This window comes from Algoriphagus lacus, assembly GCF_003583985.1.
Taxonomy (GTDB): domain Bacteria; phylum Bacteroidota; class Bacteroidia; order Cytophagales; family Cyclobacteriaceae; genus Algoriphagus; species Algoriphagus lacus.
On record NZ_QXML01000002.1, the window covers coordinates 1 to 461,373 of the forward strand.

Genomic DNA, 461,373 nt, shown 5'->3' on the forward strand with positions numbered 1-461,373 from the left:
AGTTAAGCCCTGCAGCGCCGATGGTACTGGGGTTACACCCGGGAGAGTAGGTCGCCGCCACATTATTCAAAACCCAGCTCATAAAGCTGGGTTTTTTGCGTTTTATACCTTTCAAATTGTTTGCTCGGGAAATGAAAAAAGCCTGTCAATCCTGACAGGCTTTTTTCATTTTATAATTCAAATTGGCTTAAATGATGGTCGAAGTGTTTTCGATGAAACCTTTCCCATTCCTCGTGTGTCAATTTCCCAAATCTTGGATGGGTCGTTTTATCATTTGGTTCCTGAGTGAAGTGGAAGTTGTAGTCCTCTATGCTTTTTAGTAATTCTGATTTGGCTGTTTCTAGGTTAGGATATCTGAGGGCTAATAGGTTTTCTTCAAGTCCAGGTGCTTTTATTCCCTTCGGGAACTCAATATCTGTATAAATTAGGGCATGTTTTTGAGCAAGCTGTTTTTCGTTTGGTTCAAAATCATTGAGTTTAATTTTTCCATATGAAATCCGGACAGTGATTGTTAAGTGTTCAATCATATGCTGTGGAGTCATGATTCCAAAATTTGCTGGCGTGCTCTCTTTTAGTTTATCAATTCTTCTTTCTATTGTTTCTTTTTCCATTGTTTTGGTTATTTAAAGACAAAAAAAGCGCTTGATACCATCAAACGCCTTTTCCCATTTTACGAACTCTAGATTTTAGCTTCCGCACATTTCACATCCTTCTGGATTATCCAGAGAGCATGCAATGGCATCTTGCTTTTGTGATTTTGTATTTTCTGGCTCAATCGCCTTTTCTACTTTAGGTTCCAAAGCGGATTTGTCAAGAGTGAATTTGATCGCTGCGGTAGCTGCTTGGGACCTTAGGTAGTACATACCGGTTTTGAGACCTTTTTTCCAGGCATAGAAATGCATAGAAGTCAACTTTCCAAAGTTTGGATCCTGCATGAAGATATTCATGCTTTGTGACTGGCAGATGTAAGCACCACGGTCAGCAGCCATATCAATGATTACCTTCTGTGAAATCTCCCAAACAGTCTTATAGATATCCTTAATGTTTTGAGGTATTCCAGGCACATTCTGAACAGATCCATTGGTCGAAATCAGGCGATTTCTCATGTTATCATTCCAAAGCCCCAAATTGATCAGATCTTTCATCAGGTGCTTATTAACCATAATAAATTCCCCTGAAAGAGTTCTTCTAGTGTAAAGGTTAGAAGTGTAAGGTTCGAAACATTCGTTGTTGCCGAGGATTTGAGAAGTAGAGGCAGTTGGCATAGGAGCCACAAGCAGTGAGTTTCTCATTCCATATTTTTTCACTTTATCCTTCAGCTCATTCCAGTTCCATCTTCCAGACTTGGGAGTTACTCCCCACATGTCAAACTGAAGAATTCCTTTGGATGCCGGACTTCCTTCATAGGTTTCGTATGGACCTTGGGTCTTGGCCAATTCCATGGAGGTCTCTACAGCGGCATAATAAATGGTCTCAAAAATATCCTCGTTAAGACCTCTTGCTTCGGCCGAGTCAAACGGCATTCTCAGCATTATAAAGGCATCTGCCAAACCTTGGATACCCAAACCAATCGGACGATGTCTGAAGTTCGATCTGCGGGCTTCTTCTACCGGATAATAGTTGATATCGATTACCTTATTGAGGTTCTTAGTAGCAACTTTGGTGATTTCGTAAAGCTTATTATGATCGAAAATAAGCTTTCCATTTGGACCTTCCGTAACAAATTTTGGTAATGCAATTGAAGCCAAATTACATACTGCAACCTCATCCGGAGCAGTATATTCAATAATTTCTGTACAAAGGTTGGACGACTTGATTGTGCCCAGATTTTTCTGGTTGGATTTTCCGTTTGCTGCGTCTTTGTAGAGCATGTAAGGCGTTCCTGTCTCGATTTGAGATTCCAAAACTTCAAACCAAAGCTCCTGAGCCTTTATCGTTTCCCGAGCTCTGCCTTCACGCTCATATTTTTCATAGAGGCGCTCAAATTCTTCCCCATGACAATCGGAAAGACCGGGAGCTTCATTTGGACAGAACAAGGACCATTCTTCGTTTTGCTCAACTCGCTTCATGAAAAGGTCAGGAATCCAAAGTGCGTAGAACAAGTCTCTTGCACGCATTTCCTCTTTTCCATGGTTTCTTTTTAACTCAAGGAAATCCTTGATATCTGCATGCCATGGCTCCAAATAAATTGCGAAGCTTCCTTTTCTTTTTCCACCTCCTTGATCGACATAACGTGCAGTCATGTCAAAGTTTCTCAACATTGGTACAATCCCGTTGGAAACTCCATTGGTCCCTTTAATGTAGCTTCCTTTCGCTCTTACATGGTGAATTGAAAGTCCAATGCCTCCGGCAGATTGGGAGATCTTGGCACATTGTTTCAGGGTGTCGTAAATCCCGTCAATGCTGTCATCTTTCATTGTCAGAAGGAAGCAGGATGAAAGCTGAGGCTTAGGTGTACCTGCATTAAATAAGGTTGGTGTAGCATGGGTAAACCAACGCTCAGACAGGAGATTGTAAGTCTCAATTACCGAATCAAGATCTTCACGGTGAATTCCTACAGCAACCCTCATCAGCATGTGCTGTGGGCGTTCTACAACCTTCCCATCCAATCGGATCAAATAACTCTTTTCAAGGGTCTTATAGCCAAAGTAATCGTATCCAAAGTCCCGCTTGTAATCGATCGCCTCATCCAGTTTGGCTGCATGTCTTTTGATGATACCGTAAACCTCGGTATCGATCAGTTGGGCATTTTCACCTGTTTTTGGATTGACATAGGTGTACAGCCTTTTCATAGTATTGGAAAAAGACTGGCTGGTAGTTTTATGAAGATTTGAAATTGCAATTCGTGCAGCAAGGATGGCATAATCCGGATGTCTTACAGTCAAAGAAGCGCAAACTTCTGCTGCTAGATTATCCAACTCAGCCGTTGAAACCCCATCATAAAGACCGTCAATTACTTTCTTCGCAACCTCAATGGGTTGGATAAATTTTGGGTCCAATTCATAGCACAGGTTTTCAATTCGTGCTGTGATTTTGTCGAATCTTACTGATTCTCTTCTTCCGTCGCGTTTGATTACAAGCATACTCAGGTGATTTTGGTTGGTGGAAAAGTGGTTGATTAAAAATCCTCTTCAATTGAGAATCTGGAGGTTGATTCAGATACTTCGGTAGATTTCATGACGCCGGCTTTTTGATAATCTCCTACTCTTTTCTCAAAGAAGTTGGTTTTACCCTGAAGGGAAATCATGTCCATGAAATCAAATGGATTGGTACTGTTCCATACCTTTTCGCAGCCTAATTCCATAAGTAGTCGATCTGCTACAAACTCAATATATTGACACATCAAGTCTGAGTTCATTCCAATCAATCTTACTGGGAGGGCGTCGGTTACGAATTCTTTTTCTATAGCTACGGCGTCCATGATGATCTCGCGGACGGTTTCTTTTGGAAGTGGATTTACAACGTGTTTGGTGTACAAGTGACAAGCGAAATCACAGTGAAGCCCTTCATCACGGGAAATCAATTCATTTGAAAAAGTAAGTCCAGGCATCAGTCCTCTTTTCTTCAACCAGAAAATGGAGCAGAAGGATCCGGAGAAGAAAATTCCTTCAACAGCTGCAAAAGCAATCAGACGTTCTTGGAAGTTTCCGTTATTAATCCAACGGAGTGCCCAGTCAGCTTTTCTCTTTACGCATTCGATATGTTCGATTGCATTCAAGAGTCGATCTCTTTCGACAGAATCTTTGATGTAAGTATCGATAAGCAAGGAGTAAGTTTCAGAATGGATGTTTTCCATAGCAATCTGAAAACCGTAGAAAAACTTCGCTTCTGTGTATTGGACTTCTGCAACAAAATGTTCCGCAAGATTTTCATTTACTATCCCGTCGCTTGCGGCAAAAAATGCCAAGACGTGAGAGATAAAATGTCGTTCTCCATCATTCAGATTTTTCCAGTCTGTCAAATCCTGGCTCAAATCAATCTCCTCTGCTGTCCAAAAACTCGCTTCGGCTTTTTTATAGTATTGCCAGATGTCGGTGTGCTGAATCGGAAAAAGCACAAAGCGATTTTTGTTCTCTTCTAAAATGGGTTCTTTCTGCATCTTGCTCTCTAGTATTAATAAGTTCTTAAAATGGTTTGAGGCTTAATTTTCCTCAATAAGGGCCGGGGATAGCAAAGGCTGCCTCTTTAGAACAGCCTTTGAACAAATATGTAAAGCAAAAAGTGAAAAAAAAATCCCTGAAGTAGCACTTTAGATACATTTTTGACCTAAGGTCGAAAAATTGATAAATAGCTATAAATCAATAATAAATAATATTTAATGTGAAGTAAAACATGCATCATTTTGCCTGTTTTGAGGCTTTGGAATAATTTTCAACATTTCTAAAAAAGTTTTCCACAATCAAAACTGACTTCATTTTTGACCAACGGTCAGGAAATTTTCTTTTTCTTTCTTTGTATGAATGACTGAAAAACAGATTCTTATCCGAAAAGACTGCTTACTAGAGGAAAAAGAACTTAATGATGCTGGCACAAATTTAGAATTAGTTGACTACGCGAGATTCAAAATGGATACTGAAATTAAACAGGAAATGTATGAATATATGATTTTCAATTTTCAAGTATAGGGTTTCTGAATTTGATCCGTTTTGGCTTTGAATTAAAAGTTGCCCGATCCACTATGGAATGTCAGTTCTGATTTTTGGAGAATGTTTTTTTCTTCAAAATCCCTTTCTTATATTTGCACTCCGATTTCGACAAAGAATCAATACTCATGTACGCTATTGTAAACATCGCAGGAAAGCAGTTCAAAGTAACAAAAGATCAGTACGTCTATGCTCCAAAGCTGGACGGTGAGGCTGGCGCTTCCGTGGAATTTGACCAGGTCTTATTGGCAGAAGCCAATGGCACTGTGTCTGTAGGCGCTCCAACAGTAGCTGGAGCCAAGGTATCCGGGAAAATCCTGGATCATGTAAAAGGTGATAAAGTGATTGTCTTCAAAAAGAAGCGAAGAAAAGGCTACAAGAAGAAGAATGGTCACAGACAAGATTTCACCAAAGTTTTGATCGAAAATATCACACTCTAAGTTTTCTCCAAAAGAAGACATAAACGTATAAAACCATGGCACACAAAAAAGGTGTAGGTAGTTCCAAAAACGGTAGAGAATCACATTCCAAAAGATTGGGCGTGAAAAAATTCGGTGGTGAAAATGTAATCGCCGGCAATATCATAGTAAGACAAAGAGGGACTAAGCATCATGCTGGCCTCAACGTAGGAGTTGGTAAAGATCATACACTGTTTGCATTGTCTGACGGTGTTGTGACTTTCAAAACCAAAGCTGACGGTAGATCTTATGTAAGCGTATTGCCTTCTCTGGCTTAATTGCTACTTGCTTAAAACTTCAAAGCCTCTTCCTCGGAAGAGGCTTTTTTTTTGCCTTGATTGTCGATTTATCACCTTTGATCATTTTTTCTACGAAAATTCAATTCCATACCTCTAATTTCTATCTTGAATATCTACCAACCAGAAATAATTCAATGAAAAGAATTCTACGATTCGCGATTTCAGGAGCAATTCTGACCTTGCTTTTGACAGGGAATCTCCTGTTTGCCCAGCAAGTCCCCGATCCTAAAGTATATGATGCCGTCCAATGGCGTTTAGTCGGCCCTTTCCGTGGTGGCCGTGCTGATGGAGTCACCGGAGTAAAGGGCAGCGACCACACCTATTACTTTGCTTCCACAGGTGGTGGAATCTGGAAAACCCTTGACTCAGGTAAGACCTGGAAATCTGTTTCTGATGGATTTTTTGGAGGCTCCATGGGCGCTGTTGCTGTAGCCGAAAGTGACACCTCGGTGGTCTATGCCGGAGGAGGTGAAAAAACAGTGCGAGGCAATGTTTCTTTTGGTTATGGGGTTTGGAAAAGTACTGATGCAGGTAAGACTTGGGCTAGAGCAGGATTGGATAAAAGCCGGTTTATATCCCGGCTTCGTATTCATCCAAGTAATCCTGATGTGGTTTATGCTGCTGTATTGGGTGATATTTTTAAGCCGGATGCTACTCGGGGAGTTTTCAAATCCATCGATGGAGGAAAATCTTGGGAAAAAGTCCTCTTTGTGAGCGATGTGGCCGGTGCTGTGGATTTAGTTTTGGATCCGAATAATCCCGAAGTGCTTTATGCCACTACTTGGGAAATTAAACGCACACCTTACAGTTTAGAGAGTGGTGGCCCTGGCTCCAAAATGTTCAAATCTTCCGATGGAGGAAAAACCTGGGACGAGCTTTCTGTAAAAGAAACTTTTCCAAAAGGCATTCTGGGCATCATGGGAGTTACGGTTTCGCCTTTGAATTCCAATCGACTTTATGCCATCATCGAAAATGAAAACGGCGGAGTCTTTACCTCCAAAGATGCGGGGCAGACCTGGGAACGCGTGAATGAAGACCGAAATCTCCGTCAGCGGGCGTGGTATTACTCCAGAATTTATGCGGATACTCAAAATGAGGAAACACTTTATGTCCTGAATGTGGATTACCATAAATCAACCGACGGAGGAAAAACATTTAAAAACTTTGAAGCTCCTCACGGGGATCACCATGATCTCTGGATCGATCCACAGAACAATCAGCGAATGATCATCGCAGACGATGGTGGGGCGCAGGTATCTGAAGACGGCGGGACCACTTGGTCTACCATGATGAACCAGCCGACTTCTCAGTTTTATAGGGTGATTACTGACAATAGCTTTCCGTATCGAATCTATGGAGCTCAGCAGGATAACTCTACCCTGAGAATCCGTCATCGAAATGATGGTGCTGGAATCACCGAAAATGATTGGGAACCCACCGCTGGGGGAGAATCCGGCTGGATTGCCCCTGATCCTTTGGACAATGACATTGTTTATGGTGGATCGTATGGTGGATATTTAACCAAAGAAAATCACCGAACCGGGACTTCCCGCTCCGTCAATGTTTATCCCAACAATCCTATGGGACACGGTGCAGAGGATATGAAATACCGATTCCAATGGAATTTCCCGATATTCTTTTCTCCTCATGATCCCAAGATGCTTTATACCGCCAGCAATCAGTTCCATCGCTCTACCAATGGTGGACAAAGCTGGGAGGTTTTTTCTCCGGATTTGACTAGAAATGACAAAAGCAAATTAGGTCCTTCTGGCGGTCCGATTACCAAAGACAACACGTCAGTAGAATACTATGCAACGATTTTCACAGGAGCAGAATCGCCTGTGAAAAAAGGAGTAATCTGGGCAGGTTCGGATGACGGATTAGTCCACGTGACCCAGAACAATGGAGCTTCCTGGCAAAATGTGACCCCGAAGGATATGCCGGAATGGCTCCAAATCAACAGCATTGAGGCGAGCCCATTTGATCCAGCTGAAGCATACTTTGCAGCTACCGGCTACAAAAGCGGGAACTATCAGCCCTACCTGTACAAGACCAAGGATTATGGAAAAACTTGGACCAAGATTGTTTCAGGGATCGATTCGGAGCATTTCACCCGAGTGGTCAGGGCTGATCCTGCCAAGCGTGGAATGCTCTATGCAGGAACGGAAACAGGCATGTATTACTCCAAAGACGATGGAGCCAGCTGGCATTCATTGCAGCTGAATCTTCCGATTGTTCCGATCACTGATTTGACTATCAAAGAAAACAACCTGATCGCCGCGACCCAAGGGCGTTCGTTCTGGATCATTGATGATCTGACAGTCCTGCATCAGGCCGAGCCGGTAATTGAAACCAAAGCTTTCCACCTGTACAAGCCACAGGATTCTTACCGGATCGACGGGGTGAAAAGAGCAAGTGCAACTGCGGGTACCAACCGTCCAGGCGGAGTTTTGGTGTATTATTTCCTTAAAGAAAAGCCGAAAGACGAGTTGAAAATCGAATTCTTCGACGATAAAAATCAGCCTTTGAGAGCCTTTTCCACAAAGGGAATCCATGGCGACACACTAAAAGTAAAGGAAGGGGCCAATGAATTCAACTGGAACCTTCGAGTGGAAGATGCTGTGGGATTTGAAGGCTTGATCATGTGGGCAGCCAGTCTTCGTGGTCCAAAGGTGGTTCCTGGTATTTATAAAGTCCGAATGACTATGGATGGTCAGGCTCAGGAGCAAAGTTTCAAGGTCCTTGCTGATCCTCGCTATGAGTCCACTCAGGAAGATTTGGTAGCCCAGTACGACTTCTTGTTGGGCGTTCGCAACAAGCTCACCGAAACGCATGAGACAATCAAACTGATCCGAGCCTATCGAAGTGAACTGGATTCGTTGGAAACCAAACCGGAAAACCTGGAGGCGATCAAAGCCGAAATGCAGGAAATAGAGGAAACCCTCTATCAGACAAAAAATCGAAGTGGTCAGGATCCGCTCAATTTTCCAATCCGCCTGAACAATAAACTGGCTCACCTGAATTCAGTGGTAGGAAATGGGGACTATCGACCTACTGACGGAGCGGTGGAAGTAAGGCAAGAACTCACTGAAAAGATTGATGCCCAACTGGCCCGATTCCGAATACTGGAGCGGGAGCAGATTTCTAGGATTCTCAACATTGAGGAAATGCGAACGAAACTGGAAATCAAAAAGTAATCAAAAGGCCTCCGGAATTCTCAGGAGGCCTTTTGATTTAGAATAATCTGAAATCCTTGATCTGCTCAACAAACATCCCTGCGCTCGATGGGGAAAGAATCAGGATAAAGATTATCCCGAAAATTGCCCCATACAGGTGAGCATCATGATTGATATTATCCTGGCCTTCTTTTCCTTTTACATACGAATAAATCAAGAAAAGGACTCCAAGTATAAATCCTGGCAAACAAATGATCGCGAAGAGACAAATGTCAGAAAGCGGCATTATCACAATACTGGCAAACACAGTAGCGGCTGTGCCACCAGAAGCGCCCAAAGCACGGTAATGACTGTCTTTTTGATACTTTTTGTATGTCGGAATATCGGAGATGATGATTCCTAAGAGGTAGAATACAACAAATAGAATCCCACCTGCCAATACTCCGAATTTGTACCTGAGAAACATCTCCACCACTCCTCCGAAAAAGTAAAAGGTGAACATATTGAACAGCAGGTGCATGTAATCCTTGTGGATAAATCCCGAAAGTATGAACCGGTCCCATTGCCCTCTGTTTTTAATCCGATAAGGCATAAACATCCAGCGGTCTAACATCTCGTAACGGTTAAATGCCAAAATACTCGTGACCGCTGTGATCCCGATGATGATTGTCGTCAATGATAAATCCATGGCTTACTTTTCCCGGTGTACTAGGTCTTGGGTGACGGTATAGAGCGCTTGATAGTAATAAGGATCAGTGGAGTGGATTCCCTCCAATTGGGCAAAGCCGTTGTCGAAATAAGACTTCATTTTTGCCTCGGTGAGAGATTTGATTCCGAGTTTTTCATACAAACCTTTGACAGCCGTTACTTTTTCCTCTTTGTCAAATTCCTTTAATGAAAGCCAATAATTAAGCTGCTCTGCGTCTTTTCCTTTGGCCAGTTCGAGTGCCTTGATCAGCAGGAAAGTTTTTTTGTTGGAAATGATATCCCCTCCTACTTGCTTTCCGAATTTGGCCTGATCGGCAAAGACATCGAGCAAGTCGTCTTTCAATTGAAAACCGACACCGATATTCACGCCAAAGTCATACAGTTTTTGAGCATCTTCCTTTTCTGCACCCGCCAATAGTGCTCCCAATTGAAGCGCAAATCCGAGTAGGACCGCAGTCTTCAGACGGATCATGTTGAGGTATTCGTCTTCATGAACTGTCTCGAAGTTTTCGAAATTCATGTCAAACTGCTGGCCTTCGCAGACTTCAGAGGCTGTTTTGTTAAAAAGTCGGATGACTTCAGGAAGTAAACTTGGATTCGTTCCCAGCAGCAGATCGTAGGCTCTTACCAGCATCACATCCCCGGAAAGGATGGCAATATTGGCATTCCATTTTTCATGAACAGTGGCTTTTCCTCTTCTCAAAGGCGCCTGGTCCATGATGTCATCATGCATCAGCGTGAAGTTGTGAAAAACCTCCACCGCACTTGCCTGATTCAGGATTTCCTCGGGATTTTTTCCATAAAGGCCATAAGCCAAAAGGGAAAGAAGCGGTCTGATCCGCTTTCCTCCCAAGCTCATGATGTAGGTGATGGGATCGTAAAGTTCTTGGGGTGATTTCCCGAAACTATGGGAAGTAATGTGCTCCTCAAGCTTAATTAAAAGCGCGTGAACGAGGCTTTTTTCTGTCATTGTCTGCAAATTCCAAATCGATGGTTCGTCGGTCGATATCGGTATTAACTACCCGGACCTTCACTTTGTCTCCCAAAGTGATCATTTTTTTACTTCTGCTCCCAATCAGGCGCATATTTCGCTCATCATACTCATAGTAATCGTCATCCATATCCTGTACGCGGATCATTCCCTCGCACTTGGTTTCGGTGATTTCCACGAAAACCCCCCACTCGGTCACTCCGCTGACAATCCCATCGTAATCTTTTTGTTCTGCAAGGGACATGAATTCCACCTGCTTGTATTTGATGGATGCTCGTTCGGCATCGGCCGCACGCTTTTCACGCTCTGAGGAATGCAAACACTTTTGTTCCCAGGGTTGGGCTTCGGGCGATTTTCCCCCTTCGAGATAATGCTCCAGAAGGCGATGAACCATCATGTCCGGATAGCGTCGGATCGGAGAAGTGAAGTGGGTGTAGTGGGCAAAAGCCAAACCGAAGTGCCCTTTGGGCTCGGTGGTATATTTTGCCTTAGCCATACTTCGGATGGCCAATTGCTCGAGTACGTTTTGCTCAGGTTTACCCTGGATTTCATCCATGAGCTTATTCAGGGCAGATGAAATTTTCTGAACATTGGTCACGTCCATCTGATGCCCGAAGCGCTTTGCAAAACCTGAGAATGTCTCCAACCGGTCCAAATCCGGGCTGTCGTGGGTACGATAGACAAAAGTATCCATCCCCTGATTTTTCTTGAAAATGAATTCAGCAACATACTTGTTGGCCAAAAGCATGAATTCCTCAATGAGCTTATGAATGTCTTTTCGTTCTTTGACAAAAAGGCCAAGTGGTTTTCCGGCTTCGTCCAGCTTGAACTTGACCTCGACAGTTTCGAAGTTGACTGCGCCTTTGTCAAAACGCTGCTTTCGGATCTTCTTTGCCAGTTCATTCAAAAAGGTCAGTTCTTGGTAGAAATCCCCCGATTGGGTGTCGATGCATTCCTGTGCTTCCTCGTAAGCAAATCTGCGGTCCGAATGGATAATGGTCCTTCCGATCCAATGCTTCAGGACGTTGGCGCTGCGATCCATTTCAAAAACGCAGGCAAAAGTCAGTTTGTCTTCCTTGGGTCGAAGCGAGCAAAGACCGTTGCTTAGCCTTTCGGGCAGCATTGGAATCGTTCGGTCCACAAGGTAAACTGATGTAGCCCGGTTGTAGGCTTCTTTCTCCAAAGCCGTTTTGGGCTTCACATAATGGGTAACGTCAGCGATATGGACTCCGATTTCAAGATTGCCGTTTTCAAGTTCGCGGTAGGAGATTGCATCGTCAAAATCCTTGGCGTCAATAGGGTCAATCGTGAAAGTCAATACGTCCCGGTAGTCCTTTCGGGCTTTGATTTCTTTTTCGGAAATTTTTTCAGGAATCTCATTGGCTTCCGCATCGGCTTCTTTTGGATATTCAAATGGCAGTCCGAATTCAGCCATGATGGAGTGGATTTCCACCTCATGCAAACCGGCTTTTCCTAAAACCCGAATTACTTTTCCGGTTGGATTTTTATCGTCCTCCCGCCATTCAGTGAGTTTGACGATGACTTTTTCATTGTGTTCGGCACCCATCAGGTCGCCACGATGGACAAAGATATCCTTGTGCATCTTTTTGAAATCGGGAACCACAAAGGCGTATCGGGGGGAAATTTCCACCCGACCTACAAATTCATCCCGGTTTCTTTCTGTGATTTCCAGGACTCTGCCTTCGGTTCGTCCGGTTTTTCCCTTTAGTGGGAAAACCATCACCCGAACTTTGTCTCCGTCCAAGGCTTGCTTAAGATCGGCTTCTTTGACCAAAATGTCTCCATCCACGGCTTCCGGATCATCCGGGATGATGAATGCAAATCTTGGATTGACATAATCCACTGTTCCCGTAATGAAAGAAGGATCTTTGGTAGAGGAGAAGTAATTCCGTGAATTTCTTGAAACGGCTCCTGAGTCTACCAGCTGGTAAAGGATTGGTTCCACACCGCCTTTGTTGAGCGAGTCACGGATTTCCAGGTGTTTGGTGATTTGCTTGGAGTTGAATTCTTCTCCATAGTGGGCATCTAAAAATTGGAGGATGCGTCTGGCCAAGTTGGCAGCGTCATTGGAATGACCTCCGCTTTTATGTTTTGAGTGTTTTCTGTCTGATTTTCTTCCCATGATTTGGGGTACTTTTTTCTAAGGTAAAAAGATTTAGATGCCTTAGACATTAATCTTTGTGATCTTTTTTTGAGTCTTCTGCGTGAACGATCTCTATTTCCAGTTCATCCAGCTGTGGGTGCATTGCCATGAAAATCCGGGCGGTTACTTCCACATCCCGGAGACAATACAGTTTGATTTTCTCCAGGTCCTTATCCAAATAAAATGTGGCATTCACCTGACTGCCGTCGATCCCGTCCTTGGAAGTGGGAATGCCAAAAACAGCAGCCAGAAGCTCCAATCTGGTGTAATGCTTGTAGTCGCCAAATTTCCACATGTCCATGGTATCGAGATGACGAACTTCCCAAGGTTTCTTTCCTGCAATCTGGAGAGGTTCGGGAAGTTGAATTCCCTGGATCAACATCCTTCTGCATAGGTAGGGGAAATCGAATTCCTTACCATTGTGTGCGCAGAGAATCCATTTTTTCTTATCCAATAATGCTTTTAGTGCCAAAAGAAGTTCCCGCTCTTCAGCATCTGCAAAAATCTTGGAGCGGAAGATCAGTTTTTTGTCTTTCTTCTTTGATTGGAAAAAGCCCACCCCGACACAGATCACCTGACCAAATTCGGCATGGATTCCAGCCCGATCAAAGTAAAGAGAACCAGGCACTTCACTGGGGTTTTCCAGACGGATGAGGCGTTCTTTTTTGATCCATTCTTCCTGAAGCCGAGGATCAAGCTCTTCAAATTTTTCAGTTTGTGATGCTGTCTCGATGTCCAAAAAAAGAATGTCTCCCAATTGATCTAAAAAGTCCGCCATGATTTAAAAGGTGTTAGCTGTGAAGGATTCCCTCCAGGCCGATTTCAGGAATCATCCGGAGGTTTGCAGGATCAAAACTGCCTGAAGTAAATATAAACTTTTTGTCAAAAATCTGATCCAGAATGTAGTAACTGACCCAGAATTCATTGGTCAATGCAAAGAAGGCAGGATCGATGGACTCCACTTTTGCAATGGATTCTGATCCCAATTCCTGAATCATATGTCTCAGGGTGGAGGTTTGTCTTTTCTCCCCGTCCAGGATACCGTACCCTCGGGAAGTGATCATCACTGTATTCAGTTCAATTAGATTGAGGTTGATGATGTAAACTGCCCATTCGGTACCGTTGGGAGTTTCTGTTTTTGCGATAGCCAGTTTCACTCCTGTCACAGGAGAAAAATCAATATCCTTCTTCATTACACTTCTTTGAGGTCCATTTCAAATAATTCCACGAGGTGTTGCTTTACCCGTGCTTTTGCTTCAGCTTCATCCACGGGGTGACCGAGTTCCAGATGAAGTGAGGTGACAGCTTTGTCATCAATTCCACAGGGTATGATGTGGCCAAAATAGCTGAGGTCTGCATTGAGATTGAATGCAAAGCCATGCATGGTCACCCAACGACTGGACTTGACACCCAAGGCGCAGATTTTTCGGGGATTTTCCTGCTTCAAATGATCCAGCCACACCCCGGTCAATCCTTCGATTCTACCGGCTTCGATGCCATAGTCTGCTAAAGTAAGGATGATTGCCTCTTCCAGTAGTCGGAGGTATTTGTGGATATCGGTGAAGAAATTATCCAGATCTAAAATTGGATATCCGACCAATTGGCCCGGACCATGATAGGTAATGTCTCCCCCTCTGTTGATTTTGTAATAGCTGGCTTGGTGTTTTTCCAGACCCAAATCATCCAAAAGAAGATTTTCAGGTTTGCCGCTTTTTCCCAGGGTATATACATGGGGATGTTCTACAAAAATCAAGTAGTTGGGAGTCGGGGCCTGTTCATTAGCAGGTAGGTTACGGTTTTTGATTTTCAGGGCGACTGTTTCTGCAAAAATCTCCTCCTGGTAATCCCAGGCTTGCTGATAATCCATCTTGCCCAGATCTCGGAATTCTACGGTTTTATTGATAACTTGATTCATCTGATTTCCCCTTGTTGGGAATACACTTTTAAACCGTCCCAAAGGACAAAGCGTTCTTCAATTTTTCAAAATTAAGCAAATAATGAATGGCCGAGCATAATGATTCCGGGCGGTTGGCTGAGCAATTGGCAGCTGATTGGTTGATTTCTAAAGGTTTTGAGTTGGTGGAGACAAATTACAGACATGGACATGCAGAAATTGATCTGATCATGAAGCATAGGGGATTGCTGATTTTTGTGGAAGTGAAATTCCGCTCCGGAACAGGTTTTGGGTTTGCGGAAGAATTTGTGGATTCTACCAAAAAGAAGCTGTTGGTTAAGGCTGCAGATCAGTATATTTATGAAAAAGACTGGCACAAGGATATTCGTTTTGACATCGTAGGAGTATATAAAGATCGAGCCGGCACGATTAATTTCCGGCATTTTGAAGACGCGTTTTACTAAACAAACACCAGCATGAAAACTCTATTTCTTGGCCTGTTGATGGCCTTAGTGACGACGGCGACATTCGCCCAAAAAGAAGAAAAGGATGAGAAAATCATCAAAGATTCAGAAAAAGCAAAAGAAGGCTTTTTGAAAGACGATCCTAGTATGAGTAAGTTTTTTGAATCTTCCTATGGATACATTATCCTTCCCAATGTGGGCAAGGGGGGACTTGGAGTAGGCGCTGCTTCAGGAAACGGGACTGCTTACGAAGGCGGAGTTTTGATTGGCTTCGCCAACATGACACAGGTTACGGTAGGATTTCAGGCTGGAGGTCAGGCCTATAGTGAGGTAGTTTTCTTTGAAAACGAGGAGGCTTTCGTTCGATTTAAAGCAAATAAAGTAGAGATGTCAGCTCAAGTGTCTGCGGTAGCAGCGGCTGCAGGGGCATCGGCAAATGCCAAATATGTCGATGGAGTCGCGGTGTTTACCCGGACCAAGGGCGGCTTGATGTATGAAGCGTCGGTAGGGGGGCAGAAATTTAAATACCGAGCGAAGTAATTAATTATCCCTGCGATAAATCAGATTTCCTTCTTTATCCCATTCCGCCCGGATATACGGGCGGAAATTTTTTGTATAGGGTTCTTCTTGGTATTGAATTTCCCGTTTTCTAACAGCCTTTGTATTCTTGGTGTCCCAATATTCCGTCCATAGGCCTACTTTTTCCCCAAACTGATATTCTCCGGTGACGGCTATTTGCTGATTTTCATAGAAATGAAAGTAATTCCCCTCCTCCAGACTGTATTGGACCGGAATGATTTTTTCGATGGATTTGGAAGTGGTGTTGTAATAGGTGATTCGGGACTCTTTGGGCCAACCTTCTGAAAAGTGATTTTTGTCCTGAAGGACGTTTTTGTCATCAAAAAGCATCCAGGTTTTATGCTTGGTTCCGTAATAAAACATCCCGCTTTCCACCACGGTTTCGTTGATCATCCGCTCATAGGGGCCATGCAGCAAATAGCCCAATTCTCTCGAAAAGCCTTGGGTTTTGATGCTTTTATCCTTGGTGTCGTACCAATACACATCCCGGATGTAGGGATCGGGATTTCGCTCTGCATCGGTGTAGTTGAAATATTCCACGATATACTGTCCGCGGATGTCTCTTCGGGTGTAGCCTTTTTGGGTTTTGATCCCAAACCAGATGTTTTTCCTGGCTTTTTTCTTTTTCTCCTTTTTCTCTTCTTTTTCCTTTTCCTCATCAAATAAAAGCAATGGAGCTACGGAAGGTAAAAGGGCAGAGCTGACCACTCCTGTGGAATCCGGATCGGATTTTTTTTCAGACTCATTTTTCTGCGCAAAAGTAATTTTGCCAGAAATAAGTAAAACAATAAGAAAAGCGGATAACCTCCTGTTCATGCAACCAAAAACGGTCTAAACGACCGACTATTTTATTCAAAAATAACATTTCATCTGATTATTATTTGTTTTTAAAAGGCCAGATGGAATGCCTTTGATAATCTTCCCCCAGTTTGAGAAATATTTCTCATGGACATTTCCTCTGATTAAAAATTGTTTTTAAAGGTCAGATGGAATCTAGCATAGTGAATGATTCCTTTATGTTTAGCCTGGTTCAAGCTCGATTTCGCTATCAATTATACGGGATTGTTTAGATTTTATGATCTTCTGTCTATTTTTGAGGAATTTGTAAAAAATCAACCTAAAAAATGAATTCTATTCTATCAGATCGCATCCTGAATATGGAAGAGTCAGCGACCCTCGCAATGGCAAAAAAAGCGAGAGAGCTCAAGGCTCAGGGCATTGACATTATCAGTCTCAGCTTGGGTGAACCGGACTTCAAAACTCCAAAACACATCCAGGAAGCTGCCAAAGCGGCGATCGATGAAGGAAAATATTTTGCTTATCCTCCCGTAGCTGGCTATCAGGATCTACGTGAAGCCATCGCAAAAAAGCTGAGAGAAGAAAACAACATCGCTCAGGCAAAAGCTGAAAACATCGTGGTTTCCACCGGAGCGAAGCATTCAATCGCCAACGTGTTCATGTGTATGATCAATGAAGGCGATGAAGTGGTAATTTTCTCACCATACTGGGTGAGTTATGCAGAGATCATCAAGCTGTGTGGCGGTGTGCCCGTTTTGATCGAGGGAACTCTTGAAAACAACTTCAAAGCCACTGCAGCCCAGTTGGAAGCGGCCATCACGCCTAAAACCAAAGCAGTCATTTATTCCTCCCCTTGCAATCCTACCGGTTCGGTTTTCTCAAAAGAAGAGCTGGAAGCCATTGCAGAAGTGGTGAAGAAGCATCCCCGCATGATGGTGATTGCAGATGAGATCTATGAACTGATCAATTTTGCTGGCAAAAACTACAGCATCGCTTCATTCCCGGGTATGTTTGAAAGAACCATAACAGTGAATGGATTTTCCAAAGGATATGCCATGACTGGCTGGAGGGTTGGGTATATCTGTGCACCTTTGGAAATCGCCAAAGCAGTGGAAAAAATGCAGGGCCAATTCACTTCTGGTGGAACAGGCATCGCCCAGCGAGCGGCATTGGCTGGTATCGCGGGTGATCAGACTACATCTAGAGAAATGACTGAGGCCTACCTGAGAAGACGTAATCTGGTGATGGGTCTCCTGAAGGATATTCCAGGTATCAAAACTCACGTTCCTGAGGGCGCATTCTATTTCTTTCCCGATGTGACTGCTTTCTTTGGCAAGTCTGCCCACGGGTACACCGTAAACAACGCAGACGACCTCTGCTTGTATTTACTGGCAGTAGCCAATGTTTCATTGGTAACAGGAAGTGCGTTTGGTGCTCCAAACTGCATCCGCCTGTCTTATGCCGCTTCTGACGAAGAATTGGTGGAGGCCTTAAAGAGAATGAAAAAAGCATTGGGCGAACTAGCCTAAACACTGAAAAATAAATTTCAAAGCCCCGGCAAAATCCGGGGCTGTTTTTTTGCCTTGGCAGAAAGGTATAATTTTGGTCAAAATCTCTATTCATGGCTCAAGTCCTTGTCATTACTCCGGTTAAAAACTCCATTGAAACCACCCTGGATACGGCAAGAGCAATTGCTGATTCCGATATCCCGGTTCGGCATGTGATTTTCAATGATTTCAGTACCGCAGAAACCAAAGCTAAACTGGAGGATAACCGATCTAAAATTGGCTATGAACTGATCCACATTGAGGACCTCACCGATCATCCCTCACCCAACTACAAGCTGGTTTTGCAACTGTCGCAAAAGATGGCTTTGGAAGCAGGATTGCCGCTTTTGGTAGTCGAATCGGATGTGGTGATCAAGCCCGACACGATCTCAAGACTGCTTTCCAGCCGAAGCAAAAGCGCAAAGCTCGGATTGGTAGGTTCTGTCACCGTAGATGAAGCAGGGGTGGTTAATTTCCCATATTTGAAATTTAAGGGAGTAAAGGACCCAATCATTTATACCCAACGCAGCCTGAGTTTTTGCTGTACGTTGTTCTCCTTGGATTTTTTGAAAAGCTATGATTTTACAGGACTTGATGAAGCCAAGGATTGGTACGACACGTTTATCTCCAAAAAATCCATTGAGCTGGGATTTGAAAATGTTGTCCTGATGAATGCGCCGGTATGGCACAGACCACACGCAAGTCGTCCTTGGAAGCAGCTCAAATACACCAACCCGATCAAGTATTATTTTTTAAAGTTCTGGAAGGGGTTGGATAAGATTTGATCAGAGTTTTCCCAACAACCTGAGCAGCGTGTTGTAAGGTTTGGACCAAGTGCGCTGGAAGCGTAATGGACCTTTGAGTTCCCTTTCAAAAAAATCACCATGTTTTGCATTGAGGTAGGCAATGCGCTCCCGCTTTTTCTGATTGGTGCCGGTTTTCTTGCGTTTACTGCCGGGAGTGAGACGATAAAAGAATCCCACAAAGGGGAGTTGGACCACTTCGCCTCCGTTTTTCAGCATTTTGATCCAAAATTCCCAGTCCTCTCGGCCCATCTTCATGTCTTCCGAAAAACCACCAACCTCTTCCCAATCCATTTTTCGAAATAGGGCGGCTACAAAAATCATATTGTCTTTAGCCAACTGATTCCTGCTGAAGGGTTTGAGCTTCCAGGGCTTTTGTCTTTGCTCGTCAAACTTGACTGCTTGACAATAGACGACCTTCACTTCCGGGTTGGTTTTGACAACTTGGATCGCTTCTGAAATGTAATTTTCCGAAATCAAATCGTCACCGTCCAAAGGAAGGATGTATTTCCCTTTCGCTTCAGAGATTCCTTTATTCCTTGCCGAAGCAACACCTGAATTTTTTTGATCAATAACCCGAATCAGCTCATTTTCAGCGCTTAATTTTTGGGCAAGAGCCAGAGAATTATCCTTGGATCCGTCATTAACGATCAGGATTTCTAAGGGTCGGTAATCGGAAGCGAGAGCGGATTGCACCGTTTGTTCCAAGTATTGAGCCTGGTTGTAGCAAGGGATGACGATTGAAACTAGCTCGGATTCCATTTGGGAGAGGTGCCTTTACTGCAAGTTTACTAAGATTTTATTTCTGTTTAGTTGGATCGGAATTTTTCAATATTCTCTTCTCAGGCTAATTCAGACTCGATTTGTATCTGTAAAATCCAAACATAAATTTGTTTTATTTCATACATGTTTTTATTTTTAACCGGTGATTAACAACTTTTCTCTAAAATGCTTTTTCAAAAATGAGATTCGAAAGGGTCCATTTTTCGACCTTAGATAGTTTTGAAGGAGCCTCGGCGATTGTCGAGGTTCTTTTTTATATTGTGTGAAGTATATGTCTTTATGAGCTTAAAGTGGTGCGCCTCCCTTATTTTTTTTCTGGTCTTCTTACCAGGTTTACTGAAAGCACAGTCAAAAGGTATCGACACTACTTACATCGAGGAGCAACCTGAAAAAATGATTTTGAGGTATTATTTCTCCAGAAAATATACCGAACTCAATTACAGCGATCTGCTGGGTGTCTATGAACCCAACAGCGGGTTAAACATGGGGGTGGGTTTTACTTTTCAAAAATTCACTTTAAACATCGCCGTTCCTTTCTCATTTATAAATCCGGATAGGCAAGAAGAATGGCCAAGATTTCTGGACCTTCAATCTCACATTTATCCGAATAATTGGATTATTGACTTGTTTGGGCAGTTCTATAACGGATATATAATCAAGGATTATTACGGGACAGGGGAGGATTACCTTCGGAGAGACATCCGAACTGTCAAACTTGGGATAAGTGCGAGCTATTTGTTCAATGGAGAAAAAATGTCCTTTGAGGCAGCTTTTCATCAAACAGCCATCCAGAAGAAATCAGCGTTTTCACCCATGGCAGGATTTGAGGCTTACCGTGTCAGAATCAGTGGGGACGAATTGATACTTCCAGAGGAAAATGGTCCGATTCCAGGAAATTACACCCGTGCGGATTATTACCAGGTAGGGCCTAGTGCAGGTGTTGCAGGGACTTTGGTTTTTGGGAAAGGATTTTTTCTCACCGGCGCTGCATCCGGAAATTTGGGTCTTGGGTTTTCAAAGGCAGACCAGAACAAAGAAACCCGAAACGTCGAGTTAATGACCGGATATTTTTTGAGAGGTTTTGCAGGATACAATGGGAATCGGATTTCCATCAACGGAAGTTATGTGTACAAAAATCTGGCGCTTACTAAGCAGCAGGATATTTCTCCCTCTGCCAACACGGGAAATTTCCGAATCAATTTGGTGTATAAAATCACCCCCTCAAAGAAATTTACTGACACCTATTCCAAATTCAACATCGTAAAACTCCTCGATAAGATTAAGGGATAACCTCCGGTTCCGGTCTGTATTTTATTTTTAGCTTTGGACTTCAGTAACTCCTATAATCCCATGACAGACGAATTTGGAATCCTTGAATCACTGCAAAAAATTGGTGTAAAGACCGAAAATCTCGGTTCTTCAACCGGGTTAAACTGGTTGGATTCAGGGGAATCCTACCTTTCTTCTTTTTCCCCTGCAGATGGAAAGCTCATTGCAAAAGTCCAATTGGCCAACTCCGATACCTACGAGGCCATCATTGCACAGGCCCATGTGGCTTTTGAAAGGTGGAGAACCGTCCCTGCCCCTCAGCGAGGCGAAATTGTAAGGGAAATTGGAAATGCCCTCCGTGAGGTCAAGGCTGATTTGGGAAAACTCGTTTCGTACGAAATGGGCAAATCCTATCAGGAGGGTCTAGGGGAAGTACAGGAAATGATTGACATCTGTGATTTTGCAGTTGGACTGTCCAGGCAATTGTATGGTCTTACCATGCATTCCGAGCGTCCCGGTCACCGGATGTATGAGCAATGGCATCCTTTGGGTATCGTTGGGATTATTTCTGCTTTTAATTTCCCCGTTGCAGTGTGGTCTTGGAATGCTGCACTGGCTTGGGTTTGCGGAGATGTTTGTGTTTGGAAGCCTTCGGAAAAAGCTCCCCTATCAGGTATTGCCAGTCAGCATATTGTAGGTGAAATTTTTGCCAAGCATGGAATGCCGGAAGGTATTTCCAATTTGATCATCGGCGATTATCGGGTTGGAGAACTGATGTCCCATGATTCCAGAGTTCCTTTGGTTTCCGCCACTGGTTCTACCCGGATGGGAAAACTGGTTGGAAAAGCAGTAGGCGAAAGACTCGGTAGATCGCTGTTGGAGTTGGGTGGAAATAATGCCATCATCATTACCGAAAACGCAGACTTGGACATAGCTATTCGAGGGGCACTTTTTGGAGCAGTAGGTACTGCAGGACAACGCTGCACAACTACGAGACGCTTGATCATTCAGGAGAATGTTTACGAAGAAGTCAAATCTAGATTGGCTGCGGCCTATACCAAACTTGTCATTGGAAATCCGCTGGACGAGAAAAATCACGTCGGACCGTTGATCGACCAGGATGCAGTCAAAAATTACCTTGCTGCCATCGAGAAGGTAAAAGCTGAAGGAGGAAAAGCAGTAGTGGAAGGTGGAGTGCTTACCGGGAGTGGATTTGAATCCGGCTGCTATGTGAAGCCAGCGATCTATGAAGCGGAAAACCATTTTGAAATCGTCCAGCATGAGACATTTGCTCCGATTCTTTACCTGATCAAGTACAAAACTTTGGCTGAGGCCATTGCCTTGCAAAACGGCGTGCCTCAGGGACTTTCTTCCGCCATCATGACGACCAATATGCGGGAAGCGGAAGCTTTCCTGTCAGCGGCTGGCTCGGACTGCGGTATCGCCAATGTCAATATTGGGACATCAGGAGCCGAAATCGGAGGGGCATTTGGAGGTGAAAAGGAAACCGGTGGAGGCCGAGAATCCGGTTCAGATTCTTGGAAAGCTTACATGAGAAGGCAGACGAATACGATCAATTACTCGACCTCCTTGCCTTTGGCTCAAGGCATCAAGTTTGACATCTGAGCAAAAGCCCTTCGGAAAATAGACCTGAAGGGCTTTTTTACTTCCTGCCTTTTAGTGGAATAGTAAGAGTCAGACTGGGTATTCCCGGAGGTCCGACATAGGTTTCTTTAGGTAGATCAATAGGCGTGATTCCCAAAGTAAGCTCCTCAGCACGGTCTTGGTTAGAGGAAGAAATAACCCACATTACGAGACCGCCCACCATCGAGCCTACCCCTAAAAAAAATAAACCAGCCCCCAAGTCCTCACTACTTGAATCTGGATTAGAAGAAAAGGCCAACATGCCTCCTCCAATTGCTGTCGCCAAACCTCCACCTAAAAGAATGAAGCCTGTTTTTTTCTGTCTCTTGCTTTTTTCCATCAGCTCAGATTTGGTTACGACTGATTCCGAAACTTGACCAAAGGCTTGCAATGTCAAGCAAGTGATTACGGATACAAGAATGAGTGCCTTTTTCATGGGTTCCCAGTTTATTTTGGTTTGTTAATTCAAAGGAATGGAAAGCTGCAATGCGGGGTAAGACTTAGGGCCATTGTGGGATTTTGGAGGAAGGTAGATGGGGGATGATTTGACACTGAGTTCCATTGCGCGTCTGGCTGTTTTTCCTGAATTGATCAGTACCGGTATACTGGCTATTGCTGAGCCAACCCCCAAAATGAATAGAATTCCACCGGTGCCGGCCAATGCGTCCTGTTGGGAACTGCATCCACCAAAAAGGCAAAAATTACTTGCAAACAAGGCGCCGCCTATGACTGCCGCTCCGACTCCACCGCCTAATAGGATGAAACCTGTTTTCTTTTGCTTCTTGCTCAGTTCAAGCAAGGTTTCTCTTTGGGATAAAGAATCTACTTCCTGACTTAAAACCGGATGAATCAATCCCAAACTAAGGATTAGCACAAGGATCAATACTTTCATGGTTGGAGGAGATTTATACTTTCTTTAGGTAAGTTAATTCGTTTGAATTCCTTGATTATCTCGGTAGGTCATGTAACTGGCTGATTTTCGTCATTTTAATTTTTTGGAGGCTTTGATTTTTTCAAAAAAAAGCTCCCGGAGACAGTCCCCCGAGAGCTTTGAAAGATTCAGATTCAGCTGGTTATTTTTCCTCCAAAAGGGCACGTTTGATGTCCTGAAGCTCAGCCAGTTTTTCTTTACTGACTTTTGGATATTCGAGATCCATCTGATCCAATGCACTGATGATCGCAGAAGCCACCGCAATCCGTGCATAAGCTTTGTTGTCAGCAGGAATGACATACCAAGGAGACTCATCCGTTGAGGTATTTTTGATCATGTCCTCATAGGCTTCCATGTATTGATCCCAAAAGGCGCGCTCACGGGCATCGGCAGCGCTGAACTTCCAGTTTTTGGAAGGATCATCCACCCGCTCAATGAATCTCTTTTTTTGTTCGTCTTTGGAGACATTCAGGAAGATTTTAATCACAATCGTCCCGTTCCGGTGCATGTATTTTTCAAAGTTCCGAATGTCCTTGAATCGCTCTTCCCAGATGTCCTTGGTGATGAGTTTTTCAGGGAGTTTTTGACTGCTTAGGATTTGCTCATGGACACGGACCACCAAGACTTCTTCGTAGTAGGAGCGGTTGAAAATCCCGATTCTTCCGCGCTCAGGCAGGTGTTTTTTGCATCTCCAGAGGTAGTCATGATCCAGCTCTTCCGCGCTCGGTCCTTTGAATGAAGAAACCTGACAACCCTGGGGATTGACTCCGGACATGACGTGTTTGATAGCCCCATCTTTGCCGGCTGCATCCATGGCCTGAAATATGACCAGCAATGACCAACGATCCTGGGCATAGAGAATATCCTGCAAGGCAGCCAGTGCCTCGACACCGGTCTCCAGTGCCTCTTTTACCATGGGCTTATCCTCGGGGCCCAGATTCATTTTGGGCTTGGTAGGATAATCTTTCAGTTTGAATTTTTTTCCATCACCTACGCAGTAGCGTTTGGCAAATTTCTTCGCCCGCTTAATCAGTTCTTTTTTACTCAGATTTTTAAGTTCTGATATGTTTTCTTCTTGTTCGTGGTTTAGCATGATGCCGGAATGTTTGTTTGAAAAATTATTTCTGTACGCGGCAATTCCAGATTCCTTTACCCTGAGGAAAGGTTCGGGATTTGTGGTTTTTTGAATAAATAAGTTAAGTAATTAACAGATAGAATTCCCTGTCAACTAGACTAAAATGAATAAAAGCTTAGCTTTAATTTCTTTTATAAACTTTTAAACAAGAATGAAAAAAGTACTTGTCGCAACTGGAGGTGGAGATTGTCCCGGTTTGAATGCTGTGATCCGGGGAATTGTAAAGCGGGCTGCCCATGAGAAAGATTGGGAGGTATGGGGAAGCTTTGAAGCCCTCAACGGACTGATGGATGAACCCACCCGGCTGATCAAACTCGATGAGCAAACGGTAGCCGGAATTCATGTCAGGGGTGGAACCATACTCGGCACCACCAACAAGGGAAATCCGATGAACTACCCGGAAAAGCAAGCGGATGGAACGATAAAAACTGTTAACCGGATTCCTTGGCTGGTGGATCGTTTGAAATCCCATGGGTTTGATGCCGTGATCAATATTGGCGGTGATGGTTCCCAGGCGATTTCCCAGGCGATGTTTGAAGCAGGAATGCCTGTTGTTGGGGTGCCCAAAACCATCGACAATGATCTCAACTCGACGGATTTTACTTTTGGGTTTCAGACCGCAGTTCAGATTGCCACTGATTCATTTGATCGTCTGGTAACTACAGCAGCCAGCCATCAACGGGTCATGATCATGGAAGTGATGGGTCGAAATGCAGGTTGGATTGCGCTATATACCGCCATCGCTGGTGGTGCCGAAATTTGCCTGATCCCTGAGATTCCCTACGATTTGAATATCCTCATTGATCGGATCAAAGGCCGATACAATCAGGGAAGAGGTTTTGTGAATATTGTGATAGCTGAAGGAGCATTTGCCAAAGAGGGAAGTATCACATCGACTCAAGGGGAATTGGGAAGGCATGCTGTCCGATTGGGCGGAGTTTGCTTTACACTTAGTCAACAGCTGAAGGACGCAGGGGTGGAGGCAGATATCCGTGAAACGGTACTGGGGCATACCCAGCGCGGAGGAACTCCGATAGCCTTTGACCGCGTGATTGCTTCTGTTTTTGGAGTAAAGGCGATGGAGTTGATCCTGGATGGGAAATTCGGGGAATTGGTTGTACTCAAAAACAACGACTACACCTCCGTTCCGATTGCCGAAGCAATCAGTGCATACAATTTCGTGGATCCAAAAGGGACTCTGGTTCAAGCTGCCAAAGGCCTTGGAATTTCCTTCGGAGATTAAGCTGATTCCTAGTTCTAGTTAAAATTAACCAAAGGAGTTACCACATCGATAATTAAAACCCACATGACCTACTATCCTTCCAAATCTTCAAAAAAGCTCAATTTCCTTGGCTTATTGATTCTTCTGATCGGCTTCTCCCAGCTTTCAGTCGCCCAGATTCCAAAGCAATACCTCGACATCTCGGTTTCGCCGGATAAAGTGGATTGGGTTTACCAAGTCGGTGAAAAGGTGGAATTCATCGTTTCGGTCACCCAATCCGGTCGGCCCGTTGACGTTGAAAATGTCCGCTATTTTGTCAAGGAAGAGAAAATGAGCCCCATCCAGGAAGGGCCTTTGGAGTTGAAAGAGGGAAAAGCCACCATTTCTGCTTCAGGGATGAAAACTCCCGGATTTCTCCGATGTGAGGTATTTGCAACAATCGACGGGAAGGAATACCGCGGCTTGGGAACAGCCGCGTTTGAGCCTGAAAAAATCCAGCCTACCGTGAAAATGCCTGCCGATTTTGAGGCTTTCTGGAATGCAGGAAAAGCTGATTTGGCTAAAATTCCCTTGGAATCCAAAATGATGCATATGCCGGAGCGAAGCACGGATGCTGTGGATGTTTATCACGTCAACTTCCGAAATGTGGGTAACAGCCGGGTGTACGGGGTATTGACTGTGCCAAAAGGGGGAGAAAAGTATCCTGCCATTTTGCAGGTTCCAGGTGCAGGAATAAGACCCTATGCAGGGGACCTAAATAAGGCTGCCAAAGGAGCAATCGTCCTTCAAATCGGAATTCACGGGATTCCGATCGACATGCCTCAGGAAGTTTATACCAATTTGGCTGCGGGAGCGCTTAGCGGCTATCCAATGTTCAACATCCAGGACAAGGGCACTTACTACTACAAGCGGGTTTATTTGGGCTGCATCAGAGCGGTGGATTTTTTGGTGTCCTTGCCGCAATACGACGGGGAAAATCTCGCCGTTCAGGGCGGAAGCCAAGGTGGTGCTCTGTCCATAGTAACCGCTGCATTGGATTCCAGAGTCAAGTATTTGGTGGCTTTATATCCCGCACTCAGCGATATGACTGGATATTTGAATGGAAGGGCTGGGGGATGGCCTCATATTTTCACGGGTAATAATCTCAATTATTATAATTTCCCTGAAGCGATTGAGACCATCAGTTATTACGACGTGGTAAATTTTGCCAGGATTCTAAAGACTCCGGGGTTCTATTCCTGGGGATTCAATGACGATACCTGTCCACCAACCTCTTACTATTCAGCCTATAATCAGATCAACGCTCCCAAGGAAGTCTTTGTAATCCCCGAAACGGGACATTGGACTTATCCGGAACAGGGTGTAAAAACCGATAACTGGCTTTTTGAGAAGCTGCAAAAATAAACGCTATAAAGCCTGAAAATCCTCAAAGCGGGATTTTCAGGCTTAAAGAGGGAAAAGCATTGGGTTGGCCTGGAAAAGGAATGGGTTGCATCAAAGCTTGGGATTCAAGACTCAGTCTGGCAGCAGTTCGGGCATTTTGGCCCGCACTGAGGAAAAACGGAATGCTGGTTCCAATGGAAAGAAAACCTGTCCAACCCAATAAAGCCCTAACGGTATCATTGTTTGATCCGTCATTATAATCATAGGTGTTGGGAATGGCAATTGCCGTAATCGAAAGTGCCGCCCCAGTTCCAAGGAGGATCCACCCGGTTTTGTATTGGTTGTCACTTTTCTTGATCAGGTCCATTTGGATGGAAGATGGCTTGGTGGATTGTCCATTGGCTTGGAAAATGATACCAACCAAAATCAGCGAAAGCCATATAGTTTTCATTTTCATGGGTTCTGAGAATTAAAGGGAATGGAAAAACTCAGCACCGGATAGGCACGAGAAGAAAAACCGGAAGACTGTACGCTGGAAATGTTGGAAGTTCCCATGCTTAATTTTGCCCCTTTTCGAGCAACGGAGGCCGAACTGATGAGAATGGGGATGCTGACTAATGTGGAAATACTTCCTGCCGTGAACAATATTGCTCCTGAACCCACTGCCACATCACTTCCATCAGACCATCCAGTTCCAAACAGTATTGTTCCTACTACAACTGATCCCAAACCAGCACCCAACATGATCAAACCGGTTTTTCTCTGATTTTCACTTTGTCGGAGGTATTCTTCGATCAGGATTTTGTTTTCTTGGTTTTGGGCTTTTACGATTGGGCTTACAACAAGAAAAAATGCAAGTAGAAAAAGGAGTTTATGCATGTCTAATAAAGAAATGTTTGGAGTTTCGTACGGGATGCAACTCCCTTAAGTTTTTCAAATATGCCTACTGGGAAAGCTGATTTTTTACCAAAAGGTATAAGTTTCCAATAAGAAATTAAGGTAGGGGTAGCGGCTTTATAATCCAATGCCTTTTGCCATCATTCCGGCCAGAATCGGGATAATGACCAGAAGCAAAAGCTCCAAGCGGACCATCCAAATCAATGACTTTGGAATAGCAATTTTATCACTCGGACTGCCTTTTCGCTGTTTGAAAAAAAAGACTGTGGGATAAATCGACAATAGCCCGATTCCAGCAAAAAGGGCAAGTTTGGTATGGAAAACCGGGTTTTTGGAATAAAATTCCATGGGTTTTCCGTGACCTCCAAACCAAAGTGTCAGTCCTGCTGCCAACAAGATTAGCACGGCAATACCGTAGATCCCGTCAATTTTGGAAATCCGGGTAATCTCCTTCCTGCTCAGATTGGGTTTCAGTAAAAGATGCTCAGCGACCAAAGAACCAACAATGGCAAAAACGCTGAGGAAGTGGACATATCGAAGGAGTAGTTCGGTCATCATTTGAGGTTGATTGCTTTTTCTGATTTCTCAGGTAAATGGGTTTTGAGGGATCCACTAGTTGACGATCCCAAATCATAAGATAAACCAAATCATCTCAGGAATGAATTTCGAAATAAGACGCCTCCGTCTCTACCCAATCGGCAACAGAAGAGTGTTTCCAAATCAAATCGGATCTATCGTTATCTGAAAGATTGTGGATAATCCTTTTTATTCAAATCGATTCATGAAATAATAATAGCCAGTTCTCCTTCTGTCAAAAAAGAATTAACTTATCCTTGTTAATAACATAGTCCCTGTATGATATGCCAGCACAACCTATTGAATTGATTCTGGCCAGGCAGTTTGGTGATAGCCTCAGTATGCCTGTCTTTTTGGTAGACCCTGAAGGAAACCTGCTTTTTTACAATGAGCCAGCCGAGGGGATTTTTGGATTACGATTTGGCGATACCGGTGGAATGCGGGTAGAGGAATGGGCAACGGTTTTTCGCCCATCTGATGCCCATGGTAATCCAATTCCCCCGGAAGATTTGCCTTTGGTTCAGACCTTGACCACGCGGAGGCCCGCAAATGGGTCATTTTATATTGATAACCTGAAAGGTGAGCGGATGCTGATTACGGTCACAGCCTTTCCGATCGAAGGAAGGCCCAACCGGTATTTGGGTGCAATGGCGATGTTTTGGAGATCAGAATCATGAAAGTGAAAATCTGGGGATGCAGGGGATCATTGCCATCTTCCGGCCCGGAAAATTACATTTATGGAGGGAATACTTCCTGTGTTCAGGTTACTCATGGAGATACTTGTATCATCCTCGATGCGGGATCTGGAATTCAGCGATTGGGTAGATTTTTGGGGCCTGAGGTCCGTGAGATACATATCCTGCTGACACATTTGCACATCGATCATACCATGGGACTTGGGTTTTTTCTCCCCATGTACAATCCCAATGTGAATGTTCACCTCTGGGGGCCTTCTGCCAGTGGGGAGCCTCTTTTAAACCGACTGAGGAGGTATTTTTCTCCTCCGTTGTTTCCGGTACGACTCGGTGATTTGCCCAATCATCCGATTATTCACGAGCTGGACAATGAGGATTTTTTTATTGATCAGGTAAAAATCCACAGTGAATACATCTGTCATCCCGGACCTACCTTGGGGTATCGGTTGTCTGTAGGAAATTCCGTTTTAGCCTATTTACCAGACCATGAACTGCAACTCGGTTCCTGCAATTTCCCCGATGACCCAGAGTGGACTTCCGGTTTTGAAATCGCAAAAAGCGCTAGTTTGCTTTTGCATGATGGGGGCTATACCGCAAGGGAGTATCCCCCTAAACTCGGCTGGGGACACAGCACAGTGAGGGACTCCATAGCCTTTGCCAAAATGTGCGAAGTAAAAAAGCTGGCTGTATTTCACCACGAGCCAACACGTACTGATGAGCAAATTGACCAAATCCTGAAAGATGCCCTTCAAAATCAAAAGCTAGATTTTGAGGTGGAGATGTGTGCAGAAGGGAACGTTTACGAGTTGTAAGGACTTTTCAGGAGTGCAAAAAAACCAGGCGAAGAATTGATTCTTCGCCTGGTTTTTCATTTTGGAACGGAAATCAGTTTTCAGGATACCAATTTCTCAGTCTCACGTCAACTTTAGGAGCAGATTCGTTGACAAGGGTTTTGAACTTTTCAGTGTCACTCAGGCCTTCTCCGCCTCGGTAATGATAAGGATAAACGATACCTGGCTTAAATTCCGAAACTGCACTGGCCGCTTGCTCCACATCCATGGTAAAAGGAAGATTCATGCAGACAAAGGCCACATCGATTTTCTTCAGACTTCTCATTTCAGGAATGTCCTCCGTGTCGCCCGATAGGTAGATTTGCTTTCCTCCCAATGTCACCACATAGCCGTTTCCCCGACCTTTGGGATGGCGACTGTCGGCCGTCTCTGGAATATTGTACATCGGGATTGCCTCAATTTTCGCATCCAAAAGTGTTTTCGTCTGCCCGTTGCCCAAGACTTCGATGGCTTTGTACTTGCCGGATGGTAGCTTATCTGCCACAGCCTGCGGAGCTACGACGATCGTATTGCTAAGGTCGAGTCCATCAAGAGTTTCCTGATTGTGGTGGTCTCCATGGATATCCGTAATCAACACCAAATCGGCAGGCTTCTGTCCGGAAAATTTACCGGCACCGCCATATGGATCTACGTAGATGGTCAGGTCTTGGTATTCCAGAACCAATGTTCCATGAAGGATAGGCTTAATTGAGATATCGCCTCCCTTGGCAGGAATGACATCCTGTGCCGATGCAGAAAAAGCCAAGGCTGAGAATACAAGAGAAAAGGTCAGGTTCTTCATTTGCAATTTTTTATAAAGAAAACAGCGGGATGCTCGATCTGTTTTTCCGCTTATCAAAGACTTGAAAGGTAATTCAACAGATTTTTGATCTCCTCCTCGGAAAGCCCCGCCAAAAGATTCTCATACATCAGGGATTTCAACTCGTCCTCTGCGGATTGAATTTCTGATTTGGGCACTTGCACAACCTGATTTCCCACAAGCATGATGGAGACCTGGTTGGTATCGGTGTATACCACTCGACCCAAGAGAACCTTCCCGTCTTTCAGGGTAATCCTGGTGGCGATCATGCTGGGTTTTATTCGCTTGGAAGGTTCTTTGATTTCTTCCAAAAACTCTTCCAGGGAAAATTCCTTCCCGGCACCTTTCAGATTCGGCCCGATCAAATCGGTCGTTCCATCCACTCCATGACAGGCTGAGCATGCCCGGATGGCAAAAAGTTGCTTGCCATTTTCGAGCGAAGCGTTGGAAAAGTTTTCTTCTTTGATTTCTTTTTTAACGGGATGCTTTCCAACCAAATCCGGATCATAAATAACTTTGTAAAAGGCTCCGGTTTTTTCCTCGGTTGGATTGTACCAGTAATCTGAAATCCCGTGCTGGGCTAAATAAAGGGATCCGTCTTTTCCAAATGTCAAATCCGAGAGTTTGGGAATGTCCGCGACCGGAAATTCCTCAAACTGATATCCCTGCTCAGTTTTTTCGATTTTCACCCTGCCGATTCCGCCCCGATTCCATCGTTCGCCCGGACCGTAAAAAGCCACAAAAAGATTTCCTCCTGTACCTCCAAAATCATTTTCTGCCGAATTGAATTCAATACCGCTAGGGGCAATTTCATTTTCCAGTGAAAAAACAGGTGGGGTAAGGGTGTCATATTTACCTTCGTATTTTTTGGGATTGTGGCCGTAGAACTTTCCTGCCTGAAGCAGATTCAGTTCCTCGGTGGAATTTCCTCCCCCCTTGTTATCTGCAAAAAACAGTTCTCCGTCAGGATTGAAATTCATACCGTGAATCGATCTTATTCCGGTTGCTACGATTTCGTACTGCTGTCCATCCGGTGAGACTTTCAGGATGGATCCTCTGAGCCCTTCAGGGTCAGGTGATGCACCGGGATTAAAGGAGTCAGTTGTCAGGACAAAATACAGCCAGCCATCCGGACCAAAATTTAGACTGCTTGTCCATTCATAGGGGTGCTCACTGACCGGGATTTTGTTGAAAAAAGTCCAGGAAGTATCGGCTTTTCCATCTTGGTCGATATCCCGGAAAGCGCGGATTTCGCTTCTCGTACCCACAAACACGGTATCTCCTTTGTGTGCAAATCCAGCAGGGGAAACTAGCCCAAGTTCGTTGAGGTCTGCAAAAAGGAGCGCCTCATCTTCAAGACCGTCTCCGTCCGAATCCTGAAGGGTGTAGAGTTCTCCGCTTTGGTTGGCAGCGAAGATTTTCCCGCCCGGCCCCTGAGAGATTTGTACGGGATTCAGGACTTTTACGCCTTTGTCGATCGGAAGCTTGATCACCCGATAGGGCCCGTAGACGGCGGCTGTGGTATCCTCGTAGGCCAGATATGCCTCGGGTTTTGGACTGCTGCAACCTGCTGCCATCATAAGGACCAATCCAAATGCAGGTATAAAATTTCGAATTATCGTAAGGTGGTTTGCCATAGAATTAATTGAAAAGTAACCTCCTGAAAGTAAGGAATTTTGGTGTGAAAAGTAAAAGCTTAAGCCCGAACGGAATTCAACCGTTTGGAGAGCAGATCAGCATAGTAAGCTTTACAATTCAGGTAAAAGTGGATTGAATTTCCAGGGGGTAACTTCTTTTTTCTAGTCAAACTGCAAATCGGCGAATTCCAGGATTTTTCCCCAATCGTAGCCGGTCAGGTCATGGGCTCCTTCCCGGAGATGGTAGCCGACGGATTTTTGGTGTAGCGTGTGGAGGGAATAGTTGTATTGATCCGGAAGGGTGATTGGGACTTGATAAATTTCGGAATAAACTCGCGACCCCAGTTTCAGGGAAAGGTACTCGCCTTTGGGATCAGCCCATTTATCCTCCATCGCACTGGCGACATAGACTGCCCGAGGCGCTATGGAAGCAATCAATTGGTGTTGATCGAGAGGTAGGTTTTCCTCCAGACCATTGTATTTTTTGAAATTGTCGGTAAACCAATAGGGGAAGGTGGTATTGATACGCGCTACGGTCTCACCAAACTTTCGCCGAGATAATGCTGCTCCACCGCAACCGGATTCATTGGAAACAGTAATAGCCCAACGGGTATCGTTGGCTCCGCACCACAAGGCCGCTTTGCCTCCTCGGGAGTGTCCCACAACTGTGGCTCTTTTGGAATCGATGGCCTCATCGATTTCAAAATAATCCATCGCTCTCATGGCTCCCCAAGCCCAGGCAGACAATCCCCGCATGCCGTCCGACAGTGCGAGCTGTTCGGGGTAAAGCGTATCCAATATCCCCTCGGTAAATCTGGCCTTGTCATCCGGAGATACATCTTCCACGTCAAAAATAGCTGCTGCATAACCTCGGGATACAATCTGCTGGACAGGGAAAAACTGGTTTTCGGGATTGCCGGTGATCTCTTCCACATCCCGGTGACTGATCAGGAGAAAAACCGGGAAGGGGCCTTTTCCGGTTTTTGGAAAGTAAATCTTTAAGCGGATATCCTGAGATTTTGAATTTCTGATGACCGTGATGTTTACCGTTTTCAGGTTGGCGTATCCGGCATGGAGATGATTGTCAATTTCTCCCACTTCAAAAATCTGCTCATCAAAATCCGTCGGTAGTTTTCCATAGACATGCTCAGCAAACAATCCCAGTAGTTCGGGTCTTCGCTTGGATTCCCAGGCTTCCGCGGTGGTGATCCGGTTTCCCTGAAAGTCCACAAACAAATCCGGAAGAATCAGATTGGGGACTTTTGATTCGTCGTAATTCACCTCCTGCTGGGCGGATAAAGTGATTGGCGATGCAAGAAGAATCAGGAATGGGATAAAGGAAAGGACTGATTTCATAGGTTTTGATTTTTTTGGAAGGTTGGATTGCTTCTTCATTTCCTGGATTTGAAGCTTTTTGAAAAGCAAAAGAATTGAAATTGACTCCATGAAATTAAACTTATTGATTCCTGGTGGGGCATGTGTAAGGAAATCATTTCTAAACACTTTTAACCTTTATTTAGAACCATCTGACCATAGAAATCTACTCCTGATCCAAGGCTAAAACAGTATGGAGCAGTACATTGGCACCATTCTCCATATCCTCTGCCTTGGTAAATTCATTAAACGAATGGCTGATACCTCCTACACTGGGCACGAAAATCATCCCCACAGGGGCGATCAAGGCCATTTGCTGGGAATCATGACCTGCCCCGCTTTGCATGTGCTTGGTTTGGAGCCCGAGGGCCATAGCAGCTGCATTGATTTTTTGTTTAAGAGAAGCATCCGTCAATGCGGGCAAATTGAAGCTGGGCTCCCGATGGAAAGCGATGCTGGTTTGGGTTTCTTTGGCAATAGATTGGGCCTCGGATTCGATGGCTGCCAGGATTTGTTCGATTTTGTCAAAGGATAAATCACGGATTTCCAGACCCAAAATCACCTTGCCGGGGATGACGTTATAGGCTCCTGGATGTGCCTCGACTTTTCCAACAGTTCCCACCTGATTGCCGGGCATAGCTGTGACGATTTCATTTACCGCAACGGTGAGTTTGGAGGCCGCGAGCATCGCATCTTTTCTCAATTTCATGGGAGTGGTGCCGGCATGATTGGAAAAGCCTTCCACAATTACCTCCACATCCAAAATCCCCACAATTCCTTCCACCACGCCGATTTGCAGGCCTTCAGCGTCCAGAATTCCTCCCTGCTCGATATGCAATTCCAGCCATGCGTGGAGGTCTCCTTTTTTACGCTCGGCACTTCGGATATCCTCGGGATTTCCTCCGATGGTGCGGATTCCTTCTGCCATCACCAAGCCGCTTTGGCTGATTTGCTTTAATCCTTCGGGGCTAAGTTTACCCACCATGGCTTTGCTGCCGATCAATCCTCCTTCCTCATTGGCGAAAATGATCACCTCTAATGGATGTTCAGTCACCAGCTTTTTTTCATTCAGGATTTCGATGACTTCCAAAGCAGCCAAACTTCCCAAGGTTCCGTCGTAATTTCCTCCATCCGGAACCATGTCTATGTGCGAGCCGAAGCCAATGGGTTTCAAGGCTGGATTTTTTCCTTCCCGTCTCCCGATGATATTTCCACCCGCATCAATCCGGGGATTCAAGCTGGCTTTTTCCATCAAACCCATCATCCATTTTCTTCCCTCCACATCCCCGGGAGTGAAGGCTACCCGGAACCCATGTCCCCGTTCATCCTGACCGAATTTTGCCAGCTCCGCGATTCGGTCCACAATCCGCTGTCGATTGACTTTGGGGAGATTGGCGAAAAAGGGATTCGCCTGAAGGATGGGTAAGCCCAAGGCCGTGAGGCCAAGACTCGCCAAAGCAGATTTCTTCAAAAAGTCTCTTCGGATCATGAGGAATAGCGCTAGGTGAAGGAATAAGGTAGGAATTTTTGAAGAAAAACGAAGGCTTGGGAAGCCTGGAGTCAAGCCAGCAGACAGACCCACTGACCATATGGACCCTTGTTTGAATTTGGTGGGAGATTGTTTATGTGGGGAATTACAAATTCAAAAAAATAAAAAGGTGTAGTCTCAAACTACACTCCGTGGGGTTCCAAGCTTGAAGTAAATAAGTTCAGCGCCGAACCAAAAAGGATCAACATTGGAGTAAAAAGCCTCAACTTCGAAGCAAAAAGCCTCAACTTCGGAGTAAAAAGGTCCAAGCTTGAGGTAAAAAGCTGGAACGTTGGAGCTAAAAGCCTGAACATTGAAGTAAAAAGGTTCAACACTGAAGCAAAAAGGCTCAAGCTTGAGGAAGATAACCTCAATGGTAAAGCAAAAAGCATCAAAGTTGAAGTAAAAAGGTTCAACACTGAAGTAAAAAGGCTCAAGTTTGAGCAAAATAACCTCAATGGTGAAGCAAAAAGCCTAAACGTTGAAGTAAAAAGGTTCAAGCTTGAGGTAAATAAGGTCAACACTGGACCTAAAAGGTACTTTATTGGACTTCAGAAGGTAAGAAGAGATGGGAAATGGAATTAGAAATTCACTGAAAAAAAAGCGGAGATGAAATCTACGCTTAGGTGGGAAGTAGGAATAGCCCTTACCAGTAGCAAAATGTGTTTGAATAGTTTTGATTTAATGGTGTTGAGGGCATTATTTTCTTTTCAAATGATCCAAAACTACAGTTGCCAAAGTAGAATTATCAATTCCTTTTTTCTTACAAAAACTGCTTTCTAGCCAGATTTCTAAGTCCTTAGGACCTTTACTTGAATTACACGAGCGACAACAAAGTGCAATATTTTCAGGTCCATTGATTCGGATATCATTGATGATATGTTCCCATGATGGTTTTGATTTGGTAGAGCCATCAGGTTCCAAAAAGGAAATTCCGCAATAAACACAACTTAAATCCCTTGCTTTTACTAATTCTTCAACCTCTTTTGGAATGCCCCAGCGATTAGCCATTTATTTATCTCTTAGTTTTGGACTTTTTATAAGTCTTTAAAATCATTCAATTCGCAATTCTTCCTAAAATGGAGAAGAAAGTATTGGAAAAGCTAATTGGGCATTATTCTTTAAACCTTTCAAAATAATTTAAATCCACATCATAGACAGTTTTTGGCTTTAGGCCCAGCTTGACCATTTCAAACATTTGGATAAGTTTATTCCCGTCCACTAATTCTATTGGTGGAGCCCCATCTCTTGAAGCTTCCTTTTCTGCTTCTCTGGAAAATGTTCCTGTAGTGAGAATGATTCCTTTTTCAGCCCTACCTAACATAGCATTTCTAAAATCACCCACTTGGGCTCTTGAAACCGCGCCTTCATATCTCTTGCATTGAAAAATTACTTTGAAACTCACAAAAGGGTTAAGTTCTAATATTCCAAATCCATCGATGCCTCCATCGTGGGATTTTCCGGTCACTTCAACATTTTGGAAGCCATGTTCCCTAAGTAATTCTTTACAAACATTTTCAAATCCTGACGGAGATAGAGATTTTAGTACTGAGAGTAAATTGGTTTCAGCTGAAACTTCAACTTTATCTGGACCTTCTTCCTCTTGGTCTTCAATAATTTCAGTTTTGGTTTTGTCTTTTCTTATTTTTTGATTGACCTCCACCCATTTTAAAAAGATTTCTCGGGACTCTTCTGGGGTTAAATGTGTATTCTTTCCTTTTTCGGTCAATTTCCAAGTTCCTCTTTCGGATGAATCTAAAAGTCCTTCCCAAATAAGGTATTGACGAGCCCAAGCAACTTGGTTATGGAATCTATTCACTCCGGATTTCAAAGCTTCATTAAGGAAGGATTCATTCAGATTTAAATTCTGAGCAATTTTTTCTGAAACCTCTTTTGGTTTGCCTGAATACCCCAATTCTCTAAGTGCATCTAATAATGGCCCAAACCATTGGACAAACTCTGATTGACCTTTCCTTTTTTTCATTTTATAGTTTTAAATTTTTCATTCCTATTTTATCCCGCCCAGCCTTCTCTATCCAGGCTCCGATACTGAATCGCTTCTGCCAAATGCTCCACTTTAATAGCCTCACTTCCGGCGATATCGGCGATGGTGCGTGCTACTTTCAGGATCCGGTCGTAGGCCCGGGCAGAAAGTCCAAGTCGCTCCATGGCAGTTTTCAGCAAAGCCTTGCCAGCTTCGTTGATCTGGCAGACTTCCTTGACCATATGCGAAGGCATCATGGCATTACAGAACACTTCGGGATTGTTTTCAAACCGTAACTTTTGCCTTTCCCTTCCCTTGATCACCCGCTCCCGGATGGCTTTGCTGGATTCGCTTTTGCGGGTGGAGGTCATCTCGTCAAACTTCACCGGGGTCACTTCCACATGCAAGTCGATCCGGTCGAGCAGTGGCCCGCTGACCTTATTCAGGTAGCGCTGCACTATCCCGGGGCCGCAGACGCATTCCTTTTCGGGGTGGTTATAGTAGCCGCAGGGACAGGGATTCATACTGGCAATCAGCATAAAGTTGGCGGGGTAGTCCACCGAGACTTTGGCTCGGGAAATGGTGACTTTGCGCTCCTCTAGCGGTTGGCGCATGACTTCCAAAACCGTCCGCTTGAATTCGGGAAGTTCATCCAGAAAAAGCACCCCGTTGTGTGCTAAGGAGATTTCTCCCGGTTGGGGATTGCCTCCGCCTCCGACCAACGCTACGTCCGAAATGGTGTGGTGTGGACTGCGGAAAGGACGTTGAGCAAGGAGCGAGGCATTTCTTCCGAGCTTTCCGGCTACGGAATGGATCTTGGTCGTCTCCAAAGCCTCCTGCAGGGAGAGTGGAGGCAATATCGAAGGCAGGCGTTTGGCCAGCATGGTTTTTCCTGCACCGGGAGGCCCGATCATGATCACATTATGACCTCCGGCAGCTGCGATTTCCATGGCCCGTTTGATGTTTTCCTGGCCTTGCACATCGGCAAAGTCAAATTCGCTTTGGTCCAAAGAATGGTAAAAGATCTCCCGGGTATCGGTGACCAGGGGCTCGATGGCAAGTGTTCCTTGCAGGAAATCCACTGCTTGATCCATGGTCTCCACTCCGATGATATCGATGTTGTTGACGATGGAGGCTTCCTTGGCATTTTCCAGCGGAAGGATGAAGCCCTTGAATCCACGTTTTCGTGCTTCAATCGCAATGGGGAGCACGCCTTTGATCGGCCGGAGGTTTCCGTCGAGGGAGAGCTCGCCCATGATCACATAGCGGTCGAGTTCTGGAAAATTGACCTGTTCAGAAGCCTGAAGTATTCCCATGGCAATGGGCAAATCATAGGCTGAGCCTTCCTTTCGGACATCAGCTGGGGCAAGGTTGATGACTACTTTTTGACGTGGCATTCTGTAATTGAAATACTTCAGGGCAGATTCCACACGTTGTTGGGATTCTTTGACCGCAGAGTCGGGGAGTCCTACCATGAAAAAACTGGTGCCCTGGCCCACATTTACTTCAATTGTGATCAAGTTTGCATCCACGCCGGAGACGGCACTTCCAAAAGTTTTTGCTACCATAGGACAATAAAAAAAGGAGACGTTTGGTCTCCTCAATTTACTCGTTTGTGAAAATTAAATCTTTATTGATCCGTGAAATTTTGGCGTGGCCGTAGGATTCCGGGGTTTTCCTCCTGATTCTTTTGAGGAACAGGTTTGCTGGGCTGAGGCGTTTTGGGATGTTCAAAATCGTAGAGTTTGGCTTTCAACTCATTCATTTCAGTCTGCATTTTTTTGATCTGGTCATTCAGGTTGCTTTTGTGAATCAGACCTGCACCCCATGCGGCCAAAAACAGGATAAACCCAGTCAGAAACACCTTGACCATAGACTCCGGAGTCAATGGATCCATTCCAAAAGTTGACCCCAACACATTGAAGGAAAGGAAAAAGATCAAAAACAACAGGAAGAAGATCAAAACTGCCAGTTGTAGGTAGTGGGCTATGGTTTTCATAAGGATGTCAATTAGTAGTAACCAATTTAATCAAACGGATTGGATACTTGACAGTTTTTGGTAGATGCCGTCCAAGGCCATCAGTTCGGTATGCGTGCCCCGTTGTACAATTTGGCCTTTTTCGATGACCAAAATTTCATCCGCATGCTGAATGGTGCTCAGGCGATGGGCAATCACCAGCGTAGTCCGGTTGGTCATGAGCTTGGTTAATGCTTCCTGTACCAACAGCTCCGACTCGGAATCCAAGGCCGAAGTAGCTTCATCCAGGATCAGAATTGGAGGATTTTTCAACACTGCCCGGGCGATGCTTAGCCGTTGTCTTTGCCCTCCGGAAAGTTTGGATCCCCGCTCCCCGATGGAGGTTTGGTAGCCGTTTTCCAGTTGGGAAATGAAGTTGTGGGCATTGGCGATTTTCGCCGCCTCTATCACCTGAGCCTCGGTGGCGTGCTCCATTCCAAATGCGATGTTGTTGAAAACGGTATCGTTGAAAAGGATCGATTCCTGGGTCACGATCCCCATCAATCCTCTCAGGTCTTCCGTCACAAAGTCTCTCAGATCAACGCCATCCAGCAAAATTGCCCCCGAACTTGGGTCATAGAATCTGGGAACCAAATCCGCCAAAGTGGATTTTCCCCCTCCGGAAGGCCCGACTAGAGCGATGGTTTTCCCACGCTCCAGCTTGAAGTTGATGTCCTTTAATACCAGTTTGTCCTCGTAGGCAAAAGACACGTTTTGGAATTCAATGGTATGTTGGAACCCGGAAAGTTTCCTTGGATTAGCCGGGGATTTGATTTGGCTTTCGGTATCCACAACCTCGAAAATCCGCTCGGCAGAGGCAATTCCCCGCTGAATGCTGGATACTGCCCGGGAGATTTCTTTGGCAGGATTGAGGACTTGGGTAAAGATGATGATGTAGGTAATAAAGTCCGAGGCACTCAGATCGGATTCTCCACTTAGCACCAGGCTGCCACCGTAAACGAGGATCCCGGCCACTACACTGACTCCCAAAAACTGGGAAATCGGAGAGGCCAGTTCATTTTTCCTGGCCATGCTGACATTTACCCGGGAATAGTAGTCCGTCTCCACGTCAAACTTTTTCTCCACAAACCGACTTGCATTGAAGGCTTTGATGACCCGCATGCCTCCCAAGGTTTCATCGAGAATATTGACAATCCGTCCGAGAGATTGCTGGCTTTGAACTGCCCGCTTTTTCAGCCGGCGGGTAATGCCTCCGATGATGGCTCCCGAAATCGGTATAATCAGAATTGTAAATAAGGTCAGTTTCACCGACATGAAAAACAGCACCGAGAAGTAGAGAATAATGGTAGCCGGTTCGCGGAAAACCACCCGGAGCGACTGAACGATGGTGTTTTCCACTTCCTGCACATCGTTGGTCATTTTGGACATTAGATCGCCTTTGCGCTCATTGGAAAAGTATCCGATGTGAAGGCCACCGACTTTTTGAAAGATGTCCATCCGCATGCCTTTGATCACGGTGGCGCGGACTTTGGCCAGGACTACTCCGGAAAGGTAGGTGAATAGGTTGGACAGGAAGACCGAAATCACGATGATGATGCAGACGAAAATCAGGGTCCCCATCTTTCCATAGTCATCCTGAACGCTCAGAAACTGATGGTTGAATAGCCCGGTGAAATAGTCCACGGAGAAACTGAATGGAGGAAGGACGCGGTATTTTTCCAAAGCCTCCGGCTCCACCTGCTCAAAGATTACATCAAAAAGCGGCTTTAGCAGGGTAAAGTTGATCAGGCCAAAAATGATGGAAAAGAGCGTGTAAAAAATATAGGAGGGAACGAATCTGCCAAATGGACGGGCGTAAGACAGAATCCGAAGGTAGGTTTGCATCTAAAGAATCAGAGTGAATCAGCCTGCAAGTTACGGAAAATTGATTGCACAGGTTTTTGTTTGAAATCGAAGTTCATTTCATCATTACGAGGGGCTGGTTGGAGTGCGGTGATCTAGTGATAGAAATACTTTTCGAAGCAATCTTTTCTGGATCTGGGGAAATAGAACTATTAATGAGACTGATTCGCTTGGCTCGCAGTGCCACTCCGATCAATAGTTGAAATCCGGCCGGATAAAGTTCCAGCGGAATGCCAACTGCAAGTAATGACTGCTGACTGGCGCATCCAAGTCTTGGGCCGTCCTTCTGCGGAAGGTGTGAGATGCGTCCACGAAGAAATTGTGCTTGAGCATGTAGGAAGCCGTAAGGTTGGTTTGGATGATTTTGTTTTCCACCCCTTGCCCGATGTAATTGTTGAATAAACCCGTTGGGCTTCCTTCCAGTCGGTTTTTCAGCACGTCTCCACCCCAGTTGGTTTCTGCATTTTCATCCGCTCCAAAATACTGGTAGAAGCCGGTCAGATTCAGATCCAATCTGGGCAAAGGCTGATAGCGCACAATTCCGACAAACTCCCTGAAATTCGCGCCCCGGGGATGGGTAAGGGGAGTTCTCCAATTGGAATAGGACTGGTAATCGACTTTTTCCTGGAAGGTGTAAGGGCGGGCCTGATTCCATTCCAATTGGAAATCGAGGTTTTTCAGTCCAAAAACATTGATGTATTTGTAACCCAGTTGTGCGCCGTATTTGTTTCGTTTGGATCCCTCGCCGTCGATTTCGAAAAACTCATTGAAGACAAACTCATCCAAGGCAAACTGTCCGTAAAGCTCCATGCCCGGCACAAAAATCCACTTTCCGTCAAATCCCAGCATGACCTTGTCCGGTGAACCCTGCTGCTGCTCTACCCAGCGGAGAAAGATAAAAGGGTTGAAGTAGTTGAAGTTGATTTTACTGGTCATGATCGAAGAGAAAAAGCCCAGGTTTAGGTTTTTTCCCACATTAAATCCCAACCGGTTGTAAGCAAAATATTTCTGAGGATAGCGTCCGTCGGTCGGTCTTCCCCTGTTGTAAAAGACATCCGCAGTCATCTGGGTCCAGAGGTTGGTCAACTGAAATTTCCACACTTTGGTATTGAATTTCACAAACATGTAGGGATTTGAAAAATCCGAAATCTGGAAAGAACGGTAACCCTCACCAGCAAAGTTGCGGTCATGTCCTACTTGCACCTCGATGTGTTTGGTGATTTGGAAATTCACATGGCCAAGGGCTGAAAAGTAGCTATAGCCATCCCCGTCATATTCTTTCCAAAATCCTTCCCCCGGTACTGCGCCGTTGTATTCTGCATAGTCTTTTACCCAACTCGGAAAAAACACCTCAGAAGTAGTCAGATAGGTGTAAAAGCCCACTTTTTTGTCCACTGACCCTCTTACCACCAAGCCTCGGGCAAGGCGGGCAGGATTACGTTCATTGTCGGTTTCAGTACCACCGCTCAGGTAAATCACCGGACTCAGGTGGATGCCAAATTCCTCTCCCTCGTAGTGGGCAAAATCCCCGGGTTTTCGGTAGAGGGATTTGAGGAAAGGTTTTTTGGAATTGGGAATTTCCCTATCGGAAAACTCCCAGTTGTCCTGACTCAAGTAGTCGAGATTGAATTGGTCCGCTTTGGATTGGATTACCTCCGGATTTTCCGCCAGGCTGTCCAAGTAATTGGCCAGGATATCTCTCCGCAGAGGTTTATATCCGGTATTGAAAAAGGGATTCGTCTTTCCCTGAAGGATTTCATATCGCTCGAATTTGTGATAGTAATCCCGGTCGTAGGGGATGTAGGCACCTTGGCCAAAGCTAAACTCAGTATTGATCAGGAGGCCTAACCCAAAAACAAAAAGGCCTAAAAGTCGATGGCAGGTCAATTTTTGCATTGCTTAAAGCTAGAAAAGAATTGGAAAATTGAAGCGGGCTATCCAAAAAATGACCTGATCAATTTGCTTTGGAGCTGACCAGGTCACTGTTGGGATCTAGCTCTTCTAGTCAATTTCTGGTAATACCCAGTTTTCCAACACACTTGGGATCCGCATCATTTGCTCGATTGATTGGACTGTCCGTGGAGCGTCCGCCGAAAGATTGATCGGACCATTGGAAGTAATCAGAATATCATCCTCTATCCGAACGGCGATTCCCCACCATTTTTTGTCACACTTGCTTCCTTCTGGAATGTAAATTCCAGGCTCGACCGTAAGTACCGCACCTTCTTTCAAGGAACCGTATTCGCCTCGGTCATGGACATCGAGGCCTAAGTGGTGCGAGGTGCCGTGAGGGAAATAATTGTGCTGCTCACCAGCCTTGATGATTCCCAATTCCGCCAGGCCCTCGTTGATAATCTGACGGGTGACCTGACCGATTTCCGAAAATTCAGTCCCCACTTTGCACAGTGCTATCCCTGCTTCCTGTGCTTTGAAAACCAGTTCGTAGATCGCCTTTTCTTCATCGTTGAAGGAGCCATCGATCGGGATGGTTCGGGTCACATCTGCGGTGTAGCCCTTCCATTCTGCCCCAAGGTCCATGAGCAATAGCCGCTGATTCAGGTTTTTTAGGTCATTGTCGATGTAGTGCAGGATACAGCCGTTGTTACCGCCGCCGACAATTGAAGGGTAGCCGACACTTTCGGCACCGTAGCGTTTGTAGATGAATTCATGGATTCCCTGCACTTCGCGCTCTGACATGCCGACTTTGGCGGCTTTCATCACTTCGATCTGTCCGATGGCTGAGATTTTCACCGCCTTCTTCAACAAAGCAATTTCTTCTGCAGACTTGACCTCGCGAAGTTGATCCAGTATGGCAGGCAGTGCGGTAAGGTTCAGTTTGGGGGTCGGGATTTTTTCTTTGACGGCCATTCTTCCTTCGGGCGTGTCTGCCTTCACAAAGTCATTCAAAATGGGGTCTTTTTCTACTTCGGGATAGGTCCGCTGATACCGCCCGATTACTTGGGCCACGTTTGCCGAGTTTTCGATTTCGGTCGCCCGAATCAGTTCATACATTCGTTGGGTCACTTCAGAAACCTCCTTCGGATAATCCGTCGATGTTTTAAACTGAGCCATCATCTCCAACATGGGAGTATTGGCACTGCTTTCCTCCTGCGCCTTTCCCAAATCGAAAGAAAGAATCTGGTCAAACTGCTGGAATTCCAGCTTGGGAGATTTCCCAAAGTCGTCATGAAGAAACACCTGAGTAAATCCCAGTTTTTCTTTCACACCTTCTACCCCGAGTCTTTTTCCGTTCCATTGCTCTGCCCGCGGATCTCGGGGCTGGACGTAGATGAGTTCATCCGCCGAAAAGCTCCCAAAGTCCCTGGATTCACTGAAAATGACCAAGACCGAATTGGGTTCCCTCAAGCCGGTCAAATAAAAGAAATCCGTGTTGGGATGGTAGATAAAGTCGACATCGTTGGAGCGGTTTTTTACTGGATTGGTGAAGATCACCGCCACGCTGTTTTTGGGCATTAGGGACCGAAGCGCCTCTCTCCGATCTTTGTGAAAATCAGCCGAAAGTCCATCTTCGAAATAGGATTGAGGGAATGCGGATAAGCAGAAACTTAAAAGAAGTAATGCTGTCAACAGGGATTGTTTCATGAAAACAACGGTTAGGTTTATCAATCTGCACCCTTTTGTTCAGGAAACAAAGTGCTATTCTATCGAAAGAGCCATATCTTTATCTTAAGGATTAAATAAAACCTCTATGCGAAAACTTGCCGCCTTACTTGTCCTGCTTCTTGGAGTTCAATTTTTTGCCTTTGGACAGACTCCTCCCGAAAAGCCAAAGCTTGTTGTCGGAATCATTGTAGACCAAATGCGTCAGGAGTATTTATACCGGTATAAGGATCGGTTTGTGGCGGAGGGATTCAAGCGGTTTTTGGACCATGGATTTATGCTGACCAACGCGCATTACAACTATATCCCGACTTACACAGGTCCTGGTCATGCCTCGGTTTACACCGGTACGACTCCCGCTACGCACGGGATTATCGCCAATGAATGGTACAACCGTCAATTGGGGAAATTCATTTATTGCGCAGAAGACAGTACGGTGACCAACGTTGGAGGAACGCCGGAAAACGGAAAAATCAGCCCACGCAACATGCTCACCACTACCATCACGGATGAGTTGAGGTTTGGCACTGCCAAAAGATCCAAAGTGGTGGGAATTGCGATCAAGGACCGGGGAGCCAGTCTTCCTGCAGGTCATACCGGAGATGCCTATTGGTATGACGATGTCAATGGGGATTTTATGACTTCGACTTATTATTATGATACGTTGACTTTGCCGAAATGGGTGTCTGAATTCAATGCTAAAAAACTTCCGGACACGTATTTGAAGCAGACTTGGAATCCACTTTTCCCAATTGAATCCTATAAAAACAGCCTTCCGGATGATAATCCCTATGAGGGAATTTTCATCGGGAAGACCAGCCCTACTTTCCCTTACATCCTGGATTCCCTCAAAGCGGCTAACGGTGGCTATGGACTGATCTCTTCCACTCCTTTTGGAAATACCCTTACGCTCGACTTCACTTATGCTGCGATTGAAGGGGAAAAATTAGGTCAGCGTGGAGAGACCGATTTTCTGGCCATCAGTTTTTCCAGTCCAGATTACATTGGTCACCGATTTGGCCCTTCTTCCATAGAGGTGGAAGACAACTACCTGAGATTGGATCAGGAATTGGCCAAGTTTTTTGATTACCTGGACAAAAAAATCGGAAAGGGCCAATACTTGGTCTTCCTTTCAGCAGACCATGCCGTAGCCGAAGTACCGGCGTATATGGTGAGTGAAGAAGTGCCTGCAGGAAATTTTAACTCCGGGATGATCTTGGGGCAGCTCAAAGGGTTTGCTCAGGCTATGTATGGAGAAGGCAACTGGGTGCTGAGCTATTCCAACGAGCAAATTTTCTTAAACAAGGATTTGGCTCGGGAAAAGAAACTTGATTTTGAACAGATGCAGCGGGATTTTGCAGATTTCGTGTTGCGATTCAAGGGAGTTAAAGAAGCCTACACCGCAGCGGATCTTCGAACCCAGGAGTTTACCCAAAACAGGCCAGGGCTTCTCCAATTGGGATACAATCACAAGGCCTCAGGAGATGTTCTTTTAGTTCTGGAGCCAGCCTGGCTCACCGGCGGTCAGCGCGGAACCACTCATGGATCCGGCTACAGTTACGACACCCATGTTCCCCTTTCATTTTATGGCTGGGGAATCAAGCACGGTCATAGCTCGGAGTATACAACGGTGACCGATATAGCCCCGACGCTGGCCTTGTTGCTGAAAATAAAATTCCCCAATGGCACCACGGGTAAACCGATTCGGGCGATCGTACAATAAGAGAAATGAAAAAATCACAAAAAAGGCCTTCCAGTTATTTGGGAGGCCTTTTTTTGTTTACTCTGTCCAGCTCATCGGATAGTTTTTGTCGACAAACTCCAATGCGTCGGTGGTGATGAATAGCGGTCTGTGAGTGTCCAGCATGACCGCATATTCATGGGTTTCTTTGGCTCCGATGGATTTTTCGACAGTGCCAGGATGTGGGCCATGGGGTAAGCCGCCCATGTGAATGGTAAACGATCCCCTGTCGATTCCTTTTCGGCTCATAAATTCCCCCTCAGCATAGTAGAGGACTTCATCCGAATCAATGTTTGAATGGTTATAAGGTGCTGGAATAGCCAGCGGATGGTAATCAAACAGTCTAGGAACAAAGGAGCAAATCACAAATCCCCAAGCTTGGAAGGTCTGATGGACTGGTGGCGGCTGATGGATTCTGCCGGTGATTGGCTCAAAGTCATGGATGGAAAGAGCATAAGGGTACAGGTATCCATCCCAACCCACGATGTCCAACGGACTGTGACCATAGGAGTATTGGTGGAGGAATCCCTGCTTTTTGATCTGCACGAGGTAGTCTCCCTTTTCCCGCTCAATATGCAATTCGTGTGGAGGACGGATGTCCCGCTCGCAATAGGGTGAGTGCTCCAGAAGCTGACCTACTTCATTTCGATACCTTTTTACTGTTTCAATTGGGCCGTGTGACTCGATGACCAGCAATCTCAACGGGCCTTCCTCAGCAAATTCAAATCGATAAATGGTCGTTCGGGGGATTACTACATAATCGCCCTTTTTCACCTCAAGTTTGCCAAATTGGGAGTAAAGGACACCTTCTCCATCGTGGATGTAGATCAACTCGTCCCCATCGGCATTTTTGAAGTAATAGTCCATCTTTCGCTGACGCGGGGAGCAGATTCCCATCATCACGTCATTGTTCATCATGAGCATCCGACGGGCACTGAGGTAGTCTTCGCCTGTCGTGTCCACTCCCGAAGTTTTAAGGTGGGTTTGGTTCAGACCGTGTGCCTTGGCAGGTTCCCAGCTGAAAGGCTTAGGAGTCCCGATCGATTTGACCTCGTTGGGATTGTAGATGTGGTAAAGGTTGGAATAGATGCCGGAAAAGCCCTTGGAGCTCACCAATTCCTCTTTGTATAAGCTGCCGTCCGGTTGGCGAAACTGGGTATGTCTTTTGGGCGGAATCTGTCCCAGTCTGAAATAGTAGGCCATGTCATTGGGTTTATATTGACTGCTAAATTACCAATTTTGGTTGAGCAAGATGTGCCCTACATGAGAGTTTGAATTCTTTCTTTTTTCAAACCCGATCGTATTGGGAAAGTTTTGTATTTTCCGAATCTCCTAAATACCTATGAAAACCGCACTGATTCTATTCTTTGGACTTACGATATGTCTTTCCTGTTTTGCCCAAAAGGAACCGAAAGCCAATTTAATCTGGTCCGAAGAATTCAAAAAAGATGGACTTCCCGATCCGGCCAACTGGAGCTACGATGTGGGAGATCATGGTTGGGGAAATAATGAACTTCAGGATTATACCAAGGCTGATCCCAAAAATGCCAGGATTGAAAAAGGAGTTCTGATCATCGAGGCTCATTCCGATCCTTCCCGTCCCAAAGGCTATACCTCAGCAAGATTAGTTACTAAGGGTAAAGCAGCCTGGGAATATGGGTACATCGAGGTCAAGGCAAAGCTTCCCCAAGGAGTGGGAACCTGGCCTGCGATCTGGATGCTCCCTGAAGAAAACCGACATGGTGGATGGCCAAAAAACGGTGAGATCGACATCATGGAGCATGTCGGCTTTGATCCTGGAAAAGTACACGGGACCGTGCATACGGAAGCTTTCAATCACGGAATTGGAACTCAGAAAGGTGCGCAACTGATGGTTCCGGATTTTCATGAGAAGTTCCACATTTATGCGATAGATTGGTCCGCAGAGAAAATTGACTTTTTCATTGACGGACACAAGTATTTCACCTTTGAAAATTCCGGAAAAGACTACAAGGAATGGCCGTTCAGTCAGCCATTTCATTTGATTCTCAATATCGCAGTGGGAGGAAACTGGGGAGGTCAAAAGGGTGTCGACGCCAGTATCTGGCCGCAGCGTATGGAGGTGGATTACGTCAGGGTTTACAATAAAAAACCTTGATTTTCATTCAATTTGAGGTGTTATTCACCAAAAAGGGCTTCTTTTTTTGTATTGTCTGAGATTGTCCATTACTTAGAAAAAGACTGTCGGTTAGAATTACTCACTCCCCATGCAAGATTTTGTACTGAAAAGAAGAAAGTTCAAGGCGCTGATCATCATCGGTGTGTTGCTGTTGATGTTATATGGCAAAAACCTACTGGAAAGAAGGTCTTTCAGAAGTATCAGCAGTACATTCACCGAGGTGTACAATGATCGACTAGTGGTGGAGGGCTATATTTTTCAAATTTCAGAAAGGCTTTTCCAAATCCAGAAATTGATTGATCACTGCAACTTGGACTATGATTATTCAAAGGTGATCAAAGAAATTTCAGATAACGAAAAGGCAATTTTGGGGATTATTGCTGAATTTGAGGCTACTAATCTCACCGAACAGGAAGCAGTGTACCTCACTGATTTCAAGAAGATCATTGAAAAAGATCTTAACATTAATAGTTACGAGTTGCTTTATACCGACTCCTCAGGAGTAAACCGGGAACAGGTCAAAATTTATGATCAAAAAATCACCCGGGCACGTCAGGACCTGGATAGCCTGAGCAAAATTCAGCTGGAAGAGGGAGAAAAATTAATCAGCAAAGCCAAGATCCTAATCAACCGTTCCCAGATTTGGGCTCAGTTTGAGGTGGCTCTGCTGATTATTTTGGTGGTTGTGATGTTCCTGTTTCTGTTCCGAAAGTCAGAAAAAAACCAAGGAATGATTTAAAATTCCAAAGCAGAAAGGTATTTCGCATTAGCTGCGGCAGCTTCCAGAGGAGTACCGGTTGGGAATCTTTCCTGCTCTACGATAAAATATTCCATTCCCAATTCCTTCGATTGCTTTATGAGGTCTGCGTAGGGAATTTCTCCAGCACCCAGTAGTACCCCTCTCTGATGTGGATCACCAGTTCCAACTTCTGCATCTTTCAGGTGGCAAAGCCGGAATCGGCCAGGATATTTTGCCAGATACTCGGCAGGTTTGGCATTGGCCACATGCACCCAATAGATATCCATTTCGAAATCCACCAAAGCTGGATCGGTATTGTCCATGAGGATGTCCTGAGGAATGGCCCCTTCCTGGGTGACAAACGTGTAGTCGTGATTGTGATAGGCGAATTTGATTCCGAAAGGTTTTAGCTTTTCGCCGATTTGATTGAACTCAGCCGCTTTTTTCTTGTAATCCTCCAGTGATTTTTGGGGGCCAATCCATGGGCAGATGAGGTATTTGATCCCAACTTCGGCTGCTTGAGCGGCTTGGGTTTCCAGGTTTTCAAAAACATTGGCATGGGAAGCGATCATCTCCACACCGATTTCGGTCATCAAGGCCTTGAACTCGGTAGGTTGCATTCCCCAAAGGATGCCTTTTCCTCCATCAAATCCCTCAAACTGTTTATAACCATAGCTTGCCAAAGTTCTCATGGTGGCTACCGGATCGATGGCCATGTCCTCTTTGACGGAGTAAAGCTGAATGCCAAAGTTGCTGAGTTTGGATTTGGCACTTGCCATATCCCCAATCGCTTCCTCTTCTTTCTTCGGAGCTGCGCAAAATTGCAATGGCATAACTGCCGCTCCTAAACCTAGCATGGCTCCTAGTTGGATGAATTTTCTTCTGGGTTTGTTCATAGTGGGTGGAATGAAAATGCCTGCCTCCGAAGAAGCAGGCAAAGGTTGAAGAATTGTGGGGATTAGATCGCCCAGGCTTTGTCGCCCTTTTTGTAGTTGATGCAGGGATCAAATCTTCCGGGAACTTCCACAAATCGAAGGGCTTGCGTCGCACCAATTTCGGAAGTGAAATACCCCAAAACGGTCAGGTCACGAAGCATGTTGATGACGATTGGCTGACGCTCTTCCCCGCTTGCTTTGAATTTTTCATTCATTGCATTTAGGAAAGCCAGCCGGTCTTCAGGTTTAGCCTCCATGAAGTCAGCACCTTTTTCAGCCTTGAAGTCTTTGCTCAGAGCATTCAGGCCGTCAATAAAGGCTTTTTGCTGATCCGCATCGTAGCAGTCTTTGATCATCATCTGCATAAACTCGCCGATTTTGGTTGCTTTGGCACCCGGAGTATCAGTGGTTGGAATGATCGTTTCCCCGATTTCGTCTAGAAAGGCAAGATCCTCTGGCGTGAAATTCAGGTCTTTGAGTTGTCTCTCCGGTGAGCAACCGGTTAGGATGGCTGTGGCACCGATCATAGTACCTCCCATCATCAGGACGACGCTTTTCAATGCGTCTCTTCTATTCATTACAGTCATGTCTATCTCAGATTAGAGGTTCATCTTTTTCAATTCATCCACAGCAAAGGCAGCAGCTCTAGCAGTTAACGCCATATACGTCAGCGATGGGTTTTGTGCGGCTGCAGAGGTCATGCAAGCGCCATCAGTCACAAATACGTTTTTCGCATCCCACACCTGGTTGTTGCCGTTCAGTACAGAAGTTTTTGGATCACGACCCATACGAGCTGTGCCCATTTCGTGGATACCTTGTCCAAAAGTATACCCGGCATCAAAGGTCTTAACATCTTTGAATCCTGCCACTTCCAGCATTTCTGCTGCATCAGCCATCATGTCTTTTCGCATGTTGATCTCATTTTGTTTGATCTCAGCATTCATGACCAAGGCTTCCATTCCCCATTTATCTTTCACGGTGTCAGAAAGCTTTATGGTGTTTTCATGATAAGGAAGGATTTCTCCGAAAGCGGTAATACCCATTGACCAAGGTCCCGGCTCCACCAACGCATCTTTCATGGGCGCACCAAATCCCAATTCGGCGACATCTCTGCTCCAACCGCTTCTGCTTGCTCCACCCTGATAGCCAAAGCCACGGATGTAATCACGCTTCTCACCGTTGAGGTTTCTGAATCTTGGAATGTAAAGTCCGGTTGGTCTTCTACCAAAGTAATATTTGTCTTCGAAGCCTTCCATTCTGCCATTTGCTCCCAATCGGAAGTGGTGATCCATCACGTTGTGACCCAATTCACCTGAGCTCGAACCCAAACCTCCCGGCCAAATGTCGGTGGCGGTTCTCATCAGGATGGCCGTGGAATTGAATGCTGAAGCGCAGAGGAAGATGATTTTTGCATCATATTCCACGGTCTGATTGGTTTCTGCATCGAGTACTTCCACACCGGTTGCTTTCTGGGTGTCTTTGTCATAGATCAAGCGACGGACGATGGACCAAGGTCTCAAAGTCAGATTGCCGGTAGCCTGAGCAGCTGGAAGTGTAGAAGCCTGTGTGCTGAAGTATCCTCCAAAAGGACAGCCCAAAGAACATTTGTTTCGGTACTGACATCCTGGACGGCCGGGAAGCGGCTGTGTAATGTTGGCCGGACGACCGATGGTCCAAGTTCTGGCACCTTTGTAGTGTTCTTTAATTTTTGCGGCACCTGCTTCTTCCACGCAATTCATTGGCATAGGTGGTTGAAATTCTCCATCAGGAAGAATATCCAGGCCGTCTTTTGAACCGGATACCCCGATGAATTTTTCCACATAGCTGTACCAGGGCGCAATATCTTTGTATCGAATTGGCCAGTCTACGGCGATCCCCTCTTTTGCATTGGCTTCAAAGTCAAGATTTGCCCAGCGATAGGATTGTCTTCCCCAAAGAAGGGAACGGCCTCCTACCTGATATCCTCTAAACCAGGTGAACGGCTTTTCCTCGATATAAGGAGAGTCACTTTCATGTGCCCACCAATCCAGATTGAGTTCGTTTAGAACGTAATCTCGTTTCAGGTTGGGGTGATTATTCAAATGTTCCTGGGTTCTTCGACCTCTGTGAGGCACTTCCCAAGGGGAAAGAGTGGCGGTTTTGTAATCTTTTACGTGCTCGACCATTGGGCCTCTCTCCAGGAGCAATACTTTCAGCCCCTTCTCCGTCAGCTCTTTAGCGGCCCATCCGCCGCTAATCCCTGACCCAACTACGATTGCGTCATACGCTTCATTTGCCATAGGTATGGTATTTTTGGTTTAATTAGTTACACATCACAAACCTGCACTGCCTGGGCTAGTGCCGCGATTTTGTCTTCAGATTTTGGGATAAATTCATGGGAAACGTACCCCTTGTAACCCGTGGCCACGATGGCTCTCATTACGGCTGGATAGTTGATTTCCTGGTTTTCATCCAGTTCATTTCGTCCGGGATTTCCTGCAGTATGATAATGGCCGAAATACTGATGGTTGGTTTGGATACTACGGATGATGTCTCCCTCATCGATTTGCATGTGGTAGATATCAAAAAGCAATTTGAAATTTTCGCTTCCCACCATTTTGCATAATTCAACTCCCCAAGGAGAAAGATCACACATGTAATCTTTATGGTTTACTTTGCTATTGAGCAGTTCCATTTGGATCATTATCCCGTGTTTCTCTGCCACCCCCATGATTTTTTTCAAGCCTTCGGCACAGTTTTTCATCCCGGTCTCATCATCCATACCATTTCGGTTTCCGGAGAAGCAAATCAGATTTTTGTAGCCGTATTTGGCGACTTCCGGAATCAATTCTGTGTAGTTTTTGATCAGTTGCTCATGGTATTGTGGATCATTCCATCCTTTGGGAATGCCCAGTTCGGCCCCATTACACATGGAACATTCCACTCCGTGAGCTTTTAGGGTGTCCCAACCTTTCGGACCAACCAGGTCAATGGCGTTGAAACCTATTTTCTTGATCGTCACGCAAAGTTCATCCAGACTGAGCGAAGGCATGGTCCAGGCGCAAACGCCATGGTTGATATTTCCTTTGAGTTGGAGGGGCTCTCCTGACTTCCAATCGAAGGACGCCAATGAGCCCATTGCAGCTCCGCCTAGGATCATTTTTTTGAAGGAGGATCTTCTACCTGAATTGAAGGTCATGGTTGTTTTGGGGTTTATGGTTGAGGCTTGACTTTTTCTTCTTTGAAAAAAGAAATGAAAAATAGTAAAACCAAAAGGGAAATGCCAGAAGGAATCAACCAAATTGAATTCCACTGATGTGATCCGTCGATTTGGAGATAGAAATTTGAAATTTGACCGGCTGCCCAAAAGCCAATTAGCATCCCAATTCCATAGGTGGCCAAGGTGATTAATCCTTGTGCTGATGACTTGAATTTTTCCCCTGCATGAGAATCGGTGTAAATCTGTCCACTCACGAAGAAGAAATCATAGCATACTCCATGTAGCGCTATGCCAACCAATAGCATCCAGACTCCAGAGTCAGCATCCCCAAAAGCAAAGAAAACATACCGAATTGCCCATGCGAGCATGGCCACAATCAAGGTTTTTTTCAGCCCAAATCTGGAAAAGAAAATGGGTAAGGCCAGTAAGAACAATACCTCTGATACCTGCCCGAGGGCCATTTTACCGGTGGAGTTTTCCAAGCCGATTTCTGTTAAAAACGGACTGGCATTTTGATAATAAAACGCCAATGGGATACAAATCAGTATCGAGGACAGGAAAAAGATCGCATAGTTTCTATGCTTAAGCAAGGCAAGTGCGTCCAATCCCAGTGCCTCCGATAATTTAAATTCACCCGATGTTTTGGCCCGGGGTGGAGTGGATGGAAGTGTAAAACTGTATAGGCCCAAGACCACAGAAACCGCAGATGCCATGATCCAGGTGTTTTTCAACAATCCCTCGGTCAGACCAGATTGGCTGTCCCAGGCAAGGGATGAAATCAAAAAACCTGCTGCTACCCAACCGATTGTGCCCCAAATCCGGATTACCGAGAATTCCTTCTCCGGGTTTTTCATCTGATTAAAGGAAATGGAGTTGACCAAAGCCAGGGTCGGCATAAACAAAATCATGTAAAACAGAAGTACGGGAAAAAATTCGGAAAAATCAGTAGATGAGTACAGCAAGTACATAAGGCCTGCCCCGATCAAATGGATCACTCCAAGAATCCGTTGCGCATGGAAGTAACGGTCAGCGATGAGTCCTACTATAAAAGGAGCGATGATGGCGCCAAAAGACTGGGTGGAAAAAGCCAGAGAAATGTCCTGGTCTTTTGCCAGCAGATTGTTGCCAAGAAAAGTCCCCATTGTCACGTACCAGGATCCCCAAACAAAAAACTCCAAAAACATCATCAGGGATAGGCGAAATTTGGTTGGGAAATTCATCGGCTTTGGAGTTGAGTACTGAAAAACTTGCTTGAAATTTAGAATTTGGGCTTTTTGCTGTATTTTAAGCATCTCCTTTGAGAATCTGAAGAAAGGGGCTGAAAAGTTTTGTCAAAGCCACTCATAACCCAATGAGACAACTGATCATATATTAGCTTCCTAACTCTCAGGAACCTCGAAATTTCCGTTCTAATTCCAGAATTTCTACTCAAATAACCTGATAAACTAACCTTTTGACCGATGTCAACAGCTAAAAAATTAAAACTCGGACTTGTAGGCGGTGGGCCTGGTTCTTTCATCGGAGCAATTCACCTTAATGGGGCTCTGATGGACGGAATGTTCGAATTGGTTTGCGGGGCATTCAGCTCCAATTCCGCCAAATCCAAGCAACGAGGTGAAGAACTCATGCTTGATCCGACCAGGGTGTATTGTTCCTACGATGAGATGTATGAGAAAGAGTCCCAACTTCCGGAGAAAGATCGGATGGATGTGGTGGCTATCGTGACTCCTAATAACGTGCACTTTGATCCAACAGCAAAGGCCTTGAAATATGGTTTTCATGTGGCTTTGGATAAGCCCTTGACGTTGAATTACCAGCAGGCAAAAGAATTGTACCACATCGTCAAAAACTCAGACAAACGCTTTTTGCTGACGCATACTTATTCCGGATATCCGATGATCAAGCAGGCCAGACAAATGGTGGCTGATGGTGTTATCGGTAAAGTGCGTAAAGTCTACGTGGAATATCCTCAGGGCTGGCTATACAAACTCCTGGAAACCGAAAATAACAAGCAGGCAGAATGGAGAACAGACCCTGCCCGAAACGGATTGGCGGGATGTATGGGCGATATCGGGACCCACGCCTTTCACATGGCGGAATACGTGACTGGAGAGAAAGTGTCACACGTTTGTGCTGATCTGTATATCAAAATCGACGGTCGTCCGATTGATGACGATGGAGTGGTTTTGCTTCGATTTGAAAATGGAGCTTCCGGTGTTTTGATGGCTTCTCAGACCGATACCGGGTGTGAAAACAACCTGAAAATTCGTGTATATGGAGAAAAAGGAGGTTTGGAATGGGAGCAGGAGCTCAATAACTCTCTGACTGTTCGATTCCCAAATCAACCGGCTCAGATTTTCAGAGCAGGAACAGGATACCTGGGTTCTTTGGCTCAGGAAAACACCCGAACTCCAGCTGGACATCCAGAAGGCTATGTGGAGGCTTTTGCAAACTTGTATCGGAATTTTGCCCGCTGTATTTATGCAGACCGAGCAGGACAAAAGCCAAAGTGGGAATGGGAAGATTATCCTGGAATTGAGGATGGAATCCGCGGAATGGCTTTCATCGACCACGTTCTTCGTAGCACCAAGTCCGATATTAAGTGGACTCCATTTATCGTAGAAAAATAACTTTTACTCAAACTATTAAAACCCATAACCAAATATGAAAACGATTAAAGGACCTGCTGTTTTTTTAGCGCAGTTTGCCGATGATAAAGCTCCTTTCAACAACCTGAAAAATATCAGTCACTACATGGCTGATTTGGGATATAAGGCCGTTCAGATTCCAAGCTGGGATTCCCGAATGATCGATTTGCAAAAAGCAGCTGAAAGCAAAACCTATGCGGATGAAATCAAGGGAATTGTGGCAGAGGCCGGAATGGAGATTTCTGAACTTTCCACCCACCTACAAGGTCAACTCGTGGCCGTACATCCGGCATACAACGAGCTGTTTGATGGCTTTGCTCCAGCTAACTTAAAAGGAGACTTGAAGGGTAAATCCGAATGGGCCACCCAGCAGTTGAAGTATGCAGCCAAAGCTTCAGCCAATCTTGGATTGAATGCGCATGCGACTTTTTCAGGAGCCTTGATGTGGCATACCGTTTACCCTTGGCCACAGCGTCCTGCCGGATTGGTGGAGACAGGTTTTACCGAATTGGCCAAAAGATGGAAGCCTATCCTGGATGCTTTTGATGAGGTGGGTGTGGATGTCTGTTATGAACTCCATCCAGGTGAAGATCTTCACGACGGGATTACTTTCGAAATGTTCTTGGACAAAGTAGGGGGTCATAAGCGGGCCAATATTCTATATGATCCAAGCCACTTTGTGCTCCAGTGCCTGGATTATTTACAATTCATTGATTTTTACCATGATCGTATTAAAATGTTCCATGTTAAGGATGCGGAATTTAACCCTACTGGAAAGCAGGGCGTGTACGGCGGGTTCCAAGGCTGGGTAGAACGTGCCGGCCGATTCAGATCATTAGGTGACGGTCAGGTTGATTTTGCAGGAATATTTAGCAAACTTTCGCAGTACAATTATAGCGGCTGGGCAGTTTTGGAATGGGAATGTGCTATCAAGCATCCAGAGCAGGGTGCGGCTGAGGGTGCTCCGTTTATCGCTTCCCATATTATTAGAGTGACCGAAAAGGCATTCGATGATTTTGCCGGCATGGGGGCGGATGAGGCATTCAACAGAAGAGTATTAGGAATTTAATTATACTAACCAATAAACAATGAAAATTACAAGATCATTAAACTTCGGATTGCTCGCTTTGGCGGGTTTGGCATTTGCATGTGGAGGAGGAGAGAAAGCTGCCGAAACAGCAACACCGGAGGCTGCTGCGCCTGCTGCAGCTCCTGCTCAGGAAATCAGCCTGGAAGACAAATACAAGGATGACCCTATTTACATCAAAGGACTGGAGAAGCTGAAAGCCTCCGATTGTACCTCTTGCCACATGGTAGAGCGTAAAATTGTAGGGCCTTCCTATGCAGATGTTGCAGCAAAGTATGAGAATACAGAAGAAAACGTAACCATGCTGGCCCAGAAAGTAATCGCCGGTGGCGTGGGTGTGTGGGGTGAAGTGCCAATGCCTGCGCATCCGGGTCTTAGCGAGGAAGATGCAAAAGACATGATTCGCTACGTATTGCTTCTTAAGAAATAACCCATGAAGAAAAGCTATTTGGTAATGTGGGCAGCTGCAGGACTTCTTGCAGCCTGCTCTTCCCCAAAAACAGAAGAAGCGGCAGCTACAGATACTTTGGCTGTGGCAGCACCTGTTGAAGAATGGACTCCTCTTTTCGACGGGCAGACCTTTAACGGTTGGTCCAAGTACGGAGGGGGAGAAGTTGGGAAGGCTTGGAAGATTGAAAACGGGGAGCTTTACCTGGATGCTGCCAACAAGGCGGGCTGGCAAACTGGAGATGGTGGCGATATTGTGACCAATGAAGAGTTTGAAAACTTCCATTTCAAATATGAATGGAAAATTGCTCCCAACGGAAACAGCGGTGTTATTTTCCTAGTCCATGAATCTCCTGATTTTCAATATCCTTGGCAGACTGGTCCTGAAATGCAGGTTTTGGACAATGCCGGACACCCTGATGCGAAGATCTTAAGCCATAGAGCAGGAGACCTGTATGACCTGATCGTGAGCAGTCAAGAAACCGTTAAGCCTGCAGGCGAATGGAATCAGGCTGAAATCATCATCAACCAAGGAAAGCTTGATTTCTTTCTTAACGGGGTAAATATCGTTTCCACTCAACTTTTCACTCCTGAGTGGGAAGCATTGATCGCGAAAAGTAAGTTTAAGGATATGCCGGGATTTGGTAAGTATAAGAAGGGGAAGATTGCCCTTCAGGATCACGGAGATGTGGTTCACTACCGAAATCTGGTGATCAAGAAACTCTAATCAAAAAGGCTCCGATTTTTCGGAGCCTTTTTGATTTTCAGTCTTCATTTTTTAAAGTCTAGTGACGTTATCTTTTCTGATGTACGCAATTTTTTCCTTCCATTCGACTTCGTACCAAATGTCCTTTGATGCCTTTATTTTTACACGATGTCCAGGCTCAACCAGATCCACCAGTTCACCGCCAGCACTTGGTTCAGAAACGATCAAAGTGGGGCTTTTCGTTACTAATGCTGCATTGGGAGCCTGTAGAAAATTATTGGTTGCAAAAATCAAAGTAATCAAAATCACGGAAGGCCAATAAAACCTTGCTTCAGTGAGTTTTTTCCCTTTTGACCAAAGGAAAATCAAGGACATGATCAATACAAGGGTGAGTGCTGCGACGATGATTTCCTTGTATTCAACCAGAAAAAGAACAAATCTCATCCCGTCACTTACTTCATAACCGATGAGCTCGTTTTGGCCGGTGAGACTTTTAATTTTGGTGATCGTTTGAGGATTTGGGCTTAAGTCGTAGTATTTACTGAGGTAAAGAGTCGCATTTTCATTGTCACCTATACCTTCTGAAATGAAAGCCATTTTGAGAAGCATCGAAGGTGAATAAATACCCAACTGGTAATTTAACTGATATATTTCCATGGCTTCCTTATAGCTTCTTTGCTGAAACAAAGAATCTGCTACCAAAAGCTGAGGTACATTGGCCTGACAATGAATACTTTGCAAAAAGAGTAAAAAAAATATAGAAAGTTTTGCTAGAAAGATTGATTTGAGGCTTGGCATTTAGAATTCAGAGTCATAAATTTGCAGTCCAATTACGGCAATGATCTAGCAAAAAGCAAGGCTAGGGAGCCAATTTGGAAGATTTAAGATTCCGTAGCTCAGCTGGTAGAGCAATACACTTTTAATGTATGGGTCCTGGGTTCGAATCCCAGCGGGATCACAAAATTAGCTCGCAAGGAGTTGGAAAGTAAAGTTTCGGGGTGTAGCGTAGCCCGGTATCGCGCCACATTTGGGATGTGGAGGTCGTAGGTTCGAATCCTGCCACCCCGACTTAATTTGACTAGCAGTAGTCACCGGGTCCGCTAGCTCAGCTGGATAGAGCAACTGCCTTCTAAGCAGTAGGTCTTAGGTTCGAATCCTAAGCGGATCACTCTAGAAGCGGAATCACGTTCCGCTTTTTATTTTGCCTTTTCCGATTCCGTAGCTCAGCTGGTAGAGCAATACACTTTTAATGTATGGGTCCTGGGTTCGAATCCCAGCGGGATCACCAAAGCAGACTCGAAACGGTCTGCTTTTCTTATTTTTAAACCTTTTGGATTTTTTGTCATGGAAATTCACTTGTGTTTCCTGCCACTTTTCACAAAGTTTCGGTATGAAACAGTTTCTTTCTTTCCTGATCATCCTTCTATCCTTTCCTGTTTTTGGACAAACTACCTCGAGTAATCGCATTTATGATGCTGGAATTTCAAAAGAGCTAGCTGAGTTAAGAGTAAGTCAACTCGATAAAATCCATTACATCTTGGATTTTCAGATTCCGGAAAAAAAGGATGATCCTATTCCAGCAAAGCTGACTCTGGAAGTAACTGTACTCAACCTTGATTATCCATTAATCCTTGATTTTAATGAGAAATCCGAAAAGATCATTTCAGTCAATTCAAATGGAAAATTTGTACCAATTCATCATGAAAAGGAGCATTTGATAATTGATCCGGAAAGCCTAAAAAAGGGAAAGAATAAACTGGAGATCCAATTTGTGGCGGGCGACCTTTCCTTAAACCGAAACGATGATTTTCTTTACACACTGTTGGTGCCGGATCGGGCAAGTACGCTGTTTCCTTGTTTTGATCAGCCGGATTTGAAAGCAAATTATACCCTGACGATTACTGCCCCAAAGGATTGGAAAGTGCTGGCCGGTGGTCCATTGGTCAATCAGGAGCCACAAGGAGAATTCACCAAGCATGAATTTGGGAAGTCTGACTTGATGAGTACATATCTGTTTTCTTTTGTGGTCGGGAAATTTGAAACTGCAAGTGCAACTGATGGCCTACCTAAAACCCTGCTGTATCGAGAGACAAATCCTGATAAAGTCAGCGCCAGTATTCCTGAGATTTTTATGCTTCACCAGCAGTCCTTGGACTTCCTTGAAGAGTATACCGGGTACAAGTTTACATTTCAGAAGCTCGATTTCGCCACTATCCCGATTTTTCAGTATGGGGGAATGGAGCATGTCGGAGCAATCCAATATCGGGAAGGGGCCTTGTTTCTGGATCAAAATGCCACAGATTCGGAACTGCTCAGCAGAGCCAAATTGATCGGACATGAAACTGCACATATGTGGTTTGGGGACTTGGTGACGATGAAATGGTTCAATGATGTCTGGATGAAGGAGGTTTTTGCAGGTTTTATGGCCGGCAAAATCGCAAATCCCGCTTTTCCAGCCATCAATCATGACTTGCTTTTTCTAACCTCGCATTATCCTTCTGCCTTTGCAGAAGACCGTACCAAAGGCACCAATCCCATCCGGCAGGAATTGGCCAATCTCAAAAACGCCGGTTCCGTCTATGGAAGTATCATCTATGACAAAGCGCCCATCATGATGCGTCAGCTGGAGACAGCAATGGGAGAGGAGGCTTTCCGAAGTGGCATTCAGACTTACATCAAAACCTTCGCAAATGGCAGTGCAGACTGGAATGATTTGGTAGATATCCTGGACCGAGAAACAGAAATTGATCTGCAAAAATGGAGCGATGTATGGGTTAATCAATCCGGTCGGCCGATTATTTCAGCTGAGCTTAAACTGGATCAAAATGGATCCATTGCCGCCCTTTCCCTTTCCCAAAAAGCCGAAGATGGGAGTGAAAAAGTCTGGCCTCAACTTTTTGATGTAACGCTGATTTATGAGGGAGAGCAAAAAACTTTTCCTATCTCCATGCAAGGGAAAACTCTCGAAATCTCAGGTGTCAAAGGAATGGAAAAACCAGTGACAATTCTGTATAACAGCAATGGCTTGGGATATGGCGTTTTTCCGCTGGACCTGAACTATCTCTCTCAACAAACCAAGATCGAAAATGAGGTAATGCGGGGACAATCCTACATCAACCTGCTCGAAAATACCCTACTCGGAAATGTGGATCCGGCGAAGTCATTTGATGTTTTCCGATCCGGGATTCTAACCGAGAAAAATGAGATTTTGGCCCAGTTGCTTTCCAATCAGCTCAGTACGGTTTTTTGGAAATTTCTCTCCGAAAAAGAAAGAGAAACCCAGCTGTCGACTTTGGAAGAGGAGCTGTGGCAACTCCTTCAGCAGGATTTGCCAACCAATTTAAAAAAGACGGTTTTTAACCTGTTTAGCGGGATTGCTTTTAATCCATCCGGCCAGGACAGGCTTTTTAAAGTTTGGGCCAAAGAGATTGAACTGGCCAACCTAAAGCTAAACCCGGACAATTTCACCAATCTGGCGATGAACCTGGCAGTTTTTGGACATCCGGATGCGGATCTGATTTTGAAGGAAGAAAGGGCTAGGATCACCAATACTGACAAACTTGCCCGTTTTGATTTCTTGGTCCCGGCTTTATCTCAGAATCCAGCGGTTCGTGATTCCCTTTTTGTTTCATTTCGGGAAGCCCAAAATAGGGAAAAGGAAGCCTGGGTACTTAGTGCCTGTGGTTACATTCATCATCCTTTGCGACAGAAAGAGAGCTTAAAGCATATCCCTTTGGCATTGGAACTTATGGAGGAAATTCAGCGAACCGGAGATATTTTCTTTCCAAAGGGATGGGTATCCAACACGGTGGGGCAATATACTTCTGCGGAAGCGGATTTGATGGTTCGGTCCTTTTTAGCTAATCATCCCGATTACAATCCGGTGTTGAGAAATAAAATCCTTCAGGCAACGGACAATCTGAGCAGAGCTCAAAAAATCTTGGAATAACAGAGATTGGAAGTTTCAGCAATTGCGACGATAGATTCTGAATGCCTGTTTGAAAAGCCTTTGCGTCTTTATCACTTGTATCGCACAGATTGAAATAGGTCCATTTTGATTTTCAATCCAGCTCAAAGGCTCGCTTGATTTTGGAATTTTTGGTTGATTTCAACACAACCTTCAAAGAAATTCCAGGGTCAAAATTTCTCGGAGAATGTCTTAAATTGACTCTTCTCCAAACAACTTACTCCTTTCATGATGGCTGATGGATTTGGCTTCAATAGTATCGGGCACTTCTTTTTGAAGGCTGTATTTCTCTTTTTGGCGATTGCCCAATCGAGGCCCAGTTTTTCACAGCAAATGTCTTCTTCTGACAAAGGGGGTAAACCAAACATAATCCTCATTCTCACCGATGATCAAGGTTGGGGAGATTTGAGTATCTCGGGTAATTCTGCATTATCCACACCCAATTTAGACCTTTTGGCACGTAGTGGAGTTTCTTTCGAAAGGTTTTACGTCAGTCCTGTTTGCTCTCCGACACGTGCTGAGCTGCTCACCGGACGTTATCATTTTCGGTCTGGAGTTTATTCAACCTCCCAGGGAGGAGAGCGAATTGATCTAGATGAGGTCCTCCTTGCGGAGGTATTTAGCCAGGAGGGGTATCGAACGGCTGGATATGGGAAGTGGCATAGTGGGTCACAATTCCCCTATCATCCAAACGGCCGTGGATTTGGTGATTTTTTTGGATTCTGCTCAGGGCACTGGGGTAACTACTTTGATCCCATGCTCGAGCACAATGGGGAAATTGTCAAAGGGAAGGGGTTTATCATTGATGATTTGACCGATAAAGCGATCGAGTTTGTAGCAGCAAACCGGGAGAACCCCTTTTTTCTTTATCTACCTTACAATTCACCCCATAGCCCGATGCAGGTGCCGGCTAGCTATTGGGAAAAGTTTAAAGACAGGGAGCTCCTCAGTCACCGTTATGCAGAGCAGGAAGATTTTGGACATTCACGTGCTGCCTTGGCTATGGTGGAGAACATCGATTGGAATGTGGGACGTCTGCTCGAAAGCGTTCGCAACCAAGGTCTGTTGGAGAATACGATTATCCTATTCCTTTGCGACAATGGTCCAAATGGCTATCGTTGGAATGGTGATATGAAGGGGCGAAAAGGTTCTGTCGACGAGGGTGGAGTCAGAAGCCCCCTGTTCATTCAGTGGAAAGGGAAAATTGAAGCAGGAATAACTGTACATAAAGTGGCAAGTGCGATAGATCTCTTTCCAACTCTTTTGTCTTTGGCGGGAATAAATTATGTATCCAAAAAGCCACTTGACGGTATGGATTTGAGCCCTCTTTTCTTGAAAGAAAGAGTTGATTGGCCAGATCGTTATGTTTTCTCCTATTGGGATAAGAAAAGCAGTTTGAGAAATGAAGCATTTCTTCTGGATGAAAAAGACCAGCTTTTCGATTTGCGGTCTGACCCAGGACAATACCGGGTCGTTTCAGATCAATTCCCGGAAATACATACGCAAATGAGGGAGGTAAAGCAAACCCGCATTGAAGAATTAGCGGCCGAATTACCGACAGTGGACTCTAGAAGCTTTCCCTTAGGGCATCCTGACTTTAAGTATAATCAACTGCCAGCAAGAGATGCCTTTGCCCATGGCAATATTCGAAGGTCGAGTCGCCATCCTAACAGTTCGTACTTTACTAATTGGACATCGACAAACGATAGCTTGACTTGGGAGGTGGAAGTCCTTGCCGATGGAGAATTCGAGGTAGAGATATACTATACGTGTGAACAGGACGCCCTTGGATCGACCTTGCGCCTTCACATGGGGGAAAACTCGCTAGAGGGTAAAGTTTTGGATTCAGTCTCCCCTCAAATGATAGGATCTGAGGAAGATCGAGTGCCCAGACAAGAGTCGTATGAGCAAAATTGGGGAAAGATGAAGCTGGGTAAAATCAAGGTTACCAAAGGTTCCGGTAAACTCACGCTAAAGGCAATAGATGTCCCCAATGGAAAAGTGATGGATTTCAGATTGTTGACATTGACACGTATTTAGTTTTTGTTTTCCAGATATTCGATGAATCCAGGACTTGCCTCAATTTTTCAAAAAATCAAAAATTCAAAGGGTCCAAGTGTTTGAAATGTCCGTTTTGTTTGATTTTTTCCTTGGCTTGTTCAATTGCTTTGATCACTGGGATCATCCGTTTGAAATGATTGATCAGAAAGTTGATTCGATCAGCCTCAGATTCCATTTTTAGCAATTCGAGTTCTTCCTCCAACTTTAGCCCAAGTTTGTGGGAAAAACTGTAGGAATTGACACTTTGGGAATCGAATTCCGCCGGGTAATTCAATAGATATAACATTTCCTTTAGGTAGAAAACAAACTCGTAATGTTGTACGGTGGTGATTTTGGGTTCGTCGGTGAGAAATTCCACGTTCCCTCCAGCGTATAATTTTCCAGGCATAGGATTGTCGAAACTCAGAATTCTAAAGGGTTTCAATCCTCGGGTTTGGATATCCAGCCTACCATCCTCATAGCGTTTGATGACTTTTTCGAGCTTGACTTCGGTCCCGTATCCACTCAACGAATTGAGGTACACGCAGATCCCAAAGCTCGTCCCATTTTGCTCAGAGTCTTGCATCAGTTCTTTGTACCGCGGCTCGAAAATATGAAGGTTGAGCTCTTCCCCTGGAAAGGCTACCAGTTTCAAGGGGAAAAAAGGGAGGTATTGAATGGGGTTTTTCATGAAAATTTGGTCAGCCGAGAAGAGTAATTCGCTTTTTCCCTTGATAAACCAAAAAGCCCCGAAATATTCCGGGGCTTTTGCTTTTTATTTTTTCGCAATGTAGGTGAGAAGGTCCACCACTTTGTTGGAATAGCCCCACTCGTTGTCGTACCAGGATACCACCTTTACAAAGGTGTCAGAAAGCTGGATTCCTGCCTCAGCATCAAAGATGGAAGTTCTGGCATCACCGATGAAATCATTGGAAACAACCGCATCTTCAGTATAGCCAAGCACACCTTTCATGGTGGTCTCAGAGGCTTCCTTCATTTTAGCGCAGATTTCAGCGTATTTGGCTGGCTTCTTCAATCGCACGGTCAAGTCCACCACAGAAACGTCAGGAGTAGGAACTCGGAATGCCATACCAGTCAGTTTGCCATTCAATTCAGGGATTACTTTGCCTACAGCTTTTGCTGCACCGGTAGAAGAGGGGATGATGTTTTGACCGGCACCACGTCCACCTCTCCAGTCTTTTGCTGAAGGACCGTCAACAGTTTTCTGAGTGGCGGTAGTTGCATGGACAGTAGTCATTAGGCCTTCTTCAATACCCCAGTTGTCATTCAGCACCTTTGCGATTGGAGCCAGACAGTTGGTGGTACAGGAAGCATTGGAGACAAAGTTCATGTCGGAAGTGTATGTGTGCTCGTTTACCCCCATTACAAACATTGGTGTATCGTCCTTGGAAGGTGCAGACATGATCACTTTCTTGGCACCGGCATCAAGGTGTCCCTGTGCGGTGTCTTTTGAAAGGAAAATTCCGGTTGATTCGATTACATAATCAGCACCAACTTCTCCCCACTTCAGGGAAGCAGGGCTTTTTTCAGCTGTCACGCGGATGGCGTTGCCATTAACAACCAACTGGCCATCTTTTACCTCTACGGTACCTTTAAAAATGCCGTGAGTAGAATCATATTTCAGCATGTATGCCATGTAATCCACGTCAATCAAGTCGTTGATGGCTACTACCTGGATGTCTTCTCTTTCTTGGGCTACGCGGAAAGCGAGTCGTCCGATTCTTCCGAATCCGTTGATTCCTACTTTAATCTTGCTCATAAGTATTGTTGATTTTGAGTATAGGTTTGATTTCACAAACTGTTTCAGGAGACCTCTTTTGGTCAAAATTTCCCGAAGGCAGGCTAAGTTATTACAAATTACTGGTTAGCCAAAACATCTCACAGCTCTCCATTTGTCCGAAGGCTATTTGGCGAAATTCAATCGATTTCGCTTCAAAAGATTTTTTGATCCAATTTCAAAGTTGATTCTTTGGCGGATTTAGTAGATTCAAAACTAAAATAACCAGATCACATGTTTGTTGAAGCGATTCAAAAGGTTGCCGGATTTACCAGAGCCATTCATTCCATTTCGAGGAATTTCGGAAGTCAAAAGGTGGAACGAGGTGCCGCTACGTTATTTTTTGTCAATCAGGACGGTTGGGCACTGACTTGCAAACATGTGGCCCAGTGGCTCAGTCAGGCGGATGCAATTAATAAAAAGTATTCGCTTTATATGAGTGAATCCAAAAATCTGAATTCCGGGCAGAAAAAGGCATTGGCCAAGAAAATGGATTTGGATGAAAGTAAGGTGGCTGAGATGCGTGTGACCTTTGTGGACTGCATAGATCATGTCAGCAACATCCATTTTTTTCTTCATCCGGACTATGACCTGGCCCTGTTGAAATTTGAGGGTTTTCAAAAAGTCCTGTACTCGGGAAGCCCTATTTTCATGCAGGATGATCAGCGAGCCCAGCCGGGACAAATGCTCTGTCGGCTTGGATTTCCGTTTCCTGAGTTCTCCAATTTTCAACTCAATTTGGAAAAAGGCCAACTCGAGTGGACCAAGACAGGGCAAGCCCGATCTCCCCGATTTCCAACTGATGGGATGCTGACTCGGTTTTTGGGAGATAAAAACGGCAAAATCTATGGAATTGAGATGAGTACTCCAGGCCTTCGTGGTCAAAGTGGTGGACCATTGTTTGACTCAGAAGGAAAGATTGTAGGAATGCAAAGCCGAACTAAGCATTTGCATTTGGGATTTGATATCGAGGAAAAAGAGGTGATTGCCCACGGCAAGGTCAAAAAGGTAAACGACTACGCCTTCATTCATTTGGGGGAATGCATCCATGTCTCGGTGATCAAAGAGTTTATGACCCAACATGGAGTTAAATTTCAAGTAGGTTAAGCTGAAAGAAACTATTACAAAGCTTTGAGCTTTGTAATAGTTATCATCCTGCCTGAAAATAAAAAAGCCGGGCTTTGATTCCCGGCTATTGAATTATGCTAGTTGCGCTAGGATGTCGTTAAACGTCTTGCTTGGACGCATCGCAGCGGAAGTTTTGACGGTGTCCGGTCGGTAATAGCCACCAATATCCACCGGTTTGCCTTGAGAGCTGTTGTATTCCTCGACAATCTTGGCTTCGTTTTCTTCCATTGCTTTTGCCAATGGAGCAAACTTGGCAGCCAAAGCAGCATCTTTGGTTTGCTTGGCAAGTTCCTCAGCCCAATACATGGCCAAATAGAAATGTCCTCCTCTGTTGTCCAGTTTTCCTACTACTCGAGCGGGTGATTTGTCTTCCTCCAGCCATCTACCGGTTGCTTTGTCCAGGGTTTCACCCAAGAGCAAGGCTTCAGGATTATGGAATGTTTGGCCTAAATGCTCAAGGGAAACAGCAAGAGCCAAGAATTCACCCAAAGAATCCCATCTCAGGTGACCTTCTTCGGTAAACTGCTCTACGTGCTTGGGAGCAGATCCCCCTGCACCGGTCTCAAACAAACCTCCACCATTCATCAACGGAACGATGGAAAGCATTTTGGCAGAGGTGCCCACCTCAAGGATTGGGAACAAGTCAGTCAAATAGTCGCGCAATACGTTTCCGGTTACTGAAATGGTGTCTTTACCTTCTTTGATTCGCTCACAGGAGAAAATAGTCGCGTCGACCGGAGACATGATGTGAATTTCCAAACCTGAAGTGTCGTGGTTTGGAAGGTATTTGTTCACCTTTTTGATCAGTTCGGCATCGTGTCCACGCTGAGGATCCAACCAGAATACTGCAGGAGTATTGGAAAGTCTGGCGCGAGTGACGGCAAGTTTTACCCAGTCCTGAATCGGCGCATCTTTGGTCTGGCACATTCTCCAGATATCTCCAGCTTCCACTTGATGGGATAGCAATACTTTTCCGTCAGCATCAACCACGTTGACAGTTCCGGCAAATGGAATTTCGAATGTTTTGTCATGTGAGCCGTATTCTTCCGCCTTTTGAGCCATCAATCCCACATTGGGTACGCTACCCATGGTAGCCGGGTTGAAGGCGCCGTTTTTCTTGCAGAAATCTATGGTGGCCTGGTAAACTCCAGCATAGCTTCTGTCCGGAATTACTGCTTTGGTGTCCTGTAGTTTTCCGGCTTTATTCCACATCTGGCCTGAACTTCTGATCATGGCAGGCATGGATGCGTCGATGATTACGTCACTGGGTACGTGAAGGTTGGTGATTCCTTTTTCGGAATTGACCATCGCCACATCTGGGCTGTCTGCATAGCAGGCGTCGATATCTGCCAGGATTTCAGCTTTTTTGTCAGCTGGGAGTTTTTCCAGGTTGGCTAGCAAATCGCCAAAACCATTGTTGACATCTACTCCAATGGAGTCCAATGTTGCGGCATGCTTGGTGAAAACCGGCTCGAAGAAAACTTTGACTGCATGGCCAAAGATGATGGGGTCAGAAACCTTCATCATCGTTGCCTTCATGTGCAGGGAGAACAATACCCCTTTTGCTTTTGCATCGGCTTTGGCCTTTTTCAAAAATGCTTTCAAAGCGGAAATACTTAACGTGGAGGCGTCAATAACTTCGCCTTCCTGAAGTTTCAGGCCGGATTTCAGCACTTCCTTTTTACCATCATTTCCCACCAACTCGATGGAAACTGAGGTCGCAGCGGAGATGGTGAGTGATTTTTCACTTCCGTAAAAATCACCTTCGCTCATGCTGTCTACGTGGGATTTGGATTCAGAAGACCATTTGCCCATGGAGTGAGGATGCTTTTTGGCGTAATTTTTCACTGCCAAAGGAGCTCTTCGGTCTGAATTTCCTTCACGAAGGACAGGGTTGACTGCGGAGCCTTTGATCTTATCGTACTTTGCTTTGATGGATTTTTCTTCCTCTGTTTTTGGCTCTTCCGGATAGTCAGGAAGGGCATAACCCTGAGCTTGTAATTCTTTGATGGCCGCTTTCAACTGAGGAACGGAAGCCGAAATGTTTGGCAGCTTCACGATGTTTGCCTCCGGGGTGGTAGCAATCTGTCCCAACTCTGCCAGATCATCGTTGATTCGTTGTTCGGGCTTCAGGTACTCAGGAAAGCTTGAAATGATTCGGCCAGAAAGTGAGATGTCTCGAGTTTCAACCTGTACACCGGCAGATTTTGTAAACGCCTGAACGATCGGGAGCAGGGAATACGTCGCCAAGGCAGGTGCCTCATCGGTCAACGTATAGAGGATTTTGGGAGTTTGATTACTCATAGTTTCAATAGGATGCTAAAAAGGATTTGCCTGTTTCGCTTTTTTGAAGAGTCGACCGAAAAGCGGTCATCAGGTGAAAAAGGGAAATCAGGGTTGGAAATTGGCGCCTAAAATACAAAAATTAGCCTTGTTTCAAACTCCGCTAAAGTAAACCCAAACGTAGGGAAAGGCAAAAGAATCAAAGAATGCGAAACTGGTCGGCATCTCTCCAGGCAGGGAATTTGGATCGGTATTCTTCCAGTTTTTTTGCAGAGAATGAAATGATCTGGATTCCCTCGGATTCCCCTAAATCCGAAACTTTTTCTCCTTTAAAATCATAGGCTGCAGAATGTCCCACATAGTCAATTCCATTTCCGTCGGTTCCAACCCGGTTTACCCCGATGGAATAGGATAAGTTTTCGATAGCTCGGGCAGGAAGCAAAGCATCCCATGCGGAGACCCTTGCAGCAGGCCAGGAAGCGACATAAAAAATCACATCATATCCAGCCACTCCATCATCCCAACCATTTCGCGACCAAACGGGAAACCGCAGGTCGTAGCAAACCTGTGGGCAAAATTCCCAGCCTTTGAGAGGGAAAATGGGGAGTTTTTGTCCTGAAGAATAGGTTTCGTGCTCATTTGCCATTCGGAACAAATGCCGCTTGTCGTAGTGCTCGACGTAGCCATCGGGATTTACCCAAAGCAGTCGATTAAAGTACTTGCCTCCTTCAGTGATGATTGCGCTTCCGGTAATGGTGGCCTGAGTCTGAGCGGCAAGTTGTTTCATCCACTTGCAGACGGTCAGATTCATGGGTTCAGCAAGCTTTTCGGCTTCCATGCTGAATCCGGTGGGGAACATTTCCGGGAGAATGATCAGGTCTGCCTGTCCTTTTAAGCCCCAGATTTTTTCTTCCAGCATGGCCAAGTTGGCGGTTTTGTCCTGCCAGTGAAGGTCAGTTTGGACAATGGCGATGCGGATTTCGGGGCTTTTTTCCATTACTTCAGCGGATAGATCATTCGGTAGTCAGTGGATATTTTCCCCTTACTGACATCAATCAATTTACTTTGGATAAGTCGTTTTTTCAAACCTTTTAGGTAGTCAATGAAAAGAATACCTTCCAAGTGATCGTATTCGTGCTGGATGACCCGGGCAGTCATTCCGCTAAATTCTTCTTCCTTCAGATTCCAGTTTTCGTCGAAATATTCGATGGTCAGTTTGTCTGGGCGGATGATCTCAGCCCTTACCTCAGGAATGCTAAGACAACCTTCTTCAAATCCAAAATCATCTCCGTACTCATCCAGAATTATTGGATTGATAAACGCCCTGCGGATTCCTTTTTCCTCATCCTTTTCGTCCAACATTAGCGTGCTGTCGATGACAAAAAGCCGAACTCCCTGATTGATCTGGGGAGCAGCAAGACCCACACCGTTGGCATGATCCATGGTGGCATACATGTCCTGAATGAGGGATTTCAAATCTGTTCCTTCGGTAATTTCTTCCGCTTCTTTTTTTAGGATAGGATTGCCGTAAGCAACTATAGGGTAAATCATTGTCTTTCGAGGTAAGATTGTAGAATGATGGCCGCTGAGACTTTGTCCAGGTTTCCGGCTTTTTCTTTTCGGTCTTTCTTTTTGCTGCCCATGGCAATCATGCTTTGCATGGCCATTTTGGAGGTGAATCGTTCATCCACGAGGGCTATTTTTTTGTCGGGAAATACTTTTTCAAGCTCTTCCTTCAGCTTCATGACTCGCGGAGTCATCTCATTGTCTTGGCCGTTGAGCCGAATAGGGAGTCCGAGTACCAAGGTCTCCACGTCTTCTTTGGCACAATAAGACTTGAGATAGGTCAACAGTTGACTTGTCTCAATGGTTTCCAGAGGATTGGCCAGAATTTTCAACGGATCAGTAACAGCCAATCCGGTGCGCTTAGTTCCCAGATCAATAGCGAGGACTCTGGGCATCAGTTGGTCTGGATTTTTTTACGGATTTTCCGAAGGGCTTCTTTTTCCAGTTCTACTGCTTTGGGAAAAAGCAGCTCATCTTCAATTTTGGCATGAATGGACAGCTCCCGTTCGAAATTCTGAAGTTCATGATAAAGCACCTTCATATTCAAAGGGGCGGACTCTTCCAGAAAATAATCCTTGGTCAGGCGCCGGATGCCTTCCATTTCATCGTCATGGATTTCATGCTGGTCTGCCAGTAAATGAATGGGGTCCTTTTCCAAAATTCTAAGTGCATCCTGGGTCCGGAAATGGTCGTCTTCGATATCCTGCAGGAGTTCAATGCGCTTGAAAAGTCGGCTTTCCTCCTCGTGAAGGTGATGGATGAAATCCTGTACAAAAAGAGGGAACATGATCCGAAGATCAGCCATCAGGGGTGCAAATTCTTTTTCTGGCTGGATGCCCGAAATAATATTGGACAGAAATGGCAGCTCCTGCCGGACGAAGTAGTAGTGCTTCTTTTTCAAATAAGCTACTAATAGTTCGATTGGATTCAGGTACAATTCCTCAGGGGTTGGATCCTTTCTCAAGGCCCATGCTTCAAGTTCAGAAATCAGGAGCCGGGGATTAACTTTATGCTTGCGGCAAACTTTCTCGAGAGAATCTGTGGGGTATTGGTAAAAACTGATTCCGAAGTAGTGCAAAACAGCAGCGAAAACATAGTTTTCAGAAACTAATTCACCGACTGAAGACTTTTCAAAATCCCGATTTAAGTACATTGCACAAAAATAATTTTTTTTGGACGAAAAAAGGGGAATTAATCTGACCTTTATCTTCTCCTGTCGTATAAACAATCGTTAATTTTATCTAAAATCTGATCCAGATTTGGATCATTTTTCGGTAGTTTGAGTTAATTGAGTAAGTAAATCAAGTAATCGTGAGCGAGACTAAAAACACCAAATCACAAATACGCCTTCCTATCATTCTTGCACTTGCCATTTCCGCAGGAATTTGGATCGGTGCGACATTTGCCGAGCCAAAAAGCAATCAGAATGATCTAAGAGCTGCCCTGTATAAGCTCCAGGAAATCATGACCTACATCAACCGCGACTATGTGGACAGTGTAGACACCAATGAACTGGTAGAGTACGGGATAACAAAAATGCTCGAAAATCTCGATCCTCACTCCAGCTATATTCCTGCTCGAGATGCGTCATTGGCTCAATCACAGTTGGAAGGAGAATTTGATGGGATTGGAGTCGAGTTTGGGATCATTCGTGATACCATTTATGTAGTGGCTCCCCTGACAGGAGGACCTTCTGAAGCCTTGGGTATTCAGTCCGGAGATCAAATCATTAAGGTAGACGGGAAAACTGTAGCGGGTATTGGGATCACCAACAGGGATGTCTTTGACTACCTGCGCGGTCCAAGAGGTTCAAAAGTGGTCGTTGACATCAAGCGGAGAAATGCCCCTGAACTGATCACCTATGAGATCACCAGAGATAAAATCCCTCAATACAGCATCAATGCTTCCTACATGATCGACAATGAAATAGGTTACATCAAGGTGACCCGTTTCGCTGCTACTACTTATGAGGAATTCAAAACTGCCCTGAACCAACTTCAGGGACAGGGAATGAAAAAGCTGATCATTGACTTGCAGGGAAATCCAGGCGGATATATGGGTGCGGCGATCAACATGGCAGATGAACTGCTAGGTGACCGTGATTTGATTGTTTCCCAAGAAGGAAAAGTTAGCCAGTATAGCCAAAAGGCATTTGCCTTCAAGCCTGGAATGTTTGAGGAGGGATCTGTGATCGTTTTGATTAATGAAGGGTCGGCATCCGCTTCTGAGATTTTGGCAGGTGCCATCCAGGACAATGATAGAGGCTTGATCGTTGGTAGAAGATCTTTCGGTAAAGGACTCGTTCAGATGCCGATCGACTTGTCAGATGGTGCGGAATTGAGATTGACTATCGCAAGATATTTCACTCCTTCAGGAAGATCTATCCAAAAACCTTACGACTCCAATTATGAGGCGTATGAGCGGGATTGGTTGGATCGATACGAGCATGGTGAATTTTTCTCCGCTGACAGCATCAAGTTCAATGACAGTCTTAAATATGAAACCAAAAAAGGACGGACTGTATATGGTGGAGGGGGAATTATGCCGGATTACTTCGTTCCGCTGGACACTACCATGAACAGCGCTTATGTTTCCAAGTTGTTCAATACAGATGCATCCCGTGAATTCATTTTGGAGTTCGTTTCCAAAAACAAGGAAAGTTTCACAGGGATGACTTTGAATCAGTATTACACAGATTATAAAGTCAGCGATGCCATGTTGATGGAGTTGGTGGAATACGGGAAGAAAAACAAAGTGGAATTTGATTCCCAAGACTACAATAAGTCCAAGGAATATCTTCGAGTCCTGGTAAAAGCACATTTGGGTCGTCAGATCTATGATGACAGTGCCTTCTACAAAGTGATTAATGACATCAATGAAGTATATCTCCAAGCCTTGAATTTGTTTGATGAAGCCGAGAAAATTTCAATGGCAACCACACTGAAGACTACCGGAGAGCAATAATTCCCTTTTAAGAAAGTAGGATAAAGCCAATCCCAATCGGATTGGCTTTTTCATTTTTGACAATTGGAGATTTCCATCTCAAAATCAATTTTGCAAATGTCCTTTCATTTATCCTATGTCACTTAATACTCAGATCAAAGTCAACCACATTGCTGTCCATGTCTCTGAACTCAGACACAGCATGGATTTTTACCAACATGTAATTGGCCTAAGAGAAATTGAAGAGCCATTCAAGGATGGATTACATGCCTGGTATGAAATCGGAGACGGGGTTTCTTTGCATTTAATTGAAGCACCCAGCATGCCTAGGGAAAAATCCAAGGTGAATCATCTTTGCTTCAGCGTTTCCGATTTGGAAGCGTTTATGCAAAACCTGAAAAAACACGGAGTACCGTTTGGAAACTGGGAAGGGGCAATCGGTACGGTCAATTTGAGGGGAGACGGAATCAGGCAGATTTTTTTCCAGGATCTGGATGGATACTGGCTGGAGGTTAATGATGATTTTTGAAAGGAAAAAGCCTCAAAATTCAAGGGTTTTGAGGCTTTTCATGTGTTCCTTCGATTACTTGGTGAAGATTAGGTCTGAGGACGGGACACGGAATCGTTTTCCGTATATTCCCTCCGGTAGACCTTTACCGCAGCCAATAATCATGCAGATTTCAGAGGCTGGTGGCAAATCCAGGAGCTTTTTCACTCGCTTGGAATCAAATCCTTCCATTGGACAGGTATCGTAACCTGCAGCTTTCATCGCAAGCATGAAGGTCATTGAGGCAAGCGCTGCGCTTTTGTGAACCGAAATTCGAACTTCTGTTTCTCCAACTTCCCGGACCATAGGTCTTTTTAGACCGACACCCCATGCGATCAGTTTTTTGAGTAGAGACCAACCTGGATATTTCCCATAAAGCTTGGGAATGAGTTTTCCATAATAGCCGAGAGCCTGCTTCAGTTTTTTGTCAGGTTTTCCTTCGTAAGTCCCTTTGATGTATTCGTAATTGGCTTTGGCTCTAGATTTCCAAAGATCCCGGCGGGTGACGACCACGACCAATTCCCGTGCTGTGGTTGCCGCTTTTTGGCCCATACAGAGTTTGGCCAGGGGATCCTTCAACTCAGAGGATTCAGGTACTCGGATGAAATGATACAGTTGCAGATTGGAACTGTTTGGAGAAAGAATAGCGGTTTCCAGGCATTTTTGGACCACTTCATGATCAAATGGTTCCTTTTGGTCAAAAATTCTGACCGACCTTCGTTGGTTTACCGCCTCAAAAAATCCTAATTCCTGTACCATAATCTTCATTTGTCCTTTTTAGATGGATAAACCTGAATAAAATTTCAAGGTTTAGACATATTTTGCAGAAAGTAAGAAATCCTACCTAAACCCAAACTTATGTTTTTTACACTTATCCGTTTACAATTTCTTAAGAGTATCCGGTCGACCTCCTTTGCTAAAAGCATGCTGACCAATGTCCTGATGGGATTTTTGGTGTTGGTGCTGTTGAGTTACGTGGTGGGATTGGGGGTTTTGCTCAAAGCAATTTTAAACATGGCAGCCCCTGGTGAAGACCATATTGCTTTGCTCAACAGCTTTTTGATTTACTTTTTTCTGGCTGAATTTCTCTACAGGTATTTTATCCAAAAGCTGCCGGTGATTGAATTGGAAAGTTTGCTCCACCTCCCGATCGGAAAGCGGAAAATTATCCAGATGCTGTTGTTCAGGTCTTTTGTTTCTCCCTTGAGCATTATTGCCATTTTGTTGTATTTGCCATTCGCTATCGAGGAGGTGAGTGGAAAATACGGTGTAATGGGAGCCATTACTTGGATTTCGGCTATTACACTCACGAGTTGGACGATCCATTGGTTTATGCTTTGGTTTAAGCAGAAGTTTGAAGATAGCCTGATCGGGTTGTTTGTGATATTTTTGGCTTTGGTGTTAGGCGCAGGATCCAGTTACATGGGTTGGTTTAATCTGGGCGAACTCATGAAGCCGGTTTTTGACTATTCCCTGACCAGTCCATTTCCGTTGATCGGAATGGTGGTGGTGATGGTAGTGGCATATGTGCTATGTTATCGTTTTTATGTTTCCAATGCCTATTTGGAGGACTTGTCGGAAGAGGAAGATGTCAGGTTTGTAAATCAGTCCATCGGTATTTTTTCCAGATTCGGTCTGGCGGGTGAGTTGGCCAATCTGGAGTGGAAGCTGATCATTCGGCACAAAAAGAGTCGAACATACCTCATGTTGGCGGGTTTCTTTTTGCTTTATGGTTTGATTTTCTATCGAAATCCCGCCTACGCAGCCGATGAAGGTTCAGGAATCAATTGGATTTTCATTTTCGTAGGGATTTTCATCACCGGTATTTTCATGCTTCAGTATGCACAGCTGTTTCTCAGCTGGAATTCCGGGAATTTTGATTTTTTCCTTTCCAAAAAGCAGGGAGTCGAGTCTTTGATTCGCGGTAAATACCTTCTGTTTATGGGAGTTTCCTTTGTTTGCCTATTGGCTTCCGTTCCTTATACCTTTTTTGGCTGGCAGTTTCTTTTGCTCCACATCTGCTGTTTTTTCTTCAATGTGGGAATCCTGATGCACCTGATCATTTACTTTTCCCTCTGGAAACCCAAGCCCATGGACTTGAACAAAGGCGCCATGTTTAATTACGAAGGCGTAGGCGCTGCCCAGTTTCTGATGATATTGCCTATGTTTTTGGCTCCATATGCAGTGTATGTCCCCTTTTGGTTATTGATCAACGAATACGCAGGCTTGCTTGCACTGGGTGTTTTTGGCCTTTTGGGCTTGCTTGCATTCAAACCTTTGTCCCAAATCAACATCAACCGAGTACTGGCTAACCGCTACGAAATTTCATCTTCATTCCGTCAAGAATTATGATCCAGATATCCCAACTTAAAAAACAATACAAAGAAGCTGTTGTCCTGAATGTCGAATCCCTGGAAATCCCCAAGGGTGAATGCTTCGGTCTCGTGGGTAACAACGGCGCAGGAAAAACTACCCTATTTCGAATTATTTTGGACTTGGTGCGGGCCACTTCCGGTCAGGTGAAGATCAACGACGAGGACGTAAGCAAATCTGAAGCTTGGAAAGCCAAAACAGGTGCCTACCTCGATGAGCATATGCTGCTGGCTTACCTGACTCCGGATGAGTATTTCGAGACGCTTCGCAAAATCTATGGCTTGTCCGAAGAGGATTTGAAGCAGCACCTGGAAAAATTCACCGAACTCTTCAACGATGAGGTATTGGGTAAAAAGAAATACATCCGTGACCTATCCAAAGGGAACCTGAAGAAAGTGGGTATCGCTGCTGCACTGATGGGCAATCCGGATGTGGTGATGTTGGACGAACCATTTGAAAACCTTGATCCGAGTTCCCAGATTCGATTGAAGAAACTGATCATCAAAGAAAAAGAAAATTCCAAGGTGACCTTTTTGATTTCCAGCCACGATCTCAATCACGTGACTGAAATCTGTGATCGGATTGTACTCCTTGAAAAAGGAAAAGTCATTCGTGACTTGAGAGAAAAAGCAGAAATGATGAGTGAGTTGGAAGCTTATTTCACAGGTTGATTGATTTTAAACGCCTACCGAAGGAAGAAGGTCTTCTCATTGCATATCCTCATGGTTTTGGATACGACGCATCCCTTAAAAATGTATTGCCCAGGCTGACTTCCTTTGTATTTTTTTAGACGGGAAACCTTCCCAGATTTTCCGGAGATGTTTTCGGTGAAGACATCCTGTCCGTTTACCTCCCAGACAATTTTCCAATTGTTAGTAGGTGGAAGGTTTCTGGTAATGATCAAGAGGCCCACACTGTCCTGCACGCTATGGTTTTGCCCACCTTCCACGGAAACTACCTCAAGTGTGTTGTCCGAAGGCTCCGGGTCAATGTTGTTGCAGGCAAAAAGAATAAGAAGCAGAAACGGAAGCTTTTTCATTCAATCGAGAATAGACTTTTTATCGAGTAACACTCCCTAAAGTAGTTAAAATAGGCAAAAGTCAATTTAAGAACTGGGGAATGCTGAGTTGGAAGAAATAAAAAAATCCTCCTTAGAGCAAACTGAGGAGGATTTAAGTGGAGCTGGTGGGATTCGAACCCACGTCCAGATAAGGAAGCACCGTACCGTCTACATGCTTAGTCACCTGTTGGGTTTTCGACCAAACTATGCTGGGTGACACACCTGAGTTTGGCTTATCGATTTGTCTTAGACCTGCTTAATCGCATCACAAGCCGCATCCCGATCAAGTCGACACCCCTAACCCGCACCGATCAGGCAAAACGCGGAGGGATGTGGCCGGGGAATCACTCTCGCGACTCAACCCTTTAAGCAATCAGTCCTGGTTAGGAGAGATTAGGCAGCCATGGCGTAAGAAGTTTCGCCATTTATCGTTCGTATGAATGGTTTAAGGCCGTACATACTCCAGCCTGCATGCGAGCCCGATGATTACACCTACTGTCAAAACCGGTCAGCCCCATAGACATTGGGAAGACAAAAGTAATCCAATTTTGGTTCCAAGACCTGAAAATTACGAAGTACGAGACACGAAATACGAGAGGCTGATTAGAGTTGAGAAGGCTTTGCAATCTTAGCCCCTTGCAACTTTACCACCTTATCAATTTCCAATCTACTTACCTCCCAGTATCCCAACCTCCTAACCTCCTGACCTCCAATCCTCCCGGCTTTTTAACGCTACTTAAGCCCAATTGATTACAGAAAATCTTTCCCAAAGACCAAATTTCACTCCTTCTGAATATCCACTTTTTTATATCTTGCAGCGATGGAAAATTTCGTTGTTTCGGCAAGAAAATACAGACCGGTTGATTTCAAAAGTGTGGTGGGGCAGCAGCATATCACGACCACGCTCCAAAATGCCATCAAAAACAATCATCTCGCCCAAGCCTTCCTTTTTTGTGGACCCCGAGGAGTAGGCAAGACTACCTGTGCCCGTATCCTGGCCAAGACCATCAACTGTGAAAGTGTCACTAAGGACTTTGAAGCTTGCGGAAAATGTGAGTCCTGTGTATCCTTTCAGAATAATTCCTCATTCAATATTTATGAGTTGGATGCTGCGTCCAACAACTCCGTGGATGATATCCGCAACCTGGTCGATCAGGTACGATATGCTCCGCAAAAGGGGAATTACAAGGTCTACATCATTGACGAAGTTCACATGCTTTCGACTGCGGCCTTCAATGCGTTTTTGAAGACCTTGGAGGAGCCGCCTAAGTATGCCATCTTTATTTTGGCCACTACAGAAAAACATAAGATCATTCCTACGATCCTTTCCCGTTGCCAGATTTTTGACTTCAACCGGATCCAGATCAAGCATATTTCAGATCATCTGAAGCACATCGCTGAAAAGGAAAAAGTAGATTACGAAGAGGAGGCACTTCGATTGATTGCTACGAAAGCAGATGGCGCGCTTCGGGATGCCTTGTCCATTTTTGACTTGATAGTGACCTATTCCGCAGGAAAAAAAGTCACCTATAAAGAAACCATAGAGAATCTTAACATTCTCGATTACGACTATTATTTCAAAGTGGTGGATGCGCTTTTGGCAGAAAATCTATCTTCCACACTTTTGATTTTTGATGAAATTCTGAAAAAGGGATTCGACGGTCACAATTTCATTGTAGGTCTCAGCGAGCATTTCAGAGATCTGCTCGTGGTCAAAGATGAGGCAACGGTGGAGCTCCTTCAGGTTTCTGAATCAGCCCGCGATCGATATTTGCAGCAAACTCAACAAGCTTCCGTTTCCTTTTTGCTCTCTGCGCTCAACTTGGCCAACCAGTGTGATATCAACTACAAGACCAGTAAAAATCAGCGTCTTCATGTGGAATTGGCGCTGATGAAAATGGCAAAACTTCCCCAAGCCTTTCGCCTTGCGACGCTTTCCAGCGACGATTCAAAAAAAAAAGACTGAGTGAACAGGAGGTCGTATCCGAACCATCAAAGCCAGTAGCTGAAATCCCTGTTGATCTTTCCGGTGCAAAAAAGACACCTTTAAAATCCACCATTTCCATTCCTACCAGCCTTTCCCAAACCAAGAAATTGGTTGATGAAAAAGCTAAACAGGTGGAAGAAGTCAAAGAAGAGAAGCCAGAGGAAAAAGTTGAGTTAAGCCCCTCAGCAACTGTGGTTTCTCTGACTCAGGAACTGCTTGACAGCCATATTTTTTCAATTCAGGAGCATTTCCGGAAGGCTGACCGCAATATGGAATTGGCTATTTTGGATCAGTCTATCAAAGTTCGGGATGGAGGTGAAGTAATCCTGGAAGTAATGGGGCACATGCAGGAGGAAATCGCCGGGAAAATGAAACCGGATCTGGTAAGTTTGATCCGTCAGTTTACCGGCGCTGATCGGGTAGTCATTATGCTGGAAGTGAAAGAGGAAGTGGATAATGGCAAGCCAAAACTTTATACCAACTCCGACAAGCTGAATTACTTAAGACAAAAACATCCAGCTTTGGCAGAGTTTCAACGGAAGTTTGGCTTGGATGTGGATTTCTAAAAATCCAGTGAAACCCCAAAGTTGATCAGGTTTTGTAATTGGACAGCCTGTTTGGACGAACCGTCATCCTGCTGAATAAATACCTCTTCATCGTAAATCACCGCTGTTTCAATTCGCGTGGAGATGAATTTGTTCACTTTCAGGCGTATGATCGAATTGAAATTGACTACCATATTTCCAAAACTCTCATAATTTGAGAAAAGGTTGAGGTCGGCTTTCCAGGTCACGTTTTCCATCAGGACAAAATCCACCACCCCAACGGCAAAGGACATCCCTGCTTCTGCCCGGACATTTTCACCCGGCACTACCCCAAATGCCCCTGCATTGCTTAGCGAGTCATTCATTACAATGGTAAATCGACCGGTAAAGGGAGAAAGAATGACTGATAGTCTGCTTTTGTTTTCGTAGGTTTTTCTCAGATTCAAACCTGTGGAAGACTGGAGGTAACCTGGAGATAGGAGGTCTGAAATCTTCGTTCGCACATCTACTTCACTTCCCGGTGGGCGGGAATATTTGTAACCGGCTAAAAGCTGGGTCCGAGCATCCAGCTGAGTAGTCAGGTACATCACTTTTGAGAGTTGACGGCCGTAGTTGCTGACAAAAACGAAATTGTCGTTGGTTTTTCGGGTTTCAAATTCTCGGTCCCCTTGACGGTTGAATCCAAGATTGAGTGTCATTTGAGTGTCCCAAACTTTGGTGTCCTTCTTGTAATTGGCAAAAAGGGTTACTCCTGAATTCAGCGCAAATGAGCTGGCCCCACCGGCCGCCCAGTTGCTGAGAGTTACTTGTTGGATGTTCAGGACATAGTTTCCGCCTGTTTTCCAGAATATTTCCTTCACGGGTTCCTGGACCAATACCGAGTCACCCAACATGAGCAAGGTGTCTCCGTCGATCAGTACCGTGTCGGGAATGATTTTTCGATCCTGAGCCCATGAAGAAAGACTCAGGAGAAAAAATAAGATTCCCGCAAAAAGGAAATTTTTACGCATTGAGGCAAAGTTTGGCGGGTAGATCAGGGCTTGAAGATAACCAATTTCTGGCCGATGGTGATGATGTTTTGGCTTCCGATATTGTTCCAGGATTTGACTTCAGCTACTGAAACGCCGTATTTTCGGGATATTGCAAAGAGGGTTTCTCCTGAACTCACAGTGTGGGTGATCCGCTCCGGTTGACTTCTGACGGAAGGCTCTTCAACGGGCTTTGAGATGGTTTCTACGCGTTTGGTTTCAGTGGTTGCTGTCACAGTCCTGTTTTGCTGGACGGGTTGAGTTACTGGTATAAAAGGAATCTGTTCCCCGCGCTTTCTTGGTTCCCTGAGATTCAGCACCATTCCTGGCTTGAGCTCCGCATCTCTTCGAATCCGGTTTTTGGATTTGAGTGAGGAAAGGCGGATTCCATACTTCTGAGAAATCATCCAAAGGGTCTCTCCAGGCTGAACAACGTGAGTTTCTACCTCTGCACTGGTTTTTTTCTTTTCAGTGTAATAGTATTTGCCGGTTTCAATTCGCTCTCCTTCTTCCATGTCATTCAGCTTGAGGAACTTCTTTTCCTTCAAGCCGATTTCTTCAGAAAACTTGCTGGGTGAGGTCGTTTTTGCAGCCTGAACCCCATCCAGTTCATTGACCGTAATTTGATTGGGTTGGTTGGCTTTGGTGGTATTTCCGGAGATTTTCGGAAATGAATTGGCCTGTTTGTAAGCAGGAGAATTTTTATTGGAGGCAGAATAGGTCTGAGTTGATTTTGGTTTTTCCTCTGATTTTGTCACTGCAGGTTCCATGGGAAGTTCTCCACCCTTAACGTAATAAAGGGTATAAGAACCTGCCGGTACTTTGCCATTTGCAGCCCATTTGTTGAATTCCTTGAGGTGATCTTCGCTGACTCCAAATCGCTTGGCCAATGCTGCCATGGTAACCGGACCTTGAACCTGTACTTCCGCTAGTCGCTGATTGGAAACAAACACACTGATCTGATTTTCATAAGCAATCTTATGGGCCAAGTACTTTTTAAAATACCAGTGGGTATTTCTGTCCACTTCAATGATTTTTTTACCGGTATACTGACTGCCAAAATACGCCTTGGCACCTCCTAGGCCCATTTGATAGGACACCAATGCGGTCATCCAGTTGTTGAGTTGGCTGTTGTGTTTTTTGAGATAAACGGCTGCCCCACGGGAAGAGGCGGCGATGCTTTTTCGCTCGTCGATCTGTGCATCCACACGCAACCCAACCTCCTCGGCAGTGCCCTGTTTGAATTGCCAAAAACCAACCGCGTTGGACGTCGATACGGCATCCGGGATCAGTCCGCTTTCCTGAATTACCAGATATTTCAGGTCTTCTGGCACCCCCTGATTTCTCAGTTCCCGCTCGACGATTGGCATGTAAAGATTGACCCGTTCCTGTTTGACTTTGAAATAGGTCGGATTTCGGTATTGTGCATCGACATCGAGCTGGATTTCCCGCTGAGCTTGAGGGGTGATTTTAACCGTGAGATCTGCAAATTCCACTACTGCAGGAACCTGAGGAATCTGAGCCAGAAGGGATTGAGCCCAGAAGGGATTGAAAAGAAAAAGAATCAGTAAGAATAGTCGGGATTTCATCGAAAGTTACTTTCGTTTTACTCATCCCTGTTTTAGCAAAAATGATTCCCTTTTTGCCGGAATCAGAGTTTTCTGGCCATCAATACTCCATCCCGGATCGGAAGCAGGATGTTTTCCACCCGGGGATCTTCATGGACTTTTTTGTTGAAATCAAGAATGGCCTGGGTGTCTTTGTCGATTTTCTGACCTTCTTCCACGAGGATTTTTCCGGACCAAAGGACGTTGTCAGCCAGGATGATTCCCCCACTGGGCACTTTGTCGATGATTAAATCAAAATACTCGGCATAGAAAAACTTATCAGCATCGATGAATACCAGGTCGAAAGGTCCGTCAAGTGTCGGGATGATTTCCCGGGCATTTCCCAACCGGTAATCAATCTGAGAGGCAAGTCCGCTTTCTTCAAAAAATCCCCGAACCATCGTTTCCAGTTCATCATTGATGTCCAGGGTGATCAGTTTTCCGTCGGATTTCAATCCTCTTGCCAGGCAAATTCCAGAATACCCCGTATAGGTTCCGATCTCAAGAATGGCTTTGGGTTGGAGCATTTTTGTAAAAAGTTCCAGCATTTTTCCCTGTAAATGACCCGAAATCATCCGGGGCATCAAGACTTTGGCCTGTGTTTCCCGGGTGATTTTTTTTAGTAGGGCATCTTCCGGACTGGTGATGGATTCGCAGTAGGCGAGTAAGGCCGGATCAATAAATTCCATGGATCAATTTGGGGTATAGATAAGATAGGTCAGCTGCTCGGGGTTGAAAATATCCCCTGCAATTTCCTGAATTTCCTCGGCAGTCGTTGACCGGATTTGGTCAAATATTTTTTCCAAAGGATCAATTTTACCATGATCAATGAGGCTTTTGCCATAGACGAGCATCAAAGCTGCGTAATTTTCCTCCGCCATGGCCATTTGTCCGATTGCCTGTTCTTTGGCCATATGAAGCTGGAGACTTCCCAGTTTTTTGATCCTGAGTTTTTCCATTTCCCGATGGACGATAGACAGGCATTTTTTGAGGGTTTTGTTTTCGGTGCCAAAATAAATCCCAAAAAAACCCGTGTCCGAAAAGGGCTGATAGCTGGACTCGATGCTGTAGACATAGCCGTAATTTTCCCTCAGGGAGAGATTCAGACGGCTATTCATGCTGGGGCCTCCGAGGATATTATTGAGGAGGTAAAGTTTGTATCGGTTTGGGTCATGAAGGGAATAGGCTGGTCTTCCCATTGCGCAGAGGGACTGCGTGACGTCGCGCTGCACTGTTTTGTGCTTGGGCTTATAGTCGTGAAAGCCGTTTCTGACGTAGAGCGTATGCTTAGGCTGGATTTGATTCAAAGGTCCTTCAATCGCTTTGAGCGCTTTTTCGAATGATATATTGCCGACGACGGAGAAGACGATCTCCGAGGTGTCCAACCGCGTGGATATGTAATCGAAAAAATCCTGCTGGGTAAATCGGCCAACGGTTTCTTCGGTCCCGAGTATATTTCTTCCTAAGGCATGATTTTCAAACACCAAGGCATCCAATTCATCCTGAATCGAATCGTCCGGAGAATCCCGATACATCGCCATTTCTTCTAGGATTACCTGGCGTTCTTTTTCGATTTGTTTGGTTGGGAAGGTACTGTTGAAGGTGATGTCAAACAGAAGATCGGCAGCTTTGCTGTAATGCTCCTTGAGGATGGAGGCATAAAAGCAAACTTTCTCCTTGGTAGTGTAAGCATTGAGCTCGCCTCCCAGAGACTCCAGGCGATTGATGATATGAAATGTTTTCCGCTTATGAGTGCCTTTGAAGGCCATGTGTTCCCAAAAATGTGCGAGGCCTTCCTGATCTTTGTCCTCGTCCCGGCTACCCATATTCAGAATAAAGCCACAGTGGACCAAACGGGTATGTGTCACTTCTTGATGGACAATCCGGATGCCGTTGGACAGCTCTTTGATTTGGTACATGAATACTAGTTTTAAATTGAAAGTACAGAAAAATCCGGCTTTTTTAACTCCGTATTATTAATGTTAAGTTTGCGAATAAGCCTATGCGAAAAAACACCAAATTTTCTGAAGAGGTTTGTTCAATTCTTCGTTTATGTCAAATTTTGGCCGGATTCAGGCTTCTCTGATCATTTCAGTTTACAAAAACACAAAGTTCCTGGAGGCGGTATTGAGATCTTTGGAACATCAAACCTGGAAGAATTTTGAAGTCATCATCTCGGAGGATGGGAATAGCACTGAAATGCGGGAGTTTATTTCCACCAGAAAATTTCCGTTTCCATTGCAACACCTCACCCAGGAAGATTTGGGTTGGAGAAAGAACAAGGCCCTCAACCGGGCAATCCAATCGGCAAAATCGGATTGGTTGGTTTTTATAGACGGGGATTGTGTACTCCATCCCCGTTTTATGGAGTTCCACTGGACTTTGGCGGATGACAAATCCATCCTTGCGGGGAAGCGGATCAAACTTGATCCGGAAACCAGTGACAGACTCCTTTCGGGGGAATTAAGCCTTGAAAACATGAATTCCGAAATCAGAAAGCGCGCCTCATTCATCAAAAAGAACGGAGGAGCATTTGTGGAAGAGGGGATTTTTATTGACCCAAAGGGATTTCTTGGCTTTCTCACAAGACTCCGAAAAATGAAGCACCTCAAAGGATGTAACATGTCCTTTCATCGACACGCTATCGAAGCGATCAACGGGTTTGATGAAGATTACACCAAGCCAGCAGTAGGAGAGGATGCGGATTTGTTGTGGAGATTTGAAGGCATGGGCTATCGCTTAAAGTCAGTCAGAAACCTAGCTGTGCAATACCATCTATACCATAAAGAAAGTTGGACGGATCAGGAGGAGAATCTGGCCTTGATGCGAAAAAATCAGGAAGCCCATCGTTTTTTTTGTAAAAATGGGCTTCAAAAACTGTAAGAATAATCCTGTTTAGCATGAAATATACCCCATTACCCAAGGAGTTTTATATCCGAAACCGAGCAAAGTTTACGGCCCAACTCGCCAAGAATTCGGTGGCTGTTTTCAATTCCAATGACATTATGCCTACCAATGCAGACGGTACAATGAAATTCCGCCAAAACAACGATTTGTTTTACCTCTGCGGGATTGATCAGGAAGAGTCAATTTTGCTGCTTGCCCCGGATTGCCCAATTCCTACGATGCGGGAGGTGTTGTTTCTTCGGGAAACGAATGAGCATATCGCAGTTTGGGAAGGGCATAAATACACCAAAGAGGAAGCAGAGGCTGCATCCGGGATCAAAAATATCCAGTGGCTATCTGCTTTTGAGAATATCCTGAATACTGTGGTTGCGCTTTCGGAGCGGATTTACCTCAATACCAATGAGCATCTCAGGGCTGGTGTAGTCGTTGAGACCCGCGATTCCCGGTTTATCAAATCCTGCAAGGAAAAGTTCCCGCTCCATCAGTTTGACCGATTGGCTCCCATTATGCATAAGCTTCGTGGGGTAAAAGAGCAGGAGGAAATTGACCAAATGCAGATCGCCTGCGACATTACAGAAAAGGGATTCCGTAGAATTCTTTCCTTTGTCAAACCGGGAGTTACGGAATATGAGATTGAGGCGGAGTTTATCCACGAGTTTGTTAAAAACCGGAGCAAGGGATTTGCCTATGAGCCGATCATTGCTTCCGGACCTTCTGCCTGTGTCTTGCATTATGTCGAAAACAACAAGGCATGCAAGGATGGGGAATTAATCCTCTTGGATGTCGGAGCGGAATACGGAAACTACAATGCGGACATGACCCGAACCATTCCGGTGAATGGTCGGTTCAGTGCCAGGCAGCGGGCCGTATACGATGCAGTGCTTAGAGTCCATCAGGAGGCGGCGAAGATGTTAAGGCCTGGCACAACCATTCAGGAGTATCATAAAGAAGTTGGATTGATAATGCAGTCCGAACTGCTCGGATTGGGACTGATTGATCAGACTGACATCAAAAATCAGGACCCCAACTTGCCTGCTTACAAAAAGTACTTTATGCATGGAACTTCACATCATTTGGGGCTGGATGTACATGACGTGGGAACGATGCACTTTCCGGTTACTCCGGGAATGGTGTTCACCGTAGAGCCGGGGATTTACATTCCTGCTGAAGGATTCGGAATCCGACTGGAAAACAATATTGTGATTAAGGAAGAGGGTTATTTCGACCTGATGCGAAATATTCCGATTGAGGCAGAAGAAATTGAGAGCTTAATGAATAGTTAAGCCGGATATGCTCCATCAACTTTTCCAAAGTTCAAAACTTTGGAAAAGTTATTTGACAATTAAAAACAAAAAACCCTCTCAGAGCAATCTGAGAGGGTTTTTTTTAAAATTAGAGAATCAGAAAATTATCCGATTGAGATCCTCTTGAATGCATTGACAGTCAGTCCTTTGCTTACGCTGTCAAGGTACTGTGCGATAGTCACAGAATTGTCCTTTACAAACTGCTGGCTCAACAAAGTGCTTTCCTTGTAGAACTTCTGAAGCTTACCTAAGGCAATTTTTTCAAGCATTTCTTCAGGCTTACCTTCAGCTCTCGCTTGCTCTTTTCCGATTTCGATTTCTCGCTGAATGGTAGTAGCATCAACGCCATCTTTGTCCACAGCAACTGGGTTCATAGCTGCAATCTGCATCGCTACGTCTTTTCCAGCATCTTCTACGTTTTTGCCAGAAGTGTTTACCAATCCTACTAACACACCCAATTTGCCATTGGAGTGGATGTAGGTCACTACTTGTTCAGCAGCGATTACTTCATAGTGAGAAATTTCTATTTTCTCGCCGATTTTACCGGTCATTTCAATGATTTTCTCAGAAACGGTGATGTTTCCGAAAGGTAAAGCCAAGATTTGGTCGGTTGAGGTAGCACCATTTGCTACGGCAAGGTCGATCAGGGTATTAGCAAAACCACCGAATTCTTCGTTTTTGGCCACAAAGTCAGTTTCGCAAGTTAAAGAAAGCAAGATGCCTTTTGCGCCTTTTTCGGCTACTCGGGTTACTACTACTCCTTCTTTGGTTTCGCGGTCAGCTCTGGAAGCAGATACTTTTTGACCTTTTTTTCTGAGGATGTCAACTGCTTTTTCGAAGTCGCCTTCAGCTTCAGTCAAAGCTTTTTTGCAGTCCATCATACCGGCACCGGTCATTTGTCTCAGTTTGTTTACGTCTTGTGCAGTAATTGCCATTGTGTGATCTGTTTATTTTAAACGGGATATAGTTCGTTAGTCAGGATAAAACAAAAAATTGAACATCGACCTGAGCCAGATGTTCAATTTTTCTATAATCAAATCGATTGTGGATTATTCTTGCGTTTCAGCGTCCACAGCTCTTTTTGCTTCTTCCTCTTCAGAAAGTTTAGCATCGTCCTTGTCTCTCTTACGCTCAGAAAGACCTTCTTCGATAGCTGCGCCAAATGCTTTAACAAGCAAAGAAACTGATTTGAATGCATCGTCATTGGCTGGGATAGGGAAATCCACCTCGTTAGGGTTGGAGTTTGTATCTACCAATGCGAAAACAGGGATACCAAGCTTTTGTGCTTCGGCAATTGCAATATGTTCTCTTTTGATATCCACTACGAAAAGAGCTGCAGGAAGTCTGCTCAGGTCGGAGATACCGCCCAATACGCTTTCCATTTTTTCTTTCTGACGGCTGACCATCAGACGCTCTTTCTTAGCCAAGTTCTTGTAAGCATCTTCCTTCATCAATTTCTCAAGGGAAGACATTTTCTTAAGAGACTTACGAATGGTAGCGAAGTTGGTCAACATACCGCCCAACCATCTTTCGGTCACGTAAGGCATGTTGAGACGCTGTGCTTCTGCTGCTACCAGGTCTTTGGCTTGTTTTTTCGTAGCGACAAACATGATTTTTTTGCCGGAACGTACGATGTGCTTGATTGCGTTGGATGCTTCTTCGAGGCAAGCAAGCGTTTTGTTGAGGTCGATAATATGGATACCATTCTTCTCCATAAAAATGTATGGAGCCATTCTTGGATCCCACTTTCTCGTCAAGTGTCCGAAGTGAACACCAGCATCCAGTAAGTCTTTGTATTCGATTTTTGACATGAATGAAATTGTTTTCTATTGAATGAAGATCGTTCCGATTAACGCTTGGAGAACTGGAATCTTCTTCTTGCTTTTCTACGTCCTGGTTTCTTACGCTCGACCATTCTTGGGTCACGGGTAAGGAAACCTTCTTTCTTCAAAGGACCTCTGTGTGTTTCGTCAAATTCACACAAAGCTCTGGAGATAGCCATACGGGCTGCCTCAGCTTGTCCTTTGATACCGCCTCCATCTACATTGATCTGGATGTCATAGTTACCATCTACCCCTACCAGTGTCAAAGGCTGCTTCACTACGATCTGATGAAGATCAAATGGGAAGTAAACTTCGATGGATTTGTTGTTGACGGTAATTTTGCCATTTCCCGGAGTCATATAAATACGAGCTACGGAGGTCTTTCTTCTACCGATTTTGTTTATCATTTCCATGATTTAGGAGATTAAAGTGTGATGGCTTTTGGCTGCTGTGCGGCATGAGGATGCTCAGATCCTTCATAGACATACAGGTTACCGTACAACTTACTTCCCAATCTGTTTTTAGGCAACATGCCTCTTACAGCTTTCTCAATCAGGATTGCTGAAGATTTCTGCTTCAACAATCTAGGGGTAGAGATTCGCTGTCCACCTGGGTAACCGGTGTGGCGCACATATACTTTTGCGTCCCACTTGTCACCTGTCAATCTGACTTTGTCAGCGTTGATTACAATGACGTTGTCACCGCAATCCACGTTAGGAGTGAAGCTAGGCTTCGTCTTTCCTCGCAAGATTTTCGCAACCTCACTCGCCAATCGTCCAAGAATCGCAGCTTGGGCATCCACTACCACCCACTGCTTTTCTACTGTGGAGGCGTTGGCTGAGATGGTTTTATAGCTCAGAGTATCCACTGTGTAACTGTTTAATTTTTAGCTTGTTATTTATTTATCGACCCCAAAAAGGGACACAAAGATAGAAGTATTTTATTTTTCATGCAAACTATTTCCAATCCTAGGTCCTAATTTTCATAGGCTTAGGAAAAAATCCCAAAAGGGAATTTGGTTTGGCAATTCTCAGTTGACGCTTTTCAGGCGTTTTTTTCCAGCTGTTGGACTAAAACCTGAAAATCTTTGGGGTAGGGGGCTTCGACTTTTATCGGATTGCCGTCCAGGCCTTCAAAGGTGATTGAATACGCGTGTAAAGAGACCCGCTGCATAATGGGTAATTCCTCCGTATCTTTTTTCAGATTGAATCTGCGCTTGAGTGAAGAAAGGTACAAAGGGTTGCCGCCATAAAGTGTATCACCACAAATGGGCGATTTGAGGTAAGCCAAGTGTACTCTGATTTGGTGTAATCGACCTGTGATCGGTTTACACTCCACCAGGGTGTGTGCATAGTAGGTTTTCAACGTGTTGAAAATGGTCTGCGCAGGCTTGCCCTCTTTACTGACTTTTGCGATTCCTTTGTTGTTGGCAAGAAGATTTCGGTCCACCAGCTCATTGCTGAATTCCTTAATCCCCTCGACCACTGCATGATAGACTTTTTCCACTTTTCTGCTTTCAAACTGCATGGCCAAGTGCCTGTAGGCCTCCGGATTTTTGGCAATCACCAGACATCCCGAAGTCTCCTTGTCCAATCGGTGACACAGCTGGGCATCTGCTGTATGGGCCTTGGCAAGGTCGAGGATGTTCTGCGCCTCGTGCCGGTCGTCTAAGCTCGACAGGTAAGGCGGCTTGTTGATTACCAAGTAATCCGCATTTTCAAACAGAATCAGGTTATCAAAATCTACTTTCTTCATGTATCTCCTGCCTCTTCAAAACAGGCTGCAAAAGTAGGTAATTGGGAAGTCGAAAAAAATAGCCTTTCAAAGTAAAACAATTATCTCCCGTCTGTTGGAAATTAAAACCGCGGGATTGCCTTGATTTAAAGATTTCAACTTTTATTTGTTTTCCATTTTTAGCAAATGCACGAAATAAAACTTCCAAAAACCCTCCGAGAGGTCAATGTGACTCGTTACGTGATGCCCTTAAGGGAAGGTGGATCACTGCCGGCATTGGCCGAGGCAGATGACGGATTTAATTATGTGTTGAAATTCAAAGGTGCCGGTCAGCGGGAAAAGGCCCTGATCGCTGAGCTGATCGGTGGAGAGCTGGCGAGAAAATTAGGGTTCAAAGTTCCAGAGATTGTCTTTGCCCAGTTGGATGCCGCTTTTGGAAATTCGGAAGGAGACGAGGAAATCCAGGATTTGCTCAAAAGCAGTCAAGGATTGAACCTGGGGCTACATTTTCTTTCCAAAGCAATCACCTTTGATCCCGGCGCCACTAAGGTCGACGAAGATTTAGCTTCGAGGATTGTCTGGTTTGACAGCTGGATTACCAATGTGGACCGGACTTTCCGCAATACCAATCTTCTGATCTGGAATCGGGAACTTTGGTTGATTGATCATGGTGCATCATTTTTGTTTCACCATTCCTGGGAAAATTGGGAAAGGCATGCTGCGAGCCCTTTTTCCACGATCAAGGACCACGTTCTGCTGCCGAGAGCGTCAGCACTGGAACGGGTGGATGAGGAGATGAAGCGTATCGTTACACCTGAACTCGTTGAAGAAGTAGTGGAAATGGCGCCAGATGAGTGGATTTTGGCTTCCAGGGATACCGAAACCGCACAGGAAGCGAAGGAAGTATATGTTTCTTTTTTAAAAATGAGACTTGCCCAATCACATGTGTTTGTAAACGAAGCTATCGATGCACGGAAAGCACTTATTTGAATATGCTGTGATTCGCCTTGTCCCAAAAGTTGAGCGCGAGGAATTTGTAAATGTCGGGGTGGTGATGTGCTGTAAGAGACAAAATTACATCAAGTCCCAGATTGAACTGGATGAGCAAAAGGTGCAAGCATTGGATCCGGAGGTGGATTTGGAGCTGTTGAAATCATATTTGGACTCTTTTGATAAAGTCTGCAAAGGTGAAAATTCAGAAAACCCAATTTCTCTTCAGGATGCGGCTTCCAGATTTCGATGGTTAACGGCTGCGAGAAGTTCTATACTGCAGACTTCCCGACCTCATTCCGGATTTTCAGAGGATTTGGATCAGACCTTGAAAAGTCTTTTTGAGCAGTACGTTGCCTGATTTAGGGTTACTTGTTTTCGAATACGGGAGTTTTTTCAATCGGCTTTTTCTCCTTTTCAAGTGGGAGTGAAAAACTAAATATAGACCCTTTGCCTACAGTTGAGCTGACCGAAATCTTGCTTTTGTGTCCCTCCAAGATGTGCTTGACGATAGCAAGTCCAAGTCCAGTTCCGCCTCGCTCTTTCGATCGGCTTTTTTCTACCCTATAAAAACGTTCAAAAATCCGCTTTAGATCCTCCGGTGGAATCCCTTGTCCGTTGTCTTTGATATCGACCTGGATCGTGTTTTTCTGGGATTTCAGTGTGACTTTGACCTCTCCTCCGTCGTGATTGTACTTCACCGCATTGAATATGAGGTTTTGGCAAACCCGGTAGATCTTTTGTCTGTCCGCATGGGTGATGTGGCTTTTCTCGGGATCAAATTCCAGCTTTATGACCACATCTCTTTTAGAGGCTTTGTGTTCCAGTTGATCGATTACTTCCTGGATCAGGTCCTTGAGGTCGAAGTCAGTAAAATTGAACTTGATCACACCACTTTCCATCTGATTAAGGGTGAGCAAGTCCTTGACAAGTACATCCAAAGAATCGAGGCTTTTTGCGGCTCTCTTTAAAAATTTCATCCGTACCTGCTTGTCGTCGATTGCCCCATCCAGCAAGGTGTGAATGTAGCCCTGAGTCGCAAAAATGGGAGTTTTCAATTCGTGTGAAATATCCGCAATGAATTCCCTTCGGAATTCGGCATTTTTCTGAAGTGTTTCAATTTCCTTTTGCCGGGCTATAGCATAGGAGTTGATTACGGTGTTGATTTTTCTAAGTGGCGAAAGTGAAGACCGAATGGATTTGTCATTGATTTCTGACAGATCTTTTTTCTGGATTTTTTCCAAAAGTGAATAAATCTGACCGATCTCCCTGAAGACCAAAAACTCTAAGGTAATGGTGATCAATAAATAGGATACAGAAAAAGAAAGCCCACCTGCAACCAATAAAACACTCCAATTGGAATCCGGCACCAAGGAAAGGAAGGCAGCTACCAATGCGGATATGGCTAGAGCCAAAATCAAAGATATTCCCCTGGAACTGGTCAGCATTTTATCCCAAATCGAACTTGTATCCTACACCTTTTACTGTAGTGATGTAATCTTCACCGATCTTCTCCCGGACTTTTCGAATGTGTACGTCGACCGTTCGGGCCAGAACAAACACATCTGTTCCCCAGATGTTGTGAAGAAGTTCATCTCTACTGAAAACCATATTAGGGTTTTTGGCGAGGAAATACAACAATTCAAATTCCTTCTTGGGTAAGGTGATGGTTTTGCCTGCTTTATCGATGGTGTAGCTGGATCGATCGATTGTCAGATCTTTGATTTTAATCTGAGCTTGTTCTTGCTCTTTTTTTGATTCTCTTCGAAAAAGTGCGGTAATCCTGCTCATCAGCGCCCTCGGTTTGATTGGCTTGGTGATGTAGTCGTCCGCGCCGACATCAAATGCAGCCACTTCGGAATATTCCTCCATTCGGGCAGTTAGGAAGATGATAAAAGTGTTTTTTAATTCCGGGATCTGTCTGATTTGAAGGCATGTCTCGACTCCATCTTGATTGGGCATCATGATGTCAAGCAAAATTACGTCGGGCTTAAATTTGACAGCCGTTTTGACCGCTTTGATTCCGTCGTCAGCAGTGGCCACCTCAAACCCCTCTTTTTGAAGGTTATATTTCAATATCTCCACAATATCCGGCTCATCATCGACTACCAGGACTTTGATTTTTTGCTTATCGCTCATGGAGGAATTTCTTAAAGGTTCGGTTAAAAATAAGGAATATTTGAAGATACTGACCAAACAAAAATTGGCTAACAGTTAAAAATCGAGGTGAAATATGAGGTTTGTTTTGTGGTAATTCACCAATGTTAATAAAAGGTTATCTTTATGTAAATCAATTGTTTCGAAGTCCCTTGGCAGAAGAAATGTCGATATTCAGGGATCCTATGAATAGGTCTGCTTTGATTTTTACCGGGATTTTATTCTGATCCTTAGTAACCCATACTTTTACAGGATAGTCTCCTCTGAACAGTTTGTTTTGGGGCATGAGAGGAGAAAATATATAGGTGTCTTTCAGTCCAAGACTAGTTTCGATCTGTTCTGTACCTTCGTATATTAATTTTAGGTTATATATTTCCTTATCAAAAAATCCGGTGATCAGAATCGATTGCCCTTTTTTCAAATTGCTCAGATCCATAGTCCTCAAGAAATAAAAACCGCTGACTAAATCCTGAACTTGACCGGGTAGTTTGAATTCCTTCGTGTCTTTCAATACCCGGTTGTCTCGGTCATAGAGTTCCATTTTTGCCTTTCGGTTTATCTGGTCAAAATAGACCTTTTCATGCTTTCGGTACTTTCCTTCTTCGATATGGCGGTAGGATAATGAAGGCAGGAGTGTTCCGGTATCTAGGTGGGTTCCCCAATTGTCGTTAACTCTTCCGAATATTGTGGCAGCTCCTTTGGTTTTACCGAAGGCGTCTATTTTATAATGTGGTCTGGAAGCTTCATTGATTGTCCTTCTGCTAACTTGTAGTTTGGCCTCGGCAAGACTTAACCATCCATAAGTGACTTCAAATTGTAATTCCTCACCAAAAGTAAATGCGGAATTCTTTGGACCATTTTGACCCAAAGCAAGAGTGGTACTGAACAGAATAAGGAGAATGGCTCTGAGCACAGTATTCATTTGATACTTGACAATACCTGACAATTTTCTGTCGCTTTGAAAGGTATTACGAAAAAAACGATCATTTGATTGATTAAAAATACGAATTTGGCCTTCGGAAACAATAGGCCCTTCCACCTTGGTTATGCCTTCATGTTTCGTTAATTTCACCAACATTTTAATCCTCTTTATTTTGAAATCATGAGTAATAACGCAGAAAAACTGAAAGCTTTACAGCTGACTATTGATAAGCTGGAAAAAACTTACGGAAAAGGTACCGTAATGAAGCTGAGCGATAATAAAGTACAGGATATTCCCGCTATTTCCACAGGTTCTTTGGGCTTGGATATGGCTTTAGGGATTGGTGGTATTCCAAGAGGTAGGGTGATAGAAATCTATGGTCCGGAATCTTCCGGTAAGACTACCTTGACCATGCATTGCATTGCCGAGGCCCAAAAGGCTGGAGGTATGGCGGCATTCATCGATGCAGAACATGCTTTTGACAAGAACTATGCTGAGAAGTTGGGAATTGATACTGAAAACCTACTCATCTCCCAGCCGGACAATGGAGAGCAAGCCTTGGAAATTGCCGAGCATTTGATCCGTTCAGGAGCTATTGACATTATTGTTATTGACTCTGTTGCTGCTTTAGTTCCCAAAGGGGAACTCGAAGGCGAAATGGGTGAGAGCAAAATGGGACTCCAGGCAAGATTGATGTCCCAAGCTTTGCGTAAGCTCACGGGAGCCATCAACAAGACCGGATGTTCCTGCATATTTATTAACCAGCTTCGGGATAAGATTGGGGTGATGTTTGGCAGTCCTGAGACTACCACCGGTGGTAATGCCTTGAAATTCTACGCCTCAGTTCGCCTAGATATCCGAAGAGTTGGTCAGATCAAAGAAGGGGCGGATAACATTCTTGGAAACCGTACCCGGGTTAAGGTGGTGAAAAATAAAGTTGCTCCACCTTTTAAAGTGGTGGAGTTTGACATCATGTATGGCCAGGGGATTTCAAAGGTTGGAGAGATCATTGATTTAGGTGTAGAGCTTGAAATCATCAAAAAAGCCGGTTCATGGTTTTCTTATAACGGAGAAAAACTCGGTCAAGGTAGAGATGCGGTAAAAAGCCTGCTTTTGGATAATCCTGAATTGATGGATGAGTTGGAAGGGAAAATCAAGGCTGCATCTGGTCTACTGCCAACCGAACCGACCATTGATTTGGAAGATTGATCTCGACTAGATACAATCAAAAAAGGAGGCTTTGGCCTCCTTTTTTGATTTCTTGGAAAATTGAATTGACATCAAGCGGTCCGGATGGCCTCAACTGGATCCATTCGTGCAGCTAAGGTAGCGGGTACAATTCCTGCCACCACTCCAATGATGGAGGATACTCCAAGTCCCAGCAAAACATTACTGAAGGAAAGAATCAACTCCAAACTTCCCAGTTGGACAAAACTCAGGAAAAAGACCAATAAAATTCCAGTACCTCCTCCGATAAGACTCAGACACACGGCTTCAAAAAGGAACTGAAAGAGGATGAAATAATTCTTTGCCCCCAGTGACTTTTGAATTCCAATAATATTGGTTCGCTCCCGTACCGAGACAAACATGATGTTGGCAATACCAAAGCCTCCAACCAGGATCGAAAATCCTCCGATTACCCAGCCTGCCACTGAAATCACATCGAAAATCGATCCGATGGCATTTTGAAGAAATTCAGTTTTGTTTAAGGCAAAGTTGTCTTCTTCTGTTGGCTTAAGTCCTCGCTTGGCCCGCATGAGTCCGGTCAATTCATTTTCCAATGCAACCAACCCAACATCTTCCCCTTTTCCTTTAGCAGCAATGGTTGGGTTAATTCCGTTTTTCCCAGTATTGAACATTTTGGTGAATGCACCATAAGGGATAAGGCAAGCTTCGTCCTTAGACGGAAGCTCAAGAACACCCCCGCCCTCTTCCTCAAAAATCCCAATCACAATAAACTTAAGGCCTTTTATTTTTAATTCTTGACCTACCGGATCTAGGTTTGGGAACAACGTACTTGCAATTGTGGCACCGATTATTGCGAAATTTCTTGATCCCCTGATTTCTGCTTCTGTGAAAAATCTTCCTTTTTCGATTGGAACGTCATAGACATTGGGGTAGGTGTCAAACACGCCAGTAAGCTGCATTCCTTGGTAAGCATTATTTCCGGCCTTGGCGGTGGTATTTGCTGAAGCGGATATTGTAATGGCTTCAGCATTTTTAAGTTTCTCATTGAGGAACCGGTACTCCGCCACCGTGCTTGAGGGTCTTTGGAAATATTTCCACCAAGGATAATTTGTTGGGGGGCCTGATTGAAATGGCATTTTATCAACCCGAATCACATTGGTTCCAAGAAAAGATAAAGATGACTTGATGTTGTTTTCAAGTGAATCCACTAAAGTGAATACGGCAATAATGGCGAAAATCCCCACTGTAACACCCAAAAGGGATAAGATCGTACGGGTTAGATTGGATTTGAGGGCAGTAATTGCGAAGCGGAAACTTTCCCAGGTCAGTTGGAAAAACAGCATGCTTTGTATAGTTGGTTAAAACAATTTGTCAAGTTAGCTGAAATTGGGCATTATTGTTATTAACTTTGCATTTTTTAAAGCAATTCACAGAGTTACAAGATCGAGTAAGACTCATAAAGCTCCCATATGAAATTATCAGACTTCAAATTTGACGTCCCAAGAAAATTAATTTCCCTTTATCCCACAGAAAACCGAGACGAATCCCGATTGATGGTGGTTCATCGGAAAACTGGTCAAATCGAACATCGTCTGTTCAAAGACATTCTGGAATACTTTGGCGAAGGAGATGTGTTCGTGATTAACGATACCAAGGTTTTCCCGGCCAGATTATATGGGAATAAGGAAAAGACGGGCGCCAAAATTGAAGTTTTCCTCCTTCGTGAGCTAAATCCGGAACTGAGACTTTGGGATGTTTTAGTAGATCCAGCACGTAAAATCCGTGTTGGGAACAAGTTGTATTTCGGCGATAGTGATCTGGTAGCAGAAGTTATTGACAATACCACTTCCAGAGGCCGTACGATCCGGTTTCTCTTCGATGGGAATGAAGAAGAATTCCAAAAGACCATTGATTCTTTGGGAGAGACTCCGTTATTGAAGGAATTCATTGACAGAAAGATCGAGCCGGAAGATCGCGAGAGATATCAGACCGTATTTGCAAAAAATGTAGGTGCTGTCGCTGCACCTACTGCAGGACTTCATTTTACTCCTCAGCTCCTGAAAAGACTTGAATTGAAGGGAGTGGAGATAGCTCCGATTACCCTTCATGTAGGCTTGGGTACTTTCCGTCAGGTGGATGTGGAAGATCTCACCAAGCACAAGATGGACTCGGAAAATTATAACATTCCTGAAAAGACTGTGCAATTGGTCAATGAGGCGCTTGACAGTAAAAAGCGTGTAGTAGCAGTGGGAACCACTTCTTTGAAGACCGTGGAATCTTCGGTCACTGCTGGTGGTAGACTGAAAGCAAGCAGCGGTTGGACTGATAAGTTCATCATCCCACCTTACGAATTCAAAATCGCCAATTCTCTGATCACCAATTTCCATTTGCCAGAGTCAACATTACTGATGACTGCAGCGGCTTTTGGAGGATACGACTTGATCATGAAGGCATACAAAGAAGCCGTCAAGGAAAAATATCGGTTCTTCTCTTATGGAGATGCGATGTTGATCCTCTAACACTTGAAAGCTCCGAAAGGAGCTTTTTTTATACCTTCACGGAATTAGAGAGTCGAAGAAAAGTAGGTAGGACCTTTCCGGTTCATATTTGTCTCAAAGATTTATTAATGAAAAAAGCTGCAATTCTGGTAGCGGGTGGAAAGGGTACCCGAATGGGTGGCCCAGTTTCCAAGCAATATTTGCCAATCGGTGGGAAGCCTGTGCTAATGCATACGCTGGAAGTTTTTTCCAAAGTTGATCCTGATATTTATCTGATTCTTGTTTTGCCGGAGGAGGATTTTTCTTTTTGGAAGAAACTGTGTCAGGAATTCAATTTTGATCTGCCTCATCAAATCGTCGGTGGAGGCAACTCCAGGTTTCAATCAGTTAGAAATGGACTGAACGCATTGCCTTTTGAATCCGGCTTGGTCGCAATCCATGACGGGGTAAGACCCTTTGTCAGTTTGCATGTGGTCAATCTCAGTTTTGAAGAGGCTGCCAGATCCGGAAGCGCGATAGCCGTGGTTCCACTTAAGGATTCGATTCGAAAAGTTACAGAAGATGGGAAAAGCACTTTTCAGGAAAGGCAACTTTTTCGCTTGGTCCAAACTCCCCAAACTTTTCAGATCAGTAAAATCAAACAGGCCTTCGAAGTAACAGAACTCCCACAGTTTACCGATGACGCCACGGTCTATGAGCATAAGGGATGGGAGGTTAGTCTCATTCCCGGCAATGCGGAAAATATCAAAATCACTACTCCGGAGGATTTGGAGTATGCTGAGTTTCTGCTTTCCCGTAAAAAATAGCATCGGCGAAAAAATCGCCCGCAATTTCACCGACCAAATTGTCCCCTTTACCGACTTTAGTTCGGGCTTTGCCTATTGCTTGTTCTTAGGAATTTGAAGCGCATGTACTTTTGATCATCAACTTTATCAAAAACAGCCATGAACAATTTCAAAAGACCAAAAAATGACGGAAACATTGCCTTCGGGTTTATCATTCTCGGAATAGGCGTTATCCTATTGTTGAAAAAAATGGGGATTTTCATCCCGAGTTGGGTTCTGACCTGGCCCATGATCCTTATTGTGATCGGTACTTTTGCCATCATCAAACATGAGTTTAAGAGCTTCTTCGGTTTCATGATGCTTTTTATTGGCTCTTACTTTCTGTTGAAAAACGAGTTTGATTTTGACTTTGGCATCAGTCAATACATCTGGCCAATTGGATTGATCATTTTAGGTATTTACCTGATTACTCAGCGGAAACGCGAGAATCGAATCATCGAAGATATCCGAAACAACTGGCAGGCAAATAAATCCACCGGTGCTTTCAAATCATCCACTGTGGAGGATGCCAAAATAGTCAGTGAAGAGGGCGGAAGCACATCTTCCTCCACTGACTCAGGTTTTACCAGAACCACTGGAACTTCTTTCAGTGACAAACTGAATATCGACGCCATTTTCAGTGGGGTTAACCGAAAGATGATTTCCAAAAACTTTCAGGGGGGCAAGATTACTGCTGCATTTGGTGGTGTTGAACTGGATCTTACTTCTGCAGACTTTAACGGAGTGGTAACGATTCAGGTAGATGTGATTTTCGGTGGGGTGAAGATGGTTGTACCCCCTCATTGGGACATTCGCACAGAGGTGAGCAATATCGCGGCTGGCTTGGAGGATAAAAGATTCTTCCGTGATGGAGGAGTCGACCCTAACAAAGTCGTGATTCTTAAAGGCACGATTCTATTCGGAGGTTTGGAAATCAAATCATATTAACGACCTTCAAACCAGCTATAACCCACTGCCGCCTTGCTTTTTAACGCTTTTTCAAATCCCAAATTGGGAAAATGGATCATCCCTGGAGCCGGTGTTATCTGGCTTCTGGGATGTTTTCTTTTACTCATAGAATATGACCTTGAAACAGAAGTTGCCCTGTTGGATTCTGTTTTTTTCAGTTTGATTTTTCTGGGAGGGGTGTTTGTGTTGGATCGTGTTTTTGGGCTTTTCGCTCCGAAGGGAAAAAATGTTTGGTTACTCTTTGCTGTGCCTTTTTTCCTCAGTCTGATGGGGGTATTGGTGCATTTCTATGGACTTTCCTGGTGGTATGAGGGCGAAGAAGTTTACCTGGGATTTCTTAGTTCCAACTTTTACCTGCGCTGGGCAATACTCGCTTTGGCTGAGCAGCTGGTTTCTGTTTTGGCTTTGGTTGTATCCAAATTGGAAAGGCAGGAAGAAATTCAAAAACGGGAAGCTCAGATGCTTCAGCTATCCAAGGATGCTGAACTTGCCCAACTCCGTCAACAATTGCAACCGCACTTCCTTTTCAACAGCCTCAATTCGATCAATGCACTGGTCATTTCCCAGCCTCAAAAGGCACGTGAAATGGTATTGCAGCTTTCGGAGTTTCTGAGAGGAACAATCCGAAAGGACTCCCAAACATGGATTTCTTTGGAAGAGGAGTTAAACTATCTGAAGTTGTACCTGCAGATTGAACGGGTAAGGTTTGGTCATCGTCTGGAGGTTGATTTTGAGGTAGATCAGGAGTTTTTGTCCATCAAATTACCGCAACTTTTGATTCAACCTTTGGTGGAAAATGCCATCAAACATGGTCTTTATGGAGTGACTGGGAATGTGAAAATCGGGATTTCTGGAAAAAAGGAAGGCAGTTACTTCTTGTTGGAAGTGGATAATCCCTTTGATCCTGAATCTACATCGGCTGAGGGAACTGGTTTTGGGCTCAGTTCAGTGGAGCGAAGGTTGTTTTTGCTCTTTGGGCGGACAGACTTGTTGGAATATGGTCCCGAAGGAAATCTTTTTAGAGTAAAACTTAAAATCCCTCAATTTCAATGATTCGGACGATAATAATCGATGATGAACCACTTGCAGCAAGCATAGTGCAGGAGTTTTTGGCGGAATTCCCCCAATTCCAGATTTTGGAAGTATGTCAGGATGGTTTTCAGGGATTGAAAGCCATTCAGCAGCATAAGCCGGATTTGATTTTTCTGGATGTTCAGATGCCAAAGATCACCGGATTTGAAATGTTGGAGCTCTTGGATGAGCCACCTGCGGTGATTTTTACTACAGCGTTTGACCAATATGCACTGAAAGCCTTTGATGCCAAGGCAATGGATTACTTGCTAAAGCCTTTTTCTCAGGCAAGATTCAAACAGGCGATTGACCGGTTTTTGGAGAGTTGGGAAATCGGTAAAGCTGAAAGAGGCGCTGAGCCTGAGTTGAGTCAGCTGGCAGAAAAGAGCAATAGATTAGTCGTTCGAGTAAAAAATGACATTAAGATTATCCCAATTCAGGATGTGGCTTTTTTTGAGGCAGAAGATGACTATATCTCGATTCATACGCCAAGTGGCAAATACCTCAAAAAAATGACCATGAAAACGCTGGAAGAAACTCTCGATCCCGGCAAGTTTGCTCGCGTTCATCGCTCGTATATCATCAACCTTAATGGAATCACCGGGATTGAAACCTATGAGCGCGACACCTATTTGGTCAAATTGCGGGGGGGGCAACAAATTCCCGTGAGCAAAACCGGCTATTCAAAACTCAGGCAAGTCTTGGGGATGTAACAAAGTCTGATAAGGAAAAAGCCCCGCATTTGCAGGGCTTTTGGTTTTAGTATTCGTCCTCGTTGAAGAAGAAATCATCTTTGGTCGGATAGTCCGGCCATATTTCTTCGATGGTCTCATAAGGCTCGCCGTCATCTTCGAGTTCTTGGAGATTTTCCACTACTTCTAGTGGAGCGCCGGAGCGGATGGCGTAGTCAATCAGCTCATCCTTGGTCGCTGGCCAGGGAGCGTCCTCAAGATAGGAAGCTAGTTCAAGTGTCCAGTACATAGTGTTTATTTTAAAAGGTGTTCCGGAAATTTATAAAGGTGCAAGAATAGTGATTTTTTGGATAAGTAGTTTCAACTCAAATCCGAGGAGAAAGTTGCTTCAAAATATAGTTTTTTACGTCTACTTTCCGCTTCAGACCTGACAACTTTTTTCTCATCATCATTTCAAAGTCTGGAGTCTGTACTCTGAAATTGTCTGAATTGTTTTGCATAGTTTCCAACTCGCTTTGATCTCGGTGGAGTAAGTCCTTGAGAATGGCAGACTTGATTTGATTTTGCTCTAGGATTGGCTTGGAATCGAAGTCGGGATATTTTCCATGTGCCAGTTTTTCCAGAAATGATTTTTCAAAGATAATGTCCATGAAAAACTGATAGGATCTAGCAGGAAGGTTGGCTTCCTTCGGTTTATGGGCAGGAAGTTTTTTCCAATCCTCCTGAATTGCCTTTGCCCGGGTAGTGATTGCGTAGGAAGTTGGCTGATGGGACAACTTCTTCAGTTCCTCAACCATGCCTTCGATCTTTTTTAGGACCTCCCTGGGGTGCATACTTGGTCCTGGATTGAGGGTGCGTTTGTATCTGGAGAAAATGCGGTTGTTCAGTTTGGAAAACTCATCCCAAAGCGGTTGACGCTTTTCAGCAGGGACTTTTCCGGCTTCTTTCCATTCTTTTTGAATTCGCTTGGAGATTTCAAAAGCCATTTTGGCATCCGGAAGATCATGGGCTTCTCGGGCTTGCACAACTAGAGCTTCGTATACTTTTATATTTTCTTCCGCTTGGAGTGCCAGACCTTCATAGAAATGTTTCCTGTTTTCGAAGAAATTTTGAATCGCATCATTGAATTCTCGCTCAATTTCTTCGTGGATTTCTTTATCCACTGGGCCTGTTTTAATCCATCGAAGCTTCAATTCCTTGAATGCTTCCGCGGTATTTTTCCAGTCTGTGTCGTTTTTCAAGGCTTCCGCTTCCAGGATCAGCCCCTTTTTTACTTCCAGGTTTTTGGACCGGTTGGCTTGGATGATTTCATTCAAAAATTCTTCCTGCTGATTGAGTTCTTCGATCAAAGGAATAAAATCACCCAAAGCATCGGATTCGTATAATGAATCGCGCAAATGGATAAGTTTCATCAGGAAGGAACCTTTGTTTTGATTTTCCTGAATATCAGTTTTCAGTTTGGCTACCTTGTCTTTGATTTGCTCAAAACGGGCTGAGAAATAGCTAATGGTGGACGCTTCATCCTCCTTGACCTCACCGATTTCTCTGTCTTCCCTCCCTAAAAAACCCTTCAAAAAGACTTTGCCGTCCTTGATATATCCATACGGATGTTCCATTACGCTACAATAGGTTATAGGTGGTCGTTTTCAATTTTTCGCAAAATAATCATTTAGCCCTCACTTATCCTAAGAAAGGTATATTTTTGCCATCTTACTCCAAACAGACAGTAAACGATCATTATACCATCATGAGTGCAGAAAAAATCATCTTTTCCATGGCCTGGGTGTCCAAGATTTACCCCCCACAAAAGAAAGTTCTAAAAGATATTTATCTCTCATTTTTTTACGGCGCCAAAATCGGCGTTTTGGGTCTAAACGGCTCAGGAAAGTCTTCTTTGCTCCGCATCATTGCGGGAGTTGACAAGGAATTTCTTGGAGAAGTGGTATGGTCCCCGGGTTACACAGTCGGGATGTTAGAGCAGGAACCCAAGCTTGATCCAACTAAAACCGTAAAGGAAGTAGTGGAAGAGGCAGTAGCCGGTACCGTCGCCTTATTGAAGGAATTTGAAGACATAAACGAGAAATTCATGGATCCGGCACTGATGGAAGATCCCGATGCCATGGATAAGCTCATCACCCGGCAGGGAGAAGTCCAGGAAAAACTCGATGCGGCCAATGCTTGGGAACTGGATACGATGCTGGACAAAGCAATGGATGCCCTTCGTCTGCCACCGGCGGATGCCAATGTGGCCAACCTGTCCGGTGGTGAAAAGCGAAGGGTGGCGCTTTGCCGATTGTTGTTGCAGGAACCTGATGTGTTGCTTCTTGACGAACCTACCAACCATTTGGATGCGGAATCTGTGCTTTGGTTGGAGCAGCACCTTCAGAATTACAAAGGAACTGTCATTGCAGTAACCCACGACCGTTATTTCCTGGACAATGTTGCTGGATGGATTCTGGAATTGGATCGAGGTGAGGGGATTCCATGGAAAGGTAATTATTCTTCCTGGTTGGAGCAAAAGCAAAACCGACTGAAGCAGGAAGAGAAGACAGAATCCAAGCGACAGAAAACCCTTGAGCGGGAATTGGAGTGGATCCGGATGTCTCCCAAAGCCCGTCAGTCCAAAGGCAAGGCCCGTTTGAACGCATATGACAAACTGATAGGAGAAGAGTCAAAGGAAAAGGAAGCCAAGCTGGAGCTTTTCATTCCTCCTGGGCCTAGATTGGGTGCCAAAGTGATTGAGGCACATAATGTGTCCAAAGCTTATGGTAACAAGTTGTTATTTGAAAATCTAAGTTTCTCACTTCCCCAGGGGGGAATCGTGGGGATCATCGGTCCAAACGGGGCAGGTAAGACGACGCTTTTCAAATTGATTACCGGACAGGAAAAACCTGATTCGGGAAGCTTTGAGGTCGGTGAAACTGTGAAACTGGCCTATGTTGATCAGGAGCACGACCGATTGGACCCCAATCTGACAGTTTACCAGATTATTTCCGGAGGAAATGAATTAATGAAGTTGGGAAATAAAGAAGTGAATGCCAGAGCTTATGTTTCCAAATTCAACTTTGCCGGATCAGATCAGGAGAAAAAAGTCGGAGTTCTCTCCGGAGGAGAGCGCAACCGAGTGCACCTGGCGATCACCCTTAAAGAAGGCGGAAACTTGCTGCTACTCGACGAACCGACCAATGACTTGGATGTAAATACGCTTCGGGCATTGGAAGAAGCTTTGGAAAACTTCGGTGGCTGTGCCGTTATTATATCCCACGACCGTTGGTTCCTCGATCGAATCTGTACTCACATCTTGGCCTTTGAAGGGGATTCTCAGGTGTATTGGTTTGAAGGCAACTTCTCCGATTACGAGGAAAACAAGAAGAAGAGACTTGGTGACGTGACACCTAAGCGGATTCGCTATAAGAGTTTGAAATAAGTAGACAGTTTTGAAATCTATGATTGAACCCCTCGAAGATTTTTCGTCGAGGGGTTTGTTTTTTTTGTTTTAGAGGGATAGTGTTTTGATAATCAGGTCTTTTTAAAACAAGATTGCATCGATAATACATGATTTGGTGTACGATCGGCACAAGCTTTTTGACTTCAAACCTGTTTGGCTATTCCCTCTTCAAATGTTTTGGATTTTCAGCTATTCTCGGATTTTTCCACTGCCTTTTCCCTTACTTTGTAGCGGAATTTTTTCCAAACCAGCCTATTGACCTATGAGACAGCTACTCCTAAGACCCGGAGCAGAAGAATTGAATTACGAGATCCGGGGAATCGTAAAAAAAGCCCGGCAAATCGAAGCCCTTGGCTATCCCATGACTTGGGAAAATATCGGTGATCCCATCCAAAAGCATAATCATGTGCCAGATTGGATGAAGGAAATCATTGCCGACCTGCTCAAAGAAGACAAAACTTATGGCTACGCTGATTCTAAAGGCGTCCTGGAGACCAGAAAGTTTCTCGCCAATCTAAATAATGAAAAAGGAGGCACTCAAATCACTGCGGAGGACATTTTGTTCTTCAACGGATTGGGAGATGCAATTGCAAAGCTGTACCAATTTCTGATTCCGACCGCACGGATTATCGGGCCATCTCCCGCTTACTCCACCCACAGCTCGGCTGAAGCCGCCCACGCCAATACAGCCCCGATCACCTACAAGCTTGATCCGGACAATCAGTGGTTGCCCGATATGGAAGACCTCTACATGAAGGTGAAATACAATCCCTCCATTGTCGGCATCCTGATTATCAATCCGGATAATCCCACTGGCATGGTTTATCCTAAAGAAGTTTTGGAAGGCTTTGTGAAAATCGCAGAGGAATTCAGCCTGCTGTTAATCGCCGACGAGATCTACCAAAATATCACGTACAACGGAATCAAGGCAGTTGCATTAGCAGAAGTGATTGGTAGCCGACCGGCTATTTCCTTGAAAGGGATTTCTAAGGAATTTCCTTGGCCGGGAGCCCGATGCGGTTGGATGGAGTTTTACAATCGAAATGCCTCTGTGGAATTTGCAAAACTTTGTCAGACACTGGAAAATGCGAAGATGATTGAGGTTTGTTCTACCATTTTGCCTCAATTGGCTATTCCAAGAATCATGAGTCATCCGGATTACCATGCCTATCGTGAACAGGCCAATGTGCAAATCGGGCAGCGGAGCCAATGGATGCGGGAAATTCTCGGAGATATTCCTGGGATTAAATTCAACCCGACTCAAGGTGCTTTTTACAATACCATCGTGTTTGACGAGAAATTGATGACTCCTCATCAAACCCTTCCGATAGAAGACGAACGATTACAAAAGTTGTTGGATACTTGGTTGAACGACCCAGAGATGCCATTGGACAAGCGTTTTGTCTATTATTTGCTGGCGGCTGAACGAATCTGTGTGGTACCGATTTCTTCGTTTTGTTCTGATCTCAGAGGCTTTCGTGTTACTCTTTTGGAGGAAAATGAGGAGGTTTTTAAGGATACGTTCAGAAGATTGGGGAAATCGATTCAGCGATACTTAGGATCTTAACAGTTGGTTTCAGCACTGAAAACTGACAATTGAAATTTCTTACTAATTCAAATTATCATGGCTCCTGACCTTAATTTTAGGGTCAGGAGTTGTTTTTTCTTCCTCGACAAGCGTTGAATCTGATAGGCTATTTAGATCTGGTTGGCCTGCATTGACCCAAGCCGTAAACCAAAAGTCTGCGATCATTTTGATGGAACGCTTCATTTGCCGCTCGATTTGATTATCCAAGGCAAAGGTAAAAGCCTCTGTAAATTCCTTGGAATAGACCCGAACGGTCAATCCATTTCGTTCCTCGAAGCTGAATTTCTGATCCTCCGGGAAATCAGTTGTAAGTTGTTTCTCGATAGTCAAAACACTGTCCACCTGTGCATGAGCATATGCCACCGCATCCCAAATTGCAAGCTGAGGTTTCTCAACGTAAGCTGCTTTACCTACCCAAAATGAATAATCTTTGGCTTGTAATTCGGGTACCCGGCTTTCCCAAAAGCCATGAATTCCTTCCTGACCGGTGAGTTGGCCGTTGTAATTTTTAGTGGTGTGAAGCGGAACATTAAGGTCCCCCAGGTAGTGTCCCAAGTCTGCAGAAAGCCTAAGAATCGCGGCTGTATTTTTTTGTTCGAAGGCTTTGGTCAAGCTAAGCATAGTCAGGTAAGCTGACCAAGGACCAATACCATGAGCTCGGAGCGAATCTTCAGGAATTTTCTCAATTGCTTCCGGCCAATATTTCGGCAAAATAAAAAGTGCACTGTCACCATAATGGTCCAAATCGATGTAGTGTTTTTCAGCTTCCCCTACGACCGCATACCTTCTTCGGTCGGGATTGACAGCATTTTCCTCAATGAATTGAAGATGAGGTTTGTAGAATTGGATCAATTCTGGGGGAAGTGAATATACAGCTTGACGGTTGATCATAGAATGGGCATAAAATCCCCATTCCACTTGCTTCTGGGGCCAAAAAAGAAACCCTAATGCCCAAATAATAAAAAACTTCATACATGAAATTAATCAAAACAATTGTCTTTCAGGATAAGAAAAAAACTATATTTGCACCCTGTTTAGCACTTTTCGCAAAATTTTCGGATTTGGGAAGAGACCAGACAGAAAGGAATGTTTGAAATTCCTTTGGCAGAATTAATTATTTACAATAACTTTGCACTCCAATTCGGAATAGGGGAACGTAAAGAATTTAAGTTAAAAACGAGATATGGCAAATCACAAATCAGCTCTTAAGAGAATTCGTGCCAACGAAGCGAAGCGTTTGAGAAATAGATATCAGTCTAAGACCACCAGAACTTTCATCAAAAGATTGAAGGCTGCAACTGATAAAGTAGAAGCAATGGAGCTTTACAAGAAGGTTGTTTCTATGCTGGACAAATTGGCTAAGAAGAACGTCATTCACAAAAACAACGCTAGCAACAAGAAATCAAGATTGGCCAAATTCGTTAATGCTTTGGCTTAATTTCTGAAAAACTTTGTTACTTAAACCCTGTCAAAAGCAGGGTTTTTTTATTTCCTTTTTCTGGGTAGTTTTAGTTAAACTTTTTTGAGAACTACTTATGAGTCAATTCACTTCCATCAAAATTTCCGAGCTCGCGGAAGAAGATCGTCCCCGTGAAAAATTATTGCTTAAGGGAAAGGCAGCGTTATCAGATGCGGAATTGATCGCCATTCTCATCGGGTCTGGTACCCCGACTATCAGTGCGGTCGACTTGTCCAGACTGATCCTTCGGGAGGTAAATCACGATTTGGCATCTTTGGCCAAAATGTCTGTCAAAGACTTGATGAAATTCAAAGGAATTGGAGAGGCTAAAGCCATCTCCATCGTAAGTGCCCTGGAGCTTGGCAGAAGGAGGAAGGACCAAGAACCACAGCTTCGGGCAAAGATTACATCTTCCCGGGATATTTACGAGCTAATGAAGCCGGAGCTTTTTGACGAGCAAGTCGAGCATTTTTACCTGATTCTTTTGACACGATCCAATCACGTTATTAAAAAGCATCTAATCAGCCAAGGAGGAACATCCGGTACAGTGGTTGATCCCAAAGTCGTATTTAAGGTTGCCCTGGAGTATCTTTCTCAATCACTGATTTTCGTTCATAATCATCCCAGTGGGAATTTGACGCCATCCGAGCAGGACAAGCGTCTTACCGAACGGTTGGTTAAGATTGGGAGGGAATTGGATTTACCTGTACTGGATCATGTGATTTTTGGAGATCGTGGCTATTTTAGCTTCGCCGATGAAGGCATACTCTAAATGAAGACAAGTCAGATTTTATTAATTGTGGTAGCCTTGGTGGTGCTAGCAGCTGTGGCTTACACCTTTACTGCTACCGAAAGCCCGGAAGATTACATTGAGAAAATCGAAAAAGAGCGTGAGCGACAGTTTAAATTCATCCGATTTAATATTGAATCGCCTTTGACGGAAGAACAAAAGCGGAACTTCACCAAACTCACATTCTTCGATATCGATCCGCAGTACAAAGTAAAAGCACGGGTAATTCCGATAGAAAACAAAAAAGTCCGCGAAATACCCCTGACGGACGGATCCAAGCAGCGGTACATTGAGCATGCCTACGCGGAGTTTGAGCTGGAAGGTAAAACCAACAAATTGCTTTTGCTCCAAGCGATGGATGAAGCAGACAAGAGGAATTTCTTTCTGGCTTTTGCTGATGCGACCAGCGCAGGAGAGACCTATGGAGGGGGACGCTACCTAAACGTCCGACAGGATGGGAAAAACAGCATCACCATCGATTTCAACCTGGCATACAATCCTTATTGCGCTTATAATCCGGATTTTGCTTGTCCTATTCCGCCAAAAGAAAATATTTTGGATATCCCCATTCTCGCAGGGGAGAAAAATTATAAGTAATAAGCCAGCCCTCCTGCAATTCTTATAAATTTGCCAAGCCGTTTTAAAAAGGTGCCCAAGCACCTTTTTTGTTAAAAATCAGGAGTGAATTCCTGTCAATAAGAAATTCATGAAATCGAGCATGCCGCTGCCAAAATGCAGTAGAAAGAATACCCTACATGCGAGATTCCATGTGGCCATTAAAGAACAAATTATAAGCACGTGAAAATCTCAATCAACAGATTAAATCAATACATCGCACTTTCTGAAAGTCCGGAAGAAATTGCTGCTTTGCTTACACGTTCAGGATTGGAAGTGGAAGGTGTGGAGGAATTCGTTTCGATACCTGGAGGCCTGGAAGGAGTGGTGATAGGCGAAGTTTTAACCTGTGAAAGGCATCCCGATGCCGATAAACTGAGCTTGACCACAGTGGACGTCGGTTCTGCAGTGGTCCCGATTGTTTGTGGTGCATCCAACGTGGCAAAAGGCCAAAAAGTGGTAGTGGCTACGGTGGGAGCAAAGCTTTTTCCAACTGAAGGCGAACCCATAGAAATCAAAAAGGCGAAAATCCGTGGACAAGTTTCCGAAGGAATGATTTGCGCCGAGGATGAAATCGGAATCGGTACTTCCCATGCCGGAATCATGGTGTTGGATACTGATCTCCCTAATGGTACTCCCGCTTCTCAATATTTTGAAGTTTCTGAAGATCATGTTTTGGAAATCGGGTTGACTCCAAACCGTGCAGACGCAGCATCTCATCTCGGTGTAGCTAGGGATTTGAAAGCGCTTTTGGGAAGGCCCATTTGCCTCCCCGAAGAAAAGCCGTTGGTTGTCGAAAAATCCGGTCCGTCTATTTCCGTGGAGGTGCAGAATGCAGCCGATTGCCCACGTTATGCCGGTGTGGTCATCACCGATTTGAAAATCGGACCTTCGCCTCAGTGGTTGCAAAATTTCCTGCGTTCCCTTGATTTGGAGCCGATTAATAACGTCGTCGATATCACCAATTTTATCCTGCATGATCTGGGTCAGCCCCTGCACGCATTTGATGCGGATAAGATTTCTCAGGGAAAAATCATAGTAGGTAAGCTTCCCAAAGGAACTCCTTTCGTGACTTTGGATGAAAAAGAACGAAAGCTTTCTGGAGAGGAACTGATGATTTGTGATCCAAACGGCGGAATGTGTATCGCAGGTGTTTTTGGTGGCAATCATTCTGGTGTGAGCGATCACACCACTTCGATTTTCTTAGAATCTGCCTATTTCTCACCGGATGTGATTCGAAAAGGATCTCAGTTCCACGGATTGAAAACCGATGCATCTTTCCGATTTGAGCGGGGAACAGATCCAAACATGCCTGTTTACGCGCTGAAAAGGGCTGTTCAGTTACTTCAGGAAATCGCAGGAGGTAAAGTAGCCTCAGAAATCATCGATTTCTATCCTCAGCCAATTGCTGATTTTGTAATAGAGGTGACCTATGGACACGTAAACCGATTGATCGGAAAGAATATCGATCCTACTGAAGTGAAGTCCATTTTGGAAAGTCTGGACATTAGGGTGATCAATCAGACAGCCAAAGGATTCACTGCCATCGTCAAGCCCTACCGCGTGGACGTGACCCGTGAAGCAGACATCATTGAGGAAATTCTGAGGATCCATGGATTCCATCAGGTCGAACTATCCGAAAATCTCAATACCGACTACCTCGCAGAGCATCCGGTCAAAGACCTGAACAAGCTTCAGTATCGTCTGACAGAAATGCTGGCAGGTCAAGGCTATTTTGAACTGATCACCAACAGCCTTACCAAGCCTGTTTACGCTGAGAAATCAGGGTATCTGGATTCCAATGTCAATGTGGAGATTTTCAACAAATTGAGCGAAGATCTGGGGGTAATGCGACAGACCTTGCTGTTCAGTGGATTGGAGGTTTTGGCCCACAATATCAACCGTCGTCAGACAGATCTCAAGTGCTTTGAATTTGGGACGGTTTACCAAAAGACCTCCGAAGGATACAAGGAAGGCAAAAGACTGGCGATTTTCCATTCTGGAAACCGTTCGGCTGAAAGCTGGATCGAGCCGGAAAAACCATTTGGGTTTTCGGACATTTATGCTGTAGTCGAACGGATTTTGGAAAGACTCAATATCGAAATCGGGCAGGTATCCATGAAGGAATCGGCTCCTTTTACCTATGGGTTAGTCCTTAAGGTAGGAGAAAAAGAACTGGGTACGGTTGGTTTGGTGGATGAGAAAATCCTGAAACTTGCAGAAGTCCGCCAGGAGGTATGGTATGCGGAATTAGACTGGGATTTGCTCACCAAAAAGGCCTCCGGGCTCAAGAAATATCAGGAAATTTCCAAGTACCCGGAGGTTCGGCGTGACCTCTCCCTGGTAATTGACAAAGCAGTGACCTATGATCAGGTAAAAGCCGTGGCTGAGAAAGCCGGTGGGAAATTGGTTCGAAAAATTGGAGTATTCGATGTGTATCAGGGAGACAAAATTGAGGCTGGTAAAAAGGCCTATGCGTTAAGTTTTATCCTGCAGGACTTGGAAAATACCCTGACCGATAAGGTAATTGAGAAAACAATGAGTAAATTGATTCAGGCCTTCCAGGATCAGGTAGGCGCCATTATCAGAAGCTAAAAATGATTCACGAGGAACTGCAAAAATTGGAAAAGCTGGCCGTTCAGGTCAGTAAAAAACTTGATTCGGTGAGTGCTGAAAATGAGCAGTTAAAGGCTCGATTGGCTCTGCTTGAGCAGGAAATCCAGGAAAAAGAGCAGGAAATCCACCATTTTAAAAATAAGATTAAAATTAGTAACATTGTGGACAACCGACCGGTGAATCCAGAGGATGCCACCGAAATGAGTGACTTAATCAATAATTATATACAAGAAATCGATCATTTGATCACATACCTTTCCGAATGAAATGGAGACGCTGGCCATCAGAGTGAAAATCGGAGAAAGGGAATATCCCATGCGTGTGAGGCCTGAAGATGAGGCCAAAATCAGACATGCGGGGAAACTGATTAATGAAAAATTGAGGAAGTATAAAGCCGAATTTGGTCTGGATGACAGCCAGGATCTACTAGCAATGGTCGCTTTTGACTGCATGGTAGAATCCTTGGAGACTAATGAGGTCAATGCTGAAGACAGCGAGCATATTCGTAAAAGTCTTTCCCATATTTCAGCTTTGCTTTCCAAAGCTGTTTGATTATTGATATCCACTTATTTCTGGGATTTTCGGAGCTGGTAGGTTATTAACTATATAAATTACCTATGGCAGACGTACTATTTATCATCCTCGCAGCCCTGGCAGGGCTCGGTGGGGGTGCCGCATTAGCGGGATTTTTCATCAAAAATAAAAATGCAAAGCTGGAAGAAGAGACCAAAGAAAAGGTAAAATCCATGCTTAGGGAGGCTGAACTCACAGCTGAAACAATCAAAAAGGACAGAATTCTCGAAGCAAAAGAGAAGTTTCTGAAGATGAAGGCTGAGTTTGATGAGGATATGAACAACAAGAAAAACATCATCATCACCAACGAAAACAAAGTCAAACAACTCCAGAGTCAAGTAGCAAAAGAGCAGGAAGTACTCAAGCGTAAAGAAGCAGAACTCGACAGCAAAAAGGAAAATCTCAGTGCCCAGCTTCATGCAGTTCAGGTTAAAAAAGAAGAACTGGATAAGATTACCAATCAGCGGATAGCTGATTTGGAAAAAATCGCCGGACTTACACGAGAAGAAGCAAAAGAGCAACTTGTCAACATGCTGACTGAAGAAGCGCAGTCCAAGGCATCTTCCCACATCAAGGACATCCTTGATGAGGCCAAACTGACTGCGACTAAGCAGGCGAAAAAGATAGTCCTCGATACAATCCAGCGAACTGCAACAGAGCATGCGGTCGAAAACTGCGTGTCTGTGTTCAATATCGAAAGTGACGATATCAAAGGTAAAATCATCGGTCGTGAAGGAAGAAATATCCGCGCCCTCGAGGCAGCAACTGGTGTGGAAATCGTAGTGGATGACACTCCGGAAGCGATCATTATTTCCGGATTTGACCCGGTGAGAAGGGAAATTGCCAGATTGTCCTTGCACCGTTTGGTTCAGGACGGACGAATCCACCCTGCAAGAATCGAAGAAGTCGTAGCCAAAACCGAGAAAAACATCGAGGAAGAAATCGTCGAAATCGGGGAAAGAACTTGTATTGACTTGGGAATTCACGGTCTTCATCCTGAACTGATCAAAATGGTCGGTCGAATGAGATTCCGATCCTCCTACGGTCAAAACTTACTCCAGCACTCCAGAGAGGTGGCGAAACTTGCCTCAACCATGGCTGCCGAAATGGGCCTTAATGCCAAGCTTGCCAAGCGCGCAGGCTTGCTTCACGATATCGGAAAGGTTTGGCATGAGGAGCAGGAATTGCCGCATGCGATTCTCGGTATGGAACTGGCCAAGCGGTACAAGGAGCATCCTGAAATCTGCAATGCGATCGGAGCTCACCACGATGAGATCGAAATGACCTCCATGATTTCACCGATCGTTCAGGCTTCCGATGCAATCTCAGGTTCCAGACCTGGTGCCCGTCGTGAAATCATGGACAGCTATGTGAAGCGCCTGAAAGAATTGGAGGAATTGGCTTTGAATTTTGACGGAGTCAATAAATGCTTTGCCATGCAGGCCGGCCGTGAATTGAGGATCCTGGTGGATGCGGATAATGTTGATGACCAAAAAGCCAGCAAGCTGTCTTTTGACATCTCTCAGAAGATCGAAAAAGAAATGCAGTATCCGGGTCAAATCAAAGTCACCGTCATCCGTGAAATGAGAGCGGTCAACTACGCGCGTTAACCACATCTTGTAAACCCAAATTATGGCAATTACCTTTAGGTAGTTGCCATTTTTGTTTTGTCTATGTCAAGAAGCTTTTATTTGAGAAGAACCAATTGGTGGATGGAAGAATTAAGAGTTCTTCTTTTTCAGAGAAAACTGACTATTGAAGAGATTAAGATTCTAGAGAATCATTTTCCATATTATCGTCATTTGGGGGAAAAGCATAAAATCCAGTTTCGGAAAAAGCTTCAGATAGTTTTGTCCAGTAAAAAATTCCAGGGAAGAGGAGGGATTACTGAAGTTACCTCAGAAATGGAAATCCTCATTGGGGCCACCTTGGTGATGGTTACGTTTGGTTGGTCCAGATTACGATTGGCTCATTTTCACACCATTGTTATCTATCCCAATACCTACTACAGTACCCTCAATAAAGTTTACCATAGAGGCGAGGTAAATCCGAAGCACGGGTTGATTGTGGTTTCCTGGAAATGTTTTGTGGAGGGCTTGGCCGATGGGAAAGACGGAGTCAACCTTGGTATTCATGAAATTGCACATGCCTTGAAGCTGGCCAATCAGATCGATTCGGACGGAGAAAAGGAATTTGACCAGCAAGCTTGGGCAACATATAAAAATCTGGCTCCTCTGGAAATTCAGAAAATAATATCCGGCCAAAACAGGTTCTTCAGGGAAAGTGCAAGTCTGAATGAACACGAATTTTTTGCAGTAGCCTTGGAAAGTTTTTTTGAAAGACCGGAGGATTTTCAAAAGGATCTACCAGAGCTTTACGATTCATTGGTCATGCTCCTAAGGCAAAACCCTATTGTTTTAAAGAAAAACCAATAGATTGGACCGATTCAATATGTGCTGCCAATGAACGATTTTTTGATCCCCTTCGAAGAATTAAAATCCAGCTTGGAGGCTATCCTGATACAAGCTGGTTTTGAGAAGGAGCAGGCGGCTAAATGTGCTTTGCTTTTTGCCCAAGCGGATCTTGATGGGGTGAGATCTCACGGCGTAAATCGCTTTTTTCTTTTCCTTGATTATGTCCAAAAAGGATACGTAAGACCCAACTTGCAACCCGTTCTTTTGGATAAAACAGGATCATTTGAGCGCTACGATGGTCAGTTTGGCCCGGGTAATTTGAATGCGGATTTTGCGATGAGTCGTGCCATCGATCTTGCCATGGAATATGGGATGAGCTGTGTTTCAGTTCGGAATACCAACCACTGGATGCGTGGTGGAAACTATGGGTGGCAGGCTGCTGAAGCTGGTTTGATGGCTATATGCTTCACCAATACCAAAGCCAACATGCCGGCTTGGGGAGGCAATGAGCCCAAACTTGGTAACAATCCCCTAATCCTGGCGGTACCAAGACCCAGTGGTCCAATTGTACTTGACATGGCCATGTCTCAATTTGCCTATGGGAAAATGAGCATCGCTTCAGAAAAGGGTCAAGAGATGCCTTTTGATGCAGGCTTTGACACGGAAGGAAACCTGACTCGCAATCCCAAGACTATTTTGGAAAATCAGTTGGCCTTGCCAATTGGACTTTGGAAAGGTTCCGGGTTGTCCTTGATGCTGGATTTGTTTGCTACGCTGCTTTCCGGAGGTAATTCCACCCATGAGGTCGAGTCGAGTGGTGCTGAAATGGGGCTTTCTCAAGTATTCATTTGCTTTGATCCACAACGGCTGAATCTGGGGGATTGGATGGAAAATAAAGTGGAAGAAGTCCTTTCTGACTTGAAAAAGTCTTCGGTTTTTGAAGGTAATGAAGTCCGCTATCCGGGTGAAAAAACCTTGGAAATCCGTCGTGAAAATCTGGAAAACGGAGTGCCGGTCTCCGCGAAAATCTGGCAACAAATTCTTGAAAAAATCAACTTATGAACAAAACTGGAATAGGGATCATTGGAATCGGCTCCATTGCTGAAAAGCATGCGATGGCCATCCGCGAAATTCCAAATGCGGAACTCATCGGCTTTTACCATCCGAATCCTATTAAGGCAAAGGCTGCCGAGTCCAAATTTCAGGTTTCGGTTTTTTCAGAGTTGAGTAAATTTTTAGGTCACTCAGGTTTGGATGTCGTTTGCATCTGTACTCCAAGCGGTGTTCACTTGGAACCGGCCTTGGCTGCCATCCAAGCCGGAAAGCATGTTTTTATTGAGAAGCCCATCGAAGTGACTTTGGACCGTGCTGACCAATTGATCCAAGCAGCTGCCGATAATCAAGTCAAACTTGCAGTAGTGTTCCAAAACCGATTTTCTCCGGATTTCCAAAAATTAAAGAAGGCCGTGGTAGAAGGAGAATTTGGCAGACTGATCATGGGAAATGCACAGGTGAATTGGTTTCGCGATGCCACTTACTATTCCTCCAGTCAGTGGAAAGGAACGATCAAGGGTGATGGAGGAGGAGCTTTAATCAATCAGGCAATCCACACCCTGGACTTGCTTCTGGATGTGATGGGAGAGGTGGAGTCTGTTTTCGGCAAGGTGAAAACTACCCTTTATCCTATTGAAGGGGAAGATTTGGTTGCTGTTTTGGTCAATTTCAAGTCCGGCGCGATGGGTACAATTACGGCTGGGACTTCGCTTTATCCAGGTTATCCGGAGCGTTTGGAGATTTTTGGAACTGAGGGAAGCGCTATTCTGGAAGCAGGTAAATTGATCGCTTGGAATGTTAGAGGAAAGGAAAGTCCGATTTCCGGTACAAAAGCCGAGGGCTCCTCAGGGGCATCAGATCCCACAGCAATCGGTTATCAGTTGCACAAAGCTCAGTGGGAGAGATTTTTGGAATCCGTTTCCAAGGATTTGCCGATTGTCGTGGATGGTGTTTCCGCCCGCAAATCCCTGGAACTGATCAGGGGAATTTATCACTCCAGTAAGGAGGAAAAGTTAATTCGATTTCCTTTTCATGAGTAATTAAGCCCAAGATTCACCAATATAAAATGTGATCTTTTTGCCTGCCTGCTGCGGACAGATCCTTGGCAAAAAAAGAATCCGAAGCTTTCACTCCGGATTTCTTCAATTTTGTTTATAAGGAATTAAGGCTTTCTATCTGCCCACTGGAAACAGCCTACTTCCGCTCCACTTCCCTCAGATTCTCCATTTTCTTATTTCTCAGGAAGCCGTTGATGTCTTCGAAGTGCTCTTTCACGCGCTTGTTGCCAAACTCAAACACTTTGGTGACCAATCCGTCCAGGAAATCCCTATCGTGAGACACGACGATCAACGTTCCATCAAAGGCCTTCAAAGCGTCCTTGATGATGTCCTTGGTTTTCATATCCAAGTGGTTGGTCGGTTCATCAAGAATCAGCAGGTTGACAGGTTCGAGCAACAGCTTAATCATCGCCAATCGCGTCTTTTCACCTCCTGAAAGCACTTTAACCTTCTTGTTGATATCGTCCCCTTTGAACATGAAGGCACCCAATAGGTCCTTTATTTTGGTTCGAACTTCTCCAACGGCAATCTGATCAATCGTTTCAAAAATGCTCAGACTTTCATCCAGAAGCGATGCCTGATTCTGGGCAAAGTATCCGATCATGGCATTGTGCCCGAGTTCGCATTTGCCTTGGAAGTCGATCTCCCCCATGATGGCTTTGATCATGGTGGATTTTCCTTCCCCGTTTTTTCCGACAAACGCTACTTTTTGGCCGAGTTCGATGGTCATGGAGGCGTTTTTGAACACTACATGGTCTCCATAGCTTTTGCTCATTTCGTCCACGATAACCGGATATTTTCCGGATCGGGGAGAAGGTGGGAACCTGAGTTTCAGTGCGGAAGTATCCACTTCGTCCACTTCCACGATTTCCAGTTTTTCCAGCATTTTCACACGGGACTGTACCTGAAGTGTTTTGGAATAAGTGCCTTTGAAGCGCTCGATAAACTGCGTCGTATCGGCAATGAATTTCTGCTGTTCTTCGTAATGCTTTTGTTGGGTCTCCCGGCGCTCTTTGCGCAGCTCAAGGTAATGACTGTATTTGGCCTTGTAGTCGTAGATGCGGCCCATCGTCACTTCGATGGTGCGGGTAGTGATATTGTCCACAAAGGCCCGGTCGTGGGAAATTACAACTACGGCTTTTGCTTTGGTCATCAGAAATTCCTCCAGCCACTGGATCGACTCGATGTCGAGGTGGTTGGTTGGTTCGTCGAGCAGGATCAGGTCTGGTTTTTGCAAAAGAATCTTGGCCAGCTCGATCCGCATTCTCCAGCCTCCGGAGAATTCGGAAGTGGACCGTTGGAAGTCCTCGCGAACGAATCCCAAACCCAACAACACTTTTTCTACCTCAGCTTCATAATTGACTTCCTCAATGGCGTAAAATTTCTCACTGAGTTCGGAGACCTTTTCGATCAGTTTGTAATAATCTTCAGATTCATAGTCCGTCCGGACGGTCAATTCCTCGTTGATCCGGTCAATTTCTTCTTTCATTCCCAGATAGGAAGCGAATGCCTTGGCAGTCTCCTCCATGACCGTGCAGTCATCTGCTGTCAACAAATGCTGGGGAAGGTAGGCGACTACGTACCCCTTTGGAGCCGAAATCGCTCCGGAAGTTGGTTTGCTTTGACCGGCGATGATCTTGAGCAAAGTCGATTTGCCTGCTCCGTTTTTGCCCATCAAGGCGATCTTGTCGCTTTCGTTGATATTGAAGGTAATGTTGCTGAAGAGCGGAGTGCCACCGTGCATGACGGTCACATTGTCAACTGAAATCATGAACTTGGAAATTGAAGGGGCAAAGGTAGACAATTGAAGATTGAAAAATTTGAAGATTGGAAAATTAGCTGATACTCAATGGTCAGTGGTCCATAGTCTATCGACTCCATGATTATATGCCAACTATGATCTATCGACTATGGACTATACCCTATAAAAACTTAACTTCGCCCCATGCTTGTAATCGTCACCGGGGTTTCAGGAACTGGGAAAACCACCATCGGAAAGCTTTTGGCCGAGAGGCTGCGACTTCCTTTTTTTGATGCGGATCATTTTCATCCTGCTGAAAACATCGCAAAAATGAGCGCCGGTCATCCCCTCAATGATGAAGACAGACAGCCATGGCTTCAGGCATTAGCAGATCAACTGATTGCATCGGAACAAAAAGGAGGTGCTATTTTGGCCTGTTCGGCTTTGAAAAACTCCTATCGAGAGAAGCTCTCTATGTCCGAAAATCTCCGTTGGATACACCTAACCGGGGAGCGGGACCTGATTTGGGAGCGGATGCTTGCCCGCAAAAACCACTACATGAAAGCCGGAATGCTGGATTCTCAACTTGCAACTTGGGAGAAACCACTGACTGGATTTGAACTTGATATTTCCGGGACTCCAGAAAGCATTCTTAAGGAGTCTCTTTCTTACCTAAAATCTCAACCTATGAAAATGAAAATGGGAGTGATCGGAATGGGAGTGATGGGCAAAAGCCTGGCACTGAATCTCGCCGAAAAAGGTGTTCCCGTATCACTTTACAACCGATTTGTTGCCGGAAAAGAAGAAGGGATTGCCCAAAAGGTGCTCGAGGAAAACCCTGAATTTTCCAATATGCTTGCCTTTGAGAATTTGCAAAATTTTGTGGATTCGCTTGAAAAGCCGAGACGGATCTTAATGATGATTCCTGCCGGAGCGGCGATCGATGCCCAGTTGGATGCCTTGATTCCGATGTTGGAAAAAGACGATTTGGTCATTGACGGGGGGAATTCCTTCTATAAGGATTCCGAGCGAAGAGTGGATCGGTTGAAGGAAGTGGGCATGCATTTTTTACCCATGGGGGTATCCGGAGGAGAAGAAGGGGCAAGAAGGGGTCCATCCATTATGCCAGGCGGAAATGCAGAGGGCTATGCCATGGTGGAGGATTTCTTGGGAAGAATTTCCGCCAAAGACAAAAACGGCAAACCTTGTGTGACTTACGTGGGACCGGGTGGTTCCGGCCACTTCATCAAAATGGTCCACAATTCCATCGAGTATGGAGAAATGCAGGTATTGGCGGAGCTGACACACCTGCTTCGGTTTGGCTTTGGTTGTACACCGGAGAAAGTTTCGGAGATTTTTACAGATTGGGGAAATGGTGAATTGAAGTCCTTCCTGTTGGAAATCACTGCTGATCTGCTGCTTTTCAAGGAAAACGGTGAATTACTTTTGGATAAAATCCTCGATCAGGCAGGTCAAAAAGGCACCGGCGCTTGGTCATTGACTACTGCCTTGGAATACGGAATTCCTTACAGTCCTTTGGCTGAGTCGGTCAATGCACGGGGTGTTTCCGGAGAGAAAGCCATGCGAGTGGCATTTGCAAAAACCTTCGAGCATGAGTTTGTCTCTGTGAAAGGAAGCTTGGAAGAATGGCTGCCCAAAATCAAAGCAGCCTATTCCCTGGCTCGCATCATCAATCATGAAGTCGGTTTCCGATTGATGAAAACTGTCTCCGATACCAAGGACTGGAAGCTCAATTTCAACGAAATTGCCAGAATCTGGACCAATGGATGCATCATTCGATCCGGTTTGATGGAGAATATTTCCTCGAATTATTCAGATTCTGTTTCGTTCTTCGAAATGAAGGGAGTGAAGGAGAAGGTTATTTCAGGAAGAAAAGCTTTGGCAGAATTGGTCGGGCTTGGTCTGACCCACGGATTTGCTCTGCCTGTGATGAGCGCAGGGATCAATTATTTGTTGGGAAGAATCACAGCAGAGTCCAGTGCTTCGGTGATTCAGGCACAGCGGGATTATTTCGGAGCGCACACCTACCAGCGCAAAGATGATCCAAGTGGAAAGTTTTATCACACGCAGTGGAATTCGTAATTGCATATCACAAAATTTGAAATAAAAGAGGCTGGAGCGATTCAGCCTCTTTTTGTTTTTTAGTATTTCACGCTAAGTCGCAAGGACGCAAAGCCAATGAATTTCTCTGCGTCTTAAGCGTCTTTGCGAGAGATGAAAATGTGAATCCAAAAAAATCTACCACCGGATTGGTTTGGAAGGAGGAAAGGCCGAACTTAAGTTCTAAATCCAAATCCACCCAGCCATGAAGCCAATCAAACTTTTGTGCCTACTCCTTTTTGCGAGTTGCTTTTTGAGTTCTGTTTCCTTTTCTCAGGATCTTATTCTGAAAAACGTAAATATCGTGACCATGCAGGATGACAAAGTCCTGGAAAACCATGCGATTTATGTGAAAGATGGGGTCATCATGGAAATTGCCCCTGAGGAGGACCTTACTGTAGCCGGGTACCGCACCATTGATGGGAGAGGCTACTATATTTTCCCTGGCTTGGCAGAGTTTCACGGACACTTACCCAATCCGGAGCAATACGGACCGGAGTTTCAGGAAGAAGTCATGATGCTTTACCTGGCAAATGGGGTGTTGCGAATTCGAAGCATGCTGGGGCATGAGTCCCATTTGGCACTTCGGGATCGGGTGATGAAAGGAGAATTGTTGGGACCCCGGACTTTTGTTTCCGGACCTTCCCTGAACGGAACTTCAGTTGCTGATCCGGATGCCGGCCGAGCAATGGTTCGTGCGCAGAAAGCAGCCGGTTATGATCACCTCAAATTGCATCCGGGATTGGATACCCCCAAGTTTTTGGCGATAGCCGATGAAGCAAAAAAGCAGGGGATTTTCTATGGAGGCCATGTGTCCTTGGATGTAGGCTTGGTGACTTCGGTGACCCGTGGTTATCGCTCAGTTGAGCATATTGACGGTTTTTTGGAGGCAATGCTTCCGGATGGGACAGTTATTGATCCGACCGTTTCTGGACCGTTCAATATGAACTTGGTTGGTCAGGTAGATAAAAGCAAACTGGCAGGATTGATCCAGCTTTGTTTGGAAAATAAAACTTGGATGGCTCCGACGCTGACCTTGTTTGAGCGTTATTTTGGCTATCAGCCAGCCTATGAGTTGAGACAGCAGCCGGAGATGCTATACCTACCGGGCTTATTGGTTACCCAGTGGTTTAATACCAAATCCAAATTGGAATCGGATGGAGTCTTGGCCGAAGCGAAAGTCAAGCCTTACCTTGAATTCCGTCAGTGGCTATTTCTGGAACTCCACAAAGCCGGAGTTCCGATGATCATGAGCTCGGATTCCCCCCAAGTATTCAATGTGCCGGGATTTTCAATCCATCGCGAAATCGAATCCATGTCCAAGGCGGGGATGTCCAATTATGAGATTCTTAAAACCGGAACCGTCAATCCTGCCAAGTATATGGAACAGGAGGGGCAGTGGGGGGTGCTGAAGCCGGGTGCAGCAGCTGAGTTTGTGATGGTTCAAAAGAATCCCTTGGAGGATTTGACCACCATGCAAAAGCCTCAGGCGATCATGATTCAGGGCAAGTTTATCCAGCGGGATGAGTTGCAGTTGCAGTTAAATCTGATCCGACAAAAGTATCTCAGACAGTAATATTTTGGATCTATGATCTCGGATTTGAAATCCTCAACTTGGCCAGTTATTCTAGAATATGTAATCTAGGATGGTTAATTCAGTTTTATCTGAGATCCGGACCAAGCCAAATCTTCCAATTTTGAAATTAAATAACCCATGAAATACCTATCTATTTTCGGTACTGCAGCCATGCTCTCAGCAGCGGTAGCCTGTTCTCAAAAACCAACTCAAGAACCTGTTAAAGAAGAAATTAACCTTATGATTAAATCAGAACAAGTGGCCGAACACAACGGCCAGCCGGTTTTCCACTACATCCTTGATAATGGAAACATGCAGGTGGAAATGTCCAATTACGGAGGCTTGATCTCCAAAATCATCGCTCCGGATAAGAATGGAAATCTTGAAAATATCACCTTGACTCTGGACAGTGTGGCAGAGTATCTAACTAAGCCAAACCCATTTTTTGGTGCTACAGCCGGTCGGGTGGCCAATCGGATTTCCAATGCTCAATTTTCCCTGGATGGGATTACCTACGAACTTGCAAAGACTAACGGGGACAACCATTTGCATGGAGGAGTGGAAGGCTTTAACAAGAAAGTCTGGACTCCTGAAACTTACTCCAATGACTCCGTAGTCGGGGTCAAAATGACTTATCTGAGTGTAGATGGAGAAGAAGGCTATCCCGGAAATCTGCAAACCACGCTTTGGATGGAGCTTACTCCTGATAATACTTTGAGAATCCGATTCGAATCTACAACGGACAAAAAAACCATAGTCAACCTGACAAACCACACCTACTTCAACCTCGGTGGGATGGAGCGGGATGCACAGGATCATGAGTTTCAGTTTTGGGCAGATGCTTATACTCCAGTGGATGAGGAGTTGATTCCTACCGGAGAGGTCAAAGATGTGACCGGAACTCCCTTCGACTTCCGCAGTCCAAAAATCCTAGGCGATCAGATCGCTGCCAATGGAGGTGGATTTGACCACAACATGGTCATGAAGCAGGAAAAGTCAGCCGATATGAAGCACTTTGTCCGCGTGCGCCATACTGAAAGCGGTCGCGTGATGGACATGTATTCCGACAATTTGGGAGTACAGTTTTATACCGGAAACTTCCTGGACAAATTCGCCGGGGCGGATGGAAAAGTCTACGACAAGCATTGGGGCTTCTGCCTGGAATCCCAAAACTGGCCTGATGCCATCAACAAGCCCAACTTTCCAAGCCCGATCCTAAATCCTGGCGAGAAGTATGTGCATACCATTGAGTATCGCTTTTCTGTAGAGAAGTAAAGCATTGGGTTAGGCATTACTAGCGATTTTACCCGTTTTTTTTTGAGTTTAAAGTCCCTGAAAGAGAATTCTCAGGTATAAATTCTTGAGAAACTGAGGTCAAATAAATCCCGGATCAGATTTCTGATTCGGGATTTTCTTTAGTTTGAAAACTGCTTGAGGATCTTCTCCATTCCCTTTTTATCTCCGGACTGTTTCATGAATGCATCGTAATAATCCTCACTGATAGGAGTGTATTGATCGGTTTGAGCGGCTTCACTCCATCCTGATTTGACTGACTCCAGTGCGGCTTTATTGCTTTCATGTAGATTCAGGAAGGTGTTTTGAATCGATTTGGCGGTTTTTGGTTCGATTCTTTTGTGAAGCAAAACCGGTCCCAAAGGAATTTCAGGTGAAAGCCAGACCAAATGGACTTTCTTCGCCATTTCAGGATCTTTTTGGGATTCAAAAAACTCGTTGCTTCCCAAGGCACCGAGCTCCGCTTTCCCATCGGCAATTGACTCCAAAGTGGCCTTATGGGTTTTTCCATAGGAGACCGAGTTGAAAACTGATTCTGGGTTTGGAATGCCCTGAGAATTAAAAATCAGTCTCGGGACCAGATTGCCGGAAGTGGACCCCTGACTTACCAAAAGCAAATTAGTTTTCTCAGCCTGTTGCTTTGCATCTGCTAATGTGCGGATTCCGGAAGCAGTACTTGAGACAATGGCGGTTTTATAATTGTCTTTTGCATCGTCTCTGATTTGCAGGACGAGCGAAGGATACATGGAATAGCTTGAATTTCCAGCCTCCAAAAGCAGGTATCCCAAGGTATTGATCAGGGCAATATCCACTTCATCATTTTGGATCGCTTGGACAAATTCATGAACAGTTGGATAGCTTTTTACACTTACTCTTATCCCAGTTTGCTTGCTGATCTCATCTGCCAGAGGAGTGATGTTTTTGATTCGGTCATTTTCGGCATAGCGGTAAGTTGCCAAAACCAATTCCTGCCCTTTGGCCCCAAAAACCAAATGGACAAATACGATAAGTGCAGTGAGCGTTTTCATCTTTTTTAGGCAAGATTGGAAAGCTCCCTTTCGGGTTGCATGGACTGGGAGTTATTTGAAAAGTGCGGCTTCTTTTTGTAGTTTTTGGCCAAACCAAAAAAACTAAAAGTAAGGATTCCAAATCCAAAGGAATTCAAAAAACATCCAACAGGATTGAGACTTTGAAAGTGGTGATTGGTTAGACAATCATTCCTAATTAAAGGCTATTTCAAATTTAAGAGAAATAAATTCTGCAGGCTTGACCAGGGCAAGTCCCACAACCAAAATGCCCTTCCCTTCCAAAATATCCTGGCTCGTCATGGTCTCTCCAAGCCCTATTTTCACAAAAAAGGAGTGTTCTGGTTTTGTCCCGAAAAGCGCTCCCTTTCTCCAAAGCTCAATCAGAAAATCAGAAACGGAGAGTTTTATTCTGGCCCAGGTGTTGGCGTCATTAGGTTCGAAGGCAAACTGCTGCAAGTAGTTTTCTGTGGACTGTTTTATCATTAAGGCGGTGCGCTTGACTGGCACGTACCTCCATTCATTGTCATTGCCTGCCAGGGTTCTGGCTCCCCAAACGAGTATTCCCTCACCTGGAAAAAGGCGCAGGGCATTTATGGATTTTCCGGAGTAGCTATCGACTTTCAAAGTTTCCTGTTCTGCTGGGGAAATGGCAACGGAAGGTTTTTCAAAACCGCTCAAGCTTACATTAGCCGGAGCTTTCCATACTCCTCTTGTGCTGTCTACCTGGGAATAAATCCCTGCAATTGCTCCCGAAGGAGGACTTGGCTTGAGGATTTTTGCCATGGATTCGATAATTCTCTGATAGGTTAGGCTGGTACTCCACAGTGCCAAATGGATATTTTCTTGGGAGACCTGATTGGAGGTAAGGGCTTCCTGGGCTTTGGGTTCCGGCAGGAGTTCGCTGAGATTTACAGCAGGATCCAGATTTTTATAGCTTAGAGAATGTTGGTTTCCAGCCCGATCAAGCCAGGGATAATATGCAGCGCCGAAGCTTAAATAATCATTTCCAATCCCATTTCTAAACTGATCGATACAATTGACTCCGGATTTTCTGGGTTCGTACCCGTTGGGAATGTCAAGTATTGAGAATCGGTTCCCCTGCGTATGACAGTGAGAGAGCATTTCCCGGAAAATTTCAAACGCTTGATCTTCCAAAGCAACCGCATCGGGAATGATGACTAGGGTGGGCTCTAGGACTTTCTCCAAGCATTTCAGGCCTTTGGGTTTTTGAGTTTTAATCCTGGAAGTTGGTGCCCCCAAAAGATCTTCTTTCTTGATTTTTACTTCACTTTTTCCTGAGTAGGTTCCTACCGATACCACATAGCAAGCTCTTCCCCCATTGGCAAAATAGTCCATTACACTATGGAAAAGATAAGCACGTTGGAAAGGCAAAAGAGCGATTCCATAGTCTTGAATTCCTATGCTGATGGTATATTGGTCTCTAATGGTTTTTGGTGCAAGGGAGAAAAGGGGCGAAAACTCCCCGCCAAAAAAGGATTGGAATTCTGAGAGCGAATGAACTTTTAGTGCTTGGTTTAGCGCGGATTTCCCATTGATTTCCGCTTTTTCAGTGTATCCCACAAAAGCTGGAATTGCTGTTTCCACTTGGGCAATGGATAGAGACCTGAATGAAACTTCCTCGACGTATACTGCTGGAGTTTTAAAGATTTTGGCCATGGTATGGTACAAAAAAGTTGATGAATAGGATTCAGAAGTTACACAACTTTTTTCCAAGTCTCTGAATTTTAGGACAAAAGAGAAACTTTATATTTTAAGGGTTTAGTGGCTCCACTTTCAACTAGGTGAAAAGTTTATAAAAACAACAACGGTTTGGGTAAGCACCCAAACCGTTGTTGCCGAACTCTGTTGTTTGCAGGTATTTTTCAGTTCCAAATGAGGAAAAGCTATTATTAACTTAGCTTTTTGCCATTATTGGAGCTTTTTTACTTCTACCCCAAGCAATCCAAAGTGCAATTCCCACCAGTAAAGCATTCATTCCAATTGCCGAAAATTCCCCTCGTAATAGATGAAAACCAGCAGCTAAACCCATAACTAAAGCCAGACAGACGGCTGCCCAAACAGTTAAAAAAGTTTTGAATCTGAAAATAGAGGGAATTAATAATCCCAAGCCTCCCAGTATTTCGCTCACACCAATTACCCTAATTAATTCCAAAGGTACATCTGAAGCCCAAGGAAGAGATTCTGTTAACAATTCAAGCGGCTGGGTGGCTTTCATAAACCCAGCCATTCCAAACATGATAGCTACTAATCCCTGTGCAATCCATAAAGCTATATGTATAGCCTTGTTACTTTTTTGAGTTGTCATTTTTCTTTCTTTTAGGTTGAAGCACAAAACTCCTGAGCTCGAAGAGCTTATGCCTTGATGTACATCAAGAAATGACATGGGATTATTTTTTTTGGGATAGCTCGTTTCTAACACGGCTTAGGGCCTCGGGGGTGATTCCTAAATAGGAAGCCACCATTCTGAGAGGTACTCTTTGAATGATATTAGGGTAGGTATCAATAAAGTGCTCATACCTTTCTTTGGCACTTGAACTCATTAACATGATGATCCTATTTTGCATAGAGTTTAACCGTCTAAACAAGGCTTTAATGTCAGGAGTCTCTTTTAGCATTTCCTCTTTAGAGGCTACATTCAAAACGGTATCTTCAATTGCATCTATAAATAATTGGCAAGGAGTATCAGGCTCACAACTGTCTGTGACCAACCAGTTTTCGGGGCCAAACATATAAATATGTTCCTTTCCCTTTTCATCAATTGTATAGCTTCGCAACAAACCGTTTTCCACAAAATAAACCTTGGAGTTGGTTTCTCCTTTTCGCTGTAAAACGGTCCCTTTTTTTATGGCTATTTTTTTCAATGGTGCTTTAGTTTGAAGCTGTCCGATTGGACAAGTTGCTCATTTGTTTTAGAACACTTAAGTAAAATAGCCTTCCAACTCAGGAGGAGGCAACACTTTAATTTCTACAGTAAAGAAAAATAAGGCAATAGAAATAAAGTTCTTTTTCAAGCTATGCTTTTTTTAAATTAAAAGCTTTGTTGCCACTCCTTGCACCTCCTCAAATCCCTGATAGGCACAAACCACCGCTTCAAAATCTTCCAGTTTTCCCAAATGTTTTAGCGCCAGTGGATTTCCAAAATGAACTAGAATGCAAGACTTGGTTTTCGCCAATTTCTTGATTTCATCCAGCACAGCTTGATCCATTCCAAACTGATTCAAGGGCTTGTGACTGGGGACAAACACGGCCAAAATCACTTTTTCTGCCTTTTCGATTGGGGCAAAAGGTAAACCCAGTTGCCGGGAAAAGGTACTTGGGTTTTGAGTGAAAAATTCCCAGTAACCCAGTTTTCCGGTTTTTGCCAAAGCTCTGAGCTCTCCAGGATTGATCTCTTCAGAAATCACTGAAACGTAGTTTTCTGCCAGGTCTTTTTGGAGTTGGGAATGACTTTCCCAATCGAAACTTGGAACTTCCACCGGCTTGAACCCAATCACACCCAGTTGCTTTTTCAATGCCATGATCTTTTCAAAAACCGCCTTCACTTCCGCATCGGAGCTATGTTGTGCGATTTTTTCAATCCCTTCTTTCACATGGTCTGAAAAGCACAGAATGTCATTTCCGGCATGGAAAGCCTGACATTCGAGTTCGCCGGGCTCTGGATAGAGATTGGCGACGGCTTTCATATTCAGCGCATCGGAGATCACCAGGCCTTTAAAGCCCATTTCTCCTTTGAGCAAATCAGTGATCAATTCCCGGCTAACGCTGGCTGGAATATCTTTTCCTCCGGTCAGGGCGGGCACGGCCAAATGCCCCACCATGATGAGTTCCACTCCTCGGTCGATTCCGTATTGGAAAGGAAGCAGCTCTTCAGCTTGAAGTTGTGCCTTGGTTTTGTGTAGGATCGGCAATCCCAAATGGGAATCAGTTGCCGTGTCTCCATGCCCTGGAAAATGCTTCAGGCACGCACCGATTCCTGCTTTTTTCATTCCGGAATAGGAGGAAAAAGCCAATTTGGCAACTTTTTCTGGCCGATTTCCAAAAGAACGATAGCCGATCACCGGGTTGTCGGGATTGGTGTTCACATCTCCGCAAGGGGCAAGGTTCAGGTGAATACCCGACCGCTTCATGTCGAGGCCCATTCGATAGCCGACTTCTTCCACCCATGTTGATGCATCTGTCTTCAAAGCGCCAAGTGTAATGGCAAAAGGGTACTGAGGAGTTTTTTCTACACGCATGGCCAAGCCGTATTCCCCATCGATGCTTATGAGGAGAGGAATTTTGGAGATGGCTTGGTATCGGTTGATCAGGCCGATCAGTTTTTCAAAAGTGCCTGAAACGTCCAAAACTTCAGCCCGCTTTTCAAAGTTTGCCGCTGCCGAATGCCGACTGTGAAAAAAAGTCAACCCCCCGATTTCCTGTTCTCGGATCAGGGTTTCGATGGCCTGGTAATTTTCCTCAGTATCGTGAATAAACGCCGCAGGCGAGAAGCATTGGGCGATTTTTTGATATTTTCTCATCATTTTTTCCGATTAATAACTTCGATGTTCTTCATTCGGCGTTCGACATTCAATATTTTTCAATAATGAACACCGAACGCTGAACATCGAATGTCGAAGTTTAAGAATTCTGAATTTAGCTTTCTGACTTCTTCCCAAACTCCCTCGGATACTTCACCGAATAAGCCATCACAAATCCTGGAATAGTCGCAATCACCACCCACACAAAGAAGCCGGTGTAGCCCAGCCACTGCTGCATGTATCCGCTAAGCATTCCAGGGAGCATCATTCCCATAGCCATAAAGCCTGTTGCCAGCGCATAATGTGCTGTCTTGAAAATGCCTTCGGCCAGGAAAATCAGAAATACCATGAACGCAGCGAACCCAAATCCATAGCCCAACTGCTCAATGACCACCACAGTGGTTGCAAATGCGATGCTTTCGGGCTGGAGCCAAGCCAAAATCACATAACCGATGTTTGGGGCATTGATGGCAAAGGCCATCGGCATCATCCACTTTCCCAAGCCATCCCGTGAAATTGCAATTCCACCGAGAATTCCACCTGCCAAAAGAGCCACTACGCCCAGGGTACCATAGATAAATCCGACTTCGGTTGTGCTTAAGCCAAGACCTCCATCGGCCCGTTCATCGAGGAAAAACGGGGAGGCCATTTTGACCAGTTGGGATTCTCCTAAGCGGTATAGCAGGACAAAACCCAAGGAAAGTCCGATGTTTTTCTTGGTGAAAAACGTAGCGAAAACTTTTCCAAAGCTTGGCTGGTCGGCTTTGGCCACTCGCACTTCGATCACATTGGGCGTAGTCAAATAGTTGACTCCGGTTAAGACCAACATCAATCCCGCCACGACAATCATGGTCAATGACCAAGCTTCGGATGGATCTCCGAGGCTGGTTTCTAAATAGCCTGCGATGATCACGATTAAGCCTTGGCCTGTGATCATCCCGACCCGGTAAAATGTACTTCGCATACCGACGAAAAAACTCTGTTGATCAGGCTTGAGCGCGATCAGATACAATCCGTCGGAGGCGATGTCATTCGTTGCGGAAGCAAAGGCACCCATCCAGAAAAAGGCTAGGGTTACCGTGAAAAACTGATCTGTTTCTGTGGTTAATCCGACTCCAAGGAAAACAACAGCCAGGATGAGCTGCATGCTGAGAAACCATTTCTTTTTGTTGCCAAACAACTCCAAAACCGGGCTCCAGATCGGTTTGATCACCCAAGGCAAGTAAAGAAAGGAGGTGTACAATCCGATGTCTGCATTGGAAACGCCGAGTTTTTTGTACATGATCACTGAAACCGTGATGATGACCACATAGGGGATGGACTCGGTCAGGTAAAGGGAGGGAACCCAAAACCAAGGGTTTTTCGAGGTGTTTTGGGTCATGATTTTCGGAGTAAATGCTGGTAAATACTGATTTCGGAGCCATCGATGAGTTTGGCTCCCACGGCTTTTTCATAAAATTCCGCAGGGCCAACGCCACCGATGATGGCATAGGCATAGCCCATCTCTCGCATGGATTCCAGGGATTTGATCAGGAGGACTTTTCCGATTCCTTTTCCCCGTTCGGATTCCTGTGTTCCTGTAGGTCCAAAAAAATTCCGGGCAGTGGATTCGTAACAGGCAAAACCCAAAAGCTGATTTCCCCGCTGAGCAATCCAGCAAGAGATAGGCTGTCGGGAAAAGGCGACTTCCACCTCGGATTTCCAATAAGCACCAAACTGCTCCATAACCCATTCGCTGACCAGGTGCTTTTCAGGTGCAATCGCCCTGCGAAACACTATTTTTTCTTTTTCCAAAAGTTTCATCTCCAATTCGGAGGCGTTCGGAAGTTCCATCAGGCGAACGAGCATGTCTTTCATGGGCGTGAGGTTTTTGGGGTTTGGAATACCTGAGTTTGTACGATTCTTCCAAAATGATCAATCCATCGAATGGCGAGGTACTCCGTATTTAGGCTGGGCACTTCCAGCGACCTGGCTCTTGAACCGCCCACCCAAGCAGGATGGATCACCGTGTCATGGAGGGTTTCAAGGTCGTTACCACCTTGTACCAAAGCATACCGAATAGCTGGATCCAGTGGTTTTTCCAAACTGATTTGCGTTTTTTCCGTGGTGGTTTTCACGTCAAAAACCACTGGTATTTCGATAATGGCCAAGCTTTTTGGCTCGAAGGAAGGAGGCAAGGTCGGTCTATCATAGACTTCATCTTTCAGTTTGGAAGCAATGTCCTGATTTTTGACATAGATGGATTTCGCAGAGAAAAAGGCGTTTCCGTTGATTTGGGGCAAAGTCCGGGTATAGTTGACTTGGGTGGTGAGTTCTGCCGGATTTTTCCACGCTTCGTCCGAGTCTTCGCGGATTTTATAGGGACCGTTGCCAATGTAGACATTGGTGCCATAGCTGTTGTTGGACCACCAGTCGGCAAGCTTTCGATAGGACGCGAGAGGATGCTCCATGCTCCAGTACAGCTGCGGAATCAGGTAATCGATCCAGCCGTTTTTCATCCAAAGGAGCACATCCGCGTACAAGTCATCGTAATTGGTTTGCCCGGCTCGGGTAGGAGAACCCTTGGGGTCTTTGTCCTGATTTCTCCAGACTCCAAAGGGAGAAATCCCAAACTGCACCCAAGGTTTCTTGCTTTTGATGGTTTCACTGAGTGCCAAAATCAACTCGTTTACATTTTGTCTTCTCCAGTCGTCCCGGATCTGTCCGGGCTTTTTGTATTTGTCATAAGTAGCCTTGTCCGGAAATTCCAGTTTGGGTTCCTTGTAAGGATAGAAATAGTCGTCAAAGTGGATCGCATCCACATCATAATTGGCGACAATTTCGGAGATGACAGCCAGCAAATGGTTTTTTACTTCCGGAAGACCAGGGTTATAATACCACTTGGTGCCATACTTGAGCATCCAATTCCGATGCTTGAAAAAGTCATGCTCCGGGCTCAATTCTTCGGTTTTCAGATCCATGGTGGCTCGGTAAGGATTCAGCCAAGCATGAAACTCCAACCCTCGATCATGCGATTCTTTGATCATCCAAGTCAGCGGATTTTCCTGAGTTTTTGGAGCCATTCCCTGCTTTCCCGTCAAATACTTGGACCAAGGAGCCAGATTGCTGGGGTAGAATGCATCTCCGGACGTCCGAACCTGGACAATCACTGCATTGAAATTCAGCGATTTGTAGTAGTCGAGTAGTCTGATAAATTCCTCCTTTTGTTTTTCCCAAGGATCCGTGGAGGAAATCGGCCAGTCGATATTGGCCACGGTGGCAATCCACACTCCGCGAAATTCCCTCGGAATGTCCGGCATTTGATAACTCAAAGGTGTAAGAGCAACCGGAGGTTTGGGGAGGTTTTTTGCTGGAAGACTTTCGGTTGGTTTTTGCGATAAGGTTGGATTGGGTTTGGCGCTTGAAGCCGCTGGTTTTTTGGTTTTACAGGCAGCAAACAAAAGTGTACAGAGGATAAAAAGATAAAAGAGCTTTTGAACAGAGGGCATGAGGTAATCGGAGCTTTGATGTCTTAAGGAATAGGATTGGAAGTGTGGTCCTGGGAGACAGAGACCACATTTGTTAGAGCTTAGGGACTGGTTTGAGATTCAGGTCTGTTAGATTTTTTCGGAGTTTGATCATGAATTTATCTCCTGGGTCAGATTTGACCGTACGATAGTTGGGATCTGTCTCTTTCCATAGGTCGGTTGTCTGAAAGTTCTGGTACTCATGATGGCCGATCACGTACTCGATCGGATATTTTCGCTTCAGGTATCGGATGAGTTGCTCATTTGCTTTGAGTTGGGCTTTGGTAAGCGGCATTTCATCACTTCCGATATTTTCGATCCCGATGGCCAGATAGTTTAAGCCAATCACGTGCCGAGCAAATGTGGTGTCTGGCAAAAGTCGAAAAACGGTCCCATCCCGATCAATCAAAAACTGGCTGGATACGTTCAGGTTACTGGCTCCGGTCAGGTCAGCCCGCCCACCCAAAGTCGGGGGATTGAAGACATCAAAGGTCACTTCGATGTTATTGATGGCTGTCCAATGGACCACGACCATTCGTGGCTCGATGGAGGCTTTGGTTTTTTCCAGACCGTGACGGTCTTTTAGGTATTGGAGGGAGAGTTGTTCACGCTCCGCATTCCAGGTGATCGGTTTGTCGATTATTCGAAAGGTAGCTTTGGGGCTGCAGGAAAAAGCGATGATAGAAGCGAAAAAGAAAGAAATTCTGGTGAGATTGATTTGCATTTCTTCAGGGGTTGGGCGGTCTGTAATCTGCAAGCTAAACTAGCCAGAATTTGGGAGGAAAGGGTCGGCATTACCCCAAAATTTACTCCCCAGGTCGATAAACCCGCTTTGCGGTCTTCAAAACTTCCGCTTTGTCCAAGGTCATCGGCTTTAGTTCCCGATTTACAAACCGCTCCATCTGATCGGCATAGTGGGGACTTTCCGGTCGGTTACTTGATCCATACACGTTGATTGATTCCATCACAGGAAGTCCTTCTCCAAACTTGACCATCAGGATGTAGGATTCACCTTGGGCAGCTTTTCTCCTGCCATTTTCCCAAGGAGTCGATCGGATCGTCGTCAGGACATCATCGATTCCCCAGAGGGGCAAAACTTTATCGCCCCGCACCAATTTTTGGTATTCTCCCAGAGTCACCAATTCTTTTCCAAAGTGGGTTTCAAAATGTAATTTTGCAGCTTGAATGCCCTGAACTGCCTCCTTTTCCGACAAAACGGTTTCAAAACTCCTTCCGGTTTTCGCAAATTCATCCCACCAGTAGTAATAGATGAATGCAAAAACCGCTGCTCCTTCACTGTCCACTGCTGCTTCCTTGTTCCAGTTTTTCAATACTTTGATTTGCTTTTCTATTTCCGGATATCGGGCTGAATCCAAGCTGAAAAGTGAACTCATATTGGTTCGGAAAGCCAAATCGGCCGGCAAGGTTTGGTCGTATTTTATCCGTTCAAACTGTTCCCAGCTGATCGTTCCACTGTCGGGCATCAGTTCCCGAAACCTCAGCGAACGGTTGTTGTCTCGTAGGTCAAAGCCCATTTCCAGGGGATAATCATCCGGAAAAAGATTGTCTTCGAATCCGGTGGCTTTAAATGGGGAGTGATTGGTATTGAAGAGATATCCTGAAGGGGGATTCACTTGTTGAGGGAGTTCTGCAAAGTCATGAAATTCCGTCCAAAGTGTCTTTTTGGTTGTACCGGGAACCGTCCCCAAATAGTCAAATCCCGGCGTTCTTTTGGGCAAAAGTCCGTTGCTGACGTAGAAAATCGTGTCGTATTTATCTGCATAGACGGTGTTGAAATTGGTCAGCTGCATGGTCGACATGGCAGCTTTCCACTCTGAGAAATTCCTTGCCTTGTTCATCCTCCACCATTGTTCGGGCGCTCCGATTCGTTCCAAAGCTCCAAGTCGGATGGCAAAAGCTCCCTGCTCCGTCACGAGTGTAGGTCCGTAAATGCTTTTCCAGACTTTTTTGGGTACAGGTAGGGTGATCAGGTCCCACAGGCGGACTTTCAACCAGACGATCCGCTCTTCCAATTCCAGCCATTCGCCATCCACGCGGTATTCGTCGTCATCTTCCGGATTGATTTCCAGTTGATAGAGATCCAGAAAGTCCGGGGAATTCACCGTATGAGCCCATCCCAAATGTTCGTTTGCTCCGTGGAAAATCATCGCGCCACCCGGAAACAATCCTCCCAGAATGTTCCATCCTTCTTCGGACTGGAGATGCGCTTCATACCAAGCTACCGGTCCTTCGAGGGGTTGGTGTGAATTGATAGCCAGAAAGGTTTCTCCGGAATCTGTCCGGGAAGAATGAATGGCAATGGCATTGGAGCCCTTGGGCAACGTGTCCTCAGGGATCAGGTCTACATTTCCGTTGACTATGGCCTGAACAGCCCGATCTGCACCGGACATTTGGGCAAGGGAAAGAATGTAAGCCGAGGCGATTTCCTTGGGATTGATCGGGAAAGCTGGCTGATACAGAACCTCCTCCGGATGAGCCAGAGCATAGTCATTCAATCCTGCGGCATAGCCTTCCAGTACTTTTTTGAATTCGGGAGAGAAAGTCTCTTCGTATTTTTCGTTGGCAATTTTCTTGGTTTCCAGCAGATGTACGAAAAAATCCACCCCGGCACCCTGCTCGCCAAACACCCTTCCAACCAGGCCTTTTCCGGCCAAAACAGTCTTTTGAATGGTCTCAAAGTCATCTTCTGCATGTGCCCAAGCCAAGCCATAGGCTACATCCGCATCTCTTTTGCCAAAAATGTGAGGCACCCCATATTCATCCCGGGCAATCTCCACTTGGGTGGTATCCCAGCCGGATGGTTTTAGGACTCGTTGACAAGAAACGAGTAAGACCAAAAGAAGTGAAAGAGAAATCAGTTTTTGCATGTTCAAAGAAATTCCAAACGAAAGGTAATGTTAGAATGAAGAATAAACTTTTGGGTTAGTCTTTCAAACTTACAGGGATGAGTATCCGGAACAAAGTAAACAACCCAATGGTAAATTGGAAATTAGGATTTGCAAGGAACCTATTTGCGATTTAGGGGAATATTTTGCTTCCAGAATTCGATATTGGGATTGGAACAGGTAAGAATTGATACCTTTCCTGAAAAACTAAAAGGCAACATTTTCAACAAGAGTCACCACTTGATCGACTCAAATTAACGGTCAAATGAAAAATAAGAAAAGTATTTATTTCATAGTTTTTATTTCTCTTTTTGTTGGGTTGTTACACTTTTTGTTTGGGCCAAACTATCACGGTGCTTTTGAAAAGTTTATCCGTGGGTATCTAATTGATATTCTTCTTCCCTTGGATCTGTATTTATTGCTGCAAATTTCTTTAAGAGATTGGGTTGCTGTACCCAAAGCCAGATTTATCGGGGCAGGGTTCACCTTTTGTTTTGGGATACTTGTGGAAATTTTGCAACTGAATAAAGTTTCAATTTTTGGAAGTACTTATGACCCATTGGATATTTTAATGTATGGAATAGGGGTTGGATTGGGTGTTTTAATTGATTTGACTATAATTAATCGTTTTGAGATGATGGGCAGAAAATAATCCGTTGTTTCAATATTGGCATATAGCGGACAGCAATCTGTTTTCTTTCTCCTGAGATTGTAACCAAAAAGAAAAAGCCGACCATTTGGCCGGCTTTTGGGGGTGATTAAACACTTTTCTCTATCCTTTTTCGGACGTCAGCATTTAATTATCTGAACTCATAATCGACTCCACTCACCTGAGTCAGCAAGGTGGCCGGGGCATCGAGCGCCACAGCAGATTGTGGAGGAGTGGGGGTGACAGGGGAATTTTTCTCCAGGTAATTTCGGAGAGCTTGGTGAAGCGTGTAGGATGTATGTTCGGTATCTTTTACCCCTTTGATCCTGCAGATCATGTCTTCTGGGTCTCCATCCCGCTCACAGGCAGAGATTCTGTATTCTTTTGTCGGATCGAGGGGTTGGCCATTGACTAAAACAGATTGGACTCGTTTCCCTTCCTCTCCAAAAGCAAGAAATTTGACCTCCATGCCTTTGAATTTGACTACCCAGCCACCCAGTCTTTTGGAGGCATCAGACGCAAACACATTGTTCATTTCACGTTCCAGCCACTCACTGATTTGTTTTCCCGTTGCTTTTCCAATCCGAATCGGACTGTCCACTGGAAGCATATCGTAGAGAAATCCATTCGTAATGGGGATGTTTCCCGTATGATCCGGGGTTGCACGAGGAGGACAAAACCGAAATCCATTGGATAGTACGATGTCAATTTCCGGTAATTGCCAACTGAGGGCATCCAAAATCATGGTGTCGATGGTGTTTTCGATCACGAAGTAGCGATAAAGAGGAATGGTAGAATAGCCCACGACTTTTTGGATATCCTCCAGGTAGGGTCCTTCATTTTTAGCGATGAGTTGCTTCATTTCCTGGGATTCAGGATATTTCCTGGCATCGACTTCCATCAGCTCGTAGTGGTCGGATACCACTTTACCGTTTTCGATTTTCAGTTCGAGTTTTCCCACGAAAGAGCCAAACGCTCCAGGTTCGACTACCTTGGCATATTTTGCCTGAATAGGTTTTCGTACTCGCTCGTGGGTATCGCCGCCGAGAATATAGTCCACTCCTTCACAGGCTGGAAGATTGGCTAGGTGAATCTGCTGAGACAATCCCAAATGTGCTACAATGGCGACGAATGCACATTTTTCCTGGTTTCTAAGTACATCCACATAGTGGGCAAGATTTTCTTCCGGCTTGGTATAAATGATGCCTTTGCTGTAGTTGGGGGACTGTCTGACGGGAACCAGATGATCTGTGTATCCCAGAAAACCTATTTTTACTCCGTTGACAGTCCAGATATGGTAAGGAGGAAAAATCAATTCACCCTTTTTTCCCTCACCCAAGTCGTGGTACATGTTTGCACAGACTTTTGGAGCAATCAAAGACCCCAGCAAGTGCTGCATGGATTTTTTATAGTAGATCACCTCCCAGTTGCCGGGTAGGTAAAGATCATAGTCTAACGCATTTAGGATCGGAACCATTGCTTCTCCGGTAGTTTTGACCGATAGCTCTGATCCCTGAAACATGTCCCCGGTATCAATCAGGAAGCTATGATCCATCGTTTTCCGTTGCTTATCCAAGAATGTTTTCAGGTGTGAATACCCCCCTGTTTTACGAAATACGGATTGGCCATTTTCCCAAAACAACTCGTCATGAGCATGAATTTGACAGTGCACATCGGTGGTCTGAAGAATGGATAATGTAAAAGATCCGTTGGGAACTTCCTTTCTTGATTTTTCAGAACCAGGAGCGGCAGATGCAATTCCAGCCAGTCCTGTGCTTACTCCAATAGCGCCTAATTGGGCGATAAATTTTCTTCGTGAGGACGTCATTTCGGGTTGATTTTTTGGGGAGTGAACAATGTGGATTTCAGATCAAGGTGAAATCCACTGAAAGCAATACTCGTCCAAGTTTTCAAAAGTATGAATTCCTCAAAATCGAAATCGGTGACATTCCTCACAAAGACATAAAAAAAGGATTCCTCTTTCGAAGAATCCTCTTGAGTTCTGACTGATACTCAATCAGTGAGTCCCGCTTTTTTTCGGTGTGGTCATTCCACCGTCCTTACAGCAAGGATCAAGTTTTTCATAGGCTTTTGGATCTCTTGGGAGATTGTCGGCATTGTAACCGACTAGGGTTACTCGCTTTCGAAGCTGATCAGGATTGGTCTTCCCGTCGATGTAGGCGATGTTAAGCACTTTGGTTTCCAGGTCCAGGTTAACCGATTTCACACCTTTTTCGAAGGTCAAATCCTTCTCCAGTCGATCCTTACACATTTCACAGACCGCTGAAGTCTTGATGCCGATAGTTTTCACATTGGTTTGTGCATTCACTGTAAATGCGATTGCCAGGGCAAAGAGGGATAAAATGAGCTTTTGCATATCGTCGTTTGTTTAGTTATTGATTTTTAATCGGAAACCGGTGTAGATCATTCTGCCTGCGATCGGCCCCCAAGTCATGGAAGCGTCAAAGTTTTCTCCAAAAGGATTGGATGGGTCCACAATCGGATTTTCCTGTCGGAAATTTAAGATATTTTCTCCACCCAGATAAATGCTTCCCCATCTGAATCCTCTGGATATCTGTGCATTGACCAAAAAGAAGTCCGGAGACTCTGTTTCCAATCTGAACTCAGATGGACTATCGCTGGTGTCTGGCAGTCGCTGTGGACCATTCCAGTTTACAGTCAGATCGGCTTTCCACTTATCAAATCGGGTGGCATAGGCCATATTGAAGAAGAATCGATCCTGACTCTGGTAAGGTACCTGCTGGAGGATTCCATTGGTAGTCATCAAATTCTGGTAATTCTTGTAGGCAGCCTTCGCTTCGAACCGTTCTGAAATAGGATAACTCGCCTCCAACTGGAAGCTTTTTGCATACGAATCACCCTGAAGATTATCGATCACCAACAGGTCTGAGCTGATGTCCTGATCATAGACAAGTTGACTTTCAAACTGAGTGTAGAAATAATCTGCCACTACGGATAGCGGCTTCTCCTTGATCATCCAGCTGCCGGCCAAACTTAACCCGGAATTCCAGGAAACCTCAGGTTGAAGTTCTGCCTCGTATTGAATATCTCTAGAGCTTACCCACACCATGCTGTTTTCCATCAGGGCATTTGGAGTTCTGTACCCTTTTCCGATCGAACCTCTCAAAGTCAAACTAGGAGTGAAAGCCCATCTCGCATGAACTCTCGGGGTGAAGTACGTACCAAACAAGTTGTGGAAGTCAGTTCGACCTCCTGCCACCAGAGTGAAGTTGTCGTTTGGAATGTAGTTATATTCGAAGAAAGCTCCAGGAACAATTTCAGTTCTAAGGAAAGAAGTGTTCAAGCTTCCGGTTTGATTGGAATTGAAGCTTTCGTCAAAGTCATCCAGAAGAAAACTTACCCCGGTCTTATACTGGTGGAAGCTGCTTCCAAGGACATTTTGGTAAATGAAATTTCCGTAAAGCGTTTTTTCCTTTCCTTCGTAGATTCTTCGGCCAGCTCCTCCGCTGAAGTCCTGATACGACATGGAATATTGGAATCCCCAGCTTTGAGTAGGTTTGGAAGGATAAATCATGCCGATTTTTCCAAAGATTTCGGCCTTTCGGGTATCCATTTCATAACCGTACATTGGACTGGTGGCCAAGTTATCGTTGAATCCGAACCCAAGCTGACCGCCTGCGGATTCTGAGCTGAACACATTAATTCCGATCTGAGCCATTAGCTGATCGCCTTCATATTTCCAGCGATTCAGGAAGTTGACCTGTCGGGTTTTGGGCATGTCCATGAAGCCATCCCCATTGGTATCCATTTCGAGGAATTGCTGGCTGGCGTGAAACATGACTCCTGAGCTCCACTTTTCAGAAATTGGAATTTGTCTGTTGGCGTTGATTTCCAGTCTTCCAAAGGAATTCAGGTAGGAATTCAAGTACCACTTGTCCATGGATTCCGGCTTGAACAGTTCGACGTTGATTTGTCCGGTCATCGATTCATACCCATTGATCACTGATCCTGCACCCTTTCCCACATCGATAGATTGGATCCAGGTACCTGGGACAAAAGTCAGACCTAAACGGGAATTTAAGCCGCGGATATTGGGTATACCTTCCCTGCTGATCAGGACATATCGACCGTCCAAACCCATCATTTGGATCATCTTGGTGCCTGTCACCGCATCAGCGTAGGATACATCTACGGAAGCGTTGGTCTCGAAGCTTTCCGAGAGATTGCAGCAGGCTGCTTTTTGAAGCTCGGCTTCTGTAATCAGAATATTGAGAAAAGGAGCTTCATCGACAATGGCTTCGGTTCTTCCTCGAACCGTGACAGTTTCTAAGGATTCGTCTGTCTCAAATAGGGTGACCATCATTTTTTCTCCGAATACCGGAGAAAGTGTGTCCGACACGTAACCTATATAAGTAAAAATCAACCGATCAGAAGGTTGGATTTCCAGGAGTTCAAAGGAACCGTCGATTTGAGTGACAGCGCCGATTGATTTGCCGATAACCTGAATGGTAGCACCGATCAAGGGCTCCTGTGCATTGTTTTTTACTTCCCCGGAGACTTTGCCCTGGGAAAATGCTGTGATTGAAATAAGTAGTCCTGAGAATAGGATAAGTAGAGTTTTCATTAAAATGACTTTTTAGTGATTGGAAAATTCACAAAGCCCCTGTGAAGGGGAAAGTCATTTTAAATCAAAAAAGTCTGGTGGAGAACCAGCAAATCCGGGATAGGAATATCCGGAAAATACCGGTTAGGAATGAGAATATCTGCTTCAGTTGAGCCAAAACCAGCTATTGTGAATACATAAGCCAGCACAAATTCCGGAGAGATTTGTGTTTTGATTTCGGACTTTTTGAAGAAATCATCTGAATCTGCTTGGGCGATTTCATTTTCGCAGCAATCCATTGGGACCTTGGACTCTGAATCGCAACAATCGTGAGATTCTGGGTTAATCGTTAGTCCACTGCTGATCAACTTTTCGTCACAATAGTGCTTTGCCCAAGCCAAGTTAACCTGACCGGCAAAAAAGATAAGAAGCAATATCGATGACAGTAGTTTTTTCACTTCGGCACAAAGATCTTCTTTTTTGGCAAAAAAGAAAACCTACCCCAATAACGAACTGAGACGGGGTAGGTTTAAAAATTCTTTTAAGACTTACTTGGCAGACGCCGTAAACTTGACCACTTCGTTTTTCATTGGCTTGATTGTTTTGAGGTAGGCATAAATTGCTTTAAGGTCTTCTTCCTTCATCCCCGAATACATCAGCCAAGGCATCAGGGAGTTAAATTCACCCGGATTGATTTTGGGAACGACATAGCCAGAATCCTGATACTGCTTAAATCTGCCTACAAACATCTCTTCGGTCCAATTTCCGATTCCGGTTTCTTTGTCCTGTGTAATATTGGAAGAGGTGACTACCGAACCATCGGGAAAAGGAAAGCTTCGGCCTCCGGAAAAGGCCAACTCCGGTATAATCACCCCTTGGGGACTCACTTGCGTATGGCATTCAATGCATCCAGAAGCATTGACCAAATAGGCACCATAAGCGACCTGGTCACTCGGGTCTGGTTTTTTGCTAAGTGTTGCGTTTACCGGCATGGTCCTAAGAATCAGATTGACAGGAAAGTCGGCTTTTGAATCCGGGATTTCACTCGCTATAGCCGGCAGGGAACGCACGTAGGCGATGATATCATAGATGTCCTCAGGATCCATTTTTCCATAGTATGAATAGGGCATCAGTGGAAACATCGGTCTGCCATCATTGGTCACTCCGGTGGTAATAAGTCTGAACAGCTCTCCGTCAGTGTAATCTGAGATGCCATGTGGAGTGATGTTTTTGGCATAAAAAACTCCAGGCAATCCCATTGAGTGATCAAACCGATCTCCACCAGCTCCTAAAGTACCCGGAGCGGGAGGACCGGAGAATAGGGAGAAATCACGCTTGGAATGGCAATCCATACAGACAGCCACGTGGTTGGCCAAGTAAGCTCCCCGTTCGATTCGGTCAGGCGTGTATTCGATGGTGAGTTCAGGAGCTGGATCTACTTTGGGAAAACCCAGTTGGAGAAAAGCAAATCCGCCGATTGCAAGAATGACAACAATGCCTAGCAGGTAGGCTACTACTTTCAAAAGTTTTTTCATATGGTTATAATTTGATAGTTATAGGCCATATGGAATCTCGCATGCTGAATTAACATTCATCTTTTTGAAGATATCATCATGCTCGATTTCATAGTGCTTTAAGGTTGGGTAACAAAAATTAATAAGATTCCCACTCTTTGGAAACTAATCATTTTAAAAGTTTCTAAATCTTCAGGAAAACTAAATTTTTTCTGCATAAGATTCTATTGAGAATTGTCGAAATGCACCAATGAACTCAGGGAATAATTCGCACTTCATTCATTAAGTATTAGTATTTTGCCAAAAAACAGCCAATCATGAAAAAATATTTATCTCTTCTATTGCTCCTTATACTCGCTGCTCCCTTAGTGGCTCAGGATGATGTTCTTAAAAAACTGGACTCCAAAGCTGACTTCTATGGTGATATCGCAAGACAGATTTGGGCAAACCCGGAATTGGGATATCTCGAAACTAACAGTTCTGCATTGCTCCAAAAGACCCTGTCTGATGCAGGATTTAAAGTGACAGCCGGTGTGGCTGAGATACCTACTGCATTTGTGGCAGAATTTGGCTCAGGAAAGCCAGTGATTGGAATAATGGCAGAATTTGATGCATTACCTGGAGTTTCTCAGGCTGCAGTCCCTTTCAAAAGCCCAGTGGTTGAAGGTGGAGCTGGCCATGCCTGCGGTCACCATTTGTTCGGTGCGGCATCTGTGGCAGCAGGGATTTCGGTCATGGAGTGGATGAAAGAAAATAAAATCCAAGGCACCTTGAGAGTATATGGTACTCCTGCCGAAGAAGGTGGAGGAGGTAAAGTTTACATAGCCCGAGCTGGATTGATCAAGGATGTAGACGTGATGATGCACTGGCATCCCGGGTCTCAAAATGCCGCCGGGGCAACTTCTTCGCTTGCGAATATCTCTACCAAGTTCAGATTTTACGGAGAAGCATCTCATGCTGCGGCAGCACCGGAAAGAGGGAAATCATCCCTAGACGCGGTGGAAGCCATGAATTTCATGGTCAACCTTATGCGAGAGCACGTGCCAATGGAAACCAGAATGCACTACGTAATCACCAGAGGTGGTGAAGCTCCAAATGTGGTTCCTGCTTTTGCAGAATCCTATCACTATGTCCGCCATCCTAATGCACTGGTGGTGCAGGAGATTTTTGCCAGAATGGTGAAAGCAGCCGAAGGAGCTGCTTTAGGAACCCAAACCCGAATGGAATATGAAGTGATCAATGGGGTTTACAACCTGTTACCCAATGAAACTTTGGCCAGAATCATGCACAAGAATCTGGAGACAATCGGAGGAGTGACCTACACTGCAGAAGAGAAAAAATTCGCAGAGGATATTATCAAAACTTTCCCTTCAGGTGTCAAATCAACTCCTGAAGACGCTACGAAAATCGCTCCGTTTATTGTCAGTGAAGAAGGCGGTGGAGGCTCAACTGACGTGGGTGACATCAGCTGGCTGGTGCCTACAGTTGGCCTGAGTGCCGCTACATGGGTTCCAGGTACTTCTGCGCATACCTGGCAGGCTGTAGCTGCCGGAGGAACATCCATCGGTCAAAAAGGGATGATGGTTGCAGCTAAAACGATGACCTTGACTGCTATGGATATTTTTAAAGATCCGTCAGTGACAGGAAAGGCACTTGAAGAATTGAACAGGAGAAGAGGAGACGATTTCGTCTATAAGGCTTTGGTCGGGGATCGCAAAGCCCCGCTCGATTACAGAAAGTAAGACCTATTTTTGGGCTGATTTTGATTTTATGAAAAGGAAGTGCACGCTGATATGTTTGTTTTTAGTGCTTTTGACAGGAATATGTGGCGAATCAAACGCATTTCAGCAAGTTCAATCAGCGGATGATCGGCCCAAAATAGGTTTGGTTCTCAGTGGTGGTGGAGCCAAAGGAATGGCTCATGTGGGCGTGATTCGGGCTATGGAAAAAGCCGGGATCCGCCCGGATTACGTCGTAGGCACCAGTATGGGTTCGGTCGTAGGCGGCCTCTATGCAATGGGATACAATGCTGACGAGTTGGAGAAAATCATCCGTGGGATTGATTGGGATTTGATCATTTCCAACCGGGTAAGCTTTGAAAATATTGCCTTTGAGGAAAAGGAATACTACAATCGGTACCTGCTTGAATTCCCTATTCGGAACGGAAAAATTTCACTTCCTTCAGGACTGATTGAGGGACAAATGCTCTCTGAGGTTTTGCATTACTATACCTGGCCTGCCAGGAAGTATCAAAACTTTGATGAATTCCCGATTCCTTTTCGATGCATCGCTACTGATATCAGTACCGGTAAGCCGGTAATTTTCAAAGACGGATACCTCCACGATGCACTCCGATCGAGCATTGCCATTCCTACTGCATTTACCGCATTTCAGTTGGACAGCACCATGGTAGTGGATGGTGGGGTGGTCAATAATTTTCCCGTAGATGTGGTAAGGGAAATGGGCGCAGACTTTGTCATCGGGGTCAATGTAAGCGATGAGGATTTTATCAAAGCTGAGAAACTGGAAGGTTTTGGGGCTATTTTGATGCAGATTGCTATGGCAGAATCCCTTGGTAAAACTGCCGAAAACATCAAAATCACAGACATTTACATCAAGCCAGAACTTGGGCCTTACGGCACAGCCAGCTTCGGAGACTATGATGCCATCTTAAAAATCGGAGATGAAACCGGGGAAAAGTTTTACCCCGAATTCAAGCGGGTTGCCGATAGCCTTGGACTTTCGGATCATGCTCAAGGTATAGGATTGGAAGCCCGTGCCATTCGGTTTAAAGACATCAGTGTGATAGGAAATTCCTTGTTTCCTACTCCCTTGATTTTATCCAAACTGGGACTTCAGGCTGGGGATGAAGTGACTCGAGACGAGTTGCAGGAGGGCATCAACAGGGTTTTTGGAATGAATGGTTTTTACAAGGTGGATTACAGCCTTGTTCCCTCAGGTGCAAACGATTATGCCCTTCAGATCCGAGTGAAAGAAAAACCATCAAAACTTCTCAATACATCCATTCACTACGACAACCAGTTTTCCGCAGGAATCCTTTTGAATTACACGGCGAGGGATCTTATTGGTAAATCTTCACGTACGGTTGTAATTGCAGACATATCCGAAAATCCCAAGTTCCGGATCGACCACTACAAGTATGTGGGCCCAAGTAAAAAGTTCGCCTTCAATCTGCGCTTGAATTACCTCAACCAGGAATTACCGACTTATGAAAATGGAGAAGAACAGAACCTTACTGTTGTAAAAAATTCCAGGGCTGAGGCATTGTTGATTTCAACTTCCTCCCTTCAGCAGGCTTTTTCATTTGGGATGATTTTTGAAAACAGCAATTCCAAATTCCGATTTAACTCAATTTTTTCGGAAGGTATCAAAAGTGCATACCAGCGCTACATGGGAATAAAATTCCGCTATTACCGCAATTCGCAGAATGACCGCAATTTCCCGACAAAAGGTGCGGAGGGATTGATTGAATCGGTTTTCAATATTCAGGATTGGATTGGGCTAAACTTGGAGTCCGGAGTGGATACCTTGTTCCTTGACTCAGACGGAGAACTGATTCCTGTTCCGGTGACTACTCTGGATAAGCTGGTCGAAACGCTGACTCCAAAGCCTCATGCAACGCTTTATGGTCGGTATTCCAAATTTTTAAGATTGAGTCCGAAGTTTCAATTCAGGCCTGAAGTGGCAGGTGGTTTGGTGCTTTCTACCGAGGAAGGTTCTAAGATTTTCCAGGATTTCTATGTAGGGGGATATCAAAACATCCGATTTGGCGACACCCGATTTTGGGGCTTGAATTACGCTGAGGTGTCTACTCCAAATTTCATCAAAGCCGGTGCAGAACTCCAGTTTGTCCCTGTAAAAAAGATATTTCTGCGTGGAGGGCTTAATTTTCTCGGCTTCAGCAAACAATACCCCTTAGATGAGACAGAATTTCCGGATAAAGTCTTCCGAGATGAGACCTATTTTGGCTATGGTGCCGATATTTCTTACAATTCGATCATGGGACCGATTTCATTTGGTGTTTCGAGCAATTCTGCCGACAAAAAGCTGAGGACCTATTTCTCAATCGGTCTTTCTTTTAATTATTCAGATCGCTAAACCAGATTGGGATATAATTTCCGTTGGTGGAATTATATCCCGATTTACTCCGGCTTTTTTCAAAAAAATCTATCTTGTCATTCTGTATTTGCCCAAAATACCGAATACTATGGATAGACGTAAATCCCTCAAAATCATCGGTGGATCCGTGGCTGGAATCGCCGGTTTGGTTTTTGCCGATTGGAAGTGGCAAATCGTGGATCGGATCGCTCATACCGGCTTTTTCAGCTTCGATGATGAGCAATTGATCTCGGTGATCGCGGACACTTTAATCCCCGCTGGCCTTCCTCCTAAGCTGCCTACTCCTGATGCGCAACCTATCGGAGCGCTGAGTACAGGAACAGATCAGTTTTTGATCAAACTTTTCGAGCAATGCTATGAAAAGGAAGATCAGGAATTGATCAAAGCTCAGTTGAAATCCCTAAAAAAGTCGGGTTTTGAAGATCTTTCCCAAGAAGAACGGGAAAAAGCACTGATGGCGTTGAAAGATTCTGAAAATGAGGATGAAAACAAGTTTTACGACTTGATGCGATCCAATACGATCATGGGTTTTACTACCGTAAAAGAAGTCATGGCCGACTACAGGGGCTACCAAGTTGCTCCAGGTTTTTATCACGGATGTGTGGACGTTCCCCAAGTTTAATCACCAAACGACATGTTACAAGATTCAAAAGATAAGCGCACCTATGATGCGATCGTGATCGGTTCGGGTGCATCCGGAGGCTGGGCAGCCAAGGAACTTTGCGAAAAAGGGCTAAAAACGCTAGTCCTTGAACGCGGGAGAATGGTCAGGCATATTGAAGATTACCCCACCGCCTCCAAAGCGCCCTGGGAGTTCGAATTTCGGGGTGTAGTTCCTATCGACAAGCGGTCAGGGATTGGTGCAGCTCAATGGAAAAGGGAAGAAACCATGCATTGGGCAATGGCAGAAGACGAGCAACCTTACATAGAAGAAAAACCATTCCGCTGGTTCCGAGGCTATCATGTCGGAGGTAAGTCTCTGCTTTGGGCACGGGGAACCCAGCGTTGGTCAGACTTTGATTGGGAAGGTCCGGCGCGGGATGGGTATGCCGTTGATTGGCCGATACGGTACAAGGACATGGAGCCTTGGTACACCTATGTGGAGACATTTGTGGGGTTTGCCGGTAGCCGGGATGGATTGGACGTGCTTCCTGATCAGGTGGTGCAGCCAGGTTTTGAATTAAGCTGCATTGAAACCTACTACAAACAGCAACTTAAAGAAATGTATGGGGACCGCCACCTGATACAGGGACGTTGTGCGCATTTGACAGATCCGCAGCAGATTCACAAGGATCAAGGCCGAAATAAGTGCCAAAACCAGAATATGTGTAACAGAGGCTGTGTGTATGGAGGGTATTTTTCCGCCAATGCATCGACATTGCCTTGGGCAGAAAAAACCGGCAACTTGACCCTGCGTCCTGATTCGGTAGTTGAATCCATCATTTACGATGAGCAACAAGGAAAAGCGACCGGAGTCAGGATCATCGATCGACATACCAAGGAAGCGATTGAGTTTTATGCAAAAATCATTTTTGTAAATGCTTCAACAATCAATTCCAATGCGATTTTGCTCAATTCCAAGTCCACTCGCTTTCCTAACGGACTTGGGAATGACAACGGACTGATGGGTAAATTCATCACTTGTCACAACTATCGAGGTAAAGGCTATGCGACTTTTGAAGGTTTTCTGGACAAATTCAATGACGGTAGAAATCCGGGACATGCCTATGTTCCAAGATTCCGGAATGTCTACAGTCAGGAAACAGATTTTCTCCGGGGATATGCGATTGGGATGTCAGGTAGCCGTCAATTGGATGGCAATGGTGAACTGATCGGAAATGCACTTCGTGACAAATTGCTCAATCCAAGCTATGGTCTTTGGGGAATGTCAGCCTGGATGCAGGGGGAGATGGTTCCCGATGAGTCCAACCATTTGCGACTTTCTTCAGATGAAAAAGACAAGTATGGAATTCCAAAAATCATCATGTCGGTGGAGTGGAAGGAGAATGACAACAAGATGACCGCAGACTTTGTCCAGCAGCAGTCCGAGATGTTCGAGCGAATGGGCTTCAAAAACATTAAAGTCGAAGACTCTGGAGCACCTCCAGGGTCAGATATTCATGAAATGGGTGGAGTACGAATGGGAAATGATCCAAAGACCTCCCTGCTCAACAAGTACAATCAGCTTCACCATTGCAAAAATGTGTTTGTCACCGATGGAGCCTGTATGACTAGCGGAAGTACACAAAACCCCACGCTGACCTTTATGACCTTGACTGCCCGGGCAGCAAATTATGCCGTAGAGGAGTTGAAAAAAATGAATTTATAGTCTACAGTCCATAGTCCACGGACCACAGCTGCTGGTTGATAGATTCAAGCATTTGGTTCCTAAATCAGCACAAAATCATAAACTTTAAGCGGATCGGCTGTAGACTGTCGTCTGTAGACCGTTGACAAAGAAAAATAACCTATGAAAAATTCCCTTGTCCTACTTCTCCTTGCTTTTGCTTGGATGATAACTCCTCAGGAAACTCATGCCCAGAAAAAAGGCGACCCGATGCTTAAGGTTCCGCTTGGGATTGCCTCCTATACCTTCCGGAATCAGTGGAAAAACGGAGTGCCTCAAACTCTCGACATCATCCAAAAAATGGGATTTACCGAATTTGAAGGCGGTGCTCCTCAGGGAGTAAGTCCCGAGCAATTCAAAGAAATGTGCCAGCAGCGGGGAATTGCGATTCCTTCCACAGGAACAGGTTTCGAGCAATTGGAGTCAGACCCACAAGCGGTGGCAGACCGGGCTAAGGCCCTAGGTGCCAAGTATGTGATGTGCGCCTGGATTCCTCACAAAAGAGGTGAATTCAGCAAGGCTGACGCCGACCGGGCGATCAAGGCATTCAACGAAGGAGGCAAAGTCCTGAAGGAGAATGGAATTACCTTTAAATATCACGTCCATGGGTATGAATTTCAGCCTTATGAAAAAGGGACTTTATTTGATTACCTGGTAGAAAATACCGATCCCAAGTTCGTTTCCTTGCAAATGGACGTGATGTGGACCCATTTTGGGGGTGGAGACCCTGCAGCCTTGTTAAAAAAGTACGGAAAGCGTTGGGTGTCACTTCACTTAAAGGATTTCAGAAAAGGTGCTCCCAAGGATATGACCGGACTCACCGGACCTGAAAATGATGTGCCGCTTGGAGAAGGTGAACTGGACTTCCCGGCAATTCTTCGCGAAGCCAATAAAATCGGCATCAAGCACATGTTTATCGAAGATGAAAGCGATCACGAGTTGGAGGCTTTGCCCAAGAGCATTGCCTATCTGAAGAGTTTGAAATATTGATGTTTTTAGCCGCAACTTTTCCAAAATTCGAAACTTTGGAAAAGTTGTCGCTTCCATCGAGTCGTATTTTTTCAACTTTCGATCGCTGATTTTTTATTTACTAAAATGTCTGATTTTCAGGTTCGAAAGCTCATTCGTTCCATTTCGACCTTATTGTATTCCTTGATTATTGGGATAAAATTTCTTTTTTCCATAAAAACCAAAGTGCGAACAAGCTGTTAACGAGATCAATCGATCTTTAAATGCGCTTATCTGTTTCCTTACTCATCTTTATACTTCAACTACCCTTTAGTGCTGTTTCTCTATTGGGTGCGATGTATTTAAAAGATGGAATAGAAATCAATAAGATCTGGCAACAGGAGATTGATTTACTGGAGGAATTGGAAGAAAAGGAGGAGGAGATAAAGATCGGATTCGAATGGATTGAATCTTTCCATCTTTCCAGAATCGGAAATGGCTTTGAAGTTGCCTTAGGTTTTACCGAACTATTTTTTCCCTTGGGAGGTAATTTATTAGCCGAAATCCCCCCTGAAGCTTAGTTTTTTCCAGTCGAGGGACTCCCTTTTGACTTTCAACTTATGATTCTTTTGCTCAAATCGAGCTTGAAAGATCTTTTCTTATTCTTTAAAATTATTATCCAACTACCATGACTAGTTCAAAATACCTATGCTTCCTAGTGGGAGTATTCTTTCTATTTTCTTTTGAAACACAAGCGCAGCAATTGAGTCCCGAAGTGATTCAGTTTCTTAAAGTAAAACCCAATCAATACTTCGCGGATCGAGATAGTGCCTATGCAGATCCCTACTATGGATTGAAGAAGTTGATTTATGGCAACAGGAGATTTACTGACAATAAAAGTATCCGCCCCCGGCAGACGGATGCTGACTTGATCAACAATAAATCCGGCCAAGCTCCATTTGCGACCATTGTGGGATGTGCCGACAGCCGGGTGCCCAATGAGATCATCTTTGATCAAGGAGTGGGGGATTTGTTCATTACCCGGACAGCAGGTCAGGTAATGGCTGAGGCATCTTTTGGGACCATTGAGTTTTCGGTGGAGGCACTGAAGACCAAGCTGATCGTAGTGTTGGGACATGAATCCTGTGGTGCGGTAGACGCGGCGATCAAGCTCCCTGCAAATCCTCCAGGTCACATTGTGACGCTGATCAATTCCATCAAACCTGCAGCTTTGCGGGTTAAAGAAATGAATCTTCCGGAAAATCAAGTACTTTCTGCTGCGGTAAGAGAAAATGTGATCGAGCAAGTGAATATGCTGAGAGGCTTGGAGCCGGTACTCAGCAGAAGGTACCAAAGCGGCGAAGTGGTGATTGTAGGCGCTGTCTATGATATTAGCACAGGATATGTAAACTTTATAGAGGAGACGATCACCAGTCTGCCAAAGTATTCCAAATAAGGAGCTAAATCAGGAGCGGTAACCTATCAGGTTGCCGCTCATTCTGGAAAAGATGAAAAAATACCTATTAATTTGTTTGCTCTGGCTGACAGTTGGAGTAGCACAAGCCCAGTCCGTCATAGATGATGATCAGCTTGGGGCTTGGTACATGTACTTTTTTACAAAGAAGTTTAAGGGCAGTCAGTTTGGCATCCAAGGAGATTATCAGTTTCGAAACTGGAACATTGGAGGTGATCTTGAGCAGCTTCTCCTGAGAACAGGAGTAACCTATCAGCCTAAGAACACCAACGTTACCTTTACCTTGGGTTACGCCTTCATCGCTACGGGAGAATTTGGAGAAAGCGACCGTACCTCTGTGGAGCATCGGATCTATCAGGAGGCGCTTTTGCCCCAAAAGGTAGGCGGAAGGTTTTACCTGACTCATCGATTCCGGTATGAGCAGCGTTGGCTCGAAAACCAGGATTTTCGCACCAGATATCGGTATACTTTATTTATGAATGTTCCTTTGAATGGACAGGAACTCAAAAAGGGCGTAGTCTATTTGGCGCTTTATAATGAGATCTTTATCAACGGGCAAACCGATATCGGTGACGGCCGTACCGTGCAACTGTTTGACAGGAATCGTTTCTACACCGGATTAGGATATGGGTTACGGAATAATTTAAGAATGCAGCTGGGAGTGATGAACCAGACCACGGTGGCATATACAAAGCCGCAGCTTCAAGTCGGGGTTCACCATAACTTCTGAAAATACAAAAGCCGGGCGATCCCGGTTTTTTTGTGAGTTAATTTTCCGAAAGTTTGAAATTTTGGAAAAGTTTGAATTTCTTACTGCGTCTAAAAATGGTGCAGAGGCTCGGGAAGGCCTGCAATTACCTTCCCGGTTTCCTCTGACTTTTTACTAAACTGAATAAACCTACCTAATGAAAATAATTACTGGTACAAACGGCTGGATTATAGCCTTTGGCTGATTTTTTTAATGAATTGATTTTATCAAACCCATAATTAAAATTCCGGTGAACCGATTGATCCTTTACTTTCTGGTCTTTTTATCCTTGCCGGCTTTTTCCCAGGAAAAGGAAGACTTCAATATCCTTCTGATTCATGTGGATGATTTGGGCTCTACCGATTTGGGTGTGTTTGGAAGTGATTTTTATGATACTCCGAACCTTGACCGATTAGCTGCCGAAGGAATGCTTTTCACCCAATCCTATTCCGCAGCAGCGATTTGTTCCCCCTCCCGTGCTGCGCTTTTAACTGGGAAATACCCTGCGCGTACAGGAATAACGGACTGGATCCGTGCAAAATTCCAAGGAGGTTCAGGGATGGCTTTGCCTACCGATTTGGAAGAAAATGATGGTCAAAAGCTCCGCACACCCAAAAATCAGGGCTTCTTGCCTCTGGAAGAAGTGACCCTTGCGGAGCGCTTGAAGGAATATGGTTATACCAATCTTCACGTTGGAAAATGGCATTTGGGTGAAGAGGGAAATCATCCCGAAGACCAGGGATTTGATGTCAACATCGGGGGGAATGATCTGGGGCAGCCGCCTAGCTATTTTGATCCCTATTTGGCCAAAAATGCCTCGAAAGACTATGTATTGAAGAATGTGCCTCCCCGAAAAGAAGGTGAGTTTCTGACCGACCGGGAAGGGGACGAAATCGTGAATTTCATCCAAAACCAACAAGAAAGGTTTTTCATTCACTGGGCACCTTATGCAGTTCACACTCCGATCATGGGGCCGAGTGATTTGGTGGATAAGTACAAGGCAAAAACTCCCGGAATCCAAAAAAATCCCACCTATGCGGCCTTGGTGGAAAATCTGGATCAAAATGTTGGAAAGGTTTTGAAGGAGTTGGACCGATTGGGATTACGTGAAAATACCCTTATAATTTTTACTTCGGATAACGGGGGCCTCATCGGAAATCCCCAAAACCCAGTGACGATTAATCTGGGATTAAGGTCTTACAAAGGATATCCCTACGAAGGAGGAATCCGGATTCCGACCATCGTCAGATGGCCTTTTAAAGTTGCAGCTGGTGAAGTGTCCGCCACTCCAATCATGACAATGGACTGGATTCCGACGATTTTGGATTATCTGGGTGAGCCTGAACTGGAAGGTTTTGATGGTCAAAGTCTAAGGGCTGTCCTTGAAAACCCGGAAGAAGAAGTAGGGAGAGATCTGTTTTGGCATTTTCCTCACTACCGAACTCCTGATGTCGTTCCTTATTCCATTGTTAGGTCGGGGGATTACAAAATGATCCATTATTTTGACGGGTCGGAAGCCGAACTCTATGATCTTTCCAATGATCCCCTGGAAGAGAAAAATCTGGCCAAGCAGCTTCCTTTTATCGCTTCTCAGCTGAAAACCAAATTGGAAAACTGGTGGAAGGAGACCGATGCGAGATTGCCGGAAGTGAAGTGATAAGTATGCAATGGTAGCCGCCCTTTTTGAATTTTGAGCTTTTCCAAAGTTTACCGTTATTTCTCCCCATGTCCCATCCTGTCCTTCTCGATCATCTCGAAAGTTTTATCCCGTTAAATCAGGGTGAAAAAGCTCTGGTTGAGGATCGATTTGAATTCAGATTGGTGAAGCGGAGGGAGAAAATTTTATCGGCAGGGGAGGTTTGCAGGAAATATACCTTTGTGGTCAAAGGCTGCTTTCGGATGTTCGGGGTCGATGACAAAGGCTTTGAACACAATATTCAGTTTGCCGCAGAGAATGACTGGATCGCCGATATTGGAAGTTTTTATACCCAAAAATCCAGTCAGTTAAACATTGAGGCGTTGGAAGCTTCCGAAGTACTTCAGATTCAACAACAGGATTTATTCTTTTTGTTTACCCATGTTTCCAAGCTCAACCGGATTTTTAAAGTCATGATCGATCACAAATACATTGAGCTTCAAAATCGGGTGCTTCAAAATTTCAGTTCAACAGCACAGCAACGGTATTTGGCTTTTTTGGAACAGTATCCACAACTTTTTCATCGCCTTCCCAATATTCAGATTGCTTCCTATCTCGGCATCACTCCGGAATTTTTGAGTAAAATCCGCAAAAACCTCCAGTCCAAGGGTTGATTTCTTAATCTAGGTTAAGGGTTAGGGCCAGGAATCTTCAGGAATTTTGTACCTTCTTTTACATCAAAAATCAAATGTTATGAAAATCCTTTGCACACTTTGCCTTCTTCTAGGCATCAGCACTTTTGGACAAGCCCAATCTCCCATCGACGAAATGCTCAAAGACTGGGAACGCGCCAAGGTTTACACCAAAGAATACCTCGACGCCATGCCAGCTGAAGGCTATGCCCTCAAACCAACCCCGGAAATGCGTTCTTTCGCACAGCAAATGCTTCACCTGACCGATGGAAATTATGGTTTTGCATCCGCTGCTACCGGTGTTGCCAGTCCCGTGGGAATGGGGGAATCCGAAAAAGCCACAGATCAATCCAAGGAAAACGTGACCAAACTCGTGATGGCAGGCTATGATTTTGTCATTAACAGCATCAAAACCATGAACCCTGCCCAACTGAATGAGGCGACTAAGCTCTTTGGCCGGTTTGACATGAGCAAAGGAAAGGCTTTGGAGAAGTGTTTTGAACATCAGACTCACCACAGAGGGCAGACGACAGTTTACATCCGTTTGGCGGGAGCTACACCTCCGCAGGAAAAGTTGTTTTAATTCCAATACCCTGCTTTCAACCCATGAATAAGTTGAAACTGACAATATTGAGCCTGTGCTCCATGATCTATGGAGTGCAGGCTCAAACCATTTTTTTTGAAGGTAAGGAATTTGATATCTCCCATGTGAAAGCCTCGGTAGTTCAACTGAATGGCGAGGAAGTATTAAGGGTGGAGCGGGATTTGGAATCCCTCGCCTTTGATCCAAATAAAATGGGTGAGACTGTAGATGAACCCACTTTTGTCAAATTGAAAGGAGTGAATCTGGAAAATGGCACCGTGGAAGTGAAGGTCCTCAGCCGATTACTCCCCACAGCTCCAGCATTGGCCAGGGGATTTATTGGACTCGCTTTTCGGGTCAACGCTGACAATTCCGCCTTTGAATCCATTTACCTCCGGCCCACCAATGGAAGGGCAGATGACCAGTTTAGGAGAAATCACACTATCCAATATTTCGCTTATCCGGAATACAAATTCGACCGACTCCGGGCGGAATCCAAGGGGGAATATGAAACTTATGCAGACATCGGGTTGGACGAATGGATTACCGTACGAATCGAATTCATGGATAAATCAGCTACGCTTTATCTCAACGATCAAAAAGCTCCTGCCTTTCTGGTTAAAGAAATGCTGGGTTCCACCACTTCAGGCTCCATAGGCCTTTGGGTGGATATCGGAACCGAGGGATTTTTTAAAGAGCTAAAGATCATTCATGAAGGAACAACTAATTAATATGGTAAAAAACACCTAACTGGTAATTCAATTTCGAAAAGTCTTTTTGCGAGGTTTTATGGTAATTAATTATAAATTAATTACTTAAATCCACCAGCGCTATGAAAAACCTTCTCTTCACTGTAAGTTTTCTGATCATAGCATTTTCTTCCATTGCCCAAAAACAACGAATTTTTTTCTCCTCCTTCACTCCTGATGCCTTTGATATTTACTTGTCAAAAGATCAGGGAAAGACTTTTTCAAAATTCACGGATCACCCGGCTTTGGATTATGATGCTGTCATTTCTCCGGACGGAAAGTGGGTAGTTTTTACTTCTGAACGAAGCGGTATTCCTCAGCTATACATTCAACCCATAGATGGGACATCCGATCCTCGGTTATTGTTGAAGAGTGATTCATTCCAAGATCAGGCTGTTTTCTCTTTGGATGGAAAATTTATTGCCTTTGTGGGCTCTCATGAAGGGAATGCTGAAATCTACCACATCCCTTTTCAGCCGGATTCTCTTTTGGATGTTTCTAAAGCCATCAATTTGACCAATCATCCCGGAGGAGATTTTCGTCCATCTTATTCTCCTGACGGGCAATGGGTAGCTTTTTCTTCCGACAGGGATTATAAAGTCAAGCCTGATGAGCAGAATCCCTTTTCCATGCAGAGAACAGGTGAAATCTATAAGATAAAAGCGGATGGTTCAGACCTGACCCGATTGACAAATTCCGATACCTGGGACGGTAGTCCCAAATGGTCCGAAGATGGAAGTGAAATCTATTTTTATTCTCTTCGCCATGGTAAAACACCCGGAATTGCCACCATGAAGGCGGATGGCAAGGATCAGAAAGTTTTAACTGATAGTTCTTACATGGCTATTTCCCCCCATTGGTTGGGACAAAATCGATATGCATTTTCTTCCCTCAACAGGGAAAAAGACAGGGTCTATCTTTTGGAATTCAATAGCCAAACCAATGAAATCGACACGCTTAACTCAGGCATAGAGGATTTTTTTAATGTCAGCACTGGGCCAGGGAATCTGATGGTAGCACATGGCGCACCTACAGCCAAAGAAACAGAAATAAATCGTGGAGGATTTCCCGGTCAGTTGTTGGCAGCAGGGACTCCCTGGCAAAGTAGAGTTGACTCAACAGATGTCACGATTTTTGGGGTGAGAAGAGCTTTTGCTGCTCCTCCAGATCCAAAAGGAAGTTTTTTGGTATTCGATCATTATGAGAATCCGGATAATCCGACGGAGTTGATCGGTAAGTTCGCCTCGGGATTTTTTTACTTGGGCACTTTTTTGATTCTCCTGGTTTTAGGTATTGCTATTGCTCTCCTTAGTTTTTCCATCTCGAGGAGAAAAGTAGTTCCTTTCTGGAAGAATCTGCTTTTTGGAGTTTCTGTCCTCCTCTCTTTGGTAGTGGTAGTGGCAGTTTTCTTCAGTTTGTTCGTGATGAATCTTCCGGCATATGATCAATTGCCGATCCTCATGGGAGTTCTATTCCTCGTTTTTTTAGGTCTGGGATTTTTGATTTCCAGAAAAGCTAAAAATCTTAAAGAAAGACAATTGCCGATTTCAGGCTCCTGGAGAATTGTGTCTATTTCAGGTTTTGCACTCGCCGTTCTTTGCGCTGTTTTTGGGCTTTTTTCAAATAGATTCCTTCTCCTGTCTGGTGATTTGGTTCGGGTAAATTATGAGAACATGGATTCTGAAATCATCGGGAAGATTGAAGCAGATCCGACCAATCACCCAGCTTATTCTTCTCCAATCGACATGAAATACCTTCCGGATGGATCGGGGCTGGTGATGACTCGGGGTACATTCAGAGGGGCTCCGGGGATGAAAGGCTCGGTTTGGCTTTGGGATTTTATCGAACAAGAGCCCTCAAGAAAAACTCAATCAAACTTTAACGACGGCTTTGGGGATTTTTCAGAGGATAATAAAACCATGGTTTTCAGAAGTGATCGGGATGGCTCGCATGACATTTTTGTCCAGGAAGGTGAGCAAATTCTAAATCTGACCCAAAGTCCCGATCGTGAGACTTTTCCTGCAATATCCCGGGATGGAAGAAAAATTATCTTTTCCTCCGACGCACATGGTTTGGATGTAGGGGAAGGGATAAAGACCATGGATTTGTATCTATCCGAAAAATCCCAATCAGGGGAATGGTCAAGTCCACGGCAATTGACATTCAGTGAAGGTCAGGATGCACACGCCCATTTTTCTCCTGATGGGGAATGGATCATCTATACCACCGAGGAGTTTGGGATCAACGATGAGCAACCCTTGGTTCAAAGTTTCCTGTTTTCACCTCAGATGTATGGGGAAATTGTAGCTATGCGGATCAGTGATGGGAAGAAAGTCAAACTGACGCATAATAAATGGGAGGAAGGAGCTCCGCTTTGGGTACCAGCATTGCCAAATTAATTCAACACACCAGCTTAAACCCATAGCCCCGCACATTCAGAATCTGAATGGCGGGATCATCCTGAAGTTTTTTACGGAGCTTGGTGATGAATACGTCCATGCTGCGGGCATTGAAAAAGTCATCCGAACCCCAGATTTGGTTCAGAATCAGCGTTCGGTCTGTAATGTCGTTTGCATTTTCCAAAAGCATTTGGAGCAGTTGACTTTCCCGGGCTGTCAGTGGAGTTTCGGTTTTTGCAAATTTGAGTAGTTGGCGAGTAGGGTGAAATTCATACTTCCCCAATGTGATCCAATCACTTTGACTTTGGCGAACCCGGATTTTATCCAGATGAGCTTTAATCCGCACGATGAGTTCCTCCATGCTGAAGGGTTTGCGCACGTAGTCGTTTGCCCCGAGTCCAAAGCCCTTGACCACGTCTTCTGTTTGGCTTTTGGAAGTCAGGAAAATGATCGGGGTATGGGGATCGATTTTTCGGATTTCAGCGGCTAGGGAAAATCCGTCCTTCTTTGGCATCATCACATCGAGGACCAGTACATCGGGCTTTTGAGATTGGTAGCTTTCCCAGGCTTTTTGTCCATCGGAACACAGTCGCACTTTGAAATCCCGGCTTTCCAGACTTTCCTGAATGATCATGCCCAAAGCCACTTCATCTTCAGCGAGTATCACATTGATTTTGCTCATGGCCAGTAGGTGATAAAGGTGGTAGACTGCTTTCCGGTTTCCAATTCGATCTTTCCTTCGTGCTTTTCCAGGATTTTTTTGACGTAGTAGAGGCCAATTCCAAAGCCTTTCACATCATGAACATCACCTTTTGGGATTCGATAGAATTGCTCAAAGACCCGATCTTTTTGCTCCGATGGGATTGTTCCGCCATTGTCGTGGATGCGGATTTTGTTCATTCCGTTTTGATCAAGGCAAATTCGGATTTCATTTCCACCATACTTTATCGCATTGTCAATCAGATTGGATAAAGCATTTTCAAAATGGAAGGAATCAGCGAAAATGGGTTTGCAGTGGGCCGGCAAGATCAAGTCGATGTGCTTTTCCGGTGCCAACGTTTGAAATTTCTGGACCAGCAGGCGCAAAAGTACCTCAGGTTCGATTTGCTCCTTTTTAAGCACCAACTGATCAGAATCCAAGGTGGCAGTCTCCAGTAGCTTTTCCACCATTTGGTTCAGTTTGAGCATTTGGTTTTTAGAAATCCCAAGGTATCTGCTGGTTTTTGCAGGGTCATTTTCTGGATTAAACTGCTGAATTCCCTCGATGGCAGAAAGTGTAGTGGCGATCGGAGTTTTGAACTCGTGGGTGATGTTGGCGATCAAGTCCTGCTTGATCTCGGCGATTTCCTTTTGGTTTTTGATGGTTTGGTAAAGGAAATAGAAAGCGTAGGCGATGATTCCTATAAATGTCAAGGACATTCCGATTTCGATGACTCCACGCTTCAGGAGAGTCAGGGTGGTGTTTTCAAAATACAATTCCAAACTCTGCCCCGGTGGCAAAAAAGTGGACCGTGAAACGGTGAATTGCATTTCTGGTTTTGAAGCCTTGGATTTTTCCGAGGACTGAGGAGCTTCACCTAATTGTGGCAAACTTCTGTTGACTTGAAGGAGTTTGTAATTAATTTCAATTCTTTTTCGTCTAAGTTCTTCCTGAAGCAAACTGTCGATTTGGTTAAGATCCAATGAATCCCGAGTAATGGAGATGATAATTTTGTTGGTCAAAAACTTCATCTGTTCGAGGCTGTCGGCGGCTGATCTCCCTAGAAAAATGCCCAGATTGTTTGCTTGATCTCTTCCGATCCTGGGAGAAGAATTCATACGAATAATGGTATGCATAGAATCTTCAGATACATTTTTCCATAAAATGGAATCCAATTCCACGTTTTCTCTTTGTGCCTCAGAAAGGGATCGGAAAACCAAATCGCTTTTTCCTACCCGATCTAGAAATTCTTTGGGGAAAGTGATTGAGTCATAGGAATTTTGAATCGGTGGGGTACCTGGACTCCTCATTTCTGAGTTGGCAGACCTTTGAACACTGATTCTAGTTAAGTTTTGGGAAGGGCTAGTATCACTGTCAATTTCTCTGAAAGGACTTCCGGGGATTAGCTCGTCGGTCAGGGTGATTACATCAGTCTTTGCACGCTCTGCAAAGTAGGTTTCCACAGCATTATCTAGACTTTGCTGGATGTCGACGAGGAGTTGGGTTTTGAGAATATGGACTTGGGTATACATTCGCCAAGCCTGGACCCCAATGCTTACCAGTAGAGTAAATCCGATCAAAAATCCTATTCGCTTGAATTGCAGCTTTTTCACGAGGCTAAATTAGGAGCTTATGGAAAAGCGAAAAAATGAGGTTAACACACGTTAACAGTGCTTAACGCTTTTCCTTTTTCACTTTGGGTTGGTTTGTATTCATCAATTTTCCAAATCAGTAAATCCAAAGCTGTTATGAAAACAAAAATTCTAATACTACTTATTTTTTTGATGGTTGGGTTTAATTCTAGTTTCTCCCAGCAACTTACTGGCAGGGCTTATTACCAAGCCTCCAATCAGATCATGATCAGGATAGACAGCGCTGATATGAGTCCTGAGGAAATTGCAGAAGCCCATGAAATCATGAAGAAACCTTGGCAAAGGGAATTTGTCCTGACATTTTCCCAGACTGAGTCCAATTGGAAACAGTCCGAAACTTTAGCTGGAGACACCGATCCATCCGATTTCGATGGAATGACCATTAGCCTTTCTGGAAGTGGAAATGAAATCCTTTATAAAAACCTCGTAGATCAAAGCTATGTGCAGGAGCAGGAGTTTATGGGCAAGGAATTTTTGATCCAAGATGATTTAGAATCACTAGCGTGGGAGTTGGTTGAGGAGACCAAAAAGATCGGTGAATTCACAGTACGAAAGGCTGTTTTTACCCAAATAATAGATTCTAAGGGATTTTCTGCAGAGATGGTTGAAATGGAAAATGTCAAGGATTCCATTCAGATTATTGCCTGGTATACTTCGGAAATCCCGGTGGCCCACGGGCCGGAAAATTATTTTGGATTGCCGGGTTTGATCTTGGAAGTACACAATGGAGGGAGGGCCTACCATTGTGAGAAAATCGAACTCAATCCCTCCGGTACTCCTGTCGAGATCCAGATTCCAAGTCAAGGAAAAGTCTTAAGCAGCAAAGAGTTTGATGCGATGCAAAAAGAAAGCATCAAACAATTGGAAAATCGCTATCAAGGAAAACCTGGAGAAAATGAGAAAAGAATCCGGGTAGGAGGTTAACACACGTTAACAGTGCTTAACGCTTTGGTTTGATTCCTTTTTATTGGTTTGTACCGAAAACAAAACGCAACTTCAACTAGAAATAAAAATCAACACTATGAATGCCAAATTTCTAATACTTGTCCCTCTCTTTTTTCTGAGTGTGACTATTCCTCAGGCTCTTGGCCAAGGTCTGACAGGAAGAGCCTACTACAAATCCTCCAGTTCGATCCAACTTCAAATGGATTCCACCCAAATGGCTCCTGAACAGATGGCCGAAATTCAGGCCCAACTCAAGAAGCAAATGGAACGTGACTACATCCTTTCTTTTACCCAGACGGAATCCAACTGGAAGCAGGCGGAAAGTCTCGGCGGGGGGCCAGCTACAGCTTCTTCAGGTGGGATGACGATGGTAATCAATACAGGAAGTCAGGACAGGGTATTGTATAAAAACCTGGCAGACCAGACCTTCCAGCGTGAAGAAGACATGATGGGAAAGGAGTTTCTGGTGAAGGATGACCTAGAAACACCCGAGTGGGAACTTACCGGCGAATCCAAAAAAATCGGAAACTATACCGCCCAGAAAGCAACCTACACTCGAATCGTCGATTCGCAAAGGTTTTCCACCGGGATGACCGAAATGGAAAACGTCAAAGACACTATCCGTGTCACTGCTTGGTTTACTCCCGAAATTCCTGTTTCCCACGGTCCGGAAAATTATTTTGGACTACCCGGATTGATTCTTGAAGTTCAAAACCAAGGAAGAACACTCATCTGTGAAAAAATCGAACTGAATCCTTCCTCCGAACCAGTGATAATCGAGCAACCAAAAAGAGGCAAGGTGGTCAATCGGGAGGAGTTTCGCGCTGTCCAGGAAGAAAGCATGAAGCAGATGATGAATCAATACCAAGGCAAACCAGGCTCCGGCAATCAATTTACCATTCGAATTGGAAATTGACAGGACTAGACCTGACAAGTTTTAAAAATCTGGCAGGTCTTACCAGAAAATGAAAACTAAACCAACTATGCCTTTTTTAAAGCAAACTTTTGCCTTTGTCATTATTTTCCTGATTTCCACAGTAGCATTTGCCCAAAACAAACCTCTAATAGGACAAGTGCTGGATTCTCTTGACCGTCCCATAGCCTATGCCAATGTGGTGGCCATCAATCAAAGCACCCAGAAAATCGGGGGCTTTGGAATAACCAATGAGGAAGGGCGATTCAAGATCACTTTGGCTCCGGGTTCGGAATACTTGCTACGAGTCTCTTTTGTGGGATATAAGCAGTTTGAAAGACTTATTTCAGACTGGGATTCGGAAGTCCAAATGCAAATTGTTCTCGAGCAAAGCGATACGGAACTTGGGCTGGTAGAGGTAGTTTCGGAGATGCCCGTAACCATGAAAGGGGATACTCTGACTTACAAAACCGATGCATTCACCACGGGCACCGAGCGAAAACTGGAGGATGTACTGGAGAAACTTCCGGGTTTTCAGATCGATGACAATGGTGACGTAAAGGTCCAGGGGAAGAAGGTGGACAAGGTGCTCGTGGATGGAAAAACTTTCTTTGACGGGGATACCAAACTGGCGACCAAAAACCTTCCGGCCAACGCGGTGGATCGGGTTCAGGTCTTAAAAAACTTCAATGAAATTTCTCCGATCCGAGGATTGGACAACGACGAAACGCTGGCGTTAAACATACAGCTCAAAGAAGGAAAAAAGAACATGGTCTTTGGTGACCTTACTGCAGGCGCAGGCCCTCAGGAGCGCTACCTCGGACATGCAAATACTTTTTACTACGCCCCCAAACTCAACCTCAACCTGATTGCGGGTACCAACAATGTGGGCGAGCAGACTTTTACCCTCCAGGACTATTTCCGGTTTAGCGGAGGTATGGCTGGATTGGGAGGTAGGACAGGATCAAGGGTTTCTCTCAGTGCCGATGATCTGGGCATTCCAATGGCTACCAGGGATAATGCAGCTTCCCTTGAAACCACACTCGGAGCGTTCAATTTTAATTACACACCCAGCAAAAAATGGAGGCATTCCGGTTTTCTGATCGGTTCATCTTCTGATAATAAACTTGGAAGCTCTTCACTTCGGACTTATCTGAATTCAGGGGAAAACAATCAGGAATTGCTTACTTCTGCGAGTCGGGTGGAGAATCAATCCGGCTTGCTCAAGTATGGTCTGACCTTTACTCCCAAGGAAGAAACTTATTTCAAATACAGCTTCTTCGGAAAGCTAGCAGATATCGAGAACAGCAATTTCCTGAATTCCAATTTTGGTCAAATCGAGCAAAATCTAGCAACGGTCCAATCTCGAACTCCTTACAGTCTGCAACAAAAAGGGGAATGGTATCATGCCCCTTCCGAAAAGCGGGTTTACTCCATGGAGGTAAACTGGGAGAAGAAATTCTCAGATCCGCTTTACGATTTGACCACTAACCTGAAGCCGTTTGTGAACTTGCTTCCTATTCTGGACGGAGAGAGCTACCAGTTTCTCCAGCAGCAGGAAATCAACACCAGGACCATTGAAGGGGCCTTCAATTATTACCACATTCTCAACTCGACCAATCACCTGAATGGATCTTTGGGCTACCAAAACATTTACCAAGGTCTAACTGGAACCTTGAATCAAGTGGGTTCGGAAGAGGTTTTCGAAGAATTTGAAAACGACAATGAATACGGCCTCCAGGATATCTACCTCGGTCTGACCTACAAAACCAAATGGAAGAAATTCATACTCAGTCCTTCCGTCTATCTCCACAGATACGCCTGGCAGGATCGACAACTAGGAGAGGAGCTGAGCTACGACAAAGTTCTGGCTTTACCCGGATTTTATTCGAAATGGAGCATAAAGACCAACAAATCCCTTACTTATCGCTTCCAATCCGAAGCCAATTTCATGGATATCCAGAAGTTGGCCCAAGGCTATGTGATTCAGGATTACAATGCCATTTTCCAGGGAAACCGATTCTTGGACAATGGGCTCTTTTATACCCATACCCTGGATTACACCCATTTCGACATGTTCTCCGGGCTCAACATCTTTGGAAATCTCAACTGGCAGCGCAAGCATGATGAACTTATCACGACGACGGATTTTGCGGGAATCAACCGACTCCTTTCAGTGCTGAATGTGGAACCTGTCAATGAAACTCTCAACGGGGATGTAAGACTGGACAAAAGGTATAATAAATTCAAATTTGAAGCGGGAGGGGGATGGAATGCCTTCTCTACCAACCTCGTTCTCGATGAAAACCCTACCCGAAATGAGCAGTTTTCACAGACTTATGATTTCAAGGCCACGACCACCTTTTTCAAAGTTTTGGAGGTGGACTTGGGCTACTCTTTCACCGCCAATGCCTACAATTCCGGGGAAATCAAAAACACCTTCACCACCCACAGTCCCAAGATCGAAATCGATTTGGACATCTGGAAAGGACTTAAGCTAAATGCAGATTACACTTACAACTCTTACTTGAACAAGGCCAGTGGAATTCGAAGTGATTTTGAGTTTTTAAATGCTTTCTTGAGCTATCAGGGTAAATCCAGTCCTTGGGAATTCCGAATTTCGGTTTGGAATATGCTTGATACCCGCTCGATCCGCAGGGACAGCTTCAGCGAAAACCTGATCAGCACTTACGCCTATTTGGTTCAGCCCAGGTATGGTTTGCTGACGGTGAAATTTGACCTGTAAGAGTAGAAAAATGCTCTATTGGGTATAGAAAGAGAAACAAAAAAGGCTTGGAATTACTTCCAAGCCTGATTTTTCAATTTTTAGAATTTTTTTTCAATTAAACAGTCGCTACCAATTTCACGTCAAGTTTCACCTCATCGTAAATCATCTTGTCTGCAAGATCTTCGAAATAGCTTCCTGATCTGTATTTGATATCGAATTTGGTACGGTCAAAGGTAATCTGTCCGGTTGCAGTCATTTTGTTTCCAGCTACGCTTACTTTGGCAGGGAAGGAAACTGTCTGGCTGATGCCTTTGATGGTCAATGTTCCGGTGATGGTGTAGTCTGTTCCGTTGCTGGATTTTGCATCGGTGATTTTGAAAGTGGATTTGTTGAATTTTTCCACGGAAAAGAAATCATCAGACTTGAGGTGGTTTGTTAGGTTTCCTTTGGATTTAGGATCTGTCAAATCTTCTACGGTCAGGTTGACCATGTCCATCTCAAATGAACCTCCGGTGATTTTGCCTTTAGAATAGTCAAGATTGGCGTTTGAGATGGGCACATATCCCCAGTGTTCGCCGGTTACTTTCGCAGCTTTCCAGGTTACGGTGCTTTCGGTTTTGTTTACTGAAACAGGTGGAGTAGCGTTTTCGCTAAAGGTAAACAGTGCACTGAATGACAGAATTAATGTCGTAATCAATTTCATAAGATTTAAATGGTTTGGTTAATTAAACTTGGTTTTTTAAACAATCTCTACTCTTTGACTTTTTTAAAGCCAAATTGTTTAACGGACAAATTCGATAAGGTTTGTGATACTGGATAAAAGGTCAATTTTCAGGATGAAATTGGCTAATAGGGGTGTGAAAAGTCAGGTTTAGGAAATTTAGATTGGTTTTGGAAACAATAAACTTTTGAAAAAGGGTGACGAAAATCAATCAATAGCAAACGGGTTTTTACTAAAATAGGATAGTATTTGAAGTTCAGATAGTGGCTCACATAAAACCGCATACTCATGAAATCACTTTTGATTATTCGAATTTCTCTACTGTTCCTCTCCACTTTTTTGAGTTCCTGTGGGCCTGTTTTGTATTCTACAATTGGCCAAAACGTCCCTTTGTTTCAGGAGAAGGGAGAGTTTTCCGGTCAGGCAGCCTATTCCGTGGGCTTTGGTGCTTGGGATTCAGATGGGATAGGGCTTCAGGGAGCCTATTCGGTTTCCGACAAAGTGGCTGTAATGTCCAGTTTCTATTCCTTGAAAGGCGATGATCCTTATGCTGATGATGAATGGGAAGGAAGTGGTTCCTATTTTGAACTCGGAGGAGGGCTATTTGGAGGAGATGCGGAAAAACTGTTTCTCTACGAAGCTTTTGCTGGAATTGGCACAGGTAGCATCCAAAACAAATCACGCGTGAATCAAGGGGAGTATATCAATGTGAAATTCCTCAAGCCCTTTTTTCAGCCGAGTGTTGCATTTTCATCCCGATATTTTGACATCGCCTTGACTCCTAGGATTGCTTACCTGACTTATACCCAAAAGGACGATTTCAATTTTGTTCAAAATGGACAACAGATCGACCCTGGTGTGTATTTCGATCAAAATGACAATCAGATTTTGTTTGAACCGGGACTAATGATCCGAGGGGGACTTCCCGGTGTCAAGTTGGAGCTTCAGTATAACTATTCCACCCTTGGAGAGCCAATAGGCGATTACACCCTGGTAAATGACAGTTTTTTCTCGATTGGATTGAGGTTTCTAATCTCAAATAGGACTACTCCTAAACAAAAGCTGTAAGTCAGGATTTAGCCAAAATCCCAAATTCGACTTTTCCATGTCCATCCGGTGTGGTATAGAAAGGTCTTCGTTCGATCTCATAGTTTTTGTCCGGTGCAATTCCCAAGGTATGGTAAATAGTCTGGTGAATTTCTGCGATTTTGATCGGGTTTTCGATGGTTTTGCAAGGACGCTCATCGGCAGTTTTTCCAAAGACATGGCCTCTCTTGATTCCCCCGCCAAACATCAGTACGGAACATCCATCAGTAAAATGCCTGTGCATGCCGTAGTTTTTCATGTCTTCGATAATATCCGGTACTTGCACCTGATCCTGAACTTTCAAATCAGGCCGACCTTCTGTCAGCATATCGCGGCTGAATTCACTGGCTACGATGACTAGGGTCCTATCCAATTTACCGCTTTGATCCAAGTCTTTGATCAGTTGGGCGATCGGACTGTCGATCAGTTTCTTCATGTCCTTTAGGCGGGTGTTTCCGTTGTCATGGGTATCCCAGCCAAAAAACGGCTCATACTCAGTTGTCACAGTAATGTACCGAGCGCCTTGGTCGACAAGCCGTTTTGCCAATAAGCAACCCAACCCAAACTTCCCGGTGTTGTATTTGTCATAGCTTTCCTTGGGTTCCTGACTTAGGTCAAATGCCTTTGCTTCCGGGGAATTAAGGAGCATGTAGGCCTGTTCCATGGATCTTTTAAGGGATTCCTTTTGATAATCAGACCCAAATTCCCCCATCGGGCCTGCGGAAATGAGCTCGTTGTAAAGTTGATTTCTGGATTCAAATCGCTTGGTGTCCATCCCCACAGGAGGTCGGACGGCATCCAATCCAGCTGTGGGATCAGGAATCAGGAAAGGGCCGTATTCTGAACCCAAAAATCCAGCACTGTGGAAAGCTTTCAGTTCTTCACCTTCGCCCACAGTGAACCGCTGCCCGATATTGATGAAGGGAGGAATGACCGGATTCAACGCGCCTTTTTCTTTGGCAATCCAGCTTCCCAAGTGAGGGACAACCACAGATTGTGGCGGTTCATAGCAAGTATGGAAATGATATTGATGTCGGGTATGAAGAATGTGTCCCAAGTCAGCAGCTTGGTAGGATCGGATTAAGGTTCCTTTATCCATCACTGAGGCGATATTTTCCAGACCTTCGGAGAAGAAAATCCCGTCCAGTTTGGTTGGAATCGAAGGGAAAGTACTTAGGACTTCTTTGGCCTCCATTCCTTTTCGGAAGGGAGTGAATTTCTTTGGATCAAAGGTCTCGGTATGAGCCATCCCTCCGGCCATAAACAACAGGATCACCGAGTCCGCAGTAGTTGGGATTTTGTTTTCACAGGAGGAGAGCAAGCCCGCCAAAGGGGCTCCCATTCCCAGGGTTGCCATCGCTGCAGCACTGGTTTTTTTGAGGAAATCGCGTCGGGTTTGGAGAGTTTTCATTGTGGAAATTCGTTGTAATTTCTGTGGGTGAGGTCACTCACAGGGGAATCAATAAATCATTTGAAATTCTGGCAACAGGAATACAGCCCAGAGGAAGTCCTGTACTTCTGAGGCTTCGGGTTTTTCACCGAAGGCCTTTTTTGCAACCTCAAGTTCTTTTTCACTTGGTGTTCTGAGTAACGCTTTTCCGTAAAGGTCCCTCGTAAGTTTTTCCGGATCGGAGTAATTCTTGGCCCAATCCTGTCCTCCTTTTTCCAGTGCTTTGTTGAGTCTCTCGCCGTTGCTGAGTTCCAAAGCCTGCAGTAAGCTGGCTTGAGAATCTCTGCTGGTGGAGACTATTTCTCTGTTTGGTCGACCCAAAGCAGTCAGGAATGAATTATTGGCGACTAGGGAGGCCCGGTCAAAAGGAAGTCCGGTTTTGGCTTCCGGGATCAGTTCATAAGGGCGGAATTTGACTTCGGTGGAATCAAATAAGGGAGCTGAAAGTCGGCTTACTGCATCGGAAAACTGCTCTGCGGTCAGTCGTCTTCTCACGATTCCCTGAAATTTGAAGTCCTCGGCTAGCAGTTTTTCAGGTGATTCCACTGCGATGGATTGGCTTTGGTAAATTTTGGAAGAGGCAATCTGTAAAATCAGGTGCTTTAGGTCGTAACCATTTTCCACAAAATCCACTGCCAACCAATCCAGCAAATCCTGGCTCCAAGGGAGATTGTCCATCTCGTCCACCGGTTCAACGATTCCTCGGCCCATCATCTGTTTCCAGATTCGGTTGACAACAGTTCGATACATCCGTCCATTGGCAGGTTGAACCAGTTGGTCGGCGAGTTGACGGAGTTTTTCTGCTTTTGCGGCAGTACTATCGATGGATCCCAATTCTTCCCAAAGGATTTTGGTTTGGGCCATTTTGCCGGTCGGTTGCTCGCAACGGCTGACTTCCAGGGTGGTGTCGGCAAAGATATTGGCAAAGGCATACGCTTCTTCCAGCTTCCAGTCGCTGATGAAGCTGTCATGGCAGGAGGCGCATTTCAGATTCAATCCCAAAACGACCTGTCCTACATTTTGTGCAGCCTGCATTTCTGTGCGTTGGGAAGCGTTTACAGTCCCTCTCCATCGAATTCCTTCGATGAATCCTTTGGATTTCTCGTTAGGGTTGAGCAATTCTTTGACAAACTGGTCGTAGGGCTTATTGTCCCTGATGGAGGTGTAAAGCCAATCCGTGATGGCAAATCGACCCTTGGTAATGTAGCCGGTTCCGGTGTAGTCATTTCGCAGGGCATCGTTCCAGAATGTGAGCCAATGTTGTGCAAAATCATCGGTTCGATTTAGGAGATTTTCTGCCCAGATTTTACGCTTATCTGGGTTTGGATCTTTTTCAAATGCGGCTAATTCTTCGGGTGATGGAAGTAAACCGATGATGTCAAGGTAGATTCTTCTAAGATAAGTTCGGTCGTCGACGGTCTCACTCCAGCTGAGCTGATTTTGCTCAAAATACTGATCGACCAATCGGTCTATCGGGTTTTCCAATCCAGCCTTGGCTGGAGGCAAAGTTGGTTTTCTTGGAGCAAGTTCAGCTACGAGATAGATCGACTGTTGCTCTACACCATCCGGCCATGGTGCTCCTTTTTCTACCCAAAGCGTGAGCAATTGGATTTCTTCTTTGCTTAGAAGTTTTCCCTTGGACGGCATCACATCGTCGTGATTTTTTGACAGGGAAATTCTACGGATCAGGTCACTTTCACCGGGATTTCCGGGTACAATCACCTCACCGTTTTCTCCTCCCGCAAATACATACTCCTTTTCATCCAAGCGAAGATCGCCTTCGATTTTAGCGCCGGAGTGGCACTTGTAGCAATTGTGAGCGAGGACAGATCTCACATTGGTGACCAGCTTGATTTCCTGATCGGGGGAAAGATCTGAGGTAAACGTCGCGAGGTCAATGGTTAGAGATTCAGGTGCTTCAGATTCTGTATTCCAAGGCAAAACTTCAGTTAAAAACTCCTCTCCGTGGGTCAGGGAAGCACCAAAGTGACCAGCTAACCCGACACCTAATCCAGAGATGAACAAGAAAGTTCTAAACAGTTTTATGGTGGAGGGATTCTTTTCAATTGTAGACTTTCTGAGAAAATACAATAGAATCAGACTTAGTCCGGCAGTAATAAAACCAATTTGTTGATGCAGGTCTAGGGTTTCACCGGTTACGCCTTCACTATCAGCCAATAGCCAGCCAAATAATGCGGATAAAATGGCGCTAATTCCGCCCGTTAAAACCAACATTTGAATTCCAGGGCGGAGCTTGGATTTAAATTCTTTCAGAGTAAAAAGCTCCAAAATGCCCGCGAAAATCAACAGGGAAATGGGGAAATGGACAATCATGGGATGCAGTCTCCCGAGTAATTGCCAAAGCCAAAAATAGGATTGTTCTTGCTCAGCCCCTTGGGCAAAAGAAGTAAAAACAGGAGTCAAGACGCCTAAGGAACTAGCAATCCACTTTTTGAAAAAGCTAGAAAACTTACCTGATCTACTGGAATCTGAATTCATCGTAATTGCCTGATACTTATTAAATGAAAGATTAGATCATCCGCTGTTTCTCCACTGAATACAATTAAACCCAAATTGTATTTTCAACTTGAAGAAACAAGCGGATAATCTTATCAATTTTTAAAATTCTATAAAATCAATAACCCGGGTTTTGAGTAATTGAAGGGTTGATTCGGATTTGGTCAGCAGGAATAGGGAACAATACCTGATATTCCTCAAACGTGTAATCATCTGCTGAGAATGGTATTCCTCCTCTGCTGGTGGTAGGCTTAGCCTTTTCACCTTGCCCATGCTTCACTAATACCGATTTAATTTGAGCAGGGGTTAAGGTCCTCTTTAGATCAAACCAACGGTGGTTTTCAAACGCAAGTTCAATTCTTCTTTCCTTCAATACAGCTTCTCTAAACTGATCTTTGCTGAGTCCACTTAGGGGAGCTAGTCTTGCGCGGATTCTTACCGAATTCAGGTATTCGAAGGACTCGGTAGTAGGGCCACTTTGTTCATTAATTGCTTCAGCAAGCATTAGCAACACGTCTGAGTAACGAAGGATAGGCCAGTTGTCATTGGTGACCCCTCGGATTGAGTGCGGATTATTGTACTTGTTGATGAAAGGTACCGGTACCCAACTTCCGTTGTTTGCGGTATACCCCTCCTTGAGCGAAACATCCTTTCGAGCGTCTCCGGGCTCATACAGCGCAATAAATTCATTGGATGGGATATTCCATCCACCACCATCTTGTCCTGGGAATTTAATTACTGCCCCTTGAGAAGCCAGAGGGGCAAAAGTGTAGATGAAGGAACTGTTAACCCCGAATGTATTTTCACCCTGATATTGACAATCCCAAATCGATTCCTTGTGATTTTTGTTCTCTGGCTTAAATACATCTGCATAGTTTGGCAGAAGCCCATATCCCAAAGTCAAAACAGGTTTTAGAATATTAATTGCCTCTGCATACTCTTTGCGCTGTAGTCTTACCCTTCCTAGAATACCATGAGCCGCACCTTTGGTGATTCTGCCGATCTGTGAAGCAGGATAAGAAGTTGGGAGTAAGTTAGCGGCTTCGGTTAAGTCAGAGATAATTAATTTGTAGACTTCTTCCTGCGGACTTCTGGCCAATTGAAATGCCTCACCTGGAGTTTTGATTGGAGCAGTTACAATGATGACATCACCGAATAACCTTACCATATCAAAATACAAATAAGCTCTGATTACTTTTAGTTCACCTTCGGAACGGTCTTTAATCGCTTGACTTGCCGTTGATGTTTTCAGATTTTCAAGAGTAGTATTGACGTTGACCAGAATATTGTAGACGTTGTTATAAAGTGAAGCGAAGTTGGGAGTGCCGGCATTATATTGCCAATATTCCAAAGCTTCCAAGGCAGGTCCTTGACCGCGGTTACCAACATTAAAGTGCAAGGTGGTATTGTCGCTGACAAACTCCGTATACTGCCAATGGTTATTGAAATAGCCTCTCAGCATTCCGTAGATTCCGATTACAGCTTGTTCAACTTCCTGGTCGTTTTCGTAAAAGGTACTGGATACAACTACTGTTGGGTCGGTTTTATCAAGGAAATCCTCTCCACAGGCACCAAGTCCCAAGGTTAAGATTAAGGCTTGTATATAGATTGATATCTTTTTCATTTTGTGTTACGATTAAAAATTGATGGTTGCTCCAAAGGTGAATGTTCTCGGTATAGGATAAGCCTCGTCATCAGACCCAATATTGACTCCCCCCCTTGCGTTCACATCAGGGTTGGTACCTGGGTAATCTGTGAACAGGAATAAATTCTCTCCACTAAAGAAGACCCTTGTTGGAAATTTGAAGGTGTTTTGAGGGATAGAATAGCCTAAGGTGACGTTTCTCATCCAAAAATGGGATGCATCATAAATGTATCTTGAGCTTGCTTCTCTTTCCCATTTCCAGGTATTTGAAGTTGGAATTATTCCATCTCCAGGCATTTCGGCAGATCTGAAACGATCGGTTGCAGCAGCTTGAAGAATGTTAAACACACCGTCCATATTCAAAGTAGTAGCCTCGATATTTCTCATCATATCGTAATTGAAGGCTCCATTGAATAGAATATTGAAATCAAATCCTCCCACATCACCGCCAATGGTCCAGCCTAGAATCATGGCAGGATGAGGATTTCCAATTTCAACCATGTCCTTGGTATCATATGAAATTACGCCGTCCCCATTAGTATCAGCATGTTTGTATACCCCGGGGATTGCACCGTCTTGTTTTGGCCAGTTTTTCACCTCTTCGTCTGTTTGGAACATTCCCACCTTCTGGTATCCATAGAGCATAGCCATCGGTCTTCCTACTTTGGAAACATTATATGTTCCGTAGAAACTTCCGCTCCAAATGGCATCAGCATCACCTCTTAATTCGAGAACTTCATTTCTGTTGAATGTGAGGTTTAGATTAGTTCGGAGGTTTACTTTGCTAATTCGAGTTCGGAAATCCAAACTAAGTTCGACACCAGTGTTTTTAACCTTTCCAACATTGCCCAACGACGTTGTAAAACCCGATGCAGCAGGTAGCTCCACAGAAAGCAACATGTCGTTGGTAAGACGATTGTAGTATTCTGCAGTCAAGATCAATTTGTTGTCGAACATGGCAAAATCCAATCCGATATCTGTTTGCTGAGATTGCTCCCAACCCAAATCACTGTTGCTGAAGTTTGAAAGTGTCAATCCATTGACGATGGTTCCTCCTAGTACATAGTTGGAAGCTCTCATCAAGCTTAGGCTGGAATAGTTACCTATCGCGTTGTTGCCAGTAATACCCCAGCTGCCTCTTAGCTTCATATCGGTAATCCAACTTGTCTTAGGGAAGAAGCCTTCTTCAGAAATTCTCCATCCGGCAGAGAATGCAGGGAAGTTTCCGTACTTATTATTAGTTCCAAAACGGGAACTGCCCTCTCTTCTAAAAGAAGCTGAAAAAAGATATCTATCGTCATAAGAATAGTTAGCCCTGGCCATATATGCCAGTAAGCTCCATCCAAATTCACCCGATGTGGAGGTGGTTCTGGTGGCTGCGCTCAGGTATCTGGTCTCATTGCTCGCAAAACCATTCCCGTTTCCTTGAAGAAATCTGGTGGTTTCAGTCTGTGCAGAGAAACCCAAAAGTGCGTCGATTCTGTGCTTATTGATCACCTTAGTATAGGTAAGCAACTGATCAGCTCCGACATTAAGGGTTTCCTGAGTTCTTTGAAGCAGAGTTGCTTCTCTTGGAGGTGGCTGGTTGAAACCAGCACCGGCAATTGTTGATGGCCTGAATTCCTGCTGGTCAGTTCCTAGGATGGTGGTATTTACAGCAGATCGAAATTTGAAGTCTTTCAAAAAGCTAAATTCTATAAATCCACTGGCTAAAATGTTATTGGTGGTTAACTTTCTGGTCGTTTCATGCAATTCCTGGACTACGTTAGCAGTTCCAAAAATCCCGTTGGTACCTCCGATATAAGAATTGAAAGTGCCATCTTCCTTATAGACAGGATAGCGAGGATCAGCCCAAAGTGCTCTACCTATAATGGCATCTCGACCACTAGTTGGTGCATAGTTTTCTCTTGCATGGGAAGCACTCAGATTCAAACCCATCATTATAAAATCATTGACCTTGCCGTCAACATTTGCCCGGAGATTGAACCTTTCAAAGTCAGTTTTGATGACTGCGCCTTCCTGCTTTACATATCCGGCTGAAACCAAAGAACGGATATCACCTTTTCCTGCCGTTAGTGTGGCATTGTAATTTTGGAATCTTGCGTTTTGGTTCATGATTTCATCAAACCAATCGGTGTTATACTTGGTCTCCTCTGGATATCGGAATTCTGCTGGTACTTCTTCTAGAGACGGCTCTCTTTTTTCAAAGTATCTAATTTTATCTTCGAAGCTTTCCTTTTTGAAAGTGGCAAATTCAACCCCATTCATCATTTTGGTTCTCCTGTTGTCAGGGACATTGGTAAAGCCTGAATTAGCAAAAAACTCAAATCCGACTTTCCCTTCCTTTGCGCTTTTGGTTGTGATCAGTACTACCCCATTTGATCCCCTCGCACCATAGATTGCAGTGGAGGCAGCATCTTTCAATACTGAGATACTTTCAATATCAGCGGGGTTGATATTTTGACCCAAAGAGTTTCCTATGGGGAATCCATCGACAACAAACAGAGGTGCACTACCTGCGCCCAATGAACCCAAACCACGGATGGTGATTTGCATTTCTTCACCTGGTCGACCGGATTGCTGCCGCACTTGCACGCCTGCTGCCTGTCCCTGAAGTAATCTGGAGACGTTCGTGGTGGGAACGTTTCCAATAGCTTCCATATTAATGACTGATACGGCAGAGGTAATGTCTGCTTTCCTTTGGGAGCCGTATCCTACTACAACCACTTCGCTGAGATCTTCCGTGGAAAGAGACAGCTCGACGTCATATTGGGACAAACCTGATTGTACCGCCATTTCACTGTCTTTAAATCCAATGAAACTGAAGACTAAAGTTTCACCTGTAGCGGCTTGCAAGGTAAACTTCCCGTCCGCATCAGTTATGGTGACTCTGTTTGTGCCTTTGATCATGACTGTCGCCCCAGGGAGGGGTTGTTGGTCATCAGCGGAAATTACTTTCCCGGAAATCGATCCTGTACTTTGGCCAAATGAGGGAAGGCAGGCAAAAAAGAATATTGCGTAGAGCAAATACTTTTTAAGTGTCTGACCAAAGGGTTGAAATTTTTGTTTCATAGCTTAGTCGTTAGTAGAATGATAAAATTGATAGTGCTTTAAGGTTGTTAAATCTATTTTTCCACCTATCAAAGAGCGTCCTGTACTGTCCTAGTTTTTAAAAATTTTAAACCAAGTTTTGACAAAAAATCAAATTAATATTTTTTAGTTGATCTAAATGGAAAAATATTATCTAATGTCTCGTATTGGGACAATAAGAAAGGTATTTTGATCAAACTCCCCTAATACGGTTTGAAAGGCGCATTTATGAGGAATTACTTGGATTACCCGTCAGTTTTCAAAATGGAAAAACATGCACAATTCATCTTATACAGGATCCAGAAGATGCCTAGTTTTGATAGGATTTCCACTGGCCTGGAGCAAAAGGATTTTCAAATGAATTCCGGAGAAAAAATGAAAGTTAAAATTGCGGAAGGGGATGGATTTGTTCTCAAATTAATCGAGAATTGATTTTCCTTGATGTCATGCTGATACGTAATGCAGTGGCTTAATGGAAAGCTCTATTTTTCCACCACCAGCCAAGTATATCCGTTTGCAGGGATTTCCACTTTGAGGCTTGCTTCGAAGTTTCTGTTCAGCTGCAACCTTTGGATTTCCCCATCTTCCTGTCGGATACTGATCTGATCGGTCAAACCCGTGTAATACATCGGGAGTCGGATCTCCTTTTTCATCGGTTCAGCAGTGGGGTTGAACAGCATGACAAGTGCTTTTTCTTTTCCATTAGGATCCACATGCATCCAACCGTCCCAGTCTCTGCCATCCGCTCTTCTTAATCGGATGATATCCGAGTTGAGGATGTTTCTGTATTTTTTGTACCAGTCGATGACCCCGATTACTACCGCTTTGGTTTCCTCAGTGTCGTAAAGCCTTGGACCGCGGTAGCAGGCTTGAATTCCTGCCCCATAATATTGCATCATGAGTTGCCTGTAGTCATCCAAATGGGCATTAAGCGGTTCCAAAACTGCATCCGCACCTCCTCCATGGTAGGCCGTAAGTGGCACGAATCCCCAGCCCATGGAAGGAGTTTTCTCCCAGGTGGCATCGAAGATATTCTGTCGGTTTAGGATCTTTTGACGCTCTCTAGGCAAAGCAAAATTCACTTCCCGATAGCCCATGGCAATCTTGTGTGTGCCGTCCAGGAAGTACCAGTCCGGAGCATTGATGTAGATTCCTTTTGAATTCATCCATTGGTAAAGACCTTTTTGAAGGTTGATCTGAACCCACTGAGAGTCCTCCAGTCCCTTGTGTCCCGGATGCGATATGGAGGCGCAGACGTCTCCTGGATAAGGACCGTCATTTTCGAAGATGTCAAATCCCGTTTCGGAGAAAAAGAATCTGAGTTTATCCAGGTAGTTCAGTCCCCATTCGCTGGCCAGACAGGGCGCATTGCCAAAGAAAGCTCCTCCGGGTTTGCCGGTAACCGGACTGATGACGTCCGTCTCCGGGCCGATGGTCCGCGAGGAAAACAAGGAATATCCTCCGATTTTGATTCCTCTTTCGTGGGCATAATCCGCAAGGGTTTTCCAGCGCTGGATGTTTTCCGGAGAATTGTCTTCCATGTTGATGTGGCTGCCAAAACTCAGAATCAGTGCCTCATAGCCTGTGGCCACACATTGGTCTATGGCCGTGCGTACTTGCTCATCTGTTTTGCTGACCAAGTGCATGAAAATGGGATTTTGCATTGCCCAAGGCGCCAAAGCCCGGTACATTTTCCGACGGGCCAGCCCATTTCGCTCCCGGTCGTAGCTGTCCAGTATGAGTTCGTAGGTGCGGATGGACTGAAAATTTTCACCGGGTTTTAAGTCGACTCCAATGCCTTTTTCTGGGTAAACTTCCATGATACTCGGAGTTTGGTAGTCGTAATTGACCTGAGAAGTGTAGGTCGAGTCTGACTTCCAATGCGTGGCCTGAGCACTGATTTCCGCATTCATTGAATTGTTGAACGCAAAGTTGTTTTCGATATACAGCTGATGGGGCTTTTTCATCTGAGTGGTTTTGCCAACCACAGCAGATTCCTCCTCCACAGTACCCAAAATTTCATTGACCACCTGATCGATGTGGTAAGAATTTCCCCCAGGGTTTTCCAAAGTAAGGTACTTGCCCAGCAAAGGAAGGTTGTCATAGACTTCGTAATGAACTTTGAGCAGGAGCCCTGGCAAGTCCGGATGAGTGTAGGCAAAAGAGATTTTTTTGCCGGTTGCAGCCTGGTCCTGACTGGTCCAAAACTGAATTTTGGAAGGGAAATGTGCCGTGATTTCCGAAAGGGAATAATCCTGAAATTGGAAATTGTTTGCTGGGGTCTCGACCATTTCCAGCCACTCTTTTTTGAAATACCCCTTTTCTTTGAAATTCAATCGGGCACCCACCTCGTAAGTTTTTCCATCCACGGTAATTCTCGCCTCAGGCATGATGGTCCGGAGTAGTTGTTCACCTGTCATCAGATTGGTGAAGTCATGGCAAGCGGGATTTGGAGAAAGAAAAAAAGTCCGTTGGATCAGTCCGTTTCGGAGTTGGATTTCAGTTGGGGAAATTTTCAGAATTTCGGCAGGTCTGGACTTTCCGTCTATCAACCAATCTCCTCCGGAATCCTGGGCTTGAGCTGTTCCAAAAAATAAGACGAACAAGCAGAGGAGGGTAGCAAGTTTTGCACTGGAAGCCGGAATAAGATGGATTTTCACGGAGAAGGGTTTTGGGCTGAATTGAAAAGTAATTAGGAATCTGAAAATAAGACTTCTGCTGAATAATAGTGTCCCGGGGGAGGCCAATAGTCGGAATGTTGGCAGGCTAAAAACGAAAAAGCCCTGTCTCTTTCGAAACAGGGCATGATTATTCTCTTTTGCGACTAGGAGGATTTACTCGTCTACCTTGTTTTTAAATTCGATTTCGAGGATACTCATCAGGACTTGTTCGCCTTTGGCATCCGCATTTTTGAATACAAAATACAGGTCCTGCATTCCAGTCGTAGGTTTGATTTTCACCTTTGCCCGATTGGCATTCTGTCTTCTCCATTCGATTGGGTTGACTCCTTGTGGTGGTCTAAATCCGCCTCCTTCTTTCCTGCCGATTTTCTCAGACTGACCCAAAAGTTCGCCGGTAGGAGATCCGAGATGAATTTCCACCGCTCCACCGATGCCGCCGTTTCGTTGGTTGATGGTGGACAGCACGTCGATTTGTTGGATTCCGGTAAGGTCAAGTTGCTTCATGGCAAAGTGAGAGTTGTCTCCGACCATCAAGAAATTAACACTTGGGGTGGTCAGTAGCTGTACTCCTTTTCGGTCAACGGACAGTTGCGGATTGAGGAAAGGGTTTCTCAGGGCGATGAAATCCACTCCATTGAGCGGGCCGATCGATCCGGCGCCTTTGTCGGAGTAGGAGGCTCTCAACAGGAAGCTTCCCTGTCCGTTTTCACCTTCCGGTACAGTTGGATTCACTTTTCCACTCAACGGCAAGGACGCCACAGTAGGCTGGACTTCATCCATGCTCAGGATGTAATCGACCATTCGCTTAGCATCCGCTTCGCTGAGCTGAGGGTGGGCGCTCATGGCATGATCACCCCAGACACCAGCTCCCCCGTTGATGATTTTGCCCACAAGGTATTTGGTGTTTTCGGCTGAATTTGGATACTTGGCGGCTACTGCTTCGTAGCTTGGACCGATAGAGGTTTTGTCGTACTGGTGACAAGACTTACAATCGCTGCTTTCGATCAGATTTTTTCCCAAATTCAGGATAGCCATGGATTCCGCGCCACTTTGTTTGGAGGCGATTTCTATCGGATCAAAACCAGCAGGCACATAATCAAAGGTTACTGCCACTTCCTCCGGTTTGATTTTTCCGTCAGTAGAACTTCCGTCTTCCTTGTCGCTGACACTGATCGAGTAGGAAAGTTCTTTTTCACCGAAGAAGAAGGTCTGGTTCATTCCTGTAAAATCAATCTTCACGACCGGAGGCTCGTTTCCTGCCACAACTTCTATGGAGGCAGAATTTTTCTCGCCTTTGGTATCTGTGACGGTGAGAGTCACTTGATAGGTTCCTGCCTCCGCAAAGGTGAAGCTTGGATTTGCTTCAGTTAAGGTCTGGTCAAATCCAGCTCCGTTGGTGATTTTCCATTCGTAAGTAAGTTTGCCCTGATCGTAATCGTCATAGTCATTGGTACCTTCGGAACTGAAGTTCACGGCAAGCGGAATAGCCCCGGAAGTTTTATCCGCAACGGCCGTTACGTTTGGCTTGCGGTTCCCTTTGTTGTATTCGATTTTGATCAAACGGGAATTGGCATTTCCTCTAAACCAGGCTGAGCCATATTCCAAAATATACAGGGCACCATCCGGACCAAAGTCCATGTCGATGGCTGAGCTGAACGTTTCATTGGGAAGAAATCGCTCCATGCTTTGGTAATCTCCGTTTTCATCCATAGTGACGGCGAAAATCCATCCTCGCATGAAGTCCACGATCAGCCATTTGCCTTCGTAATAAGCAGGAAACGCATAAGGTGCATCTTTTTTGAAGTCCGCTTTTCTGAAAACCGGTCCTCCTGTCGCACTTCGTCCTGAGCTTCCCAACTGAGGAAACTTCTCTGAAACGCCATACGGATAGTAGATCATCGCAGGAACGACCGGCTTTGGCAATTCCCTCAAACCGGTATTATTCACTGATTCATTGACCGGATTGTTCACGTCATAGGGAGCACCGTAAGAGCTGTCCGCGTGATTGTGGCGATTGTAAGGGAAGTTGTCGCCGATGAAATACGGCCAACCAAAGAAGCCAGGGCCCTTTGCTTGATTGAATTCATCATAGCCTTTCGGCCCCCAGATAGAGTCCACTGAGGCATCGGGTCCAACTTCTCCCCAATAGAGGTAGCCGGTCTTGGAGTCCAATGTCGGCCTCCAAGGGTTGCGGTGGCCCATGGTGTAGATTTCAGGTTTGGTTTTTTCAGTTCCCGGAGGGAAAAGGTTTCCTTCAGGAATCGTGTAAGTTCCGTCATCTTCCGGATGGATTCTGAGGATTTTTCCTCTCAGGTCATTGGTGTTTCCAGGAGCGCGCTGATCATCCGAGTTTTCCATTCCCGGTCTTTCGTCCAGATTGGAAGATCCCTCACGTGGATTCACTGTATTGTTTCCGACTGTCAGGAAAAGGTTTCCTTCTTTGTCAAAGACCATACCGCCTCCCGTGTGGCAACATTCCTGACGTTGGGTAGGGACTTCAAGAATGATCTTTTTGGAAGATGCTACCAACTCATTTCCTTTCAGCTCCCATCTTGCAAGTACGTGTTTTGCATCCGCCGAATCTGCATAGTACATGTAGATCCAGTTGTTTTTGGCATAGTCGGGGTGAGCAATTACCCCCATCAGGCCTTCCTCGGCCTCCCGGACCACTCCTTCTTTGTTGGTGTATTTGGTGTTGACAGGGATGGTGGCCACCAAGGTCATTTCACCGGTTTTTTCATCGAAAATTTTGACCCCACCTTTTCGTTCCACGATTAGCACTCTGCTTTCTGGGAGAAAGGTCATTTCCATCGGTTCGTCCATTCCTTCAGTCAGGACTACTTTGGTAAATCGGTTGTCTTCGGGTTTGATCGTAGGGTCGTCCTCCGGCTTGCATGCCAGGAATCCAAGCATCAGAAAGAGGAGTAAAGTCGGTCTCCGGAGTAAAAGGTTTGTCATAGGGAATTGTTGATAGGGATTTTTAAAAACACACAGTTTCTATTGTCTCAATTTTGGATAATTGAAAACCGAATTCCAAAAGTTATTTCTGAGGCGGTAAAAAATCAGGATAAATGAGGTGTAGAAATGACTGATTATTTGGAGAATAGCAGCTTTTGCCCCGCTTCATTTTTTGGATGTCACAAATGGCAAATTTTCCAATTGTCAAAAAATCGAAAAACCGATTTATCCTTTCCTTATATTTTGATCCAAGTCACGCTATCCATGAAAAAAATATTAACAATCCTACTGCTTTTGCCGGGATTATCCTTTGGTCAAACTCACGAAGCCAACATCAAAAAAATCTACGATACGGAACTTTCCGCCGGACATACTTATGACAATCTCCGCTTCCTATGCAAGGAAATCGGCAATCGTCTGGCTGGTTCCCCAGGTGCCGCTGCGGCTGTCGAATGGACGAGACAGTTGATGGAAAGTTATGGTTTCGATACCGTTTATCTACAGCCCGTCATGGTGCCGCATTGGGTCCGGGGAGGGAAAGATGTGGTCAAAATCGTCAATTCCCAAAAGCACGGAACGCTGGAACTCTCTGCGTTAGCATTGGGAAATACCCAAGGAACTGGGCCAAAAGGCCTCCTAGGGCAAGTGGTAGAAGTAAAAAGCATCGATCACCTGAAAAGTCTGGGTATGCAGGTAAAGGGAAAGATTGTCTTTTTCAACGGCCCAATGGACCCGACCAAAGTGGATGCTTTTGAAGCCTATGGAGGTGCCAATGCCCAGCGAAGTAGCGGAGCTGCCGAAGCTTCCAAGCTCGGGGCCATTGGTTCCATCGTTCGATCCTTGAGCAATCGAATCGACGACATTCCCCATACCGGAAATCAGCGCTATGCTGCTGATTTTCCAAAAATTCCTGCCTTGGCCATCAGTACCCAAGATGCAGAACTGCTCAGCGACTTATTGGAAGACCAATCCGATCTTACCCTTTACCTGGAGTCCCATGGACAGATGCTGGAGGAAAAGCTTTCCTACAACGTGATCGGTGAAATTAGAGGATCGGAAAAGCCGGAGGAAATTATCGCAGTAGGCGGACACTTGGACTCCTGGGATGTAGGAGAAGGCGCCCATGACGATGGCGCAGGCTGCATGCAGGCGATAGAAGTGCTTAGAATCTACAAGCAATTGGGTTGGAAGCCAAAGCGGACTATCAGAGCCGTGATGTGGATGAATGAAGAAAACGGACTTCGTGGCGGTCAGGAATATGCAAAAGTGGCCAAAGAAAAAGGCGAAAAGCACATTGCTGCCATTGAGTCAGATTCAGGTGGATTTTTGCCTACAGGTTTTTCCTCTACCGGAACCGACGCACAGCGGGAGAAACTGGCGAGCTGGGTTTCCTATTTTCTTCCCTATCAGGTTTGGAGTCTGAACAAACCAGGAGGAGGCGCTGACATTGGTCCGCTTAGGGATCAGGGGCCGATTTTGATCGGATTGGAGCCGGATTCCCAGAAGTATTTCATTTATCATCACACCGAAGCCGATGTTTTTGAAGCAGTGGATCAGCGTGAATTGGAGTTAGGCGCTGCTGCGATGACTGCTTTGGTGTACCTGATTGAGCAGGAGGGCATTTGATTTCCTCTTTCAAAAAAAATCAAAAAAAGCCTTTGGATAGCCCAAAGGCTTTTTTCCTTTCCCGCGTATCGCCCATTTGTTCTTTTTCAGACTTCTCCATTAAAGATCAAACAAACCCCTAGTGTATTTGCTTCACTTGAAAAAATCACCCATTCATGAATGACCTTCAAATTGCCAATTCGGTAGCTCCACGGCCGATTCAGGAGATTGCCTATAGGTTGAATGTTCCCCCTGATACCCTTGAACTCTACGGGAAATATAAAGCCAAACTTCCCATCGAGCTTATTGATGAGGAAAAAGTCCAGAAAGGCAACCTGATTTTGGTCACGGCCATCACACCGACGCCTGCTGGGGAAGGCAAAACCACGGTTACAATCGGACTCAATGATGGTCTCAACAGACTTGGGAAGGCTTCAGTTGCTGTCATCCGAGAACCCAGTCTCGGGCCGGTTTTTGGGATGAAAGGGGGTGCTGCCGGAGGTGGTTGGTCTCAGGTCATCCCGATGGAGGACATCAACCTTCATTTCACAGGGGATTTTCATGCCATCGAAAAGGCCAACAACCTGCTTTCAGCCCTGATCGATAACAACATCCAAAGCAAGACCCGAAATCTGGGGATCGATCCCCGAACGGTACTTTGGAAGCGGTCCATGGACATGAATGACCGAGCCCTGAGAAATGTGGTGGTAGGGCTTGGCGGTAAAACCGGTGGAATCCCAAGGGAAACAGGCTTCAATATCACCGCCGCCAGTGAGGTGATGGCGATTCTCTGCATGAGCAAAAGCCTTGAAGATCTAAAAGAACGGTTTTCCAAAATTTTCATCGGAGATCGGTTTGACGGCACTCCAGTATTTGCTTCCGATTTGAAAGCCGAGGGAGCGATGGCAACCTTGATGAAGGAGGCCATCAAGCCGAATCTCGTTCAGACTTTGGGACACAATCCTGCGATCCTTCATGGTGGCCCATTTGCCAATATTGCGCAGGGAACCAACTCTATTATCGCTACCAAAATGGGGTTGAGTTTGGGGGATTTTGTAGTGACTGAAGCGGGATTTGGATCGGATCTGGGAGCGGAGAAATTTTTCAATATCAAATGCCGACAGGCTGGACTTTCTCCCAAAGCCGTGGTAGTTGTAGCGACCATCCGGGCATTGAAATACCATGGAGGGAAACCCTTGAAAGAACTGACCTCCGAAGATGTTTTCGCCCTTGAAAATGGATTTCCAAATCTTCAGCGCCATTTGGATAGTGTCCGAAGTTTTGGAATACCGGTAGTAGTGGCAGTCAATGTGTTCAATAGCGATACTGAGGCTGAGAAAAAGCGGATTTTGGATTACTGTCGGGAAATTGGAGTTCCAGCTGCCTTGAGTGAGGGTTGGGCAAAAGGTGGCGAAGGGTGTGAAGGCTTGGGTCAATTGGTGGTAGAGGCCGCTGAAAGCTGTACCAACCGGTTTTCTCCCACGTATGCATTGGAGGATACAGTGCAGGAAAAAATCAAGAAGGTGGCCCAAACCATCTATGGGGCTTCAGATGTCGTCCTTTCACAGACTGCACAAAGCCAACTCAAAAAAATCGAAAAATTGGGTCTGTCCCAGATTCCCATTTGCATTGCCAAAACCCAAAAAAGTCTCAGCGACAACGAAAAACTGATCGGACGGCCTCAGGAATTTACCATTACGATCCGGGAATTTGAAATCGCCGCAGGGGCTGGATTTTTGATTCCCATAGCCGGTGAGATTCTACGGATGCCCGGGCTGCCGGAGACCCCCTCGGCTGAGTCGGTGGATATTGATGAGAAAGGAGTGATTTCAGGTTTGTTTTGAGCCATTGAAAAGTAAAACCCCGGTTAACCAGACCGGGGTTTCAAACCTATCTAAAAAAATACCCTATTATTTAACCTACTTCTATTGCTTTTTTTGGTTTGCTGCTTTCGATGGCTTTTTTGGGAAGTACGATGTTCAGAATCCCATTGTCATATTTCGCATCAATCTTTTCGTCACTGACATTTTCAGGTAGGGCAAAAGACCTTCGGATACTGGAGTACGAAAATTCCTTCTTGCGGTAGTTTTCTTTTTTCTCCTCCGATTTATGTTCTTTCTCTGCTGAAATGCTCAGAATACCTTCCTGAACGTCTATTTTGAAATCCTTTTTATCAAATCCGGGGGCAGAAAGCTCGAGCTTAAACTCCTTTTCGTTTTCGATCACGTTGGCAGAGGGTATCTCAATAGATTTTTCCGGAAACCAGAATTTTTCATCCCAATCGAAGGGATTTTCAGTACCAAAAAAGTCCTGTACCATCTTAGGCCAGAAACTTCCATTTCGTTTAGCTAATGCGCTCATGGCTTTGTTTTTTAGGTTTATTGGATCTGTTTAAGTAAAGTAAATTTCCTTGATATTATCCAAAGAATGAATGATAAAAGTCACACAACCAATTGATTGTGATCAAAGATTCCGGTATCAGGCTGGGGAATTAGTTTGATATAATAAAGGATAGCTTGAATTTGTAAGGAATTCATTTTTGCCAAATTATCTTAGTCTTCAAATCCAATCCTATGGAGAAAAACCCCTCTCATCATGATCCGCAACAGTTAGGCAGGCTATTGCTCGATATGGGAATCACTATCCTACATTCCGGGGCTCCAACCCGCCGTGTAAATCTGATCCTGTATCGTGTGGCGAAGGCTTATGGCTATGAATTGCATCTGGCACTCAGTACCAGGCATCTTTCGATCAGTTTGCAGGGGGGGCAGCAGGAAAATGCTTTTTCCGGAGGAAGGAGCAAGCCCTCACTTCCCGGGGTAAATTTCAGAGTGGTATCGGAGATCAGTACGCTCAGTTTGGAATTGGCTGAAAATCAACTTCCACTTGACCAAGTGAAGGAGCGGATTAAACTTATCAAAAGTCAGCCTCATTACCCCCGAATCATTGTTTTGACAGTGGTAAGCTTGGCCGGGTCGGCATTTTGCTACACGTTTGGAGGAGATTATCTGGAGATGGGAATTACCTTTCTGGCCACATTTTTTGGACTCTTTCTTAAGCAGGAGCTGACCAAAAGAAGTGTAAATACCTACCTGATTACCTTTTTCAGTGCTGTGTTGGCAGCTTTAGTCATCGGGCTTTTTTGGAAAATAGGATTGCCTACTCAGTTGGATCAGGCTTTTGCAACCAGTGTGTTGTTTTTGGTTCCGGGAGTTCCTTTGGTCATTTCCTTTGTGGATCTGTTGGATGGGTTTATCCTAAACGGGATTGAACGGGGAGTCAATGCCTTGATGCATGCGTTTGGAATAGCCGCAGGCTTGGCGTTTGTTTTATACATCTTTCAAATACCCTTCTGATGGAACTTCTTGAGGTGTTTTATAAGGGATTTTGGTGTAGCTGCGCAGCTTTGGGGTTCGGAATCCTCTTCAATGCTCCTAAGCGAAGTCTATGGATGATTTTGCTCGTCGGTTTCCTGGGAGGCTCGGTTAAGTTTGGCCTGATGCTTCCAGAGGTAGGAGGAAGAATCGTTTTCTCCACTTTTGTGGCAGCACTGGTAATCGGTTTTTCCGGAGTCTTTTTGGGCAATTGGAAAAAGCTGATTCCCATGATCATCACCATCCCATCTGTGATTCCGATGGTTCCGGGAGCCTTTGCTTACAAAGCCATGTTAGGATTGATCACCTTGACCCATCTTCCGGATGAAAATTATGGGCAAATCGTCAACCGGACCATATACAATGGCACCATGACTTTGTTTGTTTTATTGGCGATTACTTTGGGAGTGACGATTCCCCTGGTTCTTTTGAAGTTGGAGTTTGTAGGAAAAGTCAGGGTTGGATCGGCTTGGAAAAAAGGCTGATTCTTCCCGTACTCCGATTGGCTATTTCTTCAGTCCTCTGATCCACGTTTTCTGCCAGCCTACCGAATAGGTGGTAAAATCCTGTCCAATCCGGACCACGGCACCTGTACTTGCCGCAAACTTTAAAGACGTTGTCTTTCCTGTTGGGATCACTGCTGTGACACCCAATCGGGAATTTTCCTGACGGTCATCCCTGAAAGTATTGTCAATGGACGATCTGCCTCCGACATAGTAGGTGGCGTCAAATGCCACCCAAAGAATTGGGTTGATGTTGTAGCTGATGTGAGTTTGAAATGCTCCCATTGGTTCCTGGCTACGAACCGAGGTACCGGGATAGAAGGAGTTGTTGTTGGTGAAAAGCCAAAGTCCTGAATAAACATCGACCAACCAGCGTTTGCCCAAAGGTTGGGAAAGGGCCAGCTCTGGCCGAAATGCCCATCTGTTTGTGCCTAAATTGATCAGTTTTTCGGGGAAAAATTGACCGGTGGGAACCACCACATTAAGTCCCAGTCCCAAAATGGTTTTTTTCGGAGCTTTGACAATTTCCTGTAGGGTTCCGGCTTTGCCTCCAATCAAAAGTGTACTGAATCTCAATCTTGTATCGGCCATTCCGGATCGGGTGATTTCAGTGTATTGTTCTCTCACATCCCCTGATACTTGAGCCCAGGAATATGGGATTGCCACTAAAATCTGTGAGGTGTTTCCTAAAAAGCTAAAGGTCCTGGAAACTCCAAAGGAGAGTGCCTGCACTCTTGCTTTGATATTGTCAATGGGAAGAGTGGGGTCTGTGACTACTCCACCATGTGAAAAAGCAAATCCGCTGAAAACTGTCGTAGTGGCAATGGGTAACCGCATATATGCCCGTGGATCAAGATCCTGTGCTAGACTTGCCATGCAAATCGAAAAAGGCAGAATGATAAGAAGCGTTTGCCTCAGAATTTTTCTTGCACGCATAAATGGTTTGGCTATCAAAATAAAGATACTAAACCCATGGATATTCCATTGAACGCCAAGTTGAAATGATTCCTGATTTTGGTCAGTCTAGTAAGGTAAGATTGAGCAACTGAAAATGGATAGTCTGATTTTTATCCGATAGATTCTTTTCCGATCTCCAAAATTACATTCCCGATCTTTTTTGCGGAGGCCACATAGTGAAAAGCCTCTTTGATCTGACCCAATCGGAAGCGACGGTCATCGATCAACGGATGAAATTTCCCCTCCAACAACAGGGCTTGAATCGCTTCCATACTTTGGAAAATTAATTCAGGAACAGGGAAAATGACCTTTTTTCCACCTAGGATAGGAGTAATCAAGGCCAAGGTGAGGTTTTCCCAATTCGGTCCAAGTTCGGAGGAAATGTAAATTCCTCCTGGTTTGAGGATTGGTTTACAAAGGGAAAACCGACTTTTTCCCACTGCGTCAAAGACAAAATCATAGGAGTTGTTTTCCCTAGTGAAATCTGTTTTTTCCAGTGCAATCACCCGGTCAGCTCCCAAAGATTTCACTTGATCCACATTTACCGCATGGCAAACAGCGGTGACCTGGATTCCTCTGGTTTTCAGCAATTGGATTGCTGCGGAGCCAATTCCGCCCGTTCCCCCATTAACCAAGACATGGTTTCCGGGTTCCAATTTTACTTTGTTCAGGAAATTGTATGCATAATGAGCTGCTTCCCCACAGGCTACGATTTCTTCAAAGCTCACTTCATCAGGAATGGGTAAAATGGGGTATTTGACCGGAATGCAGGCAAATTCCGCATGGGTCCCCTGCCCATGATCCCAAAATCCCCATACCCGGTCGCCGACTTTGAACGTTTGGACTCCGTCGCCCACTTGGTCCACGACTCCTGCAAAATCCGTCCCGGTTACAGCGTAACGCGGTTTTGGAAATCCCGCAAAAGCCCTCATGGCATAGGGCTTTCCGGTCAGTACTCCCAGGTCGGTGCGATTGATTGTGGTGACCATGACTCGGACCCGTATTTCCCCGGCTTTGGGTTCGGGGATGGGGATATTTTCAAGTCGGATGGAATCTATGGGGCAGTAGGAATGGCGAACAGAAGCTTTCATAAAGCAGGAAAATCGTCTTGGAGTATTGAAAAAAGAGGTGTGGTGAAAGTGCTTTTCGGATGTTTAACGGATTATCGATGGTCAGAATGAGGGAATGGAGTTTTTCATTCCACGTTTTTTCAGGTTAGGAGGGAGGATGAAATCGTCAAACAGCGGGATTTTCTGGTTGATTTCCTCAAAAATCCGCTTCGAATCCGCTTTAATCTTTTGGTTGATTTTTCGCAGGCTGTTTTTCTCTTCCTCATGTAAAGGAGCGATTTGGAGTTCGTTTTGGATGGTCTGATGTACCGTCACCAAGTCATGCCATGTACCCAGGAGATTCACGAGATTTTCCTGCTCCGGATGCTGAAGGGCAAATTTTTCACCAAGGATACTTTCCAGATTATACTTCAGGTTTTTGAGCTTTTTTCTGAGCAAATGGGCGCTTTCGACTTCCAAAGAGCCTGAGGAAAGCAAGAGTTTAATTTCTTCTGTCAGGCTTTTGAAATAGGGAAAAGGATCTAGGTTTTTAACTTCTCGAATCTGCTTCCCAAGACCTTTGAGGCGTTTTTGGATTTTGGAATTGAGGCGCAAACTACGGAGCTGGAAAAAGCGGGTTCGTTCTTTTTGGATGTTTTTGTCCAGGTATTTCATGTATTCCGGAATTGACTCCGGCTGCCCATACGATTTCAAAAGATCTTTTTCAATCTGGAACTCCCGGACTCGCCCCGCCTGGGCAAAAAGTTTACGGAAAGGTTTGTAGAATTTTTTTCGGTCAAATTCCGGGAGCAGAAATTCCATCCGGTAGAGCGCAGCTTTCAATTTTTTGATTTCCACCCTCAGGAGGTGAAAGCGATCCTGACCAAACCTCCTTTTTGGAGTTCGGATCAGGAATTTCAGTGCTGACTTTCGCTTCCTCAGATAGGCAGATCCTGTTGTCATGGATTAGTTTTTTACAGTTTCCAAAAACTCACGGATTACGGTCATCATGGCCTCCCGATTGTCATTTAGGGTGCTGTGTGCAGCATCGGGGATAATTTCCACCTTCGAATCCGGGATCAAGCTGGAATAAAACTGGATGGTCTCAGGCCGTGATTCATCAAATTCCCCACAGACCAAAAGGGTTGGGACATTGATTGCTGACAGGTCAACCAGTCTGTCAAAGTCCTTCAGAGTGCCGGTTGAAATAAACTCACTGGGCCCCCACATGTAGCGGTAAATTTCTGAACCTGAGCTGAGTTTGAGGTGGCTTCGATCCACCATAGGTCTTTCCTTTCGGGTTACAAATTTGCTGTAGTAAAGCTCAGTTGCCGCCAGGTAATCGGGATGATCGTATTCCCCGGTGGATTCATAGTGACGGATATTTTGCTGAACGGAGTCAGGCAAGGTGGCGATCAAGGTGTCTGCATCGGCGATCCATCTGTCAGTACTGAATAGCGGACTGCTGAAAATGATTGCCTTCACCTCCTCCGGGTACCGCAGGTAATAGTCAATGCCAAGCATCGTGCCCCAGGAATGGCCATAAAGCACAAAGTCTTCCAAGCCTAGATGTCTTCTTAGCCGCTCAGTCTGATCCACAAAGTTTTCAAGAGTCATAAGAGTGGTATCCGTAAGTGCTTCGGATCTTCCGCATCCCAGTTGATCCCAAAAAATGATTGGCCCCTCATAGCCCATTTCCCGAAGCGGATCAAAACCAAAGCTTGCACTTCCCGGACCACCATGGAGAAGAAGCACCGGAGGATTTGGACCTTCGCCCACCACTTCATACCAGATTTTCCCTCCAGTCACTTCCACAAATCCCTCGTGAGGTTCCAGTGCTTTTTTGTCGGCACAGGAGGAGAGAAAAACCGCCAAAACGGCGAAAAATGAAAGATTCTTAAGGAAAATCGAGGATTGATTCATCGGTAGAGGTTGGATTCATGAAAATGAAATCTTCTATCTATAGGGAAGATAAAGCTTTTCATTTCCATTGCCCAAACCCCTGATGATTAATGATTTTTGGAAGAATCAGTTTAGGTTGATTCTGGGGAAAATCAGTTGGGTTCCGTCCAACTTCGTGAGTTGAATTTCAAACGGTCTTTGTGAAATATACCAATCCAGAAACTGGCATTTATTTTTAAAATCTGCCGCCTTGAAGCCATTGATGCTCAGGATTTCCTCGTCCAGATCAATAAGTGAATCCTGGGCAGTGAGGCCATTGGGTTTTCCCTTGAGCAAAAACTTACCTTCTTCAAAGGAGATAGCTATTCCGTTACTTTTCTCAAATTCAGGCTGGTCCCTGAGATCCATAGCAATCGTTGCTTTGGAATTGTTGATGATAGTTTTTGTGCTGAGGGTTTTAAAAAATTCCACACCTATTTTCGACTTTGTTTTTTCTTCAAAATCCACCGGGATTATTGGCAGATAAAATTGGCCTAAGCGGATGCTGTCCATCAAAATTGTGGTCGAAGGAAAAGAATTCGATCCCAGCGCTCCGGAGGCATAGCGATAAAAGGAATTTGCCTGCCCCATTTTTTCCTTTTCGGCTAAAAAATAAGGGATGGTTTTGTGGTCTATCGAAATATCGATAACTCCGGTGTAGCCAAAGTCAATTAAAACCAACCGATCATAGGCCAGGTTTTCGATTTGCAATCCTGTGAAAGGCCTATCATCCAGGTATCCAATTTTAAAGACCAAATCGGCGTCCTTGGTAGCAAAGGGTTTCTTTGAAACTTTGATGATCTCCTTCTCAAAATCAATTTCCCAATTCAACTGACCAATAATATCTGAACCTAGAAGGTAAGCATCCATGCAATACAGGAGATCCATGTCATTGATCAGACTGATTACATTTTTGAATTCAAAACCTCCGATTTGGATAAGGTCAGTTTTGCCGAGATCTGCGTTTTTGAATTCATTGTTGACATCCAGGATTTTCATGGTTTTTCCTGTAGTACTAATTCTCCCCTGTGACCCACTTAGACTGTTGGCCATGCCTAAACTTGTCCCTGTATCAAAGACAAAGTCAGTTTCTACTCCATTCATCAGCCCTCTAAAAACAATCCATCGATATTCCATGTGAAATGGAAATGAATGGACGTCCGGGTTTTCTTGGCCAGAAACCGGGAAGAGAGTAATAAATGAAAGTAAAGTAATTATGAAAGGGAGGGGGGTGATTTTCATAACTTTCCCAAATATGAGAAAGTTGGCGGAAAAAAAAATTATTCCTTTTTAAACATGTTGATCGATCAGAATTGCGTTGCCATCCGGATCAAAAAGAAGGATACTACCAGGACCATTTCCTGCTGGATCGGTCTCCTGAGCCAAGAGTATTCCTTTCTCTTTTAGGTGATTTTGGATTTCCCGTACATCATCAAACGGGTCGACTGTTTTTGCATCCTGATCCCAACCTGGATTGAAAGTAAGGATGTTTTTTTCAAACATTTCATGAAACAGGCCGATCAGCGTTTGCTCGTTTTTCATGATCAGGTAGTTCATGGCCTCCCCTCCGGCAAAAACCGAAAAGCCTAAACGCTCATAAAATTCTTTGGAAACCTGTAGATTTTTTACTGAAAGGCTGATGGAAAAAGCTCCGAGTTTCATGGTAGTGTAAGTAAGGGATAGAATTAAGTTAAGGATTCCCTCTTGGAATTGGGAATGACGGGGATAAATAAATTTCGGAATAGGATTTTTAAGGTTTGGGCACAAACAGAAAGTAAATCAATACCAAAACAGTCATCGTGGCGGTCGTCAAAAAAGCGATATCAGCTCCAAACTGAAACCAGATCAATCCCGTCAGGGAACTGGCAAAAAGGGAGCAAATGCTTTGAAGTCCTGTAAAAGTACCAATGGCTGTGGCAAGATTTTTCTTTTCCGTGATGTTGGAAATCCAGGCTTTGGAGATTCCTTCAGTCGCAGAACCATATATGCCATAGAGGAAAAAAAGTGCCAAAAAACCATAAAAACCAGAAGTAACAGTCATTCCATAATAGACTGAAGCAAACAACCCAAGTCCAAGAATAAAAACCCACTTCAGGCCCAGTTTATCTGCCAATATTCCAACCGGAAACGCAAACAGCGCATATACCAGATTGTAGAATATATACACCCCGATTACAGCAGAGTCGTCCAGTCCGGATTGCTTGGCCTGAAGGAGGAGGAAAACGTCCGAGCTGTTGAACAGCGTGAAAACCAAGAGCCCAGCCACTAGCTTTTTATATGCTCTCGGACTTTCGCTCCAATAGCCCAGAAATGAAAAAAACGGTGTGGAAACCCGGGAAGGAGACTGAACTTTCCTTTTGTCTTTTAGAAAAAAAGTAGCCCCTACTGCCAAAATTCCTGGGATAAATGCCAGAAGGAAAAGCGTGATATAATCTTCAGGATAAAAATACAGGTAAAGCAAAGCCACTGAAGGTCCCATTACCGCACCCAGGGTATCCATGGATCGATGAAAGCCAAAAACCTTTCCCTTGGTCTGAGGAGTGGCTTCCTCAGAAAGCATCGCGTCCCGAGCTCCGGTTCGAATGCCTTTTCCAAAACGGTCAATTGTTCTGGAAAGAAATATCCATATCGGAAAAGTGAATACCGCCATCATGGGTTTGGAAATGGCACTGAGCGCATAGCCAAATCTGACAAATGGAACCCGCTTTCCCGAAAGGTCAGAAAGCTTTCCGAAATAGCCTTTGCTTAGTCCTGCAGTAGCCTCTGCAAATCCTTCCAATACCCCGATCAGCACGATGGAAAAACCGATGGTTTTCAGATAAATCGGCATGATCGGATACAGCATTTCACTTGCGGTATCTGTAAACAAGCTGACCCATGAAAGAATCCAGACGGTTCTGCTGAGGTAGTTCAACTTTTCAAGATTCTAGTATTGTCCAACCAAAGGAATTCTTTTGCTGAAAGGCATTTCAAATACTCACTATGGCACAGTTCAATACCCTTTCACACCGGCTTCTGCGATAATACCGTCCTGAGCGGAAGTGACACCGGATATCCCGATGGATCCCACGATGATTCCATCTTTGAAGATCGGCAGTCCCCCTTCGACTCCGACGGCACTGGGAAGGGTGGCGATTTTGCTTCCGCCCTCGGTTTTCATAGCATCCTCAAAGACTTTGCTGGAACGCTTAAAGTACACTGCAGATTTTGCTTTGGCTTGGGCAACTTCGATCGAGCCGATCTGCACTCCGTCCATCCGCTTGAGGGAAATTAGGTGGCCTCCATCGTCGAGAATAGCAATGACCACATTCCATCCCTCTGCTTTGGCCTTTGCCTCCGCAGCAGCAGTGATCCGCTCGGCATCAGCTAAAGTCAGGTAAGGTTTGGTTTGAGCATAGGACAGGAATGGCAAAGCCATCAGCACTAAAAAAAGGAGCTTTTTCATAGAAGTTAGGGATTGGTGTCCAATCAAATTAAGGGAAATAATCGAGTTTTTTCCATGGTGCTTGCATCTTCTGATTTTCAAAGAAGGCAGGAATCCAATACCTTAAGGTTATAAAAATCTTTTCTAACTATGACGACAAGACGCGATACGCTCAAAACCCTCGGATTAGCCGGAGGCTTGGGATTACTTTCCCCCATGAGTCTGTTGGCCTGTAATGAACCCTTAAAAAAAGATAAACTCGGTGTAGCATTGGTTGGCTTGGGATATTACAGTACTGACTTGCTGGCTCCTGCATTGCAACAGACGAAGCATTGCTATTTGGCTGGAATTGTCACCGGAACACCTTCCAAGGCAGAAGCTTGGAAGGCCAAATACGGCATTCCGGAAAAGAACATTTACAACTACAGGAATTTTGACTCCATCAAGGATAATCCCGATATCGACGTGGTCTATGTGGTTCTTCCTCCGTCCATGCATCGGGAATATGTAGAGCGTGCAGCCAAGGCAAAAAAGCAGGTGTGGTGCGAAAAGCCCATGGCTGTGACCGTGGAGGAATGCCAGTCGATGATCGATGTATGCAAAGCCAACGGGGTAGGGCTTTCCATTGGATACCGCTGTCAGCATGAACCCAACACGCAGGCATTTCAGAAGATCGTCCGCGAGGGTACTTTGGGTAAAGTTTTGGGGGTGGATTGTGCGGCCGGATATCGGGAAGGTCGAACTGATCACTGGAAACAGAAGCGGGAGATGGGCGGAGGAGTGATTTATGACATGGGAGTGTATTCCATTCAGGGGGCCCGGTTGGGGACTGGAATGGAGCCTAATGCTGTGATTTCCGCCAAAGTCTGGACAGAGCGCCCGGAGGTTTACCGAGATGGACTGGGTGAGATTGTGGAAGCGGAATTGGAGTTTCCGGGAGGAGTGCGAGGCAAAATCAAGACCTCTTTTGCAGAAAATATCAATTTCCTGAATATCCGCTGTGAAAAAGGAACGATCGAGATGTCGCCGTTTCAAGGATATGCAGGAAACAAAGGAAAAAGCCCTCTTGGAGAAATAAATTTCCCCTACAATGTACCCTGGCAGCAAGCCAATCAGATGGATATGGATGCACTTGCCATTAGGAGTGGAAAGCCATTTGCAGTGCCTGGAGAGGAAGGCTTACGGGATATCCGGATTGTCCAGTCAATATTGGAAAGTGCCGAAACCGGCAAAAGGGTTGAGGTTTAAAATTGGGCGAATAAATGGTTTGAAGGGTGTTTAAACGAAAGAGAAATTCCAGGTTTCAGTTTATTAATTCAGAATTTTCAAATCATTTTTCAAGCTGACTTTCATCATGATTTTAAGTATGGAAGTAGTCTATACTTGTGTGAAATAAAACCCTGATTGATCATGAACCTAGAACTTTCCAAAGAGAGCATCCTTCACGCCTGCATCATCAAGCAGCAACTTACCATTGCTGATTTTGAAAAAGAAGTAACCCAGATGAGAGCTGAACTGACTACCCATGATGAAAGCGCCAGTCAGGATCAAAAGCCCAATCGGGAGAAAAATGAGTTGCTAGTGCGCATGGAAGGAGAGTTGATTTTTCTGAAAAATGAGCTGATGACTCTGGAAAATATCGATCCGAACCATGTCTGCCAAAAAGTGGAACTAGGAGCCGTGGTGGTGACCGATCAGCGGGTGTTTTTCATCAGTACATCTATCGAGTCTGTGGAGGTCAATGGGAAATCAGTTTTTGGTCTGTCAGTTCATGCTCCGATTTATGAGGCGATGAAAGGAAAAGTAAAAGGAGACCGGATCGAATTCAATGGTCTCCGGTATCAGGTATTGGAAGTTTATTAATTGGCAAAAGTTGCTCATTACCCGAAAAGCTGCCTTGTGAGGGCAGCTTTTTTAGTGTCAGGCAGAATTAGTTTTTGGGTTGTAATGTGAACTGTTCGAAGGAAGAACCTTTGATTTTTGCCTTTTCAAAATGGGCCCTGAAGTACCCGTCATTTGCCCACAGTTCAATTAGATTTCCATAGAAAGGACTTTCAGGATTGCCCGATTGTCCGGGAGTATTGATTCCCAGTGTACTTTCCCAGTTTTTGGTGTCTACCAAGATTCGAAAGGAAGCTCCAAATGAATTATTGTCTCCATATGCATTGGCTGAAGGAGTGTAGCTATAGCCACCCCTTGGAAGTGGACCATGGTTTAGTTTTTTCTCCCAGGAGGGATTTACCGCTGCGGCTAGAGGATGGCGAATAAGGGCATGCTTGTAGGCTGCTTGTCCATATTGCCAATTGATGACATCTGGGCCGAGTTTTACACGAAGTGCAGCTATGGCATTGGTGAAACTTTCTTTGAGTACCTCATCCCGGGTTTTTTCAGGATCCTTCGGGAAGATTTTTTCAGGATTTTCCATCCATTCCAAAATCCGGGTTAGTGAGATGCTTGCAAGGTAAGGCGATACCGAGGTTGGAATGACCAGATCACTCATTCGATCCCGAAGTTCTCTTTCCCACATCACGTAAATTCCAGCTTGGATGGAATTTTTATCCAGGGTAAAATCCCAGCTAAACAGACTTTTCCTCAGCGAATCAGCCTGAGGATCGTTGAGCCTGAAATTTTCCAGGTAGGGGACCAACTGACGGGCTGGAATAGCTAGGTAGTCATTTTGTAGTTTACCCATTTCTTCCAAGGCGAATTTTCTGTCTTGGTTCAATACTTCAGCGATCCGTTTTCCCCGGAAATCATCCGACCACTCATAGCCTAAAGCCTCCGGGTAGGGGTAGTCTTTCGGAGTCACATTTTCATTTGCAGTGACGATAAATCCAGAGGCAGGATTGAGAGATGATGGTCTTTTTTCGATGGGTAAATAGCCTTCCCACTCTTTGCTTCCATCTCCAGGTGTCACGACCAATCCCGAAAATCCCTTTCTGATTGCAGGAATTCCCGTAGCCTGCCATCCAATGTTTCCTTGCCGATCCGCCCAGATCATATTTTCTGCCGGGATAAAATTCAGGGTAGTCGCAGTGCGAAACTCTTCCCAGGTTTTGGCCTGATTCATACTCAAACTTGCCAAATAAGGTGCCGAGCCAATTTCCAACCATGCACACTCCAAGGCTACTGCTTTGCGAAGCTCCTCATCGATGAAGGTCACAGGTCCATGGATGGAATAGCGGTGAATTACCGGGATCTTGCCTTTCTCCTTCACCTGAATGGTGTCAGGTACTGATTGGAAACTCAGCCATTCTCCCTTGTGCCAGTACTTTTCAGGATCCTGGGGATGAAGATCATAGACGCGGATATCTTCAAAATCCGTCGAAAAAACCGTCAATCCCCAAGCTCCATGGTCATTATGTCCAATCGAAACTCCCGGTATGACGGGTTCCCCGCCACCGATGACATTCCAGCCTGGTGCGTTCAGGTGTACCCAATACCGGAGAGAAGGAACGGAATTCTGGCGATGAGGGTCATTGGCCATGTAAGGAAAACCGCTTTCGGTTTTTTTGCCGGAGACCACCCAATTGTTGCTACCCTTGGCGAAGGCGTCAGCTTCCAGTGTGAAGTCCAATTCACTTTGCCATTCAGTCAGGGTTTTTCCAAACTCGGATTGGGATCTTCTGAATTCAGGTTGGATGTCTTCGGGGTGGAAAACGACCGCTGCCCGAAAAGCCTGATATGGATGTAAAATATCCTTGAAAAGCAACTCCTTTGGAATGCTTGGATCGAGCGTGAGGTCTGGTTGATTGGGATGAAAGCGGAAAAGTTTTTGGGTTTCTTCCGGTCCGATCAAACTGACGATCCGGCTGATTTTTAGTTCTTCAGGCGAATTTCCCAATAACCCCTGATGTCGGGAAATCACTACCTCCCAAGTCCAAAATTCGGGGAGAATGTTCAACATTCTGAATTCAATAGGTAGTTGTTCGGGGGATTTTCGGGCTTCTTCGATGTAGCTGTTGACTCCGGCGACAAAGGCATCCACGATTTGCTCCCCCCTGGGATGGTAGTGGTTGAGTTCGGCTTTTTTTGACCCTCTAAATCGGAAAAGACGAACCCCTTTGTCCCGTTCAAGTTCCCGCTCACCCAGAATTTCAGACAGGGTGCCTGTCGCTTGTCGTCTCCAAAGCTCAAACTGAAACAGTCGATCTTTCGCTGCAAGGTACCCCTGTGAGAAAAACAAATCGTGTTCCGTTTGGGCAAAAATGTGGTTGATCCCACTTGAATCCCGGTACACTTCCACAGGCTGGTTCAGTCCGGAGATTTTTAGGCTTTGAGTACATGCAGACATCGATGCAAACAACAGCAGGAATACAGCCAAGGTGGGGCATTTCATGGTTGGGCGATTTCTCAAAAGATTTTTAAAAAAATTGAAGTCTCCAACCCAAAAAGGATAAGCGGAATAACAGGGTAAAATATGGGGTCGCCTCATAAATTTCGATTGTCAAATTGAGCGTAGTTGAAATGTGGTCATTGTTCTTGGAAATGGCCTTCGACTCCGCTCAGGCTGACATCGAACTACTTTTGAGACAGCCTTAATTGGTAGAACCAATGGTAATGCGAAAAAAGCATCCTCTTTTCTCTGGGACTGTTTTCCAGCCCAATGTTTAGACGAATAAGTACCTAGGTGGAGTGTTAATTTTGGCTGATCGGTAATCCACTCTGGCTCCAAGCCTGAATGCCTCCGCTCAGGTGGTACACTTTGGAAAATCCCTGCTGGATCAACAAGTTGGCGGCTTCCTGGCTTCTAGCCCCCACGGCGCAATACAAGTAGATTTCCTTGTCTTTAGGAAGTTCATTTACCTTGGTTAGGAAGTCTGATCCGTAGTAGTCGATCGCCATCGCCCCCGGGATTTTTCCTTGAGCTACTTCATCTGGAGTCCGCACGTCCAAGACGATTCCGTTGGCGCTCTTTTGCTGAAACTCGGTTGGATTCAAATTGACTACAGCCACGGTAGATGCTTCCTCTGTCGATTCGGTGTTGACTTCTTTTTTGCTCTCGCAGGAAGTAAAAGCCAATACACTTGCTGTGAGGAGAAACAGGATTTTTTTCATCGGATTGTAAGTTGATTTTTATTGGGGCCGAGCCTTTCTAGGATTGGAAATAATCCTACCCAAGTGAGAGTTATTCATAAGGCTTGGTTTTAGCAAAAGTAGGAAAATCAAACAGTAGGAGTCTGTGAGTTTTGGCACGTTATTCCGGTGTTGGATTTTCGCGTATCAAAATGATTCCACTGAGCGCTTCAATCCGTTCAAATTCGGGGTCTCCTGCCTGAAAGGATAGTCGTTTAAAAATGAGTCGAAATGCTCTGCCATCGCTGTTCTGGTCCAGGGAAAGATCTTCCCAAGTCATGGTGCGATTTTCACCGGGTCCGTTTTTTTCGATTAGGCTCGCAACCATTTCCGAGGTCTTAAATTCCACTTTAGTTCCTTTCCATGTGAAAACCAGATTTTCCCGAATCGAAACAGGCTTGGTGATTGAATAGTCTTTGCCATCCAAAACCTCCATTTGCTCTCCGGTCCCATAGTCCGGATGGGTGACAAATGGCACCATCTGATCAAAACCTGACAATGGGATGGCTTCGGATTTTTCCAATTCAAAGCGGAAAAAGGTTGATTTCGAGATTGCAAACTCCCCTTCCAAGTTGGCCTCATATTCGGGCACAAATGTCAGTCCCATAGATTCGACGATGAATTTGCTTCGGTCAAGTTCTAGTTGGTTTGCCGTTTCCAAAACGGTAAAAGACTCTTCGGAAAGCCATGGACGAAGCCCTTCCAGTCCGTGATAGTTTTCGAGGTACTGAATGATCGAATTGACTTGGTTGAGTTGCTTTTGGTCTAGGGAATTGCGGTTTTTGGCACTTTTGGGACGTGGATTTCCAGTTGAAGTCAGCTCCCAAGTGACCTGATTTTTGATTTTTCCATCGACAAGAATGCTGTTTTCAGCCAGGATATTTTCCAGCCGCACGAGCTGATTGCGCTCACTCAGGCTGAACATTCCCCAAGGTCCAAAGGAGGAAAGCATCATCACTATGGCGAGGGACATGGGAATGGTTTTGATGCTTTTGAAGCCGCTGATGAAGTATCCGGAGATGAATGCCAGCCAAACTCCCATCAGAGCAATGATGTATCGGTTGACTGTAAGGCCATACTCCTGAATTCGGATTCCGATAGCAATGAACAGCAGCACGACCAGGGGAACCAGCAGGAAATAAAATGCCCTATAAAATCCCTTGATCCAGCCTCCTTCCTTTTCTTTTTGATAGGGGAAAAGTAGCAAGTTGGTAAATATCCCCAGTACTGAAATCGCAATGATCAAATAGGCAACTATTCCTCTCGGCCAGTCCCACAGAAGGATGATTTTTCCTCCATAGAAATACAGAATTAACAGATAGATTACCAGCAGAGGAATCAGGATAAACTGGGTAAAAATCTTCAATCCCTTGGGGTAGGTTTCCAGAGCGGCTTCTGCCATAAAATCCACAGGGATACCCGCCAGAAAATACCAGGTGTTGAAAATTCCCAGGGTTAGGAGGAAGACATGAGCATAGGTCTCCGGTTCAAAGTCCACATCAAACAAGATGGAAATTGCCCCAAGGGCCATCGTGATCCCGGAACTGATGACATTGGAAAAAAAGACTGCCACGACGAGACGGATGAAAAGCGCCTTGTTGTAATTCCAAAATCCTGTCAGCTGCCCCCTGTCCAGGTATGGAATAAAAGCAACGGTCAGGTGCAATGCAAGATTGTAAACGAGGTATCGGATGTAGGGTGCGCGGGTATTGCCGGGGAGATTTTCGGAAGGAAAACTCAGGTAAATCAAAACCAATACTCCAACGGTCCCAATCCAGGTCAGTCCCCGTTGGGTCATAGTCAGCTCTCGTTTTTCAGCAAAAATGTCGATCAGAAAAAACAAAGGAATCCCAAGTGCCAGGGTCAGCAAGAGGTGGAGGAGTCCTAAGTTTTGCTCGACCGAATCCAATTCCACCAGATATATGGCCAATCCGGTGCCTAAGAACGCACATAGCAAACTCATCGGAAACCGAAATGCTGCCGTGATTGCTTCTTCCTTGAGATGTTGGAGTGAGGGGAATTTCATGGCCGTGTAGATTGAACTGGAAATTAAGATTTTCCATTTAGGATTTTTCAATCTGAAGAATTAAGTGACCTGAGCCTAAGGCTAGATAGAGGGGACCAGCTTCCAGGTTTAATAAAGCTAAGAAACTGGGTTATTCCCTTTGACCTGCCTTGGCTCTTTAAGAAAAACGATTTCTATTTTCTGACCTGTCCATCGCCTCGGATGACCCATTTGTAACTCGTCAGTTCTTTGAGGGCCATCGGGCCGCGGGCATGGAGTTTTTGGGTGCTGATGCCGATTTCGGCTCCGAGTCCAAACTGGTTTCCGTCGGTAAAAGCCGTGGAAGCATTGGCGTAGACCGCTGCGGCGTCCACTTCGAGGAGAAATCGTTCGATGTTTTCCGGAGTTTCGGAAATGATCGCTTCTGAATGTTTGGAAGAATGGGTGGCAATGTGGTCCAGCGCTTCCTCCAGATTTTTCACTGTTTTGATGGCCATTTTCAGGCTGAGAAATTCCGTTCCAAAGTGGCTCTCGTCCGCCTTTTGGATGAGTTCGTGTCGCTGTAGATGGGCAAAGGAGCGATCATCTGCGTAGATTTTCACACCATCGAGCATCAAGGGAAACACAAGTTCACTCAGTTCGTCCAAAAGATCCTCATGAATAATCAGGCAATCCAGGGAATTACAGACGCTAGGGCGTCGTGTCTTGGCGTTGTGGATGATCTTTTTGGCTTTCTCCAGGTCTGCCGATTTGTCCACAAACACATGGACTATGCCAGCTCCCGTCTCGATCACAGGGACTTTTGCATTTTGCCGCACAAAGTTAATCAGGCCTTGGGATCCTCTCGGGATGATCACATCCACATAGCCCACCGCCTCGAGCAGTGCTTTGGTCGCTGCACGCTCTGGAGGCAGCAACTGAAACGCATCACTTGGAAGTCCGTGCTTGGCGAGGACTTGGTGGATCAGTTTCATGATGGCCCTGTTGGAAAAATCCGCATCCGAACCGCCCTTCAAAACCAATCCGTTACCGGATTTCAAGGCTAAAGCAAACACGTCAAAGGTGACATTCGGACGGGCCTCGTAAATGATTCCGATCACGCCCAGCGGTACACTGATTTTTCGAATTGAAAGCCCGTTGTCCAAGGTCTTTTCCTCCAGCATTTGCTGAAGCGGACTGGGCAAACTCATGACCTGTCTGATTTCTCCGGCGATACTTTTAATTCGGGCTTCTGTGAGCAAAAGCCGATCATACATCGGATTAGAGGTTTCCATCCGATCCAGGTCCTTTTGATTTTCGGCCAAAATAAATGCGAATTCACGCTCTGCCAGACTTGCCAATTCGCCCAAGACGATATTGACCACCGCATCACTGATCCCAGTTAGTTTTCGGCTGTTGCGTTGGACTTGCTCAAAAATTGATGAATACTCACTCATGGTCGAAAAGGTAGAGGTAATCGTAGTGGATCAGGGCTTTTTGGTTCTTTTGTCCCATTCGCTCCATTGCAAGTTTGGAAGTATACTCTGCCCGCCCAAGTCCGATTTTGTTGCCACTTTCGTCGCGGATCAGCAGGATGTCACCTTTGGAAAATTCCCCTTCAATTTTGGTAATTCCTACCGGAAGTAGGCTTCGGATGACCGATGTGGTCAGGGAAGCTTTTGCACCTTCATTGATCACCAGTTCGCCTTTGTAATATTGGGCACCATGAGCCAGCCATTTTTTGGCCGCATGTTTTACTTTTTGAGGTTCAAACCAGGTGCAGCGCAGTTTTTTTTGTGCAAACTCATCCAGAATTCCATCCCGCTTACCGTTGGCTATGATCACCTGAATCCCCAAATCGGCAGACTTTTTCGCCATGGCATATTTGGTCAGCATACCTCCCCGTCCAAAGGACGATTTGGTTGCGGAGATGTAATTGGACACTTCGGGCATGCCGGAACTGACTTTATCAATCAGTTCAGACCCGGGCTCAGAGGGATTTCCGGTGAAAATCCCGTCCACATTCGTCAGCAGAATCAAGGTATCGGCATTGATCATAGCCGCTGTGAGGCTGGCCAGTTCGTCATTGTCCGTAAACATCAGCTCGGTGATGGTGACCGTATCGTTCTCGTTGATGATGGGCAAAATTCCCTGCTGCAGCAATGCCTCGATGCAGTTCTTCATGTTGAGAAAATGCTTGCGGTCCCGAAAGTCCTCCTTGGTCACCAGGATCTGGGCAACGGGCTGATTCAGGGTTTCGAAAAACTGTTGGTATTGGTTGATCAGACGGATCTGTCCTGTAGCGGCCCAAATCTGTTTTTTGAAAACCGGATTGAGTTTTTCCGGAAGGGTAATGGATTGCCTGCCGAATGCCACCGCACCCGAGCTGACCAGCACGATCTTTTTTCCTGCCGAAATCAATCCATGGATTTGATTGACGAGATGCTGCATCCGTACCAAGTCCGGCAGCCCATTGGACTGGGTCAAGACGTTGGAGCCGATCTTGATTACCACTACCTTGCTTTCCAGCATTTGTTAGATATTTTGCATGAAAGTTAGGTATTTGATGGAAATATTTCGAAGAATGGTTTCAAAAATTGAAAAATTGGAAATCGTTATCCTGGCGTAAGCCAAGAATGAAAGTTTGGTCAGCAAAAGACGAAGCGCTCACAAATTGCACAGATAACCACAGGTTTTGAATTGTGAATTGAAATCTGAGCATACAAATTTCAAATCCCAATCCCTAAATCTCAAATCAAAGGAATGCCATACTTAATGTCCCGACGAGCATCAGGATTTTTGAGATGGTACTCAACTCACTAAAATGATCTTTGCGATCGGCCTGATAGACTTTCCACATAAACCACATAAAAACAGCTCCCAAAATCCCGAAATAGATAAACAGGACCGGATTGGCAATTTTAAAAGTCACAATCAGTATCGAGCAAACAAACCCAATTGCGATCAAAAAAATCACCTGTTTGGTTTTCCGGAAGCCAATCACAATGGGAAGGGTTCGGCAACCGTGCCTTCGGTCTCCAGGGCGATCTTCAATGTCCTTGATGATTTCTCGGATCAGATTGAGGAAAAAGGCGAAAATCGCATAGGTCAGGACCAGAAGTTCTGACTTTTGGTAAAAATAACCGATCAGATATACGGAAAATCCGGTCAAAAAAGCGACTGTGAGATTTCCGATAAAGGGTTCCCTTTTGAGACGGTTGCTATACAGCCAAAGCAGAAACGCCGCAGAAAAATTCACCAGGGCAATTCGTGGAGAAACCAAATAGCCAAGTCCAATTGCTGTGAAATTGATCAGGGAATGGAGGAAAAGAACTACCCGTCTTTTGATTCCTTTGCCCACCACTACTTCATTGGGGCGGTTGACGTAGTCGATTTTGACGTCGTAATAATCGTTGATCATGTAGCCTGCTGCTGTGATCAGTACTGTTGAAAAAACGATCAGGTACAGGCGAAAATCCTGAAAGACTGGAAGACCCTGGGCTGTCGTTTCCACCAAAAAATAAGCGGTCATCAATTGGGCAAATGCCACCATAAGTAGGTTGACAGGCCTACTGATCCGGAAAAGGCCCCGGATAGAGATGCTGCGTTCCATACTTAGTGTGTTCATCCCTTAAAAATAGGGTAATCGGGCCGGATTAAGGGTCTATTTACCATTTATAAGACAGAAAAATCGATTCCGTAATTTTCAAAGGACCTTCTATAAGTTTTGTATAACTTCCTTTTCCCAAAATAGAATCAACCCAACTAACCATGAATAAAGAACAAAAACAGTCAAGGAGAGAATTTATCGCCCTCACAGGCGGGGCTTTGGCAGGCTCACTTTTTCTCCATCCCGTAGCCCAGGCGCTTTCAATTTTTGACAAGCCGGGACAAAAAATGAAACTTGCCCTTGTCGGAACCGGTGTGAGAGGTCTGGCTATGTGGGGCAGAGATGTGATTCGAGCTTACAAGGATCAGGTGGAGTTTGTGGGACTTTCGGACAAAAACGAAGGCCGGATGAAGGTGGGAAAAGAATACATGGGGGTAGATTGTCCACTTTTCCTGAAGGCAGACCAAATGCTCAAGGAAACCAAGCCGGATGTACTCATCGTCACCACGATGGACAGCACACATCATGAATTTATCATCATGGGGCTGATGGCAGGCATGAATGTGATTTCCGAAAAACCTATGACCACTGATGAGGTGAAGATGCAGGCTATACTCGATGCAGAGCGAAAATCTGGAAAAAAACTCATCGTGACGTTCAACTACCGCTATTCCCCTCACCGCCAAAAACTCTATGAACTCCTGCGCGCTGGAGAGATCGGGACGATCACCTCGGTGGATTTCCACTGGTATTTGGATACTTCACATGGGGCAGATTATTTCCGCAGATGGCATGGCAGAAGAGAGTTTGGGGGAACGCTTCTCGTGCACAAGTCCACACACCATTTTGATTTGCTCAACTGGTGGTTGGACTCAGACCCGGAGGAAGTATATGCCTATGGAGCACTGGAGTTTTATGGAAAAAACGGTCCCTTCCGATCCACGACCTGCCGAGGTTGTCCTCATGCATCGAAATGTGATTTTCACTGGGACATCACCAAAAACGAGCATCTAACCAAACTCTATGTCGAAAATGAGAAGTACGACGGATATCATCGGGATGGCTGTGTGTTCCGCGAAGAGATCGACATCTACGATAAGATGGCCGTCCAGATCAAATACAAAAACAATGTCCAAGTCAGCTATTCACTTACCACTTATTCTCCTTACGAAGGCTATCGAATCGCTTTCAACGGCACCAAGGGCAGATTGGAAACCTGGATCAAGGAAAGTCAGCCATGGGATGAAAAGAACGAGGACGAACTCGTTTTGGTAAAAAACTTCGGGGAGCGACATATTATCACCGTGCCTCAGGGTGGAGGAGGTCACGGGGGAGGAGATACCCGACTGAAAGACAAACTCTTCCTCGATACCAATGCTCCAGATCCATGGAGACAATCCGCTGGTAGCCGTGATGGGGCCATGTCCTGTCTGATCGGAATCGCAGCCCGCAATTCAATCGAGCAGGGCAAGCCGATTAAAATTCAGGACCTCACGGATATTCCGTTGGCGGTTTCGGGCAGAGGAGCTTAGTGAAGTACGATGTAGGAGGCTAGAAATACGAAGAATGGAAATACGAAATCCCGCGGGGTCGACACCTCGCGGGATTATTAATATTGACCTCAAGGAATGGGAGTTTTTCCGACATTTCCTTTGGAATCTTTTCTTCGCAATTGTCGCGACCGGGTTTAAAAAACCACTGAAAAAGGAACCTAGATTTCCATTTCAAAAAGGACTAAAAGTCATTAGAAAAAGAAAAGGTCAGGACGTCCATCCTGACCCTCCCCAAAATTTACTGCTGTTGTTTCTGGGCCTTGACCATGTTTTTGACATCCTGACGGAGTTTCTCGGCATCGTAGATGATCCCGTCTTTGATGGTATATTTGATTCCGCCCACCCGTTCCAATTGATTGGTTTCATCATTAAGCTTCAAAAATCCTGTCCCATACAGAACCTTGAGGTTTTCGATGGGATTTTCATCAACAATCACCAAGTCTGCCAAAAGTCCTGGACGGATAACCCCATATTCTATTGGTTTACCCTTTGGATCAAAGATAGCTTCCGCCGCATGCAAGGTTGCCCCTCTGATTACTTCGAGGGGATGAAATCCGGCTTCCTGGAGCAATTCCATTTCCTCGATGTAACCAAATCCCCACAAATTATAAATGAATGAGGCATCGTCACTAACGGTAACCCGGCCACCTGCATTTTTGTAATCGTTGAGAAAGGACATCCATACTTTATAAAAATTTCTCCAAGCGGTTTCATCCCAAGTGGTCCAATTGTAGAAGTAGGAACCGTGGTTTTCCCTGTTTGGCGTATAGAAGTCCCAAAGCGATGGCAAGGTGTACTCTTGGTGCCATTCGGCATTTCTTTCCCGCATCAGATCCCTACCGGCTAGGTAGGCAGTCATGGTTGGGTCGAGGATCAGATCATGTTTCAAAAATTCATCGATCAGGTCTTGCCATGGCTTGCTGCCTCTGGGGTGAATTTTATCCCATTGATAAGCTACTTGACTGAATCGGTGCTGCTCGTCATTGTAGTTAAATTCGGCAGGCCAATGCTGAATGTCTTCGTTTTTGTAAAGAGATTCGAAAAGTCCGTAGTAGTGAGTCAGGACATCCAATCCCATTCTGGCAGCGTCCAAGGCATTCGTTTCGGCGACCATAGGTTGGGCAATGTGGGCCACAGTTCCCATCTTATTGGCATGCGCGGCATCGATGGCTGCTTGAAGGACATCCGGCGGATGGTTGAAAAATTTGATTCCATCCACTCCTTGTGTAGCTGCCCACTGAACCCATTCCCTTGCTTTTTCAGGTGTATGAACAGGACCTCCTTTCCAGTTTTCACCCGAACCCATGGTATGAAAAGCAATGATGCGGGGAGCAACGATCTGATTGGCAGCGCTTCGTTTTTTCTCACTTTGGGTCCAGGCAACGTTTTCTGCAGGCACTCCACGGATCGTGGTGATTCCGTGAGCCAGCCACAATTTGTAAGGATATTCTGCATTTGGGGATTTTTTGGCTTCACCCACGTGAGCGTGGAGGTTGATTAATCCGGGCATTACATAGGCCCCGTGGGCATCGATTTCTTTGGTGGCGCCCTGCGGTCTGTCCGAATCTTTGATGGGTACCTTAGGCACTCCCACTTGTCGGATTTCCACGATTTTATTGCCTTCAATCACGATATCAGCTGGGCCAGCAGGCGGTGCCCCTGTACCGTCGATTACAATGGCCCCGCGGATAATAAGCCTTTCAAATGGTCCCTCCCCTTCATCCGCCCTGCGGTCTGGGGCTGGATTAAGTTTGATTTGGGAAAATGCGGGGGGCAAGGCCAAAAGACAGGCCAGGCAAAATGTAATGCTGTACTTCATGGGGTTGGTGGCTTAGGTTACTATAAAAAAGCAAAAAATTCCCATTAGATCAAATTACTGATATCCAGAATGATTTGATTGAAAAATGAGCGAAAAGAGTTTCCTTTTGATATTCAGATTGCCGCTCCTAATTAATTTGTAGAACCGAGTTTTCTTTGGGAAAATTATTGACTAGCCTCCTGTATTTTGCTTTTTATCTTCTGATCAACTCCAAACTTTCCTCATTCTCAATCACCTTTTCCTCATACATCAGCGTCCAACCTAGAGTATTGGTGAGTACATAGAAATTGGTCAGTTCAGCCATCAGCCTGTCCCGTGAATTTTCCATCAAATCCGATTTTTCGATTTGGCTTCGCATCTGGGAGGAAACGGAGTTTTTGATCTTGTTGTAGTCAGCGGCATCAAAGGCATTGAAGTAGTCCTGTGTGACGTCGTAGTATTCGATCTCTGGATAAATGTTTAGGATAGGCTCGGGGATTTTTTTCAGAATTAGTGTTTTGTTTTCCTCGTCTATTTCGGTTTCCAATTGCCGCAGGTCATACTCCACTGTTGCTTTGGCATTGACTACAACAAGAGCTTTTTTGTCTGAGCTCCAAAGGTTTAAAAACAAGTTTTGCGAGTTTTTGAAGGTGAATACTTTGGAATAGTAGCCTTCGGTCACGATCAGTTTACCGACCTGATTGACTTGTTTTTGAATCAATTCGGAGGAAGCACGGAGTTCTTCCCGTTGGGATTTGCCTTGAAAAAAATACCAAACCCCAGCAAACAAGGCCAAAGCGACAATGAAACCAAAACCAAATTTATTCATAGCAAACCGGAAAAACAGAATTTCGAAATTGTGGAAAATCCACTGTCCATGCAATTTATTGAGCTTTTGCAGGCCAAATAAAAGAGCAATCCAAACTGATTTTATTCAAACCTTACCGAGCTGAGCCTTTCCCTGTTTACGGAAAGTTGTAATACATCTGGGCGGGAATAGTGTCCTACAGGATCGAAGTTTTGGCGCTCCTCCAATACTCTGTTGAAATCCAGTGTCTCGATCAGCAATCCTTCCTGAAGAGCCACAGGTTCCAGAACCCATTTTCCATCCGGTCCTGCAATGCAGCTGCCACCATCCGCCAATACTTCTGGACAGGTTTTTAAGATCACATCCAAATGAGGAGTGTTAGCCGGGAAATCCGATCGCCGCATCAAGCTAGACACGGAAATCACAAAAGACCTTCCTTCCTGTGCGATCATTCGCGTGATGTTTTCGGTATTCCGAACAGCACCTGGCCACACGGCAATGTGGAGATTTTCTCCCAAACCATAAAGGGCTGTTCGGGCGAGGGGCATCCAGTTTTCCCAGCAGTTGAGTCCACCGAGGGTAAAGTATTTCAGCGGGTGGGTTTGGAGCCCGTTTCCGTCGCCGGGTGACCAAGTCAGGCGTTCGTCGTAGGTCGGTTGTAGCTTTCGATGAACGGATCGGATTTCTCCCCTAGGATCGATATAGACCAAAGAGCAGTAGAGGCTATGTCCTCCCCGATCCTGAGGTCGCTCGATGATTCCGAGGTACACAGCGATCTGGTGTTTTTGAGCCAGTCCTTGTATTTCCTTCAAGTCCCCTTTTTCGATTTGTACCGAATTTCTCGCGTAGTGGGCGTGGATTTCTTTTTGGACCCGGTCATCCCAAGCAGATGAGTGAGTTATGGACAGCCACCAAGGATAGCCGGGTAATACTCCTTCCCCGAAGACGATGAGTTCACAGCCCTGTTTAGCAGCTTCCTGAATAGAGGATTTTATTCTCTCCAGTGTTTCGGATTTGTTACACCACACAGGTGAAATCTGAGCTAGGGCAACTTGGAGCAGGGAATCAGTCATGGTTTCGGAAAGTTTGAGGCAATCTCGAAAAAAGTTCCTGTTTCTGAATTACCCCAGCCATCCAATATTAATCGAAGTGGTAAAATCCTCTCAAGGGCTGGACCAGGGTGGCATTTTGGTACTTTCTGGATTTTTCCACTTGGTCTTTGGGGATAAGTTCTATTTTAGATCAGTAATAGGGATAGCCAAGAATCTTTCAAAATTCCAATCCCTGAAATTACCCATTATGGCCAAGCGACTAATTGTAATTCTGGTGATCATTCTTTTTTCAGGCTTTATTCCCAGCGATGAAATAGGGCTGAAAACCTATTTTGAAGATGATTTTCGGGTAGGCACTGCGGTCAATCTCGCTCAGGTAAGCGGAAAAGAGCCTGGAGCAGATTCTCTTTTATCCCTTCATTATAATTCCATCACTTCGGAAAATGGACTAAAGTGGGCCTTAGTCCATCCTCATCCGGACCAATATGATTTTGCGTTTGGGGATGCATTTGTGGCCATGGGGGAAAAGTTGGGAGCATTTACCGTTGGACATACGCTGGTTTGGCATCAGCAAACGCCCACTTGGGTTTTCAAAAATGAATTGGGTCAACCCCTGGATCGTGAGGCCCTTTTGGCCCGAATGGAAGAGCATATCTCTACTGTAATGGGCCGATATCGTGGCAGGATTCAGGGTTGGGACGTGGTGAATGAGGTCTTTGAAGATGACGGTACTTGGAGAAAATCTCCTTGGTATATCCTCATTGGTCCTGATTTTGTCGAACGTGCCTTTCGAAAAGCCCAGGAAATGGATCCAAAAGCGGCTCTTTATTATAATGATTACAATGTCTGGAAGCCGGAAAAGCGTGCAGCAATTCTTGCTTTGGCTAAGGACTTACGTGCCAAAGGAATCCGGATCGATGGAATAGGGATGCAGGGTCATTACCGGCTTCAGGTCCCTTCTCTCGACCAAATCGAACAGGCGATTTTGGAGATTCATCAGGCTGGATTTGAAGTGCATATTACCGAGTTGGACGTGGATGTGCTTCCAAGGCCCAGTGACTCGGCAGGAGCGGATTTGAATGTAAATTATGCAGCCTCACCCGAGTGGAATCCCTACGTTTCGGGTATTCCAAAGGAGGTGGAAAAGCAGCTTGTCGAACGCTATGCGGGATTGATGAAGTTGTTTAAGAAGCATGGGGACAAAATCGAGCGGGTGACTTTTTGGGGCATGCATGACGGCCGCACTTGGCTGAACAATTGGCCCGTGCGGGGCAGGACCAATTATCCCTTACTTTTTGACCGGGAAAAGCGGATCAAGCCGGGCTTTTGGGAGGCCATGGAAGGAAAGTAGTGGTTTGTCTTTAGTTTATCGTACCCAGCCATTATCCTGGATTAAAAAATCAACTTCCAGGGGGTGACAAAGACAAAAAAAGCGGTTCCTGAGAAACCGCCCTTTTTGACTAAAAAACCAACTTTTAAGAAGATTATATCGTCACCATGTCCGGTTCTACATCCACCAATGCCACTGCACCATGAATTGCAGTTTCATCCATTTCTGAGATCAGTATTTTAGTGTTTGCCAATACGGTTTTATAGGCGAAGGTATCCAGTGTTTCAAAAAGAGATTTTTTGAACAGTGGGAAAGTTTTGCGGATCGAGCCACCCAACACAATAGCCTCAGGAGCGAGTGAATACATGATTACCTTGAGCAATTCTCCTAAGTGGTGCCCGAATTCCTCGAATGCCCGAATGGCAACTTCATCTCCAATCAGAGCCTGTTTTGCCAAGGCTTTAGGTTTGCTGTGGTAGAAGTTTTGGAAAAATTTTCCGGAGCAGTAGTATTCGTAATTGTTGTCCAGATAGGAAGCGCTACACCATTCTCCGGCTGCAGAGAAAAGACCTGAATAAAGTTGACCGTTAATTACAATTCCACCTCCGGTGCCAGTACCCAGCGTGATCCCTACCAGATTTTTATAGGGTTTTCCAACTCCGTATTTGTGGACTCCAATGGCAAAGCAATTGGCGTCATTGTTGACAAAAACTGGCTTTCCAAACCGTCCAGTGAGGAATTTTTTCAGCTCGACATGCTGGAATGAAGGGATGTTAGCGAGTCCCAAGACGATCCCCTCACGGGTATCCACGAGTCCAGGAATGCCAATTCCGATTCCAACAAAATCATAATGCGCGTAAGTTTCGATAAAAGAAGCAATTGTTTCCAGGATAAATTCCTGACTCTCCAAAGCAGGGGTTGGGATAGAGCGAATGTCTTCGAGATGTCCTTTGACAAGGACTCCGCCTTTGATTCCGGTACCTCCGATATCTAATCCTAAAATGGCTTTTTCCATTCGCGTAGGTTTATTGTAAGGTTAATCGATCGGTTAAAAACAGAAAGCCGTCAGGAATTTCCTGACCGCTTTCGGCAAGTGGATTGGTTCTTATTTTGGAATTAAAGCATCCCTTCGATGGATTTTTCAAGCTCTCGAGCCGTCGCCAAAAACTCTTCCACATTCATGTCCCGGAAGAAAATCAGGCCATGGCTGGCTCTGACTTTGGCCCGCTCGTGCAGGTAGAAGTAATTTTTACCCAACAAAAGCTGGATGTCATTCAGCTGGCCTACCCAAGTCCGCTTGGCGACAGTGCTGAACTTGCCGTTATGGGAGTAGCTTGGGAAGGAGGCGTTTACCTGGCTGAGGTAGCAATTGGCAAAAGAATCTTCCATCACGGACATGTCTCCCAATGATACCGGAACGATCACATTGGCTTCATGCGGCTCAAACTTGAACCATACATTTCGATAACCGATGATTCTCAACTTGCTGGTGTCATGCTCCTCACTCCACTGACGAACCGCTTCTGCAGTGGCCTGAAGTACCTTGTAATGGGTATCAGGGCCTGAGCCTTCCGGATCGAGGGTCAAACTTATCTTGGTTGGTTTGATTTTCCTGAACATTTCCACGATCGGTTCCACGTCACGTTTTTTGTCAGGCTGCTCCGTGAAAATATCTCCAGTGTAGAAGCCCAGTCTGAGGTGATGTACGTTTTTCACCTGTACTCCAAAGTGCGCCCATACCAGTTCTTCCTCAAACTCCCGGATCATTCCTTTCAGCTTCTGGATTTTAGCTGGGTTTTTCTCTCCGTCGTAGGAGTTTTTCAAAATGCTGATTACATCGTTGATCGTTTCACGGAGTTGGGTTTTATTCTTCACTCCATAGACAATCACCAAGGCTCTAACGACCCGATGGCAAAGTCCCCGTTTCCGGGCGTCTGGATTTTCGGAAGCCACATTGGTGAGGAAGTGGTAGACATCCTTGTCTGTTTTTAGACTATATCCCACTTCGAAGAAGTCTTCGAAATTGACCATTTGGATTTTGCCTTCGTCCAGCAGTTTTTTGGTGTGCTGAAGGGTATCAATCACAAACGTGTTGGTCACCGCGGTAAAACCTGAAGTCAATACTGAGAAGTGTGCTTCGTTGCTGGGCTCGTGAAGTTGGTTGGTGATATGTGGAAGGATACCCAGCGAAATATCATCATGGTGAGGTCCTGTATGAAGGACTACTTCATTTCGTTCCTGCTCGAGGCCTTTTGCAAGCTTTGCCTCGATGCTTTTCATGACCTGATTGACGGTGTCTTCTGAAAGCCCTGGAATCAGTTTGGTGTATTTATCGGCTTTTAGGTCTTCGATTTTGACACGGTGCCCGTATTTATTCAGTTTTTTACAAAGATCGATGACCGCTCTTTCTGTTTTTTCCCAAGTCCATTCGCCTTTTTGGTAGTATGCGTCCATGGAGTCGGTGAGCTTTACCGCTGCCCCTTTAGTCAGGTAGAATCGGCCGTTTTTCAGTTTTTGAAGGACAGTTGCTGGGTAAACGTTGTTCATTTTGGTCTCCAGGGAGTCCTTCACGATACCCGCTTTTGCTTCACCTGCTGCAATGATGATTCCGACAGCCTCAGGATTATATACGATGGTGTCCAACCCGATCGTAATTACCAGCCGGTTGGCAGAAACTTCAATTCCCCCTAAGTCACCTGCTGCTACAGCTTGGGTTTCAAAGTTGGTTTCAGTCAATCGGGTCACTGAGAAAATGTGTGAGCCTCGGGTGTTGAAGGCAATGTGACCATCCGGTCCGATTCCTCCCAGGAAGAATCCGATGCCGCCTTTGTCGCGGATTTTCTGCTCATATTCTCCGCACCATTGATCGATCATGTAGATAGATTGCTGCTGGAGTTTTTCAAGATCGTTGATTGGATCACGGAAGCGGAGCGAGAGATCCACTTTCAGGTCAGGAAAAACCTGGCTGAAATGGAACCCATTCGCCAAAGGAATCTCATCCGAATTGATCAGAATTGCTTTTTCTTTGGAAAGTCCGAAGCCATTGATGTAGAATTTGTTGACGTAATCGTAAAAGCTGTTGTGCTGCTTGGCAGAAATCGGGTAGAATTCGTCGATTTGTACGAACGTCAAGTCTTTCAATACAGGCTTTTTGGTATTTCCAAGACCGTATTTTTCACGGATTTCTTTGCCTTTTTTGCTGTCCCAGTTTTCCAGCAAGTATTGGGTCCATTTGATAAAAAATTCCGGTGTTTTACCGGTTGGCAAACTGATTACTCCCTCTGGATTCGCTGCTGCCCACTCTAAAAAGCGGCAGGCAGTTAGTAAACCCATTTTTGGGAAATTGTCCACAGTGAGGTAAGGGATCAGGGTCGAGATTTTTTCTACTCCGGATTCAGCAAGAAATGCTTTTTCTACTTCGGAGAGGGGATACTTACTGAGCATACTGATGAGACAGGTTAGGGTGTGTAAGATTTATTTTTTGTTCAATTTTGATTTCCAAATATTATGAAGCATTAAATAGGATTCAGTCCAAATAAAAAATTATTCAATTCCAATTTACCAAATTATTATTGGTTTTAGATATGAAGCTATTCAATTTCTTTGCTCAGACAAAATTAAAAACTTTCGGTAAATAAAAAACAACTTTTATAAAAAATTTAAAAAAGTATTTCATTAACACCGAATTTATAGACTTCGGGTAAAGGATAATTTGATTCTTGACTGGAATTCTTCGATAACTTTAAATATCTCAATTAGCGTAACCTGCTGCACCTTGGTAAGGTCTTTAATTTTTAGGTAATTTTTTGGTTTGAGCTTTCGATCCAAGATAGAAAGCGATTGATTTTCGAGCCTCAATCCCATCAGGTAATCAAATGCATGAACCAATTCCTGGCATTCCTTTGCCGTAAAAACTCCGATTTCTCTCAAAGCTTCAAGCCGTGAACTGGTGTTGGTTTCGAAAATTTTATGTTTTAATGCATAAACCCGAGCCAAGTCCACTATGGGCCGCATGGTCTTCTTGAGGTTCAACTGTTTTTCACCGTCGATTTCTTCAGTTTTAATCTTTCGGAAAAAAGTCAGGGGAGGTTCGTATTGCAAGGCGTTGTGTCCGAGGTTGATGAAAAAACGCTCAGAGGCTTTTTCAAGTAAAATACCCATGTAATCCTTGAGTTCCTCCAATAGGCTGACTTCTCCAAAAATCGCCCTACAGTCAAAGAAAGTCGCATAATTCATAGCGGTTTCCTGGGAGGCATCTGAAATCCAACTATCATAGTTTCTCTTCCAGTGTGAAAGAGAATGGGTCCACTTGGGGTTCATGGCCATGAGCTCTCCTTCACAAAAAACAATCCCTATTTGGTCTAAAGCCGTGGAAACTCGGGTTGCAAAATCAAGAAAGTACGCCCTGACTTCTTCCCGATGTTCATTGGCTTTGTCCTCATAGATGATGGCATTGTCCTGATCCGTTTTTAAGGTCAGTTCTCCCCGTCCTTCGCTTCCCATCACAAAGAAGACAAATTTGGCAGGGGCCGGACCTATTTCCTTCATCACACGCTCTATGACCCGTTGTGTAATCGTGTCGGCTATGGTGGTGATGATTTGGTTAACGATCCCGGCTTTCATCCCACGACTGATCAGCAAATGGATGATCTCAGGCATTCGCCTCCATTTTTCCTGGAGCTCGGGAATTTGTCGGGCCTCCTTGACCGATTGGATAAACATAAACGGTCCTTGGCTTTGTTCAGTGAGTACTTTGGTTCGGCTGATCCAGCCCAGGTATTCCTCCTGATTTTTCACCAGAAGGTATCTGGCCTTGGTCTGAAACATTAAGACTAGAGCCTCTACCAAGGTTGCTTCCGGGGAAATGGAAACCATGTCGAACTCCATGATTTGAGAGACAGGAATGTCCAAAGGAAGTCTTACTGCCAAAAGTCGATCCCGTAGGGTGATGTCGGTTATATATCCTGCAATTTCCTGTGCTGAGTTACCGATAAAAATACAACTGACTTGTTCTTTGGCCATCAGTGCAGCGCATTCATGAACTGGAGTATGATGACCAACCAATCTTAGCCGGCGGATTTGGAGGTCTTTTACTTTTTTGGAGTAAAACTGGTCAGAAACAAAAGTGCCGGGAGTGTGCATAAATTGAAATTACAAAAAGTGAGGGGGTTTCCTGATTAGCCAATAAAAAACCGCTCTGAATTTTCATCCGGAGCGGTTTGGAAAGGTTTAGTATTCTTGACTTTCTCTCAATAGGAAGGAATTAGGCATGAACACCCAGAGCTTTTGCCATGGTAACTCCGATTTCAGCAGGAGAATCTACCACATGGATTCCGTTTTCTCTCATGATGCGCATTTTGGCGGCAGCAGTATCATCAGCACCTCCGATGATCGCGCCGGCATGGCCCATTCTACGTCCTGCAGGGGCAGTCTGTCCAGCGATGAATCCAACGACAGGTTTTCTGTTGCCCGTTTCTCTGATCCAGCGGGCAGCTTCAGCCTCATAGTTACCACCGATCTCACCGATCATGACGATTGCGTCAGTTTCAGGATCGTTCATCAGCATTTCCACCGCTTGCTTGGTTGAAGTTCCGATGATAGGGTCACCGCCGATACCGATGGCAGTAGATACGCCCATTCCGGCTTTTGCAACCTGATCCGCTGCTTCATAGGTAAGAGTTCCTGACTTGGAGACAATACCGATTCTACCGGACCTAAATACGAAGCCAGGCATGATGCCTACTTTTGCTTCGCCTGGAGTGATTACACCCGGGCAATTTGGGCCAATCAAAACGCATCCTCTCTCTTTGATGTAAGGCTTAGCTTTCATCATGTCCGCCACTGGAATGCCTTCAGTAATCGTGATGATCACTTTGATTCCTGCGTCGGCAGCTTCCATAATGGCATCCGCAGCAAATGCAGGTGGTACGAAGATGATAGAAACATCTGCACCAGTCTTCTGAACGGCTTCTTCTACGGAATTAAAAACAGGTTTTTCCAAATGAGTCGTTCCACCTTTTCCAGGAGTTACGCCACCTACTACGTTGGTGCCGTATTCGATCATTTGCTGTGCGTGAAAAGAGCCCTCAGACCCGGTGAATCCTTGAACGATCACCTTGGAATTTTTATTGACTAGTACACTCATGCTTCGATTTTTAAAGTTTGGCACAAAAATAAAAGAAACCACCCGCTCACAAAAGAAAAGGTGAACATTCTCCCGGGAATTTGGTGAGTGGAATCTTTTCCTATTTTCGTCCCATGCTGAGGCGATACTTTCAGGCGGTAATTTTGATTTTCGGGCTTTTGGGGTCTGAAAGTTTGCTTTTTGCCCAAAGTTTCAAATTCAATCCCCAACCTAAGGGAATCAAGCTTCCAGTTCAGAATATCCTGGAGATTGAGCAGGATACCTTGGGAAGAATGTGGTTTTCGACTTCAAGGGGGGTAGTGTATTCAGACGGAATCCAAACCTATGAATTGCCGGATACGCTTGTCAGGCGATTCAATTACCGAATTTCATTTTTAAAAGATGAGGATGGGGTGATGTGGTTGTACAATGCCAATGGAAATCCCACTGTTTTTAAGGTATTGAGAAATGGCTGGGAAGAGGTTACTTTTCCCGAAGAAGCCAAAAATCACTTTTCCGGGCGAATCAATCTTTTCGCAGTAGGTAAGTCTCCTGAAAAAATCTTTTTCATGGATACCGGAGCCGAGCTGTATTCTTGGAAAGAAGGGGAAACAGAGAAAAAACTGATTTCCAGGAAGAATCTTCAGACTGGCCACTTGGTTTCCGTCCTTCAATTTGGAAATCAGATCCTGCTCAACTTCAAACTCAAGGCATTTAAGTTAGAAAAGGGAGAATTGAGGCCTTATGCTTTTCGGGGAATTCCATTGCCCTCACCACCGTTACTGGTGAAAAAATCCCCAAACTCAGGGGACTATTATTTTTTAGGAAATAATTACTTAGCCAAAGGCCCTCAGGCAGAGTTTCCCACTGAAATTGTCAGTCAGGGTTTTTCTACGACAGCGTATGTGGAAGCTGACTATTTTTCACTCGTCTTTTCCGGAGAAAATGTCTTTTATCACTTCAATTCGCACTTAATGAAGTATAATCCTTCCCGAAATGGGACGGTTTTGATAAACTTGACCGACTTTTTCAACACCATTTACCTTCAGACCACTTTTATTGACCGGGAAGGTATTCTTTGGGTAGGAAGCAGTCGAGGATTAGCCAACAACAACAGTCAGATATTTCAAAATTACGGGCTGGAAGTCACGGAATTTTTGGGAGAGGAGCTAACTGCTATTGCTGATTTGGGGGATGGATCTTTCCTTTTTGGCTTCAACAACGGGATTCAGAAGTTCAGCCAGACGGGCATCAAGACTATCTACCGTGATCCCAATGCCAAAGGACTGCCCAATCAACGTATCATCAATTTTTCAATGGATGATCAAGGTGGAGTCTGGTTTTCAGCCAATTGGGCTGGGATCGGATTTTTTAATCCTAAGAATGAAAAAGTATCCCTTACCCCAGCTCCCAAGGATGTCAATGTCTCATCCGTCCAGGTAGTAGGAGATAGTCTTTTGGTCACTTCTTCAAAAAAGATTTTCATTGCTCCACTGAATTCAAAAGGAGCGCAGTTTTTTTCAAAAGATCTTACTTCTGAGGTTGAATCTCACCTTCAGGGTATCCCTGCCTTCTTTCGAAAAGCGGGAAAATTGAAAAACGGCAAAATCGTAGTTTTGAGGGCAAGCCGTCTGGAGAATCAATATCCCATCGTGGAAACTCCCCGATACCTGCTTGCCGAAGGCTATGATTTTTTAGAACTCCCAGATGGAAGTGTGTTATTCGGAACAGAATACGGGTTGAAGATCTATCGGGAGGGATACCAAGGATTCTACATCTACGGGGGTAGATCTATTTCCAATGCAGTTTTTGCCTTATTGAGAGATAAGGAAAATAATATCTGGGCTGGTACGGACGACGGAGTTTTTGTACTTGGAAAAGAGAAGGTTCGTCACTTCAACGAAACCAACGGCTTGGTGGGGGATGAGATCAACCGCGGAGCTTTGGTTCAGGTTACTTCAGGAAGAATCATGATCGGCACCCAAAAGGGACTTTCGATTTACTTTGCTGAGGAAGACTTCTACGCTGATGGGACTCCCAAGGTGTTTTTGAGTTCAGTGAAATTGGGTGATGAGGAAATCCTCGGTGTTGAAAATCCCAAAATCAACTATTCCAAAAACTCGATGGAAGTAGAGTTTTTAGCCACAGGATTCAATGAATCCAAAAGCCTTTGGATTCATTATCGGATCAAGGAGTCTGAGGATACAGAATGGGTTGTGGTGAAAAACCCAGGTTCCAACCAATTATTTTTCAGTAACCTACCTGCAGGGGAATATCAGTTTGAGATGAAAGCTTCCTATGATGGGGAGAATTTTTCGGATACAGTCACCTCCCCCCAGTTTGAGGTGATGTCCCCTTTTTACCTGCAGCCTTGGTTTCTGATTTTTGCAGTCCTGTTTCTGGTGGGCTTGGGGATTTTGATAAATGTGTTTTTCAGACAGCTTCAGAATTTGGGAATCCTTCAATCCGCTGTTGCAAAAGAAAACAAAGGAAAGGTGGTGGCGGAACAGCAGTTCAAAAATGTCTGGATTAGCTCCCAAGACGGGATGTTGCTGACCTTGGAGGGAGAAAAAATCCTAACAGTGAATCCTGCATTTGCCCAAATGATGAACACTACGGTCGAGGCATTGGAAAATCAGCCACTGTCGGTACTCTTCCAGGAGGAAGACTTTCAGGAGTTTTATCTGGACGTACTTTTGAAAAGAGTCAGAAAAACCCCGGGACAGGGTGTTTCTATCGAGACTCCTATCAACTGGAAAACCGGAATGTTGGAAATGGAGGTCTTTTCTGTAATGGTAGACCAGGATTTTGAAAATAAGGGCTTGGTTCTTTCTGTTTTCAAGGATATTTCAGCCCAAAAATCAGTAGAAAACAAACTTAAGGAAGCAAAGGAGAAAGCTGAACAAGCCAACAGGTTTAAAACCAGTTTACTTTCCAATATCAGCCATGAGATCAGAACCCCATTAAATGGAATTATCGGCGGAGCGGAACACATTATGATGAATCGGCGGGAAGATGAGGAGTTGGTTTCCCAGTTGGATATCATTCTGCAAAGTGGGGAGAGGCTCCTGAGCACCATTACTTCTTTGCTGGATTTGGCAAAAATCGAGGCGAATAAGATGCCGGTGGTTTATTCGGATACAGATGTGAAAGACTATTTGGAAACGGTAATTCGACCCTTGAGTGCTTCGGCAAAAAGAAAAGGCTTGGATCTTAGCTTCGATTTCCTCAGTCCCAGATTTAGGGCGAAAATTGACCAACGCTTTTTGGAAATGATCCTGAACAATCTGGTTAGCAATGCGATCAAATACACCGAACAAGGAGAAGTGAAAATTACAGCTGCCCGGGAGGGTGATCTTTTATTGCTGGAAGTAACGGATACCGGAGTAGGCATGTCTTTAGATTTTCAAAATAAGATGTTTGTTCCGTTTGAGCAGGAAAGTAAAGGGAATGATCGGTTGTTTGAAGGAACAGGACTGGGACTTAGTATCACCCGAAATTTGGTGCAACTCATGGGTGGAAAAATCCAGGTTTGGAGTGCTAAAAACTCAGGTACCAGAGTCTTGGTAGAAATCCCATTGCCTAAAGCTTAATTTTTGTATTTTCAACACCAGAACACCACCCATACCTTATCCGGCACATGTTTACTTTGAAAATCCTCATCGTAGAGGACGATTCTGTTTCCGCACTTTTACTTCAGCGGGCTTTGGAAAAAAATGCTCACCAAATCATCGGAATCGCAGATACCGGCGAAAAGGCACTCGACATTCTGGAGGAAAATCTGGCAGATATCGTCATGATGGACATCAATTTGGCCGGTGAACTGGATGGGATAAAAACCACCGAAATCATCAATGAAAAGTATGATATCCCAGTGGTATACCTCAGTGCAAGTTCGGATGCAGAGACCTTGAATAAAGTAGTAGGAACTAATCCAAGCGCCTATGTCATCAAGCCTTTCAATATCCGTGAACTGAACATGGTGATTGAGTTGGCTATTTTCAAAGACCGGAAAGAAAAGGAACTCCAAAAACTGAACAACGAGCTTGAGGAAAAAGTAAAGCAGCGTACGGCTGAGCTTTACGAAGCAAACAAGGAGTTGATAAAAGCACTGGAAAAAGAACGCGAAATCAATGAGTTGAAGTCCAGAATCGTGCTCAATGTCTCCCACGGATTCAAAACTCCCCTCACTTCCATCCTCAGTTCTGCCCAACTTCTCCAGCTCTACGCCGAAAAGGACCATCCGTTCAAACAAAAAATTGCAAAGCATTCTTCCAAAATAGAGCATTCCGTTCGGGCTTTGAATAATCTGCTGACGAGCGTATTGTTTTTTGGAAAAGCAGATGAAAATAAATTGGAGTTCAAGCCGAAAAAGATTTTCACAGCTGCATTCGTCAAAGAACTTCTGGATACCGTAAAGGCTGGGATTGATAATGAAGTCACCATCAAGTCCGAAATAGGAGAATTGCCTAAGACCATTACCTCAGATCCTGAATTAATTTATCAGGTTCTTGAAAATCTGCTTTCCAATGCAGTGAAATATTCCAAAGAAGGTAAACAGGTTGATTTTAGCCTTAAAATTGAAGACAATCAACTAAAAGCAGTGATTGTTGACAAGGGGATTGGAATCCCGAAAGCAGAGCAGAACAAACTTTTTGACCGGTTTTTCCGTGCTGGAAATGTTGGAATCATAGAAGGCTCAGGCCTCGGTCTTTCCATTGTTAAAAAATGCCTCGAAGTTCTCCACGGTGAAATTACCTTTGAAAGTGAAGCTGGTAAAGGGACCACCTTCCATGTTACAATTCCTGTGAAATAACTTATGCTTCTGGAAGCGAATTCATTAAAATATGCCCACTCCGGTCAGAAGGTTATGACTTTTCCGGATGTGAAGTTGGACGCCGGTGAGGCTTTGCTGATTTTGGGAAAGTCAGGAAGTGGTAAGACTACCCTGCTCAATATTTTGGCAGGGCTATTGGCTCCGATCCAGGGAGAAGTAATTCTTGACGGGGTGAAACTTACCTCACTACAAGGCCAAAAGCTGGATATGTTCCGAGGTAAAAACATCGGAATCGTCTTTCAAAAGCCCCACTTAGTTGCGGCACTTCCTGTCCGACAAAATCTCGAACTGGTCCATTTTTTCAGCAAAAAGAAAGGTCAGGATATCGATCAGCTCCTCACCGAATTAGGGATTCATCATAAAGCGAAGTCTTCGGTACTAACCTTGAGTGAAGGAGAAGCGCAGCGTGTTTCTATTGCTAGGGCTTTGGCCAACAGTCCAAAACTGATATTGGCTGATGAACCTACTTCCAGCCTCGATGATGAAAACACCGAAAATGTCATCCAATTACTGAAAGTACAGGCCGCTAAAATCGGTGCTGCATTAGTCATCGTCACCCATGATCATCGGGTTAAAAATCAAGTTTCCAACTATATCGAAGTCAAAAGCGCATGAATCTTTTTAAGATCGGCTGGAAATATTTGACTTTCCGGCCACTTTCCACAGGACTGAATGTCTTCTTGTTGGCTTTGGGTCTGGCAATCATCACGGTTTTGCTATTGATTCAGGATCAGTTTGAGAAGAAAATGAATCAGGATGCTGCCGGAATAGATTTGGTAGTAGGTGCAAAAGGAAGTCCATTGCAACTGATCCTTTCCTCGGTTTATCACATCGATTTTCCAACTGGAAACATCAAAATGGAAGAGGCCCAACGTCTCTCCAAAAACAGATTGGTGAAAAAAGTTATTCCATTGGCCTTGGGAGATAATTTCCAAGGCTATCGGATCGTAGGGACCAATCACGATTATCTGGAGCTTTATGGAGTAAGTTTTACTTCAGGTAACCCATGGGCTGTTCCATTTGAAGTGGTGATCGGATCTGAAGTCGCCGCAAAGTCCGGTCTGAAACTCGGCGATGAGTTTACTTCCAGCCACGGAATCAGCGTGGGAAGTCACGATCACGACTTGCATAATTTTGTGGTCTCCGGGATACTTTCCCCACGTGGAAATGTGGTGGACCGATTGATCCTGACCAGCATTGAGTCCGTTTGGTACACCCATGATGAAGGGGAATCAGCACCGGAAGAAACCTCGATAGATTCACTGGCAAGTAAGGAGCCAACAATAGATCACCAAGCTGATACCACTGCACTGGGAGAAACTGATCATGAAGCTAAATTCCACTTGCCAGTTGCCAAGACCGGTTTTCCCATTTCTGATCAGGAGCGAGAAGTCACCACGGTACTTTTGCAATTCAGAAATCCCATGGCTGCTATTCAGTTGCCCAGAATGATCAATTCAGGAACCTCCATGCAGGCGGCCTCACCCTCTTTTGAAATGTCCCGACTGTTCGAATTATTGGGAGTGGGGATTAGTTTGCTTCAGGGATTGGCGATAGTTCTGATTTTGGTGGCAGGATTAGGGATTTTCATCGCGCTATACAATTCGCTGAAAGAACGGAAATATGATCTGGCCATTCTGAGAGCAATTGGAGCATCCAGGATGCAGCTTTTAACTTTGATTTTTTTGGAAGGATTGATGCTGACTTTTGTTGGAGCCGTACTTGGAATTGGGCTGGGGCATTCTTTCCTGTGGCTGTTGGTAGGTGTCAGTGAGCAAAACATAGTCTCCTCCATCCAGCCATGGATATTTCTAAAACAAGAACTTTGGATTGTAGCTTATGCGTTAGGAGTGGGAGTGGTGGCCTCCATCATTCCGGCTTGGTCTGCTTATCAAACAAGTATTGCAAAGCAGCTGACAAAGGCTTAATTAGCGACCCTAATCGAAAATTGACTATGAAGAAGTGGAGTATATTACTGGTAGCGGGTTTGATAGTTGGTTTTTTCGGACTTGAAGCAAAAGCTCAAGGGACATGGAAAACACTAACAGAAGTATCCTATAAAATCAGTGAAGATCAGTTTGGGGAGTTGTATGTTCCTGTATTCTCCGAAAATATCAAAAAGTTGGAAGGTAAAGTGGTGGAGGCTGAGGGGTATATCATTCCTTTTGAGGGAATGTTTAAGCCTAATCACATTATTCTTTCCAGCCTGCCATTGGCTGAGTGCTTTTTCTGCGGTTCGGGTGGACCTGAGACCGTCATGGAAGTGATGCTTACCAATCCCATTAAATACACCTCCAAGCGTGTAAAAGTCCGCGGTAAATTGACTTTGAACGCAAAAGATCCAGAGAAGCTGATGTATATCCTTAAAGAAGGACAACTGATCATTGAATAAAAAAAAGCTCCCAAGGGAGCTTTTTTTGGCTTAAGCCACAGTCTCTTTTTCCAATTCCCTGAATTTTTCGAGAATTCCCATCGTCACTGTTCCGGGTTTTCCATTACCTATTTTTCGCTCATCCAATTGGGTCACTGGAAGAAGGACTTTTGTCGTGCTGCTGATAAATGCCTCGTCAGCCTCCCATACTTCTTCAAGCGAAATTGGTCGGATCACCACTTGTCCTGCTACTTGGAGAATGTGTTTTCTGGTTATACCCAATAGAATATGCTGGTCTGGCGTATGGAGTACTCCGTCCTTTACCATAAAAAAGTTACTTCTTGAACTTTCACTTACCCAACCGTTCCAATGATAAAGAACGTCTTCCGCACCCAGTCTTTTCCAATTGACACTGTGCCAAACCGGCAAGGTGTAATTGGTAGTTTTAATGTCTGCAATCGGCCTTACATATTCCAAAGTGAGTAATTTGATTCCTTGCTGGTATTTTTCCTCAGATGGAAATACTAAGGGTTCGGCGAAAATGAACAGCTTGCCTTCTGATGGTGAAAAGTGATTTTCTGAGACCCCACCACTCAAAACCATTCGCAGACCCCCATTTTCCAGGTCATTTTTTTCAATAAGTTCAACAATGATGTCTCTAAGTTGCTGGCGAGTGTAAGGAAGTGGAAGATAGGTCCTCTCCGCCGAAGTGATAAAGCGGTCCAGGTAATGTTCGAGAAAAAGAGGCTGATAATTAACGGTACGGAAAAAGTCGAAAATTCCATATCCACGGATCAATCCCAAATCCATCGGATGAATGGTAGCTGATTCAGTTGGGATGATTTTTCCGTCAGCAAAGCAAAATGGTTTCATGTCGAGAGCAATTAGGATTCAAAATTAACAATCTAAAAGCATAATTTTGTTGCGATCGATTTTTGATTTAAAACTTTAATTTAAGCAAGAAAAAATTGTACCTTTGGCTAGCAAAATTTAGAATAAATGAAATTAGCTCGTATTAGTTTAATTTTTGGTTTGTTGTTGATTTTTCAGTCCTGTGGCTCTGGACAGGTGGAGGAGAATACGAAAAAGAGAGCTGAAATAATTGCTGTCCACGATGAGGTGATGCCTAAAATGGGGCAATTAAAATCACTGGAAAAAAGTGCGCTTCAAAAAGTAGAAGAACTTTCCGCGATGGATTCTGTGGATTCTGTTCAGATTGAGGCATTAAAAAACCTGGCACTAGACCTTGACAAAGCCTATGAAGGAATGTTTGTCTGGATGCGGCAGTATGAAACTGAGGACGGTGATCAGACTCCTGAAGAGATCAAAGCCTACCTCGATGAGCAGTTGATCCTGGTGATGGAAGTAAATAAAAACATGAAAACTGCACTTTCAAAAGCCGATTCCCTGCTGAAAATTCAGTAATTCTCTGGTCTGGTTTTGAGGTAGTCTTCGACTTCCGAAGCAGTGATCACGCCTTCTTTCAAATCCCAAATGTTGTACAGATAGGTAGTGATCTGCGAGATATCCAAAGGTTTAAGATTCGGATTTGCGGGCATTTCCTGATTGTATTTTTCACCGTTTACGGTGATTTCACCTACTTGGCCATGCCGGATGATCCAAACCGTCCGGTGAACACTTTCTTTAAAATAGTCAGAATCCCGAAGTGGCGGGATGAGTTTACCCAAGCCTTTCCCGTCTGGCTGGTGACAGTTGCCACAATAGTTTTCGTAAAGAATTTTTCCTGAAACCGCATATTTCATCACTTCCGGATCAGTGATTTGAGCAAGGGTATTTTCTTCGTTGCTGGGTTTGGGTGCGCAGGAAAAAGCTAAAATCAAACCCGAAAAAATCACCTGTTTCCTCATGGTTTAAGGATTTTCGGGATATCTGAAATCAAGCGGTCTACTTGGTCCGATTTGGTTCCGTCATACACACCCCGAATTCTGCCCTCCTGATCGATCAAAAGAAATGCTCCGCTATGCAAAAATCCACCGGGCTCAGCCTGATCAGACATGGCCGTGGTCAGGTAGCTGGTTTGCCCCATTTCAAAGATTTTCTCCTGGTCACCAGTGAGAAAATTCCAAGTAGAAGCGTCTTCAATGCCCAGTTTTTCAGCATAATCCTTTAATACTTCCTGGGTATCATGGGTTGGGTCAATGGAATGGCTCAGGATTTTGAAATTTGGATTGGACTGATATTTTTCAAAAACCCGTAGCATTTCCTTTTTCATCACCGGACAGATCGTTGGGCAAGTCGTGAAAAAGAAATCTGCGACATACACTTTTCCCATCATGTCTGCCTGTGTGACAGTATCTCCCAGTTGGTTGATAAAGGCGAAATCCGCGATTTTGTGATACACGGTATCTTGGTTGTCATCCACATATCGCTCACCCAATATGGGCAACTCTGTAGGTGCTGCAACGTTATCACTTGCTGGTTTGCAGGCGACTGCCATCACCAGTAAAAGTGAACCGAATAGTATGGAAGAGATTTTCATTGTTCTTTTTTGATTCTGTATTTTTTGTAAAGCTGGATTCCGAGCATCAGCAAAATAGCCAATCCGATCAATGCCAACACTCCCCAAACCATGCTCAGGGTGTTTTTCAGTACGATCAGGAACACTATAGCAAAAAGCAAAATTGTGGAAGCTTCGTTCCAAATCCTGAGTTGAGTTGAGGTCCAGCGGGCTTTTCCTGCCTGCAATTCTTTGAACAGGACGTGACAAAAACCGTGGTAGACATACAGCAAAAACACAAACCCTAACTTGGCGTGCATAAATCCCTGTTCCATATAACCCCACCGATAAGTTAACACCCAAGTGCCGAATAGCAGGGTTAATAGTGCTGAAGGCCAGGTGATGATGTACCAAAGACGGCTGGACATCAGATCCAGCTGAGGTTTGAGGATACTGCGTTCAGGCGCGGGTTTTTGTAAAGCTTCGGTTTGGTAGATAAAAAGCCGGACAATGTAAAAAAGTCCTGCAAACCAGGTGACTACGAAAATGATGTGGAGCGACTTGATGTACTCGAAACCCATTGTCAGAATTTTGGGCTAAATTAAGGTCTAAACCCTGTAAACCCGCTAAAGTTTTTGAAAAGGAACAAACTCATTTTCTATTTGATCGGAGCTGTGGTCCTGATCGTGATTTATCAGATACTAAGTTCCAGTCTTTCCCAGCCTGGGTTGGAGCAATTCGAAGGCAAATACGAAGAACTTGGCTTTTATCGGAATGAAAACAACACCGGTCCGGTGGTACGGATCTATGCGATTCGAGCCATAGACCCCAATTCGGATTGGATGAGGAATTTTGCCGAATCCCAGCCGCATACCAAATACGGGAGGACTTTGGTGTTTTTCTTTTCCCCCGACCTGAAAGAAAAAGTCGACTTATCTCCTCAAGAACCCTATTTCCCGGAGAAATATCAATCGTATTTGGTAGCCAAATTCGAAAAAACTCCGATGGGAGAAGGCCGGTTTTCAAACACCATCCCATGAAAAAGCGACTTGATCTGAAAGCCTACCAGCAGGGGATCCTTTCGGGAAACCGTGCGATTCTAAGTCAGGCGATTACCTTGGTGGAAAGCACCTTGGAATCAGACCAGGAATTGGCTTCTGATTTGGTTCAGTCATTAATTTCCAAAACTGGCCAATCGATCCGGATAGGAATTACCGGTGTCCCAGGTGTTGGAAAAAGTACCTTCATAGAGGCTTTTGGCAAGATGCTCTTAGATCGCGGAAAAAAAGTGGCAGTTCTAGCCATCGATCCCAGTAGCCAACTTACTCGGGGAAGTATCCTTGGGGATAAGACCCGAATGGAAAATCTAGCTTCAGACAAGCGGGCTTTTATCCGGCCAAGTCCATCCGGTACTACATTGGGCGGCGTAAGTGGGAAAACCCGGGAAGCCATGTTGCTGTGCGAAGCAGCAGGTTTTGATGTGATTTTGGTGGAGACAGTGGGAGTAGGTCAAAGTGAAACCGCTGTGAAAAACATGGTGGATTTTTTTCTTTTGCTTATGCTTGCCGGTGCCGGAGATGAGCTTCAGGGAATCAAAAAAGGCATTATGGAAATGGCCGATGCCTTGGTCATTCACAAGGCTGACGGAAGTAATCTGGAATTGGCCCAAAAGGCCAAATCGAGCTACCAAAATGCACTGCATCTCGGGCAGGAGTCGGAGAAAAGCTGGAATCCAAAAGTCCTTTTGGCCTCCTCTACCACAGGCCTGGGATTGGAATATGTCTGGGAACTGATCCGGGAATATGAAGAAAAAATGAAAGGAAACGGATTTTGGGAGACTAACAGGGCACAACAACGGCTCAGCTGGTTGGATGATCAAATCCATGAATTATTGGGACAGGCTTTTTTTAAAAATTCCCAAGTGAGTGAACTACTGACCAAAGAAAAACCACAAGTTCGTTCAGGTGAACTCAACCCAGGCACATTGGCCAAAACTTTGATCCAACTGTTCCTTTCTAAAAATTGATGGCTATGAGATTTTTTTACGGGTTGCTGATTTTGGTTTGGATTTCCTGCGGAAGCAAAAAAGAGGAAATCCCGGAAATTCCTGAGCTCACCTTCAAGTTGGATTCCCTTCAGGAAAAAACCTGTATTGGTGAAAGTTGTGCCACACTTAGACTCACCTGGCCTGTGGCCGAAGGTGGGGAACAGGCAAGAAAAATGAATCAACTTATTCGGGAAAAACTCGAGTCTTTGGTTCAGACTGGTGAAGAAGTTTTGCCACTCGATTCGGCTAAAAAGAATTACTTCAGAAACTTTAAATCATTTAAAAGTGAGTTTCCAGATTCCCATGGGGGATGGGAGATTGAGGTGGAAGGAGATGTCACCTATCAGTCCGACAGCACCTTGAGTATACGATTTAACTGGATGAGTTTTTTGGGCGGTGCGCATCCCAATCATGGTAAGTCTTTCATGAATTTTGATCCTCAGACGGGAGACTATCTTAATACAGATCGCTTGATTTTGGATGAAGAAAAACTTCGTGAGCAGGTGGAAAAGAAATTCCGTGAATTTCACCAAGTGGCGGAAGGAGTAAGTATTGCCGATGATGGTCGGTTTTTCCTTCCAGAAACTGGGTTTTTCTTGGCAAATGCCATGGGATTTCAGGATGGAAAATTTTGGGTGGTTTATGTTCCTTACGAAATCGGTCCTTATGCCATGGGCTATACCGAATTGGAATTCTCCCCTGAAGATTTAAAAGGAATTGTAAGGTGGTAGAAAAAAAGGATTAGAGAATCGAGCTTTGAAATTTGAGATTAAGCCGATTCCAAATCAATAAGACCTCATCTTAAATTTCTTCTTCAGCTCATTGACTGCATTTCGGAAGCTGGAATCAGTCTCAATCATGTCGTTTACAGTTTGTACGGCATGAATTACAGTACTGTGGTCCCTTCCACCAAAGTGATACCCAATCGACTTGAGCGAGTGATTGGTGAATTCTTTTGAAAAATACATTGCCATTTGTCTGGCTATTACAATTTCTTTTTTGCGGGTTTTAGCCTTCAGTTCGTCTGCATGAATACCGTAATACTCAGAAACCGACTTTTGGATAAAGTCAATCCCAACTTCAGTTTCAATGTCTTTGATGAAGTTTTTAATGACTGTTTTTGCCAATTCCAGACTGATCTCAACGCGGTTTAAGGAAGCATGGGCGATCAGGGAAATCAGAATGCCTTCGAGTTCACGGACGTTGGTATCCACGGTATAGGCTAAATACTCTACTACATCGTCGGGAATAAAAATTCCCTCAGACTGCATTTTTCTTCGGATGATGGCAACCCTAGTCTCAAAATCCGGCATCTGCAAATCAGCAGTCAGTCCCCATTTGAATCGGGAAAGCAACCGCTCCTCCAATCCTTTCAGATCTCGGGGAGGACAGTCTGACGTCATGATGATCTGCTTTTTATTCTGATGCAGGTGATTGAAAATGTGGAAAAACATTTCCTGGGTCCGGTCTTTTCCGGCCAAAAACTGGATGTCGTCGATAATCAGCACATCAACCTGCATGTAAAAGTTGGTGAAGCTCTTCACGTTGCCATCCTTGATGGAATCCATGAACTGATTCACAAACTTTTCCGATGAGACGTAAAGTACGAATTTATCTTCGGGGCCGTTTTTGATTTCGTTTCCGATGGCTTGCACCAAGTGGGTCTTTCCCAAACCAACTCCTCCATACACCATCAAGGGGTTGAAAGAGGTAATTCCAGGTTTGGTGGCTACTGCAAATCCTGCCGAACGTGCCAATCGGTTACAGTCTCCTTCAATGTAGGTGCTGAAGGTATAGTTTGGATTCAGATTGCTTTGGGTAAGCATATCTGCATCCAGTGATTGCATTTCAAAAGGGGTTCTCACATCTGCCTGAGCCGACACTGGTTTTTTTCCAGCAGCATTTCCCTGCGGATAAGAAACTACGTAAGGTTGATTGGAAGAATTGCCTTTGTCTACTACTACCGCATATTCCAAGCGACCGTTTGGCCCAAGTGTACTTTTGATGGCCAATTTCAACACGTGAACATAGTTATCTTCCAGCCATTCGTAAAAGAACTGGCTTGGTACCTGAATGGTCAGGCTCGAGCCTTCCAGTTTGACCGGATTGATTGGCTTAAACCAAGTTGAAAAGCTCTGCTCGTTTACGTGTTGTTCAATAACACGCAGACACTCATTCCATACGGCGCTAGCTTCCAAACTCATTTAGAAAAATTTTGCTGAAAATTCTGTAATCCCCGGGCGATAGCAAGGGCGTCAAATTTGTGGAAAATTAACTTAAATAAAAAATCAAAATCGGCTTGAAAAAGTCAAATTTTGGTCAATTTATGAAAGTGACAGGAGGAAATTTTGAGTAGGATTCCGATATCCGATTTTTAAAGGATAAGCAGCTGTTTTATTGAAATTTTCTCCTGACTTATGACTGAAATTCTTCTCATTATTGATGTGGTCTGATTTTCAAAGGATTAGTTTTTCTTAGTGTTCGATGGATTTTAGGGTGACTTGTCAACTTACAAATACCTTGGCTTTCCTTATTTTTGGATTGATTCCTAATTGGAATCCGAACTAAACCCATTTATGACCCGAGACCTTTTCAGTGAATTTTCACCTTCCTCCAAGCAGGCCTGGCTGGACCAGGTAGCCAGGGAATTGAAGGGGAAAGATTTATCAAGTACACTTCAATCCAAGCTTTGGGATAGAATTGAACTGGAGGCATTCTATACGTCGGAAGACATTGACTCCAAACAGCTGGAAAACCAGTTGAAATTTCACCGCGATTCTGAAATTCCTGGAATGCCGCCCAGAATTTGGTCAAATCTGATCACTGTTTTTCCTGATGACACAAATGATTTTGTGATAAATGCACTTTCCAACGGTGCCGAGGGATTGGTACTTCACATTTATGGAATGGAGGATTTGGAAGAGCTTTTGAAAGGTGTTTTGCCTCAGTACATTTCGATCTTGGTGAAACCTTTGGGGAACCCTGTCATGGCTCTAAAGTCCTTTTTTGAGTGGGTAGATTCTACCGGAACTTCTCCGGATTTGATTACAGGAGGATTGCTTTGGACTCCTTCCGATTTAGTTTTTGATCATAATGAAAGCTATGGAATTGCCTTGGATACATTAAAGGAGCTCTTCGAAATGGCGGAGCCATATCCCAATTTCAAGGCTTTTTCAATCAACACGTCGCGGTATTCCGAATCAGGCGGCAATCCTTTGGATGCGGTAGTTTTTGGGCTGGGCGAGTTGATTGAGATCATAGATGGCATCGGATTGGAACCCGCACAGATTTTTCACAAAATAATGATTGAAGCCTCAGTAGGAGATGCTCATTTCGGGGAAATCGCCAGATTGAAGTCATTGCGGATTTTGGTTTCCGAACTTGCGGGCTTGTATGGGTTGGAGGTGCAGACCGAGGATTTGGTTCTGTTAAGCTCAACTTCCTCCTGGTCCAAATCTATTTTGGATGCACATACCAACCTGATCCGACAAACCTATGAGGCCATGGCCTCGGTGCTGGGAGGAGCAAACCTGATTTGGGTAAAGCCGATTCAGGAAGATTCTGCCTCGAGTAGAGACCGAAGAATTGCAAGGAACGTCTCGTCCATTTTAAAAGAAGAAGCCTATTTAGATAAGGTTAAAGATCCTGCAGCAGGCTCTTATTTTTTAGGGAAATTGATCGAAAAAACTACTGAAACATTTAAATCCGGACTTCAGCAATTGGAATCCCAAGGTGGCTGGCAAGTCGCTTTGGAATCCGGTGAAATCCATCGGCAGGTAAGGGTACACCGGCAAACAATCCAAAACGATGTAGCCGATTCCCGTATTTCCAAGATCGGGGTCAATAAGTATCCCGCTTCCGAAAAACTAAAATACAATCTAGAATTTGAGGTGTTTGAGGAAAAATCCTTCGAACTTAAACCAAGCCGGGCTGTCTACCTTTTCGAACTTCATACCCTGAATCAGCCATGAGACCTAATCTAAATCAATGGAAGTCTGGGTTGAGAAAAAACGAAAGCCCCAAATCCCCTCAAGTCTGGGAATCTCCGGAGCAAATAGCAGTACCGGATTCGTTTGATCCGAAAGCCATTTTGGAACTTGATCAGCTTCGGTTTTCTGCGGGTATTCCTCCCTTCCTAAGAGGTCCTTATGCCTCCATGTATGTGCAGCGTCCCTGGACGATCCGCCAATATGCGGGATTCTCCACGGCGGAAGAGTCGAATTCGTTTTACCGAAAAAATCTTGCATCCGGGCAGAAGGGGCTTTCCGTTGCTTTTGACTTGGCTACTCACCGTGGATATGATTCGGATCACCCACGAGTCCAGGGTGATGTGGGTAAAGCCGGTGTAGCCATCGATACGGTGGAGGACATGAAAATCCTTTTTGATCAGATTCCACTGGAGGAAATGTCTGTATCCATGACCATGAATGGGGCAGTGATTCCGATTTTGGCTTTTTACATCGTCGCGGCTGAGGAGCAGGGAGTAAAACCTGAGCAGCTCAATGGGACGATTCAAAACGATATTTTGAAGGAATTCATGGTGCGGAATACCTACATCTATCCGCCCCAACCGAGCATGCGGATCATCGGGGATATTTTTGAATTTACCTCGAAGCACATGCCGAAGTTCAACTCCATTTCCATCTCCGGCTACCACATGCAGGAGGCAGGAGCGACTGCGGATTTGGAATTGGCTTATACGCTGGCCGATGGACTGGAATACCTCCGAACTGGCATAAAGGCCGGGCTTGATATTGATGACTTTGCGCCGAGATTGTCTTTCTTCTGGGCGATCGGTATGAACTATTTCATGGAAATCGCCAAGATGCGGGCAGGTCGATTGCTTTGGTCCAAAATCGTAAAGCAGTTTAATCCAAAAGACTCCAAATCTCTGGCCCTTCGAACACACTGTCAGACCTCCGGTTGGTCCCTGACTGAGCAAGATCCATTTAATAACGTGACCCGAACGGCCGTTGAAGCCCTAGGCGCAGCGATGGGACATACACAGTCTTTGCATACCAATTCTCTGGATGAGGCGATCGCTTTGCCGACTGATTTCTCTGCCAGAATAGCCCGCAATACCCAATTGGTCCTCCAGGAGGAAACTGAAATCACGAAAGTGGTGGACCCTTGGGGAGGTTCTTACTACGTCGAATACCTGACCGATCAGCTGGCGCAAAGAGCCTGGACCTTGATCCAGGAAGTGGAGGAAATGGGCGGAATGGCCAAAGCCATTGAGGCTGGCTTGCCAAAACTGCGAATCGAGGAGGCTGCCGCCAAAAAGCAAGCAAGAATCGATAGTGGAAAGGACATCATCGTCGGGGTCAACCGATATCAAGTGGATGAAGCCTCTCAGATCGAGGTTAGAGATGTAGATAATCAGGCCGTAAAGGAAGCTCAGATCGCCAGACTCAATCAGGTAAAAGCCTCCCGAAATCAAGTGGAAGTGGACTCCTGCCTGGAAAAAATCACGCATGCAGCCCAAACCGGTTCAGGCAATTTACTCGCTCTGGCTGTGGAGGCAGCACGAAAAAGAGCTACTTTAGGAGAAATCTCCGATGCGATGGAAAAGGCATTTGGACGCCATAAAGCCCAAACCAAATCCATCTCAGGAGTCTATTCAGCAGAAGTGAAAAATCAGGAATCGTTTAAAAAAGCACAAGAACTATCGGATCGGTTTGCCCAAATGGAAGGACGTAGGCCTCGCATTCTCGTGGCAAAAATGGGTCAGGATGGTCATGATCGCGGAGCAAAAGTCATTGCTACGGGTTTTGCGGATTTGGGCTTTGACGTGGATATCGGGCCACTTTTTCAGACTCCACAGGAAGTAGCCGAACAGGCGATCGAAAACGATGTGCACATCGTTGGAGCTTCCTCCTTAGCCGCTGGACACAAGACCTTGATCCCTCAACTGATTCAGGCTTTGAAGGAGTTGGGCCGTCCCGATATTATGGTGGTGGCAGGGGGAGTGATTCCTCAAAAGGATTACGAGTTCCTGTTTGATGCGGGAGTTGCAGCCGTCTTTGGCCCTGGGACGGTATTATCTGAGGCGGCTAGTCTGATTTTAGAAAAGCTTATGAATGAATAAAGCAAAGAGCCTTTCCAGATCGGAAAGGCTCTTTGCTTTAGGGAGTTACTCAATTTTGATCAGCCTCAGCGAAAGGCCATTGCCTTTTTTGCTTTGCGCAGCTTCGAAGGCATATTTATTTTCGCTTAGATTTCTGTTGAGGACAAAGTCGCCATCTTCAGTTGAGCTCCAGAAATAAGCCGCAAATCCTAGCATGTCAAAAAATCCTTCTTCATCCATCATACCAATAGCATAGCCTGTAAAACCACTTTCGTCGGTCCCATTTTCATTTTCCAACACCCAGCCGTCCGAACTCTTGAGTTTGGCAGTGGCAGCTTCAGGCCCGCCCAAAGCCTCAGCCAGTTGATTCCAATCTTCATCAGTAGGTACTCTCCATCCCTCTGGTGCAATTCCTCTTGGATCACTTACCGCATAATAATTGTAAAGTTTTCCGAAAAATTTCCCGTTTTCAGAATCAAACTCCACATCCACATAGGCTGGGATTTCACCAATTGTCGCCAAAAACCAATCATCTTCCGACTCAGCTACAGGAATATCCTCTCCGTTTCTGAATTTGGTGACATTCAGGTTTTCTGCCATCCAAGTTTGGTTACCGATTTTCACGGTTTTGTAAGTACGGCCTTCGTGGTCGGTGACTTGGCTTTGTGCCAGAAAAGGAAGAAGTAAGAAGGCAAGGAAAAGGGCTTTGCACATAGCAAGTGGGTTTTTATTCAAAAGTATCTAACCGCCTCTTGACGCGCCATACGCCAATTTCCGTATTTAACTTGTCTGTTTTGAGGATATTTAAATTTTCATTTCCAAAAGGGCATAACTCAGACTTTTTCCATGTGCATCCAGTGCCAAGGAGGTGGTGACCCCGCTTGTCAATGCGTTTTCACAGGTGAAAAGCAAAGCCTTCAACTCAGGGATTTCGTGTCGGGTGACGCTTCCTTTGAGTTGGTGGGAGAGGTGTTGCTTCACTTTTTCGGCCGTGACTTTTTCTACCAAAAGGGAATAGTCCTTTTCCTCCAAAGGAAAAAGGGAAAGGACCAACGTGTTTCCTTTGTCTCCGGCACGGCTGTGCGCGATATCGGCAAGTTTTTGACTCATGATTCAAATACTTGAATGGAAGGGTGAATTTGGTTTCGATCCATAAGGATAGAGACTACACCGATGACTTCGTTGAGGTATTTTCTGGCTCCTCCGCCTCCGGCAGGACCGTTGGTATAGAGAGCTTCGACTTCTTCTCCCACGAGCTGGGCGAGGGCTTTTTCATTGGATTTTCCAGCGATTCGGAGTCGAACTTCATAAGGAGATGTACCTTTAGAAACACTTTCCCCATGCAGGGAACTCAGTCCGATGTAATCCACCCGAAACTCGTCAAACCGATCTCCAATCCGTTTTTCAATGATTTCACCGGCAAGTTTTGCCCGCTCTACGGCATGGGCTCCCGCGTAGGAAATCTTTCCTTCTCCGATCCAGCCTGCCTGATAGCCCACGCTGACCTTGAGGGTTTCGGGTTTGGTTTTGCCGCTTCCTCCGTTGACTTTCAATTGATTTGGCCCGACTTCTTCAAATCGCACGCTTCGAAAATCCGCCACCACATCGGGCGTGAAGTAATTCCCCGGATCAAGGACTTCATAAAGCAACTGTTCCTTGGCAGTTTGGGTGTTGATCAATCCTCCGGTTTCCTCCACTTTGGTAATGATGCCGCTTCCATCCCGACTCACTTCCACAATCGGATGCCCAAGGATGTCCATGTTCGGGACAGGCTTGGTAACGGGGTCAGCAAAATATCCTCCCGTGATCTGTCCGGCACATTCCATCAAGTGTCCGAGTACGGTTCCTTTTCCCATCAGGTCCTCATTTTCTTTATCCCATCCCAATTCATGTATCATTGGAGCCAAAAAAAGTGAAGGGTCAGCTACTCTACCCGTTAGAATGATTTGTGCATCTGTGGCTAAAGCAGGAAGAATTGCATCCACTCCCAGGTAGGCATTGGCAGAAACCAGTTTGCCATACGTGTTCAGTGGTTTGCTTCCTTCCAGGCTGAATTCCTCACCATTGAGTTGATCAAAAACATCATCACCCAAAACGATAGCGACCTTTACCTTCAACCCGGCTTTTTTGGCAATTTCAAGGATTTTATTGGCTCCGGCAATGGGATTTGCAGCGCCCATATTGGTGATTAGGCGGGTTTTATGTTGGAGTAAAAGTGGAAGCAAACCCTCGATTCTCCTCTCCAAAAGCACATCGTAGCCGGTATGAGGATCTTGCTGCTTTCGCTTTTGTGCCAAAGCAATGGTCCGCTCGGCGAGACATTCCAAAACCAGGTAATCCAGATATCCCTTTTCCGTAAGGATCAAAGCAGGCTCCAATCGGTCTCCCGAAAAACCCGCTCCACAGCCGATTCTGATTTTTTCATTCATCTGTTTGTAATTGATTTTTGACGGTCAGATGGAATCTCGCATTTCTACCATTCATTCCTCAGTATAAAGTTTTCGTTATGCTCGATTTCATCCTAAATCGAAATAATACCCATCAAAACCGAAACAGTCAATATCACCAAGGTCACCAAAAAGGCCAAAGGAATGGTCTTTTTCTGATGCTCGCCCAAGTCCACTCCTGCCAAACCGATCAGCAGGAAAGTCGAACCGGTCAATGGACTCACTGGAAACCCGGTAGTCATCTGTCCCATGATGGCAGCCTGGCCGACCTGTAAAGAGCTGACTCCAAAGTGGTCAGCTGTGGAAGCCATCAGCGGCAAAATGCCGAAATAGAAAGAATCGGGATCAAATAAAAGACTTGCTGGCATAGACAACAAGCCTGTGATCAGGGGTAATTGCCTACCGAGCTGCTCTGGAAGAAAACCCTGCACATTCCCGGCCATGGCTTCCATCATTCCCGTGCCTTTGAGAATTCCGGTGAAACAGCCCGCTGCAAACAGGATACTGGCCATCAGCATGGCTTCTTTGGCATGGGCATCGATGCGTTTTTTCTGCTCCTCCACCTTTGGGTAGTTGATCAGCAGTGCTATAGCAAAAGCAATCATAAAGCTTACATACGGTGGTACCCATCCCAAAATCATCGGAATGATCGCCAGGAAAATCAGTAAGATGTTGACCCAGAAAAGCTTTGGCCTAGCCAGATCATTGGATTTATTTAAATCTTCATTTCTGATCTCAAAATCAATCGTTCCCAATCTGTTTTTCTCACCCTTTCCCAGGAAAAAAGCAATTACCAAAACGGTCATCAGACCGAAGAGGAAGGGAATCAGGATCGGATTAAACAGCTCCGTGACCGGTACTTCCAAGGCTGTTGCCGCTCGGATGGTTGGGCCTCCCCAAGGAAGAATGTTCATGGTTCCTGCAGCCAAGGCGACGACGCAAGCCAAGGTGATTCGCTTCATGCCCAATTGATCATAAATTGGTACCAGTGCAGGGATAACCACCAAAAAAGTAACAGCTCCCGAACCATCTAGGTGAATCAGCATGGCCAATACGGCTGTAGCTAAGGTAATTTTGACCGGATCATTTCCTGCGATTTTCAGCAGGCGGTTGATGATGGGTTGGAATGTGCCTGCATCGAGTAGGATTCCAAAAAAAAGAATTGCAAAAACAAACATTACCCCTGTAGGAGCAATGGCTTGAAGTCCCTCGCTAATCATTCCCGGAAGTTCTGTAGTTTTTCCTGCTGCTATTCCAGTCACAAGCGGAACTAAGATTAAGGCAATGACAGGAGAAGCTTTTTTGGTAATGACCAAAAAGAGTAACAGCAATACCGTGAGAAGCCCAAGAAACGCCAGCATAGCTTATCGATTTAAACTTTCCATAAACTTCATCTGCTCCCAGTTGGGCATAGCTCTGGTATTTATATTGGTTCCCAGTTCAATCACCAGTGGATTTTCGGGATCAAAAACTGGCCATTCATGTAGGCCAGGACCGTTTGGATTTCCGTTTTTCACAAAATTGACCCAGTAGTCCGACATATTTTTTTCCAAGTCATAATCCACCTGTTCAAATGGTCGATTCCAATTGCGGAGGGTGTGCAGTGCATAGCTGAACTCGGCCGAATGAAAAGCACCAAAGTTCGGTTCGCCAGGCGGGATTCGAGTAAAATAGTACACATAAGCGTCATTTTGCCCCTTTTCAGTCTGCATCTTAGCCCAAGTGTAATTCTGGAATCCGAAGCCTAAGACTCCTATGGTTTTCAGAGTTTCTTCCAATTCGACTTCATTACCTGCAGGGAAAAGTTGCAGGTATTCCCCAGCCCGGCCTCCATATTGTTTTTTGGCGTTGGCTTTGAACTCGGCAGGTGTGGTAGGTGGATTTCCTGAAACCCGGTCATCGGCATTCCAACCGGTCAGGAGTGGAACGTCAGAAAAGGTTCCATCCTCAAAAGCTTGTCTCACACTAGGCAAAACCTTGCCATCCACTACGGGACCAAATCTCCCCGGGATTTTCAGAAGGCTATCAGCAGGGATTTTCCGAAGGTCTGCCAATGAAATTCCCAAGGTGTCGGTCAGTTGTTTACCTCGCTCCTCAGCGCCTTCCAGGCCGGAGACCAATCCTGATCCTCGGTTAAACATGCCTCCGCTTTGGGCAATTGCTTTGTGGAACAAGCCTTTTGCTTTGGGTGAGACTACTAAGGCGTTGACGCTAAATGCGCCTGCAGATTGGCCGGCAATGGTCACATTGTCCGGATCGCCACCAAAAGCTGCAATGTTCTTTTTCACCCATTCCAAACCTGCGATTTGATCCAGAATCCCATAGTTTCCGGAAGTTTGATCCGTGTTTTCAGCGCTGAGTTCGGGATGGGCCAGGAATCCCAGCATGCCCACGCGGTAATTTAGTGCAACGACCACGATGCCTTTTTTCGCGAGTTCTTCCCCGTCGTATAGTGGGACTGTATTGCCTCCGGAACTAAATCCTCCCCCATAAATCCACACCATCACAGGACGTTTTTCATCCGGTTTTTCTGCCGCAGTCCAAATGTTGAGGTAAAGGCAGTCTTCGGAAATCGGTTCCTTCGGGATCAAAAATTCCTCGGACCAGGCAAAGAACGGAACCGGGGGATTTTGCATGGGAGCGGGTGGATTTTCCGTGCAGGCCTTGATTCCTTCCCAAGGCTGGACAGGTTGTGGGGCTTTCCATCGCAATTCCCCCACCGGGGGCGCTGCAAAAGGAATTCCTTTAAAGATTTTCACCAGTCCGCTGGAATCCGTTTTTCCTGAGATCTGTCCTCCTTCAACAGGAACCGAATCAACAGAGAGGATTGGTGTGTTTTCGCTTTTTTCGCAGGAGAAAAGAAGGTAGCCCATCATAGCGATGAGCAGAAATGGGCGATTGAGCATAATTTAAGAAGTTTTAAAGCTGTAGAGGTAAGGGGCTTTGTGACTTTTGCCGGTGAATAGTTTTTCGTGCCGATCTAGGATATCCATGCTGAGCATCTTTCGCTGAAAACTGGTTCGTCGGAGTTTTTCACCCATTATGGCCTCATAGACCGCCTGAAGTTCATTCATCGTGAAACGCTCGGGTAGCAAGTTGCCTCCGATTAGTTTTCGATCCAGGTTTTCACGAAGGGTTTGAAGAGCTTTCTGGACGATTTTTCCGTGATCAAGTATCAGATCGGGCAAATGCTCGATGTCGTACCAAGCGATGGAATCCGAAAGTGAATCGGGTGTCAAGGTGACTTTTTCGTGGTCGATCAAGGCATAATATGCAATGGAAAAGAATCGGTCCAGCATCCAGTAATTATCCGGTACGGCATGTCCATTGGCCTCCAGGATGGTTTTCATTACTTCAGGCTGAAATCTGGCCATATCCCCAAAGGTGTGAAACTGCTCCAGATAGATTTCATGTAGGCCAGTCCGCTCAAAAAGCCCACGCTTGACCGCGTCCTCAAGGTTTTCTGTTCGCTCTACAAATCCCCCGGGAAGTGCATGCCATCCCGTGTCATGGTATTCCATCAGGAGAATTTTGAGTTTGCCTTTGGAAAAACCAAAAACAACGGAGTCATAAGCTATATGTGGGATGTACTGGATGAGGTCAGGTAGGGGCATAATGGGTTGTAATTCTATTCTAAGTAAATAGGATTTTTCGGGAAGAGCAATTATTATTGTCTCAACGTGAAACAATAGATTTTAAAGCTTAAAATATATGAAGCGGTTATTTCTCAGTTTGGCGGCAGTTTGTTTTATCGCGATTGTCGCCTTTTCCCAAAGTGACAATTCCATGCCTGTCCAAGCAACCATCAAAAACGGAGTAATAGAGGGAAATTATAATGTAACCAACGGGATTTCCACCTATTTCGGAATTCCCTTTGCCAAGCCTCCTGTGGGGGATCTCCGTTGGAAAGCTCCAGTGCCCGCCGATAGCTGGACAGGGGTGAAAATGACTAAAAAATTCAGCGCTAGACCGGTTCAAGGACTGGTTTTTGGGGATATGAATTCCTGGTCCGATGGCGTATCTGAGGATTGTTTGTATCTGAATGTTTGGACCCCTGCCAAACGAAACACCAAGGATCTTCCAGTCTTGGTATATTTCTATGGAGGTGGATTTGTGGCGGGAGATGCTTCAGAGCCGCGCTATAATGGCGAATCCATGGCAAAAGAAGGCGTGGTGGTCGTTACGGTCAATTACCGCTTGGGAATTTTTGGATTTTTTGCCCATCCTGAATTAAGCGCTGAGACCTCCTACAAAGGCTCAGGAAATTACGGCTTGCTCGATCAGACCTTGGCTTTGCAGTGGGTGAAGGAAAATATTGCTGCTTTTGGAGGAAACCCAAATCAGGTCACTATTGCAGGAGAGTCTGCAGGATCGATTTCAGTTTCCTACCAGATGGCTTCTCCGCTTTCCAAAAATCTCATTCATGGTGCGATCGGGGAAAGTGGGGCAGGAATTAATCCGACTTTAGCTCCAGTTTCCCTGGAAGAAGCAGAAAAGATAGGGAAGGAGTTTGTTGAAAAGGCTGGGTACAAATCCATTTCGGAGCTTAGAAAAATGTCATCCAAGGACATCTTTGAAATCTATCAGGAGTCTGGAAGATTCGGCTTTCCAGTGGTTGTGGATGGCTATTTTCTACCCAAATTACTTCCTGAAATTTTCCGTGCCGGAGAGCAGGCCCAAGTTCCGCTGTTGTTGGGTTGGAATTCAGCCGAAATTCCCGGGCAGTCTTTTATGCAAGGAAAGCCTTACACCAAGGAAGCTTTTGTCGAAAAAGTAAAAGAAGCTTACCCTGATCGATTCAATGAAATCTTGGCACTTTATCCCCATGAAACTCCTGAACAGGTAGAGTATTCGGCGACAGATTTGGCCTCTGATCGGTTCATTTCCTACAGTACTTGGAAGTGGTTTGACTTGCATCGCACCCATAGTCAGCAGCCGGTGTATCGTTACTTGTTTAGCAAGCTATCGCCTCCATTGGTAGATAAAAGTCTGACAGCTGGACTAGCTGGAGGAACAGTTCGTAGTGAAAATCCAACTCCTGCACCCAAACAGATCGGTGCAAGACACGCAGCCGAGATCGAATATGCAATGGGCAATCTTCACTTGGTAAAGGAATTTGCATGGACTCCGGATGACTTCAAAGCCTCCAAAACCATGTTTGATTACTTCACAAACTTTGTGAAAACCGGGAATCCGAACGGAGCAGGAAATCCTTCCTGGTCAGCAGCAAAAGCTGGGGATGCCAATCCACCTGTGATGGTCATCGATACTGAGTCCAAAGAAATTAAAGCAACCCATGATAACAGATACCTGTTTCATGATAAATTTTATAAGAACGGCAACTACTAGTTGTTGACCACCCAATTAGCAGATTTATTACTTAACACCCTGATTTCTGTTAATGCTAAAGGCCGGGAAACCGGCCTTTTTTGTTTGAATCAGGACATGAAAACCGGTTTACCTGCTTCGCAGATAATGTTTCGGGGAGCCACAATGAGGGAACAATCGGATACGACATCGTACTTCAGATTGTATTCCGCTTGAAGCTTGGTGTATTGGCCGACCAAACTAAGGAATTTTTCTTCTACGCTTTGGTGGTAGGCGATATATCTGGTAGGGCCACCGCAGGCCTTGCTTCCCATGGCTGTAAATTTCCATTCGGATGAATTGGTGCAGGAGACAGACTCTGAAAGTGCGATGATTTCACTGTATAACTCCTCGATTTCATCCAGTTCATATTTTTTCGAATCATCTTCCAGCAATCCGCATCCGCTTAGCCAAAACAGCGAGATTACGACCAGTAATTTTTTCATAGAGAAGTTAGATTTTACAGTCTATAACGGGAGCCATTTCCTCAACGCTACAAATTTTAACTGCAATTTTGACTTTTTTACGATTTTTTTATCGGATCAGAAAAGTGGTGTTGTACTCGTATTTGTTTGGTGAGGAGGTATATTCCATGATCAACAGCTTACGTGGTGAATCCTTGGAATCGATCGTTTTTTTCAAAAAGTTTTCAAACAGGCTATAATCGGATTTTGGCATATCTATGATGACCGTATCCGCTGATCCGGCAGGATTTGTGACAATATTTTTGGGTTCGCGAAAACGGATGTCTACCGTTGAAAACTGGTGGCCGCTTAGGTTTTTACCTTTTAGGATTACTTGGTGAATAGTTTCAGGAAGATGATATCCAAGATGATCTCTTTTCGCCTGAACATTGAAAACAATGCTATAATTCTGGATTTCGATTTGACCATAAACAGAGGAAAAATCCTGAGCTGAGGACGTTTGGCTTTGCATGATGAAACGATGTTTTGGGTGAAAATCGATAAGAGTGTCAATCAGGTGAATATTAAGTTTCCTCCTTATTGATCTTAATTAGCCAAATCTCGAGTATTAAATTGGCCAAAAAATACCCTGTGGTGGGTATTTTTCTTGGAATTTTACTATTTTTTTTCAAAAATTATCTTCCCGTCCAGGATTGTCTTTTCCACCATTATTTCGTGGATTTTCATTGGATCCACGGTGAAAACATCTTCAGAAAGAACAATTAGATCCGCTAGGTAACCAACTTTGATAAGGCCTTTTTTACTTTCCTCAAAGGAAGAATAGGCTCCCATCGAAGTGTAGGCTTTCATTGCTTCATAGACACTGATCTTTTCCTGAGGTATCCAGCCCTCCTCGGGGAAACCGGATGGATCACGACGGTTTACCGCCACATGGATGCCACGGATCGGGTCGAGGCTGATACAGGCCGGCCAGTCAGAACTAAATATCAATTGAGCCCCGCTGTTCAAAATCGATTTCCACGCAAATGACCAAGGAAGACGCTCGGCTCCGATGGCTTTTGACCAAACGCCGACGGTGGCAGGATCGGCATGGATCGGTTCCATACTAGCTAGGATGCCTGACTTTGAAAACCTCGGAATGTCATCCGGTGAGATGGTTTCGATGTGTTCGATTCGATGCCTTCGTTCTCTTGGTGGATTGGTGGAAATGGCATTTTCGTAAGCAGAAAATACTTCCCTCACCCCCCGGTCACCTATGGCATGGGTGTAAAGGCGGAATCCTTTTGCGTCAAGATCTTTGACTAAACTTTGAAATTTTTCTGAGGGAATATTGATCATGCCGAGTGCGAGTTCGTCGCTAGGCAAAAGGTCAGCGTAGTGCTCCAGCATGGCGGCGGTGTGGGACTCAATTACTCCGTCAATCATGAACTTGATGGCATCGGCACGAATCCATGGGTTTTCTTTTCCGATACTGTCTTTCAGGAAATTAAACCGGTCGAGTTGTTCAGGAGTGCTGTTTTCCCCCACTGAAAAGGAGGCAGAATATCTGGCGGTAAGTTCATTTTTGGAAAGTAAGTCCAGGTAAAGTTTCAACTCTTCCTCGCTTCCGCTGGCATTTTGCATGCTGGTAATCCCGAGAGAAGCAGCTAGATCCAAGCCTTTTCGGAGTGCTTGAAGTTTGTCTTGGTAGCTCGGCTCGGGCACCAATTTTCCCACTAAATCCATGGCTCCTTCTTTCAGCGCTCCCGTGGGATTTCCGTTGGAGTCTTTGACCACCTCACCAAACCCTTCGAAAACCGTCGAGGAAGTTATTCCTGCCAATTCAAGTGCTTTGGGATTCGCATAGGCACTATGCCCGTCGTAGGCCTTAAGGAAAACCGGCTTGTCAATGTGGAGTGCTTTCATGGTCTCATGGTCCGGAAGTCCTGATTCAAAGTAGGTGTATTGCCAGCCGCGGCCGGTGATCCATTCCTTTTCCGGGTTAGTTGAGATGAATTCGGTGGTGATGGAAATGACCTCTTCCAAGGACTTGGTCGCTAGTAAATCGACTTGAGTCAGGCCCATTGAGCCACCCAAAAAATGAATATGTGCATCATTAAAGCCGGCAGTGACCAGTTTTCCCTGAAGGTCAATCACTTGTGTATCATCTCCGGCTAAGGCCAGGATGCTCTTGGAATCGCCTGTTTCCGTGATGATGTTTCCATTGATTGCAAGGGCTTCCACAAAAGTTTCAGGGCCTTCACCTGTCCAGATTTTCCCGTTGGTCAGGATCAAAGTAGGAGGAATTTCAGATTTACAGCTCCAGAAAATCAGGCAGATCAGCAGGATAATGGATGGTTTTCGCATGGATGAAGATAGGATTTTTAAGGTTCCCACTTCAAAAACCAAAACTTGATCTTTGTCGTCGGGACTTCCCATATCTGGTAAGTCTTGAACCCGTACCGCTCGTAGATTTTTTGGTTTCGTTCCACGGAGGTCTCTGTGAAGATCGGCAAGTCAGCTTTTCTTGCCATATCAAAAATTCCGTTTTTTAACTCAAAAGCTGCCTCTCCAGCATCAGGCAAGGCGGCGAAAAACCAGAAATAGAAGTAATTCCCATCGGCCGGTCGTTGCTTTTTCCGATAGGCTTCTCTCGCCAAAACTCCCGGAAGTCGCTTGAACCCGATGTACTTGATTGCAAAGCGCAAATCCAACAGAAACTCTTGAAATGAGAATTTTCCTGAATTGAAGTGAAAGCAAAGTGCTACTGCTCCTTCATTGGAAGAAATCCAAATCCCATCCCGGTGGAGGCTTTGGAAAAAGGTAGAGTTCGCAAGGCTTCGAATTCCGTTTTCGATGTTTTTTCCGGGTTTGATCAAGGAGACAACGGCAGGATTATCCTTAAACATCCGGACCATCAGACTGACCACAAGGTTTTGGTCGATTAGTGTTCCTTTTCTCATCAAAAGCTAAAATGTAAAAAGTGCAGGATTCGCTGCACTTTTTACCGGAATTTGTGGATGCTTATTCTGCTGTGGTGGGATCAATAATGGTTTTGACTTCGTTGACGGAATTGGCTGGAAATCCCCCTTGCTTGGCATGTTCACGCACCATTTCCTCATTAGGAGCAATGTAAACGCAGTAGATTTTGTCTCCGGTCACGTAGCTTTGAAGCCATTGGATTTGTGGGCCCATATTGCTTAGGACTCCGCAAGAAGTCTGAGAGATTCCTTTCAACTGTTCTGCAGTGAGATTACCTGCCCCGGGAATCTCGCGCTCAATTACATATTTTGGCATTGGAGAAAAATTTGAAGATGACCTACTCGTTTGGCTTTTCGGTTTCGCCCCGTTTTTTTAAGGTGGTCTCTGGTCTCCACTTCTGAATTTAAATAATTTAAAATCAATTGGTTTTTTGTGGATATTAATTTCCTCCTGTTGGATTCATATTTCTGATTGCTGCGATTTTCCATTCTTTCCGGTGAAATAGCACTACAAAAGTGCTCCACATGTTTCGCTCGGTTCCATTTGGGTTTTTGATCGTATAGCGGCAGTCCACCAGCGCAATCTCGTCCTCGAGGAATCTGATTTTTTCCACCTCAAGGGTACGGGTACCCGGATTGGAAGTCGAACTTCTCAGCATGCCATCCACCGCTTCACGGATTCCGGTTCTCCATTCCCCTGAGGAAACCAACTGATCCACATCGTTTGTCAAAATACTTTTAAGCAAAACGGTATCCTGCTTTTCTCTGGCCTCCGAATAATGATTGATCAGGTGGTGGATTTTTACCGCATCGTCTTTTTTTTCGGATTTGATTTGGGAGAAAGCGGTTGCTGGAATTAAAAAGAGAATGAGGAAAAGATATTTCATAGGAAATGAACACTGGGGATAGGGGAAGTTGGAAAATTATATTCAATATCAGAAAAGGGAACGATTCAAAATCGTTTTTTATCCAAATCCCTACCTTCCCCAACTCACTTTGAAATCGGTGGTTTTTGTGCCGTTTGTTATTTTTTTGAGATTGGAACCGTTCGAATTGACCACATAGAGGTGAGAGGTCAAATCACCTTCCGGTACATTGAAGATGATTTTGCTTCCGTCCGATGACCAGGCCAAATTGACCTGATTTCCTGGATCTGGGAAATTGTATTCTTTTGTACCACTCGCGTTAACAGCGACTAAAATTGTACTGGTCTTTGTGTTTATATTCCAAATCATCACCTCGATGAGTTTGTATTCTCCATCGGGCCGAGTTATTCGGAGGTAGGCGATTTTGGATCCGTCCGGAGAAAAAGCCGGGGATTCATAGAATTTACCTGACTCCAGAGGTATGATTCGTTCTAATTTTTGATTGGATGGGTTGAAGAGGTAAATTCCCGCGGAGTTGATTGGATTTCCATAGCCTTGATTGGTTGAAAAAGCCATAGTTCCCGAAGAAGAAACAGAAGGAACACTGAACATTAAATTTGTTTTTTCACCCGAAAGTAATGTTAGATTGGTTCCGTCCTTGTTAATGGAATTAAGTGTGTATTCACTAGCTGAAGTTCCAACTTGACTCCAGAAGATAATTTTTGAACCATCGGGTGTCCATCCCGGATTAAAGCCACTTTTGTTGGTTGGGATAAGGCGTCTGGCGTTTTTACCTGTATTGGAGCAGACAAAAATTCCATATTCGTGATTGATCAAATCGATTTTGGCAGAGTAGGTAACCAATTCTCCATCCGGTGAAATTTGATAATCAGTACTGATTCCCTCCAAGCTAAACTTGGCTATAGTTTTTCGATTAATATCTGCCAAAACCAAGCCTCCGAAGGTTTCCCCCTCACTCTCATAGAGCAATCTTCCGCTTCCCAAGTCCGAAAAAGGGAAATCTTCCGGGGAAACCGGGGGTGGTGGTATAGGAGGAATGATTGGGCTCGTATCCTCGTCGCTGCTGCTGGAGCAGGAAGCAAAGGCAAGTATCACTAAGAATGAAAAAAGCCTTGCTAGAAAGAATAATGTCCTTTTCATCTGTTTATATTTTTTTCTTTAAGGTCAGATGGAATCTTGCAGGCTTATAATCAATCCAATATGTGACTTTTTAGTCATGCTCGATTTTATGGCCGATTGGGTTTTGTTTTAAAAAAGTTCGGTAGAAAAAGAGGATTCAGCTATGACTGTAATTCTCCCAATGGGCTGATTTTGATCAGGAAAGAGTCGCGAAAAAATAAAAAAACCACCCGTTTCCAGGTGGTTCAAATTTCAAATCTCTATGCTAAGCGAAGATGAAGCATCAAATTTCAAATCAAACGACATCTTCCCCTCGGAGCTTAACAACCGCACCTTCGAGAATATCTCCTATCCGGATTTGGCAGGCGAGTCGGGAAGTGGGATAGTATTCCGGCAGGTTTTCCAATTGATCCAGTTCGATGTCAGTGGCATCGCCGAGGCCCGCTTTTCCCTCCAAAATCTCCACATGGCAAGTGGCGCAAAGTGCCATTCCTCCGCAGGTAGCCAACACCGGATATTCGGATGCCTTGAGGATTTCCATCAGGCTGAATCCCATGTCCTCGGGAGCTTCGACTTCCTGTCTATTGCCGTCGTGGTCTTCTACTGTGAATTTGATCATGGCTGGAGGTAGTTTAGAATGCGTTTACGCCGTTTACGGTAGTGTATTTGAAGCTGAGCTTTTGGTCTGGATAGACGTATTTGAATGCAGAGTGCATCATGATCGCTGCCTCATGGAATCCACAAAGGATGAGTTTCAATTTGCCTGGATAGGTATTGATATCTCCGATGGCATAGATGCGTTCCACTCCGGTGGAGTAATCGCGGGTATCCACTTCGATGGCGTTTTTGTCAATGCTTAGTCCCCAGTCTGCAATTGGACCCAATTTTGGTGAAAGTCCAAACAATGGGATCAGATAGTCTGCATCAATGCTGAGATCTTGTTTCCACTTGTCCTCGAGGATGACCTTTTCCAATTTCCCGTTTCCGTTGACCTCCTTCAGGTTGGCTGAAAGGATCAGGTCGATTTTTCCGTTGTTGGCCAGATCAAACACTTTGGAAGCTGAATCCGGTGCTCCACGGAAGGTTTCATTTCGGTGCACCAAGGTTACTTTCTTGGCAACTTTGGCAAGGAAAATCGTCCAGTCCAAGGCTGAGTCACCACCGCCGGCAATGACCACATTTTTGTCCCGATAGGTCTCGGGATTTTTAACCATGTAATTGATCCCTTTGCCCTCAAACTCTTCCAAGTTGGTCAACACAGGTTTTCTCGGCTCAAAGCAGCCCAATCCCCCCGCAATAATGACCACTTTGCAATGTACATGAGTCTTGTCACTGGTAGTGACGACGTAGCTTCCGTCAGCTTGCTTGTCCAGATGATCCACGCGTTCACCAAGGGTGAAAGTCGGCTGGAAAGGCTTTGCCTGTTCCATCAGGTTATCCACCAAATCCTGGGCTTTGACTTCAGGATATCCCGGGATATCATAGATGGGTTTTTGGGGATAAATCTCCGAAAGCTGACCGCCTACTTGAGGTAGAGCATCGATTAGGTGACACCGCATCTTGAGCAAACCTGCTTCGAAAACTGCAAATAGGCCCACCGGGCCGGCACCGATGATGCAAAGGTCGGTATGGATCGTGTTTGTGTTCATTTCTTTGGGAGCTTAACCCCGGTAAATTCCAAAATGTTCGTACAAATATAATTAGTATACTAAATACTTTTACTCTTCGATTACCTGACCGTCCAGATTTTGGTAAATGGTATTCAAAATCCGCTTGAATTCTTCAAAGTCCGACTCGGTCAGATTTTCCCAGGCCTTCTCACGTATTTCGAGGATTTTGGGACGGAGCTCAGTGACTTTGGCTACTCCTGACTCGGTCAAATGAAGCTGAAAACTGCGTCTGTCCTGAGGGTGGGGAATCCGTTCCACGTAGCCCTTTTTGCACAGTAAGTCGATGATCCGTGTGAGCGTGGGATGGTCTTTGAAAACAAGATTTGCCAGCTCAGTTTGGCTTAACAATCCGTTCTCTGAAAGGTTTTTCAACACTAACCACTGGTCTACGGTGACATCAAAATCCCCTGTTTTGAACTGATGTTGCGCGTACTGCTTCACCTTTCGGGCCGTGCGGTCGAGCAGGAAGGAGTATCGGGCAAATAGTTCTTGTGTCATACCAATAGTTAGTGTGGCAAATATATAGAGAAAGTTTATGAAAAATATATATGTCTAGTAATATTATAGGGTAAATAGATATAACAAAATCCCAAACTTTTATCCGATCTGCCTTACACTGTTAGCTTGTCTTTCCGATTGTTTTTTAAAGAAATGATTATTTGGACCGATAGGGCTAATCTACTTACTTTAATCCAAGCTTAACACCAACAGGATACCCCCTACTTAATCCTGATTAAAACTTAACATCTTAATGAATTGGAACTCTGTAATCGATAAGACACTGGAAGTCTTACGAAATTCTGACCGTGGATATGTCCTTCTGGATATGTACAACAACATCCTGACTCCGGAAGAAGCAGCTTTTAACAAAATCAGCGTCACTCCCTACAACGCGCTGAAATTCATCCAAACCCAGTTTTCAGGAATGGGCCTGGATATCTCGGATAAAAACACCCGAATCAAACTGATTGCTTTGCTCGAAGAATACGAGCGCCTGCAAAAGGAAAGAATCAAATAAAGCATTAAAGAAGGATTGAAACGAGGCAGAAGAGGTTCTGCCTTTTTTCGTTGGCAAAAGACCAGCTTTCTTTTTTGAAAAGATCCCTGGATGGACCTATCCGTGGGAGGCTTTATTTTTTGATCCAAAACCTTAACTTACTCGAATGAAAATCTGGATAGTTTCCCTGCTTTTGCTTGTCCTTACCCCTGCTTTTGCTCAGGAAAAGACCCTGAAAATCGGCGTAGCCGGTCTAAACCACGGTCACGTAGGCTGGGTTTTTGACGCTGATAAACGCCCTGATTTGGAGATTGTGGGCATCGCCGAGCCCAATCGGGAATTGGCTCAGCGGTATGTCAGGCAGCACGGACTTTCGATGGATTTGGTTTTTGATTCTCTAGAAGAAATGCTCGAAAAGACCAAGCCGGAAGCTGTTACAGGTTTTGGAACTACCTACGCCCACCTGGAAATTGTCCAAGCCTGTGCTCCCCGAGGTGTCCATGTGATGGTGGAAAAACCCCTTGCAGTTAGCTTGGCTCATGCCCTAGAAATGGCTTCTTTGGCTAAAAAACACAACATTCACTTACTGACTAATTACGAGACTTCCTGGTATGCGACCACCGAAAAAGCCCATGAATTGCTACATGAAGGACAGGTTGGGGAAGCCCGAAAAATCGTGGTTAGGGATGGGCATCGCGGTCCAAAGCAAATTGGTGTAGGGCCCGAGTTTTTGGAATGGCTGACCGATCCTGAGTTGAACGGGGCGGGGGCCTTGATGGATTTTGGCTGCTATGGTGCCAATCTCAGCACCTGGCTATTGGATGGTCAACGGCCAATTTCTGTCACGGCAATCACTCAGCAACTCAATCCCGCCGACAATCCCAAAGTTGACGACGAAGCAACTATTGTTCTTACTTACCCAACTACTCAAACGATCATTGAAGCTTCATGGAACTGGCCAATCGGGCGCAAAGACATGGAAATCTACGGTCTTACCGGGGCGATTTTTGCGGATGATGCAAGTCAGCTTCGGGTGAGAATGGCAGAGGGCTACAGTGGATTTCAGGAGGAGAAGTTTGATCTTGGGCCCCGAGCCAAGCCGTTTGATGATCCTTTTTCAGTCTTGATAGAGGTTGTCTTAGGTAAAACGAAACTTTTGCCTTACGATCTTTACAGTCTGGAAAACAACCTGATCGTGATGGAAATTCTGGAAGCAGCAAAGGAAAGTGCAGCGACTGGAAAAACTGTTTTTCTTTCAAAATAATAGTTCATGAACTCAAAACACTTACTTGTTCTTTTAGCCTTTTGCCTTGTTATTCCGGCTTTTTCCCAGCAGCAGACCTATTGCAATCCAATCAATCTGGATTATGGCTACACGCCTATTCCCAACTTTTCAGAATGGGGAAGACACCGCGCCACTGCCGATCCTGTGGTGGTAAACTATGACGGGACGTATATCCTTTTCTCTACCAATCAATGGGGTTACTGGACCAGTACAGACATGTACAATTGGCAGTTTCATTCCCGGCTTTTCCTTCGACCTTGGAATAAAGTCTACGACGAACTCTGTGCTCCTGCTGTCGGAATCGTGGGAGACACGGTTTTGGTGATGGGTTCAACTTACGAAAAGGATTTTACCATCTGGATGAGTACCAATCCAACGGCAAACGAATGGAAGCCTCTGGTCGAAAAGTTTGAAATCGGAGGTTGGGATCCTGACTTTTTCACCGATGAAGATGGTCGACTCTACATGTACAATGGCAGTTCCAACCGCTATCCTCTCTATGGCATCGAGCTTAACCGAAAGACCATGGAGCCTATCGGGACCCGAAAGGAATTGTACTTGCTTGAGCCAGACAAATACGGCTGGCAGCGATTTGGCGAGCACATGGACAATACGTTTCTTGATCCATTTATGGAAGGAGCCCACGTGACCAAACACAACGGAAAGTACTATTTGCAATATGGAGCACCGGGCACCGAATTCAGTGGCTATTCCGACGGGGTGGTGGTTGGGCCGACTCCTTTGGGCCCTTTTACTCCACAGTCTGACCCGTTGAGCATGAAGTTGGGTGGATTTGCCCGAGGAGCAGGCCATGGCAGTACCTTTCGGGACAATCAGGGCCTGTATTGGCACATCAGTACGATCATGATTTCAGTGAAAAACACCTTTGAACGGCGCTTGGGAATCTGGCCGGCAGGCTTTGACAAAGACGATGTGATGTGGAGCAGCACAGCTTTTGGGGATTATCCCCACTTTCTACCAGGCACCGAAAAAGCCGGAAAATTTACAGGTTGGATGCTGCTTAACTACGACAAACCCATCGCTGTATCTTCGACTTTGGGTGGATTTTCTGCCAATAAAGCCAATGACGAGGATCTCAAAACCTACTGGAGCGCTACCTCAGGCAATAAAGGCGAGTGGATCCAAACTGACCTTGGCCAGCTCAGCACGGTCCAAGCAATACAGATCAACTATGCTGATCAGGATGTAGATCAGGACCGACTCGGAAAGCGAACGGACCAATTTCATCAGTACATCCTCTATCATTCTCTCGATGGGAAAAAGTGGGAAGTCCTGGTCGACAAAAGCAAAAACACCACGGATATTCCTCACGAGTATGCGGAGCTTAAAACTCCGGTCAAGACTCGCTATCTCAAACTGGAAAACATCCACATGCCAACCGGCAAATTTGCCATCAGTGGATTTAGGGTTTTTGGTAACGGAGGTGGAGCCAAACCGGAAAAGGTGAAACAGTTTATGGTTTTCCGTACCGAAAAAGACAAGCGAAGCGCCTTCATCAAGTGGTCACCCATGTCAGATGCTTACGCTTATAACCTCTATTACGGCACTGCCCCTGACAAACTCTATACTTCCATCATGGTGATGGGGAACAATGAATACTGGCTCAAAACCCTTGACCGGACTAAAACTTACTATTTCACCATCGAAGCAATCAACGAAAACGGGGTAAGTGACTGGTATCCGGTTCAGAAAGTGGAATGAGGGAAGAAGCAAGATGCAAGACAGACGGGCAAAAGAGATTGTTTTTGATTTGCCTTCTCAATAACCCAATAACCAATAACTCGCAAAGACTCATGAAGAATATATCGTTCCTATTCCTCCTCCTTATTTTCGGATTTCAGGCCCAAGCCCAAAATCAGTCGAAACAGCGATTGACTCAACTAATGGGAACCCATCCGGTCATGGGGCTCTCGGTGGCAGTAGTGAAGGACAATAAATTGGTTTACAAGGAGGCTTTAGGCTGGAAAGAAGACGGAAAAGTGCCACTCCAGACTTCGGATATTTTTCGGATTGCTTCAATTTCCAAGTCCTTTTCAGCCACTTCGATCATGCAGTTGGTCGAAAAGAAAAAGCTGAGTCTTGATGATGACGTGAGTGAATTGATTGGCTTTACCGTTCGCAATCCCAAGTTTCCCGACACGGTGATTACGCTTCGGATGCTGCTTTCCCATACTTCCTCGATCAATGATTCCGAAGGATATTTCACTTTGGATGCGATCAATCCCGCCAAAAATCCCAATTGGGAAAAGGCCTACAATGACTACGAACCCGGAAAAGGCTATCAGTATTGTAACCTGAATTTTAATACCGTCGGTGCAATCATCGAAAAGTATTCTGGAGAGCGATTTGACCACTATGTCAAAACCCATATTCTCGATCCCTTGGGACTTTACGGTGGATACAATGTCGATGAATTGGACGCCTCCCACTTTGCCAAGATCTATGCGTATTTGCCGGATTCAGCTAAATTTTCTCCTTCTCCGGCTGCATATGCTTCCAAGAAAGGAGAGATTGACACCTACGTAATGGGCTATTCCACGCCGATTTTTTCTCCGACAGGCGGCATGAAAATCTCTGCACCTGATTTGGCCAAGTACATGATCATGCACATGAATTATGGTAAAGGAGAAAAAGCCAAGATCATTTCAAAAAATAGCTCCCAACTGATGCAAACTCCGCTTTCTTCGGATGAAAATTATGGCTTGGCACTTTGGAAAACCAATACGCTGGTTCCGGGAATCGAACTGACCGGGCATACCGGTTCGGCCTATGGGCTATTCAGTGCCATGTTTTTTGATCCGGAGGAAAAATTTGGGATTGTCGTGATCAGCAACGGATGTGGTCCAGCCTACGAAGAAGGTTACAATCGTGTCATCCGGGAGTCAGTCAATGTCCTGTATGAAGAGTGGATCAAAAAGTGATTGTTGTCCGGTTTTTTGAAAAAAAATCATCCTTTTTTAGCCGTATAGCGGGTTTTCAACTCCCGAAGAATATCCTCCAATCCGTTGAGCCGGATTTCATAGAGCGTGCTCAGCCACATGCCCAGCTTGCCTTCGGGAAATCCCTTTCCATGGAGCCACACCAAGTAGTGCTCGGGAATATCGCAGAGTAATTTCCCCTTGTATTTGCCAAAAGGCATGGTCTTGGTGACCAGATCGATGAGGATTTCCGGGTTCATGGCGTAAAAGTAGCGGTTTTGTCTCCGTTTTTGGCTGTTTTGCGGCTTCTCGGGAAGCAGTAGTCGAGGGTTAATTTTTGGTTAAGGATCTGGAGATATCAAACAGTGGAAGGAATGAATCTTTTTAGGGGTCTGTTGGTTTTTCCTTCAATCAAAAAGAAAGGAATACACGATGGAAATCGGAATTGACAGTTTTGCGGCTTTTGTGACGGATGCTCAGGGAAATCCAGAGGGTACCGCTCAGGATGCCATGCGGGAGTTGCTTGAGCGGATCAAATTGGCGGATGAAAAAGGCTTGGATGTCTTTGCCATTGGCGAGCATCACCGCAAGGAGTTTTTGGATTCGGCAACCTCTGTGATTTTGGCCGCAGCAGCCGGGATGACCAAACGCATTAGACTCAGCAGTGCCGTGACCGTACTTAGTGCCGCTGATCCGGTGCGGGTGTTTCAGCAGTTTGCGACACTCGACTTGGTTTCTCAAGGCCGTGCCGAACTGGTGGTGGGTAGAGGTTCTTTTACTGAGGCTTTTCCGCTATTTGGGCTCAATCTCCAGGATTACGATAAGCTTTTTGCCGAAAAGCTTGGCCTTCTGCTCCAAATCCGTGAACAGGAAGTAGTGACTTGGTCGGGTAAATTCCGACCTGCTTTGCAGAGTCAACCCATCTACCCACGTCCGGTTCAGGAAAAGCTGCCGATTTGGTTGGGTGTGGGAGGTACTCCGGGTTCTTTTGCCCGTGCAGGTTCGCTCGGATTGCCATTGATGGTAGCCGTGATCGGTGGAGAAACGCATCGATTCCGACCTTTGGTGGATTTGTATCGGGAGGCTGGAGACAAGGCTGGCTTTGCTCAGGACGAACTCAAAGTAGGACTCCACTCGCTGGGATATGTGGCTCAAACCCACGAATCAGCCGTTGAGAATTACTATCCGGGCTATGCCCAAACTTTCACCAGAATCGGAAAAGAGCGAGGTTGGCCACCGGTGACCCGTGGACATTTCGAAGCACAAAACTCCAAATGGGGCGCCTACCTCGTCGGGGATTCTGATGAAGTGGCCGAGAAAATACTTCGCCACAGCGAATCGCTCGGAGGGATTGATCGCTTCACATTCCAGATGGATAATGCCGGACTGAGTCATCAACAACTCAGCGAGTCCATCGCACTCATCGGCGAGGAAGTGATTCCGAAACTGAAAAAATGATCAATGATCAATTACCAATGTTCAATGAGCAATTTTCAAGGTTCAGGATTGGAATTCCTTGAACATTGAGTTTGATCATTGAACATTGATTTTGAGATCCTAATTCCCTTTTTGCAAAAGCTTAAATGATGAATTTTGCCAAGCCATCCTATTTTCTTTTCCTGGCATTCTTCCTGATTTCCACTTTACACCCTCTCGAAGGTTTAGCTCAAAGTAAGACTGGACTTCTTTTAGTCACCAAGGTCTCGGATGGAGATACGTTTTGGGTGACTTATCCATCAGGAAAAGAGGAGAAAATTCGCCTGATCGGGATAAATACCCCGGAATCCAGAAAGACAGGACGAACAGAGGTGGAGTATTTTGGCAAAGAGGCGAGTGAGTATGCCAAACGGCTACTATTGAATAAGCGGGTGAGACTGGAGTTTGACGTGCAGAAATACGATCGATATAAAAGGACTCTGGCCTATGCCTACCTCGAATCCGGCCAAATGATCAATTCGTTATTGGTTAAGGAAGGATACGCCACTGTCGCTACCTATCCTCCTAATGTCCGTTATCAGGAGCTTTTCCAGAAACTAGAGCGCGAAGCCAGAAGTGCCAGAAGGGGGCTATGGCGATAAGCCTTATGCGGTTTTGAAATTTTATTTTTCCGGGACGGGCAATAGTCTTTGAGGGAGCAGACCAAGGCACTTGACATGGACCACGGCTTGGCTTGACCAACCATTTTTTTGAGACATTCCATGTCCGAAAATCAAAAAGTCTGCCTTCGTTTGTCTTTCTATTTTCTCCCGAATTGGGTTGATTGTAATCCCTTTTGTCAAACCAGGATGGATATGGATTTCTATCTCAATCAAGTTCTACACGCTTTTGCCTCCATGGATGCCCGCTTATTGGGTGAGTTGCTCGACCCGGATCAAACCTATCAGGAGGTAGCACAACCCGTTTTTGTAAAAAAAATGGAGGAGATTTTCGAGGAGTTTAGAAAGGATGGTGATGAATACATCGAAGTGGAAACGGGCAATTGTTGCGAGTTAAACTGCAATCCTGATCTCATCCGGACGGCCTATCGCTTTGTGGGAAACAAGACCCGCAATTATCTCGATTTTCGGTTTATCCTCGAGCCGACAGCCGATCTCAAGGATCACTGCATCAAGGATATTTTTGAATGTAGTTTTTTACGATGTCATCAGCGAAGGGATTGGTATGGGATTCAGGTGAGCTTATGGATCTGCGATGATGAAAAGCCTGGGTTTTACCTCAGCCCCGATGAGGTAATTTATACCGAAATAGCCTTGAAGGCTGAACAGGAAATACTGGAAGGCAGGGATTGCTTTGATTTGGATGAGGTGCAGCTTTGGTTGGATAAGTATCGGTCCACTTTTGATTTTATCTCCCACACGCATTCAGAGAACCCGGGTAGAATTTTGAGGTGGAATTCATTTCTATATTTTTTTGAAGGATTTGAAAATTATATCTCGTTTTTTCGAAAATGGCAAAATTCGCTGGTGGTGGAGGCTTGGAGAAAAGATCTTGACCTGCCGGAGGAAGTTTTGATGGAGGTCATTATGGATGGGGAAAAAATTATCATTGAGGAGGGTCACGAGTATGTCTATTACCTTTTGGATGAAAAGGACGGCTACCGGATACCTTATCACCTGAAACCAATAACAGGAAAAGGAGCCGATACATTTTCTGGTACTTGGGCATGGTTTAGATCCAGGCAGGAGCCCTTGGTGAAGAAGTATTACGCCCTGACCGAATGTGAAACCACTCAATATTTGGAAAGCTGGGAAGTAGCGGATCCGGAAAGTAGATTAAAGTCACTCACTTTTCATTGGGAGATAAGGGAAATGGCCAAAAATCGCGGAGCAGAAATTCCTTTTGGATTGGGTATGGGTTCTCAAAATCACCTATAGATCAACCGGAATTCTTTGGTTGAAAATACCCTTTACTGGGTATTTAATTCTCCCGGGAAAATCACTACTTGTATTTCAAACTTTAATAGACAAATCATGGGACTATTTTCAGCATTACTGGGTAACGCCGGTGCAGTCAGTCAAGAGGAATTGGTAAAAAAATACGGGCAATTGCTCACCGAAGGCGAGGAAGTGGAATTGGGGTTCAAATTGATTCGGGACACTTTTATTTTCACCAACAAGCGCATGATTTTGGTGGACGTGCAGGGACTAACAGGTAGCAAGACCGAATACAAATCGGTGACCTATAAAAGCATCACCCGATTCAGCATCGAAACGGCTGGGACATTCGATCTTGATGCGGAGCTTAAAATCTGGATTTCAAGCGAGGTCGAACCCAGCATCCGTAAGCAGTTTAACAAATCAGTTAATGTCTACGAAGTCCAGAGACTGTTGGCTTTTCATGTATTGAAGTAGGGCAGGGACAGTTCGTGGGGGAATTTCCCTTCGAATTGCACGTGTCAGGCTGCTGGATTGGTTTATTGAATATTTTTTTAATCTTCCTTCCAGGCAGTTTAACTTGCCTGCCTATTTAGAAATCTATTGCCCCATGTTTGACGGTCCGGATTACCCCAAATCGCTTGATGAATCACTTTTTGAATCTTGGTTTGAAGTGGGCAGGAACAACAGGATTCCTTATGCCTATTTGCTGGTTGTTTGGGATGAAATCGAAGGGAAATACTTTCCAGTTTATGTTGAAGAGCGGAAAGATATCGAGAGCTATGAGAAATATGGGGAATCTCCAGCCCGACAGCTGTTGGTGGCCGCGTATGATTTGTTTTCGGAGTCGAGGGTAGGGTAGAAAATGATTTGGAGCTGGATAAGAAGGCTCAAATAAATAAAAAAAGCCAAGCATTAGCTTGGCTTTTTTGATGCAGAGGAGGAGAGGACTGAGCGTAAAAATCTTTACTGTGGAAAGATTTAGCGTGGGGCCAGAATGCAGGGCAGGCGCGACGACTTTAAATGAAAAAAGGCTGAATTTCTTCAGCCTTTTTATGCAGAGGAGGAGGGATTCGAACCCCCGGTACCTCTCGGTACAACGGTTTTCAAGACCGCCGCGATCGACCACTCTGCCACTCCTCTGTGTTGTGATCTCTCTTTTCGAGTGTGCAAAAGTATATCCTTTCCTTTTTGTGGACAAGTCCTTTTTACCTTTTTATCCTAAGTCCCTGATTTTTTTCCGGTTAATTTTTTCGGTTTGTCAGCTGCGACTGAATACTGCCTACTGCTGACTGACTTTCTCCTCTTCAATCCAACGCTTTACCTCTTTTTCCAAAATGTCCAAAGGCAAAGCTCCACCTCCCAATATTCGGTCATGAAATCTTCGGATATCAAATTTATCCCCAAGTTCAGTTTCGGCCAGTCTTCGAAGCTCCTGGATTTTTAGCATACCGATTTTATATCCAGTCGCCTGTCCAGGAATCACCATATAGCGGCGCACCTCCGCTTGTATAGCGCCAGGAGCGATGGAAGAATTTTCGGAGAAATATTTAATAGCATCGGCTTCAGTCCAGCCTTTGGAATGGATGCCGGTATCGGTTACCAGTCGGATCGCTCGCCAGATTTCATTGACCAGTCGGCCAAAGTCGTAGTAAGGATTCGTATAGCCGCCCATTTCTTTGGCTAGGATTTCAGAATATAGTGCCCAACCTTCTGCATAAGCATTGAAGTTCATTTGGGTTCTGAACTTAGGTACGGATTCAAGTTCTTGGGCGATGGAAACTTGCATGTGATGCCCGGGATTTCCTTCGTGGTAGGCGACGCCTTCCATGGTGGACTTGGGCATGGCGTTCATGTCCAACAGGTGCACGTAATAGGTTCCAGGGCGCGAACCATCGGGAGTGCCTTGATTATAGTGCTGTGGAGCTCCGGCTTGTTCCCGGAATGACTCCACCCGCTTCACTACCAAATCTGCCTTCGGAAGTATGCCAAAATACTCCGGTAATTTTTTCTTGATCGAATCAAGGTAGGCGGTGGATTCATCCAGGTAGCCTTGTCTTCCTTCGTCCGAATTTGGGAAGAAAAACTGTGGATCACTGTTTACAAATTTGAAAAACTCCTTCAAATCACCCTTGAAGCCCACTTGGTCCTTGATGGCAATCATTTCCTGTTGGATTCGCTTGACTTCATCCAGTCCGATCTGATGGATTTGGTCGGCGGTAAGGTCGGTGGTGGTGGAAGATTTCAGTTTATGCGCATAGAAGGCATTGCCCATCTCATGTCTGCTGACTCCGGTTGGTTTTTCTTCTAGGTTGGGCAATTCTGACTCCAGCCAGGCGATAAGTTCCTCATAGGCTGGTTTGAAATTATTGACCAAGGCATCTTTCGCTTGGGTTCGGAATTCTTCCGCCTGTTCCGGAGTGATTTTTCCGTCTTTTTCCAGTTTTTCAATTTTGGCCAATGCATCCGTCCAAAGCGGAGCGTTAGTTTTGCCATCGGTGAATGGCTGGCCTTGGATCAAGGCATTTGCCTGTTGCATCACGATTTCATAGGCAAATTTGGGAGGACGTACTCCGGCCTCTGTTTGCAGTTTTGCCCGCTCCAACAGCTGCTGAATGGCTCTCCCGGATTCCTTGATCCGCGATACCAAAGCAGACATGTCTGATGCTTCATCCACCTTGTGGAAATTGATCAGCATGGTAGGAATCATGGTGTGTACTCCACCCATTTGATTGAAGACGTAATTCATTCTTCTGAATTTCACATCTCCTTTTTCCATTTCATACTGATACTCCCACAGGTCAAAGGAGACCTTGGCTTGGGGACTGAGCTGCTCATATGGGAATTTTTCCTTCATTTCCTTTACACTCGCTTCCATCCAAGCCAGTTTTTGATCTTCCGCAGCTTCGCTCATGTCATCAATTTGGTCGTAGCGGTCTTTTCTTCCCTGAGTTGTCAGTTGTAAAGGACTCATTTGGAGGAGTTCCTCGTATTCCGCATCAAACCATGCGTTTATTTCAGCGTCAGGGATGGTTTTGGGAGCAGGCTCTTTGCAGCTCACCAAAAGAGAGAAGCAGAGAAACAAACTAAAGGGCAAAAGGAATCGCTTCATAGGGTTGGAATTTTGTAAAAGGGTAAGGGCTAAATTAAGAATTATAATCCGATCAAAAGTCGGTGTAAAAGTTCCTTTGAATCAGTTTTTTGAGGGATTTCCGGGATGGCTGAGAACCTTGCGGCGGTTTTCACGCTCTTTTTGTTTGTCTTCTGCTAGGTCCAAGCTGACATTGACTTCGAAACAGACCAGAATAATCAAAGAAGTGATCCAAAGCCAAAGCATCAAGCCGATGAGGGTACCGATAGATCCGTAAAGTTTGTTGTAGCTGGCGAAGTTTTCAAGGTAAAAAATGAACCCATAAAAGGATATCGTGATCAACAAACCGGCCAGTTGAGCTCCGATCGAAAAAAAGTGCCACTTGTCATGGACTGCTGGAGCAAATCGGAATATGTAAGCCGAAGTGAGATAGAATACGGCCAGCAGGACAAAAAACTTCAGTGTATTGAACAAAAATACCATGAAGTTGCTGTTGAATACCTGTAGCTCTCCCAGTGCATCAATCATCAAACTGCCGATGATCATGACGGAACTCGCCAGAATTACGGTAATAACCAAGGCGAAGACTATACTCACTGCTACCATGTGTGACATGAAGTAACTCCTGTTTTCCTTGGTTCGATACACGGAGTTAAACGAAGTCATCATAGACAAGACTCCCTGTGTGGATGCAAAAAGGGCAAAGAAAAAACCGAAGGACAGGAGGCTTTGACGGGGTTTGGACACAATGTCCATCAGGGTTGTCTCAATGTTTTTATAGATATCCGGCGGCATGATGCTCTGCACGAAGTGGAGGATGTTTTCCGTTGTGACCATTGGGAAAAAGTCCTGCAAATAGGGAATCAGATTGAGCAAAAAAAGCAAAAGCGGGAAAAGGGCTATCGTGTAGCTAAATGCCATAGACCCTGCCCGCTCATTGATGTCGTCTTTTTTGAGCTGCTGGATAAAAATCCGGCTGACTTGGTAAAGGTTTTTGTCCGGATGACCAAAATGAATTCTTTTCAAATGTCTTGCCTTTAGATGCAAGCGTATTCTCCATTTGAAAATTTGTTTTCTGATCACGATATCAAAGTTTTACACAAAAAAGGGTTTCAATAAATCTAGCAAATTCTTCGGAGGCCGGGTGGGCAAGTGGCTGTCTTTTTTGAGGAAAGTCAATGTGGTCCATCCTTCGGTGATCAACTCTTGCAGTTCGTTGAAAACCTGATATTCAAATCGGATCCTCGCGCCAGGGAGATCGGGAATGGTGGTTTTGATGGTGAGTAGCTCGTCGTATTTTCCGGGTTTAAGGTAACGAATGTGACTTTCCAGCACGGGCATCATCACCCCGTTTTCTTCCATTTCCCGGTAGGAAAAACCCGCCGACCGCATGGCTTCTACCCGGGCCACTTCAAAGTACATTGCATAATTGCCGTAATACACGTACCCCATTTGGTCAGTTTCTGCATAGCGGACCCGGAGTTGAGTTTCTGATGAAAACATCCTAGAAAATGTTGGCGGCGTTTAGCGCACGCTGATAGCGTCGGGCATTAGCCATGTGATCGTTGTAATTGCTGGCAAACGAATGATAGCCTGAAAAGTCTTCTTTGGCACAGAAATACAAGTAATCGTGCTTTTCGGTATTCAAGACTGCATCCAGGGAATTGATGTCAGGCAAGTTGATCGGACCGGGAGGTAGGCCGGCATATTTATAGGTGTTGTAAGGACTGTCGATGGCCATTTGCACTCCAGTAATCCGCTTGATGGAGAAGTCTCCTGCTGCAAAAACCAAGGTTGGATCTGCCTGAAGTGGCATTCCAATTCGAAGTCTGTTGAGGTAAACACCGGCAATCCGTGGGCGTTCGTCAGACTTTTGACTTTCGGCCTGCACGATGGAAGCCAGCGTGCTGACTTGCTTTTGGGAAAGCCCTAAGGCTTTTGCTTTGGCTTTTCGTTCCTCCGTCCAAAAGGATTGATATTCTTTGTTCATCCGATCAAAAAGTGCATCCGGGCTGGTGTTCCACCAAAACTCATAGGTGTTGGGAATAAACATGCTCATGATTGTCTCTTCCTCAAAGTCAAACTTGCGGATATAAACCGAATCCTGAATGAGTTGTAGAAACTGCTCTTTGGTCACTTCCAGATTAGCTGTGATTTTTTCGGCTAGGTCTTCCTTCGTTCGGACATTGTTGAAAGTCACTTTCACCGGAACCTGACGCCCAGATCTCAGCATCCGTACCAGTTCGAGGTTGCTCATTTTAGGATCGATTTTGTACAATCCCGGCTTTACCGCCTCCTGATAGCCCAAAACCTTGGATACAAATCCGAAGCTGAGCGCATCATTGATCACTTGATCTTCATACAACTGATCGACTACCTGCTTATACACCGCATTGCTGGGGATTTTGAGCATGTAGGTTTGATCGGAAGTCACCTGGGTATTGGGACTGAAAAAAACCTGATAGAAATAAAAGCTCATGGAAATCGCCAGTACAGAAAACGAGATCACTAAGACCAGAAGGAGTTTTTTACGCTTTTCACTTTGCATAGGGCACAAAAATAGGAAATATCCTTTGTGAGAGAATTTTCTCTTTTCCTCAAGGGAAATTTACTTCGTAAAACCAGCCTCTCTTTTCAAGATTGACCTTTCCCCTTACTCTTGTCTTTATTTAGGTCATTCCAATTCCCTAATCTGGGGTGATTTTTCAATTTCAACTGGAGGTAGCTTGTACTTTGTTTTTGATACTTGGTTCTTTGTGTCATGAGAACTGTTCCCGTCACCTGTGCTGTTATTTTTCATCAGGGGAAAGTCCTGGCAGCACAGCGGTCTGAAGCCATGGATTTGCCCGGTAAGTGGGAGTTTCCGGGAGGAAAAGTGGAGGAAGGTGAGATGCCGGAAGACTGCCTGATCCGCGAGATCCAGGAGGAACTTTCGATTGGAATCCGGATTTTTGGATCGCTTAAAATCAGCGAATACGCTTATTCTTCCGAAAAGAGCATCAGGTTGATTCCCTTTGCAGCAACTTGGGAAACCGGAGAAATTCAGCTTCTGGAACACCGTCAAATCATTTGGCTGGATCAGGAAGAACTTTTTTGTGTGGATTGGGCAGCAGCGGATGTGCCCATTGTGCACGAATTACAGCAGAAATGGGTTAAGCTTGTAGAAGAAATCAAACCGAAACGGTAATGGCAGCTGAATTTATCCGGCTTTATGAGCAAAACCCCGATCCCAAACGGGTGAGACAAGTGGTGGAAGTGCTCCGAAACGGTGGGGTGATCATTTATCCCACGGATACGGTGTATGGTATGGGGTGTGACATTACCAATCAGCGAGCAGTCGAAAAGATTTGTAAAATCAAGGGAATCAATCCTAAAAAACACAATTTTTCCTTCGTCTGTGCCGACCTGAGCAATATTGCCCAATACACTCGGGTGATTACCAAACCGGTTTTCAAAATGATGAAAAAAGGGCTTCCTGGTCCTTTTACCTTCATTTTGGAGGCAAGTTCTCAGGTGCCAAAGATCCTGCACAGCAACAAAAAGACAGTCGGAATCCGAGTACCGGACCATTCGATCCCCAAGGCGATAGTGGAAGAATTGGGTCAGCCTATTTTATCCACTTCTATTCGGGATGAGGATGATGTAATTGAATACAGTACCGATCCGGAGTTGATTTTTGAAAAATATCAGCACTTAGTCGATTTGGTGATCGACGGAGGCTATGGTCAAAATGTAGCTTCCACGATTTTGGACTGCACAGGTGATGAAGTAGTGGTAGTCCGGGAGGGCCTGGGTCAGTTGGAAGATATTCTCTGAGCAGTAAGACCGGATTTTCACCAGCAATTTTCCAATTTTTAGATCTTTCAATTTTCAAATCGAAATAACCCTTAACCAATTTATCGTTGAAGCGAGTAGCGATCGATTTACATTACCTTCCGAGCCTGGAGTTTTTTGCAGCACTGGCAGATGCAGAAGAGATCTTGATTTTCCCAAAAGACCTGTATCAAAGACAATCCTATCTCAATCGCACCCGAATTAGGCTTGCCAACAAGGTGGAAACCCTCAGTATTCCGATTCAAGGTCGTCGTCCAAAAATCCCAATGGATCAGGTAAGAATCGATTACAATCAAAAATGGCAATCGGTTCATCTACGAGGAATAAAAAGTGCCTATGGAAAGGCTCCGTTTTTTGAATATTATTTCCCCTATTTCGAAGAAATTTTTGAGTCGGGTGAAGAAAACCTTTGGAATCTAAATCGGAAGTTTCTGACAATCTGTCTGAAACTTCTCAGGAGGACTGCCAGACTTACTGCAGTAGATAGTTCCTTGCTGTCTGAGGATGTTTTTGACATAAGAGGCCAAATTGAGCCTGGAAGGCCTTTTTCGGAGAGAAACTACTATCTTCCGTCACCTTACACCCAGCTTTTTGGCTTAGACTTTGAGCCCAATCTTAGCATTCTGGATTTGTTATTTTGTACGGGTCCTGAGGCAGACAAAATCCTCGGAGAATCGACAAAAAAACAATGAACAATCGTTAAAAGGATTGTGTTTTTAAAACAAATTCGGTAACATACGTACAGGTTTATTATACAATCAGAAAGGATTTAAATGGAAGCGAAATTTTCAAATAGAGTCAAAGAGGTGATCTCCCTCAGCCGCGAAGAAGCCCTTCGCCTGGGACATGATTACATTGGCACAGAGCACCTCTTGCTTGGGATGATTCGAGAGGGAGAAGGTGTGGCTGTTTCCATTCTTAAAAAATTGGGCGTTCCTCTGGATGAGTTGCGCAATGCAATCGAGCGGGCTGTCAAAGGCACCGCAAATCACAATGTGAAAAACATGGCCAATATCCCTTTGACCCGACAGTCAGAGAAGGTGTTGAAAATTACCTACCTGGAGGCTAAAATCTTCAAAAGCCAGCTGATCGGTACCGAACATTTGCTTCTTTCTATCCTACGTGACGAAGACAATATCGCAACTCAGATCCTGAATAAATTTGAAGTGAACTACGACTCAGTGAAAGAAATGCTGGAAATGCAATCTGATTCCGGGTCTGCGCCAAAAGCCAAGGCGGAAGCTGAAGACGGCGATGACGATGGTTCAAAACTTTTTGGTTCCTCAGGCAGTGGTGCCGGAGGCCAAGCCAAGCCGGGTGCAGAAAAATCCAGAACTCCTGTATTGGATAACTTCGGTCGTGACCTAACCAAAATGGCGGAAGACGATAAGTTGGATCCGATTATTGGCCGTGAAAAAGAAATCGAGCGGGTAGCTCAGATTCTTTCCAGAAGAAAGAAAAACAACCCAATCCTTATCGGGGAACCCGGTGTAGGAAAGACTGCAATCGCTGAAGGTTTAGCTTTGAGAATTGTCCAGAAAAAAGTGTCCCGAGTGCTCTTCAATAAGCGCGTGGTAACGTTGGATCTGGCATCTCTCGTTGCAGGTACCAAATACAGAGGTCAGTTTGAAGAGAGAATGAAGGCTGTTATGAACGAGCTGGAAAAATCTCCAAACGTAATTCTCTTTATCGACGAATTGCATACGATCGTGGGTGCCGGTGGTGCTTCCGGATCTCTGGATGCTTCCAATATGTTCAAACCTGCCCTTGCCCGTGGGGAAATCCAGTGCATCGGAGCGACAACTTTAGATGAATACCGTCAATACATTGAGAAAGACGGAGCTTTGGCCCGTCGATTCCAGATGGTGATGGTGGATGCGACTTCGCCTGACGAGACCATCCAGATTCTGAACAACATTAAGGATAAGTATGAAGATCACCACAATGTGGTCTACACTCCTGCAGCCATTGAGGCTTGCGTGAAACTTTCTGACAGATACATTTCTGACAGATTCCTACCTGACAAAGCCATAGATATTTTGGATGAAGCAGGTGCACGCGTTCACATCAACAATATCCACGTACCTGAGGACATCCTCAAGTTGGAGGCTGAAGTGGAGAATATCAAAGCGGAGAAAAACCGGGTAGTCAAATCGCAGAAATACGAGGAGGCAGCTCAACTTCGAGACAAAGAGAAAAAGCTCCTGGAGCAGTTGGAGGCAGCTAAAAATCGTTGGGAAGAGGAGAGTAAATCCAAGCGTTTTACCGTGGAAGAGGATAACGTGGCTGAAGTCATTGCCATGATGACAGGTATTCCAGCCAAGCGTATTGCCCAAAATGAAGGCAACAAATTGCTAAACATGGGCGAGGAACTCAAAGGAAAAGTCATCGGACAGGAAGAAGCAATCAAGAAACTGACTAAGGCGATTCAGCGGACTCGCGTTGGGTTGAAAGATCCCAAGAAACCGATCGGTTCATTTATTTTCCTTGGACCTACCGGTGTAGGTAAGACCGAATTGGCAAAAACTCTTGCAACCTACCTTTTCGATAAGGAAGACGCATTGATACGAATTGACATGTCTGAATACATGGAGAAATTCTCCGTATCCAGATTGGTCGGAGCACCTCCAGGTTATGTGGGTTATGAAGAAGGCGGACAGTTGACAGAGAAAGTTAGAAGAAAACCTTACTCTGTTGTATTGCTGGACGAAATCGAAAAGGCTCACCCGGATGTGTTTAATATTCTACTCCAGGTCCTGGATGACGGTATTTTGACAGATGGTTTAGGCAGAAGAGTGGATTTCCGAAATACGATCATCATTATGACCTCCAACATTGGGGTGCGTGATCTGAAGGATTTTGGAGCAGGTATCGGTTTTGCCAACAAAGCCAAGGCAGAAGGAATGGACGACATCATGAAGTCCACGATTCAGTCCGCTTTGAAGAAAGCCTTCAGTCCTGAATTCCTTAACCGTCTCGATGATGTAGTCGTGTTTAATTCCTTGAGCAAGGAGCACATCTTCAAGATTATTGACATCAGTTTGGGTAAACTCTTCCGAAGAATTACGGATCTGGGATACAAAATCGAATTGACCGAAAAGGCGAAGGACTTCCTAGCTGAAAAAGGCTATGATCAGCAATATGGTGCAAGACCTCTGAACCGTGCCATCCAAAAGTATCTGGAGGATGCAATTGCTGAGGAAATTCTGAAAGGAGACCTGTCTGAAGGTGATGTGATCACCGCAGATTATAGCGGAGAAGGTACTGAACTCACGATTTCTGTAAGGAAAAAAGAGAAAGCAGCAGAATAAGGTTAAGTAAAAGAATAGATTAAAAACTGTAAAGCCCCGGAATCGAAAGATTTCGGGGCTTTTTTGTATTACTGGATTTGACTGGAATGGCTGAAAAATCCTTCGCTTTTAGGAAACCAGACGTTATTCACCCACCCTTTGAAGTGAAATTTAGATACCTTCAAAAAGCACAAATGATTCCAGGTACTGTGGAATCACCGTATTCCAGCCTAATTCTTCTTTTAATTTAAAAGCCAAAGCTTCTGAGCTTTCCTTTTCTCCATGAACCACAAAAACCAGTTTGGGTTTGTCGCTAAATCCTTCAGCCCATTCCATCAGCTCCTCTTGGTCAGCGTGAGCTGAAAGCCCTTCAATCTGGTATATTTTGGAATTGACTGGCACATCCAGGCCGTAAATACGGAGGGTCGGTTCGCCTTCCTGCAGTCTTCTTCCCCGCGTTCCTTCGGCTTGATACCCTACGATAATCACCCCGTTTTTTTCATGGGGAAGGTGATGAAACAAGTGATGCAATACCCGGCCTCCGGTGGCCATCCCACTTGCAGAAATAATGATTGCTTTACCCCTGAAATCATTCAGAGATCTCGATTGTTCCTGCTTTTGGAAGTAATGAAGCTGAGGATGCTTAAATGGATGCTCATTTTCTTCTTCCAGCATCGCCGAAAGCCGGTGATCCGTATGAAAATCCAAGTAAAGCTTCGTGGCGTCGATAGCCATAGGGCTATCCAGAAATATTGGGACTTTTGGGATTTTCCCTTTTTCCATCAATTGATACAAATGATACATTAGTAACTGAGTCCTCCCTACGGCAAAAGCAGGAATAATGACCAAGCCATCCCGGTCAAAGGTATCCAAAATCGCCCTTGCCAACTCATCCTCCGGTTTGGTGGTGGGAGTTTTTTTGTTACCGTAAGTAGACTCAATCCAGAGAATATCTGCTTTTGGGATGGGGGTAGGAGGGAGAAGAATAGGGTCATGGTATCTACCCAAATCACCGGAAAATACCAGTTTCTTAGTCTGGTGATCGCCTTGTATGACCACTTTTACTATGGATGCACCCAAGATGTGACCGGCATGGAAATGTGTGACAGTAATCCGTGGATGAATGGAATACGGTTTGTCAAATGGCTGTGGAACGAAAAGCGGAAAAACTGCCTCTGCATCCTCCATCGTGTAAAGCGGCTGGGGATCTTCATGTCTGGAGTAGCCTTTTTTGCGGGCATATTCGGCTTCTTCTTCCTGGAGCTTGCCGGAATCCAACAACAGAATTTTAGCCAGTTCGGCCGTTGCCTCGGTGCAGTAAATAGGTCCACGATAACCTTGCTTGACCAGTTTTGGCAAATATCCGATGTGATCCAGGTGGGCATGGGTAAGTATAATAGCCTCCATTTGATCCACAGGCATCGGGAACTTGTCCCAGTTTCGTTCCCGGAGTTCTTTCGGGCCCTGGAAAAGTCCGCAATCCACTAAAAACTCAAAATCTCCAATATCGATTAGGTATTTGGATCCGGTAACTGCTCCTGATCCTCCTAAAAATTTTGCTGTGACGTTCATTCTGTGGTAATTTTTGAAAAGAAGTTACAAAAAAAGAGACACCTGTGGTGGTGTCTCTTGAGTTTTAATCCTTGTCAATAGCCAATCAGTCTTTCATGAAAAATGAGTCTGAAAATTTTGCACGAGTGGTACTGTCGATTTTTGCTTTTTGTAAGGAGTCAAGTTCCTCTTTTCCCTCCTCCAAATTATCCCAGGATTCGGATTCCCCTTTTTCACTTGGACAAGTCAAGCAAATCAAACCAGCTTGATTGAATACCCAAACAGCTTCTGGGCGTACATCTGAAGATCGGTAGCCATTGTTATAGATGGTGTTTCTCAAAATTTCCAAAAGTGATCTTTCCATGATGAAAGGCCGGTCATAGGGAATACTCAGCGTTAGATTGATTCGTTGATCACGAAATACATCCAAAGAACTGAGATCATACCCTTCTTCGAAGGTCACCACTGAATCCATGACAGCGTAGGAGTAGCTTAATTTTTTGGCATTTTCCAGTGCTTCCTGCTTGGTCCGTCCTCGGGCAGAAAACTCCTGTGTCAACGAAACAACTGAATCCGGACTACCAACAAGTTGCAGGTTGGCCTTATTGAACAGCTCCTCATCCTCCAAGTCATTTGCTTTCAAAATGAGCGTTCCGGGAGTCACAGGAAGATTTACCTTCGATTCAAACACGTTTTCTTCTTTAAACTGTGCTACGATTTTAGGAATCTGGAATGCCGCGATGCCGATGCAAAGTAGCCACAATCCCAAAGCCACCAATCCAAAACGACTTCCGATGAGGTTCTTTTGAGCTAGAACACTCAATCCAAGCAGCAAGATGATAATGCCAGGAATGATCAGCAATCCCATACTTGCCACAACTAGCCAAATTGGAACCATGTCAGTAAATAGTTCGATCGGGAAATTGTCCATCAGGACTCGGTAGTCTGCATCGCTCACTCCGAAATAGGCCGCCAAAGCAACTAGAGGAGCGACTGTCAATGCCAGTCCGAGGAAGAAAATAATCAACCCAAAGATCACCCGGATCACCGTGCCGATAAATCTACCCAAAGGCCCCAAAGCCGAACCGATAGCATCAATTACTTTTCCCAGTACCCGAAAAGGTGCCATAAGGATTTTCCGGGTAGGCGATTCCGGTTGCGGAGGGATTGGGTTGATGCTTTCTTTGATCGTGGAATCGATGCTGTCCAAGGTGATTTCGCCACCTTTCATCTTGATCCGCTCTGTGATGGAACTGGCCACCGGAGTAATGATCCAAAGAATCAGGTAAATCAAAATCCCTGAACCGCCTGCAAATGCCAGCAGTACCAAAGCAAGTCTTGCATACACTACTTCCACTCCGAAATAGGCACCCAAACCACTGGCCACGCCTCCCAAAACCTTATCGTCAGGATTTCTGAACAGCTTTTTGATTTTAGCGTCTTCAATTACTTCATAGGACACCGGCAGGATGATCCAAAGTACGATGTAGGCTACGAAGGCAAAGAAGCCGAAGCTTAGGCTGAATCTGAAATTATCAAAGGGTAAAAAATCCAGAAATTTCAAATTCAGATTTCCGCTGAATAGCAAAAGGATCGCAATAAGACGGGTCCAAAGCGGATCCATGGAGAAATAATTGGCGATTCCAGCGCATACTCCACCCAGGATTTTTTTGTTTTCCAATCGCATCAGCTTTTTGTAGCCTCCGGTTTCGCTGCCAGGAGGCGCTACATATTTGTAGAAGTCTTCCTCTTTGGATTCGGACTCACCTGTCACAGCTTCCTCCTTTTCGTCCTCTACTGCTGTGAAGTCAGCGATAGTCCCCATCTTTTCGATGAGTTTGTCTACGTTTTCAGCAGTGATGACCTGCTTGTTGTTTTTCAGATTGCTAAGGAAGATTTCTGCGATTCGGTTTTCGATATCAGAGATGATTTCCTGGTTGTCCTTGTAGGTAGAGAAATGCTTGTTGATCGCGTCCAGGTACTTGCGCAGTGTGTCGTAGCCATCTTCTTCGATGTGGAAGAGAATGCCGCTGATGTTGATGCTTATAGTCTTTTTCATTTTAAGTCTAGTTTAAGGTTTCTTCCGATCAATTCTTTGCGGTGATTTCTTGGGTGGAATTGACCAGAGAAGCCCAGGTGTCTGCTAAAGTGAGAAGGAATTTTTTTCCTTCTTCGGTGATGGAGTAGTACTTCCGGGGTGGACCAGCTTCGGATTCTACCCAGCGATAAGTAACTAGTTCGGCAGACTTGAGCCGATTGAGCAAGGGATAGAGGGTGCCTTCGACCACAATCATCTGAGCTTGCGTAAGCTCATCGATGAGATCGGAAGTATAGACCTCGCCCCGGGAGATGATGTGCAGCACGCAGAACTCCAGGAGTCCTTTGCGCATTTGAATCTGTGTGTTGGCGACGTTCATGATGTGGTGATTAGGTATCCTTTCGGATTTTTTTTCATTTCACTTTCTACCTCAGAGAGAAAAATGATACCAATCTTTTCCAAGCTACCTTGTATTGCCTAATTCCTTGCAAAAGCCAGTCGTTCTGATTTTGAAAAGAATCCAAAAAGTCGGTTTTAACCAATTTTAACCCCCTTTTTCACAAATGCAGTCATTCAGGGAATTTTTGTATGAGAATAAGCTCGTTCTCAACTTGATCGCTGAGATGTCCTGCTATGTGACAGGAAAGTGTCCGATCATGTACAATTACCTGCAGATCGCAAGATTAAAAAAGGAGAGATTGTATAGTAGTTTTTGAATTTGGATTATTTTGTAGTTGTGATTCAAAGCCGAGTGAGATTTTTAACTCTTCTTTTTCTTTTCCTCCTTCAAATTTCCGGAGGAATTCAGGTCTTTTCCCAAGACCTTACTCCTAAGTATTCCAATGAATTCCTAAGTATTGGAGTTGGGGCAAGAGCACTTGGAATGGGAGGCGCACAGGTTGGGGCGGTGCGTGATGTGACGGCAGCCTATTGGAATCCAGCGGCTCTTACCGGGATCAAACATCAATATGAGTTTTCACTCATGCACTCAGAGTATTTCGCCGGAATCGCTCAATACGATTACTTGGGATTCAGCACGCCTTTGGGTAACCAGAATCAACTAGCCGTATCTTTGATCCGTTTTGGAGTGGATGACATTCCGGATACCCGATTCCTCTATGATGCAAACGGAGCCATCAACTATGACAATGTCCAGTTTTTCAATGCAGCAGACTATGCGCTACTGCTAAGTTTTGCAAGGGATATTTCTAATAAAATTAAAGTTGGAGCCAACGCAAAAGTGATCCACCGGAACGTGGGAAAATTTGCCCAAGCCTGGGGCTTTGGCTTGGATGTCGGAGGAGTTTATATCCAAAAACGAATGACTCTCGGACTTATGCTCCGGGACATTACCACTACCTACAATGCATGGACCCATAATGCCGAGCTTGTTCGGGATATCTACTCCCAGACCAACAACGAGGTACCACTGAATACGGTGGAGATTACATTGCCAAAAGCCATAGCCAGCATTGCTTACGATTGGAAAATCGGAACCCATTTTTCCCTTCTAACTGCTTTGGATTTGGAGACTACCTTTGATGGACCTCGAAACACGCTGATTTCTAATTCAGCATTTAGAGTAGATCCCAGGTTTGGACTTGAATTGGGATTTAAGCAGCTGGTATTCGTACGAGGTGGAGTCAGCAATTTTCAATACATCAAAGACTTTCAGGGAGTAGAGTCGCTGAGTTTTATGCCCGCGGCAGGACTTGGTGTGATATTGAATGAGCGGTTTCAGATTGATTATGCGCTTTCTGATTTGGGTGATGTGTCAGAGAGTCCTTATTCCCATGTTTTCAGTGTCAAGGTGAGTTTGGAAAAGCTGTCTTCTGATTTTAGAAAATTTAATGGTTGGGAAAAATGAGTCTGAAAAAGAGCCTGCTAAGTTTTTTGTTTTTATTAGTTGCTTTTGGGACTGCTCAAGCTCAAGACCCTGTTTGGTATGATTACTCCCAGACTTATTACAAAATTCCTACTGCAAAAGATGGGATTTACCGGATTTCTCCCGAGGCCCTGAGAGCTTCCGGAATCAATACTGAAAATCTTGACCCAAGAGCAATCCGCATTTTTCATCGGGGTAAAGAAGTTGCAATCCATGTCGAAGGGGAAACTGACGGGAAAATCGACCCTCAGGATTACATTGATTTTTATGGGAGAAGAAACGATGCCGAACTGGATAAGAAACTTTACAGGAATTTTCAAACGATTCCCAATCCTTACTTCAATACCTATACTGATACTACTGCCTTTTTCCTGACTGTCACTCCAGGGACCCCCGGAAAGCGGATGTTACAACGAGCTGCTCCTGCTGGCAATTTGGCTCAGGTAACCAATTTCGAAACCGAGCAACTGCAGGTATTTGCAGATCAATATTCCTTGGGTGTGGCCTATACTTTAGGATTTCGGCTTTCTTCTTATGACAAAGGACAAGGATGGATGGGTACGGCATTCGGGAAAGGTCAGGCTAGAGATTTGACCTTCTCCAATTTGGGTTCACTGCTCAACTCCGGAACTGCTAAGCTAGAAATCGGATTGGTGGGAAGATCAGAGAATAGCCATGTCGCAGCAATCAGCGCAGGACCATTGCCCGGAACTCAGAGGTCCTTGACTTTTTCAAGTTTTAGAGGTTTCGAGTACCCTCAACTGACTCTGAATTTGCAGATGAGTGACTTCAATGCCAATGGAAGTCTGGTTGTCCGGGTTTTGCCTCAGGGACCAGAAGCTACCGATAATATTTCCATTGCATATGCAAAAATCACATTTAGAAAATCCATCTCCCCCGGGGATTTTACTTCCCAGGTGATGATTTTCCCTGAGGGGAATCAACGAGCTACTATCAATCAAGTACAGCAGGATTATGTTGCGGTGAACATTGCAGATTTATTTAACGCACAAAAAGTACAAGTTTCAAAAAGCGGGACTACCCTCAATTTTACTGCATCGGTCACTGGCCAAACCAGCAAAATTTGGATTCAAAATACCCAAAGTGTGATTTCGGTTGGAACTATGGCTAAGGTGAAATTTAGAAATTACCTCAGTCAGCCAGCAAATTTCCTGTTGGTCGGTCATCGGGAACTTGAAAAACCAAGTTCCAAATACCCCAATCCATTAAAAAAGTACGCTGAACACCGAGCTTCCCCTTTGGGCGGTGGGTTTGATACCCTGACCCTCAGAATGGAGGAGATTTACGACCAGTTTGGCTATGGAGAAAAATCTCCCGTGGCACTTTTTGAATTTCTGAAGGCTTACTATCCTTTACATAAACCCACACACCTGCTTCTGGCAGCCAGGTCTTTGGCAATTTATTCCCAAGCGAGACTGAACAACCAGAATGTGTATTACCGAAATGCACCTCAGGCATTTTCTTTCCAGGATTTGGTTCCGGTGGGTGGTTATCCCTTTTCTGACAATCAATACGCACTGAATCTTGATCCAAAAAGTCCCAATACCCCGGCAATTGCTGTTGGAAGGATTCCTGCAAAAAACTCCCAGCAATTAACCGATTACCTCGAAAAAGCCATCGAGAAGGATCAGGTAGGAGTGACTGCACCTTGGCAAAAAGAATTGGTACACCTCAGCGGAGGGCTTTCTGAGTTTGAATTGGAGCGTTACTATACATTTCTCAATGGCTTTAAAGCGATAGCCGAGGGACCATACCTTGGAGGGAATGTCACTACCTATCGAAAAAGATCCAACTCTGTCGTGGAGGTGATTGACATTACCGGGGACTTGAACGAAGGAAGGTCTTTATTCACCTTTTTTGGTCACGGATCTCCCACCATTATTGATATCGAAATTGGTTTTGCATCCGATCCTACTCTTGGTTATGCCAACAAAGGCAAATACCCCATCATGTTATTCAATGGCTGTGATTACGGCAGCGCCTATGGGACTACTTATACTCAAGGGGAAGATTGGGTAATCACTCCGGAGAAAGGTGCCACCAATATCATGGCTAATACTTCCAGTGGCGTAGACGTCTATTTGAGGAGGTATTCTGAGTTGTTCTATCAAAAGGCCTTTGCAGACAGCACCATCATTTACAGAACTGTTGGAGAGGTAAAGAAGGAGGCAGAAAAATTGTTTGTGACTCGATATGGTACCAGTCCGTTGAATTTTTCCCACATGGAACAAATGGTCTTGCTCGGTGATCCTGCCGTCAGGATGTTTCCAGCAAACAAGGTGGATTATTCCCTCAATGTGGAAGAAGTCAGTTTGGGTACATTTGATGATTCTCCGCTTACGGCGATTTCAGATAGCTTAAAACTTTCCTTTGTGCTGAGAAATCTTGGAATTGTTTTGCCTGATTCGGTCAGCTTTAAAGTCGATCGGAAGCTTCCCAATGGGACCCTTATAAGCTTTGATGCAGTGAAGATTCCTTCCATTTCCAGGTCTGATACGTTGGTGTTTTCAGTGCCAAATATTTTGGTGGATGCTGCTGGGGAAAACCAGTTTATTATCTCTGTCAATTCCAGTCAGGAGGTGCCTGAGATGACTTTTTCTAATAACTCCATTACTTACTCTTCTTTTATTTCATTGAGTGGGCCGATCAATTTGTTTCCTACTGACTTTGGAATAGTTGGGCAAAAGGAGATCAACTTCTTAGCTCAAGCTCCGGGTAAACTTGAGGAAAACAGAACCCTGATCATCCAACTCGATACCACGATCAATTTCAATTCAGTTTTTAGGAAAGAAATCCGATCCACTACATCAGGCATGGCTGAATGGCCTGTGACACTTTCTGCCGGTACTGATTCTACGACTTATTATTGGAGATCCCGATATCAGGATCCCAAACCCGGGGAAACAGATTCTTGGACTACTTCCAGCTTTACCTACATCCCTGAGGCCGGCAACGGATGGATTCAGCGGAAAAAGGATCAGTTTGACCAAAATCAGCTCGAAAATTTGGAACTGGACCAATCACGCAATTCCTGGAAATACCTGGAGCAGAAAGTAGGAATTGAGGTATTTACAGTGGGATCGGGTGTGGACACACTTAACTTCCGCAATACCCAATTCTACCTAAATCAAATTCCTCAGATCATTGATAACGTCAACAATGCCAATTCCCGACTTTGTCCTAATGGGTCAATTGGCTTGGTAGCGGTGGATCAGAAAACCTTGTTGCCCTATTTAGCTATTCCGATTCCGGGTTTTGATATTCTGGATTCGAGGTCTTGCGGACGGGTGCCCCAAATGATCCAAAGCATCCAAAATGGCTGGATTACCACTCCGGGGAATACCATTTTGCAGGATTATGTGAGGGGGGTAAAAGACGGAGATTATGTCATTATTTTCACCGTGGGGGGTGTCACGTTTGATGCCTGGCCGGAGAGGGCTTACCAAAGCCTGAGAGAATTTGGAGCCAATGAAGCAACTCTGCGGGCTCTAAAATCCGGTGACCCCTATATTTTGTACGGGAGAAAGGGCATGCGGCCTGGTGAGGCGATTGAGATTGTTGGAAATCCCAACTTTGAGGTTCCTGCCGCTAAACAAACGTTGACTTTTGAAACTGAATTGGATGGCTATTTAACCAATGGAGTAATCCTTACTCCCCGAATTGGCCCTGCATCATCGTGGGAACGGTTTTTTCAGAATGTAAACGCCCGAAATTGGATCAATGAAGAGGAGTTTACCCAATTTGATATCTTGGGTGTAAATCAGGAGGGAGAGGAGCAGGTACTCGTGAGCAATGTTGGGAATGGGGAAGTCGATTTGTCGTTCATTGATCCGGAGAGCTATCCTTACCTCAGACTGCGATATTCGATGAACGATGTCAATTCGACAGCCCCTGCTCAGTTGGATAGGTGGCAGGTGAATTTTGAAGGAGTGCCGGAGGGCGTACTTTTGGAGAAAAGTCCTACCGACAGAATCCGGCTCAGAGAAGGGCAAAACGCGAAAATTGACTTTATTTTCAAAAATGCATCAATCTATAATTTCCTCGATTCAATCCAGGTTGAATGGAAAATGACCAATGTTGCAACAAAAAAAGTCGAAAACTTTTCCAAGAAATTCCCTGCGTTGAAAGCAGGTGAGGAATTTGAATTTTCAATTGACTTCAACAGTATTGGTCGGGCAGGGGAAACTGAATTGGAAGTATTTGCCAATCCTCGAATTCTTCAGGAACAAACTTATCGTAACAATCTGATAGATCTGGGAGTAGCTTTTGAAGTGGAAGCTGATAATTCCACTTCCCTCCTTGATGTTAATTTCGACGGAATCTACATCATGGATGGGGATTTGGTTTCGCCAAATGTGATGGTAACCGCCCTGTTGAAAAATGACCAAACTTTGATTTACAAGAAAGATACCTTGGGGATGGAGATTTTTCTGAAGCAAAACTGCGAGGGCTGTCAGTTCCGCAAGATCAATTTCTCCAATCCAAATTTGACTTGGACCCCTGCCACTGAGGAGGAAAGTTTCCGCGTTTCCTTCATTCCAGGGCCATTGGAGGATGGATTATATACCTTGAGAATCACAAATGAAGATTCTCCTCAGCCGTTTGAAATTACCTTCGAAGTGGTCAATGAGTCCCAAATCACCAATTTCTACCCCTATCCCAATCCGTTCAGTACTTCGGTGAGGTTTGTCTTTACGCTGACTGGATCAGAAGTGCCGGACGAAATCAAGATTCAGATCATGACGGTGACTGGCCGAGTAGTTCGGGAAATTCTTCAAAATGAACTTGGGCCTATTCGAATCGGGAACAACATCACAGAGTACGCCTGGGATGGCAGGGATGAATTTGGAGATCAACTGGCTAATGGTGTCTACATCTATAGGGTTTTGGTGAGGAAAAACGGTCAATTTATGGAGCATCGCCCAACCGCAGGGGATAAAGGGTTCACCAAAGGCTACGGAAAAATGTACTTGTTACGCTAGGATTGTGTCTTTTTCCAGCTTCGGTAAATCCCCCAAATACTCAACAAGGTGAGGACGATCAGGATCGATACCTGCAGAGGTTGATTGGTTGATTCTTTGGCTCCCAAAAAGGAGTTGGCAAACTTACCTGTGGCAAATGCCAGAAAAGTCCGGGGCAACATCCCGGGTATTCCAAAAAGGATCACTTTCCGAAGTTGGATATTTAAGGAGGCAAAGAGGAAATTGGAAATAGCAAACGGAATTACCGGACTGATTCGCACAAAGAAAATCAACCGCTCCGGATGCTGCGTTCGCAGTTCAAGCTCCTTTTCCAATTGGGGATTTTTCAGGTAAAGGATTTTCAGGAAATCCTCATTCAAACGCTTTCCAAAGAAATACCCAAGTCCATTGGCCAAGACATATCCGATCAATAAATCCGGGAATCCAATCCAGCCAAGGAAAAAACCAATTGCCATCGCTGTAAGAGTGGTCGGCAATAAAGCCAGTCCCAATACCAAGGCAATCGAAAGACTGAGCAGAAGGTGATCCAGGAAGGAATCGATGCTGATTTTTTCCAGCCAAAAGTAGGTACTGAACAAAACCAAAGAGCCAATCGCAGGGACGACACTTACCCAAATCCACCCTGCCACTGCCGCAGGATGAGTAAGGAAGTACTCTCCTAAAATCTTGAAAATACTCCCCTTTTTTGTCATCTTTGGCTGGCTTTTGGCAGATGGATCGATGAAAATCCCGACAAGTTTAGCATTCAAATTCGGATTTTCCCCTAAAAAAGCCCATTCACCCGGATGACCCTCCTGAAAGAATATAAACTCAACTATTGCTTATGAAATCGAGCATGACGAAGCCACAGCTAATAGCTATCGGGGCAATCATGCGAGATTCCGTAAGTCCTTAAAAAATCAAATTATAATCTTATGAAATTTGGTACTAAAGCCATTCATGCCGGCGTCAGTCCCGACCCTTCCACAGGGGCGATCATGACTCCGATTTTCCAGACGTCCACTTACGTTCAAAAATCACCAGGGGACCATTATGGATACGAGTATAGCCGAACCCATAACCCAACCCGAACTGCCCTTCAGCAAAGCATCGCAGCGCTGGAGAACGGGAAACATGGAATTTGTTTTTCTTCCGGCCTTGGCGCCATTGATTCGGTGGTCAAGCTCTTCAATCCAGGGGATGAAATCATCTCTACCAATGACCTTTATGGAGGTACTTACCGCCTGTTCACCAAAGTTTTTGAGCGCTATGGGATTAAGTTTCACTTTGTATCCATGGCCGACCCAGAGCAGCTTTCTACTTATGTGAATGAAAAAACCAAGATGGTTTGGGTGGAGACTCCTACCAATCCGATGATGAATATCATCGACTTGGAAGCCATGGCGGCCTTTACCAAAAAGCATGGATTGCTGCTTGCGGTGGACAATACCTTTGCTTCACCTTATCTGCAAAATCCACTTGACTTGGGTGCTGATATTGTGATGCACTCGGTGACCAAATACCTCGGAGGACATTCGGACGTGGTGATGGGTGCTTTGGTGGTGAATGATGATGAATTGGCTTCCCGATTGGTGTTTTTGCAAAATGCCTGCGGGGCAACTCCAGGACCTCAGGATTGCTTTTTGGTCTTGAGAGGAATCAAGACTTTGCACTTAAGAATGGAGCGTCACTGCCAAAACGGAAAAACCATCGCGGCTTACCTTAAAAACCATCCCAAAGTTGAGAAAGTCTATTGGCCGGGTTTCGAAGATCATCCCAATCACTTGGTTGCCAAACGTCAGATGCGTGACTTTGGGGGAATGATTTCCTTTACTTTAAAAGGCAACAGCCTGGATGATGCCAAGAAGGTGATGGAAAGTTTCGAACTTTTTGCCTTAGCGGAATCATTGGGTGGTGTGGAGTCGCTCTGCGGTCATCCGGCTACAATGACCCATGCTTCGATTCCAAAGGCCGAGCGTGAAAAGGTAGGTTTGGTCGATTCACTAATCCGATTGAGTGTGGGTGTGGAGGATGCCGAGGATCTGAAAAACGATTTGGCAAACGCCCTTTCAAAAATTTAAGTTAGACCAGAACTTTCTTCAGTAATTCAAAAGCCTGTTTTTCGATCTCGGAAGACAGGCTTTTCTTTTCTTCCTTCAGTTCCTTGATCCAGTCCATGTACTTTTTGGAGATGTCTTCCTTTTCTGCGAGGAATCCTGACAGTGCCTGGAAGGATAGGTGATTGGAGTACCAAGGTTTGAGGTTTTCCTTGAGTTGGGAAATTTCTTCGTGAATCTGGGAAATAAAAATGGGGTTGAAGCCCAGCTGAATGAGGAGATTTTCCAGCATGATGATTTTGCGCAAGCTCTCAAACAAATCCCTGAAACTCTGACTTTCCATTGGAGTCTTCAGGTTGCGGTGGAGAAATTCCAATTCTTCCTGTACCAGCTGATTGATGGCCGTGTTGATCATCAATGGTTTGATTCCGCGGCTGGACTGCAGGGATTTTGTCTGAAAGTCATCCCAGGTTTTCAGAGTGCTTCCCACCACCAGGTCAAATGCCTCCTTTTGGATTTTCTTTTTTTGGACGTCAAGGTATTCCCTGTAGCTGTCGTATTTCAGGGTGGTTTTTTCTTCCTGGGCTTTGAGATTTCGCTCCACCAGTTTGAGGTGATGGGTTTTTCGAAGCGATTTCTTCAGGTTTTTGAAAGGTGAAAAAAGGTCGTTTCCTAGATTTTCCGTTTCGAAATGGATTTTGGACATCAGGTCAGTGTAGAGTTCCAAAAATTCCAATTTCATCAATAGCTCTATGGCTTTCTTGGATTTGATCTGTTTCCCGAGTGCCAAAAAGAGGGTTTTAGCATCTTGGTGCTGCTGCTCAAAAATCTGGTAAACCGGAGAAGTCTTCGCCTGCATGGGTTAGGAAATTCGAACCAAGGTGGCACCGTAGCCCCATTGGTCTTTCTGAGTATCCTGAAAGTACTTAATATTTCCTAATTGGCTGAGGCGCTTGTGAATTTCTTTTCGAAGGACTCCGTTGCCCAGACCATGAATAAACGTGATTTCATCCATTCCTGAGGCAATGGCTTGATTTAGGTTTTTTTCGAATACCTCAAGCTGAATTCGCATTTTTTCCGAGTTACTCAACTTGTCCGCATCGGGATGAAGTTGCTCGATGTGTAGGTCGATGGACCGGGATGGTTTAACTGCCTTGATCGGTTCTGGCTTAGGAGTGATCTCCTGAAGCTGGGCGTTGAGGCTGCGGATATCGAGCTCCTTGGTGGTTTGCTCCATGGCAAAGAGGTAGACATTTTTTCCTAGGATCGGGGCTTTGCTCAGGTGCTTGAAAAACTGGGTCGCCTTCATTTTCATCTGTCGCTCAAAGGGAGGGATTGCTTTCTCCAGCTTATTTTGGATCGGGATAAACCGGAGCAAAAAAGCCGGCCACTCATCCAGTTCCTTCATCAACCGATCGTCAAACTTTTTGCTTTCTCCGGGATTCAAAGTCCCAGCAATGAGCGTTCGCTGATTGCCTCCATAGACCTCTGAGGCATGGACCAGGTATGGCTGATGACTGTCGTTGATTAGGTACAGGCTGAGATTTTGGTCGTTAATTGGCAGAAAAGCAAGGTAAAGGCCTTGGTCTTTCGGGGCCGAAATCGGTAGGGGAGCCTCGGGTTCTTTAGTCACTCCGGCATGTTCACCAAAGTAGTTTTTTTCTGCTTCAGCGATAATGACCACTTCGGATTTCAGGGCCGGCACAATAAATCCATCCTCGATTTCCACTTCGATCCGCCCACTTGATGAGACTTTTCGTACTGTTCCTTCCTCTTTTCCGTGAAGTAATCTTACTCTGTCTCCGATGTTCATTGCTCTAGGGCTTTTTTGTAGGTTTCCAAGGCTCTTGCCCGGGCAAATTTATGATCCACAATGGGTTTTGGATACTTATCTGTGCCAAACTCCGGAATCCATTTTTTGATATACTTCAAATCCTTGTCAAACTTCTCCGTTTGGGAATCCGGATTGAATACCCTGAAGTAAGGCTGGGCGTCTGTTCCTGTACTGGCAGCCCATTGCCAACCGCCGTTATTGGAAGCAAGTTCAAAGTCAAGCAGTTTTTTGGCAAAATAACTCTCTCCCCATCTCCAGTCGATCAGTAAGTGCTTGGTCAGAAAGGAAGCTACGATCATCCTGACCCGGTTATGCATGTAGCCTGTCTCATTGAGTTCCCGCATGCCGGCATCCACGATGGGGTAACCTGTTTTACCTTCACACCAAGCCCGAAATTCCTCCGGATTGTTTCTCCATGGAATGCGGTCATAGGCTGGTTTGAAAGCCTTATCCACTACTTGAGGGTTGAAGGCTAGAATCATCATGTAGAATTCCCTCCAGATCAGTTCATTGAGATAGGTCTCATTGAGCCGGGCACCTACCTGCGCGAGCTGACGGACGGAGATTGTCCCGAATCGCAGGTGAATTCCCAGTCGGGTGGTTCCTTTTTGTGCGGGGAAATTACGGGTTTGGTCGTAATGGCTGATGATTGCCTCGTCGGTGATTTTTGGAGGAATTGGGATGCCTGTTTTTACAAATCCAATTTCTTCCAGGGAAGGCATCGGGATAGGGGACGTTTGAAGGAGGTTTTTCCAATTCGGATTTTGAAGGGGCTGAACCTTGGTTTGTTTGTACTTGTCCAGCCAATTTCTGCTGAAGGGTGTGAAGACCTTGTAAAACTCCCCGGAACCGTTCAGGATTTCTCCAGGCTCAAAGATCACTTGATCCTTGAAACTGAACAGAGCGGCGCCTTTTTCTTTGAGAAGGAGATCTACGGCATGATCCCGCTCCTTGGCATAGGGTTCATAGTCCCTGTTGGTGTAGACCGCCTGGATCTCGTATTGAGTCAAAAGGGACGCATAAACTTCCTCCGGCTTTCCGAATTTGACCAGAAGAGTGCTTCCTTTCTGTTCGAGTTGGGTTTTGATTTCGGAAAGTTGGGCATGTATAAATTCTACCCGTGCGTCAGCTTTATCCTCGAGCTTTTCCAGGATATTTTGGTCAAAAATGAAGAGCGGCAGGACATTTTGCTCTTGCTGAAGCGCATAAAAAAGCCCGGTGTTATCTTCCAGTCTAAGGTCTCTGCGAAACCAGAACAGGGTTATTTTTTCCATGAAGTCGTTTTTGAAAGAAAGTAACGGGGCAGGGAAAATGTTTTAGTAATCTTCTTTCTGAGGGATCATTTCCCGCTGAATTGGAAGGGGAAGGTCTTTTCTGGGAGGAAGATTTTCCAAATCCAAAGGTTTCCAGTTTTCCTCTCCCTGGTAATCATTTCTCAGGATATCATCCGAATCAGTGATGTTGAGTTCGGCATTTTTCTTTCCGGTGATTTTTTTGAACAGCTCTGAAAAGGAGTTGAAGGATACGTTTTGGGTCACCGAGGCCCCATAACTCATGACATTCTGCGTGAGCGACAAGGAAGTGAAGGTGTTGTAATTGTTTCGGTTAAAAATTCTTAGACGATAGACACCGTCTTCCGTGATCAGGTATTCAGCCTGCCAATCCCCAATGACAGAAGCTGCGCTGGCATTTCCCTGATTGTCGGTAAATCCACCGTCTCTGGATACCCTCAATCGACCGTCCATGAAGGTATAAGCCACGCTGAGTTGAAAGTTTTCCAGCGTATTTTGATCCAAAGTGGCCAGATCAATGTTGATTTCCAGGTTTTTGTCCATCTGTCCAATAAAGCTGTTTAGCTGGGAAGAAAGCAGGTTGCCAAGGCTGGAAGAAAGCGTGGTTACCCCTGAGAATTGGCCTTCCGGTGAGAAATTTTGGGTCATGATCACCGAGAAAACCTGCCGGTTCATCTCTTGCTCATCAGCTGCTACCCTACTTTGGAAAGCAGAAATGGTTGTCTGAACATCACCGCTCGAAGGAAACTCAGCAAAGTCAAAGCTAAATGCAATATCAGGAGAGAGTAATTCTCCCTGAAGGTCCATCAGGACTTTGAGCGGATATCTTCGGCGCATCTGACTGTTTTCTGAAGCTGCATTTGCTGAGGAAATCAGCGGCTGAAGCGAGACACTTTCCTGATAAATAGCCTTGAGGTTCATCACTCCCTGGTATGGATCTCCAAACCAAGTGATCCGCCCTCCGGGTTGGATTACGAATTCCCTTTTTACCACATTGTAGAGTGAGAAATTGTACTGCCCTTGGGTAATTTCATAATTTCCCGTCAGGTTAAAATTCCCCTGGGTATCGATATTCATTGTCAAGACACCCCGTCCTCTTCCTTCAATACTTTCCTCGGTTTTGGGGTCAATGATGATTTGGGTGTAGGCATCAGGGGTGATGTCGAGTACAAAATTCATCCGGACGTTTTCAATGTCCAGCCTGTTGATGTCTTCCGAAAGCTGCTTGATCCGAACTGTATCCTGAATATTGATCAACTGGATAAAATCCTCCTGATATTGGGTATTGCTGCTGGTCAGAGGGATATAGATTCGGGTATTGGGTTGGGATGTGGCTCGGGCGTTAATGTCCAAATTGGTTGTACTGCCGCGTATAGCAAGGGTACCAGTGGCAAAAGCAGTTCCGTAAAAGGTCTCGTTGTCCCTGGCTGTTGTGTTCATTACCTGGAAGTTGGTCAGATTGGAGTTGATATCCAGATAGATGTTGTCAAATCCACGGTGATTCAAACCCCCTGTGAACGTAGCCCGATTTCCGTTTAAATCTCTGAAAATCAGGTCTCTGAAACTGACTTGAGTTGGTTGAAAAAGGATACTTCCGTCCACCCGGTAGTCCGTATTGAGGTAATTGACATGGAGTCTACCGCCCTGGATTCTTCCGCTTCCCAATATTTCCGGCACCCCTACTGTTCCCCTGATTTGAAGATTTCCGGTGACAGTACCATCAATATTGGTGATGTATTGGGAGAGAAACGGTTCGAGAACAACCAAATTGGCCTCGGTCATCTGTGCTTCGAGATCCAAGTTTTGATATTCCAACCCGATGATTCCATTCAGGTCCAGTTTCTTTTGTCCGTTGATTTCATTTTCCATGCTGAGAATCAATTCAGTCTCATCCAGACTGGCTGTCAAGGAAATATCACCTACAGGAAATTCATTGATTTCCGCGTTTTCAATTTTCAAGTCACCGGAAATGAGGGGTTGCCCCATCAGATCTTTCATCTGAAATGAGCCATTGGCTGTGCCCAAAAATTCCTGTGCGGTGACTGTATTCAAAAAATCAATCCCAACATTATTGAGAAACAAATCCAAAACTTCCTCAGGATTTTCACTGATTTTACCTTCCACTCCCAGAGACTGTTCCTGGTTGGTAATGAAGAGTTTCTCAAAGGTAATTTCACCCTGAGAAAGTAGGATTTCATTTTCCGGATTGAAGTTCCATTCCTTGCTCAAAACCCGTAGAAGGGAGGGCTTAAAGTGGATTTGTGTACCAGAGGCTGAAAATCTCGTTTCAGCTTCCACTCGGGCTTTACTTTGGGTCGAATCCTGATCCAAACTTAGATTGAGGCCCAATTTGTCTTGATCCCAGATGGCTTCCAGTCCCAAATTTCTGAATTCCAGTGTATTGCCTACATTTTGTTCCTTGGAATAGACATAGAACGATGCGAGGATATCTTCACTGTTGATAATCTTGGAAGTGTTGAAGTCGATGTTTATTCCCTGTGCGGTATTGCCTTGGTAGCTAAACTCATCAATGCTTGTAAAAAAGTTGAAAACCGTGTTTTGAGGGGTTTGATAAAATGCACCTTCCAGAATGGTGTTTTTGGAAATCGTAAAATCAGGATAAAACAATTGCATTAATGGGTTCAAATCCTGAAGCCGGACATTCAGATCCAAGCTGTATGTTTCGGAAAAGTTGACCTTCAAATCTGCGAGTGGCTGTTCCTCATCTAACAGGATTGCTAAGTATTGACTTCCAAGCATGGTCAAATCCCTGCTCATTTGCTCAACATTAAACTGGCCGGAAGCTGCCGCAACGATGTAATCCGAATTGATGGATAAGGTTCTCGTCCCTCCGGCAAAAAGGGACTGGAAAAAGAAATCTCCCACATCCAAAAACCGATCCTCATACCCCAGTTTGATGTCAGTAAATCGTGCGATTCCCTGAATTTCGTCCAAGTCAATTCCTTTCGTGTCAATGTCCAACTTTCCGCTCACAAAGGCCGGAGTTTCCATCAGATTAAGTTTATCCAAAAACGCAGTGTCCAATTGGACGAGCATCCTGACAGAGTCCACTGACTCTTTGAGATTTACATAGCCTCTTGCGGTTGCTTTGAGGTTTGGATCGTTGATGGACAGGTTTCCGCGGAACAGGTTTAGCCCGTAAGCGGCATCCGTGTTGATGTTGGTGTAGTTGTAGTTGTTGATGCCAAGCTCGGAAATTTGGGCATCGAGATCCAGGATGATATTTTGGAGGGAGTTCCCTTTGAGGTTGACGTTTCCGTTCAAGCTTACCTTTTGGAGCAAATTCCTGTCTTCCGCCAAAACACCCAAATCCAGATTTTGAACCCGCAATCGGGATACGATAGACGGCATGCCTTTAACCATGTCAAAATTGACCCGGCCTTCAATATTCCCAATACTGGTTTGGAATTTTCCATTGGTGACAAAGCGGCTCAACAGCCCAGTGAAATCTGCATCAGCACGGATAAGATTGAATTTGTTAATCTCTTTTTGGATTTCAGGAGTCAAATAGGGCGCGAGATCCCGGGCTGAGAGTACTGAGTTTTTGAGTGAAAGATTGAGGTATGTCTTTTCGATTTCCGGTAAACCGTCCAGTTCAAAGGCTCCAAAAATCGCGGTTTTTTCACCTAAGCGGATTAAAAATTCCTCAGATTTTATGTTGGCTATCGGCCCGACAACTTCTCCACTGAGGTAAATATCATCTTCGATTTCAGGCAGGGAAGGCACAAAAAGGCGAAGGTCTGCCAAATGGATTTTGGTTTCTTCCATTCTTCCAGTCAGTTTGACCTGATGGAAAAAATCCGAAAAGCCTTCCGGACCAGTCAGGTCCATCCTGAGGTAATTTTTGATATGGCTGTTTTCCGATTTCAGACTGAGTTGATCAAGTTCCAGAAATTTCGGTCCGTAGGTCAAATTCGTTTTTAGCTCCTGGATTTTCAATCCGGAGGTGTTTTCCACTCCGGTCAGTAATTTAATGTCCAGGCTGATTTCTGAGTTTTGAAACTTGAAATCGCTTGCATTTCCTGTGATTTCCCTAAATGTAAGTCTGTTGTAGTCCAAGCCTTCGATAATCGGCTCGGAATTGAAATCGATCAACGAAAATTCCGACTGCCGTAGCTCGATTGAGCGTATTGAGAACTTTGCAGTGGATGCGGTAGTGTCTTTCGAACCAAATAAGGTGCTTAATTCCCCGATCCAAACATTGATGTTCATCGCCGAATCCCCCGGGTGGGTCATCAGATTGACTTGAGCCTTTTCAAATCTGACTGCATCGATGTGTGGATTTCCTGGAGAAATCATGGAAAGGAGTGCAAAGTCTGCATGAATTCTTCTTGCACCGATCATCAGACTGTCTTTGTGGTCAATGATGTGGACATCCTCCAATTCCAAGGCATCCCACCAGGAAATCCGAACTTTCCCGATTTCAGTTTTGAAGCTGGAATTTGTGTTGAGGTAAGCAGTTACTTTGTCTACCATCCAGTTTTGTACACTGGTGACCTGGAGTGCTAACCCTAAGGCAATCAGAAGTAGGAGTGAGCTGAAGATCACCCAAAGAAGCACTCGGAAAGCTTTGTGCAAAAAATCCGTAACTTTCGCGTTCTTTTCCAATGGGTACCAACGATATTTCTATACTAGCAATCGAATCCTCGTGCGACGAGACTTCTGCCTCCATTATAGTAAATGGCAAAGTACTCAATAATATTGTGGCCACACAATCAGTGCATGAAAAATATGGAGGTGTTGTCCCTGAGCTTGCTTCCCGTGCGCATCAGGAAAACCTCATTCCGGTCATTCAGGAGGCGATTTTGACTTCAGGAATTTCTAAAGACCAACTTTCGGCAGTGGCCTTTACCCGAGGTCCGGGATTGATGGGTTCCTTGTTGGTTGGGGTGAGTTTTGCCAAGGCTTTTGCCCGTTCATTGGAGATTCCCCTGATTGATGTCAACCACATGCAAGCCCATGTGCTGGCTCATTTCATCGAGGATCCCAAACCCCAATTCCCCTTCCTCTGCCTGACCGTCAGCGGAGGACATACACAGTTGGTCCTAGTCAAAGATTTCCTCGATATGGAAGTGGTCGGAGAGACTCAGGATGATGCGGTTGGGGAGGCTTTTGACAAAACTGCCAAGCTTCTTGGCCTTCCCTATCCGGGTGGACCTTTGGTGGATAAATACGCGAAAGAGGGGAATCCAAAGGCTTTCCAGTTTCCAATTACCCGAATGCCCGGCTTGAATTATTCTTTTTCGGGTATAAAAACCGCCGTACTTTATTTTCTCCGGGATAGACTTCAGGAAAATCCTGATTTCATCTCTGAAAACTTGGCTGATCTTTGTGCGAGCATTCAATACACGCTGATTGAAATGCTTTTGATCAAACTCAAGGAAGCCGTGAAGCAATACGGAGTAAAGGAAATCGCCATTGCGGGTGGAGTGTCGGCAAACTCCGGTTTGCGCAGTACCTTGTCAGATCTTGCAAAAAAGAAAGGTTGGAACCTTTACATTCCGAAATTCGAATATTGCACAGACAATGCAGCCATGATTGCCATGGCGGCTCATTACAAGTACCTCAAAGGGGAATTCGTCGGACTCGATGTAACTCCCCTCGCCAAAATGAAACTCTGATATGTCCAAGCCCAACCGCTTCGAAAAAATCGTCAACATCAAGAATAAGAAGGTAAACTTTGAGTTTGAATTCATTGATACCTATGTGACAGGGGTGATGCTGAAGGGTACAGAGATTAAATCAATCCGTGAGGGTAAAGTCTCTTTGACTGAAGCCTATTGCATGTTTTTGGACGGGGAACTCTACATCCGTCAAATGCACATTGCGCCATACAGTATGGCTGCAAGCTACAATCATGTGGCAGTCCGGGATAGAAAGTTGCTTTTGAAGAAAAAAGAATTGGAAAAGCTCGAAACTAAGTCAGCTGAAAAAGGCTTGGCAATCATTCCGGTTCGTATATTTATCAATGACCGAGGCAAAGCCAAACTGGAAATTGCGCTGGCTCGGGGAAAGAAAACCCACGATAAACGACAGGACCTGAAGGAAAAAGATGCAAAAAGAGAGCTCCAGCGAATGGCCTTTGATTGATGCATATGGGATATGTCGACAGACTATCCTTCCGGTTTACCGCCAGCCCACCTTTGATTCCGCGCTGGTCACTCAGTTACTTTTTGGAGAATGTTACCAAATCAACGGCCTGACCTCTGACAGGCAATGGTTTCGGGTGTACCACGAGGACACCGGAATGGGCGGATGGGTGTGGGCCAAACTCATCAAGGAAATCACCGGAGACGAATACCAGAAGTTTCTCAACCAGGACTTTCAGGTGGTCACCAGCCCAATTGCTGCCATTGAGTACCTCGGGACCAATCTTTACCTGTTGCCTGGAAGCAGACTTCATTTTTCCGAACTCGAACTTTTCAACTGGCAAGACCACATCGGGTTTACCGGCAACTACCGCGCACATGCTGTCAAGGCCAGCCGGGAAGAGCTGGTGGAAATTGCCCTCCGGTACCTCAATGCACCTTTTCAGGCCGGGGGAAGGAGCATTTTCGGTTTGGATGGGGATCAGGGTTTTGCTATCATTTACGCCATTGGAGGCTATTCCTGGAAGTCCGGTAAAATTCCAGGTAAAAGTATCACCCCGGAGGAGGCAATGCCGGGTGATTTGTTTATTTTCAGAGACTTGGAAAAACAGGAGTCCCACTTTGGCTTATTTCTCGGTGCTGAGGAAATCCTCTGGATGGATAATCGGATGAGGGTTTCAGACATTGACGAGTGGGAAGACTTTTTGAGAAACAATACAGGAGAACAAGTCGTTTTTGATGCGAGATCAGTGGTGAATTAGCTATGGAAAAGAGGGTATTGGTACTGAACTTAGATCATTCTCCGGTTGCGGTGGTGCCGGTTCAAAAGGCCATTGTCCTGCTGCTTTTGGAAAAAGCAAACATCCTCTCGACCTACGAATTGCTCGAAATTCGAACGGTTAGCCGGAGTTTCGAATACCCGGCGGTTATTCGCCTCACCCATTATAAAAGCATTCCCTTCAGGGGAGTTTTACTCAACCGAGCCAATTTGTTCAAGCGGGACAATGGAGAGTGTCAATATTGTGGAAGCAAAAGACACCTGACCATCGATCACATTATACCCAAGTCAAAAGGAGGCAAAACCAATTGGACCAACCTGATTACTGCCTGTAACCGATGCAATGTGAACAAAGGCGATAAAACTCCCGAGCAGGCAGGAATGATTTTACGATCCCAACCCTTTAAGCCTTCCCTTTCTTACTTTTTGGCCGAATATGCCGAACGGCAGGCAGAGGAGTGGTTGCCGTTTTTGGAGAGTAGGGTCACCAATTCCTGATTTCAGCTGGTTTTTCGGTTGAAAAGCGCTGTCAATCCAAACCCTACCAAGAAAATCGTCAACGTTCCCATCACGATGGTCATGTTCGTGTGGAGAGGATTCGCCAAGGATTCATCCATTCCGCTTTTGACCAAAACGCTAGATAGGCTCATCCACCCAATAACCAGGACACCAAGGATTACGGCAAAAATGGCATGAGGATTTTTAGCCTTGGAGAGCAAGCCCAACAGAAACAATCCCAAAATTCCCCCACTGAAAATCGAGGAAAGCGCCCACCAGGCATCCAAGGCACTAGTGACACCATTGAAGGCCAAACCCACCACAATACTTAGGAGTCCCATGACCAAGGAGGAAAGTTTCAAGACTCGAAGGGAAAGCCTTTCGGAAGGATTTGGATGAATGTATTTGCTGAAGTGATCCGAAAGAATCACCGTGGCGGAACTGTTGATACTAGTGGAGACCGTGCTCATCCCTGCCGCAAATATGGATGCAATCAACAAGCCTGTGAATCCCACTGGAAGCTGATTGACGATAAAGTAGGGGAAAACTTTATCTCCGGTGAGTCCTTCCGGAAGTAAACCAGGCTGGGCATCGTAATAAGCATACAAAGCCGTGCCGATAAAAAAGAAAACAAAAGACACTGGCAAATAAAGCAAACTTCCCAGCCAGGTGGATTTTTTGGCTTCGTCCTCAGTTTTGGCAGTCAAATAGCGCTGCACATAGCTTTGGTCAATACCGAAATTTTGAAGGTTGATAAACAGACCATATACCAAAATCATCCAGAAGGTGGAGGTGGTAAAATCCAGTTCAAAACTTCCCAGACTGAATTTTTGTGACTGTTCTGCAATTCTGAAGACTTCACTGACTCCCCCTGGGATGGTGAAAAAAATCACGAACAAGCAAGCCAAAGCTCCTCCGATCAGTAGGATTCCTTGTACAGTATCTGTCCAGATGACGGCCTCGATTCCTCCCATCATGGAATAAATGACCACGCTGATTCCCGTAATCACGATGATCATCGGAATACTCCAGCCCAGCAATGCATTCATAGGGAGGGCCAAGAGGTACATGATGGCCCCCATTCGGGCCAATTGGGTAAGGAGATAGCAAATGGATGCGTAGATTCTCGCCCAGGTAACAAATCGCTGCTCGAGGTAGAAATAAGCCGATTCGCTTTTGAGTTTTCGGTAAAGCGGGACGAAAAATTTCACTGCAATCCAAGCAGCCAGTGGGATGGAAAGGCTAAAGACAAATCCATTCCAATTGCCGGAATAGGCATTTCCAGGCAAGGCTAGGAAACTGATGCTGCTGACGAAAGTCGCAAATATGGACATTCCGATGGCCCAGGCCGGTAGTCGGCCTCCTCCGGTGGTGAAATCGCTCGAAGTCCTTTTTCGAAAGGAGAAAGAAATCCCAAATCCTACAATACCCAGCATGTAAACAATGAAAATAATTAGATCTAGTACTGGCATGGAGAGTTAGGGGAGGATTGTTGGCGGAGTGATTTTTGGCTGTAGGTAGCGGGAATGGGCAGGAAATTTACCCATTTACCTTTACCTGCTCCAAAATAGCTTCAACTCGTTTTTTCACCAACAGATATTTTACATGAAGTACAGCCTGTTCGGCCTCGGAATAGGGATAAAGCGGAAGTGCCAGACTTCCATCACAAAGTCCTTCGAAGGACATAGAAGCCTTCAGGCCTTTGAGGTAGCTTGATTTGTAAGTGCCGTTTTGGTACAGGTTTTCACTCAGGTAAAGAATGGTCTCCTGAAGTGTCCTGACCCGGTCCAGATCTTTATTGTGGAAAGCTTCATAAAGGCTGACATAGAGCTTGGGAAAAAGATTTGCTCCGCCTGTGACACCTCCATGACCGCCCATTTGTAGTGTGTCTGCCAAAATTTCTTCAGGGCCGACAAAGATTTTGAAATCAGGTTTGCCTTTAAATGCCTGACACAAGGCCTTAAAATTTTCCGGATTTCCGGAACTGTCCTTGATCCCGATGATATTGGGGTGAGCCGAAAGTGTCACGGCCGTTTCCACTGCGATGTTGATCTTGGTGTGGGAAGGCATGTCGTAAAGGAAAAGCGGCAGTTCCACCGCATCAGCTAGTTTTTGATAATAGTTGATCAATTCTTCCTGCCCGATGTTGATGTAAAAGGGTGGTGCGGCGACCAGGGCGGTTGCTCCGGATTCCTGAGCGATAGCTGCCAAGTCAAGACTTTGGACAAAGGAACAATCGGTGATTCCCACCAGTACCTGTACCCTTCCGTTTACTTTTTTGCAGGTCAGGCGAATGAGATCGCTTTTTACATCGGAACTTAAACTGGCCGATTCACCGGTGGTACCAAGGATAAAAATCCCATGAACGCCCCCTTCAATCAGGTGCTCGATCACATGTTCGGTATGGGCTACATCCAGGGAAAAATCCGGATTTAGCGGCGTTATCATCGGAGGAAAAATCCCCTGGAATGGTTGGGATAGGTTCATAGGTTTGAGATTGAGTTTTTTTGTTCAGAGGTTGAGGTGGACGTACTTCACTTTTTTGCGATGGTAAGTGTAGCTGATGTGAATCGTGCCGTCTTTTGCTTGAATAATCGCCGGATAGCTGAATTCACCCGTGCTTTCATCTTCCAAAACCAGGAGTTCTTCCCAAGAAATACCGTCTGTAGATCCAAGAAGACTAAGCTTGTTCCTGCCTTTTTTGAGTGGGTTACAAACGAGTAGATGGTACCCGTTTTTCAGTGTCACAGCATCGATTCCTGAATTGTTGTGGACCAGACCTGTGGATTCCATTTTGCTCCAGGTGTTTCCGGTATCAGATGACCAAGAGGTGGCGATTTCTCCTTGTTGAGTGCGGAAGAGCAGCTGGAGTTTTCCACCAGGATGAATGAGTACGGTGGGTTGAATTGCTCCGAATCCAGCACCATCTATTTCTGTTTTTTTCCAATGTTTGAGTTCAGGGTCGGTGATCTCTACATGGCTTGTCCAGATCCGGCTGGTCTCAAAACTGCTCGGATGCAGAAGTCTCCCATCAGGCAGGACGATGGATTTGTTTTTGACCGGTCCCAAAAAACCGGGAGGAATTTGGGTTTCTTTCGACCAGGTTTTTCCTCCATTGTCTGAGATTTTGTAAAGACCCCACCATTCCCGTGGATTTGGTCCTTCTTTGTAAAAAAGGACGATTTTTCCATCCTCCAGCCGATGCAAAACTGGGTTCCAGGTCGGGTTTCGAAAGGTTTCGTTTTCCACTCCATCCGCCACCAGCGCAGGTTCAGACCATTCTCCGTTTTGGAATAATGAGGTGTAAATGCTTACATCCGGGTGCTTTTCATAGGTGCCACCAAACCACGCAGCCATGATTCCTTCCGGTGTTTCCAGGAGGGTAGAAGCGTGGCATTCCGGAAAAGGGGCTGTTTCATAAATGAATCCTGAAGAGATTATTTTCACATCAATATTCTCTTTTTCGGAACTAAGAGAAAGGAATCCCAGAAGACTAAAAAAGCTGATCAAAGCACCCATGGATAAGCGGTTTTGGTGGAAAAACAGGAAAATCACCTTAACAAAAAAGCCGGACTTTTTTGAGAAACCGTCCGGCTGTGACCTGTTGTGAAATGGTAAAGAAAGAAATCAGGTGATTGGCAGGGTTGCCCAATCACCTGAAGGGTATCACTTGCTGATTCTCAATTTCCGGCAGCAGCGGAAGTCCTCTTAGGAACAAACGCTTCAAAAGGATAGGTTCTTGGAAGGACATCGATCCCTGAAGTTACTTTCATCGGTGTCTCACCGGCAAAGGTCAATTCGACAAAGTATCCTCGGTATCCTGACTCAGGGGTGGTCATGTTGACGGTCAATTCTCCGGAATCAGGTACTGGAATTTCCTCCGCAGTCCAGTTTGGACCAAAGACATCAATCCTGAAATCCCTGGCCATTGGATTGTAGGCAGACCAGAGTTTGATCGAAGCAGGTTTGTTGACTGGGTCATAAGTGACTTTGATCTGATCTCCTTCGACTTTCCAACTGTATGTTGGTCGGGAAGTTTTGTTTAAAACGGAGGAATAGAATGCGATCAGATTGGGAATGGCATCGGAATCTCCCACGTCATGTCCAAAGTTGGGTACATACATCACGTGCTTTTCTTCAGGCAAACTGTCCCAATAAAACTTCCAGCTGTCAGGTTGGAAAAACTCATCCCCTGCCGCGTTGATCAGGAGTTTGGGCATGTCATACTCTTTTCGGAAGGAATAGGGTTCGGTGATCTCCATCATCCGGTCAAACTCAGGCGTACCTACCCAATCCATTACACCTTCCCGCACATAATCACCGACTGCAGGTGCCCAAAACCCATAGTTTTTCCAATGATGCTGAAAGGATGGGACCAAATTGAGCAAGTCGATTACCACCGGTACAATTGCCACTACCCGGTCATCTACCGCAGCAGTGGTCCATGTGGTCCAGCCTCTTTTTGAAGCACCACCGACTACAAAGCTGTTTAGGTTTTTGTTGTATTTTTCTTTTGTTACGGCAGTAACTGCGTCCATGGCAAGCTTGGCGGCTTTGGTCATCGGAAGACGCGCAAGCCAGATTGCGTCCTCATCCTTAGCACCACCTTCCAGGAATTTTCTCCAACCGTAAGAAATGATCTCATCCTCATAGCGCTCTCCAAAGGTGTCATTGGCAAAAGTGATGGGTTGAAAAGGAACGTTGTGGATTTGGGCCACAATCGAATTTGTTCCGGTGGAAGCCGCTAAGATGAGCGGATCAGGTTCTTCGGGCATTTTGGAATTGGTACTTCCTCCTCCAATCCAAAGCATGCCGGTCTCATGTGGAGTGTCTTTTGGTACTACCAGAGATACCCAGTGCCACCATTCAGTTTTGTCCAAAATATCCGAAGTAAGCCAGTGTTGGGAGTACATCTTCAGCACATGGAAATCATACTTTTCTCCGGGTACCGAATGCACGATTTCATACCGGAACGTGGAATCCGGTTTGTGGACGTAATCTTTCAGCAGGGTATTGCTTCTTTCTTCAGCTACGGGAGTTGTTGTCTCTTTCCCTTGACAGGCAAAAAGGGCCACAGCCAAAAAGAGCCCAAGGCTAGTCTTTGGCAAAAAAGATAAGATAGTGTTTCTCATGAAGGTTAGTGTGGGTTGTTGAACTGAAAAGCTAATCATAATTGTACATCCTGTCAAATTGATTGCAATTGCAAAAGCTGCGAGTTTCCTATCTGAGGGATTAGAGGCGAAAGCAGCCTGTTTTTTAGTAAATTAATGACTTGAGTTTTTAGAAAATTTCCTCCAATGTCCCAAACCTTGAAACCATGGAGCTGCTGAGTGAAAATGCACGGAAGATTCTGCAGGAAAGGTATTTGATCAAGGATGCTGCAGGCAGGTCAAAGGAAACGCCGGAGGAGCTTTTGCTCAGGGTAGCCAAAACAGTAGCTCAAGCTGAAAAAAAGTATGGAAGTCAGCAGGGAGTGGAAAAGTGGGAGCGGGAATTTTTTGGCATGATGTCCAATCTTGATTTTTTACCCAATTCCACTACACTCATGAATGCCGGAACGGGTTATGGACAGCTGAGCTCCTGTTTTGTTCTTCCTGTCAAGGACAGCCTAAGCGGGATTTTTCAGACCCTCCGACTGGCAGCTTTAGTGCAGCAGAAAGGAGGAGGTACCGGGTTTAATTTTTCCGAATTGAGGCCCTCCGGAGACCATATCAGTCAAAGTGGAGGTCAATCTTCAGGTCCCGTTTCATTCATCCGGGTTTTTGATTTTGCAGCTGAGCACATCAGGCAGGGAGGAAAAAGGCGGGGAGCCAATATGGGGATTTTGAATGTGGATCATCCGGATATTTTTGAATTTATCCGATTGAGGACAGAGGGGAAAAGGCTCAAAAACTTTAATCTTTCCGTTGGAATTTCGGATTCGTTTATGAAGGCTCTGGAGGCAAACGCAGACTGGAACCTGATCAATCCACGAACCGGAAAATCAGTCCGGATGGTTAAGTCAGGTGTCCTTTGGAGTGAATTATGTGAGCAGGCCTGGCTGTCCGGTAATCCGGGATTGATCTTTTTGGATACCATCAACGCGGCCAATCCGGTTATCTCCATAGGGGAAATAGCTGCCACCAATCCCTGTGGAGAAGTCCCGCTGCTTCCCAATGAATCCTGCAATTTGGGTTCGATCAACCTGACGAAATTTGTAAAAACTGTAGAAGCAGAAAGGACTGAATTGGATTGGAAAAAGCTTGGAGAAACTGTCGAGAAGTCGATCCGGTTCTTGGACAATGTCTTGGACATCAATAAATTTCCATCCGAATCCATCTCCAAAGCCTCCTTGGCCAACCGTAAAATCGGACTTGGAGTCATGGGCTGGGCAGAACTTCTGATTCGTCTTGGAATTCCCTATGCCTCAGTAGATGCCATCAGTTTGGCTGAAAGACTCATGAGTTTTATTCAGGAGAAAAGCCTCAAGGCATCTTCCAGATTGGGAATTGAGCGGGGAAGTTTCCCCAATTGGGAGAAAAGCGTATTCTTTCCGGACCAACCCATGAGGAATGCCACCCGAACGAGCATTGCGCCCACCGGTACCATTTCCATTTTAGCAGACACTTCTTCCTCTGTCGAGCCCCTTTTTGCCTTGGCTTTTCAGCGGAAAAATGTTCTGAATGGGGAAACCCTTCAGACCATCAATCCGCTTTTCTTGGAAATGCTGAAATCCGAAAGGTTAGCTGAGGGTAAAATTTTGGATCAGGTTATTTCCAGTGGGACCTGCACCCATATCAAGGAATTGCCCGGGAAGTTTCGCGAGCTGTTCCGGACAGCCCTCGAAATTTCTCCGGAATGGCACCTACGCCATCAAATTGCTTTTCAGAAATTCACGGATAATGCCGTCTCCAAAACAGTCAATCTCCCTTCGGATTCAACCATTGGTGACGTCGATCAACTTTACCGACAAGCCTGGGAGCTGGGAGCCAAGGGGATTACTGTTTTTCGAAATGAAGCAGGCGATCAACAATTGCTTTATCGGGGAATCAAATCCTCCGGCCCGGAATTCATCAGGTGTGTTCGTTGAGAATATTGTTTGACATCCCGGGCCGTTTTTGGCTTAGGAAAAGTGATTCTTAACAAATGCCAACAGCTGATTGGATGTCATCTTATCCGCATCCACCGTATGGACTTTTACTTTGCTGAAGGCTTTGTTGGAAGAAATCTGCTTTAGAAACTGGGTTTTGAGAACTCCTGGACCACTCAGTAGGATTTCATCATATCCTGCAAGCTTATCCTCCAACAGCGAAAAGTATCTTTTCACCTGCTCCTGATGGATGTGGTTGGTTTTAATCTCATTGTTGGAAGCGGCGTGGGTGCTTCCGACCCGGATTTTAGAGTCGGTTTCTCCAGGATATCGAACCATACTTTCAACGGGAGATTCCACCTCTTCAAGAAGGGAGGCCTGATGGTTTTCACAGCTTATCAAAAAGGCATGACTTTGGTCCATCCATACTCCTAATTTTTTATTTTCTTTCGTTTCCATGGTAGAGTTCGGGTTAATGATTGTTGTTTGATTTATTTCTAGTGAATGTGCTTTAGGTCTTTTTCATATTGTTTGATGAATTCCATAGCTTCTTCATCGCTTAGGTTTTTGAAGAATTCATAACCTTGGGATACAGCATAGAAATCAGCCGGAGTCTCCAATACCACGATTTTATCCGCTAATTCTTCCAATTGTAGGATGGTATCGGGTGCCCCAATCGGAGCAGCAACTATCAGTTTTGCGGGCTTGAGTTTCTTGCAGAGTTTCAAAGTCGCAAAAAGCGTAGCTCCGGTCGCAATTCCGTCATCTATTACGATGACAGTCCTGCCTTTCATAGGCGGGAGAGGTTTCCCTTTTCGGAGAAGTTCGATTCTCCTTCTGATTTCATGTTTTTCAGATTCCAAAATCTCCTGAATCTGGCTTTCATTGACTCTGGCAGAAGCTATCGAAGACATGTACAGACTTCCATCCTCCGCCACTGCCCCCATAGCAAATTCGGGATTGAAGGGATAGCCAAGCTTCCGGGAAATCACCGGTACCATTTCGGCTTCCAGTTTCTGGGCGACATAAAAGGCCGTTTCCATACCACCCCTGGGGATTCCAACAATCAATGGATGCTCTTCTTTATAAACCATCAAAGCTTCACCAAGCTTTTTTCCGGCATCTTTTCTATCCTTAAACATAGCTTTGGGCTTATAGTCAATGAGGAGTTTTGCTTTTATTTAATCTTGGAGAATTGCTCAAGTGGGCTTCAAGCCAAGCCTCTGTTTCAAGCGCCACAGCCTCCAATGCCCCAGGTTCCTCGAATAAATGACTCGCACCTGGTATTACTTTCAATGCTTTTTGGGCGTTAATGAGGCTTAGTGACTCCAGGTTGAAATCCAAAATAGGTGGATCGTTTTCACCGACCAGAAGAAGGGTAGGGGCTTTGACCAGATGGAGTACATCATTTGCCAGATCCGTTCGGCCCCCTCTACTCACAATCGCATGAATCTGATCTTTGAGAAGGGAAGCGGCCACAAGTGCCACTGCTGCACCGGTACTCGAACCATAAAATCCCACCGGAAGCTTGATCAGATAGGGTAAGGACTTCAGTCGGGTAGTTACCTCGCGAAGTCGACCGGCAAGGACCTTGAGGTTGAATTCCTCCGGATCCAATTCAGGATCGTGCCGCGCATACAAATCCAGCAGGTAAGTGGCATAACTCTGTTTGTTTAGGTATTGGGAGATGAATTGGTTTCTGGGACTATATCGGCCACTCCCGCTTCCGTGGGCAAATATGACCAAGCCTTTAGAATGTGCGGGAAGGGTCAAATCTCCCTCAAGTGCTATTTTTCCGAGTTCAATTTTCAGTGTCTCTTTCATGATTTCCGAACTTATTAAATCCAAAATCACCTGTTTTGAGAATTCATTGCCGTACTAAACCAGAAATTTCGAAAGCCTATTTTGACCCCTTAACCAATTTATTCCGAACCATTTACTTCATTAAATGACGCGAATAAAAAGGTGGGATAAAATGATATTCATCATGCTAAAGGCAAATAAAAACTCAGGAAAAGCCGTGTGTTGAGAATGGAAAAAATGGATTAATGATTACATTTTAAAAAATCAACAGGCTTGATTTGTCAATTTCCTTCAGTCCTTCCAATCGACTTGTTTTAACACGATTTGCTGGTAATTATCCCGCTCGTAAATTATCCCAACCCGGGATTCGGTAAGTTTTACCAAATCCGAATAAGCAGTCCAAGCTTGATTTTTTGGGTCGGCTACCTGGTCGATCAAGATGGTTTTTACCCATGTTTTTCCTTCATCCCAGCTGACTTTGATGCTGAGATTGTTTCGGTTTTTTTGGTCTGCCGCATTGGAGTGGGCTAAAATCATTTTTCCATTTTGCTCACCTAGATTCAGAATAGAACCCTGACATACCGGATCTGGTAATTGAGATTCAAAATATGCTTCATCCCAAGTCTTTCCACCATCGGAAGAATAGGCAAGAATTCGGCTGCGGATGTCACCTTTTTGATTTCGGATACTCATAATCATCCGACTGTTGCTGAGTTCGGCAGCGATGGATTCATTCGAACCGGGAATATCCACGGATTCGGATAGCTGAAAGCTTTTACCATGGTCGTCGGTAAAGAAGCTGTGTGCTTGATATTCCGCAAAGTTCTCAATGGGATCCCCCACCGAGTGATTGGCAGCCACGACGATTCGCCCTTTGTATTTTCCGGTTTGAAATTGGAAAGCATGCCCCGGAGTATTGGCATAATGTCTCCAATCAGCTGGATTAGTATAGGATGGATTGAAATTTGGATTGTTTGGCTTGTGGACTTGGAGCGTAATGTTTTCGGGTTTTTCCCAAGTTTTCCCCAGGTCAAAAGATTTCATCACCCAAACTTCCCGCACACCACGGTTCAAGCGAATGTCATATTCATGGTTGTTGCCGGTATTGTAGAAAAGGTAAACGACTCCTTGAGGATGATTTGGATCAAAAAGATCTACAACCGGCGCGGGATTCCCGGCCTGAAGGGAGTCGTAATCCATGATTGTTTCAAGACTTGACCACGTGAGACCTTGATCCGAACTTCTTTTGAGGACTAAGTTCACATCTCCAAAGTCATCGCTTCCGTTGACTCTTCCCTCTGCAAAGGCCAGCAATTCCCCGTTAGGTAAGGATATGATGGCAGGAATCCGATAGATGGCGTGGCCCTCTGTACCTCCTTGAAAGACCAACGTTTCGGATTGGGCAAACATCAACTGGGGGATAAACAGACCTAGAAAAAGCAATCGTAAAGGATTCATGAGATAAGGTTTAGGTTATAAGTAAAAAACTTTGATCCGTTTATCAAAGCCTTCCCAGGGATAGTCTCATTTCTTTGGAAGCTTGGAATTACCTGATTTGTCTGGAATCTCAGATGTCGCTGCGGGCGGCATCGACAGATTTTTAGGCTTTGATTAGGCCCAATTTAGTTCTGGAATATTTTCTTTAAGGCGGTTTTAACCTGTAGCGATCTCAAAAACAGGTGATTATGGAAAAGTAATTTTTTCATAAACATTTTTAATTAGAAAAAGTCTAAATAAAGATTGACTCGAATACGATTCGGGTATAAGTTTGCATCGTTATTTATAATAAGTCTAGATAAAATTACGAGATGAGATCGCTTTACCTGTTTGTTGGAGTTTTTCTGCTGCTGTCAGTACCAGTTTTTGCTCAGAAGAATGTGTTGAAGGGAAAGATTGTGGATGAGAAGCAGCTTCCAGTGCAGGGCGCTTCGGTGGTGCTGGAAGGTACCGTTCGGGGAGTTCAGTCTGATCTTGAGGGAAATTTTGAAATCAAGGATTTTCCAAAGGGAGATTATCGGTTGAAGATCAGTTTGGTTGGTTTTGAGACCCTGATCAAGGAATTTTCAATTGATGAAAAAGAAACGAAATCATTGGAAATCACACTGAATGAGGAGGCACTTTTATTGGATGAATTTAGACTTTCTGCAAGCCGGGGAATCTTGGGTCAAACGCACCTTCCGGAAGTGGATGATTTTCGAATCAATGCCGGCAAAAAGAATGAAGTAATCCGGATCAGTGAAATCAATGCCAACCTGGCGATGAACAACAGCCGCCAGATTTTTGCAAAAACTCCCGGAATCACCATTTGGGAAAATGATGGATCAGGAGTTCAATTGGGTGTGGCGAGCCGCGGACTTAGTCCCAACCGCTCTTGGGAATTCAACGTGAGGATGAATGGTTACGACATTACGCCTGACCCAATGGGCTATCCGGAAGCTTATTTTACCCCTCCAATGGAAGTGGTAGAGCAAATTGAAATTGTCCGAGGTGCATCTTCCCTGCAGTATGGATCACAGTTTGGTGGCTTGATGAACTTTGTCTTAAGAAAGCCGGATAAATCAACACGGTTTACCGCCGAAACCATCAACACCGTCGGAAGTAATGGGCTCTTTAGCTCATTCAATTACATCGGAGGCACAGAAGGGAAGTGGAACTACACCGCCTACTACCAAAAAAGAGTTGGAAACGGTTGGAGAGAAAACGGGGAATTCAATACCGATCATGCCCACATGGAAGTTAGCTATGCTGCTACCAACCGATTGAAGCTTGGTATGGAAATGACCTACATGACCGCTGATACGCAGCAACCGGGAGGATTGACGGATTCACAGTTTGAAGAGGATTCCCGTCAGAGTACCCGTGCTAGAAACTGGTTTAGTACGCCATGGTTTATTCCTTCTTTATACGCAGAATATCTTATCTCTCCGAAAACCAAACTCAGCTGGAAGGCCTTTGGGACATTTGCAGAGCGAAACAGTGTGGGCTTTATGAGACCGATCAATGTGGAGGATGATTTGGGCAACCGTCAGGTGGATCGGGATTATTACACCACTTACGGCACCGAACTTAGACTGAGCTCCAATTACACGCTATTCGGCAAGGATCAGACGCTGATGTCAGGTTTGAGATATTTCAATGGCCATATTGACCGAAAACAACTTGGCGTTGGAACCACGGGATCGGACTTGGATTACTCTGTTGCGGCAGGGGATTACCGTAGAGACCTTGACTTTTCCAATATCAACCTGGCCGCTTTTGTCGAAAATGTGTTCCGTTTTTCGGACAAGTTTTTGGTCACAGCAGGTGTTCGTGTAGAAAACATCCGCTCCGTAATGGAGGGTCAATTGAATGTCGTCAATGGAAATCCCCAATTGCTGGATCAGATCAGCCGAGCCCGCTCTTTTGCCTTAGTTGGAGTGGGTGCGGAGTACCACTTGACTTCAGGGACTGAATTTTACGCCAATTTCTCCCAAGCTTATCGACCAGTCCTCATCTCAGATCTAACTCCACCCGCTACCACGGATGTAATCGATCCTAATCTGAAAGATTCCAAAGGCTACAATGTTGATTTTGGTTACCGAGGCACCTTGTTTTCTTACCTGCAGTTTGATGTGAGTTACTTCCTGCTCAACTATGCAGATCGGATCGGTACCATTGCCCAGACTCGGGAAGATGGAAGCATCTATCAATTCAGAACCAACTTAGGTAATTCTGTCAGCCAGGGATTTGAGGGTTATGTGGAATTTGATCCGGTGACAGCGCTTTTTGGTAATTCAAGGTTTGGATACCTACACCTATTTGCATCCTTAGCTTTTGTGGATGCAACCTACGGTGACTTTGAGGTGACTTCTGTGACAAACGGACAAATCCAGCCCAAAAATCTGAAAGGGAATCAAGTAGAAAATGCCCCCCGAAAAATCAACCGATATGGTGCCACCTACAACCTTGGCAAGTTTTCCATGACCTGGCAATTGAGTGATATCGGCAAGGCTTTTTCCGATGCATCCAATACTGAACTGCCCAATGCTGCTGCCACTGTGGGGGTGATTCCCGCTTATCGAGTTCAGGACTTGTCTGCCAGCTGGAATTTGTGGAAGCAGCATTCCCTAAAAGCAGGGGTGAATAACCTGACCAATGAAAACTACTTCACCCGAAGAGCAGGTGGGTATCCTGGTCCGGGAATTATGCCTGCTGACGGACGAACCTTCTATGCTACCCTGGCATTGAAGTTTTAAGTAAAAAAGACTTCACCAAAAGCCAGTTCTGAGTCACTCAGGGCTGGCTTTTCCTTTGGGTAAAAGTCACAATCTTCCCCAAAAAAGAACGAGGCTGCCTTTCTCGATAGACAGCCTCTGGTGTTATTTATTTTCTTTAAACCTGCGCGCTTGATCAAGGATTTTGACTTGGGATTGGCTTTTCAAATTCCACAATGTACTCTGACATATATTTCCCCAAGTCAGAGTATTTGAAAAACAGTCTGGCACGCTTACCTAACTTGAGACTGGTGTTTTTGGCGGCGATATCCTCCGGAGAATTCAGGGGTTGAAGGGAAGGATACCAAAGTACATGTCCGGGTTTTTTGAGTAAAAGCTGAGGCTTTGACCAAGCTTGGGAATTGTTTCCTTCACCCAGCTCCCGGTGCGGATTGAAGGAAATGTATAACTCATCTCCGACCCAGGACTGACCTTCCACTTTGCCCATCAGCATCACCCAGCACTCGAGGTGGGTGTTCCAGCTGACCGAAGGTCCCCAATGAAATCCGCCTGTAGGGGATGAGGCTGGACCACCATCTTCTGATCTGGGGATTTGCAGTGAGGAAACAGGCTGTCCAACGCCATCCCAGGGTGCATTGAAGCCTTTTCCATCCCATCTCATTCCTTTTCCCTGTGGATCGTCCAGATCGTCCAGTTTTATCCGTGCAATACTGATGCACTGTCCGCTCCATTCGGTCTCTGCAGAATAGGTGGCTGGATCATACTTACCGGGATAGCCGTACTCACCATAGAACAGGTAGAGGTAGTCGCCCACCGCTACCGCAGATGGATCCCCAACTCCACCGGCGAAAGTCTTGGAGGTATTGTGCGGCTTGAGGATCATCCGTTCATTTTTATCTTCGAGAAAAAGCCCCTTATTTTCCCAATTCCAGCCTCCATCGGTGGATTTCATTACACCGATTCGAGGGACAGCCGCAGGGGTGATTCGATCCGTCAGTCCCAGAGGCCAATCTTTGTCCTTATATCCCTCACCGGTTTGAGGATTGAAAGGGAGCGTCTCAGGATAGTTTTCATTGTGATAAATGGCATAGAGGGTGCGACCGGTTGTGTCCCGTTGATCTTGGTAAACGGTCTCAAACCATACCGCCCCATGCAGGCCAGGTTGGCCGACGGGAGCATTTTTTGGTAAAGTCGGAGCGATGTATTGTTCGGCAGGTGTGCTGAACACTTCATCAGCATTGGCCCCTGAGGCAAATTTCAGATCCCTCGCATACCCCCAAACTGGATCCTCACCATATTTTCCCGGAAAAATCCGAAGGGTATCGCCTACCCAAACCTCAGCCATGTTGCAGTCCACGAAATTATTGAAATGGAATGTGTCGGTCTCAACCAACCTAAACTGCGGGAGCTGGATCTGGAGGGAATCTTCTATCGAAGCTTGCTCTGACTTGGGAGGCTGACAGGAAGTCCAGCCTAGCGCCAGTCCGGCAAGCAGTAAAAAACGAGATCGGGAATTAGTCATGTGGATCAGATTTAAAGCATTCCAAATTAATGATTTAAGCTGCTTTGACAAGTCACCAGCTTCCAAGGGATTTTGATTGTTGAACCTGGATTATGTGTTAGAATTCGTAGTAGATTTTCTAATGCATATTTCAGGTTGAATAGGCTATTCCAATTTTCCGCACTTTCTCCTGACCCAAATATCCTCTAAAAGGCCATTTTCCCTATCTTCCATTCGCATCACATTTCGACTCATGGGTATTTTTTATTCAGCCAAAAAAAAACTTAAGGCCATCTCAAAGGCCCATTTCTATTTTGAACATGACAAGGCTTTTAACCAAAAAGCACAACTCGCAGCCAGTTCCATCCTAAAAACCCTTCCCAATCACGCTCTTTCTGCTTCCAGCCACAAAATGATCGAATCCTATGCTCTGGAGAAATTGGGTTCGCTCCGATTTGCCCCGGGTCTCAAGGCCTATTCGATCTATCAGGGGGAGTTTAAAGAAGGATGGATTCCCGACAATTACTTTTGGCGCTATGTGTTGCCAAAGGCTAATGGATTTCACAAACCGCTCAGTGACCTCAGGCAATTTGCCAAGCGGATTCTCCAGACGGAGGATATGCCGGATTTGGGGTATTTTATGAAAGGAACCTGGACCACGGTGGATAATCGAGTGCTGTCCCATCAAGCAGCCAAAGACTTCTTCTTTTCTCAATTCCCAGAAATCATCATCAAACTCAACTCGACCATGCGGGGACAGGGATTTTTCAGACTCAATCCCCGTCAGTTTGACCAGTTCGATTTTCAAAATTCCCGGGATTTTGTAGTCCAGGCGCCTATTGACCAAGCGGACTGGTACGACCAATTCACCCAAGAAAGTGTTGCAACGCTTAGAATCACCACACTCAAACTACCGGGACAGGCAGCCCATTATCGGGCGGCATTTATGCGATTTGGTCAAAAGGGTGCGGATCGGATTACCGCAGATTCCCGATTGGTAGTGGGCGTGAATCCAACTGGAGAAATGGATCGTTTTGCTCTCAATTCCGATTGGGAGCTTTCGGACCGACATCCTGACTCCAAAATCAGCTGGGAGGGAATGAAGATTCCCGATTTTGAATTTATGGTGAAAAAATGCCTCGAACTTCACGAGCGCGTCGGAAGTATAGAGATCATTGGATGGGACGTAGTCATGGATAAATCGGACCAAATGCAGCTCATGGAGTGGAATACCGACTATCCGGGAATAGTCCACTCCGAAATGACCACCGGCCCCAATTTTCTGGGACTGGGTTGGGAAAATCTCTGGAAATCCAAAGCATAGGTTCGCCTTTCCCGATGGGTTTTGATTGGGATTGGGGGTATTTTTTTTCATCTTACCCGAGAAATCAAGCTTAGTCGAAATCGTGGAATTACCTGGTACACCTCAGCGATCGTTTGATAGTGACGGAACCGGTTTTTTCCAATAATCCCCTGATTGCATGAGAAATACCATTTTATTCCTATTGATGATTGCTGTTTTTTCCTGTGAGTCAACACCCGCTCAGGAAGCACCGGAAGAATTTATCAGGGGTGTATATGGCAATCCCGGAACACTGTTGAAGGCAGGCTATTCCTTTGATTCCCTTGGAATGAATGCGGTTTTTGTGCGAAGTGTCTCACTCAACCGGGAGTTTTATGAGACTTCCAAAAAGCAGGGAGTCAAGGTATTTGTGGAGTTCCCTACTCTAAATGGAAAAGAATACCTGAAAGATCATCCCGATGCCTGGCCGATTGACGAAAAAGGAGAAAAATCACCTCCTGCGGACTGGTTTATGGGGATTTGCCCTACGCACCCCGGATTCAAGGAATTTAGGTCAGAGCAGTTGAAGGAAATTCTACGGGAATATGAAGTGGATGGGGTTTTTCTGGATTACGTGCATTGGCATGCCCAATTTGAAACTCCTGAACCCATTTTGCCTGAAACTTGCTTTTGCGACCGGTGTACGGGGGCTTTTGGTGCAGCCATCGATACGGTGATTCCAGGAGAAACTATCCCTCAGCGGGCGGAGTGGATATTGAATAATGTCGATTCCCAATGGAGAAAATGGCGAGTGGGCATTCTCAACGGATGGGTCGAGGATATGGGCAAAATCCTCAAATCTCAGCAGCCTTCGGCAAAGTTGGGCGTGTTTCACTGCGCTTGGTACCCGGCTGATTACGACTCGGCTTTGTATCGGACGATGGGTTTGGATCCGGTGGCTTTGGCAGAAAGAGCAGATGTGCTGGCACCAATGCTGTTTCACCACATGAAAGGAAGACCTACTACCTGGGTGGGAGAATATGTGGCTTGGTTGGGCAAGACTCTTGGTCCGGAGAGACTGAAACAAACTCAAATCTGGCCCATAGTCCAATCCCATAACAATCCGGGGATCGTCAGCGCTGAAGAATTTCGCCAGGTAATGATTGAGGGTTCAAAAGCTCCGGCATCTGGAATTATGATGTTTTCGGATCAGTCGCTGGTCGAAGACCCTGAGAAAATCAGGGTCATGAAAGAGCTTTATTCCAAAGGGAGACCCAAGTAACACAGGAAACAAAAGAAAAAATTTGTTTGGTCCTTTCTAAATCAAGATTTTACCTTTCCATCGAAACCCAATAGAAACCTGTTCTGAAACTCATGAAAAACCCCAACTTTCTCTTTTTTTCAATATTCCTGCTTCTGGGAGCTTTCGGGTGCGCCACAGAGCAAAAGGAGGAACCCCAACGCCCCAATATCATTTTCATCATGTCCGATGACCATGCCTATCAGGCAATTTCGGCTTATGACAATCGCCTGATCGAAACTCCCAACATCGATCGGATTGCCAAAATGGGGATGTTGTTTACCAACGCCAGCGTCACCAATTCCATCTGTGCACCTTCCCGAGCCACAATTTTGACCGGAAAGCACAGTCACCTCAACGGGAAAATTGACAATCATTTTCCATTTGACACCACCAACATCACTTTCCCTCAAATCCTTCAACAGGCCGGTTACCAGACAGCCATGTTTGGCAAACTCCACTTTGGCAACAATCCAAAAGGCTTTGACCAGTTTAAAATTTTGCCGGATCAGGGCTCGTATTACAACCCCGATTTCATCACTAAGAATGAAGGAAAAATCAAGGTCGAGGGCTACGTGACGGATATCATCACCGACATGACTTTGGATTGGCTGCAAAAAGAGCGAAAAGCTGAACAGCCTTTTCTGCTCATGTATCTGCACAAAGCCCCGCATCGGGAATGGCTTATGGCCGAGCGCCATCTGCCGGATTATATCGGGAAAACATTCCCGGAGCCTGCAACGCTATTTGATGATTATTCAGGAAGAGGGTCGGCTGCACGAGATGCGGAGATGAACTTGCTCAAACACATGAACTGGTCTGGTGACTCCAAGTTGTATCCGGAGGTTTTGGACGAAATGGGGATTCCAGATGCCTCGGGCTGGGACAAAGGGGCCTTCCAACGTGAGGTGGGTCGATTGACTCCTGCACAACGGGCGAATTGGGATAAGGCGTACATGAGAGTGAACGAAGACTTCAAAAAAGCCTATCCGACCATGACTGAAAAGGAAAAAATGCAGTGGAGGTATCAGCGCTACATGCAGGATTACCTGGGGACCATCGCTTCAGTAGATGAGAATGTGGGGCGCTTGTTGGATTACCTGGAGGCCAACGGATTGATGGAGAATACGATTATCGTGTACACTTCTGACCAGGGATTCTACCTCGGTGAGCATGGTTGGTTTGACAAGCGATTCATCTACAACGAGTCGTTCAAGACTCCACTTTTGGTCTCCTGGCCGGGGAAAGTTCAGCCGGGCAGCAGATCCGATGAATTGGTTCAGAACCTGGATTTTGCCCAGACCTTCCTCGAGGCAGCGGGTGTTCCTGCACCATCTGATATGCAAGGCGAAAGTTTATTGCCAATTCTAACCGGAGAAACCGAAAAGTGGACGCGGGATGCGGTCTATTACCATTACTATGAATATCCGGCTGTTCACATGGTTAAGAGGCACTATGCCATCGTGACCAAAGAGTATAAACTCGTGCATTACTATTTCGATGTGGATGAGTGGGAACTGATCGACCGGGTCAAAGATCCTCAAGAAATGAAAAACGTCTACGATGATCCTGCCTATGCCGAAATCAAAAAAGACCTGCATGCCCGACTGGAAAAACTCCGGGAAAAATACGGAGACAGCTCCGAGCTAAGTCAAAGCTATATCGACCGGTATTTGGATGACATTGCCAAAAAACGGGCTTTTGGAGCCAACCAAAAAACTGTCAAAGAAATTTTGGAAAAGTCCGGTCGGAAGGCCGAGTATGAATTTAAATAACAGCAAAAAGCCTCTGATTTCGAAATCAGAGGCTTTTTTGAATCTATCCACTAGGGGACTCCAAACTTTAGATATAGGATTATTCCCATATCAAAGAAAATATATTGAAATCAGACAACGGCTGAAAGCCTCGTTTCTCCTTTGATTACTTCCACGGCCAGATGCTTAAGACTTTTTGAAGTAAGCATTATATCGAGTTCCTTTCGGACTTTAACCACCTCGAAGTGAAGGGGGCATGGATTTTTTTCAGAGCATTTGGGAAGTCCCAAGCTGCATCCGGCAAACAGATTGTCTCCGTCAATGGCCTTGATGATGTCTTTAAGGGTGAATTTAGCATGGCTTTCATCTACGAAAAAGCCTCCATGGGGTCCTTTTGAGGATCCAATCAAGTGTGCCTTAACCAAGGTTTGGAGGATTTTAGCGGTGAAAGCTTCTGGAGTATCTATTTTACTACCGATTTCTTTTGCACCTACTTTTCGGTCTTCCAGACTTTGTGTCCAGATGTAAATGACTGCTTTGGCAGCGTACTTTGCGGCTTGGGAAAACATCGCGGATAAATTTGTCCGAAAATTAATTTGAATTATTCTTTAAAAACAGAAAAGCCGGATTAAGTTCAATCCGGCTTTAACTAGTAAAAAAACCACAACCAATTTCTTATTTGGGAAGCAATACTTGGTCTATCACGTGGATGATACCATTGGAGGCGGAGACCGTTCCCACGATCTTAGCTCCATTGATGGTGACCGATCCGTCCTCAGCTACTGCAATGGTGACAGATCTTCCATCGGCAGTTCCCAGATTTCTTCCGTTGACAAAGTCTTCAGGTTTGTAGACGCCCAAGAGCACATGGTATTCGAGAATATCCCGGAGTTTTCGCTGATTTTCAGGTTTGACCAAATCGTCCAAAGTGCCCGCAGGCAACGCATCAAATGCAGTATTAGTCGGAGCAAACACGGTAAATGGTCCCACATTCGTGAGGGCATCCACATAATCAGCCGCTTTCAAAGCTGCCACTAAAGTGCTGTGATCTGCAGACCCCACCGCTACTTGTACAATGTTGGGATTCGAGACATTATCTACCACTGCAGACTGTCCGGGGTTCAGGGCGGCGCCTTCAGTACCCGAACTTTGATTTTCGGTGGAGGAGCCTCCGCAGGAGAATCCTACGAAAGCTAAGCCAACCATCAGGTGATTAAACAACTTTTTCATGGTTTTTGGATTTAGGGGGTGCCTGATACCAGGCTACTTTTTAGTGATTCGTTAGACCTCTACTATACATGCCTAAAAGTATATTGGAAAATAATAAAAGACAAAAAAGTCCTTTAAATAAATAACTGATTTTGCTCAGCTTCTTTGACCTGGAGTTTCTTGGATTTTAATTTCCAAAGTAGGATTCCTGCCATGGATAAAAACATCAAGAAGATGAGGAATCCATTGGTTACTCCCATAATTATTCTCCATTCCCAATTTTCTACCAAGGCAAAGGCAATTCTCCCCAAAAGTGTCAACTGAAAAGATGCCCACGGCCACCAGAGCATGTTGTGATAGGGTGATTGACGGATTCCAAAAAAGGTCGGGAATATAATCGGTGCATGTGCCCAAATCATTGAAAAGGTGAAGCCTAGGAAAAAGGTGTGTAGAACCAGATCGTAAAAGAGCGGATGACTTTCCATCAATAGCAAAATCAACCCCTGAATGCCCATCCAGAGGTATCCAATGCGAAGTCCAATTCCGGTGTAGCGGAATTGCCCCTTTTTCTTTGAAGCGACTTTTGCCATATCAAATACCAGCAGCCAAGCGGAAATCATTAGGACAGCCACACCCAGCAGTTCATTTCCCAAGCCGTGAAAAGGGAAAAGCATACCGATGAAAAATAATCCCAAATAACCTCCCAGGGCTTTTTTTGACCAGGATGGGACGGGCAAGAACTGGGTCAATTCCAAACGCTCGCCGACAATGGTGAATATGAGGAATCCCATCCACCATGTGCTGCCGGCTGGGATCAAACCACTTTTCCAAACCATAAAATTTCCAATAAACCAGAAGACTGCACCACAATACAAGAGGAAGGTGTGAAAATTTGGGTCCTTGACGGACTGGTAATGAATGATCAGTCCAAGTCCAAGTGACCCCGAAAGTAGAAAGAGCAATCCGGCCGATGCCTCTCCTATCAAAAAGAATATGTTTGAAAGTCCAGATAGAATTGGGATTAGAAGCCAGAACTTTTTCTTCATTACCATAGCCCGCTCGATGGATATCAGGGTGCCCAAAAATCCCCCTACCATCAAAAGCCCATGGTTGACTCCGGCTTCAGTAATCGGTATGACAGGGTAGCCCAACCGGATCCATCCACCCGCAACTCCCAGCACTAATCCCAGTACTACCAGAGGTAATACAAATGAGGGTTTTAGAAATTTCATTTTCCTCTTAAAATTTTATTCGGGTAAAACTATACAGTTCAAAAATAATAAAAAAATATAAAAGGATATTTTTGTCTTTTATTATTTTCCTTCTACATTTGAATCATAAATCGGATTAACCCATGTTTTCCAAGGCTTGTAAATACGCAATCAACTCCATGATTTTTCTGGCAACACTGCCGGAAGGAGAAGAGCGAATTGGGCTCAAGGATATTGCAACGGCGATTAATTCTCCGGAAGCCTTTACCGCAAAAATCCTCCAAGCCTTGGTGAGAGAAAACCTCCTGGAGTCGATAAAAGGCCCAAATGGAGGGTTTCAAATTTCAGAAGTAGGAAAAAAAGTGACGCTCCATCGGGTTGTTCAAGTGATAGACGGGGATTCTGTATTCACAGGATGCGCCTTGGGCTTACAGGAATGTACTGAAAAACGGCCCTGTGCAGCTCACCATAAATTTAAGGCAATTCGGGATCATCTCACGGGGATGATGATGACAACCACTCTGGAGGATATGGCCAATGGCATCCGGCAGGGAGTTTCGTATCTAAAGTATTGAAAAAAATTTGAAATAAAAAAGGATAAAAAAGTCCTTTAAATTACTAAAGTCATGGATCCAATAGCTGATAAAAAAGTAGGAAAAATCGTAGCGGACAATTTCCGCACTGCAAAGGTCTTTACCGAACTCGGGATCGACTTCTGTTGCAAAGGTGGTGTAAAACTGTCCGAAGCTTGCGAAATGCGCGGCCTGAATACCGAAAAGGTAATCGAGGAACTACTTCAAGTATTTCAGACAGGTGATTCCACAAATTACCTCGGAATGGGAATGGGGGAATTGGTGGATTATATCCTCAAAATTCACCATAAATATGTGGAAGACACCATTCCAGCGCTCAAGTTCTACCTGGAAAAAATCAACCGGGTTCATGGGGAGCGACACCCGGAATTGGAAGAGATTAAAACGCTGTTTTTCGATGCAGCAGATGCTTTGACTGTTCACATGAAAAAGGAGGAGTTTATACTTTTTCCTTACATCAAAGCGATGGAGGAATCCCTCAAAAGTGATTTTCATCTTTCGGCACCCCACTTTGGGCACATTGACAATCCCATCTTATTAATGGAGGAGGAACACGATACTGAAGGGGAGCGATTCCGTAGGATTTCGACTTTGAGCAACAAATACACTCCGCCTGCTGATGCCTGCCAGACTTATCGCGTGGCTTTTGCAATGCTAGAGGAATTTGAGAACGACTTGCATACTCACATCCATCTGGAAAACAACATTCTGTTTCCTGTGGCCCAACAGGTTTTTGAGAAAATCACTCACTGAGATATGACTACTGACCTTCACTCTATGTCCAACACTTCTCAACCTGTCTTCATCGGAAACAGGACGATGTGGCTTACCTGGGCGGTAGGGTTTTTTCTGATTGCATCCATTTTGGGAGTGATCATGAGGTCATTTCATATCTGGGATGTTCCTGGTTTGGATTATAGAAATATCCTGCATGCACATTCCCATTTGGCTTTGTTGGGCTGGGGATACACTGTACTTCTGGTCGGGATCGTATTCAGTCTGAATTTTCAGCCAAAAAGCCAGATCGCATTGAAGTGGCTTTTTGGAGCTTCGGTTTTTGCCAATCTGGGTATGCTCGTTTCATTTCCTTTTCAGGGTTATGGCCCGATCAGCATAGGTTTTTCCACTCTTCATGTCCTGATTACTTATGGTTTCGCATGGATCATTTTACCGGTTCTCAGTCAAAACCGCCAAAAGACAGGAGTGAGAATGATCCGAATGGCCATGGTTTTCCAGCTCCTTTCCACCTTGGGCCTTTGGGCTCTGGGACCGATCATTTCAAGTTTGGGAAGGATGCATGAACTGTACTTCATGTCAATTCAGTGGTTCCTTCATTTTCAGCTCAATGGCTGGTTTGTCTTGGGAGTGTTGGGATTGTTGATACTTCATTTTGAACAGAAAGGCGTAACGCTTCCATTAACCCGGTTCAAACTTGGCTTTGCGGCTTTGACTGTGGTTTTGACTTATGCACTGGCAGTGACTTGGGCTGAGCCTAGTCCTTGGGCTTTTCGGGTCAACAGTGTTGCCGTCGTTTTACAGCTGATCGCTTATTCTTGGATTTTCCGACTGCTTTTACCCTGTAAAAATCAGCTCGTCGGCATTTCCAGATTGTTGCTGGGTCTTGCCCTAGCAAGTCTGGTAGTAAAGGCACTTCTTCAAGCCCTTTTGGTGATTCCGGCAGTTGCAGTCATGTCCTACACCATTCGCATGTATGTGATCGGCTTTCTGCACTTGGTTCTTTTGGGAGTCATGACCTTGGGACTTTCAGCTTTTGCTTTGGCAAAAGGCTGGCTACCGGTATCCAGATTGAGTTTGACGGGCTGGTACCTCCTTATTGCAGGATTTGTTCTGACGGAGTTGCTGCTCTTTCTGCAAGGGACAATGATATGGGCCCAGCACGGGTTCATCCCTGACTATCACCTCTGGCTTTTTCTTGCCTCAAACCTTTTTCCTGTCAGCCTTGGAATCCATTTCTATTCCCTCCTGAGAGAAAAATCTACCTCCGAATACCCTTTAAATCCAATTCATACTCATTCAAATCGAATTAAAATCCACACTATGAAAAAATCTCTGCTTTGGTCAGCAGGAATCCTGGGGATACTCCTGACCGCTTGTGGTGGAGGTACAGATCAGTCTGCTACCTCAACTGACGCATCTTCTGAGCCTGTTGCAACTGAAGCTGCTGCCCCTGATCCAAAAGGTATCGGTGAAATCAAATCTGTAGATCTCGGAACCGGAGTCGATGCTGCCTTGGCCGAAACCGGAAAAGCAATAGTTGACATGAAATGTACCGCCTGTCATCAATTGAACGATAAGCGCTTGGTCGGCCCCGGATTTCAGGGCATAACCAACAGAAGAAGACCCGAGTGGATCTTGAATATGATCACCAATGTAGACGTGATGCTGGAGCAGGATCCTACTGCCCAGAAACTACTCGAGGAGTGTCTTACCCGAATGCCTAACCAAAACATAACACAGGCTGATGCCAGAGGTATTTTGGAATTCATGAGGAAAAATGACGAAGAAAAAGCAGGCGAGCGAGACGCCGCATCCAAATAATCAACCTTTTAATCAATCCATCACTATGAAATCGAGCACGAGGCAAACATCACACAACGGGATATTTTCCACTATGCGAGGTTTCATGTGGCCATTTAAAAACAATGCTAAACACATGAAAAAGAACGTCTGGCTTTTAGCAATCGGTTTGATAGCCGTTGCTTTGGCACCAAGCTGTAAACCCAAAGGAGCACAAAGTGCTATTACAGGTGATGCAGCTTCCAAAGTGTATGTTGCCCCGGGTACTCATGATGAGTTTTACAATATCGTTTCCGGAGGATTCAACGGACAGATGTCCGTAGTCGGTCTGCCATCAGGCAGGGTTTTTAAAATTCTTCCTGTATTCTCAGTCCATCCGGAAAACGGTTGGGGATTTTCAGAAGAAACCAAGCCCATGCTGAATACTTCCCATGGATTTGTGCCTTGGGATGATTTGCACCATATCGCCATTTCGATGACAAATGCCGAGCATGACGCACGATGGGCTTTTGGAAATGCCAACAACACCCCACGAATCGCCCGGGTTGACCTGACTTCATTCAAAACGGTTGAGATCCTCGAGATTCCGAATTCTGCGGGAAACCACTCCTCTCCGTTCATCACTCAAAATACCGAGTATGTCGTAGCAGGAACTCGTTTCTCTGTACCAGTAGGGGAGAATTCAGATGTCTCGATTGATTCCTACAAGGAAAATTTCAAAGGCTACATCTCTTTTATCGGAGTGGACCCTAAGACAGGGGACATGGACCTTTCCTTCCAGATCGAGGCTCCTCCGTTCAATTTTGACCTGGCCCGTGCCGGCAAAAACAAATCCCACGGTTGGTTCTTTTTCTCCACCTACAACACTGAAATGGCCCATACACTCTTGGAAGTGAATGCTTCTCAAAAGGACAAGGATTTCATCATGGCGGTGAACTGGAAAAAAGCCGAGGAGTATGTCAAAGCAGGAAAGGGCAAAAAAGTTAAAGCCAAGTATGCCCACAACAAGATGAACGAGGAAACCCATACCGCTACCTCAACCATCATGGAAGAAGTGCTGGTGTTGGATCCTACTGAACTAAAAGACATCGTTTACTTCATTCCATGTCCTAAATCTCCGCACGGAACAGATACCGATCCATCCGGTGAATACATCGTGGGTAGTGGGAAATTGGCAGCAGTGATTCCGGTATTCTCGTTTACCAAAATGCTGGCTGCGATTGAAAACAAGGATTTTGAAGGAGATGTGAATGGCATGCCTGTCTTGAAGTATGAGTCCGTGCTTCATGGAGAAGTAGAAAAACCAGGTCTTGGACCCTTGCATACCGAGTTTGACGGAAAAGGCTTTGCTTACACCTCCATGTTTGTATCCTCTGAGATTGTGAAGTGGAACATTGAGACACTCGAGGTAGTGGATCGTGTGCCAACCTACTATTCAGTGGGTCACTTGATGATTCCCGGTGGACCTACCGGCAAGCCTCACGGAAAATACATGGTTGCTTACAACAAGATCACCAAAGACAGATACCTTCCTACCGGTCCGGAATTGACCCAGTCAGCCCAGCTGTATGACATCTCAGGAGACAAAATGCAACTGCTCCTGGACTTCCCGACCATCGGTGAGCCACATTATGCAGAGGCATTTCCGGCAGCTTTGATCAAAGACAAGCAAGTGAAATTCTATCCTTTGGAGAAAAACAATCACCCATATGCACTGAAGGGTGTTGCCGATGCCCGAGTGGAGCGTAAAGGAAATGAAATCCACGTCTACATGACTTCCATCCGGTCCAATTTCCGACCTGACAATATCGAAGGGGTCAATGTGGGGGATGTTGTGTATTTCCACGTCACCAATTTGGAGCAAGATTGGGATGTACCACACGGATTCTCTATAAAAGGTGCCAATACCGCTGAAATCCTGATCATGCCAGGAGAAACTTCCACATACAAGTGGACTCCGGATCGACCTGGGGTATTCCCATTCTACTGTACAGACTTCTGTTCTGCACTTCACCAGGAAATGCAGGGTTATCTCCGAGTATCACCGAAGGGAGTCAACACTCCGCTCAAATACTCTACCGGAGAAGCTCAATAAATTCTTTTCATGCCGCCGGTAATTATGGACCGGCGGCTATTACCAATCCCTCTATGAAACCGCTCAGTCTTTTCAACCGGATTTTGATTCTTATTGCCGCGCTCACAATTATCCCGTCCTATTTTACCCCGCTTTGGCAAATCAGCCTTTGGGCTCCTCAGTATCCGGAAGGACTGAATATGAAAATCTGGATAGATCACCTGAGCGGCAATGTGGATCAAATCAACGGAGTAAACCACTACATCGGAATGAGACATATCGGAGATGAAATGTTTCCCGAATTCTGTTTTCTGATTTATGTCATCGGGGGATTGATCGCCATGGGATTGGCTGCATTTGTGATCGGAAGGCGATGGAGTTTGTATGGTTTTTTTGCGCTGATAGCCCTTTTTGGGATGGGAGTGCTGGTGGATATGTACCGATGGGGCTACCAATACGGTCACAACCTTGATCCAAAAGCAGCCATCAAAGTAGAGGGAATGAGTTATCAGCCTCCCCTGATTGGGTACAAAGAACTTCTGAATTTTCTGGCATACTCTGGCCCGGATACTGGTAGTTGGATATTGATTGGCGGGGCTTGCCTGCTGATTCTGGCTATTGTTCGGGATAAAATGGAAAAATCAATACCCTTAACAAAATGACATTCACCCTTTAATCCTTCACCTCATGAATCGATTAGCACTAATTCTACTTATCACCGTCGTTTTTGCAGCGTGTTCTGCAGATCCACGACCCATTGCATTTGGTCAGGTTGGCTGTCATCACTGTAAAATGACTCTCATGGATCCCAAATTCGGGGCTGAACTAGTCACCGAAAAAGGAAAAGTTTTTGTCTTTGACGATATCAATTGCATGCTGCAATACCTCGATACCGAGGAAGGGAAAGCCCAGCAATACAAGCATAGATTGGTAACGGACTTTGAAGCTCCCAATGCCCTGATCGATGCATCCACAGCCTTTTATTTGAAAGGCGAGGCATTTCAGACTCCGATGGCTTCCCAAGTGGTAGCTTTTTCGAATTATGAAAGAATGGAGCAGTATAAAAATGGCCAAGGAGGTGTTTACCTCGCTTGGGGAGAGCTTCAGACTCAGTTTAAGTGAATACTAATCTTATGAAAACCTCGGTTAGATTCTTGTTTTTCGTTCTGGTGGGTATGCTGGTTTCGAGTATTTCACTTTCCAAAACCATCCTGCTAAAACCCGGAACTTCCATCCAGAAGGCGGTGGATGCGGCTTCTGCCGGGGATACCCTGATTTTGAAATCGGGAGTGTACCGGGAGAATGGGATTGTGATCCGGAAATCCCTCACGATTCTCGGTGAAAACCGCCCTGAAATCGACGGTCAAGGAAAAGGAAATATCCTGATCATTGCTGCCGACCAGGTTCGCATCGAGGGACTGAAACTTTCCAATACCGGAAGATCAACCATGGATGATTCGGCGGGGATTAAGTTTTTTGATTCCAAGCACTGTGTAATCAAAAATAACCTGCTGGAAAACACCTTTTTTGGCCTGCATTTTTCCAATTCTTCGGACATGACCATCACTGAAAATGTCCTCATATCCAATGCCGAGCGCGAGTACCAAACCGGTAATGGGATTCACTTGTGGAAATGTAAAAACAACCTCATCACCAACAATCAGGTGTCGGGACATCGGGATGGTGTCTACTTGGAGTTTGTTACCAAGACCGAAGTGGAGGACAATCTGGTGTCCAAAAACAAGCGCTATGGCCTGCATTTCATGTTTTCCCATGAAAACAGTTACCGAAGAAATACCTTCCGTGGCAACGGTGCCGGAGTGGCGGTCATGTACACCAAAAATATGGTGATGGAAAACAACCGCTTTGAAGAAAACTGGGGAGCAAGTAGCTACGGCATTTTGCTCAAGGACATCAGTGACAGCAAGGTGATTGGAAATACCTTTTTGAAAAACACAGTCGGCATCTACATGGAAGGTAGCAGCCGCATTGAGTTTGAAGGAAATACCTTCCGGGAAAACGGTTGGGCGCTGAAGCTCATGGCGAGCTGCGACCAGAATACCTTCAAGGGGAACAATTTTACCCAAAACACTTTCGACATGAGTTCCAACGGTTCGGTAGTACTCAATACGATCACCGAAAATTACTGGGACAAATACGAAGGCTATGATCTTGATAAAAACTATGTAGGTGATATACCCTATCGACCCATCAACCTATACAGTGTGATCGTGGAGAAAATCCCTGCAGCGGTGATTCTCTGGAGGAGTTTTATGGTCACTTTGCTGGACCGTATGGAAAAAATCCTGCCTACCCTCACCCCTGACCAAATGATCGATCAATCCCCAAAAATGAGACCTTATGATTTCGGTTAATGCGATATCCAAAAAGTTTGGCAAACAGGAAGTCCTGAAGGAATTCAAGCTCAGTTTCGAAAAAGGAAACAGCTACGCTATCATGGGCCCCAACGGCAGTGGCAAGACCACATTGATCAAGTCCATTCTCGGAATGGTACTTCCTGACAAAGGCGAAATCCTGGTCAATGGCCAATCTATCAAAGGGCGAAACGACTACCGACAGCTGATCGGTTACATGCCTCAAATCGGCCGATATCCTCAAAATATGAAGATAGGGCAACTCTTCTCCATGATGAAGGACATGCGCCCAGAAATCAAACAGTATGATCTGGATTTGGTGGAGGAGTTTGAACTCGACAAAATCAAGGACAAATCCATGGGAACTCTGTCGGGTGGCACGAGGCAAAAAGTAAGTGCTGCTCTGGCTTTTCTTTTCAATCCCGAAATCCTTATTCTGGACGAACCTACTGCCGGATTGGATCCGATTGCAGTGGAGATTCTGAAATCGAAAATTAAAAGAGAACGGGAGTCCGGCAAACTCATTCTGATCACTTCCCATATCCTGAGCGATCTGGAAGAGTTGACCAATCAGGCGATTTACATTTTCGAGGGGGAAGTGTTTTTCAACGACTCTATCGAGAGCCTGAAAGAAATCACTTCCGAGGAAAAGTTTTCCCCCGCCATTGCCAAACTGATGCAGTGGACTTTAAAAAAAAAGTCAACCACTAAAGTCCTGACTTATGCTTAAGCTACTCAAATACGCGCTTTACGATATTCTCAAGTCCAGATTTGCGATCATTTATACCGTGTTTTTGGCGATGGTGGCAGTATCGATTTACCAGGTTTCGGATGATCTGAGTAAGGTTTCCCTAAGTCTGATGAACATTCTGATCATGATCGTCCCGCTGATTTCAGCGGTTTTTGCTACCACCCACTTTTACAACAACCTGGAGTTTATCGAACTAATGCTGGCCCAGCCGGTCAAGCGTTCTCAGGTTTTCCTTAGTCAGTTGTTTGCGGTGATTTTGATGCTCAGCTTGTCCATTGTGATAGGGTTTGGACTTCCAATGGTACTTTGGGGAGCGGATAGCAGTCTGATTACCCTGCTTGCGGTAGGGGTGATTTTGAGTGCTGTTTTCACCGGATTTGCCTTTTTGGCGAGTGTGATAACTAGGGACAAAGCAAAGGCCATCGGGATAAGTTTGGCCCTTTGGATTTACTTTTCGCTGGTCTATGATGGTTTTGTGCTTTACCTCATTTACAGCTTTGCGGATTATCCATTGGAAAAAGTCACCCTTGGTTTGGTGATGCTCAATCCCGTGGACTTGGGGAGGATATTGATGCTAATGCAACTGGATATCTCGGCGCTAATGGGCTATACCGGAGCATTTTTCCAGCAGTTCTTTTCCAGCGGTCTTGGGGTTTTGGTATCAGCAGGTGCTTTGGTGCTATGGATGCTTTGGCCGGGTATGTTGGCATCGAGGGTGTTTGGCAAGCGGGATTTTTAAGCAGCAGCGATCTGATGATTGAATACTTTCAATTACCTATCAAGTTTTCTTAAAACCGTTTAGCCTATCCTTTGTCCATTTTTATCAATCTGAAACTTCCAAACTGAATCTTTGCAATCATTTGACACATTGGGAGTGGAGCAGGTTTGTTGAGTTCCCTCGATTTCAAATCCTTCCCCTGAGGTGAGTTGAGTAGCACTGTACCCGTATTCGTTGAAAAACTCTCCATAAGTTTGCTGCCACTGGATGTCTCCTCCGGAGGTGACTTTGATCAACATCACATCATAATTTCCCTTCCCAAAGGAGCTGGTCGAACCCACAATCAAATATCCCTGATCTCGAGTATGGAGCACTTGTCCTGCCTTGTCATAGCTAGTGCCGCCGTAGGTTTTTTGCCAGAGGATTATGCCTGATTTGTCCGATTTGGTCAGTAAGATGTCACATTCCGTTTCCGAGCCGCAATTGATCGTATTAACCGTAATCGTAGTATCGTCAAATGCCCTGAGGTAAGAATCTTTGACTTTTCCCCAGTTGAAATAGGTGGTGAGGAGTGCGGCTATTACCAAAACAAGGATGGAATTTCTGCGGAAAGAATTCCCAAGAATTAGAAGGAGGGTGCTCATAGATTTGACCGGTTTTGAAGTGTTGGAATAGGTTTCTGTGACTTCGGTCAAACGTTCGGAAAGATCGGTTTCCAGCGCCTCGCTAAGCTTTTTTAGAGAAAATAGACTTGGCTTTACGGCATTGCTTTCGATACGCTGAATCGTTCTCAGCGTGATCCCACAGCGGGCTGCTAGCTCGGTCTGAGTCCAGGATTTCGCTTTTCGAAGGGTCTTGATTTGTTCTCCCAAATTCACGGTTCAAAAGTCTTAGAGTTAATCCTGAGTTCAAACCCCGGGGATGCGACATTTAGACGACAAGTCTATGGAATGTTCAATTTTCAATGCCCAAACTCAAGTTTCAATGGTCAAGTGCAAAAACCATCCCTAAAAAATGATCATTGTTCATTCTTCAGCATCGGAAACAACCTCAAAATATCCTCCCGAGTAGGCCGGGTTCCGTACTCGCAGATTTCAAAAGCTTCAGCAAATTTTACCTGAGCCGCTTTTTCTTTCCCATACCATTCTACTAGCGCTTTTTGAACTGAAGAGTTTGGAGCCAAAGCCCGTTTGGACTTCAGCCAGGCGATGCGCTCTTCTTTTCCTTCCGGAATCACATCAGGATCATTGGCGATCCAAGGTAGCCACTCGTAAAACTGAGAAACGTGGGCATCCAAGGCATAAATTTTCTGGTCGATCACCGAAGTAATGTCGATCACAATGTCCGGTGAAAAGGGATTCGGCTTTTGAAAATTGTCCTGATAATATAGGAAAACCGGATTTTTCCGAACCGGAGGGGTGTCTGCTGCAATATTGGGTACACCAACCATGAAGGCCGCATCCTGCACCAAAACGCCGGTGTATCGGTGATCGGGATGGTAGTCATTTGGGCGATGGGAAATCACCACATCTGCTCCCCATTCCCGGATTTTACGGATTACATCGAGTCGGATTTCCAAGGTCGGGAGCAGTTCTCCATCATGATTGTCCAGCACATCGTATTGGATACCTAGTCTTTTTGCGACTTCCTGAGTCTCGGCATACCGTCGTTTAGCCAGCATGCCTCCTCCCATTTCCATATGTCCTGCATCCCCGTTGGTAACCGAGAGGAACTTGACCTCATGGCCCATCTTGGCAAATAAGGCAGCTGTTCCGCCGGATTTGATGTCGCAGTCGTCCGGATGCGCACCGATCATGAGGATTCTCAGGGGTTTTTCCTGTGAAAAGGCCAGGGAAAAGGCAAAGAACAGTAGGACGAAAGGCAGGAAAGCTTTTTTCATATCGGGTGATTTTGAATGAAAAAGCTACCAAAAGGATTGTGGAAATCAAAGAATCGAGGGAGTCTACTTTCCCCGGATCCGCTCTACATCTGAGATTTCAATTTCCAGAGGATCTCCTAAAATCTTGGAACCGGATTCGGTGATTAAGTAACCATCTTCCACCCTGATGCCTCCAAAATTCCGGTATTCGGCCAGTTTATCGTAATTGATGAACTCGCTGTGCAGGTTTTCTGCCTGCCATTGATCGATGAGTTGAGGGATGAAATAGATGCCAGGCTCAATGGTGATCACATAGCCGGCTTCTAGTTCCTTGCCCAGTCGGAGGGACCTCAAGCCAAACTCTTTGCTCTTTTTGAGTTCTTCGGTATAGCCTACATACTCTTCACCCAAGTCTTCCATGTCATGTACATCCAACCCCATCATGTGTCCCAATCCACATTGGAAAAACAAAGCATGAGCGCCCTGCGAAACAGCATCATCCAGATTTCCCTTCATGAGACCTAGATCCTTCAGGCCTTCCGCCAGTTTTTTGCAGGCTAGGAGATGCACGTCTTTAAATCGGATTCCAGGTTTCAGTGCTGCAACGGCAGTTTGGTAGGCATGGAATACGATCTGATAGATTTCCTTTTGAACGGGAGAAAATTCAGGTCCTACCGGGAAAGTCCGGGTAATATCGCCAGCATAACGCATGGCCGATTCCGCTCCAAAATCACCCAAAACCATTTTACCCGGGGTTAGGGTATTGGAATAGTTGTGGTTGTGGAGGATTTGGCCGTTAATAGTGATGATCGGAGCAAAAGACAAATGACCTCCCTGAGCCAATGCTTCTCCAATTACCAATCCCAAAAGTTGGTATTCTTTCATGCCGGGTTTGGCTTCATGCATTGCTTTTTTGTGCATGCTCACACTGATGTTCACGGCCTTGTTGATTTCCCTGATTTCCTCTTCAGATTTGATGGACCGAAGCGCTACCACCGCTTTGATCAAAGGGACAGAGACTCGGGAAGGAATTTCCTGTATGGAAAGGTGGAGCCATTCGGCCAATTTCTGTGAGTTTTCCGGTCGGTAGGGAGGGAGGAAATGGATTTGCTGATTCCCTGCTTTTTCCAAAAACTTCGGAAGTTCATTTTTGGGATGGGTGGTTTTGATTCCCACCGATTCGGCTAACTCGGAGAGCGGCGGATGAGCTCCTTGCCAAATCACTTCCACTGTGGTCAGATTATCCCCAAAGATGATTTCCTGACCCTGATCGATATCGATGATCGCTGCAAGTCCAGGCATGTCCAAACCAAAAAAATAGAGGAACGAACTGTCCTGACGGAAAGGATACCAATTGTCTTTGAAGTTGCTGCTGCTTTCCTCATTGCCCAGGAAAAGCAAAATACCCGACCCCATTTTTTGCTTCAGTCGGTTTCTTCTTTCGATATAGGTTTCCTTCGGAAAAGTGTTCATGTCAAATTTCTGCTTTAGTTATGGGTTTATCCTTTTCTGCCTTTTTTATCAAATTTTATCTTCCCCCTGCAGGTAAACTTCTCAACCAGAAGTTTTTCATGGTTTCCCTTAAGTGAAGTGAAGTGTTTTCCCGTTCATTGATGCTGTGCGAACGCATTGGATAGGACATCATGGAAAATGGTTTGTTGTATTTGATCAGTTTGTCCACCAGCATTTCAAAACTTTGATAGTGCACATTATCGTCGGCTGTGCCGTGAATGATCATGAGTTCCCCCTGTAAATTCTCTGCATAGGTAATCGGAGATCCTTTGATGTATCCTTCTTCATTGTCCTCCAAAAGTCCCATGTACCGCTCCTGATAGGTGGCATCATAGAGCCGTTGGTCTGACACAAAGGCCAAGGCCAAACCCGCCTTGTAAACTTCAGGAAAGCGGAACATCAAATTCAGCGTCATCTGTCCGCCGCCACTCCATCCCCAGGATCCGACCCGGGCAGGATCTATGAAATTGTAGGTTTTCAGCACTTTTTCCACTGCCGCCTTTTGGTCGTAAGACGCCAGGATTCCAATTTGTCCATAGATCGATTTTCGCCAATCGCGGCCTCTTGGGGTTTTGGTACCACGGTTGTCGATGCTGATGACAACATAGCCCAAGTCAGCCATGTAGTGATGCCACAAGTCACCGTCCGCCCAGTTATCCTGAACAGTTGAACTGGCAGGTTCACCATAGACATAAGCTAAGAGTGGGTATTTTTTGCTGGGGTCAAAATCTTTGGGTTTGATCATCCAGCCATCCAGGATCACCTCACCGATGTCCACTTTGAAAAACTCTTTGGGGTTCAATCCCAAAGCGACAACCTTGGATTTTAGCTCTTTATTTTCCTCCAAAACGCGGACAGTTTCATGCTTTGGCAGACTGACTAGGGAATAAACTGGCGGCGTTGTGGTGTTTTGAAACGTGTGGATGGCAAATTTGGAATCGGTCGAAATCTGATAGGCATTTTGCCCGGAAAGATTCATTGGGGTGATTCGTTCGGCTTTCCCGATTTTGGTCAGGGAACTGCGATAAAGGTAACGTTGGGTGAAATTGTCAGGGGAAGCGATGTAATACACATATCCGCTGGCGGGATCGATGTGGCTGATCCTCTCTACATCAAACTCTCCCTCGGTCACCAATTCCACATTTTTTCCATCCCGGGATACTTTGTACAAGTGCAACCAACCATCCCGTTCGCTGGTCCAAGTGAAGGATTTCTCCCCGTCCAGCCATCGAATATTGTCATGCACATCCAGAAAGGCTGAATCTTCTTCAACCAGGATTTTGGACAGGGCTAAGTTTTGGATATTGCCTACCCAAACCGTGTTTTGGTTTTGCCGCCGATTCAATTGCTGAACCATCACTTCCTGGGAATTTGGGATGAATTCCATTCTTGCCAGGTAATTGTTTCTCGGATCGCCGGGGAAATCAAACCACTTGGTTTGTCCGCCTTCGCTGGAAACTACGCCGATTTTTACTGCGGAGAGCGTATGTCCGACTTTCGGATAAGGCAGGGGAATAGGCTTGGAATAGATGGAGTCAATGTTGTCTATCAGATAAAATGTGCCCACGCCTTTGGTGTCTGACTGCCAATAGGCGATATTTTTTCCGTCAGGACTCCATCTAAATCCATCTCTGCAATCCAACTCTTCTTCATAGACCCAGTCAAAGGTGCCGTTGATGATGTCTTTGTCGCCATCAGAAGTGATTTGAGTTATTTTTCCAGAGGATAGCGTTTCCACGAAAATGTTGTTTTCGCTCACATAGGCCACTCGGCTTGCGTCCGGAGAAAACTTGGCAAACATCAAGGTGGTCGCAGGAATTCCCTTGCCCAACTGGCTCAGTTTGCGGGTTTTCAAGTCCAATACCCAATAATCACCCCGAGTGTGGTATCTCCATACTTTTCGGGTGTTGGTGAAGATCAGTAGTTTGGTGTTGTCCTCAGACCAGTGGTAGTCTGCTACAGACAGTGGTTTGCTTTCTCCGGCTGGGGTTAACTCTTCAGCAGAAATCAGTATGGATCGAGTGCCTTTGACCGCATCATATCTGACGATGTCGTCTCCGTTCACTCTGGTACTTTTCTCGATGCTGGAGTACCCGGTTCCGTCTTTCATCCAACGGATTGGGCCGAATCGCTTTTGAGCATAGACTCCGTTTTTATAAATGTCAGCGAGGGTCAGTTCAGTTTGGGAGAATATTTCACTTAGAGAACCAAAGAAAAAAATGATCCCAACGAATATGCATTTCTTCATTATATGCTTTTTGTTAATTCAATTAATAAAAGATTTATATAATAGAAAATCATTTCTCTTTATTAAAAGTGAAATAATTTCCACTCAAATAAAGATTGATAAATCAAGGTGATTAGAATTGAATTGTGAAATGCAATTCTCAAAGGGCGTTGAAGAAAAGAAGTAGGTCCTAAGACAAATGGAAGTTTCCTTCTAACTGGCAGTTTTTAGGATGTTTTTTCGAAATTCCAGAGGTGTCATACCGGTTACACTTTTAAAATGCTTGTGAAAGTTTGACAAATTATTGTAACCGCAATGAAAGCAGCATTCAGAGGTATTGAAATCATCTTGTGAAATTAATCGGCAAGCATTTGCAATTCTAACCTCAATCAAGAACCTGGAAAAGGTCTTTTGACTTTTATACTTAAAAAAACGGCAGAAGGCAGTGGGAGACATGTTTACCAAATCTGCAACCTGCTGTAAAGTGATTTTTTCACTGTAGTTGTTCCTCACAAATTCAAACACCATATTAATTTTGGGGATGTTTTCTTGTACCGTTCGAATTGGGACCCCAAGGCATGAAATAAAATCTAGATTGTTGTCTTTTGAAATGCATTCAAGGATTTCAAGCAAGCCTAGGAATTTCTCGAAAGAATTTTTTTCCGGTAATGAGTTTAGTTTTTGACTGATTGGGATTTGTTTCCCTTCGGATACCCGAATTCCGTATACGGCGACATCAATTAGCTTTTTTATGGCATAGGCTTCGGGTATGTCGTTTAACGCGTTTTTTAATACATCCTGGTTGAAAAAGACAGAAATTGCTCTGGCTTTTTTTTGACCACTGTTTTGAAATTCATTCTCGCTGTTTCTAAAAACATGAGGCAAATTTTTACCAAACATGTACACTTCTCCTTTTTTGAATTGGATGACACTATCCGAAACGAACAGAGATCCGCCACCCTCGAGAATCAGGGTGATCTGAAATTCCTCATGGAAATGAATAGGCTCAAAGAAATTTTCCAAATCCCAACACTCTACCCTAATTGTTTCTTCCTTTAGCCTCGGCACTTTAAAATGAAGGGGATGCATAGAAGATGAATTTTAAGATGAGAAAAAACGATTATTCACTGGTAAAATAATGTAGTATTAATCTACTTTTAATGGGTATAATTAGCAATAATGGAAAAAAAAGATTCTCGTTAATGTTAAGATAGTACACATATCTGGCAAAATTTAATACTTGAAAAAGTCGATTTTCCACCTAAATTTATTAGTATACTCTAAAGAAATTACCTAATGAATTATCCAAGCATTTTTAATGATGTAATCGGACCGGTGATGAGAGGTCCTTCAAGCTCGCACTGTGCTGCTTCTTTGAGAATAGGGAGGATTTGCCATGACATCATGGATGGAAGGATATCTGAGATCGAAATCGATTTTGATCCCAACGGTTCATTGGCTACCACGCACAAAGAACAGGGATCAGACATGGGATTGTTTGGAGGTTTTTTGGGCTGGGAAGCGTATGACGAAAGATTGGTTGACTCCGAAATGCATATTGGTGCTGCAGGAATCCGAATAAAAATCAACATCCGGGATATTCAGGCAGAGCATCCGAATACCTACCAAATTACTTTGAAGAATCCTTGGGAAACCCATCAGGTAATAGCCATTTCCACCGGAGGCGGGATGATTGAAGTGATTGAAATTGACAAGGCTAAAGTTTCTCTGGCTGGGGACTGCTTTGTCACTCTGATCTACTCTTCGGATTTGCAAAAAGTGAGTCATTACCTCGAGCAGGCCGGATTGGGGGATGAAATGGAAATCCATGCAAAGGACAGGAATTTTGTTGCTGTAAAAACTCAGGCGTTTCTGGATAAGGCGATTCTTGAGGAGCTGAAAGAAATTGAAGGAGTCACTTCCATCAAACAGATCAAACCTGTTTTGCCAGTCTTGACCCGAAAAAACTCCGTCGTTCCATTCATTACTTGCGATGAGATGCTCGCTTATAATGAAGATAAGAAATTGAGCCTTTGGGAATTGGCTGTGCGGTATGAAAGCATGCGAGGGAATATTTCTGAGGAAGAGGTGCTTTCTAAAATGGACGACATCCGGATAATCCTGAAAAATGCCGTGGAAACCGGTTTGAAGGGGACAAAATTTGAAGACCGGATTTTGGGACCACAGTCGGTGAAATTCAAATCCATGATGGAGGATAAAAAGCTTGTGGATGGGAATGTCTTGAACCGAATTATCATGTACGTATCCGCTATCATGGAGGTGAAGAGTTCCATGGGAGTGATTGTCGCCGCGCCGACAGCCGGATCTTGTGGCGCGATGCCAGGAGCAGTACTAGGAGTAGCCGATTCCTTGGGACTTTCGGATGAGGAAACTGTAAAAGCCTTGATGATTGCCGGATTGATCGGAGTATTTATCGCTGCACATTCCACTTTTGCTGCGGAGGTAGGAGGTTGTCAGGCCGAATGCGGTTCAGGTTCTACCATGGCAGCTGCGGCTATTGTCTATTTGGCAGGAGGAAATATAAACCAAAGCATTTGTGCTGCTTCCATGGCTTTGCAAAGTGCGCTGGGAATGATCTGTGATCCCATCGGAAATCGAGTGGAAGCACCATGCCTCAACAGGAATGTGATGGCAGCATCCAATGCGCTTTCCTGCGCAAACATGGCCTTGGCGGATTACGACCATTTGATTCCGTTAGACCAGGTGATTGAGACCATGTATGAAGTGGGAAAAAGTATCCCCAATACCTTGAGATGCACAAATCTAGGAGGGCTTTCCATTACCAAAGCCGCAAAAGAAATTGAGTTAAAGTTGGGGCAGAAGCAGTTTTATAAAAGCTGCTAATATTCCATTTTAAAAGAGTTTTTGCCTTTCAACCTAGTCTGTGATCTATTGGGAAAGTAATAATTCCACCACCTTAACCATATAAAAAGGGCTGCCTATAGGCAGCCTTTTCCCATTCTCTATCTAGTTATTTCATTTAATCCAAGTTCATTTTTCAAATCGGTTGGACTACCAAGTTGGACTCTCACCCAATTGATGTATTGTATTCTGAATTAATCCCTCGACAGGATTTCCTCTTTCATCTTTCATTCGGTATTGGATTTCCATACCCCAAGTAGGTTTGATATTCGGAATGGTCAGTTTTAACGTCTTGCCGTCTTTTTCCAATTCCACTTTAGTTACAGCCAAAGTCTGTTCATTTAAGTGTTTGGATCCATATTTTCTGGACCGAAGAAGATCCCAGGTTTTTACAGTGAATTGGGAAGTATTCTGAATGGTCGCAGCATCAAGTTTGTCCGTGAAAGTCAATTTCATTCCGTTTTTGGTGGCTTGGATTCCAACCGGGATGACCATTGGCTTTTCCACCTTTCTGATTCTATAAAGGCCTCCCAATTGCGGTTGGGTAGAACCCCAAGCCGATAAACCGCAGAGGTAAAGTTGCCCATCACCGGGATTGAAGCGGCCCCGCATCACGCCGGTGGAAAATCTGGGAACCGGTAATTCAAAAATCCCACCCTGTACTTGATTTCCGATTTTTTCAAAAGGAACCACAAAGACTTTTCCGTATCCATAGGACAAGTTCAGTAGCTTACCATTTAATGCCCCCCACTTTTTACTGTCCACCCAAAGGAGTTCGGATGGAGATTGATCTCTTTCCCGATCTACCCAAACCAAGGGCTGCTCCATTCCGGCCTCGGTGCTGTCGGCAGGCGGATTAAAGCCAAACATGTTTCCATAAAATCCTCCTTTCTTTACCCAATTGATCCGGTTCATGGGATTCCAATGTCCCTCCTGATCGGTTACGATGAAGGTGCCGTCCGGATTGATACAAACCCCGTTGGCTGCTCTGAAGCCAGTGGCAACGATTTCTGTTTTTTGGCCATCCTTGCTTACTTTAATCAAGGTTCCGTGCTGAGGCACCAAGGCTTCCCGGGCATGTCGGGCGCTTTTGGCGTAATAAAAATTCCCTTCCTTATCCACTTGAAGGCCCATGGCAAACTCGTGGAAGTGGTCGGTAACCATGTGGTCACTATTAAAAGCTTCATAAAAATCCGTTTCCTTATCTCCGTTGAAGTCGTGCAACTTCACCAGTTGATCCCGGCAGGTGACAAATATTTGTTCATTGATGACTTTAATTCCCAATGGCTGAAACAGGCCCGATGCGATTCGCTGCCAGGTGAGTTTGCCGGAGTTTTTCGTAAATCCTTCCACCAGCCATACATCGCCGTCTGTCGAACAGATCACTCCTTTATTGGTGTCTTTGAAAAAATCCAATCCGCTCAATCGGAACTGATTTTTCCATGGACTGTCGAAAGGTGGATTCATGATGTCCACTTGAAAGGGTCCCTCTTGGGTTCCTGATTGAACCTCTGAGGTTAATTTTTGAGGATATCGGGCCGGACCACCTTTGATCAGAAGATCCAATGCCTCGGGAGGGCTGGAAGTTTTAGCGTACTGTGTGAGGCCTTTTATTCCAGATTTCCCGATCAATAATTTGATTTTTATGGGCTTGGAAGGGGCCACTTCCATCACGATAAACCCACCTTGATCTTTCAAAACGGCACCTTCTCCAACCAGTGCAACAGAAGTGCCGCTTGGAGCCACTCGCATTTTCAGGGGCTTGTCTGAGGAAGAGATATTCAAAGTTCTCGTAAAAACAGGGAGGTTTTCCACAGTTTCCAATCCAAATGTCTCCAGAATTTTGGCAGTTCCTACCGTGTAGGAGATGATCACCCGATCCTTGTTTTGGTAGAGGCCCTTGTAATGAGCCCATTCCCGAGGAAGGGGTCCAAACTTTCTTTTGTCTCTTGCTTGGAAACGTGGGTCATCAAATTTCCCAGTCGCAGGATTGGCCCAAGCAGGTCCAACAGGGTTTGAAAAATGAAGGTCTCCTACTGTCCTGGGTGAAATATTGTGTTTGCCATTGAACAGAATCGCCTCCCAATCAATAAATTCCTCCCCTGTCCAGGCTCCGGCCACTCGCATCAAGTCGTGGTCAAACATCATCCAGGCTTTGCCTGAGGCTACCCCTCCAGTTCCCTGATCCAATCTGACTGCGATTCCTTTGTAGGCAAAGTTTGCTTTGACCAGGTTTTCATCCGGAAGTGGTGCCGGTCCTGATGATCGTTCCCTCGGTTGAGCATTCAATCCCACCAGTTCATAAGTGTTGATTAAAAAATTGCCATAGTCCATTTCCGCCCATGGCTTAAATTCCTTGGGTGCCGGGCCTGTAGTCGTTCCGATTGGCAAACTGGCCAGATAGGTCGAATCGATTTCAATAAACTGACCGGGATTTTTTTCTTTGATGAAAGTCTCCCTCAGGTAATTGATGATGTCATATTTTTCAACAGGAGTAAGGTTGACCTGAGGAGGCATGGAACCATAGCCTCGGGTTAGGGTTTGGTAGATGGAATAAGGGTCTTTGCCTACCTTGAATTCATCTTTCCAAAATTTGAATGCATTGGGCATTGATCCTTCCTGGTCGGGATTCCCATGGCAGTTGAAACAGATGTTGTTGTAAATGTGCTCGCCAGTCCGGATGGATTCATCCTGACGGTCACCCAAGGAGGTGAGGAGCCCTTTGTGATCGATGTTTTTTTCATACTCAGGAAGGTCAGATTCCTTGAGTGTAAATCCCACAGGTGATTCAGTTTCCTGATTTTTTGAATTTGGATTACAACCAAACAAAAACAGGGCTACCAATAGCGTATGTAAACTGAGGTCTATTTTCTTCATTTTTAGCAAATGGGTGTGTTGGCTAGGGTTAATTTATTCAATTGATTCGAGATTAGGTCACTTATGATCAATCGGGAATTTTCCCCCACCATGGTCCTTCATCCCGGATTTCGAGCCATAGTTTTTGCATTTTCGGGATCAGTTTCATCAAGGTGTCATATTCTACATTGGCCAAATCATTTTTTTGGGCCAAATCGGATTTGATATTATACAATTCAAATTCAGTTGGAACTGATGTTTTTAGCCAATCCACAGCCAGATATTTGTTGGGTTTGTGCATTGTGGAAAAACTCCTACTGTCTGGCGAAAGCCTACCTACAAGCACATAATCTTGGTATCTCATGGCCATCTGAGCCATTCCGGGTAAATGAGAAGAGTCCAATAGATAAAACCAAATGGGTAGAACTTCCCTTTCATAGTCCTTATTTAGGAAGGCATTGAAAGCATTCGTCCCATCAAGTGGTCTATCCATTGGCAGAGGTACCCCTGCAAGTGTACAAAGGGTTGGAAGAAAGTCGGTTCCATTAAATAATTTGTCACTGACCGTTCCGGCAGGAATGTGTCCGGGCCATCTGATAAGTCCGGGAACTCGATGTCCTCCCTCGTAGGGGTATCTTTTCATGCCCCGTAATTCTCCGGGTGAACCAAAGCTTTTGTCTCGGATAGGATCTTCCCACTCTCCCTTTGATTCCAACAAAGTAACCGGATATTCCGGACCATTGTCACTGGTGAAAATCACTAAAGTATTTTCTCTCAGCCCCTTTTCGTCCAAATAATCCATGAACTTCCCAAAGGTTTCATCCAATTGGGAGACCGTACCATAATATTCCTTTTGGTTGGGTGAAAGATCTTTTTTAGGTCGCGGAACTCCACCGTATTTTACGGTTTGCGACAGGCTTGCTACTTCTGAGTTATCGTATAATTCTGAAAATTTTGTAGGAGGATCAATTGGAGTATGAGGTTCATTACTGGAAATGATGATGAAAAAAGGTTTTTCTTGGTCCCTTACTTTTGAAATCCAGTTGGCAGCTTCATTTGTAATTATGTCCACATACCAGCCTTCCAGCACTCCTGTAGGTTTCCCGTTTCGAATAAAATTATCCGGATTTTTAGGACCTGTATTGAAGGCATTTACTGAGGTAGCAAGGGAATAATCAAAGCCCATTTGATTGACAGTGACTTCAGTAGAGGATTCAAGCTTGGATAAATGCCACTTTCCAAAAAATGCAGTTTCATACCCCACAGTTTTGAGTAATTGGGGCAGCGTGATTTCGCCTTTGTTTAAGGTGGTGCCAAAAAAACCGGTAATGTTATAGAACCCGCTTCGATAGGCATTCCGGCCAGTAAGGATGGACGCACGTGATGGAGAACATACGGTGCCAGCAGAATGCATGTCTGTCATCCGGACCCCTTCTTTTGCAAATTGGTCCAAATTAGGGGTCTTTATGATGGGATTACCGTAGCAAGCCAGGTCACCATAGCCCAAATCATCTGTCAGGAAAATGATGATGTTCGGTTTGGCAGGGTTTTCAGGATTAATCTGAGCAAACCCATCCAACCAACAAAATCCAGATACTACCCATACAGCTAGCCAATGAAATACAGCTCTTGAGGATTTTCCGGATTTTGAATAAAGTTTTGTTTTCAACAGATTCATCAGGGGTTGATCAGGAATAAAATGACCGGTTATCAGAATTTCAACCTTTTAAGGTTTAAAATGATGAATTACGGCAAGGATTTTTTGGGTAAGAGACCGGATATGTAGTGCTTGTCCTATAGGCTTATTCCTTGGCGATATCCAGCAGATTTGCCAATAATCATCTTGATGAAATTAGGGCTTTCTCTTGCCTTACCACTATTGGAACATAGCCATACTCCATTCCCATAGGAGGAGTTACAATCAGAGCAGGATCAATGGCGACGAGTTTGCCAGTACTGGGAGGGGCCATGTATTCTTGGTCAATTGTCCAGGCCCTGTGAATCTGCTCAACAAAATTCTGCAAAGCTTCCTTTTCTTCCTTTGTCCAGCCTAGTGACTGAAACGAAGGCTGATCAACGAACTTATACCAGCGGTAGGTAACAGTTGACCCGTCTTTCAGATTAACCTGTGAGGTCTCTGAGGAAGGTCCCGGGTTTGCCCATGCTCCTGTTGTTGGAGAAGTGTAAGGCAGGCTTTTGTCAATTCTGAAGTTTCCTTCCACGATTTCATTTCCGTCTCTCCAGTTAATGTAATGGCTTTCAGAACCAGCTTTAGCAAATTCCTTTTCGCGTAACTCTAAAGGAACTTCCTCAGGACTAACCGCTACTCGCTGGTCCCCCACCTTTTTAAAATATTGGGGGAAGCGTCCTGGTTTGGAGATGTTAGTATTTCCCTTCCATTCCAGTCCAAAAGCATTGGTTTTGGTGGTCACGGTTTGGAGGACATTTTCAAGGCCAGTCAGTTTTTCACCGCCGTTGTTAAGGCTTGCCCCTTGATCCAGGGAAAGTGGTCGGGGGTTTAAATCCGGTTTCCAGGTATGTACTTGATCAAATTTACCGGAATAGGCTTTTCCACTTTTTTTCCATTCCAACAGATAATTGAAGAGTGCGTCTTTGGAATAGTAGGTCACATCCTGAACCAGCACAGACTGACCCTCTTCATTTACTGGAAATTGTAATTGAGGGATTTTGATGTACAAGTCTCCTTTTTGGTCTTTCATTTCAAAGGAAGGCACAGTATTGATTTCCATAGCACCTCCACCACCCATGGTCCCCGGTCGGGCATCCAATCCCATTCCTTCAATGGCTTTATATTCTTTTGACAATCTGCTCCACATTTCAGGGATGTAGAAGGCGACAGGTCCCTTAAAGTTTTCTGAGTTTAAGAACAGCGTCCAGCTTTGATTTCCGGTAGGAGGAGGTCCTGGCTTTGCTTCAGTCAGAGGAAGTGCCATATGGGTGTATCCCAAAAATCTTCCTTCCAAGTCTCCTTCAAAGGTGATCCCATCAGGTGGAACCAGAATTCTGTTGCTGAGTTGGGCTATCCCTAATTGGTCATCCGGTAAAGCTTCTGCTCTGTAGAAAAATGGCCAACCCGGTGAAGCGATCTCTGAATTGTAACAATCAGGTACTCCGTTCATACTGAATTTTGGCGAGCCGTAGTGATACCTGTTTCCTCTCCAATAGCCAAGACCACCCTCTTGAGTTTGGAATACACTTGACCAAGTGGGCCCTCGGGGAGCCCAAGTCCTGGCAATAGTTCCTTCTGGACAGCATGGAATATCCTTATTATCCGGATTATCGGGGGTTATCCAATTTCCCGGAAGGCCGATTTGAAATCCTGCAAGTGGCTGCTCTACCAATGGCCATACTGCTGTGTAAAAACCAATTCCCGCTCCGAAGCCTTCAGGTCTCTTCAGTGTGCTATATCCAATGTAGCCGTGTAACCCATTTCCGTTTTGAGTGATTGTAGTTGCCCCCGAAAAATCCCCTTTTTGAATGGTGCTGCAGTACAGGCAGGAAAATCCGAAAAGAGAGAAAATGAGGAGATAGATAGAGTAGCGAGTAAGCATTGGTTTATCTTTTGGTAAAATTTAAATGAAAATTCCAACCCGAGTTGGGGAAAAATTCCTGCCATCGGAAATGTTCCGATGGCAGGGTAATTTATTTAATAAACTCCCTGGCGGGTATCCCACCACAACTTGTCACCGTAGAAAATATCTACCTGTTTTACAGTATTAGGATAACTTTCATTGAAAGCTATTTCATTGGCAGGATAGGCCATTCTGAAAGGAGGACGGTTGTGGTTGGCGGCATAGTCATTGGACACATTGACCAACTTGGGTACATCGGTTCTTCTGTTTTCAGCCCAAGCCTCCACACTTTGCTTGTATAAGCTAATCCAATTTTGCAATCTGATTTTTTCCAGATTTGGAGTGGTACCTGAACCCCAAGCTACGCCTGTTTTTTGAAGATATTTATCAATATCTGCATGGGGGATTCCATTGTCCAGCATGGAAATGGTGATTCCTCTTTCATAGGCTTCACGTGCATTGCCTCCTGCTACCAATCCTCTTTCGAAGGCTTCTGCTTTGATAAACCAAACTTGTGCAGCATGCATAAAAGGTGAGAATCCTCGGTCATCATACCCAAATCTGTTTCCGATATGGGATAAATTTTGGTTGTTATTTAACGGGAAACCGGATTGACCTATTCCCATTCTATATCCATTATAAAAGCCATTTTGGTTTTTATCAGCATAGATGGGAAGGCGAGGATCCTCCATTTCAACCAACCGGCTGATGAGGTCATGATTTGTTCGATACTGATCCTGTTTATTGGTAGGTACCCCGAGTCTGGCTCGCCAAGGTTCAATGTTATTCGTGGCAATTCCAGGCCATTTCAAATAAGCATTATCTGCATTGGTTTCGAATACCGGAAAAGTGGCAGGATTGCCTAAAATTTGTGAAATCACGGTAGCAGCAGCCTGAGGTGCTACATTGGACATCCGCATGGCTACTCTCAATCGGATGGAATTGGCGAATTTTTTCCACTTGGTAATGTCTCCAGCAAACATAAAATCCCCAACCCCAATTGTACCAGCTCCGGCAGTCAACATGGTGTTTGCCTCGGCTAACTCACTTAATATTTGAGTGTAGACTTTTTCATGTGAGTCGAATGCAGGATTTAAAATGTTTTCTGTTCCCAATTTAAAAGCCTCAGAGTAAGGAATGTCCCCCCACATATCAGAAACCTGCTGTGCTGTATATGCCTTCATAATTAGAGAAACGGCAGCAAGGTTGTTGTTTCCTTCTCGGATCGCATTGATTCTGGCATCCTCAAAATAGGCCATTCCTCTAAAGAGATTGTCCCACTGTCCATTGTTGATGTCAACCCTGAATTCATAATCACCTGCCCCGCTTGCTGCCAGGTGACCTGACCAAGTTCCGGTGTAGTAAATGCCAATTCGCTCTCCGAACAATTGACCTGCCACTACGGTAAGACCAGCACCGAAAATATTTGAAGCAGGCACTACTGAAGGCTGATTTGGATTAATATTCATCTCAGTCCAGTCTTCGGTACAAGAAATTGCTGTCATCACTGAGCAAATCGCCAGCAACTTTGCTATCTTATTTGTTAGTATATTTTTCATATCTGAAACCTTTTTATGGTTGTTTTTCAATGTACATCTGCATTTAATTCTCAATACCCGGATGAGTTAGAAATTCAATCTCAGGTTAAATCCATAGGATCTGGTGGTAGGAGGCATGAAATTTTCAAAGCCAACACCTCGTTCTCCTCCACCCATTTGGGAAGCTGCTTCTGGGTCAAGTCCCAATTCTTTGGCTTTTTCACTTCTGTGGATAATTAGGAGGTTTCTACCAAATGCAGACACTGCGACATTTTGTAGTTTACCTATGCTAAAGGTGTATCCAAGGGTCAATTCACGAAGTTTCAAATAAGATCCATCGATGATCGAATATTCATGATTGTTCCATACCCATGCACCATTGTAGTAATCCTGAGCAGATATTCGAACATCATTTGGAGAACCATCACCTTTTACACCTGGAACTATGATGCCTTCTTCACGTACATTGTTTTGAACTGTATTGGTGAATGCTCCGGTAGGGTAGGAGTGCCAATAAGTTCCACTGAAAAAGTCTCCACCTTTTCTCCAATCCAACAAAGCGCCCAAGCTTATTTTTTTATAAGTGAAGGTGTTCTGTAGACCTCCAATCCACTTTGGAGTGACATTTCCCAAAATTTTCTGTTGGTTTGTTGTCATTGGTGTTCCGTTAGGAGCGATTTTGATATTACCGCTTTCATCTCTCACATAAGGAAGCCCGCTAATATCCCCCCAAGGCTGACCGGGAGTTCCTACCAATCTGGCTCCGCCAAAACCTGGGCTGATGGTGATATTTTCCAATCCTCCGTAGAGCTCAACCACAGTGCTGTTATTTTTTGCCCAGTTGATGGTTGCATCCCAACGGAATCCACCTTTATTCATTACCAAGCCTCTTACAACGAGCTCAATACCCGTATTTCTAATTTTTGCTGCATTGATCAATTGTGAAGCATATCCTGTAGTCCGAGCCGTCGGAACATTCAGAATCATGTCTTCAGTAACTCGATTGTAGTAAGTAGCATCCAACGAAAGCCGGTCGTTGAAAAATCTAAAATCAGCCCCGATTTCAGTGGAAGTGGTCATTTCTGGTTTGAGATTAGCAGGAGGCAAGGTTGCAGGGGAATTGAACAAGGCGATGTTGTTAAAAAGGGTCGTTGTGTAAGTGCCCATCAACTGATACGGATCAGTGTCCGATCCGACCTTTGCCATACTGGCTCTCAACTGGAGATGACTGAAATTTTTTGACTTGATGTCAAGGGCTTCCGATAAGGTAACTGATAAGTTTCCTGATGGGTAGAAATAGGATCTGTTTTCCTCTGGCAAAGTTGAACTCCAATCATTTCTGGCCGTCACCCCTGCAAATAAATACCCTTTGTAGCCTACAGTTGCTGAAGAATAAATACTGTAGTTTTCTTTTACGCTATCAAACATTCCTGTACCCGGGGTTCCTTTCACGTTACCAATGTTAAACAGGTCTGGAACATTCAAATCCGGGGCACTCAAGGTCATGCTGCTGAACTTGTTCTGGCGATAGTTTCCACCTACAAGGCCTATCAGTGAAAAATCATTTTCGAAGGTTTTATTAAAATCCAATCTAACATCGGTGTTGAATTCTTGCCGGGTTTGGTCATTTTGTGAAAACTGGCCACCCATTCTGTTATTGATGTTTGCCCTAGTTCGTGATAGCGTAATGGATTTTCGCAGTTCATCATAATAATCCAGTCCGACAAGTGAATTGGCAGTCAACCAGTCATTAATTTGGTAGGTAAGACTAACGTTTCCATAGAAGCGTTCGCGATTCATTCCATTGGTTTGCAACAATTCATAGTAGAAATTATTCTGGTTTAGGTTGTAACCACTTCCTTTTTCATTTCCGAATTCATCGTAAACTTTTTTCACTTCATCCAAAGGAATATGTCTGAATGCACCCCAGGCAAGTTTGGTCATGGATCCATAGGAAACTACAGGTAGGTTATCGCTTCGTCTGTTGACATAGTTGAAGTTGGTGCCTACGGTAAGTTTTTCATGGGGATTAAGGGTGAGATTGGCGTTTAAAGTATTCACTGTCTGATCGGTATTAAAAAATATACCGGTCATTTTTCTGTTTGAAAAAGACACTCGCCCGTAAGCTTCTTTTCCTTTTGCAGTTACTGCCACCTGATTGATGAAGTTTGTTCCGGTTTGGAAGTAGTGGTCTTTAATATTGTCAGGATCCGATTCCCAAGGACTATTAGGTCCTTTCACCCACTGGTCCAAAAGAAGGCCGGCATCCAGTCGGGGGCCCCAAGAAGTTGCGTTTTCCTGGACGCCGCCTCCGATTCCATTTACATAGTTGTAGCTAAAACGCTTGGCGTATTCGTTGTACGAGAGGTTTGAATTTGGATTGTTTTTGAGGTATTGTTGCCAGTCATACTCACCACCACGCGTACCTATACCGTATTCATTCTGGAAATTCATATAGTAGCTGGGGACATCAAAAACCATGGATGAGTTAAACTCCACACCGAAGCCTTCACGGGCCTTTTTTCCTTTCTTGGTCTCAATTAAGATTACTCCGTTTGCTGCACGGTTTCCATAAAGTGCTGCAGCATTTGCGCCTTTCAAGACAGTCAAGGATTCAATATTTTCTGGGTCAATATCAGCTGCGGCGTTACCATAGTCCAATCCTCCGTTTCCATCAAGATTTGTAGTGGAATTGTCTATTGGTACTCCATCTACTACAAAAAGTGGCTGATTCCCAGCAAATGATGCATTTCCGCGAATAATGATTCTTGAGGAAGCTCCTATTTGAGAACCACTGGAGGTAACCTGAACCCCTGCGATTTTTCCACTCAAGGCATTGACTATGTTATTGTCTTGGGTTGTCACCAAGTCTGCCGGTTTTAAGGCCTGTACGGTATAGCCCAGTTCTTTCCTTTCCCGTTGTACTCCAAGGGCCGTAACCACGAATTCATCCAGATTTTTCGAGTCTTCTTGCATAATCACACGGATTACACTTTGTGATTCGACCTCGATTTGCTGCGTGATATAACCGATGTAAGAAAAGGTAAGCCGATTCGAACCTTGTGGTAAGGTTAGGCTAAATTTACCGTCAATGTCGGTTACTGCCCCGAGTGTGGTACCTGTAACCAATACGGTAACACCTGGAAGAAAAAGACCGGATTCATCTTCAACGGTTCCTGAAATCCTGCTTTGAGCATATCCATTCGAAATGGATAATCCACACAAAAATACAGTCACCAGCAAGGCAACTATCTTTTTGTTCGTTAATCGAGTAAGTATTGATTTCATGTTTTTTTGGTTAAATGGATGTAGGTTAAGGAAAAGTGTATCATAAAGTTAGATTTATGATTTCCTGCATCTGTCCATCATTTTATCCAAAAAATATGGTATGTTAACTCTGACTAAATCTTGGAGGATTTATTAGTGGGTTTTATAAAATTGAGGAATCAACCAGATTTAGCTTGAAATATTCCTTTACATCCTAGACTATTACTCAAGGAGTAAGTCAATTTTTATTCTTGCGGGGCATTCAAAAAACTTTTTACCAGTGAGCCCAACTTTGGGTAATTCCATCATTCATTTACATGGTTGGAAATTTTTAAAAAGTATCTTCATTACATTATTGTCTCATTTTGTTACATTAGAAAAAATTTATTCAGATCTAGCCAAAATAATGATCATCAAGCACTTATTTCTCTGTTTCTTCCTGATCGGGTGGTCGGTTTCTGCTTTTTCCCAGGAAGTCATCCAACTCTATCCCGGCAAAGCTCCGGGTTCGGAAAACTGGAACTGGACCGAAAAGGAAACCAATCCTTTTCCCAATAACCGAATGCTTTATAATGTCTCTGAGCCGGTCTTGCTGCACTACCCTGCACCGAAGGACAAGGCTAACGGAACTTCCATCATTGTGGCACCGGGAGGGGCTTTTCACATCCTATCCATTGACAATGAGGGAATCCGGGTCGCAGAGTGGCTCAATTCGCTAGGAATCGAGGCTTTTGTGCTGAAGTACCGATTGGTCAAAAGCGAAACCGACAATCCTTTTGCCACACTCATTCCTCTGATGAACAACAAGGATAAGCTGGACTCAATCAATGCCCCGGTGGTCGACTTGGCCAAAAACGACGGGATCGTAGCCATGAAGTATGTTAGATCCAATGCTGCCAAATTGGGAATTGATCCCGGGAAAATAGGATTTATGGGTTTTTCGGCCGGAGGTACAGTGACGATGTCAGTGATGCTTAGTGCTGCGGAAGAGTGGAAACCTGACTTTATCGCCCCGATTTACCTTTACAAAAAGGCAGTTTTGGGCAAGGATATGCCTAAAAAGGAAACTCCGATTTTCATTGCTGTGGCCACGGATGACGGCCTGGGGCTATTGGCGCACAGTATCGAACTCTATCAGGAGTGGGTCGCTGCAGGTCAGCCTTCCGAACTGCATGCCTTCGAAAAGGGAGATCACGGATTTGGCTTTTCGCCTAAAGGCACCACCTCGGACATGTAGACTCAAAACTTTGAAAACTGGCTTCGAAAGCGAAAGCTGATTCCATAAACAGCACTCCTGAACAGGATGGATTTCCATTTCCAAATCTGTAACTCCCTATTACCTAAGCTTTGATCCATGAAGAAATTTATTGCCTTCAGCCTGTTTTTACTTGCGACTACCGCCTCTTACGGTCAGCAAGATCCACTCTTGTCCAAGTTCCAAAATCCAACGAACGAAGCCAAGCCTCGGGTTTGGTGGCACTGGATGAATGGCAACATTACTCAAGAAGGTATTCGCAAGGATCTGGAATGGATGGATAAAACTGGAATCGGAGGTGTTCAGAACTTTGACGCCAATCTTTTTACTCCGGTGGTTGTCCCTCAGAAGTTGGTCTTCATGACCCCTGAGTGGAAAGCCGCCTTCAAGTACGCCTCTGATTTGGCAGGACAAAAGGGCCTGGAAATGGCGATTGCAGGTTCTCCGGGATGGAGCGTGACAGGCGGTCCCTGGGTCAAGCCGGAGGATGCCATGAAAAAGTATGTCTGGTCGGAGTTGGAAGTGGAGGGAGGAAAACCGTTCTCCGGAAAACTTCCCCGGCCATCCGATCAAACCGGAAAATACCAGGATGCCCACCTGGAAGGGGGCGGCCTTGGGGGAGGGTTTATTGGAGAAGTACCGAGTTTTTACCGGGATGCCCTAGTCATTGCTTTTCCGGTAGATGAAAAAAGCTTGGCAGAGTTGACTCCAACCATTTCCACCAGTGGAGGGGAGTTTACGTTGGACCTCTTGACCGACGGAAGCATTGCCCAATCTGCTTTTCTTCCCCCTATGGAAATCGGGCAGGATATGTGGATTCAATATGCCTTTGGTCAACCCCGGACTTTTCATGCTTTCAGCATCGCAGGAGCAATGAATGGACCTCTAGCAGAATTCAACGGAGGTCCGGAAAACCGGCGTCTCAAAGTCTCAGATGATGGGATCAATTTCAAAACCATTGCCACGGTTTCGGGCAGTACCGTTCCATTCAATACCGTAGCCATTCCTCCGACCACCGCGAAATATTGGAGAATCACCTACGAAACCTTACCTCCTCAGCCAAATGTCTTTGCTGCCATGGCTGGTCTACCTCAGCAGGAAAAGCCGGATGGAGTTCAGGTAGCTGAATTTCAGTTGTACACCTCCTCCCGAATTGATCAGGTAGAAGATAAGGCGGGATTTTCTCCTTGGCCTGAGGACAATTGCTTGGCGACAGGCTTGGATGCCCAAGGACTACAGGGAATAATTTCAGCAAAAGAAGTCATTGACTTGACTGCCCTCCTCAAGGAAGACGGAGGCCTCACTTGGACTGCACCTGCCGGAAAATGGAAAATCGTCCGCTTGGGCTATTCCCTGACTGGTCGTCAAAACCATCCCGCCTCTCCTGAAGCCACAGGCTTGGAAGTGGACAAACTGGATGCGGAAGCCGTCCGACGCTACATCAATCATTACCTGGATTTGTACCAAAATGCCACCGGTGACAAACTCGGTGCAGGAGGCTTGGAATTCATGATCCTTGACAGTTACGAGGCTGGACATATGAACTGGAGCGTGACTTTTCCGCAGGAATTTCAGAAGCGAAGAGGCTACAGCCTGGTCCCTTATTTACCGGCTTTGACCGGGAGAATAGTAAACAGCCTGGAGGAAAGTGAGAAGTTTCTTTGGGATTTCCGAAAGACCATTGGCGAGTTGATTTCGGATCATCATTACGATGTGATCGGCGAAGAATTGAATAAGCGCGGGATGAAACGCTATACCGAGTCTCATGAAAACAAGCGGATTTACCTTGCCGACGGAATGGATGTGAAACGAAATGCTGAAATTCCCATGTCGGCCATGTGGACTCCGGGCAGCTTGGCAGGCGGTGCCGATGAGGAAGTTCGGAGCGAAGCGGATATTCGTGAATCGGCTTCTGTGGCCAATATTTACGGAAAGCCCTTCGTGGCTGCGGAATCCATGACTTCTGTCGGCCGGCCATTTCAGGAATATCCTGAGCGACTTAAGCGTACCGCCGATTTGGAATTGGCATCCGGACTCAACCGATTTGTGATCCACACCTCGGTTCACCAGCCATTGGATGATAAGAAGCCTGGATTCTCCCTTGGCCCTTTTGGACAGTATTTTTCACGACAGGAATCCTGGGCAGGGATGGCCAAGCCTTGGATGGATTACTTAGGGAGGAGTTCAACCATGCTTCAGCAAGGCCGAAATGTAGCCGACATCCTTTACCTCTATGGTGAAAACACCAACATCACCTGGATTGCCAGAGAGAAACTTCCTCAAATTCCAAAAGGCTACGAGTTTGACTTCGTGAATGCCACGGCATTGCTGGAAGCCATTCAAGCCGAAAACGGTAAGCTAAAAGCCAAAAGTGGAAATACTTACGAGGTCCTAATGTTGGATGAAAGCGCAAGTCTGATGACTTTGCCTGTTCTGAAAAAGCTGAAAGTATTGGCGGATGCTGGAGTAAAAATCATTGGCAAACGTCCGGTGAAATCTCCGAGTCTGAGTGATTCCGATTCTGAATTCCAAGCCTTGGCGGATCAGATTTGGGATAAGGAAAATGTGGGTTCCGAGGTCAAAATTCCGGTTGCTGCTGACGTGCAACTCTCCGGGACGGACCATAAAATCCTCTTCCGTCACCGAAAAACCAACTCTGAGGAAATCTTTTGGCTGAACAATAGAAATGTAAATCCGACTACGGCTACCGCAAGCTTTCGGATCACAGGCAAAAAACCTATGCTTTGGAATCCAATCGATGGAAGTGTCCAAGAGGTTTCCTACGAAATAAAAAACGGCAGAACAGAAGTCCCTTTGAAATTTGAATCCTGGGATGCCTTTTTCATTGTTTTCAGGGAAAGTGTAAGCCAAAATTCCTATGCGATTGCCGCGAAAAGCGAAAGTGTTGCCGTTGAGATCAACGGAATCTGGAAGGTTGATTTTAGTGCGAAAAAGTCTGATTTCGCAACCCTGAATTCCTGGTCAGACCATTCTGATCCGGAGATCAAGTACTTCTCAGGCACTGCTGCCTATTCCAATTCGTTTAACATTTCACAAAAAGAAAGTCAAGCGGCTTACATTCTGGATTTGGGAGAGGTAAAAAACCTGGCTGAAATCATCGTAAACGGTCAAAATCTGGGAGTCGTCTGGAAAACTCCGTTCAGAATTGATATCAGCAAGGCGTTGAAAAACGGGGATAACCAAGTGGAAATCCGGGTGGTCAATACTTGGGTAAACCGACTCATCGGAGATGCCCAGCCCGGAGCAAAAAAGTCAACTTTCACCACAATGCCTTTTTACCGTGCAGATTCCCCCTTGGTCCCTTCAGGTTTGCTTGGGCCGGTGCGGGTGATCAAGTTGGATTGAGGTGAGGTGTTAATGATCAAAAATAGAGTTCTCGCAGAGTCGCAAAGAGCCTTTGCGTCTTTAGCGCTTTAGCGAGAAGAAAGAAAGGACTTCTTTGGAAAAGCTAATCGTGCTTCATCTCCCCTCTTCTTGAGATAAGAGGTCTGGTGTTAAAGAGAAAGGTTTACAAATTCTTAGGTTAAGGCACTTTCAAATCCCACTTTGATACCATGAAGTGTGGGACTTGTTTATTTTCCACTCAAGGCATTCAAAGCTTCGCCAAACACAGGGGGCACTCTTCCTTTCCAGATTTGGCTGTAATTGGTTGCCATGGCCAGGTCCAAACTCGGAAAATAAACCACCTGAGTTCCCCAAAATCCCGCATGGGCAAAGGCTTCCACGCCATTTATCTCGATTCGGTAAATACCGATTCGATAGTCCATCATCGGAGCGGAAGCATAACTCCCCGGTTGAAGCATCTGCTCAAGGGTACTTGGGTTTTTAAAAACTTCCCCATGGAACAGAGCCAAAAAGAAACCGCTCAAATCCTCCGTCGTTGACAGCAATCCTCCTCCTCCAAAATAATCCATGCTGGGGTGAAACGAATAAGTGTCCTGTCCCTGAAAATACTGGTGGATTCTGGCCTGATCTACTTTTGGATTCAATCCTTCGAAAGCGGTGTTCTGAAGTCCCAGCTTTTCAAAATCTAGGATTTCGGGGATGGTAATCCCCAGCGTTTTCCCCTGGATGTTTTCAATGATTTCTCCCAGAATGATATAACCTGTATCGGAATAACTGAACTTCTCACCGGGAGCACTGATGGGTTCTCCGGCTTCCACGCAAAGCTTCAGTTGCTCCGTTCGGGTCCATTCATGGCCTCCAGGTTGGAGGACTTTTTCGAAGAAAACCGGAGCGTGCGTATGATCAAAAAATCCGGCATTGTGCCTCAGGACTTGAAGTATGCTGATTTTTTCCAAGTCATAGTCCTGACTTAGGATTTGGATATGGTCAGGTGAAAGGTAGTTAGAAATCGGGTCCTCAAGCCTGAGTTTGCCTTCTTCCCAAAGTTTCAAAATCGAAGCGGCAACAAATGTTTTGGTTACGCTGGCAATCCTAAAGGTTTGGTCTTGGAGTAGCTTTTCACCGCTTTCCCGAGCTGAAACTCCTGCTGCACCGGACCACTTGATTTCCCCATCTCCAGACTGAATATGAAAGAGAATTCCGGGGACATCCTGATTTAGCTGACTTTCCAGAATGGTCTGAAGGATTTGGCTATCCGGTTTTTGCTGGGAAAAAAGCTCCGAGATTCCGAGGAAGAAAATAAGGAGGAAGAAGGGGATTTTTTTCATGCCGGAAGTTAATTGAAAAAGTTTGGGAGCAGAAACAGTGGAATCAAGGACTTAAATTTTGGTGTAGCTTATTCTTTCAAGCTTAAACTAATCGAACAAGGTTTAACTTGAGTATATCTCAGGTGAGATATTTTCCTACTATGCTTAACTTCTTACGGCAATCGGGTCTTATTTTTTCCTTCAGTAGTCTGATGGGATTTGGCTTAATTCCGTACTCTCCTCAATTGAATGACCCTATGAATACACTTGTCATAAACCCAAATCCTGTGGAAAGGCAACTCACTTTTGGCAGCCAAGGCTATTTTCTCAATCACCGGCAGGCCTTTTCGCCCAATGACGAATGGTTGGCTTTTGACGGAAGAAAAGAAGATTCCAAAATGGGCGAAAATGACTTGATCGGTTTGGTAAACATCCATTCTGGGCAAATTCTGGAAGTTTATCGAGTTCCCAAGCAGCAAGCTTTTGGACCGGGCTCGGGAGCCGTAAGCTACCATCCGCATCGTGAAGAGGTAGTATTTATCCGAGGGTTGCTATCTGCCGATGCGGAGAATCCCTACTATTTTACCAGAAGGTCCGCCATGGGACTTAATCTGGAAAACAAACAAGCGCCGGAGCTTTTTCATTTGGATGCAAGGGATGTTACCCCACCGTTTACTCCCGGGGCCCTCCGAGGGGGAAGTCATGCGTATAGCTATTCCCAAGATGGAAATTGGGTGAGTTTCACGTACAATGATGATGTGATGGAAAAAGCCGCCGCGACCAATCCCCAACTCAAAGACCTGCGGACCGTGGCTTTTATGGTCAGGGGGAAAAAAGTGGAGGTCCAAGCTGAACCCGGTAGGGAAGGGGATGAATTTTCAGGTTCTCACTTTGCCGTCTTGGCAGCGGAGGTAGTTCCCTTTCCTAAGCCCGGTTCGGATGAAATTCAAAAGGCCTGCGAGGAGACTTGGGTAGGTCATGACGGGTATGTAAATGCGCAGGGAGAAAAAATTCCTCGGGCCTTGGCCTATTTGGGAGATGTCGTCACGGCTGAAGGGAAAGTCGTGACTGAGGTTTTTGTGACGGATATTCCGGAAGACTGGGACAAAAATTTGAAGGATCAAAATCTAGGAGGTACCGAGGTTTCCTTTCCGGAAATGCCCAAATCCTTCACTCAGCGCAGAATCACTTTTACTTCTGACAGGAAATATCCTGGAGTCCAGGGACCCCGGCATTGGTTGAAAAGCTCCAAAAACGGCGACCGGATTTTCTTCTATGCCAAATCGGATGATGGAATCGTCCAGATTTTCAAGGTATCACCGAATGGAGGTCAGCAGGTGCAAATCACTCGGAATGAATTTTCTCCCGACACCGCCTTTAGCCTAAGTCCGGACGATTGTTGGATCGCCTTTGGGTACCAAAACCAACTTTACCTTACGGAAGTAGCAACCGGAAAAACCCAAAAAGTAGGACCTACTCCTCCAAAAGGCCAAAGTGAACTCTGCAATATCAACTGGTCCCACTCGGGGAGAATCCTTGCTTACAACAGGAAAGTGGATTCGGGGAATGGAGCGTATTTTCAGGTGTTTTTGTTGGAGGTTTTTTGATTAGATCATAAGAGATAGGTTCTCTTTCTTATTTCTTGACATTTAAAATGATGATTCCAATGTGGACAAATTGAATGAAATTCCATTCAAAATCTTTGGTTGAAAAAACAAAAAAGCCCTCAGAACTGAATCTGAAGGCTTTTCTTGGGCTTTGCCTAGACCAAGTATTTTTTTGACCTAGCCTTAAACTACCATCAGCCAGTTGCTGGCGAGTGTATAAACCTTATTTTCCTCAGTACAAGATTGAATTATAGCCCAAAGCCTGTAACTGGAGGATCCGTATGGTGTAAGTTTCTACCACATCCAACCCCGGAAAAAGCTGCCCTTTGGAAACGCCGAGTCTTTTCATCGCTACACTACAGATACTGACCCGGACTTTACCATTGTATTTTTTAAAATATTCTTCAAGTTCAGATCCTTTTACCATTGTTTTGACGACCGGACCCTTCACTACAATTTCAAAATTTTCGAATTGGACCCCATTTTCTAAAAAGGTATCATAAACTGACAAGGCGCTTTTTAGGCCATCCTCGTCTTGTACCCCGAAGACGTAGTTTGGTGTTTTATTGAGGTCGGAAACAGTTCCTTTTTCAAGGACTGTCTGGCCTAAACTGGTTTCAATGGCAAGAAATGAAAGTGCGAGTGAAACAATAAACCAAATTGATTTTTTCATAGCCGAGGCAGGTTTTGGGAATAGAAAAAGGATAAGATGATTAAAAATAAGGATTTTGCAGGAAAACGAGGGAGGGAAGAGAAAAGGCAACGCCAGAAGGAATAAAAAAAGTCTCAAATCTAATGATCTGAGACTTTTATGCTCCCCCTCTAGGGCTTGAACCTAGGACCCCATGATTAACAGTCATGTGCTCTAACCAACTGAGCTAAGGAGGAGTTTGACGTACCCTTTCGGAAAACGTGTTGCAAATGTAGGTTCATCCCCTTTTTATTCCAAATCACTTTTTGAAAAAATCTTTTATTCTCCACTATTCCGCTTTCTTCTGATTCTATTTCAGGGACTTATTTTTTGGAAAGGCTCAAAGAAGTTCCTCAGGTACATTCAACTTTTGCTTTAATCACCTGATTTTTCAATAATAGTGCAGGAGGGACTTTGTCCAAATTAGGGATTCCGAATTCGACTTTCCGAAATTCCTGCTCCTCGATTGCCATTTCCGTCAATTTTTCCTAACTATATTCATTAACCCAGTTCCACCATGAAACATCAGCTTAACCGACGGGATTTTCTCCGTTATTCTGTCCTCACGGCTCTTGGAATACAGTTTCTTCCCTACACCGGACTTCGTGCCGCTCCTTCTGATCGGGTGCGGATAGCTCACATCGGACTAGGTGGAATGGGGCTTTCCCACATGAATTGGTTTGCCAATCTTCCTGAGGCTGAGATTGTGGCTCTTTGTGACGTGGATATCAACCGGGCGAATGAAGCCTTGATCGCCCTGAAAAAAATCCACCCTGATACCAAAGCAGAGGTTTTTCAGGATTTCAGAAAGATCCTCGATCGGCAGGATATCGATGCAGTGACGATCGCCACACCGGATCATTGGCACGCCCAGATTGCGATTTTGGCGTTCCAATCAGGCAAGGATGTGTATGGGGAAAAGCCGCTTTCTTATTCCATGCGGGAAGGACAATTGATGCTCAAGTCTCAGCAGGAAACCGGCAGAATTTTCCAATTAGGCACTCAAATCCATGCCGGTGACAATTACCATCGGGTGGTGGAACTCATCCAATCCGGTGAGCTGGGCAAAATCAAAACCGTTCGCCTTTGGAGAACCGGTGAGCCTCCCTTGATCCCTTCGCTCACCTACCAAGCGCCACCGGCCAATCTGGACTGGGACATGTGGTTGGGCCCTGCGCCGATGTCAGATTACGCTCCCGAGAAATGCCATTTTAACTACCGCTATTTCATGGAGTACTCAGGAGGGGTTTTTCAGGATTTCTGGTCTCATATCGCGGATGTGGTCTGGATGTCCATGCCTCCAAAAGGCCTGAAAAGCATTCTGGCAAACGGCGAAAAATCAGAAGGAGTGGGTGATACCCCCAAATGGCTGGACGTGGATTTTAAATTCAAAAAACTGGATATCCACTGGACTTCCATTCCTCCTGATGTGCCCGGAGCCCAAGAGCGGGGAATCGGTGCCTATTTTGAAGGGAGTAAAGGGACATTGATTTGTGATTACGGCAGCAGAGAAATCCGCATCAACGGTCAAGTTTTGAAAGATATTCCCGAAATCCCCAAGACGATCCCAAGATCTCCAGGCCATCAGCAAAATTTTCTGGATGCAGTGAAATCCAGAACTCAGCCTGAATCCTACCTTCACTACGCCCGTGAAATGACCCTTCCGATGCACCTCGCACTGATTTCTTTTAAATTGAAAAAACAACTGAAATGGAACCCAAAGACAGAGACATTCAAAAATGATCCGGAAGCGGATAGCCTACTTTGGAGACCATACCGAGAAAAATGGAATCTTATCGGTGCTTAATTTTCCGATTTTAATTACCTTCTACCCTTTGTTACCCAAACACTATGGAAAACTACACGCTTTCGATCAACGGAAAAAAGCAGGAAGTCACTGCACCCGAAGACATGCCCTTACTCTGGGTGATTCGGGATTTATTGGACATGAAAGGAACCAAATTTGGTTGCGGTCAGGCGCTTTGCGGAGCTTGCACTGTTCATTTGGACGGTGAGGCCGTGAGATCCTGCAGTTTGCCGATTTCTCAGGTGGGGGAAGGTAAAATCACCACAATTGAAGGATTATCGGAAGCCGGCGATCATCCATTGCAGACCGCTTGGGTGGAGCATGTGGTACCCCAATGCGGGTATTGCCAATCCGGGCAGATTATGAACGCGGCAGCGTTACTCACCAAAAATCCTTCTCCGTCCGAATCGGATATTGAGGAAGCGATGCAGGGTAATCTTTGCCGCTGTGGCACCTACAATCGAATCAAGGATGCCATCCTTACCGCTTCCAAATCCCTCTAAACCCTCCCTAAATCAGCAAGCATATGATGCCTAAATTGCCATTTTTGAAAAAGCAGAAGACGGATACTTCCACTTCGCTCGGTACAGCAGATCGCAGTGAGATTTTCATGCCTTCGAGAAGGGATTTCCTCAAAATCGGCTCCTTAGCCGCAGGAGGATTTGTCCTGGGAGTCAATTTCCAATGCAGTGGACCCAAAGGGGAAGTAATCACCTTTGCTCCGAATGTCTTTGTCACCATCGGTTCGGACAATATCGTCACCATCGTGGCGCACCGCTCTGAAATGGGAACCGGAATCCGGACTTCCCTGCCCATGATCGTGGCAGATGAATTGGGAGCAGATTGGAGCCTGGTGAAAATCGTTCAGGCCGAGGGAGACGAGGAAAAATACGGCAACCAAAATACAGACGGTTCTTTTTCCGTCAGGATGTTTTACGAGCCAATGAAAAAGGCTGGCGCTACTGCCCGTCACATGCTGGTTGAGGCCGCTGCCAAAGAGTGGGGTGTGACACCGGCCGAATGTGATACCGAAGCCAGCCATGTCATTTTGAAGGAGTCTGGTAAGAAAATCCCGTTTGGAGATCTGGTGGAGAAAATAAAAACCATGGAATTGCCCAAACCGGAAGCACTGACGATGAAGGAATTTTCCAGCTACAAGCTGGTGGGCAAGGATGTTCCGATCTACGATGCCAAGACCATTGCTACGGGTCAGGCGGTTTTCGGAGCGGATGTCAATCTTCCCAACATGTTGATTGCGGTCGTTCGTCGAAGTCCTGTAGTCGGTGCGAAGGTGGTTTCATTTAATGATGCAAAAGCATTGGCCATTCCCGGAGTAAAGAAGGTTGTGAAAATAGACGGGCCAGGACTTCCTGCAGGTTTGGATAAGCCCTTGGAGGGGATTGCCGTTTTGGCGGAAAATACCTGGGCAGCCATCAAAGGACGGGAAGCCTTGGAAATCGAATGGGACCTAGGTCCCAATCAAACCTATAATTCAGCTGCCCAATTGCAGGAAATGTTGAAAAGTACTGCAGGAAAAGGTACGGTAAAGCGTGCCCGTGGAAATTTTAACCAGGCAAAATCTGCCTCCGGAAAAGTGCTTGAACGAACGTATTTGGCTCCTTTTTATGCTCATTCCACAATTGAGCCGCCAGCAGCAATTGCTGATGCAAAAGCCGATGGATCTGTGGAGGTCTGGGCTCCAACCCAACATCCGCAGTGGGCAAGAGGAGCAGTTGCCGGTGCCTTGGGGATTGATGTGGCCAAGGTGAAAATGAATGTGACCTTGTTGGGAGGTGGTTTTGGGCGGAAGTCCAAGCCTGATTTTGTGGCTGAAGCAGCAGTCCTTTCCAAAGCAGCTGGAGTTCCGGTTCGGGTTCAGTGGACCCGTGAGGATGATCTTCACCATGATTTCTTCCATTCGCACAGCGCACAGCGTATTGTGGCGACTTTGGACAAAACCGGAAATCTAACGGGATGGAATCACCATACCGTTTTCCCGGCCATCGGATCTTCCAATACTCCTGCTCCACCCTCAGACGGGGAATTGGATCTGGGTGCTCGGGATTTTCCTTATGAAGTGCCCAATATCCAGATCGAGGCTCATGAATCCTCTGCACATACCCGGGTTGGATGGCTCCGCTCTGTAAGTAACATTCACCATGCCTTTGCGATCTGTACGATGTTGGATGAGATAGCTGAAGCCAGAGGTCTCGATCCAGTCGATCAGGCACTTCAGCTGCTAGGTGAGGATAAGAATCTATCCTTTGCCAGTGAAATGGTGGGTGACTATGGAAATTACGGGGAGAAAATCGAAGACTTTCCCTGGAATACCGGCAGGATGAAAAAAGTCATCCAGACTGTCGCTGAAAAATCCAACTGGAAGCAAAATCTTGCAGCTGGGAAAGCAGTCGGCTTTGCGGCTCACAAGAGCTTCCTGACCTATGTCGCCTGCGTGGTGCTGGTGGAAAAAGATGCCGCAGGAAAAATCACCATTCCTGAAGTACATTATGCAGTGGACTGCGGAATCGGGGTAAACACCGATCGGATTCGTTCCCAGTTTGAAGGAGGTGCCCAGTTTGCGACCAGTTTGGCAACGACCTCGGCAATCACTTTCGAAAACGGTCAGGTTCAACAGAACAACTTCGACACCTATCAGATCATCCGAATGCCTCAGGCACCGAAGAAGATTGAAGTACATATCGTGCCCAGTATGGAAAAACCAACCGGTGTCGGAGAGCCTCCCGTTCCACCTTTTATCCCTGCCTTGGCTAATGCGGTGTATAAACTGACCGGGAAGCGGATTTACGAATTACCCTTCAAAATCTAGTTTTCAATTAGCAGTGATCAGTAGGCAGTTTGCATTGACTGCCTACTGAACTCTGTTTACTGCCTACTGATCTTTAGTGCTGAATTTCCGGGTCATGGTCTTGATGAATTTCACTTTTCGGAATCTCAAGGCAGACCAGTCCGCATCGATGGCGATTTGTCTAACGACCTCATAGTCAAGTTCCCCAACTTTTTTCCAGCCCGAATCACGGTTGATTTGGGCTTTGTATTTTTTGGAAGTTCCTTTAGGGTAGGCCATCCATAGGATTTCATCCTCAGGAGATAGGGAATGCAGTTGGGGAAAAATTTTCCCAACCTCTTCTTCCGTTTCTACAAATGCCAGCAGGAAGTTCGGTTTTTCATTTGAACCGGCCATCCAACCTTCTTTCCGCCAAGTTTCAATAAGGGATTCCAAATCCGTTGGGACATTCCAAACCCCGATTTTCATTCCCGCTTTGAAATTCATTTTCTTTAAAATAGGATCCATGACTCGCTCGTTTTGAAATAACTTTTCCAAATTTACAGGACTGGATTGGCCCTTTTTTTACCAAAAACTGCCAATTCCCGCATATTCACTCTGTTCTAGGCCAATGTACAAATTACTTCCTTTTCTGTTTTTTCTGTCCCTATCAACTTTTGCACAGCATATTCCCGATTCGGTATATCTTTCCGGAATCCCTGTTCGAACGGTTGAAAATCCTGTTTTGGAAGAAATGAGTGGATTGGCTTTCTCCAAAAAGCATCCGGATAAATTCTATACCCACACAGACAGCGGAGGGGAAATCGCTGTTTTTGTCCTGGATGCGCTTGGGAATGAAATAGGGAAAATCAATCTGGAAGGTGTAGAAAACCGGGATTGGGAAGATATCGCTGTGGCCCCTGGACCTGGTGATAAATCTTTCGTTTATGTAGCTGAAATAGGAGATAACCTCGGTGTCCACCAATCGGTGCAGATTTTCAGGTTTCAGGAGCCTGATAGATTCAAAAGTGAAGTTGGGGTAAAGCCCGAAATCCTGACTTTTACTTATCCGGCTGGAGCGATGGATGCCGAAAGCCTTTTCGTTGATCCGATTTCCGGAGACATATTTGTCGTTTCAAAAAGAGACAGCCAAAACACGCTTTTTCGTCTCAAATCAGGCGATTTTGGAAAGTCAGGTGTGGTTGCGGAGGAAATGGGAAAGCTGCCTTTTACCAGCTCGACCGCAGCGGATATCAGTCAGGATGGAAGTAAAATCCTGATCAAAAATTACTTTAAAGTTTTCTTCTGGGAGCGCAAAAAAGGGGAATCAGTTGCGGAAGCGCTATCTCGTACGCCGAAAGAATTGCCTTATGTGCCGGAACCGCAAGGAGAGGCGATTGGCTTTCAGCCGGATGGCAAGGCCTATTATACCATCAGTGAAAAGCGGTTTAACATCCTGCCGGTTCTTTATCGCTTTCCAGCAAAAAACTAAGTATGCAAACCAGTTCTCAACTTTTGATGGTTCGTCCTGCCAATTTTGGTTTCAATCCCGAAACGGCCGGGAATAACTTTTACCAGAAAGTGGATGAGCGATCTGCCGAGGATATCCGGGAATTAGCCAGAAAGGAATTTGACGGAATGGTGGCGATGCTTCGAGATCAGGGGGTAAATGTCCTGGTGATTGACGACTCAGCCGTTCCTAAAAAAACTGATTCGGTTTTTCCAAATAATTGGTTCAGCACACATCCCGACGGAAAGGTGATTCTTTATCCGATGTTTTCTCCAAATCGCAGGTTGGAGCGAAGAAAAGACATCATCGAGCAGCTAATGCAAAGGGGATTTAAGGTGAATGAGATCATTGATTTGAGTTTTTTTGAAGAGAGCCATCAATTCCTGGAAGGGACAGGAAGTATGGTTTTGGACCATCAGGCAAAGGTGATTTATGCCTGTTATTCGGATCGAACCCATCCGCTTCCCCTGGAATACGTGGCTAAAATTCTAGGGTATCAAGTGGTCGGCTTTGAGGCGGTTCAGGAGGTTCAAGGTAAAGTCAGCCCGATTTATCACACCAATGTGATGATGCATGTTGGGACTAACCTTGCCGTGGTCTGTCTGGACAGCATTGCAAAAGCATTTGACCGTCGACTTGTTCAGGAATCCTTAACCCGATCGGGTAAAAAGGTAATTCCCATCACCCCCAAGCAGAAATTCAATTTTGCCGGCAATATGCTTGAGGTAGGCAATGATGGAGGGGAAAAGTTTACCGTGATGTCCCAGACTGCTTTGGATTCACTGAATGTGGGACAGATTCAACAAATTGAAAAGTATACGACCATCATCAGTCCATCCATTCCAACGATCGAAAAGTTGGGCGGAGGCAGTGTCAGATGCATGATGGCTGAGATTTTTCTAGCGAAAAATCAGTAGGCAGAGGCCAGTGACCAGTAAGCAGTGATCAGTAGGCAGTAGGCACTGGAAACTGATCACTGAATACTGCAAACTGAAAATTAAATCCCGGTGTAATTAAATGGTGTAATTGCCTTCAATTCCACTTTTAATTCATGGGAAATCGGCAAACCATCCACAAAATTGGCGATGGACTCCTGGGTGATTTTGGAGTTGGTTCGGGTCAGATCGCGCAGGGCTTCGTAAGGTTTTGGAAATCCTTCTCTTCGCAAAATGGTCTGAATCGCCTCGGCCACCACAGCCCAGTTTTCCTCCAAGTCCGCATCAATCGCGGCTCGGTTCAATTCCAACTTGCCCAATCCTTTTTGCAGGGATTCCAGAGAAATTAGCATGTGTGCCAAAGGTACTCCGATGATTCTCAATACGGTGCTGTCGGTCAAGTCCCGTTGTAATCTGGAGATTGGAAGCTTCGCTGCCAAATGTTCCAGGAGGGCATTGGCGATTCCCAGGTTTCCTTCTGCATTTTCAAAATCTATCGGGTTGACCTTATGGGGCATGGCTGAGGAACCTACTTCACCGGCTTTGATTTTTTGCTTGAAGTAATTCATCGCTACATACTGCCACACGTCTTTGGAGAGGTCCAACAGGATGGTATTGATGCGTTTTAATCCATCAAAAGTCGCAGCCAGGTTGTCGTAATGCTCGATTTGGGTGGTTGGGAAAGAGCGCTCTAGTCCCAAGTAGTTTTCCACGAAAGTGAAGGCAAACTCATTCCATTCAAAGTCTGGATAGGCAACCACGTGCGCATTCATGTTGCCTGTAGCTCCTCCAAACTTTGCGGAATAAGGCACCTGCTCAAGGAGTTCAAGTTGTTTTTTCAATCTAATCACGAAGACCTCAATTTCTTTACCCAGTCGGGTAGGAGAGGCAGGTTGTCCGTGGGTTTTTGCCAGCATCGGAATCTCACCCCATTGATCTGCAAGATCTGCCAGTTTCTCGATCACTTCTTCGAGTTGGGGTAAAATCACCTCCTGAAGTCCGTTTTTCAGCATCAGGGGAGTTGCGGTATTGTTGATATCCTGAGAAGTTAGTCCAAAATGGATAAACTCCTTGTATGCTTGCTGTCCAAGTTGATCAAACTTTTCCTTCAGAAAATATTCCACGGCTTTCACGTCGTGATTGGTGGTTCGCTCTGTCATCTTGATCCACTCGGCATCTGACAGGCTGAAGTGCTTCACGATGTTGCGCAATGCAGGAAAAAGGCTGTGGTCAAAATCGGCTAGCTGGGGTAAAGGAAGCTGGCACAGGGCAATGAAGTATTCGACCTCCACATGCACACGGTATTTGATTAGGGCAAACTCTGAGAAAAAAGCCCGGAGCGGGGCGGTTTTGCCGGCATAGCGACCATCCACTGAGGAGACGGCGGTCAGGGCAGATAATTCCATTTTATATTGATTTTGCTTCGCAAAGATGATTCAGATCCGATTTTCGGAAGGCGCAATTTAGGGTATTAGACTCAAAATCGGGGACTGGAAAAGATAATTATCCTTATGAACCAAACTTACTTTCGACATTTAGGGTTTTGATGGGGAAATTCTCGGACTACAGTACAATTATCCCAAACCGGGGTTTAATTTTGCAGCCGAATAACAGCTCAGAAAGATTCCAGATGTTCAATTTATTCAAGAAAAAGAAAGAGGAAGTGAAGGTAAATCCCTACTTACCTCTGAAAGTGCGTGAGGTAGTGAGGGAAACGGAGGATACTGTAACCCTTTATTTTGAGCAGCCGGAGCCTTTTTTGGAGTATAAGCCGGGTCAGTTTTTGACTTTGGTTATGGATTTTGAAGGAAAAGAACAGCGCCGTTCATACAGCCTTTGCACTTCTCCTTTTGTGGATCCTTTTCCAGGTATTTCCGTGAAGCGTGTTACTGGGGGACTTTTTTCCAATTTTCTGAATGAGAAGATTTTCCCCGGCAAAACGATCAACGTCCTCAAGCCTTTGGGAAATTTTACCACTGAATTTCACTCTAAAAACAGAAGACATTTTTTTCTGATTGCTGGAGGAAGTGGCATTACTCCGATCATGGGGATTCTTAAGTCAGTACTGGTCAATGAACCCAATTCGATCATTACACTGATTTACAGCAGCAGAAATGAGGAACAGATTATCTTCAGAAATCAACTGGAACTCCTGGAAAAAGCGAATTCCGATCGTCTGAAAGTCATCCATAATCTAAGCCAACCCTCTGAAAACTGGAATGGACTGAAAGGGAGACTTTCACCGTCCTTGCTGAAAGAGCTTTTTGCAAAAGCGGAATATGAGGAGCGCTACGAGGAAGTTTACTTCGTCTGTGGCCCCGAAGGCATCATGGAAACCACTCGCACAGTCCTGGAAGAATTGGGGGTAGATAAGGAGCGCATTCATCACGAGAGCTTTTATTCTGCCGCTGCCCATCAGGCACATGAAGAGGCTCTGGCAGGGATCAACAAAGGGATCCTGTCCCGGGATGTGAAAATTGTGTTGGAAGGCCAGGAGCACCTCGTGACCGTAAGTCCGGAAAAAACCGTGCTGGAAGCAGGATTGGCGGCTGGACTCAATATGCCTTACAGCTGTCAGAGTGGCTTATGTACTGCTTGTCGCGGAAAAGTATTGTCAGGTCAGGTGAAGATGGACGAGGATGCAGGACTTAGTGAGAAAGAACTTGCGGCGGGTTATGTACTTTGCTGCGTTTCAAGACCACTTACCGACGACATCAAAATCACCATCGAATAAATACCTCTATTTTGGAAATTGAGCAAATCCGCCGCGTATACCGGCAAACCGAGCGTCTGACAATGATCCTGCTGATCTTGGCTTTGCCGGCTTTTGGTTTGGTATATCTCTACCAAAATTCCGGAAATATTAACTGGAATCTGCCCCAAATGTCAGGATTCTTTGTGTGGTTTCTGGCTGGTTTTACCTCCATGATTTTGGCCGCACATTATGTTCTTTTTCATCAAAAAATAAAGCTATCCTTCAGTCAGGATGAACTCTTGGAAAAAGTAAAAACCTACTGTGCTGCAACAGAGAGGCGATTTTTGATCCTGTTTTTGGTTTCGATCCTGGCAACAGTAGGACTGCTGCTCAGTAAGAATCCGATTTTTACAGTAATTTTCGCAGTGACCTTGGTTTTCTTTTCTTTGGGAAAACCAAGTCCCGACCGGATGGCCCGTTTGATGAGGCTAAAAAAAGAAGACCGGGAACTTATCAGAGAAGCTTCCCGGCCTGATCAATCGGAGATTTGAGATTCGAGGTTGATCTCAAATCTCAAATTTTCATCAATTCACGATGGTGATGTTCCCGGAGGTGATGTTTCCTTTCACCCAATTCGGCGCACCATTGTCGATTTCCAAAGATTTTCCGGTGTTGATGCCGCCTACTTTTAGGTTGCCTGAGGAAGCTTTGAGTGAGAAGTTGAATTCTTTCAGGTTGGACCCGGTCTGGACATTGAAATTTCCGGAAGTTCCGCTGAAACGGGTGTTTTCGCCCAGTCCTGCATTGGTTGCCCGGATATTCCCTGAGGTAAACTGAAGCATTCCCAATTTCCCGATGTTGTTCAGCTTGGCATTTCCGGAGGTCAGTGATACATTGAATTCACCTGATATTCCGTCCGCATCTACCGAACCACTGGTCGATTCGTAATCCACATTTCCGGTTACGTTGACAAAATTGGCGTTTCCTGAAGTGACTCCTCCAGTGACGTTTCCTTTTACCCCGTTGACATTGAGATTGCCGGAAGTAGCTTTGATGTTCAGATTTCCGGTCACATTGTTGGCGGTGACATTGCCTGAGGATACTCTGACAGAGGTGTTTTCGCTGCTGATCTTATCGACAGTGAGGTTTCCTGAGCTTCCTCTGACGTCCAAAGCCATACTTTCCGGACCGGTGATGTTGATGTATCCCTTGTTTTTGGAATTCCAGTTGTAGGAGTTTTGCTTTTTGGTGTGGGTGATTTTCAAGACATCTCCAACAGTGATAAACACAATGTCCTGATCTGTGTCATTGGATTCCAGATAAGCTTCCACAGCCACTTGGGAGTCTGTACCTCCTTTATAGCTGACATTGAGCCAGCCGCTTTCAACCTCAATTCGTTTGATACCGGGATAGGTTTTCTTGGTGTCCACAAGGACATTTTGGGCAAAAGCAGCCGATGCGATTAGCATCAGGACGATTGCCAGTGATAGTTTGGTGTATAGGATTTTCATGGTAAGTGATGATTAAGATTAGTCTACTAAGATTCCAAAGCTCATTGCCTGGAGTTCAGGACCTTTTCCTGGTTCGAAAAGGTCATTCAGATCATAATTGAAAAAGAGGGTCAGGTCCCCGATGCCGATTTCAGATCGGAGTCCGTAGCGTACATTATCGACATACATATTCGATTTTTCGAAGAGTTTATTCTCTTCTCCTTCGGCATCGTCATAGACGAACTTACCTCTGCCACCAATTCTTAAGCCGGCATAGCCACCTAATCCTACTCTGAAATTCCCGTCATTCGTACGAATAGTTGGAACAAGGGTGACATTAACGTAAGAGGCGGAGATTTTGGATTTAGTACCTACTCCCTCGTCAAATTCCTGAAATTCAATTCCATCGGGAGTCTTTACAGCAATGATATCTGTGTCCTCAAACTTGAAATTGTACCAATTCACGCCCAAGGCGGATTTGAGGTGGAAATTTTTGCTAGGCTTCCAGGTGCCGGTAGTGTTCAGGGCTACATACCAGCTTCCCCAAGGCTTTACTTCAGGGGCCCCTTTATCTAAAGGCCAAATGTTGATTCCGACTTCCGGTTCCAGAAAATTGGTTGAGAAATTGGAATGCTTGTGGTCTTTGTAATCACTGTAATCGATGTCTTCGATATCCCATTCGTAGGTTTTGGATCCATCTGAGAATTTGGTGACTTGCCAAGTTTTGCCAAACATGGTGTAAACCTTCGTTTTTTCGCCTTCCATGGCGGTCTTTTCCTGAGCAAAAACAGAGAAGGAAAGAAGGGTAAATAATAGCGCGGTTAAGCTGAGCGGTTTCATAGAGTTGGTTTAGTATAAAAGCAGGTAAAAAGGGGAGATTGCTCTCCCCGTTGTTTTCTTAAAATACAACCCCAAAAGTGATCGGGTTGAGGGCTGGACCTTTTCCTTCCTGGAACAGTTCATTCAAATCGTAGGTAGTGAAGAACTTCACTCGTCCGACGCCCAATTCCCCACGGATACCGTATCGAAGGTTTTCGAGGTAAAGTCCAGTAGCTTCTTTGTCTTTCTGACGGCCTGAACCACCGATTTCCTCATACACATATTTAGACTGTCCTCCCAACCGGTAACCGATATATGGTCCTGCAGCGATTTTCATTCCTCTTTTGCCCTGATCATTCATTTGCCCAAAGTCCAGTTCCAGCATGGTAGTGGCAGTCAGGTAGGAAGAGGAGATTTTACTCTTGAATCCATCCACATCAGTTCTTTGGATAAAATCGATGGCGTCCTCACCTCTTACAGCCTGATAATCTCTGTTTTCAAACTTGAAATTATAGAAGTGAAATCCGATTCCGAAGTTCCAGTGGAAGCCTTTGGAGATTCGCTGAGCAGCCATCCAGTTCATGCCTACCATCCAGCTTCCCCAGCCTTTGACTGCATAGGGTTCGTCTGAGGTTGGAAAATCGCCGTCCTCCAGGTAATTGTTGACGCCCAAGTCCATAGTAAAGTAGGATCGGAAAGGAGGATCTGTGTTCTTTTTGGGTCCTGTTTCCACTTTTACCCGGGTATTTTCACCGGATTCGTCAACGTAGACTCTTACCCCGGCCACGTTGACTTCGGTTTCCGCACCGTCTTCATAGACTTTGACTACTTCTTTGACGGAACCGTCACGCTTGCGGATCTCGACGATGGTCAGTTCTCCGGTTTCTTTGTTTTCCTCCAGATCCAGCTCGCTTATGATCTGGTTGATGTTCATAAGCTTGAGTTTCTCGAAGTCCTCTTTGGACTCCACGATGATGACGACTTTTCCGGATTTTCCGAATTCGACTACCACGCTGTCTTTCATGACCAAGCTCTCGGTCAGGATTGGGTTGTCTTTCAGGTCTGAGGCAAAAGCGACCTGAACAAGTGCCATCAGGCAAAATAAAAGCAGGTATTTTTTCATTTTTTGATTCGATTAAAAGAAGTGGGTTGGTTTAGTTTTAAGGTTTTTCGTCCGCTTGGCTTTTCTTGCTTGTGAGTGTAGCGAAGAGGTTGTCTTTTTTGTCCTGGATGCTGATCAGTCCGTCATCCACTTTTCCCAGCAATCCTTCCACCTGGCCTACAGTCTTGCCGAGCTCGGTGATCAGATTTTTGTTGGCAGGTTCTCCTTTTTTGACCCCATCGGAGTAGATACTCACCCGGTAAAGCGGCTCATCTTCGGTCTGAGGTTTCGCTTCGGCTACGGTTTTTTGGATTTCCGGGGTTTTCAGTTCGGGGATGGTTACCTGAAGTTCTTCGGTCTTGAGTTCAGGAATTGTTTCTGATTTTGGAGATACTGTTTGTGGGTTTTCAGCCTTTGCAATCAGGTTTTGAGGAGCCTGAGTCAATGCCGGTGCAGGAGTTGGTTTAGTTTTCGTATTGGTCGCAGGCTTTTCTTCAGGCTGACTCGATGGTATTGTGGTTTCGGTTTTTTCTTCAGTTTGAGGAGTTGGCACTTGCAAAGTTTCCGCTTGTTCAGTGGACTTTGGAGTGATTACTTCCGGCAGTTCGGTCTTTGTTGCCATCAGGTTTTCCTCAGAGAGTCCTTCTTCCCTTGGCCAAAACAGGTAACTGGCCACCAACAAGGCAGTAACCGAGGCAGCGATTGCCCACCAGATTCCAAAAGTGGATTTGGATTCTTTTGGGAGTTGGCTTTCGAGCCTTTCCCAGGCGAGTGCACTTGGTTTTTCCCGATGTCCTTCCAGCTTTTCTCTGAAATGCTGGTCGAATTGTTCGTTTGTCTTAGCCATGGTTCGTCTTGGTTTTGGGTTGCAGACTGGCAATTTTTTCTTTGAGCGCTGTTCGAGCTCGGTTGAGTTGAGATTTGGACGTGCTTTCGGTGATGCCCAGCAGATCCGCAATTTCCTGATGTGCATAGCCTTCAATCGCATAGAGGTTGAAGACGGTGCGGTATCCAACCGGAAGGCTTTGTACCAGTTCCATCAGTTCGGCTGCCTCCAGGTGAGTCAGTTCGTAATGGTGGTCGCCGTATTCGTACTCGGCTTCCAGATTGACTTCCATCATCAGATGACGGTTGCTTCTCAACGTCATGAGTGCCTGAGTGACGACGATCCGCTTCATCCAGCCTTCGAAACTCCCTTTGTACTGAAACTGGGGAAGCTTTTCGAAGATTTTCATAAAGCTTTCGATCATCACATCCTCGGCATGTTCGCGATCCTTGAGGTATCGCATGCAGATGGCCAGAAATTTCCCTGAATAGGAATCGTACAAGTGACGCTGGGCTGACCGATCACCCTTGAGGCATCCCTTGATAAGTCCTTCTTCAGTTGAAAAATTGGATCTGTTAAACATTCCGGTTGGCTTTCAAATAGGTAGATGCAGGGCTTAAAAAAATGGTTGCGTTGGGTTCTGAAAAAAAAGTTAAAAATTTTATCCTATAAAATAAAACGCCTGAAAATCAGTTGATTTCAGGCGTTCTTTTTTTTGATTTTTTTCCTGTCAGAGTGAGAAAATAAAAAACAGCAAGGCAACTGTCAGGACCACGATCATCATTTGGGACTTTTCCTTGTACTCCTGAGCGAGCTTCCTTTTTTTCAAAACCAGAACTGCCAGACTCAAGCCAATGATCTGGAGCAAAAGACTCGCTCCGTTTAGCGGACCCATGGGAGCTTCCAAAATGTGATAAATGGAATTAAGGATCGAAAGTGTACCTAGGATAATTCCTGTAATGCCAAAAAGGAAGGCTCTTTGAAGTAATACGGGCTCGGGCTGGTCAGTCCATTTCATTTGGTGGTATCTAGATTTTAGTATCAGGTATCAAGAGGGGAGAAGCAAGATTTGAGAAACAAGAAGCAAGAGAATAGATATAATTTCAAATTCTCGATTCTGCTAACTGATCACTGAAAATTGCCTACTGTATTTTTGCTTTTCGCTTTGCAAAGTAAGCAGCAATTTCTTCCCGGCTTAGCGTATTGAATGTCATTTCTTTGGTTAGCCCGCCTTTCCTCCCGACCAGTACGCCGTATTTCATGTCGGCATAGCCCTCCATTTCGTGGGCGTCAGGATTGATGGCGAGCATTATCCCTTTTTCCAAGGCGTAGTTTACCCATCTCCAATCGAGGTCGAGTCTCCAGGGATTGGCGTTGATTTCGATGACTACTTTGTGCTCAGCGCAGGCGTCGATGATGGCTTTATGGTCGATCGGATAGCCTTCTCTTCGAAGTAAAAGCCTGCCGGTCGGATGACCCAATATGGTGGTGTAAGGATTGGCAATGGCACGAAGCAGTCGCTCAGTCGCGCGATGGATATCCATATTCAGAACCGAGTGAACCGATGAAACCACAAAATCAAAACTTGCCAATACGTCCTCGGGATAGTCCAAACTTCCATCTCCTAGGATGTCGCTTTCAATCCCTTTGAAAATGCGAAATGGAGCTAATTCTTTGTTCAGCTCGTCAATTTCGGCATGCTGCTTCAGAACTTTTTCGATTTCCAGGCCCCCGGCATAGCTTGCTGTCCGACTGTGATCCGCTATTCCCAGGTATTCATACCCCAAGTATTTGCAGTATTCGGCCATCTGTCTCAAGCTGTGCTTGCCATCGCTGTAGGTGGAGTGGTTGTGCAGAATTCCTTTGAGATCCGATTCCTCCAGCAATACAGGAATTTTTCGGTCCTTGGCCAGTTCTACTTCTCCAAAACCCTCCCGCATTTCTGAGGGAATAAATTGGAGCTCATTTTTAGCGAAAAATTCCTCTTCGGAGTGATAATTTCGCTTGATCAGTTTTTCAGCTATGGTTTCTGAGTCATCAACAAAACTCAATAAGTGGGCTTTGGAGGCGGAGAAAGCCATTTTTTTCCAAGGAAAATCAGCTTTGGAGCAAAAGTGAAAAACGATGTCCAAGTCATGATCCCGGAATTTCCCTTTCCAGGTTTTTGGACCGGAAAGCTGCCAATTCCACTCGATAGGTTCTAAGGTGCTCAGGTGGGATTTGATCGGAGCGAGTCCTTCCGATCCGATCAGAATTTCAGCTTCAGAGATAATCTCAAGTTTTCTCGCAAAATCCCCTACGATGGCCAACTCGGAATGGGTAAGCAGGTGGGACAAGGAATTAGCAAACTGATTGACGAGTTCTTCCACATCCGCATACAGCCACTTCCCGGCAGTTGAGGCTTTGAATTCCAGATTCTGGATGATGGTTTCCTGGGTTTTTTCCCCGAATCCTTTGATCAGGGCTACTTTTCCGCTTTGGCAAGCCTCCATCAATTCATGCGTGGAGGTGATGCCCAGTTCTTCCCAAAGTGTCTTGACCTTTTTGGGGCCAAGGCCTTTGATCTGCAGGATTTCCAAAATTCCAGCCGGTGTTTTTCCGACCAATTGATCCAACAAGGGAAATGTTTCGGTGGACTTAAGGTTTTGGATGGCTTCGATAACGCTTTTTCCGACCCCGTTGATCTGGGATAGTTCGGCGTCGCTAAGCTCCATAATGTCCTGATCCCCACGCTCCAGGGAGGTCAGGGCACTTTGGTACCCCCGAATTTTAAAGGGGTTTTCATCATGGAGTTCCATCAGTTGGATACTCAGCTTTAGCTTTTTTAATATCGTTTTATGATCCAAACCAGTAAGAATTTCGTGTCAGTACTCAGACAAATGTCTTTAATTATTGTTTCAATTTAAAGGTCTTTGGGTTATCTTATGTCGAAGGGGTAATGCTGATTGCCGGATGATTGATGCAGAATGTTGGATGTGGGTTTTAGGCCGTAATTTTCCAGTGTTGTGGTCAAAACGCAAGCTGGTAAACAGGCTGCCTTGATCCGCCCAGCTTTTTACCCCAGATACCCAATAACCTAAAACTAATAACTGTATCCAACGCATGAACTACTGGATGGTCAAAACGGAACCCAGCTCGTATTCCTGGGATGACTTTGTGAAAAAAGGACAGGATGTGTGGGATGGCGTGAGGAATTATCAGGCGAGAAATTTTCTGAAAGAGATGCAATTGGGAGATCCCGTATTGTTTTATCACAGTGGAAAAGACAAAGCCGTTGTAGGCATGGCAGAAGTTTCTCAGGAGGCCTTTCCTGATCCAAAGGACGAATCTTGGGTAGCGGTAGGACTGAGAGTAAAACAAGCTTTGAAAAATCCGGTGAGTTTGGAAGTGATCAAGTCTGAAGATCGTCTTTCGGAAATGCTGATGCTTCGGCAGTCGAGGCTTTCTGTGATGTCTGTTACCAAGGAAGAGTTCAATCTGATCTTAGCTTTGGCTCAATGAAAAAGATTTTGCCATTATTGATTTTCATCCTTTTAGGTTGGAATGCCTTAGCGCAGGTGAAGTTTGTGTCCAGATTTGAAATCCAGGGAGACCCGTACGATCCTTTATTTGAGATGATGAGGATTCCCAATGGATTGGTTTCTTTTAGAACTTATCAGGCCAGGGGTTTCTCCTCCGCCAAAGTTTTTCAATACCTCGTTTCGGACACCGAACTCAAATCTTCTGGAATAAAGGAACTCAGTATAAAGTCAGGTTATGAAATGGTGGGCTATGATACAGACGGGAACAATCTGTTTGTCTTGATGGCCAAAGGCCTCACTGCCAATGCCGACAAATACATTTTGCAGGTAAATCTGGAGTCTAATGTGGGATTTGAAATTCCTGCTCAAAACCTCCTCGAAGTTGAACTTGTGGAGTTTTTGGTACAAAAGCGCAAAGCAATTTTTATGGGAAGCGCGGAGGGCAGACCGGTACTTCAACTTTATGACCTGGATGATAAAAGCATCCGCACCGTGCAGGGGGTGTATGGAAACAATACGAATGTTTTGCAGATACGAAAAATGCCCGAATTGGAGGCATTGGAGGTTGTAGTCAGTCGAAAGGGCCAATACAGGGACCTGGAAACTTCCATTATTACCTTTGACATGCAGGGCAATTTGGTCCGTGAAGTGAAGGTTGACCAGTTCGGTGAACCTGGGCAGGAGATTCTTGAGGGGCTGCTATTGGCGGATGAAAATTACCAACAGGTGATGATCGGATCTTATGGTCTAAACGGAAGAAGTTCCTATCAAGGTATGTACATCATGGAAATCAATGAGTTTGGAGAATATGAGTTCAAGCTGTACACGCTCGAGGACTTTCCGAATTTCTACAATTACCTGGGAGAAAAGCAGAAGTTGAAGCGGGATATGGAAATCCTCGAAGACTTGGAAAAATCAAAAATCCCATCTATCAGAAATACCTATTCTATCCGGGATGTTCGCCAGACTGAGGATGCGTATTACGTTTACTTTGATCAATATAACCTTATTACCAGCCGAAGCGGTCGCCCATCTGGATTGGCTCCAAACAATTCCTACAGGTATGACCGAATCAACCGGATGGGATATGCCCCTTATTATATGGATCCGTTTGTGTCACCCAATATGGCTACACAGGTCTATGGCCTGACTTCGGAGTACCAGTATGTTTCTGCACATTTTGTGAAAGTGGCTAAGTCCGGTGAGGTAATTTGGGACAACTCGGCCAGATACGATGATTTTACGACCACATATCCAGAACCTTTCGGGGAAATTGCAGTAGTGGGCAATGATCTCTATCACCTCTATGTCGAAAATGATCAAATCAAGGCCAGTTTTTTCAGAAATGGGGAGCGTGTTTTTGAGCATGAGAATTTTGGTCTGGAATTGTTGGATGAGAATGAACGTATCCGAAATACAGATTTTGCTTCCCTTAGGTTAGTGCATTGGTACGATAGGTACTTTATTTTGACCGGACAGCAAACCATCCGGTCTTTGGGACCTGACGGTAGGGAGCAAATCAGGGATGTGTTTTTTATGAGTAAAATTCTTGTGGACGGGGATTTGTACCAGTTGGAGAAAGAACAGGACTAGTTTTATTTTCTATATTTACGCGCAAATCCATCCCATGCAAAAGCGGCTTGTACTCGATCAGCAGCAGATCGCCATCACCCTAAAACGATTTTGCTATCAACTCATCGAAAATCACGACGATTTCGAAAATACCGTGATTCTTGGCCTTCAGCCCCGAGGAACCATCCTTTTGGACAAAATCGTAGCCTTGCTCAAGGAAATCTCCGGAATTGAAGTGCCTTCAGGCTATTTGGATGCGACCTTTCACCGCGATGACTTCAGGAGAAGAGACTTTCCGCTCAAAGCCAACGAGACCAAAATTGATTTTTTAGTCGAAGGAAAGAAAGTCATTCTGATAGACGATGTGCTCTACAAGGGCCGGTCTGTAAGGGCAGCGATGGATGCAATGATTGCATTCGGTCGTCCTCAAAAAGTGGAATTGATGGTGTTGGTGGATCGTAGACTTACCCGGGATTTTCCGATCATGCCCGATTACGTCGGGGTAAAAGTAAATACCCTCGACAGTCAGCACGTCATCGTGGAATGGGCCGAACAGGGCTTCCCTCAGGATGCAATTTGGATCACAGAGAAAGATAAAAGCTAATCATGTCGCAACTCAGCACCAGACACCTGCTAGGAATCAAGGACATCACTGAGACAGATATCCGCCTGATTCTGGAAACAGCAGCCAATTTCAAGGAAGTGATCAACCGACCGATCAAGAAAGTTCCTTCCCTTCGCGACATTACCATTGCCAATATTTTCTTTGAAAACTCCACCCGGACCCGGCTTTCTTTTGAACTGGCGGAGAAGCGACTTAGCGCCGATGTAGTCAATTTCTCATCTTCCAACAGTTCGGTAAAAAAAGGGGAAACCCTCGTCGATACGGTCAACAATATTTTGGCGATGAAAGTAGACATGGTCGTGATGCGTCACGCCAGTCCTGGAGCGCCACACTTCCTTTCCCGAAATGTAAAAGCGAACATCGTGAATGCCGGCGACGGAACGCATGAGCACCCGACCCAAGCATTGTTGGATGCATTTTCCATGCAGGAAAAACTCGGCGATCTGGCTGGCAAGAAAATCGCCATCATTGGAGATATTCTACACTCCAGAGTAGCCCTTTCCAATATTTTTTGCCTGCAGAAGCTAGGAGCTGAGGTCATGGTCTGTGGACCGATTACCCTTTTGCCCAAGTATATTTCCAGCCTTGGGGTAAAAGTTGAATTGGACGTAAGAAAGGCATTGGAATGGTGCGATGTGGCCAATGTGCTAAGAATCCAACTGGAGCGTCAGCAGATCAAGTATTTCCCTAGTCTGAGGGAATATTCGCTTTACTACGGAATCAATAAAAAAATGCTCCAATCGCTCAATAAGGAAATCATAATCATGCACCCTGGACCCATTAACCGTGGAGTGGAATTGAGTTCGGATGCGGCGGATTCCGAGCAGTCCATCATCCTGGATCAGGTTGAAAATGGAGTTGCCGTACGGATGGCCGTATTGTACCTCTTGGCAGGGGCGAAAGGTTAAACGCGTTTACGCTAGAAATAAGAAATGGCGGTTGAGAAAAATTCTCAACCGCCATTTTTTTCTGTGGTAAAACCTTGAAGGAAATTATTTACCCCATTTTCCTCCGCCGACAAAAAAGCCAAGCGTAAAACCAAAGTACTCATTGATTGCTTCCCCGATCACAGTCCCACTCACATTTTGCAGGTTACTTGTAGGAACAAAGTTGTATTCGGCCCCGATTCTGAATTTTCCAAGCTCGATACCTGCTCTTGCCATAGGAGCCCAAGCAAAGTCAGCTTCCAAATTTCCCACTTCGTCCTCATTAATGTCGGTGTTTTCCAGGTCAATGCTGCTGAGTGCATAATATCCAAATCCCACCCCGATGTATGGAGCCACCCGGCTGTTCCCTTTGTTGAAATAATAGTTTAAAGTTCCTGTGACCGAGGCATTGCCAGATACTTCTCCCTCGTAATCTTCTGAAATGTCGTAGTAGGTTACATCCTTAGCAAGTCCTGCCACACCAAGTCTAAGTCCTACCGCGATGTTGTTTTTCACCAAAATCTGGGGTTCCAAATTTACCAATGCTCCGATTCCCCCATTTTTTGGCACTGCGGCGCCCAAATCCATTTGAAATCTAAATCCGCCTGCCCGCTGTCCATAGGCAGTATTCATTGCCAGCAGGACAAGCATTACTCCAAGAAGTTTTTTCATGTTTTTATAATTGTTTTTAGGTGTCATTTAAAATCTTTCAGGATTGCTAATTAGCTACCTCAGTCTAACTAGCGTCATGATCGATTTCATGGGTTGTTTTAGAATTTTTATGATTTACCAAATATGATCAAAAAAGAATTCAAGACTTGAAAACCTGAGTTCGATCTTTGAGTTGAAGTTTTAGGGTTTTGTTATTTTCTCAAAACCTTCACCCGAAAAAGGTTGGCGGCATCGATTATGGACATTTTTCCTCATTGTTCCATTGCGAATTAGGACAACCTGGGAATTTTAGGCAAAATCGCAAAATGAATTTTTCATGCTCACGGTAACGAACCTTATTAAAAAGTACGGCAAGCAGAACGCTGTCGATGATATTTCTTTCCAACTCGAAGGGGGAGAGGTAGTTGGTCTGCTCGGACCAAACGGCGCCGGAAAAAGTACCACGATGAAGTGCATTGTGGGACTGCTTCGAAAAACCTCCGGAGAGGTCACCATTGGCGGATACGATCACTTGAGTGTGGAAGCCAAGCGGTTTTTCAGTTACATTCCTGAGACTCCTTATGTATATGATTTGCTTACAGTCAAAGAACACATGCAGTTTATTGCCCAGGCGTATGGGGTCACAGAGTGGCAGGTCAAAGCCAAGGAACTTCTGGAACTTTTTGAACTGGATGATAAGCAAAACAAACTGGGCAGAGACCTTTCCAAAGGAATGAGGCAAAAAGTGTCGATTTGCTGCGCTTTGCTTCCGGATCCACAATTGCTGTTTTTTGACGAACCAATGATTGGATTGGATCCCAAAGCCATTAAAAATACCAAGCAGGTGTTTAAGCAGTTGAAAGAGGCAGGGAAAACAATCCTGGTCAGCACCCACCTCATCGATAGTGTGGAGCTCATCGCAGACCGGGTAATGATTCTCAAAGATGGGCGAATCATCGGAAATGACACCATTTTCAATCTCAAACAGCAAGCCCTTCAGGGACAGGGTTCCTCGCTGGAGGATCTGTTTTTAGAAATGACCAAAGATGAATGAGTTCAGGCTATTGTTTAGGAAAGACCTGTTCCTCCTGATCAACAATATCAAGCTAATTCTTAAAAACCCGCTTCGATTGATTCCTTATGCGGTTTTGGTAGGGTATTTCACCTTCATCTATTCCCAACGCACCAAGAGCCGAGATTTGGGATCTGAACTGGAAGGGGTAAATGTAGGTGAAGTAGCTGATGTGGATTTTGCGATACAAAATTTAGTCGGTGGAGCAACGATTCTTGCGTTGGCTTTTTTGGTGTTTCAACTTTATAGGGCGACCAAAAACAACGTGAGTTTTTTCAAAATGGCAGACGTAAATCTGCTGTTTACCGCACCGGTCAAGCCTGAAAACCTGTTGCTTTACTACATGGCGAGGTCTATTCTACCTGCTTTGGGTGGATCTATTTTGTTTATGATTTACGGAGCCAGTCAACTGGCCGATCAGTTTCAGTTGACTTTTGCCAATGCGGTTTTTCTCATATTGGGATTCGCTTTGTTCTTTTTTATGATTTTCCCGATTCGTTTTTTGATCTATACGCTTCATACCAAGTATGGGGTTATGGAATACATCCGAGTAGGAACCGTCGGCTTAGGGATAGCCCTAGGTTTGATGGTGTTGATTCCCGGATTCATGGCTGAAAAGTTCTGGCAAGGAATGTTTTCATGGATTGCTTCACCTTGGTTTGATCTGTTTCCAATCGTTGGTTGGAGTCGTGGAATCTTAGGTTATATCACGCATGAAAATCTGATCCTTGCAGTTTGTTTTATAGGGCTATATGGGGTAACCTATTTCGCGGTGGTGAAATTGGTCATCCAGTTTGCGGGGTATTATTACGAAGATGTGCTTGAGGCCACCAAGACCAATGAAGACAAACTGGAAAAAGCTCGGGGTACTCAGGAAATAACCGAGGACACCTATAGTCTAAATGCGAAAAAGCAACTGGCCTTGCCTGATTTCGGGCTTGGGGCAAAGGCTTTCTATTGGAGAAATTATGTGCATAGCAGTCGGCAGGATTTTCATCCGCTTTTTGGAGTTTATTCCATGGGCTTGGCTGGTTTGGGGATTGTATTTGCCGGGCTTTCTAATTTTGACTGGTTTTCCCATAAGGTTCTTTATTTCTACCTACTTTTTATGCTGGGTTTTTACTTCCTGGCTGGGATTGGGCGAGCAAATATTGGGGATCTGAAAAAGCCTTGGTTTATCCTTGTGCCTGCAAGCTGGTCAGCTAAATTCTGGAATATGATCAAGCTTGACCTTGTGCAGACGTTGCTTTTTGCAACGGTTTTGATAGTGCCATCTGTCTTTTTGGCTCATGCCAGTTTAGGGTTGATTCCATTGTTTTTAGTTGGGATGGTGGTGTCTTACCTGACTGGATTTGCCATTAATTTGATTCCTCAGATTGCGCTGGAGGAGAGTTGGGATAGATTCTTGATTAAGCCAATCATGATTGGAGGCATTTTTCTCTTTGGGATTATTCCGGCCTTGATTTTAAGCATTCTTGTGTTTGCATTTTCGGACCAATTTGTTTGGGGTTTATTTGCGGGAGTTTTAATGATGAGTTTCGTGGCGGCGATACTTATTCACGTCACGCTGGACGTGTTGAAACGTCTGGAGTTTAAGGAAATGTAAGAAGAGGTTCAGTCATTGTTTCCAGTTCGAGTGGAAGGTGAATTAATCACAAAATATTATTTGGTTAATTATCCTTCCATTCGCTGAGTGCGAAGAAATTCCCCTAATTTTGATCCATCCAAATGTAACTGAGCATGATTTACAACTCCATCATCGACACCATCGGGAATACTCCGATGATTCGCCTTAACAAGATCGCAAAGCACCTCAAAGGAGAAGTCCTGGTGAAGGTGGAATATTTTAACCCCGGAAACTCCATGAAAGACCGGATGGCGATTAAAATGGTGGAGGATGCCGAAAAAGCAGGAATCCTGAAGCCTGGAGGAACCATCATCGAAGGTACCAGTGGCAATACCGGAATGGGACTTGCGCTTGCAGCTGTGGCTAAAGGTTACAAGTGTATTTTTACCATGGCGGATAAACAGTCCAAGGAAAAAATTGACATCCTAAGAGCAGTAGGTGCCGAAGTAGTGGTCTGCCCTACCAATGTGACTCCGGATGACCCGAGATCTTACTACTCCGTAGCAAGAAAACTCAACCGCGACATTCCGAATTCTTTTTACCCCAACCAATACGACAATCTTTCTAATGCTTTGGCTCATTATGAGACCACCGGGCCGGAAATCTGGAAGGATACCGAAGGTAGAATTACGCACTATGCCGCAGGTGTGGGGACAGGTGGATCGATGTGCGGAACAGCAAAATTCCTAAAGGAGCAAAATCCGAATATTGTCACCGTGGGTATTGATACTTATGGGTCAGTATTCAAAAAATATAAGGAGACCGGCATTTTTGACGAGAAGGAAATCTATCCCTACCTCACTGAAGGTATTGGAGAGGATATCTTGCCAAAAAATGTTGACTTCAGCCTAATTGACCACTTCATCAAAGTAACTGATAAGGATGCTGCTGTGATGACCCGACGTTTGGCTCGAGAGGAAGGACTTTTTGTAGGCTGGTCATGCGGATCCGCAGTGCATGGCGCATTGGAATGGGCAAAGGATAACCTGAAGGAGGGGGATGTGATGGTTATTATTTTGCCAGATCATGGAACTCGCTATTTGGGCAAAGTATACAATGACGAATGGATGAGAAATCATGGTTTTCTCGAAGATAAAACCTTCTCAACGGCACGGGATATCATTACACAACGTAGCGGAAGCTACCACTTGCTTTCAGTGAAAAAGACAGATTCAGTAAAAGAGGCGATTGAACTAATGAACGGAAAAAGTGTATCCCAGATCCCGGTAATGGAAGGGGATGAGGTGGTAGGAAGCTTGACAGACAATAAGTTGTTGTCCAAAATCATCGAAAATCCGGGGTTGAAAGACGGAAATGTGGCAGAGGTGATGGAAGGATCCATGAAGTTTGTTGCACTGGATTCCACCTTGGATGTACTTTCCTCAATGGTGGAAAAAGATAAAGCCGTTTTGGTCCGAGACCCCCAAAACAACATTCATATCATCACCAAGCATGATATTCTGGAGGCATTTACTAAGTAAAACCAATGAATCCTGAAAAACTGCAGCAATTGCTGGAATCAGAGGTAGATTTTGACATCAAATCTGCATTTGTAAAAGCCTGGGAAATTTTCAAATCCCAGGCTTTACTGCATGTGAGTTTCATGTTTTTGGTGCTGACAGTTCAAGCGAGTTTTGTGTTGTATTTGAAGGAATACGTGCTGCTATACAGTTTATTGATAGCTCCTCCTCTGTATTCTGGATTTTATTTGGTAGCTAATAAAATCAGTTTAGGGCTGCCAGTGTCCTACTCTGATTATTTTGGAGGCTTTCAATACTTCTGGCTGACCTTTACCATCTGGTTAATTGCCCAGGTTTTGATCGTTCTCGGAGTGTTTGCATTGGTGGCACCTGGGGTGTATCTCGCTGTTGGTTACTTTTTTTCAGTGCTGATGGGAATGTTTGGAGGATTTGACTTTTGGACTTCCATGGAGCTAAGCCGAAAGCTAGTAACCCGGAACTGGTGGAAGTTTTTTGTTTTGGTGCTAATTCTGATTGCTATGAACCTTGCCACCTTGATCACCTTCGGTATGGCGTTGGTTATTACCCTACCAATGACCTTTTTTGTGAACTATGTGGTTTTTGAAGAATTGACTCGGGAAGTTTTTGCAAGTGAGCCGTCTGGTCCTGCGACTACTCATGAGTCAGAATCATAGCTTCAAGACGATTCCGGCACTTTTCCGAATAATCTCCAACTGCTGTCTCTGAAGGATTCGGAGGTAAAACTGGTTCCGAAAAATAAACACTCACTGTGCCAGGAGTAAGGAGAATTGATCCCCGTTTCATGATTTTGTCTGCACCGATCACGGCCATAGGAAGGATGGGGATTCCTGTCTCTACCGAAAGCCGAAATGCTCCCTTTTGGAAAGGCAAAAGTGTGGCTTGGGTGTCATTTCGGGTTCCCTCAGGAGCAACTACCACGGAAATCCCCTGGTTCAGATGTTTGATCAGCTTTTGAAGACTGATCCTTCTGGATTCGGCATTACTTCGGTCTACCCAGACCGCGAGCCGTCCGGTTATTGTCCCGAAGATGGGAATTTTGGAAAGTTCTTTTTTCCCAATCACTCTGACTTCCTGGGGAATGACCATAGGGATAACTGGGGCATCGATAAAAGAACGGTGATTGAAAATGTAGATGTAGGGTTTGCTTCGGTCAATAAGTTCTTTGCCATATACTTCAAATCTGATCCCTGAAAGTGCTGCCCAGATTCCTCCCCAAAGCCGGATGAAAAAGAAAGAGATTTTATCACCTCGCTGACTGATCAGCAAAGGAATCAAAATGAATAATCCGAAAACCAACATCAAGGCGATGAATAACAGGCCTGAATAAATGGTATAAATCCACTGGAAGAACTTGATCATCCGGAATTATGCTTATTTTTGGGTTCGAAAATTATCCTTTAACTCTTTGCTTGCAAGCCTCGGAGCGATCCGGGGCTTTTCTTTTATTATAAAATCGGAATCAATTTTAGGCGGAATCTGATATAAAACCAATCCAATGAGTTTCTAAGCTTGTTTCCTTCCTGAATTTTTCATCAACTTTTCTGGAAATAGGAGAAAATCAATACCTTTGCAGTCCGTTCGGGTGAGCGGGGTGTTTTGAGAGTTCAAAACGCTGATTTCTAACCAAAAAACTTCAGTTCGACGACTCTAGAACTGAGGCTAATCAGAGTCAATTTTATATGTCTAGTACAAAAGAATTTAACTGGGAAGCGTTCGACACCAAAGGTTTCGGAGAAGGCTACACCAAAGAGCAAAGAGCTCAGATGGAAGCCATGTACACCGGCACATTGAACGAAATCACTGAAAAAGAAGTGATCAAAGGTGTGGTAGTAGGAGTAAACGACAAGGATGTAATCATCAACATCGGGTTCAAATCTGACGGTCTTGTGCCGCTTTCTGAATTCCGTGACGTAGCTGGCATCAAGCCAGGTGACGAAGTTGAGGTATTCATCGAAGAGCAGGAAAATGCTTTGGGTCAGTTGATCCTTTCCCGTAAGAAAGCCAAAATCGTACGTGCTTGGCAGGATATCGAGAGCGCTCTTGAAAATGACAGCGTGATCGAAGGTCTTGTGAAGAGAAGAACCAAAGGTGGTCTAATCGTAGATATCTACGGAGTAGAAGCATTCTTGCCAGGTTCTCAAATCGACGTGAAGCCTATCAGAGATTTTGATATCTATGTAGGTAAGAAGATGGAAGTGAAAGTGGTGAAAATCAACCACGCAAATGATAACGTAGTAGTTTCTCACAAGGTCCTTATCGAAAAGGATTTGGAGAAGCAAAAAGCAGAAATCCTCAACAACCTGGAAAAAGGTCAGGTATTGGAAGGTGTGATCAAGAACATGACCAACTTCGGTGTATTCATCGACTTGGGTGGTGTAGATGGTCTACTACACATTACCGATATTTCTTGGGGACGTATCAATCATCCGGAAGAAGTATTGCAGCTTGACCAGAAGGTTCAGGTTGTTGTTCTTGACTTTGATGATGACAAGAGAAGAATTTCTTTGGGTATGAAGCAGTTGACTTCTCATCCTTGGGATTCTTTGGCTTCAAGCCTTGAAATCGGTTCCAGAGTACAAGGTAAGATTGTTAACGTAGCTGACTACGGAGCATTCCTTGAACTGGCTCCAGGCGTAGAAGGGTTGATTCACGTTTCTGAAATGAGCTGGTCTCAGCATTTGAGAAATCCTGCTGACTTCGTGAAAGTAGGAGACGAAATCGAAGCTGTTGTCTTGACTTTGGATAAGGACGAAAGAAAAATGTCTTTGGGAATCAAGCAATTGACCGAAGATCCATGGACTAAAGGCGACATGTCTACTAAGTATAAAGTAGGCAGCAAGCACAAAGGAGTGGTAAGAAACTTGACCAACTTCGGCCTATTCCTTGAATTGGAAGAAGGTATCGACGGCTTGGTTCACGTATCTGACCTTTCTTGGACTAAGAAGATTAAGCATCCATCTGAGTTTGTAAAAGTTGGTGACGAGCTTGACGTAGCAGTTCTTGAACTTGACGTAGAAAACAGAAGATTGGCCCTTGGCCACAAGCAGTTGGAAGAAAACCCTTGGGATACTTTCGAAACTGTATTCCCTGTAGGATCAGTTCATAAGTGTACTGTAAACTCTAAGAACGACAAAGGAGCTGTTCTAGAGCTTCCTTACGGTTTGGAAGGTTTCGCTACTGTGAAGAACTTGGAGAAAGAAGACGGTACTCAGGTAGAAGTTGGTGATTCTTTGGATTTCAAAGTAACTGAGTTCTCCAAAGATGACAAGAGAATAGTACTTTCTCACACTGCAACTTTCAAAGAAGAAGCGAAAGCTGCCAAGAAAGCAGCCGCTCCAGCAGCAGGCGGAAAGAAGAAAGAAGAGTCCGTTGAAATGCCTGCTCAGGCTGAGAAGTCAACCTTTGGTGACATCGATGCACTGGCTGAGTTGAAGGAAAAAATGGAGGGTAAAAAGTAATTTCAGATCTGAGATTTGAAATTTCAATAGGAAACGCCGGCTGAAAAGTCGGCGTTTTTTGTTGGGTCTTTTTTTAAGTTTTTGAATAAGTGCTTCCTATTCTTTAGATGTGCAGAAAGGGACAAAAAGAAAAAAGCATCCACTTTCGTAGATGCTATTGAAGAGGTCGCGAGCGGATTCGAACCGCTGTACAAGGTTTTGCAGACCTCTGCCTAGCCACTCGGCCACGCGACCATTTGATTTCGGAATGCAAATGTAGGAAGAATCTCGTCTTGTCCAAATTCAGCCTTTCGAAAATCCTCTTTGATGTTGGAAAGCATAGCCAAATTTGATGAGCTCCAAAACGCTTTTTTATGATCAGGTATTGATAATCAGGGGTGTACGAAATTGGATCAAAAAAACTCTTATTTATATAAATTCTAAATAAAATATCAGTGAAAAAAAACAAGTCAAAAAACTGAAAATCAAGCAGATAAGGGAAAATTTATTACATCTTTTGCAAATTAAAGGCTTTGGTATTCTTGTTTGAAAAATTAGCGTCGGATACTACCTTTGCAGGGGTTAAAAGAGAACCTTTAAAACTATTTAATTAGCTATAATATGTTATTCAAACGCTCGTTAGTAGGGATTCGATTGAGTTTCCAGACGCTGGCAGTGCTGTTTTTCATGCTGATTGGTGCTACGGCTTATGCTGCGGATCCAACGGTGGCAAGCAGTGAAGAAGCGATTGCAGCAGGTAAGACTGTCTTCAATGCAAACTGTAAACAATGTCACAAACTGGACCAGAAGTATACTGGACCTGCATTGCGTGGTGCCACAGATCGCCAAACCATTGATCTTGTAAAAAGCTTTATTAAAAACTCTACTGCGGTCATCGCTTCTGGAGATTCATATTATACAAACCTTTATAAGGAATATGCTAATCTTCAAATGCCCTCCCACGAATTTTTGTCTGACGATGATCTCAACAATCTTCTTGCTTACATTGAATATGGAGACAAAGTGGATCCAGCAGCAGCTGCGGCTACCGCAGGTGGAGAAGTAGCAGCAGGTGGAGCAGGTGGTGGGATTCCAAGCGAATACCTGACCATTATCCTGGGTGTTTTGGTTCTCGTTCTTCTTTTGATTTTGGTGGTATTGGGCTTGATTATCTCAGTATTGACCAAATACATCAACAAGCAAAACTTATCTGAAGAAGACAAAGAATTTGTTTCTCAGAAATCTGATTTTTCAAAGGTTTTCAAAAGCGACGCCTTTATTATAATAGTGACAGCCCTAGTAGTGGCTCTTGTGGCCAAAACAGCCATTGATGGGTTATACTCAGTAGGTGTTCAGCAAGGATATGCTCCAGCTCAGCCTATTGCATTCTCTCATGCGCTTCACGCTGGTCAGTATGAAATCGCTTGTCAGTATTGCCACACAGGTGTTGAAATCGGTAAATCGGCAAACATTCCTTCTGCGAACATTTGTATGAACTGCCACACACACATTCAAAATGTGGGTGGAAAAGAAGGGATCTCACCTGAAATCCAGAAAATCTACAATGCAGTGGACAACAATCAACCAATCGAATGGGTGAGAGTTCACAACCTTCCGGATTTGGCTTATTTCAATCACGCCCAGCACGTAGCTGTGGGTGGCATTGAATGTCAGACATGCCATGGTCCTATTCAGGAAATGGAAGTGGTAGGTCAGCATAGCACTTTGACCATGGGATGGTGTATTGATTGCCATAGACAAACTGAAGTTGCAACTGAAGGCAATGCCTATTACGATAAGCTGGTTCAGCTTCACTCTTCCTCCAAAGATGCTTTGAAAGTAAAAGACATCGGTGGTCTGGAGTGCGCGAAATGCCATTATTAATTCCTTATCCTATCTGCTAATTCATTCCTAGAAATAAAAATGAAGGAAAATAAAAAAACCTACTGGAAAGGGCTCGAGCAACTCAGCAACGATCCGGAGTTTGTAAAGCATGCCGACAGGGAGTTTGCTGAACTTCCATCTTCACTTAATGATGAAGGCGGTGCTTCCCGAAGAGATTTTCTCAAAGTGATGGGTTTCAGCTTGGCTGCAGCTACTTTGGCTGCCTGCGAGGCCCCTGTAAGAAAAGCCATCCCTTACGTGAATAAGCCGGTGGATATCAATCCATCCATCCCTAACTACTACGCTTCTACTTTTGCTTCAGGTGGTGATTATGCCGCTGTAGTAGTAAAAACCAGAGAGGGTCGTCCAATCAAAATTGATGGAAATGACCTTTCTCCTATTAATAAAGGTAAAGTCAATGCTATCGTGGAAGCTTCAGTGCTTTCCCTTTACGATAAGCAAAGGCTGGCTGGACCAATGATCGGAGGAGCAGCTGCTGAATGGAAAGCAGTTGATGATCAGGTGAAAGCTAAACTTGCTTCTGCAGGTACAATTAAAATCGTCGCTAATACAATCCTTTCCCCTACAACCGAAAAAGCAATCCAGGACTTTGGTGCCGCATTTGGTGGTGTGGAAGTGATTACTTACGATCCGATTTCCAACTATGGAATTTCCAAAGCTGCTGAATCTTTTTATGGTTCTGCAGTTATTCCTTCGTATCATTTCGATAAGGCAAAAACAATTGTTTCATTCGGCGCCGACTTTTTAGGTACCTGGATTTCTCCGATTGAATTTGCTGCCGCTTACGCTAAAACAAGAAAAATCAGTAAGGAAAAGGCTGAAATGTCCAGACATTATCAGTTTGAATCCAACCTTTCTTTGACGGGAGCAAATGCTGATTATAGAACTCCAATCAAACCTTCCCAGAGCGGTTTGGCTGTGTTGGCACTTTATAATGCACTTGCAGGTAAGGCAGGAGTAGCAACTGTAGCGGCTCCGAAAGTAGAGATTGCCAATCTTGACAAAGCAGCAAATGACCTTTGGGCTTCAAAAGGAGCTTCTTTGGTTGTTTCAGGATCAAATGATCCAAACGTTCAGATCGTTATCTATGCAATCAATGAGTTGCTTGCAAATAATGGGGCCACGGTTGACTTCTCTACTCCAGTCTACTTTAGAAAAGGCAATGATGCCAGAATGAATCAGTTTGTAACCGAACTGAAAGGTGGTCAAGTTGGAGCTGTTATTTTCTACAACTGTAATCCGGTATATGACCATGCCCGCGGTGCAGAAATCGCTGAAGGTATTGCCAAAGCGAAAGTAAGTATCTCCACTAACGGGACTCTTGACGAGACTTCTTCCTTGGTGCAAATCGTTGCTCCTGATCATCACTTCCTGGAATCTTGGAATGATTATCAGCCCAAGAAAGGGCAATATTCCCTAGCTCAGCCTACGATCTCACCTTTGTTTAAAACCCGTCAGGCTCAGGATTCCTTCCTGGCTTGGTCTGGTTCAGCAACGAATTATTACGATTATTTGGTTGCGAATTGGAATGCTACGCTATATCCAATTGCAGGTAATGGTGTTCCTTTCCAGGAATTCTGGGATAGAGCTTTGTTCAACGGTGTAGTTACACTTGAAAACCTGCCAACTCCGGTAGCTCCAATTGGTGATGCAACATCAGCTGCTGCGGAGGTCGCAAAAGCCTATAAAGCTGACAATGCAGGAGTTGAACTCGTAATCTATTCCAAAGTTGGAATTGGAAGTGGCGCTTTTGCCAATATTCCTTGGCTTCAGGAAATGCCAGATCCTATTACCAAAGCAACTTGGGACAATTATCTGACTGTTTCTCAAAAATGGGCTACCGACAATGGAGTTGCCATGGTAGAAGAGAACACCAGAAAGGCTCAAATCACTGTAAATGGTAAGTCACTGATTGTTCCGATTTTGGTGCAACCAGGTCAGGCAAATGGAACTTTTGGTTTAGCTCTCGGCTATGGTAGAACTAAAGCCGGACGCGTGGCAAATGGAGTAGGGGTAAATGCCTACGATTTGCTAGATGCGACTAAGGGTTTTGTGAATTTTGATATCACCTCTGGAGTTGAAGTGGCGGTCACTGCAGATACTTATAAAATTGCCCGCACTCAGACTCACCAAACTTTCATGGGCCGTGAAAACGTAATCCAGGAAGCGACTTTGGCTGAATATAAGACTGATGCATCTGCTGGTCGTTACAAGCCTGAGATATATAAAGACGGAGAATTTGTAAAGCCATCCAAGATTTCATTGTGGAGTGGGCATAAATACAGCCAGCACCACTGGGGACTTGCGATTGACATGAATTCCTGTATTGGATGCGGTGCTTGTACCGTTGCCTGTCAGGTTGAAAATAACGTAGCGGTAGTAGGCAAGCAGGAAGTTCTCAATAGAAGAGAAATGGCCTGGATCAGAATAGATCGTTACTATTCTTCCGATGCTGCGGCTGATGATTTGTCAGGCTTGGAAGTAGCCTCAGAAAATCCGGAAGTTACCTTCCAGCCAATGATGTGTCAGCACTGTAACAACGCTCCTTGTGAGACGGTTTGCCCGGTTGCTGCAACTACGCACTCTTCTGAAGGTCTTAACCAAATGACTTACAACAGATGTGTGGGTACTAGATATTGTGCCAACAACTGTCCGTATAAAGTACGTCGATTCAACTGGTTTAAATACCATGATAATAAAGACTTTGCCGGTGTGAACATCGCTCAAAACGATGACATGGGTAAGATGGTATTGAATCCTGATGTAACAGTTCGCTCCCGAGGGGTAATTGAAAAATGCTCCATGTGCGTTCAGCGTATCCAAGCAGGTAAGTTGACTGCCAAGCGTGAAAAGAGAAAGATTCAGGATGGAGAGGTAAATGTTGCCTGTGCTGTGGCTTGTCCTACGGATGCGTTGGTATTCGGAGATATGAATGATCCAAACAGCAAAGTTTCTCAGCTTTTGAAGATTGAAGAAAGTACTTCAGCCTTGAAAGAAGTTGGCGAAGAGCGAGCTTACCATGTGTTGGAAGAGATCAACGTTAGCCCTAACGTTTGGTACTTTACCAAAATCAGAAATAAAGAGAAAAACGAAGCGTAATCATAATTTTATAATCTATGCAGGTTACTTCATCCGTACGCCAGCCCTTAGTTACCGGAGGTAAGACCTACCATGACGTTACCCACGATGTGGCACGTCAGGTAGAAGGCAAGGCAACCAAGCTTTGGTTTCTGGCTTTTCTTACCGCTGCCGGTGTATTGGCTTTAGGATCAATTGCCCTTTTATCAACTCTCTGGAATGGGATTGGTATGTGGGGACTCAACAAAACTGTAGGTTGGGCTTGGGACATCACCAACTTCGTGTGGTGGGTTGGTATTGGTCACGCCGGTACTCTGATTTCAGCAGTATTGTTGCTCTTTAGACAAAAGTGGAGAACATCCATCAACCGTGCAGCCGAAGCGATGACTATTTTCGCTGTAATCTGTGCCGCGATGTTCCCGGTTATTCACATGGGCCGTCCTTGGTTAGGTGCATATTGGGCACTACCACTTCCAAATACTTTCGGTTCGCTTTGGGTTAACTTTAACTCTCCACTTCTTTGGGACGTTTTTGCGATTTCTACTTATTTCTCCGTTTCATTGGTTTTCTGGTACATCGGTTTGATTCCAGATTTTGCAACGATTAGAGATAGAGCTACAGGGTTAAGAAAGACAATTTACGGAGCCCTTTCATTTGGATGGGATGGCGCAGCAAAAACTTGGATGCGTTATGAATCAGTTTCCTTGATTCTTGCCGGTTTGGCTACTCCTCTTGTACTTTCTGTTCACACGATCGTATCCTTTGACTTTGCTACGTCAGTAATTCCGGGATGGCATACCACCATCTTCCCTCCATACTTCGTTGCCGGTGCGATTTTCTCCGGTTTTGCGATGGTATTGACTTTGATGATTGTTACCAGAAAGGTTTACAAACTTGAGGATTACATTACTATCGGGCACATCGAATTAATGAATATCGTAATCATTATTACCGGTTCGATTGTAGGTATCGCTTATATTACCGAGTTCTTCATCGCGTGGTATTCCGGAGTAGAAGCTGAACAGTATGCCTTTATCAACCGTGCTACTGGACCTTACTGGTGGGCTTATTGGTCAATGATGACTTGTAACGTTATCTCTCCACAACTTTTCTGGTTCAAAAAGATCAGAACTTCAATTGCCGCTACTTTTGCTTTGTCAATTGTGGTGAATATCGGAATGTGGTTCGAGCGATTTGTAATTATCGTTACTTCACTTCACAGAGATTACCTACCGTCTTCTTGGGCGATGTTTTACCCAACTTGGGCTGATGTTGGAGTTTACTTGTTCACGTTTGGATTGTTCTTCACCTTGTTCTTCTTGTTTGCGAAGTTCTTCCCTGTGATCAACATGGCTGAAGTGAAATCAGTATTGAAGTCTTCATCTGAAAAAGTCCACAAATAATCATGGAAAGAGATACACATTTTATTCTGGGAGTGTACGACGATGAGGACGTATTGCTCCATGCAGTTGAAAAAGTAAGAGGCAGTGGTGTGAAAATCCACGAAGTATATTCTCCATATCCTGTTCATGGATTGGAGCATGTCCTTGGTTACAAGAGATCTCGCCTTCCAATTGCCGCATTCCTTTTTGGAATGCTGGGAACAAGCTTGGCTTTGACCATGCAGTTTTATATGATGCGCTTTGACTGGCCAATGATTATCGGTGGTAAAGATTATGCCGCCTTTCCTGATTTCATTCCGGTTTCTTTCGAAATGACTGTCCTTTTGGCGGCGTTCGGTATGGTTGGTGTTTTCATGATCAGTTCTAATTTGAAGCCTTGGGCTCAGCCTAGAATTTTTGACTTGAGAGCAACTGACGACAAGCACATTATGGCAATTGATATTGCAAACAACAGTTCCTTGGAGGTAGAGAAGATTAAAGAAATTCTTAAATCTTCCGGTGCTACTGAGATTAATAAGAAAAGTTTCGAATAAGAAATTCCGGATATATGAAAAGTGCTAAAGCATTAATTTTCACGGGTTCAGTACTGGCCGTATCCTTACTGGCTGGTTGCAAGGCCGGAGGAGAAAATCCGGGGCGAGAGTATGCGCCTCAGATGTATAACTCTGTAGCATATGAGCCTCTTTCCCAAATTAAAGACGAAAGCCAGGGAATGTGGCTTTCAAGCAGGGAAGATGGAAAAGGTGAGTTTTTTAATTCCAACATTAACAATCCTCACAGTATGAATATGAGAGAGCCGGTTGAAAATACTGTGCCTCGAAATAAACAAGGATATCTTCCTTACAGACTTAAGGCATTTGAGTTAGAACAAGCTGCCTTGGTTAAGAACCCTTTGGAATCTTCGGAAGAGATATTGAAGCAAGGTGAAGCACTGTACCTGCAATATTGCAATGCTTGTCATGGAAAAGGTGGTCAGGGTGATGGTAAAGCCGGTGAGGTAATCGGAGGTGTGGCCAACTTGACTGGTGGGGCATATATTAACCTTCCTGAAGGTCATATTTTCCATGTAATTACTAAAGGCAAAGGTCGAATGGGAGCTCACGGTTCTCAGATCCCTGCAGAGAGCAGATGGAAAATCGTTCACTATGTTAAACAAGTTATTCAAGGTAAGGCTGCAGCTGCCACTCCGGCACCTGCTACGGACTCTACCGCGGTAGCACAAGCAACCCCAGCTAACTAATCATGGCTCATCACGGCGAACATCACTATAATTTGGAGCAGCGATTTGATTTTACCGCTGCTACCAAGAAGTCTATCATGACCGTATTGGTCATTGGTGCCATCCTTTTAGGGATTGGAATTGTTCTGGCTATGACCGGAGGTGGTCATGAAGAAGCTGGAGAAGCAGGAGGACATGCTTTTCATTGGTATGAGAGACTTTATGCCAACCTTTGGATCAACAATGTCTTCTTTACAGGTATTGCGATCGTTGGGGTTTTCTTCTTTGCAATTCAGTTTGCTGCTCAGGCCGGGTGGTCTGCACCTTTGATCAGAGTTATGCTTTCTTTTGGTAACTGGTTGCCAATTGCTGCAGTGCTAATGATTGGCACTTTCTTCCTTGCAAATCATGACCTGTTCCATTGGACTCATTCTTACCTTTTTGATAAAAATGATCCGCAGTATGACAGTATCATAGATGGTAAAGGAGCGTTTTTCTACTGGCCTATGGAAAAGGGTACATTCCCTGTATTCTATGTTGCCAGAATGATCATTTTCTTCGGTTTCTGGGTATTCTTCTTTAATAAGTTTAAGAAAATCAGTGATCAGGAAGATCAATTGGGAGGGACTTCTCACTGGTTTAAAATGAGAAGTTGGGCTGCTTACTTTCTTGTATTCTTTGCAGTTTCATCTTCGATTTCTGCTTGGGATTGGGTAATGTCAATTGATACGCACTGGTTCTCTACACTCTTTGGATGGTATGTATTTGCATCTTGGTTTGTGTCAGGTTTATCAGCCATTACACTTTTGACCATATTCCTTAAAGGAAGAGGTTATCTGGAAATGATCAATCAAAACCATATCCATGATCTTGGAAAGTTTGTATTTGGCTTCTCCATTTTCTGGACTTACCTGTGGTTTTCCCAGTTCCTTTTGATCTATTATGCCAACATACCTGAAGAAACAGTTTATTTTGTTGAGAGACTGACAAGTGACGTGTATGGGCCGTTCATTTTCGTAAACATCGGCTTAAACTTCTTCCTTCCTTTCTTGGTTCTAATGACAAGGGATGCAAAAAGACACGGCATCTTTCTCAAATTAGTTTGTAGCATTCTTTTGGTTGGTCACTGGATTGATTTCTTCCTGATGGTTCAACCAGGTACCCTTGGACACAATGGAGGGATTGGATTTATGGAGGTTGGAATGTTCCTAGTATATGGTTCCGCGGTGGCGTTGGTGGTGTTAAGTGGTTTGGCGAAGAAAAACCTGATTGCTAAGAATCATCCAATGCTTGTAGAAAGCTATAATCATCACATTTAATTAATTATCCGAAAAAACTAAGATATGTACGGATTTCTGATTGGAGTAGGGGTTCTTCTGTTGTTTTCCATCATTTGGATGGTATACAGAATTCAAACCTTGGTTTCTGTTGTAAAGGGTTCAGACAACAAAGTAGCAACTGGAAGTAACAAGGTCAATGCAATTCTATTTGTCCTGTTCCTTTTGGGTACCGGTATTTTGATGTTCTGGTATTCAATTAAAGAATTTGACAATTACCAGATGCCTGTTGCGTCTGAACATGGTGTTATTACGGACCAATTGTTCTGGATCACAATGGCAGTAACAGGTGTTGTCTTCCTAATTACCCACATATTGCTATTCATTTTCCCTTACAAGTATCAGTACAAGGAAGATAGAAAAGCGACCTTCTATCCCGACAATAACAAACTGGAAATAATCTGGACAGCCGTTCCGGGTGTGGTTCTTGCAGGTTTGGTTATTTCCGGTTGGATGGCTTGGTCAGATATCACTGCTCCTGCTCCTGAGAAAGCTCATGTGGTGGAAATCATGGGTTACCAATTTGCTTGGGAAGTTAGATATCCCGGCAAAGACAATGTTCTAGGAGATTATGATTATCGTCTAATCACAGCTTCAAATTCCCATGGTGTTGACTTTACTGATAAGAATGCGATCGATGATTTCCCTTCTCCTAAGGTAGTAATCCCTAAAGGTGAGCCGGTGTTGTTCAAAATCAGAGCCCGTGATGTATTGCATTCAGTGTTTGCACCACACATGAGACTTAAAATGGATGCCGTTCCTGGTATGCCTACTCGTTTCTGGTTTGTTCCTACTAAAACAACGGCAGAAATGAGAGCAGAATTAAATGATCCTGAATTTGAATATGAAATCGCTTGTACAGAAATCTGTGGGCGTGGGCACTTCTCAATGAAGAAGGTGATAGAGGTGGTAGAGCCTGAGGCATACCAAAAGTGGTTGGCGGAACAGAAATCTTTTATTCAGCAAAATCCTGCTTTGGCAGAAAACCTGCCTGCTGAAATGAAAGAACTGGCAGAAATTCAATTGAGCGAAAGTAAAAAATAAAATTATAGGTTATGGCTACAGCATCTGTCGCACATCATGACGCAGCAGTTCACGATCATCACGATCATGAGCATCATGATAATTTTATAACGAAGTATATCTTCACCCAGGATCACAAGATGATCGGTAAGCAATTTTTGATTACCGGGATTTTCTGGGCATTAATTGGTGGTTTCCTTTCCATTCTTTTCAGATTACAGCTGGGTTTCCCGGATATGAATCTGGAATTCCTCCGGCCTTTGTTGGGTGGTTGGATTGATGAGTCTGGTAAACTGGATCCAACTTTCTATTTGGCCTTAGTAACAATGCACGGAACTATCATGGTATTCTTTGTATTGACTGCCGGATTAAGTGGGACATTCTCAAACTTCCTGATTCCTCTTCAAATCGGAGCCCGAGATATGGCTTCCGGCTTTATGAACATGCTTTCATACTGGTTCTTCTTTGGTTCAAGTGTGATTATGTTTATCTCTTTGTTTATTAAAACAGGTCCTGCCGGTGGTGGTTGGGTAGTTTATCCTCCACTTTCTGCCCTAGAGCAAGCTATTCCTGGTTCTGGTTTAGGTATGACTTTGTGGTTGGTGGCAATGACCCTGTTTATCGCCTCGTCTCTATTAGGAGGTATCAACTACATCACTACTGTAATCAACCTTAGAACAAAAGGAATGTCTTTTTCCAGACTTCCTCTGACAATTTGGGCGTTTTTCCTAACTGCTGTTATCGGGTTGCTTTCGTTCCCAGTATTGTTCGCCGCAGCGTTGTTGCTTGTATTTGACAGAAGCTTTGGAACTTCGTTCTACTTGGCAGATATCTACGTTGGTGGTGAAGCCCTTCCTAATACAGGAGGAAGCCCGGTGTTGTTTCAGCACTTATTCTGGTTCTTAGGACACCCTGAAGTTTATATCGTTTTGTTGCCTGCTTTGGGTATTACTTCTGAAGTAATTGCAACAAATTCAAGAAAGCCTATTTTCGGTTATAAGGCGATGATTATTTCCATGTTAGGGATTACAATCCTTTCCTTCATCGTTTGGGCTCACCACATGTTTGTGTCTGGTATGAATCCTTTCTTGGGTTCTATCTTTATGTTCTTGACTTTGATCATTGCCGTTCCTTCTGCAGTGAAAGTCTTCAACTATTTGACCACGCTTTGGAGAGGTAATTTGATCTTCACACCTGCGATGCTGTTTTCCATCGGCTTGGTGTCTTTCTTTATCTCTGGAGGTTTGACGGGTATTTTCTTAGGTAACTCTGCTATTGATATCCAATTGCATGATACCTACTTCGTAGTGGCCCACTTCCACTTGGTAATGGGTTCCGCTTCCTTCTTTGGATTGGTGGCAGGGGTATATCACTGGTTCCCTAAAATGTTTGGTAGAATGATGGATCCTCGATTGGGGTACATTCATTTCTGGTTGACGTTTACCGGAGTTTACTTGGTGTTCTTCCCGATGCACTATATCGGTATTGCAGGATTCCCAAGAAGATATTATTCCTGGACTAACTTCAGCTTTACCGAAATGTATACTGATTTGAACATGTTTGTATCTGTGGCGGCTATCATCACCTTTGCTGCGCAGTTTATCTTCTTGTTCAACTTCTTCTACAGTATGTACAGAGGAAGAAAAGCATCTCTTAATCCTTGGAGATCAAATACTTTGGAATGGACTACTCCATTACACCCAGGACATGGTAACTGGCCAGGTGAAATTCCTACAGTTTACAGATGGCCATATGATTATTCAAAGCCAGGTGCTCCAGAGGATTTCATCCCTCAGACAGTACCTCTTTCTCAGACCCCTGAGTCTAACCTTCCTCATGAGCAAGAGCTCGTGAAACTTGAAATGGAAATCATGAAAGAGGAGTCAGAGGTTTTGGTAGCTAATGAATCAAAGCACTAATAATGCGATAAACAGCTTCCGCCGGATTTCTTCGATTACGGTGGTAGCTGTTTATTTTCTTATTCTGGTTGGTGGGATTGTGCGAAGCACTGGCTCAGGAATGGGCTGTCCCGATTGGCCAAAATGTTTTGGGAGTGTGATTCCACCTACAAATGTGGATCAGCTCCCAAAAAATTATCAGGAGATTTATCTTGAAAAAAGATTGGCTAAAAACGAACGGTTTGTAGCTACCCTTGAAAAGTTAGGTTTTGAAGAAACTGCTGCTCGAATTTCCAACGACAAGTCCATTTTGGTTGAAGAGGAATTCAATGCTACCAAAACATGGATTGAATATATCAATCGGTTAATTGGGGTTGTTATTGGTCTTCTTATCCTTCTGACTGTTTGGAGTTCGTTCAAACTGTGGAGTATTGATAAATGGATTCCAATAAATTCTTTGGTTTCACTTGTACTGGTGGTATTTACAGGTTGGATTGGATCAATTGTCGTTTCTACCAATTTGCTTGCTTGGATGATCACCTTTCACATGTTGCTAGCTTTGGCTCTTGTTGCGGTTTTGTTATACATCAACCACCGCAGTGAAAGATTACAGGGAAGCCATGGTGTAAAAATGGATGTTCCTCAAAAAATCCAGTGGGTTCTTATGATCGGAACATTCCTGATGTTGATTCAGGTAGTTCTGGGTACCCAGGTAAGAGAGCAAATTGATCAAATTTCTTTTGCTCTTGGGAATCTTCTAAGGGAAGAGTGGGTGGATCGAGTTGGGCTAACATTTCTAATCCATCGGACCTTCTCTTTGGTTCTCCTTGGAATTCACTTATTGTATTTCTTTTGGGCATACAAATTTTCAGTTAGGAGATCAAAATTCACGCTTTTGTCTCAACTGTTGATGGTCGTTTTGCTTTTGGAAATCGCATCAGGAATTGGAATGGCTTACTTTGGCATACCGGCTTTTCTTCAGCCGATACACTTATTGCTTGGGTCTTTGATTTTAGGAATCCAGTTTATGCTGATTCTTCAGATTAAAGATCATGTACAGTTTAAGTTAAACACAAATTGAAAATGAGGACAGTTGACGTAACTGACCATTCGATATCAACTTTGATCCGTGAGCGGATCAAAGCTTATTCAGATCTTATCAAGCTTAGGCTTTCTGCCTTGGTCACCTTCTCTGCTGTATTCGGTTATATCCTTGGTGACACAGGGATTAGCTTTGGCTGGTCTGGATTTCTTGGATTGGCTCTTGGAGGTTTTCTGATTTCTGGAGCTTCAGGTGCTGCTAATGAGATCATGGAGCGTGATCTGGATAAGTTGATGAAGCGGACTCAAAATAGACCTCTTCCCCTTCAAATCATTTCCCTTCAGGAAGCTTATTGGTTTACATCCTTGGTGGCCATTTCGGGAATTGCATTGCTTTGGATATTTACAAATCCACTGACAACCTGGTTAGGGATTTTAAGTATGGTTTTGTACGTTTTTGCGTACACACCTCTCAAGCGGGTAGGTCCAATAGCAGTCTTTGTTGGTGCAATTCCTGGTGCTATGCCTCCCTTATTGGGATGGACTGCTGCCACAGGTTCAATTACCTATGAGGCTTTGATCATCTTTGGTATCCAATTTATCTGGCAGTTTCCTCATTTCTGGGCGATTGCTTGGGTAAGTGATGAGGATTATAAAAGAGCCGGTTTTAAATTACTCCCAAGTGGTGGAGGGCAAGATTTGAATACTGCGATTCAGATCATGATTTATACTTTATTCCTTCTTCCATTGGGTTTATTGCCGAGTTATTTTGGATTGACAGGGTTGAATTCCGGCATTGTTGCCACTATTTGCGGGGTATTGTTTCTTGCGCAGACTTTCTCACTGATGAGAGATTGCTCCCGCAAGTCAGCATTGAAAATTATGTTTGGATCATTTCTATACTTACCTATTGTGCAGATAGCCTATCTGCTAGACAAAATGCCTTAAGTCATGGAAAGAGAACTGAAGTACCTTGACATCGTAGAGCAGCCAATTAGCATGCATCCCAAGAAATTCGCCTTGTGGCTCTTCTTGGTGACAGTGGTCATGATATTTGCTGCTTTGACCAGTGCCTATATCGTTAGACAAGCTGAAGGAAATTGGCTTGAATATGAATTGCCTGAAATATTCTGGATCACTTCCGGGATTGTAGTCCTAAGCTCTGTTTTTCTTCATTGGGCCTACATCTCTGCTAAAAAAGATAACCTCTTGAATCTGAGAATTGGAATGGTAATGACAGTTATCCTGGGTATTGCCTTCTTGGTTGGTCAGTGGTACAGTTGGGTTGCTTTGGTGGATAGGGATGTGTTTTTTGTTGGAAATCCAGCTGGATCTTTCCTATACGTTTTCACTGGTCTTCACGCGGCTCACCTGATTAGCGGTGTGATATTTCTGATTATTGTATTAATTTCGACCTTCAGGCTGAAGGTTCATTCTCAAGCTATGAATACCATGGAAATGGCAACTACTTATTGGCATTTTCTCGGTGGCTTGTGGATATATCTCTTTATGTTTTTGCTTCTGAATCATTAAAATTAAACCTGGTACAAATCAATAAATTATGTCTGCGCATTCTACTGCTATTGGAGTAAGCTCAAAAAGAAGCGTTTGGGGTGGAGGTATCGAACCCATGAAGGCTAGTTATGGAAAACTCATGATGTGGTTTTTCCTGCTCTCCGACATCTTCACTTTTGCTGCATTTCTAATCACCTATTTGTCAATTCGTGTAAGCTATCCCGCTTATGCTGGCCCTGCCACTGACTTTGTAGGTTCCAATGAATATTGGCCTGTACCGGAATTGGTTTTTGAAGCAGTTCCTTTCCTTCATGGAATCCACGCACCTCTAGTATTTGTGGGAATCATGACTTTCATTTTGATCTCAAGCTCGGTTACAATGGTTTTGGCTGTGGAAGCTGGCCACAGAAATGACAGAAATGATGTTGTTAAGTGGATGCTTTGGACAATTCTTGGTGGTGCTACCTTTTTGGGTTGCCAGGCTTGGGAATGGTCACACTTCATTCATGGTACTGATGAAGGTTCGGTATTGACTTATGTCAACGGTCTAGGTCAGAATGTTACAGAAACTGTATTTGGGGCTAATCTGATGGTGAATGAATATGGACCTGCGGCTTTTGCCCAGCTTTTTTTCTTCATTACAGGATTCCACGGATTTCACGTTACCATAGGAGTTTTTCTTCTATTCCTGGTTTTTTACCAGGCAGCAGTTGGCGTTTATGACAAAAGAGGTCACTACGAAATGGTAGAAAAAATCGGCCTTTATTGGCACTTTGTAGACTTGGTTTGGGTATTCGTATTCACGTTGTTCTATTTGATCTAAGCAGTTAAAATCTTTGAAATATGGAAATTCAGGAAAATAAATCAACACTTGTTGTTGAGGCTCGCAACGAAGAGAAGGTAAAAAAAATCTGGAAGACAGCCGGGATCCTTTTGGCTATCACTGTAGCTGAGTTTATCATGGCATTCACCATGGATAGAGGAATCCTCCTTTATGCTCTTTTCATCATTCTTACCATTTGGAAAGCCAAGTATATCATGATGGAATTCATGCACTTGGGTGATGAAGTAAAGCCTTTGTTTTACTCCATTATTGTTCCTTTGATCTTCTTGGTTTGGTTGGTGATCGCACTAATGAAGGAAGGCTCCGATATTTTCATGTATCGTTGGTAAATACTGAAAGATTAAATAAAAAAAGCAGGTTGAGGTGAATCACTTCAACCTGCTTTTTTGTTAAGCAATTACTATGAAAAGTTTGAGATTACTACAGGGAATGGTGCTGGTTTGCATCTTGTTGATTCCTGTTTTGATATTTATGTTTTTGAGAGGTTTTGGAAAAAATGAATATGATCTTCCGATCTTTTTCCAAAATGGAGTGGAAAACCCCTTTCAGGAATGTCCGGTAACTGATACCACTCAACATTACATTCCGGAGTTTGCATTCACCAATCAGGAAGGAAAGTCAATTGGCCGATCTGAGATGGAAGGCAAAATCACCATTGTTGATTTCTTTTTCACTTCCTGTCCAAGTATTTGTCCAGTGATGTCCAAGGAAATGGAACGTGTGAATGACATGTTTCGTGATGAGCCTGATGTTCAAATCATGTCCATCAGTATTGATCCGGAGTTTGATACTCCGGCGATTTTGAAGGAATATGCAGAAGAGCATAATGCTATTCCTGGGAAATGGCATTTTCTCTCAGGCCCTAAAGATGAAACATATCGTTTAGCAAGATGTGGTTTTGTAATCCCCACTATTGATGGGAATGGCGTTCCGGATGATTTCGTCCATACTGATAAATTTATCCTTGTGGATGAATTAGGTAGAATAAGAGGGTACTACAGCGGAACAAATCGGGAGGATGTAGACTTATTGATGTTAGAAACAAAAGTTTTATTGCATGTCAACAAATAGCAGAGTGATGCTTCAGAATGAAGCAAAAGTGAAGAATTGGATTATTGGAGTTTCGGTGGCGATTCCTTTGGCAGTAGCGGTCCTGCTGTTCATGCCCACAAAGATTACAGCACTTGGCGATTGGGTTTATTTTCTTCCGCATTTGAATGCGGTGATTAACACAGCTGCTTCAATTGCTTTGATTCTTGGTTTGGTTTTTATCAAACAAAAAAAATACAGCTACCATGGAGCTACGATGACAGTGGCTTTTGCCTTGGGAGCGATCTTTCTGGTGTCGTATGTGATTTATCACAGTGCTGCTGAAAGCACTAGTTTCGGAGGAGTTGGGTTAATTCGTAGCATTTATTACTTCCTGCTGATTACACACATCGTTTTTGCCGCGGTAGCCTTGTTTCCCATTCTTTTCGCGTATTACTACGGCTATACCGATCAGCGTGAAAAGCATCGAAAAGTGGTTAAATTTGCCTATCCAATCTGGTTTTATGTGTCTGTGACCGGGGTGATCGTGTACCTCATGATCAGTCCTTACTACACGCATTGAGGAAGATATTTCTTCTTGTAGAATTTAAGAATCAGAAGTAAGAGTTATTCCGGGTTGAAAAAATCTACAACCCATCCAGTTCAAAATAGATTGCCATGAAATTAAAATTATTTCTCCTGGTCTTTTTCACTCTTGGAATCCAGGTTTCTTCCTGGGCCCAATGTGCCATGTGTCGCGCTTCTGTTGAAAATAACGTAAGCAATGGAGAGACAACCATCGGTGCAGGGCTCAACAACGGGATTTTGTATCTCTTTGTCATGCCTTATTTGATGGCTGCAATCATTGGCTTTTTCTGGTATCGAACTGCCAAAAAACGGAAAGCAAAACTTACTCTTCGCTAAGAGATCCAAAAGCAAAGTTTGATACCAGACTTTGCTTTTTTATTTTTAACCTACATGAGCTTCCATACCCGACGACTGGTCATTTTGATCAGTGTAGTTTCCCTTCTCATTGTCCTTGTTTTAAATTTTTTCGTTTTCCAGAAAAGCGAAGAAGAGAAATACTTTGAGGCTGTCCAGCATCGGGTTCAGCGGGTAGATAAACAGTTTGATGAGGATTTTATCCGGGTACTTATGGAGGTGAGACCTGAGGACCCCATTACTTTTGAGCGACTTGGGAATCCTGAACATATCCATCCATTCTTTTTGCTTGATACCTCAGGGAAGTTGCTTTTTTGGTCGGATTTTACCCTAACCTTGGATTTTTCCCAACTGGATCTTGGCAAGGAGTACCAGCTTTTAGAAGATCCCTTTGGGACCTTTTTTGTGAAAATCAGAAAGATCAAAAGAAATACAACTGACTATTATTTGGTCCAGGCATTACGTCTGATTTGGCCAGGATCAATAGAAAATGATTACCTGAAGACTGGACCCAATCCTGATTTCTTTGGGAATGAGCGGTTTCAGCTTTTTGCTAATCCTTCCGATGGGGCATTTCAGGTTCTTTCAGAATCTGGCAAAGCGATGTTTGGAATCAGTTTTCAACTCGGCTACGAACCTGTGGGTAGGGTTTCAAACACCCCCTTGCTGATTTTCATCTGCTCGCTTTTCTTGCTTTACTTTTTGTTCAGTTTTGATTTTCTGAGGAAAAAATGGAAAGAAGGTCATCAATGGCAGACAATAGGATATGGTTTTTTGGTTTTGGCAGCAATACGATTGTCCATGCTACTGCTCAATTTCCCGGGAGATTTTTTTGAATTCGCCCTTTTTGATCCGGTTAATTATGCATCATCTTGGCTCAATCCAAGCTTAGGAGATTTATTGCTAAATACGTTCTGCTTGGGATTTATTTTGGGGTTGGTGATATATCAGCTTTCCTCCAAAACGTCATTCCAAAAAGCCACCTTTCTGAAGGAAGGCCGAAACTTTGAGTATGGTCTGATTTTCACACTTGTTGTCAGCACCGTTTTTTTTGGCTTAGTCTGGTTTCTTCCTAGAGATTTGATTTTCAATTCTCAGTGGATTCTGGATATCCGATCCATTCCTACTTTTGATATATTCAAGGCCTTGAGTTTTTTGATTTTGTTCCTGTGGGGATCGGTTTATGTATTGTTGTCTCTCACGCTTTTTAGTCTGTTGCTTAGTGTTCAAAAGGAAAAACGCACTTATTACCATTACCTAGCAATCCTTGGCCTACCTGTTCTGGCGATCGCCTTGTTTTCCAGTTTTTGGTTAGGGGTGATTTGGCTTATTCACTTGATATTTCTATTCACCATCATTCGGTTTGAATTGTATCAAAACATCTTCCGTTTGGGGCTGGATACATTTTTGACTTTTTTCTATGCGTCATTGATCACCGCAATTATTGCAGGAATTAGCACCTTCCAGACAGAGCGGGAACGGCTTATTCAGTCAAAAACCCGATTTGCCAACCAAAACCTGATCGAAAATGATGTGATGACTGAGTTTTTCCTCGGGGATATCTTTACCCGGGTGAAAAGTGATCTTTTTGTCCAAAATCGATTGGCTGACCCGCTTCTGTCAAAAGATCCAGTGGAAACTAAAATCAGGAAAATCTACTTGGATAATTATTTTGACCAGTTTGAAGTGGTAATTCGGATCTTCTCTGCTTCCGGACAACAGATTCAGGGACCTGCAGAGGCTTCTGAATTGCGGGAATTGCGCCAACAATATGTCAAAAGTGACTATGCTACGGGAGTCAGGGATCTTTATTTTATTCGGGGAAAAGAGACTACTGCCAGCAACAGATTTGTTGCATTCATTCCGATAGTTCGGGAAAATAATCTTCTGGGAACGATTTACTTGGAATTAAACCAACTTCGGGTCCAGCCGGGAAGTGTTTATCCACGACTTTTGCTCGACCGAAAATACGCTGAAAAGCTTGACCCCCTTTCCTATGATTATGCTGTTTTCAAAGAAAGGGAATTGCTGAGGAGTTCAGGGACATTCAATTATAATCAGGTTGAGTTTCTGGATGATCTGGACAGAAATCAATTATTCGAAAGTGGGATTCTAGTTCAAGGTTATCACCATTTCGGCCTTAGAAATGGAGAAGAGGTGATCGTTTTGTCATCGCCAACATTGTCCCTTTCCCAGTTTTTCGGTAACATCTCCCTGTTTTTTGTAGCCTTTGTATTTCTGACTTTCCTGGCCATTCTACTCAACACCTTACTCAAAGGCTATCGGGATTTTGAATTCAATTACTCGACGAAACTTCAGTTATACCTGAACTTCGCATTCTTTTTCCCCATCATCATTATTTCAATCATAACGGTGGGGTTATTGGGAGGAAGCTACCGGGATGACCTCAACAGGCAGTACATCGAAAAAGCCAGCTTGATCCGAAGTAATCTGGGGGCATTTTTCAACAATCAAAATCCGACGAGTGTAGATCGAGATCTGCTTAATGAAGAAGTGAATACGCTCGCCAATACCATTGCAAGTGACATCCATCTCTTCACCACACAAGGATTTTTAGAGTCCACCAACCGACCGAATATTTTCGACAAAAAAATCCTGGCGCCTTGGATCAACCCAGCCGCCATGTCCGGGATACTGGAAAAAAACCAAATTCAACTGCTGCTCGATGAGAAGATCGGTAAGCTTCGATACCAAACAGTTTACTTAGCGGTGCCTTCTCAGGTCGATCAGTCTATTATCGGCATTTTGGCTGTGCCTTTTTTTGAATCCGAGACAGAACTCAATTCCTTGATTTCGGATGTCCTCAGCAATATCTTCAATGCATTTGTGATCATTTTCATCTTGTTTTTGATTGTATCCTCTTTTGTTTCCAAAAATCTGACCCTGCCTTTCAAACTACTTACTCAAAAGCTGAAGACCACCAACCTGGAAAATAACGAACCCATGTACTGGGCTTCCAAAGATGAAATCGGTCTTCTAGTGAACGAATACAACAACATGCTTTACAAGCTGGAAGCCAGTAAAAAAGTCCTGGCTTCCACCGAAAAGGAATCCGCCTGGCGAGAAATGGCCAAGCAAGTAGCCCACGAAATCAAAAATCCACTTACCCCGATGAAGTTGACCCTTCAGCATTTGCTTCGACTGGAGCAGGAGGGAAAGCTCGAGGATCAGGAAAAGCTTCGAAAGTCTCTTGAAACACTGATTCACCAAGTGGATGCATTAAGCGGAATCGCTTCTTCCTTTTCCACTTTTGCCAAAATGCCGCTTCCAAAAAATGAACTGATGAATTTCAAAGGGGTGGTGATGAAGGTTTTGGAACTTTTCAAAAATGACAAGCGCATTCAGCTGGATTTTCAGGACGATTCCTACACGGATGAAATTCCGATTATGGGAGATGACAAGCTATTTGGAAGGGTAATCTCCAATTTGATCATCAATGGTATTCAAGCAGCCAAGCAAGATTCTACTCCCCACATCAAGATTTGGCTTTGGATGACTGAGCAAGCCGTGTTTTTGGAAATTACCGACAATGGAAAAGGTATTCCACTCGAACTTCGGGACAAGATTTTTATTCCAAATTTCAGCACCAAATCTACCGGTTCAGGACTGGGCTTGGCTATTGCAAAAAGCGGGGTAGAAACCGCCGGCGGAAAAATCTGGTTTGATACGGAGGTAGGGAAGGGCACTACATTCTATCTCACCTTTCCTCTGATTCAATAAATAGGGCTTTTTAGTACCTTGAAAGAAATAGGCTGACAGTTTCAATGCGATTTTGGATCATTTCCTGGATTTTGATTTTTTGCTTGAGTTGGTCTGCTCAGGCTCAGGAAAAATGCCGTTGGTTTCCTGCGGCCTATTTTGAAAATCCCGCTGAACTGGATTCCCTTTCCTCCCTTCAGGAAAGTATCCGCATCACAGATAAAACGGGGAAAAATTATTCCTTCAAATATGATTTAAGCCGACGGACACTTCAGATTGATTTTCCCGAAAATCAAACCCCGGATTCAGTTCAGGTTTGTTACAGGACCTTGGCCATTCGATTGGATCAACGATTTTCCAAAAGAACTTTGTTGGCCGATTACGATTCTACGGCATTATTCAAGGATAACCGAGTCCAGACTTTGCCGGATTTTGATATCCGGGAGGAGCTATTTCCTAGTAGCAATCTCTACAAAACGGGTAGTCTGACACGGGGAGTTTCTTTTGGAAATACCCAAAATGTCTTTGTTAACTCTGCGCTGAATCTGCAGCTGGAAGGAGATATCGGAGAAAACCTGAAAATCCGAGCCAGCATTACTGATCAAAACGTTCCTTTCCAACCCGAGGGGAATACACAGCAAATCCAGGATTTCGACAATGTCCTGATTGAGTTGTTCAATGACAATTTCCGATTGGCGGCAGGTGATGTGGTGTTGCAGCAGCGGCAGTCTGAGTTTTTGCGTTATTACAAAAATGTCCAAGGCCTTCAGTTTACTTCCAAGTACAAGCTAAAAAACAACTGGGAGGCGAGTTCCCAGGGTTTTGTCTCGGTGGCCAAAGGGAAATTTGCTTCCATTCAAGTTCCGATTTTGGAAGGTGTTCTGGGGCCCTATCGGCTGAACGGGCCGAATAACGAGCGTTTTGTGGTGATTATGGCCAATTCGGAACGGGTGTTTTTGGATGGAAAACTTCTTCAGCGAGGGTTCAATGCCGATTATGTCATCGACTACAATCAAGCTGAAATCACCTTCACACCCAAAGTATTGATTACCCAATATTCCAGGGTAAGGGTGGACTTTGAATATGCAGAGCGGAATTATTCCCGATCCATTTTGGGAGCAAATCATCTGCAGACTAACGGGAAGGTGGATTTCTATGTCAACTATTACCAGGAAAAAGACAACCGAAACCGGCCTTTGTTTACGGAATTGACTCAAGAGGAACAAGCCTTGCTGGCTTCTGTTGGTGATGAGGTGGAAAATGCCGTCATCCCGAGAATCGACTCGGTTGCTTTTGATCCCACCCGAATCTTGTATGAAAAGGTTACCTCGGAAAGCGATTTGGGAATCCCGGTGACCTTTTACCGTTATTCCACTGATCCGGAAGTGGCCCATTTTGCGCTTTCGTTCTCACAGGTGGGTTCCGGTTTGGGTGATTATCGTCGACTCAATCAACTCTCCAATGGGACGGTCTATGAATATGTACCGAGATTGAACGGACAGCCTCAGGGGGATTATTCCATTTTGACCCAATTGCCGGCTCCTGATACCCGAAGAATGACCACTGCCGGTACCCGGATAAAACTTGGGGAACATGAGAAAATCTATTCCGAAGTAGCACTTTCTTCGAGGGACAAGAATTTGTTTTCGGAACTGGACGACTCAGATAATGAAGGCTTGGGCTGGAAAATCGGGCTACAGTCTGAAGACCGTGAACTTGGTCTTTTCAAAGGCTATCGATTCAAAGGACTGACTGAATTCGAATACAATTCGACCAACTTTAATTTCATCGACCGATTCAGATACATTGAGTTTGACCGGGATTGGGGGCTTTCTCAGGAAAAGCTGGAACAGGCAGCTGCAGAGCGGTTTTTTCTTACCCAAGTAGGCTTGGAGAAAGACGCACGAAATTCCTTCAATTACAAACTTTACCTCCGAAACCGGGAAAATGTCTTGAGCGGTTCCCAACACACTGCCAACTGGAATACTGAAATCGGTAAAAGACTCCGATTGCGCCAGGAATTTTTTAGGCTCAACAGTGAACAGGACACGCTGAATTCAGACTGGACCCGATATTTGGGCAATGCCAGTTTTCAGTCAAAAATCTTTGTTCCAGGCTATCAGTTTTCATTGGATCGCAATGCCCTTAAAAATTCCGAGACCGATTCGATAGTCAGTACGGCGATGAACTTCAAGGAGCATCTGGTTTTTTTGCGAAGCAATGATTCCTTGAGTTATGCCTTTTCGGCCGATGCAGCTTGGAGGGAAGACCGGCTTCCTGCTGCTGGGAAACTGGTAGATGACACGAGGGCCTTTACGTCCAATTTCACCTTTCGAAAGCAATGGGCGAATCACAGCCTGAGCAGCACATTCACCTATCGGGAGTTGGAGTTTCTTCAGCGAGACTTGCCGACCGAGCTTACCCTGTTGGGGAAAGTCGATTATTCAGGGAATTTGGGTAAAAATCTGATCCGAAATGAGGTGAGTTATGCGATCGGAAATGGCCGGGAACTTCAGCGGGAATTTGTCTATTTGCCTGCCACTAACGGAGACGGAACCCACACCTGGAGGGACGACAATGGAGATGGAATCCAGCAACTCAACGAATTTTACCTTGCGATAAATCCGGAAGAAAAGCAGTACATCAAGATTTTTGTCCCGACCGACACGTACGTTCAAGCGTACACCAGTTTGCTCAATTACCGCATACAGGCCAATTTCCCACAGAGCTGGAAGGAATCAGGAGGGCTGCGTCAATTCCTGCATAAGTTTTCCAATACCTCCAGTTTGAGTGTGGAAAAAAAGGTAACCTCCGATGATTTTTGGGACCGGGTGAATCCCTTTATCGGTTCGGTGGATCGGGAGCAGATTCTTTCGCTTCGGCAGATCATTCGGACCAGCTTTTTTTTCAACCGGGCTTCCGCCAAATACGGATTTGATCTTTCGCTTTTTGATTCCCAGTTGAAGCAATTGCTTTCCGGAGGGTTTGAAGACCAAATCCTGCAGGATTGGAAGCTCAATACCCGGTTCAACTTTAATTCTGTGATGACTTTGCGGATTATTGGAAGTACGGGTAACCGGATTTCGGCTTCTGATTTTCTGGAAAACCGAAACTATACCGTTGAGCAGGCTTCAATTGGTCCCGAGTTGGCTTGGCAGCCGACACCCTTTTTCCGAACTACCGGGTCTTATTCTTTCACAGGAAAACAAAACACCTCCAACCTGGAATTTGAAGAGAAAGCTAAAGTCCATCAGCTTGGTCTGGATATCCGATACGCGAAAGCTATCAAAACCACACTAACTGGAAATCTCAAATTCATCCAAATCGATTACAACGGTGAGGTAAATTCTCCTGTGGGCTATGAAATGCTACAGGCCTTGACTCCGGGAACAAACGTTACCTGGTCGCTCAACTGGCTGCAAAAGATCGGAGAGGGCCTACAGCTCAATCTCGTGTATGAAGGACGTAATTCCGAGGGCCTGGAGCGAGTGGTTCATATTGGCAGAATGCAAGTCTCCGCACTGTTTTGATAAAAAAATGTAACTTTGCTTGCTGTAGTTAGTTGTCATGCTAATTATTAAACTGCTAACAAAATGAGCAAAAGTATTCTGGTCACAGGCGGTACAAAAGGAATCGGCCGGGCTATCGTTGAGCGATTTGCCAAGGAAGGATTTGATATTTATACCTGTGCGAGAAACAGGCGTGATCTGGAGTCCTTGAAAACTCATTTGGAGGAAAATCACCCGGGAATCAAGGTATTGGCGATGGAAGCAGACCTTTCAAAAAAAGAAGAAGTCACTCTGTTTTCCGAGGCTGTCAAAGCAGTGGAAATTCCTGATGTTTTGGTGAATAATACAGGCGTTTTTCTGCCAGGTTCGATTCACAATGAGCCCGAAGGAAACTTTGAATTTATGATTCAAACCAATCTTTTTTCAGCCTATTACCTCACCCGGGCATTTGTCAACGAGATGATCCACAGAAAGTCCGGACATATTTTCAGCATGGGATCGATCGCGGGATTGACTGCCTATCCAAATGGAGGTAGCTATGCGGTGACCAAATGGGCGATGCTTGGCATGACCAAGTGCCTCAGAGAAGAGCTAAAGCCACACTATGTCAAAGTCACTTCAATCCTTCCCGGTGCCACGCTGACCGACAGCTGGGCAGGAGTGGACCTGCCTATGGAGCGTTTTGTTCGTGCTCAGGATGTAGCCGAAAGCGTGTGGGGCGCTTATAACCTTTCCCCGCAAACTGTTGTTGAAGAAATTGTTATCCGCCCCCAACTAGGAGATATATAAGCTATGGAGTCACTGATCAACACCCTCGATTCCCTGTATTGCGATAGCTTAACGCGCTATTCAAGAAGAAAAACCATTCCCGTTCGCGTAGGTGATGTCATCATCGGCGGAGACAACCCGATTGTGGTTCAATCCATGACAACGGTTGACACTATGGATACACTTGGCTCGGTGGAGCAATCCATTCGGATGATCGAGTCGGGCTGTGAACTTATCCGAATCACGGCTCCAAGTATCAAGGAGGCCGAAAACCTCCGGAATATCAAAGCTGAGCTTCGCAAAAGAGGCTATCAGACCCCATTGGTTGCAGATATCCACTTCACTCCCAATGCCGCGGAACTTGCGGCCCGAATTGTGGAGAAAGTCCGTATCAATCCGGGCAACTACGCCGATAAAAAGAAATTTGAAGTAATCGACTATACCGATGCCAGCTACGCCGAAGAGTTGGACCGGATCCGCGATCGATTTTTGCCTTTGGTGAAAATCTGTAAGGAAAACGGGACAGCTATGCGAATCGGTACCAATCACGGCTCACTTTCTGACCGAATCATGAGCCGATACGGAGATACTCCAATTGGGATGGTGGAATCTGCATTGGAATTTCTCCGGATTTGCGAGGACGAAAAATTTTTCGACATCGTGGTTTCCATGAAGTCTTCCAATACCCAAGTGATGGTACAGGCCTACCGACTTTTGGTGCAAAAGCTTAATGAAGGAAGATTTAAGCCATATCCACTTCACCTAGGAGTGACTGAGGCTGGAGAAGCAGAAGACGGGCGTATCAAATCAGCTGTGGGAATAGGAACCTTGCTTGAGGATGGATTGGGAGACACTGTTCGTGTTTCGTTGACCGAAGATCCGGAGTTTGAGGCGCCAGTTGCCAAAGCTCTGATCGATCGTTACACCGGTAGGTCAAATCATGCTCCGATTTCCTATATCTCTCAATATCCGATTACCCCATTCGAATACAACAAGCGGCACGTCTCCGAGATTTACAATTTTGGCGGACATAATGTGCCTCGGGTGATCACCGATATTTCCAAAATTGAAAAAATAACTGACCGCGAAATGAAGGCTGTCGGGCATTTCTATTTGCCGGAACTCGACAAGTGGAAAATGAACGATCAGGGTTGCGATTTTGTGTATTCGGGTTCCAATCCCATTCCTTTTATGCTTCCAAATGGCATGAAAGAGATTCAAAATTTCTCTGTTTGGGAAAAAGCTCCCGATCAAGTGAACAAGTTTCCGCTTTTCACTTTGGAAGAATTCAAGCAGGGAAAAAGATTCCATTCCGAGTTGAACTTCCTGGAAGTGTGGGATACCGAAATTGAGGAAACAATTGCTGCTGTAGCAGTCCGAAAGGATACGGTTCTAATTTTGAAAACTGCCAATACCCATTCCATGCCTGCTTTGAGACGGGCATTTGTGAGTTTGCTGGAGTCTAAGTCAGAAATTCCTGTGGTGGTCAAAGTTAGCTATCCGGATCAATCTGCCGATATGACCACGCTCTATTCTGCCACGGATGTGGGAGGATTGCTGATTGACGGGCTTGGAGACGGGATTTTTATCTCTCTCGAAAAAGAAGGCGATCATTCCCGTCAGGAGATCCTTGACCAGATCAAGTTGCACAATTCAGTGGGTTTTGGAGTGCTTCAGGCAGCTCGTACAAGAATGTCCAAGACGGAATACATTTCCTGTCCTTCCTGTGGCAGAACATTGTTTGATTTACAGGAGACCACGGCGATGATCCGCAAGCGAACCGATCACCTGAAGGGAGTCAAAATCGGCATTATGGGCTGCATCGTAAACGGACCTGGTGAAATGGCCGATGCGGATTACGGTTATGTTGGTTCAGGAAAAGGAAAAATCACACTTTACAAAGGGAAAGAAGTGATGAAAAAATCCGTTCCATCCGAAAAAGCAGTAGACGAATTGATCAACATCATCCGGGAAGATGGGATGTGGATCGAGCCGGAGATGATTTAATGAGCGCAGGATGCTGTGTGACTTGACGGGTTTCTGTCAGACATACTCTTGATCTCATTGAAAAGCTTTAAATAGAGCCTACTAAATCGGAAAGTGACAAGATTGTTTCGACAATTCAATCCGCTTGAATGGAGTCCTCCCATCCTAGTTCGAAAGCATATCTTTCAAAAAAATTAAACTTATCCTATCCTCAATCTGTTGAACTTTAAAATCTGAATCATCATGGCAGAAAAAAATCAAGTAAAGGAATTCTTCAAGTTAGGAGAGGTGGGTAATTACTTTGTAAGGGTATTTCAAAAGCCGGATCCCAACGCAAAATCCAATTTCAACCTGCGTATGATGCATGGAATCAACAAGATTTCGATTATCGTCTTCCTATTTGCGTTGATTGTGTGGACGGCCAAAAGGCTGATGTGAGGAGAAAAGGCCGAAATCCAGTCTTTATTGGATCAATAAATTTCAGTTTCTGAATTCCGAGGTGTTTATTTATTAAACACCTTTATTTTTTATATTCAGGTAGCCCATAATCACCTGACCTATGCTAGAGTTTGTCCTTCCCTTTTTGATTCCTATGATATCCGGTTTGTTCCTTACAGATACTGAGGAATTCTACACGTTGGAGGATTTTTCCAAAGTCAGGAAAATCGATACCCATACCCATCACAATTCGGAAAGTACAGCATTGGCCGAAGCCGGAATCGAGTCCAATTTTTTTCTCCTGACGGTCAATGTGGATGCTCCCAGCTATCCAGAACTCCCGGAACAGCTTCGATTGGCACTCCATCAAAAGGCAAAAAATCCAGAACACCTCGATTTTTTGTCCACCATTTCTCTCGAAGATTGGAGTTCTCCGGACTGGGCAGAAAAGGAAATTGCAAGAATAAGGGATTCTTTTGAAAAGGGTGCCCTCGGGATCAAAATCTGGAAAAACATCGGAATGACTTACAAGGATGAAAATGGCAAGTTCATCATGGCGGATCATCCCAGGCTCGAACCGATTTTTCGATTTCTCATTGGGCAGGATAAAACGCTGATGGCCCATTTGGGTGAGCCACGAAACTGCTGGCTTCCCCTGGAAGAAATGACCGTCAACAATGACCGAACCTATTTCAAAGAGCATCCGGAGTATCACATGTACCTTCATCCGGAGTATCCCAGCTATGAGCAGCAAGTGGAAGCCAGAGACAATCTACTGGCTAAATTCCCACAAATCCGCTTTGTGGGGGCGCATTTGGGAAGTGTGGAATGGAATGTGGACGAATTAGCCAAACGGCTTGACCGCTTTCCAAACATGGCTGTGGATATGGCAGCACGAATTGGGCATCTCCAGTTTCAAAGCCAAAAGGATCGGGAAAAAGTCCGTGATTTTATCATCAAATACCAGGATCGGTTGATCTATGGAACTGACTTGGGAATCTCCGGGAATCCGGATGCAGAACGGGTAAAAGCCAATGCAAAAGCCACTTGGCTGGAAGATTGGAAGTATTTTGTTAGCGAAGACTGGATGGAAGTGGCCGAGGTAAATGGGGGATTTCAGGGCCAAAAGCTCCCCAAAGAAGTGGTGGACAAAATTTATTTCCACAATGCCGTGAAGTGGTTTCGACCAAATCTGTAAGGTCTTGATCAGAAGGCTAAACCAATTCTTGCCACAAGACTGTGGAATTGGTAAAAAGTTTCCGTAATCGAATTATATCCGGGAGGAAGGTTGGAATTCGTTAGTGGTCTGGGAGTAAGTCCCTGGTCAAAGAATCCCTGAAAATATCCTGCTTTCTGACTTTTGTAGGCAATGGTTAGGGTAAGTGAAGTCTTTCCTTTTTTTGCAGGCAACTTTACCCCGATGGAAGGGCTGTACATCAAGCCTCCTTCGTACCAGCTTTCATACCATTCTGTATTTTCTTTTTTCTCCAAAATGGCTGAACCTCCCCCAAAATCAAGCCCTCCAATGAGCTGAGGTCGGTTTTCTTTTCCTAAAAACCCTCTCCAACCCAGCGCAAAAGGAATGATGGAAATCGATTCGTACTGGTCAAACCCCAGAGAAAATCCGACTACATGGTACTTGGAAATTTTTGCACCATGAAAAGTGATCAGCGAAAAACCCAGCCTGGAATCATGTTCACCATTCCAAAGTTCCTGGCCTTTACCAAACAAAGCGCCCACTTCTGTCTGATTGTAATAGACCTTATCCTGACCATATCCTGTGGAGATGAACAAAAGATAAATCACAAGAATCAGAAGGATTACTTTCATTTTCTGAATGGGGTTACAATTGGAAAAGGTTATAGATTTCTCACAGTTGTAATATTTCCGGTGTACACAAATAGTGTGATTGGATGCTGAGACTGGCCTCGACATTGTACAGCCTGATAGCCTGAGACTGAACACTGCTTACAGCTCACTGCTCACTGTTTACTTCACCACCACCGGATTTTTGACATCGATGCAACTCAACTTTTTCAACTTGTTTGGAACGCTGTAGTCAAACTGACAAACTCCTTCAGGACCGATGACAATCAGGGATTTTGGTCCTGGGATCAAATCCACTGATTTCATGGACTGGAGAAATTCCAACTGGTTTTGGTCAATTGTCATGACGTCGTTGACTTTAAAGCTCTTCAATCCATGTGTGCCCTCAGCCAAATAGAGATAGTCCCCGGCCAAACCCAATCCATGAGGATTTAACATGGGATAGGCTTTTTTCAGTTTTGGGGAGTAAGGATTTTTGATGTCAATGATCTGCAACTCGTTGACTCCATTGAAGCAGAAGTTCCCACTTCTCAAGGTGACAAAGGCATGTTCCTCATTGACTACCACTGGATCACAGGCCAAAACATGCTCGTAAACCGACATTTTGGTCGGTGCAGAGGGATTTTTCGCATCGTAGATATGCATTCCCCGGTTGGAACCGATGAAGAGTTTTTCCTGAAAAGGGAAGATGGTTTCAATGCCCCAACCCAAATTGATGTTTTTCAAAAATGAAGGTTCCGAAGGGTTTTTAACATCAAAAACCTTCAAACTGGTTTGATCAACAGCGTAAAGGTGATCACTCATCAGCGTAAATCGAGCCATGGAACCACCCTGTCCATAGCTCTTGGAAGCTTCGGAAAAGTTTGATGCAAAAGATGCAGAGGAATTTGCCAGGAAGAATCCCCGATCGGTCAACCAACTCTCGGAATCCACCGTCACAACCGAATCTTTTAAAGTCACCACTACTCCGGTATCATGGGAATATAGGTGGGTAAATACATCCTTCACCCTGTTGATCAGTTTGATGTTGTTGATCGCACTGATGTCAAAAACCAACAAATCCACATAGCTGTCTGCATAGAGTTTGTTGTCATTGATTGCCATGTCCACGTTTCCCTGAATAGGGATGAAGCTTTTATTAATCGGGTTGGCAGGATTGGAATTGTCCAAAATGTGGATCCCTTCCTGAGGTTCATTGATCAGCAGATAATCCCCATAGATGTAGATTTTTCCAGGATTGTCCAATGGCTGGGGTGGCGAGACGGAGATCATTCGGGCTCTGACATCACTCATTTCCAGGTAAATCGGCATCATCGTCCGGTAGGTGTAGGTGGTGGAGATTTCATCCTGACAGGAAAGAAAAATCCCTGATATCACCAAGACCAAAGTCACTAAGCGTATTCCAAAAGTCTTCATAACGGGTAGGGTTGATTATGGGAGGAATCCTGAATTGAAGATTAGACGTTTGCTATTTACTGAATGCTACAAACAGGAAATAAAATTTTGAATAAAAGTGAATATTCGATCAACGACTTTGTTGAATTGCCTTGAACAAAATGGAATGAAACCGTTGAAAAAGGAATTTCAGCTCACGGGTTCAGTTGATTGAATATATGTTTCATTCACAATTCAGCCTGAAAAACAATTAAAATTGCATCGAACTCAGGAAGCAGGGGGCTACTTTTTTCGTGCCAAGGCTTCCAGGCTTTGTTCTAAAATCCCCAATTTGCCGAGGTCAATTCCACGAACCCAAAACCATATTGAACAGTTGCAGTCGTTTTAGTAAGTGGTGAAGGTTAAGTCGTGAGCTGTGGAGTAGTCAGTCGCAGTGTTCAGCCACAGCGAGTTTTAAAACTATTCCGGTTTTGGATAGAACTCTATTACAGTTAAAAGCCTCAATGTTTCAGTTCGGAGCTGCAATGTCCGGCAAAGTATTCTTAAGAAGAATTGTCAATTTCAAGTTCTATGCAGCACCCAAAGGGGGTTAGTACCCATATTTATGGGTCTGAGGACACATAGAAGTTAAGTATGTAATGGGGGTGGAGTTCTAAATCGGCTTAAAGTCAGCGTATTGAAAGCTATTTTGCACTAAACCAATCCATACCATCGGGGTTCAGAAGGCCGGGTATTTCTTTGATCACCGTCATGGTGTTGGTGTCAATCACAACAAGTTTGTTCCCGGCACTTACCGTATAGTAGGCCCGGGGACGTACCGGATCGATGAAGATACCTTCCCCGCCGGCACCCACATCAATTCGCTTGACCTCTTTACGTGTAGCCACATCCCAGACCCGTAGTTCGTTTCCCTGCAGCTCATTCATCAAAACGTATTTACCGTCCGTTGTAAACTTTATCCGATTGTTCAATCCGCCTTCAAATGAAATGGTGTCGATCAGTTTTTTTTCAGGCACATTGATGATCGATATTTTCTTGGCATTCATGTGCAAGGCCCAAAACTCCTTCCCATCGGGTGAAAGGGCCATGCCTTCCATTCGGGTGTCTCCTGGAAAAGTAGTGAACACCAAATTTTTCCGGCCTCTTTCATTGGTTACCCGATCGATAATGGCAATCACTTGGCCATTGCTGCTCGCGGTAAAGATACGCTGTTCATCGGGAGTGACGAGGAGCATGTGCGATCCTCCGGGGAGTCCGATGATCTCGTCAAACTTCTTTGTTGCCGGATCATAGCGTGAGATCAGGCGGTTGGTTTCATGGCCCACATAAAGATGACTGCCTGCAAAAATAATGGCATGACGGTCTCCAAATGCGCTGATGTCAATGGGCTCCACCCGCTTTTGAGCAATCGCATCCACCACCGTGATTCCGGGAAGATTGGAGCCGATGTACACATACCGCCCATCGGTCGCCAATTCATGAAGATTTCCTCCAGCGGGAATACGCGCCACCACTTCAAGAGTTTCTGGATCGATGATCACTAGACGGCCTGCATCCTTTTCTCCCACCAGCAAGGCCTCTTTGGGTGTAGATCCGAAGCTTACTACCGGTGAATCAGGGTCGACTGCTTGGCTTTTCGCCTGGGCAAGCAATGGCTGATAGTCAAGAAAGAAAAGGTTGATGAGGAGCAGTAAAAGATTACTTGTTTTTTTCATGACAGGATTTTGGAAAGCAATAGATAGGAAAACTAACTCTGGGGATTGTCCTGTGCTGTCTTGAATATCACTGATTCCATTTTCCATTTGATAAGTGCACGAATAGTTGGACGGTCAGAATTAGCCACTACATCAGGAAAGCTAGAATTTATCCCAAGAATCTTCATACCTAGGTGACCTTAGTGAGATTAGCCAATTACAAATTGGCAAGAATAGCAGGGGGTGGTCATTTTCATACAAAGACTCCGGAAAACTTTTCAATCCTTCGAACTTCCCAACTCTCGTTGGTCAGGTGCTCAGGGTGACACTTCCCAACTTCCAACTTCCTAACTTCCAAATTTTCAAGTAATATCGAACATCGAACTTCGAATGTCGAATGTCGAATCTCAAATCTCGAATCCGAAAATGCCTTACCTATCCATCCGAAAAGTTTCCAAGTCCTATGATTCTCATGTTGCGCTTCAGGAATTTTCCTTGGAACTGGAGCGGGGATCCTTTTTAGCCATTGTAGGAGAAAGCGGATCGGGTAAAAGCACACTGCTGAGAATTTTGGCAGGTTTGGCGGTGCAGACCACCGGGGAGGTTTGGTTGGGTGATCGGCTGATTGAAAATCCCGCCAAAAAACTGGTGCCCGGATACGATGAAATCAAGTTGATTCACCAAGATTACCAGCTGTTTCCCAATTCCACCGTACTGGAAAATATCTCCCGACCCTTGCTAAACTTTGATCCCAGCTATCGGAAACAGCGGGTGAAAAGGCTGTTGGATCAGCTCGGACTCGACGCTTACAGTGAGCGATTTCCCAGACAGTTGAGCGGCGGACAGCAACAGAAAGTGGCAATTGCCCAGGCATTGGCTGTTGAGCCGGAAGTTTTGCTTTTGGATGAGCCATTCAGTCACCTCGACCGCATTCAGAAGCATAAACTGATTTTTGAGCTTAAAGAACTTCTCCATGAAATGGGAACCACAGTAATTTTTGTAACCCATGAATTGGACGATGCACTTCGATTGACTGACTCTATTTTGATTCTTCAAAAAGGTAAAGTGGTTCAAAAAGGGAATTCACGCGATCTCTGCGAACATCCTAAGACTCGCTATGTGGCCCGGCTTTTTTCTCCGATCAATTTGATTCCTGACCGGTTCGACAGCTATATCCGGCCTGCCGATGTCCGCCTTCGCACCAAAGGAGAAATTCTGGGCAGAGTGGTAGATCAGCGGTATCTGGTGCATTACAATTCTCTTTTGGTCCAGTTAAAAAATGGTGGCCAGGTATGGGAGGTAGATGATCCCTTCCGAAAATACCAAGTTGGCGACCGGGTTTACCTTCATTTTGATGATGAGAAAGTACTTGTATTGAAGTCTTAAAATAAAATGCTCACAGATGACGCAGAACAGCACAGATTAAAAACATCTGTGAACATCTGAGTAATCTGTGAGCAAATTCGATCCCACTCTAGGTTGATTTTTTCGTATCCCCACTACCCCAGGTAAGTTGATCAGCCTGACAAAACCAATTGCCTACTGACCAATGCAAACTGCCTACTTATTCATGCGCTCCGTGCTCGCCATGCACATGTCCATGGGCAAGTTCTTCCTTGGAAGCTTCCCGTACTTCAATGATTTTCCCCTCAAAATGCAGGTCAAAACCAACCAAGGGATGGTTGAAGTCAAGAAGTAGGTTCTCTCCCAAATCTTTCAGGACTTTTGCCTGCATGCTGTACCCGTTCTCATCCATAAGGGGAAGAAAATTGCCTTCCTCCAGCATCTCAGGGGAAAAACCCCGTTCTCCGGAAAACTGGCTTTTGGGCAAAGTAATCACAAGTTCGTCATCGGGTTCTCCGTAAGCATCTACCATACTAAGCGTGAAAGAAAAGTCTTCTCCATCTTCCTTTCCACCAAGGAGTTCTTCGAATTTTTCAGGTAGCCCACTGTTCCCAAACAGGAAATAAAACGGATCTTCCTCATCGCGGATTTCCACACTGAAAGGTGCCGACTCGATACCGTCTTCTTCTTTGCTCACTTTGAGTTCGTAGGTCAATCCTACCACTGCATTTTCCTGAATTTTCATTTTTTCGGGTTGTTTTATTTGGTTAGGCCGTATTTCAGGCGAATGCTCAATCGTTCTTTCAGCACCGTCCACTTACTGAGCGGAGTGGAGTTTTTTAGCGGTTTTTCTGCACGAAAGACAAAGTATTGGTAGTCCTTTTCGGCAAAGAAAAGAGGATAAGTTTCCATCTTTTCCAGGTAAAAACCATGGGCACTGATGGTGGAAACCAAGGTGCCGGTATTCAGAGGCTGGTCGATGACCTGAAGCTTTTCGGGCTGGTTTTCGATCATCCACTGCAGGTAGCGGGGTGCTGGAATATGAATGAAAATCACTGAATCTGCATGGGCATGTTTGCTGATATTCTGGAAAAGCCGGTCATGTTGCTCCACCGGAATGTGCTCCAATACGTCAGGGAATACGAAAAAGTCAAATTTTACTCCGCTTTTCTCAAAGTCAGACATGTCCGAAACTTCAAAGCTCAGGTTGGACTGATCCTTCCAGAGGACTTTTGCTTTTTCGATGCTTTCCGGAGAAATGTCCACCGCAAGTACAGCACCGTCTTTCACTTGGGTAGCCAGAAGATGAGACACTGTCCCAATCCCGCAACCAACCTCCAAAATCCGATGGTTGGAATGCAATCCGGCGGCCTTTACCTTGTCCAGGATGCTGAGATGCCGGGAGTTGATGCCGGTTTTTTGTTGCTTTTCGGCAAACTGATCGTAGAAACTGACGACCTGCTCTTTTTGCTCTGGCTTAGGCGTTTGCATGACTTTCCTTGTAAGTGAAGAATACTCCTGCGATCAAGGTAAACAGGATCAGATATTGGAAAATGACCATCGGGGTCTTGGTCGAATAGTAGCTGGAGGGTGCAAAGGTAAATACAACCTCATGTTCTCCTGCAGGGATTTCCAAACCTCGCAGCAGGTAGTTCACCCGCAAAATTGGGACTTCTTTTCCGTCTATCGTGGCTGTCCAGCCTTTGGGATAGTAGATTTCGGAGAAAACTCCCAATCCTCCCTGTGTCATGGATGCTTTGTATTTCAATTCGTTTGGAGCATTTGAAATCAGGGTGATCTGTCCTGCGCCGGCAGCAATTTGCCCGAATTCCTGGGTATTTAGGGTTGCCTGAGATTTGGTGTTCAAGGTTCCCAGTTGATCCATTTCTTCCTGATTGGTGCTTACCGAGACGAGCTCAGATGGAACCCAAGCGGGGCCATTTGCCTGTGGATTCTCAAAAACTCCATTGGCTTCGGCTCCTGCGATCAGGTATTTGGTGTTCAGCATATTGATCACTCCGGTTCCTTCCCAATCAAAGGTTCCTTCCTGTGCTTTGGTGACAAATTCCTCCAGCTCAGGCTGAAGTTGATTTTCCACTAAATCCTGATACCGGCGTAGTTTGGCGCCATGATATCCTCCTAAGCTGTTAAACCGATAGCTGGTTCTTGCCCCTTGGGTTAGACCTTCGGTAAGTGGAAGAACCCGGAAATAACCTTGGTCCTGTGCAATGGATTTTTCTGCGGGTGTCTCTGCAAAAAACTGTCTCGAGGGATTTCCCTGAAAGGATTCGGTATTGAGGTAGCGTCTGTTGATGGTCCAAAGATCCACTGCAATCAATGCAATCAGACCTAGGCCAAGTAGTTGGTCAGATATTTTTCCTTTGAGGTAAAAATAGATCATTCCTGCTGCCAAGGCTACAAAGGCAAAGCTTTTCCAGGCAGAGGCAGAAAGCATGGCTTTTCGGTCGGCCTTCATCGCCGAAGCCAGCCAGTCCGGAAAACTTGCATCCGCTGCTCCTTCAAACCGAAAAAATGCACTTGATGCTACAGCCAATATTAAGATCAATCCACCGACAATTCCGCCTGCATAGAGCAAAGGCTTGAGTTCCCCTTTTTGCGCAAGCCGTTCCAAAGAAATCATTCCAAGTACCGGAATTGCAAACAGCGTCATTCCCAATGCCATCGAAACTGCCCGAAACTTGTTGTATCCGGGTAAAATGTCAAACAGCAGGTAATTAAACCAAGCAAGATTTTTTCCCCAGCTCAGCATCAGAGAAAGGACAATGATCACTCCAAACGTGATCAGGCTTTCTTTTGGTGCTGCCCAAATGCCCAGAATTGCCAGGAAAACCAGGATTACTCCCCCGTATATTGGTCCTCCGGTGAATGGCTGATCTCCCCAATAAGTTGGGGCTCCTTTCAAAAAACCATTGATTTGAGCCGCATCTACCCCTTGGGCTCGAAGTGCTTTTTCGGATTCAGAATTTTTGGGTAGCGGGGTGTTGCTTCCGCCGCCATAGAAATCAGGGACGAGCAGGGTTAGGGTTTCGAGTTTGCCATTGGACCAATCAAAGGCGTAATCCTTGTCCAGTCCGGAAGATTTCGCTTCCAAGGTAGAGTTTCCCCGAGTAGAATAGGGACTGTATTCGAGGGCTGTGGCCAGTCTTCCGAGGTTGCCACCCACTGCCAAAATAGCTCCCAAAACCAAAAAACCAATGGTCTTGGAAAGGCCGGAAACACCTTCCTTTTTCCAGTCAAAGATCAAGCGAACTACTACATAAACCACTGAAATGATCAGGGTGTAATAGGTGATCTGAAGGTGATTGAATTTCAGTTGGAGTAATAGTCCCAAGGCTAAAAGCGCTGCTCCGAGGATTCTTTTTCGCTCAAAGGCGAGATGAATACCTGCTAAAATCAGCGGAATCAGGCAAACTGCCCAGATTTTGGCGTTGTGCCCTGCCTCGAGGGAAAGGAGGTTGTAGGTGTTTAGGGTAAAAGCGATTGCTCCTGCCATGGAGAAAACGGGACGTACACCAAAACTGAGCAACAAAATGTACATGCCCAGCATTCCGAAAAACAGTCCGTTAATCGGGTGGGGAAGTCCAAGTGTTAGGACAGAAATCAGAGCATTGGTGATGTCGCCGGGAAATTCCAGACTCACAAAGTAGGCAGGCATTCCGCCAAACATGCTATTGGTCCAAAGCGCCTGTTCGCCGGTTTTTTCCCGATAGTCCATCACGGCTTTGGCGGAGCCTTCCCATTGAAGGATATCGCTTTGGAAGATGATCTTTCCGTCGAATACCATCGGAGAGAAATACAGGACTACAATGGCATAAAAAAGGACGATACCCAGCAGGTGGGGAAGCAGGTCTTTCTGAAAATTAATTTGCATGAAAGGGGATTTTCCGGAAAACATCAAATGCAGCCGCAAATTAGGAATTTAAACCTAAACCCCGGTTGATTAATACCCGGAATAGGCTGAAATCAGCTTTCTATCCCTCGGTAAATTCATTACTTTTGCAGCAAATAGACGCAGAGCCGAATGTTTGATAATTTAAGTTTAAAGCTGGACCGGGCCTTCAAAACCCTGAAGGGTACCGGAAAAATCACCGAAATCAACGTAGCATCCACCGTAAAGGAGATCAGAAGAGCCCTGATCGATGCCGACGTCAACTATAAAGTAGCCAAGGAAGTCACCGACAAGATCAAGGACGAGGCCATGGGCCGGGACGTTTTGATCTCCGTTTCTCCAGGACAGCTCCTGGTCAAAATTACCCAGGAGGAATTGACCAAACTCATGGGAGGCTCCAAGGTGGACATCAAACTCAGCGGTGACCCGGCAGTGATTCTGATTTCAGGTTTGCAGGGTTCGGGTAAGACGACATTTACTGGTAAGCTGGGGAGCTTGCTGAAGCGACAAGGCAGACAAGTGCTGTTAGTGGCTTGTGACATTTACCGACCTGCTGCGATCGATCAGCTGAAAGTATTGGGAGAGCAAATCGGTGTGGAAGTATATTCCGAGCCTGAAAATAAAAATGCGCTTGAAATCGCCAACAATGCGATCGCTTACGCCAAAAAGACAGGCAAAAAGACTGTCGTAGTCGATACCGCCGGAAGATTGGCAGTGGACGAGCAGATGATGAAAGAGATCGAGCAGTTGAAAAAAGCGCTCAATCCTTCTGAAACTCTTTTCGTCGTCGACTCGATGACCGGTCAGGATGCAGTGAACACCGCAAAGACCTTTGACGAGCGCTTGGATTTTGACGGAGTAGTCTTAACCAAATTGGATGGTGACACCCGAGGTGGTGCGGCGATTTCGATCCGCCACGTAGTCAACAAGCCGATCAAGTTTATCTCTACTGGTGAAAAAATGGAGAATCTGGATGTGTTCCATCCGGATCGAATGGCTCAGCGAATCCTCGGCATGGGTGACGTGATTTCCCTCGTGGAGCGTGCCCAGCAATCCTTTGACGAAGACGAAGCCAAGCGGATCAATGCCAAGATACGCCAAAACAACTTCAATTTTGATGATTTTCTATCTCAGCTTGAGCAGGTAAAAAAGATGGGTAACATCAAAGACCTGATCGGAATGATCCCAGGAATGGGTAAGGCAATGAAAGGTCTGGATATCGATGATGATTCATTCAAGCCGATCGAAGCGATCATCCGAAGTATGACTCCAAAAGAGCGTCAGAATCCGGATATTATCGATGGCAGACGTAGAAAGCGAATTGCTGACGGTTCAGGAAGAACCATTACCGAAGTCAATAATTTGATGAAGCAGTTTGACGATATGCGAAAGCTGATGAAGCAGATGAATAAAATGGGCGGTGCCAAGCAAGCAATGAGCCGAATGATGCCTCCAGGAATGGGAAAAAGATAAGTCGATTTCGGATATCTGATTTTCGATTTCGGATTTAAATGGCCCAGTCAGAAATGGCTGGGTTCTTTTTTTGCCTAAATTTTAACTCACAGATCAAGCAGATTTTTACAGATATTTTCTTCCAAATTTTGGCTTTGTGACTGCGGCAAATCAAACTTATTCTTCCAAACCTCCAAGCTTCCCAACGTCCAAACCTCCCGACCTTAATACAGTGTTTTATCCCCCTTTTCCTTCCAAAGTTCAAAGGCTTTAAGGGATTCCTCCCGCAAAAAGGGAATCATCGGGATTTTGCGGTCGGATGGTTTTACTTCAATTTCCTGGTAGATAAAATCATCGTCAAATCCAGCATCTGCAGCATCCTCTTTGGTGCAGGCATAAAATACCCGTGCCGGTCTTGCCCAAAAAATTGCTCCCAGGCACATCGGACATGGTTCACAGGAAGTATAGACTTCACAGCCGTCGAGCTGGAAATTATCGAGATTTTTGCAGGCTTCCCGAATCGCCACAACTTCAGCATGGGCGGTGGGATCATTGGTTTTTAGGACCATGTTGGAGCCTTTGCCGATGATCTTTCCATCTTTCACAATCACACAGCCAAATGGACCACCATTGCCGGCAAGCATTCCTTCTTTAGCCAATTCAATGGCCTGAAGCATGAAGTTTTTTTGGGATTCGGTCATGGTCAAAAATAGTGAACAGTTCTCAGTTTACAGTAGGCCCTGGGTACTGAAGACTGATTACTGCCAACTGACTCAATTCATCCAGCGACTGAGGAACTCCAAAAACGGTTCCTTGTAGTTTTCCCCAACAGCAATCTGATGATCGCCGATTTGGATGATGTTTTTGGATACGGAATCGATGTGATCCAATGCTACAATAAAGGATCGATGCACTCGCATGAATTTGTCAGAGGGGAGGAGCTCCTCCATATTTTTCATGCTGGTTAGGGAAAGAATCGGATTCGGTTTGGACTTCAGGTGAACTTTGACATAGTCCTTGTAGGCTTCCACATGGGTAATGTCTTTCAACATCACTTTGACGAGTTGATACTCAACTTTTAAAAAGATGTAATCCTGGGTCTGAGGAGTAGATTCAGCAGGTTTTTCTGACGGAGGGTTTTTCAGCCTGTCGAAATATTGGTAGGCCTTGGTCGCAGCACTGAGGAAATCCTCATAGCTGTAGGGCTTTAGCAGGTAATCCAAGGCCTCTACCTTATATCCTTCGATGGCAAACTGATGGTAGGCTGTGCAGAAAATAATCCGGGTTTTGTCAGAGTTCTTTTTCCCATCAAGGATTCGGGCAAGTTCCATTCCTGAGAGATCAGGCATCTGGATGTCCATAAAAATGAGTTGAACTTCATTTTGATTGATGAATCCCAAGGCTTCGATGGCGTTGGAAAATTTACCTTCCAACTTCAGAAAAGCGGTTTGACTGATAAACTTGCTGAGTAATTCCAGCGCAAGGGGCTCATCATCGATGGCGACACATTTGAGGATCATGCGAGGTTGATGGTAAGGTTTACCCAATACTGATGACTGGATTCGTCTTTACCAAATTTTAAGCGATGTTTATCGGGATAAAGCAAACTCAAGCGACGCTGAGTATTGACCAGTCCAATGCCGTTTTCCTTGGCTTCGGGGCTTTCCGGGTTGACAGGGAAGATGTGGTTGCGGGTTTCGAAAAAGACCGTTTCCCCCATGACTTCCAGTTTGATCAGGATTTCGCTTTCCTGCTGGGAGCTCACGCCATGTTTGAAACAGTTTTCAAGAAAAGGTAAAAGCAACATGGGAGCGATGACCAAGTCTTCTTTTGGTTCTTCTATTTGAATAGTAAGTTTTACTTTTTCAGTCATCCGCATCTTCATCAGCTCGATGTAATCTTCGATGAATTTTACTTCTTTACTCAAAAGGGTTTCATTCTTTTGGTTCTCATAGAGCACATAGCGCATCATTCTGGAAAGTTTCAGGAGTGCTTCCTGGGCCTTTTTTACATCCAGGTTAGTCAATGCGTAGATGTTGTTGAGTGTATTGAAAAAGAAATGGGGATTGATCTGTGCTTTGAGGTAAGATAATTCGGTATTGATTCTTTGTCTGTCCAATTCCCGTCGCAGAGCTTCGTCCTTTTGCCATTTCTGGACTAGTGCCAAGGAAGTACTCAATCCAATCGAAACCATGTAGAGCATCAACTGGAATATATCCCCGGGAAGCCAGCGTCCACGATTAGGGTCAAAGGGCTTATCCGGATTGAATACCTGATGCATTTTTTCAGGGTAATGGATAAACTGCTCAAAGTAAATGATGATCCCATAGGTAAGAACGGCCCCTAAAATTACGATCAATAGATAAAGGTAATTTTTGCCTTTGAGCAAAATTTTGGGGACGATGAACGAGACATTCGAGTAAAAAATTGAAATCAACAGGACAACCAGGAAAATCTGTTTCCACCAAAACTGCATGGGGAGTTCGACTTCTCCCATTCTCCATGAAAGGGGAGAAAGGAGTAAAAGCACGATACAGAGCATAAACCAACCCAGTATATGTACTAGTACCGAAAGACGTTTTTTGGGGGTGAAGGATAGCATGAAGTTGATTTTCAATGACCAAACTAAAGTAATTTACCGGTATCCCTCAAATCAAATCTACCAATAGGGGCAATCGATCCACGGAAACCTGTTTTGGATAGACAAAGGCCTTAATCTCTGTTTTTTGGGATTTTGTCTTGGTTTTGGGGGTATTTGTCGACGTGGTGACCATGCTGGTCTATTACATTTTTTGAGTCAAAACTTTGCTATCACCTTTGGGGTATTCATAGGCACAAGCCCCTTTTGAAAACAAAACCATGAAAAAATTACTCAATCTATTTCTAGTACTCACTTTTTTCGGAATCACTTCTGGCTTTGCCCAGCAGGCCGCAGAAAAGAAAGAACCCGCACGGATTATTGGTGTGGCCAAAGACTTGAAAACCGGTGAACCGGTAGGGTACGCTACAGCTGCACTTTACAAAGTCGGAACAGACATTAGCACAGCGGGTGCTGTTGCTGATGGCGACGGTGCTTTTTATATCACTGGATTCAGTGTTGGAGAATATGAACTTCAGCTTACTTTCCTCGGATACGAAACCGTAAAACGTACAGTAAACATCAATTCGCTTGAAGGTGATATCAACCTGGGTGAGATCGGAATGTCAGATGAAGGTGTTGCTTTGGAAGAAGTGACCGTTCAAGGTCAGCGTGAACTGATCGAAGAACGTGTAGATCGGACTATATACAAGGCCGAAAACGACAAAACTACCGCCGGTGGTAATGCTACAGACGTGTTGAGAAGAGTTCCAATGCTATCTGTTGACCTTGACGGAAACGTATCCATGAGAGGTAGTTCCAATATTTTGGTGCTGATTGACAACAGACCTTCTGCTATTGCAGCCTCTTCGATTTCTGATGCATTGAAGCAAATTCCGGCTGATGAAATCAAATCCGTTGAGGTAATCACCTCCCCATCAGCAAGATTTGACGCTGAGGGTACTTCAGGTGTAATCAATATTGTGACCAAGAAAAACAACCTTCAGGGAATGACCCTTAATGTCAACTCCGGGTTCGGTCTTAGAGGTTCAAACCTTGGACTTCAGGGAAGTGCCAGAAAAGGAAAGTTGGGCTTTTCCTTGGGTGGATTTGGCCGTGCAGGTTACAACATCCTTGGAAGTTTTGAAAACAATCAGTTTACCAATAATCCTGACGGAACAGTAAGCAAGACAATTCAGTCTGCAGATACAGAAAGACAGGAGGTATTTGGACGATATAACTTCGGTGTGGATTATGAAATCGACAAATTCAACTTCCTGACCGGTGCCGTGAATATCGGTATTCGGAATTCTGAAAACTGGCAGAACAATTTCTTAACTCAAAACTACCTAGATGAGGTGTTGAGAGGAACCCAAAACCGTGAAACCAACACCTTGGACAATTCCAACTCGGTAGACGTCAGCTTGAACTATACCCGAACATTTGAGAAAAAGGGCAGAGAGCTAAGCTTCCTGACTTTGTATAGCAGAAACAACCGAGAGAACTCATTTACAAATACGCTGTATGAGGAAGATTTGGAAGACATTTTCTCCAGATTGAAAAACGTGAACCCAAGCAAAAACGAGGAATTCACTGTCCAGGTGGACTACGTGACTCCAATGGACGAAAAGGGAAATCAAATCCTTGAATACGGTGCGAAAAACATTTTGAGAAAAGCGTATTCTGACTTCTCTTACTTCCTTGCTCAAGGAGCGGATGGTGAATTTGTAGAATTGCAGGATCCTACTTTGAGCAACGAGTTTAGCTACGATCAGAATGTGACTGCAGGTTATCTGTCTTACACCTTTGCTTTCCTGAAAAACTACTCCTTGAAGCCAGGATTGAGGTATGAGTACACTACGATCAATGCTGATTTCAAAACTGAATTTGAAGCTGAAATTCCTTCCTACGGAACTTGGGTGCCTAGCATCAACGCCAGCCGTAAATTGAAAAACGGAAACATGATCAAGGCAGCTTACAACAGAAGAATTCAGCGTCCTTCCCTGAGATTCCTGAATCCTAACATTGAAGCATCCAATCCTCAGCAGCTTTCTCAGGGTAATCCGGAATTGTCTCCTGAATTGACAGATAACTATGAGTTGGGCTACAGTACCTTTATCAAAGGAACCACTCTGAACTTTACCTCTTTCTACAGAAATACAACCGGTTCGATTCAGCCGCTTCGTACGGTTCGTGCAGACGGGGTGATATACACCACCTATGAAAACATAGGTCAGGAGCAGGCAATCGGAGGAAGTTTGTTTGCCAATGTAAACATCAACAACAAGCTTTCTTTGAACGGTGGATTTGATGCATACTATGCCATTTTGGACAATGGACTGTCTGATCCTCAGTTTGCTGCTCAGAACGAAGGCTTCGTAATTGGTGGCCGTATATTCGGTAACTATTCTCTTCCAAAAGAGTGGCAGATCCAGTTGTTCTCTTTCGCAAGAGGTCGTCAGGTTCAGCTTCAGGGTACCTCCGGAGGATTTGCCGCTTACGGGTTGAATTTCAACAAGCAGTTTGCTGAGAAAAGAGGTTCAATTGGATTTGGAGCAGAAAACTTTCTTGCAAAAGAGTTTATCATCAGAAACGAAATCATCACGCCAACCATTGTTCAAAACAGTACCAATGCCATCCGAAACCTGAATTTCAAAGTGAACTTCAGCTACAGAATTGGTAAAATGAGCATGAACCAGCAGCCTAGAAGAAGAAAGTCCATCAACAACGATGACTTGAAAGACGGAGAAGGCGGTCAGGTTGAAAATCAAGGTGGAGGCGGTGCTCCCGTCCGAAACAGATAAAAATTGAAAACCCTGAACTGAAAACTCAGGGTTTTTTCTTCCTGTTTTTTCAAACCTTCTACTTCAAAAGATGCTTAAAAGAATAATAGATAGATAGATTGGGTAACAAAAAACCCGGCCTCAGTAGGGCCGGGCTTTTTTTTTGTCGGCTTTAAACTTAGCAGGAATTCAAAAGTCTAACCAGCAGAGATAGAATAAGTGGAAAATGAAAAACCCGACTTGTTGAGTCGGGCTTTTTTATGAGTTAAGTAAAACTTAAGATCTGTAAGTTACTTTTTTGATCGCTTCTACTGTTCGCTTTACATTAGGAAGAGTGGCTTCAATGTATGTTGGGGCATAGCTCAACGGAATGTCCATGGAATTAACCCGGATAACCGGAGAATCCAGGTAATCAAATGCATACCGCTGGAAGTGGTAAGTCAATTCCGAAGAAATCGCCGCGAGGGGATTTGCTTCTTCCACAATTACCACTCGGTTGGTCTTTTTCACTGATTCAAGACAAGTAGCATAGTCGATAGGACGCACAGTTCTCAAATCGATCACTTCGCAGTCTACACCAAGCTTTGCCATTTCCTCAGCAGCTTCAAGAGCTACTTTCATCATTTTCCCGAAGGATATTACAGTGACGTCTTTACCTTTTCGCTTGATGTCGGCTACTCCAATAGGAAGAAGGTATTCTCCCTCCGGTACTTCACCTTTGTCAGAATACATTACTTCGGATTCCATGAAAATGACCGGATCTGGATCACGGATCGCAGATTTCATCAGACCTTTTGCATCGTATGGATTAGATGGTACAATCACTTTAAGTCCCGGAGTATTTGCAAACCAGTTTTCGAAGTTGGAGGAGTGGGTCGCTCCCAGCTGACCGGCGTTACCGGTCGGGCCCCGGAAAACGATCGGAACAGAATAAGCACCTCCAGACATGGCATACATCTTGGCTGCTGAGTTGATGATCTGGTCGATAGCTACCAAAGAGAAATTGAATGTCATAAACTCGATGATTGGCCTCAAACCATTCATGGCAGCACCAACACCAAGACCGGCAAATCCAAGCTCTGCGATCGGAGTATCGATGATTCGCTCAGGACCGAATTCGTCCAACATTCCCTGGGATACTTTGTAAGCACCGTTGTATTCGGCAACTTCTTCACCCATTAAAAAAACGTTCTTATCACGTCTCATTTCCTCGGACATAGCCTCTCTCAAAGCTTCCCGAAATTGTATTTCTCTCATTGGTTAAGACAAAATTTTGGCTCGTAAAAATAGAAAGGAATCGGGCAAAAGCAAAAGTCGCTTGGTTCTTTATCCGGGAAGGTTTTTAGCCCAGATAAACGGTTTTGGTATTGACGAATTCCAGAATCCCCTGTCGTCCCAATTCTCTGCCAAACCCTGACTTTTTAATTCCTCCAAAAGGAAGTGCTGGTTGGGATGCCACCATTGCATTTAGAAAGACAGCCCCGCTCTCTATTTCAGAAGCGAGAAGTTCTCCTCTTTTCAAATCTGTTGTCCAAATTGATGCACCAAGACCAAATTCAGTTGAATTGGCTATCTGAATCGCTTCCTGCGCACTTTTGACTTTAAATACAGATGCTACAGGTCCGAAAAGTTCCTCTGAAAACGCTGGTGAATTCACAGGAATGTCAGTAAGTATGGTAGGTTGAAATTTGGCGATTCCGTCTTCAGGTTTGTGTCCTCCTTTCAGGATTTTTGCTCCCAAGGCTGCTGATTTTTGGACTTGCACGTACAGTTCCGCGGCCAGATCAGGCCTTGCCATACAGGCGTAATCCGAGTCTTCATTCATGGGGTCACCACATTTGAGTTGACTTATTTTTTCTTTGAAAATCTCCAAAAACCGATCATAAACCGATTCCTCGATAATAAATCGCTTGCCAGCAATACAGCTTTGCCCAAAATTGACCATTCTGGCTTTGACGGCGGTCTCGGCTGCTTTTTCAATATCTGCATCTGCCAATACGATAAACGGATCGCTTCCCCCGAGTTCCAATAAGGATTTTTTGATGTTTTTGCCTGAGGCGGAGGCTACTGCTGCACCGGCTTTTTCACTTCCGGTCAGGGAGACTGCCTTGATTCGGTTGTCTTCCAATAACTTGAGCGTTTGGGTGGAGTCGATTAAAAAACTTTGAAATACACCTGCAGGAAAGCCTGCTTCCTGAAAGACCGACTCGATTGCCAATGCGCACTGAGGGACGTTGGAGGCGTGTTTGAGAATTCCGGTGTTCCCGGCCATAAGCGTGGGTGCTGCAAATCGGAATACCTGCCAAAAGGGAAAGTTCCAGGGCATGACCGCTAAAATGGTCCCCAAAGGCTGATGAATGAGTTTAGCCTTCTTGCCGTCAGACAAAGAAATGTGCTCCTCCGAAAGAAATATTTCACCTTCTTCAGCGTAGAAATCACATGCCCAGGCGCATTTTTCTACCTCAGCTCTGGATTCCCGAATGACTTTCCCCATTTCAAGGGAAATCAATCGGGCAAAGTGATTTTTATTGTTTCTGAGAATTTCCCCCGCAGCTTTTAAAAGTTTGGAACGATCGGAAATGGGAGTTTTCTTCCAGGACTTAAAAGTTTCCTGACTCAGTTGAAGTTTTTCCTCAATTTCCTTAGGCCCTGTTGGGAGAAACTCCTTAATAACTTCTCCGGTCCAGGGATTGATGGATTGAATCAATGTCATTTTTCAACAGGTTTTCCGGCTGCATTCCAGGCGGTGATTCCACCTTCGAGCATGTAAACATGCTTGAAGCCTGCTTTTTGCATCTGATCTGCGGCTTTTCGGGTACGGTTACCGGATTTGCAGTATAGGAGATAGGTTTTGTTTTTGTTGAGTTTTGAGATTTCCTGCTGAAAACCCTCTCCCAGAAAGTTGATGTTTACGGATCCAGCCAAATGTCCTTCAGCAACTTCTTCAGGTGTCCTTACATCCACCACCATGTTTTTTTTCTTTGTTGCCATTTTTTCAAATTTAGCAATCGAAATGACATTGATGGAGTCCTTGACAGCGGTTTGGGCAAAGGAGGCCGCTCCCATAAGAAGGAAAGCGAATAACAGGATAAGTTTGGTTTTCATGATTTTTTTGAATTAATGAGTAAGGTCCGCCATATTGAACCGAAAATTTACTTGGTTTCGTTTCAAAATGCCCAGAAAGATCGGATTGATTTCAGATTCCCACAGTTACATTGATCACAAAACACTGAGTTTTTTACAGGAGGTGGATGAGATCTGGCACGCAGGCGATATCGGAAGTATAGCGGTGATGGATGCTTTGCCAAAGGGGAAGGTGGTCCGTGCAGTTTATGGAAATATCGATGATGCAGCAATGCAGCAAGAATACCCCGAATGGCAGGAGTTTGAACTTGAGGGGGTGAACGTGTTGATGACTCACATTGGAGGCAAACCTCCGCGATATTCTAAAGGAGTCAAGCCAAGAATCAGGGAATTTGGTGCGCAGTTATTTATTTGTGGGCATTCCCACATCTGCAAGGTGGAGTTTGATCCTGGTACGAACTGTCTTTATATGAATTCCGGTGCAATAGGCCAACAAGGGTTTCATCACATGCGGACAATGCTTCTCTTCGATCTGGATAAGGGAAAAATCCAAAACCTCCGGGTGGTGGAATTGGGTAAAAGAGGGCAATAAAAAAAGGCGACCAATTGGACGCCTTTATATTTTAAGAAGACTTGTGATTACTTAGCGAAAGAAGCTTTAAGCTCTTCAACGTCTACGTTTTTAATCACTGGCTTAGCGCTCAACTGCTTGATTTTGATCACGCGAGCTGTCTGACCCTGTCTTTTTCTTCTCAGTTTTCTTTTTAGTGTAGTAACACCCATGGCCGTATATGTTTAAATTTTTGAATTCAAAACGAAGCGCAAAAGTAAGGAAACAATTCTTTTCCGCCTACAAATCTTCGGATTTTATTCCGGACTTATTGGAGGAGCGAAACAGGCTTTTGCTGATTTTTAGATAAATTTGGCCTCATTTACCAAAAGTTACCCATGCAAAAGCCGAGTTTGCCAAAAGGCACCCGAGATTTTGGCCCCATCCAAATGGCCCGAAGAACATACATTTTGGACGCGATCAAAGAGACTTTTCAGCTTTTTGGTTATCAACAGATCGAGACTCCGGCTATGGAAAACCTCAGTACCTTGACCGGGAAGTATGGTGATGAAGGAGATCAACTCTTGTTTAAAATTCTCAACAGCGGGGATTTTATCAAGGATGTAAATGCATCGGATTTGGAAAAGGGCTCAGGAGCAATTTTGAACAAGGTTTCTGAAAAAGGTCTACGATACGACTTAACAGTGCCTTTTGCCCGGTATGTAGTGATGAATCGGAACGAGTTGACTTTTCCCTTCAAGCGTTATCAGATTCAGCCTGTTTGGAGAGCTGACCGTCCCCAAAAGGGCCGATACCGTGAATTTTATCAATGTGATGCCGATGTGGTAGGGACCGACAGCCTGGTATGTGAAGCAGAGATCGTTCTGATGATTCGGCGTGTTTTTGAAAAATTGGGACTCAGGGACTATAGCATTAAGGTCAATAACCGAAAAATCCTAACCGGAATTGCCGAAGCAATCGGTGAAGCAGGAAAAGAGGGACCGCTTTGTGTGGCCATTGATAAGTTGGATAAAATCGGCTGGGAAAAAGTGCAGGAGGAATTGTCCCAACGTGGATTTGGAGAAAATTCTGTCCAAAACTTAGCTCCTTTGGTTGCTTTGCAAAGTGACCTTCCTGGGAAAATCGAGTTTTTGAAAGGCTTTTTGAAAAACTCGGAAATCGGGCTAAAAGGAGTCGAGGAGCTGGAGCAGGTTTTCGGGATTTTATCTCAAATGGGAGAAAATCTCAGTCATGTGGATTTTGATATCATGTTGGCCAGGGGGCTTTCTTACTATACCGGAGCGATCTTTGAGGTCAAAGTTCATGGAGTTTCCATTGGTTCGGTGAGTGGTGGAGGAAGGTATGATAACCTGACCGGTGTATTTGGATTGCCGGGTGTTTCCGGGGTTGGTTTTTCTTTTGGAGTCGACAGATTGTATGACGTATTGGACGAACTCAATGGGTTTCCTGCGGAGACATATACCGGTACCCGCTTGCTGCTGACTTATTTTGATCAAAAGGGATTTGAATACGCGCTGAGTTTGCTTAAACATTTCCGACAGGCAGGCATCAAAACAGAGATTTATCCGGACCAAGCCAAGATCAAAAAGCAATTTGAATTTGCTACCAAAAAAGAAATCCCCTATGTGGGGATTTGCGGGGATCAGGAGATTTTGACAGGTACTGTGGCGATCAAAAACCTTGGTTCAGGTGAGCAAGAAACGTGTTCAATCGACAGAGCTGTAACACTTTTGACTTAATCAACTTTAAGGATCGAGCTGATCGGGATATAAACTCCCCCTTTCAAAGAAACAAAGTCAGTGCCTACTGCCCAAACTGTAGTGTAAACCTGGAAAATCTTCTCATCAGCCGATTTGAAAGTTAATTTCACTTTGGTTCGAAGGAGATTTCCAAGAGTTTGGGATCGATAAAGGTCTGCCATACGGTTTTTTCGTTCCTCAGGATCAGAGATCACTTCTCTTTTTGTAAAGCTGACATTGGAAATGTCTTCCTTTTCGATGACTTCTATGGTTTTCATTGGGTTAATTAGGTTGATCAAATAATTATACCGAATAAGGTAAAAAAAGTTTTCAAAAAGAAAGTGAAAGATTTTATGAGTGGAATTTAAATAGTTTATCGATCCATAATTTCAAAATATTATTTTGTTTCACTTTGGAATTCGATGGATTTATATCCAATATATTTACTCTAAAATTAGAAAGGGATGTTTGATATCATGGGAATGATGGGCAAGGTAAAAGAAGCCCAGGCAAAAATTAAAGAAGCACAAGCCAAATTGGTCCACCTGACTGCCGAAGGTGAGTCAGGTGCAGGGATGGTGAAAGTCTATGTGAATGGCGAACGGAAAGTTCTCAAGATCGAAATGGATGAATCATTGCTTACACCGAAAGACAAAGAGATGCTGAGTGACCTGATCGTGGCCGCTACGAATAAAGCGATGGAGGCAATCGAGCAAAAAATTAAAACAGAAATGAAGTCAGCCACCGAGGGAATGATACCTAATATTCCCGGTATGGATTTAGGCAATCTTTTCGGATGAAATCCTGTGCAATAGTCATCCTTAATTACAATGGCAGGCAGGTTTTGCCTGCTTTTTTGCCTTCTGTACTCCGGTACAGCAAACATGATATTTGGGTGATTGACAATGCCAGTACCGATAATTCGCTTGATTTTTTAAAAACAGAATTTCCTTCAATTCCAGTCATTGAGCTTAGGTCCAATTTTGGCTATGCGGGTGGGTACAATTGGGGGTTGGAGGAGCTGAGAGGCAAGTACGAATATTTCATTCTGCTCAATTCTGATGTAGAGGTGACACCAAACTGGGATGTGGATTTGATTGATTGGCTGGTAGCAAATCATGATTTTGTGGCACTGCAGCCTAAAATCCTTTCCTGGCAAGACCGGAAGACTTTTGATTACGCAGGAGCTGGAGGTGGTTACCTCGATTTTTTGGGATATCCCTATTGTAGGGGAAGGATATGGGAATCCATTGAGCATGACACCGGACAATACGATGATTCAATCCAAACTGATTGGGCCTCCGGGGCGTGCATGGTGATTCGAGCTGCTGATTTTTTTGAGCAGGAGGGCTTTGATGCCCATTTTTTTGCTCACATGGAAGAGATCGATTTGTGTTGGAGATTGAGGAAAAGTGGTAAAAAAATTGGATACCTAGGCTTGGTAACGGTTTACCATCAGGGCGGTGCTACTTTGGACCGCTCCAGTCCAAACAAGCTTTACCTGAATATCCGGAACAGTCTTAGTATGCTTTATAAAAATGAATCAAGCTTCGGATTTTTTGGAATTTTTCTAGTCAAACTACCCCTCGAGATTTTGGCAGGTGTTGATTACCTTATAAAAGGTAAAAGAGATTTTGCTTTTGCCATTCTCAGAGCTTACCGGGATTTTTGGAGGCAGCGGACTTTATACCCTAAGACAAGAAAAAAAACTGACCGGGAAATCCCAAATTCAGGTCCAGTGAGGTTTATATTTTGGAACTACTTCGTTTTAGGGAAGCGGAAATTCAGCCAACTTTAATCAAATAAAACTGGATTGTTCATTTTGCGGAAGTACTTTCGGATTTTCATCATCATAGCCATGCTCACGTAAAGAATGATGGGGGACCCCATGGTTACGAATGAAGAATAGATAAAGAATAGTCGAATGCTGTCAATTGGAAAATTGAGTTTCTCTCCTAGTCGGGAACATACCCCGAAAGCACGCTCTTCGAAGAATAATTTCAGTTTTTCCATGGCTTGTGGTGGTTTTATTTGGTCAAAATTAGAAAAAATGGACTTGAACTTAATTAATCAATTCAATTTCAGATTGTTTCGGAGTTTGTTTCTGTTTTTTTTATTGATGAATCAGGTTGCTTTTGCAGGGTCAATAATAATGCCTGAAAACAAATTTTTAAAGGATGCCCGGCTAATACCACAAAAACTTAAACTTGAAGGAGATTCGCTTCGGTTTACAATAAAAGGAACTATTCCTATTGAATCTGTATTCTCACCCAAAAACCCTAAAGTGCTTGTCCTTTTCCAATCTCCAACTTTCAAATTGGAATTGGGTGAAATTGAGCTTAAGCGTACTGTTTCCAATTACGGATATGAGAAAAAGTTTTCTCTGAAATTTGAGCCATGGATGCTGGAAGGGTCTTTGGAACTTTTGTTTTTCCAAGGAAAAAAAGTGGTGCAGGTTCCCTTTGAAAATGCAGTATTGGCAAAAGGTGTAATTGCTCCACAACTCATGGTTAAGTTAGGCGAGGTCTATCCTGATGAGCCTATTCCCGTTGTGGGCCTTTACATTACTACTGGCTCTCTGGACAAAGAAATTATCCAAAAGGAAGAGTTTTTGTTGGGTTTTGATCTGGGATCCTCCAGTTTTAAAGCCAATCAAGCTAACTCGGAAACATTGAATGGACTTGATCAATTTCTGGAAAGAAATCCCGATGTACAACAGATAAGAATCACAGGAATCCAGTCACCAGAATCCGGAGAGGGTAAAAACAGTTCGTTGGGAATGTCACGTGCTGAATCTGCGAGGAAGGTTCTTTTAAGTAGGATCAGTTCAGTTTCGGAATCTGATTTAAAAGTCAATTCCCGATGGAATGACTGGTTTGATTTGAGATTATTGCTAAGAGACTATAAAGGAATCTCCACCAACCGAAAAGATGAACTCTATGCAATTTTAATGAATCAGGAGACTTATTTGGAGCAAAGTGAGCGATTGAAAAAGGTCCCCGGATTCTCCCAAGTGGCACAAGATCTCTATCCCTTGCTCCGAGTGGCCAAAATTGAAATTACAGCCAAGCCAACAATGGGTTTGAATATGGAGCAAAGTATTCGTCTCAAAGAGGCACTGGCGAATAGAAGTATGGTTACAGACCTTTCATTTGCAGATTGGGTATTGGCTGCGGAGGCGAGCCAAAGCCTGGATGAGAAAGCGGCGATTTATTCCAAAATGACTGAGCTCTTCCGATCAGCGCTACCTTACAATAATATGGCTGTGGTAAGAATTCGTCAGGCACAGCGAACACTGGATCGGGAATCACGGGAAGTTTTATGGGATGAAGCATTGAGGTTATTGGAACAGGCCTATCGTATCGAACCAAATCCTCATACACTCCATAATCAAGGACAGATATTAGCCTTTAGAGGGGCTTATTGGGATGCCTATCAGAAGCTTTCAACTGCATCAACCCTTACTCAAAATCCCGACTTTATTCAACACAATGAGGCCTTGCGCGGAGCTTTGGATGTACTGAGGGGGGACTATAGACTAGCTACTTTGCGGTTTGACTACAAGTTTACCGATCCAAAGGATTATTTCAACAAAGGATTGGCTTATTATCTCCTTGGTGATTACGTCAATTCCAATATTGCCTTTGAAGAATCTGTGGTCAACGGAAGAGATTTTGGGTATGGCTACTATGGTTTGGCTATGATTGCCGCAGCAAGTGGTCAAAAGGAAGTTGCGGTTATTCAATTGAAGAAAGCCATTCAGTCAAACCGACAACTCGCGGATAAAGCTTTTTTAGATCCCATTTTTGACGAGCTTCGGGAGAGTCAAGAATTTTTCTCGGAATTATCAACGAAATAAATTTGCCCGGTTTCCAATTATTCAATCAAATAGGGCTTCTGTTGTTGGCAATTCAATAGAAGTATCTTTTGTTTTACTTATCCTTAATCCAACTTACTTTTTTGGGGGTTTTAGCATTAATAATGTGGTAAAATCGCCTGTCAGGATGAAAATCTCGAAATTTTATTTAGGCTGGCAGGTTTGAAATTTGTTTTAGATTATTTAACATTGAGCCATTAGAATTAATAATAAACCCAATTTGCTCGCCTATGACCAACATTACTTAACGTAATTCCTTCTCTCAATCCGCATCACCCGATGCATTCAAACCTACCGGTTCTTTTAAAAAGCTGGTCCTCGGACCTCGGTATAGTCGCAATAGAATCTTGAAAATCAAGCTCTTATCTATTGCAATTATTTTGAGAATAATCGCAAACGATTGCATAATCAATTAACCAACAAGTTTTTGAGATTAATCTTGTTACCCAATCTATCTATGTTTATGAAAAATGTTTACAAATTCCTAAGTGTGTGCCTTACGCTCTTAGTCCTCACCTCTGCCTCTGTTTTTGCACAAAAAACAGTCACAGGTACGGTTTTGGACGAGTTTGGGGTAGGCCTTCCAGGTGTTTCGATCCTTGTTAAAGGAACAACTACCGGAACAGCCACAGACATTGACGGGAAATACTCCCTCAATGTACCAAATGACCAGGCAACCCTGGTATTCTCTTTCATAGGTTATGCCTCCATCGAGCAGGTGGTAGGTGCCCGAAGCGTCATTGACGTAAGCATGGCTCCGGATGAAAGAACGCTTACTGAATTGGTAGTAACCGGTTACTCTATCGATACCCGAAGAGAAACCACCGGTGCGATTGCTACCGTAGATCCTAAGGATTTGACTGTTATCCCAACTGGTAACGTTGAGCAAACCCTTCAGGGTCGTGTTTCCGGTGTGACTGTAATTACTAACGGTCAGCCAGGTACTTCTTCCATTATTCGTGTTCGTGGTTTCGGTGCCTTCGGTGGTAACGAGCCTTTGTACATTGTGGACGGATTACCAACTGCTTCTACTGATTTCTTGAACCCAGACGACATCGAGTCTACCACTGTATTGAAAGATGCTGCTGCAGCGTCTATCTATGGTGCTCGTGCTGCAAACGGTGTAATCGTTTACACTACCAAGCGTGGTGCAAGAGACAAGAAGTTGAGAGTGGATTACAACGGTATGTTCGGTATTACTGACCCAGGAACAGGTCTTGATATGTTGAACCCACAGGAATATGCTGACATCACTTGGACGGCAGAAACCAATACTGCAAGATTGCAAAACAGAGCCCCTGCTTATGGACACCCTCAGTTTGGTACAGGTACTTCGCCTGTAATGCCATATTATTTGAGCTTGATTACAAGAAACCCAACTACCGGTGCGTTTGGTGTTGCATCAGGTCAGCCAGGGCCACTTTCTCAGGCTCAGCTTGATCAGCAAAGAGAATGGTACAACATTGATCCTGCAAAAGGTACTATCCGTCAGTTGACAAGAGCGGCTACCGGTGAAGGAACCGACTGGTATGATGAGCTTACTGCTCCTGCTCCATTGCACAGACACTCATTGGGTTTCAACGGTGGATCTGAAACTAGCCGATTCTACATTGGTTTGGGTGTTCAGGAGCAAGCTGGTATTGTAATCGGTAACGATTTCAACAGATATTCATTGAGAGCCAACTCTGAGTTCGATGTAACCAAAAGAATCAGAATTGGTCAAAACTTCCAAGGTACATACCGTCAGGTATTGGGTCAGACAGGTGGAAATGGTGGTCGTGGTGTTTCAGCAGATGAAAACGATATCCTTCAGGCCTTCCGTATGCCGTCTATCATTCCTGTTTATGACGAATTCGGTGGATATGCTGGTACAGCTTCAAGAGGTTTCAACAACCCTAGAAACCCTATTGCAAACCGTGAAGGTTTAACTAACAATAGAAACTTCAATGCCAATGCTTTTGGTAACGTGTACGGTGAGTGGGACATCATTGATGACCTGACTTTCAGAACCTCCATCGGTGGTCAGTACAACAACTACTACTATTGGAACTATACCCGATTGCAGTATGAAAACTCTGAAAACAACTCTGCATTCGGTTACGGAGAAGGTGCGGGTTTCGTGTTTGGCTGGACTTTCACCAATACTTTGTCTTACAAGAAGAAAATCGAAAAGCATGATTTCAATGTCTTGTTAGGTCAGGAAGCCTTGAACTCAGGTGCAGGTAGAAACATTGATGCGGTAGGTCAGAATCCTTTCTCTACAGATCCAGACTTCATCACCATGTCCAACTTGCCAGTTAGTACCCGTCAGGTGAACTCTAACCAGTTCAAGGGGGTAAACTTCAACTCTTACTTCGGTCAGTTGAGATATACCTACAATGACAAATACATCTTCAGTGCTGTTGTTCGTCGTGACGGTTCATCCCGATTCGGTGAAAATGCCAGATATGGTGTCTTCCCTGCGTTCTCAGCAGCATGGAGAATTTCTTCTGAATCTTTCCTTCAGGGTGCTACCTGGATTGATGATTTGAAAATCCGTGGTGGTTGGGGACAAATGGGTAACTCCAACAACGTGGATCCAAACAACCAGTATTCTCTTTATGGTGGTAACGTAGGTGCATCTTCTTATGACATCACCGGTTCCAACTCAGGTGCTACTATTGGTTTTAGAAGATCACGTATTGGTAACCCAAATGCACAGTGGGAAACCGCTGTAACTCAGAATATCGGATTTGACGGTACCTTCTTCAACGGTCGTTTAGACGTAATCTTCGACTGGTGGAAAAAAGATACCAAAGACTTGTTGTTCACAGTTCCAATTCCTTTGACTGCCGGTTCCAACGCTTCACCTCCTGCGGTAAACGTAGGTGAGATGATGAACAGAGGTCTTGACCTCTTGGTAAGTACCAGAGGTAACCTGACCGGTGATTTGACCTATGAATTGACATTTACTGGTTCAACCTTGAAGAATGAGATCGTATCTCTTTCTCCTGGATTGAGTTTCATTACTACTATTAACCCATCTTTCAGAGGTATCGAACCAATTCGAAATGCAGTTGGTCAGCCACTTTCTTCTTTCTTTGGATACAATGTTTTGGGCTTGTTTAGAGATCAGGAGGATGTAAATTCTCATGCTGCTCAGGACGGTAAGGCTCCAGGTCGTTTCAAGTTTGAGGATGTAAATGGAGATGGTGTAATTTCACCTGCTGACCGTGTGTTTATGGGGAATCCAGTGCCTGATTTTACAGGTGGTATGAATTTCACTTTGGGCTACAAAGGCTTTGACCTTTCTGCTTACTTCTACACTTCAATTGGAAACGAGATTTTCAACCAGTCTCGTTGGTTCACTGATTTCTTTCAGACATTTGAAGGAGCTGCCAAAGCTAGAAGATTGTTGAGTGCTTGGACCCCAGAGAATCTTGACGCAGAAATTCCAGTTGTAGAAAGAGTTTCAAACTTCTCTACTTCTAACGTGTCTAATTCTCACTATGTAGAGGATGGTTCATACCTGAGATTGCAGAACTTGACCTTGGGTTATTCAGCTCCTGCAAGCTTGCTTCAGAAGATGAAAATGGAAAGAGCAAGAGTATTTGCTTCTGTAAACAACCTGTTTACAATTACAGGCTATGAAGGCTTGGATCCTGCAGTAGGTGGAAACGCTGATACGACTTTTGGTATCGATGTAGGAAACTACCCTGTTACTAGAGGTTGGACTTTTGGTTTGAATCTTAGCTTCTAAGCCAAACAACATAATCTGAATCGAGTTATAGAAACTATAATAGATTAATCAAATGAAAAATTTTAAATTAAAAATCGGTGCCCTACTAGCATCCACAGCGATGATGGTAGCAGTGAGTTGTAGCGATGATTTCCTTGAGGTACCGCCGGTAGGACAGCTGTCAGAAAATCAGCTTTCTACTTTGGCGGGAATTGATGCTGCGTTGATCGCTGCATATTCTCAAGTAAACGGTCGTGGCAACAGATTAGGGTCTCCTTCCAACTGGGTTTGGGGGAGTATCAGAGGGGGAGAGGCTAACAAAGGAACTGACCCTGGTGACTTTACCACAATTAACCCAATTCAGCGATTCGAAAACGATGCTGCCGGGGGTGAAATGGGTTCTAAATACAATGTTTGCTATGAGGGTATTGCTCGGGCGAATACGGTGTTAAGATTGTTATTGGATCCTGCACCAGATGTTACAGCAGCCGATAAGGTCAGATTGACATCTCAGGCAAGATTCCTCAGAGCTCATTTTTACTTTGAGTTAGCTCGTGACTACAATCAGACTCCTTATGTAGATGAGACAGTTGATTATGGAAGTGGACTTGAGGATACTAAAAATGATAAGCCACTTTGGCCATTCATTGAGGCGGATCTTAAGTATGCTGTAGAAAACCTTCCAGCTACTCAAGGTCAGGTTGGTCGAGTAAACGTATGGGCTGCAAAAGCATATTTGGCTAAGGTTTACCTTTACCAGAAGAAATTTGCTGATGCTAAGGCTTTGTTTACTGATGTTATCAATAACGGTGTTACCTCAAATGGTAAAAAGTATGATTTAGTGCCTTATTATGACAACGCATTCCGTGCTGCAAATGACAACCATGAGGAGTCTGTATGGGCTTACCAAGCTGCTGCAAACACTGGATCTGTTAACAACGCAAACCCTGAGTTTGACTTGAACTTCCCTTACAACACTGGTCCTGCAGGTCCAGGTAACTGTTGCGGATTCTTCCAGCCAAGCTTTACTTTCGTGAATGCATTTAGAACTGCAAATGGTTTGCCTTTATTGGACAAATCATATAACAGTGCTGCAAATGAAGTTAAGAATGACATGGGGATTGCTTCAGGTGCTGCATTCACTCCGGATGCTGGTCCTCTTGATCCACGTTTGGATCATACTGTAGGTAGAAGAGGTCTTCCTTATTTGGATTGGCAAGATCATCCAGGTGCTGCCTGGATTCGTAACCAGCCAAATGCAGGACCTTATTCACCTAAGAAGTATGTGTATTCAAGAGCTGAGCAGGGTCGTTTTCAGGACAACTCTTCCTGGACTCCTGGTTACACAGGCATCAACTTTATGATCATCCGTTTTGCTGATGTTCTATTGATGGCTGCTGAAGCTGAAATTGAAACAGGTGGTTTGGAAAAAGCACGTGAGTATGTAAACAGAGTTAGAACGAGAGCAAAGAATTCCTTCATCAAAAGAGCTGACGGAACCAATGCTGCTAACTATGTGATCAATACTTATGATGCACCTTGGACTAACGCTGACACAGCTCGTTTGGCAGTTCGTCACGAGAGACTTCTTGAATTGGGTATGGAAGGTCACAGATTCTATGATTTAGTTCGTTGGGGAACTGTTCAGGCTGAACTTGACTTCTACTTCGCTTATGATGCTAAGAAGCTTCCAGCTGCTTTGGGTGGAGCTAAATACACAGACAAGTACAGATGGGTTCCAATTCCTCAGGATCAAATTGACCTAGTAGGAGCAGATATCCTTAAGCAGAATCCAGGTTTCTAATAGAATCTTGATTCTTAAAAATCAGAGAAGGTCGAAAGGCCTTCTCTTTTTTGTTTTATGCATTTTTTGCGAAGGCTTTTGCCTACCTCAATTAAGAAAGTGCTAATTTCAGATTCCTATAAGCACCCTTTATTTCTCTATGAAGCCACGTTTACATCTTGTTTTTCTTGCTGGAATAAGTCTTTTAGTTTCTTGTAAAAAGGAAGACACGCTCTTTGTATTGAAGTCACCTGAGGAAACAGGAGTTGATTTCAATAATGAGATTATTGAGTCCGATTCCTTTAATATTCTTACAGACGAATATATTTTTAACGGAGGGGGTGTTTCTGTAGCAGACTTTGATCTGAACGGCCTTCCCGATTTATTTTTTACAGGCAATCAAGTCCCCAATCGCCTATATCTCAATGAAGGAAAGTTCAAGTTCAGAGATATTTCTGAGAGCGCAGGGATCATGGCTGCTGAGAAGTGGTGTACGGGAAGCGTAATTGTTGATATTAACCTCGACGGTTTTCCGGATATCTATGTGGCTGCGGCGATGAAGAAAGGCCCTGGTGAGCGGAATAATTTGCTTTTTGTTAACCAAGGCAAAGATGATTCTGGAAACATTTCATTTAAAGAGATGGCTGCTGACTATGGAATTGCTGATGCGGGGAATTCTATGGGGGCCGCTTTCTTGGATTATGATCTGGATGGGGATTTGGACCTTTACGTGTTGAACAATGAGCAATTAACCGCTAAGCCCACCAATTTTCGCCCAAAAGTGACGGATGGTTCGGCCGTCAATAATGATAGTTTTTACAGGAATAATGGTGACGGGACTTTTACCAATGTCACTATAGAGGCAGGAATTACCTTTGAAGGATTTGGTCTTGGACTTGCCATCTCTGATCTGAACAATGACGGTTGGCCGGATATCCATGTCAGCAACGATTACATTACCAATGATATTCTTTACATCAATAATCAAAACGGGACTTTTTCAAATAAAACCAAGGAGAACCTAAGGCATCAAAGCCAATTCTCCATGGGTTCGGATATTTCCGATTTCAACAACGATGCAATGCCTGATTTGATTACCATTGACATGTTGGGTGAAGATAATTACCGCAAAAAGACCACTATAGGTAAGAACGTCTACCAAACCTACATCAACAACGAGCAGTTTGGCTATGAATATCAGTATGTTCGAAATATGCTACACCTCAATAATGGTCCCGGGATTCCATTCTCGGAAATCGGCTTGATGGCAGGAGTTTATCAGACAGACTGGAGTTGGGCGCCGCTTTTCGGGGATGTCGATAATGATGGTTTGCGGGATTTGCTGATCACCAATGGTTTCCCAAGAGATATTACCGATAAGGATTTTGCAAATTATCGGGCTGATGTGGGAAGTATAGCTTCCACCCGTCAACTTTTGGATTCCATTCCAATTGTAAAAATTCCCAATTATGCCTACCGAAATACCGGGAACTTAGGATTTGAAGACACCGGTGAAAATTGGGGGCTGAATAAACCTTCCTTCTCGAACGGTGCCGCCTTTGTCGATTTGGATCAGGATGGCGACTTGGATTATGTGGTTAACAATATCAATGACCCGGCTTTTGTTTTTGAAAACAAACTGAACGAATCTGAAAAGGCACCGAATTACCTTCGAGTGAAACTGATAGGCTCTTCTAAAAATCCGCAGGGATTGGGAGCAAAAGTTTTGGTAAAACCAACTTCAGGGACTCAATTATATCAGGAAATGCAAGTGGTGAGAGGATATATGTCCTCTATCGAAGATATTCTCCATTTTGGTTTGGACAGTATTTCGTCTGTCTCTCAGCTTACTGTGATCTGGCCGGACGGGAAAGAATCGAATTTTGCCAATGTTCCAGCTAACCAAGTCTTAGTGGTAGATTATGCTGAATCAAAAGCCGGAAAGGATTCAGTGGCTGTTTTGGACCTCGGGGATACCCAGCAAGTGCTCAAGGAAGTTTCGGATGAATTGGGGATCACCTTTATCCATCAGGAAGATGATAAAATTGACTTCAACGTGCAGCGAACTCTTCCTCACAAGCTGACACAGTTTGGTCCGGCACTGGCTGTTGGAGATTTGGATGGAAATGGCAAAGAGGATTTGGTAATCGGCTCTGCGTCGGGTTATTCTCCGGTATGGTATGCCCAGCAGGACAATGGGAGTTTTGTTCAAAAGGAACTGCTTCCTGGAGAAAACCCGATTTTCGAGGAGACCGGTATACTCCTTTTTGATGCTGAAAATGACGGTGACAAAGATCTTTACCTAGTCAGTGGGAGTTCGGAGTTTTTGCCGGATGCGGTTGAATATCTAGATCGAATTTACCTGAATGACGGCAAGGGGAATTTTACGTTGGATAAGAATTTTTCAAGTGTAAAAGCAAACGGGAGCACAGTTCGAGGTGCCGACTTTGACGGAGATGGATTTCTGGATCTTTTTGTCGGGGGACGATCACCCATCGGAAAATACCCACTTCCTGAAAAGAGTTTTCTTCTGAAAAATGAAGGCGGTCAGATGAAGGATGTGACAGATCAGGTTGCTCCAGGACTTCGTGAGGTCGGAATGGTCACAGACGCGGTTTGGTCGGATATCAACGGTGACGGCAAAGTTGATCTGATCGTGGTGGGTGAGTTGATGCCAATTACAGTTTTTGTAAATCAGGGAGGAAAGTTTGTAAAACAAGCCGAGACCGGGTTGGAAAATCAGTTGGGATGGTGGAATTCACTTGCAACAGCTGATTTTGACCAAGACGGGGATACCGATTTTGTAGTTGGAAACTTGGGTGCCAACAATTCCCTTCATCCTTCCAAAGAAAAGCCGGTTAAGATTTATGCCAAAGATTTTGACAATAACGGAAGTGTGGATCCAGTCACTTTCGCCTATTACAAAGACAAACCCGGAGGAAAGTATATGTCTTTCCCAAGCCACTTCTGGGATGACTTGAATGGACAAAGCCCTATGTTTAGAAGGAAATTTGACCGTTACAAGTACTTCGCATTGAGTACGGAGGAATCCTTCTTTACCGAGGAAGAGAAGAAAGATGTGTTGATTTTGACAGGGAATTACGACCGGACCGTTTGGGTGGAAAATCTTGGAAACGGAAAGTTTTCCATACATGAGCTTCCTGTGATGGCTCAAATTGCCCCTACGAATGGGATTACCGCAGATGATATCAACGGAGATGGATTTTTGGATATCCTGATGGTGGGAAATGACTACGGCAATGAGATTTTCATTGGTAGGCTGGATGCTTCAGTGGGCTTACTTTTGCTCGGAGATGGAAAGGGCGGTTTTAGATCGGTCAATCCTCGAGAAAGTGGATTTGTGGTTCCTGGCGATGCAAAAGCCTTGGTCAAACTCAGTCCCGCGACCGGAAGTCCAATTTATTTTGCTTCTCAAAACCGAGGTAAATTGCTCGCCTTCCGATCAACTTCTTCGGAGGGAAAAGCGTTATCACTCGGCCAAGAGGCCATGGCTTTGATATTGGAGCTGGAAAACGGAAAAAGACAACGGGTTGAACTCAGCTTTGGGTCAGGTTTTGGATCCCAATCCACCAGGGAGGTGATTTTACCCAAAGGTGTAAAATCCGCGGTAATGATCGACTACAAAGGTCAGATGATTCCCGTGGAAATCTTCACCATGGGCAATTGATCAGCGGTACAATTCACCCGATTTTGCTGAACAAATATCTGAAATAAGCTCAGAGACCTTATCGGTCACATCCTCAAAATATCGCCTCCCTTTTTCAGGGGAGGCTTTTTTTGGATTTCCTATACCGGTGTCTTCCGTCACCTGAGACCATCTTCGTTCTGTCCAAGCCCATTTCTCGCGGATTCCTTTGATCACGGACTTCTTTTCAGTTCCATCACCGGCTTCTTCCAAAGGAAGGACCAATTCGGGATGAAGGTGTTGGATCAACGCAGTTTCCATTTCATCTGCGTGGTCACCAGCCTCCTCAAAGTATTTGGATTTATCCAAAGCCTGGTACCAGTTGCAGGTGAACAGGAGCATCTCCGGGTACTTCAATCCCAACTCCCGGAGCATAGGCTGAAAGTTATTTCCCCCATGGCTGTTCAAAATCAAAAGCTTTTTAATGCCCTGCCTATTGAGCACTTCGATGACATCGTTTAGGATGATCAGTTGGGTGCTGGGGTAGATGTTGATGTCCAGGTAGATATCGCTCTGTCCGGTATTGACTCCAAAAGGAATCGTCGGAAGTACGACTACTTTTGCCCCTTTTTCCCAGGCTTTTCTAGCCCCTTCTGCCGAAATCGCATCCGCTTCATACACATCTGTTCCGTAAGGCATGTGATAGTTGTGCGCTTCAGTTGCTCCCCAAGGTAACACGGCTAATTCATAGCGAAAGGTTTTTAGGTCTTTCCAGTTGGCTTCTTTCAAAAGATAAGGTCGCATGATAATTGTTTTTCAGGATTTGGATCGGTGGCAGGGGGATTTGAGTCAAAATTGATAATTTGAATCCCTGATTCTAAAATAGTCCCAATGTCTCAAAGAAGAAAGTTTATCAAGCAATCCCTCGTGGGCTCTGTTTTATTTTTACCTGGAGTAGCAGCAGCCTGTGCCCAAACTCAAACTACTCCAACCCCAACTGGCGAAAAACCCCTTATTTTATCCACCTGGAATCATGGCATTCCGGCAAATGACGCCGCTTGGGCCAAACTCAATGAGACGGGAAGCATTTTGGATGCTGTGGAAGCTGGAGTAAGGGTGACCGAACTTGATCTGGAGAACCTTTCTGTAGGCTTGCAGGGACTTCCTGACCGGGAAGGAATCACTACGCTGGATGCATCTATCATGACTGGAGATGGAGCTTGCGGGACTGTGGCTTTTGTCCGCCAGGTCAAACATCCGATTTCTTTGGCCAGAGCAGTCATGGAGAAAACACCTCACGTCATGTTGGTAGGGGAAGGAGCAAGGCAATTTGCAATTGCAGAAGGTTTTCCTTTGGAAGAGGAAAAACTCAGCCCAAAAGCTCAAGTGGAATACGACAAATGGAAAGTAACCAGCCAGTATAAACCCATCATCAATATTGAAAATCATGACACCATTGGAATGATCGGGATTGATGCCAATGGGAAACTGGCCGGAAGCTGTACCACCAGTGGTCTTGCTTATAAAATGCACGGCCGGGTTGGAGACAGTCCCATCATCGGAGCGGGTCTTTATGTGGATGATGAAGTTGGTGCTGCTACAGCCACTGGACTTGGAGAATCCATTATCCGGATTTGTGGTAGTTTCCTGATTGTCGAATTAATGCGGCAAGGAAGAACTCCTCAAGAAGCCTGTGAAGAAGCAGTTAAAAGACTGGTTGCTAAGAACAAAAATATAAAAGACATCCAGGCGGGGTTCCTTGCAATTAATAAGTATGGAGAAACCGGTGCGTTTGCAGTACATCCTGGATTCAACTTTGCAAAAGCTATTGCATCAGGAAATACGCTGATTGATTCAAACAGCCATTTTAAACCATGAGCAAGATTTTACTGGAAGCCCCGGTTTTCAATCTGCAAGCAGCAATGGAAGCAGCTCAATTTGGAATTGATCGACTTGAGCTTTGCGCAAATTTTCCCGAAGGAGGAGAAACGCCTAGTGCCGGTATGCTTCGTTTTTTGAAAAGCGAAGTGGATATTCCGGTGTTTGTAATGATTCGTCCCAGAGGTGGGGATTTTGTTTATTCCCAAAAGGAATTGATGGTGATGAAACATGACATCCAACTTCTGGGGGAGCTTGGTGCTGATGGGTTTGTTTTTGGTATTTTGGATGACAGGGGGAAAGTGGATGAATCCGCCTGTGAATGGTTGCTCAGGGCAGCGGGCGATAAACCCTGTACATTTCACCGCGCCTTTGATGCTTCGGCTGATTTGGAAGATTCATTGGAACGCATCGTTCACCTGGGTTTTCAGCGGATTCTGACTTCGGGAGGAAGAAACTCCCTTTCAGAAGGGCTTTCAGTAATTGAGAGTCTTTTGGAGAAAGCAAAAGATCGAATTATCATCATGCCTGGTGGAGGAACTAAAGCGGAGCATGTACCCATCCTAAAAAAAAGTGGATTGTTAAAAGAAGTTCATGCTTCCTGCAAAATAGCCAAACCTTCACCCAATCAGTTTGTAAACAGTGGATTGTCATTTTCTTCCATGCCTTTGGATTTCTCCAAACATTTTGGAGTCGATCCGGCATTAGTCAACGAGTTTAAAGCAGTTCTGTAAGCGCATGCGTTGGTTCATTTTGGGAGTAGGATTGTTGTTGTGGAGTTGTGGGCCCATTTCGGAGCGGAAGCAGCCACCCCCTAATTTGCAGCAGTTGGCTCAATCAGATTTGGATCTGAGTGGAGAGCAATTGGCAAATGGATATTGTGCTGCCTGTCACCTGAAACCGGAACCGGAGATTTTGGATAAGCTGACCTGGCAGACTAAAGTCCTTCCCGATATGCGAAAGCGAATGGGTTTGTATTTGGAGGAAGATTTTGGTACTGCTCTTCCGGAGGACGAAGGTGTTCCTCCAGGGATTTATTCAAAGGCTCAGCTGATTTCCCGTGAAAACTGGCAAAAGCTTGAAACTTACTATTTGGAAAATGCACCGGAAAAGCCCCTGCCTCAAGCAAAAAGTGAAACTCCTAAAGTTGGAATTCCAGGGTTTGAATTGGAAATTCCGGAATTTCCTTTCGTAAGATCCAGTCTTACAACGATGCTGAGGGTTCACCCAAAGTCAGGCAATCTTTGGGTAGGACACAGATTCCGAGCATTGTACGTTCTTGACTCCAAAAAGAAATTCTCCCAAATCGACTCCATTTCAACGCCTGTGGCACCCGTAGAGATTCGCTGGAAGTCGGACGAATCCTTTGATTTGTTGTCCATGGGGTTGATGGATCCGGCAAATGATTCGTTGGGTGTCTTAAGTACCTATTCCACCTCGGACAAGACCAACTGGAATTTTTCAGTTCAGGAAAAACTCATTCGGCCTGCCCATGTTGAATTTGCCGAATGGAATGGAGATGGAACTGAGGATTATTTGATTAGCCATTTTGGTAATCATGTAGGGAAATTGAGTCTGTATCTATCCAAATCAGGGGCCTTTGAAGAAGTGATTCTTAAAAAAGATCCCGGAGCTCGTAGGACGATTGCAATAGACTTTGACCAGGATGGGGATCAGGATATCCTGGCATTAATGACTCAGGCAAAGGAATCCGTGATTCTTTTTGAAAATGAAGGAGGAGGGAAGTTCCAGGAAAGAGTTTTGTTGGCTTTTCATCCTGCGTTTGGTTCCAGTGATTTTCGATATCAAGATATGACTGGAGATGGGCTTCCTGATCTGATTTTAGTCAATGGAGATAATGCCGATCAGTCCCAGATTTTGAAATATTATCATGGAGTTCGGATTTTCAAAAATACCGGAGAGGGCGAGTTTGAGGAAAGTTGGTTTTATCCGATGCATGGAGCAAGTGGATTGGAAGTTGGCGATTTTGATCTGGACGGAGACATGGATTTGGTTTCCATTTCATTTTTCCCGGACAAAAATCAGCAACCCAAGCAGGATCTGATTTATTTCAGGCAATCGAGCAGCGGTAAATTCGAACCTCACATTCTCGCAAATTCACCGGGATTTCATTGGCTCACGATTTCACAAGGTGATGTGGATCTTGACGGCGATCAGGATTTGTTGATCGGTACCTTTGCATTTGACCAGTTGTATAAGCCGCCTACGGACACTTGGAAACCCTTTGTAATTTTGAGGAATCGAGTCAAATAATCACCTGAAGATTTTATCAAAGAAGAAATAATAATCTGAATTGCATTTATTATTCATTTTTTAATTTTCATTTTATTTGAAAATCAGTATCTTATTAATCTTTCTAATTTAATAAGCTATGGTAAAAAGTTTTCAAGGGGTGAGAGTGGCGGAGCCAAAGGCCCCAATACAGCAGATATTGGTAAAAGATCATATGACTACCAATCTGGTCACTTTTCATCCTGAGGATTCAATTGATAAGGTTTTGGAGGAACTGACCAAGCGAAAAATTTCTGGTGCGCCGGTTTTGGATGAGTCCGGGGCCTTGGTAGGGGTGATTTCAGAAAGGGACTGTTTAGCAGAAATTATCAAAGGAAAATACACCAATACAGTGAGATTTCCTGCGAAAGTCAAGGAGCACATGAGTCCTAATGTCATGACCATAGACCCTGATATGTCGCTTTTTGATGCAGCTCAGAAGTTTTTGGAGCACAAACACCGTCGATTCCCGGTAATGAAAAATGGACACTTAGTTGGCCAAATAAGCTTGAGTGATGTTATAAGAGCTTTTCCCAAACTCAAACATACAACCTGGTAGAAGTTGAAAAGGCTCCGGAATTCTTCGGAGCCTTTTTTCATTTTGATTTTTCTATTGCATGTTCCACGTCTTTGATGATGTCCTCATAATGCTCCAGTCCGACGGACAGCCGAACAAGTCCGTCCACGATCCCAACTTGCGCCCTTTCTTCGGAAGAAAGTTTACTGTGAGTTGTGGAGGCCGGATGAGTGACGATACTGCGAGTATCACCCAGATTTGGGGTGATTGAGATCATTTGGAGCTCGTCGATGAAACGCTGAGCTCTGGCTGCGCCACCTTTAAGAGTCAAGGTAATGATTCCTCCACCTGCTTTCATTTGTTTCAGGGCCAAGTCATGCTGCGGGTGAGATTTCAGAAAAGGATATTTTACGGCATCCAGCTCTGAATTTCCCTCAAAATAGGCAGCTACTTTAAGTGCATTTTCGCAATGGCGATCCATTCTAACGGCCAGCGTTTCCATGCTTTTTGATAATATCCAGGCATTGAACGGGGAAATGGATGGGCCGGTATGTCGGGTGAAAAATTGAACTTCTTTGATCAGTTCTTTTTTGCCCAAAATCAATCCTCCCAAAACTCGCCCCTGTCCATCGATGTATTTGGTGGCGCTGTGGGTGACGATGTGTGCCCCCCACTTGGCGGGCTGTTGCAGGTAAGGTGTAGCGAAGCAATTGTCCACCACCAAGATCAGATTATGTACTGCGGCAAACTTGCCAGCCCATTCCAAGTCGATGATTTCGAGCCCTGGGTTGGAGGGAGTTTCCAGAAAAAGCATTTTGGTATTGGGCTGTACGAGTTTGTCCCAGTTTTGGCAATCGGAAATATCTCCATAGGTGGATGTGATTCCCCATTTTGGAAAAACCCGAGTCAGGAGCTGGTGAGTGGAACCAAACAAGGATCGGGATGCCAAAATGTGGTCCCCTTGCTGTAGCAAAGAGGCAATGCTTCCAAACATGGCTGCCATACCTGAAGCAGTCGCGATTCCGTCCTCTGTTCCTTCAGCTCGACAGACCTTTTCGATTAAATCAGAAGAGTTTGGATTGGCATAACGGGAGTAAATATTGCCTTGGATTTCGTCTGCAAACATGGCCCGCGCCTCTTCGGCAGACTCAAATGTAAAGCTGGATGTAAGATAAACCGCAGAGGAGTGCTCTCGCTGATCGGAGCGGTGCTGAATTCGGATAGAATCGGTTTCGAAATGACTCATGGTTTGGTCGGTTTGAACACAGGATTTAATCTTCGGGACTGAAAAAGAATTTCCCAAAGGCAGAATCCGAACCAGAAAGTGGGGCAGTAGTAAATTACGCCAATTTATAGTTCCCGCTAAGGGTAGGACTTGGCACCTTTCCAGACTAAAGGATGGTTGCCAGAGGGTCATCGAGCCTATTCTCTCGCCTCTTCTTTATAAATCAGTTTCCTGAAGTGGTGCAAAGAAAAAGGGAGAATTGGGTAAATCCAAATCTCCCTTCAAATCAATCGTTGAATTGGGTCATCGTTTGTGCAATTCCGATGGTGCAAAAGCCGTAAATCATTTCAATTGCTTTGTCCATCATGCTTGGGAGTTCGTCAAACTCCTGTTGAGAAAATCTCCCCAAAACGTAGTCCACTTGCCTTCCTTTTGGGAAGTTGTCACCGATTCCCATTCGGAGTCGGGGATAATCCTTACCACCGCAAAGAGCTTCGATATTTTTTAACCCATTGTGACCGGCAGCACTTCCTTTTGCGCGCATTCGAATCTTGCCAAAAGGAATGGCTACATCATCTACCAGCACAAGAATGTTTTCTTTAGAAATGTTGAGTTCTTTCATCCAATAGTTGACCGCTTTTCCGCTCAGGTTCATGTAAGTGGTTGGCTTGATCAGATGAAGCATCCTCCCTTTGTATTTTACCTCGGATTTGAAAGCCAATCGATCACTTTTCCAGCTTCCTCCTTCCTTGTCCACCAGTCGGTCGAGGGTTAGAAAGCCGATGTTGTGCCGTGTGAGTTCGTATTCAGGGCCGATATTGCCTAATCCGATGATGAGGTATTTCATGGTTCAGTGAACTTTGCGCTGCGAAAATAAAAAAATCCTGCCCGGTAACGAGCAGGATTTATAAGTTCAGGTTGGATTGAATTATTCTCCCTTTTTACCTCTAAGCGCTCTTGGAATTCCAACAGACACGATTGATACGTTTGGAGCTGTAAGGATCTCGAAACCCTCGGCCTTAACATCACCAACTTTGAAAGATTTACCCAAATCCAAAGAAGAAACGTCGGCTACAATGTAATCTGGAAGGTTTTTAGCCTTACCTCTTACTTTGAGTTTTCTGGTTTTAAACTCCAATTTACCACCCTTTGCTACACCTGGAGAACTACCTTCGATTTTCACAGGAATTTCGAATTTGATAGCCTTGTCTTCAGTGTAAGCCATGAAGTCTGCATGAAGCAAAGTCTCACTTACTGGATGATATTGTGCTTCCTTCAATACCGCTTTGATTATGGTGCCCTCTACATTCAGTTCCACCAAGTGAACTTCAGGAGTGTAAATCAAATCACGGAAAAGGATAGCTGGAGAATAGAAATGAATTTGTTCAGGAATTCCAGGTCCATAAACTACGCAGGGAACATTGCCGGAATCTCTGATTTCATTCAAAGCAGCACTGTCGAGATTTGCTCTTTTAAACCCTATAATCTCTAGTGTTTTCATAAGTATTTGTATTTAAAATTGGTTTTTCAAATGAATAGTGAACTGATCGAAGTATGACCTGTTACCGCATGAATTGCTTTGGCAAAGAGGTCTGCAACGGTCAATACTCTGATTTTTGAAGAATGCTGTTTAAGTGGAATAGTATCAGTGATGACCAATTCTTCCAAAACAGAACTTTCTATGTTTTCATAAGCTTTTCCGGAAAGTACACCGTGTGTTACGATGGCCCTCACCGAATTGGCTCCTTTCTCCTTGATTATCTGAGCGGCCTTGCAAAGCGTACCTGCAGTGTCTACCAGATCATCCACAAGAATCACATCCTTTCCTTCAACCTCCCCAATTACTTGCATGGAAGCGATTTCATTGGCTCTTTTTCTGTGCTTGTCACAGACGACCATTTCTACTTCGAAATGCTTGGCGAAAGATCTGGCTCTTGCCACACCTCCTACATCCGGAGCTGCAAAAATCATATCCGGAAGCCTAAGCGTGCTCAAATAGGGTGCAAAAATAGCTGATCCATTCAAATGATCCAAGGGTATGTCGAAAAATCCCTGAATCTGTCCCGCATGAAGGTCACAGGTCATGATTCGATCTGCTCCTGCCGAAGTCAGCATATTGGCAATCAATTTGGCAGCGATAGAAACTCTCGGACGGTCTTTTCTGTCTTGGCGGGCATATCCGAAATAGGGGATGACTGCGCAAACCTTGTATGCGCTCGCCCGCTTAGCTGCATCTATTAGCAGGCAAAGCTCCAAAATATTGTCGCTGGGAGCATTTGTACTCTGGATAATGAAAACGGTACAACCACGGATTGACTCATCAAAGCTTGGCGACATTTCCCCGTCGCTAAACTTGGACATGGTCAAGTCTCCGAGCTTTTTCCCATAATTCTTGGCGATTTTCTCGGCCAAATGAAGACTATTGGTGCCTGCAAATATTTTTACTTCAGACATGTTGAGTTTTTTTGGAGGAAGAGGAATGGTAAGGAATCACAAGCAAAAGTAAGGATTTTTGACTGATGGCAGGTTGTCTGATTGGTACGATTCAGAATTATATTTTGGCAAGTGGATTTTTTTGTGGATAGTAAACAATATTCATTTTTTTGTTGAGCTAGCTACCCGATCTTGTATCTTTAACTTATGTAGTTTTTTACCTCGTAACTGATTTTTTATGAGCCAGGAAAAACCAATTCACCTATCAATCGAGGTAAAATCATCAGATGGTACCCCAATCCAAATTGCTTCGCTCAAAATCAATAACAAGGAATTTGTTTCCTTAGAGCGACCAATTGATCAGAATTCTGATAAAACCTCTGATTCAATCTTATCAGAACCAGGGATTGTAGCATTGACTACAATATCTCCAAGTAGTAACGGGGCTCCAACGATTGAAGAGAAAAAAGAAGTGGAGGCAACTTCAAAAGCGAATATTGATCCTACTTATGACTACAATATTTTAGAGGAATTTGGGGGGAATTCTTTTTACAGGTCGTTTTGGGGTAAACTGAATTATAAAACATTGGATGACAAAACATCCTTGGTTACATATCTGGGAAATGAAGAAGTTTTTGATCAGGAATTTGTCGGAAAGTGGCTTGAACCTTCAAGAATTCATAAGTGCTCACAAGAATTCCCTCATAGGGGTAGGAATTATTTCCCCTCAGCAATTGCCGTGGTTTATTCCAGGGTAATTGAAGTGCGTGACGGGAAAAATTTAATAGTTGATTTTTGTTACAACGGTGGATCAATTGAATCGCCAAAAGAATCAACCAATCAAGATGGGACATTCTTTTTTGACAACAAGTTTTCGATAGAGGCTTGGGGCTCTTCTGTCAATAGGAAATCAAATTTGGTTGCAAAATCTGGTCAGGTATATGGATGTTTGGGTTTTCCAAAGATTTCAGTTGGGCCTGATTCCACTCTGAATTTCAAGTGGACGGGAGAAGGTGAAAGGCCGGCAATTCATTTAATGTTATCGGATGCCTTTACTGGTGATGAGCATGGCAGAGGAGAAGGGATGCCTGAAAGTTTTAAGGAGACCTTTGGAGAGAATCTCAGGATTTTTGAATTGCCGGGTAATGGCCGTGTCGAAATAGATTTTGACTGGCAATTGCTACCGCCGACTTACTCCCAAAAGGTGGTTCAATATGGCGTCCCAACCGGTGTGGTTTTTTATGATGGGGCAATCCTAAGCTCCCAATATGGGCTAAAACGATTTTCAAATTTTGACCAATTCAGAATCAGGAATCAAATGACCAAAGCCTTGGGATTTTCCAGAGCTGGAGTTACTTGTTCCATGCCGAATCAAGGCTACTGCAATGGAGGTGGAATTCATGATGGATATGATGTCACAGAGTTTTGCACGTATCGGTTTGAAGGAGACTGGTTTGCCAGAGATCCAAATAATATGAAAGCCAGAACAAGTGGAGGTCTGAGACTTGAGTGGATAGGCAAATCACCGGAATCACCGGGTCGCTTTGTGGAACTCGAATCCCAAAAGGCTTATGAATTTAAAAACCTCAGACTGCGGTTTCTATCAAATTCCGAGGTTGAAGTGGATAGCCCTGAATTTACTTGGTATCATTTGGCCTGTCAGGAATGGACCGGTGGAACAAGCACAGGTTCGGAGTTTACCTTTATTGAGATCCAAGGGAAAAGGATTGGGTTGAATTCCAATGGTGATTTTTGGCTCACTAACGGAGAAAATGATTTGGAGGGCAGATCATTCACCTCAAGGAGAGTTAGAATCTTTGATAAAATCCCAACTCAGGGAGACCTGATCAAACATGATTTGCAAAATCTGAAAGAGAGTGGACTGATTGGGAAAATTTCAGAAACCCGATTTGAAGTTTGGGGTTGGGCGATTCAAGCTGGAGATCAGGTTTCATATAGAGGTGAAATATTTACAATTGAGTCTACAGAAAGAAAATGGAAGACTTGGGAGCAATTTGCAGAACAAAATTCTCTGAATGATAACAGATTAAAAAGGGGTGACAGAAGAATTACGTATACAGAGCTAACGCTGGACAAGCCCGTGACTGATTCCTTGGCTTTGGTTCAATTCAAAGTTGAAAAAAGCATGTTACAGGATCTCTTGGATGGGGATTTTCGGGAAAGTTGCAAAGCGGGTTGGGGGATTGGTGATGAAGCTCCCGGTCACCTTATGTACATTGATTACAATGTCAATCTGATACTCAAAAATGTTGAAATCCATGGGATGATACGGAGCACTTCCAGGCCCCTTTGGTCTGAGACAACTAGGCGACATTCAGGATTCATCGATTCGATTTCGGTTAATGCTTTGGGGTCTCAAATTTGGAAAAAAGGCGATAAACTTTGGCTGGTTCATCCGGAATCAGCCAAAATGCAACAAGTTGAACTTTCGGAAAATTTTAATGGAAACCAAGGCGATGTAAAGATCCTTCCTTTGACCCTTTCGCAGGAATTCCCCCAAAACTCAGTTCTTGTAGGTTTATTTTCACTTGCTACTGAATCAAGATTTGAGCACATAAAATTTATCAAGGAAGACCTTTCTCCTTGCTATTCCGAGCGGATTGATTATCGTCCGCAGGGTTTGAGGTTGAGGCAACTATTGACAAATGACTCGTCCAAACGGGTTCAGATCATAGGGGGTAGGATCAGTTGGTACAGCAATCTGGAAAATCGGTTTGAGCCGGAGGTTGAATTTTCAGAAAGGCCACTTTTAGTAAATACCAAATCAGTTGTACCGATGATATTAAATCCAATTGTTAGAGACAAAAAAGGGGTAGTTTTTGGATACCAATCAAAAGAAGCCGGTAAAGAAGAATTCTTCATTTCTTATCGGATAGTCGTGTCTCCAGGAAAATCAATTGATTTGTGTAACTCGATGTTGGGAGCAGATCTTTATTTGGAAGGTAACGGGGAGTTAATTCTAGATCAGCTTTCATCAAAAAATTACATCGATAATAACAGGGATAGTGGAGTCGGGTTTAGCCTAGTAGTTCAGGATAAATTCCAAAAATCCGAATCCTTGGTTTTAAAGGGAAAAGGAGGAAGGGTTGGATTGATGGTAAATTCTCCATATCCGATAGGAGTTTTAAAAATTGATTTTCAAAATTGGGAACTTCGTCCGGGACTTTTTAACGGGGCTGGATTTCAGTCTGCCCAGAACCAAAATGATCCGAGGTATTCCGAGTTTATAAGGATTTCAAAATAGAATAGGCCGCTTTGATGATTCTAATTTCCTTTCCTGTAAAAATCGCATAGTGTTCAATCTTTGGTTGATGAAAGCATTGTAAATCGGCTATTTTTAAAGAAATATTATTGAGCCTATGAAGTTTTCTATTTTAAGGCAGTCCGGATTTCTGATTGCCCTGGTTTTTTGGGTTTCTTTTTCTGAAGCCCAAACTGTTCCCACTCCCAAATCCCACTTTGGTTTCGACATTGGGGATGAATACATGCTGGCAAATTTCAGTCAAGCCGAGGCCTATTTCAAAAAAGTCGATGAAGCAAGTGATCGAGTAAAGCTGGTGGAGATCGGCAAAACAGAATTTGGCAGGTCTCAACCCATGATGATTATCACTGCGCCAAAGAACTTTTCCCAACTGGATCGATATAAGGAGATATCTCAAAAACTGGGCAGAGCTGAGATATCAGAATCAGAAGCAAAAGCCCTTGTCAAAGAAGGTAAACCTGTTGTCTGGATTGATGGAGGACTGCATGCCAACGAAGTGGTAGGAGCGCAGCAGGTGATCGAGACACTTTACCAATTGGCTTCGCGAAATGATGAAGAGACCCTGAAGATTCTTGATGAGGTAATCATCCTTCTAGTTCATGTTAATCCTGATGGAATGGAAATTATGTCCGATTGGTACATGAGCAATCCTGACAAAACGAAGCGAAATCAGAACATCCCTGTGCTCTACCAGAAGTATGTTGGTCATGACAACAACCGGGATTTTTACATGAACAACATGTCGGAGTCATCCAATATTTCCCTTCAGCAATATGTGGAGTGGCTTCCCCAAATCGTCTACAACCATCACCAAGCCGGACCTGCCGGTACGGTGGTGGCAGGTCCACCTTATCGTGATCCATTCAACCATGTGTTTGATCCGCTGATCATTACCAGTTTGGATGCTGTAGGAGCTGCAATGATCAATAGATTACATGTGGAAGATAAACCGGGATATACCAGGCTAGACGGTTCGGTATTTTCTACTTGGTGGAACGGAGGTCTTCGGACTACCCCTTATTACCACAACATGATCGGTATTTTGACAGAAATCGTGGGAAGTCCATCGCCTTACTCCATTCCATTGGTTCCCGATCGTCTTATTCCCAACAATGGAAATCCATTTCCGGTCACTCCAGGTCCTTGGCCTTTCCGCAGGTCTATTGACTATTCAGTTTCTCTGAATTATGCGATTCTTAACCATGCAGTAAGACATGGAGATGAATTGTTGTATAATTTTTACAAAATGGGCCGTAATTCCATCGAAAGAGGAAATACCGATACTTGGACACGATTCCCAAAGTATGCTCAGGCTATTCAGGATGAATTCGATGCGGCTCAGAAAAAGAAAGAGGCTGATGATGAAGATGCTGCATACTTTGGATTTAGGTCAGGATTGCCGATTCAGTTTTATGATTCCGTTTACAAAGACCCATCCCTTCGTGATCCTCGTGGGTATATTTTGCCTGCTGATCAAGCTGATTTCCCTACGGCTATCAAGTTTTTGAATGCTCTGATCAAATCTGGAGTTGTGGTACATAGGGCTACAGCTGACTTTATGGTGAATGGGAAGTCTTATCCCAAAGGTTCTTACATCGTGAAAACCGCTCAGGCATTCAGACCGCACGTGTTGGATATGTTTGAGCCTCAGGATCATCCCAATGATTTCTTGTATCCGGGAGGACCTCCGATTCGCCCTTATGATGCGGCGGGTTGGACCTTGGCCTACCAAATGGGTGTGCAGGCTGACCGAATCATGGAAGGTTTTGAGGGACCATTCGAAAGAATTGCGTATGGTCAGCTCCTTGCTCCGGAACCGGCTTCAGTACCTTCTGCCTCTGGCTATTTGCTGGATGCAAGAGTGAATGATTCATTCCTTGCAGTCAATGATTTGTTAAAAGCTAAAGTGAAAGTCTATAGAACTTCCACAGCTTCCAATGGTCTTCCTGCTGGTTCTTTTTACATCCCAGGCTCTGGAAAAAAAGCGCTTGAAACAGTTTCAAAGTCCTATGGTGTTAAACCTGTAGGAGTACAAGGACAACCTAGCGGTTCAAAGGAAGTTAAGCCTTCCCGAATAGGATTGTTTGATATGTATGGAGGTTCAATGCCGTCAGGCTGGGTTCGTTGGATGATGGAGCAGTTCCACTTTGATTACAAACAGGTTTTTGCTCAGGAAATCGACGGTGGAAATCTTAACTCGAAATACGATGTGATTTTATTTATCGGTCCTGGAATGCCAGGAGGCGGTGGAGGATACGGTGGAGGAAGTCAACCTAAGAAAGAAGACATTCCTGCTGAATATCACAACATGCTGGGAAGGCTGACAGTGGATAAGTCCATTCCTCAGTTGAAGTCTTACCTTGAAAATGGCGGGCAGATTATTACCGTGGGAGCAGCGACTTCCTTGGCAAACCATTTGAATCTTCCTGTTTCCAATGCTTTGGTCGAGATTGTGGAGGGGAAAGAAAGAAGTTTGACTGGAGATAAATACTACATTCCGGGCAGTGTGCTGGAAATGCATGTGGATAATTCTGCTACTGCCAACTATGGGATGGGTGCGACGGCTAACGTTCTTTTCAACAACAACCCGGTATTCAAATTATCTCCGGATGCGGCACTGAAAGGGGTAAAGCCCTTGGCTTGGTTTGGCACAGAACCGCCATTGAAAAGCGGTTGGGCTTGGGGTCAACAATACCTGAAAAATGGAGTGACTGCCTTTGAAGCTCAGGTTGGGAAAGGCAAGCTTTACGCTTTTAGCCCCGAGATTACTTTCCGCGCTCAATCCCATGGAACATTCAAAATGCTTTTCAACGGCCTTTATAAGTAAAAAGCCTGTTGTTGAAAATGGAAGCTGCCCGAGATAAAAGTTCGGGCAGCTTTTTTTTTTGCTTAGATTTTAAATTTCTCCTTTAGGTAGTCGATCGCCATGCCATAAGCTTCCTTGCTTGCGGCCTCATCGTATTTTGGATTGCTGGGATTGGAGAAACCGTGGACCGCAGGGAAAATTTTGTAGGTCAGTTTCTTTCCTGCTGTTTCCATATTAGCTGCAAACTCCTTGATAATCGCTTCAGAAATGTATTGTTCTGTGGCAAAAAGGCCCAAAACATCAGAATTCAAAGTCTTAAGCTTTTCAATGTCACGAACAGGCATGCCATAATAGATTACCGAACCGATATTTTGATCGCCATTTAGGAGGGCTGACTTCAATGACCAGCTCCCTCCAAAGCACCAACCAACATTGGCAATTTTAGCTTTTGGGCCAGCCATGCTTTTAGCTCCTTTTACGATGTTTTCAAGACGATCCTCTTTCATAGATTGCATAAATTGTCCCGCCTCCTGAGGATTTGTGGTGACCTTACCGTCATACATATCCAAGGCGATTACATTGACTTTTCCACCCAGATCATCGTAGAATACTTCAGCCTGATGCTTGATGTGATCGTTGAGCCCCCACCATTCCTGATAAACAAAAAGCCATTGATCAGAAGGAGAAGTAGCTTTTAGCAGATATCCTTTGGCTTGCATTCCATCACCGGTGGGAAAACTTACCATTTCGCCTTTGGCATCGAAATCAAAAGAAACCGGGGATGGGTGAAATGCCGCAAATCCAGGGGCATTGACAAACTGTGCCATGTCATCAGATGGAGCATGGCAAAGGGTGATTTCTGAGAAGGGATCGGAAGGAACCGTAGTTTCCTTTGGAAAAAAGAAAAGGCTGCTCAGAATCAAAATCAGCACTAAAAAGGGTTTGATCATAGCTGTTTGGTTTGGTAAAGATTGGGTTATATTGAATTCTAACTTGATTGGCATAAAATAAGTTTAATCCACTATATCACTAGAAGGAATGGATTCGTACCAGCATTATGTGGACGCTGAATTAGGTCTTTGGCTTTTTGAGATGAAAAAGCCAGTTAGTCTCCTTGGCCGGCTAACTCAAGGTTTACAATCTAAGGTCAATAAGGTGATCCCTGAGAAAATCCACCAGGCGATCACTTCTGCAATTGAAAATATGGTGAAAGGTGTTCTTATTGGTTCAAGTTGGATCGTTCCGAAAGCTGAATCCGGATTGTTGTTAAAAGAACGAGAACAGAAAGTGAGAAACCGCATCAAATGGTATAGGAACACAGCATCTGTTGAAGGTGCAGTGACTGGAGCGGGAGGTTTATTGCTTGGGTTAGCCGATTTTCCAGCTTTTTTGACGATCAAAATGAAAATGCTCTTTGATATTGCAGCTCTCTATGGGTTTGATACCAAGGATTACCACGAGCGATTGTTTCTACTTTATGTTTTTCAGCTTAGTTTCTCGGGGCAAATAAGGCGAAATGAGCTTATTGGACTTTTGGAAAATTGGGACAGTTATTCCAAAACTTTGCCTAAAAATCTGGACTCATTTGATTGGAGGACTTTTCAGCTGGATTATCGGGATTACATTGATCTGGCCAAGTTGGCACAATTGGTTCCGATTATCGGGGCACCGGTAGGGGCAATTGCCAACTTTAGATTGACTGAGCATTTGGGGAAAAATGCCATGAATGCCTTTAGATTGAGGATTTTGAATAGGTGAAAACAAAAAAAGCTTCCAAGTTGGAAGCTTTAGTTGATCCACTAGGGCTCGAACCTAGACTCTTCTGAACCAAAATCAGACGTGTTGCCAGTTACACCATGGATCAGTATTGATAAGAAGCACATCCGCTTCTTTTAAAGTGTCACAAAGGTAGAGTTCTGGTCTATTTTTTCCAAACAGGCTTTTGAAGTTTTTTTCTACTTGATTGTAATTTCCTTGAATTCAGCCAGAAAAAAACTAATTCAAATCAGCCAGGGAAAAATTGACTTTCTGACTCAAATGGGATTTTTTGAAAGGAAAATTTCGTTCCGAAATCGATTGAAATTTCGTTTTTGTTAATTTTAAATCACTTATGTTGCATACTTGGAAATATTTATCTTGTTTTGATTCAAATTTTGAAAACTAAACTAAAATTTGATAGTGCTATGAAGGCGGATAAAATGGAAAAATTGGTGGCAGAGGTCATTGAAAAATTAGAGAAATTGAAACTGACAGAATTGGCTTCAGAATTAAGCTGGTGCTGGGTGAGTTACCAAAATGATCAAAACCCTGTAGGGGTAATCGCTAAAGCTGGGCAAGCATTGGCAGCATTCAAGGAGGCGCGTGAGAAAAATGTAAAGGCTGTAGCCAAGAAGCTTGTGGAAGACTTGGAGAAAGCTTTAGCTTAAAAACAAGAAAGGCTCGCAGTGATGCGAGCCTTATCTTTTTGAATTTGAAGTAAGATTATTCTCCTACTACAACAAATTTCACTTTAGTTTTCACCTCTCTGTGAAGATCAACGTCAGCTGTAAATTCACCGGCACCTTCTACTGGTACGCCGATAGAAATTTTCTTTCTATCAATGTCGAAACCCTGTGAAGCCAAAGCGTCTGAAATCTGGAGAGTAGTTACTTTACCGAAGATTTTTCCGGAATCGCCAATTTTAGCTTTGATTTCAAGAGTTACTTCAGCAAGTTTTGCAGCAATGTTTTCAGCTTCAGTCTTGATTTTTTCTGCTTTGTGAGCAGCTTGCTTGATGTTTTCAGCAAGAATTTTTTTGTTTGAATCTGTAGCAAGTACAGCGAATCCCTGAGGTATCAGGTAGTTTCTGCCATAACCTGGTTTTACACTTACCAAGTCATTTTTATAGCCAAGACCTTTGATGTCTGTTTTTAGAATGATATCCATTTGTAATGATCTTTTGTGATTGAACGATACAAGACCGAATTATTTCAAACCATCGGTTACGAATGGCAACAAAGCCAAATGTCTTGCTTTCTTGATAGCCTGAGCTACTTTTCTCTGGTATTTTGCAGAGTTTCCGGTAAGTCTTCTAGGAAGGATTTTACCTTGCTCGTTAACGAATTTCAAGAGAAAGTTAGGATCCTTGTAGTCGATATACTTGATACCGTGCTTTTTGAATCGGCAATATTTCTTTCTGATTTCGCCTCTGTTGATTGGTTCGTTTACTAGTGTCATTAGGCTTGCTCCTCCTTAGCTTCTGCTTTTTTGTTAAATTCTCCTTTTCTTCTTCTGTCAGCATAAGCAATGGAATGCTTGTCCAACACGGTAGTCAAGAAGCGCATCACTTTTTCATCACGTCTGAATTCAAGCTCAAACTTGCGGATGATGGTTGGATTAGCCTTGAACTCAACCAATACATAGAATCCTGTAGTCTTTTTGTCAATGGTGTAAGCCATTTTCTTCAGACCCCAGTTCTCCACATTGATTACATCTGCCCCCTCTTCTTTTAACAAGTTTACAAACTTGTCGACGGTATCCTTCATCTGAATCTCAGACAAAACGGGAGTTAAAATGAATACCGTCTCATAATTTCTTTGGAACATTTTTTTAATGTGTTTAAGGAATTTGAATAAACAGACCGCAAAAGTAGGGGAATCAGGTCTGAAATCCAAATCTTTACCTGAAATGAATTATGAGTAAAACACAAAAGCCTCCATTTTTGGAGGCTTTTG

386 protein-coding genes, 8 tRNA genes, 1 other RNA gene, 1 pseudogene and 1 riboswitch are annotated in these 461,373 nt (G+C 44.7%); of the genes and pseudogenes, 191 read left to right on the top strand and 205 right to left on the bottom strand.

Annotated features, from left to right (window positions below; all coding sequences use genetic code 11):
• Nucleotides 1-170 precede the first annotated feature (170 nt).
• The 3 genes from D0X99_RS04135 to D0X99_RS04145 all read right to left on the bottom strand — a co-directional run bounded on the left by D0X99_RS04135 (nucleotide 171) and on the right by D0X99_RS04145 (nucleotide 4,099).
• Nucleotides 171-611, bottom strand: a complete 441-nt coding sequence (locus D0X99_RS04135) for a DUF1569 domain-containing protein (protein WP_119476410.1) — start codon at nucleotides 609-611, stop codon at nucleotides 171-173.
• Between the two features lie 75 nt (nucleotides 612-686).
• Nucleotides 687-3,083, bottom strand: a complete 2,397-nt coding sequence (locus tag D0X99_RS04140) for a ribonucleoside-diphosphate reductase subunit alpha (protein WP_119476411.1) — start codon at nucleotides 3,081-3,083, stop codon at nucleotides 687-689.
• A 35-nt stretch (nucleotides 3,084-3,118) separates the two neighbouring features.
• The gene (locus D0X99_RS04145; RefSeq protein WP_119476412.1) at nucleotides 3,119-4,099 is read right to left on the bottom strand and encodes a ribonucleotide-diphosphate reductase subunit beta; all 981 of its coding nucleotides are present in this window, start codon (nucleotides 4,097-4,099) and stop codon (nucleotides 3,119-3,121) included.
• Between the two features lie 672 nt (nucleotides 4,100-4,771).
• Here D0X99_RS04145 and rplU point away from each other — a divergent pair.
• The 3 genes from rplU to D0X99_RS04160 all read left to right on the top strand — a co-directional run bounded on the left by rplU (nucleotide 4,772) and on the right by D0X99_RS04160 (nucleotide 8,597).
• On the top strand, nucleotides 4,772-5,083 hold the full coding sequence (gene rplU, locus D0X99_RS04150; RefSeq protein WP_119476413.1) for a 50S ribosomal protein L21: 312 nt from the start codon (nucleotides 4,772-4,774) through the stop codon (nucleotides 5,081-5,083).
• Between the two features lie 35 nt (nucleotides 5,084-5,118).
• Complete coding sequence (rpmA, locus tag D0X99_RS04155) at nucleotides 5,119-5,379, top strand: 50S ribosomal protein L27 (RefSeq protein ID WP_119476414.1); 261 nt, start codon at nucleotides 5,119-5,121, stop codon at nucleotides 5,377-5,379.
• Nucleotides 5,380-5,534: 155 nt separating this feature from the next.
• Nucleotides 5,535-8,597 carry a WD40/YVTN/BNR-like repeat-containing protein gene (locus tag D0X99_RS04160; protein WP_119476415.1) on the top strand — a complete coding sequence of 1,021 codons (3,063 nt, stop codon included), beginning with the start codon at nucleotides 5,535-5,537 and terminating at the stop codon, nucleotides 8,595-8,597.
• A 37-nt stretch (nucleotides 8,598-8,634) separates the two neighbouring features.
• Here the strand turns inward: D0X99_RS04160 and D0X99_RS04165 are convergent, their stop codons facing one another.
• The 6 genes from D0X99_RS04165 to lipB are packed head-to-tail and all read right to left on the bottom strand — an operon-like array spanning nucleotide 8,635 to nucleotide 14,354.
• Nucleotides 8,635-9,264 (bottom strand): rhomboid family intramembrane serine protease, encoded by a 630-nt coding sequence (locus tag D0X99_RS04165; protein WP_119476416.1) that lies wholly within the window; start codon nucleotides 9,262-9,264, stop codon nucleotides 8,635-8,637.
• 3 nt (nucleotides 9,265-9,267) lie between these two features.
• Entirely contained in the window at nucleotides 9,268-10,254 is a 987-nt protein-coding gene (locus tag D0X99_RS04170; RefSeq protein WP_119476417.1) for a polyprenyl synthetase family protein, read from the bottom strand.
• Nucleotides 10,217-12,418: a ribonuclease R gene (rnr, locus tag D0X99_RS04175; protein ID WP_119476418.1), complete on the bottom strand. Its 2,202-nt coding sequence runs from the start codon at nucleotides 12,416-12,418 to the stop codon at nucleotides 10,217-10,219. The genes D0X99_RS04170 and rnr overlap by 38 nt, the downstream gene beginning before the upstream one ends.
• A 49-nt stretch (nucleotides 12,419-12,467) precedes the next feature.
• Complete coding sequence (locus tag D0X99_RS04180; RefSeq protein ID WP_119476419.1) at nucleotides 12,468-13,217, bottom strand: 3'-5' exonuclease; 750 nt, start codon at nucleotides 13,215-13,217, stop codon at nucleotides 12,468-12,470.
• Between the two features lie 13 nt (nucleotides 13,218-13,230).
• Nucleotides 13,231-13,632 (bottom strand): hypothetical protein, encoded by a 402-nt coding sequence (locus D0X99_RS04185; protein ID WP_119476420.1) that lies wholly within the window; start codon nucleotides 13,630-13,632, stop codon nucleotides 13,231-13,233.
• Entirely contained in the window at nucleotides 13,632-14,354 is a 723-nt protein-coding gene (lipB, locus tag D0X99_RS04190) for a lipoyl(octanoyl) transferase LipB (RefSeq protein ID WP_119476932.1), read from the bottom strand. The genes D0X99_RS04185 and lipB overlap by 1 nt, the downstream gene beginning before the upstream one ends.
• Before the next feature lie 86 nt (nucleotides 14,355-14,440).
• On the opposite strand from lipB, the gene D0X99_RS04195 reads away from it, so the two are divergent.
• Together D0X99_RS04195 and D0X99_RS04200 are read left to right on the top strand one after the other, a co-directional pair.
• Complete coding sequence (locus D0X99_RS04195; protein WP_119476421.1) at nucleotides 14,441-14,797, top strand: YraN family protein; 357 nt, start codon at nucleotides 14,441-14,443, stop codon at nucleotides 14,795-14,797.
• A 12-nt stretch (nucleotides 14,798-14,809) separates the two neighbouring features.
• The gene (locus tag D0X99_RS04200; protein ID WP_119476422.1) at nucleotides 14,810-15,337 is read left to right on the top strand and encodes a lipid-binding SYLF domain-containing protein; all 528 of its coding nucleotides are present in this window, start codon (nucleotides 14,810-14,812) and stop codon (nucleotides 15,335-15,337) included.
• On the opposite strand, the gene D0X99_RS04205 is transcribed toward D0X99_RS04200, so the two are convergent.
• Nucleotides 15,338-16,192 carry a toxin-antitoxin system YwqK family antitoxin gene (locus D0X99_RS04205; protein WP_119476423.1) on the bottom strand — a complete coding sequence of 285 codons (855 nt, stop codon included), beginning with the start codon at nucleotides 16,190-16,192 and terminating at the stop codon, nucleotides 15,338-15,340.
• A 308-nt stretch (nucleotides 16,193-16,500) separates the two neighbouring features.
• On the opposite strand from D0X99_RS04205, the gene D0X99_RS04210 reads away from it, so the two are divergent.
• Both D0X99_RS04210 and D0X99_RS04215 read left to right on the top strand, forming a co-directional pair.
• A complete protein-coding gene (locus D0X99_RS04210; protein ID WP_119476424.1) occupies nucleotides 16,501-17,703 on the top strand; it encodes a pyridoxal phosphate-dependent aminotransferase in 1,203 nt (400 codons plus the stop codon).
• A gap of 92 nt (nucleotides 17,704-17,795) precedes the next feature.
• Nucleotides 17,796-18,506, top strand: coding sequence for a glycosyltransferase family A protein (locus tag D0X99_RS04215; protein WP_119476425.1), 711 nt, complete (start codon nucleotides 17,796-17,798; stop codon nucleotides 18,504-18,506).
• Here the strand turns inward: D0X99_RS04215 and D0X99_RS04220 are convergent, their stop codons facing one another.
• Nucleotides 18,507-19,286 (bottom strand): glycosyltransferase family 2 protein, encoded by a 780-nt coding sequence (locus D0X99_RS04220; protein WP_119476426.1) that lies wholly within the window; start codon nucleotides 19,284-19,286, stop codon nucleotides 18,507-18,509.
• Between the two features lie 300 nt (nucleotides 19,287-19,586).
• Here D0X99_RS04220 and D0X99_RS04225 point away from each other — a divergent pair, with 300 nt between their 5' ends.
• Nucleotides 19,587-20,597 carry a DUF4421 domain-containing protein gene (locus D0X99_RS04225; protein ID WP_119476427.1) on the top strand — a complete coding sequence of 337 codons (1,011 nt, stop codon included), beginning with the start codon at nucleotides 19,587-19,589 and terminating at the stop codon, nucleotides 20,595-20,597.
• Between the two features lie 60 nt (nucleotides 20,598-20,657).
• The gene (gene amaB, locus D0X99_RS04230; RefSeq protein WP_119476428.1) at nucleotides 20,658-22,202 is read left to right on the top strand and encodes an L-piperidine-6-carboxylate dehydrogenase; all 1,545 of its coding nucleotides are present in this window, start codon (nucleotides 20,658-20,660) and stop codon (nucleotides 22,200-22,202) included.
• A 37-nt stretch (nucleotides 22,203-22,239) separates the two neighbouring features.
• Here amaB and D0X99_RS04235 read toward each other — a convergent pair whose 3' ends face one another.
• The 3 genes from D0X99_RS04235 to D0X99_RS04245 all read right to left on the bottom strand — a co-directional run bounded on the left by D0X99_RS04235 (nucleotide 22,240) and on the right by D0X99_RS04245 (nucleotide 24,244).
• On the bottom strand, nucleotides 22,240-22,656 hold the full coding sequence (locus D0X99_RS04235; protein WP_119476429.1) for a hypothetical protein: 417 nt from the start codon (nucleotides 22,654-22,656) through the stop codon (nucleotides 22,240-22,242).
• 24 nt (nucleotides 22,657-22,680) lie between these two features.
• A complete protein-coding gene (locus tag D0X99_RS04240; RefSeq protein ID WP_119476430.1) occupies nucleotides 22,681-23,112 on the bottom strand; it encodes a hypothetical protein in 432 nt (143 codons plus the stop codon).
• A gap of 181 nt (nucleotides 23,113-23,293) precedes the next feature.
• Nucleotides 23,294-24,244 carry a polyphosphate kinase 2 family protein gene (locus tag D0X99_RS04245; RefSeq protein WP_119476431.1) on the bottom strand — a complete coding sequence of 317 codons (951 nt, stop codon included), beginning with the start codon at nucleotides 24,242-24,244 and terminating at the stop codon, nucleotides 23,294-23,296.
• Between the two features lie 193 nt (nucleotides 24,245-24,437).
• Here D0X99_RS04245 and D0X99_RS04250 point away from each other — a divergent pair, with 193 nt between their 5' ends.
• Together D0X99_RS04250 and D0X99_RS04255 are read left to right on the top strand one after the other, a co-directional pair.
• A complete protein-coding gene (locus D0X99_RS04250; protein ID WP_119476432.1) occupies nucleotides 24,438-25,529 on the top strand; it encodes a 6-phosphofructokinase in 1,092 nt (363 codons plus the stop codon).
• A gap of 63 nt (nucleotides 25,530-25,592) precedes the next feature.
• A complete protein-coding gene (locus D0X99_RS04255) occupies nucleotides 25,593-26,912 on the top strand; it encodes an acetylxylan esterase (protein ID WP_119476433.1) in 1,320 nt (439 codons plus the stop codon).
• A 22-nt stretch (nucleotides 26,913-26,934) separates the two neighbouring features.
• Here D0X99_RS04255 and D0X99_RS04260 read toward each other — a convergent pair whose 3' ends face one another.
• The 3 genes from D0X99_RS04260 to D0X99_RS04270 all read right to left on the bottom strand — a co-directional run bounded on the left by D0X99_RS04260 (nucleotide 26,935) and on the right by D0X99_RS04270 (nucleotide 28,346).
• Nucleotides 26,935-27,342: a hypothetical protein gene (locus D0X99_RS04260; protein WP_147392184.1), complete on the bottom strand. Its 408-nt coding sequence runs from the start codon at nucleotides 27,340-27,342 to the stop codon at nucleotides 26,935-26,937.
• Nucleotides 27,343-27,344: 2 nt separating this feature from the next.
• A complete protein-coding gene (locus tag D0X99_RS04265) occupies nucleotides 27,345-27,770 on the bottom strand; it encodes a hypothetical protein (protein ID WP_119476435.1) in 426 nt (141 codons plus the stop codon).
• A gap of 135 nt (nucleotides 27,771-27,905) precedes the next feature.
• A complete protein-coding gene (locus D0X99_RS04270) occupies nucleotides 27,906-28,346 on the bottom strand; it encodes a DUF2214 family protein (protein ID WP_119476436.1) in 441 nt (146 codons plus the stop codon).
• 302 nt (nucleotides 28,347-28,648) lie between these two features.
• Between D0X99_RS04270 and D0X99_RS04275 the strand changes: the two genes are divergently transcribed.
• Together D0X99_RS04275 and D0X99_RS04280 are read left to right on the top strand one after the other, a co-directional pair.
• Nucleotides 28,649-29,041, top strand: a complete 393-nt coding sequence (locus D0X99_RS04275; protein ID WP_119476437.1) for a PAS domain-containing protein — start codon at nucleotides 28,649-28,651, stop codon at nucleotides 29,039-29,041.
• Entirely contained in the window at nucleotides 29,038-29,871 is an 834-nt protein-coding gene (locus D0X99_RS04280) for an MBL fold metallo-hydrolase (RefSeq protein WP_119476438.1), read from the top strand. Before D0X99_RS04275 ends, D0X99_RS04280 begins: the two co-directional genes overlap by 4 nt.
• Nucleotides 29,872-29,944: 73 nt before the next feature.
• On the opposite strand, the gene D0X99_RS04285 is transcribed toward D0X99_RS04280, so the two are convergent.
• The 11 genes from D0X99_RS04285 to D0X99_RS04340 form a co-directional block, all read right to left on the bottom strand.
• Nucleotides 29,945-30,691 carry an MBL fold metallo-hydrolase gene (locus D0X99_RS04285; RefSeq protein WP_119476439.1) on the bottom strand — a complete coding sequence of 249 codons (747 nt, stop codon included), beginning with the start codon at nucleotides 30,689-30,691 and terminating at the stop codon, nucleotides 29,945-29,947.
• A gap of 53 nt (nucleotides 30,692-30,744) precedes the next feature.
• Nucleotides 30,745-32,346: a DUF7133 domain-containing protein gene (locus D0X99_RS04290; RefSeq protein WP_233553642.1), complete on the bottom strand. Its 1,602-nt coding sequence runs from the start codon at nucleotides 32,344-32,346 to the stop codon at nucleotides 30,745-30,747.
• Nucleotides 32,347-32,508: 162 nt separating this feature from the next.
• A complete protein-coding gene (locus tag D0X99_RS04295) occupies nucleotides 32,509-33,702 on the bottom strand; it encodes a glucuronyl esterase domain-containing protein (RefSeq protein ID WP_233553643.1) in 1,194 nt (397 codons plus the stop codon).
• Between the two features lie 184 nt (nucleotides 33,703-33,886).
• Nucleotides 33,887-35,209 carry a Zn-dependent hydrolase gene (locus D0X99_RS04300; RefSeq protein ID WP_119476440.1) on the bottom strand — a complete coding sequence of 441 codons (1,323 nt, stop codon included), beginning with the start codon at nucleotides 35,207-35,209 and terminating at the stop codon, nucleotides 33,887-33,889.
• Between the two features lie 738 nt (nucleotides 35,210-35,947).
• Nucleotides 35,948-36,259: an HNH endonuclease gene (locus D0X99_RS04310; protein ID WP_119476442.1), complete on the bottom strand. Its 312-nt coding sequence runs from the start codon at nucleotides 36,257-36,259 to the stop codon at nucleotides 35,948-35,950.
• A 103-nt stretch (nucleotides 36,260-36,362) separates the two neighbouring features.
• A complete protein-coding gene (locus D0X99_RS04315) occupies nucleotides 36,363-37,232 on the bottom strand; it encodes a restriction endonuclease (protein ID WP_119476443.1) in 870 nt (289 codons plus the stop codon).
• 29 nt (nucleotides 37,233-37,261) lie between these two features.
• The gene (locus D0X99_RS04320) at nucleotides 37,262-38,800 is read right to left on the bottom strand and encodes a YifB family Mg chelatase-like AAA ATPase (protein ID WP_119476444.1); all 1,539 of its coding nucleotides are present in this window, start codon (nucleotides 38,798-38,800) and stop codon (nucleotides 37,262-37,264) included.
• A 62-nt stretch (nucleotides 38,801-38,862) separates the two neighbouring features.
• On the bottom strand, nucleotides 38,863-39,231 hold the full coding sequence (locus tag D0X99_RS04325; protein WP_119476445.1) for a hypothetical protein: 369 nt from the start codon (nucleotides 39,229-39,231) through the stop codon (nucleotides 38,863-38,865).
• A 30-nt stretch (nucleotides 39,232-39,261) separates the two neighbouring features.
• Nucleotides 39,262-41,094: an ABC transporter ATP-binding protein gene (locus tag D0X99_RS04330; protein WP_119476446.1), complete on the bottom strand. Its 1,833-nt coding sequence runs from the start codon at nucleotides 41,092-41,094 to the stop codon at nucleotides 39,262-39,264.
• A 210-nt stretch (nucleotides 41,095-41,304) separates the two neighbouring features.
• Complete coding sequence (locus tag D0X99_RS04335) at nucleotides 41,305-43,008, bottom strand: hypothetical protein (protein ID WP_233553644.1); 1,704 nt, start codon at nucleotides 43,006-43,008, stop codon at nucleotides 41,305-41,307.
• 105 nt (nucleotides 43,009-43,113) lie between these two features.
• Complete coding sequence (locus tag D0X99_RS04340) at nucleotides 43,114-44,715, bottom strand: aminopeptidase P family protein (protein WP_119476447.1); 1,602 nt, start codon at nucleotides 44,713-44,715, stop codon at nucleotides 43,114-43,116.
• A 106-nt stretch (nucleotides 44,716-44,821) separates the two neighbouring features.
• Between D0X99_RS04340 and pafA the strand changes: the two genes are divergently transcribed.
• The gene (gene pafA / locus D0X99_RS04345) at nucleotides 44,822-46,456 is read left to right on the top strand and encodes an alkaline phosphatase PafA (protein ID WP_119476448.1); all 1,635 of its coding nucleotides are present in this window, start codon (nucleotides 44,822-44,824) and stop codon (nucleotides 46,454-46,456) included.
• Between the two features lie 57 nt (nucleotides 46,457-46,513).
• On the opposite strand, the gene D0X99_RS04350 is transcribed toward pafA, so the two are convergent.
• The gene (locus tag D0X99_RS04350; RefSeq protein ID WP_119476449.1) at nucleotides 46,514-47,677 is read right to left on the bottom strand and encodes a homogentisate 1,2-dioxygenase; all 1,164 of its coding nucleotides are present in this window, start codon (nucleotides 47,675-47,677) and stop codon (nucleotides 46,514-46,516) included.
• Nucleotides 47,678-47,816: 139 nt separating this feature from the next.
• Here D0X99_RS04350 and D0X99_RS04355 point away from each other — a divergent pair, with 139 nt between their 5' ends.
• Both D0X99_RS04355 and D0X99_RS04360 read left to right on the top strand, forming a co-directional pair.
• Nucleotides 47,817-48,611, top strand: coding sequence for a glycoside hydrolase family 16 protein (locus tag D0X99_RS04355; protein ID WP_119476450.1), 795 nt, complete (start codon nucleotides 47,817-47,819; stop codon nucleotides 48,609-48,611).
• A gap of 109 nt (nucleotides 48,612-48,720) precedes the next feature.
• Nucleotides 48,721-49,371, top strand: coding sequence for an MCP four helix bundle domain-containing protein (locus D0X99_RS04360; RefSeq protein ID WP_233553645.1), 651 nt, complete (start codon nucleotides 48,721-48,723; stop codon nucleotides 49,369-49,371).
• Here the strand turns inward: D0X99_RS04360 and D0X99_RS04365 are convergent.
• From D0X99_RS04365 to D0X99_RS04385, 5 genes are all read right to left on the bottom strand, one after another.
• Nucleotides 49,368-50,267: a sugar phosphate isomerase/epimerase family protein gene (locus D0X99_RS04365; RefSeq protein ID WP_119476451.1), complete on the bottom strand. Its 900-nt coding sequence runs from the start codon at nucleotides 50,265-50,267 to the stop codon at nucleotides 49,368-49,370. The genes D0X99_RS04360 and D0X99_RS04365 overlap by 4 nt on opposite strands.
• 62 nt (nucleotides 50,268-50,329) lie before the next feature.
• Nucleotides 50,330-50,884: a gluconate 2-dehydrogenase subunit 3 family protein gene (locus tag D0X99_RS04370; protein WP_119476937.1), complete on the bottom strand. Its 555-nt coding sequence runs from the start codon at nucleotides 50,882-50,884 to the stop codon at nucleotides 50,330-50,332.
• 21 nt (nucleotides 50,885-50,905) lie between these two features.
• Nucleotides 50,906-52,585 (bottom strand): GMC oxidoreductase, encoded by a 1,680-nt coding sequence (locus D0X99_RS04375; RefSeq protein ID WP_119476452.1) that lies wholly within the window; start codon nucleotides 52,583-52,585, stop codon nucleotides 50,906-50,908.
• A gap of 26 nt (nucleotides 52,586-52,611) precedes the next feature.
• The gene (locus tag D0X99_RS04380; protein WP_119476938.1) at nucleotides 52,612-53,484 is read right to left on the bottom strand and encodes a hydroxypyruvate isomerase family protein; all 873 of its coding nucleotides are present in this window, start codon (nucleotides 53,482-53,484) and stop codon (nucleotides 52,612-52,614) included.
• A gap of 14 nt (nucleotides 53,485-53,498) precedes the next feature.
• On the bottom strand, nucleotides 53,499-54,725 hold the full coding sequence (locus tag D0X99_RS04385; protein ID WP_119476939.1) for a nucleoside permease: 1,227 nt from the start codon (nucleotides 54,723-54,725) through the stop codon (nucleotides 53,499-53,501).
• A gap of 240 nt (nucleotides 54,726-54,965) precedes the next feature.
• On the opposite strand from D0X99_RS04385, the gene D0X99_RS04390 reads away from it, so the two are divergent.
• The 4 genes from D0X99_RS04390 to D0X99_RS04405 are packed head-to-tail and all read left to right on the top strand — an operon-like array spanning nucleotide 54,966 to nucleotide 58,414.
• Nucleotides 54,966-56,135, top strand: a complete 1,170-nt coding sequence (locus D0X99_RS04390; RefSeq protein ID WP_119476453.1) for a Gfo/Idh/MocA family protein — start codon at nucleotides 54,966-54,968, stop codon at nucleotides 56,133-56,135.
• 34 nt (nucleotides 56,136-56,169) lie between these two features.
• Nucleotides 56,170-57,222, top strand: a complete 1,053-nt coding sequence (locus D0X99_RS04395; protein WP_119476454.1) for a sugar phosphate isomerase/epimerase family protein — start codon at nucleotides 56,170-56,172, stop codon at nucleotides 57,220-57,222.
• A 19-nt stretch (nucleotides 57,223-57,241) separates the two neighbouring features.
• Nucleotides 57,242-57,670, top strand: coding sequence for a c-type cytochrome (locus D0X99_RS04400; protein ID WP_119476455.1), 429 nt, complete (start codon nucleotides 57,242-57,244; stop codon nucleotides 57,668-57,670).
• Nucleotides 57,671-57,673: 3 nt separating this feature from the next.
• Nucleotides 57,674-58,414, top strand: a complete 741-nt coding sequence (locus D0X99_RS04405) for a DUF1080 domain-containing protein (protein ID WP_119476456.1) — start codon at nucleotides 57,674-57,676, stop codon at nucleotides 58,412-58,414.
• 51 nt (nucleotides 58,415-58,465) lie between these two features.
• Here D0X99_RS04405 and D0X99_RS04410 read toward each other — a convergent pair whose 3' ends face one another.
• The gene (locus D0X99_RS04410) at nucleotides 58,466-59,134 is read right to left on the bottom strand and encodes an SH3 domain-containing protein (protein WP_233553646.1); all 669 of its coding nucleotides are present in this window, start codon (nucleotides 59,132-59,134) and stop codon (nucleotides 58,466-58,468) included.
• A 144-nt stretch (nucleotides 59,135-59,278) separates the two neighbouring features.
• Here D0X99_RS04410 and D0X99_RS04415 point away from each other — a divergent pair.
• From D0X99_RS04415 to D0X99_RS04440, 6 genes are all read left to right on the top strand, one after another.
• Nucleotides 59,279-59,351: transfer RNA gene (locus tag D0X99_RS04415), tRNA-Lys, on the top strand.
• A gap of 36 nt (nucleotides 59,352-59,387) precedes the next feature.
• Nucleotides 59,388-59,461 (top strand) — tRNA-Pro (locus D0X99_RS04420).
• A gap of 26 nt (nucleotides 59,462-59,487) precedes the next feature.
• Nucleotides 59,488-59,561 (top strand) — tRNA-Arg (locus D0X99_RS04425).
• A 44-nt stretch (nucleotides 59,562-59,605) separates the two neighbouring features.
• Nucleotides 59,606-59,681 (top strand) — tRNA-Lys (locus tag D0X99_RS04430).
• A 102-nt stretch (nucleotides 59,682-59,783) separates the two neighbouring features.
• Entirely contained in the window at nucleotides 59,784-62,342 is a 2,559-nt protein-coding gene (locus tag D0X99_RS04435; RefSeq protein ID WP_119476458.1) for a M1 family metallopeptidase, read from the top strand.
• Between the two features lie 246 nt (nucleotides 62,343-62,588).
• On the top strand, nucleotides 62,589-64,400 hold the full coding sequence (locus D0X99_RS04440; RefSeq protein WP_199708006.1) for an arylsulfatase: 1,812 nt from the start codon (nucleotides 62,589-62,591) through the stop codon (nucleotides 64,398-64,400).
• Nucleotides 64,401-64,455: 55 nt separating this feature from the next.
• On the opposite strand, the gene D0X99_RS04445 is transcribed toward D0X99_RS04440, so the two are convergent.
• Together D0X99_RS04445 and gap are read right to left on the bottom strand one after the other, a co-directional pair.
• Entirely contained in the window at nucleotides 64,456-65,091 is a 636-nt protein-coding gene (locus D0X99_RS04445; RefSeq protein WP_119476459.1) for an LON peptidase substrate-binding domain-containing protein, read from the bottom strand.
• 84 nt (nucleotides 65,092-65,175) lie between these two features.
• The gene (gap, locus tag D0X99_RS04450; RefSeq protein WP_119476460.1) at nucleotides 65,176-66,180 is read right to left on the bottom strand and encodes a type I glyceraldehyde-3-phosphate dehydrogenase; all 1,005 of its coding nucleotides are present in this window, start codon (nucleotides 66,178-66,180) and stop codon (nucleotides 65,176-65,178) included.
• Between the two features lie 252 nt (nucleotides 66,181-66,432).
• Between gap and D0X99_RS04460 the strand changes: the two genes are divergently transcribed.
• Complete coding sequence (locus tag D0X99_RS04460; RefSeq protein ID WP_119476462.1) at nucleotides 66,433-67,305, top strand: S1 family peptidase; 873 nt, start codon at nucleotides 66,433-66,435, stop codon at nucleotides 67,303-67,305.
• A gap of 93 nt (nucleotides 67,306-67,398) precedes the next feature.
• Here the strand turns inward: D0X99_RS04460 and D0X99_RS04465 are convergent, their stop codons facing one another.
• The 5 genes from D0X99_RS04465 to D0X99_RS04485 form a co-directional block, all read right to left on the bottom strand.
• A complete protein-coding gene (locus D0X99_RS04465; RefSeq protein ID WP_119476463.1) occupies nucleotides 67,399-69,630 on the bottom strand; it encodes an NADP-dependent isocitrate dehydrogenase in 2,232 nt (743 codons plus the stop codon).
• A 178-nt stretch (nucleotides 69,631-69,808) separates the two neighbouring features.
• Nucleotides 69,809-70,606, bottom strand: coding sequence for an amidohydrolase (locus tag D0X99_RS04470; protein ID WP_119476464.1), 798 nt, complete (start codon nucleotides 70,604-70,606; stop codon nucleotides 69,809-69,811).
• Entirely contained in the window at nucleotides 70,606-71,160 is a 555-nt protein-coding gene (gene def / locus D0X99_RS04475) for a peptide deformylase (RefSeq protein ID WP_119476465.1), read from the bottom strand. The genes D0X99_RS04470 and def overlap by 1 nt, the downstream gene beginning before the upstream one ends.
• Nucleotides 71,157-71,570 carry a Holliday junction resolvase RuvX gene (gene ruvX, locus D0X99_RS04480; protein WP_119476466.1) on the bottom strand — a complete coding sequence of 138 codons (414 nt, stop codon included), beginning with the start codon at nucleotides 71,568-71,570 and terminating at the stop codon, nucleotides 71,157-71,159. The genes def and ruvX overlap by 4 nt, the downstream gene beginning before the upstream one ends.
• A complete protein-coding gene (locus tag D0X99_RS04485; protein ID WP_119476467.1) occupies nucleotides 71,570-72,328 on the bottom strand; it encodes a hemerythrin domain-containing protein in 759 nt (252 codons plus the stop codon). The genes ruvX and D0X99_RS04485 overlap by 1 nt, the downstream gene beginning before the upstream one ends.
• A 158-nt stretch (nucleotides 72,329-72,486) precedes the next feature.
• Between D0X99_RS04485 and D0X99_RS04490 the strand changes: the two genes are divergently transcribed.
• The gene (locus D0X99_RS04490; RefSeq protein WP_119476468.1) at nucleotides 72,487-74,139 is read left to right on the top strand and encodes a S41 family peptidase; all 1,653 of its coding nucleotides are present in this window, start codon (nucleotides 72,487-72,489) and stop codon (nucleotides 74,137-74,139) included.
• 115 nt (nucleotides 74,140-74,254) lie between these two features.
• Complete coding sequence (locus tag D0X99_RS04495; protein WP_119476469.1) at nucleotides 74,255-74,647, top strand: VOC family protein; 393 nt, start codon at nucleotides 74,255-74,257, stop codon at nucleotides 74,645-74,647.
• A gap of 54 nt (nucleotides 74,648-74,701) precedes the next feature.
• Here the strand turns inward: D0X99_RS04495 and D0X99_RS04500 are convergent, their stop codons facing one another.
• Entirely contained in the window at nucleotides 74,702-75,424 is a 723-nt protein-coding gene (locus tag D0X99_RS04500; RefSeq protein WP_119476941.1) for a nitroreductase family protein, read from the bottom strand.
• Nucleotides 75,425-75,523: 99 nt separating this feature from the next.
• On the opposite strand from D0X99_RS04500, the gene D0X99_RS04505 reads away from it, so the two are divergent.
• Nucleotides 75,524-77,017 carry a DUF5687 family protein gene (locus D0X99_RS04505; RefSeq protein ID WP_119476470.1) on the top strand — a complete coding sequence of 498 codons (1,494 nt, stop codon included), beginning with the start codon at nucleotides 75,524-75,526 and terminating at the stop codon, nucleotides 77,015-77,017.
• Nucleotides 77,014-77,709: an ABC transporter ATP-binding protein gene (locus D0X99_RS04510; protein WP_119476471.1), complete on the top strand. Its 696-nt coding sequence runs from the start codon at nucleotides 77,014-77,016 to the stop codon at nucleotides 77,707-77,709. Before D0X99_RS04505 ends, D0X99_RS04510 begins: the two co-directional genes overlap by 4 nt.
• 14 nt (nucleotides 77,710-77,723) lie before the next feature.
• On the opposite strand, the gene D0X99_RS04515 is transcribed toward D0X99_RS04510, so the two are convergent.
• Both D0X99_RS04515 and ssrA read right to left on the bottom strand, forming a co-directional pair.
• Nucleotides 77,724-78,077 (bottom strand): hypothetical protein, encoded by a 354-nt coding sequence (locus tag D0X99_RS04515; protein WP_119476472.1) that lies wholly within the window; start codon nucleotides 78,075-78,077, stop codon nucleotides 77,724-77,726.
• Nucleotides 78,078-78,212: 135 nt separating this feature from the next.
• Nucleotides 78,213-78,614: a transfer-messenger RNA gene (gene ssrA, locus D0X99_RS04520) on the bottom strand.
• Between the two features lie 304 nt (nucleotides 78,615-78,918).
• Here ssrA and D0X99_RS04525 point away from each other — a divergent pair.
• Entirely contained in the window at nucleotides 78,919-80,064 is a 1,146-nt protein-coding gene (locus D0X99_RS04525) for a DNA polymerase III subunit gamma/tau (protein ID WP_119476473.1), read from the top strand.
• 128 nt (nucleotides 80,065-80,192) lie between these two features.
• Nucleotides 80,193-80,651 (top strand): hypothetical protein, encoded by a 459-nt coding sequence (locus tag D0X99_RS04530; RefSeq protein WP_119476474.1) that lies wholly within the window; start codon nucleotides 80,193-80,195, stop codon nucleotides 80,649-80,651.
• On the opposite strand, the gene D0X99_RS04535 is transcribed toward D0X99_RS04530, so the two are convergent.
• From D0X99_RS04535 to D0X99_RS04550, 4 genes are all read right to left on the bottom strand, one after another.
• Nucleotides 80,648-81,640 (bottom strand): DUF3078 domain-containing protein, encoded by a 993-nt coding sequence (locus D0X99_RS04535; protein ID WP_119476475.1) that lies wholly within the window; start codon nucleotides 81,638-81,640, stop codon nucleotides 80,648-80,650. The genes D0X99_RS04530 and D0X99_RS04535 overlap by 4 nt on opposite strands.
• Nucleotides 81,641-81,663: 23 nt before the next feature.
• Entirely contained in the window at nucleotides 81,664-83,247 is a 1,584-nt protein-coding gene (locus D0X99_RS04540) for a lytic transglycosylase domain-containing protein (RefSeq protein WP_119476476.1), read from the bottom strand.
• 62 nt (nucleotides 83,248-83,309) lie between these two features.
• Nucleotides 83,310-83,954 carry an O-methyltransferase gene (locus D0X99_RS04545; protein ID WP_119476477.1) on the bottom strand — a complete coding sequence of 215 codons (645 nt, stop codon included), beginning with the start codon at nucleotides 83,952-83,954 and terminating at the stop codon, nucleotides 83,310-83,312.
• A gap of 3 nt (nucleotides 83,955-83,957) precedes the next feature.
• A complete protein-coding gene (locus D0X99_RS04550) occupies nucleotides 83,958-85,184 on the bottom strand; it encodes a M16 family metallopeptidase (protein WP_119476478.1) in 1,227 nt (408 codons plus the stop codon).
• Between the two features lie 133 nt (nucleotides 85,185-85,317).
• On the opposite strand from D0X99_RS04550, the gene D0X99_RS04555 reads away from it, so the two are divergent.
• Nucleotides 85,318-86,148 carry a glycosyltransferase gene (locus D0X99_RS04555; RefSeq protein WP_119476479.1) on the top strand — a complete coding sequence of 277 codons (831 nt, stop codon included), beginning with the start codon at nucleotides 85,318-85,320 and terminating at the stop codon, nucleotides 86,146-86,148.
• Nucleotides 86,149-86,165: 17 nt separating this feature from the next.
• Nucleotides 86,166-87,455 carry an aminopeptidase P family protein gene (locus tag D0X99_RS04560; RefSeq protein WP_119476480.1) on the top strand — a complete coding sequence of 430 codons (1,290 nt, stop codon included), beginning with the start codon at nucleotides 86,166-86,168 and terminating at the stop codon, nucleotides 87,453-87,455.
• Nucleotides 87,456-87,580: 125 nt separating this feature from the next.
• On the opposite strand, the gene tsf is transcribed toward D0X99_RS04560, so the two are convergent.
• The 5 genes from tsf to D0X99_RS04585 form a co-directional block, all read right to left on the bottom strand.
• Nucleotides 87,581-88,411 (bottom strand): translation elongation factor Ts, encoded by an 831-nt coding sequence (gene tsf / locus D0X99_RS04565; RefSeq protein ID WP_119476481.1) that lies wholly within the window; start codon nucleotides 88,409-88,411, stop codon nucleotides 87,581-87,583.
• 114 nt (nucleotides 88,412-88,525) lie between these two features.
• Nucleotides 88,526-89,287: a 30S ribosomal protein S2 gene (rpsB, locus tag D0X99_RS04570; RefSeq protein WP_119476482.1), complete on the bottom strand. Its 762-nt coding sequence runs from the start codon at nucleotides 89,285-89,287 to the stop codon at nucleotides 88,526-88,528.
• Between the two features lie 38 nt (nucleotides 89,288-89,325).
• Nucleotides 89,326-89,712, bottom strand: coding sequence for a 30S ribosomal protein S9 (gene rpsI, locus D0X99_RS04575; RefSeq protein WP_119476483.1), 387 nt, complete (start codon nucleotides 89,710-89,712; stop codon nucleotides 89,326-89,328).
• Nucleotides 89,713-89,723: 11 nt separating this feature from the next.
• Complete coding sequence (rplM, locus tag D0X99_RS04580) at nucleotides 89,724-90,167, bottom strand: 50S ribosomal protein L13 (RefSeq protein ID WP_119476484.1); 444 nt, start codon at nucleotides 90,165-90,167, stop codon at nucleotides 89,724-89,726.
• Between the two features lie 176 nt (nucleotides 90,168-90,343).
• Nucleotides 90,344-91,054: an RluA family pseudouridine synthase gene (locus D0X99_RS04585; RefSeq protein WP_119476485.1), complete on the bottom strand. Its 711-nt coding sequence runs from the start codon at nucleotides 91,052-91,054 to the stop codon at nucleotides 90,344-90,346.
• Nucleotides 91,055-91,219: 165 nt separating this feature from the next.
• Between D0X99_RS04585 and D0X99_RS04590 the strand changes: the two genes are divergently transcribed.
• On the top strand, nucleotides 91,220-92,023 hold the full coding sequence (locus D0X99_RS04590) for a HipA family kinase (protein WP_119476486.1): 804 nt from the start codon (nucleotides 91,220-91,222) through the stop codon (nucleotides 92,021-92,023).
• Entirely contained in the window at nucleotides 92,001-92,384 is a 384-nt protein-coding gene (locus D0X99_RS04595; protein WP_119476487.1) for a DUF3037 domain-containing protein, read from the top strand. The genes D0X99_RS04590 and D0X99_RS04595 overlap by 23 nt, the downstream gene beginning before the upstream one ends.
• 7 nt (nucleotides 92,385-92,391) lie before the next feature.
• On the opposite strand, the gene D0X99_RS04600 is transcribed toward D0X99_RS04595, so the two are convergent.
• From D0X99_RS04600 to D0X99_RS04610, 3 genes are all read right to left on the bottom strand, one after another.
• Nucleotides 92,392-93,471, bottom strand: a complete 1,080-nt coding sequence (locus D0X99_RS04600; RefSeq protein WP_119476488.1) for a sensor histidine kinase — start codon at nucleotides 93,469-93,471, stop codon at nucleotides 92,392-92,394.
• A 1-nt stretch (nucleotide 93,472) separates the two neighbouring features.
• Entirely contained in the window at nucleotides 93,473-94,162 is a 690-nt protein-coding gene (locus D0X99_RS04605) for a response regulator (protein ID WP_119476489.1), read from the bottom strand.
• A 151-nt stretch (nucleotides 94,163-94,313) separates the two neighbouring features.
• Complete coding sequence (locus D0X99_RS04610; protein ID WP_119476942.1) at nucleotides 94,314-95,102, bottom strand: DUF3108 domain-containing protein; 789 nt, start codon at nucleotides 95,100-95,102, stop codon at nucleotides 94,314-94,316.
• Nucleotides 95,103-95,282: 180 nt separating this feature from the next.
• Between D0X99_RS04610 and recA the strand changes: the two genes are divergently transcribed.
• Nucleotides 95,283-96,311 (top strand): recombinase RecA, encoded by a 1,029-nt coding sequence (recA, locus tag D0X99_RS04615; protein ID WP_119476490.1) that lies wholly within the window; start codon nucleotides 95,283-95,285, stop codon nucleotides 96,309-96,311.
• A 71-nt stretch (nucleotides 96,312-96,382) separates the two neighbouring features.
• Here the strand turns inward: recA and D0X99_RS04620 are convergent, their stop codons facing one another.
• Nucleotides 96,383-97,633, bottom strand: a complete 1,251-nt coding sequence (locus D0X99_RS04620) for an ABC transporter permease (RefSeq protein WP_119476491.1) — start codon at nucleotides 97,631-97,633, stop codon at nucleotides 96,383-96,385.
• A gap of 126 nt (nucleotides 97,634-97,759) precedes the next feature.
• Here D0X99_RS04620 and queA point away from each other — a divergent pair, with 126 nt between their 5' ends.
• The 5 genes from queA (at nucleotide 97,760) to D0X99_RS04645 (ending at nucleotide 102,365) form a co-directional block, all read left to right on the top strand.
• Complete coding sequence (queA, locus tag D0X99_RS04625; protein WP_119476492.1) at nucleotides 97,760-98,809, top strand: tRNA preQ1(34) S-adenosylmethionine ribosyltransferase-isomerase QueA; 1,050 nt, start codon at nucleotides 97,760-97,762, stop codon at nucleotides 98,807-98,809.
• A 107-nt stretch (nucleotides 98,810-98,916) separates the two neighbouring features.
• Nucleotides 98,917-99,594, top strand: a complete 678-nt coding sequence (locus tag D0X99_RS04630) for a 2-C-methyl-D-erythritol 4-phosphate cytidylyltransferase (RefSeq protein WP_119476493.1) — start codon at nucleotides 98,917-98,919, stop codon at nucleotides 99,592-99,594.
• 138 nt (nucleotides 99,595-99,732) lie between these two features.
• Nucleotides 99,733-100,560: a LiaF transmembrane domain-containing protein gene (locus tag D0X99_RS04635; RefSeq protein ID WP_119476494.1), complete on the top strand. Its 828-nt coding sequence runs from the start codon at nucleotides 99,733-99,735 to the stop codon at nucleotides 100,558-100,560.
• Between the two features lie 33 nt (nucleotides 100,561-100,593).
• Nucleotides 100,594-101,634 (top strand): sensor histidine kinase, encoded by a 1,041-nt coding sequence (locus D0X99_RS04640; protein WP_233553647.1) that lies wholly within the window; start codon nucleotides 100,594-100,596, stop codon nucleotides 101,632-101,634.
• Nucleotides 101,631-102,365: a LytR/AlgR family response regulator transcription factor gene (locus D0X99_RS04645; protein WP_119476495.1), complete on the top strand. Its 735-nt coding sequence runs from the start codon at nucleotides 101,631-101,633 to the stop codon at nucleotides 102,363-102,365. Before D0X99_RS04640 ends, D0X99_RS04645 begins: the two co-directional genes overlap by 4 nt.
• 46 nt (nucleotides 102,366-102,411) lie before the next feature.
• Here the strand turns inward: D0X99_RS04645 and D0X99_RS04650 are convergent, their stop codons facing one another.
• Nucleotides 102,412-102,633, bottom strand: coding sequence for a DUF2795 domain-containing protein (locus D0X99_RS04650; protein ID WP_026952747.1), 222 nt, complete (start codon nucleotides 102,631-102,633; stop codon nucleotides 102,412-102,414).
• Nucleotides 102,634-102,709: 76 nt separating this feature from the next.
• Nucleotides 102,710-103,960, bottom strand: coding sequence for a DUF349 domain-containing protein (locus D0X99_RS04655; protein WP_119476496.1), 1,251 nt, complete (start codon nucleotides 103,958-103,960; stop codon nucleotides 102,710-102,712).
• A 131-nt stretch (nucleotides 103,961-104,091) separates the two neighbouring features.
• Here D0X99_RS04655 and ettA point away from each other — a divergent pair, with 131 nt between their 5' ends.
• Together ettA and D0X99_RS04665 are read left to right on the top strand one after the other, a co-directional pair.
• A complete protein-coding gene (gene ettA / locus D0X99_RS04660; protein WP_119476944.1) occupies nucleotides 104,092-105,771 on the top strand; it encodes an energy-dependent translational throttle protein EttA in 1,680 nt (559 codons plus the stop codon).
• A 283-nt stretch (nucleotides 105,772-106,054) separates the two neighbouring features.
• Nucleotides 106,055-107,359 carry a pyridoxal phosphate-dependent aminotransferase gene (locus tag D0X99_RS04665; RefSeq protein WP_119476497.1) on the top strand — a complete coding sequence of 435 codons (1,305 nt, stop codon included), beginning with the start codon at nucleotides 106,055-106,057 and terminating at the stop codon, nucleotides 107,357-107,359.
• Between the two features lie 42 nt (nucleotides 107,360-107,401).
• Here the strand turns inward: D0X99_RS04665 and D0X99_RS04670 are convergent, their stop codons facing one another.
• Nucleotides 107,402-108,352 (bottom strand): zinc dependent phospholipase C family protein, encoded by a 951-nt coding sequence (locus D0X99_RS04670; RefSeq protein ID WP_233553648.1) that lies wholly within the window; start codon nucleotides 108,350-108,352, stop codon nucleotides 107,402-107,404.
• Between the two features lie 211 nt (nucleotides 108,353-108,563).
• On the opposite strand from D0X99_RS04670, the gene rpsT reads away from it, so the two are divergent.
• From rpsT to D0X99_RS04720, 10 genes are all read left to right on the top strand, one after another.
• Complete coding sequence (gene rpsT, locus D0X99_RS04675; protein ID WP_119476498.1) at nucleotides 108,564-108,818, top strand: 30S ribosomal protein S20; 255 nt, start codon at nucleotides 108,564-108,566, stop codon at nucleotides 108,816-108,818.
• Between the two features lie 97 nt (nucleotides 108,819-108,915).
• A complete protein-coding gene (radC, locus tag D0X99_RS04680) occupies nucleotides 108,916-109,611 on the top strand; it encodes a RadC family protein (protein WP_119476499.1) in 696 nt (231 codons plus the stop codon).
• Nucleotides 109,612-110,226, top strand: a complete 615-nt coding sequence (locus D0X99_RS04685; RefSeq protein ID WP_119476500.1) for a DUF1684 domain-containing protein — start codon at nucleotides 109,612-109,614, stop codon at nucleotides 110,224-110,226.
• Between the two features lie 201 nt (nucleotides 110,227-110,427).
• Complete coding sequence (gene pheT, locus D0X99_RS04690; RefSeq protein WP_119476501.1) at nucleotides 110,428-112,839, top strand: phenylalanine--tRNA ligase subunit beta; 2,412 nt, start codon at nucleotides 110,428-110,430, stop codon at nucleotides 112,837-112,839.
• Between the two features lie 2 nt (nucleotides 112,840-112,841).
• Complete coding sequence (locus D0X99_RS04695; RefSeq protein WP_119476502.1) at nucleotides 112,842-113,126, top strand: hypothetical protein; 285 nt, start codon at nucleotides 112,842-112,844, stop codon at nucleotides 113,124-113,126.
• Between the two features lies 1 nt (nucleotide 113,127).
• Nucleotides 113,128-113,412 carry a cell division protein ZapA gene (locus D0X99_RS04700; protein ID WP_119476503.1) on the top strand — a complete coding sequence of 95 codons (285 nt, stop codon included), beginning with the start codon at nucleotides 113,128-113,130 and terminating at the stop codon, nucleotides 113,410-113,412.
• 65 nt (nucleotides 113,413-113,477) lie between these two features.
• Nucleotides 113,478-115,043: a ribonuclease Y gene (gene rny, locus D0X99_RS04705; RefSeq protein WP_119476504.1), complete on the top strand. Its 1,566-nt coding sequence runs from the start codon at nucleotides 113,478-113,480 to the stop codon at nucleotides 115,041-115,043.
• A 102-nt stretch (nucleotides 115,044-115,145) separates the two neighbouring features.
• Nucleotides 115,146-115,868, top strand: a complete 723-nt coding sequence (locus tag D0X99_RS04710) for a zinc-dependent peptidase (protein WP_233553649.1) — start codon at nucleotides 115,146-115,148, stop codon at nucleotides 115,866-115,868.
• A 27-nt stretch (nucleotides 115,869-115,895) separates the two neighbouring features.
• Entirely contained in the window at nucleotides 115,896-116,909 is a 1,014-nt protein-coding gene (yiaK, locus tag D0X99_RS04715) for a 3-dehydro-L-gulonate 2-dehydrogenase (protein ID WP_119476506.1), read from the top strand.
• Nucleotides 116,906-117,940 carry a Gfo/Idh/MocA family protein gene (locus D0X99_RS04720; protein WP_119476507.1) on the top strand — a complete coding sequence of 345 codons (1,035 nt, stop codon included), beginning with the start codon at nucleotides 116,906-116,908 and terminating at the stop codon, nucleotides 117,938-117,940. The genes yiaK and D0X99_RS04720 overlap by 4 nt, the downstream gene beginning before the upstream one ends.
• Before the next feature lie 154 nt (nucleotides 117,941-118,094).
• Here D0X99_RS04720 and D0X99_RS04725 read toward each other — a convergent pair whose 3' ends face one another.
• Entirely contained in the window at nucleotides 118,095-119,729 is a 1,635-nt protein-coding gene (locus D0X99_RS04725; RefSeq protein WP_119476946.1) for an ABC-F family ATP-binding cassette domain-containing protein, read from the bottom strand.
• A gap of 174 nt (nucleotides 119,730-119,903) precedes the next feature.
• Here D0X99_RS04725 and gndA point away from each other — a divergent pair, with 174 nt between their 5' ends.
• From gndA to D0X99_RS04740, 3 genes are all read left to right on the top strand, one after another.
• Complete coding sequence (gene gndA / locus D0X99_RS04730) at nucleotides 119,904-121,802, top strand: NADP-dependent phosphogluconate dehydrogenase (RefSeq protein ID WP_119476508.1); 1,899 nt, start codon at nucleotides 119,904-119,906, stop codon at nucleotides 121,800-121,802.
• A 223-nt stretch (nucleotides 121,803-122,025) separates the two neighbouring features.
• Complete coding sequence (locus D0X99_RS04735; RefSeq protein WP_119476509.1) at nucleotides 122,026-123,396, top strand: amidohydrolase family protein; 1,371 nt, start codon at nucleotides 122,026-122,028, stop codon at nucleotides 123,394-123,396.
• Nucleotides 123,397-123,534: 138 nt separating this feature from the next.
• Nucleotides 123,535-124,671, top strand: a complete 1,137-nt coding sequence (locus tag D0X99_RS04740) for an aldose epimerase family protein (RefSeq protein WP_233553650.1) — start codon at nucleotides 123,535-123,537, stop codon at nucleotides 124,669-124,671.
• A gap of 140 nt (nucleotides 124,672-124,811) precedes the next feature.
• Here the strand turns inward: D0X99_RS04740 and D0X99_RS04745 are convergent, their stop codons facing one another.
• The 10 genes from D0X99_RS04745 to D0X99_RS04790 form a co-directional block, all read right to left on the bottom strand.
• Entirely contained in the window at nucleotides 124,812-125,717 is a 906-nt protein-coding gene (locus D0X99_RS04745; RefSeq protein ID WP_119476510.1) for a phosphate/phosphite/phosphonate ABC transporter substrate-binding protein, read from the bottom strand.
• A gap of 192 nt (nucleotides 125,718-125,909) precedes the next feature.
• A complete protein-coding gene (locus tag D0X99_RS04750; protein WP_147392185.1) occupies nucleotides 125,910-127,394 on the bottom strand; it encodes a phage tail sheath family protein in 1,485 nt (494 codons plus the stop codon).
• A 238-nt stretch (nucleotides 127,395-127,632) separates the two neighbouring features.
• Nucleotides 127,633-128,121, bottom strand: coding sequence for a DoxX family protein (locus D0X99_RS04755; RefSeq protein WP_233553651.1), 489 nt, complete (start codon nucleotides 128,119-128,121; stop codon nucleotides 127,633-127,635).
• Between the two features lie 4 nt (nucleotides 128,122-128,125).
• Nucleotides 128,126-128,599 (bottom strand): Crp/Fnr family transcriptional regulator, encoded by a 474-nt coding sequence (locus tag D0X99_RS04760; protein ID WP_119476513.1) that lies wholly within the window; start codon nucleotides 128,597-128,599, stop codon nucleotides 128,126-128,128.
• 162 nt (nucleotides 128,600-128,761) lie between these two features.
• Nucleotides 128,762-130,258 (bottom strand): glycoside hydrolase family 3 protein, encoded by a 1,497-nt coding sequence (locus D0X99_RS04765; protein WP_233553652.1) that lies wholly within the window; start codon nucleotides 130,256-130,258, stop codon nucleotides 128,762-128,764.
• 112 nt (nucleotides 130,259-130,370) lie between these two features.
• On the bottom strand, nucleotides 130,371-131,636 hold the full coding sequence (locus D0X99_RS04770; RefSeq protein ID WP_119476515.1) for an MFS transporter: 1,266 nt from the start codon (nucleotides 131,634-131,636) through the stop codon (nucleotides 130,371-130,373).
• Nucleotides 131,633-132,112 (bottom strand): GNAT family N-acetyltransferase, encoded by a 480-nt coding sequence (locus D0X99_RS04775; protein ID WP_119476516.1) that lies wholly within the window; start codon nucleotides 132,110-132,112, stop codon nucleotides 131,633-131,635. Before D0X99_RS04775 ends, D0X99_RS04770 begins: the two co-directional genes overlap by 4 nt.
• Nucleotides 132,109-133,743 (bottom strand): glycoside hydrolase family 10 protein, encoded by a 1,635-nt coding sequence (locus tag D0X99_RS04780; protein ID WP_233553653.1) that lies wholly within the window; start codon nucleotides 133,741-133,743, stop codon nucleotides 132,109-132,111. The genes D0X99_RS04775 and D0X99_RS04780 overlap by 4 nt, the downstream gene beginning before the upstream one ends.
• 73 nt (nucleotides 133,744-133,816) lie before the next feature.
• Entirely contained in the window at nucleotides 133,817-134,485 is a 669-nt protein-coding gene (locus D0X99_RS04785; protein WP_119476949.1) for an N-acetylmuramoyl-L-alanine amidase, read from the bottom strand.
• 82 nt (nucleotides 134,486-134,567) lie between these two features.
• The gene (locus D0X99_RS04790; protein ID WP_119476517.1) at nucleotides 134,568-136,649 is read right to left on the bottom strand and encodes an acylase; all 2,082 of its coding nucleotides are present in this window, start codon (nucleotides 136,647-136,649) and stop codon (nucleotides 134,568-134,570) included.
• A gap of 283 nt (nucleotides 136,650-136,932) precedes the next feature.
• On the opposite strand from D0X99_RS04790, the gene D0X99_RS04795 reads away from it, so the two are divergent.
• Nucleotides 136,933-137,319, top strand: a complete 387-nt coding sequence (locus D0X99_RS04795) for a hypothetical protein (RefSeq protein ID WP_119476518.1) — start codon at nucleotides 136,933-136,935, stop codon at nucleotides 137,317-137,319.
• Nucleotides 137,320-137,467: 148 nt separating this feature from the next.
• Here the strand turns inward: D0X99_RS04795 and D0X99_RS04800 are convergent, their stop codons facing one another.
• The 5 genes from D0X99_RS04800 to D0X99_RS04820 all read right to left on the bottom strand — a co-directional run bounded on the left by D0X99_RS04800 (nucleotide 137,468) and on the right by D0X99_RS04820 (nucleotide 143,436).
• Nucleotides 137,468-139,144 (bottom strand): bifunctional metallophosphatase/5'-nucleotidase, encoded by a 1,677-nt coding sequence (locus D0X99_RS04800; protein ID WP_119476519.1) that lies wholly within the window; start codon nucleotides 139,142-139,144, stop codon nucleotides 137,468-137,470.
• Between the two features lie 189 nt (nucleotides 139,145-139,333).
• The gene (locus D0X99_RS04805; protein ID WP_119476520.1) at nucleotides 139,334-139,693 is read right to left on the bottom strand and encodes a heavy-metal-associated domain-containing protein; all 360 of its coding nucleotides are present in this window, start codon (nucleotides 139,691-139,693) and stop codon (nucleotides 139,334-139,336) included.
• 12 nt (nucleotides 139,694-139,705) lie between these two features.
• A complete protein-coding gene (locus tag D0X99_RS04810; protein ID WP_119476521.1) occupies nucleotides 139,706-141,922 on the bottom strand; it encodes a TonB-dependent receptor plug domain-containing protein in 2,217 nt (738 codons plus the stop codon).
• Nucleotides 141,923-141,981: 59 nt separating this feature from the next.
• Nucleotides 141,982-142,359 (bottom strand): HYC_CC_PP family protein, encoded by a 378-nt coding sequence (locus tag D0X99_RS04815; protein WP_147392186.1) that lies wholly within the window; start codon nucleotides 142,357-142,359, stop codon nucleotides 141,982-141,984.
• A gap of 90 nt (nucleotides 142,360-142,449) precedes the next feature.
• Entirely contained in the window at nucleotides 142,450-143,436 is a 987-nt protein-coding gene (locus D0X99_RS04820) for a c-type cytochrome (RefSeq protein ID WP_119476523.1), read from the bottom strand.
• A 296-nt stretch (nucleotides 143,437-143,732) separates the two neighbouring features.
• On the opposite strand from D0X99_RS04820, the gene D0X99_RS04825 reads away from it, so the two are divergent.
• The 13 genes from D0X99_RS04825 to D0X99_RS04885 all read left to right on the top strand — a co-directional run bounded on the left by D0X99_RS04825 (nucleotide 143,733) and on the right by D0X99_RS04885 (nucleotide 159,131).
• On the top strand, nucleotides 143,733-145,157 hold the full coding sequence (locus tag D0X99_RS04825; protein ID WP_119476524.1) for an amidohydrolase: 1,425 nt from the start codon (nucleotides 143,733-143,735) through the stop codon (nucleotides 145,155-145,157).
• Between the two features lie 28 nt (nucleotides 145,158-145,185).
• Nucleotides 145,186-147,534 carry a patatin-like phospholipase family protein gene (locus D0X99_RS04830; RefSeq protein WP_119476525.1) on the top strand — a complete coding sequence of 783 codons (2,349 nt, stop codon included), beginning with the start codon at nucleotides 145,186-145,188 and terminating at the stop codon, nucleotides 147,532-147,534.
• 109 nt (nucleotides 147,535-147,643) lie between these two features.
• Complete coding sequence (locus D0X99_RS04835) at nucleotides 147,644-148,177, top strand: gluconate 2-dehydrogenase subunit 3 family protein (protein WP_119476526.1); 534 nt, start codon at nucleotides 147,644-147,646, stop codon at nucleotides 148,175-148,177.
• 12 nt (nucleotides 148,178-148,189) lie between these two features.
• The gene (locus tag D0X99_RS04840; protein WP_119476527.1) at nucleotides 148,190-149,884 is read left to right on the top strand and encodes a GMC oxidoreductase; all 1,695 of its coding nucleotides are present in this window, start codon (nucleotides 148,190-148,192) and stop codon (nucleotides 149,882-149,884) included.
• A gap of 141 nt (nucleotides 149,885-150,025) precedes the next feature.
• Nucleotides 150,026-150,892 (top strand): sugar phosphate isomerase/epimerase family protein, encoded by an 867-nt coding sequence (locus D0X99_RS04845; RefSeq protein ID WP_119476528.1) that lies wholly within the window; start codon nucleotides 150,026-150,028, stop codon nucleotides 150,890-150,892.
• Between the two features lie 242 nt (nucleotides 150,893-151,134).
• Nucleotides 151,135-151,431, top strand: a complete 297-nt coding sequence (locus D0X99_RS04850; protein WP_147392187.1) for a hypothetical protein — start codon at nucleotides 151,135-151,137, stop codon at nucleotides 151,429-151,431.
• 107 nt (nucleotides 151,432-151,538) lie between these two features.
• Nucleotides 151,539-152,306 (top strand): carbonic anhydrase, encoded by a 768-nt coding sequence (locus D0X99_RS04855; RefSeq protein ID WP_199708009.1) that lies wholly within the window; start codon nucleotides 151,539-151,541, stop codon nucleotides 152,304-152,306.
• Between the two features lie 52 nt (nucleotides 152,307-152,358).
• A complete protein-coding gene (locus D0X99_RS04860) occupies nucleotides 152,359-153,054 on the top strand; it encodes a DUF2490 domain-containing protein (protein ID WP_119476530.1) in 696 nt (231 codons plus the stop codon).
• 268 nt (nucleotides 153,055-153,322) lie between these two features.
• Nucleotides 153,323-154,729 carry a sulfatase gene (locus tag D0X99_RS04865; protein WP_233553654.1) on the top strand — a complete coding sequence of 469 codons (1,407 nt, stop codon included), beginning with the start codon at nucleotides 153,323-153,325 and terminating at the stop codon, nucleotides 154,727-154,729.
• Nucleotides 154,730-154,797: 68 nt separating this feature from the next.
• A complete protein-coding gene (locus D0X99_RS04870) occupies nucleotides 154,798-155,382 on the top strand; it encodes a Crp/Fnr family transcriptional regulator (protein WP_119476532.1) in 585 nt (194 codons plus the stop codon).
• A 79-nt stretch (nucleotides 155,383-155,461) separates the two neighbouring features.
• Nucleotides 155,462-155,983, top strand: coding sequence for a DinB family protein (locus D0X99_RS04875; RefSeq protein ID WP_119476533.1), 522 nt, complete (start codon nucleotides 155,462-155,464; stop codon nucleotides 155,981-155,983).
• 23 nt (nucleotides 155,984-156,006) lie between these two features.
• Nucleotides 156,007-156,714 (top strand): hypothetical protein, encoded by a 708-nt coding sequence (locus tag D0X99_RS04880; protein ID WP_199708012.1) that lies wholly within the window; start codon nucleotides 156,007-156,009, stop codon nucleotides 156,712-156,714.
• A 101-nt stretch (nucleotides 156,715-156,815) separates the two neighbouring features.
• The gene (locus D0X99_RS04885; protein ID WP_119476534.1) at nucleotides 156,816-159,131 is read left to right on the top strand and encodes a TolB family protein; all 2,316 of its coding nucleotides are present in this window, start codon (nucleotides 156,816-156,818) and stop codon (nucleotides 159,129-159,131) included.
• A gap of 1 nt (nucleotide 159,132) precedes the next feature.
• Here D0X99_RS04885 and D0X99_RS04890 read toward each other — a convergent pair whose 3' ends face one another.
• Both D0X99_RS04890 and D0X99_RS04895 read right to left on the bottom strand, forming a co-directional pair.
• Nucleotides 159,133-159,813 carry a response regulator transcription factor gene (locus tag D0X99_RS04890; protein WP_119476535.1) on the bottom strand — a complete coding sequence of 227 codons (681 nt, stop codon included), beginning with the start codon at nucleotides 159,811-159,813 and terminating at the stop codon, nucleotides 159,133-159,135.
• Nucleotides 159,810-161,444, bottom strand: coding sequence for a sensor histidine kinase (locus tag D0X99_RS04895; RefSeq protein ID WP_119476536.1), 1,635 nt, complete (start codon nucleotides 161,442-161,444; stop codon nucleotides 159,810-159,812). Before D0X99_RS04895 ends, D0X99_RS04890 begins: the two co-directional genes overlap by 4 nt.
• A gap of 135 nt (nucleotides 161,445-161,579) precedes the next feature.
• Here D0X99_RS04895 and D0X99_RS04900 point away from each other — a divergent pair, with 135 nt between their 5' ends.
• The 3 genes from D0X99_RS04900 (at nucleotide 161,580) to D0X99_RS04910 (ending at nucleotide 166,087) form a co-directional block, all read left to right on the top strand.
• Complete coding sequence (locus D0X99_RS04900) at nucleotides 161,580-162,407, top strand: GLPGLI family protein (RefSeq protein WP_119476537.1); 828 nt, start codon at nucleotides 161,580-161,582, stop codon at nucleotides 162,405-162,407.
• Between the two features lie 97 nt (nucleotides 162,408-162,504).
• The gene (locus D0X99_RS04905) at nucleotides 162,505-163,344 is read left to right on the top strand and encodes a GLPGLI family protein (RefSeq protein ID WP_119476952.1); all 840 of its coding nucleotides are present in this window, start codon (nucleotides 162,505-162,507) and stop codon (nucleotides 163,342-163,344) included.
• 67 nt (nucleotides 163,345-163,411) lie between these two features.
• Nucleotides 163,412-166,087 (top strand): TonB-dependent receptor, encoded by a 2,676-nt coding sequence (locus D0X99_RS04910; RefSeq protein WP_158587674.1) that lies wholly within the window; start codon nucleotides 163,412-163,414, stop codon nucleotides 166,085-166,087.
• Between the two features lie 97 nt (nucleotides 166,088-166,184).
• Here D0X99_RS04910 and D0X99_RS04915 read toward each other — a convergent pair whose 3' ends face one another.
• Nucleotides 166,185-166,772, bottom strand: a complete 588-nt coding sequence (locus D0X99_RS04915) for a YceI family protein (RefSeq protein WP_119476539.1) — start codon at nucleotides 166,770-166,772, stop codon at nucleotides 166,185-166,187.
• 306 nt (nucleotides 166,773-167,078) lie between these two features.
• Here D0X99_RS04915 and D0X99_RS04920 point away from each other — a divergent pair, with 306 nt between their 5' ends.
• Nucleotides 167,079-167,858, top strand: coding sequence for a hypothetical protein (locus D0X99_RS04920; RefSeq protein ID WP_119476540.1), 780 nt, complete (start codon nucleotides 167,079-167,081; stop codon nucleotides 167,856-167,858).
• Nucleotide 167,859: 1 nt separating this feature from the next.
• Here D0X99_RS04920 and D0X99_RS04925 read toward each other — a convergent pair whose 3' ends face one another.
• The 6 genes from D0X99_RS04925 to D0X99_RS04955 form a co-directional block, all read right to left on the bottom strand.
• Nucleotides 167,860-169,287, bottom strand: coding sequence for a DUF1501 domain-containing protein (locus tag D0X99_RS04925; protein WP_119476541.1), 1,428 nt, complete (start codon nucleotides 169,285-169,287; stop codon nucleotides 167,860-167,862).
• A gap of 48 nt (nucleotides 169,288-169,335) precedes the next feature.
• Nucleotides 169,336-171,660 carry a DUF1549 domain-containing protein gene (locus D0X99_RS04930; RefSeq protein WP_233553675.1) on the bottom strand — a complete coding sequence of 775 codons (2,325 nt, stop codon included), beginning with the start codon at nucleotides 171,658-171,660 and terminating at the stop codon, nucleotides 169,336-169,338.
• Between the two features lie 301 nt (nucleotides 171,661-171,961).
• Nucleotides 171,962-173,467, bottom strand: coding sequence for a RagB/SusD family nutrient uptake outer membrane protein (locus D0X99_RS04935; RefSeq protein ID WP_119476543.1), 1,506 nt, complete (start codon nucleotides 173,465-173,467; stop codon nucleotides 171,962-171,964).
• Between the two features lie 12 nt (nucleotides 173,468-173,479).
• Entirely contained in the window at nucleotides 173,480-176,560 is a 3,081-nt protein-coding gene (locus tag D0X99_RS04940; protein WP_119476544.1) for a SusC/RagA family TonB-linked outer membrane protein, read from the bottom strand.
• Between the two features lie 500 nt (nucleotides 176,561-177,060).
• Nucleotides 177,061-179,238: an alpha-galactosidase gene (locus D0X99_RS04950; RefSeq protein WP_233553655.1), complete on the bottom strand. Its 2,178-nt coding sequence runs from the start codon at nucleotides 179,236-179,238 to the stop codon at nucleotides 177,061-177,063.
• Nucleotides 179,239-179,412: 174 nt separating this feature from the next.
• Nucleotides 179,413-182,217: a PQQ-dependent sugar dehydrogenase gene (locus D0X99_RS04955; protein ID WP_119476546.1), complete on the bottom strand. Its 2,805-nt coding sequence runs from the start codon at nucleotides 182,215-182,217 to the stop codon at nucleotides 179,413-179,415.
• 264 nt (nucleotides 182,218-182,481) lie between these two features.
• Between D0X99_RS04955 and D0X99_RS04960 the strand changes: the two genes are divergently transcribed.
• Nucleotides 182,482-183,843, top strand: a complete 1,362-nt coding sequence (locus tag D0X99_RS04960) for a M20/M25/M40 family metallo-hydrolase (RefSeq protein ID WP_119476954.1) — start codon at nucleotides 182,482-182,484, stop codon at nucleotides 183,841-183,843.
• Between the two features lie 155 nt (nucleotides 183,844-183,998).
• Complete coding sequence (locus D0X99_RS04965) at nucleotides 183,999-185,666, top strand: formate--tetrahydrofolate ligase (protein ID WP_119476547.1); 1,668 nt, start codon at nucleotides 183,999-184,001, stop codon at nucleotides 185,664-185,666.
• Between the two features lie 70 nt (nucleotides 185,667-185,736).
• Here D0X99_RS04965 and D0X99_RS04970 read toward each other — a convergent pair whose 3' ends face one another.
• A complete protein-coding gene (locus D0X99_RS04970; protein WP_119476548.1) occupies nucleotides 185,737-186,183 on the bottom strand; it encodes an Hsp20/alpha crystallin family protein in 447 nt (148 codons plus the stop codon).
• 212 nt (nucleotides 186,184-186,395) lie between these two features.
• Here D0X99_RS04970 and D0X99_RS04975 point away from each other — a divergent pair, with 212 nt between their 5' ends.
• Both D0X99_RS04975 and D0X99_RS04980 read left to right on the top strand, forming a co-directional pair.
• Nucleotides 186,396-187,178 carry a threonine/serine exporter family protein gene (locus tag D0X99_RS04975; RefSeq protein WP_119476549.1) on the top strand — a complete coding sequence of 261 codons (783 nt, stop codon included), beginning with the start codon at nucleotides 186,396-186,398 and terminating at the stop codon, nucleotides 187,176-187,178.
• Nucleotides 187,178-187,681, top strand: coding sequence for a threonine/serine exporter family protein (locus D0X99_RS04980; protein WP_119476550.1), 504 nt, complete (start codon nucleotides 187,178-187,180; stop codon nucleotides 187,679-187,681). Before D0X99_RS04975 ends, D0X99_RS04980 begins: the two co-directional genes overlap by 1 nt.
• Nucleotides 187,682-187,702: 21 nt before the next feature.
• Here the strand turns inward: D0X99_RS04980 and D0X99_RS04985 are convergent, their stop codons facing one another.
• The 8 genes from D0X99_RS04985 to D0X99_RS05020 form a co-directional block, all read right to left on the bottom strand.
• Nucleotides 187,703-188,635: a transporter gene (locus D0X99_RS04985; RefSeq protein WP_119476551.1), complete on the bottom strand. Its 933-nt coding sequence runs from the start codon at nucleotides 188,633-188,635 to the stop codon at nucleotides 187,703-187,705.
• A 131-nt stretch (nucleotides 188,636-188,766) separates the two neighbouring features.
• Nucleotides 188,767-189,747, bottom strand: a complete 981-nt coding sequence (locus D0X99_RS04990; protein ID WP_119476552.1) for an NAD(P)-dependent alcohol dehydrogenase — start codon at nucleotides 189,745-189,747, stop codon at nucleotides 188,767-188,769.
• Nucleotides 189,748-189,828: 81 nt separating this feature from the next.
• Nucleotides 189,829-190,668, bottom strand: a complete 840-nt coding sequence (locus D0X99_RS04995; protein ID WP_119476553.1) for a CHAD domain-containing protein — start codon at nucleotides 190,666-190,668, stop codon at nucleotides 189,829-189,831.
• A gap of 3 nt (nucleotides 190,669-190,671) precedes the next feature.
• A complete protein-coding gene (locus D0X99_RS05000; protein ID WP_119476554.1) occupies nucleotides 190,672-191,628 on the bottom strand; it encodes a proline iminopeptidase-family hydrolase in 957 nt (318 codons plus the stop codon).
• A gap of 105 nt (nucleotides 191,629-191,733) precedes the next feature.
• The gene (locus D0X99_RS05005; RefSeq protein ID WP_147392188.1) at nucleotides 191,734-192,783 is read right to left on the bottom strand and encodes an aspartyl protease family protein; all 1,050 of its coding nucleotides are present in this window, start codon (nucleotides 192,781-192,783) and stop codon (nucleotides 191,734-191,736) included.
• A 153-nt stretch (nucleotides 192,784-192,936) separates the two neighbouring features.
• A complete protein-coding gene (locus D0X99_RS05010; RefSeq protein WP_119476955.1) occupies nucleotides 192,937-193,308 on the bottom strand; it encodes a VOC family protein in 372 nt (123 codons plus the stop codon).
• An 88-nt stretch (nucleotides 193,309-193,396) separates the two neighbouring features.
• Complete coding sequence (locus D0X99_RS05015) at nucleotides 193,397-194,560, bottom strand: MFS transporter (protein ID WP_119476556.1); 1,164 nt, start codon at nucleotides 194,558-194,560, stop codon at nucleotides 193,397-193,399.
• A gap of 78 nt (nucleotides 194,561-194,638) precedes the next feature.
• Nucleotides 194,639-195,091 carry a GlcG/HbpS family heme-binding protein gene (locus D0X99_RS05020; RefSeq protein WP_119476557.1) on the bottom strand — a complete coding sequence of 151 codons (453 nt, stop codon included), beginning with the start codon at nucleotides 195,089-195,091 and terminating at the stop codon, nucleotides 194,639-194,641.
• Between the two features lie 129 nt (nucleotides 195,092-195,220).
• Between D0X99_RS05020 and D0X99_RS05025 the strand changes: the two genes are divergently transcribed.
• Both D0X99_RS05025 and D0X99_RS05030 read left to right on the top strand, forming a co-directional pair.
• Nucleotides 195,221-196,318 (top strand): Gfo/Idh/MocA family protein, encoded by a 1,098-nt coding sequence (locus tag D0X99_RS05025; RefSeq protein ID WP_119476558.1) that lies wholly within the window; start codon nucleotides 195,221-195,223, stop codon nucleotides 196,316-196,318.
• 162 nt (nucleotides 196,319-196,480) lie between these two features.
• Nucleotides 196,481-196,933, top strand: coding sequence for a hypothetical protein (locus D0X99_RS05030; protein WP_119476559.1), 453 nt, complete (start codon nucleotides 196,481-196,483; stop codon nucleotides 196,931-196,933).
• A gap of 67 nt (nucleotides 196,934-197,000) precedes the next feature.
• On the opposite strand, the gene D0X99_RS05035 is transcribed toward D0X99_RS05030, so the two are convergent.
• The 6 genes from D0X99_RS05035 to D0X99_RS05060 form a co-directional block, all read right to left on the bottom strand.
• Entirely contained in the window at nucleotides 197,001-199,409 is a 2,409-nt protein-coding gene (locus D0X99_RS05035) for a penicillin acylase family protein (protein ID WP_119476956.1), read from the bottom strand.
• A 299-nt stretch (nucleotides 199,410-199,708) separates the two neighbouring features.
• Nucleotides 199,709-200,128, bottom strand: coding sequence for a rhodanese-like domain-containing protein (locus tag D0X99_RS05040; protein WP_119476560.1), 420 nt, complete (start codon nucleotides 200,126-200,128; stop codon nucleotides 199,709-199,711).
• Nucleotides 200,129-200,267: 139 nt separating this feature from the next.
• Nucleotides 200,268-202,172, bottom strand: coding sequence for a DUF4153 domain-containing protein (locus D0X99_RS05045; RefSeq protein ID WP_119476561.1), 1,905 nt, complete (start codon nucleotides 202,170-202,172; stop codon nucleotides 200,268-200,270).
• 173 nt (nucleotides 202,173-202,345) lie between these two features.
• Nucleotides 202,346-203,587, bottom strand: coding sequence for a glutamate-5-semialdehyde dehydrogenase (locus D0X99_RS05050; protein WP_119476562.1), 1,242 nt, complete (start codon nucleotides 203,585-203,587; stop codon nucleotides 202,346-202,348).
• Nucleotides 203,580-204,662 (bottom strand): glutamate 5-kinase, encoded by a 1,083-nt coding sequence (gene proB, locus D0X99_RS05055; RefSeq protein WP_119476563.1) that lies wholly within the window; start codon nucleotides 204,660-204,662, stop codon nucleotides 203,580-203,582. Before proB ends, D0X99_RS05050 begins: the two co-directional genes overlap by 8 nt.
• A gap of 223 nt (nucleotides 204,663-204,885) precedes the next feature.
• Nucleotides 204,886-205,758 (bottom strand): geranylgeranylglycerol-phosphate geranylgeranyltransferase, encoded by an 873-nt coding sequence (locus tag D0X99_RS05060; protein ID WP_199708015.1) that lies wholly within the window; start codon nucleotides 205,756-205,758, stop codon nucleotides 204,886-204,888.
• A 143-nt stretch (nucleotides 205,759-205,901) separates the two neighbouring features.
• Here D0X99_RS05060 and D0X99_RS05065 point away from each other — a divergent pair, with 143 nt between their 5' ends.
• Nucleotides 205,902-207,272 (top strand): Gfo/Idh/MocA family protein, encoded by a 1,371-nt coding sequence (locus D0X99_RS05065; RefSeq protein ID WP_119476565.1) that lies wholly within the window; start codon nucleotides 205,902-205,904, stop codon nucleotides 207,270-207,272.
• A 259-nt stretch (nucleotides 207,273-207,531) separates the two neighbouring features.
• Here the strand turns inward: D0X99_RS05065 and D0X99_RS05070 are convergent, their stop codons facing one another.
• The 3 genes from D0X99_RS05070 to D0X99_RS05080 all read right to left on the bottom strand — a co-directional run bounded on the left by D0X99_RS05070 (nucleotide 207,532) and on the right by D0X99_RS05080 (nucleotide 210,972).
• Nucleotides 207,532-209,112 (bottom strand): amidohydrolase family protein, encoded by a 1,581-nt coding sequence (locus tag D0X99_RS05070; RefSeq protein WP_119476566.1) that lies wholly within the window; start codon nucleotides 209,110-209,112, stop codon nucleotides 207,532-207,534.
• A gap of 193 nt (nucleotides 209,113-209,305) precedes the next feature.
• Nucleotides 209,306-209,920 carry a DUF4230 domain-containing protein gene (locus tag D0X99_RS05075; protein WP_119476957.1) on the bottom strand — a complete coding sequence of 205 codons (615 nt, stop codon included), beginning with the start codon at nucleotides 209,918-209,920 and terminating at the stop codon, nucleotides 209,306-209,308.
• 101 nt (nucleotides 209,921-210,021) lie between these two features.
• Nucleotides 210,022-210,972: a carbon-nitrogen hydrolase family protein gene (locus D0X99_RS05080; protein WP_119476567.1), complete on the bottom strand. Its 951-nt coding sequence runs from the start codon at nucleotides 210,970-210,972 to the stop codon at nucleotides 210,022-210,024.
• 226 nt (nucleotides 210,973-211,198) lie between these two features.
• Between D0X99_RS05080 and D0X99_RS05085 the strand changes: the two genes are divergently transcribed.
• Nucleotides 211,199-212,302, top strand: coding sequence for an endo-1,4-beta-xylanase (locus D0X99_RS05085; protein ID WP_119476958.1), 1,104 nt, complete (start codon nucleotides 211,199-211,201; stop codon nucleotides 212,300-212,302).
• A 133-nt stretch (nucleotides 212,303-212,435) separates the two neighbouring features.
• On the opposite strand, the gene D0X99_RS05090 is transcribed toward D0X99_RS05085, so the two are convergent.
• From D0X99_RS05090 to sucD, 4 genes are all read right to left on the bottom strand, one after another.
• Nucleotides 212,436-213,296: an ROK family protein gene (locus D0X99_RS05090; RefSeq protein WP_119476568.1), complete on the bottom strand. Its 861-nt coding sequence runs from the start codon at nucleotides 213,294-213,296 to the stop codon at nucleotides 212,436-212,438.
• 101 nt (nucleotides 213,297-213,397) lie between these two features.
• Nucleotides 213,398-215,725 (bottom strand): PIG-L family deacetylase, encoded by a 2,328-nt coding sequence (locus D0X99_RS05095; protein ID WP_119476569.1) that lies wholly within the window; start codon nucleotides 215,723-215,725, stop codon nucleotides 213,398-213,400.
• A 243-nt stretch (nucleotides 215,726-215,968) separates the two neighbouring features.
• Complete coding sequence (locus D0X99_RS05100; protein ID WP_119476570.1) at nucleotides 215,969-217,423, bottom strand: DUF294 nucleotidyltransferase-like domain-containing protein; 1,455 nt, start codon at nucleotides 217,421-217,423, stop codon at nucleotides 215,969-215,971.
• Nucleotides 217,424-217,544: 121 nt separating this feature from the next.
• The gene (gene sucD, locus D0X99_RS05105; RefSeq protein ID WP_119476571.1) at nucleotides 217,545-218,426 is read right to left on the bottom strand and encodes a succinate--CoA ligase subunit alpha; all 882 of its coding nucleotides are present in this window, start codon (nucleotides 218,424-218,426) and stop codon (nucleotides 217,545-217,547) included.
• A gap of 113 nt (nucleotides 218,427-218,539) precedes the next feature.
• On the opposite strand from sucD, the gene D0X99_RS05110 reads away from it, so the two are divergent.
• From D0X99_RS05110 to D0X99_RS05130, 5 genes are read left to right on the top strand one after another with little or no spacing between them, the layout of a single operon-like run.
• Nucleotides 218,540-221,998 (top strand): ATP-binding protein, encoded by a 3,459-nt coding sequence (locus D0X99_RS05110; RefSeq protein WP_119476572.1) that lies wholly within the window; start codon nucleotides 218,540-218,542, stop codon nucleotides 221,996-221,998.
• 47 nt (nucleotides 221,999-222,045) lie between these two features.
• Complete coding sequence (locus tag D0X99_RS05115; protein WP_119476573.1) at nucleotides 222,046-223,221, top strand: hybrid sensor histidine kinase/response regulator; 1,176 nt, start codon at nucleotides 222,046-222,048, stop codon at nucleotides 223,219-223,221.
• 3 nt (nucleotides 223,222-223,224) lie between these two features.
• Nucleotides 223,225-223,857, top strand: a complete 633-nt coding sequence (locus tag D0X99_RS05120) for an ABC transporter ATP-binding protein (protein WP_119476574.1) — start codon at nucleotides 223,225-223,227, stop codon at nucleotides 223,855-223,857.
• Nucleotides 223,854-225,170: an ABC transporter permease gene (locus tag D0X99_RS05125; protein ID WP_119476575.1), complete on the top strand. Its 1,317-nt coding sequence runs from the start codon at nucleotides 223,854-223,856 to the stop codon at nucleotides 225,168-225,170. The genes D0X99_RS05120 and D0X99_RS05125 overlap by 4 nt, the downstream gene beginning before the upstream one ends.
• A gap of 26 nt (nucleotides 225,171-225,196) precedes the next feature.
• Complete coding sequence (locus D0X99_RS05130; protein WP_119476576.1) at nucleotides 225,197-225,634, top strand: hypothetical protein; 438 nt, start codon at nucleotides 225,197-225,199, stop codon at nucleotides 225,632-225,634.
• 30 nt (nucleotides 225,635-225,664) lie between these two features.
• Here the strand turns inward: D0X99_RS05130 and D0X99_RS05135 are convergent, their stop codons facing one another.
• Complete coding sequence (locus D0X99_RS05135) at nucleotides 225,665-226,486, bottom strand: aminotransferase class IV (RefSeq protein ID WP_119476577.1); 822 nt, start codon at nucleotides 226,484-226,486, stop codon at nucleotides 225,665-225,667.
• Nucleotides 226,487-226,612: 126 nt separating this feature from the next.
• On the opposite strand from D0X99_RS05135, the gene D0X99_RS05140 reads away from it, so the two are divergent.
• The gene (locus D0X99_RS05140; RefSeq protein WP_119476578.1) at nucleotides 226,613-227,038 is read left to right on the top strand and encodes a hypothetical protein; all 426 of its coding nucleotides are present in this window, start codon (nucleotides 226,613-226,615) and stop codon (nucleotides 227,036-227,038) included.
• Here D0X99_RS05140 and D0X99_RS05145 read toward each other — a convergent pair.
• From D0X99_RS05145 to D0X99_RS05155, 3 genes are read right to left on the bottom strand one after another with little or no spacing between them, the layout of a single operon-like run.
• Nucleotides 227,032-227,481 carry a c-type cytochrome gene (locus tag D0X99_RS05145; RefSeq protein WP_119476579.1) on the bottom strand — a complete coding sequence of 150 codons (450 nt, stop codon included), beginning with the start codon at nucleotides 227,479-227,481 and terminating at the stop codon, nucleotides 227,032-227,034. The two genes, D0X99_RS05140 and D0X99_RS05145, sit on opposite strands and share 7 nt — an antisense overlap.
• Nucleotides 227,478-228,113, bottom strand: coding sequence for an SCO family protein (locus D0X99_RS05150; RefSeq protein ID WP_119476580.1), 636 nt, complete (start codon nucleotides 228,111-228,113; stop codon nucleotides 227,478-227,480). The genes D0X99_RS05145 and D0X99_RS05150 overlap by 4 nt, the downstream gene beginning before the upstream one ends.
• Nucleotides 228,110-228,652: a CopD family protein gene (locus D0X99_RS05155; protein ID WP_119476581.1), complete on the bottom strand. Its 543-nt coding sequence runs from the start codon at nucleotides 228,650-228,652 to the stop codon at nucleotides 228,110-228,112. The genes D0X99_RS05150 and D0X99_RS05155 overlap by 4 nt, the downstream gene beginning before the upstream one ends.
• A 54-nt stretch (nucleotides 228,653-228,706) precedes the next feature.
• Here D0X99_RS05155 and D0X99_RS05160 point away from each other — a divergent pair, with 54 nt between their 5' ends.
• Genes D0X99_RS05160 through D0X99_RS05170 form a run of 3 tightly spaced genes read left to right on the top strand, consistent with a single transcriptional unit; the run spans nucleotide 228,707 to nucleotide 230,849 of the window.
• The gene (locus D0X99_RS05160) at nucleotides 228,707-229,111 is read left to right on the top strand and encodes a hypothetical protein (protein ID WP_119476582.1); all 405 of its coding nucleotides are present in this window, start codon (nucleotides 228,707-228,709) and stop codon (nucleotides 229,109-229,111) included.
• Nucleotides 229,108-230,097: a methylmalonyl Co-A mutase-associated GTPase MeaB gene (gene meaB / locus D0X99_RS05165; protein ID WP_119476583.1), complete on the top strand. Its 990-nt coding sequence runs from the start codon at nucleotides 229,108-229,110 to the stop codon at nucleotides 230,095-230,097. Before D0X99_RS05160 ends, meaB begins: the two co-directional genes overlap by 4 nt.
• Nucleotides 230,098-230,102: 5 nt before the next feature.
• Complete coding sequence (locus D0X99_RS05170) at nucleotides 230,103-230,849, top strand: DUF3298 and DUF4163 domain-containing protein (protein ID WP_158587675.1); 747 nt, start codon at nucleotides 230,103-230,105, stop codon at nucleotides 230,847-230,849.
• A gap of 54 nt (nucleotides 230,850-230,903) precedes the next feature.
• Here the strand turns inward: D0X99_RS05170 and dnaA are convergent, their stop codons facing one another.
• Nucleotides 230,904-232,322 (bottom strand): chromosomal replication initiator protein DnaA, encoded by a 1,419-nt coding sequence (gene dnaA / locus D0X99_RS05175; RefSeq protein WP_119476585.1) that lies wholly within the window; start codon nucleotides 232,320-232,322, stop codon nucleotides 230,904-230,906.
• Between the two features lie 372 nt (nucleotides 232,323-232,694).
• On the opposite strand from dnaA, the gene D0X99_RS05180 reads away from it, so the two are divergent.
• On the top strand, nucleotides 232,695-234,089 hold the full coding sequence (locus tag D0X99_RS05180) for a methylmalonyl-CoA mutase family protein (protein WP_119476586.1): 1,395 nt from the start codon (nucleotides 232,695-232,697) through the stop codon (nucleotides 234,087-234,089).
• Complete coding sequence (gene scpA, locus D0X99_RS05185) at nucleotides 234,086-236,206, top strand: methylmalonyl-CoA mutase (RefSeq protein WP_119476587.1); 2,121 nt, start codon at nucleotides 234,086-234,088, stop codon at nucleotides 236,204-236,206. Before D0X99_RS05180 ends, scpA begins: the two co-directional genes overlap by 4 nt.
• A 45-nt stretch (nucleotides 236,207-236,251) precedes the next feature.
• Here scpA and D0X99_RS05190 read toward each other — a convergent pair whose 3' ends face one another.
• The 6 genes from D0X99_RS05190 to D0X99_RS05215 form a co-directional block, all read right to left on the bottom strand.
• Nucleotides 236,252-236,899 carry a fibrobacter succinogenes major paralogous domain-containing protein gene (locus tag D0X99_RS05190; protein WP_119476588.1) on the bottom strand — a complete coding sequence of 216 codons (648 nt, stop codon included), beginning with the start codon at nucleotides 236,897-236,899 and terminating at the stop codon, nucleotides 236,252-236,254.
• 90 nt (nucleotides 236,900-236,989) lie between these two features.
• Nucleotides 236,990-237,295, bottom strand: a complete 306-nt coding sequence (locus tag D0X99_RS05195; protein WP_119476589.1) for an AtuA-related protein — start codon at nucleotides 237,293-237,295, stop codon at nucleotides 236,990-236,992.
• On the bottom strand, nucleotides 237,292-238,614 hold the full coding sequence (locus tag D0X99_RS05200; RefSeq protein ID WP_119476590.1) for an acyclic terpene utilization AtuA family protein: 1,323 nt from the start codon (nucleotides 238,612-238,614) through the stop codon (nucleotides 237,292-237,294). Before D0X99_RS05200 ends, D0X99_RS05195 begins: the two co-directional genes overlap by 4 nt.
• A gap of 92 nt (nucleotides 238,615-238,706) precedes the next feature.
• Complete coding sequence (locus D0X99_RS05205) at nucleotides 238,707-239,993, bottom strand: CitMHS family transporter (RefSeq protein WP_119476591.1); 1,287 nt, start codon at nucleotides 239,991-239,993, stop codon at nucleotides 238,707-238,709.
• Nucleotides 239,994-239,996: 3 nt separating this feature from the next.
• Entirely contained in the window at nucleotides 239,997-241,538 is a 1,542-nt protein-coding gene (locus D0X99_RS05210; protein ID WP_119476592.1) for a carboxylesterase/lipase family protein, read from the bottom strand.
• 3 nt (nucleotides 241,539-241,541) lie between these two features.
• The gene (locus tag D0X99_RS05215) at nucleotides 241,542-242,246 is read right to left on the bottom strand and encodes an NUDIX hydrolase (protein WP_119476593.1); all 705 of its coding nucleotides are present in this window, start codon (nucleotides 242,244-242,246) and stop codon (nucleotides 241,542-241,544) included.
• A 97-nt stretch (nucleotides 242,247-242,343) separates the two neighbouring features.
• On the opposite strand from D0X99_RS05215, the gene D0X99_RS05220 reads away from it, so the two are divergent.
• Nucleotides 242,344-243,981, top strand: coding sequence for a carboxylesterase/lipase family protein (locus D0X99_RS05220; RefSeq protein ID WP_119476594.1), 1,638 nt, complete (start codon nucleotides 242,344-242,346; stop codon nucleotides 243,979-243,981).
• A gap of 89 nt (nucleotides 243,982-244,070) precedes the next feature.
• Here D0X99_RS05220 and D0X99_RS05225 read toward each other — a convergent pair whose 3' ends face one another.
• The 10 genes from D0X99_RS05225 to D0X99_RS05270 form a co-directional block, all read right to left on the bottom strand.
• Nucleotides 244,071-244,445 carry a hypothetical protein gene (locus D0X99_RS05225; protein ID WP_119476595.1) on the bottom strand — a complete coding sequence of 125 codons (375 nt, stop codon included), beginning with the start codon at nucleotides 244,443-244,445 and terminating at the stop codon, nucleotides 244,071-244,073.
• A gap of 88 nt (nucleotides 244,446-244,533) precedes the next feature.
• Complete coding sequence (locus tag D0X99_RS05230; protein WP_119476596.1) at nucleotides 244,534-244,935, bottom strand: hypothetical protein; 402 nt, start codon at nucleotides 244,933-244,935, stop codon at nucleotides 244,534-244,536.
• 146 nt (nucleotides 244,936-245,081) lie between these two features.
• Nucleotides 245,082-246,770 carry an amidohydrolase gene (locus D0X99_RS05235; RefSeq protein ID WP_158587676.1) on the bottom strand — a complete coding sequence of 563 codons (1,689 nt, stop codon included), beginning with the start codon at nucleotides 246,768-246,770 and terminating at the stop codon, nucleotides 245,082-245,084.
• 17 nt (nucleotides 246,771-246,787) lie between these two features.
• Nucleotides 246,788-247,366 carry a hypothetical protein gene (locus D0X99_RS05240; protein WP_119476598.1) on the bottom strand — a complete coding sequence of 193 codons (579 nt, stop codon included), beginning with the start codon at nucleotides 247,364-247,366 and terminating at the stop codon, nucleotides 246,788-246,790.
• Between the two features lie 61 nt (nucleotides 247,367-247,427).
• Nucleotides 247,428-247,700, bottom strand: a complete 273-nt coding sequence (locus D0X99_RS05245; RefSeq protein WP_119476599.1) for a DUF4242 domain-containing protein — start codon at nucleotides 247,698-247,700, stop codon at nucleotides 247,428-247,430.
• A 124-nt stretch (nucleotides 247,701-247,824) separates the two neighbouring features.
• Nucleotides 247,825-248,271 (bottom strand): nuclear transport factor 2 family protein, encoded by a 447-nt coding sequence (locus D0X99_RS05250; RefSeq protein ID WP_119476600.1) that lies wholly within the window; start codon nucleotides 248,269-248,271, stop codon nucleotides 247,825-247,827.
• A gap of 90 nt (nucleotides 248,272-248,361) precedes the next feature.
• Entirely contained in the window at nucleotides 248,362-249,411 is a 1,050-nt protein-coding gene (locus tag D0X99_RS05255; protein ID WP_119476601.1) for a TolB family protein, read from the bottom strand.
• Nucleotides 249,412-249,685: 274 nt separating this feature from the next.
• Entirely contained in the window at nucleotides 249,686-250,009 is a 324-nt protein-coding gene (locus D0X99_RS05260) for a 2Fe-2S iron-sulfur cluster-binding protein (RefSeq protein WP_119476602.1), read from the bottom strand.
• A gap of 13 nt (nucleotides 250,010-250,022) precedes the next feature.
• Nucleotides 250,023-251,039, bottom strand: a complete 1,017-nt coding sequence (locus tag D0X99_RS05265; protein WP_119476603.1) for an NAD(P)/FAD-dependent oxidoreductase — start codon at nucleotides 251,037-251,039, stop codon at nucleotides 250,023-250,025.
• A gap of 69 nt (nucleotides 251,040-251,108) precedes the next feature.
• On the bottom strand, nucleotides 251,109-251,558 hold the full coding sequence (locus D0X99_RS05270) for a MarR family winged helix-turn-helix transcriptional regulator (protein ID WP_119476604.1): 450 nt from the start codon (nucleotides 251,556-251,558) through the stop codon (nucleotides 251,109-251,111).
• Between the two features lie 253 nt (nucleotides 251,559-251,811).
• On the opposite strand from D0X99_RS05270, the gene D0X99_RS05275 reads away from it, so the two are divergent.
• The 4 genes from D0X99_RS05275 to D0X99_RS05290 all read left to right on the top strand — a co-directional run bounded on the left by D0X99_RS05275 (nucleotide 251,812) and on the right by D0X99_RS05290 (nucleotide 256,284).
• Nucleotides 251,812-252,078, top strand: coding sequence for a hypothetical protein (locus D0X99_RS05275; protein ID WP_119476605.1), 267 nt, complete (start codon nucleotides 251,812-251,814; stop codon nucleotides 252,076-252,078).
• Between the two features lie 145 nt (nucleotides 252,079-252,223).
• Nucleotides 252,224-253,321, top strand: a complete 1,098-nt coding sequence (locus D0X99_RS05280) for a Gfo/Idh/MocA family protein (protein WP_119476606.1) — start codon at nucleotides 252,224-252,226, stop codon at nucleotides 253,319-253,321.
• Between the two features lie 6 nt (nucleotides 253,322-253,327).
• A complete protein-coding gene (locus tag D0X99_RS05285) occupies nucleotides 253,328-255,064 on the top strand; it encodes a family 43 glycosylhydrolase (protein WP_119476607.1) in 1,737 nt (578 codons plus the stop codon).
• A gap of 92 nt (nucleotides 255,065-255,156) precedes the next feature.
• Complete coding sequence (locus D0X99_RS05290) at nucleotides 255,157-256,284, top strand: serine hydrolase domain-containing protein (protein WP_119476608.1); 1,128 nt, start codon at nucleotides 255,157-255,159, stop codon at nucleotides 256,282-256,284.
• 26 nt (nucleotides 256,285-256,310) lie between these two features.
• On the opposite strand, the gene D0X99_RS05295 is transcribed toward D0X99_RS05290, so the two are convergent.
• Nucleotides 256,311-256,541 (bottom strand): DUF3820 family protein, encoded by a 231-nt coding sequence (locus tag D0X99_RS05295; protein WP_119476609.1) that lies wholly within the window; start codon nucleotides 256,539-256,541, stop codon nucleotides 256,311-256,313.
• Between the two features lie 172 nt (nucleotides 256,542-256,713).
• Between D0X99_RS05295 and D0X99_RS05300 the strand changes: the two genes are divergently transcribed.
• From D0X99_RS05300 to D0X99_RS05320, 5 genes are all read left to right on the top strand, one after another.
• Complete coding sequence (locus D0X99_RS05300; RefSeq protein WP_119476610.1) at nucleotides 256,714-257,739, top strand: LLM class flavin-dependent oxidoreductase; 1,026 nt, start codon at nucleotides 256,714-256,716, stop codon at nucleotides 257,737-257,739.
• A 125-nt stretch (nucleotides 257,740-257,864) separates the two neighbouring features.
• Complete coding sequence (locus tag D0X99_RS05305; RefSeq protein WP_233553656.1) at nucleotides 257,865-258,359, top strand: thermonuclease family protein; 495 nt, start codon at nucleotides 257,865-257,867, stop codon at nucleotides 258,357-258,359.
• Nucleotides 258,360-258,572: 213 nt separating this feature from the next.
• Entirely contained in the window at nucleotides 258,573-259,655 is a 1,083-nt protein-coding gene (locus D0X99_RS05310; RefSeq protein ID WP_147392189.1) for a hypothetical protein, read from the top strand.
• Nucleotides 259,656-259,751: 96 nt separating this feature from the next.
• Nucleotides 259,752-260,132, top strand: coding sequence for a PH domain-containing protein (locus D0X99_RS05315; RefSeq protein WP_119476612.1), 381 nt, complete (start codon nucleotides 259,752-259,754; stop codon nucleotides 260,130-260,132).
• 133 nt (nucleotides 260,133-260,265) lie between these two features.
• Nucleotides 260,266-260,517, top strand: a complete 252-nt coding sequence (locus tag D0X99_RS05320) for a hypothetical protein (protein WP_119476613.1) — start codon at nucleotides 260,266-260,268, stop codon at nucleotides 260,515-260,517.
• A gap of 196 nt (nucleotides 260,518-260,713) precedes the next feature.
• Here D0X99_RS05320 and D0X99_RS05325 read toward each other — a convergent pair.
• The 5 genes from D0X99_RS05325 to mltG all read right to left on the bottom strand — a co-directional run bounded on the left by D0X99_RS05325 (nucleotide 260,714) and on the right by mltG (nucleotide 265,294).
• Nucleotides 260,714-260,798: transfer RNA gene (locus D0X99_RS05325), tRNA-Ser, on the bottom strand.
• Nucleotides 260,799-260,937: 139 nt separating this feature from the next.
• A complete protein-coding gene (locus tag D0X99_RS05330) occupies nucleotides 260,938-262,767 on the bottom strand; it encodes a DUF885 domain-containing protein (RefSeq protein ID WP_119476614.1) in 1,830 nt (609 codons plus the stop codon).
• A gap of 81 nt (nucleotides 262,768-262,848) precedes the next feature.
• The gene (locus tag D0X99_RS05335; RefSeq protein WP_119476615.1) at nucleotides 262,849-263,829 is read right to left on the bottom strand and encodes a YihY/virulence factor BrkB family protein; all 981 of its coding nucleotides are present in this window, start codon (nucleotides 263,827-263,829) and stop codon (nucleotides 262,849-262,851) included.
• Between the two features lie 12 nt (nucleotides 263,830-263,841).
• A complete protein-coding gene (locus tag D0X99_RS05340; RefSeq protein ID WP_119476616.1) occupies nucleotides 263,842-264,249 on the bottom strand; it encodes an acyl-CoA thioesterase in 408 nt (135 codons plus the stop codon).
• A 1-nt stretch (nucleotide 264,250) separates the two neighbouring features.
• The gene (mltG, locus tag D0X99_RS05345) at nucleotides 264,251-265,294 is read right to left on the bottom strand and encodes an endolytic transglycosylase MltG (RefSeq protein WP_119476617.1); all 1,044 of its coding nucleotides are present in this window, start codon (nucleotides 265,292-265,294) and stop codon (nucleotides 264,251-264,253) included.
• A gap of 213 nt (nucleotides 265,295-265,507) precedes the next feature.
• Between mltG and D0X99_RS05350 the strand changes: the two genes are divergently transcribed.
• The 4 genes from D0X99_RS05350 (at nucleotide 265,508) to D0X99_RS05365 (ending at nucleotide 269,891) form a co-directional block, all read left to right on the top strand.
• Complete coding sequence (locus tag D0X99_RS05350; RefSeq protein ID WP_119476618.1) at nucleotides 265,508-265,933, top strand: (deoxy)nucleoside triphosphate pyrophosphohydrolase; 426 nt, start codon at nucleotides 265,508-265,510, stop codon at nucleotides 265,931-265,933.
• Entirely contained in the window at nucleotides 265,933-266,562 is a 630-nt protein-coding gene (locus tag D0X99_RS05355) for an L-threonylcarbamoyladenylate synthase (RefSeq protein ID WP_119476619.1), read from the top strand. Before D0X99_RS05350 ends, D0X99_RS05355 begins: the two co-directional genes overlap by 1 nt.
• A gap of 86 nt (nucleotides 266,563-266,648) precedes the next feature.
• On the top strand, nucleotides 266,649-267,272 hold the full coding sequence (locus tag D0X99_RS05360) for a WbqC family protein (protein ID WP_119476620.1): 624 nt from the start codon (nucleotides 266,649-266,651) through the stop codon (nucleotides 267,270-267,272).
• 81 nt (nucleotides 267,273-267,353) lie between these two features.
• Nucleotides 267,354-269,891 carry an ATP-dependent Clp protease ATP-binding subunit gene (locus tag D0X99_RS05365; RefSeq protein ID WP_119476621.1) on the top strand — a complete coding sequence of 846 codons (2,538 nt, stop codon included), beginning with the start codon at nucleotides 267,354-267,356 and terminating at the stop codon, nucleotides 269,889-269,891.
• A gap of 150 nt (nucleotides 269,892-270,041) precedes the next feature.
• On the opposite strand, the gene D0X99_RS05370 is transcribed toward D0X99_RS05365, so the two are convergent.
• The 3 genes from D0X99_RS05370 to D0X99_RS05380 form a co-directional block, all read right to left on the bottom strand.
• Nucleotides 270,042-271,442 carry an MBL fold metallo-hydrolase RNA specificity domain-containing protein gene (locus tag D0X99_RS05370; protein WP_119476622.1) on the bottom strand — a complete coding sequence of 467 codons (1,401 nt, stop codon included), beginning with the start codon at nucleotides 271,440-271,442 and terminating at the stop codon, nucleotides 270,042-270,044.
• Nucleotides 271,443-271,527: 85 nt separating this feature from the next.
• Nucleotides 271,528-273,480, bottom strand: coding sequence for a PspC domain-containing protein (locus tag D0X99_RS05375; RefSeq protein WP_119476623.1), 1,953 nt, complete (start codon nucleotides 273,478-273,480; stop codon nucleotides 271,528-271,530).
• Nucleotides 273,481-273,508: 28 nt separating this feature from the next.
• Nucleotides 273,509-273,838 (bottom strand): PadR family transcriptional regulator, encoded by a 330-nt coding sequence (locus D0X99_RS05380; protein WP_119476624.1) that lies wholly within the window; start codon nucleotides 273,836-273,838, stop codon nucleotides 273,509-273,511.
• A 372-nt stretch (nucleotides 273,839-274,210) separates the two neighbouring features.
• Between D0X99_RS05380 and D0X99_RS05385 the strand changes: the two genes are divergently transcribed.
• Both D0X99_RS05385 and porU2 read left to right on the top strand, forming a co-directional pair.
• Nucleotides 274,211-275,326, top strand: coding sequence for a putative type IX sorting system protein PorV2 (locus tag D0X99_RS05385; RefSeq protein WP_394336577.1), 1,116 nt, complete (start codon nucleotides 274,211-274,213; stop codon nucleotides 275,324-275,326).
• Nucleotides 275,323-280,347: a putative type IX secretion system sortase PorU2 gene (gene porU2 / locus D0X99_RS05390; protein WP_199708018.1), complete on the top strand. Its 5,025-nt coding sequence runs from the start codon at nucleotides 275,323-275,325 to the stop codon at nucleotides 280,345-280,347. The genes D0X99_RS05385 and porU2 overlap by 4 nt, the downstream gene beginning before the upstream one ends.
• Here porU2 and D0X99_RS05395 read toward each other — a convergent pair.
• Entirely contained in the window at nucleotides 280,344-281,039 is a 696-nt protein-coding gene (locus tag D0X99_RS05395; protein WP_147392190.1) for a TVP38/TMEM64 family protein, read from the bottom strand. The genes porU2 and D0X99_RS05395 overlap by 4 nt on opposite strands.
• Nucleotides 281,040-281,258: 219 nt before the next feature.
• On the opposite strand from D0X99_RS05395, the pseudogene D0X99_RS05400 reads away from it, so the two are divergent.
• Nucleotides 281,259-282,407, top strand: a pseudogene (locus tag D0X99_RS05400) (cystathionine gamma-synthase); the annotation flags it as partial.
• A 1-nt stretch (nucleotide 282,408) separates the two neighbouring features.
• Here the strand turns inward: D0X99_RS05400 and D0X99_RS05405 are convergent.
• From D0X99_RS05405 to D0X99_RS05420, 4 genes are read right to left on the bottom strand one after another with little or no spacing between them, the layout of a single operon-like run.
• A complete protein-coding gene (locus D0X99_RS05405; RefSeq protein ID WP_119476627.1) occupies nucleotides 282,409-283,242 on the bottom strand; it encodes a hypothetical protein in 834 nt (277 codons plus the stop codon).
• 3 nt (nucleotides 283,243-283,245) lie between these two features.
• Nucleotides 283,246-284,196: a Smr/MutS family protein gene (locus D0X99_RS05410; protein ID WP_119476628.1), complete on the bottom strand. Its 951-nt coding sequence runs from the start codon at nucleotides 284,194-284,196 to the stop codon at nucleotides 283,246-283,248.
• The gene (locus D0X99_RS05415) at nucleotides 284,193-285,491 is read right to left on the bottom strand and encodes a cryptochrome/photolyase family protein (RefSeq protein ID WP_119476629.1); all 1,299 of its coding nucleotides are present in this window, start codon (nucleotides 285,489-285,491) and stop codon (nucleotides 284,193-284,195) included. The genes D0X99_RS05410 and D0X99_RS05415 overlap by 4 nt, the downstream gene beginning before the upstream one ends.
• 42 nt (nucleotides 285,492-285,533) lie before the next feature.
• Nucleotides 285,534-290,108, bottom strand: coding sequence for a translocation/assembly module TamB domain-containing protein (locus D0X99_RS05420; RefSeq protein WP_233553657.1), 4,575 nt, complete (start codon nucleotides 290,106-290,108; stop codon nucleotides 285,534-285,536).
• A gap of 29 nt (nucleotides 290,109-290,137) precedes the next feature.
• Between D0X99_RS05420 and tsaD the strand changes: the two genes are divergently transcribed.
• Genes tsaD through D0X99_RS05440 form a run of 4 tightly spaced genes read left to right on the top strand, consistent with a single transcriptional unit; the run spans nucleotide 290,138 to nucleotide 292,895 of the window.
• Nucleotides 290,138-291,151: a tRNA (adenosine(37)-N6)-threonylcarbamoyltransferase complex transferase subunit TsaD gene (gene tsaD, locus D0X99_RS05425; protein WP_119476630.1), complete on the top strand. Its 1,014-nt coding sequence runs from the start codon at nucleotides 290,138-290,140 to the stop codon at nucleotides 291,149-291,151.
• Between the two features lies 1 nt (nucleotide 291,152).
• Complete coding sequence (gene smpB, locus D0X99_RS05430) at nucleotides 291,153-291,620, top strand: SsrA-binding protein (protein WP_119476631.1); 468 nt, start codon at nucleotides 291,153-291,155, stop codon at nucleotides 291,618-291,620.
• Entirely contained in the window at nucleotides 291,583-292,380 is a 798-nt protein-coding gene (locus tag D0X99_RS05435) for an SH3 domain-containing protein (protein ID WP_147392191.1), read from the top strand. The genes smpB and D0X99_RS05435 overlap by 38 nt, the downstream gene beginning before the upstream one ends.
• A gap of 2 nt (nucleotides 292,381-292,382) precedes the next feature.
• Nucleotides 292,383-292,895, top strand: coding sequence for an HNH endonuclease (locus tag D0X99_RS05440; protein WP_119476633.1), 513 nt, complete (start codon nucleotides 292,383-292,385; stop codon nucleotides 292,893-292,895).
• Nucleotides 292,896-292,897: 2 nt separating this feature from the next.
• Here the strand turns inward: D0X99_RS05440 and D0X99_RS05445 are convergent, their stop codons facing one another.
• The 4 genes from D0X99_RS05445 to D0X99_RS05460 all read right to left on the bottom strand — a co-directional run bounded on the left by D0X99_RS05445 (nucleotide 292,898) and on the right by D0X99_RS05460 (nucleotide 298,027).
• On the bottom strand, nucleotides 292,898-294,367 hold the full coding sequence (locus tag D0X99_RS05445) for a sodium:solute symporter (protein ID WP_119476634.1): 1,470 nt from the start codon (nucleotides 294,365-294,367) through the stop codon (nucleotides 292,898-292,900).
• A 67-nt stretch (nucleotides 294,368-294,434) separates the two neighbouring features.
• The gene (locus D0X99_RS05450) at nucleotides 294,435-295,382 is read right to left on the bottom strand and encodes a dihydrodipicolinate synthase family protein (RefSeq protein ID WP_119476635.1); all 948 of its coding nucleotides are present in this window, start codon (nucleotides 295,380-295,382) and stop codon (nucleotides 294,435-294,437) included.
• A 24-nt stretch (nucleotides 295,383-295,406) separates the two neighbouring features.
• Nucleotides 295,407-296,414, bottom strand: a complete 1,008-nt coding sequence (locus tag D0X99_RS05455) for a sialidase family protein (RefSeq protein WP_119476636.1) — start codon at nucleotides 296,412-296,414, stop codon at nucleotides 295,407-295,409.
• A 161-nt stretch (nucleotides 296,415-296,575) separates the two neighbouring features.
• Nucleotides 296,576-298,027 carry a PhoPQ-activated pathogenicity-related family protein gene (locus tag D0X99_RS05460; protein ID WP_119476637.1) on the bottom strand — a complete coding sequence of 484 codons (1,452 nt, stop codon included), beginning with the start codon at nucleotides 298,025-298,027 and terminating at the stop codon, nucleotides 296,576-296,578.
• Nucleotides 298,028-298,212: 185 nt separating this feature from the next.
• Here D0X99_RS05460 and D0X99_RS05465 point away from each other — a divergent pair, with 185 nt between their 5' ends.
• On the top strand, nucleotides 298,213-299,964 hold the full coding sequence (locus D0X99_RS05465) for an adenosylcobalamin-dependent ribonucleoside-diphosphate reductase (RefSeq protein ID WP_119476638.1): 1,752 nt from the start codon (nucleotides 298,213-298,215) through the stop codon (nucleotides 299,962-299,964).
• 33 nt (nucleotides 299,965-299,997) lie between these two features.
• Here D0X99_RS05465 and D0X99_RS05470 read toward each other — a convergent pair whose 3' ends face one another.
• From D0X99_RS05470 to D0X99_RS05485, 4 genes are all read right to left on the bottom strand, one after another.
• On the bottom strand, nucleotides 299,998-300,423 hold the full coding sequence (locus D0X99_RS05470) for a hypothetical protein (protein ID WP_119476639.1): 426 nt from the start codon (nucleotides 300,421-300,423) through the stop codon (nucleotides 299,998-300,000).
• A 38-nt stretch (nucleotides 300,424-300,461) separates the two neighbouring features.
• Nucleotides 300,462-301,106 carry a phosphoribosyltransferase gene (locus D0X99_RS05475; RefSeq protein ID WP_119476640.1) on the bottom strand — a complete coding sequence of 215 codons (645 nt, stop codon included), beginning with the start codon at nucleotides 301,104-301,106 and terminating at the stop codon, nucleotides 300,462-300,464.
• A gap of 16 nt (nucleotides 301,107-301,122) precedes the next feature.
• On the bottom strand, nucleotides 301,123-301,788 hold the full coding sequence (locus D0X99_RS05480) for a dienelactone hydrolase family protein (protein ID WP_119476641.1): 666 nt from the start codon (nucleotides 301,786-301,788) through the stop codon (nucleotides 301,123-301,125).
• 270 nt (nucleotides 301,789-302,058) lie between these two features.
• Entirely contained in the window at nucleotides 302,059-303,225 is a 1,167-nt protein-coding gene (locus tag D0X99_RS05485; protein WP_119476642.1) for a sialidase family protein, read from the bottom strand.
• A gap of 350 nt (nucleotides 303,226-303,575) precedes the next feature.
• Here D0X99_RS05485 and D0X99_RS05490 point away from each other — a divergent pair, with 350 nt between their 5' ends.
• Nucleotides 303,576-306,002, top strand: coding sequence for a TonB-dependent receptor (locus D0X99_RS05490; protein WP_119476643.1), 2,427 nt, complete (start codon nucleotides 303,576-303,578; stop codon nucleotides 306,000-306,002).
• Between the two features lie 154 nt (nucleotides 306,003-306,156).
• Here D0X99_RS05490 and D0X99_RS05495 read toward each other — a convergent pair whose 3' ends face one another.
• A complete protein-coding gene (locus D0X99_RS05495; protein WP_119476644.1) occupies nucleotides 306,157-307,503 on the bottom strand; it encodes a hypothetical protein in 1,347 nt (448 codons plus the stop codon).
• A 232-nt stretch (nucleotides 307,504-307,735) separates the two neighbouring features.
• Between D0X99_RS05495 and D0X99_RS05500 the strand changes: the two genes are divergently transcribed.
• The 3 genes from D0X99_RS05500 (at nucleotide 307,736) to D0X99_RS05510 (ending at nucleotide 311,839) form a co-directional block, all read left to right on the top strand.
• Nucleotides 307,736-308,806, top strand: coding sequence for a sugar-transfer associated ATP-grasp domain-containing protein (locus D0X99_RS05500; RefSeq protein WP_119476645.1), 1,071 nt, complete (start codon nucleotides 307,736-307,738; stop codon nucleotides 308,804-308,806).
• Between the two features lie 157 nt (nucleotides 308,807-308,963).
• Nucleotides 308,964-310,046: a family 10 glycosylhydrolase gene (locus D0X99_RS05505; RefSeq protein WP_119476646.1), complete on the top strand. Its 1,083-nt coding sequence runs from the start codon at nucleotides 308,964-308,966 to the stop codon at nucleotides 310,044-310,046.
• 92 nt (nucleotides 310,047-310,138) lie between these two features.
• Nucleotides 310,139-311,839 (top strand): sulfatase family protein, encoded by a 1,701-nt coding sequence (locus D0X99_RS05510; protein ID WP_119476647.1) that lies wholly within the window; start codon nucleotides 310,139-310,141, stop codon nucleotides 311,837-311,839.
• A gap of 110 nt (nucleotides 311,840-311,949) precedes the next feature.
• On the opposite strand, the gene D0X99_RS05515 is transcribed toward D0X99_RS05510, so the two are convergent.
• The 3 genes from D0X99_RS05515 to D0X99_RS05525 form a co-directional block, all read right to left on the bottom strand.
• Nucleotides 311,950-312,387, bottom strand: coding sequence for an RrF2 family transcriptional regulator (locus D0X99_RS05515; RefSeq protein WP_119476648.1), 438 nt, complete (start codon nucleotides 312,385-312,387; stop codon nucleotides 311,950-311,952).
• 106 nt (nucleotides 312,388-312,493) lie between these two features.
• Nucleotides 312,494-313,048: a fasciclin domain-containing protein gene (locus D0X99_RS05520; RefSeq protein WP_119476649.1), complete on the bottom strand. Its 555-nt coding sequence runs from the start codon at nucleotides 313,046-313,048 to the stop codon at nucleotides 312,494-312,496.
• Between the two features lie 113 nt (nucleotides 313,049-313,161).
• Nucleotides 313,162-314,259: a hypothetical protein gene (locus tag D0X99_RS05525; RefSeq protein ID WP_119476650.1), complete on the bottom strand. Its 1,098-nt coding sequence runs from the start codon at nucleotides 314,257-314,259 to the stop codon at nucleotides 313,162-313,164.
• Between the two features lie 122 nt (nucleotides 314,260-314,381).
• On the opposite strand from D0X99_RS05525, the gene D0X99_RS05530 reads away from it, so the two are divergent.
• The 9 genes from D0X99_RS05530 (at nucleotide 314,382) to D0X99_RS05570 (ending at nucleotide 323,308) form a co-directional block, all read left to right on the top strand.
• Complete coding sequence (locus tag D0X99_RS05530) at nucleotides 314,382-314,813, top strand: RrF2 family transcriptional regulator (RefSeq protein ID WP_119476651.1); 432 nt, start codon at nucleotides 314,382-314,384, stop codon at nucleotides 314,811-314,813.
• Nucleotides 314,814-314,864: 51 nt separating this feature from the next.
• Nucleotides 314,865-315,584: an iron-sulfur cluster repair di-iron protein gene (gene ric, locus D0X99_RS05535; RefSeq protein ID WP_119476652.1), complete on the top strand. Its 720-nt coding sequence runs from the start codon at nucleotides 314,865-314,867 to the stop codon at nucleotides 315,582-315,584.
• A 3-nt stretch (nucleotides 315,585-315,587) separates the two neighbouring features.
• Nucleotides 315,588-317,390, top strand: coding sequence for a c-type cytochrome (locus D0X99_RS20580; protein WP_233553658.1), 1,803 nt, complete (start codon nucleotides 315,588-315,590; stop codon nucleotides 317,388-317,390).
• 115 nt (nucleotides 317,391-317,505) lie between these two features.
• Entirely contained in the window at nucleotides 317,506-319,464 is a 1,959-nt protein-coding gene (gene nosZ, locus D0X99_RS05545; protein ID WP_119476964.1) for a Sec-dependent nitrous-oxide reductase, read from the top strand.
• Between the two features lie 53 nt (nucleotides 319,465-319,517).
• Nucleotides 319,518-320,105 (top strand): hypothetical protein, encoded by a 588-nt coding sequence (locus tag D0X99_RS05550; RefSeq protein ID WP_119476653.1) that lies wholly within the window; start codon nucleotides 319,518-319,520, stop codon nucleotides 320,103-320,105.
• A 25-nt stretch (nucleotides 320,106-320,130) separates the two neighbouring features.
• Nucleotides 320,131-320,565, top strand: a complete 435-nt coding sequence (locus D0X99_RS05555) for a nitrous oxide reductase accessory protein NosL (RefSeq protein WP_119476654.1) — start codon at nucleotides 320,131-320,133, stop codon at nucleotides 320,563-320,565.
• Nucleotides 320,562-321,818, top strand: coding sequence for a nitrous oxide reductase family maturation protein NosD (locus D0X99_RS05560; protein ID WP_233553659.1), 1,257 nt, complete (start codon nucleotides 320,562-320,564; stop codon nucleotides 321,816-321,818). Before D0X99_RS05555 ends, D0X99_RS05560 begins: the two co-directional genes overlap by 4 nt.
• Nucleotides 321,805-322,548 carry an ABC transporter ATP-binding protein gene (locus D0X99_RS05565; protein WP_119476656.1) on the top strand — a complete coding sequence of 248 codons (744 nt, stop codon included), beginning with the start codon at nucleotides 321,805-321,807 and terminating at the stop codon, nucleotides 322,546-322,548. The genes D0X99_RS05560 and D0X99_RS05565 overlap by 14 nt, the downstream gene beginning before the upstream one ends.
• The gene (locus tag D0X99_RS05570; protein ID WP_119476657.1) at nucleotides 322,541-323,308 is read left to right on the top strand and encodes an ABC transporter permease subunit; all 768 of its coding nucleotides are present in this window, start codon (nucleotides 322,541-322,543) and stop codon (nucleotides 323,306-323,308) included. Before D0X99_RS05565 ends, D0X99_RS05570 begins: the two co-directional genes overlap by 8 nt.
• Before the next feature lie 59 nt (nucleotides 323,309-323,367).
• Here the strand turns inward: D0X99_RS05570 and D0X99_RS05575 are convergent, their stop codons facing one another.
• The 5 genes from D0X99_RS05575 to D0X99_RS20750 form a co-directional block, all read right to left on the bottom strand.
• Nucleotides 323,368-324,165: a helix-turn-helix domain-containing protein gene (locus tag D0X99_RS05575; protein ID WP_119476658.1), complete on the bottom strand. Its 798-nt coding sequence runs from the start codon at nucleotides 324,163-324,165 to the stop codon at nucleotides 323,368-323,370.
• A 140-nt stretch (nucleotides 324,166-324,305) separates the two neighbouring features.
• Complete coding sequence (locus D0X99_RS05580; RefSeq protein WP_119476659.1) at nucleotides 324,306-325,187, bottom strand: PIG-L deacetylase family protein; 882 nt, start codon at nucleotides 325,185-325,187, stop codon at nucleotides 324,306-324,308.
• Nucleotides 325,188-325,250: 63 nt separating this feature from the next.
• Nucleotides 325,251-326,639 (bottom strand): aminopeptidase P family protein, encoded by a 1,389-nt coding sequence (locus D0X99_RS05585; RefSeq protein ID WP_119476660.1) that lies wholly within the window; start codon nucleotides 326,637-326,639, stop codon nucleotides 325,251-325,253.
• Between the two features lie 55 nt (nucleotides 326,640-326,694).
• On the bottom strand, nucleotides 326,695-328,926 hold the full coding sequence (locus tag D0X99_RS05590) for a S9 family peptidase (protein ID WP_119476661.1): 2,232 nt from the start codon (nucleotides 328,924-328,926) through the stop codon (nucleotides 326,695-326,697).
• A gap of 192 nt (nucleotides 328,927-329,118) precedes the next feature.
• Nucleotides 329,119-329,994 carry an AraC family transcriptional regulator gene (locus tag D0X99_RS20750; RefSeq protein ID WP_119476662.1) on the bottom strand — a complete coding sequence of 292 codons (876 nt, stop codon included), beginning with the start codon at nucleotides 329,992-329,994 and terminating at the stop codon, nucleotides 329,119-329,121.
• Between the two features lie 207 nt (nucleotides 329,995-330,201).
• Here D0X99_RS20750 and D0X99_RS05600 point away from each other — a divergent pair, with 207 nt between their 5' ends.
• Complete coding sequence (locus D0X99_RS05600) at nucleotides 330,202-331,770, top strand: L-serine ammonia-lyase, iron-sulfur-dependent, subunit alpha (RefSeq protein WP_119476663.1); 1,569 nt, start codon at nucleotides 330,202-330,204, stop codon at nucleotides 331,768-331,770.
• Nucleotides 331,771-331,938: 168 nt separating this feature from the next.
• Here the strand turns inward: D0X99_RS05600 and D0X99_RS05605 are convergent, their stop codons facing one another.
• From D0X99_RS05605 to D0X99_RS05625, 5 genes are all read right to left on the bottom strand, one after another.
• Nucleotides 331,939-334,665 carry a DUF6797 domain-containing protein gene (locus D0X99_RS05605; RefSeq protein ID WP_119476664.1) on the bottom strand — a complete coding sequence of 909 codons (2,727 nt, stop codon included), beginning with the start codon at nucleotides 334,663-334,665 and terminating at the stop codon, nucleotides 331,939-331,941.
• A gap of 67 nt (nucleotides 334,666-334,732) precedes the next feature.
• Entirely contained in the window at nucleotides 334,733-336,313 is a 1,581-nt protein-coding gene (locus tag D0X99_RS05610) for a sulfatase family protein (protein WP_233553660.1), read from the bottom strand.
• Nucleotides 336,314-336,482: 169 nt separating this feature from the next.
• Nucleotides 336,483-338,216, bottom strand: a complete 1,734-nt coding sequence (locus D0X99_RS05615) for a hypothetical protein (RefSeq protein WP_119476666.1) — start codon at nucleotides 338,214-338,216, stop codon at nucleotides 336,483-336,485.
• Between the two features lie 95 nt (nucleotides 338,217-338,311).
• Nucleotides 338,312-339,742, bottom strand: a complete 1,431-nt coding sequence (locus D0X99_RS05620) for a SusD/RagB family nutrient-binding outer membrane lipoprotein (RefSeq protein WP_158587677.1) — start codon at nucleotides 339,740-339,742, stop codon at nucleotides 338,312-338,314.
• Nucleotides 339,743-339,862: 120 nt separating this feature from the next.
• Nucleotides 339,863-343,063, bottom strand: a complete 3,201-nt coding sequence (locus tag D0X99_RS05625; protein ID WP_119476668.1) for a SusC/RagA family TonB-linked outer membrane protein — start codon at nucleotides 343,061-343,063, stop codon at nucleotides 339,863-339,865.
• A gap of 385 nt (nucleotides 343,064-343,448) precedes the next feature.
• Here D0X99_RS05625 and D0X99_RS05630 point away from each other — a divergent pair, with 385 nt between their 5' ends.
• Together D0X99_RS05630 and D0X99_RS05635 are read left to right on the top strand one after the other, a co-directional pair.
• Nucleotides 343,449-344,279 (top strand): alpha/beta hydrolase, encoded by an 831-nt coding sequence (locus D0X99_RS05630; protein WP_119476669.1) that lies wholly within the window; start codon nucleotides 343,449-343,451, stop codon nucleotides 344,277-344,279.
• Between the two features lie 117 nt (nucleotides 344,280-344,396).
• Nucleotides 344,397-347,663 carry a glycosyl hydrolase gene (locus tag D0X99_RS05635; RefSeq protein WP_119476670.1) on the top strand — a complete coding sequence of 1,089 codons (3,267 nt, stop codon included), beginning with the start codon at nucleotides 344,397-344,399 and terminating at the stop codon, nucleotides 347,661-347,663.
• Between the two features lie 227 nt (nucleotides 347,664-347,890).
• Here the strand turns inward: D0X99_RS05635 and D0X99_RS05640 are convergent, their stop codons facing one another.
• Entirely contained in the window at nucleotides 347,891-348,991 is a 1,101-nt protein-coding gene (locus D0X99_RS05640; protein ID WP_119476671.1) for a serine hydrolase domain-containing protein, read from the bottom strand.
• A gap of 236 nt (nucleotides 348,992-349,227) precedes the next feature.
• Between D0X99_RS05640 and D0X99_RS05645 the strand changes: the two genes are divergently transcribed.
• Nucleotides 349,228-350,577 carry a DUF3748 domain-containing protein gene (locus D0X99_RS05645; RefSeq protein WP_158587678.1) on the top strand — a complete coding sequence of 450 codons (1,350 nt, stop codon included), beginning with the start codon at nucleotides 349,228-349,230 and terminating at the stop codon, nucleotides 350,575-350,577.
• A gap of 232 nt (nucleotides 350,578-350,809) precedes the next feature.
• On the opposite strand, the gene D0X99_RS05650 is transcribed toward D0X99_RS05645, so the two are convergent.
• Nucleotides 350,810-351,250: a DsrE family protein gene (locus D0X99_RS05650; RefSeq protein ID WP_119476673.1), complete on the bottom strand. Its 441-nt coding sequence runs from the start codon at nucleotides 351,248-351,250 to the stop codon at nucleotides 350,810-350,812.
• Nucleotides 351,251-351,391: 141 nt separating this feature from the next.
• Nucleotides 351,392-351,465, bottom strand: a tRNA-Asn gene (locus tag D0X99_RS05655).
• A gap of 320 nt (nucleotides 351,466-351,785) precedes the next feature.
• Here D0X99_RS05655 and D0X99_RS05660 point away from each other — a divergent pair.
• From D0X99_RS05660 to D0X99_RS05670, 3 genes are read left to right on the top strand one after another with little or no spacing between them, the layout of a single operon-like run.
• The gene (locus D0X99_RS05660; RefSeq protein WP_119476674.1) at nucleotides 351,786-353,075 is read left to right on the top strand and encodes a Gfo/Idh/MocA family protein; all 1,290 of its coding nucleotides are present in this window, start codon (nucleotides 351,786-351,788) and stop codon (nucleotides 353,073-353,075) included.
• Between the two features lie 44 nt (nucleotides 353,076-353,119).
• The gene (locus tag D0X99_RS05665; RefSeq protein WP_119476675.1) at nucleotides 353,120-353,578 is read left to right on the top strand and encodes a (2Fe-2S)-binding protein; all 459 of its coding nucleotides are present in this window, start codon (nucleotides 353,120-353,122) and stop codon (nucleotides 353,576-353,578) included.
• Between the two features lie 23 nt (nucleotides 353,579-353,601).
• Nucleotides 353,602-355,902: a xanthine dehydrogenase family protein molybdopterin-binding subunit gene (locus D0X99_RS05670; RefSeq protein ID WP_119476676.1), complete on the top strand. Its 2,301-nt coding sequence runs from the start codon at nucleotides 353,602-353,604 to the stop codon at nucleotides 355,900-355,902.
• A gap of 63 nt (nucleotides 355,903-355,965) precedes the next feature.
• Here D0X99_RS05670 and D0X99_RS05675 read toward each other — a convergent pair whose 3' ends face one another.
• Nucleotides 355,966-356,388 (bottom strand): hypothetical protein, encoded by a 423-nt coding sequence (locus D0X99_RS05675; RefSeq protein ID WP_119476677.1) that lies wholly within the window; start codon nucleotides 356,386-356,388, stop codon nucleotides 355,966-355,968.
• A gap of 103 nt (nucleotides 356,389-356,491) precedes the next feature.
• On the opposite strand from D0X99_RS05675, the gene D0X99_RS05680 reads away from it, so the two are divergent.
• The gene (locus D0X99_RS05680; RefSeq protein ID WP_119476678.1) at nucleotides 356,492-357,352 is read left to right on the top strand and encodes a hypothetical protein; all 861 of its coding nucleotides are present in this window, start codon (nucleotides 356,492-356,494) and stop codon (nucleotides 357,350-357,352) included.
• Nucleotides 357,353-357,354: 2 nt separating this feature from the next.
• Nucleotides 357,355-358,287, top strand: a complete 933-nt coding sequence (gene ctlX / locus D0X99_RS05685) for a citrulline utilization hydrolase CtlX (RefSeq protein WP_233553661.1) — start codon at nucleotides 357,355-357,357, stop codon at nucleotides 358,285-358,287.
• An 80-nt stretch (nucleotides 358,288-358,367) separates the two neighbouring features.
• Here the strand turns inward: ctlX and purB are convergent, their stop codons facing one another.
• On the bottom strand, nucleotides 358,368-359,711 hold the full coding sequence (gene purB, locus D0X99_RS05690; RefSeq protein WP_119476679.1) for an adenylosuccinate lyase: 1,344 nt from the start codon (nucleotides 359,709-359,711) through the stop codon (nucleotides 358,368-358,370).
• Nucleotides 359,712-359,935: 224 nt separating this feature from the next.
• Here purB and D0X99_RS05695 point away from each other — a divergent pair, with 224 nt between their 5' ends.
• Nucleotides 359,936-361,039, top strand: coding sequence for a ferredoxin--NADP reductase (locus tag D0X99_RS05695; protein WP_119476966.1), 1,104 nt, complete (start codon nucleotides 359,936-359,938; stop codon nucleotides 361,037-361,039).
• Between the two features lie 62 nt (nucleotides 361,040-361,101).
• Complete coding sequence (locus D0X99_RS05700) at nucleotides 361,102-361,551, top strand: hypothetical protein (protein WP_119476680.1); 450 nt, start codon at nucleotides 361,102-361,104, stop codon at nucleotides 361,549-361,551.
• 33 nt (nucleotides 361,552-361,584) lie between these two features.
• Here the strand turns inward: D0X99_RS05700 and D0X99_RS05705 are convergent, their stop codons facing one another.
• The 7 genes from D0X99_RS05705 to polX form a co-directional block, all read right to left on the bottom strand.
• Complete coding sequence (locus tag D0X99_RS05705) at nucleotides 361,585-362,511, bottom strand: DUF4097 family beta strand repeat-containing protein (protein WP_119476681.1); 927 nt, start codon at nucleotides 362,509-362,511, stop codon at nucleotides 361,585-361,587.
• Nucleotides 362,512-362,529: 18 nt separating this feature from the next.
• Nucleotides 362,530-363,330 carry a hypothetical protein gene (locus D0X99_RS05710; RefSeq protein WP_119476682.1) on the bottom strand — a complete coding sequence of 267 codons (801 nt, stop codon included), beginning with the start codon at nucleotides 363,328-363,330 and terminating at the stop codon, nucleotides 362,530-362,532.
• A gap of 58 nt (nucleotides 363,331-363,388) precedes the next feature.
• Nucleotides 363,389-364,432: a porin family protein gene (locus D0X99_RS05715; RefSeq protein ID WP_119476683.1), complete on the bottom strand. Its 1,044-nt coding sequence runs from the start codon at nucleotides 364,430-364,432 to the stop codon at nucleotides 363,389-363,391.
• 37 nt (nucleotides 364,433-364,469) lie between these two features.
• Nucleotides 364,470-365,258, bottom strand: coding sequence for a hypothetical protein (locus tag D0X99_RS05720; protein WP_119476684.1), 789 nt, complete (start codon nucleotides 365,256-365,258; stop codon nucleotides 364,470-364,472).
• Nucleotides 365,251-365,820 carry an RNA polymerase sigma factor gene (locus tag D0X99_RS05725; RefSeq protein ID WP_119476685.1) on the bottom strand — a complete coding sequence of 190 codons (570 nt, stop codon included), beginning with the start codon at nucleotides 365,818-365,820 and terminating at the stop codon, nucleotides 365,251-365,253. Before D0X99_RS05725 ends, D0X99_RS05720 begins: the two co-directional genes overlap by 8 nt.
• Nucleotides 365,821-365,967: 147 nt before the next feature.
• A complete protein-coding gene (locus D0X99_RS05730) occupies nucleotides 365,968-366,255 on the bottom strand; it encodes a hypothetical protein (RefSeq protein WP_119476686.1) in 288 nt (95 codons plus the stop codon).
• A gap of 124 nt (nucleotides 366,256-366,379) precedes the next feature.
• Nucleotides 366,380-368,083, bottom strand: coding sequence for a DNA polymerase/3'-5' exonuclease PolX (gene polX / locus D0X99_RS05735; protein WP_119476687.1), 1,704 nt, complete (start codon nucleotides 368,081-368,083; stop codon nucleotides 366,380-366,382).
• Nucleotides 368,084-368,339: 256 nt separating this feature from the next.
• Between polX and D0X99_RS05740 the strand changes: the two genes are divergently transcribed.
• The 4 genes from D0X99_RS05740 to D0X99_RS05755 are packed head-to-tail and all read left to right on the top strand — an operon-like array spanning nucleotide 368,340 to nucleotide 371,863.
• Nucleotides 368,340-368,738: an EVE domain-containing protein gene (locus D0X99_RS05740; RefSeq protein ID WP_119476688.1), complete on the top strand. Its 399-nt coding sequence runs from the start codon at nucleotides 368,340-368,342 to the stop codon at nucleotides 368,736-368,738.
• Nucleotides 368,735-370,351, top strand: coding sequence for a transcriptional regulator (locus D0X99_RS05745; protein WP_119476689.1), 1,617 nt, complete (start codon nucleotides 368,735-368,737; stop codon nucleotides 370,349-370,351). The genes D0X99_RS05740 and D0X99_RS05745 overlap by 4 nt, the downstream gene beginning before the upstream one ends.
• A 34-nt stretch (nucleotides 370,352-370,385) precedes the next feature.
• Nucleotides 370,386-370,934 carry a bifunctional pyr operon transcriptional regulator/uracil phosphoribosyltransferase PyrR gene (gene pyrR, locus D0X99_RS05750; RefSeq protein ID WP_119476690.1) on the top strand — a complete coding sequence of 183 codons (549 nt, stop codon included), beginning with the start codon at nucleotides 370,386-370,388 and terminating at the stop codon, nucleotides 370,932-370,934.
• Between the two features lie 2 nt (nucleotides 370,935-370,936).
• Nucleotides 370,937-371,863: an aspartate carbamoyltransferase catalytic subunit gene (locus D0X99_RS05755; RefSeq protein ID WP_119476691.1), complete on the top strand. Its 927-nt coding sequence runs from the start codon at nucleotides 370,937-370,939 to the stop codon at nucleotides 371,861-371,863.
• A gap of 84 nt (nucleotides 371,864-371,947) precedes the next feature.
• Here D0X99_RS05755 and D0X99_RS05760 read toward each other — a convergent pair whose 3' ends face one another.
• The gene (locus D0X99_RS05760; protein ID WP_119476967.1) at nucleotides 371,948-372,553 is read right to left on the bottom strand and encodes a porin family protein; all 606 of its coding nucleotides are present in this window, start codon (nucleotides 372,551-372,553) and stop codon (nucleotides 371,948-371,950) included.
• 316 nt (nucleotides 372,554-372,869) lie between these two features.
• Here D0X99_RS05760 and D0X99_RS05765 point away from each other — a divergent pair, with 316 nt between their 5' ends.
• The 4 genes from D0X99_RS05765 to D0X99_RS05780 all read left to right on the top strand — a co-directional run bounded on the left by D0X99_RS05765 (nucleotide 372,870) and on the right by D0X99_RS05780 (nucleotide 377,386).
• A complete protein-coding gene (locus tag D0X99_RS05765; protein ID WP_119476692.1) occupies nucleotides 372,870-373,586 on the top strand; it encodes an ABC transporter ATP-binding protein in 717 nt (238 codons plus the stop codon).
• Nucleotides 373,579-375,210, top strand: a complete 1,632-nt coding sequence (locus D0X99_RS05770) for a putative ABC exporter domain-containing protein (RefSeq protein ID WP_119476693.1) — start codon at nucleotides 373,579-373,581, stop codon at nucleotides 375,208-375,210. Before D0X99_RS05765 ends, D0X99_RS05770 begins: the two co-directional genes overlap by 8 nt.
• A 134-nt stretch (nucleotides 375,211-375,344) precedes the next feature.
• Complete coding sequence (locus D0X99_RS05775) at nucleotides 375,345-376,712, top strand: cystathionine beta-synthase (RefSeq protein ID WP_119476694.1); 1,368 nt, start codon at nucleotides 375,345-375,347, stop codon at nucleotides 376,710-376,712.
• A gap of 5 nt (nucleotides 376,713-376,717) precedes the next feature.
• Nucleotides 376,718-377,386: a DUF2189 domain-containing protein gene (locus tag D0X99_RS05780; protein ID WP_119476695.1), complete on the top strand. Its 669-nt coding sequence runs from the start codon at nucleotides 376,718-376,720 to the stop codon at nucleotides 377,384-377,386.
• Here D0X99_RS05780 and D0X99_RS05785 read toward each other — a convergent pair.
• A complete protein-coding gene (locus D0X99_RS05785) occupies nucleotides 377,364-378,092 on the bottom strand; it encodes a lysophospholipid acyltransferase family protein (RefSeq protein WP_317133425.1) in 729 nt (242 codons plus the stop codon). The two genes, D0X99_RS05780 and D0X99_RS05785, sit on opposite strands and share 23 nt — an antisense overlap.
• Nucleotides 378,093-378,412: 320 nt before the next feature.
• Here D0X99_RS05785 and rpsA point away from each other — a divergent pair, with 320 nt between their 5' ends.
• Nucleotides 378,413-380,191 (top strand): 30S ribosomal protein S1, encoded by a 1,779-nt coding sequence (gene rpsA / locus D0X99_RS05790; protein ID WP_119476696.1) that lies wholly within the window; start codon nucleotides 378,413-378,415, stop codon nucleotides 380,189-380,191.
• A gap of 163 nt (nucleotides 380,192-380,354) precedes the next feature.
• Here rpsA and D0X99_RS05795 read toward each other — a convergent pair.
• Nucleotides 380,355-380,425, bottom strand: a tRNA-Cys gene (locus tag D0X99_RS05795).
• A gap of 366 nt (nucleotides 380,426-380,791) precedes the next feature.
• Here D0X99_RS05795 and D0X99_RS05800 point away from each other — a divergent pair.
• The 22 genes from D0X99_RS05800 to D0X99_RS05905 all read left to right on the top strand — a co-directional run bounded on the left by D0X99_RS05800 (nucleotide 380,792) and on the right by D0X99_RS05905 (nucleotide 409,023).
• Nucleotides 380,792-382,054 (top strand): c-type cytochrome, encoded by a 1,263-nt coding sequence (locus D0X99_RS05800; protein WP_119476697.1) that lies wholly within the window; start codon nucleotides 380,792-380,794, stop codon nucleotides 382,052-382,054.
• Nucleotides 382,055-382,093: 39 nt separating this feature from the next.
• On the top strand, nucleotides 382,094-385,174 hold the full coding sequence (locus D0X99_RS05805; protein ID WP_119476698.1) for a TAT-variant-translocated molybdopterin oxidoreductase: 3,081 nt from the start codon (nucleotides 382,094-382,096) through the stop codon (nucleotides 385,172-385,174).
• A gap of 17 nt (nucleotides 385,175-385,191) precedes the next feature.
• On the top strand, nucleotides 385,192-386,556 hold the full coding sequence (nrfD, locus tag D0X99_RS05810; RefSeq protein ID WP_119476699.1) for an NrfD/PsrC family molybdoenzyme membrane anchor subunit: 1,365 nt from the start codon (nucleotides 385,192-385,194) through the stop codon (nucleotides 386,554-386,556).
• A gap of 2 nt (nucleotides 386,557-386,558) precedes the next feature.
• Nucleotides 386,559-387,089, top strand: coding sequence for a DUF3341 domain-containing protein (locus D0X99_RS05815; protein WP_119476700.1), 531 nt, complete (start codon nucleotides 386,559-386,561; stop codon nucleotides 387,087-387,089).
• A gap of 14 nt (nucleotides 387,090-387,103) precedes the next feature.
• A complete protein-coding gene (locus D0X99_RS05820) occupies nucleotides 387,104-387,796 on the top strand; it encodes a c-type cytochrome (protein ID WP_119476701.1) in 693 nt (230 codons plus the stop codon).
• A 2-nt stretch (nucleotides 387,797-387,798) separates the two neighbouring features.
• The gene (locus tag D0X99_RS05825) at nucleotides 387,799-389,094 is read left to right on the top strand and encodes a quinol:cytochrome C oxidoreductase (protein WP_119476702.1); all 1,296 of its coding nucleotides are present in this window, start codon (nucleotides 387,799-387,801) and stop codon (nucleotides 389,092-389,094) included.
• Between the two features lie 24 nt (nucleotides 389,095-389,118).
• Entirely contained in the window at nucleotides 389,119-390,156 is a 1,038-nt protein-coding gene (locus D0X99_RS05830) for a cytochrome c oxidase subunit II (protein WP_119476703.1), read from the top strand.
• Nucleotides 390,157-390,167: 11 nt separating this feature from the next.
• Entirely contained in the window at nucleotides 390,168-392,054 is a 1,887-nt protein-coding gene (locus tag D0X99_RS05835) for a cytochrome c oxidase subunit I (protein ID WP_119476704.1), read from the top strand.
• Nucleotides 392,038-393,114: a COX15/CtaA family protein gene (locus tag D0X99_RS05840; protein ID WP_119476705.1), complete on the top strand. Its 1,077-nt coding sequence runs from the start codon at nucleotides 392,038-392,040 to the stop codon at nucleotides 393,112-393,114. The genes D0X99_RS05835 and D0X99_RS05840 overlap by 17 nt, the downstream gene beginning before the upstream one ends.
• A gap of 2 nt (nucleotides 393,115-393,116) precedes the next feature.
• A complete protein-coding gene (gene cyoE / locus D0X99_RS05845; protein WP_119476706.1) occupies nucleotides 393,117-394,022 on the top strand; it encodes a heme o synthase in 906 nt (301 codons plus the stop codon).
• 3 nt (nucleotides 394,023-394,025) lie between these two features.
• Nucleotides 394,026-394,607, top strand: a complete 582-nt coding sequence (locus D0X99_RS05850) for a cytochrome c oxidase subunit 3 (RefSeq protein ID WP_119476707.1) — start codon at nucleotides 394,026-394,028, stop codon at nucleotides 394,605-394,607.
• A 28-nt stretch (nucleotides 394,608-394,635) separates the two neighbouring features.
• On the top strand, nucleotides 394,636-395,412 hold the full coding sequence (locus D0X99_RS05855; RefSeq protein ID WP_119476708.1) for a cytochrome c oxidase subunit 3: 777 nt from the start codon (nucleotides 394,636-394,638) through the stop codon (nucleotides 395,410-395,412).
• 20 nt (nucleotides 395,413-395,432) lie between these two features.
• Complete coding sequence (locus D0X99_RS05860) at nucleotides 395,433-395,762, top strand: cytochrome C oxidase subunit IV family protein (RefSeq protein ID WP_119476709.1); 330 nt, start codon at nucleotides 395,433-395,435, stop codon at nucleotides 395,760-395,762.
• Between the two features lie 73 nt (nucleotides 395,763-395,835).
• A complete protein-coding gene (locus tag D0X99_RS05865; protein WP_119476710.1) occupies nucleotides 395,836-396,504 on the top strand; it encodes an SCO family protein in 669 nt (222 codons plus the stop codon).
• Nucleotides 396,491-397,045, top strand: a complete 555-nt coding sequence (locus tag D0X99_RS05870) for a DUF420 domain-containing protein (protein ID WP_119476711.1) — start codon at nucleotides 396,491-396,493, stop codon at nucleotides 397,043-397,045. Before D0X99_RS05865 ends, D0X99_RS05870 begins: the two co-directional genes overlap by 14 nt.
• 95 nt (nucleotides 397,046-397,140) lie before the next feature.
• On the top strand, nucleotides 397,141-397,386 hold the full coding sequence (locus D0X99_RS05875; RefSeq protein ID WP_119476712.1) for a hypothetical protein: 246 nt from the start codon (nucleotides 397,141-397,143) through the stop codon (nucleotides 397,384-397,386).
• A 54-nt stretch (nucleotides 397,387-397,440) separates the two neighbouring features.
• A complete protein-coding gene (locus D0X99_RS05880; protein ID WP_119476713.1) occupies nucleotides 397,441-401,145 on the top strand; it encodes an ATP-binding protein in 3,705 nt (1,234 codons plus the stop codon).
• A gap of 44 nt (nucleotides 401,146-401,189) precedes the next feature.
• Nucleotides 401,190-404,654: a hypothetical protein gene (locus D0X99_RS05885; protein WP_119476714.1), complete on the top strand. Its 3,465-nt coding sequence runs from the start codon at nucleotides 401,190-401,192 to the stop codon at nucleotides 404,652-404,654.
• A gap of 63 nt (nucleotides 404,655-404,717) precedes the next feature.
• Nucleotides 404,718-405,422 carry an SDR family oxidoreductase gene (locus tag D0X99_RS05890; RefSeq protein WP_119476715.1) on the top strand — a complete coding sequence of 235 codons (705 nt, stop codon included), beginning with the start codon at nucleotides 404,718-404,720 and terminating at the stop codon, nucleotides 405,420-405,422.
• Nucleotides 405,423-405,425: 3 nt separating this feature from the next.
• Nucleotides 405,426-407,408, top strand: coding sequence for a (E)-4-hydroxy-3-methylbut-2-enyl-diphosphate synthase (gene ispG / locus D0X99_RS05895; RefSeq protein ID WP_119476716.1), 1,983 nt, complete (start codon nucleotides 405,426-405,428; stop codon nucleotides 407,406-407,408).
• A 222-nt stretch (nucleotides 407,409-407,630) separates the two neighbouring features.
• A complete protein-coding gene (locus D0X99_RS05900) occupies nucleotides 407,631-407,825 on the top strand; it encodes a DUF6728 family protein (protein WP_119476717.1) in 195 nt (64 codons plus the stop codon).
• A gap of 121 nt (nucleotides 407,826-407,946) precedes the next feature.
• The gene (locus D0X99_RS05905; protein WP_233553662.1) at nucleotides 407,947-409,023 is read left to right on the top strand and encodes an amidohydrolase family protein; all 1,077 of its coding nucleotides are present in this window, start codon (nucleotides 407,947-407,949) and stop codon (nucleotides 409,021-409,023) included.
• A gap of 8 nt (nucleotides 409,024-409,031) precedes the next feature.
• Here D0X99_RS05905 and D0X99_RS05910 read toward each other — a convergent pair whose 3' ends face one another.
• The 3 genes from D0X99_RS05910 to D0X99_RS05920 form a co-directional block, all read right to left on the bottom strand.
• Nucleotides 409,032-409,655 carry a hypothetical protein gene (locus D0X99_RS05910; protein WP_119476718.1) on the bottom strand — a complete coding sequence of 208 codons (624 nt, stop codon included), beginning with the start codon at nucleotides 409,653-409,655 and terminating at the stop codon, nucleotides 409,032-409,034.
• A gap of 159 nt (nucleotides 409,656-409,814) precedes the next feature.
• Nucleotides 409,815-411,068, bottom strand: coding sequence for an LVIVD repeat-containing protein (locus D0X99_RS05915; protein ID WP_119476719.1), 1,254 nt, complete (start codon nucleotides 411,066-411,068; stop codon nucleotides 409,815-409,817).
• 662 nt (nucleotides 411,069-411,730) lie between these two features.
• Nucleotides 411,731-412,762, bottom strand: coding sequence for a YncE family protein (locus D0X99_RS05920; RefSeq protein WP_147392192.1), 1,032 nt, complete (start codon nucleotides 412,760-412,762; stop codon nucleotides 411,731-411,733).
• 405 nt (nucleotides 412,763-413,167) lie between these two features.
• On the opposite strand from D0X99_RS05920, the gene D0X99_RS05925 reads away from it, so the two are divergent.
• Nucleotides 413,168-414,127 carry an ABC transporter ATP-binding protein gene (locus D0X99_RS05925; RefSeq protein ID WP_119476970.1) on the top strand — a complete coding sequence of 320 codons (960 nt, stop codon included), beginning with the start codon at nucleotides 413,168-413,170 and terminating at the stop codon, nucleotides 414,125-414,127.
• Between the two features lie 178 nt (nucleotides 414,128-414,305).
• Here D0X99_RS05925 and D0X99_RS05930 read toward each other — a convergent pair whose 3' ends face one another.
• The 3 genes from D0X99_RS05930 to D0X99_RS05940 are packed head-to-tail and all read right to left on the bottom strand — an operon-like array spanning nucleotide 414,306 to nucleotide 417,977.
• Nucleotides 414,306-414,830 (bottom strand): FKBP-type peptidyl-prolyl cis-trans isomerase, encoded by a 525-nt coding sequence (locus tag D0X99_RS05930; RefSeq protein WP_119476721.1) that lies wholly within the window; start codon nucleotides 414,828-414,830, stop codon nucleotides 414,306-414,308.
• Nucleotides 414,831-414,844: 14 nt separating this feature from the next.
• Nucleotides 414,845-415,576 carry a class I SAM-dependent methyltransferase gene (locus tag D0X99_RS05935; protein ID WP_119476722.1) on the bottom strand — a complete coding sequence of 244 codons (732 nt, stop codon included), beginning with the start codon at nucleotides 415,574-415,576 and terminating at the stop codon, nucleotides 414,845-414,847.
• Nucleotides 415,563-417,977, bottom strand: coding sequence for a YfhO family protein (locus D0X99_RS05940; RefSeq protein ID WP_119476971.1), 2,415 nt, complete (start codon nucleotides 417,975-417,977; stop codon nucleotides 415,563-415,565). The genes D0X99_RS05935 and D0X99_RS05940 overlap by 14 nt, the downstream gene beginning before the upstream one ends.
• 150 nt (nucleotides 417,978-418,127) lie before the next feature.
• On the opposite strand from D0X99_RS05940, the gene ffh reads away from it, so the two are divergent.
• On the top strand, nucleotides 418,128-419,468 hold the full coding sequence (gene ffh, locus D0X99_RS05945; RefSeq protein WP_119476723.1) for a signal recognition particle protein: 1,341 nt from the start codon (nucleotides 418,128-418,130) through the stop codon (nucleotides 419,466-419,468).
• 203 nt (nucleotides 419,469-419,671) lie between these two features.
• On the opposite strand, the gene D0X99_RS05950 is transcribed toward ffh, so the two are convergent.
• The 3 genes from D0X99_RS05950 to D0X99_RS05960 form a co-directional block, all read right to left on the bottom strand.
• Entirely contained in the window at nucleotides 419,672-420,148 is a 477-nt protein-coding gene (locus tag D0X99_RS05950) for a nucleoside deaminase (protein ID WP_119476724.1), read from the bottom strand.
• A gap of 72 nt (nucleotides 420,149-420,220) precedes the next feature.
• The gene (locus D0X99_RS05955; RefSeq protein WP_119476725.1) at nucleotides 420,221-420,967 is read right to left on the bottom strand and encodes a LytR/AlgR family response regulator transcription factor; all 747 of its coding nucleotides are present in this window, start codon (nucleotides 420,965-420,967) and stop codon (nucleotides 420,221-420,223) included.
• Entirely contained in the window at nucleotides 420,964-422,049 is a 1,086-nt protein-coding gene (locus D0X99_RS05960) for a sensor histidine kinase (protein WP_233553663.1), read from the bottom strand. The genes D0X99_RS05955 and D0X99_RS05960 overlap by 4 nt, the downstream gene beginning before the upstream one ends.
• A gap of 257 nt (nucleotides 422,050-422,306) precedes the next feature.
• Between D0X99_RS05960 and D0X99_RS05965 the strand changes: the two genes are divergently transcribed.
• Nucleotides 422,307-424,829 (top strand): outer membrane beta-barrel family protein, encoded by a 2,523-nt coding sequence (locus tag D0X99_RS05965; RefSeq protein WP_119476727.1) that lies wholly within the window; start codon nucleotides 422,307-422,309, stop codon nucleotides 424,827-424,829.
• Between the two features lie 255 nt (nucleotides 424,830-425,084).
• On the opposite strand, the gene D0X99_RS05970 is transcribed toward D0X99_RS05965, so the two are convergent.
• From D0X99_RS05970 to D0X99_RS05980, 3 genes are all read right to left on the bottom strand, one after another.
• Nucleotides 425,085-426,065, bottom strand: a complete 981-nt coding sequence (locus tag D0X99_RS05970) for a pyruvate dehydrogenase complex E1 component subunit beta (protein WP_119476728.1) — start codon at nucleotides 426,063-426,065, stop codon at nucleotides 425,085-425,087.
• Nucleotides 426,066-426,150: 85 nt separating this feature from the next.
• On the bottom strand, nucleotides 426,151-427,521 hold the full coding sequence (locus tag D0X99_RS05975) for an NAD-dependent succinate-semialdehyde dehydrogenase (protein WP_119476729.1): 1,371 nt from the start codon (nucleotides 427,519-427,521) through the stop codon (nucleotides 426,151-426,153).
• The gene (locus D0X99_RS05980) at nucleotides 427,518-427,913 is read right to left on the bottom strand and encodes a rhodanese-like domain-containing protein (protein ID WP_119476730.1); all 396 of its coding nucleotides are present in this window, start codon (nucleotides 427,911-427,913) and stop codon (nucleotides 427,518-427,520) included. Before D0X99_RS05980 ends, D0X99_RS05975 begins: the two co-directional genes overlap by 4 nt.
• A gap of 67 nt (nucleotides 427,914-427,980) precedes the next feature.
• Here D0X99_RS05980 and D0X99_RS05985 point away from each other — a divergent pair, with 67 nt between their 5' ends.
• A complete protein-coding gene (locus D0X99_RS05985) occupies nucleotides 427,981-428,484 on the top strand; it encodes a metallophosphoesterase family protein (protein WP_119476972.1) in 504 nt (167 codons plus the stop codon).
• A gap of 47 nt (nucleotides 428,485-428,531) precedes the next feature.
• Here D0X99_RS05985 and D0X99_RS20510 read toward each other — a convergent pair whose 3' ends face one another.
• Nucleotides 428,532-428,675, bottom strand: coding sequence for a hypothetical protein (locus D0X99_RS20510; protein ID WP_199708021.1), 144 nt, complete (start codon nucleotides 428,673-428,675; stop codon nucleotides 428,532-428,534).
• Between the two features lie 165 nt (nucleotides 428,676-428,840).
• Between D0X99_RS20510 and hisS the strand changes: the two genes are divergently transcribed.
• Entirely contained in the window at nucleotides 428,841-430,202 is a 1,362-nt protein-coding gene (gene hisS, locus D0X99_RS05990; protein WP_119476731.1) for a histidine--tRNA ligase, read from the top strand.
• Here the strand turns inward: hisS and D0X99_RS05995 are convergent.
• Nucleotides 430,199-430,480 (bottom strand): hypothetical protein, encoded by a 282-nt coding sequence (locus D0X99_RS05995; RefSeq protein ID WP_119476732.1) that lies wholly within the window; start codon nucleotides 430,478-430,480, stop codon nucleotides 430,199-430,201. The two genes, hisS and D0X99_RS05995, sit on opposite strands and share 4 nt — an antisense overlap.
• 186 nt (nucleotides 430,481-430,666) lie before the next feature.
• Here D0X99_RS05995 and D0X99_RS06000 point away from each other — a divergent pair, with 186 nt between their 5' ends.
• Complete coding sequence (locus D0X99_RS06000; protein WP_119476733.1) at nucleotides 430,667-431,002, top strand: YbaB/EbfC family nucleoid-associated protein; 336 nt, start codon at nucleotides 430,667-430,669, stop codon at nucleotides 431,000-431,002.
• Entirely contained in the window at nucleotides 430,999-432,000 is a 1,002-nt protein-coding gene (locus tag D0X99_RS06005) for a glycosyltransferase family 2 protein (RefSeq protein WP_119476734.1), read from the top strand. Before D0X99_RS06000 ends, D0X99_RS06005 begins: the two co-directional genes overlap by 4 nt.
• Here D0X99_RS06005 and D0X99_RS06010 read toward each other — a convergent pair.
• Complete coding sequence (locus D0X99_RS06010) at nucleotides 431,997-432,215, bottom strand: PspC domain-containing protein (RefSeq protein WP_103924754.1); 219 nt, start codon at nucleotides 432,213-432,215, stop codon at nucleotides 431,997-431,999. The genes D0X99_RS06005 and D0X99_RS06010 overlap by 4 nt on opposite strands.
• A gap of 139 nt (nucleotides 432,216-432,354) precedes the next feature.
• Between D0X99_RS06010 and D0X99_RS06015 the strand changes: the two genes are divergently transcribed.
• The 4 genes from D0X99_RS06015 to D0X99_RS06030 all read left to right on the top strand — a co-directional run bounded on the left by D0X99_RS06015 (nucleotide 432,355) and on the right by D0X99_RS06030 (nucleotide 443,268).
• Nucleotides 432,355-434,061 (top strand): tetratricopeptide repeat protein, encoded by a 1,707-nt coding sequence (locus tag D0X99_RS06015; protein ID WP_147392193.1) that lies wholly within the window; start codon nucleotides 432,355-432,357, stop codon nucleotides 434,059-434,061.
• Between the two features lie 475 nt (nucleotides 434,062-434,536).
• Nucleotides 434,537-437,818 (top strand): SusC/RagA family TonB-linked outer membrane protein, encoded by a 3,282-nt coding sequence (locus D0X99_RS06020; RefSeq protein WP_119476736.1) that lies wholly within the window; start codon nucleotides 434,537-434,539, stop codon nucleotides 437,816-437,818.
• A 52-nt stretch (nucleotides 437,819-437,870) separates the two neighbouring features.
• Nucleotides 437,871-439,601, top strand: a complete 1,731-nt coding sequence (locus D0X99_RS06025; protein WP_119476737.1) for a RagB/SusD family nutrient uptake outer membrane protein — start codon at nucleotides 437,871-437,873, stop codon at nucleotides 439,599-439,601.
• A 139-nt stretch (nucleotides 439,602-439,740) separates the two neighbouring features.
• Nucleotides 439,741-443,268, top strand: coding sequence for an FG-GAP-like repeat-containing protein (locus tag D0X99_RS06030; RefSeq protein WP_119476738.1), 3,528 nt, complete (start codon nucleotides 439,741-439,743; stop codon nucleotides 443,266-443,268).
• On the opposite strand, the gene D0X99_RS06035 is transcribed toward D0X99_RS06030, so the two are convergent.
• Nucleotides 443,269-444,030 carry a creatininase family protein gene (locus tag D0X99_RS06035; RefSeq protein WP_119476739.1) on the bottom strand — a complete coding sequence of 254 codons (762 nt, stop codon included), beginning with the start codon at nucleotides 444,028-444,030 and terminating at the stop codon, nucleotides 443,269-443,271. It abuts the gene before it with no gap.
• A gap of 87 nt (nucleotides 444,031-444,117) precedes the next feature.
• Between D0X99_RS06035 and D0X99_RS06040 the strand changes: the two genes are divergently transcribed.
• The 4 genes from D0X99_RS06040 (at nucleotide 444,118) to D0X99_RS06055 (ending at nucleotide 447,955) form a co-directional block, all read left to right on the top strand.
• A complete protein-coding gene (locus D0X99_RS06040) occupies nucleotides 444,118-445,104 on the top strand; it encodes an isoaspartyl peptidase/L-asparaginase family protein (protein WP_119476740.1) in 987 nt (328 codons plus the stop codon).
• Nucleotides 445,101-445,838, top strand: coding sequence for a copper homeostasis protein CutC (locus D0X99_RS06045; protein ID WP_119476741.1), 738 nt, complete (start codon nucleotides 445,101-445,103; stop codon nucleotides 445,836-445,838). The genes D0X99_RS06040 and D0X99_RS06045 overlap by 4 nt, the downstream gene beginning before the upstream one ends.
• Nucleotides 445,839-445,842: 4 nt before the next feature.
• Nucleotides 445,843-447,378 (top strand): FG-GAP repeat domain-containing protein, encoded by a 1,536-nt coding sequence (locus tag D0X99_RS06050; RefSeq protein WP_119476742.1) that lies wholly within the window; start codon nucleotides 445,843-445,845, stop codon nucleotides 447,376-447,378.
• Between the two features lie 118 nt (nucleotides 447,379-447,496).
• On the top strand, nucleotides 447,497-447,955 hold the full coding sequence (locus D0X99_RS06055) for a CBS domain-containing protein (RefSeq protein ID WP_119476743.1): 459 nt from the start codon (nucleotides 447,497-447,499) through the stop codon (nucleotides 447,953-447,955).
• A 37-nt stretch (nucleotides 447,956-447,992) separates the two neighbouring features.
• On the opposite strand, the gene D0X99_RS06060 is transcribed toward D0X99_RS06055, so the two are convergent.
• From D0X99_RS06060 to D0X99_RS06075, 4 genes are all read right to left on the bottom strand, one after another.
• Entirely contained in the window at nucleotides 447,993-449,159 is a 1,167-nt protein-coding gene (locus D0X99_RS06060) for a trans-sulfuration enzyme family protein (protein WP_119476973.1), read from the bottom strand.
• Between the two features lie 101 nt (nucleotides 449,160-449,260).
• Nucleotides 449,261-449,363, bottom strand: a riboswitch (SAM riboswitch).
• A 61-nt stretch (nucleotides 449,364-449,424) separates the two neighbouring features.
• Nucleotides 449,425-449,985, bottom strand: a complete 561-nt coding sequence (pth, locus tag D0X99_RS06065; protein WP_119476744.1) for an aminoacyl-tRNA hydrolase — start codon at nucleotides 449,983-449,985, stop codon at nucleotides 449,425-449,427.
• Between the two features lie 81 nt (nucleotides 449,986-450,066).
• Entirely contained in the window at nucleotides 450,067-450,639 is a 573-nt protein-coding gene (locus tag D0X99_RS06070; protein ID WP_119476745.1) for a 50S ribosomal protein L25/general stress protein Ctc, read from the bottom strand.
• A 26-nt stretch (nucleotides 450,640-450,665) separates the two neighbouring features.
• Nucleotides 450,666-451,592 carry a ribose-phosphate pyrophosphokinase gene (locus D0X99_RS06075; RefSeq protein WP_119476746.1) on the bottom strand — a complete coding sequence of 309 codons (927 nt, stop codon included), beginning with the start codon at nucleotides 451,590-451,592 and terminating at the stop codon, nucleotides 450,666-450,668.
• Between the two features lie 217 nt (nucleotides 451,593-451,809).
• On the opposite strand from D0X99_RS06075, the gene D0X99_RS06080 reads away from it, so the two are divergent.
• Together D0X99_RS06080 and D0X99_RS06085 are read left to right on the top strand one after the other, a co-directional pair.
• Nucleotides 451,810-454,836 (top strand): hypothetical protein, encoded by a 3,027-nt coding sequence (locus D0X99_RS06080; protein WP_119476747.1) that lies wholly within the window; start codon nucleotides 451,810-451,812, stop codon nucleotides 454,834-454,836.
• A gap of 115 nt (nucleotides 454,837-454,951) precedes the next feature.
• Entirely contained in the window at nucleotides 454,952-457,681 is a 2,730-nt protein-coding gene (locus tag D0X99_RS06085; RefSeq protein WP_119476748.1) for a M14 family metallopeptidase, read from the top strand.
• A 62-nt stretch (nucleotides 457,682-457,743) separates the two neighbouring features.
• Here D0X99_RS06085 and D0X99_RS06090 read toward each other — a convergent pair whose 3' ends face one another.
• Nucleotides 457,744-458,610, bottom strand: coding sequence for a dienelactone hydrolase family protein (locus D0X99_RS06090; RefSeq protein ID WP_119476749.1), 867 nt, complete (start codon nucleotides 458,608-458,610; stop codon nucleotides 457,744-457,746).
• A gap of 88 nt (nucleotides 458,611-458,698) precedes the next feature.
• Between D0X99_RS06090 and D0X99_RS06095 the strand changes: the two genes are divergently transcribed.
• Entirely contained in the window at nucleotides 458,699-459,418 is a 720-nt protein-coding gene (locus D0X99_RS06095) for an EcsC family protein (RefSeq protein WP_119476750.1), read from the top strand.
• A 33-nt stretch (nucleotides 459,419-459,451) separates the two neighbouring features.
• Here D0X99_RS06095 and D0X99_RS06100 read toward each other — a convergent pair.
• Nucleotides 459,452-459,524: transfer RNA gene (locus tag D0X99_RS06100), tRNA-Gln, on the bottom strand.
• Between the two features lie 226 nt (nucleotides 459,525-459,750).
• On the opposite strand from D0X99_RS06100, the gene D0X99_RS06105 reads away from it, so the two are divergent.
• Nucleotides 459,751-460,086 (top strand): hypothetical protein, encoded by a 336-nt coding sequence (locus tag D0X99_RS06105; protein WP_317133426.1) that lies wholly within the window; start codon nucleotides 459,751-459,753, stop codon nucleotides 460,084-460,086.
• Nucleotides 460,087-460,141: 55 nt separating this feature from the next.
• Here D0X99_RS06105 and rplI read toward each other — a convergent pair whose 3' ends face one another.
• From rplI to rpsF, 3 genes are read right to left on the bottom strand one after another with little or no spacing between them, the layout of a single operon-like run.
• Nucleotides 460,142-460,585, bottom strand: coding sequence for a 50S ribosomal protein L9 (rplI, locus tag D0X99_RS06110; RefSeq protein ID WP_119476752.1), 444 nt, complete (start codon nucleotides 460,583-460,585; stop codon nucleotides 460,142-460,144).
• A gap of 39 nt (nucleotides 460,586-460,624) precedes the next feature.
• Nucleotides 460,625-460,876 (bottom strand): 30S ribosomal protein S18, encoded by a 252-nt coding sequence (gene rpsR / locus D0X99_RS06115; protein ID WP_092729973.1) that lies wholly within the window; start codon nucleotides 460,874-460,876, stop codon nucleotides 460,625-460,627.
• The gene (gene rpsF, locus D0X99_RS06120) at nucleotides 460,876-461,244 is read right to left on the bottom strand and encodes a 30S ribosomal protein S6 (protein ID WP_119476974.1); all 369 of its coding nucleotides are present in this window, start codon (nucleotides 461,242-461,244) and stop codon (nucleotides 460,876-460,878) included. The genes rpsR and rpsF overlap by 1 nt, the downstream gene beginning before the upstream one ends.
• Nucleotides 461,245-461,373: the final 129 nt, after the last annotated feature.

Excerpts from the sequence above, each read along its gene's own strand:
- D0X99_RS05100 (WP_119476570.1), bottom strand. The coding sequence starts at position 217,423 with ATGCACACTCCCGGCACTTTTGTTTCTGACCAGTTTTACTCCAAAAAA.
- D0X99_RS05405 (WP_119476627.1), bottom strand. The coding sequence starts at position 283,242 with ATGCAGGCGAAGACTTCTCCGGTTTACCAGATTTTTGAGCAGCAGCAC.
- D0X99_RS06080 (WP_119476747.1), top strand. The coding sequence starts at position 451,810 with ATGAGCCAGGAAAAACCAATTCACCTATCAATCGAGGTAAAATCATCA.
- D0X99_RS04250 (WP_119476432.1), top strand. The coding sequence starts at position 24,438 with ATGAAAAAAGTACTTGTCGCAACTGGAGGTGGAGATTGTCCCGGTTTG.
- D0X99_RS20510 (WP_199708021.1), bottom strand. The coding sequence starts at position 428,675 with ATGGGTGTTACTACACTAAAAAGAAAACTGAGAAGAAAAAGACAGGGT.
- ctlX (WP_233553661.1), top strand. The coding sequence starts at position 357,355 with ATGCAAACCAGTTCTCAACTTTTGATGGTTCGTCCTGCCAATTTTGGT.
- D0X99_RS04350 (WP_119476449.1), bottom strand. The coding sequence starts at position 47,677 with ATGGCCTACTATTTCAGACTGGGACAGATTCCGCCCAAAAGACATACC.
- D0X99_RS06095 (WP_119476750.1), top strand. The coding sequence starts at position 458,699 with ATGGATTCGTACCAGCATTATGTGGACGCTGAATTAGGTCTTTGGCTT.
- rpsR (WP_092729973.1), bottom strand. The coding sequence starts at position 460,876 with ATGACACTAGTAAACGAACCAATCAACAGAGGCGAAATCAGAAAGAAA.
- D0X99_RS06035 (WP_119476739.1), bottom strand. The coding sequence starts at position 444,030 with ATGCGACCTTATCTTTTGAAAGAAGCCAACTGGAAAGACCTAAAAACC.
- D0X99_RS05855 (WP_119476708.1), top strand. The coding sequence starts at position 394,636 with ATGTCTGCGCATTCTACTGCTATTGGAGTAAGCTCAAAAAGAAGCGTT.
- D0X99_RS05715 (WP_119476683.1), bottom strand. The coding sequence starts at position 364,432 with ATGAAAAAATACCTGCTTTTATTTTGCCTGATGGCACTTGTTCAGGTC.
- D0X99_RS05500 (WP_119476645.1), top strand. The coding sequence starts at position 307,736 with ATGGGTATTTTTTATTCAGCCAAAAAAAAACTTAAGGCCATCTCAAAG.
- D0X99_RS05080 (WP_119476567.1), bottom strand. The coding sequence starts at position 210,972 with ATGACTGATTCCCTGCTCCAAGTTGCCCTAGCTCAGATTTCACCTGTG.
- D0X99_RS05035 (WP_119476956.1), bottom strand. The coding sequence starts at position 199,409 with ATGAAATGCCCCACCTTGGCTGTATTCCTGCTGTTGTTTGCATCGATG.
- D0X99_RS04995 (WP_119476553.1), bottom strand. The coding sequence starts at position 190,668 with ATGACAACAGGATCTGCCTATCTGAGGAAGCGAAAGTCAGCACTGAAA.
- D0X99_RS04380 (WP_119476938.1), bottom strand. The coding sequence starts at position 53,484 with ATGACCTTCAATTCAGGTAGAAGATCCTCCTTCAAAAAAATGATCCTA.
- D0X99_RS05600 (WP_119476663.1), top strand. The coding sequence starts at position 330,202 with ATGAATTATCCAAGCATTTTTAATGATGTAATCGGACCGGTGATGAGA.
- D0X99_RS05525 (WP_119476650.1), bottom strand. The coding sequence starts at position 314,259 with ATGAAATTTCTAAAACCCTCATTTGTATTACCTCTGGTAGTACTGGGA.
- D0X99_RS04610 (WP_119476942.1), bottom strand. The coding sequence starts at position 95,102 with ATGAATACTGTGCTCAGAGCCATTCTCCTTATTCTGTTCAGTACCACT.
- D0X99_RS20580 (WP_233553658.1), top strand. The coding sequence starts at position 315,588 with ATGACTACTGACCTTCACTCTATGTCCAACACTTCTCAACCTGTCTTC.
- D0X99_RS05780 (WP_119476695.1), top strand. The coding sequence starts at position 376,718 with ATGAATCCTGAAAAACTGCAGCAATTGCTGGAATCAGAGGTAGATTTT.
- D0X99_RS04805 (WP_119476520.1), bottom strand. The coding sequence starts at position 139,693 with ATGCAAAAGCTCATTTTATCCCTCTTTGCCCTGGCAATCGCATTTACA.
- D0X99_RS05145 (WP_119476579.1), bottom strand. The coding sequence starts at position 227,481 with ATGAGGAAACAGGTGATTTTTTCGGGTTTGATTTTAGCTTTTTCCTGC.
- recA (WP_119476490.1), top strand. The coding sequence starts at position 95,283 with ATGAGTAATAACGCAGAAAAACTGAAAGCTTTACAGCTGACTATTGAT.
- D0X99_RS05960 (WP_233553663.1), bottom strand. The coding sequence starts at position 422,049 with ATGCTATCCTTCACCCCCAAAAAACGTCTTTCGGTACTAGTACATATA.
- D0X99_RS05155 (WP_119476581.1), bottom strand. The coding sequence starts at position 228,652 with ATGGGTTTCGAGTACATCAAGTCGCTCCACATCATTTTCGTAGTCACC.
- D0X99_RS05125 (WP_119476575.1), top strand. The coding sequence starts at position 223,854 with ATGAATCTTTTTAAGATCGGCTGGAAATATTTGACTTTCCGGCCACTT.
- D0X99_RS06090 (WP_119476749.1), bottom strand. The coding sequence starts at position 458,610 with ATGATCAAACCCTTTTTAGTGCTGATTTTGATTCTGAGCAGCCTTTTC.
- D0X99_RS04170 (WP_119476417.1), bottom strand. The coding sequence starts at position 10,254 with ATGACAGAAAAAAGCCTCGTTCACGCGCTTTTAATTAAGCTTGAGGAG.
- D0X99_RS04400 (WP_119476455.1), top strand. The coding sequence starts at position 57,242 with ATGAAAATTACAAGATCATTAAACTTCGGATTGCTCGCTTTGGCGGGT.
- D0X99_RS04360 (WP_233553645.1), top strand. The coding sequence starts at position 48,721 with ATGCAAGATTTTGTACTGAAAAGAAGAAAGTTCAAGGCGCTGATCATC.
- D0X99_RS05665 (WP_119476675.1), top strand. The coding sequence starts at position 353,120 with ATGGAAAACTACACGCTTTCGATCAACGGAAAAAAGCAGGAAGTCACT.
- D0X99_RS04710 (WP_233553649.1), top strand. The coding sequence starts at position 115,146 with ATGGAAGAATTAAGAGTTCTTCTTTTTCAGAGAAAACTGACTATTGAA.
- D0X99_RS06025 (WP_119476737.1), top strand. The coding sequence starts at position 437,871 with ATGAAAAATTTTAAATTAAAAATCGGTGCCCTACTAGCATCCACAGCG.
- D0X99_RS05905 (WP_233553662.1), top strand. The coding sequence starts at position 407,947 with ATGCTAGAGTTTGTCCTTCCCTTTTTGATTCCTATGATATCCGGTTTG.
- D0X99_RS20750 (WP_119476662.1), bottom strand. The coding sequence starts at position 329,994 with ATGCATCCCCTTCATTTTAAAGTGCCGAGGCTAAAGGAAGAAACAATT.
- queA (WP_119476492.1), top strand. The coding sequence starts at position 97,760 with ATGAAATTATCAGACTTCAAATTTGACGTCCCAAGAAAATTAATTTCC.
- D0X99_RS05835 (WP_119476704.1), top strand. The coding sequence starts at position 390,168 with ATGGCTACAGCATCTGTCGCACATCATGACGCAGCAGTTCACGATCAT.
- D0X99_RS04310 (WP_119476442.1), bottom strand. The coding sequence starts at position 36,259 with ATGGCTAATCGCTGGGGCATTCCAAAAGAGGTTGAAGAATTAGTAAAA.
- D0X99_RS04470 (WP_119476464.1), bottom strand. The coding sequence starts at position 70,606 with ATGGAAAAAAGCCCCGAAATCCGCATCGCCATTGTCCAAACTGACCTT.
- D0X99_RS05000 (WP_119476554.1), bottom strand. The coding sequence starts at position 191,628 with ATGAATCAATCCTCGATTTTCCTTAAGAATCTTTCATTTTTCGCCGTT.
- D0X99_RS04935 (WP_119476543.1), bottom strand. The coding sequence starts at position 173,467 with ATGAAAAAGATATCAATCTATATACAAGCCTTAATCTTAACCTTGGGA.
- D0X99_RS04955 (WP_119476546.1), bottom strand. The coding sequence starts at position 182,217 with ATGACAAACCTTTTACTCCGGAGACCGACTTTACTCCTCTTTCTGATG.
- D0X99_RS04550 (WP_119476478.1), bottom strand. The coding sequence starts at position 85,184 with ATGTACCAAATCAAAGAGCTGTCCAACGGCATCCGGATTGTCCATCAA.
- D0X99_RS05805 (WP_119476698.1), top strand. The coding sequence starts at position 382,094 with ATGAAGGAAAATAAAAAAACCTACTGGAAAGGGCTCGAGCAACTCAGC.
- gndA (WP_119476508.1), top strand. The coding sequence starts at position 119,904 with ATGCTTGTAATCGTCACCGGGGTTTCAGGAACTGGGAAAACCACCATC.
- D0X99_RS04830 (WP_119476525.1), top strand. The coding sequence starts at position 145,186 with ATGAAAAGGAAGTGCACGCTGATATGTTTGTTTTTAGTGCTTTTGACA.
- D0X99_RS04330 (WP_119476446.1), bottom strand. The coding sequence starts at position 41,094 with ATGCAAACCTACCTTCGGATTCTGTCTTACGCCCGTCCATTTGGCAGA.
- D0X99_RS04160 (WP_119476415.1), top strand. The coding sequence starts at position 5,535 with ATGAAAAGAATTCTACGATTCGCGATTTCAGGAGCAATTCTGACCTTG.
- D0X99_RS05705 (WP_119476681.1), bottom strand. The coding sequence starts at position 362,511 with ATGAAAATCCTATACACCAAACTATCACTGGCAATCGTCCTGATGCTA.
- D0X99_RS04970 (WP_119476548.1), bottom strand. The coding sequence starts at position 186,183 with ATGAGCGCATTAGCTAAACGAAATGGAAGTTTCTGGCCTAAGATGGTA.
- D0X99_RS04205 (WP_119476423.1), bottom strand. The coding sequence starts at position 16,192 with ATGAACAGGAGGTTATCCGCTTTTCTTATTGTTTTACTTATTTCTGGC.
- D0X99_RS06005 (WP_119476734.1), top strand. The coding sequence starts at position 430,999 with ATGAAATCCTGTGCAATAGTCATCCTTAATTACAATGGCAGGCAGGTT.
- scpA (WP_119476587.1), top strand. The coding sequence starts at position 234,086 with ATGAGACCTAATCTAAATCAATGGAAGTCTGGGTTGAGAAAAAACGAA.
- D0X99_RS04630 (WP_119476493.1), top strand. The coding sequence starts at position 98,917 with ATGAAAAAAGCTGCAATTCTGGTAGCGGGTGGAAAGGGTACCCGAATG.
- D0X99_RS05065 (WP_119476565.1), top strand. The coding sequence starts at position 205,902 with ATGAATAAAGAACAAAAACAGTCAAGGAGAGAATTTATCGCCCTCACA.
- D0X99_RS05740 (WP_119476688.1), top strand. The coding sequence starts at position 368,340 with ATGAACTACTGGATGGTCAAAACGGAACCCAGCTCGTATTCCTGGGAT.
- D0X99_RS05530 (WP_119476651.1), top strand. The coding sequence starts at position 314,382 with ATGTTTTCCAAGGCTTGTAAATACGCAATCAACTCCATGATTTTTCTG.
- rpsT (WP_119476498.1), top strand. The coding sequence starts at position 108,564 with ATGGCAAATCACAAATCAGCTCTTAAGAGAATTCGTGCCAACGAAGCG.
- D0X99_RS05085 (WP_119476958.1), top strand. The coding sequence starts at position 211,199 with ATGGCCAAGCGACTAATTGTAATTCTGGTGATCATTCTTTTTTCAGGC.
- D0X99_RS04880 (WP_199708012.1), top strand. The coding sequence starts at position 156,007 with ATGAATAAGTTGAAACTGACAATATTGAGCCTGTGCTCCATGATCTAT.
- D0X99_RS05830 (WP_119476703.1), top strand. The coding sequence starts at position 389,119 with ATGTACGGATTTCTGATTGGAGTAGGGGTTCTTCTGTTGTTTTCCATC.
- D0X99_RS05755 (WP_119476691.1), top strand. The coding sequence starts at position 370,937 with ATGTCGCAACTCAGCACCAGACACCTGCTAGGAATCAAGGACATCACT.
- rplU (WP_119476413.1), top strand. The coding sequence starts at position 4,772 with ATGTACGCTATTGTAAACATCGCAGGAAAGCAGTTCAAAGTAACAAAA.
- rpmA (WP_119476414.1), top strand. The coding sequence starts at position 5,119 with ATGGCACACAAAAAAGGTGTAGGTAGTTCCAAAAACGGTAGAGAATCA.
- D0X99_RS04825 (WP_119476524.1), top strand. The coding sequence starts at position 143,733 with ATGAAAAAATATTTATCTCTTCTATTGCTCCTTATACTCGCTGCTCCC.
- D0X99_RS05110 (WP_119476572.1), top strand. The coding sequence starts at position 218,540 with ATGCTGAGGCGATACTTTCAGGCGGTAATTTTGATTTTCGGGCTTTTG.
- lipB (WP_119476932.1), bottom strand. The coding sequence starts at position 14,354 with ATGAATCAAGTTATCAATAAAACCGTAGAATTCCGAGATCTGGGCAAG.
- D0X99_RS05020 (WP_119476557.1), bottom strand. The coding sequence starts at position 195,091 with ATGAAAAAGCTCCTTTTTTTAGTGCTGATGGCTTTGCCATTCCTGTCC.
- D0X99_RS05255 (WP_119476601.1), bottom strand. The coding sequence starts at position 249,411 with ATGAAAAGGACATTATTCTTTCTAGCAAGGCTTTTTTCATTCTTAGTG.
- D0X99_RS05130 (WP_119476576.1), top strand. The coding sequence starts at position 225,197 with ATGAAGAAGTGGAGTATATTACTGGTAGCGGGTTTGATAGTTGGTTTT.
- D0X99_RS05095 (WP_119476569.1), bottom strand. The coding sequence starts at position 215,725 with ATGCTCAGTAAGTATCCCCTCTCCGAAGTAGAAAAAGCATTTCTTGCT.
- D0X99_RS05840 (WP_119476705.1), top strand. The coding sequence starts at position 392,038 with ATGAATCAAAGCACTAATAATGCGATAAACAGCTTCCGCCGGATTTCT.
- D0X99_RS04255 (WP_119476433.1), top strand. The coding sequence starts at position 25,593 with ATGACCTACTATCCTTCCAAATCTTCAAAAAAGCTCAATTTCCTTGGC.
- yiaK (WP_119476506.1), top strand. The coding sequence starts at position 115,896 with ATGAACGATTTTTTGATCCCCTTCGAAGAATTAAAATCCAGCTTGGAG.
- D0X99_RS04775 (WP_119476516.1), bottom strand. The coding sequence starts at position 132,112 with ATGAAAGACATGCTCGTTCGCCTGATGGAACTTCCGAACGCCTCCGAA.
- D0X99_RS05850 (WP_119476707.1), top strand. The coding sequence starts at position 394,026 with ATGGAAAGAGAACTGAAGTACCTTGACATCGTAGAGCAGCCAATTAGC.
- D0X99_RS04590 (WP_119476486.1), top strand. The coding sequence starts at position 91,220 with ATGCACGAAATAAAACTTCCAAAAACCCTCCGAGAGGTCAATGTGACT.
- D0X99_RS05860 (WP_119476709.1), top strand. The coding sequence starts at position 395,433 with ATGGAAATTCAGGAAAATAAATCAACACTTGTTGTTGAGGCTCGCAAC.
- D0X99_RS05875 (WP_119476712.1), top strand. The coding sequence starts at position 397,141 with ATGAAATTAAAATTATTTCTCCTGGTCTTTTTCACTCTTGGAATCCAG.
- D0X99_RS05230 (WP_119476596.1), bottom strand. The coding sequence starts at position 244,935 with ATGCAAAGCCAAACGTCCTCAGCTCAGGATTTTTCCTCTGTTTATGGT.
- D0X99_RS04390 (WP_119476453.1), top strand. The coding sequence starts at position 54,966 with ATGTCAACAGCTAAAAAATTAAAACTCGGACTTGTAGGCGGTGGGCCT.
- D0X99_RS04495 (WP_119476469.1), top strand. The coding sequence starts at position 74,255 with ATGTCACTTAATACTCAGATCAAAGTCAACCACATTGCTGTCCATGTC.
- D0X99_RS04195 (WP_119476421.1), top strand. The coding sequence starts at position 14,441 with ATGGCCGAGCATAATGATTCCGGGCGGTTGGCTGAGCAATTGGCAGCT.
- D0X99_RS05195 (WP_119476589.1), bottom strand. The coding sequence starts at position 237,295 with ATGAGTCAAAAACTTGCCGATATCGCGCACAGCCGTGCCGGAGACAAA.
- rnr (WP_119476418.1), bottom strand. The coding sequence starts at position 12,418 with ATGGGAAGAAAATCAGACAGAAAACACTCAAAACATAAAAGCGGAGGT.
- D0X99_RS04695 (WP_119476502.1), top strand. The coding sequence starts at position 112,842 with ATGATTCACGAGGAACTGCAAAAATTGGAAAAGCTGGCCGTTCAGGTC.
- D0X99_RS04240 (WP_119476430.1), bottom strand. The coding sequence starts at position 23,112 with ATGAAAGTATTGATCCTTGTGCTAATCCTTAGTTTGGGATTGATTCAT.
- D0X99_RS04645 (WP_119476495.1), top strand. The coding sequence starts at position 101,631 with ATGATTCGGACGATAATAATCGATGATGAACCACTTGCAGCAAGCATA.
- D0X99_RS05550 (WP_119476653.1), top strand. The coding sequence starts at position 319,518 with ATGAAACCGCTCAGTCTTTTCAACCGGATTTTGATTCTTATTGCCGCG.
- def (WP_119476465.1), bottom strand. The coding sequence starts at position 71,160 with ATGATTTACCCTATAGTTGCTTACGGCAATCCTATCCTAAAAAAAGAA.
- D0X99_RS05870 (WP_119476711.1), top strand. The coding sequence starts at position 396,491 with ATGTCAACAAATAGCAGAGTGATGCTTCAGAATGAAGCAAAAGTGAAG.
- D0X99_RS04485 (WP_119476467.1), bottom strand. The coding sequence starts at position 72,328 with ATGTACTTAAATCGGGATTTTGAAAAGTCTTCAGTCGGTGAATTAGTT.
- D0X99_RS04185 (WP_119476420.1), bottom strand. The coding sequence starts at position 13,632 with ATGAAGAAGGATATTGATTTTTCTCCTGTGACAGGAGTGAAACTGGCT.
- D0X99_RS04990 (WP_119476552.1), bottom strand. The coding sequence starts at position 189,747 with ATGAAAGCTTCTGTTCGCCATTCCTACTGCCCCATAGATTCCATCCGA.
- D0X99_RS05650 (WP_119476673.1), bottom strand. The coding sequence starts at position 351,250 with ATGAAAAAATCAATTTGGTTTATTGTTTCACTCGCACTTTCATTTCTT.
- D0X99_RS05235 (WP_158587676.1), bottom strand. The coding sequence starts at position 246,770 with ATGCGAAAACCATCCATTATCCTGCTGATCTGCCTGATTTTCTGGAGC.
- D0X99_RS05215 (WP_119476593.1), bottom strand. The coding sequence starts at position 242,246 with ATGCCCCTACCTGACCTCATCCAGTACATCCCACATATAGCTTATGAC.
- D0X99_RS05240 (WP_119476598.1), bottom strand. The coding sequence starts at position 247,366 with ATGAGAAAAGGAACACTAATCGACCAAAACCTTGTGGTCAGTCTGATG.
- ric (WP_119476652.1), top strand. The coding sequence starts at position 314,865 with ATGGATCCAATAGCTGATAAAAAAGTAGGAAAAATCGTAGCGGACAAT.
- rpsA (WP_119476696.1), top strand. The coding sequence starts at position 378,413 with ATGTCTAGTACAAAAGAATTTAACTGGGAAGCGTTCGACACCAAAGGT.
- D0X99_RS05290 (WP_119476608.1), top strand. The coding sequence starts at position 255,157 with ATGAAGAATATATCGTTCCTATTCCTCCTCCTTATTTTCGGATTTCAG.
- D0X99_RS04840 (WP_119476527.1), top strand. The coding sequence starts at position 148,190 with ATGTTACAAGATTCAAAAGATAAGCGCACCTATGATGCGATCGTGATC.
- cyoE (WP_119476706.1), top strand. The coding sequence starts at position 393,117 with ATGAGGACAGTTGACGTAACTGACCATTCGATATCAACTTTGATCCGT.
- D0X99_RS04335 (WP_233553644.1), bottom strand. The coding sequence starts at position 43,008 with ATGCAAAAATTGACCTGCCATCGACTTTTAGGCCTTTTTGTTTTTGGG.
- D0X99_RS04725 (WP_119476946.1), bottom strand. The coding sequence starts at position 119,729 with ATGATTTCAGTTGACAATGTGACCGTCATGCACGGTGGCACTCCGCTC.
- D0X99_RS05460 (WP_119476637.1), bottom strand. The coding sequence starts at position 298,027 with ATGAGAAACACTATCTTATCTTTTTTGCCAAAGACTAGCCTTGGGCTC.
- D0X99_RS05350 (WP_119476618.1), top strand. The coding sequence starts at position 265,508 with ATGAGAACTGTTCCCGTCACCTGTGCTGTTATTTTTCATCAGGGGAAA.
- ffh (WP_119476723.1), top strand. The coding sequence starts at position 418,128 with ATGTTTGATAATTTAAGTTTAAAGCTGGACCGGGCCTTCAAAACCCTG.
- D0X99_RS04145 (WP_119476412.1), bottom strand. The coding sequence starts at position 4,099 with ATGCAGAAAGAACCCATTTTAGAAGAGAACAAAAATCGCTTTGTGCTT.
- D0X99_RS04215 (WP_119476425.1), top strand. The coding sequence starts at position 17,796 with ATGGCTCAAGTCCTTGTCATTACTCCGGTTAAAAACTCCATTGAAACC.
- D0X99_RS05485 (WP_119476642.1), bottom strand. The coding sequence starts at position 303,225 with ATGAATCCTTTACGATTGCTTTTTCTAGGTCTGTTTATCCCCCAGTTG.
- D0X99_RS05615 (WP_119476666.1), bottom strand. The coding sequence starts at position 338,216 with ATGCTTACTCGCTACTCTATCTATCTCCTCATTTTCTCTCTTTTCGGA.
- D0X99_RS04200 (WP_119476422.1), top strand. The coding sequence starts at position 14,810 with ATGAAAACTCTATTTCTTGGCCTGTTGATGGCCTTAGTGACGACGGCG.
- D0X99_RS04855 (WP_199708009.1), top strand. The coding sequence starts at position 151,539 with ATGACTAGTTCAAAATACCTATGCTTCCTAGTGGGAGTATTCTTTCTA.
- pafA (WP_119476448.1), top strand. The coding sequence starts at position 44,822 with ATGCGAAAACTTGCCGCCTTACTTGTCCTGCTTCTTGGAGTTCAATTT.
- D0X99_RS05720 (WP_119476684.1), bottom strand. The coding sequence starts at position 365,258 with ATGGCTAAGACAAACGAACAATTCGACCAGCATTTCAGAGAAAAGCTG.
- D0X99_RS05285 (WP_119476607.1), top strand. The coding sequence starts at position 253,328 with ATGAACTCAAAACACTTACTTGTTCTTTTAGCCTTTTGCCTTGTTATT.
- D0X99_RS05075 (WP_119476957.1), bottom strand. The coding sequence starts at position 209,920 with ATGAATAAATTTGGTTTTGGTTTCATTGTCGCTTTGGCCTTGTTTGCT.
- D0X99_RS05050 (WP_119476562.1), bottom strand. The coding sequence starts at position 203,587 with ATGAGTGAGTATTCATCAATTTTTGAGCAAGTCCAACGCAACAGCCGA.
- D0X99_RS05625 (WP_119476668.1), bottom strand. The coding sequence starts at position 343,063 with ATGAAATCAATACTTACTCGATTAACGAACAAAAAGATAGTTGCCTTG.
- pyrR (WP_119476690.1), top strand. The coding sequence starts at position 370,386 with ATGCAAAAGCGGCTTGTACTCGATCAGCAGCAGATCGCCATCACCCTA.
- D0X99_RS05585 (WP_119476660.1), bottom strand. The coding sequence starts at position 326,639 with ATGAACACTTTTCCGAAGGAAACCTATATCGAAAGAAGAAACCGACTG.
- D0X99_RS05380 (WP_119476624.1), bottom strand. The coding sequence starts at position 273,838 with ATGAACGTCGCCAACACACAGATTCAAATGCGCAAAGGACTCCTGGAG.
- D0X99_RS05505 (WP_119476646.1), top strand. The coding sequence starts at position 308,964 with ATGAGAAATACCATTTTATTCCTATTGATGATTGCTGTTTTTTCCTGT.
- D0X99_RS05765 (WP_119476692.1), top strand. The coding sequence starts at position 372,870 with ATGCTCACGGTAACGAACCTTATTAAAAAGTACGGCAAGCAGAACGCT.
- D0X99_RS05455 (WP_119476636.1), bottom strand. The coding sequence starts at position 296,414 with ATGGGTGCTTTGATCAGCTTTTTTAGTCTTCTGGGATTCCTTTCTCTT.
- D0X99_RS04670 (WP_233553648.1), bottom strand. The coding sequence starts at position 108,352 with ATGAAGTTTTTTATTATTTGGGCATTAGGGTTTCTTTTTTGGCCCCAG.
- D0X99_RS04585 (WP_119476485.1), bottom strand. The coding sequence starts at position 91,054 with ATGAAGAAAGTAGATTTTGATAACCTGATTCTGTTTGAAAATGCGGAT.
- D0X99_RS04140 (WP_119476411.1), bottom strand. The coding sequence starts at position 3,083 with ATGCTTGTAATCAAACGCGACGGAAGAAGAGAATCAGTAAGATTCGAC.
- D0X99_RS06040 (WP_119476740.1), top strand. The coding sequence starts at position 444,118 with ATGTCTCAAAGAAGAAAGTTTATCAAGCAATCCCTCGTGGGCTCTGTT.
- tsaD (WP_119476630.1), top strand. The coding sequence starts at position 290,138 with ATGGGTACCAACGATATTTCTATACTAGCAATCGAATCCTCGTGCGAC.
- D0X99_RS04280 (WP_119476438.1), top strand. The coding sequence starts at position 29,038 with ATGAAAGTGAAAATCTGGGGATGCAGGGGATCATTGCCATCTTCCGGC.
- D0X99_RS04220 (WP_119476426.1), bottom strand. The coding sequence starts at position 19,286 with ATGGAATCCGAGCTAGTTTCAATCGTCATCCCTTGCTACAACCAGGCT.
- D0X99_RS06030 (WP_119476738.1), top strand. The coding sequence starts at position 439,741 with ATGAAGCCACGTTTACATCTTGTTTTTCTTGCTGGAATAAGTCTTTTA.
- D0X99_RS05890 (WP_119476715.1), top strand. The coding sequence starts at position 404,718 with ATGAGCAAAAGTATTCTGGTCACAGGCGGTACAAAAGGAATCGGCCGG.
- D0X99_RS05940 (WP_119476971.1), bottom strand. The coding sequence starts at position 417,977 with ATGCAAATTAATTTTCAGAAAGACCTGCTTCCCCACCTGCTGGGTATC.
- smpB (WP_119476631.1), top strand. The coding sequence starts at position 291,153 with ATGTCCAAGCCCAACCGCTTCGAAAAAATCGTCAACATCAAGAATAAG.
- D0X99_RS05375 (WP_119476623.1), bottom strand. The coding sequence starts at position 273,480 with ATGAAAAAGACTATAAGCATCAACATCAGCGGCATTCTCTTCCACATC.
- D0X99_RS05445 (WP_119476634.1), bottom strand. The coding sequence starts at position 294,367 with ATGCCAGTACTAGATCTAATTATTTTCATTGTTTACATGCTGGGTATT.
- D0X99_RS05880 (WP_119476713.1), top strand. The coding sequence starts at position 397,441 with ATGAGCTTCCATACCCGACGACTGGTCATTTTGATCAGTGTAGTTTCC.
- D0X99_RS04545 (WP_119476477.1), bottom strand. The coding sequence starts at position 83,954 with ATGGAATTTATTGATCCGGCCTTACTCGCCTACTGCGAATCCATCACC.
- D0X99_RS05680 (WP_119476678.1), top strand. The coding sequence starts at position 356,492 with ATGTACAAATTACTTCCTTTTCTGTTTTTTCTGTCCCTATCAACTTTT.
- D0X99_RS05865 (WP_119476710.1), top strand. The coding sequence starts at position 395,836 with ATGAAAAGTTTGAGATTACTACAGGGAATGGTGCTGGTTTGCATCTTG.
- D0X99_RS04905 (WP_119476952.1), top strand. The coding sequence starts at position 162,505 with ATGAATGCCAAATTTCTAATACTTGTCCCTCTCTTTTTTCTGAGTGTG.
- D0X99_RS04595 (WP_119476487.1), top strand. The coding sequence starts at position 92,001 with ATGCACGGAAAGCACTTATTTGAATATGCTGTGATTCGCCTTGTCCCA.
- D0X99_RS06020 (WP_119476736.1), top strand. The coding sequence starts at position 434,537 with ATGTTTATGAAAAATGTTTACAAATTCCTAAGTGTGTGCCTTACGCTC.
- D0X99_RS04500 (WP_119476941.1), bottom strand. The coding sequence starts at position 75,424 with ATGGTACAGGAATTAGGATTTTTTGAGGCGGTAAACCAACGAAGGTCG.
- D0X99_RS04375 (WP_119476452.1), bottom strand. The coding sequence starts at position 52,585 with ATGGCAAATGAAGCGTATGACGCAATCGTAGTTGGGTCAGGGATTAGC.
- D0X99_RS04365 (WP_119476451.1), bottom strand. The coding sequence starts at position 50,267 with ATGAACAAACCCAGAAGAAAATTCATCCAACTAGGAGCCATGCTAGGT.
- D0X99_RS05045 (WP_119476561.1), bottom strand. The coding sequence starts at position 202,172 with ATGAAATTCCCCTCACTCCAACATCTCAAGGAAGAAGCAATCACGGCA.
- D0X99_RS04245 (WP_119476431.1), bottom strand. The coding sequence starts at position 24,244 with ATGCTAAACCACGAACAAGAAGAAAACATATCAGAACTTAAAAATCTG.
- D0X99_RS05515 (WP_119476648.1), bottom strand. The coding sequence starts at position 312,387 with ATGTTTTCCCAAGCCGCAAAGTACGCTGCCAAAGCAGTCATTTACATC.
- D0X99_RS05340 (WP_119476616.1), bottom strand. The coding sequence starts at position 264,249 with ATGTTTTCATCAGAAACTCAACTCCGGGTCCGCTATGCAGAAACTGAC.
- D0X99_RS05440 (WP_119476633.1), top strand. The coding sequence starts at position 292,383 with ATGGAAAAGAGGGTATTGGTACTGAACTTAGATCATTCTCCGGTTGCG.
- pth (WP_119476744.1), bottom strand. The coding sequence starts at position 449,985 with ATGAAATACCTCATCATCGGATTAGGCAATATCGGCCCTGAATACGAA.
- D0X99_RS04915 (WP_119476539.1), bottom strand. The coding sequence starts at position 166,772 with ATGAAATTGATTACGACATTAATTCTGTCATTCAGTGCACTGTTTACC.
- D0X99_RS05555 (WP_119476654.1), top strand. The coding sequence starts at position 320,131 with ATGAATCGATTAGCACTAATTCTACTTATCACCGTCGTTTTTGCAGCG.
- D0X99_RS05695 (WP_119476966.1), top strand. The coding sequence starts at position 359,936 with ATGTTCAATTTATTCAAGAAAAAGAAAGAGGAAGTGAAGGTAAATCCC.
- D0X99_RS05570 (WP_119476657.1), top strand. The coding sequence starts at position 322,541 with ATGCTTAAGCTACTCAAATACGCGCTTTACGATATTCTCAAGTCCAGA.
- D0X99_RS05265 (WP_119476603.1), bottom strand. The coding sequence starts at position 251,039 with ATGAACACAAACACGATCCATACCGACCTTTGCATCATCGGTGCCGGC.
- D0X99_RS05370 (WP_119476622.1), bottom strand. The coding sequence starts at position 271,442 with ATGAACGTCACAGCAAAATTTTTAGGAGGATCAGGAGCAGTTACCGGA.
- D0X99_RS05910 (WP_119476718.1), bottom strand. The coding sequence starts at position 409,655 with ATGAAAGTAATCCTTCTGATTCTTGTGATTTATCTTTTGTTCATCTCC.
- D0X99_RS05745 (WP_119476689.1), top strand. The coding sequence starts at position 368,735 with ATGAAAAAGATTTTGCCATTATTGATTTTCATCCTTTTAGGTTGGAAT.
- D0X99_RS05120 (WP_119476574.1), top strand. The coding sequence starts at position 223,225 with ATGCTTCTGGAAGCGAATTCATTAAAATATGCCCACTCCGGTCAGAAG.
- tsf (WP_119476481.1), bottom strand. The coding sequence starts at position 88,411 with ATGGCAATTACTGCACAAGACGTAAACAAACTGAGACAAATGACCGGT.
- purB (WP_119476679.1), bottom strand. The coding sequence starts at position 359,711 with ATGGAATTATCTGCCCTGACCGCCGTCTCCTCAGTGGATGGTCGCTAT.
- D0X99_RS05170 (WP_158587675.1), top strand. The coding sequence starts at position 230,103 with ATGAGATTTTTTTACGGGTTGCTGATTTTGGTTTGGATTTCCTGCGGA.
- D0X99_RS05635 (WP_119476670.1), top strand. The coding sequence starts at position 344,397 with ATGAAGAAATTTATTGCCTTCAGCCTGTTTTTACTTGCGACTACCGCC.
- D0X99_RS04460 (WP_119476462.1), top strand. The coding sequence starts at position 66,433 with ATGTTTGTTGAAGCGATTCAAAAGGTTGCCGGATTTACCAGAGCCATT.
- rny (WP_119476504.1), top strand. The coding sequence starts at position 113,478 with ATGGCAGACGTACTATTTATCATCCTCGCAGCCCTGGCAGGGCTCGGT.
- D0X99_RS05270 (WP_119476604.1), bottom strand. The coding sequence starts at position 251,558 with ATGACACAAGAACTATTTGCCCGATACTCCTTCCTGCTCGACCGCACG.
- D0X99_RS06075 (WP_119476746.1), bottom strand. The coding sequence starts at position 451,592 with ATGTCTGAAGTAAAAATATTTGCAGGCACCAATAGTCTTCATTTGGCC.
- D0X99_RS05300 (WP_119476610.1), top strand. The coding sequence starts at position 256,714 with ATGGAAATCGGAATTGACAGTTTTGCGGCTTTTGTGACGGATGCTCAG.
- D0X99_RS05005 (WP_147392188.1), bottom strand. The coding sequence starts at position 192,783 with ATGGAATATCGATGGATTGTTTTTAGAGGGCTGATGAATGGAGTAGAA.
- D0X99_RS04890 (WP_119476535.1), bottom strand. The coding sequence starts at position 159,813 with ATGAGCAAAATCAATGTGATACTCGCTGAAGATGAAGTGGCTTTGGGC.
- D0X99_RS05395 (WP_147392190.1), bottom strand. The coding sequence starts at position 281,039 with ATGACAAAAAAGGGGAGTATTTTCAAGATTTTAGGAGAGTACTTCCTT.
- ettA (WP_119476944.1), top strand. The coding sequence starts at position 104,092 with ATGAGTGCAGAAAAAATCATCTTTTCCATGGCCTGGGTGTCCAAGATT.
- D0X99_RS04395 (WP_119476454.1), top strand. The coding sequence starts at position 56,170 with ATGAAAACGATTAAAGGACCTGCTGTTTTTTTAGCGCAGTTTGCCGAT.
- D0X99_RS05580 (WP_119476659.1), bottom strand. The coding sequence starts at position 325,187 with ATGAAAAAAGCTTTCCTGCCTTTCGTCCTACTGTTCTTTGCCTTTTCC.
- D0X99_RS05200 (WP_119476590.1), bottom strand. The coding sequence starts at position 238,614 with ATGAATGAAAAAATCAGAATCGGCTGTGGAGCGGGTTTTTCGGGAGAC.
- D0X99_RS05620 (WP_158587677.1), bottom strand. The coding sequence starts at position 339,742 with ATGACAGCAATTTCTTGTACCGAAGACTGGACTGAGATGAATATTAAT.
- D0X99_RS05935 (WP_119476722.1), bottom strand. The coding sequence starts at position 415,576 with ATGCAAACGCCTAAGCCAGAGCAAAAAGAGCAGGTCGTCAGTTTCTAC.
- D0X99_RS05180 (WP_119476586.1), top strand. The coding sequence starts at position 232,695 with ATGACCCGAGACCTTTTCAGTGAATTTTCACCTTCCTCCAAGCAGGCC.
- D0X99_RS05920 (WP_147392192.1), bottom strand. The coding sequence starts at position 412,762 with ATGAAAAAAACAAGTAATCTTTTACTGCTCCTCATCAACCTTTTCTTT.
- D0X99_RS04720 (WP_119476507.1), top strand. The coding sequence starts at position 116,906 with ATGAACAAAACTGGAATAGGGATCATTGGAATCGGCTCCATTGCTGAA.
- sucD (WP_119476571.1), bottom strand. The coding sequence starts at position 218,426 with ATGAGTGTACTAGTCAATAAAAATTCCAAGGTGATCGTTCAAGGATTC.
- D0X99_RS04795 (WP_119476518.1), top strand. The coding sequence starts at position 136,933 with ATGAAAAATAAGAAAAGTATTTATTTCATAGTTTTTATTTCTCTTTTT.
- D0X99_RS04235 (WP_119476429.1), bottom strand. The coding sequence starts at position 22,656 with ATGAAAAAGGCACTCATTCTTGTATCCGTAATCACTTGCTTGACATTG.
- D0X99_RS05670 (WP_119476676.1), top strand. The coding sequence starts at position 353,602 with ATGATGCCTAAATTGCCATTTTTGAAAAAGCAGAAGACGGATACTTCC.
- D0X99_RS05520 (WP_119476649.1), bottom strand. The coding sequence starts at position 313,048 with ATGAAAAAGTTGTTTAATCACCTGATGGTTGGCTTAGCTTTCGTAGGA.
- D0X99_RS05800 (WP_119476697.1), top strand. The coding sequence starts at position 380,792 with ATGTTATTCAAACGCTCGTTAGTAGGGATTCGATTGAGTTTCCAGACG.
- rpsF (WP_119476974.1), bottom strand. The coding sequence starts at position 461,244 with ATGTTCCAAAGAAATTATGAGACGGTATTCATTTTAACTCCCGTTTTG.
- D0X99_RS04930 (WP_233553675.1), bottom strand. The coding sequence starts at position 171,660 with ATGATTGTCCATTTCCCCATTTCCCTGTTGATTTTCGCGGGCATTTTG.
- D0X99_RS05815 (WP_119476700.1), top strand. The coding sequence starts at position 386,559 with ATGGAAAGAGATACACATTTTATTCTGGGAGTGTACGACGATGAGGAC.
- D0X99_RS04505 (WP_119476470.1), top strand. The coding sequence starts at position 75,524 with ATGTTTTTTACACTTATCCGTTTACAATTTCTTAAGAGTATCCGGTCG.
- D0X99_RS05135 (WP_119476577.1), bottom strand. The coding sequence starts at position 226,486 with ATGAAACCATTTTGCTTTGCTGACGGAAAAATCATCCCAACTGAATCA.
- D0X99_RS04435 (WP_119476458.1), top strand. The coding sequence starts at position 59,784 with ATGAAACAGTTTCTTTCTTTCCTGATCATCCTTCTATCCTTTCCTGTT.
- D0X99_RS05355 (WP_119476619.1), top strand. The coding sequence starts at position 265,933 with ATGGCAGCTGAATTTATCCGGCTTTATGAGCAAAACCCCGATCCCAAA.
- D0X99_RS06010 (WP_103924754.1), bottom strand. The coding sequence starts at position 432,215 with ATGGAAAAACTGAAATTATTCTTCGAAGAGCGTGCTTTCGGGGTATGT.
- D0X99_RS05450 (WP_119476635.1), bottom strand. The coding sequence starts at position 295,382 with ATGAACCTATCCCAACCATTCCAGGGGATTTTTCCTCCGATGATAACG.
- D0X99_RS05915 (WP_119476719.1), bottom strand. The coding sequence starts at position 411,068 with ATGAAGACTTTTGGAATACGCTTAGTGACTTTGGTCTTGGTGATATCA.
- D0X99_RS05820 (WP_119476701.1), top strand. The coding sequence starts at position 387,104 with ATGAAAAGTGCTAAAGCATTAATTTTCACGGGTTCAGTACTGGCCGTA.
- D0X99_RS04960 (WP_119476954.1), top strand. The coding sequence starts at position 182,482 with ATGAAAAAAATATTAACAATCCTACTGCTTTTGCCGGGATTATCCTTT.
- D0X99_RS05435 (WP_147392191.1), top strand. The coding sequence starts at position 291,583 with ATGCAAAAAGAGAGCTCCAGCGAATGGCCTTTGATTGATGCATATGGG.
- D0X99_RS04940 (WP_119476544.1), bottom strand. The coding sequence starts at position 176,560 with ATGAAACAAAAATTTCAACCCTTTGGTCAGACACTTAAAAAGTATTTG.
- D0X99_RS05320 (WP_119476613.1), top strand. The coding sequence starts at position 260,266 with ATGTTTGACGGTCCGGATTACCCCAAATCGCTTGATGAATCACTTTTT.
- D0X99_RS04780 (WP_233553653.1), bottom strand. The coding sequence starts at position 133,743 with ATGCCCTCTGTTCAAAAGCTCTTTTATCTTTTTATCCTCTGTACACTT.
- D0X99_RS05205 (WP_119476591.1), bottom strand. The coding sequence starts at position 239,993 with ATGCTGGCGTTTCTTGGGCTTCTCACGGTATTGCTGTTACTCTTTTTG.
- proB (WP_119476563.1), bottom strand. The coding sequence starts at position 204,662 with ATGCTGGAAAGCAAGGTAGTGGTAATCAAGATCGGCTCCAACGTCTTG.
- D0X99_RS04850 (WP_147392187.1), top strand. The coding sequence starts at position 151,135 with ATGCGCTTATCTGTTTCCTTACTCATCTTTATACTTCAACTACCCTTT.
- D0X99_RS05280 (WP_119476606.1), top strand. The coding sequence starts at position 252,224 with ATGAAAATCTGGATAGTTTCCCTGCTTTTGCTTGTCCTTACCCCTGCT.
- D0X99_RS05470 (WP_119476639.1), bottom strand. The coding sequence starts at position 300,423 with ATGGAAACGAAAGAAAATAAAAAATTAGGAGTATGGATGGACCAAAGT.
- porU2 (WP_199708018.1), top strand. The coding sequence starts at position 275,323 with ATGAGTCTGAAAAAGAGCCTGCTAAGTTTTTTGTTTTTATTAGTTGCT.
- D0X99_RS04270 (WP_119476436.1), bottom strand. The coding sequence starts at position 28,346 with ATGATGACCGAACTACTCCTTCGATATGTCCACTTCCTCAGCGTTTTT.
- D0X99_RS05060 (WP_199708015.1), bottom strand. The coding sequence starts at position 205,758 with ATGAACACACTAAGTATGGAACGCAGCATCTCTATCCGGGGCCTTTTC.
- ispG (WP_119476716.1), top strand. The coding sequence starts at position 405,426 with ATGGAGTCACTGATCAACACCCTCGATTCCCTGTATTGCGATAGCTTA.
- nosZ (WP_119476964.1), top strand. The coding sequence starts at position 317,506 with ATGAAAAAGAACGTCTGGCTTTTAGCAATCGGTTTGATAGCCGTTGCT.
- D0X99_RS05260 (WP_119476602.1), bottom strand. The coding sequence starts at position 250,009 with ATGATCAAATTCACAGTAGAAGACCACGACGGCAATAGACAGGAAGTC.
- D0X99_RS04875 (WP_119476533.1), top strand. The coding sequence starts at position 155,462 with ATGAAAATCCTTTGCACACTTTGCCTTCTTCTAGGCATCAGCACTTTT.
- D0X99_RS04740 (WP_233553650.1), top strand. The coding sequence starts at position 123,535 with ATGAAATACCTATCTATTTTCGGTACTGCAGCCATGCTCTCAGCAGCG.
- D0X99_RS05250 (WP_119476600.1), bottom strand. The coding sequence starts at position 248,271 with ATGAAATATCTTTTCCTCATTCTCTTTTTAATTCCAGCAACCGCTTTC.
- D0X99_RS04370 (WP_119476937.1), bottom strand. The coding sequence starts at position 50,884 with ATGAATAGAAGAGACGCATTGAAAAGCGTCGTCCTGATGATGGGAGGT.
- D0X99_RS04540 (WP_119476476.1), bottom strand. The coding sequence starts at position 83,247 with ATGAAATCCCGACTATTCTTACTGATTCTTTTTCTTTTCAATCCCTTC.
- D0X99_RS05565 (WP_119476656.1), top strand. The coding sequence starts at position 321,805 with ATGATTTCGGTTAATGCGATATCCAAAAAGTTTGGCAAACAGGAAGTC.
- D0X99_RS05970 (WP_119476728.1), bottom strand. The coding sequence starts at position 426,065 with ATGAGAGAAATACAATTTCGGGAAGCTTTGAGAGAGGCTATGTCCGAG.
- D0X99_RS04650 (WP_026952747.1), bottom strand. The coding sequence starts at position 102,633 with ATGTACTGGACACTTGAACTAGCTTCCTATCTTGAGGACGCTCCCTGG.
- D0X99_RS05030 (WP_119476559.1), top strand. The coding sequence starts at position 196,481 with ATGAACCTAGAACTTTCCAAAGAGAGCATCCTTCACGCCTGCATCATC.
- D0X99_RS05760 (WP_119476967.1), bottom strand. The coding sequence starts at position 372,553 with ATGAAAAAACTTCTTGGAGTAATGCTTGTCCTGCTGGCAATGAATACT.
- D0X99_RS05605 (WP_119476664.1), bottom strand. The coding sequence starts at position 334,665 with ATGAAGAAAATAGACCTCAGTTTACATACGCTATTGGTAGCCCTGTTT.
- D0X99_RS05210 (WP_119476592.1), bottom strand. The coding sequence starts at position 241,538 with ATGCTCAATCGCCCATTTCTGCTCATCGCTATGATGGGCTACCTTCTT.
- D0X99_RS04290 (WP_233553642.1), bottom strand. The coding sequence starts at position 32,346 with ATGGCAAACCACCTTACGATAATTCGAAATTTTATACCTGCATTTGGA.
- D0X99_RS05365 (WP_119476621.1), top strand. The coding sequence starts at position 267,354 with ATGGAAGCGAAATTTTCAAATAGAGTCAAAGAGGTGATCTCCCTCAGC.
- hisS (WP_119476731.1), top strand. The coding sequence starts at position 428,841 with ATGCAAAAGCCGAGTTTGCCAAAAGGCACCCGAGATTTTGGCCCCATC.
- D0X99_RS05590 (WP_119476661.1), bottom strand. The coding sequence starts at position 328,926 with ATGAAGAAATGCATATTCGTTGGGATCATTTTTTTCTTTGGTTCTCTA.
- D0X99_RS06050 (WP_119476742.1), top strand. The coding sequence starts at position 445,843 with ATGCGTTGGTTCATTTTGGGAGTAGGATTGTTGTTGTGGAGTTGTGGG.
- D0X99_RS04920 (WP_119476540.1), top strand. The coding sequence starts at position 167,079 with ATGAAATCACTTTTGATTATTCGAATTTCTCTACTGTTCCTCTCCACT.
- D0X99_RS04900 (WP_119476537.1), top strand. The coding sequence starts at position 161,580 with ATGAAAACAAAAATTCTAATACTACTTATTTTTTTGATGGTTGGGTTT.
- D0X99_RS05025 (WP_119476558.1), top strand. The coding sequence starts at position 195,221 with ATGACGACAAGACGCGATACGCTCAAAACCCTCGGATTAGCCGGAGGC.
- D0X99_RS06070 (WP_119476745.1), bottom strand. The coding sequence starts at position 450,639 with ATGAAAACACTAGAGATTATAGGGTTTAAAAGAGCAAATCTCGACAGT.
- D0X99_RS05040 (WP_119476560.1), bottom strand. The coding sequence starts at position 200,128 with ATGAAAAAAATCCTGTTTCTCCTCACAGCAAGTGTATTGGCTTTTACT.
- D0X99_RS04535 (WP_119476475.1), bottom strand. The coding sequence starts at position 81,640 with ATGCGTAAAAATTTCCTTTTTGCGGGAATCTTATTTTTTCTCCTGAGT.
- D0X99_RS04315 (WP_119476443.1), bottom strand. The coding sequence starts at position 37,232 with ATGAAAAAAAGGAAAGGTCAATCAGAGTTTGTCCAATGGTTTGGGCCA.
- D0X99_RS04555 (WP_119476479.1), top strand. The coding sequence starts at position 85,318 with ATGTCAAATTTTGGCCGGATTCAGGCTTCTCTGATCATTTCAGTTTAC.
- D0X99_RS04405 (WP_119476456.1), top strand. The coding sequence starts at position 57,674 with ATGAAGAAAAGCTATTTGGTAATGTGGGCAGCTGCAGGACTTCTTGCA.
- D0X99_RS05415 (WP_119476629.1), bottom strand. The coding sequence starts at position 285,491 with ATGGAAAAAATAACCCTGTTCTGGTTTCGCAGAGACCTTAGACTGGAA.
- D0X99_RS04835 (WP_119476526.1), top strand. The coding sequence starts at position 147,644 with ATGGATAGACGTAAATCCCTCAAAATCATCGGTGGATCCGTGGCTGGA.
- D0X99_RS04180 (WP_119476419.1), bottom strand. The coding sequence starts at position 13,217 with ATGGCGGACTTTTTAGATCAATTGGGAGACATTCTTTTTTTGGACATC.
- D0X99_RS05090 (WP_119476568.1), bottom strand. The coding sequence starts at position 213,296 with ATGGAAAAAGCCATTTTAGGATTAGATATCGGAGGTACCGGAATCAAA.
- D0X99_RS04910 (WP_158587674.1), top strand. The coding sequence starts at position 163,412 with ATGCCTTTTTTAAAGCAAACTTTTGCCTTTGTCATTATTTTCCTGATT.
- D0X99_RS04165 (WP_119476416.1), bottom strand. The coding sequence starts at position 9,264 with ATGGATTTATCATTGACGACAATCATCATCGGGATCACAGCGGTCACG.
- D0X99_RS05295 (WP_119476609.1), bottom strand. The coding sequence starts at position 256,541 with ATGAACCCGGAAATCCTCATCGATCTGGTCACCAAGACCATGCCTTTT.
- D0X99_RS05700 (WP_119476680.1), top strand. The coding sequence starts at position 361,102 with ATGATCCTGCTGATCTTGGCTTTGCCGGCTTTTGGTTTGGTATATCTC.
- D0X99_RS05070 (WP_119476566.1), bottom strand. The coding sequence starts at position 209,112 with ATGAAGTACAGCATTACATTTTGCCTGGCCTGTCTTTTGGCCTTGCCC.
- D0X99_RS04860 (WP_119476530.1), top strand. The coding sequence starts at position 152,359 with ATGAAAAAATACCTATTAATTTGTTTGCTCTGGCTGACAGTTGGAGTA.
- D0X99_RS04745 (WP_119476510.1), bottom strand. The coding sequence starts at position 125,717 with ATGAAAACGCTCACTGCACTTATCGTATTTGTCCATTTGGTTTTTGGG.
- D0X99_RS05630 (WP_119476669.1), top strand. The coding sequence starts at position 343,449 with ATGATCATCAAGCACTTATTTCTCTGTTTCTTCCTGATCGGGTGGTCG.
- D0X99_RS05660 (WP_119476674.1), top strand. The coding sequence starts at position 351,786 with ATGAAACATCAGCTTAACCGACGGGATTTTCTCCGTTATTCTGTCCTC.
- D0X99_RS04300 (WP_119476440.1), bottom strand. The coding sequence starts at position 35,209 with ATGATCCGAAGAGACTTTTTGAAGAAATCTGCTTTGGCGAGTCTTGGC.
- D0X99_RS05725 (WP_119476685.1), bottom strand. The coding sequence starts at position 365,820 with ATGTTTAACAGATCCAATTTTTCAACTGAAGAAGGACTTATCAAGGGA.
- D0X99_RS06055 (WP_119476743.1), top strand. The coding sequence starts at position 447,497 with ATGGTAAAAAGTTTTCAAGGGGTGAGAGTGGCGGAGCCAAAGGCCCCA.
- D0X99_RS05490 (WP_119476643.1), top strand. The coding sequence starts at position 303,576 with ATGAGATCGCTTTACCTGTTTGTTGGAGTTTTTCTGCTGCTGTCAGTA.
- D0X99_RS05980 (WP_119476730.1), bottom strand. The coding sequence starts at position 427,913 with ATGAAAACCAAACTTATCCTGTTATTCGCTTTCCTTCTTATGGGAGCG.
- D0X99_RS04445 (WP_119476459.1), bottom strand. The coding sequence starts at position 65,091 with ATGAAAAACCCCATTCAATACCTCCCTTTTTTCCCCTTGAAACTGGTA.
- D0X99_RS05465 (WP_119476638.1), top strand. The coding sequence starts at position 298,213 with ATGGAGCTGCTGAGTGAAAATGCACGGAAGATTCTGCAGGAAAGGTAT.
- D0X99_RS05410 (WP_119476628.1), bottom strand. The coding sequence starts at position 284,196 with ATGAACATCGGAGACAGAGTAAGATTACTTCACGGAAAAGAGGAAGGA.
- rplI (WP_119476752.1), bottom strand. The coding sequence starts at position 460,585 with ATGGATATCATTCTAAAAACAGACATCAAAGGTCTTGGCTATAAAAAT.
- D0X99_RS04320 (WP_119476444.1), bottom strand. The coding sequence starts at position 38,800 with ATGGTAGCAAAAACTTTTGGAAGTGCCGTCTCCGGCGTGGATGCAAAC.
- D0X99_RS04655 (WP_119476496.1), bottom strand. The coding sequence starts at position 103,960 with ATGGAACATCCGTATGGATATATCAAGGACGGCAAAGTCTTTTTGAAG.
- D0X99_RS04600 (WP_119476488.1), bottom strand. The coding sequence starts at position 93,471 with ATGCTGACCAGTTCCAGGGGAATATCTTTGATTTTGGCTCTAGCCATA.
- D0X99_RS05510 (WP_119476647.1), top strand. The coding sequence starts at position 310,139 with ATGAAAAACCCCAACTTTCTCTTTTTTTCAATATTCCTGCTTCTGGGA.
- amaB (WP_119476428.1), top strand. The coding sequence starts at position 20,658 with ATGACAGACGAATTTGGAATCCTTGAATCACTGCAAAAAATTGGTGTA.
- D0X99_RS04755 (WP_233553651.1), bottom strand. The coding sequence starts at position 128,121 with ATGTCATTTCTTGATGTACATCAAGGCATAAGCTCTTCGAGCTCAGGA.
- D0X99_RS05730 (WP_119476686.1), bottom strand. The coding sequence starts at position 366,255 with ATGAAATGGACTGACCAGCCCGAGCCCGTATTACTTCAAAGAGCCTTC.
- D0X99_RS04820 (WP_119476523.1), bottom strand. The coding sequence starts at position 143,436 with ATGAAAAAACTTTTGAAAGTAGTAGCCTACCTGCTAGGCATTGTTGTC.
- D0X99_RS06045 (WP_119476741.1), top strand. The coding sequence starts at position 445,101 with ATGAGCAAGATTTTACTGGAAGCCCCGGTTTTCAATCTGCAAGCAGCA.
- D0X99_RS04440 (WP_199708006.1), top strand. The coding sequence starts at position 62,589 with ATGATGGCTGATGGATTTGGCTTCAATAGTATCGGGCACTTCTTTTTG.
- D0X99_RS05775 (WP_119476694.1), top strand. The coding sequence starts at position 375,345 with ATGATTTACAACTCCATCATCGACACCATCGGGAATACTCCGATGATT.
- D0X99_RS04985 (WP_119476551.1), bottom strand. The coding sequence starts at position 188,635 with ATGCGTGCAAGAAAAATTCTGAGGCAAACGCTTCTTATCATTCTGCCT.
- D0X99_RS06085 (WP_119476748.1), top strand. The coding sequence starts at position 454,952 with ATGAAGTTTTCTATTTTAAGGCAGTCCGGATTTCTGATTGCCCTGGTT.
- mltG (WP_119476617.1), bottom strand. The coding sequence starts at position 265,294 with ATGCAAAGTGAAAAGCGTAAAAAACTCCTTCTGGTCTTAGTGATCTCG.
- D0X99_RS04510 (WP_119476471.1), top strand. The coding sequence starts at position 77,014 with ATGATCCAGATATCCCAACTTAAAAAACAATACAAAGAAGCTGTTGTC.
- D0X99_RS04265 (WP_119476435.1), bottom strand. The coding sequence starts at position 27,770 with ATGCATAAACTCCTTTTTCTACTTGCATTTTTTCTTGTTGTAAGCCCA.
- D0X99_RS04770 (WP_119476515.1), bottom strand. The coding sequence starts at position 131,636 with ATGACCCAAAACACCTCGAAAAACCCTTGGTTTTGGGTTCCCTCCCTT.
- D0X99_RS04325 (WP_119476445.1), bottom strand. The coding sequence starts at position 39,231 with ATGAAAACCATAGCCCACTACCTACAACTGGCAGTTTTGATCTTCTTC.
- D0X99_RS05925 (WP_119476970.1), top strand. The coding sequence starts at position 413,168 with ATGCCTTACCTATCCATCCGAAAAGTTTCCAAGTCCTATGATTCTCAT.
- D0X99_RS04685 (WP_119476500.1), top strand. The coding sequence starts at position 109,612 with ATGAAGACAAGTCAGATTTTATTAATTGTGGTAGCCTTGGTGGTGCTA.
- D0X99_RS04785 (WP_119476949.1), bottom strand. The coding sequence starts at position 134,485 with ATGCAAATCAATCTCACCAGAATTTCTTTCTTTTTCGCTTCTATCATC.
- gap (WP_119476460.1), bottom strand. The coding sequence starts at position 66,180 with ATGAGCAAGATTAAAGTAGGAATCAACGGATTCGGAAGAATCGGACGA.
- D0X99_RS06000 (WP_119476733.1), top strand. The coding sequence starts at position 430,667 with ATGTTTGATATCATGGGAATGATGGGCAAGGTAAAAGAAGCCCAGGCA.
- D0X99_RS04980 (WP_119476550.1), top strand. The coding sequence starts at position 187,178 with ATGGAACTTCTTGAGGTGTTTTATAAGGGATTTTGGTGTAGCTGCGCA.
- D0X99_RS05495 (WP_119476644.1), bottom strand. The coding sequence starts at position 307,503 with ATGACTAATTCCCGATCTCGTTTTTTACTGCTTGCCGGACTGGCGCTA.
- D0X99_RS04385 (WP_119476939.1), bottom strand. The coding sequence starts at position 54,725 with ATGAATTTCCCAACCAAATTTCGCCTATCCCTGATGATGTTTTTGGAG.
- D0X99_RS04810 (WP_119476521.1), bottom strand. The coding sequence starts at position 141,922 with ATGAAAACTCTACTTATCCTATTCTCAGGACTACTTATTTCAATCACA.
- D0X99_RS04635 (WP_119476494.1), top strand. The coding sequence starts at position 99,733 with ATGAACAATTTCAAAAGACCAAAAAATGACGGAAACATTGCCTTCGGG.
- D0X99_RS04975 (WP_119476549.1), top strand. The coding sequence starts at position 186,396 with ATGGAGAAAAACCCCTCTCATCATGATCCGCAACAGTTAGGCAGGCTA.
- D0X99_RS05315 (WP_119476612.1), top strand. The coding sequence starts at position 259,752 with ATGGGACTATTTTCAGCATTACTGGGTAACGCCGGTGCAGTCAGTCAA.
- D0X99_RS05140 (WP_119476578.1), top strand. The coding sequence starts at position 226,613 with ATGAAATTAGCTCGTATTAGTTTAATTTTTGGTTTGTTGTTGATTTTT.
- D0X99_RS04295 (WP_233553643.1), bottom strand. The coding sequence starts at position 33,702 with ATGAAATCAGTCCTTTCCTTTATCCCATTCCTGATTCTTCTTGCATCG.
- D0X99_RS05930 (WP_119476721.1), bottom strand. The coding sequence starts at position 414,830 with ATGAAAATTCAGGAAAATGCAGTGGTAGGATTGACCTACGAACTCAAA.
- D0X99_RS04845 (WP_119476528.1), top strand. The coding sequence starts at position 150,026 with ATGAAAAATTCCCTTGTCCTACTTCTCCTTGCTTTTGCTTGGATGATA.
- D0X99_RS05475 (WP_119476640.1), bottom strand. The coding sequence starts at position 301,106 with ATGTTTAAGGATAGAAAAGATGCCGGAAAAAAGCTTGGTGAAGCTTTG.
- D0X99_RS05640 (WP_119476671.1), bottom strand. The coding sequence starts at position 348,991 with ATGAAAAAAATCCCCTTCTTCCTCCTTATTTTCTTCCTCGGAATCTCG.
- D0X99_RS04800 (WP_119476519.1), bottom strand. The coding sequence starts at position 139,144 with ATGACGTCCTCACGAAGAAAATTTATCGCCCAATTAGGCGCTATTGGA.
- D0X99_RS04225 (WP_119476427.1), top strand. The coding sequence starts at position 19,587 with ATGAGCTTAAAGTGGTGCGCCTCCCTTATTTTTTTTCTGGTCTTCTTA.
- D0X99_RS06060 (WP_119476973.1), bottom strand. The coding sequence starts at position 449,159 with ATGAGTCATTTCGAAACCGATTCTATCCGAATTCAGCACCGCTCCGAT.
- radC (WP_119476499.1), top strand. The coding sequence starts at position 108,916 with ATGAGTCAATTCACTTCCATCAAAATTTCCGAGCTCGCGGAAGAAGAT.
- D0X99_RS04285 (WP_119476439.1), bottom strand. The coding sequence starts at position 30,691 with ATGAAGAACCTGACCTTTTCTCTTGTATTCTCAGCCTTGGCTTTTTCT.
- D0X99_RS04925 (WP_119476541.1), bottom strand. The coding sequence starts at position 169,287 with ATGAAAACTCTCCAAACCCGACGCGATTTCCTCAAAAAAACCAGTGCT.
- D0X99_RS04735 (WP_119476509.1), top strand. The coding sequence starts at position 122,026 with ATGAAGCCAATCAAACTTTTGTGCCTACTCCTTTTTGCGAGTTGCTTT.
- D0X99_RS05965 (WP_119476727.1), top strand. The coding sequence starts at position 422,307 with ATGAAAAAATTACTCAATCTATTTCTAGTACTCACTTTTTTCGGAATC.
- D0X99_RS04750 (WP_147392185.1), bottom strand. The coding sequence starts at position 127,394 with ATGGCCAAAATCTTTAAAACTCCAGCAGTATACGTCGAGGAAGTTTCA.
- D0X99_RS04135 (WP_119476410.1), bottom strand. The coding sequence starts at position 611 with ATGGAAAAAGAAACAATAGAAAGAAGAATTGATAAACTAAAAGAGAGC.
- D0X99_RS05950 (WP_119476724.1), bottom strand. The coding sequence starts at position 420,148 with ATGACCGAATCCCAAAAAAACTTCATGCTTCAGGCCATTGAATTGGCT.
- meaB (WP_119476583.1), top strand. The coding sequence starts at position 229,108 with ATGAAAAAGCGACTTGATCTGAAAGCCTACCAGCAGGGGATCCTTTCG.
- D0X99_RS04560 (WP_119476480.1), top strand. The coding sequence starts at position 86,166 with ATGAAATATACCCCATTACCCAAGGAGTTTTATATCCGAAACCGAGCA.
- dnaA (WP_119476585.1), bottom strand. The coding sequence starts at position 232,322 with ATGAGTTTGGAAGCTAGCGCCGTATGGAATGAGTGTCTGCGTGTTATT.
- D0X99_RS05245 (WP_119476599.1), bottom strand. The coding sequence starts at position 247,700 with ATGCCAAAATATGTAATTGAGCGCGAGATTCCCGGGGCAGGTAATCTC.
- rpsB (WP_119476482.1), bottom strand. The coding sequence starts at position 89,287 with ATGTCAAAAATCGAATACAAAGACTTACTGGATGCTGGTGTTCACTTC.
- D0X99_RS04525 (WP_119476473.1), top strand. The coding sequence starts at position 78,919 with ATGGAAAATTTCGTTGTTTCGGCAAGAAAATACAGACCGGTTGATTTC.
- D0X99_RS04790 (WP_119476517.1), bottom strand. The coding sequence starts at position 136,649 with ATGCAAAAACTGATTTCTCTTTCACTTCTTTTGGTCTTACTCGTTTCT.
- D0X99_RS04605 (WP_119476489.1), bottom strand. The coding sequence starts at position 94,162 with ATGAGCGATAAGCAAAAAATCAAAGTCCTGGTAGTCGATGATGAGCCG.
- D0X99_RS04275 (WP_119476437.1), top strand. The coding sequence starts at position 28,649 with ATGCCAGCACAACCTATTGAATTGATTCTGGCCAGGCAGTTTGGTGAT.
- D0X99_RS04465 (WP_119476463.1), bottom strand. The coding sequence starts at position 69,630 with ATGAGTAATCAAACTCCCAAAATCCTCTATACGTTGACCGATGAGGCA.
- D0X99_RS06015 (WP_147392193.1), top strand. The coding sequence starts at position 432,355 with ATGCCTGAAAACAAATTTTTAAAGGATGCCCGGCTAATACCACAAAAA.
- rpsI (WP_119476483.1), bottom strand. The coding sequence starts at position 89,712 with ATGGAAATGATAAACAAAATCGGTAGAAGAAAGACCTCCGTAGCTCGT.
- D0X99_RS05115 (WP_119476573.1), top strand. The coding sequence starts at position 222,046 with ATGTTTACTTTGAAAATCCTCATCGTAGAGGACGATTCTGTTTCCGCA.
- D0X99_RS04870 (WP_119476532.1), top strand. The coding sequence starts at position 154,798 with ATGTCCCATCCTGTCCTTCTCGATCATCTCGAAAGTTTTATCCCGTTA.
- D0X99_RS05785 (WP_317133425.1), bottom strand. The coding sequence starts at position 378,092 with ATGATCAAGTTCTTCCAGTGGATTTATACCATTTATTCAGGCCTGTTA.
- D0X99_RS05225 (WP_119476595.1), bottom strand. The coding sequence starts at position 244,445 with ATGAAAAAATTACTGGTCGTAATCTCGCTGTTTTGGCTAAGCGGATGC.
- D0X99_RS05645 (WP_158587678.1), top strand. The coding sequence starts at position 349,228 with ATGAATACACTTGTCATAAACCCAAATCCTGTGGAAAGGCAACTCACT.
- D0X99_RS04260 (WP_147392184.1), bottom strand. The coding sequence starts at position 27,342 with ATGAAAACTATATGGCTTTCGCTGATTTTGGTTGGTATCATTTTCCAA.
- D0X99_RS05900 (WP_119476717.1), top strand. The coding sequence starts at position 407,631 with ATGGCAGAAAAAAATCAAGTAAAGGAATTCTTCAAGTTAGGAGAGGTG.
- D0X99_RS05770 (WP_119476693.1), top strand. The coding sequence starts at position 373,579 with ATGAATGAGTTCAGGCTATTGTTTAGGAAAGACCTGTTCCTCCTGATC.
- D0X99_RS05675 (WP_119476677.1), bottom strand. The coding sequence starts at position 356,388 with ATGGATCCTATTTTAAAGAAAATGAATTTCAAAGCGGGAATGAAAATC.
- D0X99_RS04515 (WP_119476472.1), bottom strand. The coding sequence starts at position 78,077 with ATGAAAAAGCTTCCGTTTCTGCTTCTTATTCTTTTTGCCTGCAACAAC.
- D0X99_RS05975 (WP_119476729.1), bottom strand. The coding sequence starts at position 427,521 with ATGACATTGATTCAATCCATCAATCCCTGGACCGGAGAAGTTATTAAG.
- ruvX (WP_119476466.1), bottom strand. The coding sequence starts at position 71,570 with ATGCCCAGAGTCCTCGCTATTGATCTGGGAACTAAGCGCACCGGATTG.
- D0X99_RS05220 (WP_119476594.1), top strand. The coding sequence starts at position 242,344 with ATGAAGCGGTTATTTCTCAGTTTGGCGGCAGTTTGTTTTATCGCGATT.
- D0X99_RS05330 (WP_119476614.1), bottom strand. The coding sequence starts at position 262,767 with ATGAAGCGATTCCTTTTGCCCTTTAGTTTGTTTCTCTGCTTCTCTCTT.
- D0X99_RS05955 (WP_119476725.1), bottom strand. The coding sequence starts at position 420,967 with ATGATCCTCAAATGTGTCGCCATCGATGATGAGCCCCTTGCGCTGGAA.
- nrfD (WP_119476699.1), top strand. The coding sequence starts at position 385,192 with ATGCAGGTTACTTCATCCGTACGCCAGCCCTTAGTTACCGGAGGTAAG.
- D0X99_RS05010 (WP_119476955.1), bottom strand. The coding sequence starts at position 193,308 with ATGAAACTCGGAGCTTTTTCCATCAGCCTTTCAGTAAAAAATCTACAG.
- D0X99_RS04965 (WP_119476547.1), top strand. The coding sequence starts at position 183,999 with ATGAATGACCTTCAAATTGCCAATTCGGTAGCTCCACGGCCGATTCAG.
- D0X99_RS05885 (WP_119476714.1), top strand. The coding sequence starts at position 401,190 with ATGCGATTTTGGATCATTTCCTGGATTTTGATTTTTTGCTTGAGTTGG.
- D0X99_RS05985 (WP_119476972.1), top strand. The coding sequence starts at position 427,981 with ATGCCCAGAAAGATCGGATTGATTTCAGATTCCCACAGTTACATTGAT.
- D0X99_RS05150 (WP_119476580.1), bottom strand. The coding sequence starts at position 228,113 with ATGAAAATCTCTTCCATACTATTCGGTTCACTTTTACTGGTGATGGCA.
- D0X99_RS04210 (WP_119476424.1), top strand. The coding sequence starts at position 16,501 with ATGAATTCTATTCTATCAGATCGCATCCTGAATATGGAAGAGTCAGCG.
- D0X99_RS05305 (WP_233553656.1), top strand. The coding sequence starts at position 257,865 with ATGATGAATTTTGCCAAGCCATCCTATTTTCTTTTCCTGGCATTCTTC.
- D0X99_RS05480 (WP_119476641.1), bottom strand. The coding sequence starts at position 301,788 with ATGAAAGAGACACTGAAAATTGAACTCGGAAAAATAGCACTTGAGGGA.
- D0X99_RS04700 (WP_119476503.1), top strand. The coding sequence starts at position 113,128 with ATGGAGACGCTGGCCATCAGAGTGAAAATCGGAGAAAGGGAATATCCC.
- D0X99_RS04665 (WP_119476497.1), top strand. The coding sequence starts at position 106,055 with ATGAGACAGCTACTCCTAAGACCCGGAGCAGAAGAATTGAATTACGAG.
- D0X99_RS05825 (WP_119476702.1), top strand. The coding sequence starts at position 387,799 with ATGGCTCATCACGGCGAACATCACTATAATTTGGAGCAGCGATTTGAT.
- D0X99_RS05710 (WP_119476682.1), bottom strand. The coding sequence starts at position 363,330 with ATGAAACCGCTCAGCTTAACCGCGCTATTATTTACCCTTCTTTCCTTC.
- D0X99_RS04340 (WP_119476447.1), bottom strand. The coding sequence starts at position 44,715 with ATGAAACAATCCCTGTTGACAGCATTACTTCTTTTAAGTTTCTGCTTA.
- D0X99_RS04355 (WP_119476450.1), top strand. The coding sequence starts at position 47,817 with ATGAAAACCGCACTGATTCTATTCTTTGGACTTACGATATGTCTTTCC.
- D0X99_RS04885 (WP_119476534.1), top strand. The coding sequence starts at position 156,816 with ATGAAAAACCTTCTCTTCACTGTAAGTTTTCTGATCATAGCATTTTCT.
- D0X99_RS05310 (WP_147392189.1), top strand. The coding sequence starts at position 258,573 with ATGGATTTCTATCTCAATCAAGTTCTACACGCTTTTGCCTCCATGGAT.
- D0X99_RS05190 (WP_119476588.1), bottom strand. The coding sequence starts at position 236,899 with ATGTGCAAAGCCCTTTTCCTTGCCTTCTTACTTCTTCCTTTTCTGGCA.
- D0X99_RS04765 (WP_233553652.1), bottom strand. The coding sequence starts at position 130,258 with ATGATGAGAAAATATCAAAAAATCGCCCAATGCTTCTCGCCTGCGGCG.
- D0X99_RS05995 (WP_119476732.1), bottom strand. The coding sequence starts at position 430,480 with ATGAAAACCATAGAAGTCATCGAAAAGGAAGACATTTCCAATGTCAGC.
- D0X99_RS05275 (WP_119476605.1), top strand. The coding sequence starts at position 251,812 with ATGAATTGGAACTCTGTAATCGATAAGACACTGGAAGTCTTACGAAAT.
- D0X99_RS04620 (WP_119476491.1), bottom strand. The coding sequence starts at position 97,633 with ATGCTGTTTTTCCAACTGACCTGGGAAAGTTTCCGCTTCGCAATTACT.